Here is a 446,709-nt window from a genome sequence, read left to right as displayed (position 1 = left end):
TGAGATAGTCGACACAGGACTACACAGGGCCGGATTTAGCAATCGGCCCGTAGTCAGCTTGCGAAGAATCTCGACAGCCTTGCAGCCGTGTCTTCGGGGTGCTCTTCCGGGAAGAAATGCCCACCCTTGACCGAGCCGCCTCCGACGTTATCAGCCCATTGCCGCCAGATCGCCAACGGGCCGCCCTCCTCCGCATACCAGTTCTCCAACCCGCCCTCGCCGCTCCAGAGCGCAAGCAGCGGGCATCTGATGCGACAGCCATCAGCCTGGTCCTGCGCGTCGTGCTCGCGGTCGATGCCTGCGGCGGCGCGATATTCCTCGCAGATGGCGTGGGCATGGGCGGGATCACGCAGCGCCTCGATATAGGCGGCCCTGACCTCAGCGGGAAAAGCATCTGGAGCCGAGCCCCAGCCGGCGATCGCATTGTCGACAACTGCGTCGGGTGCTGCGGACAACAGGCGCTCAGGCAGCGGTTCCGGCTGGGCGAGCAGGCTCCACGGCCAGAAGGCCAGCGCCAACCTGGCATCGGCCCGATCCCAGGCGGAGGCCGTGGGGACGATGTCGAGAACGGCGACTTTCGACACGGTTTCGGGATGGTCGAGCGCCAGCCGGTAGGCGACGCGACCGCCACGGTCGTGGCCGGCAACCATGAAACGGTCGAAACCGAGAACGTCCATAACCTGCACCATGTCGCGCGCCATCGCTCGTTTGGAATAGGCGGCATGATTGGCTCCGGAAGCCGGACAGCCGCTTTGTCCGTAGCCTCTCAGATCGGCGGCGACCACGCTGAAATGCGGCGCCAGGGCCACGGCGATGTCCCGCCACATCACATGCGTTTCGGGAAAGCCATGCAGGAGCAGCAACGGCGGCCCTGAGCCACCGGCCCTGACGAAGATCGATGTCTCCTCCATTTGAACGGTCCTGGCGTCAAAGCCCGCAAACATCAGCTGCCGCCAACCAGTCCGTGGCTGGAACGGATTCGCAGCACCTGGACACCCTTCGGCAATTCGATCAGGAACTCCTTGTCGCGGTCGAGATGGTGGATGCTTTGCGGATCGCCGCCGGTAAAGGCGGCCATCGCCTCGACGCTCTCCCAATAGGAGATGGTGATGAATTCCGAATGCGTCGGCGTGTCCTCGCGAAAAGTCTGCACGCCAAGCGCTTTCTCGATCAGCGGCTTGATACCAGCCTCGTAATTGTAGCGCTCATAGGCGTCGGCCCTGCCGGGCGAGGTCCTGCCGCGCCAGATGCGCGCAATGGTCGGGGTTTTCGGTGCCATCTCCTATAACACCCGAAGGCGCGCCGCGTTCCGACTATCCTGACTGGCCGCACAACTGGCTGATAGTCGACGTATGGCAAAGGTTCCGTACAGTAACTTGCACTGGACACGCGGCTATCCTGTCAAGTCCAAACGTGCTCTCTTGTGCTCAACTTGGGAGGGCACAATGAAACTACGTCTAGCTTTCGCTGTATTCACCGCAGGAATTTTCTTCGCATTGTCGGCTGCCTCGGCCGGACAAGGGGAACAGCAAAACATCAACTTCCTGGCTCGGATGTCCGATGCAAGGTTAAATTCGGCCGCCAGAATGGCCGGTGACCTCGTTGGCGTAAGGCAAAGATGTCCGGCGTTGAGGCCAACGGAAGACGGAAAAGCAATTTTCGCCGTCCCGGTCCTTTTGTATGATGGGCGGGACAAACACCTGACCCCAGACCCCCGAAAGTTCAACATGGCCATCCATACCTATGAGAGGGCTTTCGCAATGGCGGCCCAGAGATCGGCAAGTTGCCAAAGCGAGAGGGCCAAATACCCGAAACTTTACCGGTAGATGGCTAACAAGGACGACCTTCAGTCTCCGGCGCCGCGACGCCTCACCTAAGGTATTGAAATTATTGGCAGGATTCGAAGCTGTGACCATCGGCTTAGAAGGCCGGTGCTCTATCCGGCGGAGCTACGGGACCGCTGCCGTCAGCGAACGCGCTCTACCTTCAGGCAGCATGCAGGGTCGGGATGGCGCTAACGTCAACTTCGCGCTCCGCATGCCAGGCATCATACGCGGCCTGCATCCTGAGCCAGATCGCGGCACCATCGCCGAACATCTTGCCAAGAAGGGCGGCCACGGCAGGCGATACCGGCTTCTTCTCACGGATGATATCGTAGAGCTGCTGGGCGCGAGATTCCGAGCAGATTGGCGATTTCCACCTTGGTCTTGCCGGCGGCGGGAACGATGTCGTCGAGCAACGCGCCAGGATGGGAAGGGCAGCGCTCGGTCGTTCTGTTTCGTTCGTACACCTTCAGAGTGCTACCCATATGCCAGGTACAAACCGTAACCTATGTGTCCGGAATGGACCCGGCAAAATTGGCGATCCCGACAGGATTCGAACCTGTGACCATCGGCTTAGAAGGCCGGTGCTCTATCCAGCTGAGCTACGGGACCGCTGGCCGGCATTTGATATCTTGGCCGGCTGGTGTCTATGTGCCAGGCGCTGACCGCCGGTTAATGCGTCCAGGGTATCCTGCGGTCATAGCGGAAATTTTCCGCATAGGAAATCTGCCGGCGCTTGGTCTCTTTCGGCTCCTCGACACGGAAGGCCAGGCCCTGCTTTTCGGCATAGGCCACCGCCTCTTCCCTGGTGTCGAAGGTCAGCCTGATCTGGCTCAGCATGTCGCCCGATGTGGTGTAGCCCATCAGCGGGTCGATCTTCTTGCGTTGGGCGGGATCGAATTCCAGCACCCAATGGCCGGTCTTGGCCTTGCCGGACTGCATCGCGGTTTTGGCTGGGCTGAAAATTCGCGCGGACATGGGCACCTCGTAGCTGCGTTGGCGGTAGCGCCGCCTTATTTCAGTCAATACTGTGCAACACTGCCGACGGCAAGGCCGAAGCGGCCTGCAACCAGGCCGCTTCGGCAGCGGCATCGGCCCGATACACTGGCGTAGCATCAAAAGTCATGGTCATGATGGTGACACAAAGAGGCATGGACGCAGGGATTTTGCACGCCGAGGCCGACAGCCAAGCGATTTTCGACGGCGCGATCGTGATCGGCGCCGGGGCAGCCGGCTTGACCGCAGCCCATGCGCTGCTCAAGACCGGCGTGCCTGTGATGGTGTTGGAAAAGGAAGCCCGGCTGGCCGAGCCATGGCACGGGCGGCACGAGCGACTGCATCTCAACACGCATCGCGACCTTTCGGCGCTGCCGGGCGTTTCCTTTCCTGCCGGCACCCCTGCCTTTCCGCACCGAAACACCATCATCGGCCATTTGAACGAATTCCACGCCATGCACCGGCTGCCGGTCGAGTTCGGCATTGCGGTCGAGGAGATAGGCTTCGAGGGCGACCACTGGCTTGTGCGGACCAGTGCCGGGCCGCGGCTGGCGCGCCATGTCGTCATCGCCACCGGGCGCGACCGGCAGCCCTTCATCCCGGCCTGGAAAGGCATGAAGGCCTTTGCCGGACGCATCATCCATTCGGCCGCATTCGGCGACGCCAAGGCCTATGCGGGCAAGAAAGTGCTGGTCGTCGGCGCCGGCAATTCCGGCTTCGACGTGCTCAATCACCTGTCGGCAGCCGGCACGGGACAGATCTGGCTGTCGGCGCGCAACGGTCCGGCACTGCTGCCCAAGCGCCTCGGCCAGATCGCCGTCCACCGGTTTTCGCCGATCCTGGCGCGGCTGCCGTTCAAGCTCGCCGATGCGGTGATGGCGGCGACGCAGCGATGGGCCTTCGGCGACCTCACGGCCTACGGCCTGCCGCCGACGCCTTCGGGCGGCGCAAGCCGGCTGGCGTCGGATTATACCGCCATCGCCACCGATGACGGCGCCGTCGATGCCATCAAGGACCGCAGGATCATCGTGCTGCCAACCGTGCGGGAATTTACCGGCGACACGGTCGTTTTCGACGATGGCGCGACGATCCAGCCCGATATCGTCATCGCCGCGACCGGCTACCGCACCGGGCTCGAGGCCATGCTGGGCAAGCTCGGCGTGCTCGACGAAAAAGGCGTGCCGCTGTTCAACGGCGCCAACAGCGACCCGAAACTGCCGGGCCTGTGGTTCACCGGCATGCGGCCGAGCATCCGCGGCTGTTTCGCCAATGCCCGCATCCAGGCCAAGGCGATCGCAGCCAGGATTGCACGGGAGCGCAGACCGCCAAGCCCCGTTTGACGATTTAGGGGTTGCGTGACAGGGTCCGGAACCGTATACGCCGCAGGGCCTCGGAGTGTAGCGCAGCCTGGTAGCGCATCTGGTTTGGGACCAGAGGGTCGGGAGTTCGAATCTCTCCACTCCGACCATTTTTTCCCACAAAGCCAGTCCTTGCCCAAGGTATCACTTCCAAGGTCGCCAATGGCTGCCTCGCCGGTAGCGCATGGCGGCACGCATTGCCCAAGCAGCAGCCGCTCGCCGATCGGACCCTACATTGGAACACCAGTTCGCTCCGAGAGTTGTGTATGTTCAACCCAAGGAGCAAACAATGAAAACCCTTCTCATCGCCTCGATGATCGCGTTCGCCGGAACGGCGGCTTTGATCGCACCGGCGCAAGCCGCCAGTCTGACTATCCAGTCCGATGACGACGATCAATATTCGTCCGACGATGGCGATATACAGGTTCTTCGCCATCACCAGCGCCACAAAGACTATAGCGACGACTATGGCGACGACTACAGCGACAACCAGGATGGCCAATGGAGGCGCCACCACCGCCATCACCGCTGCCATATCGAACTGGTCAGGCACTGGCGCCATCACCACAGGGTCGTCGAAGAGGTCAGGGTCTGCGGCTGATCCGATCGCTTTAGACCTGCTACGGCCGAGTTTGGCGACCGGAGCACCAATCTGACCTAAAGCGCGTCTCATTTGAACGGACTCACGCGACGCGCTTGAGGTCTTGTTTGATGCATGTTTGATGCATGCGGTTCTCTCAAAACCGGGGCCACTTGAGCGACATGCATCAGGCGCCCGTGTCATCGAACAGCATCCCTTCGGCGGGTTTGGCTGAAAATCGACGCAGGGATAATCCCCTCGCTTCCACCTCTATCGCCGGTCTAAAAGCGCGTCGCGCTGAAACGTATCCAGGCGACGCGCTTTGATTTTTGTTTTGATGCATGTCGTTCTCTCAAAACCGGGACCACTTTTGAGCGACATGCATTAGACTCCGGGCAAGGGGAGATTCTGGATGCTTGGTCTCGAGGCATGGCTTTCGCTGATTGGCCCTGCCTACTTCGCTTACATCCGCATCACGGTTCCGTTCGTCGTCGTCTGGGCCATTATCTGTGCAGCCCTGTGGATCTGGAACAACCGGCCGAGCAAGAGGCAAGGCCGTCCCCGGTCGTGGCCCGCCAGCGTGCTGTTCTTTGTCGTCGTCGTCGCGTGCTACGTGGCAGCGCATACGGTGGTCTATCTGCTGGTCCGGTATCTGGCGGCGTTGTGGCTATAGGGCACCCTCCCGGACACTCCGGTGACTGCTCTACGAAGGTAAGCTCGCCGGGCGAGAACCCCAATCATCACTCCCGGCGAGCCTACAACCCGATCAGGAACGCGACCAGGACCGGGGTCAGCCGGCAAGTTCCCAGGTGCAAGACGGATGCCAGATAATGTTTCCCGAAATGGGACAGCGGCCCTCATGCGGCGGTGGGCACGGAGAGATCGAGTGTATTCATTCGAACACGCTGTCGTCGCTGTAGAGGAAATCCTGCGGAAACGCATGTTCGCAGCTCGCGCTCTGGTCGGGCTGCCGTACCTGATTACGGCTGCCAAGGATCGATGACAGGCACGCCGGCCGCATGGAATGGCGCCGTGTCACGCGAGGCGAGATGAAAGCCGTTTGCGGAGGCGATTGCCGCGATGTAGCCGTCGGGCACAGGAAACCCCTTGCCGGCTGCCCTCGCCTTCACTGCAAGTCGGGCATAGTGCCGGGCCGCCTCGGTATCGAAAGGCAGGATGCGGCGCTCAAACACGGCGCACACACCGGCGAAGGTTTCAGCGAGCGCAGCCTTGCGACGACCCGCCGGCATGGCCTCGATGCCGAACAGCACTTCGGCGAGCGTCACACTGGAGAGGTAAAGCGTTTCCTCGGCCTGGTCATCAAGCCAGGCCAACACAGCTTGATGCGGTTCGGGCTTCATGGCCTCCGAAACGACATTGGTATCGAGGAGGATCATTCGAACCCCAGCGGTTCGGCCGGCGCCTTGTCGCGAGCCTGCTCCAGGACCTCCACGTCTTCATTGGTCAGCCCGGCGCGTCGGGCAATGTCTGCCAGAACGGAGCCGAGTTTCACACGGCCGTCCGGCCGCACCGCGTTTTCCAGAATGTCGCGTATCTCGGCCTCGGTGCTGCGACCGTGCAAGGCCGCCCGTACACGCAGAGCTCGGTGGGTCGCTTCCGGAAGATTTCGGACGGTCACTGCAGGCATTGATATCGCTCCGATGTCATTGATTGAAAGTATCATATTGTTTCAGGTGATGTCACCATGCATGTTTTGAAAACGTCGCACGGGCGGGATCGACAATCGCCGTCCAGGGAATTGCAGCAGGATCTAAACCTCGAACTCGCCCTGCCCTTCGTCCATTGCGCTGACGGTTTCGGCGGCGAGCGCCCTGGTGATCGGCGTCTTGCGCTCGAGCGCGGTGCGGTCGAGGCGCTCGACCACGCGCATGGCGGTGGCCAGCGAGCGCTCGATGCGGCGCACCAGATATTGCACGACGTGCGGCTCGACCTCGACTTGGCGGTCGGCGAAGAGTTTGGTGATGACGCCGGCCAGAAGCAAATCGTCGGGTTCGTGGATCTCGACTGTTGCCGCCGCCTTCAGCCGCGAGGCGAGATCGGGCAACGTCACCCTCCAGGCGGCGGGGAAGCGCCGCGCCGTCAACAGCAAGGTGGCCCCGGCGCCGCGCACTTCATTGATGAGATGGAACAGGCCCGCCTCGTCGATGGCTGTCTTGTCGACATCGTCGATCAGCGCGGGCCTGCCGCCAAGCCCGGTGATGGCATTGCCGATGCGCTGGGCATCGACCGCCACAGCGTTGGCCCGCGCCTGCCAGATCGAACCCAGATGGGTCTTGCCGGAGCCAGCCGGGCCAGCGAGCACGATCACCGGCGATGGCCAGTCCGGCCAGCGGTCGACAAGGGCTGCCGCCTCACGGTTGGTGGCCGACACCACCAGTTCGTCGCGCGAATAGCCGGTGCCATGCCCAAGGTCTAGCGGCAGCTGGCGCGGCGGTTCGGTCTTTTGATCCGCCACGTTCAGCCGCGCGGCGAGCGGTGGCCGCCGCCGCGATCGGCAGGCAGCGGCGGGACTGGCTCGGTGGAGTGTCCCTTGTAGAGCGGCGATTCGAGATAGCGGGCAATGGCAAAGCGCACCAGCACGGCAACCGCCGCCGAAGCAGGAACGGCGATCAAAAGGCCGACGAAGCCGAACAGGGCGCCGAAAGCGAACAGCGCAAACATCAGCCAGACCGGGTGCAGGCCGACGCTTTTTCCGACCAATCTGGGCTGCAGGATGTTGCCTTCGATGAACTGGCCGATGAAGAACACCACGGCGACAGCAACGATCATGGTCCAGTCCGGCCAGAACTGGACGAAGGCGACGCCGACGGCCAGGACCAGTCCGGTCAGCGAGCCGACATAAGGGATGAACGAGATCAGCCCGGCGAAGAGGCCGATGAGGATGGCGAAATTCAGCCCGGTCAGCGTCAGGCCGGTGGCATACATGCCGCCGAGCACCAGGCACAGCGTGCCCTGGCCGCGCACGAAGCCGGCGGTCGCGGTGTTGATGTCCCTGGAGATCGCCCTGACCGTCCCGACATAATCGCGCGGCACCCAGCTGTCGACGACCGCCACCATGCGATCCCAGTCGAGCAGCATGTAGAAAGCGACAACCGGAGTGACCACGAACAGGCTGACCACCGACACCAGAGCAACGCCGGAACTCCAGATCGAGGTGAAGACGGTGCTCAGCAGGCCGAAACCGGAAGTGAGCAGCGAATTCAGCCCGTCGCGCAGGCCATTGGCATTGACGCCGAATTTCTGCTCCAGCCATTTCGGATCGAAGCTGGTGATCAGCGACTGCAGCCGGGTCAGATATTCCGGCAGCTTGCTGGCGAAATCGGCCATCTGCGTGGCCAGTACCGGAACCAGGATGACGAAGGCCAGCACCAAAAGGACGATGAAGGCAATCAGGATGACCACCGTCGCCATCAGCCGGGAGAGGCCGAGGCGTTGCAGCCGGTCGGCGACCGGGTCGAGAAAATAGGCCAGCACCATGCCGGCAACGAACGGCAACAGGATGCTGGAAAAAATGTAGAGGAACAGCGCCAGGAAGATTGCCGTGCCCAGCCAGAAGAAAATCTGGCGGCGAAACGCCAGGGACGCAGCCGCCTCTGCCAGCGCGGCAGTCGCGGCATTCTTGTCAACTACCCGGGGTGGAGCCTTCGCCATAGCCGCTCATATGCCTCAGCCAAGCCACGAGATAGGCCGCGGCCGAAGCCACGGTCAAGACCCCGGACAGCAATATGAGCGCAGGCCTGAGCGGGTCGAGGTGGAGGCCAAGGGCAAGTTCGCCCAGCACCACGGCGCCAGCACGATCTGGGCGGCGGTGTTGGCCTTCGACACATAGAGCGGCTTCATCTCGACCGGATGCGCCATGACCGTGGACAAGAGCACGGCGCAGATGATCAGCGCATCGCGTGACACCATGGTCACCACCAGCCACAGCGGCAATTTCCCGATGAAGCCCATGACCACGAACACCGAGACCAGAAGCACCTTGTCGGCCATCGGATCGAGATAGGCGCCTAGTCTCGATTGCTGGTTGAAGCGGCGGGCGATGAAGCCGTCGACGCCATCGGAAATGCCTGCAACGAGAAAGCCGGCAAAGGCCCAGTCCCAGCGCATGTTCAGCATCGCCAGTACGACGGCCGGAACCAGCACGAAGCGCAGGATGGTGATGAGGTTGGGAATGGTCAAAGGCATGTCCCGCCATGCTTATTCTGCAGATAGATGATGGAGTTGGATTGTGGCTGCAAGGACCAGCGGTGAAGGGGCGACTGTCCACGTATTTATCTTGGGCAAAAGCCCGGTATCCTGTCGTCATCCTTGCCCCCCGAAACCATTCATGCGAAGAGCCGCCGAGGGAAACAGGGATGCGCCGACGATGAGCAAGGGCGACCGGGCCAAGCGCAAGAACGGGCTCACCTATGCCGAGGCGGGCGTCGACATCGATGCCGGCAACCTCATGGTCGAGAAGATCAAGCCGCTGGTGCGCGCGACGCGCCGGCCGGGCGCCGATGGCGAGATCGGCGGTTTTGGCGGCCTGTTCGACCTCAAGGCGGCGGGTTTCACGGATCCGGTGCTGGTTGCCGCCAATGACGGCGTCGGCACCAAGCTGAAGATCGCCATCGATGCCGGCAAGCACGACACGATCGGCATCGACCTCGTCGCCATGTGCGTCAACGACATCGTCGTGCAGGGCGCCGAGCCACTGTTCTTCCTCGACTATTTCGCCACCGGCAAGCTCGACCCCGACCAGGGGGCGGCAATCGTCGGCGGCATAGCAATCGGCTGCCGACAGGCCGGCTGCGCGCTGATCGGCGGCGAGACGGCCGAAATGCCCGGCATGTATCACGACAAGGATTACGACCTGGCCGGTTTCGCCGTCGGTGCTGCCGAACGCGGCCAGTTGCTGCCGACCGACGATATCGTCGAAGGCGACGTGCTGCTTGGCCTGGCTTCCTCGGGCCTGCATTCGAATGGCTTTTCGCTGGTGCGCCGCATCGTTGGCGTCAGCGGTCTTGCCTGGGGCGATCCGGCGCCGTTCAACGATGAGGCGACGCTGGCAGAGGCGCTGCTCGAGCCGACCCGCATCTATGTGAAGTCGGTCCTCAAAGCGATCCGTGGCACGCACGGCATCAAGGCGCTGGCCCACATCACCGGCGGCGGCTTTCCCGAAAACATTCCGCGCGTCCTGCCGAAGGACTTTTCCGCAGAACTCGATCTCAATGCCATCGATGTGCCGCCGGTGTTTTCCTGGCTGGCGAAGACTGGCGGCGTGGCGCCGGAGGAGATGATGCGCACCTTCAACTGCGGCATCGGCATGATCCTCGTCGTCGCCTCCGGCCAGGCGGCACAGGTCGCAGCCGTGCTGCAGGAGGCCGGCGAGACTGTGACGCCGATCGGCCGCATCGTTCCGCGCCGCGACGCCGGCGTCATCTATCGGGGCTCGATCGGCCTATGAGCAGGAAACGCACGGTTGTTCTGATCTCGGGACGCGGCTCGAACATGACGGCGCTGATCGCGGCGGCGAGCGACCCGGCCTATCCCGCCGAGATCGTTGGCGTCATTTCCGACCGGGCCAACGCCGCCGGCCTCGGCATCGCGGCCGCGCGCGGTATCCCGACCAAGGTCATCGTGCGCGCCGACCATGCCAGCAAGGAAGCCCATGATGCGGCGATCGACGCCGCGCTGATTGCGTTCAATGCCGAGATCGTGGCGCTGGCCGGCTATCTGCGCATTCTCTCCCGCGGCCTGGTCGAGAAGTGGCAAGGGCGCATGCTCAACATCCACCCTGCCCTGCTGCCGGCCTTCAAAGGGCTCGATACGCATGCGCGCGCCCTGCGCGCCGGCATTCGCATTCATGGCTGCACGGTGCATTTCGTCACATCAGAGATGGATGACGGCCCGATCATCGCGCAGGCAGCGGTGCCGGTGATGGTCGGCGACAACGAAGACACGCTGGCCGCCCGCGTTCTGAAAGCCGAGCACCGGCTCTACGCGCTGGCGCTCGGCCTCGTCGCCGACGGCAAGGCGCGCATGGAAGGCGGCCGCACTGTGCTGGCGCATTTCGCTGACGATGCCGAAAACGGAACTTCCGTGGTGATGGCGCCCGACCCGCTGCGCGAAGAACGCGATCTCGAACATCTGGCGCGGATCACGCCGTAGGCGCTTCAGGACCTGAAAGCCCTTGGATATTTTTGACAGCGCGATCCGGAGAAAAGGCGATCTCGCCGGCGTCTTTGAATATGACGACACTGAAGGGCCAGCAAACGCCACGGCTTATTTTTACCTATACGAAGCGCATGACGAGGTAGTTGGGCGGATCATCGGCGCAATTCATATTCGATCGGGTGCCTGGGCGATCACCGAAGCGGATATTGCCGTCCAATGGGACAATGATGAGAGGCGCGTCGGCCTTTTCGTCTTCGGCACTTTGTCGGCAGCCTTTGATGCCGCTACGGGCGCTAAATACGGTGGCGGATACGGCATGGACTTCCAGCGCGAAATTCCCTGGTCCTGAGATCTAACAGATGAAACAGCTGCTTCTTCTTCGCCACGCCAAGTCGAGCTGGGACGACCCGGCGCTTGCTGATTTCGACCGGCCGCTCGGGCCGCGCGGGCTGAAGACGGCGCCGCTGATGGGGCGCGAACTGGCCCGGCGCAGTTGGCAGCCTGACCTGGCGCTGGTGTCGCCGGCGCTGCGTACGCGCGAGACATGGCGGCTGGTCTCGGCGGAACTGTCGGCGAGCGTAACGGTGGAGTTCGCCGAGGCGCTCTTCGAAGCCACGGCTGGCGACATTCTGGCCGAAGTGCGACGGGCAATCTCCTCTGCCGGCTGTCTCCTGGTGCTCGGCCATAATCCCGGCCTGGAGGATTTTGCCCGCCGGCTTGCCGGTCCGCGATCGGGTGTGGCTGCTCTCAGGAAACTTGAAGAGAAACTCCCGACCGGCGCCCTTGCCCGCTTTGTCATCGACGGCGACTGGGCGGATCTCGGCTTCAGCGCGGCCCGGTTGACGCATTGCATCAAACCGAAGGATCTAAGCTAGACCAAGCTGCCTAACGGGCTAGCCGCAGGTGACAGCCGCAAACCGTGTTTTGAAAAGACCACGGTCAAACAAGGAGATAGGACCCGCTGCTGGCGGATTGATTCAAGATCTTTGCGGCCCGAGTCGATTGCATAAAACCAAGAGCGGTGGGCCAGGCCCACCGCTCTTTGTGGTCGTCGATTTCTCAGAAAATCAACGACCCCATATGCCCTGGCCGGATTCCGGCTGGTTCGAGTCGCCCTTGATCGTGAAATCGCCGAGGCTGGCCGGCTTGCGGATCGAGGCGGTATAACTGTGATCGATGTTGCCGGCGGGCGCTGTCACAGCAGGCTGGTTGACGCCGTCGGAGCCGTAGTGGTCGCTGCCTGCGAAAGCGGTGCCGGTGGCAAGGAGGATGGCAGCAGCGGTAAGTGCGATCTTGGTCATTTCAGGTAATCCAGATTTTTCAGTTCTGTCCGTCAAGTGGCGTGCCTTGGGAGGAATTCGCGTCGCTCGGACCACCCCGAAATGGGTGTGCGTTGCTGCCATTGCCAATCACAAAAATGTGCGAACCGAACCGTTCGGTTCGGTCTTGGAAGGCGCCGAATGGCGTAGTTGTTGCTATATTCTATTCTCCAGGCGGCTCCGACCTCGCAACGCCCCTCGTTGCGTTACCCTTTGCATCTCAAAGGTCGTGAAACCTAGTACGTCGCGCATGTCGTATTCGCCGGGCGGCCGGACGGCGACCCAACGTGCTGCCGCAATGGCGCCGCGCGCGAACATCGAGCGGTCGCCGGCCGAATGGGAAAGCGTGAGCGTCTCGCCCTCGGCCAGCAAGCTCACACTGTGCTCGCCGACGATGCTGCCGCCGCGCAGCACGGCAAAGCCGATCTCGCCGGCAGGGCGTGGACCTGTAACGCCGTCGCGGATTCGTTTCGCCACATCGTCCAGCCTGACGCCACGTCCGCGAGCGGCCGCCTCGCCCAGCATCAGCGCCGTGCCCGACGGTGCGTCGACCTTCATGCGGTGATGCGCTTCCAGGATCTCGATGTCGGCGGCGGGACCAAGTGCTCGCGCCGCCTGTTCGACCAGCCCAGCCAGCATGTTGAGCCCCAGCGAGTAGCTGCCTGAGCGAACGATGGCGACGGACTTCGAAGCAGCAGCGATGGCGGCGAGATCGGCCGGCTCGAAGCCGGTCGAGCCGATGACCAGCGCCGGGCCGCCGCGGGCCGCGCAAGTCTTCGCCAATTCGATGGAGGCCGCAGGCGTGGTGAAATCGATGACGACGTCCGCAAGCGCCAGTGCTTCGTCGCGCTCGACCAGCCCCTCGCCGGCGCTGCCCGGCCTGTGAAAGCGGGCGACGAGCGCCAGCCTGGGATCGGTCTCGACGGCCAGCGCCATCTCCCTGCCCATGCGGCCGAGCGCACCGGCTATGGCTATTTTCAATGGATGCTGCATGGCGGCTTTCACTGGAAGCGAGTCGCAACAATGATCTACCATGCCGCCCTGCCAGATTGATTCAGCCGGCGCCATGCGTCTTGAGCATCATGCCGGCGATCTCCTTGACCAGCTTGGCGGCAACCAGCGCGGTGAGATTGGAGACGTCCTGGCTTGCATTGTATTCGACGACATCGGCGCCGACGATGGGCTGGTCGATCCGCTGGATCAGGTTGATCACTTGCCGGGTTGTAAGACCACCGGGCTCGCGGTGCGACACGCCGGGCGCACAAGCCGGGTCGAGGCCGTCGAGATCGACCGAGAGATAGACCGGCGTCTTGAGATCGAGCTGCAGATCCTCGCTGAAATGCCGCGCCTCGATCATTTCGACGCCGAAGCGCTTGAGCTGGTCACGAAGCTCATCATTGAGGGTGCGCAGGCCGATCTGGATCAGCCGGCCAGCCAGCCCCTCCTCCAGGATGCGCGCGAAGGACGAGGTGTGGGACCGCCTGTTGCCCTGATAGGCATCGTAGATGTCGGGATGGGCGTCGATCTGGACGATCGTTAGCCTGGCATGGCGGCGGCGCACGGCACGCAGCACCGGCCAGGCGATGGCATGATCGCCACCGAGGCTGATCAACGGGTGGCCGGCATCCAGCGCGCGGCCGACCTCGGCCTCGATCCGCTCCCATGGACCGCCGGCGCCTGAAAAGTCGATGTCGCCGTGGTCGACGAAACTGTCCGCCACATCGAAGCCGGTTTCGCTCCACGAGCTGTGCGCGTCGCTTTTGAGTTCCCGCCGGATCAGGGCCGGCGCTGCGGCCGCGCCCTTGAGATAGGACGAGTTCTCGTCATGCGGTATTCCCAGAAGCGAAACCCTGGTCATCGGCGTGCGATCTCCGGCAACAGGCAATCTCCCTAAACCCGGCAGCTGGCTGGCGATAGCAGTGCCGCTTGGGCCAGTTGCGAAGGCGATCAGGCGTCATTTCCCGATCGCGCCGCACAGTCTTTGCCTGACGATCGCGATATGGAAATCCGTGCCGTGCAACAGCCCGTCATCGTTGAAGTCGTAGCTGGAATTGTGCAGCGGCGGCGAGGTCTCGCCATTGCCGAGAAAGACGAAGCAGCCCGGTACGTGATCGAGGAAGCGGGCGAAATCCTCCGAGGCGGTCATCGGCTCCGCCGCGATGCTGGCGGCGCCATAGGCCAGCACGCGCCTTGCGGCGACAAAGGCCGCGTCCACCAGGTCGGCATCGTTCTGCAGCGGCACGAATTCCCTGCTATAGGTCACGTCGGCGGCGACATTGTAGGCAGCGGCGGTGCCTGCCGCGATGACCCGCATCTGGCGCTCGATCTCGGCGCTGACCTCGGGACGAAAACTGCGGGCGTCACCGAGGATGCGGGCGAGGCCGGGCAATGCGTTGCGGGTGCCGTCGGTGATCAGCTCGGTCACCGAAACCACCGAAATGTCGGCGGGACTCAGCCGGCGCGAGACGATGGTCTGCAGATTGGTGACCAGCGCGCAGGCGGCGACCAAGGTCTCGTTCCCGGAATGTGGCCGCGCCGCATGGCCGCCGATGCCCTTGAGCACGATCTCGAAATTGTCCTCCGCCGACATGAACGGGCCGGCACGGGTCTCGAAATGCCCGACGGGCAGGCCCGGCATGTTGTGCAGGCCAAAGATCTCGTCGAAGGGGAAGCGCTGCAGCAGCCCGTCATCGAGCATTGCCAGCGCGCCCTTGCCCCACTCCTCGGCCGGCTGGAAAACGAAACGCACGGTGCCGTCGAAACCACCCTCGGCGGCCAGCAGCTTTGCCGCGCCGAGCAGCATGGTGGTGTGGCCGTCATGACCGCACGCATGCATGATGCCGGGGTTCTGCGAGCGATAGGCTGTCGCGGACTGCTCGGTGATGCGCAGCGCATCCATGTCGGCCCTGAGCGCAATCGCCCGGTTGCCGCTGCCGCGCTTCAATGTGCCGACGACGCCGGTGCCGCCGACCCCCTCTGCAACATCGTCCAGCCCGAATTCGCGCAGCTTCGCGGCGACAAAGGCAGCGGTGCGCTTTTCCTCGAAGCCGAACTCGGGGTGCGCGTGCAAATCGCGCCGCCAGCCGGTCATTTCCTGCTTCAGCACATCACGATCGAGCTCAGCCATTTTCTCCCCGACCTATTTTGCAAGCTCACTGGCGACATCAAGCAGGATGTTGGCGCCGGCGACAAGCTCGGCATCTTCAGTGTGTTCGCGCGGATTGTGGCTGATGCCACCGGCGCTCGGCACGAAGATCATTGCCGCCGGCGCGAGGCGGGCCATCATCTGCGCGTCATGGCCGGCGCCCGATGTCATGCGCCTGACGCCGAGACCGCGGTTCTTCGCGGCCGCCTCGATCAGTTCGACGATGCCGATGTCGAATAGCACCGGTTCGAAGCGGGCGAGCCGCTCGACCGAGATCGATACGTTCTCCGAAACCTCAAGCTCCTCGAGATAGGCAGCAAGGGCCGCCTCATGCGCCTGCAGGCGCTGTTCGTCGGGATCGCGCAGGTCGATGGTGAAGACGGCGCGCGCGGGAATGACGTTGATGGCGTTGGGTTCGAAGCGCATCGTGCCGACCGTGGCCACGGTTGGCCCATTTGAAGCCCTGGCCCGATCGTGCAGGAAGGTGATGATGCGGGCGGCGGCGTGGCCGGCGTCGCTGCGCATCGACATCGGCGTGGTGCCGGCATGGTTGGCGGCGCCGTCGATGGTGATGCGCTGCCAGGAAATGCCTTGCAAATTCTCGACCGCGCCGATCGGCACGCCTTCACGCTCCAGCACCGGCCCTTGCTCGATATGAAGTTCGAGATAGGCATGCGGCTTGAGGAAGCCGGGTTCGCGGTCGCCGGCATAGCCGATGCGGGCGAGCTCCTGGCCGAGCACGCTGCCATCCGTGCCGATGGCGGCCAGCACGGCCTCGGCGCTGACGCCACCGGCATGGCATAGCGAGCCCATCATGTCAGGCGTGTAGCGCACGCCTTCCTCATTGGTGAAAGCGGCGACCGCGACCGGGCGCGACGGCGAAAAGCCCGAAGCCTGCAGCCTCTCGATCACCTCCAGCCCGGCCAGCACGCCGTAGCAGCCATCATAGATGCCGGCATCGATAACGGTGTCGATATGCGAACCGATGAGCAGCGGCGCCTGCCCGGCATTGTCGGGGCTTTGCCAGATGCCGAAGATATTACCGACCCGGTCGATGGCGACTTCCAGCCCGGCCTGCCTGAGCCAGCCGACAAAGAGGTCACGGCCCTGTCTGTCTGTGTCGGAGGCGGCGAGCCGGATCAGCCTATCCTCACTGTCGCGGCCAACGGCGCCGAGTTCCCGGATGCGGCCAAGCAGACGCTGTGCATCGATCCCGATCATGGCTATGCCTCGGCCTTCAGCTTGCCGGCCAGCACATCGGCGGGGCTCTGCCCGACCAGCTCGGTATAGCGATGCGGGTCTGTGGCGCCTTCGGTGTTGATCAGCAGCACGCGGGATTTGTCGTCGAGCCCGAGCGCGGCCTTGTGGTCGGCCACCGCCCGGATCAGCCCGGCCAGACCGACGCCGCCGCTTTCGCCGGCGACGATCACTGGATCATTGCCAGCCGGCCGTGCCAGCCGCCGCATCACCGCGACCGCCTCCTCCTCATCCACTGTCATGAAGGCATCGGCAACCCGCGCCAGAACGCGCCAGGCAACTTGCGAGGCCTCGTAGCATTCGAGCATCGCCATCACCGTCGGCTGATCGTGTGCGACCTTGACCACGTGGCCCGCCCGGGCGGCTGCGACAACGCAGGCGGCGCGGGCTGGCTCGACGACGATGAAGGTCGGCCTGGCGTCACCGAGCACGATGGCGAGATGGCCGGCCAGGGCGGCGGCAATGCCGCCGACACCGGCCTGCACGAAGACATGGGTCGGCGGCTGCGGCAACTGGCGCAAGGCTTCGCGCACGATCGCCGTATAGCCCTGCATGACCAGACCGGGGATGCGCTCGTAGCCCGGCCAGGAGGTGTCGGACACCACGGTCCAACCTTGCTCAGCTGAAACCTCGGCGGCCTGCCTGACCGAGTCGTCATAATTGCCGTCGACGCGGATCATCTCGGCGCCATAGCGGGCTATTGCTGCAATGCGCGCCTCGCTGACGCCGGCGTGAACGAAGATTGCCGCTTTCGCGCCAACCAACTGTGCACCTTGCGCGACCGAGCGGCCATGATTGCCGTCGGTGGCGCAGGCAACCGTCATGCCGGCAGCGACCGCCCGGACGTCGAACCGGTTGAGATCGGCCACGTCAACGGGCCGACCAAGCGATCGGCTCGCCTCCTCCAGCACCAGTCGAAAAACGGCATAGGCGCCGCCGAGCGCCTTGAAACTGCCGAGACCGAGGCGAAAGCCTTCATCCTTGATGTGGACGGCGCCGAGGCCGAGTTCGCCGGCCAGCGTCGGCAATGCATGCAACGGAGTTGCGAGGTGATTGTCGCGATGGGCAAGAAAGCGCTCGACCGTATCGGCACCGGCATTCCCCAGCGTTTCGGCATCGACCGGATCGAGCGGCCGGCGGTGCAAGGCATTGCTGTTGAGCAGGAACACGGGTGGCCTCCTTTGGGTGTGACGAAATCATATTGCAGCCGAGGCGCAAATAGCGCTGTTATTGGCGCTTCGAAATGCAAGTTTGTTTCGCCAGGATAGCGCTTTGCCTCGATCGCCTTCGCTCGACAGTTTCGACCTCGCCATCCTTGCCATCCTGCAGCGGAACAACACGACGCCGCAGCGGCTGATCGGCGAAGCCGTCAACCTGTCGGCGCCGGCGGTGCAGCGGCGCATCAAGCGCATGGAACAGTCCGGCGTCATTGCCGGCAACGTCGCTGTCATCAACCCCGTTGTGGTCGGCCAGCCCATCACCATTTTCGTCGAGGTCGAACTGGAGAGCGAACGCTCGGACCTGATCGACGCGGCCAAGCGGCAATTCTCGGCAGAGCCCGAAGTGCAGCAATGCTACTACGTCACCGGCGAGGCCGACTTCATCCTAGTCATCACCGCGGCCGACATGGGGGCCTATGAGGCCCTGACGCGCAGACTGTTCTTCGACAGCAAGAATGTCCGAAAATTCCGCACCTTCGTTGCCATGGACCGTGTCAAGGTGGGGCTGACGGTGCCTCTGCCGGGATAGCCAGTCTCTTTTACGCAATTCCGGACGGAAAACCGCTCACACTTTTCCTGGAATTGCTTTAGCCCGCCGGCCGCAGCCAGACCTTGTTGTCGTGAAAGGCAGCGCCGCCATAAGGTGCCGGCGCATCGGCGCCGGTGAGCACATTGATGCCTTCGCCACGCTCATGGGCGCTGTTTGGCCAGATGCCCTCGCCGATCACCACGCCGCGCTTGAGGCCTTCGAACAGCTTTGCGTGCAGCACCACCTCGCCACGCCGGTTGCCGACCTCGATACGGTCGCCGTCGCCCAATCCAAGCGCGGCGGCATCGTCCGGGTGCACCAGGAGTTCCGGCCGGCCTTCCTTGGCTCTCGACACAGGTGTCTCGGCGAATGTCGAATTGAGAAAGTTGCGCGCCGGCGATGTGGCGAGCCGGAACGGATGCTCCGCATCCGCGACCTCGATCAGGTCGACATGGTCGGGGAATTCCGGGAGCTCCGCCACCGGCCCGAACAGGCCCATGATTTTCGGCGGCCGGTTGGGCGCCGCCTGCCCGCTCCAATTGGCGCGGAAGTGAAATTTCTTGTCGGCATGGCCGAAACCATCGATGAAATGCGCCGCCTCGAAATCCGGCTGCAGGTCGACCCATTTGTCTTCCTTGAGGCTGGCGAAGGAGCCCAGCCCGCGCTTGCCGAGGATGATGTCGATATGCTGCTGCTCGGTCAGGCCAAAGCCCGGCCGGTCTGCGACGCCGAGACGCTGCGCCAATTGCTCGATGACGAAATGGTTGGTGCGCGGCCCTTCCGGCGGTTCGATCAGCTTGGGGCCGAGCGTGATGTGCTGGTTGCCACCGCCCTTGTAGACGTCGTCATGCTCGAGAAACATCGTTGCCGGCAAAACGACATCGGCGAGCTTTGCCGTGTCGGTCATGAACTGCTCGTGCACGCAGGTGAACAGGTCGTCACGCAGGAAACCCTGCTTCACCAGCCGCTGCTCGGGCGCGACATTCACCGGGTTGGTGTTCTGGATCAGCATCGCCGTCACCGACGGGCCACCGTAAAGCGCGTCCGCTGCACCGGTCAGCACCGGGCCGATACGCGACTGGTCGAGATGGCGAATATTGGGATCGCGCATCGCGGCGCCTTCCAGCACATCCTGGTTGAGCTTGAAGATGCCGGAATTGGAATGGAAGGCACCGCCACCCTCATATTGCCAGGCGCCGGTGACGGCGGCGATGCAGGATGCCGCGTGCATGTTGACCGAGCCATTGCGCTGGCGGGCAAAGCCATAGCCGAGGCGGAAATAGGTTTTCCTCGTCGTGCCGACGAGGCGTGCGAAAGCCTCGATCTCGGTGACGGCAAGACCGGTGATGGCGGAAGCCCATTCCGGCGTGCGCGTCTCCAGATGCGCTTCCAGCCCCTTCGGATCGTCGGTGTATCTTTCGAGATAGGCGCGGTCGGCCATGCCTTCCCTGAACAGCACATGCATGACCGCGCAGGCCAGCGCGCCATCGGTGCCGGGCTTCAGCACAAGGCCTATATCGGCCTGCTTCATCGTCGCGTTCTCGTAGACATCGATGACGACGATCCTGGCGCCACGCTCCTTCCGCGCCTTGATGGCGTGGGTCATGACATTGACCTGCGTGACCACGGCATTGGTGCCCCAGATCACCACGCAGTCGGACTTCGCCATCTCGCGCGGATCGGGACCACGCAAGGCGCCCGCTCCCATCATCCAGCCGGTCCAGGCCAGATTGGTGCAGATCGAGCCGAAGAAGCCGGAGTATTTTTTCGCATGGCGCAGCCGGTCGATGCCGTCGCGCTGCACCAGCCCCATCGTGCCGGCATAGAAATAAGGCCAGACGGTCTCGGAGCCGTATTTTTCCTCGGCCGCGATGAATTTCTCGGCGACGAGGTCGAGTGCCGCTTCCCAGCTGGATTCTTTCCAGATGCCGGCGCCCTTGGCGTCGGCGCGAACAAGCGGCTTCAGCAGCCGGTCGGGATGGTGGACACGGTCGGCATAGCGCGCGACCTTGGCGCAGACCACACCAGCCGTATACGTATTGGACTTGGCGCCATGGACACGGCCGATGCGGTTGCCATCGAGCAGTTCGACCTCGAGCGCGCAGGTCGAAGGGCAATCATGCGGACAGGCGGAGTGGCCGATTCTGACCTTGGCGTGCTGGTTCATGCGGCGTTTTTAGCGGGTTTCGCGGGCGGCGTGTAGGGCCAGATCTTACCCTCCCCTTGATGGGGAGGGTCGGCGCGCAGCGACGGGGTGGGGTGCGGCGCGGACCCCCACCCCGCTCCGCTTCGCGGATCGACCCTCCCCACAAGGGGGAGGGTAAATCACTCCGCCGTGCCTTCCTCGTACTCGGCCGACATGGTCAGCCACTTTTCCTCGTGGCCAGCCAACTGCTGTGCCAGCTGCGAGCGCTCCTTGGCGAGCCGGGTCGCGGTCGACGGATCCTTTTCGTACACCGCCGGATTGGCGAGTTCATCCTCGATCAGGTCGATGCGTTTGCGGATGCGGTCCATCAGCGCTTCGGTGGCGCGGATTTCCTTGGCCAGCGGCTCGAAGGCGGCGCGGCGCGCCGCGGCATCGCGGCGGCGATCGGCCTTTGATGCCTTCTCGGCCTCGCGCTTGCCGCGTCGATCGCCGGACACGCCGGTGACGAGCGTCTTGTAGTCCTCTAGGTCGCCGTCATACGGGTTGACCGCACCATCCTTGACCAGCCACAGGCGGTCGGCGGTCGCTTCCAGCAGATGCCGGTCATGCGAGATCAGGATGACGGCGCCGGGAAACTCGTTCAGCGCATGGATCAAGGACTCGCGGCTGTCGATGTCCAAATGGTTGGTCGGTTCGTCGAGGATGAACAGGTTTGGACCCTCGAAGGCCGACAGGCCCATGAGCAGGCGCGCCTTCTCGCCGCCGGACAGGTCCTTGGCGGCGGTGTTCATCTTTTCGGTGGTCAGACCGAACTGGGCGACGCGGCCGCGCACCTTGGATTCCGGCGCTTCCGGCATCAGCCGGCGGACATGCTCATAGGCGTTTTCATCCGGGCGTAGGTCGTCGAGTTGGTGCTGGGCGAAGATCGCCACTTTCAGGCCCGGCGCCACCGTCATGGTGCCGCTCTCCTGCTTCAACCGGCCCGACAGAAGCTTGGCGAAGGTCGACTTGCCGTTGCCGTTGGCGCCGAGCAGGGCGATGCGGTCGTCGGCATCGATGCGCAACGTCATCTTCTTGAGGATCGGCTGGCCCTCGGTGTAGCCGACATTGACGTTGTTCAAGGCAATGATCGGCGACGCCACCGTTTTCACCGGTTCGGGGAAAGAGAACGGCCGCACCGTGTCGTTCACGATCGCGGCAATCGGCTTCATCTTCTCCAGCGCCTTGATGCGCGACTGCGCCTGTCTCGCCTTCGAAGCCTTGGCGCGGAAGCGTTCGACGAAGGACTCCATGTGTTTGCGCGCGGCTTCCTGCTTGACGCGGCCCTTCTCCTGCAATTCCTTCTGCTCGGTGTACTGGCGCTCGAACTGGTCGTATCCGCCGCGCCAGAAGGTCAGCTTCTTCTGGTCGAGATGAACGATGGAATTGACGGCGCGGTTGAGCAGGTCGCGATCGTGCGAGATCAGAAGCACGGTGTGCGGATATTTCGACACGTAGTTTTCCAACCAAAGCGTGCCTTCGAGATCGAGATAGTTGGTCGGCTCGTCGAGCAGCAGAAGGTCGGGCTCGGCAAACAGCACCGCGGCGAGCGCCACACGCATGCGCCAGCCGCCGGAGAAGGACGAGGCCGGGCGGCGCTGCGCGGCGTCGTCGAAGCCAAGGCCGGCGAGGATGGTGGCCGCGCGGGATTCCGCCGAATGCGCATCGATATCCGCCAGCCGCATATGGATGTCGGCAATGCGGTGCGCGTCGGTGGCGGTCTTTTCCTCCTCGAGCAATGCGGTGCGCTCGAGATCGGCCTTGAGCACGATCTCGATCAGCGGCTCCTCGGTGCCGGGCGCTTCCTGCGCCACCTGGCCGATGCGGGTGTTCTTGGGCAGGCTTATCGAGCCGGTCTCGGAGGGAAAGTCGCCGGTGATGGCCTTGAACAGCGTCGTCTTGCCGGTGCCGTTGCGGCCGACGAGGCCGGCCTTTGTGCCGGCCGGCAAGGTCAGCGAGGCATGATCGAGAAGCAAGCGTCCGGCCATGCGGAGCGAAAGATCGTTGATGATAAGCATGCCGGGGCTTTTGCACGGGAGGGCGGCGCTTCGCAAGGGCCTGGGCGCCGGCGGGGGCATAAGGCATGAAAACGGCGCGCCTTAAGCGCGCCGTCCATTGCAAACAGCAGACCGACTTTTCAGAGGCTGCCTGGTTCAGGCTTTGGGTTTGCGCTTCGTCACCTTGGCCGCGGCGGCCGGAACGGCCGGCTTGCGGCCGAGGCCCGAGGACTTGGCCAGTGCCGAACGGGTCGCGGAGTAGTTCGGCGCCACCATCGGATAGTCCGACGGCAAGCCCCATTTGCCACGATATTCCTCCGGGCTGAGACCATGGTCGGTCATCAAGTGGCGCTTCAGCGACTTGAATTTCTTGCCATCTTCCAGACAGACGATGTGGTCGGGAAACACCGACCGCTTCGGATTGACAGCCGGGTTCAGCGCGGGGCTTTCCACGGCGGCAATGCTGCCCAGCTTGCGCACCGATGCGCTGACGCTGGCAATCAGATCCGGCAGGCCAGACGCAGGGAGAGGATTGTTGCCGACATAGGCCGAGACGATGTCAGCAGTCAGTTCAATAGCGGTCTTGCTGTCGATGGTGTGCAATTCTGTTTCTCCCGCCGGTCATGAAGTTGCCGGCTTTTTTTAAGACTTCTCTTGATGTATCGACCTAGCTGCACCCCCCAACGGGTCGCTAAAGTCTCAATAAACGATCAAGAATCGGAACAGGAGGATGTTTCCACAACAGGTTGCAACGTTGCAAATTAGAAAATCTAATACTTGGAAACGGCCGACTTCGCGCCAGCAGATTTCAACTGCACGAACGCCGCAGGTTTAGAGTCGGCCAGTATGTCCAGAATGCGCTTCCAGCGGGCGCACCGGCCGAAATCTTTTTGCTCTATCGCCTTTTCGGCCTTCATGGCGGCGTAGAGCGGCGCCTCGGCGCCGAACTCCTTGAGCAGCCAGAATGCTTCCTGTCTGGCGAGGCGTTCATCGTCGTCAAGCATGTTCAGCCTCCGAGCGTTCTATGCCCACCGCAATACAGCTGCCGATGACGAGGACCGCACCGGCTATCGCGGTCAGCGTCAGCCTTTCGCCCGAAAGTGTCAGCAGCAGCGTCGATGCGATCGGGGTCAGATAGGCGATGACCGCAACCTTGCCGCCGCCTTCAAGCTTCAAGGCGCGCGACCAGAAATAATATCCCAGCCCCATCGGACCGGCACCGAGATAGAGGCCAAGCAGGAGGTGCTCACTGGATGGCCAGGCTGCGCCGTCGTGAATACACCACAGTAAGGTCAGGCCGACGCCGACCAACGCCGAAGGCAAAAGCAAACGCTCCGACGGTGTGGCCAGGCGGGCGACCGCAATCGAATAGAAGGCCATGCACAGCGCCGAGCCGAAGGCAGCGAGATAGCCTACGATGCTGCCCTGGAGAAAAGGCTGGCCGCGACCACCCGAGATCACCAGCGCCACGCCGACAAAGCCAAGCACGGCAGTCAAACCCAGCAGCGCGGGGCGTTGCCGCTTGCCCAGCACGATGACCGCCGCCGCGACCATCAGCGGCCAGGTGTAGGCGACGAGATTGGCCTCGATCACCGGCATGGACGCAAAGGCGATGTATTGCAGCACCATAGTGCCGACCAGGCCAATAAAGCCGACCGCGACCGGCGCCAGGGTGCCGTCAGCACCCTTGGAAAAGGCTGCGTCTTGCAGGCCCCTCTTCCGGCTCGCCAGATGGATGACGGCGAACACCAGAGCCGCTCCACAAAATTGCAGCAACTGCACCAGCGACACCGGATGGCTGGCCAGCAGCGATTTGCCGACCAGCGCGTTGGTCGACCACAGGGCGACCGCGCCGGCGGCGAAGACCAGGGCCGATGGCGAGCCCGATCCATCCCGGAATCGCCGAGACGGTGCCTTGTCATTATCGCCGACCATGATGTTACCGACGGCCAAACCGGCGTCCACTTCTATGCTCTGGCTACCAGGATTCCCTTGACCCGCCCGGGACCGGCGCATCGGCCGCCGCCGTAACCGGACGGTCTTCCTCGAAGCGGCGATAGGCCGGCAGCTGGTTCGTCCAGACGTCTTCGGCGAGCTCGTTGACCCATTCGCGATCTTGATCATTGTCGGCTGCGAGATAGAACATGCGATTGTCGTCGACATAAGGCTTGGCCACCGAGCGCTGGTTGAGGACCAGCGTGACGCGCGAGCCGAGCTGGATCGGCGCGGTGCGGTGCAGGACGCCGAGAAACTGGCCGAGCGTGGCGTAGTTCATCTTGTGGTCGATGCGCATGACCTGGTTGCGCGGAATCTCGCGGCCGGATTCAAGGATGGCGCGGCCGGTCTCGGAATCGTCGCAGTAGATTTCGAGATGGCCGCCGACCAGCGGATTGCTGATCGACAGCGGAATGAGTTCGGTGACCGGGACACCGTCGCAATGCCAATCGACGGCGCCGTCCTTGGGATTCATGAAAGTGACGGTCGAGCCGACGATCGACAGCGGATAGGGCTCGAGCTTGGTGCCCATCATGTCGGACAGACGTTCCAGGCGCAGCTTGTCATGCAGCAACTCCTTGATCTCCGGGATAAAACGGTCGGCGCCGGTGATGAAGGTAAGGTCGAGGTGCTTGTGCACGGCGTGGCTGGCCTTGAGCTTCAACGCCGCCTCTTCGATCGCCGCCAGCAGCGCCGGGTCGTAGCCATGCAGATACTGCGCAACGCCGAAACCCGACACTTTCCAGGCCGTCTCATGGCCGATAATGGCTTCTCGGCTCATCGCGTAGCGCAGTTCAGGTATGGTATGGGCGTTCATTCTACTTCTCCAGGATGGGGGCATCACTTGGTAAACTGTCGATTAATTTCCCCACCCCTGTAAAATTAGGAATGCTGGTGCTAGTGTAAGCCCAGCTTAAGGTCGAAACGCGTGCGTCTGCTCAGTCAGGTCAACCTCAATTCGCTGAAGATTGTCGAAAGTGCCGCCCGGCACCGTAACTTCACGCGCGCGGGCGAAGAGCAGTTTATTACTGCTTCCGCCGTCAGCCAGCGCGTCAAAAGCCTCGAGGAACAGCTGCGCTTCAAGATCTTCCAGCGCGGCGGCAATGCGGTGTCGCTGACACCCGAAGGCGAGACCTATGTGTCGCGCGTTCGCGAGGCGCTGGAGCGCATCGTGGCGGCCAGCATGGAGGCGACCGGACAGTCGCAGGCGCATGTGCTGAAGATTTCGGTGCTGCCGACGTTCGCGGCGCGCTGGCTGTTTGCCCGCCTGCCGCTGTTCCAGCGGCAATATCCCGAAATCGAAATGCGGGTCTCGACCTCCTACGCCACCAATGAGTTCGCCACCTCCGAGTTCGACCTCGAGATCCGCTATGGCGACGGCAGCTTTCCCGACCTCAAGGCGGACCTACTGTTCAAGGAGGATTTGACGCCGGTGTGCAGCAGGAAGCTGTTCCACGAGGTTCTCGGCGACAGGCCGCCGTCAAAGGTGACGCCCGACGACCTCAGGCATTTCACGCTGCTGCATTCCGACACCTGCACGCAGAACTGGCAGTCGTGGCTGGGTTTTGCCGGCGCGAGTTCCGTGCTCGGCGAGACCAAGAGCATCTATTTCGATTCCTGCATGATGTCCTATGAGGCGGCCAATGCCGGCATGGGCTTTGCAGTCGCCAACCGCGCCTATATGGCGAGCGAGATCCGCGCAGAGCGGCTGGTGGCGCCGTTTGCCGTGCATCACCCCAACACCGCCGGCTGGTATTTCGTCTGCCCGGTCACCGCGCCCTACACGCGCAAGGTGGAATTGTTCAAGCAGTGGATCATGGCCGAGGCGGCGCTGACGCAGTGCCAGCTGGACGCCGGGATTGCCGGCGGCCCGGTGCTGCGCAAGGCCATTGCCTGAGGTCGGATTCTTTCCGCGGCCTTGCGGGATTTGCGGCCGTTTCAGCTGGTTTTGCGCAGACGGCACGAGCAGAACCGGCACGAAAACTGCCACCTCATGACGCAGGCGAGAGACTCAGCTATCTTCGGTTGTTGCGGCGGACCTGATATCCGCCTGGCCGGCGCTATCAGCTCACCTCCCAAGCGGCGCCGGCCTTCTTCTCCCGAAGGCTACCTTCAGCCTTGTCGTCCCGCTAAAACGATCATTGCGCCGGCTGATCGCCGCTGGCCGCCGGCTTTGGCGCCGAATCCGTCTGCGGGGTTTGATCGAGCACCGGGGCTTTGGTTGGCTGGATGTCGCCGTCGCAGGCGGCGAGCGCCAAGCTGGCGGCCAACAGAATCAGAAGCCTCTTCATGGCGACCTCCTAGGTCTGCCCTCTCCTTCGTAAGGCAACGAGGTGGTTCTTCGTAAGGCAACGAGGTGGTTCGGCTTTGGTTGCACGCTCGCAAACGACGCCGCGTCGGCTGGAACCAAACGGCGGCTCTGAGGTTGGTTGCCCAAAGGAGATCGCGCCATGATCCGTCTGCTCATTACCGGCCTTTTCGCTTACGCGACCTATCGCATCGCCAAGGAGATCATCAAGGACGTGCCTGACAATTTCGATCCGTTGCCGGTGCCTGGCGACGAACGCGCCGCCTTGCGGCGCCAGTCGGCGGCAACGGGTGTCGCGCCACGGCGGTAAGGGCGACTTCCGCCCGTTGCGAACAAAGCGGAAACGATGCTTGATAGGCGATGACCATCGCCATCAATGATTCGTCCTTGCAGCCCGCCTATCTGACGAAGCTCAACGCCGAGCAGCGGCTCGCCGTCGAACATGGCGACGGCCAGATCGCCGGGCCGCTGCTGGTGATCGCCGGCGCCGGCTCCGGCAAGACCAACACGCTCGCCCACCGGGTTGCGCATCTGATCGTCAAGGGGGCTGATCCCAGACGCATTCTGCTTATGACATTCTCGCGCCGCGCCGCCACCGAAATGGCCAGGCGGGTCGAACGCATCGCCGGCGAGGTGCTGGGCCGAGACGCGTCCGTCATCGCCGATGCGCTGGCCTGGGCCGGCACGTTTCACGGCATCGGCGCCAGGCTGCTGCGTGACTATGCGCTGACGATCGGCCTCGACCCCGCCTTTACCATCCATGACCGCGAGGATTCCGCCGACCTGATGAATCTTGCCCGGCATGAGCTTGGATTCTCGAAGACCGAAAGCCGGTTTCCGACCAAGGGCACCTGCCTGGCGATCTATTCGCGCGCCGTCAACGCGCAGGCGCCGCTTGGCGAGGTGCTGGGTTCGGCCTTTCCCTGGTGCTCGGGGTGGGCAGAACAGCTGAAAGAGCTGTTCGCCGGATATGTCGAGGCCAAGCAGGCGCAGAACGTGCTCGATTACGACGACCTCCTGCTCTACTGGGCGCAGATGGCCGCCGAGCCGGAGATCGCGGCGCATCTGGGCTCGCGCTTCGACCATGTGCTGGTCGACGAATACCAGGACACCAACCGGCTGCAGGCCTCGATCCTTTCGGCGCTGAAGCCGGACGGCGCCGGACTGACAGTGGTGGGCGACGACGCGCAGTCGATCTATTCGTTTCGCGCCGCCGAAGTGCGCAACATCCTCGATTTCCCGCAACAATTCGCGCGAGCCGCCGATGTCATCATGCTGGAGCGCAACTACCGCTCGACCGAGACCATTTTGGCGGCAGCCAATGCGGTCATCTCGGAGGCATCGGAGCGCTTCACCAAGAACCTCTGGTCGCAGCGCAAATCCTCGCAAAGGCCGAAACTGGTCAGCGTGCGCGACGAGGCGGAGCAGGCGAACTATGTCTGCCAGGCCATCCTGGCCGAGCGCGAGGCCGGCACGGTGCTGAAATCGCAGGCGGTGTTGTTTCGCGCCTCGCACCACAGCGGCCCGCTGGAGATCGAATTGACGCGCCGCAACATCCCCTTCGTCAAGTTCGGCGGGCTGAAATTCCTCGACGCCGCCCATGTAAAGGATGTGCTTTCGGTGCTGCGTTTTGCCGAGAACCCGCGCGACCGCGTCGCCGGCTTCCGCGTGCTGCAGCTGCTGCCCGGCATCGGCCCTTCGGCGGCGAGCACCATCGTCGAGACCATGGCGACATCGCTCGACGAGGAAATGGGGCTGGCCCGCTACCGGCCGCCGCAACGCGCGGCTGAGGACTGGCCAGCCTTCGTTGCGCTTTATTCCGGCCTGCGCGCGCGGTCGGGGAAATGGCCGGCCGATCTCGAACAGGTCAGGCTGTGGTACGAGCCGCATCTCGAGCGCATGCACGATGATGCGACGACGCGGCGGGCCGACCTCATGCAGCTCGAGCAGATCGGTTCCGGCTATGCTTCGCGCGAGCGCTTCCTGACCGAGCTTACGCTGGATCCACCGGATGCGACCAGCGACCAGGCCGGACCGCCGCACCGCGACGAGGACTATCTGATCCTGTCGACCATCCATTCGGCCAAGGGCCAGGAATGGAAGAACGTCTTCGTGCTCAACACCGTCGATGGCTGCATCCCGGCCGATCTCGGCGTCGGCACCAAGGAAGACATCGAGGAGGAGCGCCGGCTGCTTTACGTCGCGATGACGCGGGCCAAGGACGGCCTGCATCTGGTGACGCCGCAGCGCTTCTTCACTCACGGCCAGGCAGCGCGCGGCGACCGCCACGTCTATGCCTCGCGAACCCGTTTCATCCCGGCCTCGATCCTCGGCGCCTTCGAGCAGACCTCTTGGGCGAGCGTCCACGCCAAGGACGATCCGCGCCACAGACCTGAGGTCCGCGTCGACCTCGGCGCCCGCATGCGCGGCATGTGGAAATAGCCGCAACCGCGAATGCCGGCAGGGAGCGACCTCAAGAGCAAATCGTCCTGTCATGGCATCTCTCAGGGAACCTCGGGCCGTCAGCCGCGTTTTCTGGCGTCCAACCCGCGATCGGAGAGCGGCGACCGCCGCCCTTCCGCCCATCCAGAGAGGCCAGAATGCACGACGCGATGTTCTTCACCCCGGTTGCCGTTAGCGTTGGCGCCGGCCACAAACGCATGCTCGCCTCGCTGTTCGACATGCATGATTTCCTGACCGAATTTCCGCCGTCACGCCGGCGCCTGAGCTATGGCGCGGCCGTGAGGGCTTGCGAGGCGGCGCGCGCCGGAGAAATCTCGACCGAGGCCGCACGCGATGCCCTGATCACCTTTGCGGTCACGGCAGGCATCCTCTGGCCCGCGGTCCAGCCGGCCGTCTCGGTCAAGCCGGTCGCACACGGTTATGGCGGCTACGCCGTCTGAGACGGCCGGGACCAGGCCTGCCCAGCAAAAAAGATCACTCGGACTTGCCGGCAGACGTCGGCGAGGCCTCTGCCAGCGTTGCCGGCGGGGCGGTCTGTTCGGTGTTGCCGACAAAGAGTTGATTGCCGACAAAGGGATAGGCAAGCTGCCGATGATAGAGCGGGGGAACCGGGTCATCGGTGCCGTATTTCTGCGGCATCCTCGGGCATGAACAATGTGCCTCCCAGCATGTCGAGCAAAGGCAGCTGCCCGGCGAAATTCTTGTCCCAGGCTTCGCGCTCATTGGCATGATGCCAGTGATGAAATCGCGGTGACGCGGTCGGACCGTTGAAATGGCTGCTGGCGATCTTGATGATGATGCCGTTGAACAAGAGGTAGACGACGTCGTTCAGCCAATGGCCGCGCGCCGACGATCGCTCCGCATGCAGCGGCAACAGCCGCTCCAGCGGAATGAAATAAGCGCGATGACCAGCACCGCCTTGAGGTCTACGAGATTGGACACCCTGCCCTCGTTGTGGCCGAAGATCAGCTCGCCAGAGATTAACGCCAATTGCTGACGGCGGCTGGCCACGGATTGCTGCCATTTGCCGGCACGGGCCGAATGTCTGGCCAAATCAGGTCTCAGGTTTGGCGAACCGCCAGTCCATCCGACAGCGCAGGGGCAGGCAGCGGCACGACGGCGACTGGAGTGCTTGCCGCCATCGGCCCGGATCGCGTCGGCCCTTTGAACAGGTTTCGAGAAGGACATGCCATCGCGCCTCGTCCCCCACTCCGCATGCCTACCTCTAGGAAAAACGATATTTTCCGCCAAACAAATTGAATTTCGCGGTTGTTCGTGTTCTTTCGCCTAGGATCTACATTGCCAGACATAAACGACAAAATGTAACTTTTCACAGTGGAAGCCAATTTATGTGCAAATTTCTGCGATTTGAAAGCTGAGATCGGCATTCTGTTAAAAGTATAAGATAAAACATGAAGACAAGCTTCGAATTCATGTTGTGAAATTGAGCTCTCATGGCTACCCTGCCATCACAGCACGAGGAACGTCACGATATTTTTTCTAGATCCTCATGTCATAGACCGGTATAGAAAAACAATATCGGCGCGCAGATGGGTGGACACTTGGCGAATACACGCGATGTATTATCACGCACGACAAGTAACCGATGGAATAGCGCCAATATCGGCGCCCTGTTCGCTGCGGTAAGACAACTCGGCATCCAGCAGTTTTTTGACTTCCGCAAGGAACCTGTCGCCGACAAAGACAGTTCACCACCTGCCAGAATTCCGGTCGCCGGAATCCCTATAGCCGGGCAGCCAGATTTAAGAGAAAATACGCCTCAGCATCCCAAGCTTATGTGCGGACTCGACGTTCCGTCGAGCCGCTCGTTTCACGTCGGCAAGGGGCTTGCTTTGTATCTGCAGGGTTGGGCTTTCTGTCCCGGCAATCCGATCAGGCGGCTCTATGTCCTGGACGGAACCAGGCAGCATGAAATCAAAAACCATTCCTGGGCTCGGCCCGATGTCGTGCACTACTTCCATCCCGCACAGGATCCGACCGGCGGCAGCCTGTTTTCCGAATTTATCACGATATTGCCGATCGAGGAGATTGCCGAGCCGGAGAGCCGCGAACTGCGACTGCTCGCCGAGCTTAAATCGGGAGAGATCATCGAGCAGTCGCTTGCTGTCTTCGAGTTCCAGCCTGGGGCCAACCGTCGTCCGCTGAAGGTGAAGTGGCCTGCCAAAGGGGCCAAGGTTGCCATCTGCATGGCGGCTTACAATCCGCCGCTTGAGCTTCTGAAACGGCAAATCGGATCGATTCGGGAGCAAAACCATAGGAACTGGATCTGCATCATCACCGACGACAGTTCCAGCGCAGCCTCCCGCAACGACATTCTGGACCTGATCGAAAACGACAGCCGGTTCGTCTATGTCAAAAACAAGGAGCGCAAAGGCTTCTACAACAATTTCGAGGAATGCCTTTCGCTGGTGCCCCTCAACGCCGAGTTCGTCGCACTGGCGGATCAGGACGACTATTGGCACGCCGACAAACTGACGAAGCTCACACATGCTTTGCCGGCAAGCAAGAAACTTGCATTCAGCGATTGCCGTATCGTGACCGGCCGCGAGGTTATCTCCGACACATATTGGACCGACCGCAAAAACGAATATGCGGATTTTCTTTCGCTGTTCCTTGCCAATAGCGTGACCGGCGCCGCGAGCCTTTTTCGTAGCGACATCCTAGACCGTATCCTGCCGTTTCCGCAGCGGCTGATGGACGCCTACCACGACCAATGGATCGCGCTTGCCGCCGAGGTTGCCGGCGGCATTTCCTATATTGAGGAGCCTCTGTACGATTACCATCAGCACGGCGCTAACGTTATCGGGCAGGTGATCAAGCGCTACCGCGGGGTCTCCTATTCAATAGGAGCTATCCTGAAAGGCGCAAAAAACAAGCGCGCCCTGCTCGACGCAGGCAGGACCTTGCTGCAGCAAGCACGCGTGGATTTTTCGGGGGCGCTGGAAAAGGCAGTATTCGCCGAAACACTTCGGCTGCGAAATCCTGGAATGTCGAGGACCCTGAAGAAGACGGCCGACCGAATCCCGCGTTTGACGACCGGTATCTTCGAACCGATACGTCTGAAAATTTCAAGGATATTGCGGCGTCATTCGACATTGAACGTCGAGGGCCTGCTGATGAACGCCGCCTTGGGGGCCAGAGCAAGAAATCTCGCCTATCGATTAAAGAAAACCAAATACTTGCGATATGTCCGCAAGATCAAGACAGGGTCCGAAGCTCTGCCGATGGCCGTCGCCGCCGGCGGGATAGTGAGCATCGAAGATATGGAGAACAACTGGATTTTTCGTAATATCCAGCCATTGACGTTGCACGTATCGCGTCGCGAGCCAAAGCGCGTCAACATCCTTCTGGCCACGATCGACTTCAAATACATTTTCGGCGGCTATATCGGCATGTTCAGCCTGGCGCTTCGCTTGCGTCGGGAAGGTTTTCTCGTCCGGATCGTGACTATGGAACGTACGGAGTTGGACATGACGCTCGCCCGCGAGCGCATCAAGGGCTATCCAGGCATCGAGCGACTGTTCGACGACATCGAAATCGAGCATCGGCATGACCGCAAAGAGGAATTGTTCGTCAGTCCCGACGATCGCTTCATCGCTACCAATGGTTGGGGGGCTCATGTCGCGCACCGCGCCAGCCGAGAATTGGGACAGGACCGTTTCATGTTCATGGTCCAGGAATATGAACCCTATTTCCTGCCCATGAACACAATCGCCGCGCTATTCCAACAGTCTTATCGTTTCCCGCAGTTTCAGCTTTTTTCGACGCCCTTGCTGCGCGACTTTTTCAAGCTGAACAAGATCGGCATCTTCTCGCATCCCGGTGCGGATAAGAACCATGCCGTTTTCCGCAACGCCATTCAGAAATTCAAGCCATCACTAGACGATATGCGCCGCCACGAACGGCGTATTCTTTTCTATGCTCGCCCGGAGGCGCATGCCGCGCGCAACATGTTCGAACTCGGTATGATGGCGCTTGCGGAACTCGCTCGCTCCCCTGATTTCGACGCCAGCAAGTGGAAATTCTGCGGAATGGGCTCGATCGGCGGCGCCAGCAAGATCAGGCTGACGCCCGATGTGGTCATGGAAATGATGCCAAAGACCGACCTGCAGACATATACTCAACGTCTGCCGCATCACGACGTTGGCCTGTCGCTGATGCTGACGCCCCATCCCAGCCTGGTGCCGCTGGAAATGGCCTCGGCCGGGATGTGGACCGTGACCAACACGTTCGAAAACAAGACGGCGGAGAGCCTGCGGGATATCTCGACCAATCTGATCCCGGTGGAACCGACGCTCGAGGCCGTGGTCGCCGGGCTCAAGGACGCCATCTCGCGCGCCGATCAATACGGCAAGCGGCTGCAGGGCTCGCGCTTCAATTGGCCGACCGATTGGGACGATGCGTTCTCGCCGGGGGCGATGAAGAAGATCGTGGACTTCCTTTCTGATCGGCCAGCCCTTTCCGTCGCCACCCACTCGCCTCTGAACGCACTGCAGACTGCTCGCGCCAAGAGCAGGATTGTGTCGACCGGCCGCCACCCCACTGCTGTCTTGCACCACTCGAGGAAACAGCTCAGGGAACCCTGATCACCCATTCATCCTGCAAGCCCCACCATCCGGCGGGTTTGAACGATACGATGCGCGCATTTGTGGCATCGTAGATGGCCTTGATGACATAGGGTGGCAACACGACAGTGGAGCCATAGATCGATGGGTCGAGATCTTTCTGATCCGACCCATCCAGATAGCCATATTGCTGACCATTGTTGATGGCTTCGGCAAGCTGCGGAACGACGCTCGCCGCATGCGCACCGTGGGTGGAAAACATCAGATAACCGCTGGGCTTGAGCGCTGCGCAAACCGAGGACAGCCAGCGCTGGAACAGGCCGTCCGGAAGGTGCGACCATAGCGAAATTGCGAAGATGAAATCGTATCTTTCGTCAGGCTTCCAATGCTCGGGAACGCTGGCCGATGGAATCGCCGAGACACCCAATACATCGGTACAAAAGGACACCGCTTCAGGATGTATGTCGCAGGCGACGAAATTCAGGTCTTTCAAATGGCGCGTCACGCGACCATAGCCGCTTGCGAACTCCAGCACCCTGGCATCCCGAGGCAAGCCCAACGATGCCATGAGTTCGCGCACCTGTTGCGCGTTGGCGGCTCCGTTCTCGAAATAGTGCTTCAGCGCCTCGAATAATTTCATCTCCTCGCCCGTGGACAACCGCGCGACGAGATGGCCGAAAATGTGATCGTACTCATGAATTTCGGGACTGACCGAATATCTGTCAGCCCATACCTTGGCCAGGGCTCGCAGAAAGTCGCTTGTTTCAAAAGCTTGAGACGAGTGGACCGGTGTATGGTCGGATTTCTTCACTAGCCCCATCGTAGAACCCTTCCATCTGCTTTTGATCCAACGCAACACGAGAGAAACTCACTAGGCAGGTTTTTGCACGACGTACTGATCTTGATATTTCCACCAAACGCCGGCCTCATAGGATACCAAGCGTGCGCCCGGCATTCTGCCGACCTGGACGCCGACATAGTGTGGATGAACGGTCGAACTGCCGTAGTCCTGTATGTCCAGGTCTATCTGTTCCGATCCGGCCTCGAAAGCGATGCCATCGGGGCCAGGCGTCGGTATTTGCGGGTTGATAAGGCGAGCGGATTCGCCGATTGTCGTGAAGATCAGATAACCGGCTGGCGCCACCAGCGCGTAGAGTGCGGACAGCCATCTACCAAAAGTGCGATCCGGGAGATGGGAAAAAAGCGAAATCACCGCGACGACGTTAAATTGTCCCGGGATTTTTAGCTGATCGGGATCCTTTGACGACACATAGGCCGGGCATCCACAATGTCTGCTGACGAACTCCACCGCTTCGGGGTGGATATCACTTACCGTCAACTCGCATAATTTTTGGAGGTGGCGGGTGAGCCGTCCATAGCCGGCAGCAAACTCAAGAACCCTCAGATTGTCCATATCGATGCCGAGGTTCTCGATTGTCTGCATCAGTTGTTTTGCATCAGCCATTCCGCCTTGGAAATAAAACTGCAAGCCTGTTTCGGCGCTCGACTTCAGGAAGTGCCCCAACATGTGATCTTCGGGGTGAAGTGCTGGGCTTACACCATAGATTGCCGCGAATTTTTTCGCCGCAGGTTCAAATTCTTCGACAGCTATGGTTCCCACGACGCTCTCCTTTGCATCTCTTTCACAGGCATTTGCTGGACCAGTGCCTGCTTGTCTTGACGGCCGCCGGCGTCCTCGGCAAGCGGCTCTCACGGTCCCCGGCAGACCTTGGTTGAGCCAGTTACACGCCAGCGTTTAGTCTCCGAAAGCCATCCCACCCTCGAACTGAATCATTGGGCCGCTGCGCCAGCCGAGGACCAGCCGAACTGTACACCAGTCATCATTGTTTGCTGCCCGTAATCCCCGGGATCGACACGAATAGTGCGGCCGGCCACGTACTTGGGAAGAACCAGCGCGATCTCATGGTCACCAGGCTGAAGATAGAGTTGAACCGAGCGGCCGGCCGCGAAAGGTTCATCTTCATTTCCGTGTGGTGGAAAAAAAATCTCGAATACATCCGGTTTCGTCAGCGTCAATTTCAGGCGAACGCAAGGCGCTCCCTGGCCGCTGCCCAGGACGGGCACGGTAGTAGCCATTTGAGGATCAGGCCCTGTGGCGAGATAACCACCGCCATTTACAACTATAGTTTGAAGTTTTGGCTCGGTGGGAGCAGGACCAAAATCCTTGCATTCCTTGGCAGCCAGTTCCTCGCGTGCGACCAACGCCAAGCCAAGCGGGCTGTACCATGTAAAGGGGCCGGTCAACGCGGAATCAACGACCGCTCGCTCAACGCGGCTGACGATCAGCCGATCGCTGGCAATCACGTCGTTCATGATCTCTTTTTGATCGGCGTCATAAACGTATTGGACAGCGTTTCGGAATGGGTAGGTCAACCCCAAGACCTTGTTGTAAAAGGAATCGTGCAGGATGACAGTCGATTGCGCCTGATCGAACTGCCTGACTGAGGATACCGCTACTACTTCTGCCGGGATGTCGATTTCGCTTTCAGGATAGCCATTGCCGACCAGCAGCATGGTCGTCTCTAGATCCGCCGGAGCCTGAACCATCTTTCCCGTTAATGCGGGCGGCGGAATGGTCTTTGCGTCCGGAAAAATAGCACGGAGCAATTGGCGAAAAGCAATTGCGCCGCCAAAGTTTGTCCAGTGAGTATCAGCCTTGCCATACAGAATGTGTGGAGTTGAATTCCTTTTTGCCTTCAGCAGCGGATCAAGATGGTCGATGATACGAGGCGCCTTGGCCCTGATCGTAGATCGCAAAAGGTCGGCGCTCTGCTGCTTGCAGCCCCAGAACTTTTCAAAATGAGAATCGAGGAATTCTGGGTAGAGCGTGGATTTGTCGGGCGCGATCGTAAAATACATATCGATTCCGGAAGCTCCAGCGACATCGAGCATGGCGCCTATCCGGGACACTGCCATTTCCACGTCATATTTCTTTTGACATTGCCCTTCGAACCAGTCGCCCTTCCAGTAGAGCCAGCCGTCTTTTCCGCTAGCTATGTAGTCGCGGTCGTATTGGTGAACGATCTTCAGCAAAACGGTATTTCGAATGGAAATGGCTGATTCCTTCAGCTGGGAGCGCTCAAGAAGAGCGGTGGCCAGTTGATCGAGTACGCCGCCTGAGCTTGCAGTAAGCGTTTGTACAGGAGGGAAAGCGGTAAAATCTTTGTGGCCATAAGGTTCAACGGCGCCGCGAACAGCCAGCACCAACAGCGGCGACGCGATGATGACCACGAAGGCTGCGGTGACTATTGCGCTGCATATTTTTCTGGCTGTTTTCATCAGAATTGGAAATACAGGAACGGAGTGTAGCCACCGCTCAGCGCCAACACCTGACATACCATCAGGGCAACAACCGTGTAGCAGGCGCCGGCGACATACAGCTTATCGCCTCTGGTCTCGCTTGTCAGCAACTGGCCGAACGAAAGCCGGCCGGGCAAAACGTAAATTGCCGCACCGGCCACAAGGGCGATCAGGCTGGTCGTGGCTATCGGCGCAGCCGCATCGAGGCTGAATGCACCAGCGGCGACGGGCGAAGCCATCGCCTTCCACAAAGACATTGCCTGTTCAAGCGACGTCGCGCGGAACAGCGGCCAGCTCAGCGTCACGACCGGCAGGAAATAGGCATATCGCAGCCACCCCTTCTCCAGCACTTTCGGCCAGGTGCCGGTGGCCACGCGCTCGACCAGGATGAAAAGCCCGTGGAACATACCCCAGCAGAAAAACGTCCAGGAGGCGCCATGCCAGAGGCCGGTTACCGCGAAGACGATCAACAGGTTTCGATAGGTCGCGATCCTGCCATGCCGGCTTCCCCCCAGCGGGATGTAGAGATAGTCGCGAAACCAGCTTGAAAGCGAGATGTGCCAGCGTCGCCAGAATTCGGTGATCGAACGGCTGGCGTAGGGTCTCTCAAAATTTTCCGCAAAGCGGATGCCGAACATGCGGGCAAGCCCGATGGCCATGTCGGAATAGCCGGAGAAGTCGAAATACAACTGGATGCCGTAGGTCGCGGCCGCCAGCCATGCCGTGGCAAAACCTATGGTGTCGTGGGGTGCGGCGAAAATGGCATCGGGGATCGGCGCAATACCATCGGCTATGATCACCTTTTTCATGAGGCCGTGAGCGAAGCGGGTGGCCCCGGTGGAGAAGTTCTCGAGAGATATTCTCGGCGCTCGAAAATCATCCACGACGTCCCGGAACCGCACAATCGGGCCGGCAATCAGGTGCGGAAAAAATGTGAAGTACGTACTGAAGAGCACGACATTGCGCTCTGCAGGAATGTCACGACGGTAGACGTCGATCAGGTAAGACAATGCCTGAAAGGTAAAAAAGGATATGCCGATCGGGAGGATTATGCCGGCGAATGTCGCCGACAGATTGCTGCCTGAAGTGAGGTCAACGTTCACCGCTATGAAATCGAGATATTTGAAGAACACGAGAATGCCGACCAGCAGCACGATTGCCGCCCCGACAACTGCATTTCTCAATCTCGCGCTTTTGCAAAGGTCGACAGCCAGCGCGCCGAAATAGGCGATGACTACATCCGCGATGAGTATGATTACATACGACCCTGACGACCAATAGTAGAATGCCAAGCTCAGAACGAGCAGGCTTGGCCGAAAGGCAGAGGGCTTGGCAAAAAGAGCTATGGCAAGTGCGATAGGCAGGAAGAAGAAAAGAAAATTACTTGCCGAAAATACCATCCTGCCTCCAACCACGCCCACGCTCGGTGACCACCTCAGCTCTAAGAGCCAAGTTTGCCACCCAAGACCTCACCATCTATATCGAATATAGCGCGCAAGGATCGGCCAAAATACAAAAACATGTCCCAACGGCGAAAATATCGACAAAATGTATGAGCATTCGGCAATTCTCTCTGAATCATCACTGCTCAGATAGTAGACGCCTCGCCTGATCTGTAAATGCTTATCTCTATGCACAGGTTGTTGATAACGCGCCCAAGCCGCTAGAGCGTTTCATCGTTTAGGGAAACGGCGAAACACTCTATTTCTTGTTCTGACGCAATTCCGAAGGAAAGCGCTAAGCGCTTTCCTGGGAACACACACTTTTCTTGGAATTGCTCTAAGGCGCTACGCCGAGCTGTCGGCGCACCGGTCCCAGCCCTCAATGCAACGTCGGATCACCGGCCAGCAGGCTGCGCGGCCCGGTCGTTTCGAAACTGACCTGGTCGCGGCCGTTGGACTTGGCCTTGTAGAGGTGCCGGTCGGCCGTCAGGAACATGTCGGCATAGGTGGTGGGTCCGCTGAAGGCGACGCCACCGATGCTCACCGAGAGCGGACAGGGCCGTCCATCCGGGGCAAACTCGACCTCGCGGATGCGCCGCCGGATCCCCTCGGCAACCAGCCAGGACTGCGACGGGTCGGCGCCAGGCAGGAAGATGGCGAACTCCTCGCCGCCGATGCGCCCGACAATGTCGGCGCCGCGCAGCTGGGCCTTGATCGTCTGCGCAATCAGCTTGAGCGCCTGATCGCCGCAATCGTGGCCCAACCGATCGTTGATGGTCTTGAAATGGTCGGCGTCGACGATCAGCAGGGCGCCGGCATCGACGACAGACTGGCTGCGCGCCTGTTCGAGATAGGCCTCGACCAGCATCGAAAACGCGCCGCGGTTGAACACCGCGGTCAGGCTGTCGGTCGCCGCGACAATGCTCAGATTCTTCTGGGCGATCGCCAGCTGGCGCATCTTGTACATCAGGAAAGAGAAGAACGATCCACCCAGCACAAGCGGCAGTAGCAGGTCGGTGAGCTGCGCCCAGCGCAATGCTTCGGGCGACAGCGACGGAAAATTGTAGGAATCGACAAGGAAGGCCGCCGCGATACAGATCGCCGTGCCGACAACCGTGACTGCTATGACCCTGCCCAAGCTCGTGGGCGAAAGATCGACCCGCATGCCATTTCTCCCACTGTGTTCGCCATTTTGCAGCGGGAACACAAATGAAACCCTAAAATCTTACCTGCAATTCGAATGTGGTTAACCAGAACAATTCCAGGAAAGTGTGAGCAGCTTTCCCGGGAGAAGCGCGTGGGCGCTTTCCCTGAGAATTACCAAGACAAAGGGATAGCGCGTTTCATCGTTTCCGTTAAACGATAAAACGCTCCGGCAATCGAAAGGCGCGATCGGTTGCCTTGTGAGTGGCGACAAAAAGCCCGCCACTTGCGCGGCGGGCTTTCCGACTGGCCGGAGGCTTCTCGTCAGCGCATGTCCCTCGGGAAGTCTGGGCCATGCGGTAGGAGAGTGCCGTAAAGCCTCACGGCTGGCTCGACACTCCCGGCGAAACCTGTCTCAGCGACGCGAGATCATAAGGCATAGCTGCCGCAGATCGCTGTCGTAGGTGCCCTCGCTGGCGAGCACATCGACGCAGCGCTTCTTCATACGTGTCAGCTGGCTGTTCGACATGCTGGCGACGACACCGGGTGTCCCAGGGGTGCCTGGTGTTCCAGGAGTTCCTGGAGTGCCGGGGGTACCGGGCGTACCGGGCGTGCCCGGCGTTCCGCCAATGCCGACGCCGACGCCGACGTTGATGCCGCTGCCGACGTTGACGCCGACACCGGCATTGATACCTCCGCTGCCGCCGACCGTGGCCCCAACACCGGCCTTGATGCCACCGGCTCCGCCGACCGTCGCGCCAGCGCCGGCCTTGATGCCGCTGCTACCGCCGACTGAGGCGCCGAGGCCCGCAGTAACGCCGCTATTGCCGCCGACCGTTGCGCCAGCACCCGCCTTGATACCGCCGCTGCCGCCAACCGAGGCGCCGGCACCGGCCTTGACCCCGCCGCTGCCGCCGATCGAAGCGCCAACACCGGCATTGATGCCGCCAGCACCGCCGATAGATGCGCCGGCACCGACGCCAATTCCGCCGCCTGCATTCGCGGGAGCGGCAAAAATGACGATAATTGCACCCGCCGCCAGTGTTCTAGCGATTTTTTGAGTGATATTAACCATGACACTCTCCTTGTTGCCGTTCTGCTTTGTGCATTGCAACATGCCAGCAAACCAAAGCAGACATATGCTTATGCACTCACAGCTACGCACGAGTCTTCCTTATAGTTTCTTTATTTTTTCCAAGAATAAGGATTGTAGTTCTCAAGGCGTGCACTGGTCTGCTAAAAAAAAATATGTTTTTGCTTCAACATTTAAAATTTGTTTAATTCTCTAAACAGAAATTCCACCGGAGTTGGAGCGGGTTGTGGCTGCGGCGGCTTGGAGCCGAAGGCCCACAAAAGGCGGGCCACCGACAGCCCAGCCACCTGGCCCCGTCACCGGGCAGCGTTGTGCCGACAGGGTCCTCACAACCCGGCTGGAATTCAGAGCTGGCGTCGGGGATGGATGGTCGGCGCAAATGTACCGGTAACGCTCCCGTGCGTTTAAACGGGAAGCGCGGTCAGGAGATCAGGCGTAGGCGCGGCCTTCGTCGGTGCGTTGGAAAAAGGCTAGGTCGAGTTGCACCGAAGGCCGGCCGAGAATGGTCAGGATGGCGTGCGCCTGGCCGCGGTGATGGGTCTGGTGGTTGAAGACGTGTCCCAGCGCCGGCGCCAGCCGCTGCGAGACGGTGCGCATGTCGGAAACGGTCATGTAGGAGAAGCGGCCGGACAAAGCCTTTTCGGTCAAACCGCCGACCCAGTCGACGATCCGCCTGTCCTCGGCCTCACGCGCCAGCTTCAAGCCAGGCAACGCGCGGTGCAGGATGGCGTCGAGTTTTGCCGGCGCGTCGCCCTCGCCGGTGAAGCGTTTCATCCAGATGCGGTCGGTGGCCAGCAGATGGTTGAGCGTGCCCATCATCGAGCCGAAAAATGCGCCGACATCGCGGTTGAACTCTTCTTCCTCAAGTGCGGCGACGGCATCGTAGATGCGGCCATTGGCCCATTGATTGTAGGCCGCGAACATCATGAAATGCTGTTTCATCTTTTTCCCGCCGACGAGTTCCGCTTCAGCCGCAGGCGACTAATTAGACCGCGAGGGCGCAGCCGCCAATGACCATTCTGTTCAATGAACTCGTCGGACACGACGCGACCCGTCCGTTCAGCCCGCATTGCTGGAAGGAGGCGGCGGCAGCAGCTTAGGGAGTAGGCAGTAGGCAATAGGGTCCGAGCGCTGTACTGCCTACTGCCTACTGCCTACTGCCTACTGCCTACTGCCTACTGCCTATTCCCCACACAAGTCTCCTGATCGCCATGCCACCACCCCCCGATTTCACCGATGATTTTCGCGCCGGGCTGGTCACGCTGCTGCGCTGGCGCCGGGATGTGCGGCGCTTCGAGCGGACGGCTTTGCCCGAGGGTACGCTGGAGCGGCTGCTGGAGCTTGCCAGCATCGCGCCGTCCGTCGGTCTCAGCCAGCCGTGGCGCTTCGTGGTGGTCGACAGCGCCGAGCGGCGGGGCGCGGTGAGAGACTGTTTCGAGCGCTGCAATGCCGAGGCGCTGGCATGCTTTTCGGGCGAGCGCGCCGCGCTCTATGCCCGGCTGAAGCTCGCCGGTCTCAATGAAGCGCCCTGCCAGTTCGCGGTTTTCGCCGACCGCACGACGCAACAGGGCCATGGGCTCGGCCGCATGACGATGCCGGCAACCATCGACTATTCGGCCGTCATGGCGGTGCACACGCTGTGGCTGGCGGCGCGGGCGGAAGGCATCGGCATGGGCTGGGTGTCGATCCTCGACGCCGCCGAGATGGCCGCAATCCTGGACACCCCGCCTGAGTGGACGCTGATCGGCTATTTCTGCCTCGGCTATGCCAGCGAGGAGCATGATCTGCCGACACTGGAACGCGAAGGCTGGGAGCGGCGGCGGCAGCCGGTGGTGATCAGGCGGTAAAGCTGCCCATCACTTCGTCTCTTCCTTGGCGATGAGCTTGACGCAGATCGGGTCGCCCTTCGGCATCGGAGTGCACTGCCATCCAGGCCCGAAACCGAAATTCGTATCTGTGCGGCGACCCGAAAAGAGCAGCAGAACAAGGCCCACGGCAGCCAAGATGCCGATAATCCAAAGGCTCCCTTTTATGTCGCCCGGTCTGAGGTGGAGGTGGGGCCAGCGCGTCCCGTCAAACATGGTCCGATGTCTTTCCGTTCCGCTGATTTCCGTTCGAAACCGTGCGTGCCTGCGCAATCACCATTTTCCCGCAAGCCTTGCCTTTGACCAGAGCGTTGCGAACAGCCATGCGGGCGGTCGCGGCCGAATAACGCTGCCGGGGCGCGTCCCCTTGGCAATGGGCCGGGCGGCTTGTATAGAGCCCGCCACTCCACATTCCGATCTCAAGACTTTCCATCTCAAGACAAGGACGACCCCATGGCGCTCGAACGCACCTTTTCCATGATCAAGCCGGACGCGACCCGGCGCAATCTTACCGGCGCCATCACCAGGATGCTGGAAGAGGCCGGCCTGCGCGTCATTGCCTCGCGTCGCGTGTGGATGAGCCGCCGCGAGGCCGAAGGCTTCTATGCCGTGCACAAGGATCGTCCGTTCTTCGGCGAACTGGTGGAATTCATGTCGTCGGCGCCGACCATCGTGCAGGTGCTGGAAGGCGAAAACGCCATTGCCCGCAACCGCGAAGTGATGGGCGCGACCAACCCCGCCAACGCCGCCGAAGGCACCATCCGCAAGGTGCACGCGCTGTCGATCGGCGAGAATTCCGTGCACGGCTCCGACGCGCCGGAAACCGCTGCTGAAGAGATCAAGTACTGGTTCTCGGACACCGAGATCGTCGGCTGAGCCGATAGACAGGTTTGACTATGAAAGCCGGGGCAAAACCCCGGCTTTTTGTTTTTGGCCCGCTCCCTTAGCGGATCAGCGGCGTGTCCCAGAGGTCGCCGAGCAGCGTTTTCAGCTCGGTGAAGCGCTTCTGCCCAAGCTCCTGCGCCCATTCCCGCTCGACGTCGAGCAGGATGTCGGCCATCTTCTGGTATGCGGCGCGCCCGCGGTCGGTGAAGTGGACGACGGTCCCGCCGCTCTCATCGGGTGCCGCCGAGCGAGTGATATAACCCATCGCTTCCAGCGTCTTCAGCAGTTGATTCATGGCCTGCTTGCTCATCGCGGCGCGCTCGGCGAGCGCGCTCGGCCGAAGGCCATCCGGGCCGGGATATTGGATCACCGCCATATGCGGCGGGCTGAGGTCCTCGAAACCCGACGCCCTGAGATCCCTGATCAGCTTGCGGTGAATGGCCATGGCCGGAACGCGCAGCAGTGCACCGATCAGCGGTGGCTTCTTTGGCGGTTCTTCCGCGGATAATGGCATTGACACTCTGGTAAATCGAGTTTACTCATCTCGGTAAATTCAATTTACCACGTGGGAGGATGAAATGCTAGACAGAGCTAGCCAGATCAGCGTCAATCCGGCCGACGAGACAATCAGCCATGGCGGCCTTGCCGTGCGCTTCCTGCTTACCGGCGACCAGTCGAACGGCAGCATCGCCGCCTTCGAACTGACGGTCGCCGGCTCGCAGCGCCTGCCCGCCCCGGCGCACAGCCACGATCACTATGAAGAGACGATGTACGGGATCGAAGGCGTGCTGACGCTGACCGTCGACGGACACCGGCACGATATCGGGCCTAGGCAGGCGCTGTGCATTCCGCGCGGCGCGGTCCATCGCTTCGACAACGACACCGCCGCGACCGCCAAGGTGCTGTGCGTGGTGACACCGGCGGCGATCGGCCCGGAGTATTTTCGCGAGGCCTTCGCCATCTTCAGCACTGGCGGCCCGCCAGACCGCACCAGGCTGATGGACCTGATGCGCCGGTTCGGCCTGACGCCGGCGCCCCCGCCGCCGCAGTCTTGATTCTTAGCTCGCTGCGTTGAAGCGCAAGATATCGTGGCCGTCCTTGTCGGCGATGATCAGCTTGCCGCCATCGACACGGTATGACGCCGCCTTGGCGAGCGCCTCGAACAGCGCCTTTTCCTCGGCCATGATCTCCGGCGCGCAGGCCTTGTAGGTCGAGCCGATGTCGCTGATGACGATGGTTTCGCCATCGACCTTGGCGGTGGCGAAATAGGCGTTGCACGGGCCGCTGCCGCCCGCCTTGCCGGCTTCGCTGACCCGGAACGTCGCCTGCGGCTCCGAAATCACGCCGATACCGTCGATATATTCGACTAGCCAGCTCTGGCCGAACAGCGAGGCCGAGGTCGGCTTGTCGCTCGGCGCCACCATTTTCAGCACAATGGCCTGCGGCGCCTCGCTGAGCGGATCGACCTGATAGCGCGAGTCCGTGACGAACAGCAGCTTGTCGTCGGCGGTGATGCGCGCCTGCAGCGCATAGGTCATGTTGGGCCGGATCACCGTTGGATCGAAGCTGATCTCGAACTTGATCGGCACCTGGCCGGCCGGCGCTACCTTGCGCTCGCCGACAATGGCGGCCGGCGCATCGGCCAGCGATACATCGGCAAGTTGAACCGACAGCACGGCGTTGGGCGGAAGCGCGATGCGCTCGCGATACATCACCTCGCCCTTCAGGGTTTTCTCGGCGGCGACGGAAGGCTCGGGAACGGCCAGAACGCCGATAACCAGCGGCACAAAACCGAAGACGAAGAATTCGGCGATCCTGTCCAGCATGCCCTTGCTCCCTTTTTGCCGATGCGATTTGGCCAAGGGAATGCGGTCAATACATGGCTGCGCCGAGATTTATTCGGGCCGCGCCTTCCAGCGCGCCGCAGCCTGGTCGTCGGCGTCCTTGGCCTCGACCCAGCCGCCATCGGTGCCGTCCACGCGGTGCTCCTTCTTCCAGAAGGGTGCACGCGATTTCAGGAAATCCATCAGGAAATTGGCCGCTTCGAACGCCGCCTGCCGGTGCGAGGACGCCGCCACCACCAGCACGATGTTTTCGCCCGGTGCGATCTTGCCGTGGCGATGGATGACGGTCAGGCCTTGCAACGGCCAGCGCTGAAGCGCCTCGCCGGCGATCCGGCTGATTTCGGCCTCGGCCATGCCTGGATAGTGCTCGAGTTCCAGCGCCGACAGCTGGCCCTGCTCGTCGCGGCAAAGTCCTGAGAAGGACACCACGGCGCCGATGTCGGCGCGACCCCCGGTCAGTTTCGCGATCTCGGCGGCAACGTCGAAATCGTCGCGCTGGATGCGCACCGTCGGCGCGCCGGACATGGTGTCAGCCCCCGGTCATCGGCGGAAACAGCGCGATCTCGCGCGCGCCGGCTATCTTCTCGCGATGCTCGACATGTTCCTGGTTGATGGCGACGCGGATCACATCAGGATATTGCAGCGCGTGCTCATATTCCTCGCCACGCGATTTCAGCCAGCGCAGGAGGTCGGCCACCGTCTCGATACCGGCGGGCAGTTCGACATCCTCTTCCGGCTTGCCGATCCGTTCGCGCACCCAGGCGAAATAAATGAGCCTGGTCGACATCTCACTCGTCCATGATGTGCTTGAGGCCGGCGCGGAAATAGTCGTAGCCGGTGTAGAGCGTGACGAGGGCTGCGATCCACAGCAGCACCAGTCCGGTCTGCGTGGTCAGCGGGAAGATCTTGTCGCCGGCAGGCCCGGCCAGCAGGAAGGCGATGGCGACCATCTGGATGGCGGTCTTCCATTTGGCCAGCTGCGTCACCGGCACCGAGACTTTCAATGCCGCCAAATATTCGCGCAGCCCCGAAACCAGGATTTCGCGGCACAGGATGATGATTGCCGCCCACAGCGACCAGCCTGCGATGCCGGCATGGCGGTCGGTGTCGGCGGCGAGCAGCAGCAGGCAGGTGGCGACCAGCAGTTTATCGGCGATCGGATCCAGCATCTTGCCGATGTTGGACGTCTGCTGCCAGGCGCGCGCCAGATAGCCGTCGAGATAGTCGGTGATCGAAGCCAGCAGGAAGATGATCAACGCCGACCAGCGGGCGAAGTCGCTCGATTTCAGATGCCCCTCGAGAAAAAAGCACAGCACCACCAGCGGCACCGCGACGATGCGGGCATAGGTAAGCATGTTAGGCAGGTTGAACGCGCGCTTGGCCATATCTCAGGGACTCTTTCTGCCTGCGTACTCAAATCAGAACCGGATGTAGGGGGTCAACAGGCGAGATTCGATTGGCCAGACGAAAATAGCGCGCGATTGCCGGGATTCGAGTGGCCTGCGAGAAAAGAACGGCTGCTGCCATTCATCGGGACAGCGGCGTCACCGGCGCTCAGCTCTCATGGAAATGATTGTAGACGAGCTTGGCGACCTGCTCTGAAATACCGTCGACCTTGACCAGATCCTCGACTGCCGCGCGGCTGACCGCCTTGGCAGTGCCGAAGGCCAGCAGCAGCGCGCGCTTGCGACCGGGACCGATGCCGGCGATCTCGTCGAGCGGGCTCTTGACCAATTCCTTCTTGCGCCGCGCGCGGTGCGAACCGATAGCGAAGCGATGGACCTCGTCGCGCAGCCGCTGGACGAAATAGAGCACGGGATCCCGCACAGGGAGCGAAAACGAGTCCCTGCCTCTGACGAAAAAACGCTCGCGGCCGGCATCGCGGTCCTGGCCCTTGGCGATGCCGATGGCCGCCACGCGATCCTCGATGCCGAGGTCGGCGAGGATCTTGCGCACCGCGCTCATCTGGCCCTGGCCGCCATCGATCAGGATGACGTCCGGCCAGGCCGGGAAGCTGCCGGAGATGTCTTCCTCGATGTCGTCGCCTGCTCCACCGGCTGCCGCGTCGTCGGGAACGACATCGCCATGTTCCTTCAGCAGCCGCGAAAAGCGCCGTTCCATCACCTCGCGCATCATGCCGAAATCGTCACCGGGCGTGATCTCGGTCGAGCGGATGTTGAATTTGCGGTACTGGTTCTTCACAAACCCTTCCGGCCCGGCGACGACCATGGCGCCAACGGCGTTGGTGCCCATAATATGCGAATTGTCATAGACCTCGATGCGCACCGGCGGCTTCGGCAGGCCGAAGGTCTCGGCAAAGCCGGCGAGCAGCCGGCCTTGCGTGGAGGTTTCGGCCAGCCGGCGGCCGAGCGCCTCGCGGGCATTCTGCAGCGCGTTGTCGGTCAAATCCTTCTTCTCGCCGCGCTGCGGCACCGAGATCGACACTCTACGGCCGGCGCGGGTGGACAGCGCTTCGGCCAGCAGTTCCTGATCCTGGACGCCTCGCGACAGCAGAATGTTCCGTGGCGTCGGCTTGTCGTCATAGAACTGCGCCAGGAACGAGCCCAGCACTTCCGCCCCCTCCAGTGCCGGATCGGCGTTGGGGAAATAGGCGCGGTTGCCCCAGTTCTGGCCGGTGCGGAAGAAAAACACCTGGATACAGACCTGGCCGCCCTCCTGATGGATGGCAAAGACATCGGCCTCGTCGACGGTGGCCGGGTTGATGCCCTGATGGCTCTGCACATGCGACAGCGCTGCCAGCCGATCACGATAAATGGCGGCGCGCTCGAAATCGAGCTCCTGCGAGGCCTGCTGCATGGCGGCAGAGATTTCGGTCTTCACCTTCTGGCTGCGGCCCGACAGAAAATCCTTCGCCTCGCTGACCAGCTCGGCATAGTCGCCATGCGAGATTTCGCCGGTGCAGGGACCGGCACAGCGCTTGATCTGGTAGAGCAGGCACGGCCGGGTGCGGTTTTCGTAGAAGGAGTTGGTGCAGCTCCTGAGCAGGAAGGCGCGCTGCAGCGAATTGATGGTGCGCCCGACCGCGCCGGCCGACGCAAAAGGTCCGAAATAGTCCCCCTTGCGCGAGCGCGCACCGCGATGCTTGTAGATGCCGGGCGAGACGTGATCGCCAGTCAACAGGATGTAAGGGAACGACTTGTCGTCCCGCATCAGCACATTGAAACGCGGCCGCAAGCGCTTGATGAGATTTGCCTCGAGCAGCAGCGCTTCGATTTCGGTGCGGGTGACGACGAACTCCATCGTCGATGTCTCGCGCACCATGCGGCCGATGCGGGCGGTGTGGAACCGGCCTTGCGCGTAGTTGGTCACCCGCTTCTTCAGGCTGCGCGCCTTGCCGACATAAAGCACGTCGCCGGCAGCGTTCATCATGCGGTAGACGCCGGGCGCATTGGGCAGCCGCTTGACCAGTGTCTGGATGACCTCCGCGCCGACCATGCCGTCGGCGTCGCCGGCATGCGGCTGCCAGTCTATCGCTGTGAAGGCGACATCGGGCCCGGTGGCCTCGGGCTCGACGATCTCCTCGACCGCTTCATCCTCAAGCTCGATGTCGGGCGGCATATCGTCGGCGGCGCCGGCGCGCGTCTTGTGTTTCTGGTCTGCGGGACTCATTCCACCATGCCTGTCACATCCGGCGTCTGCCATGCAAGATGCTGGCCGCCGTCGAGCGCGATCATCTGGCCGGTCACCGAGCGCGCCTCCCAGAGATAGCGGATGGTGGCGCCGAATTCGGCCAATTGCGGGCCGCGCTTCAGAATCAGGCCATCGACCTGCTTTTGGAAATCATCATCGTCCTGGCGGGCATTCTTCAGCGCCGGACCGGGACCGATGGCGTTGACGCGGATGCGCGGACCGAGCGCCTGTGCCAGCATTTCGGTCTGCGTCCACAAGGCCGACTTCGACAGCGCATAAGAGAAATAGCGCGGCGTCGGCCGCCAGACGCGCTGGTCGATGATGTTGACGATCAGCCCCTCCTGCCCTGGCGGCAAGGCGCGGGCGAAGTTTTGCGCCAACAGCGCCGGCGTCTTCACATGGATGGCGAAGTGAAGGTCCCATGCCGCCCAGTCGAAGTCCTCGACGCTATCGTCGACGAACAGCGACGCATTGTTGACAAGAAGCGTGACCGGGCCGAGCGCTGCCGCGGCGCGGCCGACGAGATCGCCAACCGCATCCATGTCGGTCAGATCGGCGGCTACCACGCCGGCGCGGCCGCCTCCGTCCCTGATGTTCGCAGCCAGCGCGTCGGCCTCGGCGGTCGAGCGGTTGGCGTGGATGGCGACGGCAAAACCGTGCGCGGCCAGATCCTCGACGATCGCCTTGCCGATCCGCTTCGCCCCGCCCGTCACCAGCGCCGTTCCGGCGGCTTCGATCATCTGTCAATCCTCAATCTGCGCCTCAATTCGGCTAGCGGCACATTGTGACGCGTCCAGGGGTTAAATGCCGTTTCCACCTGGGGCAGGAATGTGGCGAAACGGCTTTTTCGCCGCCGGCACCGCCCCGGATTCGGGTCGGCAGGACCGCAATATAGGACGCTGAACCCGTTGCACCAAGCCGAGTGCAGTGCAGCATCGCCTGCGTACTGACATTTCGCTGTTGCGAAGATGCAACGTCAAGCTTCGGCCTCATTCGTGCCGGGGAATGACCCATTTTCAGGTTCGCTGCCGCCGCATTTTGACACGACATTCGGAACCGTTGAGTGCCAGATCCGTTTCACCCCCCGGACGGGTTGATGGCGCTCAGGACAAACAAGCCTACGTGTCTTGTGGCTTAAGGAGTAAACAACAATGCAAACCAATCTCAAATTCGCGCCGCTCGCGGTTGCGCTCGGGCTCTTCGCCCTCAGCGGTACCGCTTTTGCTGCCGATGTCGTCTCGGAAGAGCCCCCGGCGCCGGCCCCGATCGCCGAGCTCCCCGTCGCTTCCTGGGCCGGCCCGTATGCCGGTCTCAGCGCCGGCTACGGCTTCAGCGGTCATGCCAAAGTCCAGGACGGCGGCCCCGACATCAAGACCAAGGGCTTTGTCGGCGGCGTTTTCGGCGGCTACCAGTGGCAGCAGGAAAACTTCGTGTACGGTGCTGAAGCCGATCTCGGCTACAATGGCGTCAAGGGTGACAGCGGCGGCGTCAATTCCAAGGGCGGCTTCGAAGGCTCGCTGCGCGCCCGTCTGGGTTACGCCGTGACCCCGGAAATCCTGCTCTACGGCACCGGCGGCGGCGCCCTGAAGAACCAGAAGGTCTCGGTCCCCGGCGACAGCGACAGCAACACCATGCTCGGCTGGACGGCCGGCGTCGGCACCGACATCAAGATCACCGACAATGTGTTCGGCCGTGTCGAGTACCGCTACACCGACTTCGGTTCCAAGAGCTTCGACAGTGTCGGCACCAAGGTCAAAGAGAGCGACAACCGCGTCACCTTCGGCGTCGGTATGAAGTTCTAACTGTCGTTCAAGCCACGACACAAGAAAGCCGGGCCTCGCGCCCGGCTTTTTTTGTTTCGCCCGTCAGGCCGGCACAGCCACCTTCAGCCCCGGAAACTTCTCATCGAAACGCGCTGCCCAGCGGGTCAGGCGGCCGCGGCCCTTTTCCCATTTGCCGGCGAAGCGCAGAGAGAGGTAGCCGAGGCAGGCACGCAACGCCAGCTGGCCAAGCGTGATCTTCTTCGGCAGCTTCGGCGGATTGGCGTTGAGGAAATCGAGTGCGGCGGTGATCTTGGTCCACTGGCGATCGAGCCAGGGTTGATAGACCATCTCCTCCGGACGCGTGCGCCGCTCATAGACCATCGACAGCGCGCAGTCGCATATGCCGTCGGCCAGCGCCTCCAGCACTTCGGCCTTGAGGCGCTTGTCGGCATTGCGCGGCAACAACAGGCTCTTGGAAGCGCGGTTGAGATGCTGAGTGATCGCGCGGCTGTCGTGGATCGAGCGGCCGTCGTCGAGCACCAGCACCGGAATCTTGCCGAGGGGATTGGCTGACATCAGTTCAGCAGGCTTGTCCTCGGTCTTGACCAGCACCAGCTCGACGGCAATGCCGGCATGGAGTGCTGCCATGCGCACCTTGGAACTGTAGGGGGATGAGGACGCGTAGAGCAGCTTCGGCATGATCGGTTCCCTGTTTTCGGACGGCCAGTGCATGTCGCTCAACAATGCGGCTCCGGTCTTGAGAACGACGCGCGTAAAACAAAGGTCTAGAGCGCGTCGCCTGAACCCCATCGGATGCGACCGCCTTAGTGTTGGCCGATCTTCCCTGAGGGAGCAACTGCCAGAAGGGCAAAACCAGGCGGCCAATCCGCCGACAATGAAATCGCCAATGCATGTCTCACAGAAGTGGCGTCAATTTCGAGAGAACGACATGCATCAAAACAAGACCTAAATCACCGCAAAAAAGCTCCCGGGAATCTGCCAGTCGGCAAAGTTCCCGGGAGCTTTGAGATGGTCCGCTGTTACTTCTTCTTGGCGGCTGGCTTTTTGGCCGGTGCAGCCTTCTTCACAGCTGCCGTCGACTTGGCGGCGGCGGCCTTCATCGGAGCCTTGGCGGCGGGTTTTGCCGCTGCCTTGGCTGCCGGCTTCTTGGCGGCGGGCTTGGCTGCTGCCTTCGCAGCAGGCTTCGCCACAGCCTTGGCGGCCGGCTTCTTGGCGGCGGGTTTCGCTGCTGCCTTGGCGGCGGGTTTTGCTACTGCCTTAGCTGCCGGCTTTGCCGCTGCCTTGGCGGCCGGCTTTGCCGCTGCCTTCGGTGCTGCCTTCTTTACTGCTGCAGGTTTCGCGGCAGCTTTCGGTGCCGCTTTCTTTGCCGGCGCTTTCGCCGCCGGCGCCTTCGTCGTGGTCTTTGCCATGCGATGCCCCTTGCGTTTGTGCCGATGGCCGTGAGTGACCCGGCGAGCTAATGCATATCTGACTCGTGCGTATCTAGCCAGCGAAGCATTACATAGAATTTCGCAAATTAAGTTTCGGTTACGCTGAGAGCATTATCGCAATGATCGGCACAGAAATCGCCAAAGAATCTTCCCGCTTCGCAGCGAACTGTTGCGAGAGAAATCTCTGATATCGAGACTCACACGATCTTCTCGTCAAGCTCACATTCTCTTGCAACGCCGTCGATCTCACGCGGTCATCGGCGACCTATCGGATGGCAACAATCATCGCACCGCAGAGGCTGATCTTGCTTCATCCCAGCGGTCGCAGGAACAGCACTAAAGTGAACGCGAGCTTTTTACTCGTATATTGCGAGTGGGTGGACGGAAGCCAGGAAAGACAGCACTTGAAGGGACAGCCTGTTGTGTCGGACGTCTCCCCGACGAGAAGGGAGATCGCCAGCTTCGGCGCAAGAGATGCCAAACGGAAATGGGAAACGAAAGATCGGGGAATCCTCCTCCCGGGAAGCCGCGATCCCTTGGAAGCCAAGGGGGGCAGGCCCCTAAGCGCCAACCCGCTCGCGCACCTGCAGCCGGCGCAAGGCTCGGCGTGGTGGAGGTGGACGGCAAACGCATCCCACGGCGGCGCAATGCCGGATCTGCATCAGGATCCGCCCGATCTCGCCGCGGTGATAGCCGCCATGCGTGACGACATGGGTCAGCATTTCCTGGCGTGACATCATTGCCCTGTCGCCGTCGGTGAAGGTGAAAGGCACAGGCTCTGACATGAGCTTTGGCGAGACGGCTTCGATATAGTCGAGATACCAACGATCCATCGCAGCGACATCAGCGCTCAATTCATCGAGTGCTGTCGTGTCCACGGTGTTGTCGGACGCATAGCCATGACGCGTGCCGGAAAGATGCGCGGCGAATATCTTCGATACGACGAGGTTGTGGTTGATGAGACGGGTCGCCGTGTGGCGCTGATCGACATGCTCCTGCTGGTCGAGGCCCGCAAGCTTCTGCAGCAATTCACCATTCGCCCAGGCTTGATAAACGAAGAGGCTGCGGTCTGTATCCTTTGCAAAAAATGTGAGTATATTATCTATATTCTTGGCTGCTGGAGCAGACATGTCTACTCGCATTGCAAAGCCGCGCTCACGCATGCGCAAGCAGCCGCGCCAGGCGCGTTCGAGAGCGACGGTCGAGGCGATCATCGAAGCCGGTGCTCATGTTCTAAGCGCGCTCGGCTGGGCCGGCTTCACCACCAACAAGGTGGCCGATGCGGCCGGCGTCAGCATCGGCTCGCTCTATCAATATTTTCCCGACAAGCTGTCGCTGGTCGAAGCAATTCGCCGGCGACATTTCGATCAGGTGCTGTCGGTGATCGCCGAATCAGCAGAAGGCGACAAGCCGCTCAAGCGATTCGCGCAGGAGCTGGTGCGCGGCATGATCGATGCGCACAGCATCCATCCGACGCTGCATCAGGTGCTGCTCGACGAGGCGCCGGGCGATCGCGGCTCACGCGCCGCCCATGCCTCGTTCCAATCGCGCTATCTCGATCACTACACGACGGCGGTGGCGCAATATCGCAGGCGCAGAAAGGACAATGAGGCCGTGGCCCGTGTGCTGTCCTCGGCGGTCGAGGGCGTCATCCACAATGCCGCGCGGCGAGACATGCTCGACGCGCCGGAGCTGCAGAAGCAGTTGGTCGAGCTGATCTGCGCTTACGTGTCTGGTGGGAAGGCGGTGTGAGGCAGCGGCAGCAGTTCGGAGATTGGCGAAACCGGAGCGACATCAGATCTCCCCCTTGCGGGAGATGGCAGGTTCAACGGCGGTTCTTATCCGACCTTAGCGCAGGACGCGGCAGCGGCCGTTGTAGACCATCCAGCGGTCGAAGCCCGAGACGCAGAATTCGACATTGTCGCCGATCGAGGCAAAACCCTGGCCTTCCTCGATCAAGTACCAGATGGTGCGGGCGCGGCCATCGGAAAGGCTGACGGTGGCGCCGCAATAGCGGCGGCCGATCGGCCATTCTTCGCTGGCCGGGAGATAGCGATGCTGGTGGATGCGCTGGAAATCTGTGATCGAAACATCCGGCAGATGCGGCACGTGATGCACCTGGTAGGAGAAGCGGCTGGAGATCTTGCTTAGCACCCAGGCCTCGCCGCAAACGCCGCTGTCCTCGTCGGAATAGACGGAAAGGTCGGCGGCCTGTGCTGGCTGGCCGAGGGGTGCGGCCAGCGGCGTGCAAAGCGAAATCAGGGCAGCAAGAGCGGATTTGGCAAAGCGAGTCATGGCAGCCTCTCAAAGGTCGACTGCGCCCACTTTGCGGATTCGGCGGCGCGCGGTCAAGCGGTCGCCCTGACGATGGTTTCCCGCTCCGCAACCGTTTTGCCGGTGCGAAGCTGTGAAACCACGTTCTGAGCCTTTGAAAAAGCTCGCCTTGCCCATTTAGGAAGCGGCCTGCCATGGCCGGCGGGGCGCCGAAACCCGGTTCAGCCTTGCTTGGCGTCGCCCTGCGGTACGGCGGCCGGGTCCATCCACATCGCTTCCCAGACGTGGCCGTCAGGATCGGCCAGGCTGCGATTGTACATGAAGCCATAGTCCTGCTGGGCGTTGATGTCGGCGGCGCCGCCATTTTTAGCCGCCGCCTCATTCATCGCATCGACCGCCGCGCGGCTGTCGCAGGACACGGCAAGCATGACCTCGCTCGAGGTGGCCGGTGGGATGGGGCGATCGGTGAACTGACGCCATTTGGCATGGGTGAGCAGCATGACGTTGATCATTTCGCTCAGCACCATGCAGGCTGCGGTGTCGTCGGTGAAGTGCGGGTTGTTGTCGAAACCGAGAGCTTTGTAGAAGGCCATCGACGCAGCGAGGTCGGCGACGGGCAGGTTGACGAAGATCATACGGGGCATAGGGTCTCTCCTTGACAGTACACAGTTGAAACCGGACCGGCGTTTCGCCGGACCATCCTCCGATGCCTTCTCTCAACGCACCGGTTTTGCTTTGCCGCGCACCCTCTCGGTCTGCGCCTTCTGCATCGCTTCGACCTCTTGATAAGCCGAGCAAAAACTGCATCTCGGCCGCCGAATATTCTCCAGCAATGCGGCGCCCGCCTCGAGGATCGGATGGTAGCAGCGCCGGACGAGTTCCTCGGTCTTCTTGCCCGCCGCGACCATGACCTTGCGCCTGTCATCGGGATCCGGCTGACGGCTGACGAAGCCGCGCTTTTCCAGCCGGTCGATCGACGTCGTGACCGCCGCCGGCGTGAGATTTGTCTCCCTCGCTACGAGGTTTGCCGGCCCCGCCGGCCGTGATTGATCGCACCGAGACAGCGGCGCTCGGCAGCGCTCAGCACATAGATTTCGGCGACGGTCCCATCGAACGTTTCGACGGCATCCTGCCAGCGCGACATCGCGAAGCCTATCGCGCGTTGACCAGTTCCTCTTCTGTCGATCTGGCATTCGATTCGAAATCTAATAATTAGATATCTATCTATCTGATTCTGGGATTAGCGTCAACGCCGAGCCGATTAGATGTGCATCTCCATGGTTTCGGTTCGTTGAACACAGCTGAGCATTCGCGGATGGCGCCACCGTCAAAACCTCTAGCGACTTTGTGTCTTTGCCGCGGGCGTCGCCCGCTGCGAAGCGTCGCTACTCCCCGGCCAGCCATTCCAGCGACCAGTGCGCCGGCTTTTCGACCGCCAGCAATCTGTGCAGGACCGGCAGCACGATGCGCAGTTCGCGCTCCAGCGTGAAGGGCGGGTTGACCACCACCATGCCGCTGCCGTCGAGGCTTGGTTCACGCGATGCCGGCCGGATCTCGAACTCGATGTCGAGCAGTTTTGGGACGCCGGATTGCTTGAGCGCCTTGCGGAAGGCGATGATCGCTTTGCGATCCTTGATCGGATACCACAGCGCGTAGATGCCACCCGGCCAGCGCCTGTGCGCTTTCTGCATGCCGTCGACCAGGCGGTCGAATTCGCCGGCTTCCTCGAACGGCGGATCGATCAGCACCAGGCCGCGCTTTTCCTTTGGCGGCAGATGCGCGCCAAGCGCCAGCCAGCCGTCGAGTTCGATCACCCTTGTCTGGAAATCGCCGGCAAACAGCGTCTTCAGCCTGGCGGCATCTGCGCCGTGCAGTTCGATCGCCGACAACCGGTCCTGCTTTCGCATGAGGTGCCTGGCGATCAATGGCGAGCCCGGATATTTCTTCACCCCGCCATCGGGATTGAGCGAACGCACCGCTTCAAGATAGGGGGCAAGCAGCGCAGCCGCCGATTTTTCGATCGGGGCGTGGATGAGGCGGCCGATGCCGCCTTGCCATTCGCCGGTCTTTTGCGCTTCCGCCGACGAAAGATCGTAGCGGCCAATGCCGGCATGAGTGTCGACGACACGGAACGCTTTGTCCTTCTGCTTCAGATAGTCGAGCAGAAGGCTGAGCACGACATGCTTGACGACGTCGGCGAAATTGCCGGCGTGATAGGCGTGACGGTAGTTCATGCCGCGCTCATGTCGAGGAGCCTCTGCCCCAACGCGGCGGTGGCGGCTTCGAGTTCGGGTTCTCCGGCCGGCGACCGCCGAAAGCCAGAGTAAGCAGGAAGCCGATCAGGCCGACGGCCATCAGCCCATAGCCAACCGGCCGTGCGCGTTGATCGATCTCACCGGCGCCGGAGCGCAGTATCAGATCCACTGCGCGTATCGGGATATCGTCGGCGTCGCCCGGGCCGGCGGTGAAGACATAGGCGCCGGGACTGACGGTTTCGATCACGCCGGCCTCGTCGCGAAAGATCTTGTCGGGCAGTTGCGGGCTGACCTGGCGCGGATTGTCGGCGTGGTTGAATTGCAGCGTCGAGGCAAGCACCGTGCGCCCGGCTGTGGCGGCAGTCAGCGTCAGCACGGTGCGCTGCTGCGAGACAATGCGCTCGGCCTTTGCCGTCAGGTCGACCAGCACTCTGACCGGCGCGTCGCCAGCTTTCAGCGTCACCGTCACAGGCCTAAACCGTCCCTGGTCGTAGACGCGCCAGGCGCCGATCTCGTGGCCGGAGAAATTGCTCATGGCCCAGGGATAGACGAAGCCAATGGCGGCGCCGGCAAGCAGTATCAGGACAAACAGAAAGCGCATTGAGGAGATCCGGGTGTTCGACAGATTGCCAATAACGCCCTGAAGGCCAAAAAGCGATGGCTGACGCAGCGGAGCCACCTTTGTGGAGTCCGTTGGCGGCACGCAAGCCATGTGGCACTTATGGCGAATGAAGCCTTCCGCAGAAGCATCGACTCGTCTTTTCCAACCGATGCCGGTGGCTCATGCCCAATAGCACCGTGCTGATCACCGGTGCCCGCGCGCCGGTGGCGCTGCACCTGGCGCGGCTGCTGCATGGCGCCGGTCGCCGGGTGATCCTGGCCGACAGCCCGGCCCGGCCGATCGCCGCAGCGAGCACGGCCTGCGCCGCCTACCATCGCCTGCCGCCGCCGCGCTTTGCCGCCGACGCCTATGCCAAGGCGGTGGAAGCGCTTGTCCGCGCGGAAGGCATCGAACTCGTTATCCCGACCTGCGAGGAAGTCTTTTATCTCGGTCGTCTCTGGCAGCACCGCGCCATGCCGGCCCGCCTCTTCGCACCCGAGATGGCGATGCTCGCCCGCGTTCACGACAAGCATGCCTTCATCCGGCTGGCGCAGAGCCTTGGGCTCGACGTGCCGGAAACGATACTGCTGCAAAGCGAGGCCGATCTCGACGGCGTTCGTGGCCAATCGCGCGAATTGGTGTTCAAACCGGTGTGGTCACGTTTTGCCCGTGACGTACTGCTGCGGCCATCGCCGGACGAACTCGACGCCGTCCGCCCCTCGCCCGCCGCTCCTTGGGTGGCGCAGCGCTACATCGCCGGTGAAGAGATCAGCGCCTATGCGGTGGCGATCGAGGGTGAACTCAAAGCGCTGGCGCTCTACCGTTCGCTCTATCGCGCCGGCAAGGGCGCCGGCATCTGTTTCGAGCCGGTCGAGGATATCGCGGCGCGGCGCTTCGTCGAAACCTTCGTCGCCGGCGCCGGCTGGACCGGCCAGATATCCTTCGACCTGATGCGCGAGAACAACGGCAGGGTGCTGCCACTGGAGTGCAATCCGCGCGCCGTGAGCGGCCTGCACTTCTTTCGCGATCCGCGGCGCTTCGCCGACGCGGTCCTGGAGGATGGCGCCGAGGTGAAGCCCGACGTGACGGCGCCGCAGACGGTGAGGCTGGCGATGTGGATCTACGGGATGCCGGCGGCACTGCGCTCCGGTGGTCTCGGCAGCTTTCGCCAGGCGATGCACGATGCCGATGAGCTGCTCGACTGGCCGGGCGACCCCGCGCCGAAGCGGGCGCAGTGGCGCACGCTGGCCGAGATCGCCGGGACGGCGATCAGCCAGCGCATCAGCCTTCAGGCCGCGTCGACGCGCGATATCGAGTGGAACGGGCCGGAGCAGGACTAGTCGAGTTGAAGCGGAACTTCCCGTTTTCAGCTGAGTGCGTAAGTCCTGCTAAGGTTGCCTAAACGGGATTAACTGGCTTTGCGGACAATTGCAGGCCAAGCGCCTTGGTTACGCCCAGCAATGTACTGAGGCGCGGATCGCCCTTTTCGCTCAGCGCCTTGTAGAGTGCCTCTCGGGTCACGCCGGCGTCCTTCGCTATGCTTGTCATGCCGCGGGCGCGCGCGACAATGCCGAGGGCGTGCGCAATATAAGTCGCGTCCCCGGTCTCGAACGCATCAGCGAGCAGTTCGGCTTGAGACTCAGCATCATCAAGATATTCGGCGGCGTCGAATGGTGTGGTTCTGAGGGTCATATCAAACTTCCTTTGCCATTTTTCCTGGCTTTTCCGATGTCCCTGTCCTGCGAGCCTTTGTCACCGCCGCAGAGCAGGATAATGACCGTGTTGCCGCGCCGGACGAAGTACACGCGGTATCCCGGACCGTAATCTACGCGCAATTCTCCTATGCCATCGAAGAACTTGGCGTCTCCCAACAGCCCAGCCTGAACGCGGACAATCCGTTGGGTGATATTCTTTACGGCGCGAATGTCCGTGAGCCCTCTGAGCCATTTTCGGAATTCGTCAGTGGGTCGAAATTCGATCATCCGTGAACTATAATTTACAGCAGAACTGGAATCAAGTGCCGTGAACTTTAGATTACAACTCGATTTGGTGCACCCGCGGCTCTGCCGCCGCCGGTGGCATCTTGCCGTCGATGATCGCCGCTATGTCGCGGCGCAGGAAATCCAGCGGGCCGATCGCCGGCTGAACCTGCGGCGATATACGGGCGTTGTCGCTGGCCGATTTCAGCACACGGCGATCCTGCTGCAGGGCAAAGGCAAAGAGCGGCCGGAAAGCAAGCGCCTTGAGTTCGCCGAACAGGCCCTGTCGCGGGCCGATCAGCCAGCCGACGCCTTCGACGGTCCGTTCGTCCGCCTGACGCAAATGGAAAGTGGTCGCCAGCGCCAAGCCGCCCTTGCCCCAATATTCGAGTTCGACGATGCCGGGATGGCGGTAGCGGCCGATGGTCCTGGCGCGCTCGCCTTCCAGCAGCCGGCTGACCAGCCCCTGTTGGCGGTCCTCGCCGGTGTAGCAGCTTTCGACCCAGCCCTTGCCGCCGGTCACCTCGACGCGCACGAGATGGCGCTTTGCGGTCAGGCCGCGCAGCACACCCTTGTGGGTGAAGTGGGTGTGAGTGGCGTCGAGAATGTTCTCGGCGGCGTCGAGCACCGTCGATCGCGCCGAGCTTCGCACCCGCTTCACGACGACATCCTTGCCTTGCATGCAATGGAGATAGGGCTCGCCCTCAGGCGTGCCTGCCGAGACGAAGACGACGCCGTCGCGCTCGATCGCGCTGTAGCGGCGGATACGGTAATGCGGGACGTCGCCGACATGGCCGGGAATGGCGGTGCAGCGCCCTTCCCCATTGTAGCGCCAGCCATGATAGGGACATTCGATCTCGCCACCGACGACCTTGCCGGTCGAGAGTTCGACCAGGCGGTGAGCGCAGCGGTCGAAGAGGGCGGCAATGCCTTTCGCCGAGCGGAACAGCACCAGTGGCGCGCCGTCGAACAGGATGCGCTTCGGCTTGGCTTTGATGTCGGCAGACCGCATCACCGCCTGCCAATAGTCTTTGTCTTTCTGCTGCCGGGTGTCGCTCAAAGTTCAAATCTCCTGAGCAGGGGAATGCCGATCTTCGCGAGCACAAATTCCATGATCCGCACCGCCATGCGTTGGCGGCGCGGCAGATGGGCAGCATAGACGGCGTTGTATTCCACCGTCGCCACGGCGCCGCGCAAGCGTTTGAAGGCGGCGGCACCGGCGCTCATGTTGAAGAACAGGCTGTGCGCCATCGCATGATCCTGCGCCAGCGCCATCATCATGCGGTAAAGGCCTTCGCTCACCGGGAGGCCGGTGTCGTAGCCGACGATGGGCTGCGTCAGTGTCCTGCCGTTCTGAGACAAAGCGGCGACGGCGACCAGTTCACCGCCGGGACGACGCAGGCCTGCCAGTTGCAGGATGCCGCGACGGTGCGTCTCGCCGATATAGCGGGCCGTGTAGTGCGGGTTGAGCGGCGTGTATTTGTCGAGATAGAGCATCCGGTAGAGCGCTTCGGCGCGCGCATAGTCGGCCTCGGTGAAGTCGCCATTGCCGACCTGCTCGAAAGGCGTCGTGGGCAGCCGCTTGCGGTCGCGCTTCATGTCGTTGGTCATGGCCGAACCGTCGCCTGCGAAGATGTAGATCTGCCGCGCCGCCAGCATTCGAAAACCCTCCGCCTTCAGCACTGCGATTGTCGAGGGATCGGCGATCTCGTTCAGGGAGCGGATGAGAACAGCGCGATCGGGAAAACGCGCGGTGAGATCGTCGCGCATCGCCGCGACCGCGTTGCGATCGAGCAGCGGCACCGGATTGGTCGAATAGAGCCAGTTGTTGACCTGAACCTGATGGTCAAGGCCGCTCATCCTGACCAGCGGCGCGCACAGGCCGATCAGCATCCGCATCGTTTTTTGCAGCAAGGGCGAGGAGACGAAATTGCGGGTCTCGTCGATGGCATAGTCGATGTAGGCGCTGGACGGGCAGCAGATGTAGCAGTTCGGCGCTTCGCTTCTGTCGTTCAGCGTCAGCGGAAAGGAGCGGCCGGCGATCTCGAAGGTTTCGACAGCCACTGTCAGATTGCGCACGAGGTCGCGCACCGGCACCTCGTTGAAAAGCTGAACGAAGGCTTCGACCTCACGCGGGTTGTTTTCTACCCGGTTCGTCTGATCGAGTGGCAACATAGCGAGCCGGTTCATGATGCCGCTCCCAGGTGGCATTCGACCCGACGCAGTTTGCGGCCAGTCTCCAACGGCAGGTCCCTGCGAACAAGGCTGACCGAAGCTGTCGCCTGGCGCGCCGCCAGCAAATTGCGCACGGACTGATGGGCGGCGGTGGCGGCTTCGTCGGCAAGCCCGGGGGCCAGGCTGAGTTCGATTGCATCTTCAGCGGTCTGGACCAGGCGGAAATCGTCGATGCGCCGGTCGGCCTTGAGCACCGCATTGCGTAGTATGTCGGGCGTGACGAGGAGCTGCCCGTGCGGCGAGGCGAGCCGGAAAGCGTCGTCCATGCGGCCGACGATCTCGTCCAGCGTGCGCAGCGGCGAGCCGCAGCGGCATGGCTTTTCGGACAGCCGCAGCAGATCGTTCATCCGGTAGCGCGCCATGATCTGGGTCCGGCGGCGAAAGGCGGTGATCAGCGGCATGACCAGGCCGTCGCCGGCCGGTTCGAACTCGAAGAACACCGAATCCTCGGCCAGATGCAGCCCGCCCTGGCGGCAGGTGACGGCGAACAGCCCTTCCGTCGCCATGTAGATCTGGTCGAGCTGACGACCAAAGAATGCCTCGATGACCGGCCGGTCAACCGGGTCGAGCGTTTCGGCGGCGCTGAAGACACGCTGCGGCTTGAGCCGAAAGCCCTCGGCCGCGAAGTGCCGCAGTATCTTCGGTGGCGCGATGATCACCGTCGGCGCGAAATCTTCGAGAGCGCCGCGCCAGCTCTCCGGACCGCGCGTCAGATCGAAGAAGCGCAGGTCGATACGCCGCGATTTGCGCGCGCTGTCGTAGAGCCCGGTGTTCTGCGGCAGGATCACCGCAACGCGCTGCCGGCGCCAGAGCAGATCGGGCACGGCTTTGGCCAGGATGGTGCCCAGCCAGCGGTATTTTTCCGCTTCGGAAATGATGAACAGGCCACGATTGCCCGACGTGCCGGTGCTGGCGCCGACTGTCAGTTCGCCAATGCGGCCATCGCCGGCCTGCGCCTTCCAGGCCTCGGCGGCCGAGCCGCCATGAATGTTGAAGCGCTCGAAATTGCCCATCACCGTCGCCTTGTCGATCACCTGGAGGTCGCCGAGGTGACGTGGCGCCTTGCCGTAGAACGGCGCGCGCGGCAGGTCGCGGTCGAGAAAGCGGCGCAAGGCTTGCGCCTGCCAGCGCTCGAAACTCTCGCGGCTTTTGCGCGAAACCCATTGCGTCAGCGCAAACGAGCGGATCGCTTCGGCCGGCCCGTTCATGCGCCCCGTCCGGCAAGATCATACGCCGTCAACGCCGGATCATGGCAAAGCACTACCTCGCCGCCGGACGCCATAAACCGGCGCAGCGTTGCGCTGGTCGGCTCAAGCGCCGTGGCGTCCTCGGCCAGCAGAGTAGCCGGCAGACCGGGCGTCCGGTTTTCCACCAATGCTCTGATCAGCCATTGCGCATCGACGGCGTAGAGCAGTGGCCGCTCCAGATTGGGGAACAAAAGGCCGAACTGGCCATCGGCATGGCCGGGCAGATCGACTGCGACGACGCTGCCGTCGCCGAACAGATCGGCGCCGCCTGGCACGCCGCCGCGAGGTTCGATCCGCCGCTTCGACGACAGCACGTCGAGCCGGCTCTCGAAATCGGGCGGGAACAGTTCCTTGAAAAGGCCGTGGCGCAGATTCTGCAGGGAAGTCTTGGCCTTCGCCCGCGCCCAGGCGGTGTCATTGGCGATAAGCCGAGCGTTGGGAAACAGCGACAGGCCCGACATGTGGTCGGCATGGAAATGCGTGACGATGACGGTGCGCACATCCTGCAAAGACAGGCCGAAGCGCGCCAGTACCGCGAGCGGCTGCTCGGCTTCGTTGAGCTGAGGCCGGAGGATCGCACTGTAAAGACGCAGCGCCGTGCTGCGCCCACTGCCTTGTGTCACATGCGGCGTGTAGCCGGTGTCGATCAGGACGGGGCCGGCTCGCGGATGCATGATCAGGCCGTAGCGGACACGTAGCCTGACCTTCGCCCAGCTGCCGCCGCGCAGGATCAGGCGCTCAGCTGCGCTGACAGAGGCGCTGTTGGCGAAGACGATCTTCACGCTGCCCTCCTGCTTTCCATCGCCTTGCCGAATGTGCGATCGAGCCCTTCCTCGAACGACACTTTCGGCGCCCAGCCGAGGATGCGGCCTGCCTTGGAAAGATCGAGGCTCTGCGCATAGGCGAACAGGCCAAGACCGTAGCGCGTCACCGGCGGTTCCGGGCGGCCGGGCAATATGTTCGCTACCGCCTCCGCTATCCCGGCCGTCAGCATGGCGGGCCAGAGCGGCATTCTGCGCCAGCGCGGCTGCACGAGGGCGCGGGCGCAGGCCGCCTCGGCAATGCGGCGGACCGGCACCACTTCGCCGCCGGAGATGTTGAATATCTGTCCCTCGGCAGCGCTGCCGGCGGACAGCGCGGCAAAGACCGCATCGACGACATCCTCTATATAAGTGAGATCGATGCGCGCCCTGCCGTCGCGAAACAGCGGCAGCGGGCGCTGCCGTGCCACCTGCAGCAGACGCGGCAGCAGCGTGCGATCGCCGGGACCGTAGAGGCCGCGCGGCCGCAGCACCACCGGGCCGGTTTCGGGCACCGCCAGAACGATCTCCTCGCCCTGCCGCTTGGTGCGGGCATAGTGGTTGACTGGAGGCGGCAAGGCCGCATCTTCGCTGACATCGAGCTGATCGCGGTAGGCGAAACAGACCGTCGGGCTGGAGATATGGACGAAGCGGCGCACGCCTTGCCGGCGCGCGAAATCGCTGAGGTTGCGGGTAGCTGTGACATTTGCCGTCTGGAAACCCGCCAACCTGCCGAAGGGCGCGGAAAGTGCCGCGCAGTGGATGATCGCATCGACGCCGTCGAGAGCGCGCGCGGCAGCTGCATCGAATGGTTGAGACAAATCCAGCCGAACGACCCGATGACCAGCGGCTTCGAGCGCGGCGCAGCGTTTGGCGTCCCTGCCAAGACCCAGCGCCGGTGTGCCCACTGCCGCCAGCCGCGCCATAATATGCGCGCCGAGGAAGCCGCTGGCGCCGGTGACGAGGACGCGTCCCACGGTCATGCTTCCAGCGCCATGCCGCCGAACGACACGCCGGCCGAGGTGCCGAGGAACAGCACCTTGGCGCCCGGCCCAATGCGTTGTTCGCGGCGTGCGACATCGAGCGCAAACGGGATGGAAGCGGCGATCTGATTGCCGTAGCGCGCCGCGATGTCGACGAGCTTTTCCCTGGCGAAGCCGGTCTGGCGCGCCATGTGGGCGAGCGCCAAAGGGCTCGCCTGATGCGGCACGACGAGGTCGACATCGTCGTGCCGCCAGCCGGCGCGATCGAGCAACTCCGCTACAAAGCCGTTGAAATGGCGTGACGTGACGCGAAACAGTTCCTTACCCTCCATGTGGAACAGGCTGTGGCGGGCGAATTCCTCAGGCTCACGATGAAAGTCGAACCGGGTGCCGCCGGAGCCGATGCTGCAGGCCTCATAGGCGGAAGGGTAGGTGCGCATCAGGTTGGCCGCGACTCGACCCTCGGCAGGGGCTGCCTGTTGCAGCACGGCGGCCGCCGCGCCATCGCCGAAGAGGGCCGCAATTTCCGGCTGGTCCTGCCACGGCAGCGCGCGCGAGGCGATTTCAGACGAGAACACCAGCGCCGTCCGGCATTGCCCGGCCTCGATCAGGCGCGACGCGGTCTCGAAGGCTGTGAGGAAGCCCAGGCAGGTGCTGTTGACGTCGAAAGCGGCCGCCGACCCATCGGCAAGGCCGAGGCGCTGCATGACCAGCGGCGCCGTCGACGGCAACGGCTGGTAAGGCACGCCGCAACCGCCGATGACCAGATCGACACTGCCTGCCTCAAGTTCGGCATCGGCAAGCGCCAGACGGGCTGCGGCACAAGCAAGGTCGACCTGCGATTCGGCGTCGCAGACATAGCGTTCGATGACGCCGGTCGCGGCCTCGAAATGTCCATCGCCAAACCCCAGCCGCGCATCGAGGGCGCGCGACGTCACGCATCGAGCCGGCACGGCCCGCCCGGTTCCGATGATCCTGATCCGCATTCTCAGCCCGCCCAATGAGCCTGCATCCAGTCAATCCATAAAACGGATCCAATGTGATGGCCATCATCAAGACGAATGCGTGGGAACTATGGAGCCTTCAGTGGATTGCGGCTAGAATCTCTCGCAAGTATAAAGACCCGTACGGGGGCGATTATGGCCAGATCTTTTTTCCGCTTTATTTCTTCAATTTTTGGCGCGTCCGACGCCAGACAGGAAGGAAAAGCCGAGGCCAACAGAGCCAATACAGGGGGCTTGATCAGAGCCGAATGGCCCCATGACTATCAGTTCCTCTTTATCGAACCACCTGCGAACGAAGTCGCGGAAGCGTTGGACGGCTGGAAGTGGATCGGACTGGATGGCCTTGAACCAGCTGCGGTGTCAGCTTTCGGCGACATATTTTTCCGTGCCGGCGACGGGTCGGTTCGTCATCTCGATATGCTCGACGGGAAATTGACCAGAATTGCGGGTCATTGGGCGGAATTTCAGGCCGACTTGCAGAATGAAGCGCGCCGCGACGAGTTGCTGCTGGCGGGCCTTGTCGTTGCCGCCCGAAAGAACGGACTGATTCCGGCAGCCGGCCAATGCTATGATTTCAAGAAGCCGCCGGTGCTTGGCGGCGAAATGAGTCTGCGAGAGATGGAAACGACGTTTTTCGTTGTGAAGGTGCATATCGCCGGCCAAATCCATCGGCAGGTGAAAGATCTCCCGCAGGGCGCGAAGATAAACAAGGTTACGATCAGCGACCGATAACGCGACTTACGCCTTGCGCTCCCAGCGACGGTCGGGCGTCTGCTGCCAGTAGGTGACAGCGTGGCCCGCTTCTTTCAACACCTTCCAATGCGTCCGCGCCCCTTCGACCTGGGCCGCGTCATGGCCGTCGAACAGGAACACGGCGCGTTCGTAGCCGGCGAGATCGGCGGGTGCGGCGCCATCGACGAGGAAGCGTATCTGCGCCTGGTTGGGGTTGGCGTCGCTCGTGGTGAGCAGGATTGGCTGTTCGGCCGGATGGGCTTCACGGTCGGTCGCGTGCGCGAGGAACGAATCGTCCCTGAATGTCCACAGATGCAGGTCGAGCGCATCGCGCCGCTCCTCGGTCCCTGTCTGCACCACGGCGCGCCAGCCGCGATCGACGCTGCGCTCGAGCAGGCCGGGAAGCGCATCCTCCAGCGTCGATTCGGTCAGGTGGTAGAACAGGACATCGGCCATTCCCTGCCTTATCCCTCGTAATTGTCGCGCACCAGCCGGTCGAGCAGCCTGACGCCAAAGCCCGAACCCCAGGATTGGTTGATCTCGCTCGGCGGAGAGCCCATCGCGGTGCCGGCGATGTCGAGATGCGCCCACGGCGTTTCCTTGACGAAGCGCTGCAGGAACTGCGCGGCGATGATGGCGCCGCCATAGCGGCCGCCGATGTTCTTCATGTCCGCGTTCTTGGAATCGATCAGCTTGTCGTATTCGGGCCCAAGCGGCATGCGCCACAGCCGCTCCTGCGTCGCCTGGCCGGCCGCCGTCAACCTGTCCGACAGTTCGTCATTGTTGGAGAACAGGCCGGCATAGTGCTGGCCGAGCGCGACCATGATGGCGCCGGTCAGCGTCGCCAGATTGACCATGAATTTCGGCTGGAAGCGGTCGTTGCAATACCACAGCGCGTCGGCCAGAACGAGGCGTCCTTCGGCGTCGGTGTTGAGCACCTCGATGGTCTGACCCGACATCGAGGTGACGATGTCGCCGGGGCGCTGGGCATGGCCGTCGACGGCATTTTCCACCAGCCCGACGATGCCGACGACATTGGCCTTGGCCTTGCGCGCGGCCAGCGCCTGAATGAGCCCGATGACGGCCGCGGCGCCGCCCATGTCGCCCTTCATGTCCTCCATGCCGGAAGCCGGTTTCATCGAATTACCGCCGGTGTCGAAGGTGACGCCCTTGCCGACGAAGGCGACCGGTGCGTCCTTGGCCTTGCCGCCCTTCCATTGCATGACAGCCATCCGGGCGCCGCGCGGCGAGCCTTGCGCGACACCGAGGAGCGAGCCCATGCCGAGCTTCTTCATTTCCTTCTCGGTGAGGATCTCGACCTCGACGCCGAGCGCTTCCAGTTCCTTGGCGCGGGCGGCGAATTCGATAGGCCCGAGCGTATTGGCCGGTTCGTTGACAAGATCGCGTGCCAGAAGCACGCCATTTATGACCGCAACCTCGTCGGCGAAGGCCTTTTTCGCCGCGGCAGGATCGGCGGTGTGGATGGTCACCTTGACCGGTTTCTTCGGCTCGGCATCGTCCTTGTCTTTCCTGGTCTTGTATTTGTCGAAGGAGTAGCTGCGCAGAATGATGCCGGCGGCAAGGTTCGCCGCTTGCCTGCCGCCAATCTTTGCGCCCGGCACATCGAGGATGACGGCCACCTCCGCTGCCTTGCGCAGGGACGCGGCGATGGTGCCGCCAAGCTTCAGCCAGGCAAAGTCATCGAGGCCGGCGACCTTGCCGGCGCCGACCGCCACCAGTCGGTCGAGCGATGTTCCCTGCGGCGCCAGCACTTCGACGACACCGGCGAATTTTCCGGAAAACTCCGCCACCGGAAACGCCCGCGCCAGCGTTCCTGAGGGGTCGCAGGCCTTTGCCGGTTCGCCAAGGCCACCATCGTCGGCCGCCAGCACGAAGATGCTGCCCTTTTTGGGTGCGGCAAATTTGGCGAAGGCGATCAATGGTCTCAAAGTCATCAGGTCCTGCTTTCGGGAAACGGCTCAGATTTTCAGGAAAAATGCATTCTCAGGGAAGATGCGCGACATTTGGTCGTTTTCCTTGATTTGGCAAGACTTTGCCGGAATCAGGGCTCATATGCGCAGCGGAATCGATAACGATTCGTCGCGGCACGGCCCCGCTTTCCTGCCGCAACCTGTTGTTAACCATCGATGTTCTCCCTTTCTTATCCATTGCCGCCGACACTCCGGCCTGCGGGACGGGCGATGTGGGACGGAGAATCGGATCGAACCGCCTGAAAGAAATGGCCAAACGCACCCAGTTGTACAGCCGCAGCCGGACGACTACCTTGTCGGCGGGCATGATGCCGTTCGGCAAATCGAGAAAAGCCTTACATGAAGGTCGTTGAACGCTACATCATGCGTCGCGCGTTGGCGGTGTTTCTCGCTGCGCTGATCTGGACGCTGGCCATTGTCTGGACGACGCAGGTGCTTGCCCGCATCGACCTGGTCACCGATAGTGGCCAATCGGCGCTGACTTTTTTCGAGGTCGCGGGCCTCATCATCCCCACCATCATCCCGATCGTGGTGCCATTCGCCCTGGTGGTGGCGGTGGCCCAGACGCTCAGCGTCATGAACTCCGATTCGGAATTGGCCGTCATCAACGCCGCCGGCGCCTCGCGCTGGACGATTGTGCGGCCGGTCCTGCTGATCGCGCTGGCGGCCAGCGTCTTTTCCTTCGCGGTCGACAATGGCGTCGAACCCTATGCCAGGCAGAAGAACCGCCAGCTGATCGCATCCTCGCGCGCCGATCTCTTGTCGCTGATCATCCAGGAAGGCACGTTCCGCAAGATCGACGACGGGCTGTTCCTGCAGATCGGCGAGCGGCTGCCGGACAACCGGCTCGGCGGCATCTTCGTGGCCGATTCGCGCGAGGAAGGCGCCAATCTGATCTATTATGCCAAGAGCGGCAGCGTCGTCGAAAAGGGTGACGAGAAGGTGCTGATGATGAATGACGGCGTCATTCATCGCAAGACGCTGACCGGCGACCTGTCGGTCATCCGCTTCACGTCCTACGCCTTCGACCTTTCCGCCTTCATGTCGGCGGCGAACGATATCATGCTCCTGCCCAAGGACCGAACGACGCAATACCTGCTCAACCCGGATCCGAACGACAAGATCTTCCAGCGCAGGCCCGGCGCCTACAAGGCCGAGCTCGACCAGCGCTTTTCCGAATGGTCCTATTCGCTGGTGTTCGCGCTGATCGCGCTGGCCGTGGCAGGCGATGCGCGCTCACACCGCGAGGCGCGCATCCACCCGCTGATCACAGCCATCGCCATTGCGCTGTTCGTGCGCTGGCTGGGCTTCTTTGCCGCCGGCAAGGCCGACAAGATCCCGCAATACGCCTATATGGTCTATGGCGTGCCGGTCATCGCCTCGGCGGTCGCCATCTGGTTCATCGTCACCTCGCGAAGCATGGAACTGCCCGGCAGCTGGGCCGACTGGATGACGAATTTCGCCGGCCGCGTCAGCGATGGCTGGACGGCGCTCAAGCTGCGCCTCAATCGGCGCTACACATCCGGCCAGGGAGCCTGACGATGGGCTGGACCCTGGGCCGCTACTTCTTCTTTCGCTACGTGTCGATCACGATCTGGTTCTTCATCGGCCTTCTGGCGCTGGTGTTCCTGATCGACTTCACCGAGCTGTCCGGCCGCATCACCGGCCTGCCGGGCTTCACCTACGGCACGGCGGTCGCGATCTCGGCGCTGAGGATGCCGATGATCATGCTGCAGACGGTGCCGTTCGTCGGCCTGTTCTCGGCGATGGCGACGCTGGTGTCGCTCAACCGAAAATACGAGCTGGTGATTGCGCGCTCGGCCGGAGTGTCGGCCTGGCAGTTTCTGTTGCCCTGCTGCATCGGTGCGCTGTTATTCGGCATATTGTCGGTCGGCGTGCTCAATCCGATCGCCGCGCATGGCTTCTCATGGTCGGAGCAGATGGAAAACCAGCTGCGATCCGGCAATTCGAACGCGGTGGCGGCCGATGCCACGCCGTGGATCCGCCAGAAAACCAACTCCGGCGATACCATCATCGGCGCCCGCGCCATCCTGAACCAGGGCCTGGAAATGGCCGACACCGTGTTCTTCGTCCTCGATCCGCAGGGCAATATCGTCGAGCGCAAGGACGCGGCGCGGGCCTTTCTGCGCGACGGCTACTGGGAATTGCAGGACGTCAAGGTGTTCAAGGACGGCAACATCCGTTCCGAAACGACCGACCAGTTGCCGACCAACCTCAAGCCGGAATTCGTGCAGGAACGGCTGGCGCGCCCCGAAACCATCCCGTTTTACGACCTTCCCGGTAAGATTGAGGTTGCCCGCTCCTTCGGCCTCAAGGCAAATGCCTTCGCCATGCAGTTCGATTCGCTGGTGGCGTTACCGTTCCTGCTTGTGGCCATGACGCTGATTGCGGCAACAGTTTCAATGCGATTTGCGAGGATGGGGCAGTCGGCAACGATGATTCTGGGTGGCGTCCTCGCCGGCTTTCTGCTTTATGTCGTTTCGGTATTGGTCAAGGCATTCGGCGTTGCGGGATTCGTGCCCACAGCCGTGGCTGCATGGGTTCCGGTTGTCGTGGCTATGTTCTTTGGGGTGACATTCCTGCTATACAAGGAAGACGGCTAGTGAGGGAGGCGGCTTTGCGCAGCCATAGGCAGGCCGGTTTGGCGCGCCTCTATTCGGCGAGCGCCTTGGCATGCCTGCTCGCCTGCGGCGTGCTGACGGCCCCTGCGCTGGCGCAGGACGTTACCGACGTGGCAACGAAGGTTCCCTCCGGCTCCCAGATGCTGCTGGCGGCCGACACGCTCGTCTATAACAATGACAACCAGACGGTCACCGCCATCGGCGGCGTCCAGATCGACTATGGCGGCAACAAGCTCGTCGCCCAGCGCGTCGTCTATGATCGAAACACCAAGCGGCTGGTTGCCAGCGGCAATGTCGAGATCGTCAACAGCGACGGCACCAAGATCAACTCGCAGCATATCGATATTACCGACGATTTCGCTGACGGTTTCGTTAATGCGCTGCGCGTCGAAACGCCCGAAAAAGCCTATTTCGCCGCCGAAAGCGCCGAGCGCATGGGCGGCGTGCTGACAACGTTCCACAACGGCGTCTATACGGCCTGCGAGCCTTGCGAAGACAAGCCGGACAAGGCGCCGACCTGGCGGATCAAAGCCAGGAAGATCATCTGGAACGGCGAAAAGAAAACGGTTCGCTTCGAGAATGCGAATTTCGAATTCTTCGGTTTCCCGCTGGCTTACCTGCCGGCGTTCGAGATCGCCGACCCTACGGTCAAGCGCAAAAGCGGCTTCCTGATCCCCAGCATCGGCTACAACAACCGTCTCGGCGTCGGCGTCAAAGTCCCCTACTATTTTGCCCTGTCGCCGACCTATGACCTCACCGTTACGGGCAGCGGCTACACCAAGCAGGGTTTCCTCGGCGAGGCCGAGTGGCGCCAGCGCTTCAACAATGGCCAATACACGCTGAAGCTTGCCGGAATCAACCAGCAGGACCCTGGCGCTTTCCGTGATTTCGCGGCTTTCCCCGGCGGCTACAATGTCAATTCGGGGCCAGCAGGCGATCCGAACAAATTCCGCGGGATGATGGGCACCAAAGGCCAGTTCGCCATCAATCCGCGCTGGGACTTCGGCTGGGATATCCTGCTTCAGACCGACAAGAATTTTTCGCGTACCTACACGATCGAAGGCTACAACGACGCCGTGCATCAATCGTCGGTCTACCTGACCGGCCTAAACGACCGCAATTATTTCGATGTGCGCGCCATGCGCTTCCAGGTTCAGGAGAACACACCGGACGGCAACGTCGCATCGCGCAGCGACAAGCAGCCCTGGGTGTTGCCGTCGCTCGACTATGCCTACATCCCCGACATGTCGGTGGCCGGCGGCCAGCTGTCGTTCAACGTCAATGCGCGCATCATCCGCCGCGACGATCTCGATCAGGCCTATTTTACCCCCTATGTGCCGGGCTCCGGCGTCCAGCGCGTGCGCGGCATCGAGGGCGAATCCGGTCGCCTCACCGCCGAGGCCGAATGGAAGCGTACCTTCACCACGGACGGCGGATTGCAGTTGACGCCCCTTCTGGCTCTGCAGGGCGACGTCGACTATCTCAACGCTTCTTCGGCTTCGCTGACTGCGGTAAACCAGATGGCAACGAATGTCGGTGCCGCCGACGACATGCGGTCTTCCTTCGCCCGGTACATGGCGACCGCCGGACTTGAAATGCGCTGGCCGGTGCTGTTCTCGATGACCGGCTCCAGCCATATCGTCGAGCCGATGGCGCAGGTCTTCATGCGCCCGAATGAGCAGTATGTCGGCGGGCTCGCCGTTCCCAACGAGGATGCACAGAGCTTCGTCTTCGATGCCACGACGCTGTTCGAGCGCGACAAGTTCTCCGGCTACGACCGCGTCGAAGGCGGCAGCCGCGCCAATGTCGGATTCCGCTATTCCGGCGCCTATGACAATGGCTGGGGCACCAATGCCATCTTCGGCCAATCCTACCAGCTGGGCGGCCGCAACTCCTTCAATTCGCCGGATCTGGTCAATGTCGGCGCCAATGTCGATGGCGCCGCCAATTCGGGCCTGGAGACTTCGACCTCCGACTATGTCGGCCTTGTCGGCTTCAGCAGCCCGAGCGGCTTCTCCGGTTCGCTCAGCGGCCGCTTCGACGAGCAGACCTTCGAAGTTCGCCGTGCCGAGGTGAAGGCCGCCTATTCCGGGCTGCCGGTTTCGCTGAGCGCCAAATACGCCTTCATCCAGGCGCAGCCGCTCTATGGTTTCACCACCGACCGCCACGAAGTCACGCTCGGCGCCTCGACGCACCTTGCCGAAAACTGGCGCGTCTTCGGCACCGGCACCTATGACCTGCAACAAAGCGTGCTGGTCAAGGACGGCGTCGGCTTTGCCTACAATGATTCCTGCTTCACCTACCTGATGACGTACTCGGAATCACGCGACATCAACACCAAGGAAGTGTCGCAGAATGTCGGCTTCAACCTGTCGTTCCGCACGCTCGGCGATTTCGGCTCGTCCCAAAGCTCGATCGACTCCATCCAGTAGAGCCGGCTGACGACATCGTTTTGCCGCATAAAGTGGGCACGGATTTCGCCAATATCGGGCTGGAATCGGCCAAAACCGGGCTAGAATTGGGATGCTTTCGATGAGGAAATACCTGTTTTCGGCAGGATTCGCGCTCCTGTTGGCGGCGACCTCGGTCTCTGTCACCATGATGGTACCGCCGGCCTTCGCCAGTGAAATCAAGTATGTCGTCAACAACATGCCGATCACCACCGGCGACATCGCGCACCGGGCTGCCTTCCTGAAACTGCAGCGCAAGAAGGGTGACGCGGGTCAGGAAATGATCGACCAGACGCTGCGCATGGCGGAGGCCAGGCGTCTCGGCATCCGCATCTCCGACGCCCAGGTAGAGGCTGCCTATCAGCGCTTTGCCTCGAGCAACAAGATGCAGCTCAAGCAGCTCGACGGTGTCATGGCGCAGTCCGGCGTGACCAAGGAGCATTTCAAGGAATTCATCCGCTCCCAGATGGCGTGGAACCAGGCGCTGAGCGCACGCTACAGCGGCGGCGGCGGGGAGGTGAGCGAACAGGATCTGGTCAAGCGCATGCTCGAAAAAGGCGGCGCCAAGCCAAGCGCCACCGAGTACATGCTGCAGCAGGTGATCTTCGTGGTGCCGAAGGCCGAGCGCAGTGCCACACTCGCCAAACGCAAGCGCGAGGCCGAAGCCATGCGCGCCCGCTTCAATGGCTGCAACACCACGCGTGAATTCGCCAAGGGCCTGATCGACGTCACCGTTCGCGACCTCCCCCGATTGCTGGCGCCGCAACTGCCGCCGGACTGGGCCGAGCAGATCAAGGCCACCAAGCTGGGCGGCGCCACGGCCGTGCGCGAGACCGATCGCGGCATCGAATTCATCGGCATCTGCTCGTCGCGCGAGGTTTCCGACGACAAGGCGGCCCAGATGGTGTTCCAGAGCGAAGGCAGCGGCGACAAGAACGCCGACGAGCTCTCGGCCAAATATGTCGAAGAGCTGAAGGCGAAAGCCAAGATCGTTACGCGCTGAACCGGCCCAGCCGTGCGTGAGACCGAGCTTCCGCTGGCGCTGAGCGTCGGCGATCCATCCGGCGTCGGTCCGGAAATCGCCATTGCCGCTTGGCAGAGCGCCCGCGGTTCCGGTGCCGCGCCCTTCTATCTTCTCGCCGATCCGGCGCTGATTGCCGCGCGGGCGCGCCGGCTCGGCGCGGCGGTGGCAATCGCCGAGACGGTGCCGGCCCAAGCGGCTGGTGTCTTTCAACACGCCTTGCCCGTGGTGCCGCTGGCGGCCCACTTCACCGATGATCCCGGCCGGCCCGACCCGGCCAATGCCGCCGGCATCATCGAGGCCATCGATCGCGCCGTCGCCGACTGCCTTGCCGGTCACGCGGCCGCGGTCGTCACCTGTCCGATCGCCAAGAAGCCGCTTTACGATGCCGGCTTCGGCTTTCCCGGTCACACCGAATATCTGGCGCATCTGGCCTCGCTCCACACCGGCGGCACGGTGACGCCGGTGATGCTGCTCGCCGGCCCCGAATTGCGCACCGTTCCTGTCACCATCCACATCGCGCTGGCCGAGGTGCCGAAGACGCTGACGACGGAGCTGATCGTTGCCATCGCGCGCATCACCGCCGGCGATCTTGCACGCCGTTTCGGCATCGCCAGGCCGAGGCTCGCGCTTGCCGGCCTCAATCCGCATGCCGGCGAAAGCGGCGCCATGGGGACAGAGGACGAGCGCATCATTCGTCCTGCGGTCGACATGTTGCGGGCGCAAGGCATCGATGCCTTCGGACCGCTGCCGGCCGATACGATGTTTCATGCGCGCGCCCGCGCCGGCTACGACGTGGCGGTCTGCATGTATCATGACCAGGCGTTGATCCCGGCCAAGGCGCTGGCCTTCGACCAGGCCGTCAACGTCACGCTTGGCCTGCCGTTCATCCGCACCTCGCCCGATCACGGCACCGCCTTCGACATCGCCGGCAAGGGCCTCGCACGTCCCGACAGCCTGATCGCGGCGCTGAAGCTGGCCCGCCGGCTGGCCGATACCGGCGCAAAGCCGGCAGTTGCATGAGCCAAAAATCATGAGCCAAATTCATGAGCATTGACGGGCTGCCGCCGCTGCGCGAGGTGATCGAGCGCCATGGACTGCAGGCAAAGAAGGCGCTTGGCCAGAATTTCCTGCTCGACCTCAATTTGACCGGCAAGATCGCGCGGGTCGCCGGCGACCTCACCGACAGCACGGTGATCGAGGTCGGCCCCGGCCCCGGCGGGCTGACCAGGGCGCTGCTCTCTGCCGGTGCCCGTCGCGTCGTCGCCATCGAGCGCGACGAACGCTGCCTTGCGGCCTTGGCCGAGGTCTCCAACCACTATCCGGGCCGGCTCGAGGTGATCAGCGGCGATGCGCTGAAGACGGATTTTGCCGCTCTTGCCAAGACCGCGTCACAAGACGGCCCGGTGAGGATTGCCGCCAACCTGCCCTACAATATCGGCACCGAGCTGTTGATCCGTTGGCTGACCATGGCGGACTGGCCACCCTTCTATCAATCGATGACGCTGATGTTCCAGCGCGAGGTGGCCGAGCGCATTGTCGCCGGTGCCGGCAGCGATGCTTATGGCCGGCTCGGCGTGCTGGCGGGCTGGCGGACCGAGGCGAGGATCGCCTTCGACGTGCCGCCGCAAGCGTTCACGCCGCCACCCAAGGTAACGTCCTCGGTGGTGCATCTGGTGCCGCGCGCCAGCCCTTTGTCAACCGACGTGAAAAAACTCGGTCGCGTCACCGAAGCCGCTTTCGGCCAGCGCCGGAAAATGCTGCGGCAGAGCGTGAAGAGCCTGGGTGGCGAGGCACTGCTGACGCGCGCCGGCATCGATCCGACCCGGCGTGCGGAGACGCTCAGCGTCGAGGAATTCGTGCGGCTGACAAACGCGGTTTGACCGGCGGCGCTAGCGCCGCCTAGCAATCGTCATTCAAACGCATTACATTGACGTCGAAGGAGATTGCCATGCCAGCAAATGCACTGGTCCAGACGCGTATCGACGCCGACATCCGGGATCGAGCTTCGGCGGTGCTCGAAAGCATGGGGCTGACGGTCTCGGATGCGGTGCGGATATTGCTCACCCGAACCGCCAACGAGGGTGCGCTGCCCATCGATCTCGTCACAAACAACGAGGCGTATGATTTATGGTTTCGCGCCAAGGTTCGCGAAGCGCTCGACGACACCCGACAAGACATTCCTGATGATCAAGTCGAGGCGCATTTTGCCGAGAGACGCGCCGCGGCGCGGCGTTCGGGTGAACCTAAATCTTGAAGATCGTCTGGTCGCCATTCGCGCTTTCAGATCGCGCCGGCATCTTCGCGCATATCGAGGCCGACAATCCTGCGGCCGCGATCGCCACCGATGAGCGGATCGTCGCCGCAATCAACCGTCTTCGGGACCTTCCCCAAAGCGGCCGGATCGGCAGGCTTGCAGGGACACGAGAGATCGTCATCGTCGGCACGCCATATGTCGCGGCCTATCAGCTGACCAACAGCACGATTCGAATCCTGCGCGTGCTTCACGGAGCGCAGCGTTGGCCGGACGATCTGCCAGGCAGCTGATGCGGCTAATTTAGATTGCCAGCGGTGGACGAGCTATTCCGTCTTCTCGTCCAGCAACCCCGAGACGAAATCGAACAGCCCGGGCCGGCGGTCGCGCCGCAGCCTTTCCGCCGTCACGATGCCACGCACTTCGGCGAAGGCGCGGTCGAGATCGTCGTTGACGATGACAAAGTCATATTCCTTCCAGTGCTCGATCTCGTTGCGGGCGTTCTTCAGCCTGGTCTCGATCACGTGCTCCTGGTCCTCGGCGCGGCGCTTGAGGCGCGACTTCAATTCCTTCATCGACGGCGGCAGGATGAAGATCGAGACGATGTCGGCGCGCATCTTCTCCTTGAGCTGCTGGGCGCCTTGCCAGTCGATGTCGAAGAGCATGTCACGGCCCTGCGCCAGCGCCAGTTCGGCCGGCTCGCGCGGCGTCGCGTAGCAATTGCCGTGGACCTCGGCCCATTCGAGCAACGCGTCGGAATCGCGCAGCCGCTCGAACTCGCGCGTGGTGCGGAAATGATAGTGGACGCCCTCGATCTCCGAGCCGCGGCGTGGCCTGGTGGTGACCGAGACCGATAATTCCAGGCTGCCGTCGCTTTCCAGCAGGTTGCGCGCGATCGTCGACTTGCCGGCGCCCGACGGCGACGACAGAACCAGCATCAGCCCGCGGCGGCGAATGCGGGATCCGAGATCCCTGGCAACCATCGGCTCCTTGCCACCCATTCGGGTTTACTCCAGATTCTGGACCTGTTCGCGAAACTGGTCGACCACCGCCTTCAGTTCCAGCCCGATGGCGGTGACAGTGGCGGCGTTCGACTTGGAACACAGCGTATTCGATTCGCGGTTGAATTCCTGCGCCAGAAAATCGAGCTTGCGGCCGATGGCGCCGCCATTTGCCAGCAGCGCTCTGCCCGACGTCACATGCGTCTTCAGCCGGTCGATCTCTTCACGGATATCGGCCTTGGTGGCCAGGAACGCCGCTTCCATGTGCAGCCGGCCGGCATCGAGGTTGGCCGACGCATCCATCAGCAGCCGCACCTGTTCGGCGATTCGCTCGCGGATCGCCGCCGGTTCGCGCGACGGGTCGGCCTCGGCTTGAAGCGTCAACGCCTCGATGGCGTCGATATGGCCGGAAAGCAGCGAACGCAGCGCTTCGCCCTCGCTCTGGCGTGCCTGCTCGAGGCCTGTAAGCGCCGTTTCCAGCGCGGACAGGATTGACGCGTCGAGTGCTGCCCGCACCTCCTCGGTTTCGCTGGTTTCAGGGATATCGAGCACGCCGCGCAGGGAAAGCAGACCGTCGGCAGTTGCCGGACCAACACCGAACTGGTCCTGCAGCCGCTTGGCCAAGCCCGCCAGATCCCTGAGGAAGGCTTCGTTGACCACTGGCTGCGCCTGCTGGCCGGCGGCGCGGCCGACGGTCAGCGTCGCCTGGAAATTGCCACGCGAAAAGCGCTTCTGCAGCGTCTGCCGCACAGTCGGTTCGAGCCGCTCGAAACCTTGCGGCAGCCGCAACCTGACCTCGACGCTCTTGCCGTTGACCGACTTGACCTCCCAGGCGATCGAGGCGCCGTCATGTTCGGCAACAGTGCGTGCAAATCCGGTCATGCTCTGCAAATTCATGATGCGGCTCGTGTCTCCCTGATGGTCCGATTCTACAAATTGCGCATGCGTTCGATATCACGGGCGGCGCGAATGTCAGAATCGCAATACCGGCAAGATGTTGATTTCCGCTGTCGTTTCGATCTCGCAGGGCTGAAATCGAGAAGCAGAGGCACCCGAGCAAGACCAAAAACGCTTCGAACCGCGCTGTTCGTTCAAAGCAGCAGCGCGTCCGCCTCTGTCCGCGTTGCTTAAGGTCGATCCGTCTGAAAGCGCCGACCTGCTACTGGGCGGCACCCGTATCGCCGCCGGCATCACCGCTGTCACCGGCGGCATCGCCACTTGCGTCACCGTCGTCGCCATCCGCCGGCGCATCGGTCTGGCCCGGAGTCTTGGCGCCCTTGGCGGCGTCTTCAGCCTGCTTCTTCTGCAGTGCCCGGTAGCGGGCAACGTTCTCATTGTGCTCGGCAAGCGTGGTGGCAAAGACGTGGCCGCCGGTGCCGTCGGCGACGAAATAGAGATCATCGGTCTTCGACGGGTTGGCGACGGCTTCGAGCGCGGCGCGGCCGGGATTGGCGATCGGCGTCGGCGGCAGGCCGTTGATCAGATAGGTGTTGTAAGGCGTCTGTTTCTGGATGTCAGATTGATAAATCGGCCGGTCGGCGGGTTTGCCCTTGCCGCCGAACAGGCCGTAAATGATGGTCGGATCGGATTGCAGCCGCATGCCCTTGGCCAGACGGTTGAGGAAGACGGCGGCAACGCGCGAGCGCTCGTCGCCCCGGCCGGTTTCCTTTTCGACGATCGAGGCCAAGGTGACGAAGTCGTCGACATTGGCCAGAGGCAGGTCGGGCGCGCGCCGCTGCCAGACCTCGTCGACCAGCTTCTTCTGGTCGGCGAGCAGCTTGTCGACCATCTGTTGGCGCGTGGCGCCGCGGGTAAAGCGCAGCGTGTCGGTGGCGAGGCTGCCCTCAGCCGGCTTGGCGGCCGGCATGTCGCCGGTCAGCGCATCCTGCTCGGCGATGCGCTGCAGCGCCTGCTCGACCGTCAGGCCCTCGGGAATGGTCAGCGAATACATCACCGATTTGCCGCTCTTCAGAAGCTCCATGATGTCGCGCATGGAGGCGCGCGGCTTTATCTCGTATTCGCCTGCCTTCAGCGCTGAATCATTGCCATAGACCCGCACGGCGATGCGGAAGATGCGGGCATCGCTGATCAGCCCACGCCGTTCGAGCTGGTCGGCAATATCCTGGACGCCGGTGCTCGGCTTGACCAGGAAGGTGTCGCCGGCCACCGACGGGCCCGGTTCGTTGAATGCCTGCTTGCCGAAATAGAGCGAAACGCCGGCGGCGAGGATCATCAACATCACCGCGGAGATGACGAAGTTCATGAACACCACGACTTGGCTGCGCGAGGCGCGCGAGCGCTTTGGTGGTGGTGTGCCGGCTTCCGGGCGCAAAGCTTCGGCCGCGGTCTTCGGCACGATCGGGCCGGTCTGCTGGTTTTGTCCGAATTGTCCGCTGCCGCCCGGATTGGTGTTCATTAGCGCCCTACCATCTGATCTCTTAGAGCGACCATGCGCCCGATTGGACGCACAGCGTGCCCTAACATTTCAAGCCTACGCATCGTGCTTTTAAAAAAAGCGCCTTCGGTTTCAGGCCGATGCGACGAATCCCCAGCGGCAGAGTAGGCTTGAATATGGCAAAATTGACGACAGACCGCTGGCGCGCCGGTCGATACCGCAATCAGCCTGTATAACGCTGGAATACCAGCGAAGCGTTGGTGCCGCCGAAGCCGAAGGAGTTGGACAGCGCCACGTCGACCTGGCGATGCCGTGGCGTGTTCGGAACAAGATCGATCGCGGTTTCGCGTTCCGGGTTGTCAAGATTGATGGTAGCTGGCGCGATGTTGTCTCTGATAGCGAGGATCGAAAAGATCGCCTCGGCGGCACCCGCGGCACCCAAGAGATGGCCGATCGACGACTTGGTCGACGACATCGAGATTTTCGAGGCGGCGTTGCCGACCAGCCGCTCGACGGCGCCGAGTTCGATCGTGTCGGCCATGGTCGAGGTGCCGTGCGCGTTGATGTAGTCGACGTCGGCGGGCGTCAGCTTGGCCCGGTTCAGCGCCGCCGTCATGCAGCGGAAGGCGCCGTCGCCGTCTTCGGCCGGTGCGGTGATGTGATAGGCATCGCCGGTCAGGCCGTAGCCGGTGACCTCGGCATAGATCTTGGCGCCGCGCGCCTTGGCGTGTTCGAGTTCTTCCAGCACCACGACGCCGGCGCCCTCGCCCATGACGAAGCCGTCACGGTCGCGGTCATAGGGACGCGAGGCCTTCTCAGGCGTGTCGTTGCGGTCGGTGGACAGTGCCCGGCAAGCAGCGAAGCCGGCAAGCGATAGTCTGGTCACCGGCGATTCCGCGCCGCCGGCCAGCATCACGTCGGCATCGCCGAAGATGATCAGCCGGGCGGCATCGCCAATGGCGTGCGCGCCGGTCGAGCAGGCGGTGACGACGGCGTGGTTGGGGCCTTTCAGCCCATGCCGGATCGATACCTGGCCAGATACCAGGTTGATAATGTTGCCGGGAATGAAGAATGGACTGATACGGCGCGGTCCGCGCTCTTTCAGGATGATAGCGTTCTCGGCGATGCCCTCGAGGCCGCCAATGCCGGAGCCGATCATGACGCCGGTGGCGCAGCGCTCGGCTTCGGTGCTGGGCTCCCAGCCGGAATCCTTCAGCGCTTCGTCGGCGGCCGCAATCCCGTAAAGGATGAAGTCGCCGATCTTGCGCAGTTCCTTGGGCTCGAGCACGGCTTCGGGATTGAGCGTGCCGTTGGTGCCGTCACCGCGAGGAATGACGTGGGCGATCTTGCAGGCAAGATCTTCCACTTCGAACTCGGTGACGCGCTTGGCGGCGCTGCGGCCGGTCAGAAGTTCCTTCCAGCTGTGCTCGAAGCCCATGCCGAACGGCGAAACCAGGCCAAGGCCCGTGACGACGACACGCCTCATCGCAGGTCCTCCCCGGTGATGACTGCGGATAGTGTCAGGCCGAAGCCTTGTCGATGTACTTCACGGCATCGCCGACGGTCAGGATGGTCTCGGCCGCATCGTCCGGAATCTCGACGCCGAACTCTTCTTCGAACGCCATGACGAGTTCGACCGTGTCGAGGCTGTCCGCGCCCAGATCATCGATGAAGCTCGCCTGCTCGGTCACCTTGTCGGCATCGACGCCAAGATGTTCGATGACGATCTTCTTGACGCGCTCTGCGGTGTCACTCATTTGGGGCATCCTCGTCTTTTGTTTGTCTGTCTTCGTTAGCGGGCAGAATGCCGCTAATCAAGCTGAAAGATGGTCCTGCCGGAAACGCAACGATGCCGGACCGGTTTTTGCCCGAACCGCCGGGTTGCGGGCCGCATTACACGAAAAATGGCCGAGGTCCAAGGCGAAATGGTCTCTTTTCACAAGCCGGCCATGTCTTCTTATCACCCGACAATATCCCGTCAGATCATGGCCATGCCGCCGTTGACATGGATGGTCTGGCCGGTGACGTAGGCTGCCTCGTTGGAGGCGAGATAGGCGACGGCCGACGCCACTTCAACACTCGTGCCCATGCGGCGCGTCGGGATCGCGGCCATTACCGCGTCTTTCTGCTTGTCGTTGAGCTTGTCGGTCATGGCCGATTCGATAAAGCCCGGGGCGACGCAGTTGACAGTGATGTTGCGGGTGGCGATCTCCTGCGCCAGCGACTTGGAAAAGCCGATCATGCCGGCCTTGGAGGCGCAATAATTGGTCTGGCCAGGATTGCCGGTGACGCCCACCACCGAGGTGATGTTGATGATGCGGCCATGGCGGCGGCGCATCATCGGATGGGTCAGCTCGCGGGTCAGCCGGAACACGGCGGTGAGGTTCACCTCCAGCACGCTGTCCCAATCCGCGTCCGCCATGCGCACGAACAGGCCGTCCTTGGTGATGCCGGCATTGTTGACCAGTATGTCGACGCCTTCGAGTTCGGCTTCGGCCTTCTGGCCAAGCGCCTTGACCTCGTCACGGTCGGCAAGATTGGCCGGGAACAGCTTTACCCGGTCGCCGAGTTCGCCGGCCAGGGTCTCCAGTTTCTCGATGCGGGTGCCGTGCAGGCCGACAATGGCGCCTTGCGCATGCAGCACCCGGACAATCGCCTCGCCAATGCCGCCCGATGCGCCGGTGACGAGCGCCTTGCGGCCGGTCAGTTCGAACATTTTCGTCTCCTGATCTTAAGAGAACACCCTTCCCACGGGAGAGGTTGAATCGCCAGTGGATTATGCAAGCGCGGCCAGCGCCGCCTCGACTTCGGCCGGCGTGCCGACGGCCGATGTGGTGATGTCGCGGCTGATCCGCCGCGCCAGGCCGGAAAGCACCTTGCCGGCGCCGATCTCAAAGAGCGTGGCGACGCCATTGGCGCCGAACCACTCCACCGTTTCGCGCCAGCGCACGCGGCCGGTGATCTGCTCGACCAGGCGGCGCGCGATCTCGTCGGGGTCGCGGGTCGGGGCTACAGTGACGTTGGAGACGACGGGCACGACCGGTGCATTCTTGGTCACGCCCGCCAGCGCCTCGCGCATGACATCGGCCGCCGGCGCCATCAGCGCCGAATGGAAGGGTGCGGAGACCTGCAGCATCAGCGCCCGCTTGGCGCCCTTTTCGGTGCACAGTTTCGCGGCGAGTTCCACCGCCGCCCTGGCGCCGGAGATCACCAGCTGGCCGCCGCCATTGTCGTTGGCGATCTGGCAGACCTGGCCGGATCCCGTTGCGGCCTCGGTGCAAGCGGCTTCGACGTCGGGCTGTTCCAGTCCGATGATCGCCGCCATGGCGCCCTCGCCGGCCGGCACCGCCGCCTGCATGGCGTTGCCGCGGATGCGCAGCAGCCGGGCAGCATCGGCGACCGAAACGAAACCGGCCGCGGCAAGGGCGGAATATTCGCCGAGCGAATGACCGGCAACGTAGGCAACCTTGTCCTTCAGCGAAAAGCCGCGCGCTTCCAGCGAGCGGATTCCCGCCAGCGAGACCGCCATCAGCGCCGGCTGGGCATTGGCAGTCAGGGTCAGCGCCTCTTCCGGGCCTTCCCAGATCAGTTTCGACAGCTTTTCGCCCAACGCATCATCGACTTCCTCGAACACCCTGCGTGCCTCGGGGAAGGCGTCGGCGAGGTCCTTGCCCATGCCGACAGCCTGACTGCCCTGTCCCGGAAAGGTGAATGCGACGGCCATTTGGGCGCTCTCCAGCGGCTGATTTTTCCTGCCTGTGACGCAAGGCGGACCGTCAAGTCAAGCCCGGAGGCGGCATTTCCGCTCTCGCTTGAACCGGAGCTGACCTCGAGTCTCTGTTCCCAAAGGCTTTTTGCCGATCACACCTGATGAAAACCGCTCACGAATCGTTTGCTGGCTCTTCTTATTTTCGCCACAGGCGCTAGCTTTTGCATGACAGTTCTATGACAGAACGGTGGCGCGAGTGGAAATACGCGTTGCTTGGGCCGGGGGAAGAGACGTGGCTAGGATCAGGAAGGGCGCGGCCGTACCCGCGCCACAGTTCTTGGAAGACGATCCGTCCACCGGCTACCTGCCGGGGCGCAGATGGCCGGTCATCCGCTACGGTCTGGTCACGCTGCTTGCCTCCGCCATCCTGGTGTTCGCCATCGAATGGATCGTGCGCGGCGACTTCTTCGGCACAGTCGACTTCTTCCTGCAGCCATTCAAGCCGGGCTGGACCACCATCATTGTCTTTGCATTGGTGCTGATGGGACTGGACGCCGTGTTTGGCCGCAGTCACCAGAGCCTGATGATCGTGGCGCCGCTGACGCTGGCGCTGGCCTTTGTGGGGCATCAGAAGTCGCATTATCTCGGCGATCCGCTCTACCCAACCGATTTTCTTTATTCGCGCCAGATCATGGCACTGATGCCGCTCCTGGTGCGCGAACGGCCTTGGACGGCGCTCGCCATGGCGGTCGGCATCGTCGCCGGCCTGTCGCTGCTGATCTATGGCTGGCGGTTGTGGCGCCGCAAGGTTCCGATCCTCAGCCGCAAAGGGCGGCTGGCGCGGCTGACGCTGGCAGTGCCGCTGCTCGCCTTCTTCGTCTCGATCATGGACTACGCCACCTTCTCATGGACCCGCGACCGGCTGCAGATCATCCCGATCATGTGGGACCAGAAGGAGAACTACGCCTCCAACGGGTTTGCGCTAGCCTTCGCGCTCAACGTGCCGATGGCGCATGTCTCGGCGCCGGCGGGCTATTCCGACAAGGCGATCGACGCGATCGACAGGCCTGATGTGACGGCCTCGGTACCGGATGAGAAACCCGACATCATCGTGGTGATGAGCGAATCTTTCTGGGATCCGACCAAGCTGCCCGGCGTCACAATCACGCCTGACCCGATCCCCAATGTGCGGGCGCTGCGTTCCGGCTATATGTTCTCGCCGGAATTCGGCGGCATGACCGCCAACATCGAATTCGAGGCGCTGACCGGCTTTTCCAATGCCTTCCTGCCGGCGGGCTCGATCCCCTATCAGCAATATGTGCGCACGCCGACGCCGTCGCTGGCAACCTTCCTGAAAAGCGAGGGATACCGGGCGCGCGCCATCCACCCGGGCACCAACTGGTTCTGGAACAGGGGCGCCGTCTATGCCGATTTCGGCTTCAACGATTTCCGCTCGGAAGAGACGCTGCCGCCACTGGAAAAGCGCGGGCCGCTGGCTTCCGATGCGTCGATGACCGACGAGATCATCGCAGAGGCCGACGCCAGCGAGCGGCCGGTGTTCTTCTTCGCCGTCAGCCTGCAGAACCACGGTCCCTACGAGCCGTACCGCTATTACAATCCGACCCACAAGGTCGTGGCACCGATCAGCACGTGGGCGCGGGAATCGCTGCTCAGCTACGCCGAGGGATCGGCCGATGCCGACCGTGGCCTCGAGCGATTGATCGAATGGGCGAAGAAGCGCGAGCGGCCGACGGTCATCGCCTTCTTCGGCGACCATCTGCCGCCGCTCGGCCCCGTCTATGTCGAAACCGGTTACCTGAAGGACAATGTCGCGCCGCGCAAGGAACCGACGCCCGAGGCGGCACTGGAGCATCATCAGACGCCGCTGGTCATCTGGTCTAACCGCACCGGTCCGGCGCAGGATATGGGCGCCGTGAGCCCAGCCTTCCTGCCCTACCATATCCTTACGACGGCCGGGATCACGCACCCCTACTACACCGGCTTCCTGGGCGCGCTGCGCGAACGCTATCGCGTCGTCGACCGCAATCTGCTTCTGACACCGTCAGGTGAGGCCACGCCGGACTGGGCGCGGCAGAAGGATGTTGATCCGGCGATCAACGATTTCCGCCTGCTGCAATACGATATGATGTTCGGCAAGCGTAAGGCGGCTCCGGACTTCTTCCCCGAAACGATCAACGGTCGTACCCCGCATACGAGTTGATGCCTGGTCTTTTCCAACCCTGCGACGCCAGGACGCTGTCCGGAGCATGCGTTACCCTTGCCTTCCAGCCAAATTGCTATATAGACGCCCGCAATCTGCCGGTCCTTGCTGGGGGCTGAACGGAGGGCCGGAGGTTTTACCCAAAACCTTCGTGTGAAGCCAGAAGCGCTTCCGCCTCCCGTGTCTCCGCTCTCGACCGTCTCGAAATGCTCCTTTCTTCCTCGCCCCCTCGGGACCAGCGGGTCAGAGAAGTTGCAGAGGCTTTTGCCGCGAGGATCCGGGAGAGAAACGAAGAAAGGCACTGAACCACTATGGCTCTATACGAACATGTGTTCCTTGCCCGGCAGGACCTCTCGCAGCAGCAGGTCGATGCGCTTGTCGAACAGTACAAGGGCGTCATCTCCGCAAATGGCGGGTCCGTCGGCCGGGTCGAGAACTGGGGACTGAAGTCCCTCACCTACCGGGTCAACAAGAACCGGAAGGCTTACTACACGCTTATGGACCTCAACTGCCCGCCGGCAGCGCTCAACGAGATGGAGCGCCAGATGGGCCTGTCCGAGGACGTGCTGCGTTTCCTGACCGTCAAGGTCGAGGCGCATGAGGAAGGCCCGTCGGCCATGATGCAGAAGCGCGAAGAGCGCTCGGAACGCGGCGGCTTCGGCGACCGCGACCGTGGTGATCGTGGTCCGCGCTCGTTCGGCGACCGTGATCGCGGCGACCGTGGCGATCGTCCGCCGCGCTCATTTGGCGACGCCGGTGGCGATCGTGGTCCGCGCCGTCCGCGCGAAGGCGTTGAAGGAGGTGCAGAATAATGGTCGACATCAATCAGATCCCGACCCGGCGCCCGTTCCATCGCCGCCGCAAGACCTGCCCTTTCTCCGGCGCCAACGCGCCCAAGATCGACTACAAGGACGTGCGTCTTCTGCAGCGCTACATTTCCGAGCGCGGCAAGATCGTGCCGTCGCGCATCACCGCCGTCAGCCAGAAGAAGCAGCGCGAACTCGCCAAGGCGATCAAGCGCGCCCGCTTCCTCGGCCTGCTGCCCTACGTGGTTCGCTAAGACTTTCGAGCGGGCGGTTCGCCGCCTGCTTCCTTCTCCCACGGCGACGGGCGCCGCAGGGGTAATTTGATGATGCATGTCGTTGTCCCAAAACCGGGACCACTCTTGGCGACGTGCATTGAAATCCCGAGTTGAGGTGAAAAGCCTCTAACTGCCGCGACAGGCAGGACAGCGACACCGGCGCCAAGGCGCTCAGAGCTTCCTGACCTGTTCCATTCAATTCGGCGCCGATCCCGCGGTCGGTGCCCAGACGAAGGAACAAAACCATGCAAGTGATTCTTCTCGAACGCGTTTCCCGCCTCGGCCAGATGGGCGATACCGTCAAGGTCAAGGACGGCTTTGCCCGCAACTTCCTCTTGCCGCAGGGCAAGGCGCTGCGCGCCAACGAAGCCAACAAGAAGAAGTTCGAAGGACAGCGCGCGCAGCTCGAAGCCCGCAACCTCGAGCGCAAGTCGGAAGCCAGCCAGGTTGCCGAAAAGCTCGACGGCAAGAGCTTCATCGCCGTACGTTCGGCCGGCGAGACAGGCCAGCTCTACGGTTCGGTGTCGACCCGCGACATCGCCGACCTGCTGACCGCCGAAGGGTTCTCGGTCAACCGCAACCAGATCCAGCTCAATCAGCCGATCAAGACTATCGGCGTCACCAATGTGGCGATTGCGCTGCATCCGGAAGTCGAGGTCACCATCAGCCTCAACATCGCCCGCACGGCCGACGAAGCCGAGCGCCAGGCCAAGGGCGAGACGCTGACCACCGCCGAAGCCATCTATGGCGATGACATCAACGACAACGCACGGCCGGAGAACTTCTTCGACCCGAACACCGAGTTCGAAGGCGGCGAAGAAGACAACGCCTGATCCCGCACGGGGCCTGATCGGGAAGCGAGGGGAGCAGCGCTCCAATCACTTCCTCGTCATCCAGCCTTTCTGGACCAATGCCCGGGCCTCTCGCCCGGGCATTTTTGTGCCAAATGGAACTTTTCGAACCCCTATATATTGTTGCAGAATTGGTCCGCCAGTCTGACCGTGAGGGGACATTTGGTGATGAATATTCTGTTGAAGCGCGTTCTCGACCGCCTGGTGCGTACGGGCAATCTGAAAGTCACCGGGCCGAAGGGCTCCACAGTGGTTTTCGGCGACGGCAGCGGCGAGCCGGTGCATATGCACATCAAGACCAGGCACGCCGAGCGGGCCATCTCCTTCGACCCGATGCTGGCGGTGCCGGAAGCCTATATGGACGGCGAACTCGACATCATCGAGGGCGGCGTCCTGGGTATGATGCGCATCGCCTTCCAGAACATGGGCAGCGGCGGTATCGACGCCACCTGGTCGAAGGCCATCGAGGGTCTGCGCCACGCCTTTCGCCGCCTGCAGCAGATCAACACCGCATCACGGGCGCGCCGCAACGTGCAGCGCCACTATGATTTGTCGGGTGACCTCTACCGGCTCTTCCTCGACGACGACATGCAGTATTCCTGCGCCTACTTCGAACAGCCGGACATGACGCTCGACGAGGCGCAGATGGCCAAGAAACGCCATATCGCCGCCAAGCTCAGGCTGAAGGCCGGCCAGACCGTGCTCGATATCGGCTCCGGCTGGGGTGGGCTCGGCCTCTATCTCGCCAAGGCTTTCGATGTCGACGTGCAAGGCGTGACGCTGTCGACCGAGCAGCACGGCGTCGCCACCGACCGGGCGCATGCGCAAGGCTTGCAGGACCGCGTGCATTTCGACCTCAAGGACTACCGCGAACTCAACGAACGCTTCGACCGCATCGTCTCGGTCGGCATGTTCGAGCATGTCGGCGTCAACCACTTCCGCACTTTCTTCGACAAGTCGGCGACGTTGTTGAAGCCCGACGGCGTCATGCTCTTGCACACGATCGGCCGCTCCGGCGTGCCGTGGGCGACCAGCGCCTTCATCCGCAAGTACATTTTTCCGGGCGGCTACATTCCTTCGCTGTCGGAGGTGATGCCGGCGATCGAGAAGTCGGGCCTTGTAGTCACCGACATCGAGATTCTGCGGCTGCACTATGCCGATACGCTGAAGCATTGGGGCCAGCGCTTTGCCGCCAACCGGGACAAGGCCAAGGCCATCTACGACGAGCGCTTCTGCAGGATGTGGGAGTTCTATCTGGCGGCTTCGGAAGCCGCCTTCCGCTGGCAGGATCTGGTGATCTTCCAGGTCCAGATCGCCAAGAAGAACGACACGCTGCCGATGACGCGCGACTACATGGCCAAATGTGAAAAGGCGCTCGAAATGCGCGAAATGGGGCATCGTCAGGAGGCGGCGGCCGCCGAGCCTGCTGTCGCCAGGTCTGTGCCTGCCAGGTCCGTTGCTGTCAGGTCCGTTGCGGCCAAGCCAGCGCGCCGTCGCAAGGTGGCGGATCGCGAATAACGCCTCGATTGCGATTGCCGCTTGCCATTGACGGCTCTGACACTGAAAAAGGTCTCGTTCTCGCGAGACCTTTTTTAATGACCTGCCTGCCCACCATCGCCACCACCCTTGTCGAGTTCGCCGGCGCCTCGGTGCTCGCGCCACGCGGAGCCTGAGCGTGGAACTCCCCGCCTCGCTGCGACAAGGCGTCGAGCGCCTGCTCGAAACGATACCGCTGGCGGTGCTGCGCCAGGCGGCGAAGACGCTGTCTGACCGCTACCGCGCCGAATTGCGCGACGGCCGCCTGCACATGGCCGAAGAGATGGCGGTAAAAGCCTATCTGGCGACGCGGCTGCCGGCGACCTACGCGGCGGTACGGGCCGGTCTCGACGAACTCGCCTATGCGCGGCCCGATTTCCAGCCAACGAGCTTGCTCGATGTCGGCGCCGGTCCTGGCACGGTGCTTTGGGCCGCTACAGACCTGTGGCCCGACCTCGAAGAGGCGGTTCTGGTTGAAGCAAGCGCCGCGGTGCGCAAGGTTGGCCAGTCGCTCGCCCTTGATACCATCGCCACCAGGATGGACTGGCGCGCCGGCGACGTGACCATCGACCTTGCCGATCTCAAGCCTGCCGACCTCGTCACCTGCGCCTATGTGCTGGACGAGATCGCGCCGGCATCGCTGCCGAAGCTTGTCGGCCGGCTCTGGCATTTGACCGGCGACACACTGCTGATCGTCGAGCCCGGCACACCGGCAGGCTGGCAGCGCATCCTGGCAGTGCGCAGGCAATTGCTGGAGGCCGGGGCGCATGTGCTGGCGCCTTGTCCGCATGAGGCGCCCTGCCCGCTTGAGCCGCCCGACTGGTGCCATTTTTCGCACCGCGTCGCCCGCTCGCGCCTTCATCGCCTGGCCAAAGACGCGGACGTGCCGTGGGAGGACGAGAAATTCATCTACGTCGCGGCGTCGCGGCAACCCGCGCCTGTACATCCGCCCCGCGTGATTGCGCCGCCGAAATCGGGCTCCGGCAAGGTGCTGCTCAAACTGTGCCAGCCGGATGGCGGCGCCGGCGAGACACTTTTCACCAAGCGCGAGGGCGAGCTGTTCAAGGCAGCGCGGCGGCTGGACTGGGGCGATACACTGGACGGAAGAAGCGGATAATCACCGAGATTGTTCTTGCTCTGTTCCAACGACTCGGATAAAAGTCAGCGCCTTTCTGAGTCAACCGGAATCGGGGCGCGGAAACACTCTTCTGTGGACGGTTTGCCGCCCCTGTGAACAACGGGCATCGAGGTTGATTGGTCGTGCGGTGATGCAGAAAGGTCAGCACCGATTTATCTCGTTCTGATATCGAGAAGCCGGGATCAAAATCGGGGACATCATGGCAGAGGCAGCGCGAAAATTCGGCGTGGCGGAGCAGCAACCGCTTTATCGTGAAGCGCCGAACAACATCGAGGCCGAGCAGGCGCTGCTCGGCGCCATCCTCGTCAACAACGATGCCTTCTACCGCGTCTCCGACTTCCTCAAGGCCGGCCATTTCTACGAGCCGCTGCACCGGAAAATCTTCGAGGTCGCGGCCGAGCTCATCCGCATGGGCAAGGTGGCGACGCCGATCACGCTGAAAACCTTCCTGCCGGCCGACGAGAAGGTCGGCGACATGACGGTGGCGCAATATGTGGTTCGTCTGGCGGTCGAAGCCGTCACCGTCGTCAACGCCACCGATTATGGCCGCGCCATCTACGATCTGGCCACGCGCCGCGCGCTGATCACCGTCGGCGAGGACATGGTCAACATCGCCTATGACGCGCCGGTCGACATGGCGCCGTCCGAACAGATCGAGGATGCCGAGCGGCGGCTGTTCGAACTGGCCGAAACCGGCCGTTACGATGGCGGCTTCGAAAGCTTCACCGATGCGGTTAAGACCGCCGTCGACATGGCCAACGCCGCCTATATGCGCGACGGCCATTTGTCGGGCCTCGCCACCGGCATGCGCGATCTCGACCGCCGCATGGGTGGCCTGCAGGCGTCGGATCTGATCATCATTGCCGGCCGTCCGGGCATGGGCAAGACATCGCTCGCCACCAACATCGCCTTCAACATCGCCGAGATGTATGAGCCGGCGCAACAGGCCGACGGCTCGTTCAAGGCAGCCAATGGCGGCGTCGTCGGCTTCTTCTCACTGGAAATGTCGTCCGAGCAGCTCGCCACCCGCATCATTTCCGAACAGACGGAAATTTCGTCGTCAAAAATCCGCCGCGGCGAGATTTCAGAGATGGATTTCGAAAAGCTGGTCGCCTGCTCGCAGACCATGCAGAAGATCCCGCTGTTCATCGACCAGACCGGCGGTATCTCGATCGCGCAGCTGTCGGCGCGGGCGCGGCGGCTGAAGCGTCAGCGCGGCCTCGACCTCATCGTCATCGACTATATCCAGCTGATGCAGGGGTCGAGCGCGAAATCGTCGCAGAACCGGGTGCAGGAAATCACCGAGATCACCACCGGCCTCAAGGCGCTCGCCAAGGAACTCTCCGTTCCGATCATCGCGCTGTCGCAGCTGTCGCGTCAGGTCGAAAGCCGCGAAGACAAGCGCCCGCAGCTGTCCGATCTTCGCGAATCCGGCTCGATCGAGCAGGACGCCGACGTGGTGATGTTCGTCTACCGCGAGGAATATTATCTGAAGAACCGCGAACCGAAGCCCGGCACCGACGAATACATCAAGTGGGAACACGAGATGAACGAGATGCGCGGCAAGGCCGAAGTCATCGTCGCCAAGCAGCGCCACGGCCCGACAGGTTCGGTGAGCCTCGCCTTCCATGGCGAGTTCACACGGTTTTCCGACCTCGCCGAAGAGCATCATATTGCGGAAAGGTTCGAGTAGCTTTTTGGCCTACCGCAGCGCTCCGTCACACCCCCCTCTGGCCTGCGGGGAGATGTCCGGCAGGACAGAGGGGGGTGTGCAGGATCACCCTCCTTCGGTCATTTGCAGGCAGCATCACTCCATGGCTAAATCGCGCGTCCAGTTCATCTGCCAGAATTGCGGGTCGGTGCATCAGCGCTGGGCCGGCAAATGCGATGCCTGCGGCGAGTGGAACACACTCGTCGAGGAAGGCACGTCCGGCGGCATCGGGTCGGGACCGGCCAACACGCGCAATGCGCGCAAGGGCCGCGCCGTGGTGCTGACCAGCCTGTCCGGTGACATCGAGGATGCGCCGCGGATCATCTCCGGCATTGGCGAACTCGACCGCGCCACCGGCGGCGGTTTCGTGCGCGGCTCGGCGCTGCTGGTCGGCGGCGATCCCGGCATCGGCAAGTCGACGCTGCTTACCCAGGCCGCAGCCGCACTCGCGTCAAAGGGCCACCGCATCGTCTATGTCTCGGGCGAAGAGGCTGTCGCGCAGATCCGGCTGCGGGCGCAGCGGCTTGGCGTCGCCGACACGCCGGTCGAACTTGCCGCCGAGACCAATGTCGAGGATATCCTGGCAACAATAGCCGATGGCAGAAGGCCGGACCTCGTCATCCTCGATTCCATCCAGACGCTGTGGACCGACATGGCCGACTCGGCGCCCGGCACCGTCACCCAGGTGCGCGCCTCGGCGCAAGCGATGATCCGCTACGCCAAATCCACCGGTGCTGCCATCGTGCTGGTCGGCCATGTCACCAAGGAAGGCCAGATCGCCGGTCCGCGCGTCGTCGAGCACATGGTCGACGCCGTTCTCTATTTCGAAGGCGAAGGCGGCCATCACTACCGCATCCTGCGCACGGTGAAGAACCGTTTTGGGCCGACCGACGAGATCGGCGTCTTCGAGATGTCGGACAAGGGCTTGCGCGAGGTCGCCAATCCGTCGGAGCTGTTCCTCGGCGAACGCCACGCAAAATCGCCGGGTGCCGCGGTATTTGCCGGCATGGAAGGCACACGTCCGGTGCTGGTCGAGATCCAGGCGCTGGTGGCGCCGTCCACATTGGGCACGCCGCGCCGTGCCGTCGTCGGCTGGGACGGCGCACGGCTGTCGATGATCCTTGCCGTGCTCGAAGCCCATTGCGGCGTGCGCTTCGGCACCCACGATGTCTACCTCAACGTCGCCGGCGGCTACCGGATTTCCGAGCCGGCGGCCGATCTGGCGGTTGCCGCTGCACTGGTTTCGTCGCTCACCGGTCTTGCCCTTCCCGCCGATTGCGTCTATTTCGGCGAAATCAGCCTGTCGGGCGCAGTGAGGCCGGTTGCGCATGCGCAGCAGCGCCTTAAAGAGGCCGAAAAGCTGGGTTTTGGAAGTGCGGTTCTGCCCTTGGGCAGCGAGGAGGTTGTCGGGGGGATCGGGGCCGGCGCTTTCCAGCCGACCGAACTTGCCGATCTCGTCGCACGCATAGCCGGCTCACGGCGCAGCCGTGTCGACGTGGAAGATTGACGCGGCTCGCCCGAGCCGTGAAAAGACAATCTGAGTGGGGCGAAAGACATGCCGATTACGCTGCTGGACGGAATTCTCGTCGGCTTCACCCTGGTCTCGGCGATGCTCGCCATGGTTCGCGGCCTGTCACGCGAAATCCTGTCCGTCGTGTCCTGGGCGGCTGCCGCCGCGGCGGCATTCTTCTTCTACAAGCCGGTGCTGCCTTACGTTCAGCCCTATGTCGAAAGCGACAAGATCGCCATGGCGGCATCCGCCGGCATCGTCTTCCTCATCGCGCTGATCGTCGTTTCCGTCATCACCATGAAGCTTGCCGACTGGATCATCGATTCCAGGATCGGCGCGCTCGACCGTACGCTGGGCTTCCTCTATGGCGCCGCGCGCGGCGTCCTCGTAGTCGCCGTGGCGCTGCTGTTCTTCAACTGGCTGGCCGGCGCCAAGGCCCCTGCCTGGATCGCCAACGCCAAGTCGAAGCCGCTGCTCGAGACCATCGGCGCCAAGCTGGAAAGCCTGCTGCCCGAAGATCCGGAAAACGCCATCCTGAAGAAGCTCAATCCGAATCAGCCGGCAGCCGAGACGCCTCCGGCGGCCGATGCACCGGCGGCGGATGCTCCGGCAACCGGTGACGATACGCCGGCGCCCGACGACGAGACCGACGCTCCGGCCGATAACGCACCCGCGCCCGCTGCTCCGGCTCCAGCCGCGCCGGCAAACTGATACGGACGGATGGTGCCGGACAGGCGCCATCCCGGCAGTTCCGGCCTGACTACGTTGCTTTCGCGGCGCTATCGCACTATATGGCCATTTTAGCGGAGCTTGAGCCCCATGGCAGTTTCGAAGGCAGACGCGGACGACGTGCTTTCCGCCGAAGCAGACGATCATTTCCACGACGAATGCGGGGTGTTCGGCATTTTCGGCCGGCAGGACGCTGCGGCCATCGTAACGCTAGGCCTGCATGCGCTGCAGCATCGCGGCCAGGAAGCGGCCGGCATCGTCTCCTATGACGGCACGCAGTTCCATGTCGAACGCCATGTCGGCCTGATCGGCGACACCTTCACCAAGCAGCACGTCATCGACAGCCTGCAAGGCAACCGTGCCATCGGCCACACGCGCTATGCCACGACCGGCGGCGCCGGCATGCGCAACATCCAGCCCTTCTTCGCCGAACTCGCCGATGGCGGCTTTGCCGTCGCCCATAACGGCAATCTCACCAACGCCATGACCGTGCAGCGCGCGCTGCAGAAGCAGGGCGCGATCTTCTCGTCGACCTCCGACACCGAGACGCTGCTGCATCTCGTTGCCACCAGTAAGGAACGCGATTTGAATTCGCGCTTCATCGACGCCGTGCGTCAGGTCGAAGGCGCTTTCTCGCTGGTCGCGATGACCTCCAAGAAGATGATCGGCTGCCGCGATCCGCTCGGCATCCGCCCGCTGGTGCTCGGCGACCTCGACGGCGCCTGGATCCTGGCCTCCGAAACCTGCGCGCTCGACATTATCGGCGCCCGCTTCGTGCGCGACCTGAAGCCCGGCGAAATGGTCGTGGTGACCTCGAAGGGCATCGAGAGCCTGTTCCCCTTCGAGCCGCAGAAGACCCGCTTCTGCATCTTCGAATATGTCTATTTCGCCCGCCCGGACTCCTCGGTCGAAGGCCGCAATGTCTACGAAGTGCGCAAGCGTATCGGCGCCGAATTGGCGCAGGAAAGCCCGGTCGAGGCCGATATCGTCGTGCCGGTGCCGGATTCCGGCACGCCGGCGGCAATCGGCTTCTCCCAGGCGGCAGGCATCCCCTTCGAACTCGGTATCATCCGCAACCACTATGTCGGCCGAACCTTCATCCAGCCCGGCGATTCGATCCGCCATATGGGCGTCAAGCTCAAGCACAACGCCAACCGCCGGATGATCGAGGGCAAGCGCGTGGTGTTGGTCGACGATTCGATCGTGCGCGGCACCACCAGCCAGAAAATCGTGCAGATGGTGCGCGACGCCGGCGCCAAGGAAGTGCATATGCGCATCGCCTCGCCGCCGACCAGCGCGTCGTGCTTCTACGGCGTCGACACGCCGGAGAAGTCGAAGCTTTTGGCATCGCGCATGTCGATCGAGGAAATGGCCGAGTTCATCCGTGTCGATTCGCTCGGCTTCCTCACCATTGACGGGCTCTACCGCGCCGTCGGCGAAGCCAGCCGCGACAATGAGCAGCCGCAATTCTGCGACGCCTGTTTCACCGGCCAGTACCCGACCCGCCTGCTCGACTTCGAAGGCCACGACAATGTGCGCACGCTGTCGCTGCTGGCGAACAACGGGGCGTAAAGCCCAACTGCTATCCTTGAAAGCGCTCGCATGACCCTCGACCTCTCCGGCCGCGTCGCGGTCGTTACCGGCGCCTCGCGCGGCATCGGCTACTTCATCGCCAAGGAACTTGCCGCCGCTGGGGCCCATGTCATTGCGGTAGCCCGGACCGTCGGCGGGCTGGAAGAACTCGACGACCAGATCAAGGCCGAGCGCGCGAAAACCGGCAAGGGCGAAGCGACGTTGGTGCCTCTCGACCTCTCAGACATGGCCGGCATCGACCGGCTGGGCGGCGCCATTCACGAGCGCTGGGGCAAGCTCGACATTCTGGTGGCCAATGCCGGTGTGCTCGGCGTCATCTCGCCGATCGGCCATGTCGAGGCCAAAACCTTCGAGAAGGTTATGACCATCAATGTCACCTCGACCTGGCGGCTGATCCGCTCGGTCGACCCGCTGCTCAGGCTGTCCGACGCCGGCCGCGCCATTCTCATGTCGTCCGGGGCCGCGCATTCGGCGCGCGCCTTCTGGGCGCCCTATGCGGCGTCGAAGGCGGCTGTGGAAGCCATGACGCGTTCCTGGGCGCATGAGACGCAGAGCCTGCCGCTCCGCATCAATGCGGTCGACCCCGGCGCCACCCGCACCGCCATGCGTGCGCAGGCCGCGCCCGGCGAGGATCCGGAAACGCTGCCGCACCCGTCAGAGGTGGCAAAACGCATCGTGCCGCTGGCGAGCCCCGAGATGAAAGAGACGGGGCTGATCTTCCAGGTCAAGAACAACCGCTTCGTCGCCTACCGGCAGCCGGAATAAACCGGGTTGTAGCGGGATTAAACAGGCCTCCAGTTACGTTTCTTCGAATGTAGGACATTCGAAACCGGAGGACCGACATGCGTAGACTTCTTCTCGTTGCCGCCGCCGCGATTGCCGCCACAGCCGGGGTGGCGCTGGCGCAAGACGCCAAGATGAGTTTCTTCGTCACCAGCGTCGGTTCCGGCAAGGGCGCCGATCTCGGCGGTCTCAAGGGTGCCGACGCGCATTGCGCCTCGCTGGCGGAAGCGGCTGGGGTTACCGGCAAGGAATGGCACGCCTATCTCTCGAGCGCCAATGTCGATGCGCGCGACCGTATCGGCAAGGGTCCCTGGGTCAACGCCAAGGGCGAGAAGATTGCCGATGACGTCGCCTCGCTGCACAGCAACGCCAACGCCATCAACAAGCAGACGGCGCTGACCGAGAAGGGCCAAGTGGTCAATGGCCGCGGCGACAAGCCGAACCGGCACGACATATTGACCGGCTCGAAGCCTGACGGCACCAAGCTCGCCGACCAGACCTGCGGCGACTGGACCTTGAGCGGCGCGGAGGGCGCGGCGATGATGGGCCATCACGACCGCACCGGCCTTGATGAGTCGGCGGCGGCGAAATCCTGGAACTCCTCGCATGCCTCGCGCGGCGGCTGCAGCCAGGAGGCGCTGAAAGGCACCGGCGGCGACGGCCTGTTCTACTGCTTTGCGACGAACTGAGAGACGTCTGGGAGCGGTTCGTTCACGGGTCTGTGATGATCCGGCAGGTCCCTCCCCGCTCGCCCTGCTTTCGCCATCAGCCGGGAGTTGCTAGGGTCGACCCGACTCCGACACTCAGCAAAGCGAGGAATTCCCATGGCTGCTCCCAGCGTAGCATTGGTCTGGTACCTGGTGATCGCCGGCCCGCAAGGCGGCATGGTGGTGCTGCCCAGCACCTTCGACACCCGCGAACAGTGCACAAACGCGATTACCGAATATCAGAAGCAGCCGACGCCGGCCGGCTGGGCGGTCAACTGCGTGCCGAGCGCCTCGCCGTTTACCGATGAGGGCGACGCGGAAGAGCCTGCTGCGCAGTAGCGCAATCTCCCCCCTCGAGGGGGAGATGGCCGGCAGGCCAGAGGGGGTCGCCTCGCGTAGAGTGCCAACCTCCTTCCGCACAAAGGGCGTCGCGTCCAGTCGGCCCGACCCCCTCTGTCGCCTTCGGCGACATCTCCCCCTCAAGGGGGGAGATCAGGCGCGCGCACTCACCGTCAGCTCCGGCTTGCTGTTGATGGTCTGGAACACCACGCAATAGCGTTCGGTCAGCTTGATGAGCGAATCGATGCGCGCCTGCGGCTCATCCGTGTCGAGGTTGAAATTCAGCCGGATGGCGCGAAAGCCCACGGGGGCGTCCTTGGCCACGCCCAGCGTGCCGCGAAAGTCGAGATCGCCTTCGGCCTCGACGGTGGCTGCGCCAAGCCTGAATTCCAGCGCCGTCGCCACTGCCTTCAGCGTCACGCCGGCGCACGCCACCAGCGCCTCCAAAAGCATATCGCCCGAACACAATTCGAGCCCGGAACCGCCGGTCGCCGGATGCAGGCCGGCGACCGCCAGCGCCCTGCCCGTCTCGACCTTGCAGGCAATCGACTGGTCGTCGATGGAGCCTTTGGCGCGAAGCGTGATCAGCGCTCGCGAGGAATCGTCGCGATAAGCCTCCTTGATCGGTGCCTGCATGGCCTTGAGTGCGGTGGCGTCCATGTTGCATTCCTTTTCGAGTCCGTCGCGCTTTGATAGCACTGATATGCCGGCGAGACAGCGCCCCCCTCTGCCTGCCGGCCACCTCCCCACAGGGGGGAGATCTGCAGCTTCGCCGATGGCGCTTTCTACGCCGGCGATTAGCGAAGGCGGTCGCGACATCCAATCTCCATCCCTGTGGGGGATGTCCGGCAGGACAGAGGGGGCGTGAAGGAACGCTAGCTCGCGAAGAGTTACTTTGACTTCGACCGCCCGAGCCATACCTAAGCAGAGTCATTCCCGCGGAGGCATCATGCCGTTCAAGCTGAAACTGATCTCGCTTACCCTGTTGGTGCTTGCAGCCTTCGCGCAGCCAGTCGTCGCCGAAACGCCCGAGCGCCCCGCACCGGCAGGCGGCGTGCTGTCGCTGCTGCCGGCACCGCAGACGACCAGCCATTCAATCACCATTGCCGGGCGCAAGCTGGACTATCAGGCTAAGGCCGGCACGCTGTCACTGCTATCCGGCAAGGGCGAGGTCACCGCGGAAATCTTCTATGTCGCCTATACGCTGCCGCCACTGGCGGGCGCGGAGAAGGCTCGCCCCATCACCTTCGTCTTCAATGGCGGCCCGGGCGCGGCATCCGCCTATCTGCATCTCGGCGCACTCGGCCCGCGTGTCGTCGCGACCGGCGCCGATGGCCAATTCCTGCCGCCGCCGCAAAAGCTGATCGACAATCCCGACAGCTGGCTCGACATGACCGACCTCGTCTTCGTCGATCCGGTCGGCACCGGCTACAGCCGCGAGGCCCCCGGCCAGGACACAAAAGATTTTTGGGGCGTCAGCCAGGACGCCAGTTCGATCGGCGCTTTCATCCGGCTCTATCTCGCCCAGAACGGCCGCACCGGATCGCCGCTCTTCCTTGCCGGCGAAAGCTATGGCGGGTTCCGCGCGGCACTTCTCGCCAGGACCCTGCAGGAAGATGTCGGCCTGAGCCCCAACGGCATCGTGCTGATCTCGCCTGCACTGGAGTTCACGCTGGTGCTGCCCGACGAATTCCAGCCACTGCATTGGGCGCTGGAACTGCCCTCGCTGGCGGCGGTGCGCCTGCGCAGCGAAGGCCTCAGCGGCGAGGCGCTGCGCGAAAAGCTCGCCGAGGTCGAACACTATGCTATGGGTGACTACCTCACCGCTCTGGCCGGCGGGCTGGAACAGGGTGGGCGGCTGGCCAGCCAGCGCGTGGCCGAGATCACCGGCCTGCCGCTCGACCTCGTGCAACGCAATTTCGCCCGCATCCCGACCGCCCTGTTCGCGCGCGAATTCCAGCGCCCCAGTGGCAAAGTGCTCAGCCCGTATGACGGCACCATCGCCACCAGCGACATCGCCCCGGAGAGCGCCCGCAGCGCCGGCCCAGATCCGGTGCTCGACCGCAGCGTGCCGGCGCTGACCTCGGCCTTTGTCGGTTATGCGCGCGACGAGCTGAATTTTCGCACCGATGTCAGCTACAGGTTGCTCAATGGCGATGTGACCCACGCCTGGGACTATGGCGGCTCGCGGCAAGGCTATGCCGGGGTGATGGACGATCTGCAGCGGGCGCGCTCGCTCAACCCGGGGCTCGGCGTGGTGATCGTCAACGGCGACACCGATCTGGTCACTCCCTATCTGGCCTCACGCTATCTGGTGAGCCAAATCCCGACGCTCGGCGGGGCAAAACCCATCCGTCTCGACGTCATCGAGGGCGGCCACATGATGTATCTCAGGCCGGGCGGCCGGCGCGCCCTGAAGGAGGCCGCTTCGGAGCTCTACCAGGCAACACAGTGAACGGCGTGCCCACGCTGTCGGCCAGGCTGCGCCAACGCAAGCTTGCCACTGGCGTAGCGCCCCGCAGGCTTTCGCCCGTATAGCCTGCAATGGGAGCCTGATTGGGGCAGGCTTCTTCTTCGTCCTCTTGACAGCGCCGGACACGCCGCATGGCCGATATTGCCATTCTGGAAACCCGCGAAAGGGTGCTTGCCGGCATCCTGTTCACCGGCTGCGCCTATTTCCTGTTTTCGACGCAGGACGCCGCGATCAAGCTTCTGGTCGTCGGCATCAGCGTCTGGCAGATCATGTTCTTCCGCTCAATCGCTGTGCTTATCGGCTGTGCTGCAATCGGCGGACCGCCCATCTTTGCCGACACAATGCGCTCGCCCATCGTGCGGCCGATGCTGGTGCGCAGCGCCTTCACGCTCGGCGCCTGGCTCTGCTACTACAACGCGGCCCGCTCCCTGCAGCTGGCCGAACTCACCACCATCTATTACGCCGCCCCGATCATCGTCACCGTGCTGTCGGTGGTGATGCTTGGCGAAAAGGTGCCGCTGTTGCGCTGGCTGGCGGTGTTCATCGGCTTCGTCGGCGTCTTCATCGCCTGTGATCCCACTCGTCTCGGCTTGTCCGTGCCGATGCTCTTGGTACTGGCTGCGGCAGTGCTGTGGGGCATTGCCGTGGTGCTGTTGCGCAAGACGGCGCTGGCCGAGCGCACGCTGATCCAGCTTGTGCTCAACAATTTCTACTTCCTGGTGTTTTCCACGGTGCCGGCGCTGTTGGTCTGGCAGATGCCGGACTGGCGCCAGTTGCTGCTTTTGATCAGCGTCGGCGCGCTCGGCGGCGTGGCGCAATTTATGCTGTTCGAAGGCATGAAGCGGGCGCCGGTGTCGATCGTGGCGCCGTTCGAATACACCTCATTGGTCTGGGCCTTCGGGCTCGGCTTTGCGATCTGGGGCGACGTGCCGCGTCGCGAGGTGTTTCTGGGGGCGGCGTTGATCGTCGGCGCCGGCCTGCTGATCATCGGCAACGAGCATTTCCGCAAGCGGCTATGAGTACCCCGTGCTGACAGCATGGTGGCAGGAGAAGACGGATAGGCTGCTGAGATGACGGAAGCGCTCGACGGCCCAGGCACCACAGATACCGCTGCCGATCGTACGCTCGGCATCATGCTGGTGGCGGCCTCGGCGGCTTTCTTCGCCCTGACCGGCGTGCTGACCAAATCGATCCACGCCGACCCGCTGACCATCACTTGCTGGCGCGGCTTTGTCGGCGCGATCCTGATCACCTTCTATGTGCTGTGGCGCCGGCGCCGCTCCGGCGGGCGGGAAAGCTTGCGGCTTGGCTGGCGCGGCTGGTTGCTGGCCCTCGAGGGCGCCGCGGCCAGCATCGCCTTCATCTCGGCGTTCAAATTCACCTATGTCGCCAATGTCGCGGTCATCTACGCCACCGCGCCCTTCATCACCGCGCTGCTCGCCTTCGTGCTGGTGCGCGAGCCGTTCCGGGCGCAGACGCTTGCCGCCGCCGCCGTTTCGCTGTGCGGCGTGGCGATGATGGTCGGCTCCGGCTTCGGCAGCGGTCATCTGTTTGGCGATGGGCTCGCGCTGCTGATGACCGCCGGCAGCGCGCTCTACATGATCATGGTGCGCGCCTTCCGCGACACGCCGGTGGTGTGGGCGGGCGCAGTCTCGGCGCTTCTGCTGTTCGTGCTCGGCTGGTTCGTCACCGACCCCCTGGCGATTTCTGCTCGCGACGCCGTGCTGCTCGTCGCCTTCGGAGGATCGTTTGCGGCGGCGTCGATCCTGTGGACGGAAGGCTCGCGGCTGATCCCTGCGCCCGAGTCCGGCCTTCTCGGTGCCGCCGAAGTGCCGTTTGCGATCCTGTTCGCCTTCCTGTTCCTCGGCGAGATCGCGCCGGCCGCCAGCCTGATCGGCGGCGCCATAGTACTGTGCGCGGTTTTCGCCCATGCGGGGCGCGACTGGCTGGCCGCGAGAAAAAGCGCGGCAACCCAATAATTATTTTCCAAGTCATGGAACCATCATGCGGATCAGGCAGTTTTATGTGCGACGGGTCACCCCCCAAGTCCCCCCAAACCCCTCGACCCGTCCTCCTCAAAGCCGACCGTAAAGGTCGGCTTTTTCTTTGGACATCAGACGGCAAAGCCGGGCAAGGCGAGGTTGTCGCTGAGCAGGATGGCAAGATCGCGCGCCGGCCGCTCGGCGCCCTGGCCGAGTTTTATCGCGAATTGCGCTGTCGGCACCGGCGGCAGGGCGAATTCGCGCGGTGCTTCGGCAATGCCTGAATGGGCAAAGCGGGCGGTGCGCAAGGTCAGCGCGATGCCGGCATTGACCGCCGTGCGCAAGCCGGCAAGGCTGGCGCTGCCGGCGGCAATGCGGTAGCGGCGGCCGGCAGCATCGAGGGCCGCGAGTGCTGCTTCGCGAAAGCCGCAATAGGGGTCGAGCAGCGCCAGCGGCAATTCCTCTTCCCGCACGGCAAGCCCTTTTTGCGAGCACAGCCACAGCATCGGCTCACTGAACAGCCCGACTTCGTCATTGGCCGGCGTCTTGCGCATGACAACGGCCAGATCGAGCTGCCCGGCCTGCAGCGCCTCGCCAAGCTCGGCCGAACGGCCAACGCGGAGTTCGACCCTGACGCGCGGATGGCTGGTCGCGAAGGCGCGCAGCAGCTCCGGCAGGCCGCTATCGGCGAAATCCTGTGTCGTGCCGATGGCGACGCGACCAGCGGCACGCGCGCCCTTGAGCGCCAGCCAGGCCTCGCTGTGCACGGCAAGAATGCGGCGGGCATGACCGACAAGATCCTCGCCGGCCGGCGTCAGCCCGCGCCCGCGCCCCTGCGCCACCAGCAGCGGTTCGCCGACGATTTCCTCCAGACGCTGCATCTGCGCGGTCACCGCCGAGGGCGAGCGGCCGACAGCAGACGCAGCCTGAGCCAGCGAGCCGCCATCGACAAAGGCAAGGAAGGTTTTGAGCAGATCGGGATCGAGAGCTTGCATACTTCGATAATACAGAACCTTTTGTTCGAAACAATTCGATTTTTTTGATTCAAAGATGATGGCATTGTCTCTCCAACGGCAAACAGACGCCGCTCAAACGAAGGAGAGAAAAATGCCCATCATCAACATCAGCGTCACCGGCAAGCCCGACGCCAAGCTGTCCGCCACAATCGCCAAGGAAATCACCGAGCTGACGGCAACCCATCTGCGCAAGGACCCGACGATTACCGCCGTCGCCGTCACCTATGTCGACCCGCAGCATTGGTTCGCCGGCGGCAAATCGCTGGCGGAGCATGGCGCCAACACCTTCTGGCTCGACATCAAGGTGGTCGACGGCACCAACACCAAGCTGGAACTGGAGGCTTATCTGAAGGCGATCTTTGAGGCCTTTGGTAAGTTGCTGGGTGGTGTGCACGAGGAAAGCTATGCCTTCGTGCATGAAGTCCCGGCCGCTGCTTACGGTTATGGCGGCAAGTCGCAGGAGTTCCGGTTCATCAGTGGGCGGCTGAAGGCCACGGCCTGATTGCTACCCAGCGGGAGGATGAAGCCTTGTATCAAGCGCGAAATCCTCCCGGAGATGCAAGCTATAAAGGCCTGCCGCCCGGTTGGGATCGAACACCAGGTTCCAGCTGTGCTGGGATACCGCGCTGGGGATCAGAAAGAACGGATGCTTTGCCAGCAGACCATCGCCGAACTGCTGCTGTCCCGCGCCCGGGATGCCGGGACGCAGCCAGTTCGCGTTCGGAATATCGTCGGTTTGGACCACATAAATCTCTGATGGATCGACGATGTCGAATGCCGTCAGCACGTGAGGGACAGTATCCAGCGTGCGAAACCCCTTGTGGACCGCCACCTCCAAGATGGCGGTCGATGGGTCGATGGACGCATATACGGCTCTGATCCCTTTGCTGTTCCACCTTCCCCCAAGCTTGAAGGCTCCTTCGCCACTGTCCCAGCTCGCCTTGAAGCGTCTGTGATCAAGCCTCCAGCCCAACAACTGCCCTGTTCCGAGGGAGCCCGGCAAAGGCGTCACGCGTAGACACCATAGTCGAGCCGCTCAAGAAACTCCTGCACAAGCGCAGTGCCCGCCGCCGTGGCCAGCAGATCGATCGGCCGGCGATTGTCCAAACCCATGGCAGGCTCGATCATCCATTTTTCCGCGTCTTCCTGAGTCCCGAGCACGGACGTGGCCTTTGTCAGGAGCTTGGCGAAGTTCCAGGTTCTGGAACCTTGCTCCCGACTGAGGGTCTTGGAGTGATCCGATTTGTGCCGCTGAAATGTCCGCTCGCTCATGCCGAATGCGGTCTCAAACGCATCGGCGGGATCAATGACCATCAGATGCCTGACGAGGCTTTCGAGCGCCTGGCCCGGAATTCCATGCAGGATCATTTCATGTGCCTCAAGAGGACTGGCTACCGAGAATCCAAGAACCTTCCGTCCACCAAACAGGTCGACCATTCGTTCGAACTCCGGCTCCATATGTGGTGCCTCGGCAAAACCCAGCGGGGAACTGGCCATATTACCTCTCCGTCACGTGTCGCTTTTATTTACGACACGTGTCGCAACATTTCAAGGCCTGCGTTTGGGTCATTGCCTGGTGAGGTCAGGTGGAACACCGCTCCCTCGCACCCGCGCATTGACCTTGCTCCCCATTGCGCTACCCTCTGCTCTCGAAGCGGACGAAGAGCCGCATACCGGACCGTTGGGAGAGACGCGGCATGATCCTGACACTGGCGCTGCTTGCAGGCCTCGTGCTGGCCTGGCTGCTGATTGGCGCTATCGAGACGTTTCGTCTCGACCTGCGCTTTACCCAGGCGCTACTCTATGTGCCGTTCAAGCTCGCCTACCGGATCGATGACCGGCGCATCCGCATTGCCCGCAACGCGCCGACGCCGGTGATCTATGTGGTCTCGCACCAGTCACGCTTCGAGCCGGCGCTGATGCTGTCGCTGCTGCCCGACGACACGCTGCACATTCTCGACGAGGCCTCGGCGCGCTCGCCCTGGATGGAGCCTTGGCGCGAGCTTGGCCGCACCATCGCCTTCAACGCCGAGCATCTCTTCGTCAGCCGGCGGCTGGTCAGGGTGCTGAAGGGTAAAGGCCGGCTTGCCGTCTACCTGCCCGATGACGTCGAGCCCGATGTGAAGACGTTTCGCCTGTTCCGCGCCGTCACCCGCATCGCCATGCAGGCCGACGCCCGCATCGTGCCGATCTTCGTCACCGGCTCGCGCGACCTGCCGGTTTCCTTGACGCCAAAGAACCGGGCGCCGCGCCACTGGTTCCCAAAACTCTCGATCAGCGTGCTGGAGCCAATGACGATTGCCGAACTGGTGGCGCGCAACCCCGACCAGGCTTCCAACACCAATGCGTTGTTCGACCGCATCGCCGAGGCGCGGCTTTATGGCAGCAACCTCGATCGCGGCCTGTTCCTGGCCATGCGCGATGCCGCGGATCGCACCGGCGCCTCGCATCCGATCATCGAGGATGTGATCAGCGGCTCGCTCAGCTATCGAAAAATGTTCATCGGCGCGCGCGTGCTCGGCCGCCGTTTCGAGGCGGTGGCGGCGCCCGGCGAAGCGGTCGGGGTTTTGCTGCCCAACGCCAATGGCGTGGTGCTGTCCTTCGTCGGCCTGCTCTCGGCCGGCCGGGTAGCGGCGATGATCAACTACACGGCAGGGCCGGCCAGCGTAACCGCCGCGGTGCGCGCGGCAGTCATCCGAACGGTGGTTTCCTCGCGCGCGTTCGTCGAGAAGGCGGCGCTTGCCGACATCATCGCCGCCATCGAGGCCGGCGGCGCCAAAATGCTGTGGCTGGAGGATGTGCGCGCAAGCGTCACGACGCTGGAAAAGCTCGCAGCAGCGGTGCTGTGGCGGTTCCCGCTGCAGCGGCAGGATGCGGCCAAGCCCGCCGCAATCCTGTTCACCTCAGGCTCGGAAGGCACGCCCAAGGCCGTGATGCTGTCGCACCGCAATCTCCACGCCAACGCCATGCAGGCCGAGGCGCGCATTACCATTTCGCCGTCCGACATCCTGCTCAACGTGCTGCCGGTTTTTCACTCTTTCGGCCTGACCGGCGGTACCATCCTGCCGCTGGTGACCGGGGTGAAACTGTTCCTCTACCCGTCACCGCTGCACTACAAGATCATCCCGGAGATCGCCCGCAAGGTGAAGCCGACCATCATGTTCGGCACCGACACTTTCCTCGCCAACTATGCCCGCACCGCCAAGGATGGCGATTTCTCCAGCCTGCGCTTCGTCGTCGCCGGCGCGGAAGCGGTGAAGCCGGAGACGCGGCGCGTTTATCGCGAGCGCTTCGATGCCTCGATCATCGAGGGGTTCGGGCTGACGGAGGCCGCTCCCGTCGTCGCCGTCAACACCGCCATCCATGGTCGCGACGGCACGGTCGGACGGCTGTTGCCGGCGATGCGCATGAAGCTCGAACCGGTCGAGGGTATCGAGGGTGCCGGCCGCCTGTGGCTCGACGGGCCGAATTTGATGATGGGCTACATGACCGCTGACCGGCCCGGCGAATTGCAGCCGCTGGACGGCTGGCACGACACCGGCGACATCGTCTCGGTCGACCGCGAAGGCTTCATCACCATTCGCGGCCGGGCAAAACGCTTCGCCAAGATCGCTGGCGAGATGGTGTCGTTGGGCGCCGTCGAGATGCTGGTGCAGTCGCTGTGGCCGGAAGAGCGCCACGCCGCGGTGGCGGTGCCGGACAAGAGGCGCGGCGAGCGCATCGTGCTGGTCACCACCGCCGACGACGCCGATCCGGAAGAACTGCGCGCCTTCGGCAAGAAGGCAGGTGCGGCCGAACTGATGGTGCCCAACGACATCGTCAAGGTCGGGGAGATCCCGGTGCTGGGTTCCGGCAAGACGGATTATGTCTCGACGCGGAACCTGGCGATCGAGAAGCTGGGGCTGGGCCTGGCGGCTTAGCGTATCTCCCTCCTTGAGGGGGAGATGGCCGGCAGGCCAGAGGGGGTCGCCTCGCGTGAAGCGCCGACGTCCTCTTCGCTCAAACGAGGTCGCGTCCGGGGCGTACCGACCCCCTCTGTCGCCTTCGGCGACATCTCCCCCTCAAGGGGGGAGATGACAACTACCCAATATCCGACGGCGGCACTTTTTCGCCCTCGCGCTTGGCGCGCTTCGAATACGCCCGCACGCTGAAAGGCAGGAAGATGAGATAGCCTGCGACAGAGGCGGTCAGCGTGTACCAGGGATAGGTCATCAACAGCAGGACGTAGAGAACGACCGCCAGGATGATCGGCAGCACCTTGTCGCCCGGCACTTTCAGGCTTTTGCCGGAATAGACCGGCAGCCGGCTGACCAGCAGGAAAGCGACCAGCACAGTGAAGCCGGTGGCGACGAATGCCGTCAGGCGGTCCGGCTCGAGACCGAGCCGGAGGAAGGACAGATAGAGCGGCAGCATAACCAGCACGGCGCCGGCCGGCGCCGGCACGCCGACGAAGTATTCGCTCTGCCAGATCGGCCGGTCATGGTCTTCGTCGAGCACGTTGAAGCGCGCCAGCCGCAGGCCACAGGCGATGGTGAACAGAAGAGCTGCGATCCAGCCGAAGGAGCCGGCGCGGTCGAGCAGGAAGGCGTAGAGCACCAGTGCCGGCGCGACGCCGAAATTGACGATGTCGGCCAGCGAATCCATCTGCGCGCCGAATTTGGATGTCGCCTTCAACATGCGCGCCAGGCGCCCGTCTATGCCGTCCAGGAAGGCGGCGAGCAGCACCATCACCACGGCCGGCTCGAAACGGCCCTCGAAGCCGAAGCGGATGCCGGACAGGCCGGCGCAGATGGCAAGTACGGTGACCAGATTGGGCAGCACCATGCGCATCGGAATCTCGCGGATGCGCGGGCCGCCGCTGCCATGGGCCTCGAACTTTTTGAACGGCGCGCCCACCGCTTACGAAATCCTGACGAGCGGGGTTGCGGAGACGCCGCCGAATTCGGCGAGCACGGTTTCACCTCCGACCGCCGTCTGGCCGACGGCGACGCGCGGCACCGCGGTCGAAGGCAGGAAGACATCGACGCGCGAGCCGAAGCGGATCAAGCCGAAGCGTTCGCCGATGGCGATCGAACCGCCGGTCTCGGCCCAGCAGACGATGCGGCGTGCCACCAGGCCGGCGATCTGCACGGCGACAACGATGCCGTTGGGACTGTCGATGACCAGCCCGTTGCGCTCGTTCTCCGAGCTTGCCTTGTCGAGTTCGGCATTCAGGAACTTGCCCGGCCGGTGCTCGATTTTGGTGATGCGGCCGCGCACCGGAGCGCGGTTCACATGGCAGGAAAAGACGTTCATGAACACCGAGATGCGGGTCATCTCGGTGTTGCCGAGGCCAAGCTCGCGCGGCGGCACGGCCGGGCCGACCGCCGAGATGACGCCGTCGGCGGGACTGACCACCAGCCTGTCATCGACCGGGGTGACACGCTCGGGGTCACGGAAGAAATAGACGCACCAGGCGGTCAGGATCAGGCCGATCCAGAACAGCACCGAGGAGAAATAGCCGAGGAACAGCGTGCCCGCACCAAAGGCGGCAATGAACGGATAGCCCTCGCGATGGATCGGAACGAAGGCATTCTTGATCGAGTCGACGAGGCTCATTGGCTGGAGCTCATGGGATGGGGGCGGTCCCTGTTTCAGGTCCGGCCTCAATACCGGAAAGGCTCCGCTGCCGCAACGCAACATTGGGCAAGGCCGCATCGTCCGCAGCCGGCAGGAACGGTGACGTGCTTGCCTGTCGGCTGCTTTGCCGCCAGAATTCGGGCCAACGCCGGCTGAACGCGCGGCGAAAAGGCCGACTGCCATGGCGCCAAATTCAGGCAAAACGTATCTTGTTGCCATACGATCGTCAGCCGTGGGTGCCGTTTTGACCGTACTTGTGGCAGCGAGCGACCACGCAGTTGCGCAAGGCAAGCCATCCTTCGACTGCGCCAAGGCCGCCAGCTTGGCGGAAAAGGCCATTTGCGCCGATCCGGTCCTGGCGCAAGCCGATGCCGACGTCGCGAAGAATTATACCGCGCTGCTGAAGAGGCTCGATGCTCATGCCGGGAAGGCGCTGCGGGACGACCAAAGCGATTTCATCGCCTATCGCGATCAGATCGCCGGTTTCAACGAAAGTTCGCCCAAGAACCAACAGACTTTCGATCTCGGCGAATTCCTGCGCGACCGCGCAACCTTCCTGTCCGGCATACGCAAGCCCCCCGATGCAGGTTTGATCGGCGCATGGAGCAGCGTGCGCGGCAGCGTCGACATCAAGGCTGTTGGCGGAGGCAAGGTCGAAATCTCGGAAGATGTCGTTTCCAATCCAGTCTCGGGAAGTGGGTCATGCGAGATCGACGGCACGGTCGAGGAGCGCAATACGCTTCGACTTGAGGACACCGACGACAACGACAACCCAACCGGTTTTGTCTTTACCTTCCGACGCGACGGCGATGCGCTTGTCGTCGAGCAGAGCGGCGCCGGCAAGGATGGCAGATCGGAGCCCCTGTCATGCGGTGCCAACGGCCATGCCGATGGCACGTTCTTCCTGAGCGAAAAACAGTAAACCTGCTGTCGGCAAAACCACCCCTCACCCGTCCTTGGTGAGACGGCGATCATGGTTCCTTGCCATGATTGCGCACCCAACAAGGAGTTACCCCAAAATGCTGAACCAAACGCGTCTCGTTGCCGCCGGCCTCGCGTTCGGGGAGTCGCCGCGCTGGCATGACGGACGGCTGTGGCTCTGCAATTGGGGCACCGGCGAGATCGTCGCCGTCGATGCAGACGGCGACAGCGAGATCCTGCTCAAGATACCAGCCACCCTGCCCTATTCCATCGACTGGCTGCCGGACGGGCGGCTGCTGGTCATCTCGGGGCGTGAAGGGCTGCTGCTGCGGCAGGAGGCGGACGGAACGCTCGCCACCCATGCCGATTTGAGAGAACTGTCAAAGAGCCCGTGGAACGAGATCGTCGTCGACGGGCGCGGCAACATCTATGTCAATGGCGGCGGGTCGGCGCCTGCACCGGGCGAGCATTTCGGGCCCGGCACCATCGTGCTGATCACGCCGGACGGCTCGGTTCGACAAGTGGCCGAGAACATCGCTTTCGCCAACGGCATGGCGGTGACGCCGGACAACATTACACTGATCGTGGCGGAGTCGCATGCCAACCGGCTGACCGCCTTCGATATCGCGGAGGATGGCGGGCTTTCCAACCGCCGGGTCTGGGCCGATCTCGATGGCTTTCCCGACGGCGTCTGCCTCGATGCCGAAGGAACTGCCTGGTATGCGGATGTTCCCAACAAACGCTGTGTGCGGGTGCGCGAAGGTGGCGAGGTGTTGCAGACAGTCGATGCCGATCGCGGCTGCTTTGCCTGCATGCTGGGCGGGCCGGATGGCACGACACTGTTCATCGTCGCCGCCGAATGGCGTGGTTTCGAGAACATGATCAGCGATGCCCGCACCGGCCAGGTGCTGAGCGTCGAGGCGCCAGCACCTGGCACGGGCTGGCCCTCCTACATCTCAGGCAGACGCTGATAGTTGGCGATATCGGCCTTCACACCCAGCCGGGCAATGGTCTCCTGCGGGTTGAAGCCCGCCCGCTCGTGGGCCGCCTTGACGATCGGCACGACATTGTCGACGGCCGCCTGGTTTTCCCATTCGACAATGGTGACCAGGTTGAACTCACCCGGACCCGAAAATTGCTCGAGCACGAAATCCTGGACGAAGCCTTGCTGCAGGCGCAGCAGTTCATGCGTCGCCCTGACCTTGCGAAGGATTTCTTCACGGGCCTCGGCAGGAACGACGAATTTGTCGACCCTGAACACGGCTGCCTCGGCAAGTTTATCCATTTGAATCTGTCTCCGTTCTTGAACGACTTGGGTTCGGTGGCTCAGGAACGGGTTTGCGATCTCAACTTAGGTTGAGGTCAAGGGGAAATTTTCGGTGGTGATGATGGCGACGACGCTGCATATCTCCCCCCTTGAGGGGGAGATGGCCGGCAGGCCAGAGGGGGTCGGTTCGACTGGATGCGCCCCCCTTGCGACCGATGAAGGTTAGCGCTCCACGCGCGGCGACCCCCTCTGTCGCCTTCGGCGACATCTCCCCCTCAAGGGGGGAGATCGGCGCTCCGCCGCCTAGCTCACCTCCGAAGTCCTTCTGCGCACAACCACACCCAGCTCATCGCTCTCCCTAGCAATGCGCAGCCTCTCCTCGGCTTCCGTCGCTTCGCGCTGGCGGTCCCACATCGAGGCGTAGAGGCCGTGTTGGCGCATCAGCTCGGCATGGGTGCCGCGTTCGGCGATCTCGCCGTCCTTGAGTACGATGATCTCGTCGGCCGTGATCACCGTCGATAGGCGATGGGCAATGACGATGGTGGTGCGGCCCTTGCTGACCAGGTCGAGGGCGGCCTGGATCTCCTGTTCGGTGTGGCTGTCCAGCGCCGAGGTCGCCTCGTCGAGCATCAGGATCGGCGGCGCCTTCAAAATCGTGCGGGCAATCGCCACGCGCTGCTTTTCGCCGCCCGACAGTTTTAGCCCGCGCTCGCCGACCATCGAGCGGTAGCCTTCGGGCAGTCGTTCGATGAACGGGCCGATCTGGGCAAGCTCGGCGGCTTTCTGCATGTCTTCCTCGCTGGCGCCGATGCGGCCGTAACGGATGTTGTAGGCGATGGTGTCGTTGAACAGCACGGTGTCCTGCGGCACCATGCCGATGGCGCCGCGCAGGCTCGCCTGCGTCACATCACGGACATCCTGGCCGTCGATCAGCACCTGACCGCCCTGGACGTCGTAGAAGCGGAACAAGAGCCGCGAAATCGTCGACTTGCCGGCGCCGGACGGGCCCACGATGGCCACCGTCTTGCCGGCCGGAACTTCGAAGGAGACGCCCTTCAGAATCTTGCGGCTGGGGTCGTAGGCGAAGTGCACGTCGCGGAACTCGACCTTGCCGGCTGTAACAGTGAGCGGCTTGGCATCCGGCTTGTCGGTGATTTCCTGCGGCACATCGAGCAGGTCGAACATCTGCTCGATGTCGGTCAGCCCCTGGCGGATTTCGCGGTAGATGAAGCCGATGAAATTGAGCGGCACCGAAAGCTGCATCAGCATGGCGTTGATGAAGACGAAATCGCCGACCGTCTGCGTGCCGGCCTGCACCTCCAGCGCCGACATGCACATGACGATGACGGTGCCGAGACCGAAGATGATGCCCTGGCCGAAATTCAGCCAGCCGAGCGAGGTCCATATCCTGGTCGCCGCCATTTCATAGCGCGCCATCGAACGGTCGAAGCGCTCAGCCTCCATACCCTCGTTGTTGAAGTATTTGACGGTCTCGTAGTTGAGCAGCGAGTCGATCGCCTTGGTGTTGGCGTCGGTGTCGCTGTCGTTCATGTCGCGGCGGATCGAGATGCGCCAGTCGCTGGCGCGCACCGTGAACCAGACGTAGAGCCACACCGTGGCCGCCACCACGACCACATATTTCCAGCCATAAGTGTAGGCGAAGATGCCGGTGGTCAGCGCGAATTCGAGGATGGTCGGCGCCGTGTTCAGCATGATGAAGCGCACGATCGTCTCGATGCCCTTGGTGCCGCGCTCGATGATGCGCGACAGGCCGCCGGTGCGGCGCTCGAGGTGAAAGCGCAGCGACAGCTGGTGCATGTGAACGAAGGTGCGGAACGCGAGCTGGCGCACCGCATATTGGCCAACGCGGGCAAACAGCGCGTCGCGCAGCTGGTTGAAGCCAAGCTGCACCAGCCGCACGACATTGTAGGCGACGACCAGCATCACCGGCGCCAGCAGGAAGGACGGCAGCGGCGGCGGCGATTTGGCGTCACCGGCCAGAGAATCGGTCGCCCATTTGAAGAAGTACGGCCCGGCAACCAGTGTCAGCTTGGCAACGACCAGAAGCAGCGTTGCCCAGGTGACGCGTGCCCTGAGATCGGCGCGGTCGGCCGGCCACATATAGGGCCACAGATTGCGCAAGGTGCTGAAGGTCGAGCTATCGGAAACGGTTTTTTCTGCCACTTGTCTTGCCTTTTGGGTGAGAAATCAGCGGCCGGAGCAGCAGGAATTGACGAGTGCGGTCAGCGATGCGGAAACGTCGGCGAGCGCGGCGCGGTCGAGTTGATAGCGCGAGCGCTGGCGGTCGGGCTCGAAGCGGACCAGCCCGGCTTCGACCAGGATCTTCAGATGCTGGGACACGGTGGACTGCGCCAGATCGAGATGATCGACCACCTCGCGGCAGCAGCAGGAATTGCTGGCCGAGAGATGTCTAAGGATCTCGATGCGCGCCGGGTGCGAGAGTGCGGCGAAGCTCGCGGCAACGGCGCGGCTTTGGGGCGGTGCGCAGTTTGCGTGGTCTGGTTCAGTGAGCGAGTCTGCCATCGTTCATCGGCGATAGACGATGAACGGGTGCGTGGCAAGCTAACCCGATGGGTAGAGCGACCTAATCTCCCCCCTCGAGGGGGAGATGTCGCCGAAGGCGACAGAGGGGGTCGGTACGTCCTGATGCAACGTCGTTTGCAGCAAAGAGAAGGTCGGCGTTCTATGCGCGGCGACCCCCTCTGGCCTGCCGGCCATCTCCCCCTCAAGGGAGGAGATCAAGCGCTCGGCCGCTACTGCGTCTTCACCGGCGCCGTTGTCACCTGCTCGCCCATCGCCTTGAGGTCGGCGGCTTCGCCTTCCTTGGACTTTTCCGGAACCTTGAACACCTGCCCCGGCCAGATGCGGTCGGGATCGCTGATCTGGTCCTGGTTGGCGAGATAAATGGTCGAGAAGCGCACGCCGTGACCGTAGACGCGCCGTGAGATCCGCCACAGCGTGTCGTGCCTGCGGATGATGACCGCGCCGTCTGCATGTTCGAGCTTTGGCGCCACCGTCTCGGGCAGGTCGGGCGTTGCCGCCGCGACGACGGCTGGAGCCTCAGCGGCGGGCGCTGCCGGTGCGGCTGGTGCGGATGCGGCAGCAGCCGGTGCGGCCGGCTCAGCAGGCTTTGCTTCGGCGGGCTTGGTCTCGGCGGGCTTGGCCTCCGCGGGCGCCACGGCGGCGATCGCCTCGCCGGGTTCGCGCTCGAACGGCACGGCGGCACGCGCTACCACCTTCACGCCGTCCGCATCGAGACCGTCGACATGGATGGTGTAGTTGCCGACCGGGATATCGCGCGTCGCCTCGACCAGGAAATGACCGTCGGGCGAGGTCACCGCATCACCAAGCAGGATATCGTTGGCATAGGCGCGCACCTTGCGGCCGGCGTCAGCCAGACCGGCAACGAAGATCTTGTTGCCGTCGATCTCGACCGCTTCGACGACGATCTTGGGTTCAGCCACGGCGGCAGCCGGCGGCGTTGCCGGTGCCGCCGGTGCCGGCACCGGTGTTGCCGGAGCGGCGGCGGCTTCCACAGCCGGAGCTGCAGGCGCGGTTTCAGCGGGAGCGGCGGGTGGGGTCGCGGCAGGTGCCTCAGCGGCCGGGGCAGCGGCCTGATCGCCGGCGGCCGGTGCCGCGGGCTTGGTCTCAGGCGCCGGGACGCTAAGCAGCTCGGCCGGCTTGCCGGGTTCCTCGACCATCGCCAGCACCTGGCCGGCGGCGTCCTTGGGAACCGAAACGACGGCGGTCTGCACGGAAGGGGTAACCACATCGCCGGCCGTCGCGCGCAACGCAATCGTATAGTCGCCGGGCTTCAGCGGATCGTCGAGAACGATGACGAAGGCGCCGTCCGGACCGGCGACAGTCGAGCCAAGCACCGAGGAGCCGTTGAGGATCTCGATCTTCGAATTGGGCGCAGCATTGCCGGCAACGACGATCGAGCCGTTGCTTTCGACGCGCACGACGTCGAAGCTCGGCGCAACCGGGCCGGCCGCGGCCGGTGCTGGGGTTGCTGGGGCAGCAACGGGCGCGGCAGGTGCCGCCGGAGCCGCAGCTTCGGTCGCGGGAGCCGTTGCGTCGGCAGGCGCGGGTGCTGCGGGAGCCTTGGCATCGGTGGGCGCGGCGGGCGCCGGCGGCAGCCTTCCCTCGGTCCCCGGATCGGCCGGCTTTTCAGCCGGCGGCGTCAGCGATGCAATCGCCGCAGGCGGCGTGGGATTCAGATACGGGTCGAGTGCGCCCGATACATAGGCGGTTCCGACGACCGCGACGGTCCCACCCGCCGCGAACAGAAACGCCTTCAATGGATTAACAGCCATATTTCCCCTACCCCTTAGCCACCTGAAGCCGGTCTAGCGTGTTTTGCCGGCACCGACAAGAAAAAGCCCGGGCTTGTCAGCCCTTAGGGCTTGACCCCGCATTCAGACCCAATCACCAATCACGAATGAACACGATTCGATCCGTCTGCGTCTATTGCGGCTCGTCTCCGGGCCGCGATGAAATCTATGCCAAGGCCGGGCACCTGCTTGGCCGCTCGCTCGCCAAAGCCGGCCTGCGGCTGGTCTATGGCGGCGGCACCAAAGGCATTATGGGCGCAGTCGCCGAAGGCGCGCTCAAGGCCGGCGGCAAGGTAACGGGCATCATTCCGCGCTTCCTCATCAACAAGGAGGCGACCGAAACCGCGCTTGACCGGCTCGACGAGTTGCTGATCACCGACAACATGCACGAGCGCAAGCACAAGATGTTCGAGAAATCCGACGCCTTTGTGGCGCTGCCCGGCGGCATCGGCACGGTCGAGGAAATCGTCGAGATCATGACCTGGGGCCAGCTCGGCCATCACCGCAAGCCGATCGTCTTCGCCAACGTTCAAGGATTCTGGGATCCGATGCTGGCGCTGCTCGACCATATGGCCAGCGAAGGCTTCATCCACACCGCGCAACGGGTCAAGCCGCTGGTGGTCGAAGACCCCGAGGCCATCGTCGCCGCCATCATGGTGGCGGGGTCGTCGGTCGATGCGCCGACGGAAGGCGTGCAGTCTGTAATTGACAAGATGTGAGGACGAAGCCGGCCTTGGCGCAGGCGGCCAGGAATTGAGCCCGGTTGGTGTCGTCGGCCTGGCGCACCAACTGCGCCGCGTCGTGCTGGCGCTCAAGGCTGCCGGCTACGAAACACTGGGCAACACCTGGATCGGCGACAGCAACAAGGCCAGCCTGGCCCAGAAGCAGAAGTCCAATGCGAAGCCACTGATCGACTGCATCTGCTTGGCAAGGATCTGTAGCGTTGGGGCAGCTGACTTCGATCTGTCCAGCTTTTCTTGAGCTCCGTCTTGTGCGCAATGTAAGCACGTTGGCGACGATTTCCATTTGCAGCCCGCTTCGCAGTTGGTTATCGGAGAACATTGGGCGGGAACGGAAATTTGGAGAGCGAGACAAAGGAAAGATGAATCCGCGCGAGCGATTGACGGCCGCGAAGGGCGAGATCGCGTCGCAACCAAGGACGGCGATCCTGGTCCTCGGAATGCACCGCAGCGGCACCTCGGCGCTCGGCGCCCTCGTCGCCGCGCATGGAGTCACGCCGCCGCGCCGAAACATCTGCTGCCCGGGAGCCTCCACAATCCCAAGGGACATTGGGAAAGTACCCCACTCACCATCGCCGACGACCACCTGCTCACGGCGGCCGCCTCCTCCTGGCAAGATTGGCTGCCGCTAGATCGGCAGTGGCTGCAGTCGCCGGCAACCGAGCGATTTCGGCCCATGATGACGGCGATCATTGCCAGCGAGTTCGGCGATGCCCCCCTGTTTTTCGTCAAGGATCCGCGGATCTGCCGGTTCCTTCCCTTCATAGCCTCGATCCTGGCCGATCTCAGGATTGACCCGATCGCATTCTGCCTGTTCGCAACCCGCTCGAAGTCGCCTGTTCGCTGCAGGAACGGGATCAAATGGCACTGCCGACAGCGTTCATGCTGTGGCTCAGGCACGTGCTCGAAGCGGAGCATCATTCGCGACACATGCCGCGCTGTATCCTGCGCCACGAAGACCTGTTGAGCGACTGGCGACATCAGATGGACCGCGCGGCCAGGGAGACCGGAATCTCTGGCCTGTCACGTCCGATCACGCCGACGCCGCAATCGCCGAGTTCCTGGACAAGGATCTGCATCATCAGCGGGCCTCGGTCGCTGATCTGCAAAACCATCCGGATGCCACGCCGTTAGTCCGCAGTGCCTATGCCATTTTGCGCAGTATGGCGTCTGAAGGCGACAGCCAGGACTTGCGCGACCAGCTCGACAGGGTGCGGGCGACGTTCGATGAGAGCTGCGATGTGGTTGGCAAGGCCGTTGCCGCAGGGAACCTGGCCGCTAAACGGCTACACGGCGAACTGGGAAAGGGCATCGTCGAGCGTGACGCCCTCGCTGACGCCCAACAGGCCCTCATCCGAGACCGAGACAGCTTCATGGCGGAGCGTGACGCGCTCGCTCACGCCCAGCAGGACCTCATCCAAGCCCGAGACAGCTTCATGGCGGAGCGTGATGCGCTTGCTCACGCCCAGCAGGACCTCATCCAAGCCCGAGACAGCTTCATGGCGGAGCGTGACGCGCTCGCCCTGGGCCAAGACGGCCTCGTAGCCGAGCGTAGCGCGCTGGCCAGGATCCGAGACGACCTGGTGGCGGAGCGCGATGCGGCGCTTGCGTCACGCAGATGGCGATTGACCGGACCGTTGCGATGGGTGAGCTCCATTCGTCGGCGATAGCAGCAAACACTCTAAACGCTGCTCGACAAACTGTGATCGCCTGTCAAGAAACCGTCACACGGAACCCGCCTCCCTCGTGTTACGAAGGACGGGTCGGCATCCGCGCGTCGGCATAGTCGAAATCTGAACCTGGTCGAAATTTCTTGGCGAGGCGAGCCGTGAACATTGCTCTCAACGCGGAAGGCCTGTCGCCTTACCTGCCCGACGAGCACGGGCTGTTCTTCATCTACCATTTCACCGCCGAGGGCCTGCGCACCAAGGACGCGGCCGAGGTTGCATGGACATGGCGCAGCTACCAGCTGTCCGACCTGCGCGCCCGTCATGAGATCGCCGCCGAGCAGGCTCTGCCCGGGCCGGTGCGCGAAGCTTTCCTCGGCGCCAGCCAGGGTTGCCACATCGATCTCGAGGATGCCTGGCTTTATGGCGACCTGCCGGATCTGCGCCACGACTATTCGGCGGAAGCGCGCGGGCTCGGCCATTTCCGTTTTGCGCTCAACGACAAGACGCTGATCGGCGCGCGCAAGCAGCCACTGGAATCGGTCGATCTCATCCGCAAGGCGGTGGAGAGCGGCTCGCGCAAATTCCGCTCCCCCGCCGACCTGGTCGAAGCGGTCATGGGCCAGTCGCTCGACGGCATGGCGGCCGAGCTCCTCGGTCTTGGCGATACGCTGGACGGCATCGAGGACCGTATCGTGCGCGATGCCTGGCACGGCGAGCGGCAGGCGCTGGTCGAGGCGCGCCGTCAACTGGTGGTCATCCACCGGCAGATGGCGACGCTCACAAACCTTTTTCGCCATCTCGACCATTCGCATCGCAATGAGCTGCCCGATCGGATCAATGACATGGCGACAAGGCTCTCGCACCGGGCACACACGCTCTATCACGACGGCGAGCAGTTGCAGGCACGCGCAAGGTTGCTGCAGGACGAGTTGATGGCCAAGCTGACAATGCAGTCCAACCAGCTGCTCTATGTGCTGTCGGTGATGACGGCGGTGCTGTTGCCGATGACCATCATATCAGGCCTGTTCGGCATGAATGTCGGTGGCCTGCCCATGGTCAATACGCCGATGGGCTTCTGGGTGGTCTCGGCGGTTTCGATCGTGATCGCCGCGGCGACCTACATGTTCGTAAGGCGGCTCGGGCGGACGTAACGCCTCGATCCCTTTGTTTTCACTCAATTCCCAAGGGAACGCGACGCGCTTTTCCTGGAATGCCCATCACGCCGTAGCGCGAAGATCCTCGACGATGGTGCCGGCGGCAGCGACCTCCGCCTCATGGTCCGGCTCCCGCCAGGTCTCGGCGAGACCCGCCGCATACCATTCCTGCATGGCCGGCAGGCCAAGCAATTGCGGGGGATAGGCTGCAGCTGCCCCTTCGAAAGACAGCCCATAGGATAGCACACGGAACGCCACCGGAGCAAAGAAGGCGTCGACGGCGGTAAAATGGCCGCCGGCAAGGAACGGCCCGCCGAACAGGGCAAGGCCATCGTTCCAGAGATCGCCCAAACGGAACAGATCCTGCTTCAGCGCGTCCGACATCGGCAACGGTTTCACCCGCAAGCCGCAATTCATCGGGCATGCGCCGCGCAAGGCCGTGAAACCAGAATGCATTTCGGCGGCGGCCGAGCGCGCCCAGGCTCGCGCCTTGGCCTCGGCAGGCCACACACCATGGTGGCGCTCGGCGAGATACTCGGCAATAGCCAGCGAATCCCAGACAGCCCAGCCGTCATCCACCAGGCAAGGCACGCGCCCGCTGGGCGAGAACGCCCGGTAGAGATCGAAACTGGGCCCGGTCGGAAACGGCGTCAATTGCTCCTCGAACGGAATGTCGAGGGTGCGCATCAGCACCCATGGCCGCAGCGACCATGACGAATAGTTCTTGTTGGCGATATGCAGCACGTACATCGAAAGGCTCCCTACTTCGGGGCCAACGCCACCGGGCGGATTTCACGGCCACGAAACATCGACCAGGAATACATCGCCAATGCCGCCCAGATCAGCGCGAAGGCAATTGCTTGCGTGGTGCCGAACGGCTCGTCGAAAATCAGCACGGCTATCAGGAACACCATGGTCGGTGCGATGTACTGCATGATGCCGATGGTGGAGAGGCGCAGAAGCTTGGCGCCGAAGGCGAACAGAAGCAGCGGCACCGAGGTGACTGGGCCGCAGCCGATGAGCAAAGCCATATCGGTGCCGTTGCTGGAGATGAAATGGTCCTGGCCGTTGACGACCAGGAAGACGATGTAGGCAAGCGCCGGCACCGACAGCAAAAGCACTTCGAGCAGAAAGCCCTGGCTCGGGCCGATCGGCAGCGTCTTGCGGAAGAACCCATAGGCAGCGAAGGAAAACGCCAGCGCCAACGACACCCAAGGCAATTTGCCGGCATCGACGGTCAGAACGGCAACTGCGACCGCCGCCAGCAACACGGCCACGATCTGCAGCCGGTCGAGCTTCTCGCCGAGCAACAACGCGCCGACGACGATGCTAACTAATGGGTTGATGTAGTATCCGAGCGCGGTCTCGACGGTGCGGTCGACCGAGATCGCCCAGACATAGATGGCCCAGTTGACGGAGATCAGGGTCGCCGTCAGCGCCGCCATGGCGATGCTGCGCGGCGAGCGGATCGCCGCCTTGAAATCGGCTGTGCGGCCGGCCCAGACCAGCACTGCAGCAGCAATCGGCACCGACCAGACGATGCGGTGGGCGATCACCTCGATCAGCGGCAGATGCGCAACCGCCTTCATGTAGAAGGGCAACAGGCCCCATAGCAGATAAGCGCCGAGCGCGAGGAGAAAGCCGCTGCGGGCTTTGGAGTCGGCGTCGGGCTGGATCGTGTCGCTGGCCATGGCAAACGCTATGGCCCAGTGGGCCATCCAAAACCATCGCAAAATTATGATGGATCAATGGACTTCCGCTGATGGTTCAAGGGGCGCCGCCAGTTCCTCGCCCCACTTCGAGGGGCGAGGAACCCAAGTCCTGCAAGCTTACTCCGCCGCCACCAATCCCGCCATGTCGCGGTTCTTCATCAGCTTGTAGACGATCGAATCCATCAGCGCCTGGAAGGACGCATCGATGATGTTTTCCGACACGCCGACCGTCCACCAGCGTGCGCCGGTGCCGTCATGCGATTCGATCAGGACGCGGGTGATCGCCTCGGTGCCGCCATTGAGGATACGCACCTTGAAATCGGCGAGCTCCATGTCGGCGATCTCGCTCTGGAATTTGCCGAGGTCCTTGCGCAACGCGATGTCGAGCGCGTTGACCGGGCCGTGGCCTTCGGCCACCGACATCTTCTCCTCGCCCTCGACCATCACCTTGACGATGGCTTCGGAGACCGTCTTCAACTGGCCGTTGGCATCGAAGCGGCGCTCGACCATGCAGCGGAACGAAGTGACGTTGAAGAACTCCGGCAGGCCGTGCAGCATTTTGCGCGCCAACAGCTCGAAGGAGGCATCGGCGCCCTCATAGGCGTAGCCCTCGGCCTCGCGCTCCTTGACCACCGAGATCAGCGCATCGAGACGATGGTCGTCTCTGGGCACATCGATGCCGCGCCGCTTCAGCTCGGCGAGGAAATTGGCCTTGCCGCCCTGGTCCGAAACCATAACGCGGCGGCGGTTGCCTACTGCCTCGGGCGGCACATGTTCATAGGTCGCCGGCTCCTTGGCCAGTGCGGAGGCATGGATGCCGGCCTTGGTGGCGAAGGCCGAGGCGCCGACATAGGGCGCCTGCGCTTCCGGAGCACGGTTCAGCAATTCGTCGAAGGCGCGGGAAAGCCGGGATATCCCGGTCAGCGCCTCGGCCGAGATGCCGGTTTCAAACCGATCGGCGAAGGCCGGCTTCAGCGCCAGCGTCGGTACGATCGAGACCAGATTGGCGTTGCCGCAGCGCTCGCCGATGCCGTTCAGCGTGCCTTGGATCTGGCGCACGCCGGCCTCGACGGCGGCGAGCGAATTGGCCACCGCTTGGCCGGTGTCGTCATGGGCATGGATGCCGAGATGGCCGCCCGGAATACCTGAAACAATGACCTTGTCGACGATGGCGCGCACTTCCGAGGGCTGCGTGCCACCATTGGTGTCGCACAACACCACCCAGCGCGCGCCGGCATCATAGGCGGTCCTGGCGCAGGCCAGTGCGTAGTCCGGATTGGCCTTGAAGCCGTCGAAGAAATGCTCGCAATCGACCATCGCTTCCTTGCCGGCGGCAACAGCTGCTTCGACCGACGCGTTGATCGAGTCGAGGTTTTCCTCATTGGTGCAGCCGAGCGCGACGCGGACATGATAGTCCCAGCTCTTGGCGACGAAGCAGATGGCGTCGGACTTGGACTGCACGAGCGCTGCCAGGCCCGGGTCGTTGGATGCCGACACGCCTGCCCGCTTGGTCATGCCGAAGGCGACGAACTTTGCCTTCGCCGTGCGCTTCTGCTGGAAGAAGGCGGTGTCGGTCGGATTGGCGCCGGGATAGCCGCCTTCGACATAGTCCATGCCGAACTCATCGAGCAGCTTGGCAATCGCGATCTTGTCCTCGACGGAAAAGTCGATGCCCGGGGTCTGCTGGCCATCGCGGAGGGTTGTGTCGAAGAGATAGAGGCGTTGTTTGGTCATTGTTCTGTTGGCGCGCGAGCACCCCCCTCTGGCCTGCCGGCCATCTCCCCCTCAAGGGGGAAGATCGGCAGCTTTAGCGTCGGATCGTTTCCTGCAGCGACGGAGATTTGCGAAAGCGCCGATGACAGCCAATCTCCCCCCTTGAGGGGGAGATGTCCGGCAGGACAGAGGGGGGTGCCACGCGCTGTCATTTCCCCGCAAACCCATCCGTCGCGCGTATCAGCCGATCCAGAATCCCCGGCTCCGAATAGGAATGGCCGGCGCCTTCGATGAGGTGGAAATCCGCCTTCGGCCAGGCCTTGTGCAGGGCCCAGGCATAGCGCGCCGGGCACGGCATGTCGTAGCGGCCGTGGACGATTGTGCCGGGAATATCCGCGAGCTTATGGGCATCGCGCAGAAGCTGCCCCTCCTCCAGCCAGCCGGCGTGGACGAAATAGTGGTTCTCGATGCGGGCAAAGGCGATGGCGAAGTGGTCCTCGCCGAACTTGTCGCTGGTCTCCGGCTCCGGTAGCAGCGTGATCGTCTCACCTTCCCACAGGCTCCAGGCAAGGGCGGCTTCCAGCTGCGCCTTGCCATCGGCGCCGACCAACCGCCTGCGGTAAGCGGCCATCATGTCGCCGCGCTCGGCTTCAGGAATTGGCGCCAGGAAACGCTCCCATTTGTCGGGGAACATCTCGGAGACGCCGAACTGATAGTACCATTCGAGTTCGGCGCGGGTCAGCGTGTAGATGCCGCGCACGACAAGCTCGCTGACGCGATTAGGATGCGTCTCGGCATAGGCCAGCGCCAGCGTCGAGCCCCACGAGCCGCCGAACACCAGCCATTTTTCGAAGCCGCACATCTCACGCAGCCGCTCGATGTCGGCAACCAGGTGCCAGGTGGTGTTGGCCTCGAGCGAGGCGTTGGGTGTCGATTTCCCGCAGCCGCGCTGGTCGAACAGGATGACGTCGTAAAGCTTCGGGTCGAACAATTGCCGATGTTTTGGCGAGAAGCCGCCGCCGGGACCGCCATGCAGGAAAACGGCCGGCTTGGCGCCCCTGGTTCCGGAGCGCTCCCAGTAGATATGATGGCCGTCGCCGACATCGAGCATGCCGGACTCGAACGCCTCGATCTCTGGATAAAGAGTACGAAGTTCACTGTTCATTTCATTGCTCATATCTTCAGGCCGTGCGCGGGCCAGTCCGTGGTTTCGTGGTCGGGATGCTGGAAGGAGATGATCTGCTCCTGGCGGGAGTAGAAATCCGGATCCTGATGCACGGGCTGGTCAAAGATCGTTTCCACCCAAGGCAATCGGACCGCGTAGTTGACCTGGATCTGCGGCGCCAGATCGGAGCGGTCGTCGAAGGCGCCGATGGCGATCTCCAGTGCGCCAGGTTGGCGATAGGTCAGCGGTGTACCGCAGCGGGCACAGAAGCCGCGATCGATGTTGACCGACGACTGGAAATAGGTGGGCTCTTCGCGCATCCATTCGACGCCATCCTTGGGCACTGTCACCAGCGCGCCGAAAAACGAACCGAACTGTTTCTGGCACATGCGGCAATGGCAGATGGACGCCCGGCCGAGCTTGCCCTTGATGCGGAAACGCACGGCACCGCACTGGCAGCCGCCGGTTCGAACTTCATCGGTCATAACTTTTCCTCTGGCGGCCATTGTTCGGTGTCATGGTCGGGATGCTGGTAGGAGACGAGCTCGGCGAGATAAGGCGCCGACGACATGTCGGCCATAGTGTCCTCGCCCGGCAATTGCGGGATGGTATCGACATAGGGAAGTTTTGCCTCCGTGCCCCACTGGATCAGCGGCACGATATCAGCCGGATTGTCGAAGGCGCCGATGGCGAGGCCGATGCCGTCGGGCGCGGTAAAGGTCAGCGGCGTGCCGCAATTGGCGCAAAAGCCACGATCGACATGGCTGGACGAGGCGAAATATTTCGGTTCGCCGCGCGTCCAGTCGAGTTTGGCGCCACGCACCGAGACCAGGGGCGCGTAAAATGAGCCGAACGCCTTCTGGCACATGCGGCAATGGCAGATCGAGGCGTCACCCAGCGCACCCTCGACGCGAAAGCGCACCGCGCCGCACTGGCAGCCACCGGTGTAGATCGGCCGGTTGTCGAGGCTCATGGCGTCTCACTCCGTTTCATAGTCATTCGGGCGCATGGCAGACGGCCTCGACATTGTTGCCGTCGGGATCCAAGACGAAGGCGCCGTAATAGTCCGGGTGATAATGCGGGCGCAGCCCCGGCCCGCCATTGTCCTTGCCGCCGGCGGCGAGCGCCGCGGCATGGAAGGCGTCGACCTCGGCGCGGCTGCGCGCGGTGAAGGCGACGTGCTGATGGGTCCTCGGCTTGTCATCGCTGGCCTGCAGCCAGAACACCGGCCGGTCGCGGCCATAGCCACCGACCTTCGCGCCGCCGGTATATTCCAGTGGCACCATGTAGATCAGCGAGGCGCCAAGCGGCGCTATCGCCTGGTCATAAAAGGCTTTCGACGCGTCGAAGTCGGCGACATTGATGCCGAGATGGTCGATCATGAAACAAGCTCCTCCCTTGCTGGCGCCGGCACGTCGGCGCCGGCCAAGCCGGCCCCGATGACGATGTGCTGGCAGGCATTGTCGATATCGCGGATGACGTCGTCGTTCCAGAAGCGCAGGATGGTCCAGCCACTGGCACTCAATTGAGCGCTGCGTGCCTTGTCGCGTTCTGCATCTTCTACGTCGGCATGCTGACTGCCATCAACCTCGACTACGAGGTGGTGGGCCGAACAGGCGAAGTCGACAATGTAGGGTCCAATCGGTACCTGTCGGCGAAAGCTCATCCCGATCAGCCGGTGAGCCCGCAACTCATTCCACAGTTTCAGCTCGGCATCGGTCATGACGCGACGCATGGACTTTGCATTCTTGCGCTGACGCGATGGAACGAGGTCGTGACCCATGCTCAGGCCACTCCGCGCTGGCGATTAGCGAAAACCGAGGCGAGGGCTGATCTCCCCCCTTGCGGGGGAGATGTCCGGCAGGACAGAGGGGGGTGCTGTCCCGCCAGCGTCTCAACCGGCAGCCATTGCGTTCTCAGAAAGTGGCCGAAATGAAAGTGGGCAAGAAGGAACGCTGGCGTTCCTTCGAACCCCCCTCTGTCCTGCCGGACATCTCCCCCGCAAGGGGGGAGATTGGCTGTCGCTGCCGCCTTCGCCAATCTTACAACGGTGTCTCGCGCCACCCTCACCGCTTCACCTCCCACGTCGTCACGCGTTCGTTGGTGACAGGATCCTTGCCGTCTTTCAGCTGCACGCCCTGCGCCAGAAGCTCATCGCGGATGCGATCGGCTTCGGCCCAGTTTTTCGCTGCGATCAGTTCCAAGCGCTTGGCGATCGCCTTGGCGACCGCAACCTCGTCGACCTTGGCCGCGCCGATATCGAAGCCGAGGAACAACAGCGATGCCTTCAGCGATGCGGCCGCTTCGTTGCCCTCCGCGGCCTCACCGGCAAGCTGCGTGAGTTGCTGGAAGGCGGCGTAGGTTGCGAGGTCGTCCGACAGTGCCGCCACAATCTCCGCCGGGACTTGCCCTGCCGACGGCGCCAGGTCAGCCGCGCGTTTCCATTTGCGCAGCGTGTTCTCGGCTTCCTCCAGCTTGCGCACGGAGAAATCGATCGGCTCGCGGTAATGCGTCATCAGCATCGCCAGACGCAGCACCTCGCCCGGCCATTTGCGGCCGCCGAAGGTCTCGGTCTCCAGCAGTTCGGCGATCGCGTAGAAATTGCCGACGCTCTTCGACATTTTCTGGCCCTCGACCTGCAGGAAGCCGTTGTGCATCCAGACATTGGCCATGACGTCGGTGCCGTGGGCGCAACGCGACTGGGCGATCTCGTTCTCATGGTGCGGGAAGATCAAATCGAGGCCGCCGCCATGGATGTCGAAGACATCGCCGAGATAGGCGGCCGACATGGCCGAGCATTCGATGTGCCAGCCCGGCCGGCCCCTGCCCCATGGGCTGGCCCAGCCCGGCTCTTCCGGTGACGACAATTTCCACAGCACGAAATCGCCCGGGTTCTTCTTGTGAGCGTCGACGGCAATTCGCGCACCGGCCTGCTGTTCGTCGAGATTGCGCTTCGACAGCTCGCCATAATCCGGCATCGAGGCGGTGTCGAACAGCACTTCGCCGGCGGCGACATAGGCGTGGCCGCGTTCGATCAAACGTTCGATGAGGGTGATCATGTCAACCTTGCCGTCGGCGCGGCGCGCGACGAACTCGGTGGCGCGCGGCTCGACCGTCGGCGGCAAGCAGCCGAGTGCGGCGACATCCTTGTGGTACTGGTCGGCGGTTTTTTCGGTAACGCGGCGGATCGCCTCGTTGAGCGTCAGGCTTCCCGACGCGATCTCGGCGCCGAAATCGCGCAGCGCACGGGCGTTTATCTTGTCGTCGACATCTGTGATGTTGCGCACATACGTGACACCAGCCTCGCCGTAGAGGTGACGCAGCAAACGGAACAGCACGTCGAAGACGATCGCCGGACGCGCATTGCCGATATGGGCAAAGTCGTAGACGGTTGGGCCGCAGACATACATGCGCACATTCGACGGGTCGATCGGGACGAACACGTCCTTCGTCCGCGTTAGCGTGTTGTAGAGGCTGAGACCCTTCGATGCGTCAGACATGCGTGCCCTTCCGGCCCGTTAAGTTCTGGATGGAGTCTAACCTGTGCCAAGGCACAAATCGGCTCCAGCCTGCTGGCCGGGGCGTTTGTCCACTCTGGGGAAAGATGAGGCGAAAACGTCCGGACCAGCGCGAAGCTAGCCAATAATGCAAATGCCACAAATGGCGGAAAACGTTTTCATCGGCGGCTTTATCGCCTTGGCCGGTGTTGCCGTCAAGTCGCAACTTCCGGCAAAAGCGTCGCTGGATCATAGGTCAGGAGCCGCTGAAACATTTTATTAAACATGTCGGCACAGTCATGAAACATTCGCCGGCTAGTCCACCATAGGTCACGATTCGGTCAGATTCGGCCGGCAAACGCAGACACGGAAATGTTACCAGGGAAGAGATCGATGTCACGAACCAAGCAGGAATCGAGCCGCGCCAAGCAACCGGCGCTCGCCAACCACTACCGTGCGATCGGCCCGGCCGCGATCGTCGCCGCCCTTCTCCATACCGCGAAGAATAAAAAGCCGGCGCCGAAAATCACTTCGCCCCGCGCTGCCTGAACAGGCATCGTGCCGGCCGCCGACAAGGCGTGCGCCGGAACGGAAGGCTGAGGCGCCCATAGCGCGCCTGAAAACAACAGCTCTTCCTATTGAGCAGGTTCTTCCCGAAGACCGGACCTGGCTTCTTGGGAGCGCGCTCTAAAACAGCGTCATCTGACTGTCGTCCGCGCCGGGCTTCTGGCGCCTGACCTTGTCGGGCTCGACGATGCCCATGTCCTGTATCTCCGGCCCGGTGTTGGCGACCTTGTTGACGAGGTCGGAGACCGGAATTGCCTCGAAGAAATCGGGCAGCGCGGGTTTGAGCAGGTCGGCCACATCGCGCGGTTCGAGCGTGCGGCAGTCCAGCCAGCGGGCAAAATCTTCAGGCGCGATCACCACCGGCATCCGGTCATGGATATGGGCGATGCCGGCATTGGCGTTGATGGTAAGAATGGCGCCGGTGTCCATTTCCGAACCGCCCGGCTCGGCATAGGTTTCAATCAGCCCGGCAAAGGCGATCAACCCGCCATGCCTCGGCCGTATCCAGTAGGGCTGGCCCTTCTTGCCGCTGCCGGATTGCTGCCACTCATAGAAGCCGGAGGCCGGCACCAAGGCACGGCGATGGCGCATGGCGGCTTTGAACGAGGCTTTTTCAATAGCGCCTTCCGAACGCGCGTTGATGAGCAGCGGAAATTCCCTGGTGTCCTTGACCCAGGTGGGGATCAGCCCCCAGCGCACCAGCATCGCCTGGCGATCCGGGAAATTCGAGCCCGGCATGCGCGGCGGTCCCGACAGCGCCATCAGCACCGGCTGCGTCGGCGCGATGTTGTAGCGGGCCGGAAAATCCTCCAGCTCCGCCAGGCCGAGCAAGGCGGCGGTCTGGTCCGGCTTGGCCGTCAGGGCAAAGCGTCCGCACATTGGCAAGCTCGATGAAATGATCCGATCGCGAAAGTGGCGATGGAACCGGCGTTGCGCAACCGCTAAAGCTCAATGCCGCCGGCCGGTCCACAAGGGTCTGGCCTCAAATAGGCGAAAACGAGATCGATGAACGAGCAGCGCAAGACACTTCCCGCAGTCTCGGTCGCCGTCGTGCGCGGCAGGACGGTGCTGCTGGTCAAACGGGCGCGGCCGCCGTCGCAGGGGCTTTATGCCTTTCCCGGCGGCAAGGTCGAGCCCGGCGAGACGCTGCAAGAAGCAGCGTCGCGCGAATTGCTGGAGGAAACCGGGCTGCGGGCGCAGGACTATCGTCCGCTTCGCGACATCCACATCGACGGCAGCGGCGAGAACCACCCGGTCGACTATCTGCTGACCGTGTTCGGCGCCGTTTATGCCGGCGGCGAAGCGACGGCCAGCGACGATGCCGAGACCGCCGCCTTCTATAGTCTTGATGAAATGGCGACGCTGCCGCTCGCGGGTGACGTCATGGAGGTGGCTGAAGAGCTTTTGGCCTGAAGCAGGCCGATATCTGCCGCTCCGAGAATCGCCTTGCAGGCGACAAAATGTTTCGTCAGATAGACTTATGACCCGCACCTCGCTGTTCCTTGCCGCATGCATCGCCGCCGCCACGGCTTTTGCCGTGCAGCCGGCGCTGGCCGCCGAGTCGCCGTTCGAGCCCGGGCTGATGCGACTGGCCGAGGTGCTGGGGTCGCTGCATTTCCTGCGCAATCTGTGCGGCGAAAAGGGCGACCAGTGGCGCACCGAGATGGAAAAGCTGATCGATTCGGAAAATCCCGATCCGGAGCGGCGTGCCCGCTTCATCGCCAGCTTCAACCGCGGTTACCGTTCCTTCGGCGGCACCTATACCCAATGCACGCCGTCAGCGACCGAAGCCATCAGCCGCTACATGAAGGAAGGCGAGACGCTGTCGCGCGACATCGCCTCGCGTTACGGCAACTGACGAGCGCCAGACGGCGTTTAGCCAACGCCTTTTCGAGCACCCGCCTTGTATCCACGGCACGTTGATGCAATCTTGGTGTTGCACTTGCGCAACAGTATTAACGAAACGTTAGCGCGCGAATGCGGAATTAACTCAAACTGAAGGTTTTCATCCCGCTCACCGGTCTAATCGGCTAAGTTTGAATCGGACCGAACGCAGGCGACGAAGTTTGTAAAGACGATCAAAAAAATGTCGTATCTACAGATACTTACTTAGCCTGAGTGAGATAGGGGCAGCCCAAGCCGGATCCGACCCGTCGGACCGCCGCTTGAAAAGGTGGACATCGCAAATGGAACATGGCGTCAACGACATCGACGCGCTTGTCAGGGAAGAAAAGCGCCTGACCGCGGTGGAAAGCCATAGCGAGGCCTGGGCGGAAGGTCTGTCGGCCGGCATAGAACCTGAAATCATCGCCGAGGCAGCGCTTGAAACCGCGTTCGGCGAGATGCTGCGAGCCAATGGCGAGACCTCGGCCCTTGCCCTGCTCGACCGCATGCGTGAAAAGGTGATCGCCGGCGCCTTCGAGCCGGAGCGGTTTCGGCACTAGGCGGCGCGCGTCTCAGAGGGTGCATCGCCAGCTTACCGGTTCTTTGACGACGGCGCGCCGTTTGGGCATCATGCCTGAAGAGCCTAGGCCCGAGGAGAGGCAAGCGGTGAATTTTTCGATGTCAGGCCGGCCTCGCGGCGTGGCCCTCAGCATCTGGCTTGCCGCTTCCTGCGCCGCGGGTCCGCTGGCGTTTGTCCTGACCAGCAACCCTGCCTACGCGTTGAGCGAGATCAAGCGCGAGGAGCTTCCAGTTCCTGCCGGGCCACCAGCCAATGGTGAGACGGCGCCGTCTGAAAATTCAGTGCCAATGCCCGATCTGCCCGGCACGGCGCCACCGGCGGCCAGCCAGCCGAAATCGCCCACGGAGCCCGGACAAAGCCAACCGGAGGCCCCCGCCAACGATGGCGGCGTGGCCAACCCGCGTGCCGATCCAGAAGCGCCGGTGCCCGAAGTCGTCTACGACCTTTCCAAATTGCCGGAGCCCGTCAGGCGCATGCGCGATCTGATGGTCGAGGCCTGCGTCAGCGGCGACATCGAGAAGCTGCGGCCGCTGATCGGCAAGGGCGACACCATGACCCAATTGTCGCTGGGCGAAATCGAGGGCGACCCGATCGCGTTCCTGAAAGGGCTATCGGGCGACAAGGAAGGTCAGGAAATCCTCGCTATCCTGGAAGAGGTGCTCAATGCCGGCTATGTCCATGTAGACGTCGGCACACCGCAGGAACTCTATGTCTGGCCGTATTTCTTCGCCCTGCCGCTTGACAAGCTCAACGCCAGGCAGCGGGTCGAACTGTTCAAGATCGTCACCGCCGGCGACTATGACGACATGAAGCAGTTCGGAGCCTACATCTTCTACCGCGTCGGCATTACGCCCACCGGGCAGTGGACGTTTTTCGTCGCTGGGGATTGAACGGCCGGCGAATAGCTGTCTCTCCTGCGCGGTTGAGGCGCTTATTTACAACTGTATTCCCAAGTGAAAATTTGAGGATGCTCAGCGTCGGGATCCTCGTCTTGTTCAGGATCCCTGCTTACGGCTATACTCCCCAGGGCGCTGACGCCATTTTGGCAACTACCCTTGATCAATCTCGCCACCATTCCAAAAACTTGCAGATGCCGATCTCGGAACGACATCTCCGCCAGCGGCCCATCATACTTTTCTCTGTTATGAATGACCTCTATGCGTCTCTTGTTCGAACCCAGGTCGATTATAGAGTAGTTGAATTCCGATCCGCTCAATTCAGACACACCCTGCTTCGGGGTATCCAGGGCATTTGCCGAAACTTCAGTCATACCCAGAATGATCAAGATAGCGGACATATATCTGAGCATAATTCCCCCCAATAAACGAGAATTAGAGTCTGTCTTGCCGGATGCTTTCCAGAGTAATTCCAGGAAAAGTGTGAAACGGCTTTCCGTCCGAATTGCGTCCAAACAAAGAGAGTGACGGATTCGGCAGAACAATGCACCGCTTTGGTTAGTAAATACGCCGCGGTATTGGCCTGTCCCGCCTGGCGGTCGAACGGGGATCCGTAGCCGAGGACACGTATGGTGGTTCGTTATCCGGCCGCCTAAGCCGGCAGCGCCTCGGAAAACTCCACCGGCCTGCCCTGTCCTGGCGTGACGATCTCGCCTTCCCACATCACGCGACGACCGCGCACGATCGTGCCGACCGGCCAGCCGGTGACTTCCTTGCCGTCATAGGGCGTCCAGCCGGCCTTGGAGCCGGCCTGCGCATTGGTGATGGTCTCGCGGCACTTCATGTCGACAACGGTGAAATCGGCGTCATAGCCTGCGGCGATACGGCCTTTCCGGGCCATGCCGAAGATGCGCTGTGGGCCATGGCTGGAGAGGTCGACGAAGCGCTGCAGGGTCAGCCGGCCTGAATTGACGTGGTCGAGCATGATCGGCACCAGCGTCTGCACCCCGGTCATGCCAGACGGTGAGGCCGGATAGGGCTTTGCCTTTTCGGCCAGCGTGTGGGGGGCGTGGTCGGAGCCGAGCACATCGACAATGCCTTGCGCAATGCCGTGCCAGACGCCGTCGCGATGGCGGGCCGCGCGAACCGGCGGATTCATCTGGATCAGCGTGCCCAGCCGCGCATAGTCGTCGGCGGTGAGCGTCAAATGGTGCGGCGTCGCCTCGCAGGTGGCGACATCCTTGTGCTGTTCGAGGAACACGATCTCTTCGGCAGCGGAGATGTGCAGGACATGGATGCGGGCGCGGGTGCTGCGCGCTATGCGCACCAGCCGCTCGGTGCAGCGCAAGGCCGCGATCTCGTCGCGCCAGACGGGGTGTGAGGACGGGTCGCCCTCGACGCGCAAGCCGAGGCGCTCGCGCAGCCGGAACTCGTCCTCCGAGTGAAAGGCGGCGCGGCGGCGGGTGTTGCGCAGGATCGATGCGACACCCTCGTCGTCCTCGACCAGCAGGTCGCCGGTGGACGAGCCCATGAACACCTTTATCCCGGCAGCACCCGGCAGCCGCTCGAGCTCACCGACATCATTGGCATTCTCGCGTGTGCCGCCAACCCAGAAGGCGAAGTCGCAATGCATCCGGCTGGTGGCGCGGCGCACCTTGTCGGCAAGCGCCGCCTCGCTGGTGGTCAGCGGATTGGTGTTGGGCATTTCGAAGACGGCGGTGACCCCGCCCAGAACAGCGGCGCGAGATCCACTCTCGAGATCTTCCTTGTGCTCCAGCCCCGGCTCGCGAAAATGCACCTGGCTGTCGACGACGCCGGGCAGGACGTGCAGCCCGCGACAGTCGATCGCTTCGCCGGCCGAAGCTTGGCGAAGATCGCCCATTGCGACGATGCGACCACCCTTGACGCCAACATCGCGCGCGCCCTCGCCATCATGGTTGACCACCGTGCCGCCTGTCAGGATGAGGTCGTAGGTGGTGGCCATGGGCGTTCGGTCTCTTGCGGGGGGAGTATCGTCGGCTTACGTAAAGGCCGACCGTTTTGCAAGATCAGGTTCTTTGCCGCCCATGCCTTTTGCCCTGCTCAAAGACCGCGCTCTCATTTCTGTGTCAGGCCCGGATGCCGAGCATTTTTTGCAGAACATCCTCACCACCGACCTCGACACGCTGGGCGCCGGTGCGGCAAAACCCGGTGCGCTGCTTTCGCCGCGAGGCAAGATCCTGTTTGATTTCCTGATCTCGCGTAGCGGCGAGGACGGATTCCGGCTGGATTGCCGTGCCGACGTCGCAGACGACTTCCTGCGCCGGCTGATGCTTTACAAGCTGCGCGCCAAGGCCGAGATCGCGAAGCAGGATCAAGTGCTTGTGACGGTTGCGTGGGGCGATGATTCAAGCGCCTCACCTTCTGATTCAACGACACTTGCCGATGCCCGCTTCCGCGATGTGGTTGTGAGCCGTTCCTATGGCGGCGCATCCGTAGGTGGCGACCCGGCTGCGTGGCAGGCGCTCCGCATCGCCAACGGCATTGCCGAAAGCGGTTCCGATTATCAGCTCGGCGATGCCTTCCCTCACGACGTGCTGCTCGACGAGACCGGCGGCGTCGGCTTCAAGAAAGGCTGCTATGTCGGCCAGGAAGTGGTCTCGCGCATGCAGCATCGCGGCACCGCCAGGCGCCGCGTGCTGATCGTTTCGGCCGACCATGCCTTGCCCGCGCCGGGCTCGGAGCTGTCGGTTGCGGGGCGGCCGGTCGGCACGCTCGGCTCGACCGCGGGCACGGCCGGCCTCGCCATTGCCCGCATCGACCGGGTCAAGGCGGCGCTCGACGCTGGCCAGCCGGTACTGGCCGGTGATGTCACCGTCTCGCTAGCCATCCCGGCCTGGGCGCAGTTCAGCTTTCCCAGGGAAGCCATCGGCGCGGAGGACGCCTGATGGCTGCCGATCGCGTCGGAGCGCCACCCCGCGCGTGGCAGCGCATGCTGTCGGGGCGGCGGCTCGACCTGCTCGATCCCTCGCCGCTCGACATCGAAATCTCAGACATCGCCCACGGGCTTGCCCGCGTTGCCCGCTGGAACGGGCAGACCCGCGGCGATCACGCCTTTTCGGTCGCCCAGCATTCCCTGCTGGTCGAGGCGCTGTTCAGCGAGTTGCAGCCGGACGCCTCGGCCACCGCTCAGTTGGCAGCACTGCTGCATGACGCGCCGGAATATGTCATCGGCGACATGATCTCGCCGTTCAAATCGGTAATGGGCGGCTCCTACAAGGAGTGTGAGCTGCGTCTCCAGCGCGCCATCCATCAGCGCTTTTCGCTGCCGCCCGAACTCGGCGTCGGCTTGCGCAAGGAGATCAAGCGCGCCGACCAGATCGCCGCCTATTACGAGGCGACGCTGCTTGCCGGTTTCTCGACCGCAGAAGCAACCGAGTTCTTCGGCCGGCCGCGCGGGTTCAATGCCGACCGCTTCGACTTTAAGCCGCACTCGGTGACCTCGGCGCAAGCTGCCTTCCTCAAACGCTACGCAACGCTTGAAAAGCAACGCCAGGCAACGGTTGCCGTGCATTCGGCGCAGTGAACATACGCTAAATTAACCAGCGGTAACCACAGTACCGGGTTTCGATCACGGTCAGCAGGCACGCCTCATGTCCGTTGCGCACGTCAAGGGTGGTTCGCCCGTCCGCAGACGGGGAGCCGGAGGCGTCGCCGCGCCACGGCAGATCGCCGACGAACTGCGCCACCAGAACGAGCGCTTTTCGGCGGCCGTCGAGAATATGTCGCATGGGCTGTGCATGTTCGACGCCGACGAGCGGATGATCATCTGCAACGGCAACTATATCAGCATCTTCTCCCTCGACGCGAAGATCGTGCGGCCCGGCATCGCGTTCCTGGACATTCTAAAGCACAGCGTCGACATCGGTGTCGCCTCACAGAGCGCCGAAGACCTGTATGCCATCCGCAAGCCCTATATCGAGCGCGCGCAAGCCTCGACCTACGAGGAAATACTGTCGGACGGACGTATCGTTTCCATCACGCACCGGCCGCTGGCCTCAGGCGGCTGGGTGTCGATCTATGAGGACATTACGGAGCAAAGGCGGGCCGAGCAGGAACTGAAGGAGCAGCACCGCCGCTTCGATGCGGCGCTCGCCAACATGTCGCAAGGCCTGTTGATGTACGACGCCGAAGGCACGCTGATCGTGCGCAACCAGCGCTTCCTCGACCTCTACAAGGTCACGCCTGACGACTTCCCGCTCGGCATGAGCCAGCGCGCCCTGCTCGAACAGATGGTGCGACTGCGCATTTATCCGTCGATGGACATCGACGGCGAGATCGCCAACACCAGAGCCAGCCTGCAGGCCGGTGAGGAGCGTTCGACAGACCGCAGCCTTGCCGATGGCCGAACGCTGCTGGTTGCGCGCCGGCCGCTTACCGGTGGCGGCTGGGTGGCGACCTTCGAAGACATCACCGAGCGCCGGCGCGCCGAAGAGCGCATGAGCCACCTTGCCCATTACGACACGCTGACCGACCTGCCCAACCGCTCGATGTTTCGCGAACGGCTCGACCAGGCGATGGCCGGCGATACACCGTTGGCGATCTTCTCGCTCGACCTCGATCGCTTCAAGGCCGTTAACGACACCTGGGGACACCCGGCCGGTGACTGGCTGCTGAAATGCGTGGCGGAGCGGTTGCGGCACAGCCTGCGCAGCGACACCGATGTGGTCGCCCGCCTCGGTGGCGACGAGTTCGCCATCCTGCAGTTCAATCCCAAAGGCGCCACCGATGCGGAACAACTGGCAAAACGCATCGTCGCTGTCGTCAGCCAGCCGTTTCGCGACAAGGGCCGCGACATGCATGTCGGCATCAGCCTTGGCATCGCGCTGTATCCCGGTGACGGCAAGGACGCCGACACGCTTTTGAAGAACGCCGACATGGCGCTTTACAGCGGCAAGAGCGAAGGCCGCAACGTCTACCGCTTTTTCGAGCCCGGCATGGATGCCTTGGTGCGGGCGCGCCTGGCGCTCGAAACCGATCTCGAGACGGCACTGAAGCGGCGGGAGTTCGTGCTGGAGTTCCAGCCGATCACCAACATCGCGTCGGGCAAGATCGTCGGCGCCGAAGCGTTGATGCGGTGGAATTCACCGACGCGCGGCCTGGTGGCGCCCGACGATTTCATCGCAGCCGCCGAAGACAGCGGGCTGATCGTTCCGCTGGGCGAATGGGCGCTGAAACAGGCCTGCAGCGTGGCCGCCGGCTGGCCGCCTGGAATGCGCATCGCCGTCAATGTCTCGGCAGTGCAGATCAGAAGCGCCGACTTTGCCCGCAGCGTGATTTCGGCGCTGGCCGTTTCCGGCGTGCCGGCCAGCCGGCTCGAACTGGAAATCACCGAGACCGTGCTGATGGATGAGAGCGAGACGGTGCTGAAGACGCTGAGACAGCTGCGCGAACTCGGTATCCGCATCGCGCTCGACGATTTCGGCACCGGCTATTCGTCGCTCGGCTATCTCAGGCGTTTTCCCGTCGACAAGATCAAGATCGACCGCTCCTTTATCCACGATATCGACAACAAGGACACGGCGGCGATCGTGCGCACGATCATCGGGCTTGGTGCCGAACTTGGCATCACTGTCACCGCCGAAGGCGTCGAGACCGAAGCGCAGCTCGACATATTGCGCAAGGCTGGCTGCGTCGAGGCGCAGGGCTTTCTGATCGGCATGCCGTCAAAGGCCGCCGACATGGCTCGACTTCTCAAGACGAGGGCAGCGTCCCGGCGCGCCTGAACATCCCCGGCGTCATTCCATGCGCGGCGCGGAAGGTGCGCGAGAGATGGCTTTGGTCGGAGAAGCCGGCCGCAAAGGCGGCACCGGCGAGATCTGAACCTTGCCGGATCAGCAGATCGGCACGGCGCAGCCTGCGGTCACGGATGAAGGCAGCAGGGGTGAGACCCAGCACTTTCCTGAAATCGCGGATAACTTGAAAGCGCGTCACGCCTGCGGCTTCAGCGAGCCGCTGCAAATCGAGGTCCGAGTTCAGATGGTCTTCGATGACCTGTTCATAGACCCGGAGCCGGCTTTTCGATCCGAAGCTTTCGACCGCCTCGCGCCGCCGGCCGCCCCAATCGCCATGGCGCAGGATGAGCTTGCGCAAGGCGATCAGCATGGATGTTTCGGCGCTCGTGGCATCACCCGATGTCGAAGCCAAGTGCGCGACGCCTACTGCCTGGACGAGATCGGCATCATCGACGATCGCTTGCGAAAACAACGGCGGGCGATCCTGCCCGAGTTCGTCCGCGATCGCACCCATGAGCGAGGCCGACGGATAAAAGGTGCGGTAAGCCCAACCCTGGTCGGCACCCGCCTCGCCGTCATGCCATATCTCCGGATTGACGAGCAGAACCGTGCCCGACGGCGCGAGGACAGTCTCGTTGCCGATGCGGACCCGCTCGCACCCTTGCGTGATCAGGGCGACGACATAGGTCGAGTGCGTGTGCAGCTGGTAGCGATGCCGCGTGAAGCGCGCCTTGAGCATGCCAAGATCGCGAAAGCGCGGATGACGCCAGAACTGCGTCGTCTCCTGAGGCTGTTGAATTCCAGACACGGTCAATCCTGTTCAAGACGCTGCCGGCGCAAATCCTTTACGTGCTGGCATCGAAGGCCGAATTTACGATAGCCGGCAAGGAGAGCGCAATGCTGCACAACGACCCCATCGCCGCCCTCACCCCGCAGGTGGTGGAATGGCGGCATCACATCCACGCCAACCCCGAACTCGGTTTCCAAGAGTATGAGACCGCGCGCTTCGTCGCCGACAAGCTGCGCACCTTCGGGCTCGACGAGGTTCATGAAGGCAAAGGCGGCACCGGCGTGGTTGGCGTCCTCAGAGGACGACCAGGCGTGCGCGCCATCGGGCTTCGGGCCGAACTCGATGCCTTGCCCGTGCTGGAGAAGACAGGATTGCCATATGCGTCGAAGAAAGACGGCGTGATGCATGCCTGCGGCCACGACGGGCACATCGCGATGCTGCTCGGCGCCGCCAAGCTGCTCGCCGACAACAGAGCCTTCGACGGCACCGTCTGTTTCATCTTCCAGCCGGCGGAAGAAAATGAAGGCGGCGCCATGCGGATGATCGAGGACGGACTGTTCGAGCGCTTCCCCATGGAAGCCGTCTACGCCGTCCACAACTGGCCGGGGCTGCCGCTCGGAAAGATCGCGGCCCGTGCCGGGTCGATGATGGCGGCCGTCGACACTTTCGAACTGAACTTTGAGGGGACCGGCGCGCATGCCGCCATGCCGCAGCTAGGCGACGATCCCGTGCTCGCGGCCGGCGCCTTCGTTCAAGCCGTGCAGCGCATCGTCAGCCGTTCGGTCGACCCGCAAATGGCGCTGGTCGTTTCGATCACCCAGATCCATGGCGGCAATGTCGGCAACATCGTGCCGGGCAAGGTCTGGCTGCAGGGAACCTGCCGCTTCTTCGAGCCCACTTTGTCGGACCATTGCGAAAGGCTGATCGGCGACATCGCGCAAGGCATTGCCTCGGCGCATGCACTCACCGCCAAGCTCGCCTACAAGAAAGGCTACCCGCCGCTGGTTAACACGTCGGCTGCCACTGACCGGGCCGTCCAGGCGGCAACCGCGGTTGTCGGCCGCGAGCAGGTCGAGACCGCATTCAACCCGAGCCTCGGCTGCGAGGATTTTGCCTACATGGTCCGCGAAGCCGGCGGCTGCTATGCCTGGGTCGGCGCAGGAGCGGTCAGACTGGGCGAAGGGCTGCACGGCGATCGCTATGTCTTCAACGACGCCATCGTCCCCACCGTGCTCCGCTATTTCGTCACGCTCGTTGAGCAGACGCTACGCTGACGGCCGAGCGCCTCAGCGCAAGGTCTCGACGTATTTCTCGTGGAAGCTGACATAGCCGGGTTCGACGACTTTGAGATGGCGCTCGATCAGCTGGTGGAAGGCCGGCAGCTGATGGAAGGGCACGCCGGGATAGGCGTGGTGCTCGGCGTGATACGGCATGTTCCAGGCGACTTTGCGCACCAGCCAGTTGGTCAGCGTGGTGCGGGTGTTTTCCAGCATGTTGGCGACAAGCGGGCAGCGGCCATGCTCGGCCAGCAGATAGAGCCTGAGGAAGGGCTGGCCGAGCAGCGCCGGCACGATCCAGACATAGAGCAGTACACTTGCCTCGAACCACAGGGCTAGCGCGGCGACCACGACATAGAAAGCGATCATGGCGCGGGCTTCAGTGCGCACCTTGGGCAGGCCTTTCGGCGGCACGTAGCTGTCGTGGCAGCCGCCAATCGCGTTGGTGTAGAGTGTCTGCAAATGCCCCCACCACACCGGCAGGCCCGAGACGTGGACGATGTATTGCCGCATCGTCTCCGGTTTCGGGAAGGCGAGTTCCGGATCGTTCTCGGGATCCTGGGTGAAACGGTGATGGGCGAAGTGGAAATAGCGAAACCAGTCGGCGGGCAGCGCGATCGCCAGGCTGCAGACCCTTGCGGCGGCATCGTTGAGCCACTGCGTCTCGAACGCCGTCCTGTGCACCGTCTCATGCAGCAGCGTGAACAGGAAGACGATGAGAATGCCTTGCGGCAACATCAACAGCGGCCAGTACGGCACCTTGGCCGCAATCAGCCCGCCGATAGCCACAATCGCGCCGAGATGGAAGGCGAGTTGGACCAGACCCGGCCCGTCCGACTTGCCGGTCAGGCGGCTGCGCTGCTCATTGGTCAGAGACGCGACGACGTCGCGATGGTCTCTGGGTTCAAACTGGGCCGATACGGTCATGGCGCGAAGATACTCGATAAGAAAGCTTTCGAAAAACGAGGATTTCTGCGACATAGATAAGCTTACCTTACCTATCGGATAGCCCATGACCGCGCTTCCTTCCCTGAGAGGACTTCAAGCCTTCGAGGCGGCGGCGCGCTCGGGGAGTTTCGCCGCAGCGGCGGATGAGCTCTCGATCTCGGCGGCCGCGGTCAGCCAGCTCATTCACACCGTCGAGGAGCAGATGGGTCGAAAACTGTTCCATCGCGTCAACCGCCGCGTGGTGCTGACGGAAGCCGGCGTCGAGATGCTGCCCCGGCTGACCCTGGCTTTTCGAGAGATCGGCAGCATCGCGCAGGGCAGCGATGCCTTCCGCCCGCGGCTTGTCGTATCGGTGCCGCCGTCCATGGCGATGGGCTGGCTTTCCGAACGCCTCGCCGGCTTTGTCGCCAGCCACGGCGCCGTCGACATATCCCTGCGCGGCGATGACGATCCGGTGCCGTTCGACCGCGAACTGATCGACATCCGGCTGTCCTTCGGCCCGCACTATCGTGAACACCCGACCGAGGAGATCGTCAGGGACGCCGTCTACCCCGTCTGCGCGCCAGAACTCACCGCCAAAACCGACAGCCTCGCCGGCCTGCCACTGATTTACACCGACTGGGGACCGACCGGCGCGTCGTTTCCGTCTTGGCGCACCTGGTTCGAGGCGGCGCGCATAGAGCCCGGCCGCGCAGTGCAGCGCGGCCTGTCGGCGAACTCGTCGCGGGCAGCGCTCGACCTTGCCATTTCAGGGCTGGGCGTGGCGCTGGCGCAAGGCATTTATTGCGCCGGGGCGCTGGAAGACGGCCGTTTGGTCCGGGCGAATGCCCTATCGATCGCGCTGCGTCAGCCATATTGCCTGACGATCCCGGAACGCAGTGCAAGGCGCAACCTGGTGGCGGCGTTTCGCAATTGGCTGATTGAGGAATGCCGGCGGTCGGTGGGTTCGCCGGTGCTCGCTGATGGACCGAACTGCTCAGAGATGGCCGGCCAGTGCGGCGACCATGTCCTTGTTCGTCGCCACGGGAATGATCTCGAACTCCACCAGGTCAGACCATTCGATGACCCAGCGCTGCAGCAGCGTGACGTCATCGGCCTCGACCAGCAGGAAGCAGCGGCTCATATCAGCCGCGATCCAGGAGTGGTGCACGACAAGCGCGTCCGGCTTCAATCTGCCGCGCTCGCCGAAACGGCGGTAGATCTCCTTGCGGTCGCAGCCGGTGAAATCCTCGATGACGATGAACTGCATTTTTCCCCCTCGGTTGAATTACCGCCCGGGACCGCAAACTAACGCCCGGGACGGTCCAGCCGCTCCAGGAACCATTGCGTAAGCCGCACCCAGACTTCGTCCTTTTCGCCGGAATCCTCCCAGCCATGGTCGAGGTTCGGGTTGTCGTTGACCTCGATGACGAAGACGCCATCCTTGGTTTCCTTGAGATCGACGCCGTAAAGCCCGTCGCCGATGCAGCGCGCCGCCTTCACCGCGGTGTCGACGACATGCGGCGGCGTCTCTTTCAGCGTGAAGGTCTTGATGCCGCCCTGGTCGGGCTTGCCGCTGGCCTTGTGGTTGACGATCTGCCAGTGTTTTTTCGCCATCAGATAATGCACGGCAAACAGCGGCTGCCCGCCGAGCACGCCGACGCGCCAGTCATATTCGGTCGGGATGAATTTCTGCGCGATCAGGAGATCGGAATCCTCCAGCCACTCGGTGGCGAGCGTCTTCAGTTCTTCGAAGTTGCCGCATTTCTTGACGCCGCGCGAGAACGATGAATCCGGGATCTTCAGCACCAGCGGAAAGCCCAGCGTCTGCGCCGCCAGTTCGAGGTCCGAGGTGCCGGCTATCATCACCGTCGGCGGCACCGGCACCTTGTTGTAGGCCATCAGTTCGTTGAGATAGACCTTGTTGGTGCAGCGGATCATCGACAGCGGGTCGTCTATCACCGGCATGCCTTCCTGCTGGGCGCGGCGCGCGAAGCGGTAGGTGTGGTTTGAGATCGAGGTGGTCTCGCGGATGAACAGCGCGTCGTAATTGGCGAGCTTGGCCAGGTCCTTCCTGGTGATCGGCTCGATTTCGACGCCCATCTTTTCGGCGATCTTGGCCCAGTAACGCAGCGAGGAAATCTCCGACGGCGGCAGTTCCTCATGCGGATCGACCAGCGTGGCGAAGGTGTAGCGTGCCGGCGTGCGGCCCTTGGTGTCGCGCCACTCGCGGTTGGTGTACGTCTCGAGCGCCTGCACGAAGAGGGCTTCTTCCTCCTCGGCCATCCTGGCCAGCGGCAGGAAGCCGATCTTGCGGATCGAAGCCCATTCGGCGCTGTCCTTGATGTGAACCTCAAGCGCCGGAGCGCGGAACCAGTCGAACAACAGCTTGGCGAAGCGGTCCCAGACCTTCGACGGTCCGATGCCGAAGAAGATGCAGATTTTTTGCGGGAATACGCCACCGAGATCCTTGCGACATTTGTTGAGCGCCAGCTCCAGTTCCGGCAGCGCGTGCTCGTAGAGCTTGCGCTCGGACAGGTCGATCATCGTCTCGACCGTCGGGATGACCTTGTGGCCGCGCGAACCGGCGAGCAGAGAGGCATAATAGCCGCGGCTCTGGTAGGCGTAATTGTTCGACAGGTTGATGACCTTCGGCTGCTGGCCGCGAAACAGCGCCGGATGCGCAAGATAGTCACGGTTGGTGATGATCTTGTGCGGCGTCGCCGCCGGGTCGAGATCGTTCTGACGGCCGGTGAGGATGACCCAGGTCATTGTTATCAGCGTTTCCCAAGAGTGATGGCAGCACGCAGTCCGTCGCGGCCGAATTGCGCCATGTTCATGAAGATGCCGTGCGGCACGGGAATGTTGGCGGCATCGAGGATGGTCTCCTGTCTTTCGTCCTCGACCCAGGGATCGTGGATCAGGATGTGGTCGCCATCGTCGCCGATAGCCAGCACCCAATGCGGCACCTTCTTGCCGAACATCAGGAAGCCGCTGATCAGCACCAGCACCAGTTTTCCCTGAGCCAGGGCGCCGCGGATATCATCGATGGTGAACGGACGGTAATTCACCGGGATGCCGTAAAGTTCCGCGCGGCGGCGAAAGTCCACCTGGGCAAGTTCCATCACCCGGCGCTTGTCGTCGCTGCGCACCGATTGCAAGAACAGCGCGCCATAGAAGGACACGAAGATTTCCGCCGCAAGCCCGCTTTCGTAGCCGGAAACCGCAAGGCCGAAGGGCTCGCAGCCGCCCGGGCCGGACATCATGAACACGGTCGTTGCCTCGCGCCATAGGCGGATTTCCATGACCGGATCGGGCACGAAGCCGGAATCGAAATTGGCCATCGCCATCATCAGGCAGCATGGACCGCAGGTGAACTCGCAGGTCTGCTGGTAGAACGGGACTTTGGTGGCGACCGGAATATCGCCGCGCAAGGTCTTTTCGTAGCGCAGCGCGGTGGCGCCATCCTCGTAATAGTGAGGCTCGCGACCGATCTTGCGGTAGCCGCTCTGCTCATAGATGCCAATGGCGCGAAGATTGTCCTCGCGCACTTCGAGACGCAACATCATGCGGTCGTGCTCGAAGGCAGCTTCTTCGGCCGCTGCAAGCAGCATGCGGCCAATGCCGCGGCCGCTGAAAAACGGGCTGGTGGCAAGCGAATAGAGCCGGGCGACGCCGCTGCCCTTGCGAAACAGCACGATGGCGTAGCCGGCGACACGACCATCGCTTTCGGCGACCAGCATCTCGGCTGTCTCGCGTTCGATCAACAAGCGGAAGGAGCGCCGGGAAATGCGGTCACTGGAAAAGACCGCCTTCTCGATGGCGGCGAGGTCATCGACGTCGGACGCGCGGGCCTTGCGAATCTCGGCAGGCATGCGGGTTTGGAAAACCTCGATTGGGTGGAGGAAAAGACCGCAGTCAAAAACGTCGCAAACATCAGCCGAAACGCCGATATCCATCAAGCGCTATCGCACTTCGAATAGGGCCGAATTGTGACACTTTCTACCCCGGCGCATTCCCGAAACGGAATGCGCTTAACTGGCGATACCAGCCAGAAGCTGACCGTAGGCCCGCTTGGCGACCGCAGCCAGTTGCTCGCGCGGCAGCGAGCCGACGACGGCGCAGGCATAGCCCTTGTCCAGCCAGTAGACCGCCTCGGGGCCGTCGGCCTCGGCCATGTAGGTGCCCTTGGACTTGGCTGAGGAATCAGCGGTAACGAACAAGGAGATGCGCTGACCCTTGGCGTCCTCGTAAAGCAGCATCGCTGCCTTGCCCTGGCCGGCGGGCAGCAGCCGGCCGCCAACCAGCTGGAAGCCTTCCGCCACCAGATCCGGCGCCACCAGTTTCAGGCCGACGCGGTTGGACAGCCAGGTCTGCAGGTGATCCTTGTCGCTTGCCGGCACTTCCACCGCATGGCGCTGTTCGGCGGCATAGATGACATGGGCGGCGATCGCCTCTTCGGCCAGTTGGTCATCGGCGCCATCTTCCCTGCCGATGCCGTCGATGCCGGCGAAATAGCCGCCAAGACCGCCGATGACGAGCACTGCGGCCGCCGCGGGCGCAAGCCACCAGCGCGACTGCCGCGCCGCCGCTTTGGTCGCGCCTTCACCGCTAACGATCTGCTTGAACAGCACCGGCACGGGCTCGTCGAGCACACCGGCAAAGGCGGCGCGCAACGCGGTGCGGTCGGCGGTGTAGCGGGCGCTTTTGGCCTTCATTTCGGGATTGGCGTCGATCCAGGCGTCGTAGGCGGCGCGCTCGTCGCCCGGCAGCTCGCCGTCGAGAGCCATGTGGATATCGCGTTCGGAAAAATCGCGGCGGGTCATTTCTCGACGATCCTTATCGAGCGGCGGCGCGCCGTGTCATCGAGCAGGCTGCGCAGCTCCTCGCGTCCGCGCGCTATGCGCGACATCAGCGTGCCGGCGGGCACGCCGAGAATGTTGGCGGCTTCGGCATAGGAGAATCCTTCGATGGCGACCATGACGAGAGCGGCGCGACGGTCGGGGCTGATCGCCTGCAATGCGTCGATGATCTCGCGCGAGGCGGCGTTCTCCGCCTGCTCGGCGGGGACTGCCTGCGCCTCGTTTGCGTCAAGCGGTAGGATCGTCGCCTCACCGCGCCGGTTCACCTTGCGCATCTGATCGATGAACAAATGATGCATGATCGTAAACAGCCACCTCCGGGGGCTTTCTCCCGTCTGCCAGCTTTCAAGCCGCAAGAGCGCTCGTTCGAGGCAATCCTGGACGAGATCGTCAGCGGATTCGCGGTCGCGCAGAAGCGACCGTGCGTAGCGGCGCAGGCGCGGTATTTCGCCAAGGATTGCTGCCTTCTTTTCGTCCATGACCGCTGGTTCTGAGGTCGCCCTTGTTTAACCCGATTGAACGCGCCTTCCCGGCGCGGCGCAAGCGGCCAGCGCGAAGCGGTCTGCCGCCCCGGTCACCCAAGCAGTGAGATAACGAGTTGATCGGCTAAATTATTCCCCGCAATCAACAAAAGGGCCGAATTATCCTAAATCGGTCAGTGCGAAATCATGGCCTTTGTACAGCAGTGGAAGATCGCGGCTTTTCGCGCAGGCGTAAGCAAAACAGTCCCCGAGATTCAGATCCGCCTTGTGGCCAACGGCTTTGCCGTAACGGGCGCTCGCGTCAATGGCCCGAGAGCTGATGTTGTCGTCAATGGCCAGACTCTCTCCCATGATCTCCACAATGAACTCATCGATCAGATCGCGGGCATGGAGAAGGGCTTCAGCGCTGGGTCTGCGCGGGCCGGCGCCGGCCCTTGCCAATGCCTGTGTTGCTTCGAAGTGAACCAACGGAGAAACCCAGACCTGCCCGGAAAAACCGGATAGCTGCTTCAGCAATTCCTCCCACCCAGGTTCCTGGTTGAGAATGGCGACGATCACCGACGCGTCGACAAACATCAGTCTTCCCACATCTCGTCGGTGAACTTCTTCATATCGAAATCGGGATTGGGCAGGCCAAGCTTCCTGGCCCTGTCCTGAAGACTGGCGATCCGATCGCGCAGCGGCACCTTCGCCCGATTGCGCTCAAGTTCGTGCACGAGCGCGACCCGCACCGCCTCCGTTTTGCTCGGAGCGTTCGTCTCGCGTTGCAATCTGCTGGCCAGCGCATCCACTTCGTCGTCGCGGATATAGAGCGGCATCGAATATCCTCCGTTGGATATTCATATATTCCATCTCGTATATCACTTCAAGTTGCAGCGTTGGCCTCCCTCGCTGCCCGCGTCAGCAGCCGCTGGTAGAACAGGCCGATGCCGATCAGCACGGCGCCAAGACCGATGAAGGACAGCGCCCTGAGCACGCCTTCCAGTTCCGACATGTCGAACAGGAAGACTTTTACCACGGCAATCGCGATCAGCGCCGCTGAGGCAATGCGCAGCACCTGCGACTTCAGCCAGACGCCGGCGGTCAGCAGCACGACGCCGATGATCAGCCAGAGCGCCGAATAGGTGTAGGTCTCAAGCTGCCCGAGGCCGCTCCACAGGCCGATGAACTCGCCCTTGAACACGCGCCTGACCGACAGTGTGGCGTAGGCGAAGACAAGCAATGCCGCCACTACCGCCAGCATCTGCGCATACCATGGCGGCCGCTTGTCCCTGGCATAGAGCGCCAGCCCGCCGGCGGCTATGGCCGGCAACAGGTAAGCCAGGAACAAGAGGTTGAACACCGGGATCTGGCCGGTCGATTCGTCGGTGAACAGCGGATTGAGCACCAGGAAATGCTGGAGGACGATGAAGGCGACCGAGAGCACGCCGGCGGCCATCGAGCCGTAGCGCAGCACAGAGCTTGGCGAGCGCATGTCGATGGCCACCAGTATCGCGCCGGCGCCGATGGCGATCAGCGTATAGATCGCCTGTTCGGCGAGCGTCACCGGGCCGGTGTCGATGACGCCGCCATGCATGGCGTGGCGCACCAGCATGGCGACGGTGAGCAGCGCAAACAGGGCTGCACCCGCCTCCATCGCTAGGCGCGGCCGGCCATTGCCAGTTGTTGGTAGTGCGGGGGTGGTACGCGCGAGTTGCCAGGCGGCAAAGCCGAAGGCCAGCGCCGGCACGCCGTATCCCGGCAGCAGCCAGTTGAACACCGGCGTCGTCGTCAGGAACTCGGCGCCGACGATGGTCGGATCGAAGGCGACGCGGCCGAGCACGGCGACGACCGCGCCGACCGAAATCCAGCCCAGCACGGGATAAGAACGCCAACGCGTCGCCAGCGCCGGCACGATGGCGGCAACGCCGGCAAGCAACGTGGTCCAGCCGGAACCGAAGGCCATGTGCAGCATCAGGAGCCCGGCCAGAGCCGAGCCGCAAAGCGCGAAGGAGACGGCGACGTCGCCCTTGAGCGGCGGCTGTTCGGCGCGCGCAATCCATTCGCCGCCGGCGGCGAAGACGACGACCAGAAGGGCAGCTATCGCTGCGTAGACAAGGTCGCGGTCGAGATTGCCGTAGGCGAGCCACAGCGTCAGCAGAATAAGCAGCGGCGAAGCGACGCCCCATGCCGCCCAGCATGCCGCGCGGACCCGTGCTGAGGCGGCGAAGCGGCGTGCGGCCCAGAAGCCGGCGCCGATGAAAACCAGGCCGAGGGCAATGCCGATGCGCAGCGTCAACGGATTTCCGGCCGCCACCGGCATGCCGTCAAAGCCGATATTCCCCTGGGTTATGTCGGAGCCGATGGTGGTGGGCGGAATGATGCCGAGATGGATCATCACGCTCACCACGCCGGCGGCATGCAGCAGCGGCAGCGCGCGCGGCCGGTAGAGTGCGGTGGCGACAAGGGCGACGAGGACGAAGGCGCCCGGCAAGGCACCGCCGGCGGCGACCAGCGCCGTGTCGACGGACAGGCCTAGCGCTGAAAACGCAACGAAAACGCCTGGCACGATCGAGGGCCAGTCGAAGCCGGTCTTCGCCGTCTCCGCTTCGCTGTCACGTGTGCCCAGCCACACAAAGGCAAGCACCGCCAGCGTCACCGCGTCGATGAACAGGATGACGGCAAGGTCGGCGACGAGCGTGCTCATCATGTAGACGATGGTCCAGGCGCCGGTGCCGAAGAAGGCGGCCGCGATCAGAAATTTCCAGTCGCGTATGCGGGCGATCACGGCTGTGGCGGCAAGCACGATCGCGAGATGAACGAACAGCGCCCAGGGGTTGGGCGCCTGCGAGGACACAAGCGCCGGGGTCGCCATCGAGCCGACGAGACCGATGCCGGCCAGGGCCTGGCCGTGGACGAGGGCGGCGACAATGGTCGCCACGCCGATGGCGCCGAGCACGGTGAAGGCGAAGGCCGGCCCGACGAAACCGTAAATGGCATGCGCGGCATAGACCGTACCGAACAGGATGAAGGCGCCGGCAGCCGTCAGGATCGCCGGAATATAGGCGCCTGCAGCCCCTTGCACCGGCACCTTGAAGCCGGTGCGGCGGATGAACTCGCCGCCGCCGATCAGCACCAGGCCGAGCAGCGCCGCCAGGGACAGCCGCACTTCAGGGCCGAAAATGCCGGCCTCGATGGTGTAGCGGATCAGGAACAGGCCGCCCAGGGCCAGCGCGACGCCGCCGACCCAGACCGCCCATCGTGTGCCGAGCGCGGTTTCGACCTCGGACTGGCGGGCTGCCTTCGCCGTGGCGGCAGGCGCGGATCCGGTGAATGCGGCCTTGGCCGCAGCCGACAGCTCTGGCACGGCCTCGCTGGTGGCCGCATCGGCCTCGGCGGCCGGCGCCTGGGCATGTGCCGCGTCGGCTGTTGTTGGCGAAGCTATGTCGGCAACTGGTGCGCTAGCGTGAGCGGCATCCGCCGGTGCGCTTGCAGCCTGCTCGGCCGGTTTGGCAACGGGCGGTGTCGCATGCACGCCGGACAGAACCAGGCTGCGCAGCGCTCCGAGCTCGCGCTCGATCAGACTGACGCGGCCCTGCTGGCGCAAGACGAGGACAAAAAGCACGATAACGACGACGGCGCCAATCAGGCTTTCAAACATGGCGGTTCCCCCAAACCAGGCCAGTTTTCACTGACAATTGCGGCGGCCACACGGCCACCCCAGACGGCTATTCAAGTCACGCCACCGCAATGGTGGCCGAAAAGAAGTTATCGAGCATGTTTCGTCGGCAAATTCCAGCGGCCTACGGTCTTTATCCTCACCCATCATCTGAGATAGCCAGGAATGGCATGCCGCCGCCACTTGCCCAGGAGCCATGCTATCCTCGGATGAACTACGAGGAAATCGAATGCCGAAACGAAGTGCAGGGCTGCTGATCCACCGGACAAGGGCCGGCATTCTCGAATTTCTGCTCGTCCATCCCGGCGGCCCGTTCTGGGCAAGGAAGGATGAAGGCGCTTGGTCGATCCCCAAGGGCCTCGTCGAGGACAATGAAGATGAGTTGGCCGCCGCCCGGCGCGAGGCTGGGGAAGAACTCGGAGTCAGCATCGATGGCGATTTCGAACCTGTCGGCAGCTATCGGCAAGCCGGCGGCAAGATCGTCATCGCCTGGAGCGTCGAAGCCGATTTCGATCCCGATGCCGTTAAAAGCAACATGTTCACGATCGAATGGCCGCCCAGGTCAGGCGTGACGAAGGAATTTCCCGAAATCGACAGGGCCGGCTGGTTTTCCTTCGCCGAGGCCAGCCTCAAGATCCTCGGCGGTCAGCGCGCCATCCTCGATGATTTCATGGAGCATCGCAAAGCCGGCTGAGGCTCTTGCCCTACGAGTACCCCCACCCTAACCCTCCCCACAAGGGGGAGGGAATGCTGCCGCATGCAGCTTTTGGTGTGAACCTGGACGGTTTGCGGAGGTCAGCACCCACCGAGTCTCCCTCCCCCTTCTGGCGCAGCGTCTGCCGTAAGGGCGGCCTTGCCGCCCGAATGATGCTTGCGCAAGGCGGCGAGGAAGCCGGCACGGGCATCGGGCTGTTCGATGCCGCGCGGCTCGTAGACATGGCGGGTGAAAAAGAAACCGGTCAGATGGAAGGCGTCCTCGAGTGCCGCGTGGTCCGCCCGCAAGCCGGAGCCGCGCCGCAGGAAGGCCGGCAGCGCCAGCATCTTGTCGCGCCATGGCGCGCCGGCCTGGCGCGAAACCGCGCGGCCGGATTTCGGCGAGACATAGGCCAGATCCTGCCTGGCGCCGGTCGCCGCGCACTGGCTGAGATCGAGGCCGAAGCCGAGTTCGTCGAGGATGAGCAGTTCGAAGCGCGCCACCAGTTCGCCGGCGGCATCCGAATCGTCCAGATGGGCGATCATCACGGCAAGCGTCTCATACAGGCCGCCATGGGCGTCGCGCTCCGGCAGGAGCCTGAGATGCGCGGCCATGGTCTGCAGGCCGTAGACGGCGACTGCGCTGTCCATCAACCGGGCGGCATTCATCTCGATCGCCTCGGCCTGGAAGGTGCCGAGATGCTCGTCGAGGCGTGCCCGCCACAAAAGGTCGACGCGGTTGCCGGGCTGCAGCACCGGCTGCTGCTTGCGCGAGCGCCCGCCGCGCACCAGGCCGAGATGGCGGCCATGCGCACGCGTCATTACCTCGAGAATGGCGCTGGTTTCGCCATGCTTGCGGGTGCCGAGTATGATTCCCTCGTCGCGCCATTCCATGGCAGGAGCTTGTCACCGGTTGCGTGGCGAAATCAAGATTTTGGCGCGCCGCGTGCGATCTGTGCTGACATTGGATCTCCGCACATCGTCGAAAGGCTCTGATCACGCGAATTCCCGGTGATCGGCCAGGACGTCGTCGATGACGCGGCGCGATCGCTCGGCTTCGGCTTGGTTGGCGTCGTGTCCGGCAACCGTGATCAGCGCCTTCCACAGCGTCCAGCCGCGGCCGCGCGCCCAGGTCGCTTCATCGACGTCGATGGCGGCGCGGAACGCCTCCCGGCTCTCGCCCTGGAAGAACGTCCAGGCGATCGCCAGGTCGCAAGAGGGATCGCCGATGCCTGAGGTGCCGAAGTCGATGATGGCGCTCAAACGGCCGTTTTGGACCAGAAGGTTGCCCCAGGCGACGTCGCCGTGAAACCAGACGGGCGACCCTTGCCAGGTGGCGGCAAGGGCAGCATCCCAGACAGCGGTGGCCGCCTGGGTGTCGATCTGCCCCTCCAGCGCCTGGAGTGCTTCCCTTGTTTGGTTGTCATACACGCTCGGCGATCCGCCGCGGAAGAAATTGTGCTGGCCCGCGGGCGGCCCGCCCGCCGGATCGATCCGCCGGAGCGCAATGAGGAACTTGGCCAGATCGACCGCGAACTGTGGGCGATCGGCGATTTCGGCGGTCTTGGCTGTTTCGCCGTCGATCCAGCGGTAGACGGACCATTGCCAGGGGTAGTCCTCCCCAGGCTCGCCCATCGCCAGTGGAACCGGGATCGGCAGCGGCAGAAGCGGCGCCAGCCTGGGCAGCCAGCGGTGCTCTTTTTCGACCTGCAAGGCATATGGTGCGGCACTCGGCAGCCGCACAGTCATATCATTGCCGAGGTGGAAGGTTCGGTTGTCCCAGCCGCCAAACGCCACCGGCCTCACCGGCAGATGCCCCCATTGCGGAAACTGCGCGTTGACCAGCCGGCGCACGAGATCGGTATCGATGGTCGGTTTTGGATCAGGCATGTCATCGTCTCAAACTGCCGGGCGGCATTTCTAGACGATGAAGCTCAATGGGGAAACTCAAGCCCCATCTCGCGGTAGCGCTCGGGGTCGTCGCCCCAGTTTTCACGCACCTTGACGAACAAGAACAGGTGCACTTTCTGCTCGAGAATGCCGGCTATTTCCATGCGCGCCGACTGGCCGATGGCGCGGATGGTCTCGCCCTTGTGGCCGAGCACGATCTTCTTCTGGCTGTCGCGCTCGACATAGATGGTCTGGTCGATGCGCACCGAGCCGTCCGGTTTCTCTTCCCATTTCTCGGTCTCGATATGGGAGGAATAGGGCAACTCCTGATGCAGCCGCAGATACAGTTTCTCGCGGGTGATCTCGGCGGCCAGTTGGCGCATCGGCAGGTCCGAGATCTGGTCTTCCGGATAATACCAGGGGCCGACCGGCAGCGCTTGCGCGAGATAGTCGAGCAAATCCTTGCAGCCGGAGCCGGTCAGCGCCGAGACCATGAAGGTGCGCTTGAACGGCACCTTTTCGTTTGCTGCCGCGGCCAGGGCCAGCAGCGCCTCGTGCTTGACCCGGTCGACCTTGTTGAGGATCAGCACCATCGGCTGGCGGACGTCCTTCAGCCGCTCGAGGATGGCGTCGGCGTCGCCCCTGATGCCGCGCTCGGCATCGATCAGCAGCAGCACGATATCGGCGTCCTTGGCGCCACCCCAGGCGGTGGTCACCATCGCGGTGTCGAGCCGGCGCTTCGGCTTGAAGATGCCGGGCGTGTCGACAAAGACGATCTGCGCGTTGTCATGCGTGGCGATGCCGCGCACGATGGCGCGGGTGGTCTGCACCTTGTGAGTGACGATCGACACCTTGGCGCCGACCAATTGGTTGACCAGCGTCGACTTGCCGGCATTGGGCGCCCCGATCAGGGCAACGAAACCGGAATGCGTGGCCTCCGCGGCCGGAGGGAGATCTTCGCTGGCGGTCATGCCGCACTCCCGTGGTTGGCCCAGATGCCCTCGCGCACAAGAAACGCCGATGCCGCCGCTTCTTCGGCTGCGCGACGAGAGCCGCCCGTGCCGCTCGCCGGCGCAAAACCGCCGACCTTCACGGACACCGTGAAAACCGGTTGATGTTCAGGTCCTTCTCGTTTCTCGATCGCGTATTCGGGCCTGACATCGCTGGTCTTGGCGATCCATTCCTGCAGGTCGGATTTCGGATTGGGCGGCTTGGCCACCACCTTTTGCGAGCGCGGCTCCCAGTAACGCAGGACGAATTGCCTTGCCGCATCGAGGCCGCCATCGATATAGACCGCCGCGATCAGCGCTTCGACTGCATCCGCCAGATAGTTTCCGCCCGAGCCACGCGAGCGCGCCTTCAAGGCAGCGTCGGCCCGAACCAGATCTTCGAGCTGCATTTCAATGCCGATCTCGGAGCATGTCCGCGCATCGACCAGGGCATTGAAGCGCGGGGCGATTTCACCTTCCGGCGCCTCAGGAAACTTTTCAAAAAGCAGGTCGGCAACGATCAGGCCGAGCACGCGGTCGCCAAGGAATTCAAGGCGCTGGTTGTTGCTGCTTGCCTTGACCGCGCTGGAATGGGTCAGCGCGGTCTCGAGCAAACGGACATCCCGGAAGGAATGGCCGGTTTTGGCTGTCACCAAATCGGCCAGAGTTTCACCCGTCGGGCGCTTCAAAGCCATCAATTCACGAAATGGAACAGGCGCGACAGGCGCACCAGCGACGGCCATTTCCAGATCTCGAGCGGGCTCGCCTTCCCGGCGATCGAGAAGAAGACGATGTTGGCGCGGCCGACAAGGTTCTCCGCCGGCACGTAGCCGACGCTGAGGCGGCTGTCGGAGGAGTTGTCGCGGTTGTCGCCCATCATGAAATAGTTGCCGGGGGGCACGACGAACTCGCGGGTGTTGTCGGTGATCGAATTCGGTGTCAGGTCGAGCGTGTCGTAGCTGACGCCGTTGGGCAGGGTCTCGCGATAGACGTCGACCGGCTCAGGCACTTCCGTGATATCAGGATTTTGGATCTGGCCGGTTTTCACACGAGGCACGCCCTGGCCGTTGATGAACAATTGGCCGTCCTTCATCTGGATCTTGTCGCCGGGCAGGCCGACGACGCGCTTAATGTAGTCGAGCGACGGATCCGGCGGGAACTTGAAGACCACCACGTCGCCGCGCTTCGGATCGGAACCCCAGATGCGGCCGGAAAAGATGTCGGGGCCGAATGGCAGCGAATAGCGCGAGAAGCCGTAAGACCATTTGGTGACGAACAGATAGTCGCCTTCGAGCAAGGTCGGCCGCATAGAGCCGGACGGAATCGAGAAGGGCTGGAACAGCAAGGTGCGGATGACCATGGCCAGCAGCAAAGCCTGGATGATGACGCTGACGATTTCGCCAAGCCCGCCGGATTTCTTCTCGGATTTTTCAGCCACGCTCATGTCGTCCTCGATTGTGCGTTGGATGGTATAGAGTCTCGGCGCGCGCTGGGCAACGTCAAGTCGGCGTTAGATAGCGGTCGTCTGATGCAATCAATGTGGCGCTTGTTCGGCGGGCAACGCCTCGATGATCACAAAGGCTTGAGCAAGCGGGAAATCATCGGTGATTGTGAGGTGGATCGCCGCCCTGTGCCCCTGTGGCAGGATTTTGGCCAGCCGTGCCGCCGCTCCCCCGGTCAGCGCCATGGTCGGCGCGCCGCTGGGCAGGTTGGCGACCCCCATGTCGCGCCAGAACACGCCCTGCGCCAGGCCGGTGCCAAGCGCCTTGGCGCAGGCCTCCTTGGCGGCGAAGCGCTTGGCATAGGAGGCGGCGCGGCCCTTGCGGCCTTCCGAGCGGACCTGTTCGACCTCGGTGTAGATGCGCTGGATGAAGCGCTGACCATGCCGTTCCAGCGACTTTTCGATGCGTCTGATGTCGATCAGGTCGCTGCCGATGCCGATGATCATTCCGCCGGAACTTCCCGTCCGCGGTGCCCGGCCTTATGCGCCCGCTCTGCCATGCGCTTCCTGCGCTGCTCGCGAAAGGCTGTCATCCCCCAGCGGGTGATGCCGTAGAAGATCAGCCCGAAGATCAGGCCGAGCGGCACAGCGCCGATCAGCATCGGCTCCAGCACCGGATGCCACAGTTTTGCAAACGACAGCGTGTGCATCATCTCACCAAGATGCGCAGGCGGTCCGTTCTTGGGCAGGCGCTCATGCAGGATCAGCTTGCCGACTTCCCAGGACGCTCCCCACAGCAGCGGGAAAGTCAGCGGATTGCCGAAGAATACCGCGCCGAGGGCGGCGGCCACCAGATTGCCGGCGACCACCCAGCAGAGCACGGCGGCGACGGCGAAATGGAAGCCGAGCGGAAAGAAGGAGGCGAAAACGCCGGCCGCGACGCCGGCCGCGACTGCATGCGGTGTCGCCTTCAGCCGCAGGATGCGCTTGGAGAAATATTGCAACGAGCGCGAAAACGAGCGGCGCGGCCACAGATAGGTACGCACCCGCTCCAGAATGCCATCAGGCTTTCGGCGTCGAAAAAGCACTCTGTTCCAGTTCCCGGTTCATCACGCCCAAATTGCAACCACCCTGGCCGGGCGCGGTCGCTCCATCTTGCGCTTCGAGGGCGCAGAAAGGCAACAACGACTTTGATATAGCGACTGCCTTGCGGCGGAACAATGAAACGCCGCCGCGATGGTCTGCCGCAGGCGGGTAACAAGAGCGCCATTGGGGCGAAACTGAGGACAATATCGATGAAAGCTCCCCGACGACGGCAAGGCCCGCGCGAGACGGCGCCGAGGCGGATAGACTATTCCCGATATTCGCTGACTTCGACCAAATTGCTGTCCGGATCGCGGAAATAGACCGAGATCATCTTACCGCGGGCGCCGGTGCGCTCGACCGGACCGACTTCGATGGCAACGCCATTGGCTTCCAGACGGGCGCAAATCTCGGCAAGCGGGCTTGCGGCGACCAGGCAGAAATCGCCGGACCCAGGCATCGGCACCTTGGCCTTGGGCTCAAAGGTGCGGCCCACCTGATGCAGATTGATCTTCTGCGATCCGAACAGCAACGCCGTCGGCCGGTTCGGCTCGTCGAGGCGCTTGAGGCCAAGCACCCGCTGGTAGAAGGCGCAGCTGTCCTCCACAGAGCGGACCGTCAGCACCAAATGATCGATGCCGGCGATCATGGTGATGTCCCCTAGATGTTGCGGCTTCCTGGCTTAACGGCGGGAATGGCGGCAAGTTCCGGCGGCAGGCGGTCGGCGGGATAGGCCGGGACCTCGTATTCGGCAAGCGCGATCAGCGGCACGCCGACATTGGTCTTGCCGGCCGAGCGGTCGATGATGCAGGCCGCCGCCACCACCTCGGCGCCAATCGCGCGCAGGCAGTCGATGGTTTCGCGGATCGAGAGACCAGTGGTGACGATGTCCTCCACGATGACGACGCGCGATCCCGGCGCGATCTCGAAGCGGCGCAGCCTGAACTCGCCGCCTTCGCGCTCCACCCAGATTGCTGGCACACCGAGATGGCGCGACGTCTCATAGGCCGGGATCAGGCCGCCGATCGCCGGGCCGACGACGTAGTCGATCTTGCCCGGCACCGCCTTGCGGATCTTTTCGGCCAGCGCCTTGCAAAGCCGCTCGGTCTTGTCGGCATGCATGAAGACGCGCGCCTTCTGCAGGAAGACCGGGCTGCGCAGACCCGACGTCAGGATGAAATGTCCCTCCAGAACAGCGCCCGCCTCGCGGAAAATGCCCAGAACTTCGTCGGTATTCATAACTCGCCCCATGTCCATGGTGAATGGTGAATGGTGAATGGTGAATGGTGAATGGTAGTGAGAGCGCCTTCTTTCACTATTCACTATTCACTATTCACTATTCACTATTCACTATTCACTATTCACTATTCACTATTCACCCATTCACACGCCGCGCATCGCTGACGCTCGAATTATCCTTGAGCTGCGACAGCAGCCGGTTGAGGTGCTTCAGATCCCAGACTTCGAGATCGATCAGCATTTCGGTGAAGTCGGGCGCGGTGCGCACCATCGACAGCGTATGAATGTTGGCGTCGTTGGAGGCAACGACCTGGGCGATGTCGGCGAGCGAGCCCGGCGCGTTGATGGCGGTAACCGAGACGCGCGCCGGAAAGCGCTCCTTGGTCTGCTCGTCAATGTCCCAGCGCACGTCGATCCAGCGCTCCGGCTGGTCGTCGAAGGCCTGCAGCGCCGGCGACTGGATGGGATAGATGGTGATGCCGGTGCCCGGCTGGACGATGCCGACGATGCGGTCGCCAGGCACGGCCCCTTCCGGCGCGAAACGCACCGGCAGGTCGCCGCGCACGCCGCGGATCGGCACCGCGCCATCGCGCGGCTGGTCCTTGTCCTTGCGCGCGGCTCGGGTGCCGGGCATCTGGAACAGCATGCCGGCGGCGTTGCGGATCTTCGACCAGCCCTCCTCGCGCTGCTTAGGGGCGCTGACGGTGACGCGCTCGTCCTTGTAGTCTGGGAAGACCGCCTTCATGACGTCGGTCGAGGCAAGTTCGCCGCGCCCGACCGAGGCCAGCACATCTTCGATGTCCTTGCGCGCCAGCCGGTGCAGCACCGGCTTCAGGCTTTCCTTGGTGAAGGTCTTGCCGGCGCGTTCGAAGGCGCGCTCGAGAATGCGGGCACCAAGACCTGAATATTGCTTGCGAATGGCGTTCTTGGTGGCGCGGCGGATGGCTGAACGCGCCTTGCCGGTGACCACCACCGACTCCCAAGCCGCTGGCGGCACTTGCGCCTTGGAGCGGATGATCTCGACCTCGTCGCCGTTTTTCAGTTCGGTCATTAGCGGCATGATGCGGCCGTTGACCTTGGCGCCGACGCAGGTATCGCCGACGTCGGTGTGCACGGCATAGGCGAAGTCGATGGGGGTGGCGCCGCGCGGCAGAGCGATCAGCATGCCTTTCGGCGTGAAGCAGAACACCTGGTCCTGGAACAGCTCCAGCTTGGTATTTTCGAGGAAGTCTTCCGGGTTGTCGCCTTCTGCCAGTTGCTCGATGGTGCGCCGCAGCCAGGCATAGGCGTTGGTCTCCTTCGAGATCGCATGGGCGGCACCGTTCGTCTTGCCGCCGGTGTCCTTGTAGATCGAATGGGCGGCGACGCCATATTCGGCGATCTTGTTCATCTCGCGGGTGCGGATCTGCAGTTCGACGCGCTGACGCGAGGGGCCGACAATGGTGGTGTGGATCGAACGGTAGTCGTTCTGCTTGGGCGTCGAGATGTAATCCTTGAAGCGGCCAGGCACCATCGACCATGTGGTGTGGATGGCGCCGAGCGCGCGGTAACAGTCTTCGACGCTGTCGACGACGACGCGGAAGCCGAAGATGTCCGAGAGCTGCTCGAAGGACAGCGCCTTGGCCTCCATTTTGCGGAACACCGACCAAGGCTTCTTCTGCCGGCTCTTCACGCCGGCGTTGATGGCATGCTTTTCGAACAGCGCCGACAGCGCCTTTTCGATGTCGGTCAGCACGCCCTTGTTGCGCTCGAATATCTCGGCAAGCCGCGCGGTGACGGCGCGATAGGCTTCCGGATTGATGAAGCGGAAGGCGATCTCTTCCAGTTCCTCGCGCATGCCTTGCATGCCCATGCGCCCGGCGAGCGGCGCATAGATGTCCATCGTCTCCTCGGCGATGCGCAGGCGCTTGGCCTCGGGCATGTGGTCGAGGGTGCGCATGTTGTGCAGACGGTCGGCGAGCTTGACCAGCAGAACGCGGACATCCTCCGAGATGGCCAGCAACAGCTTGCGCAGGTTTTCCGCCTGCTCGGCCTTCTTGGAGACGAGATCGAGCTTCTTCAGCTTGGTCAGGCCTTCGACCAGCTTGCCCATTTCGGGGCCGAACAGATCGTCGATCTCGGCCCGCGTCGCGGTGGTGTCCTCGATCGTGTCATGCAGCAAGGCGACGGCGATCGTCGCCTCGTCCATGTGCATTTCGGTGAGGATGGCGGCGACTTCGAGCGGATGCGAGAAATAGGGATCGCCGGAAGCGCGCTTCTGGTGGCCATGCTTCTGCATGGCGTAGACATAGGCCTTGTTGAGCAACGCCTCGTTGACGTCAGGCTTGTAGCGCGCAACGCGCTCGACAAGCTCATACTGACGCATCATGGGCGGGTTCTCACGGTGCTGAAATGATTGATGCGCCGCACTGATGTACGGCGCATCTCATAGATAGCCACGAAACTCACGGGACGGAAGTGCCGGAACCATATTCCCGGCAGGTCCAGGGCAGCGATTAGTAGTCGTCGCTCTTTTCCGGGGGAACCAGGCCCTCGATGCCGGCCAAAAGGTCTTCCTCGGTCATGCGATCGAAGGTGACGTTTTCTTCGGCGTCGTCGGCATCGGTAGCTGCAACTGCGTTGCCGGTCTGGTCGGCGATCGCCTCGCCGTCGGCCTCGGGCTCGTCGACCTCGACATGCTTCTGCAGCGAGTGGATCAGATCTTCCTTGAGGTCGTCGGGCGACAGCGTCTCGTCGGCGATCTCGCGCAGCGCTACGACCGGGTTCTTGTCGTTGTCGCGGGGCACGGTGATCGGCGCGCCCTGGCTGATCTGGCGGGCACGGTGGCCGGCGAGCAGCACGAGCTCGAAGCGGTTGTCGACCTTGTCGATGCAGTCTTCAACGGTTACGCGGGCCATTGATTGCCCCTTTCATGCCTGGATTTGATGGAAAACAGGCGCGGTCCATAACCCGAACGCCGCCAAAATACAAGCATTATGGCGCCGTGGCCCCATGGGCTGGCGAATGCCAGTCTCTGGCGCCGGTGAATGCCTTGCCGGCAAAGCCCGCCTACCGGCGACGACACGGCTCCGATCACAATTGCTTGCAGTGCGCCCCGGCACCCTTGGATTGCCGTAAAACTGGCGCTATCTCGGTTGACGAAAGGTCAGCCGGTTTATTTACGAGCCGACCGATATAACGACCCATTTCGATTAGTCCGCCACCTATTTCGAAAAAGGAATATTGCCATGTTCGACCCCCGTGAAAAAATCGCTCTTTTCATAGACGGCGCCAATCTCTACGCCACCTCGCGCGCACTCGGCTTCGACATAGACTACCGCAAACTGCTGTCCAGCTTCCAGAAGCGCGGCTATTTGCTGCGCGCCTATTACTACACCGCTCTGGTCGAGGATCAGGAATACTCTTCGATCCGCCCTTTGATCGACTGGCTCGACTACAATGGCTTCAAGGTGGTGACCAAGCCGGCCAAGGAATTCACCGACTCGACCGGCCGCCGCAAGATCAAGGGCAATATGGACATCGAACTGACCGTCGATGCGCTCGAACTTGCCGATGTTGTCGACCACTATGTCATCTTCTCCGGCGACGGCGACTTCCGCACACTGGTCGAAGCGCTGCAGCGGCGCGGCCGCAAGGTCTCGATCGTCTCCACCATGGCCTCGCAACCACCGATGATCTCGGACGATCTGCGCCGCCAGGCCGACCATTTCATCGATTTGACCTCGCTGAAGAACGAGGTCGGCCGCGATCCCTCCGAACGGCCGGTGCGTAGGCCCGAGCCGGCCGAAGTCGAAGAGGAAGACTATTGACGGCGGCGGCCTTGGACGCCGCTCCCGAACCCGACCGCGACTGCCCGCTCTGCCCGCGCCTGCATGATTTCATCGCAGACTGGCGGCAGCGCGAGCCGTCGTGGTTCAATGCGCCGGTGCCGACTTTCCTGCCGCCTGATGGCGAGGACGCCGTCGAGCTGCTGATCGTCGGGCTGGCGCCCGGCCTGCGCGGCGCCAACCGCACCGGGCGACCGTTCACCGGCGACTATGCCGGCGACCTGCTCTACTCAACGATGATCGCTCACGGTCTTGCCCGCGGCGAGTTCAAGGCGCGGCCGGATGACGGGCTCGAACTGATCGGCACCGCGATCACCAATGCGGTGCGCTGCGTGCCGCCGGAGAACAAGCCGGTCGGCGCCGAGATATCCACTTGCCGCAGCTTTCTGGTGCCGACGATCGCGCGCTTTCCAAAATTGCGCGCCGTGCTGGCGCTGGGCTCGATCGCCCACCAGTCGACCGTCAGGGCGCTCGGTCAGCGCGTCGCTGCCTATCCGTTCAAGCACGGCGGTCGGTTGCCGGCCGGCGGCGTCACGCTGTTTTCCAGCTATCACTGCTCGCGCTACAACACCAACACTGGGGTGCTGACCGAAGCGATGTTCGTCAAGGTATTCAGCGAGATCGCGTCGTTCCTGCGGAACTAGACGCTGCCTCTCAAAATCCCTCGAGCACGATCTTGCCCTTGGCCTTGCCGGTCTCGATCAGCGCATGGGCGCGCTTCAGATTGGCGGCATTGATTGGGCCGAACGTCTCGCCCAGCGTGGTGCGGATGGTGCCGGCGTCGACAAGGCGCGCCAGTTCGTTGAGATGTTCGCCCTGCGCGGCCATATCGGGCGTTTCATACAGCGAGCGGGTGAACATCGGCTCCCAGTGGACCGAAACGCTCTTGCGACCCAGTCGCGGGTTTCGGGCCGCGATGCGGTGGCGATCACCGTCAGATCGGTCAGCTGGCGCGCGAGCTGGACCGCGATCGACCCGACGCCGCCGGCGCCGCCGACGATCAGGATGGTGTTCGCGGCGCCGATGACTAGCTTCTTCACATCGAGGCGGTCGAACAGCGCCTCAAAGGCGGTGATCGCCGTCGTCGGCAGTGCTGCCGCCTGCGCATAGCCGAGCGAGCCAGACTGGGCTCATCGCCCGCAAGGTCTATGCGCAGATGCCGCCGAAGGTCGAGTACAGCCCGACGCCTCGTGGCCGAAGCCTGGAGCCCGTGATCACCGTGCTGAAGGTCTGGGGCGATGCGAATGTGACGCTGGCGCCGGAGGTTTCCCAGGCCGCTTGAAGCGGAGGCGTGGCAACCGCTTGCGTTGGTCCGGCCCTCACACCGGCAGCAGCGCGTCCGGCTTCACGTCCGATATCGACGCATAGGTGTGCGTTTCCCTGACACCCGGCAGCGGCAGGATCACGCGCTTCAAAAAATCCTGATAGGCGGCCATTTCCGAAATGCGCGCTTTCACCAGATAGTCGAAGCCGCCCACGACCATATGGCACTCCAGCACTTCGGGGGCCTTTGCTACCGCTTCGGCGAAACGGTCGAACACATGCGGCGCCGCCTGGTCGAGCCTGACTTCGATGAAGACGAGCGTGCCGCGGCCGATCTTTTGCGGATTGAGCACGGCCCGGACCGCGGTGATGAAACCCTCACGGAAAAGGCGCTTCACGCGCTGGCTGGTGCCGGTCGGCGACAGGCCGACACGGGCTGCTAGGTCAAGCGTCGTGCGACGCCCGTCCTCCTGCAGCAACCGAAGCAGGCTGCGATCGATGGCGTCGAGCTGATCGGATTCATGATTCACGTTTGCAGCGCCCATATCGCGTGACTTTCACTTCCATATTGCGAAAACAGCATATTTTGACGCACCATTTTCGACAATAGGCTGCGTTTTCAACGAAAGCCGTCTGGAGGAAGTACCCTTCCGCTGGCAGGATCGAGCGGGACAAGAATGCGCGTGACAGAGGACCGAAACACGAAGCCGGCAATCCTTGCTGGCCTGGCCATGATCGGCATCTACGCCGTGCAGTTCGTCGCCGCCCGCTTCAGCCTGCGGGAACATCTGACCGCGACCGATTTGGCAACGTTGCGCTTTGCCGGCGCCGGCATGGTCATGCTGCTGGTCGTCTGGAGAAACGGCCGGGCGACTGGCAAGGCATTGGGCTGGAGGCGTGCCTTGACGCTGGCGGCACTGGCCGGACTGCCCTACCCTATCATCATCAATTGGGGACTGACCTATGCGCCGGCAGCGCATGGTGCCGCACTTTGCCCTGCCTCGATCGTGTTCTTCTCATTCGTGCTGTCGCGCATCGCCACGAGGGAGAAAACCTCGCGCCAGCGAACCATCGGCGTCGCAGCCATCATCGCCGGGCTGATCCTGTTCATTGCACCCGTGCGCACTGGCGGCGGCATGAAGGATGTCCTCTTCGGCGATCTTCTGTTCGTCGGATCCGGCGCGATGTTTGCCGCCTATGCCGTTCTCGTGCGGCGCTGGCGCGTCGATCCGGTTGCGGCGACCGCAACGGTGGTGCTGCTGTCATGCGTGCCGCTGCCGTTGCTCTATTTCTTTGCCCCAAGCGGCCTCCGCGCGGCATCAGTGGCCGAGATTGCCAGCCAGATCGTCATTCAAGGGTTTTTGGCAGGTGCGGCCGCCATGTTCCTGTACACCTATATCGTCCGGCAGCTGGGGTCGCAGGCGGCATCGCTGTTCATGCCATGCGTGCCGATCGCAACCGTGCTGATCGCGATGACGGTGCTCGGCGAGACGCCGACCGGCGCCCAGTTCGCCGCCGTACTGATCATGGCCGCGGGGATGGCTTTTTCGGCTCTTTCCAGGCCTGTTCCCAAGCCTGCGTAAGACTGCGGATGCCAAACTCAAGGCCAGCTGATTCGTTCAAGGCGATGGAGGCTTTTGCGAAGAGAGCGATGCGGGCGCAGCAAATAGCTCGGCCAGCGTTTGCTGCCCACCCTGCAGGACGTTGAGATCGACATCGCCCTCGATCCCGTCGACACGGCCCATATTGTGGTACTGCCAGTAAATCCAGCCGTCCTCGCTCGGCTTGAACGCCAGCGAGCGCAGCCAGCGCTGCCGCACAGCCATCTGTCCGGCATAGGCGTCCTCAGCCTCGTCGGTCAGGTAGATGATCGCCGGCTTGCCGAACGCAGCTTCAACCGGTCCGAGGAAGGCCTGGAGTTCCGCGCTCAGCTGTTCCGGCGACGGGCGTTGCGGGCAGTTGCCGCCGAATTCGATGTCGACGACCGGTGGCAGCAGCGGCTGGTCGTGCGGCACCACCGCGATGAAATTTTTCGCCTGGTCGGCGCCCGGCCGGCAGAAGGTGAAGAAGTGATAGGCGCCGACGGCGAGGCCGGCCGCGCGCGCCTCGCGCAGGTTTTTGGCGAAGGCATCGTCGACATGGTTGCCGCCCTCGGTCGCCTTGATGACGGCGAAGGCGACGTCATCGGCGGCAACGCGCCGCCAGTCGATCTCACCCTGATGATGGGAAACGTCGATACCCCTGACCGGATAGCTGTCACGATCCGGCGAGAACGTCCGGAAATAGAAGATGCTACCTGCGGCGACGATGCCGGCGAAGACCAGACTGGCCGCACCCCAGAGAATGATCCGGTTCTTCAAGCCTTTCCCCATCGTATGTCGCTGGAAACTTGAAAGCCGATGTGGCTTTTCTGGGGCTGTGGCTCGAGGTTCTTAGCCCCGTTCCTTCATGAGCCGGCCCTTTTCGCGCGACCAGTCGCGCTGCTTTTCGCTCTCGCGCTTGTCGTGCAGTTTCTTGCCGCGGCCGACGGCGAGCAGCAGCTTGGCACGGCCCTGGTCGTTGAAGTAGATTTTCAGCGGCACCAGCGTCATGCCTTCGCGGTCGATGCTCTGCGCCAGTTTTGCCATCTCGCGCTTGTTGAGCAGCAGCTTGCGGCGCCGCCTGGGCTCGTGGTTGAAGCGGTTGGCCTGCAGATATTCCGGCAGATAGGAGTTGATCAGCCAGATCTCGCCGCCCTCGACCGAGGCGTAGCTGTCCTGGATGTTGGCCTGACCCTGGCGCAACGACTTGACCTCGGTGCCGGTCAGCACAAGGCCGGCCTCGACGGTGTCGAGCACCTCATAGGAAAACCGCGCCTTGCGGTTTTCCGCAACGGTCTTGTTGTTGGGATCGGCTTTTCTGACCTGGTTCATGATGCGGAGAGGTGGCGCCTCATCCTTAATTTATCAAGCCGGCGTGTTTCATCGCCGCATCGATCTTCTCGGCGGTCGACGCCTCGATGGTCACCAGCGGCGAGCGCACCACGTTCTCGACCTTGCCAATTTTCGACAGCGCGTATTTGACGCCGCACAGGCCGGGCTCAAGGAAGATGGCCTTGTGCAGCGGCAGCAGACGGTCCTGCAATTCCAGCGCCTTGGCGCTGTCACCGGACAGTGTGGCTTCCTGGAATTCGGCGCACAGCCGCGGCGCGACATTCGACGTCACCGAGATGCAGCCGACGCCGCCATGGGCGTTGAAGCCGAGCGCCGAGGCATCCTCCCCTGAAAGCTGGATGAAATCCTTGCCGCAGGTGGCGCGCTGTTCGGACACGCGCTCGACCTTGCCGGTGGCATCCTTGACGCCGACGATGTTCTTGAAGTCGTGCGCCAGCCTGCCCATCGTCTCCGGCATCATGTCGATCACCGAGCGCGGCGGGATGTTGTAAATGATGATCGGCAGCTTGGTCGCCCTGGCGACGGCAGCGAAATGCTCGTACAAGCCGCGCTGTGTTGGCTTGTTGTAATAAGGCGTGACGACCAGAGCGGCGTCGGCGCCCGCCTGCTCGGCGTACTGCACCAGACCGACCGCTTCAGCGGTGTTGTTGGAGCCGGCGCCGGCGACGACCGGAGCGCGGCCCTTGGCCACATCGATGCAGACCTTGACGACATGGCGATGCTCGTCATGCGACAGCGTCGGCGACTCTCCGGTGGTGCCGACCGGGACGAGGCCCGTCGTGCCCTCGCCAAGTTGCCATTCGACGAAGGCGCGAAAGGCTTTCTCGTCGAAACGTCCGCTCTGTTCGAACGGCGTCACGAGCGCAGTAAGCGAGCCTCTCAGCATGTCGTCCAACTCCTTGGAACTTGTTTGTTTATGCGTGTCATCGTCCCAAAACCGGTTCCCGCTTTTGGGCGACATGCATCGGGCGCCTTCTAGCCGAAAGCGAAGCCGCGCACCATAGTCTCGACACTGTTGCGCGGCAAGCATGCCGATGGTGCCAGCAAGCGCAATTCGAACGGCCTCGATAACCCTTTGTTTACGAGCTCTTCACGACCTAAGTCTAGGCTCTCGGGCACCTGGGCTTGCCATCTAAAGTGCCGCAACAGGGAAAGATCAGGATCATGCCGGCCAGTCGGCCACTCCGCTTCATATTGCTTGGCGCCGTTGCCCTGCTGATAGTGGGAACGGCGGCAAACGAGAGCGTCGACGAGCAGACGACCTCATCGATCCCGATGCCTGACATGCAAGATGGAGCGCAGACCGATGCGCCCTCCGCCAATATCGCCGTGTTGAAAGGCAGTCTCGACGCGTTGGCGACCGGCGATATCGCCGCGGCACGAGCGGTGCGCGAAACATTGCCGGCCAGTTCGCTGGACCGCCATATCCTGGCCTGGGCGATCGCGCTCTATGGCGGCGACCGTGTGCCGAGCAGCGAGATTGCCGATACCGCAAAGATGTTGCCGAATTGGCCCGGCACCATCGCTCTGCGCAAGAACAGCGAGCGCGCGCTTTATCGCGAAAACCCCTCGTCGCAGACCGTGGTGAAAGCCTTTGACGGCAGCCAGCCGCTGACCTTTCAAGGCGTGGTCATCCTTGCCCGTTCTTATGTAGCTCTTGGCAACACCAAGGCTGCGCTTTCCGTGCTGTCGCCATTCTGGCGCACCGAGAAGCTGGAAGCCAGGGACGAGGCGGCCGTCAGCAAGGAGTTTGGCGCCATCATTCCGGCTGCCGACCATCGTTTCCGCATGGAACGGATGTTTTATGCCGACCGGGAGAATTCGGCACTGCGGGTCGCAGCACTTGCCGGCGCGCAACCGCTGGCCGATGCCTGGGCCGCCGCCTCGCGTGGCGACAAGAACGCGGCCAAGCTGTTGAAAGCGGTGCCTGCCGCGCAGCAATCGGCCGGCTATTTCTTCGCGCAAGCCGAATATCTGCGCAAGCAGCGGAAGTTTGCGGACGCCGCCGCGGTGATGATGAAAGCGCCAACGAGCCGCGACGCGCTGGTCGATCCCGATGCCTGGTGGGTCGAGCGCCGCGTGCTGTCGCGCGCACTGGTCGACCAGGGCGACTGGAAGACCGCCTACAAGATCGTTGCCGCGCATGCCGCCGAAAGCCCCGCCAGCGCCGCCGAGGCCGAATTCCACGCCGGCTGGTATGCGTTGCGCGGCCTTAACGATCCTGCGACGGCCTCGACCCATTTTGCCCGCATCGCCGATCTCGCGCAGGGACCGATGTCGCTGTCACGCGCCTATTACTGGCTTGGCCGCGCGGCGGAAGTCGGCGGTCCCGGCAATGCGAAGGATTATTTCACCAAGGCGGCAGCCTATGGCACCACTTTCTACGGGCAGTTGGCGGCGGAACGGGTTGGCTTGCGCACGCTGAACATCGTCTATCCCGAGCCAAGCACTGCCGACCGCCAAAGCTTTGACGGCCGCGAAGCCGTCAGCGCCATCAAGCGGCTGCAGGAGGCGGGCTACGACCGCTATGCCGAGACGCTTTACCGCGACCTCGCCGGGCAGTTGACCAGCCCCGGCGAGCTGGCGCTGCTTGCGGTGCTGGCGGAAAAGCAGGGCAATCATTTCATGGCGCTGAAGATCGGCAAGATCGCCGGCGCGCGCGGCATCGATGTCGGCGCGCTGTCGCATCCGCTGGGCGTCATTCCCGACACCGCCGACATATCCGGCTCGGGCAAGGCGCTGGCCTATGCGATCGCCCGCCAGGAAAGCGAATTCAATGTCGGCGCCGTCTCCAGCGCCGGCGCGCGCGGCCTGCTGCAGCTGATGCCGGGCACCGCCAAGCAATTGGCGAAGAAGGCAGGACTGAGCTTTTCCCAGGATCGGCTGACCAGCGATGCCGGTTACAATGCGACGCTGGGGGCTGCCTTCCTTGGCGAGCAGCTCGACCGCTTCGGCGGCTCCTATGTGCTGACCTTCGCCGGCTACAATGCCGGCCCTAACCGCGCCAGCCAATGGGTAGCCAAGTACGGCGACCCGCGCGGCAAGGGCATCGACGCCGTCGTCGACTGGATCGAGCGAATTCCCTACACCGAAACAAGAAGTTACGTGCAGCGCGTGATGGAGAATTACGAGGTCTACAAGATGCGCATTTCGGGGAAGTACGATATCGTTGGGGATTTGGTGAACGGAAGAGGCTGAGGCCGCAGAGCTGTCGCCACGGGCAGACGTTGGCGATCCTTCGCGCCCCCCTTGCCGGCCATCTCCCCCACGAGTGGGGAGATCAACTGTCATTGCCGATTCCGCCGATCTCCAACGTCGAAGGAAGGGCGTAGCGCCTGAACCGCCAATCTCCCCCCTCGTGGGGGAGATGTCTGGCATTTCCAAGAGTGTCAGCTTGCCGACAACCCTCGATTTGACCGCTCCCACCCTCGCCTGTAGCAGACGGAGACAATCCGGACAGGGAGTCCTTTTAATATGTCGAGCACCGACGGCTTCTCCGACTTTTTCTACACCGCGCCGGACGGGCTCAAGCTTCACGCCCGCGTCTATGGCGAGACCAATTCGGCAGACTGGCAGGTCGTTTGCCTGCCCGGCCTGACCCGCAACGCGCGCGATTTCCATGAGCTGGCGCTTTATCTGTCGCAGCGAACCGACAATCCGCGCAAGGTCATCGCCTTCGACTACCGTGGCCGCGGCCAGTCCGCTTACGATCCTGATATCTGCCACTACAATGTCGGCATCGAAGCCGGCGATGTCCTCGCCGGACTGGCCGCTCTGAACGTCGAGGAAGCGGCCTTTATCGGCACCTCGCGCGGCGGGCTGATCATCCACGTGCTCGGCGCGCTGAGGCCGGCCGCGCTGAAAGCCATCGTGCTGAACGACATCGGACCGGTGATCGAGGCCGCGGGGCTCGCCTATATCCAACCTATCTCGACCCGGCACCGAAACCGAAGAGCCGCGCTGAGGCGATCGATGCCCAACGCGTCGCTCACGGCGCGGATTTTCCCGCTCTGACCGCAGCGGATTGGGAGCGGATGGTGTCGGCCCTCTACCGCGAGACGGACGAAGGCCTCCTGCTGCCGGATTTCGACACGCAGCTGGTCGAGACGGTGGCGGGCCTCGACCTCAGCAAGCCGTTGCCGGATCTGTGGCCGCAGTTCGAGGCGCTGGCGGCCATACCTTTGCTTGCCATTCGCGGCGCCAACTCGAAACTCCTGTCGGCCGACACACTCGACGAGATGCAAAAGCGTCATTCCGGCATGGAAGCGATCACCGTCGAGGGCCAGGGCCATGGGCCCTTCCTGGAGACAGGCAATCTGCCGGGCGCTATCGCGGCTTTCCTGGATGGAGTACCAAATGCGGCCCAGAAAAAGTAAACCCCAAGATCAAAGATGATCCTGGGGTTGCCGAGGCAGTATATGAAAGCCTTGGGTAACTATTTGGCTTTCGAGCTTTTCCGGGGCGCCTTGGGTGCCTTCGCCGCTGCCGCTTTACTTTTTTGAGCAGGCGCTGGCACTGAGGCCGTGGTCAGCGGCGATGCGAAGGCCGAGCTTTTTCCATCGCCGGATAACCCCTCGCCGCGGGGCGTTTCCAGCACGACAACGCAGCCGTCGAGATCGTTGGTGGCCAGATGCGCATAGCGCATGGTCATCGAAAGCGTCTGGTGGCCGAGCCACATCTGCACGCGGCGGATGTCGATGCCGCCCTGGACCAGACGCGAGGCACAGGTGTGACGCAAGATGTGCGGAACCACCTGGTCGTCGGCGCCGAGACCGACTTCGACCTTGGCATCGTTCCAGATGGCGCGAAACTGTGCCTGGCTGAGTTTGGTGAACGGACCCTTGGGCCGGCGGCCCTCTGACGGGGGCAGTTTGATCACCTCCTTGACCCGCTCGGTCATCGGGATGGTGCGGCTGCGGCCGGATTTGGTGATCCAGAACGAGACGCGATGTTCCTGGATGTCGTTCCAGATCAGTCCGAGCGCTTCGCCAAGGCGGCAACCGCTGTCGACGAGAAAGACCGAGAGACGGTAGGCATCCTCGCTGCGGGTCCTGATGGCGGCGAACAGCCTTGCTTCTTCGTCCCTTTCGAGGAAACGAATCCGTCCCGCCCGCTCCTTCTGGCGGCGGAACTCGGGCAGGCTGTGGATATCCCCCATCTTGTAAGCCTTGCGCAGCAGTTTGCTGAGGGCAGCCATCTTTCGATTGATGGTTGCGTTGCTGTTGCCGCGCTGGCGCAAGGTGCCGATAAGATTGTCCAGGGTGCTCTGGTCAAAGGCGCTGAACCGTTCTCCGAGGAGAATCTCGTCTATTTCGCCGATGAAGGAGCTGACATTGTATTTATGCCGCCCATCATCCCAGAGTATGTCTCGGTATGCTGAAAAAAGCTCTCCGACCCGGTGCGACCTTACTTCTCTGATCTTGTTGTAGCTGTATTTTATCTTCGCATTTTGAGAAGAGAACATTGAGAAATGTTCGGAGGGGTCACCCTCTTGTATCGCGTCGATGGTCATAAATTGCCACACCCCCGAGTGGATAGAGTCAGACCTACCCGCTTGGAAGCGTCCTTTCAAGAGATTTAATCACGCAGTTGTGAATTCATCCGCCCATCAGCGGATCCCACGAACTCACCCTTACGGACTGTTCAGCTGCCGATACCCCCTGTTCCTTCTGCTTGCCTTGTTCCAGTCACGAAACAAAAACAGCCCGGGCGTAGATGCGCCCGGGCTGAATTTCACCTGTATAAACCCAGCCCTTAGAACGAGCGCTGGAAGCGGAGGATACCGCCGACGCTGTCTTTTTGCCGGGCGTTGGTCCAGTCCACGTTGGTGTAGCTCGCAGGATCGTTGAACCCGCCGTAGTGGTCGTAATCAACTTCAGCCGTGATCGTCAGGCCAGGCACGACATCGTATTCAATGTTCGCTGCCAGGGCATAGTTCTTCGCGTCGTCAGCCGAAGCCTGAGCATTGAACCTGGTCTTCTCGTTGATGGTGTACGTGCCACCACCCCAGACAGCCCAGTTGCCACCCCACTGCTTGAAGTAGCCGCGACCGAAGACATCCTTGACATTCGCCGGATCGTTGAGGTTGTCGTCGGTGCCGTAGCCGGCCATGACCCACAGCGACAGGGCCTGCGACACGGTGACGTCCAAGCGAACCTTGCCGGCCACTTCTTCGTAGTTGCTGTCGTAAGCGATGACGCCGGTAATGGCGCCCCAGCCCTGCGTGTACTTCACGCCGCCGACGACGTTCGGGACATAGCTGTCGATCGTCCGGAAGCCCGAGCCTTCTTCGAGAGAGACCACGGCCGAGAAGCCGTTGCCCGCATCGAAGTAGTACTGGACGACGTTGGTGTCGAAATCGCCGTAGGGAACCAGCGTATCCTGGATCACGTTGCCGGCGTAGCCGATGAACGTGTTGAAGGCCGATTCGTCCTTACCGACGCGGAGACCACCGAGCTGGATCCAGGCGAAGTTCAGCGAGGCCCCGGTGTTTCCAGCTTCGTTGTCGAAGAAGTAGTTGTTGCTGTTCTGGAAGTTGAAGCGGGTCTCGGTGTAGGTCTTCAAGGTGCCGAGTTCGGTTTCCTGGCCGGTCCAGGTCTTCAGCGCGAAACGGGCCTTCTTGCGGTAGGTGTCATTGGCGCTGCCATCCTGAGCATCGCCGGTAACCGCACCGTCGAACGAGCCGACGTCGCCGACGCCGATGTCGTAACGGACATAGCCGCCGATGCGCAGGCAGGTTTCGGTGCCGGGGATGTAGAAGTAGCCCGAGCCGTAAACGTCGCAAATCTTGACGTATTCAGCCGGTTCCGGCTCGGCGACGACGACGGCGTCGGCGGCGCGCGCACCGGAAACTGCGATCAAGGCCGCAGCGGAGCCGAGGAGAAGGCTCTTAATGTTCATTTTCTGACCTCCAGTCAAAAGTTAAAAAACGGGTCTGGGTATTCTTTGCTGAAGGACAGCGTTCCCTGCCCCATCCCCACTACCGAAAAAGATGCGCACCGCGCCGCTCCTTCGAAATCGACATTACCCATGAGGCGGCGGCGTTCAACCACGATCGTACCGGCAAAAGGGCTGTGCGGGTGCTATCCCCCGGCGTTGTTGCACAAATGACACGATTTGGCCTCAGTCAGAAAGCTCTCATTAACTATCGAGGGGCCCGGAAGCCTTGTCCAGCGCGCCGCATTGCGGCAGAATCCGGCGATCGCCGGCCGGAATTGCGGCGCTGCTGCCGACTCGCCGGCCAGGGAGCCGCCGCAGATTCGCCGCATGCAAAAGGCGACGCCGCAGCCGAATCCGGAATTTTCATAGATAATGGCGCCGGCTTGTTGATTGTGCCCGCGCTTTTCTTTATCCAGCGGCGCAACGGAGAGGTGGCCGAGTGGTCGAAGGCGCTCCCCTGCTAAGGGAGTAGAGGTCAAAAGCTTCTCGTGGGTTCGAATCCCATCCTCTCCGCCATCCTGCTTCGCTCTTCGAGCTTCGCAGGACAAGCCCAACCCTCAGCGCGAAGCAATGGCGGAGAGGATGCCCTCCGAAGCCTTGGCGTAGGAGGGCCGGACCGTGTGGTGTGCTACGTGCCGCACAGCGTAAGCCCAGAAAATCCCTTGCAAATTCGATTGGCAGTCCTGCTTCGCTCTTCGAGCTTCGCGGGACAAGCCCACCTCAGCGCGAAGCAGGATGGCGGAGAGGATGCCCTCCGAAGCCCCGGCAAAGGAGAGCAGCTCATGTGGTATGTGTATCTTCTGGAGAGTACGGCTGCGGAAGGCGAACGCTATATCGGCATAACGACGGACCTGAAACGGCGGCTTGTCGAGCACAATGCGGGGAAATCCAGCCATACATCCAAGTTTCTGCCGTGGCGGATCGTCACCTATATGGCCTTTTCGAACCAGGCCAAGGCAGCTTCATTCGAGCGCTATCTCAAATCCGGTTCAGGGCATGCTTTCGCCAACAAGCGCCTGTGGTGATGGCCGCATCACCTGCCGCAGAGGTCCATCTTTTCAATAAACTTCAACAATAACAATTGATTACAGCGAAAACGCTTGTCGCCGGTTTCACTATCTTGTTCGATTCTGACTGGAGGTCAGAAAATGAACATTAAGAGCCTTCTTCTCGGCTCCGCTGCGGCCTTGATCGCAGTTTCCGGTGCGCGCGCCGCCGACGCCGTCGTCGTCGCCGAGCCGGAACCGGCTGAATACGTCAAGATCTGCGACGTCTATGGCGCCGGCTACTTCTACATCCCCGGCACCGAGACCTGCCTGCGCATCGGTGGCTATGTCCGCTACGACATCGGCGTGGGTGATGTCGGCTCGTTCGACGGTGCGAGGTCGTTCGACCATAAGGATGGCGACGAGCAGGATACCTTCTACAAGAATGCCCGTTTCACGCTGAAGACCTGGACCGGCCAGGAAACCGAGCTCGGCACCTTGAAGACCTACACCGAGACCCGCTTCAACTTCGGCAACCGCAACGGCTACCCGTCGGCAGACGATCCGACTACCGAAGCAGACGAGTTCAACTCCAACCCTGCCGGCAACAAGAACGTTTCGCTGAACTTCGCCTGGATCCAGCTCGGTGGCCTGCGCGTCGGTAAGGACGAATCGGCCTTCGACACGTTCATCGGCTACGCCGGCAACGTCCTCCAGGATACGCTCGTTCCCTACGGCGATTTCGATACCAACGTCGTCCAGTACTACTTCGATGCGGGCAATGGCTTCTCGGCCGTCGTCTCTCTCGAAGAAGGCTCCGGCACCGTTGGCACCATCGACAGCTACGTTCCGCATGTCGTCGGCGGTCTGAAGTATACGCAGGGCTGGGGCGCCATCACCGGCGTCGTCGCGTACGACAGCAACTATGAAGAAGTCGCCGGCAAGGTGCGTTTGGACATCACCCCGATGCAGAACCTATCGCTGTTCATCATGGGCGGCTACGGCACCGACGACAACCTGAATGACGACACGACCTTGATTCACAACGGCAACGCGATCAACGCCGGTGGCCGCGGTTTCTACAAGCAGTGGGGCGGCAACTGGGCATTCTGGGGTGGCGGCACCTACACCATAAACGAGAAGACCTCGTTTAATGCCCAGGTCTCGTATGACGAGTGGAAGAACCTCGGCGTCGCCGCGAACATCGCCTACGACGTTGTTCCCGGCTTCACGGTCACGGCCGAAGTCGACTACCTCAACGCAGGCAAGTTCGACGACGCCAACTTCTCCAACTTTACCGATGCCGACAAGAAGAGCAGCATCGGCGGTCTCCTCCGCTTCCAGCGCTCGTTCTAAGACGCTCAGCCTGGCTGAAAAGCAAACCCGGCGGGCAACCGCCGGGTTTTTTTGAAGCATCCGTCGCCATGTCATTGGCTGCAGTGGCCTTCAAAAGGCTGCCGCCTACCGGCAGTCAGGTCGTAGAGCGTGGCCACCCGCGCCGATTTCATCCCGGGCGTCATGGCCACTATTTCCAGCCGCGCCAGAACTTGCGCCGTCCTATCGGGCACGCTAGCAAGAAGGCTCATCTTCTCGTGAGCTTTTGCCATGCGCCAGCGCCCTGCCCTCACGCCGCTTGTCGGCGCGCTTCCCTCCACGGTGCCGTTTGTCGGACCGGAAGCGCAGGAGCGCGAGCGCGGACGTGCTTTTCGCGCCCGCATCGGCGCCAATGAGAGCAGTTTCGGGCCTTCGCCGCGCGTTATCGCCCGTATGGAGCGCGTCGCGCGTGACCAGTGGATGTATTGCGATCCCGACAATTACGATCTGAAGCAGGCTGCGGCCCGCCATCTCGGCGTCGGCGCCGAAAACGTCGTGGTCGGCGAAGGCATAGACGGGCTGCTTAGCCTGGTGGCGCGCATGTATGTCGCGCCTGGCGACGCGGTGGTCACCTCGCTCGGCGCCTATCCGACGTTCAATTTCCACATTGCCGGCGTCGGCGGCCGGCTGGTCACGGTGCCTTACGAGAACGACAAGGAAAGTCTGGATGGACTGCTCAAGGCAATTATCAAGGAGAAGGCGCCGCTGGTCTATCTCTCCAATCCGGACAATCCGATGGGCAGCTGGTGGGAAGCAGGAGATATCACCCGCTTCGTCGAAGCGTTGCCGGAAACCACCATGCTGGTGCTCGACGAGGCCTATGGCGAATTGGGGCCGGCCTCGGCGCTGCCGCCGATCGATGTCGCGCGGCCCAACGTCATCCGCATGCGCACCTTCTCCAAGGCATACGGGCTGGCCGGCATTCGCTGCGGCTATGCGGTGGCCGAAGCTGAGGTGATCCGCGATTTCGAGAAGATCCGCAACCATTACGGCGTCAGCCGCATGGCGCAGATCGCCGGCGTCGAGGCGCTGGCCGACCAGGACTGGCTGCACAGCGTGGTGGCGCGAGTCGCTGCCGGACGCGCACGTATAGCCGGGATTGCCGAGACGAACGGGCTGAAGCCGCTGCCATCGGCGACCAATTTCGTCACCATCGATTGCGGCAAGGACGGCGCCTTCGCGCTGAAAGTGCTGCAAAATCTTTTGTCGCGCGACGTGTTCATTCGCAAACCGATGGCGCCAGGGCTCGACCGTTGCATAAGGGTCAGCGTCGGCCTCGATCATGAGCTCGACATCTTTGCCGAGGAACTGCCCGGCGCGCTCGCCGCTGCGCGGGGAAATTAGCCCGGCCGATTGCCGTCGCGACACGGCCTGCCAATGCCGCCAAAGGCCAAGACAGAATCAGCCGGGTCCCCGGCTTCCGTCGATCCAACAACAATCCAACCGTTCAAGGCTGTTGCTTTCGTCCGATCCCGCGCCAGTTCTTGAGCATGGGAGATAACGACCGGCAAAAGGCGGTGCAGGCGCGCGTGCATGGTAAGGTGCAAGGCGTCGGCTATCGGATGTGGGCGCGACGCGAAGCGATAGGGCTTGGCCTCGTAGGTTGGGTACGCAATGAACGAGACGGCACGGTGACGGCCTCGATTGCCGGTGCCGATGCTGCGGTTTCCACAATGATCGAACGGCTCCGGCAAGGGCCACGGGGTGCTTCGGTTTCGAAGGTCGAGATCGAAGAATTCGAACTCCTCGACGCGCCCATCGACTTTCGGATCATTGTCTAGACGGAACCACTTTATTGCCGCTTGAATTAATCGAACGTTCGTTTTATTACTAAAAGGGGGAGGCGATCATGGCACGCACAACGGGATCCGATGGCGAAAAAACTGAAGCGGCCGTCCGCGAGGCGGCGGTCAGCCTGATCGCCCGCTTCGGCTACGAGGCGACGTCGATGCGACAGCTTGCCGCCGAGGTCGGCGTCCAGGCGGCCGCGCTCTACCGCTATTTTCCGACGAAGGAAGACCTGCTGTTCACGCTGATGCGCGAACATATGGAAGGGCTGATCGAAGCGTGGGACGCCGCACGCCCCGACGCAGCCGATCCGGCAATGCGGCTTGCCGCCTATGTCGAAAACCACATCGCTTTCCACATCGAGCGCCGCCACTCCACCCATGTCTCGAACATGGAATTGCGCAGCCTGTCGCATGACCGGCTGACGCAGATCCTTCGCATGCGCACCGCCTATGAGAAGGAGTTGCGGGCCATCCTGCGCGACGGCGCGGAGGCCGGCGCCTTCAGTGTCGATGACACCGGGCTCACTGCCATGGCCCTGATCCAGATGATGACCGGCGTCATCGTCTGGTTCCGGCCGGGCGAGCGGCTGTCGATGGCTGAAGTCACGGCGACATATCTTTCAATGACAATGCGCCTGGTTGGCGCGAAGATCGAAATCGGGGAGGAACGGCATGTACACGAACACACTCAGCTTCGGGCATGACGAAGACATCGAGGCGCTGCGCGATCTGGTGCGCCGCTTTGCCCAGGAGAAAATAGCGCCGATTGCTGCCGAGATCGACCGCAGCAATCAATTCCCCACGCATCTGTGGAAAGAGCTCGGCGCGCTCGGCCTTCTCGGCATCACCGCCGATCCCGATTTCGGCGGCAGCGGCATGGGCTATCTCGCCCATGTCATTGCGGTGGAAGAGATTTCGCGCGCCTCGGGCTCGGTCGGCCTTTCCTACGGCGCCCATTCGAACCTCTGCGTCAACCAAATCAACCGCTGGGCGACGCCGGCGCAGAAGGAGAAATTCCTGCCGGCATTGTGCTCGGGCGAAAGGGCAGGTGCGCTGGCCATGTCGGAATCGGGCGCCGGCTCCGACGTCGTCTCGCTCAAGCTGCGCGCCGAAAAGCGCAACGATCGCTATGTGCTCAAAGGCTCGAAAATGTGGATCACCAACGGCCCCGACGCCGAAACGCTGGTGGTCTACGCCAAGACCGATCCGGAGCGGAAATCGCGCGGCATCACCGCCTTCATCGTCGAAAAGACCATGGCCGGCTTCTCGGCATCGCCAAAGCTCGACAAGCTCGGCATGCGCGGCTCCAACACCGGCGAACTGGTGTTCGACAATGTCGAGGTGCCCTATGACAATGTGCTGCATGAGGAGGGCCGCGGCGTCGAGGTGCTGATGTCGGGCCTCGACTACGAGCGCACCGTGCTCGCCGGCGGCCCGCTCGGGCTCATGGCGGCCTGTCTCGACGTGGCGATCCCCTATGTGCATGAGCGCAAGCAGTTCGGCCAGCCGATCGGCGAGTTCCAACTCGTGCAGGGCAAACTTGCCGACATGTATTCGACGATGAACGCCGCGCGCGCTTACGTTTATGCTGTCGCGGCTGCCTGCGATCGCGGCCAGACGACACGCAAGGATGCCGCCGGCTGCGTGCTGTTTGCCGCCGAAAAAGCGACGCTGATGGCGCTCGACGCCATCCAGCTGCTTGGCGGCAACGGCTATACCAACGAGTATCCGACCGGCCGGCTGTTGCGCGACGCCAAGCTCTACGAAATCGGCGCCGGCACCAGCGAGATTCGACGCTGGCTGATCGGGCGCGAGATCATGGCGGAAGGGGTGTGAGCGATTTCAATGCCTGGTTTGCCAAAATACCTTGGAGTATTAGCACGGACTATCGTCGCATTGATCCCATTGTCGGGATTTGCGAATGCCGCCTCTTCAGATATGCCGCAATTTCGAGACGTTGCAGCACTGCGGGTTGAAGTCATTTCCCGCCTGAAGGCTGACAGCCGAGTCAAGCAAGCAATTCCCAACCCCGCCGATCCGGCGCGTCTTGACGTAACCAGGGTCGGTTCTACCGGCAAGGATATTCATCTTCAGGTGGACGTTACGAACCTGCTAGGCCGCATTCGCGACCTGCCGGCGGGAGAGGCGGAAACCGAAATCGAACGTTTTCTAACCACGCTCGTGCTCAGCGATAGCGAAAGCGGCTTCCAGGCCGATCTACTGATTGCCAACATTCGACCGCGCGAACATCTCGACGCTTTCAAAGGCGATGGCACAGAGCCCGACAAAGGACCGGCGTTTGAAACCTTGGCGGGTGACGTCGTGATCCTTTACCAGATCGACAATGAGGACTCGCTCGCCAGCGTCCGGCTTGACGATGTTGGAGACCGCTCACTCGCACAGCTTCGCCAGCTTGCTCTGGAAAACATCAACAAGCAGATTACGAAGGTCAAGCAGGAGCGTATCCTCGACGGGATATCGATCTTCACCGTCGAAGGGGATGAGGCCATCTCACCCGCTCTCCTCCTGACCGAAAAATTCTGGGCCACGCTTGGACCGCAATTCCCCAACGGCGTTTTCATAGCCATTCCAAAACGCGATGCCATCGTCGTTGTAGACAAGCGGCTTCCCAATGCGGTTCAGTTTGCTCGCTCATTTATTGACAAGGTTTTCAAGACCGAACCTGATCTTCTCTCCGAGTACATTTTCGAGCGCCGTGACGGCAAGCTGCAAGTCGTGGCAGAGCAATAGGAACCGATGTGGCCGTACTCCAAACCCAGATCTCGCCCTCCTCCGAAACCTACCTCGCCAATGCCGAGCGCATGCGGGCGCTGGTTGCCGACATTGCGGACAAGGCGGCAACCGTCGAGCGCGGTGGCTCGGAGGAGGCGCGCGAGCGTCATGTTTCGCGCGGCAAGCTGTTGCCGCGCGAGCGGCTGGCGCAATTGCTCGACACCGGCTCGCCTTTCCTCGAGATCGGCCAGTTCGCGGCATGGTCCATGTATGGCGAGGAGATTTCCTCGGCCGGCATCATCGCCGGCGTCGGCCGTGTCGAAGGGACCGAGGTGATGGTCGTGGTCAACGACGCCACGGTGAAGGGCGGCACCTATTATCCGCTCACGGTGAAGAAGCATTTGCGCGCGCAGGAGATCGCGCTGCAAAACAATCTGCCTTGCGTCTATCTGGTCGACAGCGGCGGCGCCAACCTGCCCAACCAGGACGAGGTGTTTCCCGACCGCGAGCATTTCGGCCGCATCTTCTACAACCAGGCCAACATGTCGGCGGCCGGCATTCCGCAGATCGCCTGCGTCATGGGCTCATGTACTGCGGGCGGCGCCTATGTGCCGGCAATGTCGGACGAGACGATCATGGTGCGCAACCAGGCGACCATTTTTCTCGGCGGCCCGCCTCTGGTGAAGGCGGCTACGGGCGAAGATGTCAGCGCCGAGGAGCTTGGCGGCGCCGACGTGCACACCAGGCTGTCCGGTGTCGCCGACCACTATGCGCTGGACGACGAACATGCGCTGGCCATCTGCCGGCGCATCGTCAAAAACCTCAACCGGCGCAAGACTGTAAGCTTGACCTTACAGAAACCCATGCCGCCGCTTCATGACGCGCAGGAACTCTACGGCATCGTGCCGACGGATCTGCGCCAGCCCTATGATGTGCGCGAGGTGATCGCGCGCGTCGTCGACGGCTCCGATTTCGACGAGTTCAAGCAGAATTACGGCACCACGCTGGTCACCGGCTTTGCCCATCTTCAGGGCATGCCGGTCGGCATCATCGCCAATAATGGCGTGCTGTTTTCCGAAAGTGCTGTCAAGGGCGCGCATTTCATCGAACTGTGCTGCCAGCGCAAGATCTCGCTGATCTTCCTGCAGAACATCACCGGCTTCATGGTCGGGCGGAAATACGAGGCCGGCGGCATCGCCAAGGACGGCGCCAAGCTGGTGATGGCGGTCGCCACCGCTCGCGTGCCGAAGGTGACGATGATCATCGGCGGCTCGTTCGGCGCCGGCAATTACGGCATGTGCGGACGCGCCTACTCGCCGCGGTTCCTGTGGATGTGGCCGAATGCGCGCATTTCGGTGATGGGCGGCGAACAGGCGGCGACCGTGCTGGCGGTGGTCAAGCGCGAGGGCATCGAGCGCAAGGGCGGTGAGTGGAGCGCGGACGAGGAAGCGAAATTCAAGAAGCCGATCCTGATGAAATACGAGCATGAGGGCCACCCGCTCTACTCCTCGGCGCGGCTGTGGGACGACGGCATCATCGATCCGGTGAAAACGCGCGAAGTGCTCGCGCTCAGCCTTTCGGCCGCGCTCAACGCCGACATCGAAGAAACGAAGTTCGGCGTGTTCAGGATGTAGATGAGCAAGTTCGGCGAACGGATACATGTCCACACCGGCGACATCACCAGGCTTGCGGTCGATGCCATCGTCAACGCCGCCAATTCCTCGCTGCTGGGCGGCGGCGGCGTCGACGGCGCCATTCACCGAGCCGCAGGCCCGGAGCTCGAATTCGAATGCCGGATGCTGAACGGCTTCAAGGTCGGCGAAGCAAAGCTTACCAAGGGCTATCACCTGCCGGCACGTTACATCATCCACACGGTCGGACCTGTCTGGCAAGGCGGCGGAAAAGGCGAAGCCGGGCTGCTCGCCTCCTGCTATATCAGGTCGCTCGAAAACGCCGCCGCCAGGGATTGCCGGACCGTGGCATTTCCGGCGATCTCCACCGGCATCTACCGTTATCCGAAAAATGAGGCGACGCAGATTGCCGTTGGCATCGCAGGTACCTTCGTCGGACAGAACTCAACGCCCGAAACAGTTATTTTCTGCTGCTTCGACGAGCCAACAGCTCAACTATACCGACAAGCCGTTGCTGCCATTGAAGGATGCTAGTCTGCATGGATAAGATGGTTCATCCACCTACGCAAAAGAAATTTTCGGTGAGCAGGCTGGCGGCACTGGAGAATAGACGCTATTGTTCATCCCGCATTGGGCAACGGGGATGGGGTAAAGATGAGGCCGAAATATTCGGGAAAAACGACTGCGTCGGTACTTGCAGTCTTGCTTATATTTGCGGTACCCGGCGTTGGCGCCGCGGCATCGCTGGCGGGAAGCAAAGGCGACATCCATTTCTATCCGTATTTGCCGAAAAGCCCGAAAGACCAGTGCACCATGGCTTACAACGCCTATGTGGCCGCCGGCGGCCATTCGGCCTATGCGACCACGCCCTATGCCCGGATCCGTTCGTTGTACATCATCTGCGGCTCGGGCTTGAATGCACCGTCACAGAAGGCTGCCGAAGAACGGGCGATGAAATCCTGCGAGTCCGCCCGCAGCCATTACAAGGTCATTACAGGGGCTGGCTGCGAAGTTGCGGCATCGAAGTAGGCCGACAAGCATCGGCTTGGGCATTTTTCAAATGGGCGGCGCAAGATGAAATCGACACGCATCAAACGAATTACTGTATCGATGCTTGCCGGCCTGCTCGTATTTACGGCACCCGGTATCGGAGCGGCTGGATCGCTGGCGGGCAGCAAGGGAGACACCCGATTCTGGCCTCCGTTGTCACTGAATCCAAAGGAGCCCTGCACGAAGTCGTACAACGCCTATGTCGCGGCGAGTGGCCACTCGGCCTACGCGACCACATTCTACTCGCGCGTCGACGATCTTTACATCATCTGCGGTGCGCGGCTGAACGCGCCATCTCAGAAGGCCGCGGAAGAGTTGGCGTTGCGAAGCTGTCAGGTTGGCCTGAAAAAGTGGAAGGTTCAGACCGCGAGCGGCGGCTGCAAAATCGCGGCTTCGAAATAGGCTCATTCCTGCCAGACCGGCGCCGCCCGAGACAAACCCGGGAGGCTCCATGTTCGCCAAGATCCTGATCGCCAATCGCGGCGAGATCGCCTGCCGGGTGATCCGCACCGCACGTAGGCTCGGTGTGCGCACGGTTGCCGTCTATTCCGACGCGGATTCCGAGGCTCTGCATGTCGAGATGGCCGACGAGGCGGTGCATATCGGTCCCTCGCCCGTCGGCGAAAGCTATCTGCGCGGCGACAGGATTGTTGCGGCGGCGCTGGCGACCGGCGCCGAAGCAATCCACCCCGGCTACGGCTTCCTCTCGGAAAACCCCGATTTCGTCGACCAGATGGTGGCGGCGGGGCTCACATTCATCGGCCCGTCGGCCGCCTCGATCCGCGCCATGGGGCTGAAGGATGCGGCCAAGCGGCTGATGGAAAAGGCCGGCGTGCCGGTGGTGCCGGGCTATCATGGCGAGGCGCAGGAGATCGTGCTGCTGGCGTCCAAGGCGCGTGAGATCGGCTATCCCGTTCTGATCAAGGCGCGCGCCGGCGGTGGCGGCAAGGGCATGCGCCGGGTCGAACATCCCGACGATTTCTCCGAGGCGCTGTCGGGCGCACGGCGCGAGGCCAAGGCCGCGTTCGGCGACGACCGCGTGCTGGTCGAAAAATATGTCGACAAGCCGCGCCACATCGAGGTCCAGGTATTCGGCGACAATTTTGGCAATGCCGTGCATCTCTACGAGCGCGACTGCTCGGCGCAGCGCCGCCACCAGAAGGTGATCGAGGAAGCGCCGGCGCCCGGCATGACGCCGGCGCTGCGCGAGGCGATGACGGAAGCGGCGGTCAAGGCCGCCAAGGCGATCAGCTATTCGGGCGCCGGCACCATCGAATTCATCGTCGACGCCTCGCAGGGGCTGAAGGCCGACCGTTTCTGGTTCATGGAAATGAACACCCGCCTGCAGGTCGAGCATCCCGTCACCGAAATGGTCACCGGCACCGACCTGGTCGAGTGGCAGTTGCGGGTAGCCGCCGGCGAAAAGCTGCCGAAGACGCAGAGCGAAATCACGCTTTCCGGCCACGCCTTCGAGGCGCGCATCTATGCCGAGGACGCGGCGAAAGGGTTTCTGCCGGCGACCGGCACGCTGCATCACCTGGCGTTTCCCGACAACGCGCCCGAAGGCGCCAGCATGCGCATCGAGACCGGCGTGCGGCCCGGCGATGCGATCTCGCCCTTCTACGATCCGATGATCGCCAAGCTGGTCGTCCATGCCAAGGACAGGCAGGCGGCACTCGATGCGCTCGGCACTGCGTTGTCGCAGACCGAGATTGCCGGCTCGACCGTCAACACCGCGTTTCTCGCGGCACTTGCCGCGGACGCAGATTTTTCGGCCGGTGATGTCGATACCGGCCTGATCGGCAGGCACCAGGAAGCGCTGACCGCGGTCGCCCCGCCGCGCAGCGAGATCGTTGCCGCGGCGGCCCTTGCCGCGGCGGGCGCCGGTGCCTTGCCGCCGTCGAACGATCCGTGGTCGTCACTTGCCGGCTATGCGCATTTCCACAGCGTTGCGCGCCGCACGCGCCTGCGCCATGGCGAGGACGATATACTGGCGCGTGTTTCAGTGCGGCCGGACGGGCGCTTCGAGGTGGCGCTCGACGCGCCCTATGACAGCGTCAATTCGCATGATCTTCGCGCCGCCCCTCGCCTTGCCCGCTGGCCAGGCCACGTCACCGTGTTCGAAGGCGCCGTCGGCTACAGTTTCCTCGTCCCGGATCCGCTGGCGCGAACCGACGAGGCGGCCGCCGCTTCCGGCAGCCTGCGCGCGCCGATGCCGGGCCTGGTCAAGCTGGTGCGCGCGGCAAAGGGCGAAAGGGTGATCAAGGGCCAGCCGCTGTTGATCCTGGAAGCGATGAAGATGGAGCACACGATCGCGGCCAGCCATGACGGCGTGATCGCCGAGATCGCCACAGAGGGCGCGCAGGTCACCGACGGAACGGTGCTGGTGCGCTTCGTTGAAGAGGCTTCATAGCCGGCTGGAGGCTTGAACAAAAATGGCCGGGACAAGCCCGGCCATTTCCATGAGTACGCGGCCGCTTACTGCGCGATCGGTGCGTATTTGCCGTCGTGCCACTGGTTGATGTCGTAGCTGGCGTTCTTCAGATCGCCCTTCTCGTCAAAGGTCACGTCGCCGACCACGGTGCTGAACGGCGTGCCGTTCTTCAGCGCTTCGGCGACCTTGACCGGATCGTCCGTTCCGGCGCGCTTGACGCCCTCTGCAAACGCCTGAACGACGGCGTAGGAGAACAGCGTGAAGCCTTCCGGCACGAAGCCGCCCGCCTTGATCTTGGCGATGGCTTCCTTGGCTTCCGGCTTGGCCTGCGGGTCCGACGGGAAGACGAACAGGGTGCCTTCACCGGCGGGGCCGGCGACCTGCCAGAATTCCGGCGAGGCGATCGAGTCCGGCATGATCAGCTGGAACTTGACGCTCTGCTCGGCCGACTGACGCAGGATAAGCCCGGCTTCCGGGTGATAGCCGCCGAAATAGACAACGTCGGCCTTGAGGTCCTTCAGCTTGGTGACGAGAGCCGAATAATCCTTCTCGCCGGCATTGATGCCTTCATAGTCGATCTCCTTGAGGCCACCGGCATTCATCGTCGCCTTCACGGCATCGGCAACGCCCTGACCGTAGGCGCTCTTGTCATGCAGGATAACGACATTCTTGCCGGCATATTTCTTGGCGATCCACGGGCCAATGAAGGCGCCCTGCGCGTCGTCACGCGTATAGAGACGCATGATCGTCGGCCAGCCGGCCTTGGCGGCGGCATCGGTCAGCTCGGGATTTGAAGAGGCCGGGCTCATCATCAGCGCGCCGGCCTCGGCGTAGACGGCGGAAGCCGGGATGCTCGAACCTGAACAGGCATGGCCGTCAATAAACTTGACGCTGTTGGCAACGATCCGGTTGGCCACCGAAACCGCCTGCTTGGGATCGCACTGGTCGTCCTCGATGTCGAGCTTGATCATCGAGCCGTTGACACCGCCGGCGGCGTTGATCGCGTCGGCGGCTGCCGTTGCGCCCTGCTTGAACTGGTCGCCGATCGTGGCGAGCTGTCCGGTCATCGGGCCGACCACCGAAATGGTGATGTCATCGGCAAAGGCAACCGGCGCGCTCATCATCAGGCCAAATACGGCCGCGCTCAAAATACCCATTTTTTTCATGGTGATAGAACTCCTCCCACACTCGCGCAGCCGCTCTGGCCGCGCTTCTTTCCGAAGGCGGGACAATTTCATCCTTCATTGGGCCTGTCTAGGCGCATCGGCGCCGCTCGATTGGGCCTCATCAACGCAAAAAGCCACGCCAGCCTGTTCCGGCCGGTCGTGGCTTTTTGCTCGTAGCAGTCCCCATGCGCCCCCGCGCCACGAAAACCTGCCCGCCGTCCCCATTGTGCACGACTGGACCGTGCCGGCCTGCCGCGTTCTTGTTCTTTCATGGTCGGCCGTCTTGTCGCGGCCTTGTCGTTTCACCGGTTCCGACCGTCTTTGCGGTCTTGATCCCGGGGCTTCCCTGTTTTCGATAATCTGCCTGCGATAATCTGCTCGCGATCTCAGTGCATCGTCATCCATTCGCGGGCTTCGCGCAGCGCCTTGGCGATCTCGACCTTGGACATTGCGGCCGACAGTTCCGAGCGCAGTTCCGCGGCGCGGACCGAGCCCTTGATGGCGGCGATGTTGAACCATTTGTGGGCGGCAACGACATCGGTCTCGCAATCGCGGCCGGTCGCATACATCATGCCCAGTTCGAAAAGAATGTCGGCCTGGGCAGTTGCCCCCATGGCGCCGAAGCCGGCTTCAAGCATTTCAAAACGTGCCATTTTAGTCCCCTGTCTGGCTCCCGAGAGCGGGCCTCTTCTGTCCCCCGGTGTTCCCTGGGGAGCCGCTCTTTCGATGCTTCCGAGAATGAGGCCGAGCCTTGAATCCGTCGTTAAATGGCGTGCTTAATTTGGAGAAAACAAAGCTAAAACAAGAGGTAAACGCGGAAATTCGTTAAGGATACAAAGTCAGCAATCCCGCCGTTTCTCGACCGATTTGACGAAAATTTGCAAGGCGCCGATCAACACTCTGCTAACCACGCGAACCAAAGCCAACGCCTCGATCGTTTCATTTCCACGGGCTGCACTCTCCCGACCCCGCATGAAAATTGCGAAACCTTCCGTCGCGGCACGCTTTTGTTTTGCCGGGAGCTGGATTAGCTTACGTTTGCGTAAGGGGCAGAGAGGCGGCTGCCCCATCTAAACCAGGGAGGACAGATATGTTTCGCAAAGTGAGCTTGGCCCTGGCGGCCGCCGTGATGATGGCTGGTGCGGCTTGGGCCGATCCGATCGAAGGCAATTGGAAGACACAAGCCGGCGACACAGCAGTTATCGGCGGCAGCGGTTCATTCTCCATCACCCTGAAGACCGGCAAATATGCCGGGAAGACCATCGGTTCGCTCAAGGCGGCCGGGGCCAACAAATATGCCGGCAACATCACCGATCCGGCAAACGACAAGACCTATTCGGGCAAGGCAACACTGTCGGGCACCTCGCTCAAAATGAGCGGCTGCGTGCTCGGCGGGCTGATCTGCAAGAGCCAGACCTGGCACAAGCTTTGATCTTGCTGCTTTGAGTTGACCAACGGGGCCTTCACAGGCCCCGTTTTCTTTTTGCAGGACGGTCCGCGCCATAGCGACGACCGTGCCGTTTGCGGCGGCGCAAACCCGAACCGACGCTCTCTCTAAGACCTCGTCAATCACTTTGAACCGCAGATGAACGTCGGCATCAGCGCCGGTTCAGTCGCATCAGGGCATTTTGATGGCGTGTTCAAGGAGACACTACGCAAATGCTCGCTCGCCGCTTCACCATCGTCTGCCTGTTGATGAGCCTGTTCGGGATGCTCTTCGCCATCCTCGTGGCCGAAGCCGGCCGCCCGGCCCGTTCCTGGGATGCAGCCAGTTCCTGCCAATTCGATTGCATGAACCATTTTCGCCCCTAAGACGACAAAGACATAGATCCAAACAGAAAAGCAAAAGCCATGAACCGCATCGCCATCAACGCCCTCCAGACCCTTCGGCTCCTGCCGCGGGCGGCGCTCGTCCTGGTCGTGCTGTCGGCGCCGGTCCTGGTCATGCCGATGATGCGGGCCAATGCCGACACGACGATCGACGCGCCGGCGACGAAGAAGCATGGCGTCGGCTTTGTCTTGCTGGTCAGTCTGCAGCGCGGGTAAGGTGTGCGGGTATTAAGGTGATGCCGGCCTGCAAGTGGCGGCCTTTGGTGCTCACATACTTCGAGTACGCTCCGCTCCGGTTCTCGAAGCCAACCAGTTTGGTCGCTTCGCGCCCGTCTTCGACTCCGGCTCAGCCTTACCTGAATCTCAGCACACCTTGGGCGTGGACGAATAAATCGACCACTTGGCGGCCATCCTCCCCTCCCAAGTGCGGCCTCAAGTCTCTATATTGAGCCATGGAAAAGCGAATCTACCCACAAGCTATCGAATCGGTCGTCATGCCGGAGCCTTTCGGCAAGCAGAGCTTCGACGACGCCAAAAAGGCCGTGGCCGCCTTGCAGGTGCTCTACGACCGCAACACCAAGTTTCTGCGCGACTCCTTTGCCACGCTTGCCGCCGGCGGCGACGAAAGCAAGCGCTACCGCGCCTTCTACCCAGAGATCGGCGTCACCACCAATTCGTTCACCCAGATCGACTCGCGCCAGGCTTACGGCCACATGCCGACCCCCGGGCATTTCTCGACCACCATCACCCAGCCGGTGCTGTTCGAACGCTATCTCGTAGAGCAGCTTCGCCTGATCATGCGCAATCACGGTGTGCCGGTAACGGTTTCGGAATCGACCACGCCGATCCCGCTGCATTTCGCGTTCCTTGAAGGAACCCATGTCGATGGCGCCGCCGCCGACCGCATCAAACGGCCGATCCGCGACCTGTTCGACGTGCCGGATCTTGACGGCACCGACGACCAGATCGCCAACGGCACCTTCGAGGTCGCGTTCGGCGAACCAAGGCCGCTGGCGCCGTTCACGGCGCAGCGCATCGACTATTCGCTGCACCGCATGACGCACTACACGGCGACGAGCCCGCAGCATTTCCAGAACTTCGTGCTGTTCACCAACTACCAGTTCTACATCGACGAGTTCGTCGCCCGCGCGCGGGCCCAGATGGCTGAAGGCGGCCACGGCTATACCGAATTCGTCGAACCGGGCAATGTCATCACCAAGGCAGGGCAAAACGCACCCAGCGAAGGCGTGGCGGCGCCGCGCCTGCCTCAGATGCCAGCCTATCATCTGAAGAAGCCGAACCATGGCGGCATCACCATGGTCAACATCGGCGTCGGCCCGTCCAACGCCAAGACGATCACCGACCATGTCGCGGTGCTGCGGCCACATGCATGGCTGATGCTCGGCCATTGCGCCGGCCTGCGCAACACTCAGGCGCTGGGCGACTATGTGCTGGCGCATGCCTATGTCCGGGAAGACCATGTGCTGGACGATGACCTGCCGGTGTGGGTGCCGATACCGCCGCTGGCCGAGATCCAGGTGGCGCTGCAGGAGGCGGTCGCCGAAGTCACCGGACTTTCCGGCTACGATCTCAAGCGCATCATGCGCACCGGCACCGTCGCCACCATCGACAACCGCAACTGGGAACTGCGCGACCAGCGCGGACCGGTGCAGCGGCTGTCGCAGTCGCGCGCCATCGCGCTCGATATGGAATCGGCCACGATCGCCGCCAATGGCTTCCGCTTCCGCGTGCCCTACGGCACGCTGCTTTGCGTCTCCGACAAGCCGCTGCATGGCGAGTTGAAGCTGCCCGGCATGGCGACCGAATTCTACAAGCGGCAAGTGGCGCAGCATCTGACCATCGGCATCAAGGCGATGGAGAAGCTGGCGGAAATGCCGATGGAACGGTTGCATTCGCGCAAGCTGAGAAGCTTTTCGGAGACGGCCTTTCAGTAGACCGGCTTGCCGTAAATGTTTGCCGCGAGGCGTTTCGTCATCTTGATTGGGCCGCATTTCAGCCGATAAAGGCCTGATACCTCGGCAATGTATTACCCGGTCTATGGGCAAAACCCGGTCTGATGGCACGCGTGCGAAAGATGATGGCTTCAATGGCGTTCCTGGCAATGCTCGGCCTCTCGGCCGCGCTTGTAGCCGGGTTCTTTGGCGCACTGCATCCGGCCTTCGATTCCTTCGCCCATTTCCGCATCCATTTTGCCGTGCTGATGGGGCTGATTGCGCTGCCGCTGCTCGCCACCTCGTTTCGCCTGCAGGCGGGCGTGGGCCTGCTGCTGGCCGTGGCCGCCTTCGCCAGCACGTTGAGCACCTTGCCGCGCCTGTGGCCGGTGCAGGCCGCCAATGACGCCGCGCCCGGCAACGAACCGGTCTACCGGCTGCTGCAGATGAACCTGCGTTTCAACAATCCGACACCCAAGAAGGTTCTTTCGCTGATCGCCAGGACCAACCCGGACGTGATCACGCTCGACGAAGTATCGGCCATGTGGGCGACCGAACTCGGCTATATCGAGAACGCCTATCCCTATCGCATCCTGTGCGCCCATCCCGACGGCGTGTGGGGCGTGGCGCTTTTGTCCCGGCGACCTTTTGCGGCCGGCACCGAGCCGCATTGCGAACCGCGCGGCGCGATGGCGGCCGCCACCGTCGATTTCGGCGGCACTCCGGTCGATGTCGCGGCGATCCATTTGAGCTGGCCGTGGCCGAAGGAACAATACTGGCAGATCGGCGAGTTGACCGAGACGCTCACCTCGCTCGGCGAGACGGCGATCATGGCCGGCGACTGCAATGCCGTGCCGTGGAGCGCCGCGGTACGGCGCGTTGCCTCGCTCGGCGGACTGACCGTGATGCCGTCGGCCGGACCGACCTGGATCCACCGGACCCTGCCCGATTTCCTGCGGCGCTATGTGGGCCTGCCGATCGACCAGGTGTTTTCGAAGGGCGGGGTGACCATCCTGTCGTCGACGCAGATGGAAGAGACCGGCTCCGACCATCTGCCGGTGATGGTGGAATTTTCATTGATGCGCGACGAGACCAAGCCGGTCGACGAGGATTCTACCGCGACTGTGTCGCTGATCCAGCCCAGCATGGGCGGCTAGATCGTACGCCACGGGGCTTACGGTTTCACAAGCCTACCAAGGCCTCGATGATGCGCTCGACATGGCCGCCTTCACTGTGCTCGCGCGCGTCGAACGCGATCTGTTTTGCCTCATAGAGCTTGGAAGTGGCTTGCAAGCGCCGCGTGGCTTCGACGCGCGTTTTGTTGCATTGCGGATCGTTGGCAAATTTCAGGCCGCGAACCGACCGCTCGGCAGCCTGCATCATCTGCCCGGCGATACGGCCATGGGTTCCTTCATGAGCGAGAACGCCTGTGAAAAACCGGTTCCAGCGTTTGCGCAGCGCCGGCGTGACGGCCGAGGCGACGCGCGGGTAGGTGTAGGCGATGTTGAGCGTTCCATTGGCCTGGCGCAGGCGGCAGACGCCGTTGACCTGACCCACGTCCAGGCTCCAGTCGGCGGTGTAGCTTGTCTGCGCGATGGCGTGGGTCATGAAACCGTGCTTGGGGCCCCTGCGGTTCATGGCGATAACCAGACCGGCACCTGTCGTGCCGGTGATGTCATAGGTTCGCGTCTTGACGACGGTTTTCACCCCCGCCGACGCCGTCCCGACGACGCCGCAGGCCGCGCTTACGACGGCGACGCAAAACAAGACCACCACGCGCATGCCATTTTCCCCATGGACGCGGCAATGAGACCACAAGCAGACGACGGTTTCAACAATCTTTGGCGCCGAGCGCCTTACATGCCTTGGTAAACCCGGCCATCGCCGCCATTTTTGCTGGTTGAGACGGCCCCGGTCGGTGAGGCTCACATGCCCTGATAGACCGGGCCTTCGCCGCCTTGTGGCGGCACCCAGTTGATGTTCTGGTTGGGATCCTTGATGTCGCAGGTCTTGCAGTGCACGCAGTTCTGCGCGTTGATGACGAAACGCACATCCTTGTCAGACGGATCGGCGGCGGCGTTGCCGTCCTTGTCGACCCATTCGTAAACACCGGCCGGGCAATAGCGGGTCGAAGGCCCGGCAAAGACATCATGCTCGGAACGCTTCTGCAACTCCATGTCGCCGACGATGAGATGCACCGGCTCGTTTTCCTCGTGATTGGTGTTGGACAGGAACACCGAGGACAGGCGGTCGAAGGTCAGCACGCCGTCCGCTTTGGGATAGGCGATCTTCTTGTGCTTGGCCGCGGGCTCAAGCGTGGCATAATCGGCCTTGCCATGTTTCAGCGTGCCGAAGGGCGAGAAGCCGAACAGCGTGTTCAGCCACATGTCGAGACCACCGAGGCCGACGCCGATAATGGTGCCGAAGCGCGACCAGAGCGGCTTGACGTTGCGGACCTTCTTCAAATCCTTGCCGATATCGGTCGCGCGCCAGGCGTCCTCATAAGACGACAGTTCGTCATTGGCGCGGCCGGAGCCGATCGCTTGCGCGACATGCTCGGCCGCCAGCATGCCGGACAGCACCGCATTGTGCGAACCCTTGATGCGCGGCACGTTGACGAAGCCCGCCGCACACCCCATCAGCACGCCGCCGGGGAAGGAGAGTTTCGGCACCGACTGCCAGCCGCCTTCGGTAATGGCGCGCGCGCCGTAGCCGATGCGCTTGGCGCCCTCGAAGGTGCGCGATATCGCCGGATGCGTCTTGAAGCGTTGGAATTCCTCGAAGGGCGACAGCCAGGGGTTCTTGTAGTTGAGATGCAGGACGAAGCCGACCGCGACCTGGTTATCCTCGAGGTGGTAGAGGAAGGAGCCGCCGCCTGTCTTCAGGTCGAGCGGCCAGCCGAAGGAGTGCTGCACCAGGCCCGGCCGGTGGTTCTCGGGCTTGACCTGCCACAGCTCCTTGAGGCCGATGCCGTATTTGCCGGGCTCACGGCCGTCGGACAGTTTGTATTTTGCGATCAGCTGCTTGGACAGCGAACCGCGCGCGCCCTCGCCGATCAGCACGTATTTGCCCATCAGCGCCATGCCCGGCGCAAAGCCCGGGCCATGTGTGCCGTCTTTTTCGACGCCCATGTCGCCGGTGATGACGCCCGTGACGGCGCCGGCATCGTTGTAGACGAGGCTGACGGCAGCAAAGCCCGGATAGATTTCGACGCCTAGCGCTTCAGCCTTGGTTGCCAGCCAGCGGCAGACATTGCCGAGCGAGACGATGTAGTTGCCGTGATTGCTCATCAGCGGCGGCATCAGGATATTGGGCAGACGGAACGAGCCGGCGGGGCCGAGCACCAGGAAATCGTCGGCCGTAACCGGCGTCTTGAAGGGGTGGCCATCTTCCTCGCGCCAGCCCGGCAACAGGCGGTCGATGCCTATGGGATCGACGACGGCGCCTGACAGAATGTGGGCACCAACCTCGCCGCCCTTTTCCAACACCACGACGGAAAGCTCGGGATTGACCTGCTTGAGACGGATCGCTGCGGCAAGGCCCGCCGGGCCGGCCCCGACGATGACCACGTCGAATTCCATGCTCTCGCGTTCGATCTCGCTCATCAACCCCTCCGCACTGGCCGACCGTTTCCGGGCATTTTGCTGGCTCCTGCGCTGCATAGCGCATCAATCCGCGACAGGAAACCGGCGCTGACGTGACAATGCCGATTTCGACAAAAAGTCGCGGATGACAACTCTGCCGCAAGCGTTTTGCGCGCGGCCGCGCTCAGCGTCCCATATTTTAATTGTTCGACGGCTCTCTTATCGGCCATACTTATTTCCATGCGCACGCCGTCCGGCTATTCATTGACGCGCTTCCCCCTTCCGCCCGGCCGGACCTGCCGAGCGATCCTTCTCGCCCTTTCAATGCTTACGCCGGTTCGCGCTCAGGCCGAGCCGGTGAAGGTGTGGGCGACCGGCGCCTATTCCTTTTCCGACGAGCTTGGCGGTTTCCACATCACCGGCGCCTCGGGCACCGGCACCAAGGAAGATCCGTTGGTCATCTCCGAGGAGCTGAATTCGTCGACGCCGGTGACGCTCACCATCCGCACCACCAAACCGATCCAGCCGTTCAGCACCAACGGCGAATTCGCCAACGGCATCCTGTACATGCGTATCGAGGTGCTCAACAACAGCGGCCAGGCCTGGGTTGAATTCCAGTTCGAGCTGCAGGAGATACTCAACCAGCCGAGCGTGTTCGGCGACGGCCTGTCCTTCGACCAGCGCAACAAGACGCCCGACAACATCCTGTCGAGCGCGTACGCCGATTTCGACCGCGATTTCGAACCCTATGACCGGCTCTTGTTCAAGAGTGGACAGATCGACCCGCTGAAGAGGGGACGCTTCGAGTTTCTGATCACCGACTACACGCCGCGCTGGACGTTCTATCTGGTGCAGGATCCGCGGATACCGACGGGGTAAGCGGCAGACGCCGTGAAAATCGCCACGAAATGCCCTTCGTGATTGGCGAAAGCCGACGAGCGCGTAATCTCCCTCCTTGAGGGGGAGATTACTAACCGCCCAACCTTGCAAATCGTCTCTCGGCGGACGAATGTGCCCGGTATGACTGCCGCCTCCCCCAACAACCGATCCGACCTGGCCGAGTTGCTCGCCTTCTACGCCTCTGCCGGTGTCGACGAAGCGTTGGAGGACGCGCCGGTGAACCGGTTTGCCGGGGCAGCACCGAAGCGCCCCGAGCGCACAACGGCGCCTGCCGCGCCGCCTCGCGAAAACAAGTTTCCGGAACAAGCCGCCGCCAGCCCCGGGCTGGACGCAAGCCGGGTGCCGGACGCGCCGGCGCGTTCCGTTCCGGCCATGGCGACGGTGCCCGACGAGGCACAGGCGGCCCTGGCCCGGCAAATGGCGGCAAGTGCCTCGACGCTCGACGAACTGCGCCAGCACATGGCGTCGTTCGATGGCTGCAACCTCAAATTCACCGCCAAGAACCTGGTCTTTGCCGACGGCAATCCGGAAGGTTCGGTGATGTTGGTCGGCGAGGCGCCCGGCCGCGACGAGGATATTGAGGGCCTGCCCTTCGTCGGCCGCTCGGGCCGGCTGCTCGACCGCATGCTGGCGGCGATCGGGCTTGACCGGACTTCGGTCTATATCGCCAACGTCATTCCCTGGCGGCCACCCGGCAACCGCACGCCGACGCCGCACGAGACCGAAATCTGCCGTCCCTTCATCGAGCGGCAGATAGAGCTGGTCAATCCGAAGGTGCTGGTCAATCTCGGCGGCCCTTCGGCCAAAACCCTGCTCAACACTACCGAGGGCATCCTGCGCCTGCGCGGCAATTGGCAGGTGCACACGACGGTGTCGGGCACTGCCATTCCGGCCATGCCGACGTTGCACCCGGCCTATCTCTTGCGGACGCCGGCGCACAAGAAACTGGCGTGGCGGGATTTTCTCGAGGTGAAAGCGAAGTTGCGAGAGGTGGGCTAGCTAGCTGATCTCCCCCTTGAGGGCCCTTGGAGGGGGAGATGTCGCCGAAGGCGACTGTGGGGTCGTTGCGCGTGGAGCGCCAACGTCCATTTCCGTAAGAAGGTCGCATCCCGTCGAACCCCTTCTGGCCTGCCGGCCATCTCCCCCTCAAAGGGGGAGAAGATTTCGCCTCGGCCTCCGCTATAACCTCCGACGTAATTGAAATCCCTCTCCCGCCGCCTTAATCCTGCCCGATGACAACAGCCCAAACCTCCGCCGGCAGCCTGATCCGCGAATGGCGCACGCGCCGGCGCATGAGCCAGCTTGATCTCGCAATGGAGGCTGAGATTTCCCAGCGTCATCTCTCCTTCGTCGAAAGCGGCCGCGCCGCGCCCTCGCGCGAGATGGTGCTGCATCTGGCCGAGCAGCTTGAGATTCCGCTGCGGCAGCGTAATCAGCTGTTGCTGGCTGCCGGCTTTGCCCCGAGCTTCAGCGAGCGGCCACTCACAGATGCGACGCTGGCGCCGGCGCTTGCCGCGGTCGAGAGCGTGCTCAAAGGGCATGAGCCGTTCCCCGCCCTGGCCGTCGACCGGCACTGGAACCTGATTTCCGCCAATGCCGCCATCGGCCCGTTTCTGGCCGATGTTGCCGAGCCGTCGCTGCTCCAGCCGCCGGTCAATGTGCTGCGCCTCAGCCTGCACCCGAACGGCATCGCACCGCGCATCGTCAATCTCGCGGAATGGCGGGCGCATCTGCTGGAGCGGCTGAAACACCAGAACGATGCCGCCGGCGATCCCGTCCTGGTCGAGCTGGAGCGCGAATTGCGAACCTATCCGTCCGGGCTCAAGGGTGCGCGGCCGGTGCCGGTCGAGCCCAACGGCATCGTCCATCCGCTGCGGCTGGCGCATGGCGACCAGGTGCTGTCCTTCATCAGCACCATCACCGTCTTCGGCACGCCGCTTGACGTGACGCTGTCGGAACTGGCGATCGAGTCTTTCTTCCCGGCCGACGAGCAGACGCGAGCGGTGCTGGTGCGGCTGGCGAAGGAACGTGCGGAAGCTAACTGAGCCAACCCCGCGGACCTCCTCACCCCTGTGGTGGCGCTGCCTTGCGCGTTCGGGTGCGTTCCAGGCCGAGTTGGCGCTCGCGCCAGATGATGAACATGCCGGCGGCAACGACGATCACACCGCCGACGAGCGTGTTGATGGTGGCGATATCGCCAAAGGCGAAATAGCCGACGACCACGCCGAGGATCATCGAGGTGTATTCGAACGGCGCCACCACCGAAGCTTCGGCATGGCGGTACGCCGCCGTCATCAAAATCTGCGCCAGCCCGCCACAGAACCCTGCTGCGACCAGCAGACCGGCCTGCAGCGGCGTCAGCGCCTGCCAGCCGAAGGGCAGCGTAAGCAGCGCCATGACACTCGCCGTCGCCGAGAACCACAACACGATGGTCGCTGTTCGTTCAGTCTGGACAAGATTGCGCACGAGCAGGATGGCATTGGCGGAGATTGCTGCAGAAACAAGAGCAGCGATGACGCCCAGCACCTCCTGGTCGCCGAGCGCGACGCCCGACGTGAGCAGCGTCAGCTCCGGCCAGGAGATGATCAGCACGCCGACCAGACCGACCGCAACCGCGCTCCAGCGATAGACGCGAATGGCTTCGCCGAGGAATAGCGAGGAGAACACCACCACCAGCAAAGGCTGGGCATAGTTCAGCGTGATCGCCTCAGGCAGCGGCAGCCGGATCAGCGCAAAGAAGCCGAGCCCCATGGCGCAAACGCCGACGACACCGCGCGCAATGTGGTTCAGCGGGCGTTTGGTGGCGAACGCCGTGCCCAGTTTTCTCTTGAAGGCCAGGAAGGCGATGATCGGGAAGATGGCGAAGAAGGAGCGGAAGAAGACGATCTGGCCGGCCGGCAAAGTGCCGGCGGCCTTGATGCAGGTTTGCATGCCGACAAAGACCGCCACCGACATGACCTTGAGCATGATCCCGGTGAGAACATTAGAGCGCCGCGCGTCGTCTTCGACGCGTAAAGGACGCTCTGACACTTTAAATCTGCGCATCGTGCTTTCCAAAAATCGACATCGATTATTGGGCCGATGCGCGCCGGGATGATCGGACAGTTTCCCGCCCGCTTCGTCTCCAGGGCCGGCTTTCACTGTTTTGTTGCTTCCCGGATCTCCGCTGAGATGCGCGTCGAACGACGCGGTAAACAGGCGCCCATGCCGAACTTCGATGTGACGACGGTCATCAAGGCCTCACGATAATGGCGGAAGGGGAACGCCCCGAAATAGGCATTGGCGCAGTTTTGTCGAGTGACCGTTTCGTGTAAAGAGCGCGCAACTTTAGATTTAATGGGCCAGGACACGTCAGCGGCTCCGATAGCGACAGGGAAACCCAAGGGAATGCGAACCGATACCGGCCAGGTCTTCAAGCTCGAAGACTACCGCCCCAACGACTTTTCCATCCCGCAAACCGGCCTCACCTTCCGCCTTTCGCCAGACGCAACGCGTGTCACCGCAGTGCTGACGATCGAACGCCGCGATGGCGCCGCCGTCTCGACGTCGCTGGTGCTGGACGGCGACGGGCTGGTGCTCAAGCGCATTGCCATCGACGGTCGCGAGCTTGCCCCGGCCGAGTATCTCGCCACGCCGGACCAGCTGACCATTTTGAGGCCGCCGGCCCGTTTCCAGCTGCTGCTCGAGACCGAGATCGCGCCGGCCAGCAATGAGGCGCTGATGGGCCTCTACCGCTCCAGCAATGTCTACTGCACGCAATGCGAGGCCGAGGGCTTTCGCCGCATCACCTATTTCCTCGACCGCCCCGACATCCTGTCGGTCTATACCGTGCGTATCGAGGCAAGGTTGGACGAAGCGCCGCTGTTGCTTTCCAACGGCAATCCGGTCGAAAGCGGCGCGCTTGCCGACGGCTGGCACTTTGCAGTCTGGGACGACCCCTTCCCCAAGCCGTCCTATCTGTTTGCGCTCGTGGCCGGCAATCTCGGCAAGGTTGCGGACAGTTTCGTCACCATGTCCGGGCGCGAGGTCGAACTCGGCATCTATGTCGAGCCAGGCAAGGAGGGGCTTGCCGGCTACGCCATGGACGCGCTGAAGCGCTCGATGCAATGGGACGAGCAGGCCTTCGGCCGCGAATACGACCTCGACGTCTTCAACATCGTCGCCGTTTCCGACTTCAACATGGGGGCCATGGAGAACAAGGGCCTCAATATCTTCAACGACAAGTATGTGCTGGCCGACCGGGAAACCGCCACCGATGCCGATTTCGCCAATATCGAGGCGATCATCGCGCATGAGTATTTCCACAACTGGACCGGCAACAGGATCACCTGCCGCGACTGGTTCCAGCTCTGCCTTAAGGAAGGGCTGACGGTCTTTCGCGACCATGAATTCTCCGCCGACCAGCGCTCGCGTGCGGTCAAGCGCATCGCCGAAGTGCGCACGCTCAGGGCGCACCAGTTCCCCGAGGACCAGGGACCGCTGGCGCATCCGGTACGGCCGCGCCGCTACCGCGAGATCAACAATTTCTACACGGCGACGGTCTACGAAAAAGGCTCGGAAGTCGTGCGCATGATCCGCACGATTCTCGGGGCCGAGGCTTTCCGCGCCGGCATGGACCTCTATTTCGAGCGCCATGATGGCGAGGCCGCGACGATCGAGGACTTCCTGAAGGTGTTCGAGGACGCCTCCGGGCGCGACCTGTCTCAGTTCGCGCTCTGGTATCACCAGGCGGGCACCCCGAACCTGACCGTCAGTTCGACGCACAATCCGGCGACGCGCGAGTTTACCCTCGAGATCGAGCAGTCGGTGCCGCCGACACCGTCGGAGAGCCGCAAGCGCCTGATGCACATTCCGCTCACCTTCGGCTTGGTCGGCGCCGGCGGCGAACCGGTCGCCTATGGCGGCGTCGAAGGCGCCACCGTCGAAGACGGTGTCATCCATATCCGCAAGCGCCGACATATGGTGCGCTTCTCAGGCGTCGCCGAGCGGCCGGCGGTGTCGCTCAATCGCGGCTTTTCGGCGCCGATCACACTTTCGGTCGAGCAGAAGGCCGACGACCAGTTCTTCCTCGCCGGCCATGACAGCGATGCCTTCGCGCGCTGGCAGGCGTTCAACACGCTGCTCACCGATGCGCTGATAGCGGCCTTCCGCCAGATCCTCGGCGGCGCGAAGCCGGCTTTCACCGCCAGGCTGACCGGACTTGCCGGCAAGATCGCCGGCGACGAGACCCTGGAACCTGCCTACCGGGCGCTGGCGCTGTCACTTCCGGGCGAGGCCGACATTGCCCGCGACATCGGCACGAACATCGATCCCGACGCCATCTTTGCCGCTCGCGAGGCGTTGGCGCTGGCAATCGCGCGCGCCAATCAGCAAACGTTCACCGACCTATACGGCCGCCTCGCCGGCGACGGGCCGTTCAGCCCCGACGCGGCAAGTGCGGGACGCCGCGCGCTGCGCAACATCCTGCTCGACTACCTCTCGCTGCTGCCGAAAGGTGCTGCGCTCGCCGCCCGGCATTTCGAAACCGCGACCAACATGACCGACCGCGCCGCAGCGCTGACCGTCCTTGCGCACCGCCATGACGGTTCGCCGGAGGCGATCAAGGCGCTGGCCGATTTCGAGGCGCGTTATGGCGCCGATCCGCTGGTCATGGACAAATGGTTCCAGATCCAGGCCAGCGTGCCGGGACGCCGGACAGTCGACACGGTACGCGAGCTGACTGGTCACGCAGCTTTCTCGATGGCCAATCCGAACCGGGTGCGCTCGCTGGTCGGCACATTCGCCAGCGCCAACCAGACCGGCTTCCACCGCGCCGATGGCGAAGGCTACCGGTTTTTTACCCAGACCGTACTCGAGGTTGAAAAACGCAATCCGCAAGTGGCGGCCAGGCTGGCGACAGCGCTGCGCTCGTGGCGCTCGCTGGAGCCGGGCAGGCAAGCCAAGGCCAGGGAAGCGCTGCTGGCCATCGCCGGTGCCGAGAACCTGTCGGCGGATTTGCGGGACATTGTGGAGCGAACGCTGGCCTGATCCCTCTCCCTTGAGGGGACGGTGGACAGCCGCCGAAGGCGGATGGACGGGTGGGGTCGTTGCGGCAGTGCGCGACCTCGACCAACTTCGACCGTGATTGAGAGAGTCGAGCGCTTCGCCGAGGACCCCACCCGGCCCTTCGGGCCACCCTCCCCTCAAGGGGAGGGATTTCAGCGTTATTTCAATCAATTTTTAATGTTTTTCGGCCGCGCCTCTGGACAAGGCGAATCACCTTTGATTCTTTACAGACGATTCGGATGTGCGGTGTTGCCGGATCGTCAAGCGTACGGAAATTCGGGGAGTGCCATTTATGGCCAAGGCGGACGCGTGGGGCGCGCCCGAAGGGACGGCTTTTGAGCGGCGCAAGGCGCGAGGCGACGGCCTCGCCGGCAATACGCGGCTCATCGCTGAACCAGCCTACCGGCGGCTCCTGGCTGCCGAACCCCTTCTGCGCCGTTCGATACCGGCTCTCATCATCATCTTCCTGATCGTCATCGCCGCACTGCGCGTGCTGTCGCTGATGAACGAGCGCGACGAGGCCGAGCGCGACGGCAAGGCGGTGCTAGGTCTCGCCGCCGGCCAGATGGCGAACGCAATCTCGGCCGACCCGACCGCGGCATCCAGCGGTGCAATTGATCTTCTGGAAAGCACGAGCCGCCAGGGCGCCATGGGCAGAAGCCATGTGCTTGTGATCACCGACAGCGCCTTCAAGATCATTGCCGTGTCGCCGCTGTCGACCGGCTGGCAAGGGCGATCGCTGGACAGCCTGGTGCTGGACGGCCAGCCGCTGTTCATGTTCGGCGACCGCGCCGGGGTCATGGATGTCAGCATCGGCGGCCAGGACTGGTACGCGGCGGTGAGCCTGACCCGGGACCGCAAGAACGCCGCCGCCGTGCTGGTGCCGCAGGAAGCGGCGTTCGACAACTGGCGCAAGACCGTCTCGCTCAACGTCACGCTGTTTGTGCTGACAGCCGGCGTGCTGATCATCATCCTCTACGCCTATTTCGGCCAGGCATCGCGCGCCCAGACAGCCGACCGCATCTATCTCGAAGCCCATCAGCGCATCGACATGGCGCTGGTGCGCGGTCGCTGCGGCCTGTGGGACTGGGACATGGTGCGCGGCAAGATGTACTGGTCGCGCTCGATGTACGACATGCTGGGCTACGAGCCCTGCAACTCGATGCTGTCGTTCGGCGAAGTCGACGACATCATCCACCCCGAAGACGGCGACCTGTTCGAGCTCGCCAACAAAATCGTCGAGCGCGAGATCGACCATATCGACCAGGTGTTCCGGATGCGTCACGCCGACGGCCAGTGGGTGTGGATGCGCGCCAGGGCCCAGGTGATCGACCCGGAAGCGCCGGAGATCCAGCTGATCGGCATCGCCGTCGACGTCACCGAACAGCGGCATCTGGCGCTGCGCTCGGAGGCGGCCGACCTGCGCCTGCGGACCGCGATCGAAAACATCAACGAATCCTTCGTGTTGTGGGATGCCGCTCAGCGGCTGATCATGTGCAATTCCAAATACCAGAAGGACAACGGCTTGTCGGACCGCGACGTCATGCCAGGTGCAGCGCGCGCCGTGCTGGAAGAGCGCATGCTGGCCTTCGCCTCGGAACGGCGGCTGGCCAACACCAACGGGCCACAAGGCGGCGCGACGTTCGAGCGGCAGCTTTCCGATGGCCGCTGGCTGCAGGTCAATGAACTGAGGACCCGGGACGGCGGCACCGTCTCCGTCGGCTCCGACATCACCCAGATCAAGCTGCACCAAGAAAAGCTGGTCGACAGCGAGCGCCGGCTGATGGCGACCATCCACGACCTCAGCCTCGCCCGCCGCGCGGAAGAAGAACGCGCCAAGGAGCTGGTGGAGCTCAACCGCGAATACATGAAGGAAACCGAGCGCGCCGAGGCCGCCAACCGGGCCAAGTCCGAGTTCCTGGCCAACATGTCGCATGAACTGCGCACGCCGCTCAACGCCATCATCGGGTTCTCCGAACTGATGGAACAGGGCCTGTTCGGGCCGTTGGGTTCGCCGCGTTACGAGGAATATGCCAACGACATCAACGGCAGCGGCAAATATCTGCTGGGCGTCATCAACGACATACTCGACATGTCGAAGATCGAGGCCGGCCAGTTCTCGGTGGACCGCGAGGAAATCGATCTCTGCCCGCTGATCCGCGAGACGGTGCGGGTGATCTCGCTGCAGGCGGCGGAGAAGTCGATCACCGTCGAAACCCGCATCGCCGATACGATGACGCTGTTCGCCGACCGCCGGGCGATCAAGCAGATCGCCATCAATCTGCTGTCGAATGCGGTGAAGTTCACCGGCCAGGGCGGCCATATCTCGGTGCGCGCCCGCAACACGTCAGGCGCTCTGGTGCTGACCATCGAGGACAATGGCTGCGGCATTCCGAAGGAGGCACTGAGCAAGCTCGGCCGCCCCTTCGAACAGGTGCAGAACCAGTTTTCGAAGAACCACGCCGGCTCCGGCCTCGGCCTTGCCATCTCGCGCTCGCTGGCCGAGCTGCAGGGCGGCGCGCTGAAAATCCGCTCGACCGAAGGCGTCGGCACGATCGTGTCGGTGCGCATTCCGGTGAAGAAGGCGCAGCCGGCGGTAAAGGCGGCGGCCTGACGGCCCGCCAATGCGAGCGGTGCTCTCCGCCGCGTTCAAGGACTGAGTAGCCCCGGTCATGTAAGGGCTCCGGCGGCTTTCGCCGCCGGAGACATATCGCCATTTCACTCCATGCTGTCGTCGCCGCCGTCCCATTGGTGGTGGCGGCCCATGCGGCCTTTCTTTGGGAGTTCGTTGCGCTCGATCTTGCCGTCATTGTTGCGGTCGAGCATGGCGAACACCTTTTTCTCGCGCCCGGTGATGTCGTCCGTGGTCAGCGTGCCGTCGCCCTTGCTGTCGTAGCGGGCAACGATGCGCTTGGCCATTTCCTCGAACCGCGCCTTCTCCAGCGCGTCAGCGAGCTGGGCGACTGTCAGCTTGCCGCCATTATCGGCGACCAGCTTCTTCAGCCGCGCGTTCATGGCGTCGGAAAACTGGTCGAAGCTGATGGTGCCGTTGGAATCCTTCATCGCCTTGTCGAGGCGCATCATGGTGCCCTCGCGCATTCTGGCGCTGGCATTGTTCTCGGCATAGGCGGTGGTGCCAACGGCGCCGGCAAGCGCGACGAAGGCAAGGGCAAGTCCGGTTGTCTTTCTCATGGGTATTCTCCTGTTGCATCGTCACCCCCGATGCGATCCGAAACAGCCGCCAGCGCTTCACGCCCTCACAACCGTTTCGTACGAAGCAAAAGGTCGAAATCCTTTCTGACCTTTTGCGACGTCTCCTTGAGGTGTGCTTCCAGCACACCGAAATCCGGCAGGTCAGTCACCGCCAGAAGCAGATCCGACAGTCCCGGCGGAACGTCATCGCGTTCGAATGCGCCGGTGAGGCAAAGCCGCGTCATCTGGGTCAGCGCCAGATAGAGCTGGTAGGCTTCGCAAAGCTGCTGCCTGACGTCAGCCTCGGCGAAATCCGGCGACAGATGCGCCAGAATTTCGCCGGTCGCGGTCACCCTGCGGCCGGCTTCGACCTGCCCGGTTATAACCGCCACCTGCGCGATGAATTCGAGGTCGATGAGGCCGCCGGAGATGAGCTTGATGTCCCAGAGATCGCGCGGCGATTTTTCCTTCTCGATCAGCGCGCGCATCTCGGATGCCTCCCCCCTCACCTTGGCGGCGTCGCGCGGCAAGGCCAGAAGTGCCGCCACCTCGGCCTCGACCTCGGCGCAAAGGGCCGCGTCGCCGCCGATGGCGCGCCCCCGGGCCAGCGCCATGTGCTCCCAGGTCCAGGCCTCCTGGCGCTGGTATTTCTTGAAGGCATCGATGTGGGTGGCCACCGGCCCCTTGTTGCCGGATGGCCGCAAGCGCAGGTCGAGCTCGTAGAGAACGCCTTCGGCGGTCGGCGCCGAGACAGCCGCGATCAGCCGCTGCGTCATCCTGGTATAGTAGTGCGATGGTGCGAGCGGCTTGTCGCCGTCGGACTCGTCGGCATCCGCGTCGTGGTCGTAGAGCAGAATGAGGTCGACATCGGAGCCGGCGGTGAGCTCGCGGCTGCCGAGTTTGCCCATGCCGAGCAGCGACACGGTGCCGCCGGCGATGCGGCCATGACGCAGCGCGAATTCGGTGGTCACCGCCTGCAATGCGGCGTCGATGGTGAGGTCGGCGAGATCGGAAAAGGCGCGGCCGGCGCGCGCCGGGTCGATCGAGCCGGCGAGCAGCCTGACACCGATCAGGAATTTCTGCTCGGAGGCAAAGATGCGCAAACGGTCGAGCACGTCCTCATAAGCCCGGTCGCCTTCGATGAAAGCGGCCAACCGCGCTGAGAGATAGGCTCGGTTGGGCAGTTCGGCGAGCAGCGCCGGGTCGAGCAGACCGTCGAAGACATGCGGGCGCCTTGTGATGATTGCCGCCAGCCGAGGCGCGGCGCCCATGATCGTCGCCATAAGCTTCAGCAGGGCGGGATTCGACTGCAGCAGCGAAAACAGCTGGATGCCGGCGGGCAGGCCGGCGAGGAATTCGTCGAAGCGAACCAGCGCCTCGTCGGCCCGGCGCGTCTGGCCGAAGGCTTTGAGCAGCGCCGGCGTCAGTTCGGTCAGCCGCTCGCGCGCTTCCGCCGACTGGGTGGCGCGATAGCGACCGAAATGCCAGCCTCGAATGACGCGGCAGATGTCGCTTGGCCGCTGGAAGCCAAGGCCGTGCAAGGTCTGCAGCGTGTCGGGATCGTCGACATCGCCTGTGAAGACCAGATTGCCGACGCCGGCCGACAATTCAGGCGCGGTCTCGAACAACGCGGCGTAGTGGCGCTCGACCTCATGCAAAGCCGCGCGAAAGGTTTCGGCAAATCTGGCGGCATCGGCAAAGCCCAGCATATGGGCGATGCGTTCCAGCCCTTCATCATCGTCGGGCAGAATATGCGTCTGCTCGTCGGCGACCATCTGGATGGCGTGTTCGACGCGGCGCAGAAACCAATATTGCTGCGTTAGCGCGTCGCGTGCATCGGCGGTGATCCAGTTGCGCGCGGCCAGCGCACCCAGCATCGGCACCGTCTCGCGGCCGCGCAGCTCCGGAAAACGGCCGCCGGCGATCAGTTGCTGGGTCTGGACGAAGAACTCGATTTCGCGAATGCCGCCGCGGCCGAGCTTGACGTTGTGTCCTTTGACCGCGATCTCGCCATGACCCTTGTGGGCATGGATCTGGCGCTTGATCGAATGAACGTCGGCGATCGCCGCATAGTCCATGTATTTGCGCCAGACATAGGGCTGCAATTCCCGCAGGAACGCATCCCCGGCATCGAGATCGCCGGCCACGGGACGCGCTTTGATCATGGCGGCGCGCTCCCAGTTCTGGCCTCGCGCCTCATAGTAGCGAAGTGCTGCCTCGACCGGGATCGCCAGCGGCGTCGAGCCTGGATCGGGACGAAGCCTCAAATCGGTGCGGAAGACATAGCCGTGCCCGGTGCGGTCCTGCAGGATGCGGACCAGCCTGCGGGTCAGGCGCGCAAACAGCTCGGTGGCGTCCAGCGGATCGACGATCGCCGGCGCATCCGGATCGAAAAAGACGACGAGGTCGATGTCGGAGGAGAAATTCAGTTCATGCGCGCCAAGCTTGCCCATGCCGAGCAGGATCCAGCCGGATTGCCGTGACGGATTTTCGGGATCGGGCAATTTGAGCTTGCCCTGGCTGTGCGCGTCGCGCAGCAGGAAGTCGACCGCCGCGCAGGTACAGGCATCGGCGAGATTGCTGAGGCGCCTTACCGTCAGCGCGGTATCGGCCTCGCCGGAGAGGTCTGCAAGTGCGATCAGGAAGTGACCTTCACCCTTCCACTGCCTGAGTTCCATCATCAGGCTGGATTCGGAAACGGCCTCGGCAAAGGCGGCCTTGCCGATCGCTTCGGCAATGCTGGTCAGCCTGGCCTCGACACCGTCATCGAACAGCGCGTCGAGGATTTGCGGCCGGCGGCGCGCGACATCGCGGAGGAAGGGCGAGAGATCGAAGACGGCAGCGAGAAACTCCTGTGCGGCGCCCTTGCCCCCTAGAAATTTCGCCAGACGCGGCAGGTTCTCGTCCTTGGCATCGCCAGCGATCTCCGACAGTTCACGCCGGGCGCGAGTCTCATCCAGCGGCGCGAGCTGCGCCGCCAGTTGCAGGCGCCATTCGGTCTCGATCCGTTTCGCAGCCATCCTCACCGCCATCAATGGTCCTCCCGCGCCGGGAAGCTCATGATAACGGACAATCCGGGATTGGCAGGCAGAAGTTCAAGCCGGCCATTGTGAAAAGTCATGATCGCCTTGGCGAGGCTGAGACCAAGGCCTGATCCCGGCTGGGAGCGGCTCTTTTCCAGCCGCACAAAGCGCTCGGTCGCCCTGGCGCGGTCGGCGTCATCGGGGATGCCATGGCCATTGTCGGAAACGGAAAGGCGGATTTCGTGACCGACGCGCTGCAGGGCTACGCGCACGGCAGGCTTTTCCGCCGCATCGGTCGAGTATTTGATGGCGTTGTCGACGATGTTCGACAGTGCCTGGCCGATCAGCTCGCGGTTGCCATCGACGGAAAAATCCCCGTCCGCGGCAGTTTCGAGCACCACGCCAGCCTCCTCCGCGACCGGCTCATAAAGCTCGACAACGTCATGCACTGCGGCGGCGAGATCGACCTTGCTGGTGCTCTCCGAGGAATAGCCGGCCTCCAGCCTGGAGATCATCAGGATGGCGTTGAAGGTTTTTATAAGCTGGTCGGATTCGGCGATGGCGCCTTCGAGCGCCTGCCGGTAATCGATGGTTTTGTGCTTGCCCGAAAGGGTGGCCTCGGCGCGGTTGCGCAGCCTGGTCAGCGGCGTCTTCAAATCATGCGCGATGTTGTCGGAGACCTGCTTCAGCCCTTCGTTCAGCGTCGCGATCCTGGCCAGCATGGTGTTGAGGTTTTCCGACAGGCGGTCGAACTCGTCGCCGGCGCCGGTCACCGGCAGCCGTCCCGTGAGATCGCCGCCCATGATGCGGCGGCTTGCCTCCGAGACGCTGTCGATGCGCTTCAGCGCGGCGCGGCCGACAAGGAACCAGATCAGCAGCCCGCCCAGGCCCATCATGCCCAGCGCCAGCATCAGCGCGCGGCGGACGACGGCGCGGAAGCGCTCGGGCTCGCCGAGATCGCGGCCGACAAGCATGATCATCTGGTTGGGCAGCCGCAGCACCAGCGCGATGGCGTTGTGGCCCTTCTCGCCCTCGGACTGAATTTCGGTCTCGCCGGGCTGCGCGCCGTTCGGGTCGGCAGCCTGGTTGCGCTGCCGTTCGAGCTCACCTTCGCCGAAACGGCGATAGGAGAAGGGTTCGGTCGTCCAGCCATCGGTCTCGAGCACCCCCGGTGCCAGGCTCTGCACGTTGCCGGTGAGGATCTGGCCGTTGACATCGGCAATGAGATAGAGGTTGGCGCCGGGCTGGCGCGAGCGCTGCTCAACGACGCGCACCAGCCGCGGCAGGCCGCCGCTCTGATAGGCACGGGCGAGGCCGAGCACCTCGTCATTGATGGTCTGCTGGGTCTGGCCGGTCAGCATGCGGGCCGACAACGACGTCATGTAGAAGACCAGCAACACGGCACATAGCGCGAAAAGCAGGAAATAAAGCGCTGAAAGCCGCGCCGCCGTCGTCCTCATGATGGCCGGCAGGGAAAGGGCCATCGAGTTCTAGCTCATGATGAGATTTGGCTGAAATCTCATCATGACCTACCCCTTTGTTGGAGCATGATCTTCTCCAAAAACCGGTACCTACTTTTTGGGATCATGCTCTAGCCGCTCTTCAGCATATAGCCGGCGCCGCGAACCGTATGCAGGATCGGCTTGTCGAAACCCTTCTCGATCTTGCCACGCAGGCGCGAGACGTGAACGTCGATCACGTTGGTCTGCGGATCGAAATGATAGTCCCAGACATTTTCGAGCAGCATGGTGCGCGTCACCACCTGGCCGGCATGGCGCATCAGATATTCGAGCAGGCGGAATTCGCGCGGCTGCAGCGTGATCTCGCGCGCCGCGCGCTTGACCGAATGGGACAGCCGGTCAAGCTCGAGATCGCCGACCCGGTAGACGGTTTCGGCCTCCCTGGCGCTGGCGCGGCGGTTCAGCACCTCGACGCGGGCGAGCAATTCGGAAAAGGCATAGGGCTTGGTCAGATAGTCGTCCCCGCCGGCGCGCAGACCGGTGACGCGGTCATCGACTTCGCCCAGCGCCGACAGGATCAGCACCGGCGTGGTGTTGCCGCGCGAGCGCAGGCCGGCAATGACGGAGAGCCCGTCGCGGCGTGGCATCATGCGGTCGACGACCATCACGTCATAGTCGCCGGCATCGGCCAGCGCAAAGCCGGTTTCGCCGTCGCCGGCGACATGGGCGGTGTGCCCAGCCTCGGCAAAGGCCTTCTGCATATAGTCGGCCGCCTCGCGATCGTCTTCTATGACGAGAATCTTCATAGAGCCGTTATACGCGATTTCGCCGGAAGATTGAGGGGCGGCCATGAACGCAAAAGCTTTCGTTCAAGCATGTCGTTTTGCCAAAACCGCCGTGCACTTTTGGGCGACATGCTTCGATGTTAGAGCGGCAGCGGGCGATGGGCCCGCTGCCGCCGGGGGCAGAACACGATGACTGACTAACGCGTTCGGCCCCTTGCTTCCCGTGCGGCGGCTCGGGGGTGTTGAAACCGCCGCACTGGAAACTGTGTGATGTCAGCCTTTGGCGACTGGCAGCGCGACGAAGCGGTTTGAATCGTCGCGGGTGATCTGCATCAGCACCGCCTTGCGGCCGGACTTGACCGCATCGGCCATCGCCTTGGCGACGTCTTCGGTGCCGTTCACCTCCGTCGAATTGACCGAGGTGATGACATCGCCGGGCTGGATGCCGCGGTCGGCGGCATCGCTGTCGGGATCGACATCGGTCACCACCAGGCCCTTGCCGTTTTCCGACTTGGTGACGGTGAGGCCGAGATCGGCCAGCGCGGCGGGCTTTGCCGGTGCCGCGGGCTGCTGCGGGTCGGCCGAGGCCTGCTTGTCAGTGGATGGCAACGTGCCGAGATCGACCTTGATGGTCTGGCTCTTGCCGTCGCGCCACACCGTGACGTCGACCGACTTGCCGGGTGGGTAGGCGCCGATCAGACGAGCCAGTTCCTTCGGCGATGCGACGTCCTTGCCTTCGACCTGGGTGATCACGTCACCGGCGGTGATGCCGGCCTTCTTGCCGGGGCCACCGTCCTGGGCGCCCGAAACCAGAGCCCCGTTCTGCGACTTCAGGCCCAGCGATTCGGCGATGTCCGATGTAACCGGCTGGATTTCGACGCCGAGCCAGCCACGCTGCACCGAGCCGCTCTTCATCAGATCCTGCACCACCTGCTTGGCGGTCGAGGCCGGAATGTCGAAGGCAATGCCGACGCTTCCGCCCGACGGCGAGAAGATCGCGGTGTTGATGCCGACGACCTGGCCGTTGAGGTTGAAGGTCGGGCCGCCCGAATTGCCGCGGTTGACCGAGGCGTCGATCTGGATGAAGTCGTCGTAGGGACCGGCGCCGATATCACGGCCACGGGCCGAGACGATGCCGGCGGTGACGGTGCCGCCGAGGCCGAACGGATTGCCGACGGCCACCACCCAGTCGCCGACGCGAACCTTGGAATCGTCGGCGAAATCGACATAGGTGAACTTGCCGACGCCATCGACCTTGAGCACCGCCAGATCGGTGCGCGGATCGGTGCCGATCAGCTTGGCGTCAAGCTCCTTGCCGTCATTCATTACCACTGTGAAGGCGGAGCCTTCCTCGACGACATGGTTGTTGGTGACGAGATAACCGTCATCGGAGATGAAGAAGCCCGAACCCTGCGCCACCGGACGCGGCTGGTCGTTGTTATGGTCGCGGTGGCTGAAGCGACGATTGCCGCCGTCATGGCCGTTCTGATCACCAAAGCCGCGGAATTGCTTGAAGAACTGGCGCAGCTGCGGATTGTCGGGCAGGTTGTTCATGCCGTCCGGATCGTCGGACTGGTCGGAGCCGTCATCGGCGGCAGGCTCGATCTTGGCCTTGACCTTGACGCTGACCACGGCCGGCGAAACGCGCTCGACGACATCGGCAAAGCCCGGTACCTGCGGCGCTTCGACCCGCACGGCGTCGGCCAGAACGGGAGCTGTACCAGTGGCAACGGCGCCGAAACCGATGCCGCCGGCAATGGCCAGCGAAGCGGCGGCGGCCAACAGGCGCTTGCGGGTGCGGGAATATGGGTTGGGGGCGATAGTCATGGGTCTCGTATCCTCTTTTCACTGGATGCGGCTCAGGCAGAGCATCCTCGGACAAGAGAAATAGAGAGGCGCACATTACGGCGCCATTTCCGGTGCATGAAAGTTTTGTAATGTTGGGCGGTCGCACAAATCTCTTGGTTGCGCTCGCCTGCTGCCCTATGGTGTACACAACTCAGCACAAGGCTTTCACAATGACAGCAAGCACCACCATGACCATTCGAGTCTCGTCCGAGACCAAGCTGAAGCTGGAGCAGATCGCTACCGATACCAGGCGTAGTAAATCGTTCCTCGCCGCCGAGGCGGTCTCAGCCTATGTCGATCGCGAGCTGGATATCATCGAAGGCATAAAACGTGGCATGGCCGACGCAGAGGCTGGCCGCGTCGTGCCCCACGACGACGCCATGGCGGAGCTCGACGCGGTGATCGAAGCAGCGAAAGCCAGGCGCGCAGGCAAGGCGTGAAGCTGTTCGTCACCTGGTCGCGAGAAGCGCTGGACGATCTCACGCAGCAAGTTGCCTTTATCGCTCAGGACAATCCTGCCGCCGCCCGACGCCTCGCGGACCGTATCCGTGAAATGGGCCGGGGCCTTGGTGATATGGCGACGGGCCGACCTGGCCGGGTAACAGGCACTTATGAGAAGCCCATCGGCCGCCTGCCCTACATCATTGCCTATGAATTGCGCCTGATCGCCGGCCGTCAGAGCATCGTTATCCTGCGCGCCATCCACACGTCGCGGGACTGGCCTTTGGAGGAATGGCCGAGCTAGTCGCTCAGCATCTTGTCCAGCGCCGCCTGTTCCTCGGCGCTCAGCGCCTTGGTTGCCAACGAGCGGCGGGAGCGTGTGGTCAGCACAACGAAAATGCCGCCGACTAGAAGCAGAAGCACCGGCGTGCCCCAAAGCAAGGCGTTGCGCGGGCTGAAGCGCGGCTTCAACAGCACGAACTCGCCGTAGCGCGACACGATATAGTCCATCACCTGCTGGTCGGTATCGCCGGCAACCAGGCGCTGGCGCACCAGGATGCGCAGGTCGCGGGCGAGGTCTGCATCGGATTCGTCGATGGACTGGTTCTGGCAGACCATGCAGCGCAGGCCTTCCGACAGTAGCCGCGCCCTCGCCTCGAGCGCCGGATCGGTGAGAACCTCGTCCGGTTTCACCGCTTGCGCCGCGCCGGCAAACAGCAGCGCCAGAAGCAGGGTGAGCGAGGCCAACGAGAACCTGGTGCTCACGGCGCGCCTGCCGACGGCATGGAGGCTGCCTGCTTGCGGCGGCGCGAGGGTGCGCCAACCCGCAGGCGACGGTCGAGCAGCGACATTGCGGCTCCCGCCATCATCACCAGAGCTCCGCCCCAGATCAGCGTCACCAGCGGCTTCCACCACAGGCGCACCACGACGGATCCATCGGTGCCTTCATCGCCCAGCGACAGATAGAGCTGGCTGAAGCCGATCGTCTCGATGCCGGATTCGGTCGTCGTCGTCTGCCGCACCGGAAAGAAGCGCTTTGCCGAGGTGATTTCGGCTGAAACGCCGCCATCGGCGCCGATCAGGGAAAAGCGGCCGCGCTGCTCGCTGTAGTTCGGACCCTGCGCCGGGAAGAGGCCGTCGAAACGCAGCGTGTGGCCGGAGAGTTCGACGCTCTCGCCGGCATGCATCGACAGTATCCTTTCGGTGCCGAAGCACAGCGTGCCGACAATGCCGAGCGTCGTCAGCCCGAGGCCGAGATGGGCAAGTGCAGTGCCGAACACCGAACGCGGCAGGCCGGCGAAACGGCGCAGCATGATGGCGGGCGACACATTGCCAAAGCCGGACTTGACGGCGAGGTCGGTGAGCGCGCCGCAGACCAGCCAGCAGGCGAGGCCGACACCAAGGGCGGCGAACACCGACGCGCCGTCGATGAACAGCCCGGTGACCAGCATCGCCAGGAGAGCGGCGCCGAAAGCCGCCATCAGGCGCTGGGCGACGGCATAGAGGTCACCGCGCTTCCAGGCGAGCAATGGTCCGAAAGGAACCACGACCAGCAGCGGCACCATCAGCGGGCCGAATGTCAGGTTGAAGAAGGGGGCGCCGACCGAGATCTTGCCGGCCGAAAGCGCTTCGACCGCCAGCGGATAGAGCGTGCCGACCAGCACGGTGGCCGTGGCCGTAGTCAGGAACAGATTGTTGAGAACGAGTGCGCCTTCGCGCGAGATCGGGTGGAACAGGCCGCCGGCCGTCAGCCGCGAGGCGCGCAGCGCAAACAGGGCCAGCGAGCCGCCGATGAACAGCGTCAAAATGCACAGGATGAAGATGCCGCGGGTCGGATCGGTGGCAAAAGCATGCACCGAGGTCAGCACGCCGGAGCGCACCAGGAAGGTGCCGAGCAGCGACAGCGAGAAGGTGAGGATGGCAAGCAGCAGCGTCCAGATCTTGAGCGCCGAACGCTTCTCCATGACGATCGCCGAATGCAGAAGAGCCGTGCCGGCCAGCCACGGCATAAAGGAGGCGTTTTCGACCGGATCCCAGAACCAGAAGCCGCCCCAGCCGAGCTCGTAATAGGCCCAGTAGGAGCCCATCGCGATGCCGCCGGTGAGGAACATCCAGGCGACCAGCGTCCACGGCCGCACCCAGCGCGCCCAGGAGGCATCGATGCGGCCTTCGATGAGGGCGGCGGCCGAGAAGGAAAAGCAGATAGAGAACCCGACATAGCCGAGATAGAGCAGCGGCGGATGGATGGCGAGGCCAAGATCCTGCAGGACCGGGTTGAGATCGCGGCCCTCGATCGGCGCCGGATTGAGCCGGGTGAACGGATTGGATGTCGTCAGGATGAACAGGAAGAAGGTGGCGCCGATAGCCCCCTGCACGGCCAGCACATTGGCGCGCAGCGTCGCCGGAAGGTTGGAGCCGAAGACAGCGACCAGCGCACCGAAGAAGGTCAGGATCAGCACCCAGAGCAGCATCGAGCCTTCGTGATTGCCCCAGGTTCCGGTGATCTTGTAGATCAGCGGCTGCAGCGAATGCGAGTTTTCCCACACGCTCGCCACCGAGAAATCGGAACTTGCATAGGCGCCGGCGAGTGCTGCGAACGATAGCGCCGTGAGCGCGAAGCCTGTGACCGTGACGGGACCGCCGACAGCCATCAGCCTCTGGTTGCCGGTACGGGCGCCGATCAGCGGCACCAGCGTCTGCACCAGCGACAGCACAAAGGCGAGGACGAGCGCGAAGTGTCCGGTCTCAACCATTACTGGCTCTTGCTCTCTTGCCACACGCCCTTGGCCTTCAGCCCGTCAGCGACTTCCTTGGGCATGTAGCGCTCGTCATGCTTGGCCAGCACGCTGTCGGCGACGAAAACGCCGTCGGCGCCAAAGCTGCCTTCGGTGATGACGCCCTGCTCCTCGCGGAACAGATCGGGCAGGATGCCGGTATAGCTGACCTTGACCGATTTGTGCGTGTCGGTGACCGAGAACGCAACCGTCGCGCCCTGCCCGCGCACGACCGTGCCCTTTTCGACGAGGCCGCCGAGCCTGATGCGCTGTCCCGGCTGCAAGCTGGCGGTGGTCAGATCGGCGGGCATATAGAAATAGGAGGCCTTCTGGCCCAACGCATAGAAGGTCAGCCCGGTGGCGGCGCCGAGGAAGGCAAGACCTCCGACAATCACCGACAATCGCTTCTGCTTGCGCGTCATGTCCTACTCCGTCGCCGTCAGGCCGAGCGAGGCGGCAAAGGCGGTGAATTTCTTCGCTTCCTCACTGTCGGCGCCAAACACGGCAATACCGCGATGCAGCGCGTCCCGCGCCTGGTCGGCCTTGCCCAGCACAACATAGGAACGAATGAGCCGCATCCATCCTTCCGTGTCGCGCGGATTTTGCCGCAATTTTTCGTCGAGGCCGGCGACCATGGTTTCGATCATGGCCTGCCTGTCCTGCGGCGCCATCGACGAGGCGGCGTCGACGGCCGCGGCATCGGGGCCTTTCGCCGGCTCTCCTGAGGCGACGCTGCGGTTGGCAGCCTCGGCTAACGCCTGTTGGACAGCTCCGCGCCATGGTGAATCCTGCGGCAGGGAATCGAGCATTTTCTGCCACGCCGCGGTTGCCTCGGGTATGCGGCCTTCCTGGGCCAGCGCCATCGCCAAATAGAACGAGGCTTTCGCGTTTGCCGGGTCGAGTTTTAGCGCCTGTTCGAAAGCGGATTGCGCATCGGCCGAAACGATGCCGCCGGCCGCATTGGCAATCGCTTCGCCGAGGCCGGCCTCGCGGGCGGCCGTGTCGCCATCGAGGCGGATGGCATTGCGATAGGCGGTCACGGCATCGGGAAAGCGCTGCAGGCGCAGATAGATCGGGGCGAGCACGTCCCAGCCGCGTCCATCGCCAGGGTTGGCGGCAAGATGGGCCTCGGCGCGCGCCACCAACTCGTCGACCGAACTATCGGCCGGATTCTTGGCCAGCCGTTCGGCAAGCGGCTGCGACGGCAGATCCGGCGAGCCGAGCTGGCTGTACAGGCCCCAGCTGAGCAGCGGGACCACCAGCACCGCTGATGTTGCCATCAACCTGGCCGCCCTCGACGGCTGCCGCGCGCCAGGTGCATCGGCTTGACCGACATTGGCTTGACCAACATCTCCCAGGCGAAGGATGCGGCGGGCGATTTCGGCGCGCGCCTCCTCGGCTTCCGCCGGCTGGATCAGCCCGCGCGCGGCGTCACGCTCAAGCTCGGCCAGTTGGTCGCGATAGACTTCGAGGTCGTGGTCGCTGCTGGTCGGAGCGTCCTTGCCGCCACTGGTCAGCGGCAGCAGCACCGTCAGGCTTGCGCCTAGCGTGAGGATTGCGGCTATGACCCAGAACAGCATGGTTCTTCCAATAGAGCGAGAGCCCTGCTCTCACAACATGAGGGTGCTGCGACGCTTTGACGGGATTCCGACCCCGGCCCAATGTTCAGGTCAGCGGCGTCCAGCTGCCGTCGGCGTTGCGGCATGCGGTGCCCCGCGCGGTCTGGCCGGCCGTGCCGGTAAACACCGTATGGGTGTACTGGCGGCAATCCTGCGAGCCGACGCGGTAGGGCTGGGCCGCGACGACTTCGCCGGAATGGGCCGAACTGTCGCCCTTCCAGGTCACCTTCTGGCCGCTCGCCGTATATTCGAGCGCCTTGTATTCCGCCTCGAGCGCCTTGCGCTTCTCGGTGCTGTTCAGGCCGCTGCCGATCGATCCGCCGACGAGCCCGCCGGCCATGGCCGAGATGATCGTCGTCGCGACTTTGGCCCCTGAAGGAGGCGACGCGGGCGGGTTGGTGATGGAGATATCCGGGCCACTGCCCTTGCCCAGCGTTCCGCAGCCGGAAAGAGCGAGCAGTGCGGAAACGAGCGCAACGCGAATCTTCATGCCAACAACCGGTTTTCTTGAACGGGATGCGCTGGGGGCCGCGTCATCGGGGGCGTCAGGACGTCATACTATTGATATTTGTCGGAAATTTGGCCGTTCTTAACGGCTTTTGCGCAATCGAGGGGCCGCCATAACACAGGCATTCGGCCGTGTCGATTGGCCCTGGGCAGTACATTATTGCAAGCTCCGCAAGCGCACAACCGCCTTCAGCCCGCCCATCGTGGAGCGTTCCAGCGCCAGCGCCCCGCCATACTCGTTGACGAGGTCGGCAACGATGGCAAGTCCGAGCCCGGTTCCCGGCTTTGTCTCGTCGAGGCGCCGGCCGCGTTTCAAGACATCGCGGGCCTTGTCCTCGGGGATGCCGGGACCGTCATCCTCGATCGATAGCTCGAACAGGCCGGCTGCGGCCGGCGTGACGGATACGGCAACAGTGCTCCTTGCCCATTTCATCGCATTGTCGAGGAGGTTGCCGAGCAGTTCCTCCAAATCCTCGCGCTCGCCAGCAAAGACGATGTCGGCCGCCGGCAGCGTAAGCGACAGGCTGACATCAGGCTTGAGTTTTTGCAGCACGCGCACCATGCGCTGCACCAGCGGGGTCACCGGCGTGCGGTAGACGACGCTGTCGCGCTGCGCGGCGACCCGAGCCCGCTGCAGATAATGGTCGACCTGCTTCTGCATCGAGGCGGCCTGGTCGGCGATGAGCTGGCCCTTGGCGCCGCCGAGCGCCCGGCCCTCGTTGATCAAAACTGCGAGCGGCGTCTTCAGCGAATGGGCGAGGTTGCCGACCTGCGTGCGTGAACGCTCGACGATGCGCTTGTTGTTTTCGATCAGCGCATTGGTCTCGTTGGCGAGCGGCTCGATCTCGGCGGGAAACTGGCCGTCGAGCCGTTGCGCCGTGCCTTCGCGCACCTGGGCAAGCGCGTTGCGAACCCGGCGCAAGGGCTGCAGGCCGAGCAGGATGGCGATCGCATTGATGGCGATCATGCCGACGCCGAACAGGCTGAGATAGGTCAACAGGCGGCCCTGGAAGGTGGCGATCTCGTGCTCGAGCTCGGTCTTGTTGCCCATTACGCGGAAGCGCGCGGCGCGGTTCTTGGCATCGAGGACGAATTCGCTTTCGAACACTTGCAGTTCCTCGTCACCGATGCCGTCGGTGGAATAGCTGCGCTGGAAACTGGAATTGAAAGGCACCTCGGCAACGGTCGGCGACGGGATCGTCGTGGTCATCGAGGACGAATGAAGGTTGCCGTGCACGCCTTCGGAAGCCGGCTCCACCGACCAGTACCAGCCCGAATTCGGCTCCGAGAAGCGCAGGTCGCCAAGGTCGGGAGCACCGGTGAGCTGGCCGGATTCGGAAACGCCGACCGAGCCGATCAGATTGAACAGATGCGCCGACAGCAGGCTGTCGAAGCCGCGCTCGCTGGCCTGGCGGTAGAGCGTGGTGATCAGAGTGAAGATGACGATCAGGGTGAGGATCGCCCAGATCGTGGAAAATCCGATGACGCGGAAGGCCAGCGAGCGCGGCCAGAGCCGCGCCGAAAAAGGCTTCCTTGCTGGTATGGGGAGCGGTTCCGCCTTACGCCTCCGGCTCACGCATGCGATAGCCCATGCCGCGCACGGTTTCGATCATGTCGATGCCCATCTTCTTGCGCAGCCGGCCGACAAAGACCTCGATGGTGTTGGAATCGCGGTCGAAATCCTGGTCGTAGAGATGCTCGACCAGCTCGGTGCGCGACACCACCTCGCCCATATGGTGCATCAGATACGCCAGCAGGCGGAACTCATGCGAGGTCAGCTTCAGCGGCACGCCGTTGACATCGGCCTTGGAGGCCTTGGTGTCGAGGCGCAGCGGCCCGCAAGTGAGCTCGGACGAGGCATGGCCGGCGGCGCGGCGGATCAGCGCCCTCACCCTGGCCAGCACCTCCTCGATGTGGAACGGCTTGGTGACATAGTCGTCGGCGCCGGCATCGATGCCCGACACCTTGTCGCTCCAGCGGTCGCGCGCTGTCAGGATCAGCACCGGCATCTTGCGGCCGTTGCGGCGCCAGCGCTCGACGACGCTGATGCCGTCCATCTGCGGCAGGCCTATGTCGAGCACGACGGCATCGTAGGGCTCGGTGTCGCCGAGGAAATGCCCCTCCTCGCCGTCATAGGAGCGGTCGACGACATAGCCGGCATCGACCAGCGCGTCGGCCAGTTGCCGGTTGAGATCCTTGTCATCTTCGACGACGAGTACGCGCATGATCGGTCAGGCCTGTTGATGGGTCAGCTATAGGCCGATTCCGGTGGTCTGGGAAACGACCCTGCAAGGGGGAAGATTGGATCAGTTCGCCGGGACGACGATCTCGGAGCGGCGCGGACGCTGGCCGTCCTTGCCCGGCACAAGCACGACGATGACGCAGACCTCCTGGCCGCCACGCGTCGTCTGCGAAGCCTTGGCCAGCGTGCCGCCATTCTGCTCGGCAACCTGCTGGCCGATCGCGTAGCAATCCGCCGCGGCTGCCGGCGTCGCTTGCGACGCCAACAGGCCGGCCGCTGTGAGCGCCAGTATCGCGGTTCTGACATGAGAGCGAAGCGTTTTCATGGTCGGCGTTGTAACGCAACTGTGCTGAACGTGAAATGAACGGTGAACGGGTGAAAATCCATCCCCGCAATACCCCCTGCGCGCGCAACGGAATGCGATCCTACCGCCCAGTCCCTCAGACCGGGCAATGGATTCATAACCGGAAAACCGGCTGCGCGGCTATGGTGTTTGCGCGCAGGTTCTCAATTCGCAGCCAGATTGGGAACAGGTCAAGGCGAGACCATTCTGGGGCCGCCCTAAATAGCGCGGGAAAACGTCAAATCATCGGAGTGCGCCATGACGGATAAACACCTTGCCGACCTTTACCGGGGCTATATCGCTTGCCTGAATGCCCAGGACTGGGCGAAACTTGGAGACTTTGTCGGCGACGAGGTGCAGCACAATGGCGAAATGCTGGGCCTGTCGGGTTATCGCCGTATGCTCGAAGGCGATTTCGAGGCGATTCCCGACCTCCGCTTCAACATCGAACTGCTGGTCTGCCAGCCGCCGCGCGTGGCGGCGCGCCTGCATTTCGACTGTCATCCCAAGGGCGTGCTGTTCGGCCTGCCGGTGAACGGCAAGCGCGTGTCGTTCGCTGAGAATGTTTTCTACGAATTCGGAGAGGGTCGCATCCGCGAGGTGTGGTCAGTCATCGACAAGGCCGAGATCCAGGCGCAGATCTAGGTTGCTTCAATCACTTTGTTCGGTGAGAGCGCGTATCCGCAGCACCCCGTGGTAGAGCGCCAGGTCCTCGTCGTAGCGGGCCTCGGCGAACTCCAGCGACAGGCGGGTCTGGTCGCGCGAGCCGGTGGCGAAAGCGGCGCCGTCAAGGCGCGCCCGGATGCTGTCCATAATCAGACGCGTCTCGGCCTCGCCTTGCGCCTTCGACCAGACATGCAGCGTGATGAGCTGGTCGTCATCATTGTCGGCGCCGGTGTCCAGATCGAATGCGCTGGTCCTGCCATAGGTCACATAAGGGAAGGCGGCACTGTCGGCCGCCTGCTCGCGCAACCCGGCGCCGCCGAGCAGCGCCGTCAGCGAGGCATCGCTCTTCAATCTCATGAACAAGGCTTGCAGCAAATCGCCGGGCGCCGTCATTGTCGTCTCCGTTCGCCTGTCACGCTTTGAACAACCTCAGTTTCGCGCGCAACCTAACCGCGTTGCACGGATTTCGCCAGATGACGATCCGCCTGATGGAAGGCGGCGAATCGGGCGGCATGGCCCTTTCACGGACCGGGTTCTATTTGGCATGCGGGGAGTTTCAAGAAGGGTGTTATGAGGAGCCCTGTTTTCTCCGGCAATTCGAGGTCATTTCATGCGAACGCCACCGCTGCTGCCGGCTTTTGGAAAGCTTGGCGTCAAGCCCCCGGTCGCGATTGCGGCAGCACCCGCCCTGTCGAAGAGGACCGTGGCCCTGCGCATGCGCGAGATACTTTCAATGCATGGCGGCCTGGCCTTGAAGCTGTCGGTGGTGGCCTGGACAATCCTGATCCTGGCGGCGGCATTTTTCATGTCAAGGGCCTGATGCCGATATGGCAAACCGCTACGCGTTGCGCATGGACGAGCCCGAGAGCTGGACTATCTTCGACATCTTCACCGGCCAGCCTGTCGAGCTTAAGCAACAGGTAATGGTGGCCATGAATTTGCGCGATGCGGAAGCGATGGCCGACCGCCTGAACAGCCGGGACGTCAAGCGGCGGGCAAAAGCCGACCGCAAGTCCTGACGCACGCTGATCTCAGCCGCTCTGATGCAAGACGAACGCGCGCTAGCCGAAATCTGCGGCTGTGAGCACATAAATGCTCTTGCGGGTGCGGGCGTAGGCCTTGCTGGCAATGTCATGGATGGAGCTGGACGCGGTGTCGAAAGCCGCCAGATAGGTGGCTTCCGCGGTCGCCGTCCCTGATGGCGCCTTCGAGAGGGCATCGGCGGCGACAGAGAAGGAAATCTGGAACATGCCGTCATGGCCGACAAAGCGGATGCGCTTGCCGGCCTCGTCATAGAAGCGGCTTGGATTGGGGAATGTCAGGCTCATGACGTGCCCCCCTTCGGCGCGGCGGCGGCTTTCTTGACGGTAGCCCGCTTCTTCTTCGGTGTCGGGTTCAAGGCTTCCGCGACGCGGTCGGCCTCTTCCTTGGCCAGGCGCAATTCCCTGAGCCTTGCCGTCTTGATCTCCCTGGCCCTCGCTTCGGACATGTAGTCGGAGGTTGCCTTGTTGCGCTCGGCCGTCTTCTTCTGCTTGTCCATGAAGCGGGCTTCAGCTTTTTCCATGATGCTCTGATTGCCTTCGGCCATCGCCTAAATCTCCTCGTGCCTGAAATGGTGAAATCGAACTTACGATATAAATAGTCGCTTTGGCCTCGAAATTCAATTTTTCGAAAATATCTAGGCGCCTCGCGACGGTTCGAACCCGGCAGACATCATAATACTTTTTAATATTTAATTTTGGCCACGAATAATTTTTGGCACTCCTATCTATCGAGTGCCAACGCGTCTATAAGAACGGCGCGGTCGCCTATGCCGGCCCCAGAAAGAAGTTCTCATGAAGTTTCGGCCACTCCACGACCGCGTCGTCATCCGGCGCGCCGAAGGCGATGTCAAATCCAAGGGCGGCATCATCATTCCCGACAATGCCAAGGAAAAGCCGCAGGAAGGCGAAGTCATCGCCGTTGGGCCGGGCGCACGCGACGAAAACGGCGCGCTTGTTCCGCTCGACGTCAAGGCCGGCGACTTCATCCTGTTCGGCAAATGGTCGGGCACCGAGGTCAAGATCGACGGCGAGGACCTGCTGATCATGAAGGAAGCCGACATTATGGGCGTCATCGACAAGAGCGAGACGGCCGCTATCGGCAAGAGCGGGACGGTCGTCACCGAGAAGAGCGTCAAAGCCAAGAAGGCTGCCTGACCGGCCTGGCTTTGCCAGGCTCCGGCGAGCCGCTTGCTTCACCACACCAACGGGATTGAAAAAATGTCTGCCAAGGAAATCAAATTCGCCACCGACGCGCGCGACCGCATGCTGCGCGGCGTCGAGATCCTCACCAATGCGGTGAAGGTCACGCTCGGCCCCAAGGGCCGCAACGTCATCATCGACAAGGCCTATGGCGCGCCGCGCATCACCAAGGACGGTGTGACGGTGGCCAAGGAAATCGAGCTTGCTGACAAGTTCGAGAACATGGGCGCGCAGATGGTGCGCGAAGTGGCTTCGAAGACCAACGACCTCGCCGGTGACGGCACCACCACCGCCACGGTGCTGGCCGCATCGATCCTGCGCGAAGGCGCCAAGCTGGTTGCCGCGGGCATGAACCCGATGGACCTCAAGCGTGGCATCGACCAGGCTGTCGCCGCCGTGGTCAAGGACATCAAGGCGAAGGCCAAGAAGGTCAAGTCGTCGGCCGAGATCGCGCAGGTCGGCACCATCGCCGCCAATGGCGATGCCAGCGTCGGCGCCATGATCGCCAAGGCGATGGACAAGGTCGGCAATGACGGCGTCATCACCGTCGAGGAGGCCAAGACCGCCGACACCGAACTCGACGTCGTCGAAGGCATGCAGTTCGACCGCGGCTATCTCTCACCCTATTTCGTCACCAATGCCGACAAGATGCGCGTCGAACTGGAAGAGCCTTACGTGCTCATCCACGAGAAGAAGCTCGGCAATCTGCAGGCGATGCTGCCGATCCTCGAAGCAGTGGTGCAGAGCGGCAGGCCGTTGCTGATCATCTCGGAAGACGTCGAAGGCGAAGCACTGGCGACGCTGGTCGTCAACAAGCTGCGCGGCGGCCTCAAGGTCGCGGCCGTCAAGGCGCCGGGCTTCGGCGATCGCCGCAAGGCGATGCTGGAAGACATCGCCGTGCTGACATCGGGCCAGATGATTTCCGAGGATCTCGGCATCAAGCTCGAAAACGTCACCATCGAGATGCTTGGCCGCGCCAAGCGCGTACTGATCGAGAAGGACACCACCACGATCATCGACGGCGCCGGCACCAAGGCGACCATCCAGGCGCGCATCGCGCAGATCAAGGGCCAGATCGAGGAGACCACGTCCGATTACGATAAGGAGAAGCTGCAGGAGCGGCTGGCCAAGCTCGCCGGCGGCGTCGCCGTGATCCGCGTCGGCGGCGTCACCGAGTCTGAAGTGAAGGAAAAGAAGGACCGCATCGACGACGCGCTGAATGCGACGCGCGCGGCGGTGGAAGAAGGCATCGTGCCCGGCGGTGGCGTGGCGCTTCTGCGCGCCAGATCGGCGCTGGCCGGGCTGACTGGCGCCAATGACGATGTGACGGCAGGCATTTCGATCGTGCTCAGGGCACTCGAAGCGCCGATCCGCCAGATCGCCGAGAATTCCGGTGTCGAAGGCTCGATCGTCGTCGGCAGGCTGTCCGACAGCAAGGACCACAACCAGGGCTTTGATGCCCAGAACGAGGTCTATGTCGACATGATCAAGGCGGGCATCGTCGATCCGGCGAAAGTGGTGCGCACCGCACTGCAGGATGCCGGCTCGATTGCAGCGCTTCTGATCACCGCCGAAGCGATGATCACCGACGTTCCGGCCAAGGATGCGGCGCCTGCGGGCGGCGGTGGCGGCATGGGCGGCTACTGACCATCGCCCGAAAATTGCCCGCCTGGGAATCTGGGCGGGCATAAATCAGAACAGGCTGCCGGGGACATTTCCCCGGCGAGCCAGGAATTTCCGTCAGTCAGTCAAGACCAGTCAGCAACGACAGGGAGATCGACAGATGATCACATTTGCCCCGAAGCCAAACGCTGTATCCGCGACCAAGCCGGCGGAGGAGAGCCGCTTCGATCGCATCCGCCGGATTGCCGCCGACAAGCACAGGCAGGCCGATGCCGGGCCGATTCGCCGCGAGCCGTCGAAGACCGGCGACAAGCGGCCGATGTGACGGCTGCCAACCTCACGACATCGGCAACGCTCCGCCCTCTTCGGTGCGGCGGGCAATGAACTCGTCGAGCACATCGGATGTGGCAACGGCCGACGCCGGCGGCTGGAAGTCGGCCAGCGTCCGCTTCCAGATGCCGGTGGCGCGCTCGGTGGCCGACTTCGAACCGGACTGCGTCCAGCTGCCGAAATTCGACCAGTCGGCGACCAGCGGCTCGTAGAAGGCGGTGCGGTAGCGCGTCATGGTGTGGCCGGCGGAGAAGAAATGCCCGCCCGGCTGGACTTCGGCGATCGCCTCGAAGCCGATCGAATCCTTGTCGCCGGGGGTCGTAGCACAGAGTTCGGCAACCGTCTGCAATGCCTCGATATCGGTGATCAGCTTCTCGTAGGAGACGCTGAGGCCACCCTCCAGCCAGCCCGCGGCATGGATGCAGACGGTGGCGCCGGCAAGCACCGAGCCCCACAGCGCGAACTGCGTCTCGTGCGCCGCCTGCACATCGGAAATGTTGGCCGCACTGCCGCCGCCGGACCGCCAAGGCAGGCCGGTGAAGCGGGCCAGCTGACCGGCGCCCAGCGTCGCCTTGACGTGCTCGGGCGTGCCGAAGGCCGGTGCGCCGGACTTCATGTCCACATTGGAGGAGAAGGATCCGTAAACCACCGGTGCGCCCGGCCGCACCATCTGCGCCAGCGCGAGGCCAGCCAGCGCCTCGGCATGCTGCAGCGTCAATGCGCCGGCGACGGTGATCGGCGCCATGGCGCCGGCCAGGCAGAAGGGCGTGATGATGGACACCTGGCCGGCCTTGGCGAAGTCGATGATGCCCTGCGCCATCGGGATATCGAGCTGGCGCGGCGAATTGGTGTTGATGACGGTATAGCAATGGACGCCGGCAAGGAACTCATCCTGCGAGAGGCCGCGCGCCAACCGGATCATCTCGAACCCGTCCTCGACCTGCGGCGTGCCACGGGCGAAGACGAAGGGAAACTTGTCCGACAGGGTCAGTTGCGCACGGTTGACGGCATAGTGGCGCAAACGGTTGTCGACATCCTGAGGCTCGATCCAGGGGCCGAGCATATGCAGCACGTCGAAATTCTGAACAAGCTTGGTCAGTTCTTCGAAAGCGGCGAGCGTGCCCGGACGCCGTCCGCGTTCGAGATCGGTGACGTTGGGCGCCCCGGCCCCGGCGAGGAACGTCATCGAGCCGAGTTCGAGCGTGAGGTCGCGGCTGCGATTGCCGGCCAGCGCCCGGATGGATTTTGGCGCCGAGGCCAGTGCGGCGGTGACGATATCGCGGCCGATGCGCACCATCTGGCTGTCCTCGTCGACCATCGCGCCGGAGCGGGCGAAGATGGTGCGCGCCTCCGGCAGCAGCACCTTGATGCCGAGCTCTTCCAGCACGCGCAACGCCGTGTCGTGGATGGCCGCGACCCGGTCGTCCGAAAACACCGGCTGCGGCAGGAACGGGTTCTTGAGCGAGCGATAGTTCGGGTGGCGGCTTGACCCGCTGCCGGCCTCACCGGTGTGCCCGCGCCGGCGCTCGCGCCTGGTCTCCCTTATAATGTCATCGACCATGGCCAAAACTCCTCATTGCCGCATCGCCTGCCCTCGGGGTCGTATGGCGAGGCCGGAATAATTCGCGCCGGCCGCTCGACGCCGACAATGTGCACCCAAAGCGCGGTCCCCTCCCCGGCGAATTCGTCGCCCAGCAACGTCAGCGCGACGCTTTTGCCTATTGTGTAGCCATAGCCGGCTGAGGCGACGAAGCCGACGCGCCGGCCCTTGTGCCAGACTGGCTCGAAGCCACTGGCGTCGGCATCGACGGCGTCGACCTCCAGCGTCACGATCCGGGCGGCGCTCAACAAACCGTGCGGTGTGGCCTGGCTGCCCTTGTGAGCCGGGCTGAAATGGAAGAATAGTCTTCGCCGGGTATGCCCGCCCTGAAATTGCCCGCTTGCGGTTCTCAGGTGGGTTGGGTGAGTTTCGGGAATGGCCAGTCCTTTAGAACGACGTCCAAGACGAAGAGGTCCGATCGCCGCCGCACTGCTGGCGGTGGACGCGTGGATCAATTCCTCGCTCTACGAAATCGGCTTCAAGGCCGGCCAGTTCTGGGAATCGGCGACCATTTTTTCGCGGCGCTTCCGAGTCACCGGCTGGCGACGCGGCATCATCGAGGTGCTGAGCGAAGGTTTTACGATGGGCGCCGGCGGCGTCGTCGTGCTGCTCGCACTCGCGATGCCGGCCTTCCAGATCACCACTGGCGACTGGCGCAGTCAGGGCGATTTCGCCGTCACCTTCCTCGACCGCTACGGCAACGAGATTGGCCAGCGCGGCATCATCCAGCGCGATTCCGTGCCTGTCGACGAGATGCCGGACCATGTCATCAAAGCAGTGCTGGCGACCGAGGACCGGCGCTTCTTCGAGCACTACGGCATCGACGTGCTCGGCCTGTCGCGCGCCATCTTCGAGAATGTGCGGGCTAATTCCGTCGTCCAGGGCGGCTCCAGCATCACCCAGCAGCTGGCCAAGAACCTGTTCCTGTCGAATGAGCGTACCTTCCAGCGCAAGATCAAGGAAGCCTTCCTGTCGCTGTGGCTGGAGGCCAATCTGTCGAAGAAGGAGATCCTGCAGCTTTATCTCGACCGCGCCTATATGGGCGGCGGCACGTTCGGCATCGAGGCGGCGGCGGATTTCTATTTCGGCAAGAGCGTCAAGGATCTGAACCTCGCCGAGGCGGCGATGCTGGCCGGCCTGTTCAAGGCGCCGACCAAATACGCCCCGCACATCAACCTGCCCGCTGCCCGCGCTCGCGCCAATGTGGTGCTGTCGAACCTCGTCGATTCCGGTTTCATGACCGAAGGCCAGGTGCTGCAGGCAAGGCTGCATCCAGCCGAGATCGTCGACCGCGGCGAGCAGAAGAGCCCGGATTATTACCTCGACTGGGCCTTCGATGAGGTCAAGAAAATCGCCAAGCCCGGCCAGCATTCGCTGGTCGCCCACACCACTTTCGACGCCAACATCCAGAAAGCGGCGGAAGAATCCGTCGAATTTCACCTGCGCCAGTTCGGCAAGGAGTACAACGTCACCGAGGGCGCCGTTGTTGTGATCGAGACCAATGGCGCGGTGCGCGCCATTGTCGGCGGCCGCGACTATGGCGCAAGCCAGTTCAACCGCGCCACCAAGGCGCTGCGCCAGACCGGCTCCTCGTTCAAACCTTACGTCTACGCCACCGCCATGGAGCACGGGTTCACCCCGGACTCCGTCGTCTCAGGCGGGCCGATCAGCTGGGGCGGCTGGTCACCGCACAATTACAATGGCGGCTCGGCCGGCAATGTGACGCTGATCACGGCGATCGCCAAATCGATCAACACCGTGCCGGTACGGCTGGCCAAGGACTATCTCGGCATCGGCCCGATCAAGGCGATGGCCGAATCATTCGGCGTGGAATCGCCGCTGGAGTCGCACAAGACCATGGTGCTCGGCACATCGGGCATGACAGTCATGGACCAGGCGACGGGCTACAGCGTGTTCGCGCAGAACGGCTTCGCCGGCTCGCGGCACGGCATCACCCAGCTCGTCACCCGCACCGGCGATGTCGTCTACGACTTTGCCAAGGATGCGCCGGCGCCGCATCGGGTTCTGTCGGAACAGGCTCTGAAATACATGAACACCATGCTGGCTGCGGTGCCGGCGATCGGCACCGCGCGGCGCGCGCAGCTGCCCAACATCGTCGTCGCCGGCAAGACGGGGACGACGCAATCCTACCGCGACGCCTGGTTCGTCGGCTTCACCGGCAATTACACCGCTGCCGTCTGGCTCGGCAATGACGACTTCACCCCGACCCGCAACATGACCGGAGGCACGCTGCCGGCGATGGTGTGGCAGCGGCTGATGGTCTACGCGCACCAGAATATCGACCTGAAGCCGATCCCCGGCCTCGACAAGCCCTTCGTCGACGAAGAGATCGCGGCCAAAGCCGAGGAAGCGGAGAAGAAAAACGCCGATCAGGCAGCCGCCGATGCCGCGGCCGAGCGCCCGGCGGTGCTGTCCAGCCGCACGACACAGACGCTGCGCGAGATGACCAAGGTGTTCCAGGCCGCGCCCGTGCTCGGCTCGCCGCAGACACCGGAGACCCTGTCGGCGCTTTGATTCCACAGCGCTGCTTGCTCTGTGGCCTGCCCCGCTATATCCCCGAACGATAATTCTCTCGTCCCGGTTCTTCATGCTCAAGACCGCCTTTTTCACGCTGCTTTCGCTTGCCATAGCCATCGGCCTCGGCGGCGGCAGCGTCTGGTATGCGCTGCAGGCGCAGAGCGGCGTCGGCGCGATCAGCATCGGCCAATGGACCGCCTTCCCCGAGATCGGCACGCAAGATGCCGACCCCTATTCGAAGGCGCGCGTGGCGCGCGAGGGCGTGCTGGCGCTCGGCAAGGCGGAAGGCTTGTCCTTCATCGCCGAACGCGATGCGGCCGGCGATGAGCTTCAGCGGCAATGCGACTACAGGATCGAAGGCAGTTTCCCGACCGCCCGGTTCTGGACGCTCTATGCCGCGGATCAATCGCTCGGCGTGGTCGACACCGGCAAGCCGAGGCTGGCGGCGCTGCAATCCTACCAGGTGCTGCGTCAGCCCGACAATTCGGTGATCATCGCCGTCGGCAACCGTCCGGCCCCCGGCAACTGGCTTCTGACCGAAGGTTTTGGCCGGATGTACTTCGTGCTCACCTTCTACGACACGCCGATTGCCTCAAGCACCGGCCTTTCCGACGTGTCGCTGCCCCGGATCGTCAAGGCTGGCTGCAATGCGTAGGTTGCTGCACGCCATCCTGCTCGGCCTGCTCGGCGCCGGCATCGTCCACATCGTGGTGCTTTTGCTGGTGCCGGAATTTACCGAGCGCGATGCCTGGTCACGGCTGGCGATGGCGTCCGACCTCTACAAGATGACCAGGCTGGATGCCGAGGCGGGCGGCGCGCCGGTGGTGAAGTCAGTGGATCCGCTGTTTTACGCCGCCGCCTGCCGCTTCGACCTTGCCGAAGGCGTGGTGCGGATCAAGGCGCCGGGCAGCGTGCCGTTCTGGTCGGTGTCGGTCTATGACCGCAACGGCCACAATTTCTATTCATTCAACGACCGCACGGCGACCGGCAGCAAGCTGGACACCGTGGTGCTGACGCCGGCACAGATGATCGACGTGCGCAGGGAGCTTCCCGAAGACCTGCAAGGGGCGATCTTCGTCGAGGCGCCGATCGAGGAAGGCATCTTCGTCATCCGCGCCTTCGTGCCTGACGACAGCTGGAAGCCAGTTGTGTCGCAGTTCCTGGACCAGAGCTCCTGCGAACTGCAGGACTACTGACCTCACCCCGACGACCAGCAAATTCAGTGGTGCGGAACAGGCGTCCGTGGTGTGCCCGGCTGGTCCGCCGGTCGCGCCTGGCCCGCCAATGGCGGATGCTCGTAGCGGACGCCGGGAAAAATGATCACCGCCGCCGGCGTACCGGTGTCCTGAACTGCTCGATTGACTGGTGCCGATCGCGGCACGAAAGACAGTACCATGCCCATGGTTCGCGTATTCCTCTCGGTTGCCCCGGAGCACAACGCAACGCCTCCAAATGTGATTAAGGCCGGCAGAGGGTTAACGGAGCGCTAACGGATCGCGGCTAATTTGATGTTTGTTCCAGGCCTAGCGCGAAACCGACACAGTTGCGGTTGAGCATGGTCCGGGTTGTGTCGAGTGTCAGGCGTATCTTCCGTGTCAGCTTCGGATTTCAGGCAAATCGCCATACGGACGGAATCGGGAAAAGCCGAAAGGCTGTTTCGCGCCGCCGTGTCGGCGTTCTGCTCGCTGACCCGCCCGTCGCGCCGCGAGATCGCCCAGCTCGAGGATCTGACGCTGCCGCTGTTCGACAGCGTGCCGGTCGAATCGCGCCGCTATGTCGCCGCTGCCCTGTCCGAATGCGAATATGCGCCGGCCGCCCTGGTGCGGCGGCTTTGCGAGGAGCCGGTCGATGTCTGCGCGCCCTTGCTCGTCCGTTCGCGGGCGCTGGGCGACATCGACCTGATCGCGTTGATCGGCCGCCACGGCCTGCCGCATGCGCGCGCCATTGCCCGCCGCAAGGATTTGAACCCGACCATCGCGCAGTTGATCAAGGCGCTGGAAAAGCCGACCCTGGTGCGCGTGCGGCAGCCCGAGCCGATCGCCGACGTGGCGGGTGCCGACGCCGAAGCCGCTGCCACCGCTCCCAGCGCACCAAAACTGCCCGGCAGCGCCGCCGAAACCGCCAGGCGCCGCCTGCGCTCGATGATGCTCGCCGAGGGCGAGGCGACATCGGTCAATCCCTTCGTCGGCTTAGCAACTTACAGCAAGCTGCGCGAGACGGCGCTGACCGGCAACGCCGCCTTCTTCCAGACCGCGCTTGCCGACGCGCTCGACATCGACTTCTCCACGGCGCGGTCGCTGACCGAGCATTCGAGCTATGTCTCGTTGCTCGCCGCGCTGCGGGCGCTCGACCTCAGCGAGGACAGGGCATTTCTGATCGTGGTCGCGGTTTACCCCCGGGAGTTTCCGCACCCGCAGGCGATCCGCATCTTCCTCGACCGCTACCGGCTGCTGCACCACGAGGCGGCGCTCGACAAGGTACGCGGCTGGAAGGCCGAAACATTGTCGCGAGCGGTGCGCGGCAACACTCCTGTCGCCGCGAATGGCGACCAAGCGCCGGACGTCGACAAAGCCAGCCTAGGGGCCAGCCTCAAGGCGTCTTGACGGAGAGAAGCTCCTCGACGGAAACCGTTCCGGCCTCGATCTCGACCACCCAGATGTCGGGATCGAATTTTTTCTCCTGCTCAAGCCTGGCGTCAAGCACGGCGGCATCGTCGCCGGCGCCGAGCAGCGTGAAAAAGCGATCATCCGGTTTGTCCGAATCGTAGCTCGTCTGCGGCGCCGGGCCGAACAGGGAGACCTCGCCCAGCCTGCCGCGCGAGAGCACGAAGACAGCGCCGGCCTCGGTCGCGCCACGCTTGACGACGGCCGCAAAGCCGCCTGCGCCGAAGACACGGCGCAGCAGGGCCGACACCCAAAACTCGGTGGTTACGCGCATGACGAGGCTCCGGAGGACATGCGGCGTCTTAGCCGGATTTTCGGCTATCCGCGAGCGGTCGTCTTGACCACTCAATTGGTCAGGCCGATCTCGCGCATCTTGACGTAGACGACCTCGTCGGGCTCGCCCGTTTCCGGCAGGCCGAACAGCGACTGGAATTCCTTGATCGCCGCCTTGGTGCGGGCGCCGACGACGCCGTCGAGCTGCATGTCGTCATTGCCGAATGCCTTCAGGCCGGCCTGGATCTTGACGATGCGGGCATCGGGCGCCTGGGCGGATACCGACGCGGAAACCGGGATGGGCGCAGGCGCGGCCTCGGGCGCGGCGACGGGAGCAGCGGCCATATCCACGGGCCTCGGCACAGGATGCGGGATGCCAGCCGTGGTCTGCTTGGCGCCGAGCTGGTCGAGCAGCACAGCATCGATCTCGCCGGAGGCCGGCAGGCCAACCTTCTGCTGGTAGGCCTGGATCGCCTTTTGGGTATTCGGCCCGGAAATGCCGTCGACCGTTCCCGTGTAGAAATCGAGATCCTTCAGGATGCCCTGGACCTGCTCGACGGTCGGGTCGCTTTTGACCGGTGCCGGGCCGGGCCGCAGGATGTTGATGGTGGTTTCGGGTTCGTCCGCGCCGGGGTGCGGAAAACCCTCGATGCTGCGGGTGGCGAAGAAGGCGCCGGCATGCGGAAACGGCTGGTACCACAGCGCGTTGGCGGAAACGTAGAACAGCGTCACCAGGAAGGCGGTCGACCCGCCGACCAGGACCGGATTGCGCGAGATCGCGCCGCCGAGCGCAATCGCGCCGGCCTCGAACGCGCCGCTGCGGCGCTTGACCGCCTTAGGCTGTTTTGCGGAGCGAGCCATTCCTGTCCCCTTTCGCGTCGCCTTTCGTCCTGGTCGCGGGCATCGGCAGCACGCCGTTCCTGTCGGTCGCGCTCCTCTTCGGCCCGTTCACCGGCAGGCTGATCGTGACCGTCGTCCCCTCGCCCGGCATGCTTTCGATCGACATCGTGCCGTCGTGCAGCGCCACCAGGCCCTTGACCAGCGACAGGCCGAGCCCGGTGCCCTCGAAGCGGCGCGTATAGTCGTTCTGGATCTGCATGAACGGCTTGCCGAGATTGACAAAATCTTCCTCGGCGATGCCGATGCCGGTGTCCCTGACCCAGAAATGCAGCCGCGAGCCGATCCGCTTGGCGCCGACGACGACATCGCCGCCATCGGGCGTGAACTTGACAGCATTGGAGACCAGGTTGATCAGGATCTGCTGCACGGCACGACGGTCCGCATTGATCTCGCCGGCATCCGGCGCAATCTGCGCCTGGAGACCGATGTTCTTGGCATTGGCCTGTAGCTGCATCATCGACTGGCACATCTCGACCGCTTCGATAAAGCGGAACGGTTCGGGCTCGGTCGCGTAGGCGCCGGCCTCGATCCTCGAGACATCAAGGATGGAGGTGACGACGGCAAGCAGATGCTGGCCCGACTCCTTCACCAGGCCGACATACTCCTTCTGGCGCGGGTCCTTGAAGCCGCCGAACATCTCATGCAGCAGCATGTCGGAAAAACCGATGATGGCGTTGAGCGGCGTCCGAAGCTCATGGCTGACGACCGCCAGGAAGCGGCCCTTCGCCACCTCTGCCGACGCTGCGGCCTCATTGGCGGCAGCAAGCTCGTCGCGCAATTCGGCAGTCTCGTCGTTCTCGCGCAGCAGCAGAGTGAAGGTCTCCTGCTGCTCTTCGGCGCGCATCAGTTCGAGCTGAAATGGCCGGTAATTGTCGGCCGTTGAGGCGCTGCCGTCCTGCGGCAGCCTTACCCGAAGATCGAGCCGGCGCGCCAGGGCGCCATCGCGCATGTCGGCAAGCGCGCTGAGATAAGCGACGCGATCGGACAGGTGGATGCGGTCGAACAGGCCGGCGCCGAAAAGCAGTTCCGGCGGCAGCTTCAGGATGGTGCGCGCCTTGGCCGAGGCATCCAGGACCTCGCCATGCCGGGCGACATGCAGGACAACGGCGTCGATCATGTCTTCAAGGCGGTCGTTTGGAAGGAGCGCGGGCTGCGCGCGTGCGGCATCGCCGAGGGCTGCGAGCCGGGGAACCAGCGTCAGGCCCCAGGCGAGCGGCAGCAGCCAGTGCCACGCCGCGACTTGCGCCCCGCCGAGCGGGACGACAGAGCCGACAAAGGGCTGCAGCAGCATTGCGGCCAAGGCTGAGAGGCCGCCCCAAAGTGCCGCGCGCTTTGAACCGCCGATCCACCAGGCCTCGAATGGCAGTGCCAGAGACAGCAGCGCAACCGGCGACGCCAGGCCGCCTGCTGCCGCGACGGCGCCGGCAAGGGCAAGACCGCCGGCGGCAAGGGCAACCTGGGCTGCCAGCGTCATCTTGCCTGACGCCGCCACCAGCAAGGCGGCGAACCAGCAAAGACCGAAGGCGGCGAAAATGGTTGCGACGGTGACGGCGGCGCCCATGCCCGAGGTGACCAGTGTCACCGCCGCACCGGCGGCGAAGAACGGAGCGGCAAGCATGATGCCGATGAACCGGCGCTGGCGCAGGCGATCGCCCTGGCCGATGATGGCCGGATGGACCATGCGTTCGCAACCAGCCGCCAGCGCGCCAGGCAGTTCAATATATCTGGCAGTTGTCAAACTCAACGCACTCGCACCCGGTCGTGACTGCCCCTGCTTTGCAGGTCGCTTTTGCTTGTTTGAAACTCGCATCCAGCGTTTAAGGAATGAATAAGGCTGACCCGAACAACGAGCGCGCTGCGGCAAAAATTGGAGCGCCGGCACCGGAATGCACCGCCATTTGTGGCCATAGTAAACGGAGCGTTATGTGCAAAGGGCGTGCCCGTGGCTGCGAAACCCTGAGCCGGCATGCCTGCTCTTCTGAAGATATCCATGCGCAACAATCGCTTAGATGGTTACTGCAAGGTTAAGAAAATCGCCGGCATTTGAGGCTAATGCACTGCAAAACGCCTCGCTTCGAATTTGCCTAAAATTTGAGGAAAATTTTCGCTGAGCAGGAAAGCCGTCCTTTGCGCCTCATGTGCCATTGTGGCTGATATAAAGAGGTCATTGCGCATGGACGCATGATCCGGTCATTGGACGAGAGGGCAGATCGATGGGCTTTTTGATAAGAATGGCGTTCTGGTTTTCGCTGGTGTTGCTAGCGCTGCCGCTGACCGTCGGCCCCGACGAGGATGGCCGCGAGAGCGTCGGGCCGTTCCAGGCGCTTTTTGCGGCGCGCGAAGCGGTCGGCGACATCGCCGGCATTTGCGAGCGCAAGCCGGACGTCTGCGAAACCGGCAAGTCGGCGATGCATACGATCAGCGCCCGGGCCAAGGAAACCGCCAAGATCGCCGCCGCCATGCTGGACGACAAGAGCGCCGAGACCTCGCCCGATACATCGCTGGCCACCGGCAGCGTCGCCGAGGACATCGTGCTGCCGGCGACAGTCAACATACCTGCCAAGCTGGTGGCGAAGAACTAAACACCGTTTCAGCTGGTATCTACAGCGACACCGCAGGCCGGTCGGACCTCTCGATGCCTGCGGTGCTTTTCTTCTTTTTCCGTGACGCCGCAGCCGCGGATGACTATATCCCGAGCAATGGCCACGACGATCCAGACGATCCGCGACGACTTCTCCCTGCTCGACGAGTGGGAAGACCGCTATCGCTATGTGATCGAGCTCGGCGAAGCGCTGCCGCCATTTCCCGACGCCGAACGCAACGCCGCCAACAAGGTGCCGGGCTGCGTCAGCCAGGTCTGGCTGACCACGAGCCGAGCGCCGGGCGCCGATCCGGTCATCACCTTCACAGGCGATTCAGACGCTCATATCGTACGCGGTCTGGTCGCCATCATGCTGGCGCTGTTTTCGGGACGGACTGCCAGCCAGATCCTTGAAACGGACGCCGAGGCGACGCTGAGGTCGCTTGGCCTCGACGAACATCTGTCGCCGCAGCGGGCCAATGGCCTGCGCTCAATGGTCAAGCGCATCAAGCGCGACGCCGAGATGGCTCTCAAGCAGACTGCTTGATTGCTCTATCTTCTCTTCTTTCGACGCAATTCCCAAGAGAAAGCGCTCGGCAGTTTTCCTGGAATTGTTCTAGAAACAAAACGGCGCCGTAAGGGGCGCCGTTGATCTTGTCCATTGGAGCCGGTGTTACCGCCCCTTGCGCTTGCGGCCGAGGCCCATCTTCTTGGCCAGCTGCGAACGGGCAGCGGCATAGTTAGGGGCAACCATCGGATAGCTGGCGTCGAGATTCCACTTCTCGCGGTATTCATCGGGCGTCAGACCGTAATGGGTCATCAGGTGGCGCTTCAGCGACTTGAACTTCTTGCCATCTTCAAGGCAGACGATGTAATCGTCATGAACAGAGCGCTTCGGGTTTACCGCAGGCTTCTGCTTGTCGGCCGGAGGCTGTTCGCTTGCTCCGCCCACGCGCCCGAGAGCGGCATGGACATCAGCGATAAGGTTCGGCAGTTCGCCGACGGGCACGGGATTGTTGCTGACATAGGCTGCCACCACATCGGCGGTCAGCTCGATCAGCGCATCGCTATTTCTGGAAGGTGTTTCGACGATATCCATGGTTTAGGCCCCAACGAAGGATGTTTCTGTTTGCGCCCTTTTTGGAAGATCGGGCATGGCGCGAATTTCACGCGGGAAGAGCTTCATGGATTCGCGTCCGGGCATCTTAATGAGCCCACAGACAAAGTAAGTCAATTCGCATCTTGCGCTATATTCAACGATATTCATCGAATAGTCGCTCTTCAGCTTCAATCTTTCGTGCACTCTGTAACTTCGCGATATTTTCTGGTCGGACCAGGACTAGCATGACGTAAGGTCACACCACCGCTAAATCAGCAAGGACTCATAAAGTGGGCAGCGATGCTTGGTCTATGCTTCGAGGTTTGGGCGGCTGATTGTCGGATTCGTACCAAACCGCAAGTTGCAAAGCGTTGGCGAAACACGCCGAAGAATATCTTCGGTCTGACCGGATTCAATACGGCGTGAGGTATTTTCCATAGACCCAGCCACTAACAAAACCACCGTTTTGCGCCGGGTCGTGCCAAACTTGACACCATTGATAGCGAATTGCCTGTTTCTGCTTCCAGTGCGGCTGGCCGGCGATCTCCAGAAGATTCAAGCCGCCGGTGCACTTGCCGGTCATCTGCAGGATCGTCCCGTTGGGATAGGCGGCCTGCTTCTGCGAGGTGCCGGACGGATATTTGCGAACGTTGAGCGTGTCGCCGAACGGCACGCCAGCCACTTGCCAAGCGGCGAACGCGGTTGCATGAGACTGGCCGGTGAAAGCCAGAACGGTCGAAGCGACGACGGCGAGAGCCGCAGCGGTGTTGATATGGAAATTCATCATCCTCTCCTTTTGGCTCATCTCCCGAGCCCGCCGCAACCAATACATCCCGGCCCTTGAACCCGCGCTGATCGGCGTGTTCATTTGCCATTCAAGTAATTTCTTCAGTGAGACGCAATGACCAAGACCTCAGCTTTTCCGACCGCCAGCCCGCCGAGCCCCGAGAAACACCCCGTCTTCGACACGCATCACGGCATTACCCGCACAGATGACTATGCCTGGCTGAGGGCCGAGAACTGGCAGGCGATGTTCAGGGACCCTTCCCTGCTTGAGGGCCGCATCCGCGCCCATCTCGAAGCCGAAAACGCCTATCAAGCAGTGCTTATGGCCGATACGCTAGAGCTTCGGAAGCAGTTGTTCGGCGAGATGAAGGGGCGCATCAAGGAAGACGATTCCACGGTGCCGATGAAGGATGGCCCCTATGCTTACGGCTCATCCTTCAAGCTTGGCGGCGAACAGCCCCGCTATTTCCGCATGCCGCGCGATGGCGGCGATGAGCAGATCCTGCTCGATGGCGACGCGGAAGCCGAGGGCAAGCCCTATTTCCGCCTCGGCGGCGTCGACCATTCGGCCGATCACCGCAAGCTGTTGTGGGCGTTCGACGACAAGGGCTCTGAATTCTTCACACTTCGCGTGCGCGATCTCACCAGCGGCAAGGAACTGAGCGACCAGATCGAGGCCACCAGTGGTGGCGGCGTCTGGAATGCCGCCGATGACGGCTTCTTCTACACAAGGCTCGACGACAATCATCGCCCGTCCAAGGTGCTGTTCCACGCGCTCGGCGGCAGCCCCCTTAATGACCGGCTGATTTATGAGGAAACCGATCCCGGCTTCTTCATGGATGTCGGCGGCACGCGCTCCAACGAATGGATCATGATCGGGATCAACGACCACGAAACCTCGGAATATCACCTGATGCGCGCCGATGAGCCTTTCGCCGAGCCAAAGCTGGTGGCAAAGCGCGAGACCGGCCTGCAATATGATCTGGAAGAAGGCGGCGACATCTTCTTCATCCTCACCAATGCCGACGGCGCCAAGGACTTCAAGATCATGACGGCGCCGGCTGATGACCCGGTTCGCGCCAACTGGGAAGAGCTGGTGGCGCACGAGCCAGGCCGGCTGATCCTGTCGGTGGTCGGCTTCAGGGATCATATGGTCAGGCTCGAACGCAAGGAAGGGCTGCCGCGCATCGTCGTGCGCGATCGCCGCAGCGGCGAGGAGCATCTGATCTCGTTCGACGAAGAGGCGTTCTCGCTCGGCCTGTCGGGGTCCTATGAATACGACACGGAGATCATGCGCTTCACCTATTCGTCGATGACGACCCCGGCGCAGGTCTTCGACTACAATATGCGCAGCCGCGAGCGTGTGCTGCTGAAGACCCAGGAAGTGCCGTCCGGTCACAATCCGGATCATTATGTCACGCGCCGGCTGATGGCGCCGGCCGCCGATGGCGAACTGGTGCCGGTCTCGCTCCTGCATCACCGCGACACGCCGCTCGATGGCTCCGCACCGTGCCTGCTTTACGGCTACGGCTCTTACGGCATTGCCATCCCGGCGGCGTTCAACACCAACTGGTTCTCGCTGGTCGACCGTGGCTTTGTCTTTGCCATCGCCCATGTCCGCGGCGGCAAGGACAAGGGCTATGGCTGGTATGACGACGGCAAGCGGGCGCACAAGATGAAGACGTTCACCGATTTCATCGCCGTCGCGCAGCATCTCGTCGCCGAGCGTTACACCCAACACGACCGCATCGTCGCGCAAGGCGGCTCGGCCGGCGGCATGCTGATGGGTGCGATCGCCAACATGGCGCCGCAAAATTTCGGCGCCATCGTTGCCGAGGTCCCCTTTGTCGACGTGCTGACCACGATGCTCGACGCAAGCTTGCCGCTGACGCCGCCGGAGTGGCCGGAATGGGGCAACCCGATCGCGTCGGCGGAAGATTACCAAACGATCGCCGCCTACTCACCCTATGACAATGTCGCCGATCACGACTACCCGCCGATCCTGGCGCTGGCCGGCCTCACCGATCCGCGCGTCACCTATTGGGAGCCGGCCAAATGGGTGGCGCGGCTGCGCGAGCGCAAGAGCGGCGACAATCCGGTGCTGTTCAAGATCAACATGGATTCCGGCCATGCCGGCGCCTCCGGCCGCTTTTCAAGGCTGGAGGAGATCGCCTATACCTACTCCTTCGCGCTCAAGGTTACGGCCAAGCCCGAACCCGGGGTTACGGGCAAGGCTGAGAATGCAACGGAGGCGTCGCAATGATCGATCTATCCACCTTGACGGCTTACATAGCGGTTGTGCTTGGCTTTGTGTTTATTCCAGGCCCAGCCACGCTTTTGACGGTCGCGCGAGCGACGAGTTCCGGAACCAGGGTTGGCGTCGCGACGGGCGCGGGCGTCGCGGCTGGCGATGTGTTCCATACCATCATGGCGATGGTCGGCATTTCGGCGATCATCGCCACTTCGGCAACGCTGTTCAGCGTCGTAAAATACATCGGCGCGGCGTATCTCGTTTACCTCGGCATCCGCGCAATCATCGAGAGAATACCGGCCGACCCTACTGCCGGCGCACTCGCGATCTCCGCCAGCAAGGCGTTTCGTCAAGCTGTCCTGACCGAAGTGCTTAATCCAAAGACGGCGCTTTTCTTCCTCGCCTTCCTGCCCCAGTTCGTGCGGCCTGAAAACGGATCGGTGATGCTCCAGCTGATGACGCTGGGCATAATCTTTGTTCTGCTCGGCCTTTTCAGCACAGTCGTCTTTGCCGTGAGTGCGGGCCGGCTCGGCACGTTCCTGCGCCGCAATCCGTCGGTGGTGAAATGGCAAGGCAAGGTGGTTGGCGGCATCTACTGCGCGTTAGGCGTCCGTCTGGCCTTGCAGCAGCGCTGATGTCGATGCGAAAGGCGCGCCCGTCGAGGCGCGCCTTTCGTCACTTTTTGAATTCCAGGCTGCTCATTTTCACTCGCATTTGCAATGGCTGCGCGCTACCCAATGCGCGCCACCTTCCAGACCATGACATACGCAAAGGGGCCACTATGTTGCTCGTCGACACCTATCTCGAGAAATCACCGATCCAGGGCATCGGGGTTTTCGCCAGGAACCACATTGCCAAGGGCACGCTGGTCTGGAAGCTCGACCCCAGATTCGACCGGATCATCGACGTCGAGACCTATGAAGGCGAGAGCGGCCCGGTGAAGAACTATCTCGACCGTTATTCCTATCCAGACCGCCGGGATCCGAACTACATCGTCTTCGAAGCCGACGACGCCCGCTACATGAACCATGACGACGAACCGAATTGCGACGTCTCCTCGCCCGAGGAAACCTATGCCTTGCGCGACATCGCACCCGGCGAGGAACTGACCTGCAATTACAGCCATTTCTTCGAGACGGGCTTCGACTTCCTCGGCGATCGCCACCTGTAGATGGCCACCTGTGGCCGGGATCACTTGGCCGGCTTGCTGCGCACCGGGTAGCCGTTGGGATGCGGCGGCACCGCCTTGAGATAGGCGGCTATTGCCGCGCGATCTTCCGGCGGCAGTTCGGCCATGTTGCGCTGCACGTCGACCATGGCGCCGCCGACCGAATCGAAATCAGGGGTAAAACCGGTTTCGAGATAGTTGGCGATGTCGGCTTCCGACCAGTCACCGAGCCCGCCTTCGCCCGATGTGATGTTCGGCACGATGCCGCTGCCTTCGGCGGCCGCCGCGCCAGCCAGCCACTGGCTCTTCCTGGTGCCGCCGGTGACATCGCGCGGCGTGTGGCATTCGCCGCAATGGCCGGGCCCCTCGACCAGATAGCGGCCGGCGAGTACCGGATCAGGCGTGCCATCGGCAAAGGCAATCACCGGCTCTTTGCTGAGATAGAGCCGCTTCCACAGGCCTAGGCCGCGGCGGATGTTGAAGGGGAAAGTCAGGGAATTGTCGGGCGCCTTGCCGGCGACCGCCGGCAGCGTCATCAGGAACGCATAGAGATCGGCAATATCAGCCGGCTTCATGCGGGCGTAGGACGCGTAGGGAAAGGCCGGATAGAAATGCTCGCCCGACGGCGACACGCCCTTCAGCATGGCGTTGGCAAGGTCCTCGACCGTCCATGCGCCGATGCCGTCCTTGGGATCCTGCGAGATGTTGGGCGGCACGAAGGTGCCGAACGGCGTCTTGAGCTCGAGGCCGCCGACCAGTTGCAAACGGGCGTCGCCTTGCGAGCCCGGCTTGGCGTGACAGGAGGTGCAGCCGCCGGCATTGAAAATGCGCTTGCCCCTGGCGGCGTCGCCGGGGCCGAGCTGCGCCAGGGTGCCAGTGTCGAGCTTGACCGGCGCCGACAACAGCCAGCCGGCGCCCGCACCGACGACGCCCAGGACAAGGGCGACGCCGACAAATTTTTTCCACAAGGGCATTGCCCGGGATCAGCTCTTCTTCACCCGATAGGTCTTGTGGCAGGTGCCGCAATCACTGCCGAGCGTATCGATCTGCGCCTTCAGCGCATCGACATCGGCGGGTGCGGCGGCGACTGCGGCCTTGACGTCGGCGAGGTACTTGTCTTCGGTCGATTTGAAGCCCGCCATGTCTTTCCAGATTTTGGGCGAGGCGGTGGTATCACCGCTGTCGCTGCCGGCCGGGAACAGCGTGTCGACATCGAACTTCTCGGCATTGACTTGCAGCGCCTGCAGCGCCGTCAGCACGGCGGCGGCATCGAAGTCTGCCTCGCCCTTGGCGATTTTTGACAGGCCGCCGACGATCTTGCCTCGTTCCTTCATCAGTCCCTGTCGGTCGAGGATCGGGTCGGCAAAAGCCGCCGAGGCGGCGAGGCTGAGCATAGAGATGGCGATAACAAGCTTTCTCATTCAATTGGCTCCAGGATGATGAGGGGTCGCGACCTAACGTTAACGGAGGGCGGGCCGGGATTATTCCCTGTCCGCCGGCCGGATTCTGCCGAATTTTGTGTGCCTGCTGCTTCAGCTGAGAAAGAAAAGCCCCGGAGTACCGGGGCTTCTCTGGGTCGATCAGGCTTTCGCCTCTTCGTACATTTCAAGGACATGGTCCCAGTTGATGAGGCTGTCGACGAAGGCCTCGAGATATTTCGGCCGCGCGTTGCGGTAGTCGATGTAATAGGAATGTTCCCAGACATCGACGCCGAGGATCGGCGATGCGCCATGGACGAGCGGGTTCTCGCCGTTCGGCGTCTTGGATATTGCCAGCTTGCCGTCCTTCACCGAGACCCAGGCCCAGCCCGAGCCGAACTGCGTGGTGCCAGCGGCGATGAAGTCGGCCTTGAACTTGTCGTACCCGCCGAGATCCGCGGCGAAAGCCTTCTGCAGGGCGCCCGGAAGCTTGTTGCCGCCGCCGCCCTTCTTCATCCACTTCCAGAAATGGATGTGGTTGTAGTGCTGGGCTGCGTTGTTGAAGAGGCCGGCATTCTTGCCGAACGACTGTTTGACCACCTCTTCGACCGACAGATCGCCAAGGCCCGCTTCGGCGGCCAGCTTGTTGCCGTTGTCGACATAAGCCTTGTGGTGCTTGTCGTGGTGATACTCCAGCGTCTCCTTCGACATGTAAGGCTGCAAGGCCTCGTAGTCGTAGGGCAAGGCGGGCAATTCAAAAGCCATCGGTCATACTCCTCATGGAAAAATCCGGTGCGGATACCGGATTAAGATAGGGCTGCATTGATCTGGAACAACTCCGGAATGAAGCGCCAATTGCCTTTTAGCGGCTCAACCGGCGGAAGTCGAATGCGCCCATTCCCAATAAAGGTCGCGCGCTTTCTTGGCCACCGGCCCGGGCTGCAGATCGCGGTCCTCGATGCGGGTGATCGGCACGACCTTGGAATGATTTCCGGTCGAAAATATCTCGTCGGCTTCGAGAAAGTCGCGCACCGACAGCATCTTCTCCGTGGTCTTGAAGCCGTAATCGCCAAGCAGCGTCATGGTGCGCGAGCGGGTGATGCCGGACAGGAAGGTGCCGTTGGGCGCCGGCGTCAACACGTGGCTGTCCTTGACCAGGAAGATGTTCGAGGTTCCGGTCTCGGCGACATTGCCCAGCATGTCCAGCACCAGCGCATTGTCGAAGCCGCGTCCCTTGGCTTCGAGAATGGCGCGGCCATTGTTGGGATAGAGGCAGCCGGCCTTGGCATTGGTCGGCATGGTCTCGATGGTCGGCCGCCGGAACGGCGACACGGTGATCGAAAAGCCGGTCGGCGAGATCATCGGCGATTCGTAAAGGCAGAGGCAGAAACGGGTCGAGGCCGGATCGGCCGGCACGCCCATATAGCCGCCATGCTCGGCCCAGTACATCGGCCTGATGTAGACCGCTGTCTTGCCGTCGAACTTCTTCAGCCCGTCCCAGGTCAGGCCGACGATCTGGTCGACGGTCATCGACGGCGCGAGGCCGAGCGCGGTCGCCGATGCGTTCACCCTAGCGGCATGCAGCTCGAGATCGGGGGCGACGCCTTCGAACCAGCGGGCGCCGTCGAAGACGCTGGTGCCGAGCCACATGGCGTGGCTGCGCGGACCAAGGATGGCGACGTTGCCTTCGTACCAGTCGCCGTCGACGAAGGTCCATGTCGCCGATAGCGCCGCAGTCGCCAGTGTCATTGTTCGGTTCCGCTTCAAAGCTGTTTGTTGCCAGGCATTGGAAGATGCTTTGACCGGCGCCGTCAACCGGCATGGAGCGGATTTGTTGAGGCCAGAGCGCCCCAAGAAAGCGATCAAGACTACAATCGATGCTTGCACCTTGCGCCGCCTGCCCTCAAAACTGTCGCCATGCATTACGCGGCTTACGTTTTCGACGCCTATGGCACGTTGTTCGACGTGCACGCCGCCGTGCGCCGTCACGACGGCGAGATCGGCCCCGACGGCCCGCTGCTTTCGGAAATCTGGCGCGCCAAGCAGCTGGAATATTCCTGGGTGCGCACGCTGATGGGCGGCTATGCCGATTTCTGGCAGCTCACCGAACAGGCGCTCGATTTCGCCCTGCTCAAGGTTCCCTCCGCCGACAAGGGACTGAAGGCCAAGCTGCTCGAAGCCTATTGGCGGCTCGACTGCTATCCGGAAGTGCCGGCCGTGCTCAAGGCGCTGAAAGCATCCGGCGCCAAGCTCGCAATCCTGTCCAACGGCTCGCCCGAGATGCTGGAAGCGGCGGTCAAGTCGGCCGCCCTCGACCAGGTGCTGGACGATATCTTTTCGGTCGACGCCGTCAGGCGCTTCAAGACCGACCCGTCGACCTACGACATGGTGGCGACGGGCTGGCGACTCTATCCGGGCGCCGTCTCATTCCAGTCGTCCAACCGCTGGGACGTCGCCGGCGCCACCAAATTCGGCTTTCGCACCGTATGGATCAACCGCGCCAACCAGCCCGAGGAATACCGGGATTTCCCGCCGGCGCTGATCCTGCCGTCGCTTGAAGGCCTGCTGACCGGCGGCTGATCACTCTGTTGCCTTCGAGCAACAGTGGCAGGGCGGTCACAGCTTCGCCTTTGTTTGTCCACCCTCAGGCCAGAATCGGAACCGCCTATCGCGTCAGGCATTGGGGGAGGCCGACCAATGCGCCGCTTGAAGGCATTCACGCTTTCTTGCGATTCGAGACTTAAAAAAGGCAACCATGTTGAAGACCGGAATCGACCCGTATCGCCTGAGCCGTCGCGGCTTTCTGAATGCTGCAGCCCTTGGCGCCGCTTCGATTGCGGTCTCCGCCTGCACCACCACCGGACCGACGCCGGCGCCGGTCGAACCGCCACCGCCGACCTATGACGAGCCGCCGCTCGGCGACTATGCGACGATGTACGGCCCGATTTCCGACAGCGGGTTCGAGCTCCCGGCCATCCCGATCAAGAAGATGGACCCGCAGTTCCTGCGCCAGATCGTTCCCGATCCGACCGGCCAGCGGCCAGGCACCATCATCGTCGATACGACCAACCATTTCCTGTATCTGGTGCGCGAAGGCGGCCAGGCGATCCGTTACGGCGTCGGCCTCGGCCGCGCCGGCTTCGAATGGTCGGGAGACGCCGTCGTCCAGTGGAAGCAGAAATGGCCGAAATGGACGCCGCCCGATGAGATGGTTGCCCGCCAGCCTGAACTGGAAGCATACAGCGCCAAGAACGGCGGCATGCCCGGCGGCCTCAAGAACCCGCTCGGCGCCCGCGCGCTCTACCTGTTCCACGACAACGTCGACACGCTCTACCGCCTGCATGGCTCGCCGGAATGGAACTCGATCGGCAAATCCGTCTCGTCAGGCTGCGTGCGCCTGATAAATCAGGACATCATCGACCTCTACGACCGCGTGCCGTCGAAGAGCCCGGTCATCGTGACGTCCGACATCGGCCAGCCGATGGCGGCGGGCGCAAACCGCAGAGCCATCCCGATCGATGGCGGGGTGCCGGATGGCTCGGTCCTGCTCGGCCCGGTGACCTGATCGACTTCATCGATGTCATGAAGCGGCAGGTTCGCCGCTCCATGCGGCAAACCCCCGCCAGGATTCCGATAGCTTTACGCGAATGCCTGGGGTTCGCATCCAAGATATGCAATGCCGGCAACAGGAGGCCAAAAAAGACGTCCAGACGAACCATGGAGCCGCTGCAATCGGGGCGGCCATGCCCTGTCAATCTCGACGCTGCTGTGTTTCGTTACCGATTGATGTATATTAGACGGGAGTATGATTGCAGAGACATACATTTCATTAGATCATTGATGGCGGGGGAACGCCGATGGTGGGGTTTGATTTCGATAGTCCGCCTGCCGACGGCGCCGAGGCCAACCTGTCGGCCGAATGCGAGCGGCAATTGCTGCCGCTCGTCCGCGGAATTGTCGAGGCGGCGGTTGCCGCCGGGTGGAGCCAGGAAGACGTTCTTCTGGCCATGGTCGAGCTGTCCTGGGATCTGTACGAGAAACGCCGAGGCGATCTTTAGCAGGCCTGCGTGAGCCGGATAATTCCGTAGCGCCGGCCAAGCCAGGCCATGTTTTTCTCGCGCGAACTTTTTTCTTCACCTACAATGTTTTTTCTATCCGCGGGATGCGCTACGCTGCCTTTGGGCAGGACTATGGGGGATACAAATTACCGTCCGGATTTCCGGGTTGGCTGTTTGCACGGCACGGAATTTCGATGGGCTGGCAAAGCGGCTGAGGCAAGGCTGAATGAAAAATGCGGGCGAGGTTCAGGAACGCAGCGCAGGCGCCGATCGGGTCGATCGGCACGCCCTCGACACAATCCCCGAAAATGCCAATCCCAGAAGAGCAACCATGCGGGGGAGCGGGATATGCTCTGTCCGCAGCCCTGGATCGCTCCCGGAGGGTCGCCATCGCCGAAGTCGCCTACCTCGCGGGATTTTCGGATCAAGGCCATTTGGCCACCGCCATGAAGAAGCACAAGGGAAAGAAGCCATGGTTCGGGCGATAACTGCTGCTGGATCGTCCGTGGCGATGACAGATAGTCGACCAGCTCTGTCAATGGCCGCGCGATCTATATTCAGAATACAACGCTGGATTGTGACGGCGCACTATGCACAATAACTAGGCTAAAAATGGTAAGATAAGATCGGAAAATAGTCAGGTAGCCTTGGCTAAAAATTCAAACCTGTAAATTTATAGTCAAAATCCTGGTAAAATTTCGCTTGAGCTCAAATTCTTCTTTGCAATATAAAGCAGCATCTGTAAGATTCGAAGGAACGCCCAGGAGCAAACGTGAATTCTGGGCGCCTCGATACAGCACAGGATTGGATTGATCGGCGCAGCAGTGGCAGAGACGAAGATGCAACATAGAGGCAACGTCCAGGAAAGCGCCGGGACAGAGCGGCGGCGCGCGGATCGTCGCATCTTCGACGGAATTCCGGAAAGCGCGGGGCGCTACCTGGTCACGTTTCGAGGCGGCGCGGCTCATGTCGTTCATGGGCCGGGATCACACACATTCAAAGCGGCGGAACATTTCGCTTCGGTTCTGCTTACACCCTCACCAGGGATTGCGGCATCGCTGGGCAGCGACAAAGTCCACGAATACGACGGCGACGTCGGCATGATCATGATCGTCCCAGCCGACCTCGGCGGCAAGGTGACCCGGTCATCCACCACGGAAAGCGCAATCGTGGCGCTCACCCCCGAGAGTCTCTTCGAGCTGGCAACGCGTGAATTCGACACCGGCCATGCCGAGCTTCAGCCGCCGCCGTTCGGGACCGTCGACTTCCAAGCGCTGCAACTCGCGCAGTTGCTGAAGGCGGAACTGACGGATCGGGAAACTCCAAACGAGTTCTATGTCGATTCGTTGGTCACCATGTTCGGCGTCCATTTGCTTCGGAACTACGCAGGAGCGCGAAAGTTGCCACAAGCCCCAAAGGGCGGTCTGTCGAACCGCAGCGCCCGGCGGGTGCGCGAATTCCTGGAGGTAAGTTTTTCCAGCAAGATCGCGGTGGCCGAGTTGGCCGCACTCTGTGGCCTTTCGCCGAGCCATTTCATCCTGGCATTCACCAAGACCTTTGGCGAGCCGCCGCACAAATACCTGCTGCGGCTGCGTCTCGATTTCGCCGAAAAACTTCTCATCGAGAGCGACCTGTCGATTGCGGAAGTCGCTCATCTCAGTGGATTCTCGGACCAGAGCCACTTGACAGTCACCATGTCCAGATACCGGAACAGAACCCCCAAGCAGGTGAAGCTGCAACGTTAACGACTGTTGCGGCGCGCATGATTGTCCGCGGCGATACCTCGATTGATCTTCAGTATAGTCGAAGGTTGTGTGGCAGAGCAGTCACAGTTGTCGCGCAGGGACCAAATACCGGATTTTCCTACAAAGATTCCGGATTATTCCAAAATACCTGCACCGCGAATGTGCTCATGGTCGCGATGGAAGTCATTTGGGGCGGGGGGAGCAACCAGATGATACAGCATGTCGGATTGTCCCATGGACATTCAATTCGCGGAAATCGAGGTCTTCGCGCCTAAGGCCGAAGCGGCCTGGGCTGCACTGCAACGCCAATACGCCAGCCGGATCAGCGCTGCGGAACTCGACCATCTCCTGGCCTGTTTCGTGCTTGGACTGACCTCTCCGGCTTGTGGTGAAGGCGATCCGGGATTTCATTTCGATCTCTGCCGCGCGCTGGTGGCGGTAAGCCTGCCGCCGGAACGGACGGAGGCTGCACTGCATACGGTTCCAGAACCGACGCAGCCATGGGTCGCGAGCGCCTATCAGCTGATTGAAAAACAAGGCGCGAAGGTCGGTCTCTCGTTGCGGGAGAAGACGCGCAATTTCGAAGATTTTTTGGCCACCGAGGCGAATGGTGCGGCACATCAGAGCGCCTCGGCAATTGCGAGGAAAAACTAGCATGACCAAACGCGTCGAGGGGCGGAGAAGGATCGAACTTTCTTCAAGCTTTGTCGGAAACTGGATCGCGGGTGCGGCCGACAGCCGCTCGGTGCGGCGCCGCCTGATGGCGGTGCTGCGCATGGCTCACCGGGTTCTTGGATTCGGTCGCAAGAATATGGGTCTGGGAACATTGGGAAGCGGCACCAGCGTGCGTTCGGCTCTGGCCTGTGGTGTGAGCCCGGCCAGCATGCTCGGCGGCCTGGCCGCGCTCGCCGCGCTCGGCCTCGCCACACCGGCCCAGGCACAATATCAGGCTGGCGGCGGTTCGGCGACCGGCGGCAACGCCGTCGCCATCGGTAACGGCGCCGCGACGAATGGCAATAACAGCGTGGCGTTGGGCAGTTCCAACAGTGCAACGGGCGACGGCACGATCGCCATCGGCTATGCGATGGGTGTCAATGGCCTCAATTCCATAGGCATAGGTGTCTTCGCAGGCGCAACCGGCGTCAATGCCCTCGCCGTGGGCGGGAACGCCAAGGCCAACGGGGACGCAGCAAGCGCTATTGGCGTCAATTCGGTTGCAACCACAAGCGCGGCCGCTTTTGGCAATAATGCGCGTGCCGACGGAGTCAACTCGACCGCGATCGGCCCTGTTACCCGGGCGACCGGATTGCGCGCCACCGCGCTCGGGTTCGGGGCAACGGCATCCGGCGTGGATTCGATTGCCCAAGGTAACAGCGCTGTCGCAAGCAACCAGAATGCCGTCGCCATAGGATTCCAGGCGACCGCGACCAGCATCAACTCCGTCAACATTGGCGGGCGCACCCTCGCGGGATCAGGCGCGCTCTCGCAGGGCGCCATCGCCCTTGGTACGGATGTCACGGCAAATCAGCAAAACACCGTTGCCATAGGCGTCCTGACCAAAGCGACCGGAACGAGCGCAACGGCGATGGGCAACACCGCCAGTGCCTGGGGCAACCAGTCCATCGCATTCGGCGTCGGCGCACTGGCGGGTGTTCAGGCCAACACCGCACTGCCCAACAGCATCGCGATCGGCACGAATTCGGTCTCTTCCGGCGCTTCTGCCGTCGCGCTCGGCACCGCCGCGAAAGCATCTTCCGCCGATGCCGTTGCGATGGGAAGCAACGCCAGTGCGTCGACCCAATACGGCGTCGCAATCGGCCTGAATGCGGCAGCCTCCGGTACAGGCGGAGCGATGGCACTTGGCCAAGGTACGATCTCGAGCGGTGTCAATTCCGTTGCCCTCGGCGTCCAGGCCAGTGCCACCGGGGCAGGCGCCAATGCCTTGGGCACCTTGTCCGTTGCTTCGGGAGGCAATTCCACAGCCCTCGGCACCAGTTCCACGGCCAGCAACAACTATGCGACAGCCGCAGGCTGGGGATCTGTCGCCAGCGGCGCTGATTCCGCTGCCGTAGGACGTGAGGCCGTCGCGTCGGCGCTTGACGCAACGGCGATGGGGTACATATCCAAGGCCTCGGGCCAATACAGCACCGCCGTCGGCGCCAACGCAAACGCCACCGCCACGTCCAGCACGGCGATCGGCCAGAACGCGTTTGCAACCGGCGTTCAAGCATCCGCTTTCGGCGTAGGAGCGAATGCCGGCGCCCAGAATGCGGTTGCGCTGGGCGCCCTCTCCACCGCCAGCGCCACGAGCGCCATCGCCGTGGGCAACAACGCCAAGGCGGATTCGGCCGAAGCGGTCGCCATGGGCACCAATGCGGTGGCAACCGGCGGCAAGGCCGTCTCCATCGGTTCGGGCAACACGGCTTACGGCAACGGCGCGGTCTCCATCGGCGATCCGAGCTATGCCAGCGGCACCGGCGCCTTCACCGGCGGCGCCAACAACATCGCCAACAGCGACGGCACGGCAACCGCCACAGCCGCAAACCAGGCCGCAGGCGCGGTTGCCATCGGCAACAACAACAAGGCCGTCGGGCAAGGCTCCGTGGCGCTGGGCAATGGCTCGACGGCGGGTGCAGCCGGCCTTGCCGGCAATGTCGCGCTGGGCAACGGCGCGACGGCGACGGCAAGCTCCGGCGACGTAGCGCTCGGTTCGGGCTCGGTGACCGCGACGGCGGTCGGCACCAGCGGCGCGACGATCGGCGGCACGGCCTACAGCTTCGCCGGCACGACGCCGACGAGCACTGTCAGCGTCGGCGCGCTCGGCGCGGAGCGGACCATCACCAATGTCGCGGCGGGCCGGCTCAGCAATTCGTCGACCGACGCCATCAATGGCTCGCAGCTCTTCGCCACCAACCAGCAGGTGACGCAGAACACGACGGCCATCGCCGCCAACACCGCCGACATCACCAATCTCGGCAACACGATCAACAGCATCAGCACCGGTGGCGGCATCAAGTATTTCCACGCCAATTCGACGGCGGCGGACTCGTCCGCAACGGGCACGGACTCCGTTGCTATCGGACCAGTCGCGACCGCGACGGGGACAAACGCCATCGCGGCCGGCACCAATTCGAGCGCCTCCGACGCCAACGCCTCGGCCTTCGGCAGCGGCGCCGTCGCATCGGCGCTTGACGCAACGGCGATGGGATACATCTCCAAGGCCTCGGGCCAATACAGCACCGCCGTCGGTGCCAACGCCAATGCCACAGCCACGTCCAGCACCGCGATCGGCCAGAACGCGTTTGCAACCGCCTTTCAAGCGACCGCTCTCGGCGTAGGAGCGAATGCCGGCGCCCAGAATGCAATCGCGCTGGGCGCCCTCGCCAACGCCAGCAACGCCGGCGACGTGGCGCTCGGCTCGGGCTCGGTAACCGCCGCGGCGGTCGGCACCGCCGGCACGACGATCGGCGGCGTCGCCTACAACTTCGCCGGCACGACGCCGGCAAGCACCGTCAGCGTCGGCGCGGTCGGCGCGGAACGCACCATCACCAATGTCGCGGCGGGCCGGCTCAGCAATTCGTCGACCGACGCGATCAACGGCTCGCAGCTCTTCGCCACCAACCAGCAGGTGACGCAGAATACGACCGACATCGCCGCCAACACCGCCGACATCACCAATCTCGGCAACACAATCAACAGCATCAGCACCGGCGGCGGCATCAAGTATTTCCATGCCAATTCGACGCTGGCGGATTCCCAGGCCCTGGGGACGGATTCCGTTGCGGTCGGCCCGAATGCCGTGGCCAACAATGCCGGCGACGTTGCGATCGGCGCGAATGCGGTGTCGACCGTGACCACGGCGGTCGGCGGCACCACGATCGGCGGCGTTGCCTACACCTTCGCCGGCGCGACGCCCGCGGGTGCATTCTCGGTCGGCTCGGTGGGCGCCGAACGCCAGATCCAGAACGTCGCGGCCGGGCAGTTGAGCAACTCCTCGACCGATGCGGTCAACGGCTCGCAGCTGTTTGCGACCAACCAGCAGGTGACGCAGAACACCACCGATATCGCCGCCAATACTGCTGACATCACCAATCTCGGCAATTCGATCAGCAATATTGCCGGCGACACCTCGCTGGCCTACACCGACGCCAATGGCGACGGCATCCGCTATGTGCGCACCAACGACAGGACGCTTGCCGTCGCGGACTCCTTCGCGCAAGGGATCGGCTCTTCCGCCCTGGGCTACCAGGCGACCGCGAGCGCCGACAATGCGCTGGCGCTCGGCCGCGACACCCAGGCCAGCGTCATCGGCGGCGTGGCGCTTGGCGCCGGCTCGGTTTCGGATCGGGCGGTCGCGCCCGTATCGGGGTCGATCCTCTCCGGCACCGGCCTCATTCCCTACAACACCGCGGACATGAGCCTGCTCGGCGCCGTCTCGGTCGGCACCTCCACCTCCTATCGCCAGATCATCAACGTGGCCGACGGCACGCAGGACCAGGACGCGGTCACGCTTCGCCAGTTGAAGGGCGCGCTGAGCTCGTTCGCGGTGACGGGGAGCCTGTACTTCCATGCCAATTCGACGGCAGCGGATTCGCTCGCGGTCGGCGTCGATTCGGTTGCGGTCGGTCCGCGCACCACCGTCAATGGCGACAATGGCATCGGCATCGGCAACGGCGCCATCGTGCAGCAGACGGCGCCGGGAGGCATCGCGATCGGCCAGAATTCGACGGTCAACCAGGCCGACAGCATCGCCCTCGGCACCAACGCGACCACCAACGGAGCGCAGGCGGTGGCGCTCGGCGCCGGCGCAAAGGCCAACGAGCCGGGCAGCGTCGCGCTCGGCGCGGGCTCGACGACGGCGGCGGCGGTCGCCACCACCGGCACCACGATCAACGGCGTTGCCTATACCTTCGCCGGAACAGCTCCGACCAGCACGGTCAGCGTCGGCACCGTCGGCAACGAGCGCACCGTCACCAATGTCGCGGCGGGCCGGATCAGCGGCACCTCCACCGACGCCATCAACGGCAGCCAGCTCTTCGCCACCAACCAGGCGGTCGAAGCCATGCAGGGTAGCGTCGGCGACCTGAATCAGTTCGCCGTCCAGTACGACAAGGACGGGAACGGCAACAAGTCCAACTCGATTACCCTTGCCGGCGGCGACCCGAACACGCCGGTGGTCATCCACAATGTCGGGCCGGGCGTTGCCAACACCGATGCGGTCAATGTTCAGCAGTTCAACAGCGGGTTAGCACTCAACCTAGACAATTCGAAGAACTACACCAACCAGGTGGCGGCCACCACGCTGCAGCAAGCCAATGCGTATGCGGACTCCAAACTCAGCCAGCTCAACATGGACATGGGAGAGGTCAGGGGCGAGGCGCGCCAGGCTGCGGCAATCGGCTTGGCGGCCGGCTCGCTGCGCTACGACGATCGTCCCGGCAAGCTGAGCGTGGCCGCCGGCGGAGGCTATTGGCGCGGTGAAGGCGCCCTGGCCTTCGGCGCCGGCTACACCAGCGAGGAAGGACGTGTTCGAGCGAACCTGTCCGGTACGACGGCAGGCGGACACTGGGGTGTCGGCGCGGGCGTCAGCCTTACGCTGAACTAGAGCCCGGCCATGATCAGGCAGGCAGTCCTTGCTGTCGCGATATCCATGACGTCAATGCTCCTGTCCGGCCCGTTAGCGGCCGGGCAGGAAGCAATCCCTTCCGGCTACAGGGTAAAACCTTCCGACGTAGCGATCCCTGCGGATGCGAAGCTTGGCGAATATCAACGGACCACCCGTCCGTTCGAGAACTGGACGCTGATCTGCGACGAGAACCTGAAGGCGCGCCAAAAGGTCTGCAATGTCACCCAGATCATCGAGGACCAGGCAGGACAGGTTGCGTTCAGCTGGTCGCTTGCCGCCACCAAGGAAGGCAACCCCTACATGATCTTGCGCGCCCCGCCGATCGCCAAGAGCGACGCTCCTGTCTCGCTGACATTCGAGGGGCGCAAGGAGCCGATAAAAATTCAACTCGACGGATGCAATCAGGCCGTCTGCGTCGGCATGCTGCCGGTTGGTCCGATCATGCGCGAACAGATTTCGAAGGCCGCGGCATCCGTCATCTCCTTCCCGACCACGGATGGCAGGACGATCAACGTAACCGCGACCCTCAAGGGCTTGGCCGCGGCCGTTGCGGCGATCAATTGACGAGGCAATCGCGATGAACCAGCAATCGATCCATGACCGGATAATGTCCCGCAACCAGGGAAAGGATGCTGTCCGGGTCGGCATCGAAGACCGGAGCAGACCGCAACGAAACCGCGCGAGGACCGCTGTCTTCTCGTTGCTCGCCATTGCCGTCGTCGCCACGGCCGGCTTCGCGGCCATGCGCTACGACCTGCTCCACAATTTACTGCCGCAGCCGGCGGTCGCGGAGACCAACCAGCCCAATCCGGCCCTGGCCGAGACGCCATTTCTGCAACACGCCAAAGAGGCAGGCTTGCAGTCTTGTTCCAACATTTTCCCAGCCCTTGGGCAGATGCTGACGACCGGCACGACGTACAGCGTCCAGTCGATCTGGAACAACGAGGCCCCCGACAAACACCTCGTGGAAGCCTTGGTCGGCATGAACTACGCTACACAGGGCTACAGCGGCCCGGCGGCAGGTCTGGTGTTCGCGGCACCCACCGCATCCGTTTGCGAAGGTACGATGGTCAGGGTGGCGCCATTCGCGGCCAATTGCGCCGATGTTCCGGCCCTGCTTCCGAAAGACAGCAAGCTCGCCAACAATCTTGGACAAATCAGCGTCTATGAACTGGCCAATGGAGGGGGCAACGCGATGCTGCTGCCAACCGGCAACAGCTGCGTCGTCATTTCCGTGGCCTCGGCAGCAGGTAAACAAGGAGGCGTACAATGAGGGTGAATTCCGCCATTGCGGCGATCGGCATGCTGTTGCTTTGCGCCGGGCGGCTGGGCGCGGCGGACCTAGCCCCGGCGGCGGACGTGCCCGAGCCGCCGGCCCAGGAGGAGAGAGGCATCTGGGCGGCGATCGCCTATTCGAGCCCCGACGAGAAGCACGGCTTCTTTTGGGGCGCCGACAAGCGGCAGGAGGCGATGGACATCGCGCTGAAGCATTGCCAGAACGCCGGCGGCGGCAGCTGCGCCGTGGTCAGCGTATTCCGCAATCATCGCCATTGGGACGATGACGACAATACCGGCTTTCCCTACAAGCATTGCGGCGCCCTCGCCGTAGGCGAGAAGCCGGAAGGGCGGCTGACCAGTTGGGGCGCCGAGACGGCGCAAACACGCCGGGATGCCGAAGACCTGACACTGCAGGCTTGCGAGCGGAACGGACAAAAATGCAAGATCCGCGAGTGGGTGTGCACATGACGCATCAGAGCGAAGCAGCGGAACGCCAATCGAGGCGCATGTTTGCACTCAGCGTAGCGCCGTGCTCAAGCGGGGTCAGCCCTTTGCCGTGATGCGCATCGACGGTATGCGACACCGGCTCGAAGCAGAAGAAATCGGCATCCTGCGACGGCGAATAGAGGATGAAGACGTCGAGCAATGGCGAGGCGGTGAGCGAGATGGCGATCCTGTCCTCGGGCCGGGTGATCCTGGCGCGGCGGTCCCAGCCGTCGAAGGCGTTGTTGACCCAGCTCCGCGGCAACAGGGAGGCGTTCGAGAAATTCCACGCGGGGTAATCGGCCACTGGCGCCACGCCGACCGGCAGATGATGCTTGTCCTCCAGCCAGACCCGCGCCGCCTTCGCCTCGAGCGTCGTTCCGGCGCTGCGCGGGAACCACGGATGAAAGCCGAGCCCGTAAGGCAGGCGAATGCCGGTGCGATTCTCCACCGTGAGCGTGGCATCCAAGGCTCCGTCATGCAGCGCATAGGCGACCCGCGCCGTATATCGGTAGGGGCCGATTTCACCGGCGTCGAGGACCAGTTCCGCCTCGGTGGCGCTGTGGCTGGCAATCCGCCACTCCCTCTGGAAGCCGTCGCCATGGATTGGAAAGGCCTCCCCCGGCACGTTCGGCCCGATCGCATGGAAGCGGCCGTCGAAGGCGAAACCGCCGCCTGAGATGCGGTTCGACCAGGGAACCAGAAGCTGGCAGCCGGAGGCGCCGGTGCCATCGTCGGGGCGGAGCAGCGGCACCGTTGCGCCGCCGACCAGTGCATCGAAGCGGGCGATCGCCGCGCCCTTTTGCGGCGCCAGGACCAGACGGGCGCGGTCGTCGCGCAGTTCCAGGAGGCCGGCCACCCCTACCAACCGCCGTCAATAGCGATATTTTGGCCGCTGATCATGTCCGAGGCGGGCGATGCGAGGAACAGTACGAGATCGGCAACGTGATGCGGCTCGATGCGCATCTTGAGACCCTGGTTCTCCAGGATCCACTCGTTGTATTGCGCCAGCCGGTCGCCGAACACCCGCGCCTCGGCCTCCGAAACAACCGCGCCCGGGGACACGGCGTTGACCCGGACGCCGTGCGGCCCAAGCTCCCGCGCCAGCGATTTGGTCAGACCCAGCATCGCGCCCTTGGACGCGACATAGGGCACGTAGCCGTCCCAGCGGCCGTTGAGCGTGATGGAGCAGAAATTGACGATCTTGCCATAGGCCTTCGCCTTCATCGCCGGCGCGCAGGCCCGCGCCAAGGCGAAGGCGGCCGAAGAGTTGACACGGATCTGATCCTCATACTCGGTCAGCGAGAATTCTTCGAACGGCCGGTTGATGATCAGGGCAGCGTTGTTGATCAAGACGTCGATGCCCCCTTCCCTCGCCGCCAGCGCCGCCACCGTAGCCTCCGCCTCCGCAAGCCGGTTGAGGTCGCAGCCGACAAAGGCGACGTTGCCGCCTGTCTGCGCGGCCATTTCCGAGGCAATCCCTGGCCCGTCTTCGCTATTGGGGCGATCGAGCACCAGCACGCGCGCGCCGGCCCGCGCCAGCGTCACCGCCTGGGCACGGCCGAGCGAGCCAAGGCCGCCGGTCAGAAGCACGACGCGATCGGCAAGGGCTTTCATTGCCGCCACCTCTTACAGAACGCCGTGGACTTCATCGATCGAGGTCTCCGCGACCCGCTTGTCCAGCACGATTTCGCCGCGCGCCATCGCCACGACGCGGTCGCAGCATTCGAAGACATGATGCATGTTGTGGCTGATGAAGACGCCGGTGATGCCTTGCTCTTTCAGGCCACGCACGAAGCCGATCACCTTCCTCGTCTCCTTGACGGAGAGATGGTTGGTCGGCTCGTCGAGGATCATCACCTTCGACTTGAAATGCATTGCCCGGGCGATGGCGACGCCCTGCCGCTGGCCGCCGGAAAGCTCGCCGACAAGGGCATCCGGCGAGCGCAGGTGCAGATCGACATTGGCAATCGCGCGGATGCTTTCGCTGGCCATCTTCTTCTGATCGAGCAAGCCGACGCCGAAGACCGAAAACCGGGTCGGCTCGCGGCCGATGAACAGGTTCCTGGCGATCGACATGGTCGGTACCATGGAATTGTACTGGTAGATCGTCTCGATGCCGAGATCCATCGCATCGCGCGGCTTGGCGATGCGGACAGTCCTGCCCTCGACCTTGATCTCGCCCTGATCCGCCGTGTGGACGCCGGAGAGGATGTTGATGAGGGTCGATTTGCCGGCGCCATTGTCGCCGACCAGGCCAAGCGCCTCGCCCCGGGTGAAGTCGAGCGTCACCCCTTTCAGCGCATGGACGCCGGAATACCATTTGTGAAGGTTGTGCACGGAGATGATCGCGTCGGCCATCGCTCAATCCTCCATCTTGATGGCCTTGGCGCGCTTGCGCATCCAAGCATTGGCGACGACGGCGAATATGGTCAGGAAGCCGATGGCAAACTTGAACCAATTGGCGTCGACATGGCTGAGCACGAGGCCGTTATCGATGACGCGGATAAGCGTCGTGCCGATGATGCCGCCCATCACGGTGCCGATACCGCCGGCGAGCGAAGCGCCGCCAATGACGGCGGACGCCACCGCCTGCAGTTCCATGCCCTCGCCGATCGAAGGCAAGGGCGAGCCCAACCGCAGCACTTGCAGCATGCCGGCGAAGCCGGAGAGCATCGAACAGAGCATGAAACAGATGATCTTGACCCTGGTGGTCGGGATCCCCATCGCGGCGGCGGCCGGCGGGAAGCCGCCGGTGGCCTTGATCCAGTTGCCGAAATTGGTGCGCGAAAGCATCAGCGAGGTCAGCACCGCAATGCCGGCAAACCAGAGGAAGGACATGCGGAACATGTTGCCGGGGCCCACGAAGGATGTGAACAGCCAGTTCGGCAGGTCGGCAGGCAGCAGCGGCGGGAAGCCGCCCGAAACGACGACGGTGAGCGAGCGCGCCATGAACAGCATGCCGAGCGTGGTGATGAAGCTCGGTATGGCGAAGCGGATGGTGATGTAGCCGTTGATGAAGCCGATGGCGGCTGCGACAAGCAGTCCGGCGAGCAGCGCCAGCGGGAACGGGGCGTCGTGCACCATCAGCACCGCCATCGTCATCGGCATCAGCGCGAACACCGAGCCGACGGAGAGGTCGAACTCGCCACTGATCATCAGGATGGTGACGCCGATGGCAACAAGGCCGGCCTCCGGCAGGATGCCGAGAATGCCGCGAAGATTGTCCTGGTTGAGGAACACGCCATGCGAGCGGATCTGGAACACGATGATCAGCAGCAAGAGCAGGATCAGACCGGCCAGCTCCGGCTTTTCGAGATAGGTCTTGAACAGACGCTTCACGTCAGGCTCCAGGAATTCGAACTTCTGTTGAGGCATCGGCGGCGCGCGGGCGCCGCCGATGCAAAACCGCTCATCGGCGCTGCGCTGTCAGCGCATTCCCTGGGCGGAAAGCGCCATGATCGCATCGGCTTCGTTCGGCCGCACGATGCCCTGGCCGGTGTCGATGTCGGAAGGCGCCAGGCCGATCTTCTTGTTGAGATAGGCCTCCATCACCGGCATGAAGCCCTGCATGTAGGGCTGCTGGTCGACCAGCGCCTGCACGTAGCCCTTCTGCATCTGCTGCAGCACTTCGGGCACCAGGTCGAAACCGCCGAGCAGGACCTTGCCCGGCGCTACGCCGCGATCCTGCAGCACGCGGGCGACACCGGCGCACCAGAATCCGGTGTCGAAATAGGCGGTGGTGTCCGCATGGGCGTTGAGATAGGCGCCGACGCGGTCGGAGGTGACGGCAAGGTCGGTGCCGCTGTCGATGCGCTCCCACGACACATCGCGGTCGGCATGCGCCGCCTTGTATTCCTCAAGGAACTGCATCACGCCGGCGCCACGGCTCTCGGACCAGTTCTGGCCGGGCGCCGAGATGCCAACCAGCACCTTGATCGGGCCATCCTCCGGGAAGCTTTCGGATATAGCCTTGGCGAGCGAATAGCCCGCCGGCTTGAAGCCCTGCCCGACGAAGGCCTGGCGCGCATTGCCCTTGGCGCCTTCGGTGTCGTCGACATTGACGGCGATCACGAGCACGCCGGCATCGCGCGCCTCCTTGATGACGTCATCGAAAGCATGGTCGTCGACGATCGAGGTCAGCAGCGCGTCGGGCTTGGCGGCAAGGGCCGCGCGCATGTTGGCGACCTGCTGTTCGATCGAACCCTCGGTCTGGGTGAAGACCATGTTGCAGCTGGCCTCGACCTTGGCGCAGCCGTCGTCAAAACCCTTCTTCACCGCCTGCCAGAAGGTGTTCGATGCCGACGAATGGTGGGTGAAGACGATGTTCAACCCGTTGGCACGCGCGGCGGTCTGGGCGCCGAAGATAGCGACGCCAAGCAGAAGTGTTGCAGTCAGTTTTCTCATTTCAATTCCTCCCTTTGGATTTCCTAGATGTCGGTCTTGTCGGAGACGCGGCGCTGGACGGTGTAGGCCTTGCCGAGGTCGGGGTTGAGCGCCAGCCCCAGGCCCGGTCCAGGCGGCACGGTGATCATGCCGTTCTTCACTTCCGGCAGCGCCGTCACCAGGTCCCGGTACCAGGTGCGGTAGAAGGCGCGCACGCTCTCCTGCACCAGCGCATTGGGCGCATTGAGCGACAGATGCGTCGAGGCGGCGAGCACGACCGGACCGGTGCAGTCATGTGGCGCGACCGGCAGTCGCCAGGCCTCCGCCATCGCGGCGATCTTGCGCGCCTCCGACAGGCCGCCGCACCAGGAGATGTCGAGCATGACGATGCCGGCAGCCCCGGTTTCGAGCAGGTCGCGGAAGGCCCAGCGGCTGCCCAGTGTCTCGGAGGCCGAGATCGGCGCCGGGCTCACCGCCTCGTAGCGTTTCAGGTCGCCGAGGCTGTCCATGCGGATCGGGTCCTCGTGCCAATAAGTGGCATAAGGTTTCAGCGCGCCGGCGATCTTCATGGCCGGCAAAAGCTGCCACATCGAATGGAACTCGACCATGATGTCGATCTTGTCGCCGACGGCGCGGCGGATCTTCTCGAACGGCTGCAGCGCCGATTTCAGGTCGGTCGCCGAGATGTCATTGCCACGCGTCTTTTCGGCGGCGTGATCGAACGGCCAGATCTTCATGGCAGTGATGCCGTCCTCGAGCAGTTCCTCGGCCAACTCGCCGGCGCGGTTGAGGAAGCCGTTGAGATCGTCGTAGTCGCGCCCGGCGCCGATGCCGTAATTGGCCGTCGTCTGGCCCTTGGCGTCCTTGATGTATTCGGTGCCGGCGCAGGTGTTGTAGGTGCGGATGGAGCGACGGCTGAAGCCACCCAGAAGCTGAGCGATCGGCTGGCCTGTGACCTTGCCGAAAATGTCCCACAGCGCGATGTCGAAGGCCGAATTTCCGCGCACCTCCGCGCCGCTGGAGCGGAAGCCGAGATAGCCGACAAGGTCGGCGGATAAAAGGTCGATCTCGAGCGGATCGCGGCCGATCACGCGTGGCGCGACATATTCGTGCAGATACGCTTCGACGGTGCGCGACAGGAAGAAGGTCTCGCCGAGCCCGGTGATGCCCTCGTCGGTATGGACCTCGACCCAGAGAAGGTTGGGCCGCTCCTCGATGCGAATGGTCTCGATCGCGGTGATCTTCATGTCAGGCGATTCCCGCGTCGAGGAGCGCCTTGACGCTCTTGTCGAAATGTTGCGCCATGTGCTCGACGGCGAGCCGCGGATCGCCCTTGAGGATCGCCTCGGCTATGTCCTCGTGCCCCTTGATCATCTTGAGCTGGTCTTCGCTGGAGGAGCGTGTCCGCCAGCCGATCACCCAGGTGCGGCGCGTGACCCCGCTGAAGGCGGTGACGATCAGCGAGAAGACCGGGTTGTGCGAGGCCGCCGCGATCGCCTCGTGAAAGGCGATGTCGTGCTCCATGACGATCTCAGGGTGCTGGAAATTCTCACGCATCAGCCTGGCGGATTGCGCGATTGCCGCGGCTTCCGCCTCGGTGCGGCGGAGCGCCGCCAGCGCCACGGTGCGCATCTCGATCGTGCGCCTGACATCATAGACCTGATGCACGCTGATCTGCTGCGTGGTGATGCCGTGCTCGATCACCATCGACATGGCGCCGGTGTCGAGCTTGGCGACGGTGGCGCGGCGCCCGGCGCTCATGTCGATCAGGCGCATTGCAGAAAGCGACCGGAACGCTTCGCGCACGACGGTTCGCGAGACATTGAGCTGGCGCGTCATGGCCGCTTCGCTGGGCAGCGGATCGCCGGCCGCAAGGCCCTCCGAGCGGATGTGCTGGGTGATTGCCTGGATCGCCGTGCTCACAAGGCCGGGATTCGGCTCAGCCGCTGCCTCCGTCGGATCCTGCATGTCTCTCCCTTAAACCTGTATGACAGGTTGTTATTCAGTTGCTGATAATTCATCCGAAAGATATATGTCAAGCGTGTTCTGGATGCGCTGGTCTGGAGGAACCGCATGGACGATATGAACGCTGGCCTGCTCTTCGATGCGCGTGATGTCGTCGGCGAGAGCCTGATCTGGGACGACCGCTGCGACCGGCTGGTCTGGATCGACATTATCGGCCGCAGGATCCACAGACTGGATCCGCTGACCTCAGTTCACGAGTCCTGGGAGACACCCGATCTGGTCACCTCGATCGGGCTGCGCACCGATGGCGGCGCCATTGTCGGCCTCAGGAACGAGATTGCCTTGTGGGACTTCGGCGGGAAGTTCCGAACGATTGCGACGATCGAGCCGGACAGACCCGACATCCGGCTGAATGAAGGCGTCATCGCGCCCGATGGGTCATTCTGGGTCGGCACGATGGCCAACAACATCGGACCGGATGATACGCCCGTCGCCATCGCGCAGGAGGCCGGGCAGCTGTTTCGGGTTGCTCCCGACGGCCGCGTGACGCGCCTGTCCGACGACCGCTTTGGCATCACCAACACCATGGCATGGACACCGGACGGTCGCTTCATCACCGCCGACACAATGAAGAACGAACTCTACAGCTATGCTTGGGACAGGACCGCATGGCGGCTTGAACACCGGCGCCGGTTTTTCGGGGCCTTCGAGCGGGGCCTGCCCGACGGCTCCTGCATGGACGCCGAAGGCTACATCTGGAACTGCCGGGTCGTCGGCGGCAGCTGCCTTGCTCGCATCGCGCAGGACGGCCTACTGGATCGGATCGTCGAACTACCCTGCTCCTGGCCGACAAGCTGCGCCTTTGGCGGCGCCAAACTCGATACGCTGTTCGTCACCTCGGCGCGCTTCACGATGACGGCGGAGCACCTTGACGCGCATCCGAACGAGGGCGGCGTTTTTGCGCTCCGGCCGGGAGAACGAGGCCGACCGAGCAACCGTTTCGGTTAGGTGCCCGCCATGCGGCATTCTTGCGGGCTGATGCCTTTTACCGCCCCCTGGACAGGCTGCCCAGAATCCCGCGCACGATCGCGCGGCCGACCGACGAGCCGACCGAGCGCACCACCGCTTTGATCGCGGCTTCGGCAACCGTCTGGCGGTTGGACGGCCTTGGCGCAGGGGGCCGGCGACCGCCTGATTGCTGCGGCGGCGGATCGTCATTGCCGAAGCCCGGAATGGTCCAGCGCGAGCGCCCGCTGTCGGCCTGCTGCGCCTGCTCGTCCTGCGCATCCCTGGCTTTCTTCTGCAGCATCTCGAAGGCCGATTCGCGGTCGATGGTCTGGTCGTACTGGCCGGCGACCGGGCTCTGGTCGATCAGCTTGCGGCGCTCGTCCGCCGTGATCGGGCCAAGCCTGGACGACGGCGGCCGGATCAATGTCCGCTGCACCATGGACGGCACGCCCTTGACCTCCAGCGTCGAGACCAGCGCCTCGCCGGTGCCGAGCTGGGTGATGGCGGTGGCGCAGTCGAAATTGGGATTGGGCCGGAAGGTGTCGGCGGCGGTCTTGACCGCCTGCTGCTCACGCGGCGTATAGGCGCGCAGCGCGTGCTGCACACGGTTGCCGAGCTGGGCGAGAACCTTTTCAGGGATATCCAAGGGGTTCTGCGTAACGAAATAGACGCCGACGCCCTTGGAGCGGATCAAGCGAACCACCTGCTCGACGCGGTCGATCAGCACCTTCGGCGCCTCGTCGAAAAGCAGATGCGCCTCGTCGAAGAAGAACACCAGCTTCGGCCTGTCGGGATCGCCGACCTCGGGCAATTCCTCGAACAGCTCCGACATCAGCCAGAGCAGGAAGGTGGCGTAGAGCCTGGGGTTCATCATTAGCCTGTCGGCAGCGAGCACGCTGATGGCGCCGCGGCCGTCGCGGGTAGTGCGCATGATGTCGGCGATGCGCAAAGCCGGTTCGCCGAAGAAATGCGCCGCACCCTGCTGTTCCAGCACGAGAAGCGTGCGCTGGATTGCGCCGACCGACGGCTTGGTGACATTGCCGTAGCGCGAACTGATCTCGTCGGCGCGCGCTGCGATGTTGGCCAGCAGCGCCTGCAGATCCTTCATGTCGAGCAGCAGCAGGCCATCCTCATCGGCGATGCGGAAGGCGATGTTCATGATGCCTTCCTGCGCTTCGGAGAGGTTCATCAGCCGCGACAGAAGCAGCGGCCCCATTTCCGAGACGGTGGCGCGGATCGGGTGACCCTGCTCGCCGAACAGATCCCAGAAGATGACCGGGAATTCCTGGAAGTCGTAAGGGTCGAGCTTGACCTGCTCGGCCCGCTTGACCAGGAAATCCTGCGCCTTGCCCATCATGGCGATGCCGGACAGGTCGCCCTTGATATCGGCGCAGAACACAGGCACACCGGCATTGGAAAACCCCTCGGCCAGGATCTGCAGGCTAACCGTCTTGCCGGTGCCGGTGGCGCCGGTGATCAGGCCATGGCGGTTGCCATATTGCAGCAAGAGCTGTTCGGCGCGCTGATAGCTGTCGTCGGGCTTGCGGCTGGCGCCGAGGAAAATGCTGGTGTCGTCAGCCATATGGCCATGTCTCCGCAAACCGATGTGTTAAAAGCCTGTGGCCTTGCCGCAGGGTATAGTCGGGCCATTGCGCAGCGACAATGCTATTCTCCAATTGGGCTATCCATCCAGTTGGCTATTCATCCAGATTGGGCCAATCGTCTAAATTGAACCGATCCTCCAAATCGGTTTTTGGAACTTGCGGATTTTGCCGCTGTTTGGCAATCGTTCATGGTTCGTCCACGCAGGCTGCCCTATATCCAAGACATCGAATCCAGCCGTCGCAGGCGCATTGCATTGCGATATCGGGCAGGGAACCGTAGACTGGACCGCTGAGGTTGGTGCGGCCGCATAAAAACGAGGAGCATGGATGGGCGCCGGAGCCTTGACCAGGAGCATCGAACCCGCTGACGTCGAGCGCCAGCGTTGGCTGGCCTTGGCCGAAAAGGCGCTCGCCGGCGCCTCCTTCGAGGAAAAACTGGTCTCGCATACCGACGATCAGATTCGCATCGAACCGCTCTACGATCGCGCCGGCGGCGCCGAGCCGCTTGTGCGCGCCAACCCCAAATTGCCCTGGATTGTCAGCCAGCGCATTGACGATCCCGATATCGGCCGCGCCAAGACGCAGGCCCTGGACGATGTGGCACAAGGCGCGACGGGATTGTCGCTTGTCTTCGAGGGTGCTCCGAATGCGTTCGGCTATGGCCTGCCGAGGACGGCGCAGGCGCTGGAAACGGTGCTGGATGGCGTACCGCTCAACCGCACGCAGATCCGCATCGACGCCCATCCCTGGAGCCGTGCCGTCGCCGACTGGCTGGTGGCGTTCCTGAGCAAGCGCCGCTCCGACCCGGCAAAGCTGAACCTCTCCTTCGGCATCGACCCGGCGGCAATCTTTGCCGGAACCGGCCGGCTGCGCATGTCGATCGAGGCGTTGCAGGCATCGATGCCGCAATCGCTGGCGCATTTCTTCTCGCTGGGCGTGCCGGGTGTGCTGCTGGAGGCCGACGGGCGGGTGTTCCACAATGCCGGCGCCACGGAGGCGCAGGAACTCGGCACCATGCTCGCTTCCGCCGTGTCCTACCTCAGGATGTTCGAGGATGCGCGCCAGCCGCTTGTCTATGCCGCTCCCCATATCGGCTTTGCGCTGAGCGTCGACCAGGACCAGTTCCTGTCGATGGCCAAGGTCCGGGCCTTGCGCAGGCTGTGGGCGCGCATCCAGGAAACCTGTTCCATCCCGGCATCGACAGCCAACATCCATGCCGAGACGTCGTTCCGCATGATGACGGCGGCGGATCCCGAAACCAACATCCTGCGCACCACCATCGCCAGCTTTGCAGCGGCAGCAGGCGGCGCGGACTCGATCTCCATCCTGCCACACACCATCGCCCTCGGGCTGCCGGCCGGCTTTGCCCGCCGCATCGCCCGCAATGCGCAGTTGATCATGGCCAATGAAAGCCATATCGACCATGTCGCCGACCCAGCATTTGGGTCGGGCGCAGTCGAGGCGCTGACCCTGGGCCTGTGCGAAGCGGCGTGGGAAGAGTTCCAGCGGATCGAAGCGGAAGGCGGCGTTCTGGCAAGCCTGCAGCAAGGGCATATCCAGAAGCGCGTCAAGGCAGCATCCGAGCGCCGCGCCGAGGCCTACCGGTCGGGTGAACGGGCAATCATCGGCACCACGCTTTACCCGCTGAAAAACGATGCCCCGGTCGAGACGCTGGCGGCTGAGCGGCGGCCGCCTTTCACAGAGGGCGTGGCGGTGTGCGAGGCGCTGTTTCCGGTCCGCATCGACCAGGCAATCGGAGCCGCACAGTGATCCCGGATTTCAGCCACATTGGCTGGTCGGCGCCACGGCGCGCGCCGGTCGAGGTCAAGGGCCAGCGGCTGACGCCGGAAGGTATTGCCGTCAAGCATCTCTACAGCCAGGGCGATCTCAAGGGGCTGCCGCATCTCGACACCTATCCGGGAATGCCGCCCTTCGTGCGCGGTCCCTACCCGACCATGTATGTCCAGCAGCCGTGGACGATCCGGCAATATGCCGGCTTCTCGACGGCCGAGGAATCCAACGCCTTCTACCGGCGCAATCTCGCCGCCGGCCAAAAGGGCCTTTCGGTCGCTTTCGATCTGCCCACACATCGCGGCTATGACAGCGACCATCCGCGTGTATCAGGCGATGTCGGCATGGCGGGCGTGGCCATCGATTCCATCCTCGACATGCGGCAATTGTTCGACGGCATCCCGCTCGACGAAATGACGGTGTCGATGACCATGAATGGCGCGGTGCTGCCGATCATGGCGCTCTATATCGTTGCGGCCGAAGAACAGGGCGTCGCGCAGAAGGATCTCGCCGGCACCATTCAGAACGACATTCTGAAAGAGTTCATGGTCCGCAACACCTACATCTATCCGCCGAAGCCCTCGATGCGGATCGTGTCTGACATCTTCTCCTATACCTCCCAGCACATGCCGAAGTTCAATTCGATCTCGATCTCCGGCTATCACATGCAGGAGGCCGGCGCGACCGCGGACCTGGAGCTCGCCTACACCATCGCCGACGGCATCGAATATGCCCGCGCCGGCGTCGCCGCCGGGCTCGACATCGACCGTTTCGCCCCGCGGCTTTCCTTCTTCTGGGCGATCGGCATGAACTTCTTCATGGAGATCGCCAAGCTCCGCGCGGCGCGCATGTTGTGGGCGACCCTGATGCAGAAGAATTTTGCACCGAAGGATGAACGCTCGCTGTCGCTGCGCACCCATTGCCAGACCTCCGGCTGGTCGCTGACGGCGCAGGACCCCTACAACAACATCACCCGCACCATGATCGAGGCGATGGCGGCGACGCAGGGACATACCCAGTCGCTGCACACCAACTCGTTCGACGAGGCGATGGCGCTGCCGACCGACCACTCGGCGCGCATCGCCCGCAACACGCAGTTGATCCTGCAGAAGGAATCCGGCACCACCCGCATCATCGATCCATGGGGCGGCTCGGCGTATGTCGAACGGCTGACGCATGATCTGGCGGCGCGTGCGCTCGCCCATATCGAAGAGGTCGAGGCGCTTGGCGGCATGGCGGCGGCAACCGAACAGGGCATTCCAAAACTGCGCATCGAGGAAGCGGCGGCGCGCACGCAGGCGCGTATCGATTCCGGCGAGCAGATACTGGTTGGCGTAAACGCGCATCGCCCCGAGAACGACATCGAGGTCGACGTGCTGAAGATCGACAATGCCGAGGTCAGGGCCCGACAGTTGTCGAAGCTGCAGAACCTCAAAGGCACGCGCAATGTCGGCGCGGTCGAGAGCGCGCTCGATGCGCTGACCCGCGCTGCGCAGGGTAACGGAAACCTGCTGGAATTTGCCATCCGCGCCGCGCGCGCCTATGCCACGGTCGGCGAGATCTCGCTGGCGCTGGAAAAGGTCTTTGGCCGTCACGTCGCCTCGGTGCAAACGATCTCCGGCGTTTATCGCAATGCGCTTGGCGACAATCTGACGGTCGGCCGATTGCTGGAGAAGCTCGAAGCTTTCGAGAAGAAGTCCGGCGGCAAGCCGCGCATCCTGGTCGCAAAGATGGGACAGGACGGCCACGACCGTGGCCAGAAGGTGATCGCCACGGCCTTCGCCGATCTCGGCTTCGACGTGACGGTCGGCGCGATGTTCCAGACACCCGACGAGATCGCCAGGCTGGCGGTGGCGCAGGACGTCCATATCATCGGCGCCTCGTCGCTGGCGGCCGGGCACCTGACACTGATCCCCGAATTGCGCGATGCGCTGAAGAAACTCGGCCACCCCGACATGCTGATCGTCGTCGGCGGCGTCATCCCGCCGCAGGATTACGGCGCAGTGCTGGAAGCGGGTGCCGCGGAAATCTTCCCGCCAGGGACGGTTATCCCGGAGGCTGCGGATCGGTTGCTGGACCGGCTGCTGGCGAGCTGATTGAAACAGTTGCACTGCTTATCAAAGTTGCGTTACAATATCGGGCGCAACCTATGGTATAGCTATGAACACCATCATTCACGGACTTGAGGACGGATCGGGCGTTGTAATCCTGCCGCGGGAAACGCTCGACAGCTTGAGCCTGCAAGTGGGCGATGAACTCCAGATCATCGATACCACGACGGCATCATCCTAAGGCCGGTGCCGTGTGACGACGTCGAACGGCAAATACGTGCTGCTCGCGATGTCATGGACAAGTATGAGCCCGCGTTGCGAAAGCTGGCTGTGCAAATAGGGTGAGCTGGCGTCAGGCGTCCGACAGCTTGACAATTTCCCATTCCTTGCCGTTGACGCTTGCGACGTCGCCGACCTTCTTGCCGAACAGCGCCACGGCCATTGGCGAGACGTGTGAGATGCTGCCCTTTGAGGGGTCGGCCTCGTCCTCGCCGACGATCTTCCAGTGCACTTTCTTGCCGTCATCGCTTTCCAGCGTGACACCCATGCCGAAGCGCACCTGGTCGCTGCCCGGTTCCGGCACGGAAAGCTCGGCGCTTTCGCGGCGCGCTGTCCAGTAGCGCAGGTCGCGCGAGACGACGGCAATGCGCTCGCGATCGGCTTTTCGCTCGGCTTTCGCCAAAATGTCGCGCAGATCGGCCAGATTGTCCTCGATCATCGCCAGGCCGCGCTCCGTCACCAGATTGCGGTGTTGGCTGATCGGCCGCTCGCCGATGCCGGCAATGGCGTTTTCGCTGTCTTCCTCGCGGGTGAAAGCCCTGCTCATCGGATAAACTTAGGCCCGCTTCGGCGACTGTACAAGCCACTTGGCGGACCCGGTCATTGGTCGGACTATCGCCGAGCGGAGACCTATGCGGCTGGCCCAATTCCTGCGAAGAACCATTTCATCGCAGGGATCTGTGCCGATGTTGAACAGACGAACGCTTCTCAAGGGGACTGTCGGCTTTGCGGTGCTCGGCGTTTCGCTGGACAACGCCTTGGCGAAGACGGCAGCGCTTGGCTCGATCAATGCCGCCGAGCTTGGCGTGGAGCCGGACGCACCGGACGACCAGAGCAAGGCCTTCGCCAGGATGCTAGCCGAGGCAAGCCAGCGCAATGCGCCGGTGTTCCTGCCGCCGGGCACCTATGTCGTGTCCAACCTGACCCTGCCCGCCCGCGTCAGGCTTTCGGGCGTGCCGGGCGCCTCGCGCATCCTCTATGGCGGCAATGGCCATTTGCTGACGGCCGAACAGGCCGAGCATATAGAGTTCACCGCATTGGTCTTCGACGGCGCCAACGGCGGGTTGGCCGACGATGCGCAAGGCCTGCTCGACCTGCGCCGCGTCGCCCATCTCGTCATCGACAATTGCACGATCACCGGCAGCGGCAAGCATGGGCTGGCGCTGGAGCATGCGTCGGGCCGCGTCGAGCGCTCCGAGATTTCGGGGGCTGCGGACGCCGGCATCTACTCCGTCGAGGCCGCTGGCCTGGCGATATCCGATAATGCCGTATCCGACTGCGGCAATGGCGGCATTCTTGTCCATCGCTGGCAGCAGGCCGAGGACGGCACGATCGTCAGCGGCAACCGCGTGCAGCGGATCGGCGCGCGCAGCGGCGGCACCGGGCAGAACGGCAATGGCATCAACGCATTCCGTGCCGGCAATGTCTCGGTCACCGGCAACATCGTCTCGGACTGCGCCTTCTCGGCGATCCGCGCCAACAGTTCCAGCAATCTGCAGATGACCGGCAACACCTGCTCGCGGTCGGGCGAAACCGCGCTCTATTCCGAATTCTCCTTCGAAGGCGCCATCATCGGCAACAACATCGTCGATGGTGCCGCTAACGGCATCTCGATCGTCAATTTCAACGACGGCGGCCGTATGGGTGTCTGCTCAAACAACATCGTGCGCAACCTCTCGACCACCGGCCCCTACCCCGCCGACGCGCCGGGCTTCGGCGTCGGTATCAGCGTCGAGGCCGACACCACCGTCTCGGGCAATGTCATCGAGAACGCGCCGCTCTACGGCATGCAGATCGGCTGGGGCGCTTATATGCGCAATGTTGTGGCTACGGGAAACATCATCCGTCAGGCCGGAACCGGCATCGCCGTCACTGTGGTAGAAGGCGCTGGAAACGCCATCATTTCCGACAACGTCATCGACGGCGCCAAGAACGGCGCCATCATCGGCCAGCGCTGGGCCGAACCGGCGACCGGCGACCTCGCGCGGTCAAGCGTAAGCGGCTATGCGCATCTGACGGTCGAGCGAAACAGGGTCAGCTGAGCGCCGTCGTCGGCCGCAGCGAGCCGACCTTGGCACCGATGCGGCTTTCGATCGGCGGATTGGCCCGCTCCAGAAGGTTCGCCGCCAGTGCGCCGTCGGCGCTGAGAAGTTTTGCCAGCACAGTGGCAATCATCACCTCGGCGGCGCGGCCGGCGCCGTCATCACATTTTAGCGCGATGCCGAGGCCAAGCTCCGGAACGGCAGCGCAATAGACACCCTCGGCGCCCGTCTTGACGAATATGCGGCCGGGCGCGGCCTGCATCAGCGCCACATCCACTTTGCCGGTGCCGGCGACCAGGTAAGGCTCGGCCATACAGGCAGACAGCAGGCGTTTGGCCGCCTTGGCGCGCTCAGGGCCAAAGCTCCTGCCCGTCGCCATGCGGGCAAAGCCAAGGGCAAAACTTTTCAGCGGCACGGCATAGGTGGGGATCGAGCAGCCATCGGTTGCCCGGTGATCCGCATCGTGGGCAGCGCCGGTCACCGCCTGCATGGCGTCGCGCACCATCTCCTGCAAACCATGGCCTGCCTTGACGTAGCCTTGGTGGGCAATCCCTGAGTGCACGCAGGTGCAGAGAAATCCGGAATGCTTGCCCGAGCAATTGTTGTGCAGTGCGTTCGGCGAGACGCCTGTGCGGGCCAGTGCGATCGTCGCGTCGTGGCTCGACGGCCAATGCGCGCCGCATTCCAGCGCCGACTTGTCGAGCCCGGCCTTGGCCAGCATCGCCTGCGCCAGTTCGACATGCGCGGGTTCGCCCGAATGCGAAGCGCAGGCCAGCGCCAGTTCGCGGTCGCCCAAGCCGTACGCATCGGCAGCACCCGTTTCAACCAGCGGCAGCGCCTGGATCGCCTTGACCGCCGAGCGCGGAAACACCGGCCGCGCCGTATCGCCGATCTCCAGGACAGGCTTGCCGTCACCGTCGAAGATTGCGACAGCGCCGCGATGGGCGCTCTCGACGATCGCGCCGCGCAAGACCTCGACCAGAACCGGATTTGTCATCACCACCCCGAAATATACGGGCCGCTTCTACCTGATCCGGTCGAGGATGGAAACGTAGTTGGCGACGGCAGCGCCACCCATGTTGAAGATGCCGCCAAGCTTTGCGTCCGGCACCTGGATGCCGTCTGCTTCGCCGGTCAACTGCATGGCGGTCAGCACATGCATCGACACACCGGTGGCGCCGATCGGATGGCCCTTGGCCTTCAGCCCGCCCGAAGGATTGACCGGGAGCCTGCCGTCTTTTGCCGTCGTGCCGTCCAGCGCCAGCCTGGCGCCCTCGCCCGGCTTGGCCAGGCCCATCGCCTCATATTCGATGAGTTCGGCAATGGTGAAGCAGTCATGCGTCTCGACGAAGGAGAGGTCGTCGAGCGTCACGCCGGCCTTCTTCAAAGCCTGGTTCCAGGCCTGCGCGCAGCCTTCGAAAGACAGGATGTCGCGCTTCGACATCGGCAGGAAATCCTGGACATGCTCGTTGGCGCGGAAGGCGACGGCGCGGCGCATCTTCAGCGCCGTCGAGGTGTCGGTGAGCACAAGAGCGGCGGCGCCATCGGAAACCAGGGAGCAATCGGTGCGCTTCAGCGGACCGGCGACGAAGGGGTTCTTCTCGCTTTCCTGGCGGCAGAATTCGTAACCGAAATCCTTGCGCATCTGCGCGTACGGATTGTCGACGCCGTTCTTGTGGTTCTTGGCGGCGATCATCGCCAGCGCGTCCGACTGGTCGCCATAACGCTGGAAATAGGCCTGCGCGATCTTGCCGAAGACGCCAGCGAAACCGGCCGGCGTGTCGCCCTCCTCCGGCAGATAGGAAGCCTTGAGCAGGTTCTTGCCGATCTCGGGGCCGGGGGTCGTCGTCATCTGCTCGGCACCGACCACCAGCACGATGCGGGCGGCATTGGCGTCGATGGCGCGGATGCCTTGGCGGACCGCTGCCGAACCCGTGGCGCAGGCGTTCTCGACCCGCGTCGCCGGCTTGAAGCGCAGCCGGTCATCGGCCTGCAGCACCAGGCTGGCGGTAAAATCCTGAGGGGAGAAGCCGGCGTTGAAATGGCCGAGCACGATCTCGTCGACCTCATCCGGGCCAATGCCGGCATGGTCGAGCGCGTCGACCGCGACCTTTGTGATCAGGCCCTCGAGCGTCTCGCCTTCAAGCTTGCCGAAGCGCGAATGCGCCCAGCCGACGATGCATGCGGTCATGGCAACCTCCGTTCGCCGCAAGCCTAACATGTCATAGCGCGGCATCAGCCTCTAATATTGTTCAACAGTGAACCGTTTTCCAGTCCAAAGGATGGGCCAGGGCAACATGATCGGTTGATCCGAGCGCGAGTTTTTTATTGATTGATCCGTCAATAAAAAATAATCTCTGTTTTGATCTGGATCTCCCCAATGCCGAAGGTCGGAATGGAACCGTTGCGCCGCAAGGCGCTCATCGACGCGACGATCTCGGCGATCGGCGAGCGCGGCTCGCTTGATGTGACCATGTCGGAGATCGCCGGACGGGCGGGCGTGTCGTCGGCCCTGGCCCACCACTATTTCGGCGCCAAGGACGAACTGCTGCTGGCAACGATGCGGCACATACTGGCCGAGCTGACCATCGACATGCGGCGCGCCCTGCAATCCGCCGGCTCGCCGCGCGAACGCGTCTCGGCGGTGGTCGCCGTCAACTTCTCCGACATCCAGTTCCGGCCGGAAACCATCGCGGCCTGGCTCGCCTTTTATGTCGAGGCCCAGAAATCATCGGCCTTGCGCCGGCTGCTCAGGGTCTATGCGCGGCGGCTGCATTCCAACCTGATGAGCGGACTGATCGGCATACTGCCGCGCAACGAAGCCGACCGCGCGGCGGAAGCGGTCGCGGCGATGATTGACGGGCTGTACATCAGGCGCGCGCTGAAGGACGGCGTGCCGGATGCTCAAACCGCGATCGCGCTGGTCGAAGATTATCTCGAAATCAAACTCGGCGGGCGACAGACACAGTGACAGCCTCAGTGATATCAAGGCGACCCAACATCCTGATCGTCATGGTCGATCAGCTCAACGGCACGCTGTTTGCGGACGGGCCGGCGGACTTCCTGCATGTGCCGCATCTCAAGGCGCTGGCCGCACGCTCGGCGCGCTTCGGCAACAACTACACGGCCTCGCCGCTTTGCGCGCCGGGCCGCGCCGCTTTCATGAGCGGGCAATTGCCGTCGCGCACCCAGGTCTATGACAACGCCGCCGAATTCGCTTCCTCGATCCCGACCTATGCGCATCATCTGCGCAGCGCCGGCTACTACACCTGCCTGTCGGGCAAGATGCATTTCGTCGGGCCGGACCAGTTGCACGGTTTCGAGGAGCGGCTGACCACCGACATCTATCCCGCCGATTTCGGCTGGACGCCGGATTACCGCAAGCCTGGCGAGCGCATCGACTGGTGGTATCACAATCTGGGTTCGGTGACAGGCGCCGGCATCGCCGAGATCACCAACCAGATGGAGTATGACGACGAGGTCGCCTTCCACGCGGTGCAAAAACTCTACGATCTTGCCCGCACCTCCGAGGACGAGGCCAGCCGGCCCTGGTGCCTGACGGTTTCCTTCACCCACCCGCACGACCCCTATGTCGCACGGCGGCAATATTGGGGATTCTATGAAGACTGTCCGGCGCTTGAGCCGGAGGTGGGATTCATCCCCTATGCCCATCAGGACCCGCATTCGCAACGGCTTTACCGGGCCAGCGACTACGACAGTTTCAACATCACGCCGGAGCAGATCCGCCGCTCGCGGCGCGGCTACTACGCCAACATCTCCTATCTCGACGACAAGGTCGGCGAGCTGATGTCGGTGCTGGAACGTACGCGCATGCTGGACGACACGGTCATCCTGTTCTGCTCCGACCATGGCGATATGCTTGGCGAGCGCGGCCTGTGGTTCAAGATGAACTTTTTCGAGGGCTCGGCACGGGTGCCGCTGATGATCGCCGGCAAGGGCGTTGCCGCGGGGCTGATCGACGCGCCGGTTTCCAATCTCGACGTGACGCCGACATTGTGCGATCTCGCCGGCATCGACATCTCGGCGATCGCGCCGTGGACCGACGGCCAGTCGCTGCTGCCGCTGCTCGAGGGCACGAAACGCGATGCTCCAGTTCTGATGGAGTATGCCGCCGAAGGCTCCAACGCGCCGTTGGTGGCGATCCGCGACGGCCGCTATAAATTCATCCATTGCGAGATCGATCCGCCGCTTCTGTTCGATCTCGAAGCCGATCCGCAAGAACGCACCAATCGTGCCACCGATCCGGCGCATGCCGATCTGGTGGCGGCCTTCACGGGAGCCGTGCGAGCGCGCTGGGACATGGCGGCATTCGATGCCGCGGTGCGCGTCAGCCAGGCGCGGCGCTGGGTGGTTTATCCCGCGCTGCGCAACGGCACGCATTACCCCTGGGAGTTCCAGCCGCTGCAGAAGGCGTCGGAACGCTACATGCGCAACCACATGAACCTCGACAATCTCGAGGAACAGAAACGCTTTCCGCGAGGCGAATGATGACAATTGTCCCCTCCCTCGAGCACCTCAGACAGGCCTATGCCGTGACGTCGAAGGCGACGCAGATCACGCCTTTGCTGGAATCGACAGCCTTGGCCAAGGAGACGGGTGCGGCCCGCGTCTTCATCAAACCGGAATCGCTGCAATGGGCGGGATCGTTCAAGGTGCGCGGGGCCTATTGGCGGTTGAAGCGGCTGTCGCCGGATGAGGCCATAAAAGGCGTCGTCGCCTACTCCTCCGGCAATTTCGCGCAAGGGTTGGCGGCTGCCGGCCAGGCGCTCGGCATTCCCGTCACCATCGTCATGCCGATCGACGCGCCGGCCGCCAAGCGCGATGCGACCGCAGGCTATGGCGCGCGCGTCGTGCTGACAGATCATGGCGAGCGCGCCCGTGAAGAGGTCGCAGCCGCCAAGGCCCGCGAGATTGCCGAGACCGAAGGGCTGGCGTTGCTGCATCCATTCGACGATCCGGAGATCGTTGCCGGCCAGGCCGGCGCCGGGCTCGAAGCGCTCGAACAACTCGAGGCAAAGGACGCCAGTGCCGACCTTCTGTTCTGCTCGGTCGGCGGTGGTGGGCTGATCGGCGGCGTCTCGCTCGCCTTCCACTATCTGTCGCCGGCAACCGAGATCATCGGCGTCGAACCGGAAGGCTTCAACGGCATGGGTTCATCGCTAGCGCATGGCGCCATCGAGACCATGCCGATCGCGCCGAAGTCGATCTGCGACGGGCTGATGTCGCGGCGGCCGGGCGACGCGCCGTTTGCGGCGGTCAAGACCGCCGGCGTGCGCGGCATCACCGTCGATGATGCCTCCGTGCGGCGGGCAATGAAGATCGCCTTCGAACGGATGAAGCTGGTGCTCGAGCCATCGGGCGCCGCCTCTCTGGCGGCGCTGCTCGGCGGCAAGGTGGATGTGACGGGTAAAGCGGTCCTGGTTGTGGCTACCGGCGGCAATGTCTCGCTCGCCGATTTTATTTCGCATATGAACGATGGGCGCATGTGAACCATGCTTGAAGCAGACTTCGTCATCATCGGCTCCGGCTCGGCCGGCTCGGCCATGGCCTACCGGCTGTCGGAAGACGGCAAGCATTCGGTGATCGTCATCGAGTTCGGCGGCACCGATATCGGGCCGCTGATCCAGATGCCGTCGGCGCTGTCGATCCCGCTCAACATGAGCCTTTACGACTGGGGCTTTGCCAGCGAACCGGAGCCGCATCTCGGCGGCCGCGTGCTGGCGACGCCACGCGGCAAGGTGATCGGCGGCTCGTCCTCGATCAACGGCATGGTCTATGTCAGGGGCCACGCACGCGACTTCGACCACTGGGCCGAACAGGGGGCCGCCGGCTGGGGCTTCGCCGACGTGCTGCCCTATTTCAAGCGCATGGAGGACAGTGACGGCGGCGAGGACGGCTGGCGCGGCCACGGCGGCCCGCTGCACGTCCAGCGCGGCCTGCGAAAGAATCCGCTCTACGGCGCCTTTGTCGAAGCCGGCCGTCAGGCGGGTTTTGAATTGACCGACGACTATAACGGTTCGAAGCAGGAAGGCTTCGGACCGATGGAGCAAACCATTCGCGGCGGCCGCCGCTGGTCGGCGGCGTCAGCCTATCTGAAGCCGGCGCTCAAGCGGCAAAATGTCAGCGCGATCAAAGGCTTCGCCCGTCGTGTGATCATCGAGAATCAGCGCGCTGTCGGCGTCGAGATCGAAGCTCACAAACAGATTCAGGTCGTTAAGGCGCGACGTGAGGTGATCGTTGCCGCATCATCGATCAATTCGCCCAAGATCCTGATGCTGTCCGGTATCGGCCCGGCCGCGCATCTCAAGGAGAACGGCATCCAGGTCGTGGCCGACCGGCCCGGTGTCGGCCGCAATCTGCAGGATCATATGGAGCTCTACATCCAGCAGGAATCGACCCAGCCGATCACGCTGAATTCGGTTCTCAACCCATTCTCCAAGGCGCTGATCGGGGCGCAGTGGCTGTTCTTCAAGACCGGCCTCGGCGCCACCAACCATTTCGAGGCCGCGGCCTTCGTGCGCTCGCAGGCCGGCGTCGACTACCCCGACATCCAGTATCACTTCATCCCGGCTGCGGTGCGCTATGACGGCAAGGCGGCGGCGAAGGCGCATGGCTTCCAGGCCCATGTGGGGCCGATGCGGTCGAAGTCGCGCGGCTCGGTAACGCTGCGCTCTCCCGACCCGAAAGCGGCACCGGTGATCCGCTTCAATTACATGTCGCATCCAGACGACTGGGCCGAGTTCCGCCACTGCATCAGGCTAACTCGCGAGATCTTCGGCCAGAAGGCTTTTGACGGCTTCCGCGGCAAGGAAATCTCGCCGGGTTCGCATGTCCAGTCGGACGAGGATCTCGACGCCTTCATCCGGGATCATGCCGAGAGCGCCTATCACCCGTGCGGCACCTGCAAGATGGGTCGGGCCGATGACATCACGAGCGTCGTCGATCCGGAGTGCCGCGTCATCGGCATCGACGGGTTGCGGGTTGCCGACTCCTCGATCTTTCCGCGCGTCACCAATGGCAATCTCAACGCGCCCTCGATCATGACCGGCGAAAAGGCCTCCGACCACATTCTCGGCCGCACGCCGCTGGCGCCCTCCAACCAGGAACCCTGGATCAATCCGCGCTGGCAGGTGGCGGATCGATAGGGCATTGTCCGGCGAAGACCATTGGAGAATTCATATGCGCGCCCAGCCAACGGCATCGCACTATGTCAACGGCCGCTATATCGAGGACGAAGGCGGCGCGCCGCTGCCGGTGATCTATCCGGCAACGGGTGAGATCATCGCGACGCTGCATTCGGCGACGCCGAACGTGCTGGAACTCGCCATCGAAGCCGCCCGCGCCGCGCAGCCTGCCTGGGCACGGTTGAAGCCGGTCGAGCGCGGCCGCATCCTGCGCCGCGCCGCCGACATTTTGCGCGCGCGTAATGCCGATCTGGCGCGGATCGAGACCCTCGACACCGGCAAGGCGATCCAGGAGACGCTGGTGGCGGACGCGCTCTCGGCTGCCGACTGCCTCGAATATTTCGGCGGCGCGGTCGCTGCCTTCAACGGCGAGGCCATCGATCTCGGTGGACCCTTTGCCTATACACGCCGTGAGGCGCTGGGTGTCTGCGTCGGCATCGGCGCCTGGAACTATCCGATCCAGATCGCCGGCTGGAAATCCGCCCCCGCGCTCGCCATGGGCAACGCCATGGTATTCAAGCCTTCGGAAAACACGCCGCTGTCGGCGCTGGCGCTGGCCGAGATCTACTCAGAGGCGGGCCTGCCCGACGGGCTGTTCAACGTGGTGCAAGGCTATGGCGAAGTCGGCGCCGGCCTCGTCGGCCACGATGTCGTTGCCAAGGTTTCGGTGACCGGCTCGGTGCCGACCGGGCGCAAGGTGCTGTCGCTCGCCGGCTCGAAGATGAAGCACGCTACCATGGAGCTCGGCGGCAAGTCGCCGCTGATCGTGTTCGACGACGCCGATCTCGAAAACGCTATCGGCGGCGCCATGCTCGGCAACTTCTATTCGACGGGACAGATCTGCTCCAATGGCACGCGTGTTTTCGTACAAAGCGGCATCCATGACCGCTTCGTCGAGCGGCTGGTCGAGCGGACGAAAAAGATCCGCATCGGCGATCCGCTCGACCCGGAGACTCAGATGGGGCCGCTGGTCAACAAGGCGCAGCAGGAAAAGGTCGTTTCCTACATCGCGGCCGGCAGGCAGGATGGAGCAACGCTCGCCTGCGGTGGCAACGTGCCGTCGCTGCAAGGGTTCGATGGCGGCTTCTTTGTAGAGCCAACCGTGTTCACCGGTGTCACCGATAAGATGCGCATTGCGCGCGAGGAGATTTTCGGGCCGGTGATGAGCGTGCTGAAGTTCGACGGCGAGGACGAGGTGATCGACCGCGCCAACGACACCGAATTCGGCCTCGCCGCCGGCGTCTTCACCCGCGACCTGCAGCGCGCTCATAAGGTGATCGCCGAACTGCAGGCCGGCACCTGCTGGATCAACGCCTACAATCTGACGCCAGTGGAAATTCCGTTTGGCGGGGTGAAGCAATCCGGCATCGGGCGAGAGAACTCGCTGGCGGCTTTAGCGCTCTATTCGCAGCTGAAGGCGGTGTATGTCGAGACCGGGGACGTGGCGAGCCCGTATTGAGGGTTGAAAGCGAAGTGACAGCTGATCTCCCCCCTTGCGGGGGAGATGGCCGGCAGGCCAGAGGGGGGTGTGACGGATCGCCAACCTTTGGTCTGATCTTCGAGTAGCTGAGACGTCGGCGGGACAGCACCCCCCTCTGCCTTGCCAGGCATCTCCCCCGCAAGGGGGGAGATTGGCAGCTCCAACGCTTCACCCCTTCTGCGCTGTCCCATCAAGATACTGCGTCAGCGCGCAGACCAGATGATAGAAGATGCTGGCCGGCACGTCCGATGCCAAGGAGCGGCCGCGTTCGTCGATGCGGTCGATCCACAGGCCGAGCGGCGCCGGGTCGATGTGCCAGCGGAATAGCCGGCCGACGCGCGCCTCGATTTCGGGCTTGAGGTCGGGACCGCCCGAGCCATCCAGCGCAATCGCCGCCTTGATCGCTTCCGCCTGCGGCCAGCTGCGCGATACGAGGTCGAGCGGCAGGCCCTGCCGGGAGACCGCACCGTAGGCAAGGCCGGTGGCGCGGTTGAGGCCGTTGGCGATGGCCGAGGCGTAGAGCTTGCGGGCAAAATTGCTCAACTCGCCCTGGCCGCTGCGGGCGACGAAATCGGTGAGCAGCGAGGCCCATTCGAAATGATGGCCGGGCTCGGTCCATGTGCCCTTCTCGCCGGCGGCCGGCTTCCACCCGGCGTCGAAATATTCGCCCAGCGTCCAGCTCTCGGCATCGAAGAAATGACTGCGGAAAAGGTCGATGATGCGCGCGGCGCGGCGCAGATAGGTGCGGTCGCCGGTCGCCTCATACCAGGCGAGGAAGGCCTCGAGCAGATGCATATGCGGGTTGGAGCGCCGCTCGCCCTCCCCGTCCGACGTCTCGAGGAAACCGGTCATGCGGCTGTCCTCGAGATGCGCGTCGAGGAACACGAAGGTCTCCTGGCCCAGCCGCAGCGCATCCGGATTGCCGCACATATGCGCATGCGCCAGCGCCAGCAGCACGCAGGAATGGTCGTAGGCATCCTCGGTTGGGTCGGCGACGGAGCCGTCGACATTGAGCGTGCGCACCCAGCCGCCCCGGTCCGTGCGGCCCTTGCCGGCCATGAAGGCGATGCCATGGGAGATCAGGCGATCGGCTGGACCGTCCCAGCCGCGGGCCTTGGCAACGGCGAAGGCGTAGACTTGCCTCGCCGTCGTGCGCATGCGCTTGGGCTTCAACAGCGCCTCGCCGTGGAAGCCGAGCGCCTCGTGGAAGCCGCCATGACGCTCATCGACGCCTGAAGTCGACCAAAGCGGCAAGGTCTCCTCGAACAGCCAGTGATGCACGCGCCGACGCCAGGCGCCGCTCTCGATGACGCGGTCGTGTGCCGGCGTAAACCTGGTTTCCAGCCGTCCCGATTTCTCCAGCTGCTCGACGATCTTCTTGACGTGCTGGCTGTGACTGACCGGGGCAACGAAGGTGGCGTCTGCGGTCGAGACGATGGCGACATCCTTCATGCCGATCGCCGACAAAAGCCGGCCGTCGCTGCGGATGTAGGAGTTCTCGCAATCGATGGCGACGACATCGCCGACGACGACATTGCCCTTGGCGTCGGCAGGGCCGACATCAAGCAGCGACTGCCAGGAGCCGAGGTCGTTCCAGCGGAAGCCGGCCGGCACCATCGCGATGTCCTTGGCCCGTTCCATGATGGCGTAGTCGATCGAGTTCGACGGGATGGCGGCGTAGAGGTCGAGCGGCATATAGAGGCCGGACAGGTCGCTCGTTGCCGCCTTGTAGGCGGTTTCGGTGGCCTGCCAGATGTCGGGTTGGAAGGTGGCGAAGGCGTCGCGCATGGCGCCGGCGCGAAACAGGAAAATGCCGGTGTTCCAGTAGAAGGTGCCCGCACTGAGATAGCTCTGCGCAGTGGCGAGGTCGGGCTTTTCGACGAAGCGCGACACGTCGAAGACGCCGCCGCTTTCGGCTGCGACTTCGATATACCCATAGCCGGTCTCGGGCTGCGCCGGCTTGATGCCGAACACCACCAGACGGCCGGCAAGCGCTGCCTGGCTGCCCGCCTCGACGCTCTGCCAGAACTGCTTGGGCGTGGCGATTTCGTGGTCTGACGGCACCACCAGCACCAGGCTGTCGCCGAACTCCGACAATGTGCGCAGCGCGGCCAGCGCCACGGCGGCAGCCGTGTTGCGCCCGGTCGGCTCGAACAGCGGGCCACCGCCGGCGAGGTCGAGTCCGGCAAGGTCGGCATGGACACGCTCGGCATGGCGCTCGGCGGCGATCAGGAAGATCGGCGTCTCACCTTCCGGCCGCGCCGTCAGCCGGCGCAAGGTCTTGGCCAGCATCGAGCCGTCGCCGGAGAGATCGTGGAACTGTTTCGGGTTGTCCTCGCGTGACAGCGGCCACAGCCGCGAGCCGACACCGCCGCTCATGACAAAACTGACGATGCGCTCGCTCATGAAAGGTCCAATCAGAACGTCTGGTTGTAAGCGCCGACTTCGGGGCTGCGGCGCAGCACGGCGTCGACCGCCTCGAACATCTGCCGGCGGCGCTCGGACGATACCGGGCTTTCGACAACCACGACAAGCTCCGGCTTGTTCGACGACGCCCGCACCAGCCCCCAGGTGCCATCCTCGGCCACGACGCGCACGCCGTTGACGGTGATCAGCTCGGCGATCTTCTGGCCGGCAAAAGTCTTGCCGGCGCGCTGCATCGCCTGGAAGTCCGCCACCACCCGATCGACCACGCCGTATTTCACATCGTCGGCGCAATGCGGCGACATGGTCGGCGTGCCGAAGGTCAGCGGCAGCGCGCGATAGAGATCGGCCATCGAACTTGTGGGGTTGCGGACGAGCATCTCACATATGGCTATTGCCGTGATGAGACCGTCATCATAGCCGCGGCCGATCGGCGGGTTGAAGAAGAAATGGCCCGACTTCTCGAAGCCGGCGACGGCGCCAAGCTCGGCGACGCGGCGCTTGATGTAGGAATGGCCGGTCTTCCAGTAATCTGTCTTCGCGCCGTTGCCACGCAAAACGCTGTCGGTGTTGAACAGGCCGGTCGATTTGACATCGACGACGAAGGTCGAGCCGGGATGCTGGCTGGAGATATCGCGCGCGAGCATGACGCCGACCTTGTCGGCGAAGATCTCGTTGCCCTCATTGTCGACCACGCCGCAACGGTCGCCGTCGCCGTCGAAGCCCAGCCCGACATCGGCGCCGGTCTCCAGAACCTTGTCGCGGATGGCATGCAGCATCTGCATGTCTTCCGGGTTCGGGTTATAGCGCGGAAAACTGTGGTCGAGCTCGACATCGAGCGGGATCACCTCGCAGCCGATGCGCTCCAGCGCCTGCGGCGCGAAGGCGCCGGCGGTGCCGTTGCCGCAAGCCGCCACAACCCTGATCTTGCGCGCGATGCGCTTGTCCTGGGTCAGGTCGTCGAGATAGGTCTCGCGAAAACCGGAGACGAATTCGTAAGAGCCGCCGCCGGCGAGATCGAAATCGCCCGACAGCACGATCTGTTTCAGGGCGCTCATCTCCTCCGGTCCGAAGGTGAGCGGCCTCGCCGCACCCATCTTGACTCCGGTCCAGCCATTCTCGTTGTGCGATGCCGTGACCATGGCGACGGAAGGCGCGTCGAGCGCGAACTGGGCGAAATAGGCCATGGGCGACAGCGCCAGGCCAATGTCTTTCACCTTTGCGCCCGCAGCCATCAGGCCGGAAACCAGCGCCAGCTTGATGGCAAGCGAATAGGAACGGAAATCATGCCCGGTGACGATGTCGGGCCCGGCGCCAAGACGGCGGATCAAAGTGCCCAGGCCCATGCCCAGCGCCTGGACGCCGATCAGGTTCAGGTCCGGCGGTTGCGTCGAACCGGCATGGCCAAACCACCAGCGCGCGTCGTATTCGCGAAAGCCGGACGCCTTGATCAGCGCTTCGGTTTCGAATTCGAAGCTGTTGGGCCGGGCGTCGCCTACGATTTTCAGGGGCAAGGCAGCAAAGCTCCAGATGGCGAAAACGCGATTTATCGAGGCTGCGACTTAGCACACAAGGCTTTAAGCCGGGTTTATCCCGGGAGGGAAAGCCAAGCTTTGCGGCAATGCCCAACGAAAGCCAACGAAATGCGACAGAAGCGCTGCCATTGCCGCTTGCAGGAACGGTATGTGGCAGCTATAAGCCCGCGGTCTGGTCACGGAGTGTAGCGCAGCCTGGTAGCGCACCTCGTTCGGGACGAGGGGGTCGCAGGTTCAAATCCTGCCACTCCGACCAGAAAAAACAGACACTTAGGTGTTTGTTCTCCCGACCCACAAGATAGCTTGATGCAAACCGGCTGCGTCGGCGTCGCTGTCAGCATGGTGTTTTGACGCGACAACCTTCCGCGCTACCTCGATAATAGGAATGCCGCCGAGACAGCGGCCGGAACGAGGTTTGCGGAAGATGAATTTGTTGATTTCAAGCCGGCTGTCAGCGCTGCTCGCTTTGTCCCTGGCGGCAGGCTGCTCATCGCTGGGCAGCGCGGTGAACCCGGCGAAATACGACAGCATGACATGCGCCGAGCTCAACACCGCCGTAGGCGATACCGCGCGCGACATCTCGCAAACCGCCATCACCCGCGGCAAGGTCGCCAACACCAGCGTGCCGAACTGGCTGCTCGGCGGCACGCGCGTGAAGAGCGCAGTGGCCAAGCGTGAGACGGCCAGAATCGAACTGCTGAAGCAGCGGCAAGAGGCCATTGTCGCGACAAGGGCCAACAGATGCCCCAGGTCAGCGGGCTAAGCGAACTGGCCCTACCCTGACTATCTGCTGAACGTCACGCCTTAAGCACTCAGCCTGAAGCGCGTGACATCGATCGCCGCAGCCATCAGCGTCTGGGTGTAGGCGGCCTGCGGGTTGCTGAAGATCTCTTCCGTCGGGCCTTCCTCGACGATCTTGCCCTGCCTCATGACGATGATGTAGTCGGCCATGGCGCGCACCACGGAGAGATCGTGGCTGATGAAGAGGTAGGACAGTTCGTGGTCGGCCTGCAGCTTGCGCAGCAATTCGACGATCTGCTTCTGCACCGAGCGGTCGAGCGCCGAAGTCGGCTCGTCCAGCACCACCAGTTTGGGCTTCAGGATCACGGCACGCGCGATGGCGATGCGCTGGCGCTGGCCGCCGGAGAATTCGTGCGGGTAGCGGTTGCGTGCGTTGGGATCGAGGCCGACCTCGAGCAAGGCCTCGACGGCGCGCTGATCGCGTTGCTTGCCTGACAGGTTCGGCTCATGCACCAGAAGGCCTTCGGTGATGATCTGGCCGACGGTCATGCGCGGCGACAGCGAGCCGAACGGATCCTGGAAGACGAGTTGCATCTCCCGCCGCAGCGGCCGCATCGCCTGGCGGTCGGCGGTGGAGATGTCGCGGTCGCCGAAGCGGATGACACCGTCGCTGGGCAACAGGCGCAGAAGTGCGCGGCCGAGCGTCGATTTTCCCGAACCGGATTCGCCGACTATACCGATGGTCTGGTTGCGCTTCAGCCGGATCGAAATGTGATCGACGGCGCGTAGCAGCAGCGGTTCGCCGGCAAGGAAGCCGCCGCCGATCTTGAAGGTCACTTCGACATTGCGGCCCTCCAGCAGCACAGGAGCGCTGGACGGCGGCGCCGCCTTGGTGCCGGTCGGTTCGGCGGCCAGCAGCATTTTGGTATAGGCATGCTGCGGGTTGGCGAAAAGTGCTTCCGCCTCGCCTTCCTCGACCACCTCGCCATAGCGCATGACATAGACGCGGTCGGCAAAGCGCCGGACGATGCCGAGATCGTGGGTGATAAAGACGATGGCCATGCCGAGCTTGCGCTGCAGTTCGGCGAGCAGCACCAGGATCTGCGCCTGGATGGTGACGTCGAGCGCCGTCGTCGGCTCGTCGGCGATCAGGATGTCGGGGTCGTTGGCCAATGCCATGGCGATCATGACGCGCTGGCGCTGGCCACCCGACATTTCGTGCGGATAGGATTTCATCCGCCGCTCGGGATCGGGAATATGCACAAGCCGCAGCAGCTTGAGCGCCTCGTTCCGTGCCTCGGCTGCGTTCAGCCCGCGGTGCTTGCGAATCGGTTCGATAAGCTGGTTGCCGATCGAATAGAGTGGATCGAGCGAGGTCATCGGCTCCTGGAAGATCATGCTGATCTTGGCGCCGCGCACCTTGTTGAGGTCGGGCTTGCTCATGGTCAAAAGGTTGCGGCCGCGATAATCGACGTGACCCGTCGCCTCGCCATTGGACGCCAGCAGGCTCATCGCCGCCATCATGGTCTGGCTCTTGCCGGATCCGGATTCGCCGACCACGGCAACGGTTTCCCCTGCCTTGACGTGGATGTTGATGCCCTTGACCGCTTCGACCGCGCCGTCGAGCGTGCGGAAACGGACGCGAAGGTCCTTGACGCTGAGGATCGTTTCGGGCGTTTCCATCGCAACGGTCCCCATTTTATTTGGTCCCCATATTATCGGTCCAATCTTCATCGGTCTCTTGGATCGAGCGCGTCGCGCAGGCCGTCGCCGACGAAGTTGAGCGCAAACAGCGTCGACACGAGGAAGAAGGCGGGGAACAAAAGCAGCCAGTTGGCGGTGCCGATGTTCTTGGCGCCGACGGAGATGAGCACGCCCCAGCTGGTCATCGGTTCCTGCACGCCAAGGCCGAGGAAGGACAGAAAGCTTTCCAGGATGATGACCTGCGGCACCAGCAGCGTCATGTAGATCACCACTGGTCCGAGCAGATTGGGGATGACATGGCGCAGCAGGATGCCGCGCTGGCCGACGCCCATGGCTTCGGCCGCCTGGACATACTCCTGCCGCCGGATCGACAGCGCCTGGCCGCGCACGATGCGCGCCATGTCGAGCCACAGCACCGCTCCCACCGCCAGGAACATCAGCACGAAGTTGCGGCCGAAGAACACCACCAGCATGATGACAAAGAAAATGAAGGGCAAAGAATAGAGCACGTCGACGATGCGCATCATCACCTCGTCGATCTTGCCGCCGGAAAAGCCGGCCGCCGCCCCGTAGAGGACGCCGATGACCACCGCGACAATGCCGGCAAGCAGGCCGATGGCCAGCGAGATGCGCCCTGCCATCAGCGTTCGCGAGAGAAGATCGCGACCGGTGTTGTCGGTGCCGAACAGGAAGTACTGCTGTTTGACCGACGCAGTCATAGTCAATTCGAGCCCGTCGGCCGATTTGCTCTCTATCTTGGTATCGTCGAAGGCATCGGAGCGGTCAAGATAGCGGATGTTGCGGTCGTCGATCGGTTTGGTCGAGGTGACGGTGACGGTGACGCGACTGCCGTCCAGTTTCCACTCCTTGATGTCGACGCGCATGCGCTTGATGGCATCCTTGAGCGCCGTCTCGATCATGTCGGGCTTCGGATAGGCTGAAAAGCTTGGCGGCGTGCGCACATAGTCGGCATAGATGGTGGTGTACTGATGCGGCACGAACCAGGGGCCGAAGATGCTGATGACGCCAATGAAGGCCAGGTAATAGAGGCTGAACATGGCGGCGCGGTTGGCTTTGAGGCGCGCCCATGCGTCGCCCCAGAGCGAGCGGCCGACGACGGCCGGCGGAGCGGCGGCGGCTGTGATGTCAGTCATAGCGCACCCTCAGTCATAGCGTACCCTCGGGTCGACGACCGCGTACATGACGTCGACGATCAGGTTGAAGACGATGGTGAAGAGCGCGATCACCACCACGGTCCCCATCACCAGCGTGTAGTCGCGGTTGAGCGCGGCATCGACGAAATAGCGGCCGACACCGGGAATGGAGAAGATGGTCTCGACGATGACCGAACCGGTGAGCAGCGCCGCGGCTGCGGGGCCGGTGAAGGAAACGATCGGCAGGATGGCGCCGCGCAGCGCGTGCTTGACCACCACCGACCAGTCGGAGAGGCCGAGCGCACGCGCCGTTCGGATATGATGCGAACGCAAGCTCTCGATCATCGACCCGCGCATCAGGCGGGCAACGATGGCGATCTGCGGCAAGGCCAGCGTCAGCACCGGGCCGATCTTGTTGATTAATGCGCCATCACCCCAGCCGCCGATCGGCAACAGCTTCCAGGTCAATCCGAACACCAGCTGAATCACAGGAGCGATGACGAAGGTGGGGATAGTGCTGCCGGCGGTCGCCAGCGCAATCACCGTATAGTCGCCAAGCTTGTTCTGGTTGAGCGCGGCGATGGTGCCGAGCACCGAACCAAGCAGCAGCGCCAGGATCAGCGCCGAGGTGCCGAGCTGGACCGATATCGGCAGCCCCTTGGCAAACAGTTCGGTGACGGTGAAGTCAGGCAAATTGTAGCTCGGCCCGAAATTGCCGCGCAGAAGATTGCCGAGATAGTGGGCATATTGCAGCCAGAGCGGATCGTCGAGGCCGAACTGTGCTTCCAGATTGGCCCTGATCTCGGGACTGAGGCCCCGCTCCTGATTGAAAGGGCCGCCCGGTGCGACGCGTATCAGGAAGAACGCCATGGTCACGATGACGAACAGCGTCGGAATGGCGGTCAGAAGCCGCCGTAAGATGTATCGCAGCATCGGCGCCCCGCTTCGGCCAGAGCGACATACGTCCATGCAGACGCATTGCCACGCTCCGGCGCCAAATCTTCGCACCGGGCTTGCCGAAAATCGACCACGACTTTCGGACCGGTGCGATGACCGACCAGTCCGCCCCGCCCGGAGGGGGCGGGGCGGTCCAGTCAAGGATGATTATCAGTCCTTGGAGACGAAGCGGGACGGATGGATGTCCATCACATTGTCATCGAAGCCATGCAGCTTCGAGGAAACGATATCGTGGAAGCTGTAGTAGAGAAGCGGAATGTTGCCGACGTCATCGACAAGGATGCGCTCGGCCTCGGTGAGGTCCTTCATGCGCTCTTCCGGCTTGCCGCCGGCAGCCGCGGCCTTGTCCATGGCCGCCTCATATGCCGGGCTGACGTAGCTCGAATAGTTGTTGCCGCTGGCCTTGCGGGTGATGCCGAGGAAGGTCTCGGGATCCTTGTAGTCGGCGATCCAGGCGGCACGCGCCACGTCGTAGTTGCCCTTCTGCTCGAGGAAGGAATAGTGGGTCTTGGTATCGGTGTTGAGCAGCGTGATCTCGACGCCAAGCGGCTTCAACTGTTCCTGGATGGCAACCGCGGTGTTCTTGTGGTTTTCCGAGGTGTTGTAGCGGATCTCCATCTTCAGCGGATGCTCGGGCGTATAGCCGAGTTTCTCAAGGATCTTCTTGGCGGCGTCCTCGCGGTCGATCTGCGGCATGTCGGCGTATTTGGCCATTGCCGGCGTGTAGCCGGCGATGCCCGGAGGCACCATCGAATAGCCAGGCAGCATGGAATTCTGCCAGACCTTTTCGGCCAGGAAGTCGCGGTCGATCGCCATCGAGATGGCGTTGCGCAGCTCGACATTGTCCCACGGTGCCTTGTCGGTCTTGATCGCGTAATAGTAGGTGCCGAGATACGGTCCGACACGGACCTGATCGCCGAACTTGGTCTTGAGGTCAGCGAGCTGTTCGGTCGGCAGGTCGCCGTAGCTGTCGAGTTCGCCGGCCTCGAAGCGCTTCATCGCCGATGAGCGGTCTTCGGTCGGGATGTAGTTGACGACGTCCATCTTGACGGTCGCGGCATCCCAGAATTTCGGATTTTTGACCAGCTTCATGTGGTCGTTGGGAATCCACTCGGCCAGCGTATAGGCGCCGTTCGAAACGAGATTGCCCGCCTTGATCCAGTCGGCGCCGAGCTTGTCGATCGAGGCCTTGTTGACCGGATAGGTAGCCTGGTGGGTCAGCATCTCGAGGAAGTATGGCGTCGGCGCCTTCAGCGTCACCTCCAGGGTGTTGGCGTCGATCGCCTTGACGCCCATGTCCTCGGGCTTGCCTTTCTTGGTGTTGACTTCCTCGGCGTTCTTCACGGGATAGAGCATGGAAGCGTATTCGGCGGCGGTCGCCGGATCCTCAAGCCGACGGAAGGAATAGACGAAGTCCTCGGCCGTCACCGGGCTGCCATCCGACCACAAGCCGTCCTTGCGCAGCTTGAAGGTGTAGACGGTGCCGTCATCCGATACCGTCCAGCTTTCGGCGGCGCCCGGGATGAGGTTCGTCTTCTGATCGTGCATGACCAGTCCCTGGAACAGGTCGCGTATGATATCGGCTTCGTAGACGGTCGAGGTCTTGTGCGGATCGACCGTCTCCGCTTCGGCGGCGCTGCCTCTGTTATAGACGGTCTCGGCAAGGGCCGGCGTCAGGAACGTGCCTGCGGCAAAGGTCATGGTCGCGGCGACAAGCGTCGCCTTCAGCATATTTTTCAGCATGAAGTCTCTCCCTGTGGCGCTGCCCATCGGCTGCGCCTTACGAGTGTTGACGCCCCGGAACCGATTTCTGGCCCCTTCGAGCGCGCCGCCGGTTCCCGTCCCGGCAGCTGGTGGCAGGAGACTAGACAGACGGAAATATTATTTCAACCGAGTCTTGCTTGACGCTAAGTGAGCATCCTCATCCTAAACCAGCCATAGCTAATCTATATTACCAGGTTCAATTGGGTGCAGCTTGCGGTTGTCCTGTAATTTTGCGTTTTGCCCTCAGCAGTTGTAATTGGCGCAACCATCTGGAAACATTCCAGGAATGCCGTTCGTGGCCAAGCTCGACGAAAGTACCGAAGAAGCCCGAAAATGAAAAACATGGCGCCGGTGGCGTTGCGCGGATCACTCGGCACGGTTGCATGCGGACACGATCTTTGTTGACGCCGGACGGCGTCCCTGAAGATCAGCCTACCTTGCCGACAAACCAGCCCAGGGCTGGCAGCAACAGCCCCTCCTCCTGCAGGACGGCACCGCCACCCAGAGCGATCGCCTCGACAGGCTGGAGATCCGGCGGCAGCCGCCAGTCGGCCGGCTTGTCGGCGAAATTGAAGACGCAGAGCAATATCTCGTCCTCGCCCTGCCGGATGAAGGCAAGGACATCGCCGTCGGTATCGAGAAAGCGGATCGGGCCCTTGACCAGCGCCAGATGCGCCTTGCGCAAGGCGAGCATCGTCCGGTAGCCGGCGAGCACGGACTTGTCGTCGGCGTTCTGGATATCGACCGCCCGAGCGCGGTGGCTTTCCGGCACCGGCAGCCAGGGTTTTCCCGAGGAAAAACCGGCATTGTCGGCGCCCGCTTCCCAGACCATCGGTGTGCGGCAGCCGTCCCTGCCCTTTACCCCCGGCCAGAAACGGATGCCGACGGGATCGCGCAGATCCTCGAAGGTCAGTTCCGCCTCCTCCAGCCCAAGCTCTTCGCCTTGGTAGAGACAGATCGAGCCCCGCAGGCAGGAGAGCAAAGCGATAGCGAATGTCGCCACCGCATCTGGATCGCCGCCCGGCCGCGTCCAGCGGCTGACATGGCGCACGACATCGTGGTTGGAGAATGCCCAGCAGACCCAGCCGTCGGCGACAGCTGCCTCGAAGGCCTCGACGCAGCCGCGCACATGGGCGGCTGAGAATTGCTGACCGAGCAGGTCGAAGGTGTAGCACATGTTGAGCTTGTCGCCGCCGGATGTGTAGGCGGCCAGCGTCTGCAGCGAACGGCCTTCGTCGCCGACCTCGCCGACACTGGCGCGGCCGTCATATTCGTCGAGCAAAGCGCGGAAGCGCCTGAGGAAACCGAGGTTTTCCGGTTGCGTCTTGTCGAACAGATGCTCCTGGAAGAGATAGGTGTTGGTTTCGCCATTGGTGCCGGCGACGCTCGACGCCAGCGGCGGATTGCTGCGCAGCCAGCGGTCGTGGACATAGTAGTTGACCGTATCCAGGCGGAAGCCGTCGACGCCGCGCTCGAGCCAGAACCGCACCGTCTGCAACAACGCGTCTTGAACCTCAGGATTGTGGAAGTTGAGGTCCGGCTGCGAGGCGAGGAAATTGTGCATGTAGTATTGCCGGCGGGTCGCGTCCCACTCCCAGGCCGGGCCGCCGAAGACCGACAGCCAGTTGTTGGGCGCGTTGCCGTCCGGCCTGGTGTCGGCCCAGACATACCAGTCAGCCTTGGGATTATCCTTGCTGGCACGGCTCTCTACAAACCATTCGTGCTTGTCGGAGGAGTGCGACAACACCTGATCGATGATCACCTTCAGGCCGAGCCTGTGCGCCTCGGCAACCAGCGCGTCAAAGTCGTCGAGCGTGCCGAACATCGGATCGACCGCCTGATAGTCGGAGACGTCGTAGCCCATATCGGCCATTGGCGATTTGAAGAAGGGCGACAGCCAGACGGCGTCGACGCCGAGCGAGGCGACGTGCGCCAGCCGTGAGGTGATGCCTGAGAGGTCGCCGCTGCCGTCGCCGGTGGTGTCCTGGAAGGAGCGAGGATAGATCTGGTAGATGACGCAGCCGCGCCACCAGTCGGCGCTCTGTTCAGGTCCCGGCTGGGCATTGTCGTCGGCCATTACGGACCCTTCCTGGCGCGGGCCTTTGCGGTCCGGCGCTCGATCATGAAACTGACACTGCGGCCGGGCAGCGGCCGCGCGAGGTCGACCGCTTGCGCTTCAACAGCCGGCTGCCATTCAAACCCTTGCCGCGCGGGCAGCGTGAAGACGCATTGGCGGCGATCGCCATTGACGATCACAGCCAGGCGGCCTTCCCCGCCATCGCCGAGCAGCATGACGAGGCGATGGCGCGAGCCATCGTTCCAGTCGGCTTCGCTGAGCGGCGCGCCGGTCTCGGTCAGCCAGGCGACGTCGGGCGTTTCAGAACCGGCCGGCGGCTCTCCGGTCAGGAAGCGCGTATCGGAAAGCGCCGGCACCGCGCCGCGCAGAGCTGCGAGCGCGGACACATGGGCTTCCAGCCCGACGTCGCGCCCGGCCCAGTCGAGCCAGGTGATGGCGTTGTCCTGCGCATAGGCGTTGTTGTTGCCCCCTTGCGTGCGGCCGAATTCATCGCCCGCCGTCAGCATGATGGTGCCGCGCGAGGCAAACAGCGTGGCGAGCAGCGCGAAGCGATCATGGGAACGGGCCTCGGCAATCGCCTTGTCCGAGGTTTCGCCCTCGACGCCGTTGTTCCAGGACAGGTTCTCATTGTGGCCGTCGCGGTTCTTCTCGCCATTGGCTTGGTTGTGCTTGGCTTCATAAGCGACGATATCGGCCAGCGTCATGCCATCGTGTGCGGCGATGAAGTTGACCGTGCGGCTGGCGGATTGGCCCTCCCTGCCGAACACATCGGAGGAGCCGGCGAGCCTTGTCGCCAGCGCACCGACCGCGCCGGCATCGCCGCGCCAGAAGCGCCTGATGTCGTCGCGGTAGCGGTCGTTCCATTCGAGGTAAGGCGGCCGGAAATTGCCGAGCTGATAGCCATTCGGGCCGATGTCCCACGGCTCGGCGATCAGCACCCTGTCGGCAAGCAGACGATCGCCAGCGATGGTCTCGAGCAACGGGGCCGCCGGATCGAATACGCCATCGACGCGGCCGAGGACCGGCGTCAGGTCGAAGCGGAAACCGTCGACGCCGGCATGGCGGACGAAATGGCGCAGCGTGTCGAGTACCATGTCGCGAACGACCGGATGGTCGCAGGCAATGGTATTGCCGGTGCCGGTATCGTTGGCCAACCTGCCGTCCTGCTCGCTGCGGTAGTAGGCTTGATTGTCGAGGCCGCGCAGCGACAGCGTCGGCCCGAGCCGGTCACTTTCGCCGGTATGATTGAAGACGAGATCGAGGATGGTGCCAATGCCAGCCCTGCGCAGCACCCCCACAGTATCGCGCAACTCGGCGATGCCGCCGGGCGCCAGGCGCGGGTCGAGCGCCATGAAGGTGACTGGGTTGTAGCCCCATGCGTTGCTGAGGCCGAGCGGCGGTAGATGGCGCTCATCGATCCATGCCGTCACGGGCATTAGCTCAACGGCGGAGACGCCGATCTTTCTGAGGTGTTCGAGGATGGCCGGATGCGCAAGTGCGGCAATGGTGCCGCGCTGCGCTTCCGGTACGTCCAGATGCAGCCTGGTGAAGGAGCGGACGTTGAGTTCGTAGATCAGGCCGCCTGGCTGGAACAAAGGCGGCTTGGCCGGCAGCGGCTTCGGTTGAGCCCGCGCGATGGTCTTCGGCATCAGTGGCGCGGTGTCGGCGCCTTCGTTGCGCCGGGCGGCAAGCCGCCAATGATGCTGGTAGGGCCGGTCGATTTCGACGGCGTAGGGATCGGTGAGCAGCTTGTCGGGATCGAACCACAGCCCGCGCTCCGGCGCATATTCGCCGTCGGCGCGAAAGCCGTAGCGCGTACCCGCGGCAAGGCCGGCGACGAACAGCGCATGGACGCCCTCGCTTTCCGGCTGAAGTTCGAGCCGGTCGATTTCACGGGCGCCGGTGTCGTCGAAGATCGACACCCACAGGCGCCGCGCGGACGACGACCAGGCGGCGAAGCGGATGCCTTCGGGAGTGACGGTTGCGCCGAGCTGGGTCATCGGCGCATCCTCCACTCTCCCCCTTGTGGGGAGGGTCGCGAACGAAGTGAGCGGGGTGGGGGTCGGCGCGGGGAAAGCGCTTTACGAGCACCCCCAACCCGATCCGCTGCGCGGATCGACCCTCCCCACAAGGGGGAGGGTAAAGACCTCACCACCCTCAAGTAATCACGCTCGGCTTGTTGCGCCCGGTGTGGCTCTTGATCCCGGCGATATCATCGGCAGCCGCGATCAGGTCAGCGAGCGCCTCTTGCGTGTCGAGATCATGCCGCGCTCTGTCCGGCTCGTAGCGCTCGATGTAGACGCGCAGCGTAGCACCCGACGTGCCGGTGCCGGACAAACGAAACACGACACGCGAGCCGCCTTCGAACAGGATGCGGATGCCCTGGTTCTTGCTCACCGAACCGTCGACGGGATCGTGATAGGCGAAGTCGTCAGCATTGGCGATCTTCAGGCCGCGCACGCTGGTGCCGGGCAGCGAAGCGAGCTTGGCGCGCAACTCGTCGACCAGGGCGTTGGCGCGCTCGGTTTCGACCTCCTCATAGTCATGACGTGAATAGTAATTGCGGCCGTAGGTCGCCCAATGTTCGGTGACGACGTCCTTGCAGCTTTCGCCGCGCACGGCCAGGATGTTCAGCCACAACAGCACCGCCCACAGCCCGTCCTTTTCACGGACATGGTTCGAGCCGGTGCCGGCGCTTTCCTCGCCGCAGATCGTTGCCATGCCGGCATCGAGCAGATTGCCGAAGAACTTCCAACCGGTCGGCGTTTCGTAGATGCCGATGCCGAGCTGTTCGGCGACGCGGTCGGCAGCGCCGCTGGTCGGCATCGAGCGGGCGATGCCTTTGAGGCCGTCCTTGTAGCCCGGCGCCAATTGCGCATTGGCGGCAAGCATGGCCACCGAATCCGACGGGGTGACGAAAATGCCCTTGCCGATGATGAGATTGCGGTCACCGTCGCCGTCGGAAGCGGCGCCGAAATCGGGCGCATCCGGTCCCATCATCTCGTCGTAGAGATGCTTGGCGTGGACCAGGTTCGGATCCGGGTGATGGCCGCCAAAATCCGGCAGCGGCTTGTAGTTGCGGCAGGTGCCATTCTCCGCGCCGAGCCGGCGCTCGAGAATTTCCTTGGCATACGGGCCGGTGACCGCATGCATGGCGTCGAAGCGCATGCGGAAGCCGTATTTGAAATTGGCGCGGATGGCGTCGAAGTCGAACAGGCTCTCCATCAATTCGGCATAGTCGGTGACCGGGTCGATAATCTCGACCGCCATGCCGCCGGCGGTCACCGTGCCGATCTTGTCGATGTCGATCTGGTCGATGTCGGCGGTCTTGAAGCTCGAAATCGTCTTGGTCTTTTCGAAGATCGCGTCGGTCAGCTTTTCCGGCGCCGGGCCGCCATTGCCGGCATTGTACTTGATGCCGAAATCCTCGTGCGGGCCGCCCGGATTGTGACTGGCCGACAGGATGATGCCGCCGAAGGTCTTGTATTTGCGGATGACATGCGACGCCGCCGGCGTCGACAATATGCCGCCCTGCCCGACCATCACCTTGCCGAAGCCGTTGGCCGCCGCCATGGCGATGGCCTTCTGGATGACCTCGCGGTTGTAGAAGCGGCCGTCGCCGCCGATCACCAGCGTCTTGCCCTCAAAGCCCTCCAGCGCGTCGAAGATCGACTGGATGAAGTTCTCGGCATAGTGCTCCTGCTGAAAGACAGGCACCTTCTTGCGCAGGCCGGACGTGCCGGGTTTCTGGTCGAGATAGGGTTTGGTGGCGACGGTCCGGATCATGCTTCAGGCAACCCTTTTCGAAAGCAGCAGGCGGTAGAGTTCAACGTATTTGTCGGCGCTCTTGTCCCAGGAGACATCGGCCTTCATGCCCTGGCGCTGGATCTGTTCCCAGACGGCCGGGCTCGAATGCGCATCGACCAGCCGGCGGATGGCGTGCAGCATGGCGCCGCCACTATTGGGCGCGAACTGGAAGCCGGTGGCGACACCGGCCGAGATCGCTGCTTCATTGGCGTCGATGATGGTGTCGGCAAGGCCGCCGGTGCGGGCGACGACCGGCACGCAGCCATAGCGCAGGCCGTAAAGCTGGGTCAGCCCGCAAGGCTCGAAGCGCGACGGGATGACGATGGCGTCGCAGCCGCCCTGCATGGTGTGGGAAAGCCCCTCGTCATAGCCGACGACGACGCCGACACGGCCGCGATGGCGGGCGGTGGCAGCCAGCAGCGCGCCTTCCAGGCCGGCGTCGCCTGAGCCGAGGATCGCCAGCCGCGCGCCGGTGGCGACGACGCCGTCGACCACAGCCGCCAGTATGTCCATGCCCTTCTGCCAGGTCAGCCGGCTGACGACGCAGACGATCGGACTGTCGTCGCGCTCGAGGCTGAAGCGGTCCTCGACAACCGCCCGGTTGGGAAGCCGAGCCTTAAGCGTCGCGGCGGAGTAGGCCGACACCAGATGCTTGTCGGTCTCCGGGTTCCAGATGTCGGTGTCGATGCCGTTGACGATGCCGTAGAGGTCGGAAGAGCGCATGTTGATCAGGCCGTCGAGGCCCATGCCGAATTCCGGCGAGCGGATTTCCTGGGCATAGGTGGGGCTCACCGTGGTGATCGCCCAGGCCGCCTGCAGGCCGGCCTTGAGGAAGCCGACGCCGCCATAGTATTCGACGCCGTCGAGCGCCATCGCCGCGGCCGGCAAGCCGAGCTCGCCAAAAATGCCGGCGCCGAACTGACCCTGGAAGGCAAGGTTGTGAACCGTGATCAGCGACGGCACGCCGACCGCCTTGCCGTAGCGCATATAGGCCAGCGTCATCGCCGACTGCCAGTCATGGGCGTGGACGAGATCCGGCTGGTAGCCGGAAATGGCGCCGCCGGCGATATCGCCACCGACCTGGCTCAGCGCGGCAAAACGCCGCCAATTGTCGGGCCAATCGGCGCCGGCCGCATTGCCGTAAGGGCCGCCGGGACGGTCGTAGAGATGCGGCGCGTCGAGCACGAACAGGTCAAGCCCGGCGATCTTGACGGCATGGACCGAAGCCTTGCCGCCCTGCAGCAGCGGGTATTGGTAGACAGCCTTCTTTTTCTTGAAGGCGTCCATCACCTGGGGAAAGCCGGGGATGAGCGTGCGCATGGTCACGCCCTTGGCGGCCAGCGCGATCGGCAATGCGCCGGTCACGTCGGCAAGTCCGCCGGTCTTGATCAGCGGGAATATCTCGGGCGTGACCGACAGAACCTGCATGCGTTTATGGTACCCCGTCTTACAGCTTCAGCTTGTCGATCATGTCCTGCGTGACCAGGCAGATGCCCTTTTCCGAAACCCGGAAACGCTTGGCGTCGAGAACAGGGTCTTCGCCAACCACCAGCCCTTCCGGTATCCTTACACCGTGGTCGATGACGACGCGCTTCAACTTTGCGTTCCGGCCGACATGAACGTCGGGCAGCATGACGACCTCTTCCAGCGTCGAATAGGAGTTGATGCGCGCGCCGGTGAAGATCAGGCTGCGCTTCAGCGAAGCACCCGAGACGATGCAGTCGCCTGAGACCAGCGAGGAGACGGCCGAACCGCGCCGGCCATCCTCGTCATGCACGAACTTTGCCGGCGGCTTCAATTCGGCATAGGTCCAGATCGGCCAGTCGCGGTCGTAGAGGTCGAGTTCGGGAGTGATGTCGGTCAGGTCGATATTGGCTTCCCAGTAGGCGTCGACCGTGCCGACATCGCGCCAATAGGCTTCGTTCTCGGCCGTCGAGCGCACGCAGGACTTGGCGAAACGGTGCGCGATCGCCTTACCGTGCTGGACGATGTAGGGGATGATGTCCTTGCCGAAGTCGCGGCTCGAACCCGGCTCGGCCGCATCGCGGCGCAGTTGTTCCATCAGGAACTTGGTCTTGAAGACATAAATGCCCATGGAGGCCAGCGCGAATTCCGGCTTGTCGGGAATGCCGGGCGGGTCGGCGGGCTTTTCGACGAACGCGATGATGTTGTCCTTGCCGTCGACATGCATGACACCGAAGCCGGTCGCTTCCAAGCGCGGCACTTCCAGGCAACCGACAGTGACGTCGGCATTGGCATCGACGTGCTGGCGCAGCATCAGCTCGTAGTCCATCTTGTAGATATGGTCGCCGGCCAGGATCACCATGTATTCGGGGCCATAGGCCTCGATGATGTCGATGTTCTGGTAGACGGCGTCGGCGGTGCCTTCATACCACTGCGTTTCCGAGACACGCTGGCTGGCCGGCAGGATGTCGAAGCTTTCGTTTCGCTCCGGCCGCAGGAAGTTCCAGCCGCGCTGCAGGTGGCGGATCAGCGAATGCGCCTTGTACTGGGTGGCGACACCGAGGCGGCGGATGCCGGAATTCAGCGCATTGGACAGCGCGAAATCGATGATGCGCGTCTTGCCGCCGAAATAGACAGCCGGCTTGGCCCTGCGGTCGGTCAATTCCTTGAGCCGGCTGCCGCGGCCGCCGGCCAGCACATAGGCCATGGCATCGCGCGCCAGCGGCTGGGTTCTCTTCAAGTCTGCCATCTTTACCCTCCCAAATTACCAGTCTGGAGCATCGCCCGGTCCGCAACGAGTCGACGGACCTAGTCCGCAACGAGTTCAAGCATGATCGTCGACAGCGGCGGCAAAAGCATCGTTGCCGAAATGCCTCCTCCTTCCGCCCTGGCTTCGACCACACCGCCATTGCCCTTGCCCGAACCACCGTAGTCCGAAGCGTCGGTGTTGATGATTTCGCGCCATTTGCCGACCTTGGGCAATGGCACGCGATAATTGTCGCGCGGCACTGGCGTGAAGTTGGAAATGACGGCGATCGGGTTGCCGCCGGGCGCGCTGCGCAGCCAGGCGAAGACCGAGTTTTCCTTGTCGTCGACGATCAGCCAGGAGAAGCCGTCCGGCTCGCAGTCGCGTGCATGCAGCGCCGGGCGCGAGCGATAGAGATAGTTGAGGTCGCGCACCGTCTGCCAGACGCCGCGATGCGGGTGGAAGTCGAGCAGGTTCCAGTCGAGCGCGCGCGCCTCGCTCCACTCGCGGCGCTGGGCGAATTCCTGGCCCATGAACAACAGTTTCTTGCCGGGATACCCCCACATGAAGGCGTAAAAGGCGCGCAATGTCGCGAACTTCTGCCAGTCGTCGCCGGCCATCTTGCCGAGCAGCGTGCCCTTGCCGTGCACGACCTCGTCATGGGACAGCGGCAGCACGAAATTCTCGGAAAAGGCGTAGGTCAGGCCGAACGTCAGGTCGTTGTGGTGGTGCTTGCGGAAGATCGGCTCCCTGGCGAAATACTCCAGCGTGTCGTGCATGAAGCCCATGTTCCATTTGAAGCCGAAGCCCAGCCCGCCTTCATGCACCGGCGCCGAGACCTTCGGCCATGAGGTCGATTCCTCGGCGATGGTCATCACGCCGGGATGGTGGCCGTAGACCTCCTTGTTCATCTTCTGCAGGAAGGACACCGCTTCGAGGTTTTCGCGGCCGCCCTTCTCGTTGGGGATCCACTCGCCGGCCTTGCGCGAATAGTCGAGGTAGAGCATCGAGGCCACTGCATCCACGCGCAAACCGTCGACATGGTATTTCTCGGCCCAGAACAGCGCATTATTGACCAGGAACGACACCACCTCGCGGCGGCCGAAATTGTAGATCGCGGTGTTCCAGTCGGGATGAAAACCCTTGCGCGGGTCGGCATGCTCATAAAGTGCTGTGCCGTCGAAATTGGCCAGGCCATGCGCGTCGACCGGGAAATGCGCCGGCACCCAGTCGAGGATGACGCCGACGCCGGCGCGGTGCGCACCGTCGACGAAACGGGCGAAGCCGTCGGGGTCGCCGAAGCGCGCCGAGGGGGCATAAAGTCCGGTTGTCTGATAACCCCATGACGGGTCATAGGGATGTTCGGAGATCGGCAGGAACTCGATGTGGGTGAAGCCGGTCTCGACAGCATAGGGGATAAGCTGGTTGGCGAGTTCGTCCCATGACAGGAAGCTGCCATCATCGTGCTGCTGCCACGAACCGGCATGGACCTCGTAGATCGATATGGCTTCGCGCCGGGGATCGGCCTTTCGCCAGTAATTGCGATGCGCCTCGTCGCCCCATTCATGCGCCGGCGGCACCGCCGTCACTGAGGCTGTGGCCGGGCGCAATTCCGACTTGAAGGCGAACGGATCGGCCTTGAGCGGCAGGCGCACGCCGTCCGGGGCAATGATCTCGTATTTATAGGGGTGGCCGGCGCCGATATCGGGAATGAACAGCTCCCAGATGCCGGTGTCGCGGCGGTCGCGCATCGTATGGCGGCGGCCGTCCCATTCGTTGAAGTCGCCGACCACGGAGACGCGCCTTGCATTGGGCGCCCAGACGGCGAAATGGACGCCCGACGCGCCTTCATGGTCGAGGAGATGGGCGCCGAGCTTGTCGAACAGCCTGAGGTGCGACCCTTGCGCGATATAGTAGTCGTCCATCGGGCCGAGCACCGGGCCGAAGGAATAGGGATCGGTCAGCCACCAGTCGCCGCCGGCATTTTTGGCGTGATAGCGCAGCGGCTGACGCTTCTTGATCGACAGTCTGCCTTCGAAGAAACCGGCGTCGTCGCGCCGCGTGAGTTCGCCGGCGTTCTTGCCGGCCAGCGTGTATGCGGTGACGAACTCGGCATTGGGGACGAAGCAGCGGGCAACCAGGCTCTTGCCGGCATCATGCACGCCCAGGATTGCAAAAGGATCGCCATGCGTGCCTGCAACAATTGCGGCGACATCGCCGGCTGACGCCAGCCCGTCCGACCCGCTCGTCGTCGCGGTCGCGCGCGGTTTCTTCATCAGGCGGTGTCCCTCCCTGGGAACCAGTTCTTGTGCACAAGACCCATTGTCGTGGCCTCATGCAATCATATCAGGCGGGCACGTTCCAGATTTCTTTCGCATATTGGCGGATCGTGCGATCGGAAGAGAACCAGCCGACGCGGGCAACGTTGCGGATAGCGCGCGCGTACCAATCGGGGCTGTTGCGCCAGACGGCGTCGACATCGCGCTGGGCGGCGGCATAGGCGTCGAAATCCGCCGCCACCATGAACCAGTCGCTGTTGTAGAGACCGTCGACCAGCTCGCGGTAGCGATCCGGCTGGTCGGGCGAGAACACGCCCGACGATACTGCGGCAACAGCCTGCGCCAATTCAGGGGAGCCCTCGATCACGGCGCGCGGGTTGTAGCCATTGCTGCGCCGCTCGGCGACTTCCGCCGTGCTCAGGCCGAAGATGAAGATGTTGTCGTCGCCGACGCATTCCTTGATCTCGACATTGGCGCCGTCGAGCGTGCCTATGGTCAAGGCGCCGTTCAGCGCGAACTTCATGTTGCCGGTGCCCGACGCCTCCATGCCGGCAGTCGAAATCTGCTCGGACAGGTCGGCGGCCGGCATCATCACCTCGGCCAGGCTGACATTGTAGTTCGGCACGAACACCACTTTCAGCAGACCGCGCACCGACGGGTCGCTGTTGATGACCTTGGCGACGTCGTTGGCCAGTTTGATGATCAGCTTGGCATTGTGGTAGCTGGGCGCCGCCTTGCCGCCGAAGAATTTGACGCGCGGCATCCAGTCCTGCTCGGGATGCGAGCGGATCTGGTCGTAGAGCGCGATCGCTTCCAGGATGTTGAGCAGTTGGCGCTTGTATTCGTGGATGCGCTTGACCTGGATGTCGAACAGCGCCGACGGGTCGAGCTTGATGCCGAGCCGGTCGGCGACCAGATTGGCGAGCTTGACCTTGTTGGAGCGCTTGACGGCGGCGAACTTGTCGCGGAAGGCGGCGTCGCCGGCAAAGGCTTCGAGCCCCTTGATGGCGTCGATGTCGTCGAGGAAACGGTCCCCGATCGCCGCGCGGGCGAGCGCGGTGAGGCCTGGATTGCACTGGATCAGCCAGCGCCGTGGCGTGATGCCGTTGGTCTTGTTGTTGATGCGATCGGGATAGAGCTTGTGGAGATCGGCAAACACCGTCTCCTTCATCAGTTCGGTGTGCAACGCCGACACGCCATTGATCGAGTGCGAGCCGACAAAGGCCAGGTTACCCATGCGCACGCGGCGGTCGCCATTTTCCTGGATCAGCGAGATGCGGCTGATCTGCTCATTGGAAAACTGGTTGGTGGCGCGGGCCTCAAGCAAAACCTGCGCATTGATGGCGTAGACGATCTGCATGTGGCGCGGCAAAAGCCGTTCGAACAGCGGCACCGGCCAGCTTTCCAGCGCTTCTGGCAGCAGCGTGTGGTTGGTGTAGCCGAAGGTGCGCTTGGTGATGTCCCAGGCCTGGTCGAAATCCATGCCATGGACGTCCATCAGCAGGCGCATCAGCTCTGGCACGGCGATCGCCGGATGGGTGTCATTGAGATGGATCGCCGCCTTGTCGGGCAGCGAGGCGAGATCGCCATACTGGCTGAGATGGCGCTGGACGATGTCCTGCAGCGATGCGGTGGAGAAGAAATATTCCTGCCGCAGCCGCAGTTCCTGGCCGGCCTTGTGGGAATCGGCGGGGTAAAGCACGCGCGACAAGGCATCGGCCTTGTTGCTTTCGGCCAGCGCGCCGATGTGGTCGCCGGCGTTGAACTTGTCGAGCAGGATCGGATCGACCGGCATGCCGGACCAAAGCCGCAGCGTGTTGACGCGGTTGGCCCGCCAGCCAACCACCGGGGTGTCGTAGGCGACGGCCTGGACATGCTCGGTCGGCTTCCAGACGTGACGTTCGAGCCGGCAATCCTTGGAGGTGATCGATTCCACCGAGCCGCCGAAGCCGACTTCGAAGGCGCGTTCGCGGCGCTCGAACTCCCAGGGGTTGCCGTGGTCGAGCCAGGTTTCGGGCAGTTCGACCTGCCAGCCGTCATGGATCTCCTGGCGGAACATGCCGTTGGCGTAGCGAATGCCGTAGCCATGCGCGGGAATGTCGACGGTCGCCATGCTTTCCATGAAGCAGGCGGCGAGCCGGCCGAGACCGCCATTGCCGAGCGCTGCATCCGGTTCGAGCCCGGCGATGAGGTCGAGGTCGACGCCCAGCGACTTGAGCGCTTCTCGCATATTGTCCATCAGGCCGAGATTGGAGAAGGCATCGCGCATCAGCCGGCCGATGAGGAATTCGAGCGACAGGTAATAGACGCGCTTTTCCTGCTGGGCGTAGGCCTCCTGCGTCGCCTGCATCCAGTGATCGACGATGCGGTCGCGCACGACCTTGATCGAGGCTGTCAGCCAATCATATTGCGTGGCAACGGAGGTGCCTTTGCCGACCCGGTATTTGAGAGCCAGCAAGACTTCGTCGGCCAGCGTCTTGGGATCGGGTATTTCGAGATCGGGGGCTTTGGCTGTCATTGTTTGCGTCATACTGCCTCTCGTGATCGTGCTGCGATCATACCGGCTTTCGCTCTCAGTCCCAGCCTATCCTAGTGCATCGCAACATACGTTCAATCGATTTAGACCAGCATGCCGCCAGTTCCCCTGCGGCAATTTATCCGTCGAGCGGATCAGGCAGCGAGTGCAGCCTCCGGCGGAACCTTCGCTCCCGTCATGAAGGCGACGGCGTCGGACATGGTATATTGCTTGGGATCGATGACGCAGAGGCGGCGACCCAGCCGATGGATATGGATGCGGTCGGCAACCTCGAAGACATGCGGCATATTGTGCGAGATCAGCACGATCGGCAGGCCTCGTTTCTTGACGTCGAGGATCAGTTCCAGCACGCGGCGGCTCTCCTTGACGCCGAGTGCGGCGGTCGGCTCGTCCATGATCACCACGCGGCTGCCGAAAGCAGCGGCGCGCGCCACCGCCACGCCCTGGCGCTGGCCGCCCGACAGCGTTTCCACCGCCTGGCTGATGTTCTGGATGGTCATCAGCCCAAGCTCGGTGAGCTTGTCGCGGGCGCGCTTTTCCATTGCGGGCCGGTCGAGCATACGAAGCCAGTCGCCGAGGAAGCCGGGTTTGCGGATCTCGCGGCCCAGGAACATGTTGTCGGCGATCGACAGGGCCGGCGACAAAGCCAGGTTTTGGTAGACCGTCTCGATGCCCGCCTCGCGCGCCTCCATGGGCGATTTGAAAGCGACAGCCTTGCCTTCAAGACGGATCTCGCCTTCGTCGGGCACGGCGGCGCCGGAAATCGCCTTGATCAGCGATGATTTGCCGGCGCCATTGTCTCCGATGACGGCCAGGATTTCGCCGGGGTAGAGGTCGAAGTCGGCATTGTCGAGGGCGGTGACACGGCCATAGCGCTTGATCAGGCCGCGCGCGGTGAGGATGGGTTCCACGGTCATGCCGAAACCTTTCTGATCCATTGGTCGATCGCCACGGCGCCGATGATCAGCACACCGGTGAGCAGCACCTTCCATTGCGGATCGGCGCCCAGCATGTTGAGGCCCATCGAGACGACGCCGACGATCATCGCGCCGAAAAGCGTGCCCAGAATTGAGCCGCGCCCGCCGAACAGTGAAATGCCGCCGATCACCGTCGCGGTTATCGCCTGCAGGTTGTAGTCGGTGACGGCGGCTGACGGCGAGATCGAGCCGTTGCGGCCGATGGACACCCAGGCAGCGAAAGCGGCGATCAACCCGGCAAGGGTGTAGACCGTCATCAACACCTTCTTGGTCTGGATGCCAGACAGCTTCGCCGCCTCCTGATCATCGCCAACGGCGTAGACATGGCGGCCCCAGGCGGTGTGATTGAGCACGTACCAGAGGATCAAAACGAGCACGACCGTGGCGATGACGCCCAGTGTCAGCACCGCCGTGCCGATCTTGAAACTCAGGGCAAAGAGATGCAGCAGCGGCGCCTGGGCGTCGACGTCGGTATCGCGGATCGTCTCATTGGCCGAATAGATGAAGTTCGTCGCCATGACAATGTTCCAGGTGCCGAGCGTGACGATGAACGGCGGCAGCTTCATGTAGGCGACCAGCAAGCCGTTGAGCAGGCCGCAGGCTGCGCCGGCGGCAAGCCCGATGGGCACTGCGAGCACGGCCGGCATGCCGTAGCTGACCGCGCAATTGCCCATGATCACGGCCGAAATCACCATGATCACGCCGATCGACAGGTCGATGCCGGCGGTCAGGATGACCAGTGTCTGCGCGGCACCGAGGATGCCGACGATGGCGATCTGCTGCAGGATCAGCGTCAGCGTATAGGATGAGAAGAAACGCCCGCCAATGGCGATGCCGAAAATGACGATCGACAAGACCAGCACAATCAGCGGCACCGCCGCCGGCGTGGAGTGCAGGAAATGCTGGATCCGCTTGACGGCCGATTTGTGCTCGTCAAAGGCGGCAACGCTTGTGTCGCTGCTCGAGAGAACCTTCTCGAATTCCTGTGCTTGAGCCATGTTTCCTCCCCTGGGCTTCAGCTCCATGCCGATACCCGCTCGCGCCTGTCCGGTCTGCTGCCGGGATTATTCGCGTGACGCATCGTCCACCCGAAGCGGCCGGGGATCAAGCCCCCGGCCGTCAGCTTGCCGCTGGCTGTCAGGCAGCCATCAGCCCCAGCACTTGGCGAGGCCTTCCTTGGTGTCGATCGACTTCACGCCATTGGCCGGCTTGTCGGTGACGAGGTTGACGCCGGTGTCGAAGAAGTTCTTGCCTTCGGTCGGCTTCGGCTTGGCGCCGTCCTTGGCGAAGGCGGCGATCGCCTCGATGCCGAGTGCCGCCATCTGCAGCGGGTATTGCTGCGAGGTGGCGCCAATGACGCCTTCGGTCACCGACTTCACGCCGGGGCAGCCGCCATCGACCGAGACGATCAGCACCTGGCTTTCGAGACCGACCGCCTTGAGCGCCTGGTAGGCGCCGACAGCGGCGGGCTCGTTGATGGTGTGGATGACGGTGATGGAGTTGTCCTTCTGCAGAAGGTTTTCCATCGCCTTGCGGCCGCCTTCTTCATTGCCGTTGGTGACGTCGTGGCCGACGATGCGGGCATCGTCCTCATCGCCGATCTTGTTGGGATCCTTCACGTCGATGCCGAAGCCCATCATGAAGCCCTGGTCGCGCAGCACATCCACGGTCGGCTGTGAGGGGGTCAGGTCGAGGAAACCGATCTTGGCGTCCTTGGCCTTGTCGCCGAGGGTCGCGGCTGCCCAGGCGCCGATCAGCTTGCCGGCTTCCAGATTGTCCGTCGCGAAGGTCGCGTCGGCGGCATCGATCGGGTCCAGCGGGGTATCGAGCGCGATCACCAGCAGGCCGGCGTCACGCGCCTTCTTCACCGTCGGCACGATGCCCTTGGTGTCGGACGCGGTGATCAGGATGCCCTTGGCGCCGTCGGCGATGCAGCTTTCGATCGCCGCCACCTGGCTCTCGCTGTCGCCGTCGATCTTGCCGGCATAGGTCTTGAGGTCGACGCCAAGTTCCTTGGCCTTGGCGGTCGCGCCCTCCTTCATCTTGACGAAGAAGGGGTTGGTGTCGGTCTTGGTGATCAGGCAGGCGCCGACGCCGGCGGCCGATGCTGTCGAAGCAAACGCCATCAGGCCGAGGCCCGCCGCGGCGAACACGGTGGACTTCAATAAAGCTTTGGTCACGATCTTCCTCCCATGGAACCATGCGGATGCCGCCAACCGGCATCTTGAGCGCATCCACTGAAGTTCTCCCAGTGTGGACGCGCCCTCAAATGACACCAGCGGGAGCCGCCTGTCAATAATTAAATCACTCTTATTTATTATTGACAGCTTTGCGCGGTTCACTCATTCTGCCGCAAAAGCAGTAAGAATAAACCAAGGGAAGGAACAAGGGTGGAGACCGGCATTGCGAGGCACGGTTCGCCCGAGGCGGCCGCCAGCCGTCTCCACCGTGGCACCAACCAGAGCGGCATGCGCGACCACAATGAGCGGCTGGTGCTGTCGTTGGTTCGCCAGCACGGCAGCTTGGCCAAATCAGACATTGCGCGCATGACCGGGCTTTCAGCGCAGACCGTCTCGGTCATCATGCGCGAACTGGAGGAAGACAGCCTGCTGCTGCGCCAGGCGCCGTTGCGCGGCAAGATCGGCCAGCCCTCCATCCCGATGGCGCTGAACCCCGAAGGCGCCTTCTTCATCGGCCTCAAGATCGGCCGCCGCAGCGCCGAACTGGTGCTGATCGATTTCCTCGGAACTGTGCGTTCCATGCTGCAGCACTCCTACCGCTATCCGGCGCCGCGCGAGACGGTTGAGTTCGTCACCGAAGGCATGAAGACGATGCGCGCCGAACTGACACCTGCGCAGGACAAGCGCATTGCCGGGCTCGGCATCGCCATGCCGTTCGAACTGTGGAACTGGGCCGACACCGCCGGCGCGCCGCGCGACATCATGGACGAATGGCGCCATCGCGACATCCGTGCCGACATCCAGGCGCAGTGCGAATTCCCGGTCTATCTGCAGAATGACGCCACCTCCGCCTGCGGCGCCGAACTGGTGTTCGGCCAGACCGGCGGGGCGCGCGACTTCGTCTATTTCTATATCGGCGCCTTTGCCGGCGGCGGCATCGTGCTCAACGGCCGGCTGTTCGGCGGGCCAACCGGAAATGCCGGGGCGCTGGGTTCGATGCCGGTGCCGGGGCCGGACGGCAAGCCGACGCAGCTCATCGACGTCGCCTCGATCGCCATGCTGGAAAAGGCGCTTAACGCACGCGGCGTCGAGGCTTCGCACCTGTGGACGTCGCCTGAGGATTGGGGCGAGATCGGTCACGAGCTCGACGACTGGATCGCCAATGCCGCTCAGGCGCTGGCCTATGCCATCGTATCGGCGTCCTCGGTGATCGATTTCGAGGCCGCGGTGATCGACGGCTGGATGCCGCTCGCTGTCCGGCGCCGGCTCGTCGATGCGATCAGGCAGGCGATCGGTACGATCGATGGCGAAGGGCTGAAGCTTCCGGTGGTGCGCGAAGGCACCGTCGGCATCCATGCCCGCGCGCTGGGCGGCGCCAGCCTGCCGCTGTCCGAACGCTTCCTCATCGGTTCGACCACGATTTCCAGGAGCATCTGAATGCTGATCGGTATTCCGTCGCTGCTCGGTCCGGAGCTTCTGGCGACATTGCGCGCCATGGGCCATGGCGACGAGATCGCGCTCGTCGACGGCAACTATCCGGCGGAAGAACAGGCAAACCGGCTGATCCGCGCCGACGGTCTTCACCTCATACCGGTGCTTGACGCCATTTTGAGCGTGCTGCCGGTGGACGACTTCGTGCCGGAAGCGCTGTTTCGTGCCTCGGTAAAAGGCGATCCCTCGGTCGCCGATCCGGTCCACCATGAAATCGAAACGATCTGCACCAGGCGCGCGCCGGGCCGCAAGGTGGTTGCGCTGGCGGGCGCCGACTTCTATGCACGCGTCCGGTCGGCATATGCGATCGTCGGGACCAGCGAACCCCGGCTCTACGCCAACATCATCATCCGCAAGGGCGTGATCTATCCGCCGGAGAACAAGAAATCATGATCCTCTGCTGCGGCGAAGCCCTGATCGACATGCTGCCGCGCACCACGACACAGGGCGAGCCGGCCTTTGCGCCCTATGTCGGCGGCGCGGTGTTCAACACGGCGATCGCGCTTGGCCGCCTCGGCGCGCCCGCCGGCTTCTTTTCCGGCCTGTCGTCGGATCTGTTCGGCGGCCAGTTCCGCGAGGCGCTCGGCGCAAGCAAGGTCAGCTCCACCTATGCGCACACCTCCCCTCGCCCGACCACGCTCGCCTTCGTGCGGCTCACCAACGGCCAGGCGACCTACACTTTCTACGACGAAAACACCGCCGGGCGCATGCTGACGACAGAGGATCTGCCGAAACTGGGCGCCGAGATCGAAGCCATGCTGTTTGGCGCCATCAGCCTGATTTCGGACCCGGCGGGTGCTGCCTACGAAGAATTCATGAAACGCGAGCACGAACGCCGCGTCATGATGCTCGACCCCAACATCCGGCCGAACTTCATCCCCGACAAAGCCAAGCACCTCCGGCGCATCCGCTCGATGATGGCGATGGCCGACATCGTGAAGCTATCGGATGAGGATCTGCACTGGTTCGGCGAGGCCGGCTCGCATGAGGACGTCATCCGCAACTGGCTGGATCGCGGCCCGAAGCTGATCGTCGTTACCCACGGCAGCGAAGGTGCCGTCGGCTACAGCAGGGAACACAAGGTCACGGTGATGCCGCATAAGGTGGAGGTGGTCGACACGGTCGGCGCCGGCGACACTTTCAATGCCGGCATTCTGGCCTCGCTGCACGAGCAAGGCCTGCTCACCAAGGCCGGGATCGGCGGCCTTTCGGAGGACGCCATCCGTCAGGCGCTGGCGCTCGGCGCCAAAGCGGCGGCGGTGACCGTGTCGCGGGCCGGCGCCAACCCGCCCTGGCGGCACGAAATCGCCTGATCCACGCTTAGTCCGCCGCCAGCCGCTGCAAGCAGCCGATCACTTTATGTTTCCGCGAGCCGGAAAGACGGACTGATCAGCCGGATTAATAGGCGGCGAAGCCCGGATTTCCGGCATCTTGCGGCAATGCAGGGAAAGCCTGAAGTAACAGGCTGCGACACCTAGACAACCCGTCCCGCGGCCGGTCCGGCTTTCTAGACCGGCCCAACTCTGGTACCAGCGGCCCGGTTAAGTTGTTGTTTCTGTGCGTGTCATTGTCCCCGGGGCAGCCCGCACCACACCGTTTTGAGGCCGACATGCAGTTCATCGATCTTGGCGCGCAGCGCGAACGTATCCGCGACCGGCTGAAGGCCGCGATCGACAATGTCGTCGAGGAAGGCCGCTATATCCTCGGACCGCAAGTCACCGAATTCGAAAACAAGCTCGCAGCCTATATCGGCACCAAGCATGTCGTGGCCTGCGCCAACGGCACCGACGCGCTGCTGTTGCCGCTGTTTGCCGCCGGTATCGGCCCCGGCGACGCGGTGTTCGTGCCGAGCTTCACCTTTGCCGCGACGGCGGAAGTGGTGGCGCTTGCCAAGGCCGAACCAGTGTTCGTCGATGTCGAGGCCGAGACCTACAACATCGACATCGCCAGCCTCGAGGCGGCGATCGCCATGATCAAGAAGGAAGGCCGGCTGAAGCCGAAGGCGATCATTCCCGTCGACTTGTTTGGGCTTGCCGCCAACTACGAGGCGATCATGGCGATTGCCAGGCGCGAAGGGCTGCTGGTGATCGAGGATGCGGCGCAGTCGATCGGCGGTTCGGCCGACGGCACAATGTGCGGCGCCTTCGGCCATGTCGGCTCGACCAGCTTTTATCCGGCCAAGCCGCTGGGCTGCTACGGCGATGGCGGCGCGATGTTCACCAATGACGACGCGCTGGCCGACCAGCTGCGCTCGTTTGCGTTCCACGGTAAGGGCGGGACGCAGTATGACAATGTCCGCGTCGGCATCAATTCACGCCTCGACACCATCCAGGCGGCGATCCTGATCGAGAAACTCGCCATCCTCGAAGACGAGATGGTCGCCCGCCAGGTCGTGGCCAAGCGCTACGCCGAAGGTCTCGGCGACATCGTCAAGGCGTCACGCAATCTGGGCGGTGGCCGCTCGGCCTGGGCGCAATACGCCATCGAGACGCCGAAGCGCGACGGGTTGAGGGCGCATCTCGGCGAAAAGGGCATCCCTTCGGTGATCTATTATGTGAAGCCGCTGCACGAGCAGGTCGCCTATCGCGACTATCCGCGCACGCCGACCGGGCTTGCGGTTTCGGAGGAACTGCCGAAGCGCATCCTGTGCCTGCCGATGCATCCCTATCTCAGCGAAGCCGACCAGGACCGCATCATCGAGACGATCCGCAACTACATTGGCTCGAACTCGGCGCATGTAGCGGCGGCGTAAGTTACGCGGCGTCCGCCGCCTTCCCGCTCGCAATAAAATGCGGGTTGGCGAAATCCTCGTCGTCGCTCTGTTTGCGCTTGCCATAGGTGAGCGGCTCGCCGTCCAGCGTGCGCGTCATGCCGCCGGCGGCGCGCAGTACGGCGTCGCCGGCCGCCGTGTCCCATTCCATGGTGCGGCCGAAGCGCGGATAGATGTCGGCTTCGGCTGCGGCGAGCAGGCAGAATTTCAGCGATGAGCCGACCGAGACGATCTCGGCGGCGCCGAGATCCTTGATGAAGGCTTCGGTCTCCGGGGTGTTGTGCGAGCGGCTGGCAACGACCGCCAGCGGCGTGACCGCCCTCCTAACCGAAATCCGCCGGCGGCCGACGATACGGAAGTCGCCATCGACCTCGATTGCTTCGGCCCAGCCCGGCCGTCCAGAGAAGAACCGCCCGCTGCACGGTGCGAAGACGACGCCGATCTCCGGCACGCCGTGCCGGACAAGCGCGATGTTGACGGTGAAATCGGTCCGGCGGTTGACGAATTCCTTCGTTCCATCGAGCGGATCGATCAGGAAGAAGGCGCCATCCAGATCGGGCGGCACAATGCCTTCGGCGACCTCTTCCTCGGCCACGCAGGGAATATCGGGATAGGCCGCACGCAGGCTGGCGAGGATGATCGTCTCGCTCTCGCGGTCGGCTTCCGTGACCGGCGAGGAGTCCGACTTGCTGTCGACCGCGCAGCCGGCCTTGAAGACCCGCATCACCTCGCGTCCGGCTTCGAGCGCCAGGCGCTCGAACACGTCGAGCATCACTTCGTCGTCAGATGCCGCCGCCGCTGTCATATTGGTCTTCGGCAATGTCGCGCTCATTCAGCCAGTGTTCCAGAGCCTCTACCATCTCCTCGGCCGTCTTGCCGAGTGTCTTGAGATGGATTTCGGGATTTTCGGGAGCTTCATACGGGGAATCGACGCCGGTGAAGTTCTTGATCTCGCCATTCAGCGCCCGTGCGTAAAGGCCTTTCGGGTCGCGGCGGGCGCATTCCTCGAACGGCGTATCGACGAACACTTCGACGAACTCGCCGTCGGCCATCAACTCCCTGGCCATGCGCCGCTCGGCGCTGAAGGGCGAGATGAAGGAGACGATGACGATCAGCCCGGCATCGGCCATCAGCTTGGCCACCTCGGCGACCCGGCGGATGTTTTCGACCCGGTCGGCGTCGGTGAAGCCGAGATCGCGGTTGAGGCCGTGGCGGACATTGTCGCCGTCGAGAATGTAGGTGTGGCGCCCCGAAGCGAACAGCTTCTTCTCAAGCAGATTGGCGATGGTCGACTTGCCCGAACCGGAAAGGCCGGTGAACCAGAACACGGCGGGACGCTGGCTCTTCAAGTCGGAACGACCGCGCTTGCCGACATCGAGCGACTGCCAGTGGATGTTTTCGGCGCGGCGCAAGGAATGCAGGATCATGCCGGCGCCGACCGTGGCATTGGTGATGCGGTCGATCAGGATGAAGGCGCCGGTATCGCGGTTGTCGGCGAAGGTGTCGAAGGCGATCGGCGCCCGGGTCGAGATATTGCAGATGCCGACTTCGTTCATCTCGAGCGACTTCGCCGCCTCGCGAGCGAAGTCGTTGACGTTGACGCGGTATTTCAGGTCGGTGACGGTGGCGCTGGTCTGGTCGGTCTCGGTGCGCAGTATATAGGAGCGTCCCGGCAGCAGCGCTGCCTCGTCGAACCAGACGATGTTGGCGGCGAACTGGTCGGCGACCTGCGGCCGTGCCGCCGGCGACACCAGCATGTTGCCTCTGGAGACCTCGACCTCGTCATCGAGCACAAGGGTGATGGCCTGGCCGGCCACCGCCTGGGCAAGATCGCCGCCTTGCGCGACGATGCGCTTGACCCGCGAGGCCTTGCCGGATTTGGCGACCACCACCTCGTCGCCCTGCGCGACGGAGCCGGACGCGATGGTGCCGGCAAAGCCGCGGAAGTCGAGATTGGGCCGGTTGACGTACTGCACCGGAAACCGGAACGGCAGTTCGACCGCGGCCTCGTCGACCGATATGGTTTCGAGATGCTCGATCAGCGACGGGCCGGAATACCACGCCGTCTTGCCGGAGCGGCTGGTGACATTGTCGCCATAGCGGGCCGACATCGGGATCGGCACGATCGTCTGGAAGCCGAGCTCGTGCGAGAACTGCCGGTAATCCTCGACGATACGGTCGAACACCGCCTGGTCGAAATCGACGAGGTCGATCTTGTTGACGGCAAGCACGATATGGCGGATGCCGAGCAGCGAAGCGATGATCGAGTGGCGCCGGGTCTGGCGCAGCACACCCTGGCGCGCATCGATCAGCACGATGGCGAGATCGGCAGTCGATGCGCCGGTCGCCATGTTGCGGGTGTACTGTTCATGGCCGGGGGTGTCGGCGACGATGAACTTGCGCTTGGGCGTGGCGAAGAAGCGGTAGGCGACGTCGATGGTGATGCCTTGCTCGCGCTCGGCCTCGAGGCCGTCGACCAGAAGCGCGAAGTCGATGTCGTCGCCAGTGGTGCCGTGCTTGCGGGAATCGCGCTCGAGTGCGGCGAGCTGGTCCTCGAAGATCTGCTTTGTGTCGGACAGAAGACGGCCGATCAGCGTCGACTTGCCGTCGTCGACCGAGCCGCAGGTGAGGAAGCGCAGCAGCGACTTCTTCTCCTGCGCCGCCATGTATTCGCGCACGCCGTCGGTGGGAGCGAGGCTCTTGGCCAGGATATGGCGCATGCTCAGAAATATCCCTCGCGCTTCTTCTTTTCCATCGAGCCGGCTTCATCGCGGTCGATGAGGCGGCCCTGGCGCTCGGAGGTGCGCGCCGTCAGCATCTCGCCGACGATGGCTTCGAGCGTGTCCGCGTCGGATTCGATGGCGCCGGTCAGCGGATAACAGCCGAGCGTGCGGAAACGCACCAGACGGTTCTCCATCGTCTCACCGGGGCGCAATTGCATGCGATCGTCATCCTTCATGATCAGCATGCCGTCGCGTTCGACCACCGGCCGCTCCTTGGCGAAATAGAGCGGCACGATCGGGATGTTTTCCTGCAGAATGTACTGCCAGATATCGAGCTCGGTCCAGTTCGACAGCGGAAACACGCGGATCGATTCGCCCGGCGCGATGCGGGTGTTGAAGATCTTCCACATCTCCGGCCGCTGGTTCTTCGGGTCCCAGACATGCTGGGCGTTGCGGAAGGAAAAGATGCGCTCCTTGGCGCGCGACTTCTCCTCGTCGCGCCGAGCCCCGCCGAAGGCAGCGTCAAAGCCGTATTTGTCGAGCGCCTGGCGCAACGCCACCGTCTTCATGACATGGGTGTGGGTGTTCGAGCCATGGTCAAAGGGGTTGATACCGTCGCGCACGCCGTCTTCATTGACGTGGACCAGCAGGTCGAAGCCGAGCTTCTGCGCCATCTGGTCGCGAAAGGCGATCATCTCGCGGAACTTCCAGGTGGTGTCGACATGCAGGAAGGGGAAAGGCGGCTTGGCCGGATAGAAGGCCTTCATCGCCAGATGCATCAGCACGGAGGAATCCTTGCCGACGGAATAGAGCATCACCGGCTTGGAGAAGGAGGCGGCAACCTCACGGAAGATGTGGATGGACTCGGCCTCGAGCCGCTGCAGGTGCGTAAGCGCGATGTTCATGGACTGTGAGCGTTCTCTCGTGCAATCCAGACCTTGCATCAGATGGATCGGGCGTCCTTTTCAGCCGCCCGGTTCAAGCTTCACTGCTGGACACTATCGGTTCGTGCCGGCGTTCTAGCAGATCGCCACCTGATATAACAACGCTGGAAAGGCCGGCGGCCACACCGATCGGCAACGAATTTTCCATGAAAAGCCTAGAATCCGAAAATTCCTGCCCGACGGAGCGATAGCATTCAAAGGCCGGGAAAAATCTTGCCTGGACCGAAAGAAACGCCGGCCGGACCTCGTCGCACTTTCGAAAACCGCACCCAGCCGCTATACCGGCTCCTGAACCTGCGCCGGGCGGCATGCCGCAAATGCCGCCGCCAAACATTGTCCGTCGCCACGCGACCCAGCGCATTGTGAACCAGAGCATTGACCCCGATCTCCGCCATCAAGCAGCACGTTTCGCCGTCACGGATCAACGTCACCTTCTCCATTTTGTGCTTCTTTTTCCCGCCGGTACTGGGATCGGCGGTCAGCTTTTTGTTCAATGGCGGCGGCCTGTGGTCGGTGCTTCTGCTTGCGCTGAAAAGACGGCGTTTCAACATCGACCGGCCGATGACCGCGATGACGGTGGCCATCTATGCCTATTGCGCAGCCAGCGTGCTCGCCTCCATCGTCAACAATTCGATCGCGAGGGATGCGCCGCATCTGGCAGGGCTGATCACCTTCCTGTTTTTCCCTGTCTCATACGCGACCTGGAGCATTACCGAGAAAACCACGCTGACGCGCATCGTCGTGCTGGCGAGCGCCGCCGCCTGTTTTGGCGCCCTGCTGCTGGCGGTCGTGCAATATCACGGGCTGGGCATACGGGCCGAAGGCGGCGCCGGCAATCCGATCGTGTTCGCGACCGTCGCCTGCCTCAGCATGATGATGTGCCTGGCAGGCGCCTTATCGGGTGTCGAAAAGAACAGGGCGTTGCTGGCCTGCGCGACACTGGCCGGCGCGGTCGACATTGTCTATTCGGGGTCGCGGATCATCTGGCTGGCGATGCTGGTGGCCGGCATCGCGGTCCTGCTGATCAACCGTCGCAAGCTCAACAACAGAAACGCCATTCGGCTTTTGCTGATTGCGGGCGCGATCGGCATCGTCATCGCGGTCATTGGTCTCCCCATCATTTCCGAGCGCGCGGCCTTCCTGTTCAGCGACTGGGATGCGCTCGCCACGAAGGGCGACCACACGACCGCGCTCGGCTTGCGCGCAGCACTTTGGCAGATTGGGCTGAGCGCCTTCCACGACATGCCGATTTTCGGTCACGGCATTGCTGCAAGCCGTGAGCTGATAAAGGATGGATTCCACAATCAGTTCCACATGCCGTCCACGGGCTTCAGCCATTTTCACAATGGCTTCCTGACTGCATTGGTGGAGGCCGGGCTGCTTGGAGCCGTAACGCTCGCGGCTGTGTTCTTCGTTGCCGCGAGAAACGCGGCCATCGTGCTGCGCACCAGCACGGACGCGATCGAGCGGTTCGGCGCCACGATGATTGTCGTCACTGCGATCACCTACCTCATCGGCGGCCTGACCGGCATTCTGGTCGGCCACGACATCCTCGATGCCACACTGATGGTGTTCCTGGTGTCCGGGACATATCTTGCATCGGGCCGGCAACAAATGCTGCCGGAACAACAGGCACCGGCCCCGGCGCCCCAGGCAAGCCGGCCGTGAAAGTGCTGGTCACAGGCGCGACGGGTTTCATCGGCAGGCAGGTCGTCAACCAGCTGCGCGAAGCCGGGTTCGGGGTGCGCATGGCATCGCGCCACCCGGAACGGCTCGATCCCGTGAGCGATGCGGTTTTGTTGCCGGACTTCGACGCACCGGCTCAGGCATACCAGGCGCTGATGCGAGATATCACCCATGTCGTCCACTGTGCGGCGCTCAACAATGACCGCAAGGCGAGCGAAGCCGACTTCATGGCAGCCAACGCGACACTGACCGCGCAGCTGGCGCGCGCGGCCGCCTCGCGGACAAGCGGGCGCTTCATCTATCTGTCGTCGATCCGGGCAGTAGCCGGTCCCGGTTTCAGCGGAACGATCAGCGAGGCGACGCTCCCTGCCCCGCAATGCGCCTACGGGCGCTCGAAACGCGAAGGCGAGATCAAGACACTGGAAGCCTATGCGTCCAGGCCCTCCGATGCCACGGCGCTGCGCCTGCCGCCGGTCTATGGCGAAGGCATGAAGGGAAACCTGCGTGGAATGATGCGGGCTGCCGCCATTGCCTTACCATTGCCCTTAGGCGCTTTCACCGCAGTTCGTTCGCTGATATCGCGCGACGCGGTGGCTGGCGCCGTGGCGCATCTTTTGACTCGTCCCACGCCACCGCGCCCGACCTATGTCCTGGGCGATGCTTCCCCCGTTGCGATGTTCGAAATCTTGACTGCATTCAGGCACGGATACGACGTTCCGACCCGGCTCGTTCCTGTGCCGGCCTGGCCATTCAGGCTGTTCGCCACACTGCTTGGCAGAAAAGCAGCGTACGACGCTTCCATGGCGACACAGATTTGCGACCCGTCACTGCTGATCTCGGAAGGCTGGATGCCGGAAACCGACACGCTCGGCCGGATTGAGGAACTTGCACGACAGGCCCGTCAGGTCCGGTAGATTGTGCCAAGCAGGATTTTGACGTCGAGTCCGATCGAGGCTCCCCTGAGATATTCGGCATCGGTTTCGGCGCAGAGTTTCGGATCCGACATGTCGATGCCTCTCATCTGCGCAAGCCCGGTAATGCCTGGAAGTGCGGCAAGCACACCCAATTGCCTGCGGCGGTCGACCAACTCGGTTTGCGTGGGCAGGCATGGACGCGGCCCGACCAGGCTCATCTCGCCCTTCAGCACGTTCCAGAGCTGCGGCAGCTCGTCGATCTTGAATTTTCGCAGCACCTTACCGGCGGCGGTGACGGAGTTTGCCGGCGCCTGATGCGAGGGCAGAGATGGCGTTCCCACAACCATCGTCCTCAACTTGTGGCAGCGAAACAGCACCCCGTGCTGGCCGACGCGAGTTTGGGAGAGGAGTGCCGGTCCGGGCGACGACAGCCTGATTGCCAGTATGGCAAGCAGGGTGACGGGCGAGGTCAGCGGCAACAGAACCGCCGCCGCGACGAGATCGAAAGCTCGCTTGGGTCCCCTCATGGCCATCTCAGCATGCTCTAGATCCGCCGCCAGATGAAGGCCACATAGAGCCCAAGCGTCCCAGCCAGCGTCTGCCGGTAGACGCCGCTTTTCCTGAGAAGGCGCAGGCGTCGCAAGATACCGCCCTTTCGCGCCCTGATGAACAGGCCGAGACAGGCGGCGGCATCCCTCGTGAGGATGTCGCGATTGACGGCCAGGCCGCTCAGATTGTGATCGGTCCAGACGGCGAACTCGCCCCTGAAGAGGCGCCCCAGCCGCGACAGCCTCGCCTTCCACGACACGTTGGCGCCGACCAGGTTTGCCTCATGCTGGCGGTAGCGCACCAGCGGTCGCGGGTCATAGCGGACAATGCCGCCGGCAGCCGTGACGATCAGATAGGTCCACCAGTCATGGCTGACGAACTCGGTCCTTGCCGATGCCTTTGCCAGCAACTTTCGCGCGGCGCGGTTGATCATCATCGTGTTGCCGCCGGCAATGCTTTGCACAAGCGCATTGCGAAATGCGGGTGGATGCTGGAACAGCGGCGAATACCCTTGCGCTGCTCCGGTTTCGGACATGGTCGCGGTTCTGGAGCAAAACAGCAGCGGCGTTCCGGCGTCGTGCCCTTGCATCCAGGCAATGGCGCTCTCCAGCCTGTCCGGCTCCCAGATGTCGTCCTGGTCGCAGAAGGCGTAGTAGTCGGCCTCGATGCGCGGATCGATGATCATCGCGCGGAAATTGGCGGCAAAGCCTTGGCGAGGACCATTCGACAGGGTCAACCGGCCCTTGGACCAGCGGCTCTGCCAGGCGCCGATAATGGCCGAAGTGCCGTCTGTCGAACCGTCGTCGGAAACCCAGAGGTCGACAACAGGATGCGATTGCGCAGCCAGCGACGCGAGCTGCTCGTCAAGGAAAGCCGCGCCATCTTTCGTGCCCAGCAGCACGGCCACGCGCTGATCTTGTCTGCTCACTGGTTCAAAATCATCTGCAAACGCCTGGGAACGGCCATCGGATCGGTTTCAATAGCCAATCCCGGTCGATCAGGACAGGCTCTTTGTTTTGACGCAATCCCGGACGGAAAACCGCTCCACACTTTTCTTGGAATTGCTCTAACCAGCTTGCCCGACTGTTTTCGCAACGGTTTCCCGGCGTGCCTCACTTGGAGGCTCTTCCGCCTGATAGAGGCCGGCCATGACGGCGAGCGCCGAGGCCTTGTCCTGATCGCGCATGGCCGCCTGCAGCAATGTCAGCGCCGCCTGGACCTTGGGCCATCCCACGACATCGGTCCTGAGGCCGAAGATCTTGGGGATATCCAGCGCGACGATCTCCTCATTGCCGCCATGCAGCACTTCGTGAAGCTTCTCGCCCGGCCTGATCCCGGTGAAACGGATCGGAATGTCGGTGTAGGGGCTTTTGCCGGCCATGCGGATCATGGTTTCAGCGACTTCGAGGATCGGCACCGGCTTGCCCATGTCGAGCATGTAGATGGCGTAGTCGTCCTTGCCCTGGCGCCGCTCGGCGTCGGCCGCCGACATGATGACGAGGTCGACGGCTTCGGCCACCGTCATGAAGTAGCGGGTCATGCGGCGATCGGTGATGGTGACCGGACCGCCGGCCTCGATCTGCGCCTGGAAGATGGTGGCGACCGAGCCATTGGAGCCGAAGACATTGCCGAACCGCACGGCGATGAACTTGGTGCCGGAGCGACGGCCGCTGGCCCCGGTGGCGTGCGTTTCGTGCAGCGAAGAGACGATCTGCTCGGCGGCGCGTTTCGTCATACCGAGCACCGAGGTCGGATCGACCGCCTTATCGCTGGAAATCAGCAGGAACTGCGGCACCCCGCATTTGGCGGCAACCTCGGCGCAGACGAGGGTGCCCAAAATGTTGGTCTGGATCGCCGATTCCCAATTTTCCTCGAGCAGCGGCACATGTTTGAGCGCGGCGGCATGGAAGATGATGTCGGGCTTGAAATCGCTGACGACGCGGGTGATCTGGCGCCGGTCTGTGACATCGACGATGCGGCTCTTGAGCCGGACATGGTCCTTTTCGTCAACCTGCTGGTCGAGCTGGAAAATACCGAACTCCGAGATATCGGCGACCAGAACCGCCTCGGCGCCAAGTTCCAGCGACCGCTTGACCAGGATGCGACCGATTGAGCCGGCGCCGCCGGTGACCAGGACGCGCTTGCCACCGATAAAGCCGCCGATCCGCTCAATATCGGAAGCAACTGTGGGGCGGCGCAGGATGGTTTCCATCTCGACAGCGTCGAGTACCAGCTTTCCGCCTTGGCCGAGCTCCGAAACGCCGGAGAATTGGACGACGGCGATACCGCTGTGACGGGCGACACGGACCAGTTCCGAATATTCCTCGATCTCGCGTTCGGTGCCATTGCCGAAAATCAGCATGTCGAGGCTTTTGGTGCCTCTTGCATATTCTTCGAGGACCTCGACCAGGCGGGGCCGCACGGCTACCACCGGAACGCCCTGGATCTGCGTGCCCAACGGCGCGCCGTTCTCGATGGCCATGATGCCGGCGATGGAATATTCGGCCGGCTCGGCCGTGCGTGTGAAGCGGATGATGACGTCTGCTTCGCCAAGCCTGCCGACGAACAGCGCTTGTTTGATCGCCGCATTGTTTGCGTTGCGGCTCAGGATTCGCCAGCTCGCCCCGTCGCGCAGGAACCGGTAATAGAGCCGAGGCGCCGATATGATGGTGAAGGAGACGAGGAAAAAGACGATGAACTGGCGCTCGTTGAGGCCGGTCACCGGCTGAAACGATCGAACCGCCAGCGAGACGACATAGAGCGTGACGGTCAGGATGGCGCAGCTCTTCAGGATGTTGAAGAAGTCCGGCGTGGAGGCGAAACGCCACACGGTGTTGTAGAGGCCGCAATAGCGAAACAGCATATGGCTGAGAAAAACAATACTTGCCCAGCACGCCAGGCCGGCCGTGGAGAGCGCGTCGAATGAAAGTCTCGACTGAGAAAGCCCCAGACTCAGCGCCACCGCGACCAGGACCATGACCAGATCCTGGATCATTATAATGGCGCGCCGCATCTTCGGCCGAAGTCCGGACACGACCTCTACATAGGATGTCATTGGGTAGTACTGAACTCCAGGCGCAAGGACATGGACACTAACGTGGTGCAAGAGCGACGGAAACCCGTCACCGATCACCTGTTTAGAGTGCCAATCCCCAGCCCCGCCGCTTTGTATCGCATAGCGTGGAGTTGTAGTGATCGCCAGATATTTTTTGTTCGGCCTCTTGGTTAAGGGACTGAGAGCAATCGAACGACGTTTTCGCCAGGTATCGCAAATGTCGAAAGGCTGGGATGAAGGGCACCCCCCACCCTGATTCGGCGCGAAAGCGGGACAACCGACTGGAACGGTCGGGTGTCACAGCGACCGCATCATCAATCGAATAGACCGCGGCACAGGAAAGCTGACGGTGCTCCAGCCATCCGAAGCCGGCATCGCTGAAAACATTGAGCTCGCCGACTGGCTCGCGTCGATCAGAAGCATCCTTGAGCGGGCCACCGCTTCGAGGACAAATTCACGCTCGATCGAGAACAGCTCCTCGGGAATGTAGCCTGAAAGAATCAAGAGATCGTAATTCTCGATCAATTCATGAGACGCACACCTGACGTGACCGGAAAGAGAATGCTCCAAAATGCGGGACTGCAAACGCTCCAGCATCAAGGCCTCGGTCTCATAACACACGGCCTGCCCAAATCCATTGTCCTGCAACGCGCGGCCCGCGGCTACAGCAACGCTGCCCGGCCCGGCTCGCACGACTCCAACGTTGTGAGGCTTGATCAGCCTGCAGAGTGCGTAGACGAAATCCAGCGTCTCCAGATCGAGTGACCCGTCGCCAAAAGTCGACCAACACCTTGCTTTGCTCTCTTCGGCTCCCCCGTAGCTCTCAGGCTGCCCCACCCATCCAAATATCCGACTCTGGCGATTTGGCTTCGGTGTACGCTTATGCTCATCGATGCGCTTTTTGAGGCCTTCAAGTTTCAGCCAGTATTTCTGTTCGTAATTGGCGTGATAATATTCCCAATCTCTCTCAAATTCCTGTAAGGTATGTCCAACGTTGATGGAATAATATCTACTGCTCCAAGCTGAAAAATATCCACTGGACTTAATTTGCTCAGAAAGCTTACTGTCGTTCGGAAGTTTAACTGTGGAATTTCCTGGGATATTTTCAAAATATATATTTTCCATCTTTAAAATATCCCTCCTTATTATACTCGACATTCCGGTGTTGCCATGCGCAAGATAAAGGCCTTCGCCATTCTGATAGGCATAGGTAGCCGGTTTTGTAACCCATACCTCGTCATCCAGCGGCGCCGGCGCGTGCAGGGCAAGCTGGCCCAACTCGGGAAAGGCGGAGAAGACCGCGTCGACATACTCCCGCCAGCCCGGCATCAGTTCCTTGTCGTTGGCTAGTATGAAAACCAAATCCGACTCTACCATTCGAAGCGCGTCGTTTATCCAGTCCGCCCCTCTGTTTTCGGGCGCAAGAAAGGGCTCTATCCTGTCATCGACAGATGCCCACTTCCTGATGATATCGACAGAGCCATCGCTACTGTTGTTGTCGATCACTATGCACTTTTCGAACTCGCCAGTCGTGCTCAACAGCGATTGCAGGCATCGATCCAACAGGTCCTGCCGGTTCCAATTGAGAACCACCACGCTTATCGAATGGCGCATCATTTACTCCGCAGCTTCAAAATTGATAGAAATCTGCGGGGAGACGTCGATGATTCCCGTGGCCAGCAGATCAGGCTCCGCGGCCACGCGAAAAGCCGTCACATCTACCAACCTATGCATGACGATTTGCTCATCGCCAGGCGATCCGAAAAGCCCACAGCTGATGAAATAGACGCCAGGCAGGAATATGTTCGTGAACTCGTATGAAATCCTGGCCGTGGTATTTGTCTTTATAGACCTGGTAAGTAGACTTCTGGAAAAAATTGTCTGCGCGCCCCCTAGACCAATACCGCTTACAGTTCTAAACCATATGCCGAACCCGACATTCCTGGCATTTGTGGAAAAGTCGACGGTGTACTCATATTTGTACCGTCTACCCATCTGCAACACATTTATTTCGTCGCCACCTATAGTCGTTATTTTAAAATCTCGGATGCGCGCACCACGTTCTTCCAACGCGACGGTCGACTGTGAACGAAGTCCCGGATCGAAGTAGTCACCGTGCAGGGCAGCCATTGCCGATTGATCGATTTGAGGATTGGCCTCGGAAGCGGCGCCTAGCGCGCCGGCCGTTGCCGCAGCCGTTGTCGACGCAGTCGCATTGGAAGGCCGGTGTTCAAATAAATCAGAGTGGGTCATGGCGGGAGGCGCCGGCACAGACGGGGCGCGAACCTCCGCACTATTCTGCTGCACAATATCCGCGCGGATTCGGGACACAGCCTCCGGGCTTGCATTCACCAGCCGCTGATACTGCCCGACCACCGCCTTAGGCCGACCCTCCAGGATTTTTTCGCCGCCGTCGATCAACATTGCTCGCGTACACAGCTGAACGATTGTCGGCGCTCCGTGGCTGACAAACAGAATGGTGCCACCCTTGTCCTTGATGTCCTCGATGCGGGCGAAGCATTTGCGCTGAAACGCCTCGTCGCCTACTGACAACGCTTCGTCCACCACCAGGATATCGGGGTCGACATTGATCGCGGTGGCAAAGGCCAGCCGCACATACATGCCTGACGAGTAGGTTTTTACTGGCTGATCTATGAAAGGCCCAATATCGGCGAAACGCGCAATGTCGTCGAAACGCCACTCCATCTCCTTGCGTGGCACACCGAGAATCGACGCGTTGAGAAAGACGTTTTCGCGGCCGGTGAACTCTGGATTGAAGCCGGCGCCAAGCTCAAGCAACGCGGCGATCCGGCCATTGACCTCGACCGAACCCGCAGTCGGCTGCAACGTGCCGCAGATGATCTGCAACAGCGTCGACTTGCCGGAGCCGTTGCGGCCGATGATCCCAACAGTTTCGCCCCGGCCAACGTCAAAGGAAATGCCGGACAGAGCAGCAAAGTCGCGAAAGTACCGGCGCGGCGGCCGACCGACCAGACGCTCTAGCCGAGGCACGATCATCTGCTTGAAGCGATCTTCCGGCCGCTCGAACATGACATAGTGTTTCGACACATCACGCACTCGGATAGCAACATCAGAGATACGGCCAGCCTTCTTGGCGCCGAGCTTGTCAAAGGACATCGGCAAAGCCCCTGCGGGTCTTCTGGAAAAACTGATAGCCAAAAAACGCGACCACAATCGCGATGATCGAGTAGGAGCCCAGCGCGGTCCAATTTGGCTGCACACCGAAGAGAACTACGTTGCGGAAATCCTCGACGGGGATCGCGAGCGGGTTGAGTGAGAGCCAAGGCTGCAGCCAGGTCGGCAGCGACGACCTCTGGAAGAATACCGGCGACAGGAACATGGTCGCGGTTACGAGCGGGGCCACAATCTGGCTCATATCGCGAAAATAGACGCCGATCGATGCCAGCATCCAGGCAATGCCGAGCACCATGACAATCAGCGGCACCAAAACCACAGGCGCCAGAATCACCGTGAGCGGGATATAGCCAAAAACGACATAGGCGAAGACCAGCAGCACCAGAAGGCTGACGGCCGTATGAAACAATGCGGCGCCGGCTGAAACCACCGGCAGGATCTGGATCGGGAAAACGATCTTCTTGACGTAGTTGGCGTTGCCCACGATCAGCCCAGGCGCCAGCGAAACCACCTCCGAGAAGAACTGAAAGACGATCAATCCACAAAACAGGATGACGGCAAACTCGCCAGTGGAATGGGTAGCGCTCGGCTGGTCAGGAACCGTCCAGCGCGATTTCAGAACCACACCGAACACGAACGTGTAAACGGCAAGCATGAGCAAAGGATTGAGCAGCGACCACAACAAGCCGAAAGCGGAACCCCGATAGCGGCCCGACACTTCACGACGGATCAGAGAAACGATAAGTTGGGTAATGTTCATGATGCCGTTTGAACCGTCTTCCCAGCCACAACGGCCAGATAGATCTGCCTGTTACAACAGGGCAGGTGCGCCCCTCCTGCCAAGCGCCGATCAGCCATCACGATTTGCCTGCCAGTTCTAGGATGATTGCATCTTGACCGGCGCCGGGGTTAGAGCGCCGGCCGCTCCAAGCCCCCCAAATCGGGGACCCGGCCATTCGCAGATTTGCGTCCGCGACCATGGCCGCCACAGTCGCTTCCTCGTAAGCAACGGCATGCGTTGGCTTCTCCAGTTCGTGGACGTGGCAGCCATCGCCGACCGAGTGATAGAATGTGATGTAAGACTTCGGCCCCTGGTTCTTGAGGATGTCACCGTTGATGATGAAGAATGTGGCTAAAACCCTTCCGCTTGGCTTCAATATCCTAGCAAATTCATCGAGGTAGTGGGCAATATCCCGTCGCATCATGTGGGTAAAAACAGAGTGCAGTATGATTACATCAACCGACGAGTCCGGGACTGGAATTTGGCACTGCTGAAGCAGCTCGGTGCCATTCGGATTGTACCATTTCTCGGCCACATCAAAGTGGACGAATTTGAAATTCGGGTGCTTGGAAGTGATCGCCTGCTGGCACCAGTCGATCATCGGCTTGACCACATCGATACCTAAATATCGACCGTTTGCCGCAAGTCGCTCGGTGAGCGGTATCGCGTCGCGGCCGATGCCGCATCCGATCTCGACTATGGAATTATCTGGCGCAATGCCGACATACTCGTCAGCCTGTCGCATGTGTTCCTTAGAGATATGGTCGAAAGTGTCTTCGGCACCTCCGGTCATATGAGCCAGTTCTATTGGTATAGAGAACCCCTTGTAATTGAATATCTCAGCCATTCTCGCTCCTCAATTCATCATTCCGCTTTTGTAATGCCGCCTTCCCTCATAATACAGGGACACGATTCTCAGCTGTCGAATATTTGTGAATATCCTCTCCACGAAGAAGGACGCTGGATGCCGTGAACCCTTGACCGCGTGCGACCCAGCAAAACACCCTTTCGATCGCGTGCGCGAGTGTGCCATCCTGCTGCCCGTTTTCAGCTTCGAACGCGATACTCGCCTCGGTTATGTTCTTCAGAGGCGCAAGCGCCCGCGGCGCGAACCAGAACATCGAACCGGCAAAAAAGCCGAGTTCCAGATTCGCTTCCGGCTGGAGCGCCGTCATCTCTTCAAGCAGTCGGCGGACCGTAGCGCGATTTGCGCCCCAGAACTGGTCATCGGTCAGGTAATAGCGGTGCGGGCCGACGATGCCAACTTCGCCCGACTTAATCAACTCGATGGACCTCAACACAGTCAATGAATCGCCAGCGACCGAGCCGTAGAGCCTATCCCTCCAAAGAGTTCCGTTGGCGCTATAGGCACTTTTCTTTGAATGAATCTTCAGAACAGCCTCATACCGGTCGAGAGCGCCACTGCGATAGACCGAGATAAACGGCCCTATATCCCGACCTCTGTTCTCCGAGTAATATACGGAAATGCTCTGCGCCAAATCAGAGAATTTCGAAAAAATCTCATTGTAAAATCCCTCAAAAGAGGTCGTTACATAAACATCGAAGGGGAGAACGATATTTTTTAGTATCTTATGAATATCGGAAATCATATCGACATAGTGCAAATGGACGACAACCGCTACATTGACTTCCCCGGCCTTCGTTCGGCGCCATCGTGCGAGCTTGGTCACTGGGATGGGGCTAGCTTGGGATTTAAGTGTAGAAAGGTTGTCGCTCCCGCGCGCATAGCTGGCACGACTGCGGCTAAGCATTTCTTCTATTTCGTCCAGGCGCTCCCTTTCATAAATGTCATCGACAAAGGCCAGATCGATCTGATGAGGGTTCTCCCTTAAAACCTCAAGCTTCACATACCCAAGTTCGCGGGCGACCAAGTCGGCAAGATGGTGAACGGGGTTGAATTGGAGCGCCATCGAGGTTGCGTCAGAAAGAGACATGGGAGGATCGGCAGATTCCTTTCCCTCGCTGGTATTCCAACGCCGGTTGGCATGCTGAAGCTGCTCAGGCGACGGTTGCAGAAGTGTTGTAACTTTTGCACCATTGTTTCGAAGCGCAGCGGACAGGCCGAGCTCGAACTTGAATATTGTCTCTAATTTTGAGCTTGTGGGCGCGACGCTCGCAAGAAATCCTTCGAACCAGGGTGCCCGCAGCACCTTGGCTCCCAACAAAAGTAAATACGATTGTACATGCCACGAGAATTGGTACGACTCAGTCGAACCAACCACATCGTACTCCGGTGTTAATTCAAGCATCCTCGACAGGGTCCTGTCAAAGATCGCAGACGAAAGAACGCCAAAGCTTGAGTTTATCAGAAGCGCGTTTTCGATCTGCCAATTCCTCAGCGCATAATCCAAACCAACCTTGTAGCTGGAGAAATCGTACCCAAAATTTGGTCGTCTTATCAAGACGGCGTCTTTTGGGATTATGGTTACGACATCTTCCTCGATTTTACTTGTCGTCACCAAAACGATCCGGTCGAATCTCTTCGCAAGACAGGATAGTAGTTCGATGAAATTAGCTTCGACGCCGTCATTGACGTCGAAATGAGCCACAATTGCTACATCATCCATTGTCTATCTGCCTGGTGAGCAGTACGTGCTTATAAAGGAAGCTGGCGACAGAATGCAGTGGCGGCCATCTTCGCAGGAGCTTTGATGCATTCACGGCCATCCGGCTCGGGGGGGCAATCGCTGCCAGGGTTTCTTTGGAGATTGGCGCGCCCAAAATTGGCTGGTGCTTCGCCGAAACGAGCTGATCGAACAATCGCGACCGGGCGGCCTGCATTCCTTCGGGTTCTCTTGCTACGTCGAAGAATTTCCCGCGAAGTGTTTCCTCCAGGTAGGAGAGTCCCCACCGCCGGTCCGGCTCGAGGTAACAGCCCTCGCCCCACTCGTTCCATGCATTGATAAATACGATTCGGCTTTCCGGATCAGGATGATTTTGTCGGGCCTGAAAGCGCAGGAAACGGAGCCATTCGCCATAGAGTTCCGGCGTCGAATTGAGCACGATTGTCGGGTTGTTTTGCCGCCGGGCAGTATTGTCCCACCCCGGTATGATGCCCCTGAATATGTTGAAGGACGGCTTCGGACGATTGGCGCTTTGGGCAATTATTTTCCGATAGTCGACCACACCACCCGAGAAATTCGGATTCGTGAAGAGCGGGAACTCCGAAGGATGGTTCTGAGGCCCGTTGAATTTGTGCGGAGGAAATTCGACCAGGGAGTCAGCCCCCACTTCTTGGGGAGTCGATATGTCGTAGAAGTCGACGACACTGATGTGGATGCCCGGAAATCCATTGGCGACCGCATGATCTCGCCAAATGGAAAACCAGCGCCGTGGGTCAGGAATGTCCTTGGCTCGATATACCACCAACAGCGGCATACCGCCGATTTTTATGTATCGCTCGTCTTTGAAGTAACCGATCATCGTCTCGATAAAGGCTTTGGCGTCCTCCTCTGCGTACTTCTGCTCCAGCAGAATGTTCCTCGTGTCCCCATCCCAAGCACGGGTCCAATTTTCGTTGGCCCAGCAGAGGCAAAACTTGAAATCAATGTCAAATTCCAGGAACAAATCGACCGGCTTTTCCAGCACTCTTCGGCCGCTAAACCAATAGTGATAGAAACAGAAAGCGTGTAGTCCATAAAGTTTGGCGAATTCGACTTGCTCTCGCATCGTGTCCAGATGCGAGAGATCGTAATATCCTAGCTCACGAGGTATCCTCGGCTGGTCATGACCATAGAAATTCGGAGTCGCACGGGCGACATTCGTCCATTCCGTGAAGCCAGGTCCCCACCATTCTGAGTTTTCGTCAATTCTGTGGAATTGAGGGAGGTAGAAAGCAATCAACTTTGTGTCGTCGGTACAGATGCTTACTTCTTCCTGCTCATCCGGCATCCTTGAGAGGGCCAGAAACGAGGCGGAATCGGCACCGGCGTCGGCACTTACCTCTGTCGGATGGTGCTCCAATACTTCTTCCGATGCCGCTGAAGAGCGCTCCTTTTCTTCCGTCAGCTCTAGCTGCGTTTTCTCCAGAATTTCTTTCAGCCTGACATTGTCGTCCAAAGCCACCAACAACTCGGAACCGAGTTTTTGATTCTCTTCCCTGTTCCTCTCGATAAGCTTCGCTGCCGCAGCGCGCTCTTCCGCAACGCTTTGATGATATCCTGCTATATCTGCGTCCTTCTGCTGGAGTTGGCCTGCAAGCTGTGACGCGTTGGTCGCGTGCTCTTCCACAGCGCGCTGCAAGATCCCAATTGTCTCGGATAGAATCTGTTGTCTAGCTTGTAGCTCAGGGAAAAACGCTTCGCCAAAGATTGGAGCGACGCTGTCGAATTCAGCTTTGACGCGATCAAGTATCGCCATGGCCTCGGCGCCATTGGCGTCCGTTTCCAGATGCCTGAGTGCCGAATAAGTGTCCTTTACCCATCCGGCGATTCGCTCGTCAGCGAAGAGTGCGCCATCGCTCGCCGTATGATGCTGATGGTCACTTGAAATATAGGCGTCAACCTCAGATGCCGCCTTCTCGATCGCGCGAGGCCATGCAACCGAAAGCGCTGCCGTGATCTTGTCCAGCGTCGGCCGCCAACTCCGCATCATCGCCTCATAGGAGACGAACACACGTGGTGCGCCGCGTGTCGAGCGCTCGGCCTCCAATTCATGGCGAAGCCAAAGCAGGGCACCGAAGCCCGGCGTCGAGCGATCCCGTTTGCCTAGCGATGCAACGACCGCGAGCGGATTGCGACTTGCGAGAACGTATTGCAGGTCGATGTTCATGGACTTGAAAATGCTGGCGTAGAGCGGCACAAAACGCGAGATGCGTGGCTCCTTGAGCACCAGCAGAGGAGCATCGCCATATTCCTCGTCAATGAGGCGAGCGATTTCGCCTCTGTAGAATTGAGCGCGCGCCTTCGACAAATCGCCGAGATCGAAACTACGCCAATCGTCCCACCTGCTGCCCGCCTCGGCGAGCATCTGGTCGTGCAGCGCGATCAGCTTCAAGGGTTCCCAGTGGCCCGTCGGATTGGTCGAATTGGCGCCGAGCAAATCATTTGGCAACTTCGCGCCGAGCAAGCTGATTGCCCTGGTCAGCGCGCTCGTGCCCGAGCGGTGCATGCCGAGCACCATGATGCAGGTACGTTTCGCGGGCTTGGTCGTCTTGGCGCGCTTCTTCGGCGCCGGTTGATAGATCCCCTGAGGGTCGGGCGTCGACTCATGCAATTGCTCGGGTGACGGATGCTTGTTCATGCACTCAATGCCTGTTTCGTCTTGCTCCCCGCCAGCCTGCGCACCACCTTTTCCGCCGACTCCTGCCACACCGGGGCCGTCCATTCAAACGCCGATGCGAACTTTTCGCTCGACAGGCGCGAATTGGCCGGACGTCGTGCCTTGGTCGGATAGTCCACTGTCGCGATGTCACGCACCCGCGCTGTGGGCCCGCCGTATTGCGCGCTTGTGTCGAGTATATGACGGGAAAAGCCGCTCCAGCTGGTCTCGCCGGTGCCGGCAAGATGATAAATGCCGTAGCCGTCAAAGTCGCCGCGCAACACCGCCGCCGCATGCAGGATCGCGTCGGCAATATCAAGTGCGGATGTCGGATTTCCCCATTGGTCGGCGACCACGGCGATCTCGTCGCGGTCGCCGGCCAGCCGCAGCATGGTTTTCACGAAATTCTTGCCGAACGGGCTGTAGACCCAGGCGGTGCGCAGGATCAGATGGCGCGGATTGACGGCGGCCACGGCCAGCTCGCCGGCAAGCTTGGAGGCGCCGTAGACGCCGAGCGGTGCGGTGGCGTCGGTCTCGACATAGGCGCCGTCCTTGGTGCCATCGAAGACGTAGTCGGTCGACAGATGGATTACGGGCACGCCGAGCTTCGCGGCCGCCTCGGCGACCTTGCCGGCGCCGACGGCGTTCACAGCGAAGGCAAGATCGGGCTCGTCCTCGGCCTGGTCGACCGCGGTGTAGGCGGCAGCCGACACCACGATATCCGGCCGCGCTGCCGCGAGTGCGTCGAATACCGTATCGGGCCGCGCCAGATCGAGCACTGGGCGGCCGAGGGTGACGACCTCGATGCCATCGCGCCTCTGCCCGGCCTCCAGCAGGCTGGCAGCGACCTGACCGTCGCGTCCGGTGACAACCAGCCTCACGCCGCGCCCTTCCTGCCTTCAACCTGGCCGCGCGACCGGACTTGCCCCAGCCGCTCGCCGGCGTAGCGCTGCTCGCGGATCGGTCCCCACCACCATTTGTTGTCGAGGAACCAGTCGACGGTCCTCGCAAGGCCGCTGTCGAAACTCTCCGCCGGCGCCCAACCGAGATCCCGGCCGATCTTGGAGGCATCGATTGCATAGCGGCGGTCGTGGCCGGGCCGATCGGTGACGAAGCTGATCAAATCGCGGTAGCTCCTGCCGCCGCTGCGCGGACGCCTGATGTCGAGCAGGCCGCAGATCGTCTCGACGACGCCAAGGTTGGTACGCTCGGAATTGCCGCCGACATTGTAACTTTCGCCGGGCTGGCCCTTTGTGGCGACCAGTTCCAGAGCACGGGCGTGATCCTCGACGAACAGCCAGTCGCGCACATTGGCGCCAGCGCCGTAGACCGGCAGCGGCTTTTCGTCGAGCGCGTTGAGGATGACCAGCGGGATCAGCTTTTCGGGGAAGTGATAAGGCCCGTAATTGTTCGAACAGTTGGAGAGCACGACCGGCAGGCCGTACGTCTCGTGCCAGGCCCGCACCAGATGGTCGGATGCGGCCTTGGAGGCGGAATAGGGCGAGGATGGCGCGTAAGGCGTCTCCTCCACGAACATGCCGCCATCGAAGGGCAGATCGCCGAACACCTCGTCGGTCGAGACATGGTGGAAGCGGAAGCGCGCCTTCCTGTCCTCGTCAAGGCCGCGCCAATATTCGAGCGCCGAATTCAGCACCCGGTAGGTGCCGACGATGTTGGTCTCGATGAAGGCGCCGGGTCCGTCGATCGAGCGGTCGACATGGCTTTCGGCGGCGAGGTTCATGACGACGTCGATCTCGTCGCGGTGGAGGATGTCGAGAACCGCCCGCTCGTCACAGATGTCGGCCTGCGCAAATTTGTAGTTGTGTGCATTCTCGATGGTGCGCAGCGAGGCCAGATTGCCGGCATAGGTGAGCTTGTCGAGATTGGTCACATGGTAGGCGGGATTGGCGCACAAATGCCGGCACACGGCCGAGCCGATGAAGCCGGCACCGCCTGTCACCAGAAAATTCATGGCGCTCTCCTCACATCGTCGCGCGTCATGCGAACACCTCGGCCTCAGCAAGCGCCGACGCCTTGAGGTCCTTGGCCGAGAGCTCGAAGGCGCCGGCCGGCGACGGCCAATCGATGCCGATATCAGGATCGTCGAAACGGATCGATCGATCATGCGCCGGCGAATAGGTGTCGGTGACCTTATACAGAACCTCGGTGTCCGGCACGAGCGTGACGAAACCGTGCGCGAAACCCTTCGGCACGAGGATCTGGTTGCCTCTCTCGGCCGATATTTCGAGCGCGACCCATTTGCCGAAGGTTTTCGAGCTGCGGCGGATGTCGACCGCCACGTCGAGAATCTTGCCTCGGATCACACGCAGCAACTTGTCCTGCGCGCGTGGAGGCAGTTGATAGTGAAGCCCCCGCACGACACCTGCGGCAGCCGAATAGGAATGATTGTCCTGGACGAAACGCAGATCGATGCCGGCCTCGGCAAAGGCCTCGGCATTCCAGGTTTCGATGAAATAACCGCGCGCATCGCCGTGCCGCTTCGGCACGATTTCCAGCACGCCATCCAAACCGAGCTGCCTGACTTCCAGCACCCTATGTCTCCGTCAGCTCGGTGACACGCCGGCGCAGATAGGCGGCGTATTCGTTCTTGCCCAGGCGCGTGGCGCGCTCAAGCACCTTGTCGGCGGTCAGCCAGCCCTGCTCGAAAGCGATTTCTTCAGGACAGGCGACTTTGATCCCCTGGCGGTGCTCGATCGTGCGCACGAAGGAAGAGGCTTCATGCAGGCTGTCATGCGTGCCGGTGTCGAGCCAGGCATAGCCGCGGCCGAGCTGATGCACGTGCAATTTCCCGCGCTCGAGATAGACGTTGTTGACCGCCGTGATCTCGAGTTCGCCACGCGCCGAGGGCTTGATCGTCGACGCGATGTCGACGACCTCATTGTCGTAGAAATAGAGGCCGGTGACCGCCCAGTTGGACTTCGGCTCCCGCGGCTTCTCCTCGATCGTCAAAGCCGTGCCGCTGAGCTTGTCGAACGACACCACGCCGTAGCGCTGCGGGTCCTCGACATGGTAGGCGAACACCGACGCGCCGCTTTGGCGCTGCGCAGCAGTGCGGCAGAGCTGCGACAGGCCCTCGCCGAAATAGATGTTGTCGCCGAGAATCATCGACACATTATCCTTGCCGATGAAGTCGCGGCCGATGATGAAGGCCTCGGCAAGCCCGTTGGGCTGCGCCTGCTCGGCATAGGAGAATTCGACCCCGAATTCCGAACCGTCGCCCAGCAACTCCCGAAACACCGGCAAGTCGCGAGGTGTCGAAATGATCAAAATCTGGCGGATACCGGCGAGCATCAAGACGCTCAGCGGATAAAAAATCATCGGCTTGTCGTATATCGGCAGAATCTGCTTAGAGATCGCTAATGTAAGGGGATACAGACGCGTCCCGCTGCCTCCTGCAAGGATTATTCCCTTCAACAAGCTCTCCTTGAATTGCCGGCCCCCGCCTCGAAATCAAGTTGCCCGTGCTTAGGTTTCGCGCAATGGCTTGTCAATTCAATCTCGGCCGTGGATCGGCGCCAGAATTGCTCTGCATCTGCCGCCTCGCGGCAATTTGACCGACCAGGCACAAGCTGACGCTGCAATAGATGCGGCGATTTGGCAAACCGGCGTCCCGCCATCCTTTTGGATGCACAACAATAAAAAAGCCGGCGGGCCTTTGGCCCGCCGGCTCATTGTGTCGTCCGGTTTTCAGGGCTGCTTGGGCAGCAGCGACCATATCGCCGGCACCAGGCTGGCGGCGAGCGCAACCTTGATCAAATCCCCGAGAACGAACGGCAAAACGCCGAACTGCCACGCCTTTTCCACGCCGATGAGGGTGGCCAGCCAGGCAAAGCCCATGGCCATCATGACGATTTCGGCGACCAGCATGGCGTTGAACAGCTTGATCGGGTGGCGGTCCCAGCCGCGGTCGGCGGCCCAGCCGACAATGGCTGCCATGACGATGAAGCCGGCGAGATAACCGCCGGTGCCGCCGATCATGTAGGCGATGCCGATGCCCTTTTCAGGCGTGCTCTGGAAGACCGGGAAGCCCATGGCGCCTTCGGCCATGTAGAGAAGCAGGGTAGCGACGCCAAGCCGCAGGCCAAACGCGGTGGCGATCAGCAGGACGGCCAGCGTCTGCATCGAGATGTCGACCGGCCCGAGCACGACTTTCGTCTTGGCCGACAGGGTCAAAAGCAGCGTTCCGGCGATCGCGAGCAAAAGCTGGGTTGCCAGGCGCTGCGCGCCCTCCTGGGGCAAAGCGAGAGAAACAAGCGGACGCATCGTCGTTGCAAGTGCCATGGTCTTCCCCAATCCGGATTGCCGCAGATCGCGGCCTTGCGTTTTTCTATATTGGCTTCCGTGTTATGCGGCAATCAGTTTTGCCGTCCTCCTGAACAGAGGTTCAACGACACCGCCATGGCGCTCAAATTCGACACCAGCTTCGATCCCGCCTATGGCCGGGGCGTCACCGTCGCGCTCGAGGTCTTGCGCGTCACCGCCAAAAACCCCAGCCCATTCACCTTTCACGGCACAAACAGCTACATTATCGGCCGCGACACACTGGCGGTGATCGACCCGGGTCCGGATGATGAAGCGCATTTCCAGACGTTGCTGAAGGTGATCGCAAACCGGCCGGTGAGCCATATTTTAGTCAGTCACACGCATCGCGACCATTCTCCGCTGGCCGCCCGGCTGAAAGCGCGCACCGGTGCCGCCGTGCTGGCCGAAGGCCCGCACCGCCCGGCAAGGCCGCTGCGGATCGGCGAGATCAATCCGCTCGACGCCAGCGCCGACACCGGTTTCGCGCCGGATGTCACTTTGCCCGACGATACGCTGGTCGAGGGCGATGGCTGGACGATCCGGACGGTGCTGACGCCGGGCCACACCGCCAATCACGCGGCATTTGCGCTCGAAGGCACCGGCATCCTGTTTTCGGCCGACCATGTGATGGCGTGGGCGACGTCGATCGTGGCGCCGCCGGACGGCGCGATGGCCGACTACATGGCCTCGCTGGATAAATTGATCGCGCGCGGCGACCGCCTGCTGCTGCCCGGCCATGGCGGCCCGGTGAATGCGCCGCGCAGCTTCATGCGCGGGCTGAAGACTCACCGCAAGATGCGCGAACGGGCGATCCTCGAACGCATCCGGGGCGGCGACCGGACAATCCCGGACATGGTCAAGGCGATCTACAGGGACACCGACCCGCGCCTGCATGGCGCCGCCGGCCTGTCGGTGCTTGCCCATCTCGAGGACCTGGTGGCGCGCGGCCTGGTTGCTACCCAGGGTGACCCGGCCATCGACGGCGTTTTTGTGCCGGTGGGGTAGAACTACTCAGCCGGCGCCGCACCCACCTGGCCCGCAACTTCCTGATCAAGTTCGGCGAGGAACCCGACGATACGGGCGGCATTGTCGCCGAGGTCGTAGCGGCCGTAGCGGGAGGCCGAGCGCATGTCGACGACGATGGTGTCGCCATCATTGCTGACCCGGATGGCGACGTCGGCGGGCAGGCCCACGACGAAGCTCCGGGCCACGGCCGATATCGTCACCTCGTCTTGACCGTCGGTCACTGGGTATGGCGCGGTAAGTTGCCAATCGCGGCGGTCGAGCACGGTTTCAACGGCGTCGACGACGGTTTCGAAAGGCAGATTGTAGCTATGCCCGGTGACCAGCGGATAGGCGTCGGCCTGCAGGCGCGCTTCGCCCGGCGTTGGCAGCGCGAGCACGTTCATGTCCTTGGTGCGGTCGCTGGTGTCGAGCACTGGCGGATTGTCGAGGTCCGTCGTGATGTCCCTCAGGGGCGGCGTGGTCGCCGCCAAATAGGTGGCAAAGCCGTAGGGCGTCAGCACCAGCAGCGCCAGCAGGGCGCCGACCGAGAGGTCGCGGCCGCCACGGTCACCGAAATGCCACAGCCTGGACAGAGCGAGACCGGCAAACAGCAAAGCGAATGCGGCAAGCAGGGCGACGATCGCCAGCACCCACAGGAAGGCCGGCGTTTCCACCAGTTCGAAATGATGGCCGGCCAGCACGGTGAGCAGCAGGACCAGGGCAAAAGCGCCCGTGCGCCGCGACCAGCCGGCCGCCTTCGATGTCTGCCGCTCGTCAATTTCCATTGTCTTCAGCACCGCCCCAACCCGCACAGACGCTTAGAGCAAAGGATGCTCAAATTGAACATCCCCTGCCCTAACGTTTTTGCCGCCGGTAGCTTGAAGGTCAAGGAAACGCACGGTCCCGGTCAATCCGTCGGCAGGCGGTAGTCGCTGAACTGCTTGCGCAAGGTGATCTTCTGGATCTTGCCGGTGGCGGTGTGCGGGATTTCGCTGATGAAAGCGACGTCGTCGGGCATCCACCATTTCGCCACCTTGCCGTCCATGAACGCCAGTATGTCCGCCTTGCTCGGCTCCTTGCCGGGTTTGGCGACCACGACCAGCAAGGGCCGTTCGCCCCATTTCGAATGATGGACGCCGATCGCCGCGGCCTCGGCGACATCGGGATGGCCGACGGCGAGGTTCTCCAGGTCGATGGTCGATATCCACTCGCCGCCCGACTTGATGACGTCCTTGGCGCGATCGGTGATCTGCATGTAGCCGCCGGAATCGATATGGGCGACATCGCCAGTGTCGAACCAGCCGTCCTTGTCGAACTGCTCGGCTCCGACGCCGCCATAATAGGCGCTGGCGACGGCTGGACCGCGCACCTTCAGCCGGCCGAAGGTCTTGCCGTCCCAAGGCAGTTCCTTGTCGTCGTCATCCGTCACCTTCATCTCGACCCCGAAGGGCGGGTAGCCCTGCTTGCCCTGGATATCGAGCCGGTCCTCGCCCTCGAGCGCTTGATACTGCGGCTTCATGGTGCACAGCGTGCCGAGCGGCGACATTTCGGTCATGCCCCAGGCATGGATGACTTCGACACCGTAATTGTCCTGGAATTTCCTGATGATGGCGCGCGGGCAGGACGAGCCGCCGATGACGACTTTGCTGAGATAGGGAAGCTTCTTGCCGGTCTCTTCCAGATGCTGCAGCAGCATCATCCAGACGGTCGGCACGGCGGCGCTGAAGGTCACCTTCTCGGTGTCGAGCAGCTCGTAGATCGAGGCGCCGTCCATCTTGCAACCGGGCATGACCAGCTTGGCGCCGATCATCGGCGCGCTCTGGCCAAGGCCCCAGGCATTGGCATGAAACATCGGCACGACGGGGAGGATCGTGTCCCGCGCGGAGAGGCCCATGGCGTCGGGCATGGCGGCGATCATGGCATGCAGCACATTCGAGCGGTGGCTGTAGAGCACGCCTTTGGGATCGCCCGTCGTGCCGGAGGTGTAGCACATGCCGGCTGCGGTGTTTTCGCCGAAAACCTTCCAGGCGAAGTCGCCATCGGCCTCGTTCAACCAGTCCTCATAGGCAACCACATTCGGCAGCGTCGTTTCAGGCAGATGCGCCTTGTCGGTCAGGACGATCACCTTTTTCAGCGATTTGACCGCGCCGGCGATCTTTTCCAGCAGCGGCATGAAGGTCAGGTCGACGAAGATCCCTCTATCCTGCGCATTGTTCATGATCCAGACGATCTGCTCGGGGAACAAACGCGGGTTAAGCGTATGGTAGATGGCGCCGATGCCCATGATGCCGTACCAGGCCTCTATGTGGCGCGCCGTGTTCCAGGCCAGGGTCGCGATGCGGTCGCCGAGCACAAAGCCATCGCGCTCCAACCGTTGAGCGACCTTGAGCGCGCGGCGATGAACTTCAGCATAGGTGATGCGAACGACAGGACCTTCGATCGAGCGCGAGACGATCTCGCGCGTCCCGTGCTGCCGCTCGGCATTGTCGATCAGCTTGTGGCAGAGCAGCGGCCATTCCTGCATCAGTCCGAGCATCTGGTTCCTCCCATTGCTTCCTCGTTTTTCCCGTCTTTTGTTCCATTGTGGGACGAACGGACGGATTGTCCAGCCATGACGTCTCCAACCGTTAACGGCTGAAGCAAGCAGTGATCGAAAGGCGGGGAAAACCGCCACAATCCGGCCATCGTCGACGTTAAGGTTCGTTAACGGGGTAGGGGGTGCGGATTGGCGACTGAAAGAGGTTCGCATGGACACGCAGCTCGACGACAAGCAGATCGACGACAGGCAGATCGACGACAGGCAGATCGACGACAGGCAGCTGGCTGACAGCGGGGCCGAAGACGTGCAGTTGGACGATATTCAACTCGACGACAAAGAGCTTGAAGACACGCTTGCCGCAAGTCTGGCCGATCTCGTGCCGGAGGCCAAAAAGGTTTCCGAAGACGAATTTGTCGAGGTGGTCGGCGGCGCCCTTGAGGCGGTCGGCGGCACGCTGCTGTTCAAAATGTGCGTCCAAAACGAAGGCGAAGGCCAGCATGTCGCCGCCGCATCGATCGGCGACGGCGGCAATCGCCAGTTCCTGCTGCTCACCTTGCCGACCGGCGGCGGCCCGCTGAAGGTCGAGACGACGTCAAGAAGCACCAACCCGGTAGCCGGTATTGCCGCGGCCTATGCCGGCCTAATGGACGTGTTCAAGACCGCAGCCTAGCATTCCACGCGGGATCGTTTTTAGTGATCGGAAGGCCAGCTCTGGCCTACTGGCGAAGGCTTGCGCAACGAGTTCTCCAGACACATTTTAGGGACATGGGAAGCAACCCCGCACGCTCTCAATCGGACTGTGCTCCCAATCGAACAAGGAGAACCCCGCATGGACCAGATCGCCAACCCCGCCCCCGGCTTTCAGAGCAATCCCGGCAAGGTCATCACCGTCGAACCCTATCGGGGTACCGTGGTCGTGCGTGCCGGCGATACGGTGATCGCCTCATCGACGCGGGCGAAGCTTCTGTCCGAACCGCCCTACCGCCAGGCATTCTACATCCCCTTCGAAGACATCGACTTCACCCAGCTCGGCAAAACCACCCTGTCGACCCACTGCCCCTACAAGGGCGACGCCAGCTACTGGAGCGTGCTGCCGGCCGGCGAGACCGGCAAGGACGCAATGTGGGGCTATGAGCAGCCGTTCGACGAAATGGCTGAGATTCGCGACCACGGCGCCTTCTATCCCGACAGGGTGACGATCGAAGCAGCACCGGCCTGAGCAAGCGACTCAAGCCGCCGTTGCTCGCTTCGTCATCCCAGGGTCTTCGCGACGGAGCTTCGCTCCTGTTTCATCCTGGGATGACGAAGCTCAGAGGCCTCGGCTAATCTCAAACGTCGGCGACGTCAGTCCAAAGGCGGTGAAACTGCCTGCCGCCGCCTGATCCTAATCAGTCGTCCCGTCGTTGCCGACACCGTCGGCGTCATCCAGCCGCACGAACATCAGCCCCTTGGCCTTCAGCGCGAGCAGACCTTGCACGACGCCCTCGCCGGCGGCGTGGGTCGGCTGGTTGATGTGGGCGATGATGACATCGCCATCCTTGGCGGCGGCGATGCGCCGGGCGGTTTCTTTTGCGCCGAGCAACGAGCCGCCATCGCCGTTGATCGAAAAGCCGGCGACCTTGAAGCCAAGCTTGCGGATCATGGCGATAGCCGACGGGCTGTATTCGGCGGTCGCGCCGCGAAACCATTTCGGCGCCGGCTCGCCGGTGCCAGCGAGAGCGGCAGCGCCCGATTCGACTTCGGCCTGCACCGCTTCCGGGCTGCCGGCGCTGCGGATGCCATAGATCTTGCGCGGCGTGTCGACGGCCGGGATGTGATGGCCGCCATGGTTTTCCAGTTCGAACAGGTCCGGATGCGCGCGCATGATCTCGACGGCGGCGGCGTTGCGCTTCAGCCAGATACCGGTGACGAAGATCGTCGCCGGAATCCGGTTCTCCACCAGCGCCGACAGGATCCTCGTATCGGTCTGGCCGCCGCAGGCGTCGAGCGTAAGCGCGACGCGGCCGACACTGCTACCGTCCTCAGCCTTCAGATGCAGCGCCGGCTCGACAAGCGGCGCGGCCTGGGCCGAGGACACGGCCACGATAGATAGCGCCAAGGCGCAAAACAGCTTTTGCAAGGGATGCCTGTCTTGTCTGAGAATCGGCGCTGTCATAGCCGCATCCCAGGACCCGCAACAAGGCGGAAATCGGGATAGTGGCCGTGAGAAAGCTGATATCCCGACAATGTGACCGCCGCGCACCGTCAGACGGCGTGTTCCAGTTCCACATGCGTGCGTGACAGGACTTCGCGCACGGCCGCGACGACCGGTTCGACCTCGAGGCGCCAGACGCAGCAGGCCTTGCTGGGATCGAGCGGATTGCACAGGCTGCCCGCCACGCAATTGCACGGCATGGATGGCTGCAAGGCGAGGCTGGGCACGCCGACCGGTCCCCAGACGGCCGGGCTGGTCAGGCCGAAAAGGCCGACAACCGGCGTTCCGGCCGCTGCTGCCATGTGCATGGGGCCGCTCTCATTGCCGACAAACAGCCGCGCCTGCTGCAACACCGCCAGCAGCGTTTCCAGCGACAGCGCGCCGACGAGGTTGACGATCGACGCGGCACTGGCGAGGATCTGCTCGGCCGGCTTGCGCTCGTCAGGGCCGCCGACGAGTACGAAATCCAGTCCGGTTTCGCGCGAAATCGTGTCGATCACGGCGGCAAAGCGTTCATGCTGCCAGCGCCGGCCGTGAAAACTTGCGCCGGCATGCACCGCGATAAAGCCGTTTGGCCGCAAATGGTGTTTGTCCAGCAATGCCTGGGCCCTCGCCGTCTCCATCGGCAATGGCCGAATCGACGGCACCCGCACGCGCAGGCCGACGCCGAGCGGCTCGAGCGGCGAAAGGTAGCGGTAGAGATAGTGACGTTCGCCAAAACCGAACGGCTCGGCAAAGACATTGGCGGGCTGGCGCTCATGCCAGCGCAGCGGCCTTTCCGGAGGATTGTAGCCGATGCGGGTGCTGGCGTTGAGGAACCTGACGATGAGCCGCGATGTCTTTGAATCGGTGAGGTCGATGGTCAGGTCGAAACGGAATTGGCGCAGCTTGCTGATCATAGAATAGAGCTCGCGCCCACGCTCCAGCGGGGTGCCGCGCATGGCGGCGCGGCGGAAGCTGACGACCTCGGCGGCGATGCCGTGCGCGGTGACGAAACTGGCGAGGCGCGCCTCGCAGAGAAAGACGATCCTGACACCGGGATATTCGAGCTGCAGGTTCTTGGCGAGCGTGGAGGACAGAACAATATCGCCGATGAACTTGGTCTGGATAATCAGGATCGAGCGGAAGGGTCTGGGCGAAATCTGTAACATCTTTTTCTCGGCACCGGGCGGGTTGGGGGGCCGTGAAATTGGGAAGAAACGATGTCGGGATTGCGTGTTGGGGCGCGCACATCAGCGTGAATTTGCTTACAAAATCGTAAGCTTAGCGCCAAACGGCCACCCACGGGTGGCCGTTTCATCGATACCGAAAGGACTGTGTCGAAATCAGGATGCCGCGGCGCTCTTTTTGGGGCGCGGTACTGCTGTTTTGGCAATCTGCACCGCGGCTTGGGCTGCGGCCAATCTCGCGATCGGCACGCGGTAGGGAGAGCACGAGACATAGTCGAGGCCGACCTCTTCGCAGAAGCGGATCGAGGCCGGATCGCCGCCATGTTCACCGCATATGCCGAGCTTGATGTCGGGCCGTGTCGCCCTGCCCTTTTGCGCAGCCATGCGCACCAGTTCGCCGACGCCCTCGATGTCGAGCGAGACGAACGGGTCCTGCTCGATGATGCCTTTCTGCCGATAGGTCTCGAGGAAGGACGCCGCATCGTCGCGCGAGATGCCGAAAGTGGTCTGGGTGAGGTCGTTGGTGCCGAAGGAGAAGAACTCGGCCGTAGCAGCGATGACGTGGGCGCGGATCGCCGCGCGCGGAAGCTCGATCATCGTGCCGGTGAGATAGTCGATCTTGACGCCGGTCTCGTCCATGACAGCCTTGGCGACCGCATCGATGCGCGCCTTGACGTAGTCGAGCTCCTTCACCAGGCCGACCAGCGGCACCATGATCTCGGGAACGACCAGCGCGCCGGCTTTCTTGCCGGCCTCGACGGCTGCCTCGAAAATGGCGCGCGCCTGCATCTCGGCAATCTCGGGATAGGAGACGGCGAGGCGGCAGCCGCGATGGCCGAGCATCGGGTTGAACTCGTGCAGGGCTTCGGTGCGCTGCCTGAGCTTGTCGAGCGAGACGTTCATGGCGGCGGCGACCTCCGCCACCTCCGCTTCCGTCTTGGGCAGGAATTCGTGCAGCGGCGGATCGAGCAGCCGGATCGTCACCGGCAGGCCGGCCATGATCTCGAACAGTTCGAGGAAATCCGAGCGCTGCATCGGCAACAGCTTGGCAAGCGCGGTGCGGCGGTCCTTCTCGGTATCGGCCAGGATCATCTCGCGCATGGCGACGATACGCTCGCCGTCGAAGAACATGTGCTCGGTGCGGCAGAGGCCGATGCCTTCGGCGCCGAAGGAGCGCGCCATGCGCGCATCGAGCGGCGTCTCGGCATTGGTGCGCACCTTCATGCGGCGCACCGCATCGGCCCATTCCATGATGGCGGCGAAATCGCCCGACAGTTCCGGCTGCAGCATCGACACGGCGCCCTTCAGCACCTGGCCGTTGCTACCATCGATGGTGATGATGTCGCCCTTGCGGAAGGTCTGGCCCATCGACATCAGCGTGCCGGCCTTGTAGTCGACACGCAGCGAGCCGGCGCCCGAAACGCAAGGCTTGCCCATGCCGCGCGCGACCACGGCGGCGTGGCTGGTCATGCCGCCGCGCGTGGTCAGGATGCCTTCTGAAGCATGCATGCCGTGAATGTCTTCGGGGCTGGTTTCGATGCGCACCAGGATTGCCTTGCGACCTTGCGTCTTCAGATCCTCGGCATCGGCGGACGAGAAGACGATCTCGCCGGTCGCGGCGCCCGGAGAAGCCGGCAGGCCGACGCCGATGACATCGCGCGCGGCCTTGGGGTCGATGGTAGGATGCAACAGCTGATCGAGCGAGGCGGGATCGATGCGGGCGACCGCCTCCTCCGTCGTGATCAGCTTGTCGCGCGCCATTTCGACGGCAATCTTCAGCGCCGCCTTGGCGGTGCGCTTGCCGGAACGCGTCTGCAGCATCCACAATTTGCCGCGCTCGATGGTGAATTCGAGATCCTGCATGTCGCGGTAGTGCTGTTCCAGGCGGTCGGAGATGTCGACGAAGGACCGGAACGCGTCCGGCATCAGTTTCTGCAGCGACGGCTTGTCGGAGCCGGCGGCGATGCGCGCCGCCTCGGTGATGTTTTGCGGCGTGCGGATGCCGGCTACGACATCCTCGCCCTGCGCGTTCACCAGGAATTCGCCATAGAGCATCTTTTCGCCGGTCGAGGGGTTGCGCGTGAAGGCGACGCCGGTGGCCGACGTCTCGCCCATGTTGCCGAATACCATGGCCTGGACATTGACCGCCGTGCCCCAGCTTTCCGGGATGTCGTGTAGGCGCCGGTAGGTGATGGCGCGGTTGTTCATCCAGCTGGAAAACACCGCGCCGATCGCCCCCCACAGCTGCTCGTGCGGGTCCTGCGGAAACGGCTTGTCGAGTTCCTCCTCGACCTTGGCCTTGTAAAGGGCGATGACGCTCTGCCATTCCTGCGCTGTCAGTTCGGTGTCGAGCTCGTGGCCGAGGCTCGCCTTCTGGTCCTCCAGGATTTCCTCGAACACTTCGTGGTCGAGACCCATGACGACATCGGAATACATCTGAATGAAGCGGCGGTAGCTGTCATAGGCAAAGCGGGCATCGCCGGAATCGGCTGCCAACGCCTCGACCGTCTCGTCATTGAGGCCGAGATTGAGCACGGTGTCCATCATGCCCGGCATCGAGGCCCTGGCCCCGGAGCGGACCGAGACCAGAAGCAGCTTCGACGGATCGCCGAAACGGCGCCCCGTCAACTGCCCGATATGGTCCAGCGCCTTGACGACATCGGCCTGCAACGCGGCCGGATAGCTGTTGCCGTTGGCGTAATAGGCGTTGCAGACTTCGGTGGTGAGGGTGAAGCCCGGCGGCACGGGCAGGCCAAGACTGCACATCTCGGCCAGATTGGCGCCTTTGCCGCCGAGAAGGTTGCGGTCGCCCGCACGTCCCTCCGCGGCGCCATCGCCGAAGGTGTAGACCCATTTGGTCATGCTCGCCCTCCAAGTCCTCGGAAGATAGAACACCGGGGCCAAGACCCGGTTCCCCCGCGTTCCGACCCGAGCGTTATTATGCTGCAGTGCGAAAGGCAAGGTGTGGCAGCGAAGCCCGGCGACTACAATCGATTAAGCAAAAGCTGCGTCGAAAAGACTTGCCGGATCGCTGCCCAGGATATAGAACATATAGGGAACAAGTTGGGAGCAGCGTGATGAAACTCAACGGAAAACTCGACTATCTCGAACTGCCCGCGACCGGCGCGACGCTGGACAGCGTCAAGGCTTTCTACAGCGCCGCCTTCTCGTGGTCGTTCACCGATTACGGGCCGACCTATTCGGCCTTCGGCGAAGGGCTCGATGGCGGCTTCCAGGCCGATGCAGCGGAGGCGCCGGCGAAACCATTGCCGGTGCTCTATTCGCAGGATCTGGAAGCAACGCTCGACGTTGTCGAAAGCGCCGGCGGCACGATCGTCAAGCCGATATTCTCGTTCCCGGGCGGCAGGCGGTTCCATTTCACCGATCCCGCTGGCAACGAGTTGGCGGTCTGGGGCGAATAGCGCGTCCCCGCGCCAAGCGGTGGATCAGTTTTGCACAGTGGCCAACTCGGCATTGAGCTTTCGTGCCGCTCGTCCTATAAGGCCGCGCGCAACGGGCAAAGCTCGCTTGCTGGGGCGTCGCCAAGTGGTAAGGCATCGGTTTTTGGTACCGACATTCCCAGGTTCGAATCCTGGCGCCCCAGCCAAATCACATGCCTTTGGAATCAATGATTTACCGACCTTATCGATGGCTGCCGTCAGGAGCTATCTGACTCCCACGCGACCCCGACTCCGTTGACAGAGCCGGGGCCGTGCGGAGAGGATCAGTAATCGTTGTCGTCCTGGATGACGACGGGATGATGCCGATGATGTCGATAATAGCGATGATGGCTGCGCTCGATCGAGCCGGTCACGATGACCGTATCCCGGCGATGATGTCTGCGGCCGTGGTCGTAGAAGGCAACCGTGCCGTGTCTGCGGTGATGAAGGCGTTGACCCTGGTCATTGATGACCTTTACGCTCCTGTGATGATGTCGATGGTGGGTCGTGATGACCACGTCAGCTTCGGCTGCCGGAGCTATCGTCGGCATGGCAATGAACAGCGCCAAGGCGCTCACGATCATTGTTTTCATTGTAATATCTCCACCTGCTAATTATCCCTTCGCGGGGATAACCGCGTCCCATCCCTTTGGTTCCGAGTAGCGTCGTCGGTCCACGGGCGCGATCAGTGACGGCTGCTCCCGTGCAACACGGCGTATCGAAAGAAGAAGTTGCGACAGCAGCTCCTGTTGGCAACTTCTGGTAAAGGCGCTCTTTCAAGCCGACCACCAGGGTTACGCCACTCGACAAAGGAGCGCTGCACAGGACCCTTCTATGTCGTCGCGTTCGATCTCCTGATCTGTGACGGGAAACACCCGTCTTGCGAGGAAGACCGTCGGCACAATTTGTGAGATTTACGAGACCAATCAGGCCATCTTAGATCGCCTAAGTCGGGCCGTCTCAGATCCCGTAAGAAAGTGCAAGGTAAACCACCGGCGCCAAGATCAGCAGAACCGCGATTCCGATAACCACTGCGATTGCCAGGCGCTCTGTTCGCCTGACAAGCTCAGCGACCTTGTCGTCGTCAGCCGATGGTATGAGGTCAAGAACGGAAGAAACCTCCGCAGGACTGTCGTTGTCGTTTGCGGGTCGGGTTGCGCCGTCACGCACAGATCTCTGGACAAAGGTCACTGTTAGCCTCGCTATTGAAACGCACGCCGTTGGCGGTGTCACGACAATCGGGTGCCCGCTAACCTCTCAGGAATGGCGGGCACCCGATTGACCACCGATGAAGGGACTCATGCTCGGCAGCCCGGTTCCAATGTATCGGGAGGGCATAGGTTGCCCGCCTTCAGGCCTATGGCTCCGACGTCAGGACTTCAGTCATACCCTGTTCGGACCTTGGTCTGGCAATCGACGAAGCGATGGCCGCCATTTTGTTTCGACGCAGAAAATGCGGGAACATTAGTAGGCTCTTACGAGTTCACTCCCAGCAACTAGTTCGGGAGAGATACGGTGAACAACATAATCTGGCTCATCGGAGCAGTCGTTATCGTGATTGCGATACTGAGCTTCCTGGGCTTCCGATAAACGTGGCAGCTGAATTGCGGTCGGAGCCTATTGCCATCTGCGCCTTGTAGGCCTCGCTTTCGCGTTGGCCGGGCGCTTTGCATGTGGGCTTTGGCGTTCGCTCTCAGGTGGCGCTTAAATTCCTTCTCTTCGAACCTTACAGAATGCGCGTCGCAAGCAGGTCGCAAGGGCGACGGTCCTATTGCAACAGTCGGATCGACGCCATCGCCGACGAAATCAACAAAGCATGCTGCGTCAGCTCGCCTCGCGCATCGCCTCGGCGGCCTGCAGATCGACCGAGACCAGTTGGCTGACGCCCTGCTCGGCCATGGTCACGCCGAACAGGCGGTTCATGCGCGCCATCGTGATCGGGTTGTGGGTGATGATGACGAAGCGCGTCTCGGTGGTCGCGGCCATTTCGTCCATCAAATTGCAGAAGCGCTCGACATTGTGATCGTCGAGCGGCGCGTCGACTTCGTCGAGCACGCAGATCGGCGCCGGATTGGTCAGGAACACCGCAAAGATAAGCGACATCGCCGTCAGCGCCTGCTCGCCGCCGGACAGCAGCGTCATGGTCTGCGGCTTCTTGCCGGGCGGACGGGCCAGGATTTCGAGCCCGGCTTCGAGCGGGTCGTCGGATTCGATCAGCTGCAATTCGGCCGTGCCGCCACCGAACAGATGCGAGAACAGCCGCTGGAAATGGCCGTTGACCACCTCGAAAGCGGCAAGCAGCCGTTCGCGGCCTTCGCGGTTCAGGCTCTGGATCGCTTGCCTGAGCTTGCGGATCGCCTCGATGATGTCCTCGCGCTCGGAAACGATGGCCTCCAGCCGGTCCGACAGTTCCTTCTGCTCTTCCTCGGCGCGTAGATTGACGGCGCCGAGCCGCTCGCGCTCAACCTTCAGCCGGTCGAGCTGGCGCTCGATGTCGGCCATTTCCGGCATCGGGCTGTCGGCTTCCAGGCCGGTATGGCGGATGACCAAATGCGGCGGCGTGTTCAGCGTTTCCTGGATGCGCGCCTCGACCTCGAGCCGGCGCTCGTCGGCGGCGGTCAATCGCTCTTCGGCGCGGACGCGGGTTTCGCGGGAATCGGCCAGCGACTGGATCGCCGCGGTGGCGGCCTTGTCCAGCTCGGCCTGCTTGGTCTCGGCCTCCTGCAAGCGGTCGGCGGCCGCCTTGCGCAAGGTCTCTGCCTCGGTCAGCTGCGACAGCAGCGCGCGGCGCCTGGCGTCGATCTCGTCGGGGGCGTCGGCCAGCGTTTCGCGCTCGGCCTCGGCCTCGGCCCTGCGCTCGCCGAGCGAGGCGATCTGCGTCGAGGCGTTTTCGGCCCGCTGCAGCCAGTTGCTGCGCTCGGCGCCGATGGCATCGAGCCGGCGCGTGCGCGCCTCGGCTTCGCGGCGCAGGCCTTCATGGACGGCACGCGCGTCGGCCAAGGTTGCGCGATCGCGGCTGACATTGGCGGCGGTCTGTTCGAGCTGAAGTTGCAGGTCGCCGAGATCGGGGGCGTCCTGCAGCAGCATTTCGGCCTCGGCGAAGGCGGCGGCCGTTTCTTCATGGCTGTCGACGATTCGCGCGCGCGCCTCGTCCAGGGCGGCGCGGCGGCTTGCCAGCTCGCCACCGGCCTTTTCGGCCTCGGCCAGCGCGCTGCGGGCGGCGTCCAGGCCGTGCTGGGCATCGCGCCCGGCCTGGCGGGCGTTGCGTTCGGCCTCGCTCGCCTCACGCAGCGCCTGTTCGGCCTGGGCAAGGGCAGCCTCTGCCTCACGCATCATCTGCGTCGCCTGCACCGCCTCGGCATCGAGCTCGGCCAGCCGGTTCTTCTGCGCCAGCCTCTGCGCGGCCGCGGTCGGTGCATCGGCGCTGGCGGTCAAGCCATCCCAACGCCACAGCGCGCCGTCACGGCTGACCAGCCGCTGGCCGGGGGCAAGCAGCGTCTGCAGGCGTTTGCCGTCCGCCGCATCGACGATGCCGATCTGCGCCAACCGGCGGGCAAGCTGCGAAGGCGCGCGCACCACGCTGGCGAGGCTCTTGAGGCCTTCCGGCAAAGCCGCATCGCCTGGTTCAACCTGGCTTTCGCCCCAATGCACCGGCGCGCTGCGGTCGAGCGGCACGTCGAGATCCTCGCCAAGCGCAGCACCGAGGGCCGTCTCATAGCCGCGTTCGACGCTGAGTTGCTCCAGTACCGACGGGAAAAGATCGCCGCTGGCGGCATTGAGGATCTTGGCCAGCGTGCGGGCTTCGGTCTCGATGCCGGCGAGTTCGGCCCTGGCATCCTGCAGCGGCGGACGGGCGGCACTCTCGGTGGCGCGCGCCTCGGCGACCGCCTGTTCGGCAGCAATGGCGCCGGCCTCGGCCTCCTCCAACCGGGCGAGCGCGTCCTCGACCAGAGCGCGCTTCTCGGCGGGATCGGGCAAGCCCGCAACCTTCGACACAATCTCGGACAATTCGCGGTCGACATCGGCCAGCTGGCGGGCAAAGCGATCGCGGCGTTCGGCGTTTTCGCGCAGCGTTCGTTCGATCTGATTGCGCGCGGCGGCGGCCTCGGCGCGTTCGGCGGTCAGCGCAGCGAGCTTGGCTTCGCTCTGCGACAGCGTTGCGCCGGCCTGCTCGAAAGCGGCCCGCGTCGTGGCCTCGCGTTGGGCGGCGCCGGCATTTTCGGAATTGAGCGTGGCTTCTTCCTCGCGCAGGCGCTCAAGAATATCCGCATTGTCGCGGACCATGCGCTCCTCGCGCGCGATGTCGCCGTCGAGCTGCTGCAGCCGGCGCTCGAGTTCGGCCTGGCGGGCGCGGATGCGGCCTGCCTCCTCCTCGATCTGCGCCTTGGCGATGGACAGGCGCTGGAAGGCGGCGGCAGCCGCGGCCTCGGCGTCACGCAGGTCCGGCAGCCGGTGGGCGCCGATGCCTTGCTCCCGGGCGGCAGCCATCTGGGCGGCGGCGCGGTCGCCGACCAGAGCTGTGGCAACCGCCAGCGCCGAACGCGCATCGCCCTCCTGGGTCTTGGCCAAGGTCCAGCGCAGATGCAAGAGCGTGGCTTCCGCCTTGCGGATATCGGCCGACAGGTTCTTGAAGCGCGATGCCTGGCGCGCCTGGCGCTTAAGGCTTTCGATCTGGCTCTCCAGTTCGCCGACGACATCGTCCAGCCGTTCCAGATTTTGTTCGGCCGCCTTCAGCCGAAGCTCGGCCTCGTGACGGCGCGTGTGCAGGCCGGAAATGCCGGCGGCCTCTTCGAGCAGCGCGCGGCGCGCCTGCGGCTTGGCCTGGATCAGTTCGCCGATGCGGCCCTGTCCGACCATGGAAGGCGAGCGCGCGCCGGTCGACTGGTCGGCGAACAGAAGCTGCACGTCCTTGGCGCGGGCTTCCTTGCCGTTGATGCGGTAGAGCGAGCCGGCTTCGCGCTCGATGCGGCGCGACACCTGCAATTCATCGGCGTCGTTGAAGGCGGCGGGCGCGGTGCGGTCCGAGTTGTCGAGGAACAGCGTGACTTCGGCGGTGTTGCGGGCCGGGCGCGTTCCCGAGCCGGAAAAGATCACGTCGTCCATGCCGGACGCGCGCATGTTCTTGTATGAGCTTTCGCCCATCACCCAGCGCATCGCCTCGACAAGGTTCGACTTGCCGCAGCCATTCGGCCCGACAATGCCGGTCAGGCCGCGTTCGATGACGAACTCGCCGGGTTCGACGAAGGACTTGAAGCCGAGGAGGCGAAGGCGCGAAAACTTCATTCGCGCCTGCCTGGAAGGCACAAAGGTGCGCTGACGCCAAAGCGCAGTCGCTCCGGCGCCGCCTGGACGTCAGAGCAGAGGGTCGATGATGGCCGATATTTCCTCAATCGACATCGCACCTTTGTAGGTTTTCCCGTTGATGAAGAAGGTCGGTGTCGAGTCGACCTTGAATTCATCGGCGCCGCGCTTCTGGACCGATCTCACATCGTCCAGAAGTTTCTGGTCCGTCAAGCAGGCCTCGAAGGACTCCTGTGTAAAACCGGCGAGCTTGGAGATCTGCAGCAGCGCATCCTTGGTATTGTTGACGCCGACCCAGTTGGCCTGCTGCTTGAACAGCACGTCGACCATCGGGAAATAATTGTCCTTCGAACAGCGCGCCAGCATGAAACCGGCCTCGGCGCTCGGATCGAACGGGAATTCGCGCAGGATGTAACGCGCCTTGCCGGTGTCGATGTATTTGGTCTTCAACTCAGGGAAGGTGGTCGCCGCGAAATGCGCACAATGCGGGCAGGTCATCGAAGCATATTCGACGATGGTGACCTTGGCGTCATCCTTGCCGAGCTGCTTGTCGGGCAAAGCGCCGGGCTTCAGCAGTTCGGCCATGTCGACATTGCCGGAAGACTCCGGGACCTTGACGGCGGCCGGAGTGGCAGGCGTCGAAGCAGGCACCGCGGGAGCCGCAGGCTTCACATCCGCTGCTTTGGCATCCTCGCCTGAATCGCTGCATGCGGCGAGCATAGCCACTGCCGGAATGACGGCCAGCGAAGACAGGAGGTTTCTGCGGGACAAGCTACGGTTCATGCGAATCACCTGACTGTGGTTTGATTTTGCAACGCAAAGGCTAGAAAAGGCGAGAGTTGGCGGGAATTAAGGCATCGCCGTCCCCATTCCAATCGCCAAACTCTACATGCAGGATCACGAATGCGCGAGATAGATGACGCGTTCATGACCGACTGATTACCGGTTGATTACCTTGGCCGCTTCCTTTGGCCAAGAATTGTGGCGCCAAGACGCTCCAGCGAGGCGCGCAAGCCTTCATCCTCGATCTTGCCGACGGTATCGGACAATTTGGCCTTTTCGACAGAAGTCAGTGCTCTCGGCGTCGGTTTCGGCCGGGCTTTGTCCCTCAGCACCGGCTTTTGCACGATCCGGATCCTGCCGATCGCGTTGAAGCCGAGAAAGGCATTGACGCGGTTGATGATCTCGCCGGTCTCGTGCTGTAGGTGCAGCGCGGCCATGCCCTCGCAGGCGATGACCAGCACCGCCGGCTCGAACGGATCGTCCTCATGCATGCGGCGCGGCCACTGGATTTTTTCGGGGCGCGAATGGCCGGCGAGCCTGGGGCCGGCGATCTCTTCCCATGACTGCACCAGCCCGATCGAAATGCCGGCCCGCTTGCGCAGCACGGGGTCGAGGATCGCGGTCGCGAGATCGCTCACCGGAACGGGATTGCCGTAAGGCGTTCTCCCTGCCATGTACGTTCTCCAGCCACGCTCCTCACCAGCCTAGAGCCAGCCCGCGATCAATGGCACTGCACGAACAGACCCGCAAGGCCGCATCCGGACCAACTCTATCGGGAGAGATCGCCGCGCGTCTGCTTGCCTGGTACGACGCGCACCATCGCGAACTGCCGTGGCGGATCACGCCGCACGCCGCGGCCGGCGGTGCACGGCCGGACCCCTATCGCATCTGGCTTTCGGAAGTGATGCTGCAGCAGACCACGGTCGAAGCGGTAAAATCCTATTTTCGCGCCTTTGTCGAGAAATGGCCTGATGTGAAGGCGCTGGCGGCTGCGCCGGCCGAGGATGTGATGAAGGCCTGGGCCGGGCTCGGCTATTATTCACGGGCGCGCAACCTCAAGGCCTGCGCCGATCTGGTTGCGAGCCAGGGCGGCCGTTTTCCCGACAACGAAACGGGATTGAGGGAATTGCCGGGGATCGGCGCCTATACGGCGGCGGCGATCGCGGCGATCGCCTTCGACCGTCCGGCGGCGGTCGTCGACGGCAATGTCGAACGTGTCATCTCGCGGCTCTATTCGATCGCAACGCCGCTCAGCGAGGCAAAGCCTGAAATCCGCGCGCTCGTCGCAAGACTGGTTCCGCAGACAAGGCCGGGCGATTTCGCCCAGGCGATGATGGACCTCGGCGCTACGATCTGCGCGCCAAGACGGCCGCGCTGCATGCTGTGCCCGGTGCGCGAGGATTGCAGCGCCATCCTGTCCGGCGACCCCGAGCGCTTCCCGGTCCGCCTGCCCAAGGTCGACAAACCACTCAGGCGGGGTGCCGCCTTCGTCGCCGAGCGCGGCGACGGCGCCATCCTGTTGCGCAAGCGGCCTGACAAGGGCCTGCTCGGCGGCATGACCGAGGTGCCGACCACAGGTTGGACAGCGCGGATCGACGGTGCAACCACTTCGGAGGCAGCGCCCTTCCCTGCCGACTGGCGGCGCGCTGGAGAGATCGCGCATGTCTTCACCCATTTCGCGCTCGAGCTCGAAGTCTTTCACGCTCAAGTGAAAAGTGATGCGCCGGAAGGGCATTTCTGGTCGCTGGCCCATGACATTTCCGGAGAAGCGCTGCCGACGGTCATGAAAAAGGTCATCGAAGCAGCGATACCGGGCGCAACCAAAAAGCACCGCCCCATTGACTAGCATTCGCTTTGAAAGGCCAGAAATGACTGAAATCCGCCATATCGTGTTCGACATCGGCCGCGTCTTGCTCCACTACGATCCGAACATTCCGTTCAGCCGCCTCATTCCCGATGCCGAAGAGCGCAAGTGGTTCTTCGACAATGTCTGCACGCATGACTGGAACATCGAGCAGGACCGTGGCCGGACGTGGGAAGAGGCGGAAGCGCTGCTGATCGCGGATTACCCGGATCATGCTGAAAACATTCGCAATTTCCGACGCTATTGGAACGACATGGTGCCGCATGCCTATGAGGACAGCGTCGCCATCATGCTCGGCCTGATCGAGAGCGGCCACGACGTGACCATGCTGACGAACTTCGCCGCCGACACACTTGCCGAGGCAAGACTGCGCTTCGATTTCCTCAGCCGCCCGCGCGGCGTGACCGTGTCGGCCGATATCCGTGAGATCAAGCCCGACCGCGCCATCTACGACCATCACGTCGCCGCGTTCGGTCTCGAACCGTCAGCCACGCTGTTCATCGACGACAGCCCCAGAAATGTCGATGGCGCCAGGGCCGCCGGCTGGCAGTCGGTGCTGTTCACGGATGCAAAAACGCTGCGGGCAGATCTTGCGGGGTATGGGATCGCGGTGTGAATGCGCGGAGGGCCGAAGTAACGCTCTACGGCGCCCCCCTCTGGCCTGCCGGCCATCTCCCCCTCAAGGGGGGAGATCAGCAGCCGCTGCGGCCGTTCTCACCTTGCAAGATCAAAAATTGGCGAAAGCGTTGATGACAGCAATCTCCCCCCTTGAGGGGGAGATGCCCGGCAGGGCAGAGGGGGGCCGTCGTAGAGCGCCGAATTTAAACCTTGAATCTCAAGCCCCTGCGCGCTCCATACCGAGCCTGGCGATGCGGCGCAGTTCGTCGATCGGGGTCAGGCCGCCCGAGCGCTCATAGTGCCAGAAGGTCCAGCCGTTGCAGGCGTCCAGGCCCTGCACTTCGGCGCCGATCTTGTGGATCGAGCCGGCGCTGTCACCGATGGCAACCGTGCCGTCGGCGCGTACCTTGGCCGACCAGCGCTTCTTGGCATCGTAAAGCGTGGCGCCGGGCTGCATAAGCCCGGTATCGATGAGGCTGACAAAGGCGACGCGCGGCTCGGCGCGCTTGCCGGTGAGCACGGCGAGATCGGCGCTTTCCAGCGGCCGCACCGCATCGATGCGCTCATTGGCGGCGTCGATATAGGCCTGTTCGCGCTCGATGCCGACGAAATGGCGGCCAAGCCGCTTGGCCACGGCGCCGGTGGTGCCGGAGCCGAAAAACGGGTCGAGCACGATGTCGCCCGGCTTGGTCGAGGCCATCATGATGCGGGCGAGCAGCGCTTCCGGCTTCTGCGTCGGATGCAGCTTGTCGCCATTGTCGTTCTTCAGCCGCTCGCCGCCAGTGCAGATCGGGAACAGCCAGTCGGAGCGCATCTGGATGTCGTCGTTCGATGCCTTCATCGCTTCGTAATTGAAGGTGTAGCCCTTGCCCTTCTGGTCGCGCGAGGCCCAGATCATGGTCTCATGCGCGTTCTGGAAGCGGCGACCGCGGAAATTCGGCATTGGGTTGGTCTTGCGCCAGACGACATCGTTGAGGATCCAGAAGCCGAGATCCTGCATCTTGGCGCCGACGCGGAAGATGTTGTGGTAGGAGCCGATGACCCAGATGGTGCCATTCGGCTTCAGCACGCGGCGTGCCGCCAGGAGCCAGGCGCGGGTGAAGGCGTCATAGGCCTCGAAACTCTCGAACTGGTCCCAGTCATCGTCGACGGCGTCGACCTTGGACTGGTCGGGCCGGTGCAAATCGCCGTCGAGCTGCAGATTGTAAGGCGGATCGGCGAAGATGACGTCGATGGATTTTTCCGGCAGCCGGTCGAGCGCGGCGACACAATCGCCCTTGAGGATCGTGTCCAGCCACTCGGATTGCTGGGGGGCGTGGGAGAGGTCGGCGAGAAGACGCACGGCAGACATTTTTACACCCAAGGCACGCGTTACTGTTTACTCCCCGTTATGGTTACCGATCAGCGTAAATATTCGGTGAAGGACGCAACGGTCCAGGCAGCCCTGACGTCGTCAATTTGCGCAGCCCGGCCCGTTGGTGTATGTCGCGCCGCTTGAGCCTTGCCGGGCCTCCATCACCCTCCTCGTTCGGATTGCCATGCCCCAGCCAGATCTTGTCATCTTCGATTGCGACGGCGTGCTCGTCGATTCCGAAATCATCGCAGCCCGCGTCGAGGCCGAATTGCTGACCTTGGCCGGATATGAAATTTCGGCTGAGGAATACGCCGAAACCTATGCCGGACTGACCTTCAAGGACATCATGATGCGGGTCGAGCAAAAATCCGCCATCCCGTTCCAGGCCTCGATGATCGACCGGGCCGAAGAGCTGGTCGACCGCAAACTGCGCAGCGACGTGCGCGCCATCGACGGCGTGCGCGAGGCGGTCGCCGCGGTCACCGCGCCGCGCTGCGTCTGCTCGAACTCACGCTTGGAGCGGATCGAGTTCATGCTCGAGAAAGTGGGCCTGCTGCCGTTCTTCGCCGGCCGGATTTTTTCAGCGCTGGAAGTACCAAGCAAGAAAACCAAGCCCGCGCCGGATGTGTTCCTGATCGCGGCGGAGCAACTCAACGCCAATCCGGCAAACACCTTCGTCATCGAGGATTCGGTGCACGGCGTCACCGGCGCCAGGGCCGCCGGCATGCGCGTGATCGGCTTCACCGGCGCCGCGCACAGCTATCCCGGCCATGCCGATGTGCTGACCGAAGCCGGAGCCGAAACCGTCATCCGCCGCTGGGCCGAACTGAAAAGTGTGATTGCCGCTCTGTCGGAGTGGTCGGACGCCTGAACCGATCAGTCCTTGGCTTTGGCCGACCTGGCCGGTTTCTTCTTAGCCCTGTTGTAGGCAATCGCGGCGCGGACGAGCGCTTTCAGCGCATCCGCATCGATCACGTCGCCCTCCGACACATCGATGGCGCGCCACACCTTGCCGTTGAACCCGTTGTTGAACAGCCTGTCGGGATCCGGCAGGCTGGCACCGTGAGAAAAGGTCAGCTTCACCTTGTCCTTGTGAGCGTTGCCGACGGCGATCATGCCGTCGCGTGACCATACCGGGCTGCCCATCCACTTCCACTCCTCGATGATTTCCGGGTCGGCGTCGAGGATGGTCTTGCGCAGGCTGGCCAACGTCTTGCCCCGCCAATCGTCCAGCTCCCGGATTCGGGCATCTATCCGCTCGGAGGCAGAGGCGCCTCCCTCGTCCTTGCTCGACATGCTGATCTTCATGGTCTGCCTCCGTTCACATCTTCTCGCCGGGCAATCGGCTGGCCTGCTTCACCCAGGAGGCGAAGCGGGCTTCGTCGATCTCTTCGCCTTCATGGATGTCGAGATAGCGCACTTCCTTTTGCCTGGAACCGCCGGGAGGCACAGGATCGAGCGACGTGCCGCGAAAGAAGGCGACTTTGACGTATCTGGTGAAGCAATGCAGGCTGAGGAACCAACCGTCGCCCTCGATGCCATAGAACGGTGAGTTCCACTTCACCGCCTTGCAGACGCCGGGGAAGGCGCTGACGATAAGTGCGTCGATCCGGCGCCCGACATCGCTTTTCCAGCCCGGCATGGCGGCAATATATGCCTGCACCGGAGCGTCCCCATAGACCTTAGGGATCTGCGGGTTGCCGCCCGAAAGCAGGACCGGCTTTTCCGGCTTGTCTGGGGCCGGTTTTGCGACCTTCGATTTTCCCGGCGCCTTGGCCATGTCCTACCCTTGCGCGCCCTGCTCGCCACGCGATCTCGCGACGTAAGGCAGCACGAACATGTAGAGGCCGCTGAACAGCAGCAGGAATAGCGGCAGCAGCGGCGAATAGACCACCCAGGCCGGAGGTTGCCCGAACGCCATGGTGATGAAATTGGCTGCCACGGTCAGCGTGAAGATGATCGACAGCCAACGATGGGTTTGACGTATCCATTTGCTCAAGTTCATTGCAACTTCCTCTTGAACCAGCGCCTACCAACGCGCCAGTTGGGTGATCTGGATGAGATTGCCGCAGCTGTCGTTGAGCTGGGCGATGGTCGAGCCGGTCACTTCTGTCGGCGCCATGGCGAACGCACCGCCGCGTCCCTTGATGCGCTCGTAATCACCCTTGACGTCGTCGGTGAACAGCATGAGCGCGGGCTGCCCCTGCTTGAAGATGGCCTGCTGGTAGGCCTTGGCGGCCGGGTTGTCGTTGAGCGCCAGCTGTAGCTCGGCTCCCTCGGGCTCATCGGGTGAGATGACGGTCAGCCAACGAAAAGCCCCATTGCTGAAGTCGGCCTTCACAGCAAAGCCCAGCACGTCGGTGTAGAAGCGCAGTGCGTTGTCCTGGTTGTCCACATAGACGCTGGTCAGCTTGATCTTCATCGATTTCCTCCTTTTTGCATTCGGTGCCCCGCGATCAGGGCATGGTACCGGCAGGCTTCAATCCGGCTTCGCCAGGACCTGCTCCAGCTTGGTGAGGAATTGCTGCCACCCGGCCCTGGCGCCGCCATAGGCCTGCTTCTGGCTCGGATGGAAGCCCGACTGCTCGACGCGCAGATGGGTTCCCGAGCTCGTGGGTGTGAGCGTGAACGTCACCACGCTCTTCAGATTGTAGGCGGCATCCTCATGCGCAAAATCCCAGCTGTAGGACAGCGTCCTGTTTTGCTCGATGGCCAGCACCTCGCAGTCGAGCACGCCGCCCCAGTCGCCGCGAAGATTGAAGCTGTGGCCGACGACAGGCTTGAAATCGTTCTTCATGAGCCAATCCTCCATCAGATGCGGCTGCGTCAACGCGCGCCAGATCTTCTCCGCCGGCCAGGATATTTCACGTTCGACGACGACGGTGCGCAGTTCGGGATTGCTCACTGGTCCATCCTTTTCAGCAGGTTCTCGAGATCATCGAAGCGGCTCTCCCAGAATCCTGTCATTTGAACTGTCCAGTCGGTCAGCGGACCAAGTGCCTCGGGCTGCGCGCTGTAGTGGGTCTGGCGTCCGGCGTGGCGGTCACGCACCAGGCCGGCCAGCTTCAGGACGCCGAGATGCTTCGACACCGCCGGTTGCGAGACCCCGGACTGCGCCGTCAGCGCCCCCACGGTCTGCTCACCTTGGCGGCACAAGCGCTCGAAGATGGCCCGCCGGGTCGGGTCGGCAAGCGTTCTGAACAAAGTATCGTGGGCGTCCGGCATCGGGATCAATAACCTGCGAGCTATTGATTGACGTATAACCGCCGGGATATGGATGAGTCAAGTGCGCTGGCGGAATGGATCGAGATTAAAGCGCAGACGCGACCTGCCGCAGGCGCACGCCTGCAGGATTACGATCGGATCGTTTGGATCTTTCAAAGAGTTGACCGGCACCGTCGCAGCAGCGACGGCGCCCAGGCGCTTAGTTCGTCGCCGGAGCGCGCTTCTTTTTCTTGCCGGACTTCTTGTCCACCGCCGCCGGCGCGGTGTCGTCATAGCCGGCATAGACAGTGTAATCCCGGGCGGAGGGTTCGGGCACGACGACGTTGGGATCGGTGAACACGAACTGGGTGGCGGTCGAGGGATCGCTGACCTGGATCTGATAGGGGTGGATCTGCGAATAAAGCACGTCGGGGCCGTGCATGACGGCAATGCGGATCGGCATGGTGATGGTGCCGGGGGCGAACAGCGGTCCCGGCACGATCTTGCCGGCAACGCCAACCTTCATCGTCAACTGGCCGTTGGCACGGCTGCAATCGCGGCTCACATCGCTGATCGAGGCCTGGTAGATGATCTTGGCCGGATCCTTGTTCGGATCGACGATGGAGCCGTCAGGCGCCGTCTGCGCGGCGGCAGCGGCCTCGGCATCCTGTGCCGCATCAGCCTTTTTCTTTCTCGGCTGCGGCGCGCCCTTGGCGTAGGTATTGAAGTAGGCGGTGCCATCGCGCACCGTCACTTTCGGGCAGTAGGCCTGCAACTGGCTGGCGAGAACCTTGGGATCCTGCGGCGGTATTGGCGCATTCGGGTCGGTCTTCTTGCCGAAACCGAGATTGAGGATGCCATTGTCGCTCGATTGGCAACCGGCGGCGGCAAGCATAAAGCCGGTGAGCGCCAGACCCGCGACAAAGCGACGGTTGAACTTGTGAAACGCCATGAAACTGCACTTCCCTCTCGCAAAGTTGGTGACGTATAGCAACGCCACGGCAAAAATGCGACTGAGCCGGCTCGGAAAATTAACCAATTGCCGTGGATGAACCGGCGGCAGCAATGGACCTTGACGATGCGCTATGTGAGTACCCGCGGGGATGCACCCGTGCTTGGATTTGCCGACGCGGTGCTGGCGGGGCTGGCCCGCGACGGCGGGCTTTATGTGCCGCAGACATGGCCGCAGTTTTCGGCAGCCGAGATCCGCGCCATGCGCGGCCTGCCCTATGCGGACCTCGCCATCCGCGTGCTGACGCCGTTCCTCGGCGGCGAGATCGCCGCACCCGTCTTCGAGCGCCTGGTGCGAGAAGCCTATGCCACCTTCCGCCACCAGGCCGTCTGCCCGCTGGTGCAGACCGGCGCCAACACGTTCATCCTTGAACTCTTCCACGGTCCGACGCTGGCCTTCAAGGACGTTGCCATGCAGCTGCTTGCCCGGCTGATGGACCATGTACTGACTGAGCGCGGCCAGCGCGCAACCATCGTCGGCGCGACCTCGGGTGACACCGGCGGCGCCGCCATCGATGCCTTCGCCGGCCGCGACCGAACTGACATTTTCGTGATGTTTCCGCATGGCCGCGTCTCGCCGGTGCAGCAGCGGCAGATGACGACATCGACGGCCACCAACGTCCAGGCGCTGGCCATCGAAGGCAATTTCGACGATTGCCAGGGCCTGCTGAAGGATATGTTCAACGATCATGGTTTTCGTGATCGCGTGTCGCTGTCGGGCGTCAATTCGATCAACTGGGCCCGCATCATGGCCCAGATCGTCTATTATTTTTCCTCGGCGCTTTCGCTCGGCGCGCCGGACAGGCCGGTCTCCTTTACCGTGCCGACCGGCAATTTCGGCGATATTTTCGCCGGTTACGCCGCCAAGAAGATGGGCCTGCCGATCGAGCGGCTGATCGTCGCCACCAACGACAACGACATATTGGCGCGCACTTTCGCGACCGGTGAATACCGCACCAAGGGTGTGTTTGCGACGACGTCGCCATCGATGGACATCCAGGTATCGTCGAACTTCGAGCGACTGCTGTTCGAGGCCTGCGACCGTAACGCAGAGACGGTGCGGCGTTACATGGCCGGCCTCAAGCAATCCGGCGCCTTCACCATCGAAACCGCAGAAATCGACCGGATGCGGTCCGAATTCGACGCCGGACGCGCTGATATGGACGAGGTTGCCGCCACCATCCGTTCAACGCTCAGATCCAGCAATTATCTGCTCGATCCGCACACGGCCGCGGCCGTGCATGTCGCCGCCGGCAAGGCTGACGGTGCAGTGCCGATGGTGGTGCTGGGCACGGCGCACCCGGCCAAGTTCCCGGCCGCGGTCGAAGCCGCCTGCGGCGTGTCGCCGGCCCTGCCCGCATGGCTGGGGTCCTTGATGTCAGCCGACGAAAAGTACACGGTACTTCCATCCGACCTGAAAATGGTGGAAGATTACGTGAGCCGCCACTCAAGGGCAGCGCGTTAGGGAGTACTTGCCATATGGGTGTTGAGGTAAGCCGTCTGTCGAACGGCCTGACAGTCGCCACCGAAACCCTTCCAAGCCTCGAATCCGTTGCCCTTGGCGCCTGGGTCAAGTCCGGCGCCCGCAATGAGCGTGACGACGAGCACGGAATGGCCCATCTGCTCGAGCATATGGCCTTCAAGGGTACGAAAAGGCGGACGGCCTTCGAGATCGCCTCGGAAATCGAGGATGTCGGCGGCGAGATCAATGCCGCCACATCAGTCGAGACGACGTCCTATTACGCCAGGGTGCTGTCCGACGATGTGCCGCTGGCGGTGGATATCCTTGCCGATATCCTGCAGGAGTCCGAATTCGACCCAGAGGAACTGGAGCGCGAGCAGCATGTGATCCTGCAGGAGATCGGCGCCGCGCACGACACGCCCGACGACATCGTCTTCGACCGTTTCACCGAGACCGCCTTCCGCCACCAGACGATCGGCCGCTCGATCCTCGGCACGCCGGAAACCGTCAAATCCTTCACCTCCAAACAGCTGCATGATTTCATAGAGCGCCAGTATGGCGCCGAGAAGATGGTGATCGTGGCCGCAGGCGACATTAAGCACGACAATTTCGTGCGCGAGGTCGAAAAGCAGCTCGGCGGTTTCCGCAGCAAGTCCGAGAGCACGATGCCGCAATATGCGCAGTATGTCGGCGGCGATTTCCGCGAGGATCGCGACCTGATGGACGCGCAGATCGTGCTCGGCTTCGAAGGCCGAGCCTATCATGTGCGCGATTTCTACGCTTCGCAGGTGCTGTCGATGATCCTCGGCGGCGGCATGTCGTCCCGGCTGTTCCAGGAGGTCCGCGAAAAGCGTGGCCTGTGCTATTCGGTCTATGCCTTCCACTGGGGTTTTTCCGATACCGGCATCTTCGGCGTTCATGCCGCGACCGGGCAGAGCGACATTGCCGAACTGGTGCCGGTCATTATCGACGAGCTGCAGAAGGCCGGCGAGAATATCCTTCAGGAAGAGCTCGACCGCGCCCGCGCGCAATATCGCGCCGGCCTGATCATGTCGGCTGAAAGCCCGGCCAGCCGCGCCTCGCAGATCGCCAGGCAGCTGCTTCTGTTCGGTCGGCCGATCGCCAAGGAGGAGTTGATGGAACGGCTGTCGGCGCTGACCGTCGAGCGGCTGACCGACCTTTCGTCCCGGCTGTTTTCGACCAAGCCGACGCTGACCGCGGTTGGACCGGTGGGTACGCTCGCGCCCTATGAGGCGATTCTCGATTCGCTTGCGGGCACGCACACCACGGCCCGCAAGCTCGCCGTCTAAGCCTTCAAGCGCCGGTGTTCGCGCTCCCTTTCTTTCGCCGTGACCTGCCGGCACTGAAAGGCGACCGGGTCATGCTGCGCGTGCCCTACACCAACGACTATCGCGAATGGTCAGCGGTGCGCGGCGAAAGCCGTGCCTTCCTCGAACCGTGGGAGCCGCGCTGGACGCCCGATGAACTCGACCGCACCGCCTGGCGGCTGCGCATCGGCCGCTACCGCGAAGACTATGCGCAGGGGACAGCCATCGCCTTCTTCATCTTCGAGAAGGCGAGCGGCAAGCTTGCAGGCGGCATTACGCTCGGCAATATCCGCCACGGCGTCTCGCAAAGCGGCCATGTCGGGTACTGGATCGGGGAGCGGTTTGGCGGCCGCGGCCTGATGACCGACGCGGTCAAGGTGGTCTGCCGCTTCGCCTTCGATACGCTGAGGTTGCACCGGATCGAAGCTGCCTGTATTCCCGACAATGTCCGGTCGATCCGCGTGCTTGAAAAAGCCGGATTCCGGCGCGAAGGACTTCTGCGATCCTACCTCAGGATCAACGGCATCTGGCAGGACCACTACCTCTACGCCCGGATCGCGGACGATCCGCCGGGCGCTGGAACGAAGGACTGATTTTTGACGAATTTCCTGCGAAACGGGTCGCTGTTGGCCTTTGTTCTGGCGGTTGTCGTCACGCTTTGCGCGGCGCTCCCGGCCTTCGCCGTCGAACCGATCAAGATTGCCCGCGACGATGTCGCGCTCGACCTGTCGCGCGCCGTCCAGATCTACGTCAATCAGGGCGAAAACTTCCAGGTGTCGACCGCGCCCGGTCCCGACGGCATCGTCCGGCGCATCGAGGTCGAGGCCAATGACGCGCGCTCGAGCGGCGACTGGGCGGTGTTCGCGCTCGCCAACACCACCGACCAGCAGCTCGACCGGCTGATCGTGGCGCCGCATTTCCGGCTGGTGAATTCCGGCATCTTCTGGCCCGATCTCGGCGCCACCCGCATCGCCGCGATCACCCCCAGCGAGGGCTTCGCGCTCGACCGCCAGTCAAGCTCCGACGCCGACGTGTTCCGGGTGACGCTGAACCCGGGAACGGTGATCACCTTCATCGCCGAACTCGCCTCGCCGAAGCTGCCGCAGGTCTATCTATGGGAGCCGGAAGCCTACAAGGACTCGGTCAATTCCTATACGCTGTTCCGCGGCATCGTCATCGGCATCGCCGGGCTGCTGGCGCTCTTCCTGACCATCCTTTTCGTCGTCAAGGGAACCTCGATGTTTCCGGCGACAGCCGCACTTGCGTGGGCGGTACTTGCCTATATCTGCGTCGATTTCGGCTTTCTAAACAAGATCATAGAGATATCGCCCGGGAACGAGCAGATGTGGCGGGCGGGAACGGAGGTGGCGCTTGCGGCGACCTTCGTGGTGTTCCTGTTCGCCTATCTCAACCTCAACCGGTGGCACGGCCATTTCAGCTATGGCGCGCTGGTCTGGATCCTCGGCCTGGTGCTGATTGCCGGTGTGGCCATCATCGATCCGGCAGTCGCCGCGGGTATTGCCCGGCTGTCCTTTGCCGCCACCGCGCTGACCGGGCTCGGCCTCATCATCCTGCTCGGTCTTCGTGGTTACGACCGTGCGATCATGCTGGTGCCCAGTTGGGTGATGGTGCTGCTATGGCTGTGCGGGTCGTGGATGGCGATCACCGGCATGCTCGACAACGACATCGCCCAGCCGGCATTGGGCGGCGGGCTGATCCTGATCATCCTTTTGATCGGCTTCACCGTCATGCAGCATGCCTTTGCCGGCGGCGCGCTGCATCAGGGCCTGTTCTCCGATCTCGAGCGCCAGGCGCTGGCCGTCGCCGGCTCCGGCGACACGGTGTGGGACTGGGACGTGCTGCGCGACCGCGTCGTCACCAAGCCCGACGTCAGCATCCAGCTTGGCCTTGCTCCCAACAGCCTGGGGGGTGCGGCCCGCAACTGGCTGCCGGTGCTGCATGCCGACGACCGCGACACGTTCCGCACCACGCTCGACGTGGTGCTCGAACATCGGCGCGGCCGGGTCTCGCAGAATTTCCGCCTGCGCGGCGCCGACGGCCACTACCACTGGTTCTTGCTTCGGGCGCGGCCGGTGATCGGCTCGGATGGCGAAGTGATTCGCTGCGTCGGCACCATGGTCGACGTTACCGACCAGAAAAAGTCCGAGGAAAGGCTGCTGCACGATGCCGTTCACGACAATCTGACCGGCCTGCCCAACCGCGAACTTCTGATGAACCGGCTGGAAGCCATCATCTCGATCGCGCGCACCGAAGAGAAGGTGCGCCCCACCGTCTTCGTCATCGACATCGACCGTTTCAAGCAGGTCAATGACGGGCTTGGCATCTCGGCCGGCGACACCATCCTGCTCACCATTGCGCGCCGCTTGCACCGGCTGTTGAAACCGAAGGATTCGCTGTCGCGCTTTGCCGGTGACCAGTTCGCCCTGATGCTGCTCTCCGAACAGGAACCCTCCCGCATCGCGGCGGTGGCAGACGCCATCAAGCACGCCATCAACAACCCGATCACCTTCGCCAAGCGCGAGATCGTGCTGACTGCCTCGATCGGCCTGATCACCTGGACCTCGGCGCAGACTTCGGCAGAAGACATGGTCAAGGACGCCGAGCTTGCCATGCACCAGGCCAAGCGCTTCGGCGGTGACAGGATCGAGCCGTTCCGGCCGGCCTTCCGCACCGTCGGCACCGACCGGCTGCAATTCGAATCCGATCTGCGCCGCGCCATCGAGCGGCGTGAGTTCACCCTTGCCTACCAGCCGATCGTACGGCTGGAGGACGGCAGCATTGCCGGCTTCGAGGCGCTGCTGAGGTGGGACCATCCGCGCCGCGGCATGATCCCGCCGGGCGATTTCATCCCGGTCGCCGAAAGCTGTGGCCTGATCGTGCAGCTTGGGCTGTTTGCCATGCAGCAGGCGGCCGAAGACCTCGCCGGTTGGCAAAAGCAGATCGGCGACACGCCGCTGTCGGTGTCGGTCAATCTGTCCAGTCGCCAGCTGATCCGCCGCGACCTGGTCAGCGATGTCCGCTCGGTCATCGCCCGCGCCAATCTGAAGCCGCGCTGCTTCCGGCTCGAACTTACCGAATCGCTGGTCATGGACAATCCAGAGCAAACCTCGCATGTGCTGACCAAGCTCAAGCAGCTCGGCATCGGCCTGTCGCTGGACGATTTCGGCACCGGCTATTCCTCGCTCGCCTACCTGACCCGCTTCCCCTTCGACACCATCAAGATCGACAAGAGCTTCGTCGACGACGCGACGCCGAAGCGGGCGGTTCTGCTCAAATCCATGGTCAACATGGCGCATGAACTCGGCCTGTCGGTGGTGGCCGAGGGCATTTCCGACGAAAGCGATGCGCTGGAATTGCGCCAGATGGGCTGCGAATATGTGCAAAGCTTCATGTTCGGCGCGCCGATGCCAGGCGACCAGGTGCTGAAGGCGTTGAAAGAGCAGTACCCGATGACGCAGGCGTGATGGGTGAGGCATGCGTCGTGCAGGCGCGTGGTTACATTGGAATGAACCCCGAAAATTAGCTGAAGCGACCGCGCCTTCGTCATCCTAGGGCGAAGCAAGGAGCGCAGCGACGCGGCGCAGACCCTAGGATGACGAAAGTGGCGGGCGGCTTCGGCTAGTCGCGAAGGTTCGGCGGAACGTCGGCGAAGGCGAGGCTTCAGGCGTGCCCCGCGGCCAGGCTCAAATGCGCCAGATCAATCCCGATCGATGCCAGGATGCGGTCGTACTTCCGCTCGATGTCGGCGTCGAACAGCAGCTCCGGCGTGGCCGGACAGGTCAGCCAGCCATTCTCGACGATCTCGGTTTCCAGCTGGCCGGCGCCCCAGCCGGAATAGCCGAGCGCCATCAACGCGCGCCGCGGGCCGCGGCCGGACGAGATGGCGCGCAATATGTCGACCGTCGCGGTCAGGCAGATATCGTCGGAGACGGTGAGCGAGGATTCCACCCGGTAGTCGCCCGAGTGCAGGACGAAGCCGCGGCTACGGTCGACGGGGCCGCCATTGCGCACGACGAAGTCGCGAGCCTGCGCCGGCAGCCTGATCGCCTCCTGCTCGTTCATGATGCCGAGCTGCACCAGAAGATCGGGAAACAGCATCTGCTGCGTCTGGTTGATGATCAGGCCCATGGCGCCTTCATCGCTGTGCGCACAGATGTAGATGACCGAGCGCGTGAAGCGATCGTCCTTCATGCCGGGCATGGCAATCAGAAACTGGTCGTCAAGAAAGCCGCGTCCACCGGCCGTCTTTTTGTGGCGCAACAAGTCCATGGACGGGAGCGTAACGCGTTTCCGGGACGCCGAAAAGATGCGCCGCGAGCGATTCGGCCAAAGCCCAACGGTTGGAACAACGGAATCTTGACTGCGAACTTTGCTCGGCCGATTGCTTGAATCCAACTGTTCCTTGCCCGAAGGTCACGCAAATATGATACGCAGAGCGCCATGAAAACATTGCGCGGCCATGAACTGACGATCAAATCAACGCCATGCAAAGCTTGAAAATCCTGCTGCTCGGCGCCGCCATCGGATGCGGAGCAGCTATTCCCGCCGCCGCCTCGTCTTCCGACTGGTACAACAGCGAAGGGGGCAAGGTGCGGCTGGTGACATCAGGCAAGGCCGACGAGGCAGGCCGCATCCATGGCGTGCTCGACATCGCGCTCAAGCCCGGCTGGAAGACCTATTGGCGTGATCCGGGCGACGCCGGCGTGCCGCCGCAGATCGACGTTTCGGCCAGCACCAACATCACCGATGCGGCGTTTTCCTTCCCGCCGCCGCAGCGCCATGACGACGGCTACGGCAAATGGGCCGGCTACAACCATCCGGTCTCGCTGCCGGTGACATTCACTTTGTCGTCGCCTGGGGATGCGGCCGTCATCGATGCCGACATCTTTCTTGGCATCTGCGAGACGATCTGTATTCCGGTGCAGACGCGGCTGAGCGTCGATCCCGCCGCCGATCCCGACAATGCCGAGGACGCGGCGCTGGTGAAGGCTGCACTCGCCACCTTGCCCGCGCCTGCCAAGCCCGATTTCGGGATCAAGGTGCTGCCGGGCGACCATGAGACGCTGATGGTCGAGGCGACTTTTCCCGGAGATCCGGAGGCGGCGGATTTATTCGTCGCCGGGGGACGCGATTATATGTTCGGGGCGCCTGCACGCAGCGAAAAGGACGGCCGGCTGGTATTTACCATTCCGATCCTCGACCGGCCGTCGACGACACCGACCGATGGCGGGTTGTATTACACCCTGACAAGTGCCGAAGGCGCGGTCGAGGGCGTTCTGCCGTTCCCCTGATACCGAACCCGATCCGGGCTTTCCCTTGATCCAGGCCTTGTCGGCGGTTGCGGGAGATGCCCGATTTCGCTATCGCAAGAAACCTTCCCTGCTTTTCACACGAGGACCATCATGACGATTGCCGTTGGCGACAAACTGCCCGATGCGACCTTCAAGGAAATGACCACCGACGGAGCCAAGGTGATCACCTCGGCCGAGATTTTCGCGGGCAAGAAGGTCGTGCTGTTCGGTGTTCCCGGCGCCTTCACGCCGACCTGCAGCAACAATCATCTGCCGGGCTATCTCGAGAACCACGATGCCATCCTGGCCCGCGGCGTCGACACCATCGCCGTCGTGTCGGTCAACGATGTCCATGTCATGGGCGCCTGGGCGAATTTCACCGGCGGTCAAGGCAAGATCCTCTATCTCGCCGACGGCAATGGCGACTTCGCCAAGTCGATCGGCCTCGACTCCGACTATTCCAGCGGCGGCATGGGATTGCGCTCGAAGCGCTTCTCGATGATCGTCGACAACGGCAAGGTCACGGCGCTCAATGTCGAGACCAAGCCAGGAGTCGACACATCGGGTGCCGCTCACATTCTGAGCCAGCTCTAAACCGCAGCGGCCGCGTCGGCTTATGAACGCCATGGCCTGACGACCACGCGCTTCCAGCCGGATTGCCTGCTTTGGGGGACATCGACGATGTTTGACATCATCTGGCGCAGCATTGCGATCGGCATCGGCGCCACGGTGCTGATGGATCTTTGGGCGCTGTTCCTGCATCTGGCGCTCAGCCAGCCGCGGCCGAACTGGGGGCCGCCCGGCCGCTGGGTCTGGCACCTTAGGGAAGGCAAGGTTTTCCACGACGATATCGCCCAAGCCGCACCTTATGCGCATGAGCAGGCGCTGGGCTGGGCTTTCCACTATGTCACCGGCATCGTCTACGGCTTCATCCTGGTGGCGCTGGTGGGCACGGCATGGCTGGACGCGCCGACCTTCCTGCCGGCCTTCATCCTCGGCATGGTCACCATCGGCGCCGGCTGGTTCCTGCTGGCGCCCGGCATGGGCGCCGGCTGGGCTGCCTCAAAGCGCCCCAACGCGATGCAGATCCGCGCCTTCAATGTGATCTCGCACACGGTGTTCGCGCTCGGCCTCTACGGCACGGCCCTGCTGATCCGCTGAGGACAGGTTCTATCCGCTGGTCGCCAGCGGCTTCATCGCGGCTACGGTATCGATGATCTCCTGACATCCGCTTTAGCGCGGCGCCAGACTGTCTATCGGCCGCCATCCGTGGACGACGCGGCGCGTGCCGACATCATAGGCGAAGTAATTGCCGCCGCCGGCCGGCTGATCCGCCGCGCGGCTGATTGCGCGGCCGCTGAGCGAGAGCAGCAAGAGCGTTCCGACGCCGCCATGGCCGACGAAGGCAATGTCGCCGCCGTCGGCAGCACCCAGCACCGTTTCGACCTCGCTGACAATGCGTTGCTGGGCGTCGATGGCCCGTTCCCAGCCGCGAATGCTTTTGTGCGGATTGGCGAAGAACTGGTCGGCGGCCGCCTCGAACTCCGGCGGCGGCAGGAAGCCGGTTGCCGACCGATCGTTCTCATGCATGCGCTCCTTCACCTCGACCGCGAGGCCGAGGTGTTTGCCAAGGATCTCGGCGGTTTCGATCGCCTTGCGCTCGGCCGACGAGACGACACGGCGGATCGATCCGACCCATGGCTGATCGAGCATAGCTGATGCTCGCGCTCGTCCGATCTCGGACAGCCCCCAGTGCGGCACGGGAACGTTGGCATCGATCTGAACCTGGGGATGGGTGATGTAGTATACGATCGGCATGAGTGAGATCCCCTGCCGATAGCTTGAGCTCAATAGCTTTGGGTCGAGCGCCGTGCCCGCGGCGCCGGCTGCTTCTCGGATGCCGCCGGCTTCAGCGCCGCCGCAGGGTTCGGCGCCACAGGTTTTAACGGACTCTTCTTGAACGGCGCCATGCCTTCCCTTGCGAGTTCGTCGGCGCGTTCGTTCTCGGTGTGGCCGGCATGGCCCTTGACCCAGTTCCAGGTCACCTTGTGGCGCCGATTGGCCTCATCCAGCGCCTGCCACAGTTCACCGTTCTTGACCGGCTTCTTGTCAGCGGTCTTCCAGCCGTTTTTCTTCCAGCCGTGGATCCATTTGGAGATACCGTCCATGACATATTTGCTGTCGGTGTGAAGCTCGACGGCGCACGGCTCCTTCAGCGCATTCAGCGCCGAGATGGCGGCCAGCAGCTCCATACGGTTATTGGTCGTCTCGGCCTCGCCGCCCGACAATTCCTTGGTCTTGCCGTTGAAGCGCAGGATGGCGCCCCAGCCGCCGGGACCGGGATTGCCCGAGCAGGCACCGTCGGTGAAGATTTCGACCTGCTTGGTCATGTCAGTCCGTATTCCGAAGGCGACTTGATCGCGCGGTGGAAGCGCATGCGGCGGATATATTCGGTCGGATCGCGCTTCATGACCAGCCCGCCCTCTGGAACCGTCAGCCAGTCATAGAGCCGGGTCAGCATGAAGCGCAGCGCCGAACCGCGCGAAAGCATCGGCAGCGCTGCTTTCTCGCCATCGCTCAAAGGCCGCACGCTCCGATAGCCGGCCAGCAGCGCCGTGCCTTTGGTCAGGTTGAAGGAGAAATCCTTCTCGAAACACCAGGCGTTGAGACAGGTGGCGACGTCATAGGCGTAGAGGTCGTGGCAGGCGAAATAGAAGTCGATGAGGCCGGACAGTTTCTCGCCGAGGAAGAAGACATTGTCGGGAAACAGATCGGCATGGATGATGCCGGCAGGAAGGCCCTGCGGCCAATGGCGTTCGAAATCCGCGAAATCGGCGTCGACCTCGGCCGCCAGTCCCGGCTCGACCTCGTCGGCTCGGTCGCGCGAGGCGTTCCACAATTTGCGCCAGCCCTCGATGGCCAGTGCGTTGTCACGCGTCATCGCAAAATCCTGCCCGGCCAAATGCAGGGCGGCGAGCGCCTTGCCGACCTCGGCGCAATGCGCCGCTGTCGGCCGCCGCAGCGACAGGCCTTCGAGGAAGGTGATGATGACCGCGGGACGGCCGGCCAGCGTGCCGATGACGGTGCCGTCATGCGCGGTCACCGGCAGCGGGCAGGAAATGCCTTTGCGGGCGAGATGGCCCATCAGGCCGAGGAAGAACGGCAGGTCGGCCTTGTCGACGCGCTTCTCGTAGAGCGTCAGTATGTAAGAGCCGCTTGAGGTGTGCAGCAGGAAATTCGAATTCTCCGTGCCTTCGGCGATACCCTTGTAGGACAAGAGTTCGCCGACAGGATATGCCCTCAGGAACGCGCCGAGTTCGCCCTCATTGACGTCGGTGTAGACCGCCATGGGCTCTTCACGCGGCTCCGTTGACGAAGGCCATGTCGGCCCGCGTCAGTTCGACATCGCGCAGAACCCGCATGACTGGAAAATCCTCCGTTTCGGTGGCCGTGATCGCCAGGTCGATGGTCACCTCGAAGCGCTGGCGGAAGGCGTCGATGATCTCGTCGACGATGATCTCCGGCGCCGACGCGCCGGCAGACAGGCCGAGCGTCGAGATGTTTGTGAAGTCATTCCACGGAATTTCGGCGGCGCGCTGTACGAGAAGCGACATGGTGGCGCCGGCGCGCTCCGCCACTTCGACAAGACGGCGCGAATTGGAGGAATTGGGCGCACCGACGATCAGATAGAGATCGGCGCCGGCGGCGGTTTCCTTGACCGCTTCCTGGCGGTTGGTGGTGGCGTAGCAGATCGATTCGGCGGCCGGTGCATGCAGTTGCGGGAAGCGCTCCTGCAGCACCCGCAATATGCCGGCAGTGTCTTCGACCGACAACGTTGTCTGGCTTACGAAGCCGAGCGCTTCCGGGTCGGCGGGGGCAAAGGTCCCAGCGTCGGCTTCGGTCTCGATCAGCGTGACGGCGCCTTCAGCCAGTTGGCCCATGGTGCCGATCACTTCGGGATGGCCGGCATGGCCGATCAGAAGCACATGGCGGCCGAGCCGCTGATGGCGCATCGCCTGCTTGTGCACCTTGGACACCAGCGGGCAGGTGGCGTCGAGATAGAAGAGCTCGCGTGCCTTGGCGTCGGCCGGCACCGATTTCGGCACGCCGTGGGCTGAGAAGACAACCGGCGACTTGCGGTGCTCGGCCGGGATTTCCGAGAGTTCCTCGATGAAAACCGCGCCAAGGCTTTGCAGGCCCTCGACGACATAGCGGTTGTGCACGATCTCGTGGCGGACATAGACCGGCGCGCCGTATTTCTTCAACGCCAGCACGACGATCTGGATCGCGCGGTCGACACCGGCGCAAAAGCCGCGCGGCTGGCAGAGCCGGATCGTCAGCGGCGGTTTTGTGGCGGTCTGCAGCATGATTCCAGATCGGTTGATCGTATCGTTTGGCGAAATGAGGTGTGCACCCCTGCCCTGTCAAGGGCAGTTGGATCAGGTTGAATGGTCAACCTGATCTAACTCTTTGTTGGAGCATGATCTTGTCCGAAACCGGTTCCCACTTTTCGGGATCATGCTCTGGATCATTCAGTCTTTGCCGGACGGCGCAGCCTGATGATCAGAACCGCGGCAAGAGCCGCCGCCAGGCCATACCAGGTGAAGGCATATTGCAGATGAGAATTCGGCAGGTCGATGATGGTGACGCCGCCGACCGGCAGCCCGCCCGGGTTCGGCGTCTTGTCGGCGTCGATGAAGATCGGCACCAGCACGGCACCGGCCGGCAGGCCGGCACTCGCCGCCATGACGTCACGATCCTTCCAATAGAAGATGTTCTTGGCCACGTCATTGTCGGGCAGCATCATCGACGGCTTGGCCGGCAGCGGGTTGCGCGCCAGGCCGGTGACCGTGACCTTGCCGGTCACCTGCCCTTGCGGGCGCTTGGCGGCATCCTTGACATCATAGGGAACGAAGCCGCGGTTGATCAGGACATAGCGGCCATCGTCGAGGGCCAGCGGGGTATAGACGTTGAAGCCGGCGTCGCCGTCCCATGTGGCGTAGAAATGCCGCTCGCCGGAGTGCAGGAACGTCCCGCTGACGGTGACCGGCGTGTAGTCGACATCACCGGTGGCGGCGAATTCCTTCTCGACGTCCGCCAGCGGCTGCGGCGCTGAATGGGTGCGCTGGTCGATGGTCTGCAGAAGGGCTTCCTTCCAGTACAGGCGCTGCACCTGCCATGTGCCAAGCCCGAGCAGGATGACGAACACCACCAGGCCGAGGCCGAGCAGCAATGCCGTCTTCGGCCGCGAGCGGCCGGCGGGCTTGGTCAGCGCCTCGCTCATTGCCCCTGGTCCAGGCGGCCTTCGGCCGCCTTGTTGGCGTATTGAAGCGTCAGCAGCACCCCCTTGATCAACCTCAGCGCCGTCAGGCACAGTCCCACGGCCAGCGGTATCCAGATGATGAAATGCAGCCAGAGCGGCGGGCTCAGCGTGACCTCCACCCACAGCGCCAGCCCCACGACGATGAAGCCGATGATCAGGATGACGAACACCGCCGGGCCGTCGCCGGCATCGGCGTAGAATAGTCGAGGCCGCAATTGTTGCAGCGCTTGCCGACGGTGAGGAAGCCGGAAAACAGCCGTCCTTCGCCGCAGCGCGGGCAGCGTCCGTGCAGGCCGGCCGAGATCGGCTCGATGGGTGGCCAGATCGCCCTATCTTCACTCATGGATAGTCATGCTTTACGGCTCGATTTCGATCAGCGTTCCATCCGGCACCATAGTCCAGATTTGGTCCATGTCGCAGTCGGTAACCCCAATGCAGCCATCGGTCCAGTCGACCAATTGAAGCAGCCAGCCCGACCAGCCGAATCCGTTGGCCATTGATGGGCGCCGAAAAGACGAAAGGCGACCGCGTTGCCGCGACCGCCCTTCTGATTTGTCGGTTCGGTGAAAGCCGTCAGTGGCCTTCGATCACCGCGCCGACCGATCCCCAGACGTAGATCGATGCGAACAGGAACAGCCAGACCACGTCGACGAAGTGCCAGTACCAAGCAGCCGCCTCGAAGCCGAAATGCTGCTTGGGCGTGAAGTCGCCTTTCCAGGCGCGGATCAGGCAGACCAGCAGGAAGATGGTGCCGATGATGACGTGGAAGCCATGGAAGCCGGTCGCCATGAAGAAGGTCGCGCCGTAGATGGAATCCTTGAAGCCGAACGGAGCGTGCATGTACTCGTAGGCCTGCACCATGGTGAACAGCATGCCGAGGCCGACGGTCAGCACCAGGCCGTTGATCAGGCCCTTGCGGTCGCCATGGATGAGCGAATGGTGCGCCCATGTCACCGTGGTGCCCGACAGAAGCAGGATGATGGTGTTGTAGAGCGGCAGATGGAAGGGATCGAGGACTTCGAGACCCTTCGGCGGCCAGACGCCACCAGTGAAAGCGGTGCGGGCGTAATTCTGCACTTCGCTCGGAAACAGGCTGGCATCGAAATAGGCCCAGAACCAGGCAACGAAGAACATCACTTCCGAAGCGATGAACATGATCATGCCGTAGCGCAGATGCAGCGACACGACGCGCGTGTGGTGGCCCTCATGCGCTTCCTTGATGGTGTCCGACCACCAGGCAAACATCGTGTAGAGGACGATGACCAGGCCGATGAAGAACAGCCATGGATTGGCGATGTTGTGGCCGAAAATTGGAAAATCGCCGTTCTTGAGATACTGCATCAGGGCGACGCCGCCGACTGCAGTCACCAGTGCGCCGATCGACCCCAGGAAGGGCCACGGGCTCGGGTTGACGAGATGGTAGTCGTGTTGTGGTTTTGCGTGCGCGTCTGCCATATCAACCCCCGAGATTTGCTTCGGTATCTGAAACTTTGCTGCTGCTGTTCGGCGTCGATGACGCCACCGGCTTGTTCTTTTGGACCGGGAACATCGTGTAGGACAGGGTGATCGTCTTCAAGTCCTTCAGTTCCGGCACGTTGACGATATCGGGATCCACATAGAACACGACTGGCATGTCCAGCGTCTCGCCGGGCTTCAGCGTCGTGTCGGTGAAGCAGAAACACTCGACCTTGTTGAAGTAGGGGCCCGCCAGTTCCGGCTGCACGTTGAAGGTGGCGCGGCCGGTAACGGCGCGGTCGAGCTTGTTGGTGGCGCTGTAATGCGCCTGCGTGGTCTCGCCGATCTTGATGGTGACCGAACGGGCGACCGGCTGGAACTGCCACGGAATGCCGTTGGTGTTGGCGTCGAAGCGCACGGTGATGTCACGGTCGAGGATGCGGCCGGCATATTGCTTTTCGGCGCGCTGCGTGGTGCCGCCATAGCCGGTGGCCTGGCAGAACATCTTGTAGAGCGGCACCGCGGCGTAGGCCATGCCGATCATGCCGCCGAAGAAGGCGACGCAGACGGCGGCGACGACGCGGTTGGTGTTCTTCTTCCTGGGATCGGTCACGGTCTGGCGGGTCATCATCGGCCTCATCCGGTATGGCCGAATTTCACGATGGTCGCGACGTAGAAGATGACGACCAGAATCGCCAGCGCGACGCCGATCGCCGCCGAACGGTTGCGCCGCGCCTTCTTCTGGCTTTCGGTCAGCGTGACCAGTTCAAGCTTCTTGTCGATCATAGTCATGCTCCACCGATGGCCAAAGCGCGACCGACGACACAGTCGGCAAGATAGATGGCGAAGATGGCGAAGAGGTAGAGCAGCGAATAGGCGAACAGAGCCTTGGCCGGCTTCATGACGCGGTCGCTATCGGTCATGCACAGCACTTTCCAGGCATACCAGACGAAGCCGGCGCCGAGAGCCACTGATGCGACGCCATAGAAGGCGGTAGTGAAACCGAGCACCCAGGGCAGCACGCCGATCGGCGCCAGGATCAGGGCGTAGGCAAAGATCTGGCGGCGGGTCGAGGCCTGGCCGGCAACGTTCGGCATCATCGGGATGCCGGCCTTGGCGTAGTCGTCGGACTTGAACAGCGCCAGCGCCCAGAAGTGCGGCGGCGTCCACAGGAAGATGATCAGGAACAGGACGAGGCTTTCCAGGCTCACCGTTCCGGTCACCGCGGCCCAGCCGATGACCGGCGGGATGGCGCCGGCGGCGCCGCCGATGACGATGTTCTGCGGCGTCGAGCGCTTCAGCCACATCGTGTAGACGACGGCGTAGAAGAAGATGGTGAAGGCAAGCAGCGCCGCCGACAGCCAGTTGACCAGCACGCCCAGGGTCATCACCGACAGCACCGAAAGCACAAGGCCGAAGCTCAGGGCTTCGCCGGGCAGGATGCGGCCGGACGGTACCGGGCGGCCGGCGGTCCGGCTCATCACCGCATCGATGTCGGCGTCGTACCACATGTTGAGCGCACCCGAGGCGCCGGCGCCGATGGCAATGGCCAGGATGGCGATCACCGCCAGCAGCGGGTTGATGGTCACGGGCGCAGCGACCATGCCGACAAAGGCCGTGAACACCACCAGCGACATGACGCGCGGCTTCAGCAGGGCGAAGAAATCGCCCGACGTGGCTTCCGACATGCGAAAGCCCGCTTCGTCAATCATTGGGTCGTCGACAAGGGCCATGCGTACATAAGTCCAATCATTCCGTTGGCCGAAAACCGCCGGCGGGCCGGCGGTTTCGTATTCGGGCTGCCTTACTTGATCTTCGGCAGCTGTTCCCACTGGTGGAAAGGCGGCGGCGAAGGCAGCTGCCATTCGAGCGTCGTTGCACCCTCGCCCCACGGGTTGGCGCCGGCGACGCGCTTCTTCTGGAAGGCCTCGAACACGCCATAGAGGAAGATCACCACGCCGACGGCCGATATATAGGAGCCGTAGGACGACACCATGTTCCAGCCGGCGAACGCGTCGGGATAGTCGATGGTGCGGCGCGGCATGCCGGCCAGGCCGAGGAAATGCTGCGGGAAGAAGATCAAATTGACGCCGACGAAGGTGACCCAGAAGTGGGTGTTGGCGATCACCGGCGAGTACATGTAGCCGGTCATCTTGGGGAACCAGTAGTACCAGCCGGCGAAGATGGCGAAGACCGCACCCAGCGACAGCACATAGTGGAAGTGGGCAATGACGAAATAGGTGTCATGCAGCGAGCGGTCGAGGCCGGCGTTGGCGAGCTGGACGCCGGTGACGCCGCCGACCGTGAACAGGAAGATGAAGCCCAGCGCCCACAGCATCGGCGTCTTGAACGAGATCGAGCCGCCCCACATCGTCGCGATCCAGGAGAAGATCTTCACGCCTGTCGGCACGGCGATGACCATGGTGGCGAAGACGAAGTAGCGCTGCGTGTCGAGCGACAGGCCGGTCGTGTACATGTGGTGCGCCCAGACGATGAAGCCGACGGCGCCGATCGCGACCATGGCGTAGGCCATGCCGAGATAGCCGAACACCGGCTTCTTCGAGAAGGTCGAGACGATGTGGCTGATGATGCCGAAGCCCGGCAGGATCAGGATGTACACTTCGGGGTGACCGAAGAACCAGAACAGATGCTGGAACAGGATCGGATCGCCGCCGCCATCCGGGGCGAAGAAGGTGGTGCCGAAATTGCGGTCGGTAAGCAGCATGGTGATGCCACCGGCCAGAACCGGAAGCGACAAGAGCAGCAGGAAGGCGGTGATCAGAACCGACCAGGCAAACAGCGGCATCTTGTGCAGCGTCATGCCCGGCGCGCGCATGTTGAAAATGGTGGTGATGAAGTTGATGGCGCCGAGGATCGAGGACGCGCCGGCAATGTGGATCGACAGGATCGCCAGATCCATGGCCGGCCCGGGCTGGCCGGAGGTCGACAGCGGCGGATAGAGCGTCCAGCCGCCGCCAACGCCATAGGCGCCGGGCGCGCTCGGCATGAAAGCCGAAGCGATGAGCAGCAGGAAGGCCGGCGGCAGCAGCCAGAACGAGATGTTGTTCATGCGCGGGAAGGCCATGTCAGGCGCGCCGATCATGATCGGCACCATCCAGTTGGCGAAGCCGCCGATCAGCGCCGGCATGACCATGAAGAAGATCATGATCAGCGCGTGCGCGGTGCCGAAGGCGTTGTACATGCTCTTGCCGCCGTCGATGGCGGCATCGCCGTTCATGCCATAGACCATCTGCGCCAGACCGGTGAAGATCTGGATGCCCGGCTCCTGCAACTCCATGCGGATGACGACCGAAAGCGCGCCGCCGACGATGCCCGCGAAGATCGCGAAGATCAGGTAGAGCGTGCCGATGTCCTTGTGGTTGGTGGAGTACACCCACCGGACCCAGCCATGATAGGGCTTGTGGTCGTGGTCGTCGTGAGCTGCAGCTTCTGCCATGGTCGGCTCCGTTCCCTAATTCTTGCTAACCCGCGGCATCAATTGCCGGCGGCCGCTACCTTGTTGGTACCGTCGACCTCGGCCATCAGCGCCTTGTTGGCGCCGGGGAGGTCGGTCTTGGCTGCTGCCAGCCAGGTCTTGTACTGCGCATCGGATACGACGCGGACGGCGATCGGCATGAAGGCATGGTCCTTGCCGCAGAGCTGCGAGCACTGGCCGTAATAGATGCCTTCCTTTTCCGCCTTGAACCACGTCTCGTTGGTGCGGCCGGGAACCGCGTCCATCTTGATGCCGAAGGCCGGAACGGCAAAGGAATGGATCACGTCGGCTGCGGTAACCAGGACGCGCGTCATGGTGTTGACCGGCACGACCAGCTCGTTGTCGACCGCCAGCAGGCGCGGATAGACCTTGCGGTCTTCCTTGCCGATCGCGGCGCGGTCGGCGTCCTGCAGGATGGCCGAGTTGAAGGAGAGCGTGTTCTCGGTCTGGTACTCATAGTCCCAGTTCCACTGATTGCCCGTTACCTTGACGGTCAGCTTGGCCTCTTCCGGCGGCGTGTACTGCGCCGTCAGCAGCTGGAACGAGGGAATGGCGATGAACAGCAGGACGACGACCGGCCCGACTGTCCAGATGATCTCGATCAGCGTGTTGTGGCTGGTCTTGGACGGAACCGGGTTTTTGCTGGCGCGGAACCTGAAGATGCACCAGGCGAGAAGCGCCAGAACCAAAGCAGTGATCGGGACGACGAACCACATCGTGTAGTTCCCGAACCACTCGATCTGCCGCATCATGTCTGTCGCCGGCGGCTGAAAAGTCATCTCCCACGGCTGCGGCTGGGCCGCATGGGCGGAGGCACCGGCGAAAAATGCGGCGGCGGCGCCTGCCGTTGCCATCAATTTGGCGCTTGCTGGGAATTTTCTCATCGCCCTCTTCATCTCCCGGTTCCTCGCGATCGCGACGCAAGAATATCGAACAATGCCGGGATGGGAATCCCGGACAGTCCCAAGGGTGGTTCAAACCATACTCTATTTCCCTCCGCAAGAAAGGAGCGGGCGAAACCGTGCGGCATTTTTGCGCGCAAGTGCTGCCGCGCTGTTTCGACGGCCTCGTGGCCCGCGCGGGTCGTCGACAGACAGGCTATGCGGGCTTGTGTCCGGAATGCGCCCGACGGTCGCAATTCGGGCGAATTTGCTAGGGAAAAGCGCATTATTGCGCCTGCCGGGGCTGACCGGCGGTCGCCCTATCCTTTACTTGGCCTTGGCGCGGCTTAAAGTGCCGTGATTCGCAATGGAGCCGTCATGACCTCTTGGCTTTCGAGAAACGCCTGGCATTCGAAGAGCGCCTGGCATTCGAAAAGCGCTTGGCTTTCGAGAAGCGGGGCGAAGGTCGTTTTTCTCGCCGCCCTGATCGGTATCGGCTCGTCCGCAACCGGCGTCGCCAATGCAGCGCAGCCCAGCGGCACGGTCAAGTCAACGCATGGCGCGTGGTCGATCATCTGCGACACGCCGGCCGGCGCCACCTCGGAACAATGCGTGATGATGCAGAACGTCGTTGCCGAGGATCGCCCGGAAATGGGACTGTCCGTCGTCGTCCTGCGCACCGCCGACAACAAGGCCGAGATCCTGCGCGTGCTGGCCCCGCTCGGCGTTCTGCTGCCCAATGGCCTGGGCCTCAATGTCGACGGCAAGGATATTGGCCGCGCCTATTTCGTGCGCTGCTTCCAAGACGGCTGCTATGCCGAGGTCATTCTCGAAAAGCAGCTGCTCGATACGCTGAAGACCGGGACGTCGGCCACCTTCATCGTCTTCCAGACGCCGGAAGAAGGCATCGGCATCCCCGTCGACCTCAAGGGCTTCGCCGACGGTTTTGCCGCCCTGCCCTGAGCTTGATGCTTGCGAAACCGTCTTTCCTCACAATTCCCACGGGTTTGATCTTTGGCTGTGGGGGTCATCATGCGTGCTTGTTCTTTGCTTTTGTCGACCGGTCTAATCCTGACCGGCGCCGTTTCCGTCGCCTTTGCCGAGGATTCCGAAATCATCACGGCGCCCGATCCGGCCGTCATTTTCGAGCTTGCGAAAGGCTATGGCTCGGCCAAGATGGACAAGGACGACGGGGCGATCCGATGGTCTCGGGCCGGCTTCAGGGCATGAAATATGTCATCTACTTCTATGGCTGCGAAAACCATGAGAAGTGCAAGTCGATCCAGTTCTCCTCGGGCTATACCAACCCCTTCACGGCCGACCAGGCCAATGAATGGAACAAGAAATATCGCTGGGTGAAGGCCTTTTCGGGTGACGGGTCGAACTTCAAGATGGATGTCATGTTCAGGGGCGGGGTTACCCGCTCCACCTGCTGCGGATCGTCATTGCGGATTGTGCAGGCGCGTCTTCGCGCCTACATCGTGGCAACACCATTCCTCCTGTGAGCGGACCTGCCATGAACAGCCTGACCGGCCAATTCGACATTTCAGATGATCGCATCAAGCGGATCGTCGCCGACACACTGAACGGCGCCGATGACGGCGAACTGTTCCTCGAATACAGCGAGAGCGAAGCGCTGATGTTCGACAATGGCAGGCTGAAGACCGCCAATTTCAACACCGACCAGGGTTTTGGCCTGCGCGCCGTGGCCGGCGAGGCCAGCGGCTACGCTCATTCCAGCGATCTTTCGGAGGCGTCGCTGCTGCGCGCCGCCGACGCCGTCTCGACAGTCAGGGGCGGCTATTCCGGCACGCTTGCCGCGGCACCCGCGCGCACCAACCGCTATCTCTATGGCGAGGAGAACCCGATCCCCTCGCCCTCCTTCGAGGTCAAGGCCAAGCTGTTGCAGGAAATCGACGCATGGCTGCGCGCCGAGGACCCGCGCGTGCGCCAGGTGACGGCCTCGCTCGCGGCGTCCTGGCAGCATGTCGAGATCGTGCGCGCCGACGGCCAGATCGTGCGCGACATCCGCCCGCTGGTCCGCATCAACGTTTCCGTCGTCGTCGGCGACGGCGACCGCCAGGAAAGCGGCTCCTATGGCATGGGCGGGCGCAAGGCGTTCGGCGAGTTCCTGGTCGAGGACGCCTGGAAGCATGCGGCCAGGGAGGCGCTCAGGCAGGCGCTGGTCAATCTCGAAGCCATTCCCGCGCCGGCCGGAACGTTCGACATCGTTTTGTCCAGCGGCTGGCCAGGCGTGATGCTGCACGAAGCCGTCGGCCATGGGCTGGAGGGCGACTTCAACCGCAAGAAGACCTCCGCCTTTGCCGGCCTGCTCGGCCAGCAGGTCGCCGCCAAGGGCGTTACCGTGGTCGATGACGGCACCATGCCGGAGCGGCGGGGTTCGCTGACCGTCGACGATGAAGGCACGCCTTCGGCCCGCAATGTGCTGATCGAGGACGGCAAGCTTGTCGGCTACATGCAGGACCGCCAGAACGCCCGGCTGATGGGCATGAAAGCCACGGGAAACGGCCGGCGCGAAGGCTATGCGCACCAGCCGATGCCGCGCATGACCAACACCTATATGACGGCGGGCGACATGGAGCCGGATGAGATCATCGCCTCGGTCAAGAACGGCATCTATGCCGTATCCTTCGGCGGCGGCCAGGTCGACATCACCTCAGGCAAGTTCGTGTTCGGCTGCACCGAGGCCTACATGATCGAAAACGGCAAGGTGACGCAGCCGATCAAGGGCGCCATGCTGATCGGCAACGGACCGGACGCCATGCACCGTGTGTCGATGATCGGCAACGACATGAAACTCGACACCGGCATCGGCATGTGCGGCAAGGCCGGACAAGGCGTGCCGGTCGGCGTCGGCCAGCCGCATCTCAGGATGAACCAGATGACGGTCGGCGGCACCAGGGTTTGAGCGAGGAGACGTCGGCGGGCTTGAATAGTTCCCCTCACAGGGATATCTTACCTTTGTCTTACACAAGGGTAATACCGCAATGGGTGCAATAGAAAAGCTTATAACGACCGTCTCGACCAAGGGACAAGTCATCCTGCCCAGCGCTATCCGCAAACGGAGGGACTGGGGCGCGGGCACGCGCCTGCAGGTCGAAGACACACCGGACGGTGTACTTTTGAGACCGGCGCCTGCCTTTGCCCCGACACGACCAGAAGATGTCTTTGGTGTCCTGCCGCACAGTGGCAGACCGAAGACCTTGGAGGAGATGGACGCGGCCGTCCTTGCTGAAGCACGGCGGCGCCATGCTCGCGATTGATACCAACGTTGTCGTCAGGTATCTGACGAACGACGATCCCGAGCAGTCCCCGCGAGCCCGGCGGCTGATCGACGGTCAGCCCGTTTTCGTCGCCGTCACGGTGATCCTGGAGGCTGAGTGGGTGCTGCGCAGCGGCTATGGTTATGATCAGGCCTCGATCGTCAATGCACTGCGGGTGTTCGGCGGGCTTCCCACTATCGAGATAGAGGATGCTGCGATGGTCTCTTCCGCGGTCGATCTAGCCGAGACGGGAATGGATTTCGCCGATGCGCTCCATCTGGGCAAGTCCTCGCACTGCTCAGCATTTGTGTCCTTCGACCGTAAGTTCATCAAGGCCGCACAAGCGGCCGGGTACGAAAGCGTTCGCGAAGGCTAGTTTGCCAGCCGGCTACGTCTTGCGGTGGGCGGCAAACTCAAGCACGGCCTTGTGAAAATCGGCGGATTAACGTCGCCGTTTCGGCTTCTCCAGCAGCGCCACGGCCTCGACATGCGGCGACCACAGGAACTGGTCGATGGGCGTGACGCTCTTCAAGATGTAGCCGCCGTCAATCAGGATGCGCAGGTCGCGTGCCAGCGTCACCGGATTGCAGGAGACGGCGGCGACGAACGGCACATCCGAGCGGGCGATCTGCTTCGACTGGTCCTCGGCGCCGGCGCGCGGCGGGTCGAAGACGACGCCATCGAAAGCATTCAGCTCCTTGAACGTCAGCGGCCGCCGGAACAGGTCGCGGCGTTCGCCGGTTACCCGCTTCAGGCCGGTGGCGAAGCGCGATCCGCGGTCGAGCGCCGAAAGGGCTGCCGCGTCGCCTTCGACCGCGTGGACTTCGGATTTGGCCGCCAGCCGAAGCGCAAAGCTGCCGCAGCCGGCGAAAAGATCCGCGACTTTCCTGGCCCGCTTCAGATGTCCGCCAACGAGATCGGCCATCGTCTGCTCGGCGGCTTGCGTTGCCTGCAGGAAGGCGCCAGGCGGTATGGCGACAGCGACGGTGCCGAACATGACCACCGGCTTTTTCGGCTCGATGACAATCTCGTCGTCGATCGAAAGCCGGGCAAAGCCATTGGCCATGATGAAGTTGGAGGCGACCCGGCGCTGGTTCTCGCCCAGCTTGCCCGACTCATAGACAGCGACGTCAAGCCCCGAGCCCGTCACAGTGACCGCCATCCGGAACGATTTGGTGGTGGCGCAAACCAGGTCGGCGACCGACCTAAAACGATCGAGCGCGGCAACGATCTCCGGCAGTGAGATCGGACATTCCTCGATGGGGATGATTTCCGGCGACAGATGGCGATGGAAGCCAAGCAGCATGCCTGTGTTGGCGCGCCTGGCGGCAAGCACGACGCGGCGGCGTGTGTGTGGCGCACACGGCACCAGGGCGCCGATGTCGCCGGCAATGCCTTTCAAGGCGTGCACGACCTTGTCGCGTTTCCATTGCTGGTAAGCGTCGGCTTGCAGATGCTGGACGGCGCAGCCGCCGCATTCGGTGAAATGCCGGCAGGCCGGATCGATACGCAGCGGCGACGTCTCCAATACCGCCATCAGCATGGCGCGATCCCTCTCGCGCGCGGCGGTGACGGTCTCGCCGGGCAGGGTGAAGGGAATGAACAGCTCGCCGGTTTCCGTCTCGGCGACGCCGTCGCCCTGCGAACCCAGTCTCTTGATGGTGAAGCCCGTGCTCATCAGTCCTTGGCCCCGGCATCCTTGATCCCGGCAAGCAGGAATTCGCGGTTGCCGTCCCCGCCTTCGATCGGCGACATGTGCAAGCCCAATGTACGCCAGCCAGGGACGCCTTCGAGCCATTCCTGCAGCAAGCCGGCCACACGGGCGGCGTCATAAGGGTCTTTCAAAAGACCGCCCTTGCCGATCGCCTCGCGGCCGGCCTCGAATTGCGGCTTGACCAGAAACACCGCACGAGCGCCGTCCCGTGCCAATGCCAACGCCGGTGGCATCGCCAGTTTCAACGAGATGAAGCTGACATCGGAGACGATGAAATCGGGGATACGGCCGCCGAGATCGGCAGCCGCGAGCTCGCGAGCGTTGAGGCCCTCGATCACGGTGACGCGCGGGTCGGACGAGACACCGGGATGCATCTGGCCGTGGCCGACATCGATGGCCGTGACATGGGCCGCGCCGCGTTCGAGCAGCACCTGGGTGAAGCCGCCTGTCGAGGCGCCGATATCGAGAGCTTCACTGCCCGCGGGATCGAGACTGAAATGGTCGAGCCCGGCGATCAGCTTCAGCGCCGCGCGTGAGACATAACCCTGCGCCGGGTCGTCGATGACGATGAGACAGCGCGGCAGAACCGTCTGGCCGGGCTTGCGGGCGACCACGCCGTCGACCATCACGGTGCCGCGCTCGACCGCGTCGCGGGCGCGCGAGCGGCTCGCAAACAGGCCGCGCTGGACGAGCAATTCGTCGAGCCGCTGGCGTGTGCTGGCTGGCAGAGGGGAGTTCATCGGCCTTCATGGCGAAAGCCGGCCGCGAAGGCAAGGACATTGGCATGGGAGGACGTCGAGACCCGGGCCGCAAGCCAGTCCGCCCGGTTGAATAGCGCAGCCAGTCCGGCAAGATGTAGAGGCTCAGGCAATGCGGAGGAAGACGAATGCTGACGGGAACCTGCCATTGCGGCGCCGCCCACTGGACGCTGGAAGGCGATCCCGGCCCGATCACGGCCTGCAATTGCACGCTTTGCCGCCGCTATGGCACGCTCTGGGCCTATGACTTTGTCGACGAGCGTATCCGGCTTGCGGGGCCTGTGCAGTCCTACACCCGCGCCGGCAAGGAGACGCCGTCGCTGGAAATCCTGTTTTGCCCGACATGTGCCTGTGTGCTTGCCTGGCGCGGTTTGCGCCGCAGCGACAGCAGCCGCACGCGTATCGCCGTCAATGTCAGGCTGGCACCGCCTGAGGCGGTCGCCGACCTGCCGATCGACCATTTCGACGGGCTGGACACTTATGACGACCTGCCGCGCGATGGGCGCTGCGTGCGCGATATGTGGTTTTAGAAGATCGTCCGTGAGACCTGCCGTTCAACGGCCGGCATCAGGCCGTCGCTTCCGTCATCTGAAGCCTGCTTGCGCGGGCGCTCGACAGCAACGACTGGTGCGTCCGGCACGACGACAAGCTGCGGCACCTGCTTGTAGGAAAAAGCGCCCCTGATATCGCCCATCTTGCGGGCGACGATGCCTGCCACCGCCTGTTCGAGCTTGCGGTCATAGCGCGTCTCGGCCATGGCCGGCGCGGCGATGACGGCCAAAAGGGCCGCGCCGCACAGAAGCGTTCGCATTGTTTTTAACTCCCTGCCTAGAGGCAGTTCTAGCAGGGCGGCGTTGAAAAACGGCCAAAAGAGACGGTAAGCGAAACGCCAAAGAGAAGCGTTAACAAAGTGTTAAGCTTGCACAGGCAACTGCTTCAGCTGCGTGAGGTTTGATTCAGGCGCGCTGCGCGCGCGCGGAATGGCCGAGCGCGACGAACACGGTGCGCACGATGCCGGCCGCGTCGAGCCCGGCATCGGCATACATTTTTTCCGGCTTGGCGTGGTCGGTGAACTCGTCTGGCAGCACCAGCGGCCGAACTTTCAGACCGCTTTCCAGCAAGCCTTCATGGGCGAGGAACTGCAGCACGTGGCTGGCGAAACCGCCGACAGCGCCCTCTTCCACCGTCACCAGCACTTCGTGCGAGCGGGCAAGACGGCGGATCAAATCCTCGTCGAGCGGCTTGGCGAAACGGGCGTCCGCAACCGTTGTCGACAATCCGGCCGCGCCGAGTTCCTCGGCCGCCAGCAGGCAATCCTGCAGCCGGGTGCCAAAGGACAGAAGCGCCACCTTGGTGCCTTCCCTGACGATGCGGCCCTTGCCAATTTCGAGCACCGAGCCGCGCTCCGGCATGTCGACGCCGACGCCATTGCCGCGCGGATAGCGGAAGGCGATCGGGCCTTCGTCATAATAGCCGGCGGTGCGCACCATGTGGCGAAGCTCCGCCTCGTCGGCGGCCGCCATCACCACGAAGCCCGGCAGCGTCGCCAGGAAGGTGGTGTCGAAGGCGCCGCAATGAGTGGCGCCGTCGGCGCCGACGAAACCGGCGCGGTCGATCGGGAAACGCACCGGCAGTTTCTGGATCGCCACATCATGGACGACCTGATCGTAGGCGCGCTGCAGGAAGGTCGAATAGATGGCGGCGAAGGGCTTGTAGCCCTCGCTGGCGAGGCCGGCGGCGAAGGTCACGGCATGTTGCTCGGCAATGCCGACATCGAAGGTCCGGGTCGGAAACGCTTCGCCGAACAAATCGAGGCCGGTGCCGTTCGGCATGGCGGCGGTGACGGCGACGATGCGGTCGTCCAGGCGGGCCTCCTGGACCAGGCTCTCGGCGAACACCTTGGTGTAGGCCGGCGCATTGGCCGGGGCCTTGGTCTGCGCGCCGGTGATGACGTCGAACTTGTTGACGCCGTGATATTTGTCGGCCGCAGCCTCGGCCGGCGCGTAGCCCTTGCCCTTCTGGGTCACGACATGGATCAGCACCGGACCGTCGGCATGGTCGCGGACGTTCTTCAGCACCGGGATCAGATGCTCGAGATTGTGGCCGTCGATCGGGCCGATATGGTAGAAGCCAAGCTCCTCGAACAGCGTGCCGCCGGTGACGTAGCCGCGCGCATGCTCGACCGCCCGCTTGATGGCGCGGTCGGCGCGCTTGCCGAGATAGGAGGTCAGCTTCTTGCCGAAATCGCGCAGGCCAAGATAGGTCTTGCCCGACGCGAGCCGCGCCAGATAGGCGCTCATGGCGCCGGTCGGCGGCGCGATAGACATGTCGTTGTCGTTGAGGATGACGATCAGCCGGGCATCAAGCGCGCCGGCATTGTTCATGGCTTCATAGGCCATGCCGGCGGACATGGCGCCGTCGCCGATGACGGCAATGACATTGTTGTGGCCGCCCGAGAGGTCGCGCGCCATGGCCATGCCGAGGCCGGCGGAAATGGAGGTCGAAGAGTGCGCGGCGCCGAACGGGTCGTATTCGCTCTCGGCGCGACGGGTGAAGCCGGACAGGCCGCCCTCCTGGCGCAGCGTGCGGATGCGGTCGCGGCGGCCGGTCAGGATCTTGTGCGGATAGGCCTGGTGGCCGACATCCCAGATCACGCGGTCTTCCGGCGTGTTGAAGACATAGTGCAGCGCCACCGTCAGTTCGACGACACCGAGGCCGGCGCCGAGATGCCCGCCCGTATGCGAGACGGCATCGATCAGCTCGGCGCGCAGCTCCGAGGCCAGCTGCGGCAGCTCGCTTTCGTCAAGCTTCTTCAGGTCGGCTGGAATGCGGACCTTGTCGAGAAGCGGCGTATGCAGCGTTGCGTTCACTGGTAAAGGGCCTGCTCAGCTATGATGCGCGTCGATCATGGCGAAATATGCCTGCGTCGCCGGAATGTAAATGCGTGTCAGTGACGCGGGTGATGCTGACGTTAATTGTCCGGTAACGGAATGAACTCTTCCTCGTCTCCGGGAACGATATCGAAGCGGCCCGTCTTCCATTCCTGCTTGGCCTGTTCGATGCGTTCCTTCGACGACGAGACGAAGTTCCACCAGATGTGGCGCGGGGAGCCGAGCGAAGCGCCGCCGAAGAGCATGAAATGGGCGCCGCGCTCGGACGACACGACGATCTCGTCGCCAGGCCGGAACACCAGCAGCCGTTCGGCCGGAAAACGGTCGCCCGAGATTGAGACATCGCCGTCCAGCGTGTAGATGGCGCGTTCCTCGGCGTCGGCGGGAATTTTGACGCTGGCGCCGGGCGCCAGCCTCAGATCGGCGTAGAGCGTCTCGGTGTCGGCTCTTACCGGCGAGCGCAGTCCCTGGAAATCGCCGATCACCACGCGGCCGGAAACACCTTCGGCGTCGATCTCGGGCAGAAGGAGCGCGGCCGTGTTCTCGAACACCGGCGCCACTTCCTCCTTGCCGTCGGGCAAAGCCAGCCATGTCTGCAGGCCGGAGACCGACATCGGCGCGCCGCGCAGTTCTTCGGGCGTGCGCTCGGAATGGACAATGCCGCGGCCGGCGGTCATCAAATTCACGTCGCCGGGCTGGATGACCATCTCGGTGCCGAGCGAATTGCGGTGCCTGATATTGCCGTCGAACAGATAGGTGACGGTGGAAAGCCCGATATGCGGGTGCGGGCGCACATCCATCGCCTGCCCGGCGCGCAAGATGGCCGGCCCCATGCGGTCGAAGAAGATGAAGGGACCAACCAGCCGCCGCTTTGCCGTCGGCAGAGCGCGGCGAACCTGGAAGCCGCCAATGTCCTTGGCGTTTGGAATGACCATGAGCTCGATCTGGTCGCTGGCGAAGGCATCGCCAGGCTCAGGGTCCTTGCCGGGGAAGAAACTCATCTGGATGTCTTCAGGCGAAGCGGAGCGCCGATTTGGCTTTTGCCTTGGCCGCCACCTCTTCGCGATTGCGCGGATGATGCGTGGTTTCCAGCGAATGCAGCAATTCATGCGCCGATTCGGCGATCGCCTCGACGGCGCGGTCGAAGGCTGCCTGGTTGCGCTGCGAGGGGCGCGTCGTTCCGCTCAGTTTGCGCACGAATTGAAGGGCGGCGTCGCGGATCTCGTCATGGGTCGCCGGCGGCTCGAAATTGAACAGGGTCTTGATGTTTCTGCACATGCTTGAACTCCTATCTGCTTTATGCCCGCCCCATTCCACTACTCCGCGTCGAGCGGCTCCGTTCCCACCGGTTTGCCATCACGCGACAGCCTGATCTTCTCGACCTTGTCTTCGGCCGCCTTCAGCAGCCGGTCGCAATGGGCCTTCAGCGCCTCGCCGCGCTCATAGATCTTGATCGACTGGTCGAGCGGCACGTCGCCGCGTTCGAGATCATCGACGATCTTCTCCAGCGCGTCGAGTGCCTGCTCGAAGCTCATCGCCTTGACGTCTTCATTTGCTTCGCCAGCCATACTTTACCCCTTCATCAGCCGCCCGACATGGGCGGCCACCGAAAATGCCAGTCCTTGCAGATCGTAGCCGCCCTCGAGCAGGCTGACGAGCCGGTTGCCGCTGTGGCGCCCGGCGCGCTCCAGCAACTGGCCGGTCGCCCAGTCGAAATCGCCCTCGTTGAGGTTGATCTCGGCCAGCGGATCGCGATGGTGGGCGTCGAAACCGGCGGAAATGATGATCAGATCGGGCGCGAAATTGTCGAGCGCCGGCAGGACGCGCGACAGCAAGGCATCGCGAAAGACCTCTGAGCCGGTCTGTGGCGCCAGCGGCGCGTTGACGATGTTACCGGCGCCGGTTTCGGTCTTGGCCCCCGTGCCGGGATAGAGCGGCATCTGGTGCGTCGAACAATAGAGCACCGACGGATCGTCCCAGAAGATGTCCTGCGTGCCGTTGCCGTGATGGACGTCCCAGTCGACGATGGCGACACGCTCGGCGCCGTGTTTCTTCTGCGCATAACGCGCGGCGATGGCCGCGGTGTTGAACAGGCAAAAGCCCATCGCCGTGGTCTTTTCGGCATGGTGGCCGGGCGGACGCGCGGCGACGAAGGCGTTGGCGACACGGCCCTCGAAGACATCGTCTACGGCGGCATTGGCCGCGCCGATGGCGGTCACCACCGCCTGCCAGCTTTTCGGGCTGGCGCTGGTGTCGGCGTCGATCGGGGCAATGCCGCTTTCAGGGATCGCGGCGCGGACCCGAGCCACGAAATCCTCAGGGTGGGCATAGAGGATCGTCGCCTCGTCGCCTTGCGGCGCCGTGACCCGATCGAGCGCCGCAAAGGCCTCGTCATCGAGCACGCGCTCGATGGCGCGCAAGCGGTCGGGTCGCTCCGGATGACCGGGCGGCGTCAGATGTTCGAGGAAGATCGGATGGGTGTAGAGCCTTGTGACCATGACCCGATATAGGCGCGCCCGGCCGCTTTGACCATGGTTTGACGCCGCGCCGCCCCGACGTTCAACAGGGTTTAGGTGCTCGGCTGCGTCCAGCGCGAGCCGCCGAATGAGGCCAGCGCCTTGTCCCTGAGCTCCCGGAACTTGGACGACGCCTCGGCCAGCCGCTGGTCCCATTCGGCGTTCGGCACCTGGCCTTCAATCGTCCTAAAATAGACCTGCATCAGGCAGGCGATGGCGAAGGGTTCGATGAATGCCGCCTTGAAGGCCCAGGCCAGCAGGATCGCCAGCACGAAGGCCCAGCCGCCGAGCTGCCCCGGGATGAACCACATGATGGCGGCGGCCGGCGCCAGCATCAGCAGGAAGATGACGAAGGACACGCCCCACATGATCACCGCCAGCCAGACGGCGTTCTTGACCATGGTCTTGCCGTTCTGGGCATAGAGCACGACGCCTTGCCGCGCCGTCTCGAAGGGCGTGGACGAGTTGATGCGGATGTTGTAGCCGAGGATGATCTCGTCGACATAGGTCAGCGACAGGCGGATGACTGTGTTGATGAAAGCGACCAGGCCGCCGAGGCCCGGAATGGGCAGGAAGGCGGCGATGCCGCCGATCAGGCCGGTGATGGCGCGGATGGCGCCCTTGACCAGCTGGTCGAGCACGAAAAGGATGTTGGCCTCGGCGAAACGCTCCTTCACCACATCCTTGGCGTAGGCGATCTGGTCCTGGCCATTGGGAACGTCCCTACCGTCGATCAGATGGACCATGACGGCGATATGGCCGGCTTTGACGACGTAGAGGATGTATTCGCGGATCCAGTAAAGCGCGATCGAAACGACGCCAATGCCGACGATGCCGCCCCAGAGTGCAAAGGACAGCGGCCCGTCGGGATCGGTGGAGATGTGGCCGACGCCATAGCCGACCGAGGCGCCGCTGCCGGTCGCCACGATATAAGCCAGCGTGATGCCGAAATAGACGATCATGCGAAAGACGATGAACGGCCATGTCCTGATCATGATGGACACCGACCTGCCGATTTCGAAATCCCACATGCGCCCGAATCTCCCCTCAGAGAATGGACGGCGAGGATGATCCCGGGCCTGGAATTGTCAACATCGGCAAATCCCGAGTCGTGGGTCAGTTTGAAATCTGAAGGTGATAGTCGAACTCCCAGCGTCCCAGCCTCGTTAGTTGCGCAGCTATCGCGTCCCATGTATCGCCCTCGGTAGCTGCGCAACGATCTATGAGAAACTTTTCCAGTTCAGCGTAGTCGAATCTGAGCATGAAAATTACGCTGTCTCCAGAAAACACGTTGCCGCTTTGCGAGCGAAGAAAATAGTTCGGAGAGCAGACTGTCGCCGTAAATGCGTCGGCGCTCGCATCTCCTTCTGGGCCCGCGTAGAAATCTATAGTAATGGAAAAGTCGGTGGGATCGCGCGGCTTCCACGTGTCAAGGGCGAATGTGCCAGCTTTGGTCTCTACAACTCGGTGACCCTTGTATTGTGCTCTCATAGGGGCAATTCTCCACGCTTTCTATAGGTGCCCGCACCATCGGCTTCTCAGCTTCCTTCGCCTCGATCAGCGCAACGATGTCCGCAATCTCAAACTGATCCACTGCCAAAATGCCGGGTCTCGGCGGTGAGATTTCAGACCGGCTGAGGACCCTGCTTCTTCAGCAACCCTTCGAGCAACTGTTTGAAGGCCGCCACCACGGTCTTCGACGTCGCTTCGGGGTCGCTCGAATTGGCGATGCGCTGCGCCGCCTGGCTGCTGGCGCCGTTGATCAGCCGCGCGGCGGTTTCGGGGTCGACACCGGGGACGACCACCCCCTCCTGCTGCAGAGCGGTCAGATGATCGGTCATTGAACCGACGCAGGCATTGGCATTCGGCCATTGCGCCGGATCGCCGAGCACAGCCGGACCGTCGCGAAACATGATGCGCTGGATTTCCGGCTCCAGCGCCATCTCGATATAGGTCGTGCATTCGTCGACGAAACGCTGCCAGCGGCTTGGCGCCCGCGACGCAATCTCATGGATGCGGACGGCCATCTCGCCATCGATTTCGGCGATGACGGCCTGCAGCAGGCCCTTCTTGTCGCCGAAATGATGATAGAGCGCACCGCGCGTCAGCCCGGCCGAGGCGGTGAAGTCGTCCATCGACGCGTCGGCATAGCCGATCGTGCCGAAAGCGTGGCGGGCCGCCGTGATCAGCTTGGCGCGCGTTTCGGCAATCATCTCCTTGCGGGGTCTGTGCATGGTTCTGGCCCTATTCACATACGCCGCGTATGCCAATTGACATACGCGGCGTATCGACTACCTATATTCATACGCATCGTATGTAATTGTCGAATTGGCCTTTGTCGAGGAACCAGCCATGCAAAACCCATACTCGGAAATCTTTCGTGCCCCTGGAGCCAAGGGGTTTGCCGCCGCGGGCTTCCTCGCGCGGCTGCCGATCGCCATGGCGCCGATCGGCATCGTGGCCATGCTCTCGCAGACGCGTGGCGAATACTGGCTGGCGGGAGCTGTCTCGGCGACGTTCGCGCTGAGCAACGCTTTCGTGGCGCCGCAGATATCACGGCTGGTCGATCGCCTCGGCCAGACGCGGATCGTGATTCCGACCACCATCCTCACCGTGCTCGCCTTCGCGGTGCTGATTGCCGCAGCCAATCAAGACTGGCCGGTGTGGACGCTGTTTGTGTCGGCGCTGGCGGCCGCCGCCATGCCCAGCATGCCGGCGATGGTGCGCGCGCGCTGGACCGAGATTTTTCGCGGCCGGCCGCAGATGAACACCGCATTCGCCTTCGAATCGGCGGCGGACGAACTCGTCTACATTGCAGGCGCATCGCTGTCGGTGGGCTTGAGTGCCGCTCTGTTCCCGGAAGCCGGTGTCCTGGTCAGCACGCTATTCCTCGCCCTTGGCTCGGCAGCCTTCATCCTGCAGCGTTCGACCGAACCACAAGTGCGGCCGGTGGACCATGTCTCGAGCGGCTCGGCAATCCGGCTCAGGCCGGTGCAGATCATCACCTTCGCCCTGATCTTCGTCGGCGCCACCTTCGCGACGACGGAAGTGAGCACGGTGGCGATCACCAAGGAACTCGGCCAGCCGGGCGCCGCCAGCCTCGTCATCGGCGTCTATGCGCTGGGATCGTTCGTGCTCGGCCTCGTCGTCGGTGCGCTCAACCTGAAAGCGCCGCTGCAGCGCCAGTTGGCCCTCGCGGTCGCCCTCGTTGCGCTCGGCACATTGCTGCCGCTCACCGCCGACACGGTGCCGCTGCTGGCGCTGACCGTTTTCATCAGCGGCGTGGCGATCTCGCCAACCTTCATCACCGCCTTCGGCCTGATCGAACGCCACGTGCCGGAAGCGATGCTGACCGAAGGCATCACCTGGGTGATGACAGGCATCGGCATCGGCATGGCGCTCGGTTCGTTTGCCGCCGGTGCGGTGGTGGATGAATTCGGCGCCCGCAACGGGTTCTGGGTCTCGGTGGCGGCCGGCGTCATCGCATTGGTCACGGTGTTGCTGGGCCAGCGCAGCCTGGCCACCCACACATGCGAGCTGGACGGATGCGACGCGGCCGCCGTTCCCGCGGAATAAACGCACAAGCGTCCGGTCGGGAACGCGGATCGGACGCAGCTTCTCCAAAGGAGCGCGGCTCCCTACGACTGTTCAAGCCTCTTGCGGATCTCGTTTCCATCGAGAACGACAACAGGACTTCCCAGTGTCTCAACCATATCCGGGTTCAGATGGGGTATGGTTTCAGCGCGCCCGACCATCGGCGGACATTCTCCGGCGCAATACACGACCGAGCTGGTGACACGCAGGATTTTCCACAGCGCTTCGTAGAGGCGCGGATCGTCGGGCGGCCGCGCGACGGTGAAGCCTGAACATCGCGAGGCATCGCCGGGGTCGAAATTGAGATAGAGGTCGGCCGACGACGCATCGTCATAGGCGACGACCCAGCAGGTGAATTCAGGTTCACGCCTGGTGACGAACGGCGCGAAGGCATCCTCGACGATCGATGTGGGGAAGTAGCTCTCTTCGCCATCTTCAAAGCAATTGAGATAGGCCTCGAAGCTCATCCGACCGCCCCCTGTCCCCTAGAAAATCTCGGTCTTGGCGATATGAATGCCAAAGCCCTCAAGCCCGACATAGTGGCGTTCGCGCGAGGCGATCAAATTGATCGAGGAGATGCCGAGATCCTTGAGAATCTGCGCGCCGAGGCCGATTTCTCGCCACTCGTTCTCACGGCGGCGGGCCTCTTCGTGGTCCTCACGGTCGGCACTCATCGGCCGGTTGCGCTCCTGATGGGCGACGCCGACCGAACCCTCTCGGAGGTAAACGATGACGCCGCGCTTGCGTTCGCCCATCGCCTTCATAATGGCGTCGAGCCGGTGGCTGGTGCCGAACACGTCGGTCACCACATCCTCCGAATGCAGCCGCACCGGCACGTCCTCGCCGTCACGGATGTCGCCGAAAACGACCGCGACATGGTGCATGGAATCCCAGGGCAGCGTGTAGGTGAAGACCTGTGCCTTGCCGCCGAGTGTGTCGATTTCGGAGCAGGCGACGCGTTCGACCAGCGTTTCCTTGCGCTGCCGGTAGGCGATGAGGTCGGCGACCGAAACCTGCTTGAGGCCATGTTCCTCGGCAAAGCTCGCCACCTGCGGGCCGCGCTTGACGGTGCCGTCGTCATTGACCAACTCCGAGATCACGCCAACCGGCGGCAGGCCGGCAAGCTTGCAGAGATCGACCGCGGCTTCGGTATGGCCCGAACGCATCAGCACGCCGCCTTCCCTAGCGATCAGCGGGAAGATGTGGCCGGGGCGAACGAAATCCGAACCGCCGACATTGCCGTTGGCCAGGTTGCGCACGGTCAGCGTGCGGTCCTCGGCCGAAATGCCGGTGGTGGTGCCATGCTTGAAATCGACGCTGACGGTAAAGGCCGTGGTGTGGGCGGAATCATTGTCGGCGACCATTGGCTGCAGATTGAGCCGCTTGGCCTCCTCGCGCGGCATCGGCGTGCAGACGATGCCGGAGGTGTGACGGATGATGAAGGCCATTTTCTCCGGGCTGCAATGCACGGCGGCAACGATCAGGTCGCCCTCGTTCTCACGCCCGTCATCGTCCATGACGACGACGATCTCGCCGCGCTCGAAGGCGCGGATGGCTTCGACGATTTTCTTCTGATCGTATGGCATTGGCTCGCTTCGCTCGCAGGGAATAGGGGTTGGGCAGTAGGAGTTAGGGAAGGAAGTACGGGCTGGCTTATTGCCTAATCCCTACTGCCTAATCCCCGGCCTGTCTGTCCCCGGTGCCGCAGATAATGGTCGGCGATGGCGCAGGCAACCATGGCTTCGCCGATCGGCACGGCGCGGATGCCGACGCAGGGGTCGTGGCGGCCCTTGGTCATGACGTCGACGTCGTTGCCGTCCTTGTCGATGGATTTTCGCGGCGTCAGGATCGACGAGGTCGGCTTGACGGCGAAGCGGGCGACGATCGCCTGGCCGGTCGAGATGCCGCCCAGAATGCCGCCGGCATTGTTGGACAGGAAGACCGGCTTGCCGTCATTGCCGATGCGCATCTCGTCGGCATTCTGTTCGCCGGTGATGCGCGCGGCTTCGAAACCGTTGCCGATCTCGACGCCCTTGACGGCGTTGATCGACATCAGGCCGGACGCGATGTCCTGGTCGAGCTTGGCATAGATCGGCGCGCCAAGGCCGGCTGGCACGCCGTCGGCGATGATTTCAATAACCGCGCCCACCGAGGAGCCGGATTTGCGGATGCCGTCGAGATAGCTGGTGAAGACCGGAACCGAGGCCGGATCGGGGGTGAAGAACGGGTTTTCGGCGTCACCGATGAAATTCCAGTTCCAGTTGGCGCGGTCGATCGATTTTTCGCCCATCGAGACCAGCGCGCCGCGCACCACCATTCCGGGCACCACCTTGCGCGCCAAGGCGCCGGCCGCCACGCGAGCGGCCGTCTCGCGCGCCGAGGAACGACCGCCGCCGCGATGGTCGCGCAGGCCGTATTTGACGTCATAGGTGTAGTCGGCGTGGCCGGGCCGGTACTGGCGGGCAATGTCGCCATAGTCCTTGGAGCGCTGGTCAACATTCTCGATCTGCATCGAGACGGGCGTGCCGGTGGTGATCATCGTCTCGCCGTCCTCGTCGAGGATGAAGCCGGATAGCACGTTCACCTCGTCCGGTTCGCGGCGCTGGGTCACAAAACGCGACTGGCCGGGACGGCGCTTGTCGAGTTCGGCCTGTATCTCTTGCCGCGTGAAGCGGATGCCGGGCGGGCAGCCATCGACCACGCAGCCGAGCGACGGGCCATGGCTTTCGCCCCAGGTGGTGACGCGGAAGAGATGGCCGAACGTGTTGTGAGACATGAATTTTAGCCCTGCCCGGCAGCGGACCGGATCAAAGGTGCGTTCTATTGGCGTTTTCCACAGCGGTCAAACTGTGATCCGGCGGTTTTAGTTTTGACACATTCGGTTGGTTTCTGCTCTCTTCCATCCGCCCGTTGAAAGCTCGCCGCCATCCGTGCAGGCGCAATGACAAAGAGGACGACGATGCGTACCCTGATTGGCGCTGCTGCCGCCATGTTGCTGATTTCCACCGCCGCCTATGCCGGCCAGACCGAAGGCCTGATCAAGAAGGTCGACAAGGACGCGCTGACGCTGACGCTGGAGGACGGCAAGTCCTTCAAGCTCAACGCCGAGACCGATCTCGATTCGCTGAAGCCGGGCATGGATATCGTCATTGCCTATGACGTGACGAATGGCGAGAACGTCGTCACCGATATGGAACTGCCCGACACCGAATAAGACCGACGCCGAACAGGGTCTTGCCGCTCGGCGGAGCCCTGCCCGGATAAACAGGACAGTCGTCCTGTTTATCTGCTCCAACCTAAAGCCAATCCAGACGCCCGTCCTGCAGCCTGAGCACCCGGTCCTGCCGCACTTCCAGGTTTGCCGCTTCGTGTTCGGAAACACCTTCGACCATCCTGAACAGGGTCCGCACGACGCCACCATGCGTGACGCAGACCGTCTGGCGGTCGAGCGCGTCGAACCACGGCTTCACCCGTTCGAGCAGCATCTGGTAGCTTTCGGCGCCCTCCCCCGGCGGCTGGAAATTCCATTTGTTGCGCCGTCGCGCCTTCGCCGAGCCCGGCATTCGCGTATCGAGTTCGGCATAGGTAAAGCCCTGCCAGTCGCCAAAGTGCACCTCGACCAGACGCGGGTCGGTGCGGTAGGCATCGGGATCGAGTTGCATCGCCAAGCGTAGCCGCTGCATCGTCTCGCGCGTCCGCTTCATCGGACTGGCGACAAAGTCGAAATCCTCAGGGTTCTGGATCAGCTCGGCCAGCCGCCGCCCATTGCGGGTCGCCTGCTCGCGGCCGAGTGCGTTGAGATCGGTGTCGGCCTGGCCCTGCAGCCGCGACTCGGCATTCCACTGCGTCTGGCCATGGCGCACGATGTAGACGAGCGGAACCATCAGGTCTTCCGGAAATCAGGACAGGCAGGCGGAAACCGCGGCAGAACTATTCCTTGACGGTCGAAATATCCGGCGCGTCGACCGACTTCATGCCGACGACGTGATAGCCGGAATCGACATGGTGCACCTCGCCGGTGACGCCACGCGACAGGTCCGACAGGAAATAGACGGCGGAATCGCCGACTTCTTCCTGGGTGACGGTCTGCTTGAGCGGCGAATTGTATTCGTTCCACTTCAAAATGTAGCGGAAGTCGCCGATGCCCGAAGCAGCCAAGGTCTTGATCGGCCCGGCCGAGATAGCGTTGACGCGGATCTTCTTGCCGCCGAGGTCGACGGCGAGATAGCGCACGCTGGCTTCGAGCGCTGCCTTGGCGACACCCATGACGTTGTAATGCGGCATAACCTTTTCGGCGCCATAATAGGTCAGCGTCAGCAGCGAGCCGCCATCGGTCATCAGCGCTTCGGCGCGCTTGGCGATGGTGGTGAAGGAATAGACCGAAATGTCCATGGTGCGCAGGAAATTGTCGCGCGTCGTCTCGACATAGCGTCCGGTCAACTCGTCCTTGTCGGAAAAGGCGATGGCATGGACGAGGAAGTCGAGCTTGCCGCCCCAATGCCTAGCGACATTGGCAAACACCTCGTCGAGGCTCGCCGGATCAGTGACATCGCAATGACCGGCGACAAAGGCGCCCAATTCCGCAGCCAGCGGCTCGACGCGCTTCTTGAACGCCTCGCCCTGATAGGTCAGCGCGATCTCGGCGCCATGGTCGACGCAGGCCTTGGCGATGCCGTAGGCAATCGATCTGTTGTTGGCGACGCCCAGTATAAGCCCGCGCTTGCCGGCCATTAGGCCCTGTCCACCCGCCATGTCAGCGCTCTCCGAAAGGTTTTCTGCTTTGGAGTGCCTATCGCACAGGCAGAAAGGCGCATCAAGCACAGACGGGGCGCGCGTTCAATTCAGACACTCGGCGAGACAACGAATGGGGGATAATAAGGTTGTTGTGAGATTTGAACGCCTCACTGCGGCCAGCGCGCCTTGATGGCCCAGGCCCGGCCGACCAGCCGAATCGGCTGGCCGGCAACGCATCGGCCCTATCCAGCCATTTTGCGCCAGGGAATGAGCATTCCCACCTGCTTGCGGTAGCTTCGGTACTGATCGCCGAACATCGCGACGAGATCGCGTTCCTCGAGGAAGATGCCGAGCAGGATGTAGCCGGTGCTGCCCACCGCGAACAGGAGATGGCCCCATGTCATGGACGGCGTCGCCCAGAAGGCCAGGAGAAAGCCGACATAGAGCGGGTGCCGGACCCATTTGTAGAACAGCGGCGTCCTGAACACGGGCGGCGCCGGTTCGCTCTTGCGCAAAGCGGCGAGAACCTGGCGCAGGCCGAACAGTTCGAAATGGTTGATCAGAAAGGTGCTGGTCAACAATACCGCCCAGCCGAACCAGAACACGCCATGGATGACGGCGACCCAGACCGGGTTCTCGACCGTCCAGACGAGACCGGGAATCGGCCGCCATTGCCAGTAGAGCAGCAGCAGGATGAGGCTGGCCAAAAGCACATAGGTGCTGCGTTCGGCCGCGTGCGGGACAATCCGTGTCCACCAGCGCTTGAAAACCGGCCGCGCCATGATGCTGTGCTGGGCGGCGAAAAGGCCGAGCAGCAGCGCATTGACGATGACGGCTTCGACCGGACTTCCAGCGACTCCGGAATCGATGGATTTCGGCACGACCAGGTTGCCGACGAAACCGACCGCATAGAGGAACGAACCGAGAAAAATCAGGTATGCGGCAACGCCGTAGATAAGGGTGATTACGCCCGCCATGACTGCCCCTCCATGCAAGCATCAGTATTCGGTCGGTCGACCGAATTCAGCGTCAAAAACCATAAATTTTCTGACGAGTCAACTTGATCGGTCGCTCGACCGAGATAGAGTGGAGGGACGTCCAGCCCCGGACAGGAGAAGCTATGATCCGCCCAGATTGCACCGCTAACAGCGGCAGCCACGCCGCATGACGGACGCTGCCGAAGCCGTTGCCCCGCCGCAGAACAAGCAAAAGCGCGACACGCGCGCCGAACTGATTTCGGCTGCCGAGTTATGCCTCCATCGAGGCGGTTATGCCGATCTGTCGACGCGCCGCGTTGCCGAGATCGCCGGCGTTCCGCTCAGCCAGATCCATTACCATTTCGGCTCCAAGGAACGGCTGTTCCTGGCCCTGCTCGACCATCTGAACGAGGGCCTGCTGAAGCGCCAGGCGGAGACTTTTGCGGCACCTATGCCGCTGTGGCAACGCTGGGAGCGCGCTTGCGATTTCCTCGACGATGATCTGGCGTCCGGCTATGTCCGGATCCTGCACGAGATGATCGCGGCAAGCCTGTCGAGCCCCGAGATCGCCAAGGCGGTGCGCCGCGACCTGCGCGGCTGGTTCGAACTGCTGGACGGACTGGCGCAAGAGGCGGAGCGGCGGTTCGGCGGCCTCGGGCCATTCTCCGCCGCCGAAGTAACCAGCCTGGTCAGCGCCGCATTCCTCGGCAGCGAGACGATGATCCTGCTTGAGATCGAGAGCCCGCATGTCCCGGTGCGGCAGGCGTTGCGCCGCTTCGGCGAAACCATCCGGCGGATGGAGGAAGCAGCGCCCGGCAGCTAGCCAGACAAGTCGAGCCGCGTCAGCCTTTGCGGCTGCGCATCAGCGCTTCGAGTTCGCTGTCGCCGCCTTCCGGCAGCATGATGCGGACATGGGCGTAGAGATCGCCATGGCCACCCGCCTTTTCCGGCAAGCCCCTGCCCTTCAGGCGCAGCACCTTATCGGAGCTCGACCAAGCCGGAATGTTGACCGCCAGCCTGCCGGTCGGCGTGTCGACCGGCACCTTGGCGCCCAGCACCGCGTCGGCCAACGCTACCTCCAGATCGGCATGCAGGTCACGGCCCTCGATGCGGTAGCGCGGGTGCCTGCGGATACGGATCTTGACCAGCGCATCGCCCGGCTGTCCCGGCCCCTGCTCGCCCTGGCCCTTCAGCCGGATGGTCTGTCCGTCCTCGACATAGACCGGCAGCTTGACCGCAATCTTGCGGCCGTCGGGAAACATCGCCGTCACCTTTTCGGCGGTCGCTATCTCCTCGATGGTGACGTCGAGCGTGACGTTCAGATCGGCGGCGGTCGCCTGCTGGCGGCGGTCGCCTGTTCCGGCGCCGCGCGCGCCGGAAAAGGCGTCGCCGAAGATCTGGCTGAAAATGTCGCTGTTGCCGTCGAACGGATCGCCGCCCGGACGCCCCGATCGGAATTCGAAGCGCGAGCCGCCGGCGCCCTGCTGGCGGCGGAAGCCACCGAACGGATCGCCGCCGCCGGCTGCGCCCTCGAAGCCCTGGAATTTCGGCTTGCCGTCGGCGTCGATCTCGCCGCGGTCGAAGGCCGCACGGTTCTTCTCGTCGCCGACGACCTCATAGGCCTGATTGGCGGCGGCAAAACGGTCCTTGGCCTTGGGATCATTCGGATTCTGGTCCGGATGATACTTCTTGGCGAGCTTGCGGTAAGCCGATTTTATGTCCTTGGCCGATGCGTTCTTGGCAACGCCCAGCACCTCATAGGGGTCGCGCATGCGTCCTGCCCTGGAAAATGAGTTAAATCCACGTTGGCCCTTATATGCGCTCCCATAGGAAGAAATTCCAGTGGCGCGCAGGCTTATCGAGGGTTGAAATTGCGATGCCCGCAAACCTCGAAAATCAGAGCGGTTTGAAGTCCTGCATGTGCCAGCCGCCGGCCGCGGCGATGCACAATTGCCCCTTGAACAAAGCGACGCCGTCGAAGCTTTCGCGCGAGGCGGTAAAGCTGCGGCAGGCCTGGCCGTTGTCCTGCACTTCGGCGAGTTCGGTGATGGAGCCCCGCGAGCCGGTGTCGGCATTCGCCCACGGCACGGCCTGGCCGCGAAGCTCCTCGATGTCGGCCGAAGACACCGCATTGCCGATCGTGGTCTGGTCGGAAGCGCTGTCGGCGTCCGTCGATGTCACCCTCGCCGGCGCGCTTGAGGTGACGATGGAACGGTCGACCTCGGCCTTTTCCAGGCTGAAGCCGCCGGCGCCGCAGGCGGCAAGTGGCAGGGCGATAATCACGATCACGGCTTTCGAACTGGCCGAAGCGATAACGCTCCATTGCCCGCTGTCAAAAGCTTGCGCGATACGCGACAATCGGCAACCTCCTGAAGCTCGAGACAATTTGAGAAAAACTATGAGTGACACTGAGTTAACAAGTAGTGACTTTACCGAAGCCGCCGAGCCGTTCCGGCTCTTTGCCGAGTGGCTGGAGGACGCCAAGAAAAGCGAAATCAACGACGCCAACGGCGTAGCACTTGCAACCGTCGATGCCGACGGCATGCCGGATGTGCGGATGGTGCTGCTCAAGGGTTTCGATGAAAGCGGCTTTGTCTTCTACACGAATTTCGAGAGCGCCAAGGGCCGCGAGATTCTTGGCAGCATGAAGGCGGCGATGTGCTTCCACTGGAAATCGCTGCGCCGCCAGGTGCGCATACGCGGTCCGGTGGAGATCGTCAGCGACGCTGAAGCCGACGCCTATTACGCGACGCGGCCGCGCGGCAGCCGGATCGGCGCATGGGCTTCGAAACAGTCGCGGCCGCTGGAAAGCCGCTTTGCCCTGGAGAAGGCGGTGGCCGAATACACGGCGCGCTACCCTATCGGCGAAATCCCGCGGCCAAAGCACTGGTCGGGCTTCCGCATCGTGCCGCAGGCGATCGAGTTCTGGCACGACCGGCCATTCCGGCTGCACGATCGGCTGGTCTTTTCGCGCAACGCCGAAGGCGGCTGGGACAAGACACGGCTTTATCCCTGAGGATAAGTTCAGGCCTTCTTGCGCGTCATGAAGGCCGTCAACGCGGCGCGCGCTTCGTCGGACTTCAGCCGCTCGGAGAAACGCTCGCTCTCCACCTTGATGCGGGCGACAAGCTCGTCGCGCGGGGCGCGCATCAGGTCACGAGCGATCTTCAGCGCCTGCGGCGGCTTGGCGGCGATCGCGCCGGCCGCGGCGAGTGCCGCGGCTTCTAGCCCGTCCTCCTCGACCACCTCATAGATCAGGCCGGCGGCCTTGGCGCGTTCGGCGGAAAAACCTTCGCCGAGTCCAAGCAGCGCAAAGGCGCCCTGCCTGCCGAGGATGAGCGGCGCCAGCAGGCTGGAGCCCGCCTCCGGCACCAGGCCGAGGTCGACGAAGGGTGTGCGGAACACCGTGCGCGGCGTGGCGAAAGTCAGGTCGCAATGCAAATTGAGCGTGGTGCCGATGCCGACCGCAATGCCGTCGACGCCGGAGACCATCGGCTTCTCCGTTTTGGCCAGCGCCATCAGGAAGTCCCAGACCTCGTTGCCGCCCTCACCGCCGGTGGCGATGACCAGGAAATCGGCGAGATCGTTGCCGGAAGAGAAGGCGCCAGGCACACCGAGGAAGACATGGACGCGAACCGCCGGGTCGGCATCGCCATCGGCCAGCGCCTTGGACATTGTCGCGTACATGGCGCGCGTCAGTGCGTTCTTCTTGTCGGGACGGTTCATGCGGATGATCTGGATGGCGCCCTGGCGCTCGACGAGAATATGGTCTGTCACGGTCATTCTTCCCTGGTGAGCGCTCTGGTATTCAGGCCGTTATCAGCGCCTTGCCGGCGGTAGCGAGGCTCTCGGCGCCATCGATGACGCGTTCCTTCAAGGCGCTGACTTCGCCGAGCAGGTTTTCGGCGAAAAAGCGGCAAAGGGCGATGCGGCTCTGCTGGGCAAGTCCGCCACGCGCCAGATAAGCGCCGCCGGCAGCAAGCGAGATCAGCCTGAGATAGGGGGTCGCACCGGCTTGCGCTTCGTCCAGACGGCCGTCGGCCAGCAGCTTCTGCAGGAAGCGCGTCGCCTCGGTGAGATCGTCGAACGCCTGGTCAAGCGCTTCGGCGGTGCGGCCGAAGCCCTGCAGGTTCGAGGTCCGCACCTCGTCGGCGATGGCCTTCAGTTCGGCGATATAGCCATGCACATGCTCGCCGCCGCCAAGCGGCAATTTGCGGGCTACAAGGTCGATCGCCTGGATGCCGTTGGTGCCTTCATAGATCGGCGCAATGCGGGAGTCGCGATAGAGCGCGGCCGCGCCCGTCTCCTCGATGAAGCCCATACCGCCGTGGACCTGGACGCCGAGCGATGCGACATCGACGCCGATATCGGTGGAAAAGGCCTTGGCCAGCGGCGTCAGCAGATTGGCGCGATCGCGCCAATGCGCGGCCTCCTCGCCTGTCGACACACGCGCAAAGTCGATGGCATAGGCGCAGGAATACGAGATGGCGCGGGCGATCTGGGTCAAAGCCTTCATGGTCAAGAGATTGCGCTGCACGTCGGGGTGATGGACGATCGGCGCCATCCCGGCGCCTGAAAAGTCCGATGCCTTGCCCTGGCGGCGCTCATTGGCATAGGCGATCGCCTTCTGCGTCGCGGCTTCGGCCACTGCCACGCCCTGCATGCCGACGCAAAGCCTCGCGTTGTTCATCATGGTGAACATGCAGGCGAGCCCCTTGTTCTCCTCGCCGATCAGCCAACCGACGGCGCCGGGCGCAGCACCCTGGAACCCGTCGCCATAGATCATGGTGCAAGTCGGCGAGGCATGGATGCCGAGCTTGTGCTCGAGGCCGGAACAGAAGACGTCGTTGCGGGCACCGAGCGAGCCGTCATCATTGACCAGGAATTTCGGCACCAAAAACAGCGAGATGCCGCGCGTGCCGGCCGGTGCGTCGGGCAGCCGCGCCAGCACCAGATGGATGATGTTGTCGGTGAAATCATGCTCGCCATAGGTGATGAAGATCTTCTGGCCGAAGATGCGGTAGGTGCCGTCGCCGGCAGGCTCGGCGCGACTGCGCAAGGCGGCGAGATCGGAACCGGCCTGCGGCTCGGTCAGGTTCATCGTCCCCATCCACTCGCCGGAGACGAGCTTTGCCAGATACTTTGCCTTCAGCGCTTCGGAGGCATGCTTGTCCAGCGCCTCGACGGCGCCCATGGTCAGCGTCGGGCCGATGCCGAAGGCCATGGCGGCGGAGTTCCACATTTCGAGCGCGGCAACGCCGAGCATGGTCGGCAGGCCCTGGCCACCGAATTCTTCCGGTCCGGACAGCGCGTTCCAGCCACCGCCGATCCAGCTGCGGTAAAGCGCCCTCCAGCCAGGCGGCATGGTCACGGCTGCATCCTTCAGCACCGCGCCGTGCTCGTCGCCGATCTTGTAGAGCGGCGCCACTTCCTCGCTGGCGAAGCGGCCGGCCTCGGCCAGGATGGCGTCGACAAGGTCTTCGCCGAGGTCGCCGAACGCGCCGCTGTCGAGCGCCGGTTTGAGCCCGGCGACATGCTTGAGCGTGAACGAAATGTCGTCGACCGGGGCCTTGTACATGCCGCTTTCTCCTCCGCTGCTCCGACTGCTCGATCCTAGGACCCGGGCCGATGCAAAACCATCCGCCTCTGGGCGGCCTCCGACCTTCTTTTTACGTAAACGTCAAACTTTGTCACGCGGATTTTCATCGAACTTCGTCGTCCACAGGTGGAGCGGGAGCGTAGCGGATGCCGAGTACCATGTCGCGACCTCGCGCTAAGGGCGCAACGGTGCAGAATTCCGCGCCGTGGCAACGCTTCGAAGTCGCGGAATGCATACTATGGTCCGCGCCGCGTCGCTTCGCTCCTTGCTTCGCCATAGACTGACGAAATCGCGAGAGCGACAGGACTCCTGCCCGAAAGCACTTCCTTAACCATACCGGTCCACCATCGGTGTTTGGTCAGCGGGGATCCCCTGTTTGAAAACGCCGGCGCATCTTCTTCGCCGCTCAGCGATCGCTCTCGCGGCGATGATGGCGCTGACGTCAGCGGCTACAGCCTCGAACTTTTCCGAGCCTTGGCGGGATGGCGACCGCGCGCTGGTGGTCGACGCCTATGAATACAATTCCATCGAGTGGGCGCAGCTTGCCACCGACAAGCGCATTGTCGGCTTCATCAACAAGGCCTCCGACGGGCTGCCGCCGCCCTATTTCTGCTATGGCGACGAGATCGCCGTCAAACTCTGCAAGACGCTGTGGAAACGCTTTGCGGTGACGCGCGAGCTGTTCCAGACGCGCAAGGTGGTGGCCAAGGCGCTCGGGCTGAAATGGGGCGCCTATCATCTTGCCCGGCCCGGCAACCCGCTCGAGCAGGCCAACAGCTTCATCGACTTCGCCGAACCGGCGGCGGACGATCTGCTCGCCCTCGATCTCGAAGGCAACGACCCCTCGCAATGGATGTCGCTCGAGGATGCCGAGGAATTCGTGCGCCAGGTGCACCGGCGGCTCGGCCGTTTCCCGATCCTCTACACCAACGGCAAGACCGCCCAGTACATCGCCGACAACCGCTACCAATACCGTCTGCTGTCGCGGCTGCCGCTCTGGTATGCGCGCTACAAGCCCGACATCGACGTGCACTTTCCGATGGGCAACTGGCAGGGCTATGCGCTGTGGCAATTTTCGGCGCAGGCCAATTGCGGCCGCCTGCGCTGCCCCTACCGGGTCCCCGGCACGCCCAACGACATCGACGTCAACGTCGCGCCGATGGACGCGGCGGCACTGCGCCAGCAATGGCCCTTCGGCGGCCTGATCGACGTGCCGCCCGACTACCTCGCCTCGATCCCGGTGCCGGTGTCGCGCGCGGCCGGGCTCGCCGGCAAAGTCACCATCACATACGCCGATGTGGCGACGCCACCGACGGTCGAGGAAATGGTGGCGGTGCTCGGCGCGCGCTGGCAGACATTCCGCGCCGCCTTCCGCATGCCGGTGGTCAAGACGGTGCCGCGCCGCGCGCGCTTCGGCATTGCCGAGTATGTCGCCTGGAAGCGGACCACGTATCGTTCGGAGGCTCTGCTCGAGGCCGCCTTCTCGCAGGCCGCCGACCCGGTCAGCACCGCTTCGACGGAACTGGTTCGCGAGCGCTGAGGCTTATGTGGCGGCGCTGGCATTTTCCCGCGCCACCGCCTGCCAGCCTATGTCGCGGCGGCAGAAGCCTTGCGGCCAGTCGATACGGTCGAGCGCGGCGTAAGCGCGGCTTTGCGCTTCACCCACCGTCTTGCCTGATGCCGTGACGTTGAGCACGCGGCCGCCATTGGCGACCAGCGCGCCGCCATTGATGGCAGTGCCGGCATGGAAAATCTCAACGCCTTCGCCAGCGGCTTCGTCGAGACCCCGAATGACCGAGCCTTTTTCCGGCGTCCCGGGATAGCCCTGTGCCGCCATCACCACGGTCAGCGCGGCATCGTCGCGCCAGCGGATCGAACTGTGCGCCAACTGGCCGTCGACGGCGGCGTTGAGCAGCACCAGCAGATCATCCTTCAGCCGCATCATCAGCACCTGACACTCGGGATCGCCGAAGCGGGTGTTGTATTCGATCAGCTTCGGCCCCTTGTCGGTGATCATCAGCCCGGCAAACAGAATACCGGCGAACGGCGCGCCAAGCTCGGCCATGCCGCGCATGGTCGGCTCGACGATCTCGCGCATGGTGCGCTCGACCATTTCGGGGCTCATCACCGGCGCCGGCGAATAGGCGCCCATGCCGCCGGTGTTGGGGCCGGTATCGCCATCGCCGACGCGCTTGTGGTCCTGCGCGGTGCCAAAGGGAAGTGCGGTCGTGCCGTCGCACAGGCAGAAGAAACTCGCCTCCTCGCCGGTCATGAATTCCTCGACTACTACCTCAGCGCCGGCGTCACCGAATGCGCCGTCGAAACAAGCATCGAGGGCGGCGCGCGCCTCGTCCAGCGTCATGGCGATGGTGACGCCCTTGCCGGCGGCAAGCCCGTCGGCCTTGATGACGATCGGCGCGCCGACCTTTTCGACATAGGCTTTCGCCGAGGCAAGATCGGTGAAGCGGCCATAGGCGGCGGTCGGGATGCCGTATTTGGCGCAAAGGTCCTTGGTAAAACCTTTCGAGCCTTCGAGCCGCGCTGCCCGCTTCGACGGGCCGAAGACGCGGATGCCTTCGCCGCGCAGGTCGTCGGCAATGCCGGCGACCAGCGGCCCTTCCGGCCCGACGACGACGAGGTCGATCGCGTTGTCCTTGCAGAAGCTGGCAACAGCGGCATGGTCGGCGATGTCGAGCTTGACCAGTTCGGCCTCGTGGGCGATGCCCGGATTGCCGGGCGCGGCATAGAGCCTGGTCAAAAGCGGCGAGGCCGCGATCTTCCAGGCCAGGGCATGTTCGCGGCCGCCGGAGCCGATCAACAAAACGCGCATGCCGATGTCCCTTGTCATTTCACGACAGGGACTGCGCTATTGCCCCGGGCGGCGCGGGTCAAGAGTTTTACCTTGCGCCATACCGGTTGCGCACGGGAACGTCGCGCCGAGAGCACGGCGTCCCCGGCCGGTATCAGCTCTGGAAGACGACCGGGAACCAGTCCTCGCGCAGTTTCTGGCCGGGCTTCATGTCATGCCCGGGATAGGGCGGCGAGGTACGGCCGGGGCGCTCGACATAGCGCGCATCGTCGCCGACCCAGCGCAGCGACAGCGCCCGGCGACGCGCCGCGGTCGGATTGCCGCGCGCACCATGCGCGGTGCGGAAGTCGAACAGGATGGCGTCGCCCGGCTCCATCTCCCATTCGAGCACCTTCAGCGACGGGTCCTTGTCTGGATCCGGCACGGGCAGATAATCGCCCTCGCCGGCATAGAAATTGCTGTCATCGAGCCAGCGCACCGGCAGGATCATCTTGTCCCATTTGTGCGAGCCGGCGATCAGCCGCAGCGTCGCTTCCTTGACCGGATCGATCGGAATCCAGAAGCTGACGGTCTGGGTGCCATCGACGAAGTAATACGGGATGTCCTGGTGCCAAGGCGTCGGCTTTTGCGTGCCCGGTTCCTTGACCAGCACATGGTCGTGGAAGAACTGGGCGCTGCGCGACTGCATCGCCGCTGCCGCGAGTTCCGCGGCCGGGGAATTGCGCACCACGTCGACGAATTCGGGAATGCGCTCCCAATTGCAGTAATCGTCGAAGAAGCTGCCCTTGCCGTTGGCGATGTCCGAGGCCGTGGCGCTGCGGTTTTGCATGTTGCGCTCGATGCCGGCGGCGATGGTGCCGACCCAGTCCTTGAAGGCGCCGCGTATGCAGACCGCGCCGTCGCGCTGGTAGTCGGCAATCGCTGCGGCATCAATATGTCTGGCGGCCATCTCATGTCTTCCCTGTTTCGATGACCGACTATCGCAGCCGCCGCACATCGCGTAAAATAATAACGTCTCATCTCTCTTATAGTTTTAGACTATGAATCTGACCCTCACCCAGCTGCGTTACCTCGTCGCCGTCGCACGGCATGGCAGCGTCACCGCGGCCGCGCGGATGCTGAACGTCTCACAGCCGTCGATCTCGGTGGCGATCGACAATGTCGAAGCGACGCTCGGCCAGAAACTGTTCGTGCGCCAGCGCGGCAGCGGCATCGCGCTGACCTCGTTCGGCCGCAGCGCGGTGGCGAAGGCAAAGCAGGTGCTGGCCGAAGCGGACGAACTGGTTGGGCTCGGGACGCGCGACGCCGATGTCGGGGGCGAACTTGTGCTCGGCTGTTTCGAGGATTTGGCGCCTTATTTCGCGCCGGCGCTGATCCGCGCTTTTTCGCAACGCTGCCCGGCGGTCACCGTGGTGGTCCGCGACGAGACCTTCGAGACGCTCGGCCGGCGGCTCGGCGATGCGGCAATCGATCTCGGCCTGACCTACGATCTCGGCCTGCCCTCGCACTTCGCCCGCATCCTGCTGCATGAGCTGCGGCCACACGCGCTTCTGCCGCAAGGCCACGCGCTGGCCAGCCAGGCCAGCGTCAGCCTGGCGGAGCTGGCGACCCATCCCTTGATCACCACCGACCAGCCGCACAGCTGGCAGCATATGCTGGACCTGTTCCTCAGCCGCGGCCTGTCGCCGGTCTCGCAATCGACGGCGAGTTCGTTCGAACTGCAGCGCAGCATGGTCGCCAACGGCTTCGGCGTCGCGGTGAGCTACACCAGGCCTTATGGCGACAGGAGTTATGACGGGCTGCCGCTGGTCTGCAAGCCGCTGTCCGATCCGCTGCCTATGCAGCGCATCATCCTCACCCATGACACAAGGCAAAGGCTGTCGAAGGCGGCGCTGGCCTTCACGGAGGTGGCGAAGGAATGGTTTGCCAGCCACGATATTTTCACCGCCTGAGCGACAATGCGGCCGCTTGACGGGGCACGCCGCTGCTGCCACTCCAGCACGATGGAAACCATCCAGTCGAAAGCCGCACAGGGCCGCGTCGCCGACGCGCCGAGCGGCCATTGGGTCTACAAGATATTGCCGCGCTGGCTGTGGCCTTACGCGCAGCTTGCGCGCTGGGACCGGCCGATCGGCTGGCAATTGCTGCTGTGGCCCTGCTGGTGGTCGGCAGCGCTTGCGGCCAGCGCCTATCCCCGCCCGGCAGACCCGTTGCTGACATTACTGCCGTCGCCGTGGTTCCTGTTCCTGTTCTTTGTCGGCGCCGTCGCCATGCGTGGCGCCGGCTGCACCTATAACGACATTGTCGACCAGGACATCGACAACAAGGTCGAGCGCACGCGCTCGCGGCCGCTGCCGGCCGGCAAGGTGACGCGCCGCCAAGCCTGGATATTCCTGGTCATCCAGGCGTTGCTGGGGCTGGTCGTGCTGTTGCAGTTCAACGACTTCGCCATTCCGCTCGGCATCGTCTCGCTGGTCATCGTTGCCGTCTATCCCTTCATGAAGCGCTTCACCAACTGGCCGCAATTGGTGCTCGGGCTCGCCTTCTCCTGGGGTGCGCTGATGGGCTGGGCGGTCGAGTTCGGCGATCTCGATGGCCCGGCCGTCATGCTCTATATCGGCTCGATCCTGTGGGTGATCGGCTACGACACCATCTATGCACATCAGGACAAGGAAGACGACGCCATCGTCGGCGTGCGCTCGACGGCGCGGCTGTTCGGCGACAACACCAAGACCTGGCTGGTCGGGCTTTATGGCGGCACGCTGGTCTGCTTCGCAATCGCCTTCGCCTCGGCGCAGGCGCCGGTGGTGGCGCTGGCCGGGCTGATCGCCGCCGGCGCCCATATGGCGCGGCAGATAGCGGTTCTGGATATCGACGATCCCGATCAATGCCTGCGGCTGTTCAAATCCAACAACCAGGTCGGCTGGTTGATCTTCATCGGCCTGATCGGCGGTGCGCTGTGGGTGGCGCTAAAGCCGCTGGTTTAATCTCCTTCTCCCCGTCACTACACGGGGAAAAGGTGGCGGCAGCCGGATGAGGGGCAGCGCCAATCTTTGCAGTTGAGGTGAGATGCACAGCGGCGATATTGCGAGAAATGCCTCGGTCAGCGCCGCCCCTCATCGCCCTGCCGGGCGTTGGTCACTCGAAAAGCCAAGCAATTGGCTTTTCGTCCGCTACGCGGACCGCTCCTCAACCCCCGTATAGTGACGGGGAGAAGAAGGCTGTCGTCGGCGGTTTCGCCAATCGCCGGTCAAGCTACTCTCTCGAAATAATCTCCTGGCCGTCGATCACCAGTCTCAGCCCGAGATTGCCGGCCCTGCGGCGGGCGAGGAAGCGCGGGCGGCGCGTGGTCGAGACCCGGCCCTTGCGGCGATCCTTGGCCGGCAGCGCCTTGATGGCGGCGCCGAGCGATTCCTCAAGCGTGCGGGCAATGCCGTCGGATTCGATCAGCAGCATCTGCAGCCGGTAAGCATCGGCCCAGGCGCGCCAGTCGGCGGCGACGTCGTCGAGATCGTCGGCCACCAGCAGCGGCACCGACAGCATCGGGTCGTTGTGCAGGAGTTCGAGGGTTACCGTGACATTGCCTTGCGCATCCTCCATCGCGCGGGCGGCGACGCCGCGAAACGCGTTGGCGGGCAGCGCGATGATCGCCGGCACGCCGCTCATCTCGAGCGTGCGGCGGATGACGGCGCCGCGCTGGTCGATGGTGAAGGTAACGTCGCCATAGTCGTCGCGCGTGGCATAGCTCACCACTTGCGGCAGGCGGAATGGGTCGAGGCGCATGTTGCGCCCGGCCCAGACGGGCTTCAATACACTGTTCATCTGCTGCCTTCCTGTGTTTCTCCTGAGAGCCGTTTTGCGGGTCTCTCCGGGCCGGTTTTCCCGGCCTCGTTGTGTGAAACATTAGCGCGAGCTTCTGCCGCCCGGCTTAAGAAAGTCAGTTAAATTTTGCTGATCTCAGGCGATGGTTATCGGAATGAGACCAGCCACAAAATGTTGAAAGGATCAGATAACCTTACCGGGATTCATGATGCCGGCCGGATCGAAGACGGCCTTCACCCGGCGCATCAGCTCGATCGCCATGGGCGGCGCGGTGGCGATCAGCTCGTCGCGCTTCAACTGGCCGATGCCATGCTCGGCCGAGATCGAACCCTGGAAGGAGCGCACAACATCGTGCACGGCATGGTTCATGGCGTGGTAGAGGCCGAGAAACGCTTCATCGTCACCGCCCTCCGGCCGGGAGATGTTGTAGTGGAGATTGCCGTCGCCCATATGGCCGAAGCAGACCACGCGCGCCTGCGGACTGACCGAAGCCACTGCACCGGCCGCCTTTTCGATAAACGCCGGGATGGATGCCACCGGCACCGAAATATCATGCTTGATCGACGCGCCTTCGGGCTTTTGCGAATCCGGCAGCACCTCGCGGAAATTCCAGAAGGCGTCGCCCTGCGCCAGGCTTGCCGCGATCACCGCGTCGCCGACGATGCCTTTCTGGAGGCCTTCCGACAGCACCTCCTCGATCAGCCCCCTGGCGTCCTCGGCCGAACGGCCGGATGATATCTGCATCAGCACATACCAGGGCCAGTCCTCGGCGAGCGGCCGGATGACGCCCTGCGCGTGGCGCAGCGTGAAATCATAAGGACGCTGGCCGATCAGCTCGAAGGCGGTGAGTGCCGCCCCGGCCCGGTCCATCGCCAGGCTGAACAGCGAAAGCGCTGCTTCCGGCGACGACAGGCCGGCAAAGGCGACTTCGCGCCCCTTGGGCTTGGGAAACAGTTTCAGCACCGCGGCGGTGATGATGCCGAGCGTGCCTTCGGCGCCGACGAACAGGTTCTTCAGATCGTAGCCGGTGTTGTCCTTCTTCAGTTTGCGCAGATCGTCGAACACCTCGCCGGTCGGCAGCACGACTTCGACACCAAGGCAGAGTTCGCGCGCATTGCCATAGGCAAGCACGCCGGTGCCGCCGGCATTGGACGAGAGATTGCCGCCGATCTGGCAGGACCCTTGCGCGGCAAGCGACAACGGAAACAGCCGGTCGGCGGCGTCGGCGGCTTCCTGCAGCGTCTGCAGGATGACGCCGGCTTCGACGGTCACCGTGTTCGAGAAGACGTCGATCTCGCGAATGCGGTTCAGCCGCGACAAAGAAAGCACGATCTCGCGGCCGGAGGCATCCGGCACCTGGGCGCCGACCAGCCCGGTGTTGCCGCTTTGCGGCACGACCGGCGTTCCCGTCTCGCTCGCCAGCCGCATGATCCGGCTCACCTCGTCGACGCTGCCGGGACGCAGCACCAAGGCCGTCCTACCGTGCCACAGCCCGCGCCGCTCGGTAAGATACGGCGCAATATCGGCTTGGTCGCGCAGTGCATATTTTTCGCCGACAATGGCAGTGAAGCGGTCGATGAGAGCGGGATCGAGGTCGAAGGGGGAGTCGTTCATCGGCGCAAACTATGGCGCTCAATCGAGCTTGTCACGGGGGGCAGCGGCACGAAGCAGCCGGTCGTTGATCGCCTCGCCGAGGCCTTCGACCGGGATCGGCTCGACGGCGATCGTGGCCGCACCGCTGCGGTCGAGTTCCTGCAGATACGCGAACAGATTGCTTGCGGCTTCGCGCAAATCGCCTGATGCCGACAGGTTGCGCAAGGCGGCCGCCGCTTGCCAGCCTTCGGCGCGGCGGACGCCAAAGGCCAGCAAGGCCTCGCCTTCAACCACGTTTTGCGCGTCGAGCCGCACCGCGGCGCCCGGCGCATAATGCGACGCCAGCATGCCGGGCGCCTCGATGCCGGCCGTCGCGCCGCGCTGCAGCTTGAGGCCGGTGACGGCCTCGATATCGGCGGCAGCGATGCCGCCTGGCCTCAGCAGCCGCACGCTGTTGCCTTCGACCTTGACGATGGTCGATTCCAGCCCGACCGGGGTGGCGCCGCCATCGACCACCAGCCGGATTTTGGCGCCGAGATCGGCCGCCACGGCTTGCGCCGTCGTGGCGCTTATCTTGCCCGAAGAGTTCGCGCTGGGCGCGGCCAGCGGCCGGCCGAGCCTGGCGATCAGCTCGCCGCCGAAGCCCCTCGGCATGCGGAGCGCGATCGTATCGAGCCCGGCGGTGACCAGCGGATGGATGCCGTTGCCGGGTCGGAGCGGCAGCACCAGCGTCAGCGGCCCCGGCCAGAACGCCTCGGCCAGCCGCTTCGACAGCGGGTCGAAGATCGCAATGCGCTCGGCCATCGCGAGGTCGGCGACATGGGCGATCAGCGGGTTGAAGCGCGGCCGGCCCTTGGCTTCGAAGATGCGGGCGACGCCGACGCCATTGGTCGCGTCGCTGGCCAGTCCATAGACGGTCTCCGTCGGGATAGCGACGACGTCGCCGCCCTCGAGCAGCGCCAACGCCTGCTCCATCGCTTCGCCGACGGATAGTATCTCAGCCACTCGCTTCACCTCACAGGCACCGGACCTAAAGCGCGTCGCGCTGAACCGGATTCATGCGACGCGCTTTAGGTCTTTGTTTTGATGCATGTCGTTCTCTCAAAACCGGGGCCACTTTTGAGCGACATGCATTAGAGCGGTTCAGCGGTTCGCTGAAACGCTCTAAGTATTTGTTTTTGCGCAATTCCGGACGGAAAACCGCTACTCACTTTTCCTGGAATTGCTCTAATACGGCAGTGGTTTTCGGGCAAGCCGGCGTTGGCGAATTATCAATGCCTAAAATGCTATGTTTCCCTGCAAGCCGGCATCAATCCACCGGGGTTAAGGCTATTTGCGGTTAGGGCTGGCGGCTTGTCGGGCAAGGGGACGGTTTCGATGTCGATGCGTGTGCTTGGAGCGCTTGGTTTCACCCTGGCGGCGATGACCGGTGGGGCGCACGCCTCGTCGATCGTCTTTCTCGGCGTCTCGACCTCGACGCCATCGGTCATCAAGGTTGGCGGATCCGAACCGGTCAGGATCGCCTCGTCGCCATCGATCGTCGCACTCGGCGATGCCCAGCCCGATGTGACTTATGAAAAGGTCGCGGCGATCCCCGAAAAGCCTAGGCAGGACCCGATGATCATTCGCGGCGGCATCGTCGGCGGCGCCTTCGCCGCGCCGGCTCCGGCCAGGGCGAGCGCCGCGGCGCCGGCAACTGAGCCGACGGCAGAGACCGCACCAGCCGGAACTGCAACGGCATCGAACGGCAAGCCCGAGTCGCAACCGGCAGCGCCGCAGCCGGCAGCAACACCGCAGCGGCCGATCGAGGGCGTCGGCAAAGCCGAGTAGGCCATACAGCCAAAACAGTCGGCCAAGACAGTCGGCCGATCCATGCCGCTTGACGCCGATCGACGCCCCGGCGCACGATCGGCTTGGCGGCGGCCCCAATTTCGCCAATCGGGTTTGGCATGAGCGCGCCGGGTTCTAGGAGAGCGAGGGGTTATCATGAACATGACGAAATCTTTGACTATTGCCGGCCTGTTGCTGGCGTCACCTATAGGTGTCGGCGGCGCGCAGGCCGGTGACGAGCTAGGGTCCTACGTCGCGCGCATTTCCGATCGCGACCACCATGCCAGCGACGGCTATGAGCTGAGCAGCGCAGCACAGATGGTGCGGCAGGACCGCGCCAACTGGCACAAGTTCCACCGACGCGATGCCGACGACCAGGGCGATGACTGGTTCCGCAGCAACGATGAGCGCGCGTATCTGGAACGCATGCTGAAGCGCAGTGGCGCGATGAGCTCCTCGACACGGAACGCCATCGTCAATGGCGAGCCGCTGATCCAGGTCGACGTCTATTCAGACAGCGTGCATGTCAGCATTTTGGAGGACTGACGGAGTCAGCCTCGGGAGGACTGAAAACAAGACGGGCGGCGTGTGAACGCCGCCCGTGTTCGGGCTTGTCCGTCCCTTAGCCAGCTATTCTGGAAAAATCCGCGACCTGATCGGTGGCCGTGCGGATGCGAGCCAGCAGCGCCAGGCGGTTGGCGCGCACGGCCTGGTCCTCATCATTCACGAGAACGCGTTCAAAGAATGAATCAACCGGTTCACGCAACACGCTAAGCGCCAGCATGGCGGCGGAAAAGTCTTCGTTTTGAATCGCTTCGCCGGCTTCTCTCTCCGCCTGATTCACCGCCGCAAACAGCGATTTCTCGGCCTCCTCGCGAAACAGCGCCGGCTCAACAGTCGCGGCGACACGCGTTTTCTTCTTCTCCTCAGCAGCCAGAATGTTGGCCGCGCGCTTGGTGCCGGCGAGCAGGTTCTTGCCGTCCTCGGTGTCGAGGAAGTAGCCGAGCGCTTCGACGCGGCGCACGATCTGCAGGAGGTCATCCGAGTGCGATTGGCCGATTTCCCCCCTTGTGGGGGAGATGCCCGGCAGGGCAGAGGGGGGCGCGCCAGAATGAGAGGTCGGCGGGACAGCGCCCCCCTCTGTCGGCTTCGCCGCCCCCACAAGGGGGGAGATTGGCGCGCTTCCACCGCCTGCCAGCACGGCGTCAATGAGATCATGCCTAGCACCCTGGTCGCGGAGATAGACTTTCAGGCGGTCGTGGAAGAAGGCGAGGAGGTCGGGGCCAAAGGCCCGTCCAGCCTTAGACGCGAGATAACTCGCCGTTTGATAGGCACTATCGAAGAGCGATGTCAGCGGCAGTGAGATCCCATTCTCGATCAGGATCCTCACCACGCCCAGTGCGGCCCTTCTCAGCGCGTAAGGGTCCTTCGACCCCGTCGGCTTTTCATCAATGGCCCAGAAGCCGACCAGCGTGTCGAGCTTGTCGGCCAGTGCGACGGCAATCGACACCGGATTGGTCGGCAGGCTATCCGACGGACCTTGCGGTTTGTAGTGCTCCTCGATCGCCGCAGCCACGGACGGATGCTCGCCCTGCAGCAGCGCGTATTTGCGCCCCATGGCGCCTTGCAGTTCCGGAAACTCGCCCACTGCTTCGGTCGTAAGATCGGCCTTGGCGAGCACCGACGCACGCCCGGCGAGCGCGGTAATCTCCCCCCTTGAGGGGGAGATGTCGCCGAAGGCGACAGAGGGGGTCGTCTCGCGTGGAGCGCCAACTCCCTCTTTCTTCGAGAGACCGGGCGGCGTCGCGGCAGCCGAACCGACCCCCTCTGGCCTGCCGGCCATCTCCCCCTCAAGGGGGGAGATTGACTGCGCCACTGTTGGCGCCAGCTCCTGCGCCAGCCGCTTGATCCGCTCCACCCGATCGCCTTGCGTACCGAGCTTGGTTTGAAAGGTGACATTGAGATGGTCGAGGCGGGCCATGCGCTGGTCGAGCGGCTTTTTCAGATCGAGCCCGAATTTCTTCGCCGACGCCTCGAGCTGCTCCAGATCGGGCAGATCGCCCTGGTCGGTCTTCCAGAAATACAGCGCGTCCGACAGGCGGGCACGCACCACCTTGCCGTTGCCGTGCGCGATCTCCTTGCCGCCGTCCTTGGCCTCGATGTTGGCGGTGAGGATGAAGCGGTTGGAGAGGTTTTCGCCGTCGCCTTGCGGCCGGGTGACAAAGCATTTCTGATTGGCGCGGATGGTCAGCCGGACCACCTCGGGCGGAATGGCGAGAAAGGCCTCCTCGTATTCGCCCATCAGCACCACCGGCCATTCGACCAGGCCCGACACTTCTTCCAACAACCCTTCGTCCTCGACCAGATCGAGCCCGTTGGCGAAGGCGAGGTTGCGGGCGTCGGCAAGGATGATCTCCTTGCGGCGGTCGCCATCGAGCACGACCTTGGCCGCTTCCAGCTTGGTCACGTAATCGTCGAAGCGGCGCACGGTGATTTCACCCGGCGCCATGAAACGATGGCCATAGGTGATATTGCCCGAGCGGATGCCATCGATCTCGAAATCGACCACCACCGGCTCCTCGGTCTCCGGGCCGAAGGTGCACAGGATCGTCTGCAGCGGCCGCACCCAGCGCAGCGAACCGGGCTTGGCCGAAGCCGGCCCCCAGCGCATCGATGTCGGCCACGGGAAGCTGCGGATGATGGCCGGCACCAGTTCGGCGACGATTTCTTCCGCCGCCCTGCCCGGCTTCGAAATATGGGCGACGTAGAAATCGCCCTTCTTCGGATCGGAATGGACATGCGCCTCGGCAACCGAGGCAAGGCCTGCCTTGCGCAGAAAACCCTGCACCGCCTGTTCCGGCGCCGCCGTCGACGGCCCCTTGATCTCCTCGTGGATGTCCTTCGAGCGCGCGGTCAGGCCCCTGACATCGAGCGCCAGGCGCCGCGGCGTCCAGTATTCGCGCGCGGCGTCATAGGTCAGACCCGCCTCGACCAGACCGTCGGTCAGCATCTTCTTGAGATCGCCCGCCGCCTTGCGCTGCATGCGGGCGGGGATTTCCTCGGAGCGAAGTTCCAGCAACAAATCCGGCATCAGAGTTTCTCCACCCGCATGCCTTCTCCCTGATTGCGCGTCCTCGCGCCTCCGGCGCTGCGGTTGCGCGGCCGGGCGGGGATTTCCTCGGAGCCAAGTTCTAGCAAAAGATCAGGCATCAGAGTTTCTCCACCCGCATGCCTTCTTCCTGATTGCGCGTCCTCGCGCCTCCGGCGCTGCGGTTGCGCGGCTGGGCGGGAATCTCTTCCGAGCGGAGTTCTAGAAGCAGATCAGGCATAGTTAGGCTCCCACCCTCCCCTCGATGGGGAGGGTCGGCGCGTAGCGCCGGGGTGGGGTGGCGACCTCTCAGCCGCCGATACCTTCGGCACCATCGCGCAAACGCAGGTGTGATTTTCGTTCTTCCACCGCCGCATAGATCGTATCGAGCACGGAATCCAGTTCGTTTTTGATTTCATGGTTCCAGAAGCGAATGACGCGGTAGCCTTGGCTCTCGAACCATTTCGTTCGACGCTCGTCATGGCGCAGCTGGTCATCGAAGCTGTGATGGGCACCGTCCACCTCAATGATCAGCTTCAGCCGGTGGGAGATGAAATCAGGGAAGTAAACGCCTACCGACGCCTGCCTGCGAAAATGAGTGCCTTCTACTGGAATGCGCCACAGATGCCGCCACAGGATGCGTTCCTCGTCGGTCATCGCCGCGCGAAGCCTTTGCGCAGACTGCAGCTTGAATCGATCGAGTTTTGGCATGGAACGTCGCGCTGTCACCCCCACCCGCCGCTTCGCGGCGACCTCCCCCATCTAGGGGGAGGTAAGAGGGCATAGCAACTCGGCTGACCGCTGTTTCCAGGAATTTTGACCGCCCCTGTCGGGCCGCAACCAGCCCGCCCGTCCTTGGATCAAAGATTTCCATGAACCAAACGCAGCGCTGAAGCGACCAACGCTCAGGCAGGGACCTATTGGCTGAACGACCATGAAAACGGCATCGAGACTTCTCCAGATCATCGCGCTCAGCGCCTGTTTCGCCGCGCAGGTGCATGGCGCCTTCTCGATGCCGGGTGTGCGGCAGGCTATGCGGACCATGGCAGGATCGTCTGGCCAGTTCTCGGCGCCAATCAACATTTCCCCCGAAATGATGAAGTGAGCCTCAGGCGGCGAGCCCGCCGGCCTGGGTCTGCAAAAATGCCTCGCCGCAGGCTTTCGCCAGATTGCGCACCCGCAGGATGTAGCTCTGCCGCTCGGTCACCGAAATCACTCCGCGCGCATCGAGCAGGTTGAAGACGTGGCTGGCCTTGATGCACTGGTCATAGGCCGGGAAGACCATGCGGTGCATCGGCAGATTGTCGTTCGAAGCCGGGGCGCCGGCCGCGAGCAGCGCCTTGCATTCGGCTTCGGCGTCCTCGAAATGCCTGAGCAGCATGGCAGTGTTGGCATATTCGAAATTGTGCCTGGAATATTCCTGCTCGGCCTGCAGGAAGACATCGCCATAGGTGACTTTTTCGGCGCCTTCTCGGCCATTGAAGTTGAGGTCGTAGACATTGTCGACGCCCTGCACATACATGGCCAGCCGCTCCAGGCCGTAGGTCAGTTCTCCCGCCACCGGCGCGCATTCGATGCCGCAGACCTGCTGGAAATAGGTGAACTGCGACACTTCCATGCCGTCGCACCAGCACTCCCAGCCGAGCCCCCAGGCGCCAAGCGTCGGGCTTGCCCAGTCGTCCTCGACGAAGCGAATGTCGTGCAGCAGCGGATCGACGCCGATCGACTTGAGCGAGCCGAGATAGAGCTCCTGCAGGTTCGGCGGGTTGGGCTTCAGGATCACCTGGTACTGGTAATAATGCTGCAGCCGGTTGGGGTTTTCGCCGTAGCGGCCGTCTTTCGGCCTTCGCGAGGGCTGGACATAGGCAGCGTTCCAGCCCTTGGGCCCGAGCGCGCGCAGCGTGGTGGCCGGATGAAAGGTGCCGGCGCCGACTTCCATGTCGTAAGGCTGCAGGATGACACAGCCATAGGCGGCCCAGTAATTGTGCAGGGTCAGGATCAGCCCCTGGAACGAGCGGCTGGGGTGCATATGGGCTGGACTGTCTGACGTCACGGCGGCCTCGGAAAGCGCGAAAAAGAAGACATTCCCTAGTTGCCGGGCCGGTAGGCGTCAAGGCAGCGCCTATGGCCGCCCTGATGAGAGGTTGAACGCTTTGCTTCGGACTGGCCCATTGCCGGACGGTGCCGGTGGCCGTTTGCTCGCCCAGCTTCAACGACAAAGGTTCAGCCATGCAAGGCCAGTTCACCGTACGCCCCGTCACCCGAGAGGATTACGAGCAATGGCTGCCGCTGTGGGACGGCTACAATGCGTTTTACGGCCGCTCGGGCGAGACCGCCCTGCCCGGTGACATCACTGCAATGACATGGTCGCGCTTCTTCGATGCCTATGAGCCGATGCATGCGCTGGTCGCCGAGAGCGAAGGCAAGCTTCTCGGCCTTGTCCACTATCTCTACCACCGCACCACGACGGCGATTTCGCCGAACTGCTATCTGCAGGATCTCTTCACCAATGAGGCGTCGCGCGGCAAGGGCGTCGGCCGGGCACTGATCGAAGACGTCTATACCAGGGCGCAAACCGAGGCTCCAGCCGCGTCTACTGGCTGACACACGAAACCAACCACACGGCGATAAAGCTCTACGACAAGATCGGCGATCTCTCGGGGTTCGTCGTCTACCGAAAGCTGTTCTAGAATGAGCGCCAACGCTGGGTCTGCGCCGCGTCGCTTCGCTCCTTGCTCCGCCATAGAATGACGATCCCGATAGGGCGTCTCTATCTCTTTGTTTCTGTCGCAATTCCGAACGGAAAACCGCGCACACTTTCCTGGAATTGCTCTAAGACACCAAACCGAAAAAACGGGGCTCAGCGAGCCCCGTTTCATCAGAAGTATGGCCCGATCACCCCTTCGGCGCTGGCGGGGTGGCCGGCTTGACCTTCGGGGTTTCCTGCGCCGTGTTGGATTCGATCGGCGGCAAGCCCTTCATCAGCTTCTGCTGCAAAATGGCAAGCACATCGGGATCCGGCTTCAGGTCGCGCGCCTGATTCCACTGGAAAGTGGCTTCGAGCTTGCGGCCGACGCGCCAATAGGCATCGCCGAGATGGTCGTTGAGCACCGGATCTTCCGGCTTGAGCGACACGGCGCGCTCCATTTCGCGCACGGCGTCGTCGAACCGGCCCATGCGGAAATAGGCCCAGCCCAGCGAATCGACAATGTAGCCGTCGCTCGGCCTGAGGTCGACGGCCTTCTGGATCATCGCCAGGCCTTCCTTGAGGTTCATGTTCATGTCGACCCAGGAATAGCCGAGATAGTTCAGCACCTGCGGCTGGTCGGGGAACAGTTCCAGCGCCTTGAGGAAGTTCGGTTCGGCCTTGGGCCATTCCTTCAGCCGCTCATAGGCGATGCCGCGCTGATAGTAGATGTTCCAGTTGGCATTGGTCGGCGTCTTCAGCACCGCGACCGCCTTGTCGTAGAGAGTGGCGGCGGAGCGGAAATCCTCCTTCGACGCATAGACCCCGCCCAGCGCCAGATAGGCGCGCATGTCATCGGGGTGAGCTTCGACGAATGCCTTGAGATGGGCGATCGCCTCATCGTGACGGTTGAGATCGGCAAGGTTGAGGCCGAGCTGCAGGTCGGAAAGCTCCTTCAGCGGCGAGGAGGCTGGAATGCGGCTATAGAGCGCAATGGCGCCTTCGCCGTCCTTCAGCTGCTCCGCAACGGCGGCAAGCTGCACCAAAGCGGCGTCGCTGTCGGGCTTGAGCGCGAGCGCATATTGCAGATAGAGGCGCACGAACGGCTCGCCGCCGCCGCGATTGAGCGCGATGGCGAGGTCGAGCAGGATTTCAGCGGCGCCTTCGGAGGGACTGGCGACGAAAGGCTCGATCTTGTCGCCCTTGCTGATCCTGTCGCGAAGCGCCTGGATGTCGAGCTTGCCGGGCGCGAACGCCTCGGCCTTGTCGAGCACGTAGAGCGCCTTGTTCTTGTTGCCCTTGCGCGCCAGGAAAGACGCGTAGGCCTGGGCGTTGCGCATCCATGTCTCGGGCGCGGCACCGCCGGCCGTGACGTCGGTCAGGGTCGCGTCATAAAGCGCGTCGGCCTTATCCGACAGGCCTGCGGCATCGGCGATCAGCGCGCGGTGGAAGGACTTGAACAGGCCGAACCAGTCAGGCCCCTGCAGTTTGTCGATCGAGGCCATCGCCCCGGTGGGGTCGCCGGCGCCCGCTTGTGCCCAGCCGGACATGACGCCGGAAATCAGCCGGTCGAGATCGGATTCGAGCGACAGCTTGAGCCAGTACTGCGCCTTGGTGAAATCCTTCTTGTGGAAGGAATCGACCGCCAGAGCCAGACGCGAGAAGCGCTCGACGTCGGGAACTGCCTTGAGCTTGTCGGCATAGACCAGCGATTCCTCGAAGCGGCCTTGCGCGATCAGCGACAGCATCAGGCTTTGCTGCAGCGAGGTGTCGCCGGGATTGAAGGCGAGCGCCTGCTTGTAATAAGCGATGGCATTGTCGAGGTCGTTGTCGCCTTCGGCGATGCGGGCGGCGAGATAGGCGCCCGAGAAGGAGGTGATCTTGACCGGGTCGGTCAATTCCTTGGCGTAGGCAGGCAGCGGAGAAATCGCCATCCCTGCCATAATTGCCAGCCCCGCGAGCCAGCGCGCACGTCCTTGCCGCATCGTATCCCTTTCAGCCAAGCGCCATCCCGCGTCGGCGCGGAGAAGCCATAGACTCGATGTTTCCTGCCAAAGCATGGCCTTTTTGGGGTCAGGCTTCAATCCGGGCCGAATTCACAATCGGGTCACCCGATTAACAAACCATGGCGACGCACACACTGTCGGTTCGGGATAATAGCAGATCGGGGTTGGGAGCTACAGCCTGACATCGCGATATCCGCCTGCCGCGACAGTGGTGCACAGGCCGGCCCATTCGCAACCCTGGCAGGCCTCACGCGTCACGCCGGCTGCAAAGGCCGCGCGCAGACCGGCAAGCGTTGCCGCGTCGAGGCTGAGGCGGGCGCCGGCCCGGATCGGCCGGGCCAGCAGTTTGCCGACATCGCGTGCCGCCAGTTCGTCCCGGGCGGCGGCGCTTTCGCGCAAACAATGCGGCTCGGCCTCGCCGAGCAGCGGTTGGCAGATATCGTCGGGGCCGGAGACGATCAGGATATCCTCACCCCGGCCCAGACGTTTCGCGATCACGTCATAATTGGCGACGAAGGCTGCGCTGTACCCTTTGCCGACATAGGTCAGCAGGCAAAGCAGGTGATGGGAGCGCAGCCTGATGGTCATTGGTCAGGACGCGGTTCCGACCCGGCTCGCCTTGTTGCCGGAAAACAGCTTCAGCGTGGCGGCGCCAAGCGCCGACTTGAGCAAGCCGCCGACGATGAACGGCAGGAAGCCGGAGACGATCGCCGCCTTGGCACCAATGATGGCGGCGAGCCACACAGTGCCGATCACCAGGCAAAGCAGGTTGCCGAGCAGCATGGCGAGGAAGGCAAAGCCAACCCGGTTGCCATTCCAGCCGCGTTCGGCAAGCCAGCCGACCAGAGCACCGACAATGGGGAACGACAGGAGATAGCCGCCGGTGTAGAACCAGGAGGCGCCGCTGGCCAGAACCGGGAGGCCCACTGCGCCCTCGACCAGCCAGGCGATGATGGTGATGGCGCCAAGCCGCCAGCCATAGAGCGCGCCGATCAGCGTCACTGCGAAGGTCTGCATGGTGACCGGCACCGGCACCATCGGCACCTCGATGTAGGACGACAGCGCCAGGAACAGCGTGCCGATGACGACGGCCCCGACCTGCCAGCCAAGCGATCGGGTTTGCAGGCGCAACGGGCTGAAGGATGGCTTGGAGGGCGAAAAGGCGATGTCGGTCATGGCGGCTTCCCTGTTGGTTTGTAATTATAGATAATTTTGTTGTTCGATCTATTATCGAATCCATACTTGCGAGGAGATGGCAACCCCTCGGGTGAAAAAGGATGGATCTTGAGTGCCTAAATGAACGGAATTGGAAAGGGCCGGCGGGACAGCACCCCCCTCTGGCCTGCCGGCCATCTCCCCCGCAAGGAGGGAGATCGGATGTCGCCTATGCTTTCGCAAATCGCCGACGTTGCAGGACTAACGCAGCCGGCAAAGCTGCTGATCTCCCCCCTTGCGGGGGAGATGTCCGGCAGGACAGAGGGGGGTGTGAAGGATCGCTACCCAACAATGGCAAACGCTTCGCGCATCTTGCCTGACGCGGTCTTGACCGGTTTCTGCCCGATCCACTGCACGTGCCGGCCAAGCGTGGCGGCGGCCGATTCGGTATTGCCCTGCCGCAGCGCGCTCAGGATCGCGCGATGATCCTGGTCGGTGCGGATTTCCCATTCCGAGCGCCATGCGGCGAACAGGAAGCGGGCGCTTGCGGCGTGCAAATCGTCGATGGTGGCGATGAGCCGCGGCATGCCGCAGGGCGCCAGGATCAGCCGGTGGAAGGTGCGGTTGGCCTCCTCCCAAGAGCGGACATCGCGGGATTTGTCGCCGGCCTTTGTGGCTTCTTCGGCAAGATTGAGAATGGAAGCCGTCAGATGCGGCGCGGCATGGCGCAGCGCCAGCACTTCGAGGGCTGCCCGCATTTCGGCGACTTCCCTTACCTCGCCGAGATCGAAAGCGGCGACGCGCACGCCCCGCCTGGGCTCACTGACCGCCAGCCCTTGCGCCTCGAGGCGCCGGAAGGCTTCGCGCACCGGGACATGGCTGGTCTGGAATTCCTCGGCGATGTGATCCTGCCGCAACCGGGCTCCCGGCTCGATCGCGCCCGATATGATGCGATCCGCCAGCACCTTGCTGATGCGCACGGCGATGGTGTCGTCTGCGGTCTTTGCCATGTTTTATAGATAATTTGCGCCGCAACCGATTGTCGAGCGGTGATTGCCCGATTTTGCATGCAAACTTGCTTTGGCGCCAGGCGCGGGTCAGTTCACCCGGCTGATGCAGAAGTCGATGACGTCGATCAGCGCCGATTTCTGCGGCGCCGCCTCCAGCGGCGCCAGCGCGTCGCGGGCGATCTCGCCGAAATGGCGGGCCCGTCCGATGGTGTCGGCAATGGCGCCATGGCGGGTCATCAGGCCGATCGCCTTTTCCAGGCCGGCATCGTCGGTGACATTGTCCTCGATGGCGCGCTTCCAGAAGGTGCGCTCGGCCTTGGTGCCGCGCCGGTAGGCGAGGATGACCGGCAGCGTAACCTTGCCTTCGCGGAAATCGTCGCCGACATTCTTGCCCAGCTCCTGGCTGGAGCCGCCATAATCCAGCGCATCGTCGATGAGCTGGAAGGCAAGGCCGAGATTCATGCCGTAGGAGCGCAATGCGGCGCGATCGTTGCGCGTCGCCGATGCGATGACCGGACCGACCTCGGCGGCAGCCGAGAACAGCGCCGCGGTCTTGGCCTTGATGACGGCGAAATGCTCGTCCTCGGTGGTATCCAGGTTCTTGGCTGCCGCCAGCTGCATCACCTCGCCCTCGGCGATGATCGAGGCGGCGCTGGACAGGATGTCGAGCGCTTCCAGCGAACCGACATCGACCATCATGCGAAAAGCCTGGCCGAGCAGGAAATCGCCGACCAGCACGCTCGCCTGGTTGCCCCAGATCATGCGGGCAGTCTTTTTGCCGCGCCGCATGCCGCTCTCGTCGACGACGTCGTCGTGGAGCAGCGTGGCGGTGTGCATGAACTCGACCGCGGTGGCGAGCTTGACGTGGCCCTCGCCGGAATAGCCGAACATCTGGGCCGCCGCGAGCGTCAGCATGGGACGCAGCCTTTTGCCGCCCGACGAGATCAGATGATTGGCGACCTCCGGGATCATCTCGACGTCGGAGCCGGCCTTGGACAGGATCAGTTTGTTGACGCGCCCCATATCGGCTGCTGTCAGGTCGATGAGATCCTTGATGGAGGCGGGTTCCCGCTTCCCGTTTTCGATGTTGAGAACGACACCCACCAACAAACACTCCCGTCTTTGATCACGCGTGCGACGGCACCCTGGTCCCGCCTGGGACTCTAGGGCGGCACATACGGGCACGGCAAGAGGCGAATTGGCGCGGCTGCGGTGACGGCGTGTCAACCTTAGCGACCGCATGCCGTTGCCCGAAAACCGCTCCACACTTTTCGGCGCCATGCTCCAGCGTTTACATCAACGCTGCAACCTGCGAACTTCGTCCGATGATAGAACTCGTGCGCACCAACGATGCCGTGATCATCTCCTTCGTCGAATTGCTGATGCGCGATGCCGGGATTGCCTGCTTCGTCGCCGACCAGAACATGAGCATTCTCGAAGGGTCGATCGGTCTTTTGCAGAAGCGCGTCATGGTCGATGCCGACCAGGCCGATCAGGCGCGGCGCATCTTGAAAGACGCCGGCATCGAGAACGAAATCCGCCAGACATAATGGCTGAAGCGAGCGCGCTTACCAGCGATACGCCGGCCCATACGGTCGATGCCTTCCATCGCGGCCGCTTCTGGCTGGTCCAGCCCAGGACAGGGCATCGCGCCGGGATGGATGCCATGATGCTGGCGGCAGCAGTTCCATCCGGCTTTGCTGGACGCCTCGCCGATTTCGGCGCCGGCGCCGGTGCGGCGGGTCTTGCCGTGCTGTCGCGCTGCCCAGAGGCGCAGGTCGTGCTCGTCGAACGGTCGACCGAGATGGCAGGCTTCGCCACAACCACGCTCGCCCATCCCGGCAATGCGCATCTCGGCAATCGCGCCTCGGTGCTGACCGCCGACGTCACGCTGTCGGGCCGGGCGCGGACGCAAGCCGGCCTTGCCGACAATTCCTTCGATTTCGTCATCATGAACCCGCCCTTCAACGCGGCGCAGGACCGCGCCACGCCAGATCCGCTGCGGCGGCAAGCGCATGTCATGGACGACGGGCTGTTCGAGAGCTGGATCCGAAGTGCGGCTGCCGTCGCCAAGCCGCGCGGCGGCCTGGCCGTCATTGCGCGGCCGGAACAGCTTGGCGACCTCCTCCATGCGCTGTCGGGCCGCTTCGGCGACGCCGAGATGCTGGCCGTGCATCCGCGCCCGGAAGCAGCCGCAATCCGCATTGTCGTTAGGGCAGCGCTCGGCGCGCGCGGCAAGCTGTCGATCCGCCCGCCTTTGATGCTGCATGGGCAAACGGGCGACGGCCCGTCGGAACGAACCGAGATGATCAACAACGGACTGGCGTCGCTGTTTGGCGATTGATTTTGGGCCCGTCAGTGTCGTTGCCGCAAAACCGGCACACAGTTGGCTGAGATGGATTGCAGCATTGCCGTTGACCCGCAAATCCCTACATGCGTTGAAGCCATTTGGAGACAGCCACCTCGTGAAACGCCTTTTCAACCGCCTGCTGCCGAAATCCTGGCGATCCAGCGTCGTCACCATTCCCGTCATCAGGCTGCATGGCACCATCATGGCCGGCGGCGGCCCGTTCCGGCCGAGCCTGTCCTTGGCGTCCACCGCCGCCCTCATCGAAAAGGCGTTCCTGTTCGATGCGCCCGCCGTCGCCATTTCGATCAATTCGCCTGGCGGCTCGCCGGTGCAGTCGCGGCTGATCTTCAAGCGCATCCGTGACCTCGCGGTCGAGAAGAACAAGAAGGTGCTGGTCTTCGTCGAGGATGTGGCGGCCTCGGGCGGCTACATGATCGCGGTCGCCGGCGACGAGATCTTTGCCGATCCGTCCTCCATCGTCGGTTCGATTGGTGTCGTCTCGGCCTCGTTCGGCTTTCCCGAACTGATGAAGAAGATCGGTGTCGAGCGCCGTGTCCACACCGCCGGCCAGAACAAGGCGGTGCTCGACCCGTTCAAGCCGGAGAAGAGGGAAGACGTCGAGCGCCTGAAGGCGCTGCAGCTGGAAGTGCACGAGACCTTCATCGACCTGGTCAGGGAACGCCGTGGCACCAAGCTGAAGGACGATCCGGACCTGTTCACCGGCCTGTTCTGGACCGGCAAGAAAGGGCTGGAGCTTGGCCTCGTCGATGCGTTGAGCGACATGCGCACGGTACTGAAAACCCGCTTCGGCGCGAAAACCCAGCTCAGGCTGGTCACCGCGCCGCGTGGCCTGTTTGGCCGCATCGGCCTGTTCGGCTCGAACGTTTCGGCGCCCGATATTGCCGCCGCCGCCGCAAGCGGCGTGATCGATGCGGCGGAAGAGCGCGCATTGTGGGCGCGCTTCGGGCTTTGAAAAAGCCGGGAAAGCGTCTAGCATGAGCGCTTGACAGTCTGCCTTGCCGTCTTGCGAGGGAGGAGCTTTGAAATGCCACAGATCATTTTCTTCGCAGTTGTCGGCGCCGCCGCTTATTTCGGCTACCGCACTTTCGTCCGCGAGGCCGAACGTGTGACCGCCAAGGTGCGGCGCACCGAAAAGCAGGCAGCCAACGGCACCAACGGCACGCTGGTCCAGGATCCCAAGACCGGCGAATACCGCCTGGCCAAGGACTGAGCATCATCCCGTCAGCAGCCGACAGTTTGGATGCCGCAGCCCGGACGTGGCTTGCGCCCGCCAAGATAAATCTGGCGCTGCACGTCACCGGCAGGCGCGCCGACGGGTATCATCTGCTCGAGAGCCTGGTCGTTTTCACCCGCTTCGGCGACAGGGTCGAGATCGAGCCTGCCGACGCCGACCGGTTCTCCGTATCGGGCCGTTACGCGACTTCCGTGCCGATCGACGACAGCAATCTGGTGGTGAAGGCGCGCGAGGCGCTGCGCAGGCAGGCCGGCCAGCAGCGCACGCCGCCGGTTGCCATCCGGCTGGAAAAGAACCTGCCGGTCGCATCCGGGGTCGGCGGCGGCTCGAGCGACGCGGCGGCGGTATTGCAGGGTCTTGTCCGGACCTGGGGGCTCGACATCGGCGAGGCCGAACTGAGCCGGATCGGTCTCACGCTCGGCGCCGACGTGCCGATGTGTCTTGCGGCAAAACCGCTGGTTGCGCGTGGCGTCGGCGATGAGCTGTCGCCAATTGCGGATTTTCCTGCGCTGGCCTTGGTGCTGGTCAATCCCGGCGTCGCCGTCTCCACGCCCGATGTGTTCAATGCACTTGAAAAACGCGACAATGAAGGACTGCCGCCGCTGCCGCGCGGTTTCGATTTCCACGGCGTCCGCAATTGGCTGGAGATCACCCGCAACGATCTTGAGGAACCGGCGCAAGCAATACAGCCGCCCATCGGCAGAGCGCTTTCCCTGCTGAACAGGGCCGGATCTGGATTCTCGCGCATGTCGGGATCCGGCGCGACATGCTTCGGGCTGTTCGAGACCGGCAATGTCGCCAAGCGCGCCGCCGCCGAGATTCGCAGTCGCGAACCGGAGTGGTTTGTCGCCGCGACACGAAGCATCGCTTCGGAGGGGGCCGATGGCCAAAATTGACGAGAGCCGGCCGTTCATCCCGGTGCGCATCGCGGTGCTGACGGTGTCCGATACGCGCAGCCTTGCCGACGACAAATCCGGCCAGACGCTGGCTGATCGCATCGCCGAGGCCGGCCATGTCCTGGCCGCGCGCGACATCGTCACCGACGACCGGGAGAAAATCCGCGACAAGGTGCTGGGCTGGTCGCGCGACGAAGACATCGATGTCGTCATCACCACCGGCGGCACCGGTTTTACCGGCCGCGACGTGACGCCGGAGGCGCTGGAGCCGATCTTCGAGAAGCGCATGGATGGCTTTTCCGAAGTGTTCCACCGCATTTCCTACGACAAGATCGGCACCTCGACAGTGCAGAGCCGGGCGACGGGCGGCGTCGTCAACGCCACCTTCGTCTTTGTGCTGCCGGGCTCGCCCGGCGCCTGCAAGGACGCCTGGGACGGCATCCTGAAACCGCAGCTCGACTACCGCCACATGCCCTGCAACTTCGTCGAGATCATGCCGCGCCTGGACGAGCAGTTGCGGCGCGGCAAGGCCGCCTCGTAAACCAAGGCAAAGCCGGCCAAGTGCTGCCTTTGTCAGGCAGAATGGCGGCTGCGCCTTCGAGAGGTCATTTCCTCCGGGTCGTCGGGCGGATAGTCTGTCGCCAAGTCAAGACGGAAGAGATCCAATGAGCGCGCACCGCGGCGGCTGCCATTGCGGCAACATCCACCTGACCTTCGAAACCGGAATTGAGCCGTCCGAGATGGAGATCCGCGCCTGCCAGTGCGCGTTCTGTGTCCGGCATGGTTCGCGCGCCGCCGCCGATCCGCAGGGGCGATTGATCGTCGCGGTCGAGGACGAGGCCCGGCTGCACCGATACCGGTTCGGATTGCGCACCGCCGATTATCTCATCTGCCGGGACTGCGGCGTCTATGTCGCTGCTGTGACCACCGACGGCGAACCGAGAGCGATCGTCATCGTCAATGCGCTGGATGACCGGCCGCGGTTCAACCGCGAGCCGGTCCCAATGGACTATGATGCCGAGAACAAAGAGGGTCGCATTGCCCGGCGGCAAGCGCGCTGGATGCCGGTCGAGATCCGCTCCGGCGTCAGCGGATGACCGGCTCGCCGTGGAAGCGGCGGCGCGAGGGCGGCGAGACGCCGAAGCCGACCTCCATCATCAGCCGTGGCGTGGTGGACGGCACGGTGCCCATGTGGAAGCCGAACGGGTCCTCGACGAAGCCGAGGCCGGCCTCGCCGGTCAGCGTGACCGGGCTGTCGTCGCCATAGACCTTGAGCACGTCTTGCGCCGGATGGCCGACCAGCAGCGTCAGCTGGTGCTTGAGACTGCGCCTGTTGTGGCTGCCTTTGACATAGACATGCGGACCGGTGCCGGCATCGCAGGGTTTCAGATAGAAGAAGAATTTCAGCATCCGCCAGTCGTCGAGATCGAAATGATATTTGCCGAGCGAGGCAAGGTTCTTGTCGGCGTCGGAAGCCTCGCCGGTCGGAAAGCTCCACCAGACACGCGTGGTGATCAGCTTTGCCTGCCCGCCCAGATAGTGCTGGGCGATGTCGAGCAGCAGCGGGTCGTTCTGGATGGCGAGTGCCGCCTTGCAGCCGAGGATGCGCTCGAAATAGTGTCCGCTGAGCAAAGAGCGGCCGAACCGCTTCTCGGCTTCTGCGTGTTCTCCGGGCATGAATTCGAGCCGGCGGTCGAAATTGCCGAAGCACGGCGTGCTCTGAGCAAAGCTGGCGATCTCTTCGTGGATTGCCTGCGGAAGGACCAGTCCGGAGAACAGGCCATCGGTGCGCAGCGCCGCGACGATCGACTTGAGGTCGACGCCCCTGAACATCGTCGCTCCGGCACTCTGCGCGGGGCGCGCGGCTTTGGCGCCAAGCCAGTGCAGCTTGCGCGCCGGCATGGTGCGGGCAAGCACGAACATCGGCAGCCATGCGGGATTTTCGCGCAGGTCGGACAGATAGGTCGGGATACGCACCGCAATGCGGCGGAGCAGGCTGCCGTTGCGGGCAATGGCTTCCAGACTGGGGGCGCCGGATTTGTCAGGGGACGAAAGGTTCATCGGGGTCCTCAGATATGAACGGCAGCAACGACGACGCGGCGCTTGCTTACCGCTCCGGCACTACCCAAACCCCGATATCCCGCATCAACGGAATGCTAATCCCGCGTCAGCTTTTGTGCAATGCACAATAGCTTTTTGCGGCGAAAAAGAGGGATGGTGCTGCGACCGTGCCAATGCGGATGAGACGATGGCGCTGCCCCTCATCCGCCCTTCGGGCACCTTCTCCCCGTGAACGGGGAGAAGGAAGAAACATCACTTCTTCGGCGCCAGCCAGATTTCGGCGTCGAGCCGCCTGGTGGCGAGACCGCGCGCAAGGGCTTCGGCGCTGTGCGCGTTCTTCGACAGGGCAGCGGCCTGGCGCTTGCTGATGACCAGCCCTTCGGCCAGCGCCCGGTTGCCCGAAAACACCCGTGACAAGAACGGCGTGCGGCTGCCGCGCGCACGGGAAAAGCGCGCCGGCATGGTTTGCCGCGCCGTGTGAGCGACAACGTCGTCGATCCAGCCCTCCGCCAGCCTTGCGCCGGGTTCCAGAAACAGCAGCCAGTCACCCTTCGCCTGCCTGATTCCCGCGGCAATGCCGCCGGCCACGAAGTGGCAGCCGGCATGATCGGCAACCCGATGCGTCTGGTCGGTCGAGCCGGTGTCGCAGACGATGACATCGCGCACCACGCCCTCGACCGCGCCGCCGATCAACGAGGCGAGCGTGCGGGCAAGGCCTTCTTCGTCATCCCGGGTTTCGATGAGAACGCTGAGCATTTTTAGCCGAATAGCGGAAAGCCCGGCGCAGCGCCAGTTTTGCATGGCCCAACGAAAAAGTTCTTGCTTTGTTCTCATCAGCGAAATAGGATTATTTTCATGAACAGAGCGATTCGACAGCCAGCCGACAGTCCTTGGGAAAGGGCCAAAATGGAACATATCGTGCGTGCGGACATTGCTGCTTTCGGAGCAGGGCGAGCCGAGATGGCCAATGCGATGATCGAACAGAGCGGCATGCGCGTCCGTCCGGATCGCAACCGCGGCCGTTCCGCGGGCATCAACCCGTCCGGCCGGTTCGAGCCGGTCAGCCGGCATGTGTTCGACGACGGCTGGAATTCGCTGGAGGAATTGCCGCCGTTCAAGACCGAAGTGCAGGTCGAGAAGCCGCGCACCATCATCACCCGCAACGAATCGCCCGACATTTCCTTCGACCGCTCGATCAACCCCTATCGCGGCTGCGAGCATGGCTGCGTCTATTGTTTCGCCCGGCCGACGCATTCCTTCATGGGCCTGTCGCCGGGGCTGGATTTCGAAGCGAAGCTGTTTGCCAAGCCGGATGCGGCGCGGCTGCTCGACAAGGAACTGTCGAAGGATGGCTATCAGCCGCGCACCATCGCGATCGGCACCAACACCGATCCCTACCAGCCGATCGAGAAACAATACCGGATTATGCGCGAGATCCTCGAAGTGCTGGAGGCGCGCGGCCATCCGGTCGGCATCGTCACCAAATCCCATCTGGTGACGCGCGACATCGACATCTTGTCGCGCATGGCCGAACGGGGCTTGGCCAAGGTGGCGCTGTCGGTGACAACGATGGACCGCATGCTGGCGCGCACCATGGAGCCACGCGCGTCGACGCCGACCAAGCGGCTTGAGGCGATCCGGCAGCTTTCCGATGCCGGCATTCCGGCCTCTGTCATGGTGGCGCCGATCATTCCCGGCCTGACCGACCAGGAGATGGAGCGCATCCTCAATTCGGCACGCGCCGCAGGCGCCCGCGAGGCCGGCTATGTCATCCTGCGCCTGCCGCTCGAGGTGGCGCCGATCTTCAAGGACTGGCTGCTGCGCCATTATCCCGACCGCTATCGGCACGTGATGTCGCTGATCCGTTCGATGCGCGACGGCAAGGACTATGATTCGGAATGGGGCAAGCGGATGAAAGGCGCCGGCCCCTATGCCTGGCAGATCGGCCGGCGCTTCGAGATCACGGCCAAGCGGCTCGGCCTCAACGCCGAGCGGCGCACGCTCCGAACCGACCAGTTTGTCGCCGCCGCCAAGGCGACCGAGCAGCTGATGCTGCTCTGAGAGTAGCGCCTGCCCTGCCCTCGTGGCTGTCAGGCGACCCAAGAATCCCGTCCGGCCTGTCCCCCGGCCTGCAGACGGTGCCCTCCCGGTCTTGCCCCACTCGACCTTGGAGGGACTTGCGGAGAATCGGAGCCGATGCGAACCTCGCCGCAACATGGCTCGCGCACGTTCCGATTCTCCGCTTCTTTTCGAAATCGTCGAAAAGCCCGACTTCTCCTTCGAGACGAAGGCGATGGCGGAAGGCCTGTGGCCGGTGGCAGGCATGGACGAGGCCGGCCGCGGTCCGCTGGCCGGGCCGGTGGTGGCGGCGGCCGTGATCCTCGATCCCGCCAACATTCCCGACAGGCTCGACGATTCCAAACGGCTCAACCATTTGCAGCGCGAGGCGCTGTTCCTGAAAATCCTGGGGTCAGCGCTCGGCGTGTCGATGGCCTCGGTCAGCGCCGAAGGCATTGACGGCAGCAACATCCTCAAGGCCAGCCTGGAAGCCATGCGCCGCGCCCTTGCCGGCCTGCCGATCCAGGCGAAGCTGGCGCTGGCCGATGGCCGCGATGTGCCGCCGGGCCTCCTCTGCGAAGGCCGCGCGCTGATCAAGGGCGACCAGCGCTCGCAATCGATCGCCGCCGCCTCGATCGTCGCCAAGGTGATGCGCGACCGCATGATGTGCGGCTGCGGCAGCCATCACGAGCGCTACGGGTTCGAGGTCCATATGGGCTACGCCACCGTGCGGCACCGCACCGCGATCGAAGCGCATGGGCCGGTGGCAAGGCTGCACCGGGCATCATTCGCGCCGTTCAGGCTGGGTGGGGTTGAGGTGGTGGAAGAAGAAGGGTTTGTCGGGTTGGACAGCTAATCTCCCCCCTTGAGGGGGAGATGGCCGGCAGGCCAGAGGGGGTCGCGCGCGTGAAGTGCTAGCCCTTCTTGGTCGCAGAAAGAGCGTCGCGCCTGGTCGAACGGACCCCCTCTGTCGCCTTTGGCGACATCCCCCCCTCGAGGGCCCTCGAGGGGGAGATCAGGCGCACCACCGCCTTCGCCAATCTCCGTCGCCGCTCAACAAAAAAGCCGCCAGGTTGCCCGGGCGGCTTGATGTCAGCGAGTAACCCCGCTCAGTTCAGCCTGGCCTTCACGTCCTGCAGCGCGGACTTGAACAGGTCGGCGCCGGCCTTGGCGTCGATCTTGCCGGCAAGCAGCGTGCGGGCCGCCTCGACGGCGATGTCGACGGCGCTGGCGCGCACTTCGGCGACGGCTTCGCGCTCGGCCTGGCCGATCTTCTGCTCGGCAAGCGCAGTGCGACGGGTGACATAGTCTTCGGTCTTCTTGTGCGCCTCGGCGGCAAGCATGTCGGCCTCGCGCTTGGCGGCAGCGACGATGGCTGCGGCCTCCTGCTCGGCTTCCTTGCGCTTCTTCTGGTATTGGCCGAGCAGTTGCTGGGCCTCTTCGCGCAGCCGGCGGGCTTCATCGAGCTCCTTGCGGATCCGGCTGGCACGGCCATCCAAGGAGGCGCCGAGCTTTTTCGGGACGCCGGCCCAGATCAGCACACCGAGAAACACCAGCAGTGCAATGAAAACCCACAGTGTAGCTAGACTGGTAGCATTCATTGTCGACTCACTTTGCAAGTGCGGCCTTCACGGCCTGCTCGATCTCGGATTTTGTAGCAGCACCGGTGGCGAAGTATTTCAGGATCGCATCGGTCGTATCGATGGCAATCGCGCTCACTCCGGACATCGCCTTCGTCTTCGCCGCAACGATGGCCGTTTCCGCTTCCGCCAGTTTGGCGGCAACGGAAGCCTCGGCCTCGGCGCGCTTGGCATCTGCTTCGGCCTTCGCAGCGTTGCTTGCCTTCTGGGCAATCGCCGATGCGTTGTTGCGTGCCTCAGCCAAAGCCTGTTCATAAGCGGCCGCCATCGCATCGCTCTCGTTCTTGAGGCGATTGGCTTCGTCTATGTCCGACGTCAGCCGGTCGCTGCGCGCGTCGAGAACAGACGCCACGCGGGGCAATGCGATGCGCGACATCAGCAGGTAAAGCAGCCCGAAAGCGATCGCGAGCCACAGGATCTGCGATGGAAAGGTCGAACTGTCGAACGGCGGAAATGCGCCATGGCCTTCGCCATGCGCAACTTCAGTGGTCGCAGTCGCCTCGCCAGCGGCGGGTTGAGTTGCTTCAGTCGTGCTCGCCATTGCGTTCTTTCCCCCTGATAGAGATCATCAAGGGCCAGTCGCCGCCTAACAAGGAGCGGCGAACAGGCTTGGTTGTGACGCCGTCAGACGACGAACAGCAGGAGCAGGGCGACGACGAGCGAGAAGATGCCCAGACCTTCGGCAAGTGCGGCGCCGATCAGGGCGTTTGTGAACTGGCCCTGTGCGGCGGACGGGTTGCGCAGCGCGCCGGCGAGGAAGTTTCCGAAAATCGCGCCAACGCCGATACCAGCGCCACCCATGCCAATGCAGGCAATGCCCGCGCCAATCATCTTTGCAGCTTCAGCGTCCATCTTGTTTCTCCTTGCGATGGGTAATGTTGTCCAAGTCCACTGGGGCGTCCTGCCGCCAGCTTAAGTCTCTAGTGGTGTGGGTGCAGTGCGTCCTTGAGATAGACACAGGCCAGAACCGCGAACACGAAGGCCTGCAGGGCAGCAACAAGGAATTCGAGAGCGGTGATCGCCACCGTCATGAAAAGCGGGCCGATGGCGCCGATCCAGCCACCCACTCCAAGGCTTGCCAGGCTGACGATGAAACCGGCGAAAACCTTGAGCACAATGTGACCGGCAAGCATGTTGCCGAACAGTCGAAGCGACAGGCTGACCGGACGGGCCAGGAACGAGATGATTTCGATGAGCGAAATGAACGGCAGCAGCAGCAGCGGCACGCCATGGGGCACAAAGAGGCCGAAGAATTTCAACCCATGTTTGTACAGGCCGACCGCCAGCACCATCAGGATGATGAACAGAGCCAGCGTGGCGGTGATGACCAGTTGGCTGGTGACGGTGAAGAAATAAGGGATCAGGCCGAGGAAGTTGGTGAACAGCACAAAGGCGAACAGGCAGAAGATGAACGGGAAGAAGGCTTTTCCTTCCTCGCCCAGAACCTGGCGCACGAGATTGTGCACGAACGAGTAGAATTCCTCGGCTACTGACTGCAGCCGGCCGGGAACAAGGGCGCGAGGCGCCGAACCGGCATAGATCAACAGGAAGGTCAGCGCCACGGCGATGAACATGAACAGCGCCGAATTGGTGAAGGCAAATTTCATCTCGCCGATATGGCCGATCTGAAACAGATCCACGATATGAAACTGGTGGATTGGATCAACCCGATCTGCGGTGCCAGCCACGTTTCTCTACCCCAAAATTGGCTCCGCCTGGACGGAGCGGGATTGAACCCTGCTCGAGGACGATTCAATTGTCCTCATCATCGCTATGGCCGGCAGGCAAGTCTTTGCCCATCGGCACATTGGCTTGTGCTGCCTTGGCGACACGAACCATGTTTGTCAAGGCCGCGGCGAAACCACCGAGCAGGAAGATGATCAAAAAGATCGGCAACGATCCAAATAACCAATCTAAACCCCAGCCGATCAGCCCACCCACCAGAACACCAGCGACAAACTCGCTGGCAAACCGGAAGGCCAGGGCAACATTGCCCGCACTGGCCGACTCTTCCCTCTGCTCGTCCGGCTTCTTCCTTGTCGCAAGCGATGCTTCAAGGTTGCGCCGGCGGCGCTCAAGCTCTTCGTCGCGGATGTCGGCTTCATGCTTGCTGCCGCGGCCGGTTTCTCCGGTTCCGTGTGGCCCATTCTTTTCGGCCATCGAACCCCCCTGCCTGGTCAGACCGTATCCGTCCGTCCACTTGTAAAGTCGCCGGCAACATAGTTAGAGGGTCCGCGCCCGTCAAGCCACGGGCAGGTCTTCAAATGGCTGTATTTTCTGCATTGAAATCAAAGACTTGCAAAGGTGCGACATCGTGCCCGGTACAGCAGTGAGGATGCGTGGCTCGAATCCTTCCGGCAAGCGCCGCCAGATGCCCCGGCCAGCGCAACGCAAGCCGCCGCCAGCCGAAGGGCTCAGCTCCAGCCGCCGCCATACGTGCGGTAGAAGATATGCAGGCCGATCTTGGTCATCTTCTGCATCGTGCGCGCCCAGCCTGGATGGACATAGTTGGCGTAGTAATGGGTCGATGAGCCGACTTCGGGAATGAAGATCTTGCCGGCGGTGACCGCCATCGCGACGTCCTGCGCGGTCTTGTAGTGGGCGGGGCTCTCGATGCGCTTCTTGCGGCCGTCGCAGGCGAAGGAGAACTGGCAGCGGTTCAGCCAGTTGTCGTTCTGGTAGACGACGCCGCAAATCGAGTTTGGATAGGCCGGATTGCGGACGCGGTTCAGAATGACCTGGGCGACGGCGGCCTGGCCGCGCACGGATTCGCCGCGCGCCTCGAAATAGATGCCGTTGGCAAGGCAGGCCTGCTCCTTCGTGGAGAAGACGCTGGCCGGCAGCGGGTTCTGGATCCACGAGTGGTCACCCTTGGCCATCGGCGGAATGAAGCGCCCGCTGCTCGGCTCCTCGTCCTGCAGCAGCGCCTCGAAGGGTGAGGCCTTGGCGTAATCGGGTTCGGCCTGGGCATAGGCGGTGGCCAGCACGTCCGGTCTGTCATTGTTGACCAACGCGGCAAGCATGGCCGGCACGCCGGGATCGGGCTTCTTGTCCACATTGGTATGGAAGGCCTGGGCGATCTGGATTTCCTTGCCCTTGATGCCGGGCTTGGCGAAGGCGAGCTTCAGGCCGCTGTCCATGCTCGGCCGCAGCAGCGAGGACGTGCGCTGAAAGATCGAGCCGGCATTGAAGTTCTTCGGCGGCGCCACCGGCGAGACCTGGATGATGCGGCCCTTCTTGTCGGCGCGCATGATGCGGTCCTCGTCGGGCGTGATGCCGGCGACATTGCCCTTGCCGCGAAACGAGACCTTGCCGACGCCGGGCAGGCGCACGCCCGAGCCCGAGAGCGAACCGGTGGTGACGGAATCGATGAAAGGCATTTCGGCGGCATGAACCGAGCCGGCGACGGAGCGCTCGACATAAGAGTTCCAGCGGGTGCCCGAAGCTTCGAGGCCGGAAATCAGGCTGCCCATGTCCTGGTAGGCGACGACGGTTGGAAAGCCGATCCAGATGCCGAGCCCGATGACCAATGGCGATACGAAGGAACGTTTTTTCTCACCGGCGGCGGCGGCCAGCCGCTTCAGGACACGTCGATGCACGGGGAACTCTCCAGAAACGCAACTGAGCCACTGGAGAGCCAAAGTGAAGCATTAACCTTGATGCAGGGTTAACGCGGTCGATCGTGTTGTTCCGAAGCGGCCCGAAATGGGACGCCGTTTGCCGGCCGGCAACCCGTCAGTTCGGCCGCAGGAAAATTGGCCATGCAATCATGGCGCAGAGCGCGCCCACCAGCCAGACGCCAGGCCACGACCAGATGAGCAGCAAAGCCGGAATGGCGGTCGGCACCACGGAGAAGGCGATGAAGACGAAGCTGTTGGCAAGACCGAGCGCGGTTCCGGCGCGGCTGGCACCGGCAAGCGTGGCGAGTTCGGTGTAGGCCACGCCATGCCAGGCGGAGACCGAAATGCCGGCGACGACCAGCAGCACGGCAATTGCCGGGATCAACGCGGCATGGGCGTCTGGCGTGGCTCCTGCCGCCAGGACCAGCAGGCCGACGGCCGCGAAGCCAAACGCGCTCGTCACGCTGCAGAGCCGCAGGAACCAGCGGCGGTTGCCGTGGCGGTCGGTGTAGCGGCCGCTCCAGACGCGCATCACCATCGCGCCGGTCTGCACCGCGGCAAGGCTGGCGCTGATCGTGAGCGTGGCCATGCCGGCGAAATCGTGCAGGAAGACGGAGGCGAAGGTGAGCACCGCCACTTGCGGAAAGCAGAGCAGGCCGATGGCGGTGGCGATGCGCCAGACCTCGACATTGCGCAGCGGCGCCGGACCGCCCGACTTTGCCATGGCCATGCTGCCGGCATCGTCCAGTTCCGGCGGCTGGTGCAGCCACCGCCAGGCAAACAGCGCAGAGACGGCGTTAATGGCGGCCAGCAGCCCGAAGACCGCCGCGAAACCGTGCACCGAAGCCAGCGACGGCAGGACCAGCGCGCCGAGCCCGCCGCCGAGCGGCACCGCGGTCTGCCTGATGCTCATGGCAAAGCCACGTTCGCCTTCGTGGAACCAGGCCATGATGGCGCGGCCGCTGGAACCGTTTACGCTGCCGCCGAGCAGGCCGGCGACCAGAAGGCACGCGGCCAGCATTGCGACGCCAGGCACATAGGTCACTGAGGGCACGATGAACAACGCCATCAGGGCGAGCCACGCCGCGGTCGCACCAAGGCCGGTCAACAGCACGCCGCGATCTCCCCACCGGTCGGTGAGCAGGCCCCAGGGCAGTTCGCTCAAGGCAACGCCCAGTCCGAGAAGGCCGAGGACCAGGCCGAGATTGCCATTGCTCAAGTGATAGCCCGACCGCAGAAACACCGCCGCCGCCGGTATGCCGGCGAAGGTGGCGGAGAAACCGGCATTGGCGGCAACGCCGATGCCAAGCACCTTCCAGCGATGATTGGCGGGAAATCGTTCAGCCTTCGACGTGACGGCGGCGGCTCGGCCAACTCGGCATGGCTCACGATTTGCGTCGGCAATCGACATGGCGGGACTCCTGTTGATGCCCCTTCGGGACCTTGACGCCTCGTCTTTACCGCCATAACTTCATCCCGAATATCGGGAATTTTTTGACAATTGTTCCCGAAAAACAGGACCGTTTTGATGCGCCGCGTAACCTTCGACCTTGATGTCCTCCGAAGCTTCGTCACCGGCATGGAACTCGGCAGCTTCGCCAAGGCCGCCGACCGGCTTGGCCGCTCGACCTCGGCGGTGAGCGCGCAACTGAAGAAGTTGGAGGACCAGGCGGCGACGCCGATCTTCCGCAAGTCGGGCCGCGGACTGGCGTTGACCGAAGCCGGCGAAACCATGCTCGGCTATGCCAGGCGGCTGCTCGAGTTGAACGACGAGGCGGCCTCGGCCATCCACGACGTGGAACTGGAAGGCTGGGTCAGGCTCGGCTTGCAGGAGGATTTCGGCGAGGCGGTGCTGCCGGAGGTGCTCGGACGCTTCGCCCGCGCGCACCCCAAGGTCAAGATCGAGGCGCGGATCGGGCGCAGCTATGAACTCGCCGAGCGGATCACATCAGGCAATCTCGACATTGCGCTGGCCTGGGACAGCGGCCAGGCGCTGCCTTACAGCCGGCATGTCGGCGACGCGCAATTGCGCTGGATCGGGCCGGCAAAGCTGATCGAGACCAGGCTACGCGAGGGCGAGGCACTGCCGCTGGTGGCGCTGGAAGCGCCATGCCTGCTGCGCACAGTGACGACGGAAACGCTCGACCGCGCCGGCCTGCCATGGCGGATGGCCTTCTCCAGCCCCAGCCTTGGCGGCATCTGGGCGGCGGTCGCCGCCGGCCTCGGCCTGACCATCCGCACGGATATCGGCCTGCCGGCCAATGTCAGGACGATGGCACCGCAAACGTTGGGCTTACCCGCGCTGCCAACCATGGCGCTGGTGATGCACCAGAAAGACGCCGAACTGGACCCGGTGGCGACGCGGCTGGCGGATATTTTGTGGCAGGCGGCGGTGGCGGCGCTGCCGCAGGACGAGCGGTTGAGAGAGGTCGCTTAGACGCGGTGATCACCCGGTGTCGCGTTCCGTCACACCCCCCTCTGTCCTGCCGGACATCTCCCCCTCAAGGGCCCTCAAGGGGGGAGATTGCTGTCATCAACGCTTTCGCCAATTTTTGATCTTGCAAGGTGAGAACGGCCGCAGCGGCTGCTGATCTCCCCCCTTGAGGGGGATGCCCGGCAGGGCAGAGGGGGGTGCTGCCCCGCCAATCTTGCGGAGAATTTCGCAACCGTCACCGCTCACTTGCGCTTGTTCGCTCTCCCCGCGAACGGGTTGTCCGAAGTCCGCAGCGCTATCCTGATCGGCACGCCGGGCATGTCGAAGGCTTCGCGCAGGCTGTTGGAGAGGTAGCGGACATAGGATTGCGGCATCGCGTCGGGCCGCGAGCACTGGACGACGAAACCCGGCGGCCGGGTCTTGGCCTGGGTGACGTATTTGACCTTGAGCCGGCGTCCGGCGACGGCGGGCGGCGGATGATGCGCAAGAATGCTTTCCAGCCAGCGGTTGAGCTTGCCGGTGGAAACGCGGCTGTTCCACACCTTGTGCGTCTTGATGACGGCATCCATCAGCTTGTCGAGGCTGCGCCCGGTCTCGGCCGAAACCGTCACCGCCTGGATGCCGCGCACTTGCGGCAAAAGCCGTGTGGTCTTTTCGCGCAATTCGGCCAGCAGTTCCTGCGGATTGTCGATCAGGTCCCATTTGTTGAAGGCGATGACCGGCGCCCTGCCCTCGCGGATGATCAGGTCGGCGATCTGGAGGTCCTGCTTCTCGAATGGGATGGTGGCGTCGAGCACGATGATGACGATCTCGGCAAAGCGGATGGCGCGCAGACCGTCCTGCACCGACATCACTTCCAGCTTTTCGTGGATCCTGGCCTTGCGGCGCATGCCGGCAGTGTCGAACAGTTTTAGGCGACGGCCATGCCAGTCCCAGTCGACCGAGATGGAATCGCGGGTGATGCCGGCTTCCGGGCCGGTCAAAAGCCGCTCCTCGCCGATCAGCGCGTTGATCAGCGTCGACTTGCCGGCATTGGGACGGCCGACGACGGCGATGCGCATCGGCTTGGTGTCGTCATAGGCAGGTTCGGCGTCGGGATCGGTGATGTCCTCGCCGATCAGCACCTCGCTGGCGGCGACGTCCTCGGCCTCGTCTTCTTCCTCGCCGAAGGCGCGGTCTTTGCCCAGCGCCTCGATCACCGCGTCGCGCAGATCGGGCATGCCCTGGCCGTGCTCGGCCGAGACCGGGATCGGCTCGCCGAGGCCGAGTTCCCAGGCCTCCAGCATGCCGCCCTGGGCGCCCTTGGCCTCGGCCTTGTTGGCGACCAGCACGACCGGCTTGCCGGATTTGCGCACGATCTCGGCAAAGGTGCGGTCGTCGGGCAAAAGGCCTGATTTGGCGTCGATGGTGAAGAAGATCAGGTCGGCTTCGCGGATCGCGATCTCGGTCTGCGCGCGCATGCGGCCGGGCAACGTCGAGGCGGCGGCGTCTTCGAAACCGGCGGTGTCGATGACATCGAAATGCAGATCGTAGAGTTTGGCCGCGTGGACGCGACGGTCGCGGGTGACGCCCGGCGTGTCGTCGACAAGCGCCAGCTTCCGTCCCACCAATCGGTTGAAAAGCGTCGATTTGCCGACATTGGGCCGGCCGATAATGGCGACTTTGAAGCTCATCCGGCTATCCATATCATCGCCCAAACCGCAGCGCGCCCTTGGGTCAGGCCCGAGGGCAGGCTTTGGGCGATGCGTATCATGACGCGCCCGAGCCGCGGATCAATTCCGACATCAGCGTCGCCCGCTGGCGCGCGTTGCGCGGGGCGCCGTCATCGGCGGCGATCTGGTCGAACAGTTTCAGCGCATCCTGGGTCTTGCCTTCCTTCCAGGCGGCAAGGCCGAGCGCTTCGCGCGCTGTGTGGCGCAGCGTGTTGTTGTCGGCGGTCAGCGCCTCGACGCGGCTGGAGACGTCGGCGAAGGAGCCGTGATCGACGAGCAGCAGGGCGGCCCGCAGGCGCGCCATGTCGCGAATGCCCTGGGGAATGGCGTTGTCGGCGGCGACGCCATCGAAATCGGCGACGGCGGCGGCAAAGTCGCCCTTGTCGGCCTTGACGGTCGCCGCGCGCATGCGGGCGAGCAGCGGATAGGCGCCGTAGCCGTCCTTTTCCAGCTGTTCGAGGGCGGTCAGCGCCTCGTCGCTCTTGCCGTCATTGGCAAGCTTCAGCGCCTGCGAGAAGGCATCGCCGGAGCGGTTGGCGCGCGTCTCGTCCCAATAGCGGTAGCCGACGAAGGCGGCGGTGCCAAGCACCACCAGGATGGCGAGGCCAAGGATCGCCGGACCAAAGCGGTCCCATAGCGCCTGCGCCTGCTCGCGACGGATCTCGTCGTTGACTTCGCGGATAAAACTGTCGTCGGACATCAATCAAAACCATTGCTGCCCTAACAGGGGCGCTTCTTGAGCCCGCGTTTTAGCGAAATTTCGCGGGCATGGAAGGGGCTCGGCAGGAAAATCGGCTAATCGCCGGGCGCATAGCTGCCGACGTTGATCGCACCCACGCCACATTTTGCCGATAGCCGGCTTGGACTGCCTCCAGATCAAGCCCAGATTGCCGATGCCACGTTTGTCCCGCGTTGTTGCGTTTTCCTCAGCCGTGCTTGCCATGGCTGGTGCGGCTTTCGCCGACCCGCCGGCGCCGCCTGCCCCGGCAAAGCCGAAGCAAATCGTCATCATCTCGTTCGATAGCGCCCGGGAGATCTCGCAATGGCAGCGCAGCCGGGCGCTGGCCAAGCGCACCGGCGCGCATTTCACCTACTTTTTGTCCTGCGTCTTCCTGCTGTCGCCGCAGACGCGGGCCGACTACACAGCTCCGGCCAAGTCCGCGGGCAAATCCAACATCGGCTTTGCCGCTTCGAAGCAGGACGTCGCCGATCGGCTCGATCAGATCGGGCTCGCCGCTTCGGAAGGCCACGACATCGCCAGCCATGGCTGCGGCCATTTCGACGGCAAGGACTGGAGCAAGGCCGACTGGCTGAAGGAATTCGCCTCGTTCGAGCGCATTCTGGAAAACGCCTATGCGATCAACGGTATTGAACCCGAGCCCAAGGGATGGCGCGATATTGCCCATGCCGTTGTCGGCTTTCGCGCGCCGTACCTCTCGACCAGCAAAGGGCTCTATGAGGCCCTGCCTGAAGCCGGCTACCACTATGATGCCAGCGGCGTTTCGAAAGGCCCGGTCGAGCCGCCGACCGGCGGCGGCTTGACCCGCTTTTCGCTGCCGCAGATCCCGGAAGGCCCTGATGGTAGGCTGGTGATCGCCATGGACTACAATCTCTATGTCAGGCATTCCGGCGGCTTCGAGCGGCCAAGCCAGGCGGCAGACTTCACCGAGCGGACGTACCAGGCGTTCCGCGCCGCCTTCGACAGGCAATATCAGGGCAAGCGCATCCCGCTGGTGCTCAGCTTCCACTTCACGCCGATGAACAACGGCGCCTACTGGGACGCGCTGGAGCGCTTTGCCGGCGAAAACTGCGTCAAATCAGATGTCGAGTGCATCAGTTTTCGCGATTATGTGCAGCGGCAACGTGGTAGCGAGAGGCAGGCGGCGGTGGGCGGCTGAGCCGCCAACCGTCTATGCAGATAGGATCAAGCCGGGTCGGGTTCCTTTGCCTGGCGCGCGAGGAAACGACGATCGATATCGGGAAGCGGCTCGCCGTGGATAATTGCCTCGAAGGCACGCAGGCGCTTGTAAATGGACAGAAGCTCGACAATCGTTGTCCACGCATTGACGAGATATTGGAACGAGGAGCGCACTTGCCCGAAGGCATCGAGAATTCGGTTCAATAGACCCAAACTGATTTTGGCGGCCACCATCGTTGGGACCAATACTATATAAGGGAATATATTATCTATCTGAAGATAGAATATGCGAGCCACATTGAAATACATGTAGTGGAAGTAAAGCCTAAAGTAATTTCGCCGCACGTTGTTAAATAGTTCGGCGACAGTGGGCGGCCGAGCACGATTCGGATCATCTTCACCATAAACAAGTTCTTTTCGATAGGCAGCCTCGACGCGCTGGTTACGGAATTCGAGGCCTGGCAACTTGATGCCGACGAGCGCCAAGAAAGTAGTCCCAAAAATCGACCAAACAATCGCTACCACCACTAGGGAGTAAGGGACCTCTCCGACGATTGGCAATTCAGTTACATTTTTCGACAGAACGAGGAGAACGGGCAAGAATGCGATCAGCGTCATTACCGAGCGGACCAAATTCACACCGAGTGCTTCCATCGTCGTGGAAAAGCGCATGGTGTCGTCCTGGACACGCTGCGACGCTCCTTCGATAGTGCGAAGCCTGTCCCAATAGAACATGTAGTATTCATTCATCGCCGTGCGCCAGCGGAAGATCCAATGGCTCACAAAAAATAGGTTAAGGACACCCACGGCAACGGCCAATCCAGCGACCCAGGAGATGGTCAGCAGTTGGCTGTAGAAATCCCACGGCGTTGTCGAATACGCCTTGCCGAGCGCCCGCTGTATGAGATCGTAGAACGGTCCGTACCAAGCGTTAAAGGCTACATCCACTTGAACCTGGAAATAGATCACGAAGAGAATGAGCGCGGACCCAAGGATCGACCAGTTCTGCCAAGGATGGGGTGAATACCACCTCCAAAAGCCAGCGAAAAGCGCTACGCCCGTGCCGTAGTATAGGTAGAACCAGACGAACGGGTCAGACCAAAAGACTTCAACGCCAACGGGCGTGTCGGCTGCCACCGGAGCAAGCCCAATCAGGGTACCCAGCTCTTGGCCGCCGAAAAACCAAATTATGATGAGCAAAAGGCTCCAGACGGCGGCCGAGGTGAAAAACAGCTTCGGCTGCGGGAAGAAGGATACGAACACTGTGGTGAAATCCTCGGTCGGTGCGCAAATCAGCGGGGTTCAGCGGGCATAAAGTCACACATTAGGTGGAAAGCAAATGCCCGTACCCGATGCCCGGCATCGAGCAAGACCACAATCATGGCGATTTTGGCGCGGCCGACCAGGTGATCCCAGCAGATACCAGCAATACGCCAGCAGCGACGATCGAGGCCAGGAAGAAGTTGCCCGAGGCTTGCGCCAGCAGTCCGGCGACGATCGGGCCGACGATCTGGCCGATGCCGAAGGAAGCGGTCATCAGCGCAAAAATCCGGCGCGGCGCCTCCGGCACGAGCTGCCTTGCCGTCTGCAGGCCGAGCGCGGTGATGGCGATGAAGGTGCCGCCGAGCAGGACGCCCGCCAGCAGCGGCCCGGCGGTGCCGCCGATGGCGACGCTGGCGGTGACGCCGACCACCTCGACCAGGCAGCCCACGGCATAGGCGGTATAAAGCCCGATCCGTGCCGCTACCTTCTGCCACAGCCAGACCGAGGGAAAGCCGGCAAGGCCGGTGACCATCCAGACGCTTGCCTCGAAGACGCGGCCGCCGCCGCCCTGGCGCACGATGGCGACCAGGAAGGTCGCCGTCACCACATAGCCGAAGCCGAACAGGCCGTAGGCAACGATGACTTTTGCCAACGACCGGTCCCTCGGCAGTGCCGGTTCGCGGTCGGCCACGCCGCGGCCAGGTGCGGTGCTGCCGGCGAGCAAGGCGACCATCGCAAGGCCGCCGGCGGAAATCGCTGCCGACCACAGCCAGCCCGAAGCCCAGCCGGCATGTTCGGTGACCAGAACCGCCATCAGCGCTGAGGATGCCGCGATGCCGAGGCCGACGCCGCCGAAATGCAGCGCCTGCAGGTCGCTTCTGTTGGCGGCTGCCAGGTGACCAAAGACGATCGAGGCCATGAACACCATGACGAAGGCGCTGGCGAGACCGGCAAGGAAGCGGAGGACGACAAAGGCGGTCATCGTCTCGCTCAGCCCCATCAGGGCGGCGAGCGCAGCACTGGCGGCAAGGCCGCCAAACATCAGCAGGCGCTCGCGCCCATGCGCCCAGCCGCCTGCCGCCGCAAGCGCGCCGACGAGGTAGCCGAGATAATTGGCCGACGCGATCCAGCCGGCATCGGCCGGCGACAGATGCAGTTCTTCCATCATTCCGGGCAGGATCGGCGTGTAGACGAAACGGCCAATGCCCATGGCAACGGCCATGGCGATCATGCCAGCGAGAGCTTGGCGCAAGGGTGATGGAGCGGCGTTCATTGCAGCGCACCATAGAATTGGCGACCGATGAAACAATCCGCTTTGTGTTGGGCCAGCGGGCGCGACTAACGCCCCCGCATCTCAGCCGCAGCCGACCGCCCCGGTCTCGTAGGCGGTGCGGCGCGCCGTCAGCCGGAACGGGATATCTCCGAGTTCGCGTTCCGACATGGTGTCCAGCACCGGATGCGACAATGGGTCGGTAACCCAGTCGATGACATCGCCGCCGTGCATCCCATCATAGCGGTCCGGCCGGAGGCCGGCAGCGGCTAAGATCTTGAACAATGATACGATCGTCATCCTCGCCTCCTCGGTCTGACTGTCCCACTAAAATCTGCCTTGTCGGGCTGTCTTTCAATTGAGATTTCAGCCGCGCCGGTTTAGAAAAACTGAAATGGCTATGCTGAACCGCGTCCATCTCAACGGCCTGCGCGCCGTCGAAACCGTCGCCCGCCTCGGCTCGCTGGCGGCCGCTGCCGGCGAGCTCAACGTCTCCGTCAGCGCCGTCAGCCAGCAGATCAACCGCACCGAAAAGCAGCTTGGACAGGCGCTGTTCGAACGAACGGCGAGCGGGCTGGTGCTGACCGAGTTCGGCACGGTTTTTTCCGCCCGGCTGGGCGCCGGTTTTCGCGAGCTGGCGCAGGCGGTGGCGCTGGCCGACGAGGCAAGCCAGTGCACGCTGGTGGTTTCGGTGGCGCCGGCCTTCGCCTCGAAATGGCTGCTGCCGCGATTGTCGCGGCATTTCGACCGCCATCCCAACGTGCTGCTGCGCATCGACGCCTCGGTGCGGCTCGCCGATCTCGAGCGTTCCGACATCGACATCGCCATCCGGCTCGGCGACGGCAAATGGCCGGGCGGCCGGGCGGAACTTTTGTTGGCGCAGGAGGTCTTTCCGGTCTGTGCGCCGGTGATCGCCAAAAAGCTGACGTCGATCGAAGACCTCGCACAGACCTGCGCCATCACCGACGAGCGGGCGATGATCAATTGGGAGAGCTGGTTCAAAGCCGCTGACGTCGAACCAGTCACCTTCCGCAAGGGTGCGCGTTTCACCGACCCGATGCTGTGCCTGGAATCGGCGATCGCCGGCCATGGCGTCATGCTCGGCTGGCAATTGCTGGCCGCCGATGCGCTGGCCGACGGCCGCCTCGTCGCGCCTTTCGGCGTGCGGGCGCAGAGCGGCCTCGGCTACTGGCTGGTGACCTCGGCGACCAAGACCGAAAGCCGCAAGGTGCGCGATTTCAAGATCTGGATCCGCGAGGAAATCGCGGCGACCGTGGCGCAGTTCAGCGCGCTGGAAAGCGCTGCCTAGGGCTGTCCGTCGCGACAGTGCTGGAAAGCACAGCTGCGCCGACCTATGTTGGAACTCTCACTCCCGGACCAAGGCAGGCAGGATCATGACCACACATTCGCGCGGCGTTTCCGCAACGATCGACCCGGTGAAGCTCGACAGGCTGGCGGAAGTCGCCATCAAGGTCGGGCTGCAATTGCAGCCGGGGCAGGATCTGGTGCTGACCTCGTCGATCGCAGCCCTGCCGCTGACCAGGCGCATCGTCGAGCACGCCTACAAGGCCGGCGCCGGGCTGGTAACGCCGATCTTCAACGATGACGAGATCACGCTGGCGCGCTTCCGCTACGGGGCGGATGCCGGCTTCGACCGCGCCGCCGGCTGGATGTATGAAGGCATGGCGAAGGCCTTTTCCAACAATGCGGCGCGGCTTGCCGTGCGCGGCGAGGACCCGTCGCTGTTGTCGGCGCAGGACCCGGCGAAAGTGGCGCGCGCCAACAAGGCGAACTCGATGGCCTACCAGCCGGCGCTGGAAAAGATCACCGGCTTCGACATCAACTGGAACATCGTCGCCTACCCGGATCTCGCCTGGGCAAAACAGGTCTTCCCCGGCGATGCCGACGATGTCGCCGTGGTGAAGCTCGCCGATGCGATCTTTTCGGCATCACGGGTCGATGTGGAAGACCCGATCGCAAACTGGACGGCGCACAATGCAGCGCTGCGCGGCCGCACAAAGTGGCTGAACGAGCACAATTTCCATGATCTGCATTTCAGCGGCCCGGGCACCGACCTGACCGTCGGGCTGGCCGATGGCCATGAATGGATGGGCGGCGCCTCGACTGCCAAGAACGGCGTCACCTGCAATCCGAACATCCCGACCGAGGAGGTCTTCACCACGCCGCATGCACGGCGCGTCTCCGGCCATGTATCCTCGACCAAGCCGCTGTCCTACCAAGGCACGCTGATCGACGATATCTCGGTGCGTTTCGAAGAGGGCAGGATCGTCGAAGCCAAGGCTTCGAAGGGCGAGGACGTGCTGAAGAGAGTGCTCGACACCGACGAGGGTTCGCGCCGGCTCGGCGAGGTGGCGCTGGTGCCGCATTCCTCGCCGATCTCGGCCAGCGGCCTGCTGTTCTTCAACACGCTGTTCGACGAGAACGCCGCCTGCCACATCGCGCTCGGGCAGTGCTATTCAAAATGCTTCGTCGACGGCGCCTCGCTCAGCCAGGACGAAATCGCCCAGCGCGGCGGCAACAAGAGTTTTATCCACATCGACTGGATGATCGGCTCGGACAAGATCGACATAGACGGCGTGCATAAGGATGGCCGCCGCGTGCCGGTGATGCGCAAGGGCGAGTGGGCGTAAAGGGGGCGGATGGCCTTCGACCTGACGGTCAAGCGAATTTACGAAGCACCCGCGCCCGATGACGGGCAGCGGGTGCTGGTCGATCGCATCTGGCCGCGCGGCGTCAGCAAGGAGGATGCCGCGCTGACGCTGTGGCTGAAGGAGATCGCGCCGAGCGATGAATTGCGGAGGTGGTTCGGACATGAGCCGGCGCGATGGGCGGAGTTTCAGGTGCGGTATTCGGTCGAACTGGATGGGAATAGAGAAGCGGTGGCGAAACTGCGTGGCTTGCTCGGCAAGGCCAAGGTGACGCTGCTTTATGGCGCGCATGACGAGGCGCATAACAATGCGGTGGCGTTGGCGGGATATTTGCGCGGGACGGGTTGAGAGACAGCGAACCGCTGCATACGCCGCAAGCGAAAGCCTTCACAATTAGCGATCGCCCTCCACGCGTTCGTCATCCTCGGGTCTGCGCTGCGTCGCTTCGCTCCTTGCTACGCCATAGGCTGACGAGGCAAGGCTACGCTACTTCACCACCCCTTCATAAGCCTCCGGCTTGAACCCCACCAAAATCTCATCCCCGACCTCGAGCACCGGGCGCTTGATCATCGTCGGGTTGGCCAGCATCAGCTTCCTGGCCTTCTTCTCGTCGAGCCCTTGCTTGTCCTTGTCCGGCAGTTCGCGAAATGTGGTGCTGCCCTTGTTGAGCAGCTTTTCCCAGCCAACCTTGCCGACCCACCCGTCCAGTCTGCCCGCCTCTATCCCCTCGGCCCGGTAGTCGTGAAAGCGGTAGGGCACAGCATGGCCCTCCAGCCAGGTGCGCGCCTTGCGGATCGTGTCGCAGGTGGTGATGCCGTACATGGTGATCGTCAAAACGCGCTTCCCTTGACTGACAGTCGAATCCTCAGACAGCCTAAAACCGCCCTCCCCGCTTTGCCAGCTTCCCAATCGCTAGCGGCGCTTTTTTAGAGGTTGCCAATACTAA

444 protein-coding genes, 5 tRNA genes and 11 pseudogenes (1 of these 460 only partly in view) are annotated in these 446,709 nt (G+C 63.0%); 187 read left to right on the top strand and 273 right to left on the bottom strand.

Annotation, left to right across the window (positions count from 1 at the left end):
• Positions 1-8 carry the 3' portion of a LysE family translocator gene (locus ACYG9V_RS13470; RefSeq protein WP_352764306.1) on the top strand. The gene continues 625 nt to the left of window position 1, outside the view, so only the last 8 of its 633 coding nucleotides appear in the window; its start codon lies beyond the left edge, outside the window; it ends in the stop codon at positions 6-8.
• Between the two features lie 45 nt (positions 9-53).
• Here ACYG9V_RS13470 and ACYG9V_RS13465 read toward each other — a convergent pair whose 3' ends face one another.
• Positions 54-944, bottom strand: coding sequence for an alpha/beta fold hydrolase (locus ACYG9V_RS13465; RefSeq protein ID WP_023684769.1), 891 nt, complete (start codon positions 942-944; stop codon positions 54-56).
• The gene (locus tag ACYG9V_RS13460; RefSeq protein WP_023738659.1) at positions 944-1,279 is read right to left on the bottom strand and encodes an antibiotic biosynthesis monooxygenase family protein; all 336 of its coding nucleotides are present in this window, start codon (positions 1,277-1,279) and stop codon (positions 944-946) included. The genes ACYG9V_RS13465 and ACYG9V_RS13460 overlap by 1 nt, the downstream gene beginning before the upstream one ends.
• A 166-nt stretch (positions 1,280-1,445) precedes the next feature.
• On the opposite strand from ACYG9V_RS13460, the gene ACYG9V_RS13455 reads away from it, so the two are divergent.
• Positions 1,446-1,826, top strand: a complete 381-nt coding sequence (locus tag ACYG9V_RS13455; protein ID WP_023684767.1) for a hypothetical protein — start codon at positions 1,446-1,448, stop codon at positions 1,824-1,826.
• A 160-nt stretch (positions 1,827-1,986) separates the two neighbouring features.
• Here ACYG9V_RS13455 and ACYG9V_RS13450 read toward each other — a convergent pair.
• The 3 genes and pseudogenes from ACYG9V_RS13450 to ACYG9V_RS13440 form a co-directional block, all read right to left on the bottom strand.
• Positions 1,987-2,308 (bottom strand): annotated as a pseudogene (locus ACYG9V_RS13450) (HigA family addiction module antitoxin).
• Between the two features lie 50 nt (positions 2,309-2,358).
• A tRNA-Arg gene (locus ACYG9V_RS13445) sits at positions 2,359-2,435 on the bottom strand.
• A 60-nt stretch (positions 2,436-2,495) separates the two neighbouring features.
• Positions 2,496-2,801 (bottom strand): ETC complex I subunit, encoded by a 306-nt coding sequence (locus ACYG9V_RS13440; RefSeq protein WP_023670294.1) that lies wholly within the window; start codon positions 2,799-2,801, stop codon positions 2,496-2,498.
• Between the two features lie 173 nt (positions 2,802-2,974).
• Between ACYG9V_RS13440 and ACYG9V_RS13435 the strand changes: the two genes are divergently transcribed.
• From ACYG9V_RS13435 to ACYG9V_RS13420, 4 genes are all read left to right on the top strand, one after another.
• Entirely contained in the window at positions 2,975-4,159 is a 1,185-nt protein-coding gene (locus ACYG9V_RS13435; protein WP_023715100.1) for a flavin-containing monooxygenase, read from the top strand.
• A gap of 51 nt (positions 4,160-4,210) precedes the next feature.
• Positions 4,211-4,287: transfer RNA gene (locus ACYG9V_RS13430), tRNA-Pro, on the top strand.
• A 179-nt stretch (positions 4,288-4,466) separates the two neighbouring features.
• Positions 4,467-4,778: a hypothetical protein gene (locus tag ACYG9V_RS13425; RefSeq protein ID WP_023684765.1), complete on the top strand. Its 312-nt coding sequence runs from the start codon at positions 4,467-4,469 to the stop codon at positions 4,776-4,778.
• Positions 4,779-5,169: 391 nt separating this feature from the next.
• Positions 5,170-5,430 (top strand): hypothetical protein, encoded by a 261-nt coding sequence (locus ACYG9V_RS13420; protein WP_023689056.1) that lies wholly within the window; start codon positions 5,170-5,172, stop codon positions 5,428-5,430.
• 307 nt (positions 5,431-5,737) lie between these two features.
• Here the strand turns inward: ACYG9V_RS13420 and ACYG9V_RS13415 are convergent, their stop codons facing one another.
• From ACYG9V_RS13415 to ACYG9V_RS13395, 5 genes and pseudogenes are all read right to left on the bottom strand, one after another.
• Positions 5,738-6,154 (bottom strand): type II toxin-antitoxin system VapC family toxin, encoded by a 417-nt coding sequence (locus ACYG9V_RS13415; RefSeq protein ID WP_023689057.1) that lies wholly within the window; start codon positions 6,152-6,154, stop codon positions 5,738-5,740.
• Positions 6,151-6,405: a FitA-like ribbon-helix-helix domain-containing protein gene (locus ACYG9V_RS13410; protein WP_023670289.1), complete on the bottom strand. Its 255-nt coding sequence runs from the start codon at positions 6,403-6,405 to the stop codon at positions 6,151-6,153. Before ACYG9V_RS13410 ends, ACYG9V_RS13415 begins: the two co-directional genes overlap by 4 nt.
• Positions 6,406-6,528: 123 nt before the next feature.
• Complete coding sequence (gene hdaA, locus ACYG9V_RS13405; RefSeq protein ID WP_023689058.1) at positions 6,529-7,233, bottom strand: DnaA regulatory inactivator HdaA; 705 nt, start codon at positions 7,231-7,233, stop codon at positions 6,529-6,531.
• Positions 7,234-7,235: 2 nt separating this feature from the next.
• Positions 7,236-8,429, bottom strand: coding sequence for an AI-2E family transporter (locus tag ACYG9V_RS13400; RefSeq protein WP_023684761.1), 1,194 nt, complete (start codon positions 8,427-8,429; stop codon positions 7,236-7,238).
• Positions 8,401-8,957 (bottom strand): annotated as a pseudogene (locus tag ACYG9V_RS13395) (CDP-alcohol phosphatidyltransferase family protein). Before ACYG9V_RS13395 ends, ACYG9V_RS13400 begins: the two are co-directional and overlap by 29 nt.
• A 187-nt stretch (positions 8,958-9,144) precedes the next feature.
• Here ACYG9V_RS13395 and purM point away from each other — a divergent pair.
• From purM to ACYG9V_RS13375, 4 genes are read left to right on the top strand one after another with little or no spacing between them, the layout of a single operon-like run.
• Positions 9,145-10,224 carry a phosphoribosylformylglycinamidine cyclo-ligase gene (gene purM / locus ACYG9V_RS13390; RefSeq protein WP_352764513.1) on the top strand — a complete coding sequence of 360 codons (1,080 nt, stop codon included), beginning with the start codon at positions 9,145-9,147 and terminating at the stop codon, positions 10,222-10,224.
• Positions 10,221-10,928: a phosphoribosylglycinamide formyltransferase gene (purN, locus tag ACYG9V_RS13385; RefSeq protein WP_352764305.1), complete on the top strand. Its 708-nt coding sequence runs from the start codon at positions 10,221-10,223 to the stop codon at positions 10,926-10,928. Before purM ends, purN begins: the two co-directional genes overlap by 4 nt.
• Positions 10,929-10,950: 22 nt before the next feature.
• Positions 10,951-11,283, top strand: coding sequence for a hypothetical protein (locus ACYG9V_RS13380; protein WP_352764304.1), 333 nt, complete (start codon positions 10,951-10,953; stop codon positions 11,281-11,283).
• Positions 11,284-11,293: 10 nt separating this feature from the next.
• On the top strand, positions 11,294-11,809 hold the full coding sequence (locus tag ACYG9V_RS13375) for a SixA phosphatase family protein (protein ID WP_352764302.1): 516 nt from the start codon (positions 11,294-11,296) through the stop codon (positions 11,807-11,809).
• Between the two features lie 192 nt (positions 11,810-12,001).
• On the opposite strand, the gene ACYG9V_RS13370 is transcribed toward ACYG9V_RS13375, so the two are convergent.
• From ACYG9V_RS13370 to ACYG9V_RS13345, 6 genes are all read right to left on the bottom strand, one after another.
• The gene (locus tag ACYG9V_RS13370; protein WP_023684758.1) at positions 12,002-12,235 is read right to left on the bottom strand and encodes a DUF680 domain-containing protein; all 234 of its coding nucleotides are present in this window, start codon (positions 12,233-12,235) and stop codon (positions 12,002-12,004) included.
• A gap of 174 nt (positions 12,236-12,409) precedes the next feature.
• On the bottom strand, positions 12,410-13,246 hold the full coding sequence (gene dapB / locus ACYG9V_RS13365; protein WP_352764300.1) for a 4-hydroxy-tetrahydrodipicolinate reductase: 837 nt from the start codon (positions 13,244-13,246) through the stop codon (positions 12,410-12,412).
• 61 nt (positions 13,247-13,307) lie between these two features.
• Positions 13,308-14,111 carry an agmatinase gene (gene speB / locus ACYG9V_RS13360; RefSeq protein WP_023727319.1) on the bottom strand — a complete coding sequence of 268 codons (804 nt, stop codon included), beginning with the start codon at positions 14,109-14,111 and terminating at the stop codon, positions 13,308-13,310.
• Positions 14,112-14,207: 96 nt separating this feature from the next.
• Positions 14,208-15,380, bottom strand: coding sequence for an amidohydrolase (locus ACYG9V_RS13355; RefSeq protein WP_023831116.1), 1,173 nt, complete (start codon positions 15,378-15,380; stop codon positions 14,208-14,210).
• A gap of 12 nt (positions 15,381-15,392) precedes the next feature.
• Positions 15,393-16,619: a Zn-dependent hydrolase gene (locus ACYG9V_RS13350; RefSeq protein ID WP_031195177.1), complete on the bottom strand. Its 1,227-nt coding sequence runs from the start codon at positions 16,617-16,619 to the stop codon at positions 15,393-15,395.
• Between the two features lie 2 nt (positions 16,620-16,621).
• Positions 16,622-17,824, bottom strand: a complete 1,203-nt coding sequence (locus ACYG9V_RS13345) for a diaminopropionate ammonia-lyase (RefSeq protein WP_352764299.1) — start codon at positions 17,822-17,824, stop codon at positions 16,622-16,624.
• Between the two features lie 103 nt (positions 17,825-17,927).
• Between ACYG9V_RS13345 and ACYG9V_RS13340 the strand changes: the two genes are divergently transcribed.
• Positions 17,928-18,404, top strand: a complete 477-nt coding sequence (locus ACYG9V_RS13340; RefSeq protein WP_352764298.1) for an Lrp/AsnC family transcriptional regulator — start codon at positions 17,928-17,930, stop codon at positions 18,402-18,404.
• Between the two features lie 58 nt (positions 18,405-18,462).
• Here the strand turns inward: ACYG9V_RS13340 and ACYG9V_RS13335 are convergent, their stop codons facing one another.
• The 6 genes from ACYG9V_RS13335 to ACYG9V_RS13310 form a co-directional block, all read right to left on the bottom strand.
• Positions 18,463-20,571, bottom strand: a complete 2,109-nt coding sequence (locus ACYG9V_RS13335) for a molybdopterin-containing oxidoreductase family protein (RefSeq protein ID WP_352764297.1) — start codon at positions 20,569-20,571, stop codon at positions 18,463-18,465.
• 158 nt (positions 20,572-20,729) lie between these two features.
• The gene (locus tag ACYG9V_RS13330; RefSeq protein ID WP_023705325.1) at positions 20,730-22,607 is read right to left on the bottom strand and encodes an ABC-F family ATP-binding cassette domain-containing protein; all 1,878 of its coding nucleotides are present in this window, start codon (positions 22,605-22,607) and stop codon (positions 20,730-20,732) included.
• Positions 22,608-22,742: 135 nt separating this feature from the next.
• Complete coding sequence (locus tag ACYG9V_RS13325) at positions 22,743-23,189, bottom strand: Ros/MucR family transcriptional regulator (RefSeq protein WP_023670270.1); 447 nt, start codon at positions 23,187-23,189, stop codon at positions 22,743-22,745.
• Positions 23,190-23,356: 167 nt separating this feature from the next.
• Complete coding sequence (locus ACYG9V_RS13320) at positions 23,357-23,590, bottom strand: hypothetical protein (RefSeq protein WP_352765482.1); 234 nt, start codon at positions 23,588-23,590, stop codon at positions 23,357-23,359.
• A complete protein-coding gene (locus tag ACYG9V_RS13315; RefSeq protein ID WP_460221955.1) occupies positions 23,583-24,521 on the bottom strand; it encodes a DMT family transporter in 939 nt (312 codons plus the stop codon). The genes ACYG9V_RS13320 and ACYG9V_RS13315 overlap by 8 nt, the downstream gene beginning before the upstream one ends.
• A gap of 43 nt (positions 24,522-24,564) precedes the next feature.
• Positions 24,565-25,398, bottom strand: a complete 834-nt coding sequence (locus ACYG9V_RS13310; protein ID WP_352765484.1) for a hypothetical protein — start codon at positions 25,396-25,398, stop codon at positions 24,565-24,567.
• Positions 25,399-25,509: 111 nt separating this feature from the next.
• Here ACYG9V_RS13310 and ACYG9V_RS13305 point away from each other — a divergent pair, with 111 nt between their 5' ends.
• Entirely contained in the window at positions 25,510-26,478 is a 969-nt protein-coding gene (locus ACYG9V_RS13305; RefSeq protein ID WP_023670266.1) for a LysR substrate-binding domain-containing protein, read from the top strand.
• 241 nt (positions 26,479-26,719) lie between these two features.
• On the opposite strand, the gene ACYG9V_RS13300 is transcribed toward ACYG9V_RS13305, so the two are convergent.
• On the bottom strand, positions 26,720-26,872 hold the full coding sequence (locus ACYG9V_RS13300; RefSeq protein WP_023693936.1) for a hypothetical protein: 153 nt from the start codon (positions 26,870-26,872) through the stop codon (positions 26,720-26,722).
• Positions 26,873-27,031: 159 nt separating this feature from the next.
• Here ACYG9V_RS13300 and ACYG9V_RS13295 point away from each other — a divergent pair, with 159 nt between their 5' ends.
• From ACYG9V_RS13295 to ACYG9V_RS13285, 3 genes are all read left to right on the top strand, one after another.
• Positions 27,032-27,199 (top strand): hypothetical protein, encoded by a 168-nt coding sequence (locus tag ACYG9V_RS13295; protein ID WP_023684745.1) that lies wholly within the window; start codon positions 27,032-27,034, stop codon positions 27,197-27,199.
• Positions 27,200-27,249: 50 nt separating this feature from the next.
• The gene (locus ACYG9V_RS13290; protein WP_352668507.1) at positions 27,250-29,331 is read left to right on the top strand and encodes an ATP-dependent helicase; all 2,082 of its coding nucleotides are present in this window, start codon (positions 27,250-27,252) and stop codon (positions 29,329-29,331) included.
• A gap of 158 nt (positions 29,332-29,489) precedes the next feature.
• Positions 29,490-29,792: a DUF982 domain-containing protein gene (locus ACYG9V_RS13285; RefSeq protein ID WP_023684743.1), complete on the top strand. Its 303-nt coding sequence runs from the start codon at positions 29,490-29,492 to the stop codon at positions 29,790-29,792.
• A 34-nt stretch (positions 29,793-29,826) separates the two neighbouring features.
• Here ACYG9V_RS13285 and ACYG9V_RS13280 read toward each other — a convergent pair whose 3' ends face one another.
• Positions 29,827-29,991, bottom strand: coding sequence for a hypothetical protein (locus ACYG9V_RS13280; protein WP_352765486.1), 165 nt, complete (start codon positions 29,989-29,991; stop codon positions 29,827-29,829).
• Complete coding sequence (locus tag ACYG9V_RS13275; RefSeq protein ID WP_352765488.1) at positions 29,966-30,376, bottom strand: sterol desaturase family protein; 411 nt, start codon at positions 30,374-30,376, stop codon at positions 29,966-29,968. Before ACYG9V_RS13275 ends, ACYG9V_RS13280 begins: the two co-directional genes overlap by 26 nt.
• A gap of 538 nt (positions 30,377-30,914) precedes the next feature.
• Between ACYG9V_RS13275 and ACYG9V_RS13270 the strand changes: the two genes are divergently transcribed.
• The gene (locus ACYG9V_RS13270; RefSeq protein WP_352765489.1) at positions 30,915-33,959 is read left to right on the top strand and encodes a rhamnosyltransferase WsaF family glycosyltransferase; all 3,045 of its coding nucleotides are present in this window, start codon (positions 30,915-30,917) and stop codon (positions 33,957-33,959) included.
• Here ACYG9V_RS13270 and ACYG9V_RS13265 read toward each other — a convergent pair.
• From ACYG9V_RS13265 to ACYG9V_RS13235, 7 genes are all read right to left on the bottom strand, one after another.
• Positions 33,946-34,749 (bottom strand): class I SAM-dependent methyltransferase, encoded by an 804-nt coding sequence (locus ACYG9V_RS13265; RefSeq protein ID WP_352765491.1) that lies wholly within the window; start codon positions 34,747-34,749, stop codon positions 33,946-33,948. The genes ACYG9V_RS13270 and ACYG9V_RS13265 overlap by 14 nt on opposite strands.
• A gap of 60 nt (positions 34,750-34,809) precedes the next feature.
• Entirely contained in the window at positions 34,810-35,559 is a 750-nt protein-coding gene (locus ACYG9V_RS13260; protein ID WP_352765493.1) for a class I SAM-dependent methyltransferase, read from the bottom strand.
• Positions 35,560-35,729: 170 nt separating this feature from the next.
• On the bottom strand, positions 35,730-37,238 hold the full coding sequence (locus ACYG9V_RS13255) for an alginate O-acetyltransferase AlgX-related protein (RefSeq protein ID WP_352765494.1): 1,509 nt from the start codon (positions 37,236-37,238) through the stop codon (positions 35,730-35,732).
• Positions 37,238-38,659 (bottom strand): MBOAT family O-acyltransferase, encoded by a 1,422-nt coding sequence (locus tag ACYG9V_RS13250; RefSeq protein WP_352765495.1) that lies wholly within the window; start codon positions 38,657-38,659, stop codon positions 37,238-37,240. The genes ACYG9V_RS13255 and ACYG9V_RS13250 overlap by 1 nt, the downstream gene beginning before the upstream one ends.
• A gap of 421 nt (positions 38,660-39,080) precedes the next feature.
• On the bottom strand, positions 39,081-39,866 hold the full coding sequence (locus ACYG9V_RS13245; protein WP_352497176.1) for a GGDEF domain-containing protein: 786 nt from the start codon (positions 39,864-39,866) through the stop codon (positions 39,081-39,083).
• A gap of 393 nt (positions 39,867-40,259) precedes the next feature.
• On the bottom strand, positions 40,260-40,919 hold the full coding sequence (locus ACYG9V_RS13240; protein WP_027048829.1) for a hypothetical protein: 660 nt from the start codon (positions 40,917-40,919) through the stop codon (positions 40,260-40,262).
• Between the two features lie 447 nt (positions 40,920-41,366).
• Positions 41,367-41,879, bottom strand: coding sequence for a DinB family protein (locus ACYG9V_RS13235; protein ID WP_023684734.1), 513 nt, complete (start codon positions 41,877-41,879; stop codon positions 41,367-41,369).
• Between the two features lie 68 nt (positions 41,880-41,947).
• On the opposite strand from ACYG9V_RS13235, the pseudogene ACYG9V_RS13230 reads away from it, so the two are divergent.
• The 3 genes and pseudogenes from ACYG9V_RS13230 to ndk all read left to right on the top strand — a co-directional run.
• Positions 41,948-42,034 (top strand): annotated as a pseudogene (locus tag ACYG9V_RS13230) (glutathione S-transferase family protein); the annotation flags it as partial.
• Between the two features lie 114 nt (positions 42,035-42,148).
• Positions 42,149-42,784, top strand: a complete 636-nt coding sequence (gene bluB, locus ACYG9V_RS13225) for a 5,6-dimethylbenzimidazole synthase (RefSeq protein WP_352765498.1) — start codon at positions 42,149-42,151, stop codon at positions 42,782-42,784.
• Between the two features lie 471 nt (positions 42,785-43,255).
• Complete coding sequence (gene ndk, locus ACYG9V_RS13220) at positions 43,256-43,678, top strand: nucleoside-diphosphate kinase (RefSeq protein WP_027048827.1); 423 nt, start codon at positions 43,256-43,258, stop codon at positions 43,676-43,678.
• A gap of 67 nt (positions 43,679-43,745) precedes the next feature.
• On the opposite strand, the gene ACYG9V_RS13215 is transcribed toward ndk, so the two are convergent.
• Positions 43,746-44,201: a MarR family winged helix-turn-helix transcriptional regulator gene (locus tag ACYG9V_RS13215; RefSeq protein WP_023727329.1), complete on the bottom strand. Its 456-nt coding sequence runs from the start codon at positions 44,199-44,201 to the stop codon at positions 43,746-43,748.
• 64 nt (positions 44,202-44,265) lie between these two features.
• Between ACYG9V_RS13215 and ACYG9V_RS13210 the strand changes: the two genes are divergently transcribed.
• Positions 44,266-44,742 carry a cupin domain-containing protein gene (locus ACYG9V_RS13210; RefSeq protein WP_023701902.1) on the top strand — a complete coding sequence of 159 codons (477 nt, stop codon included), beginning with the start codon at positions 44,266-44,268 and terminating at the stop codon, positions 44,740-44,742.
• A gap of 3 nt (positions 44,743-44,745) precedes the next feature.
• Here ACYG9V_RS13210 and ACYG9V_RS13205 read toward each other — a convergent pair whose 3' ends face one another.
• The 6 genes from ACYG9V_RS13205 to ACYG9V_RS13180 form a co-directional block, all read right to left on the bottom strand.
• A complete protein-coding gene (locus tag ACYG9V_RS13205; protein WP_023814922.1) occupies positions 44,746-45,513 on the bottom strand; it encodes a YbaY family lipoprotein in 768 nt (255 codons plus the stop codon).
• A 69-nt stretch (positions 45,514-45,582) separates the two neighbouring features.
• Positions 45,583-46,056, bottom strand: a complete 474-nt coding sequence (locus tag ACYG9V_RS13200; protein WP_023673447.1) for a molybdenum cofactor biosynthesis protein MoaE — start codon at positions 46,054-46,056, stop codon at positions 45,583-45,585.
• Between the two features lie 4 nt (positions 46,057-46,060).
• A complete protein-coding gene (moaD, locus tag ACYG9V_RS13195) occupies positions 46,061-46,318 on the bottom strand; it encodes a molybdopterin converting factor subunit 1 (RefSeq protein WP_023689089.1) in 258 nt (85 codons plus the stop codon).
• A gap of 1 nt (position 46,319) precedes the next feature.
• Complete coding sequence (gene pgsA / locus ACYG9V_RS13190) at positions 46,320-46,916, bottom strand: CDP-diacylglycerol--glycerol-3-phosphate 3-phosphatidyltransferase (RefSeq protein ID WP_023673449.1); 597 nt, start codon at positions 46,914-46,916, stop codon at positions 46,320-46,322.
• A gap of 169 nt (positions 46,917-47,085) precedes the next feature.
• Positions 47,086-49,161 (bottom strand): excinuclease ABC subunit UvrC, encoded by a 2,076-nt coding sequence (gene uvrC, locus ACYG9V_RS13185; RefSeq protein WP_352765501.1) that lies wholly within the window; start codon positions 49,159-49,161, stop codon positions 47,086-47,088.
• The gene (locus ACYG9V_RS13180; protein ID WP_352765503.1) at positions 49,158-49,922 is read right to left on the bottom strand and encodes an SDR family oxidoreductase; all 765 of its coding nucleotides are present in this window, start codon (positions 49,920-49,922) and stop codon (positions 49,158-49,160) included. The genes uvrC and ACYG9V_RS13180 overlap by 4 nt, the downstream gene beginning before the upstream one ends.
• Before the next feature lie 411 nt (positions 49,923-50,333).
• Between ACYG9V_RS13180 and ACYG9V_RS13175 the strand changes: the two genes are divergently transcribed.
• Entirely contained in the window at positions 50,334-50,984 is a 651-nt protein-coding gene (locus ACYG9V_RS13175; protein WP_023673452.1) for an outer membrane protein, read from the top strand.
• 63 nt (positions 50,985-51,047) lie between these two features.
• Here ACYG9V_RS13175 and ACYG9V_RS13170 read toward each other — a convergent pair whose 3' ends face one another.
• The 3 genes from ACYG9V_RS13170 to ACYG9V_RS13160 all read right to left on the bottom strand — a co-directional run bounded on the left by ACYG9V_RS13170 (position 51,048) and on the right by ACYG9V_RS13160 (position 53,559).
• Positions 51,048-51,644, bottom strand: a complete 597-nt coding sequence (locus ACYG9V_RS13170; RefSeq protein WP_023814925.1) for a glutathione S-transferase family protein — start codon at positions 51,642-51,644, stop codon at positions 51,048-51,050.
• Positions 51,645-51,985: 341 nt separating this feature from the next.
• The gene (locus tag ACYG9V_RS13165; protein ID WP_023673454.1) at positions 51,986-52,375 is read right to left on the bottom strand and encodes a hypothetical protein; all 390 of its coding nucleotides are present in this window, start codon (positions 52,373-52,375) and stop codon (positions 51,986-51,988) included.
• Positions 52,376-52,956: 581 nt separating this feature from the next.
• Complete coding sequence (locus ACYG9V_RS13160; RefSeq protein WP_352497172.1) at positions 52,957-53,559, bottom strand: DinB family protein; 603 nt, start codon at positions 53,557-53,559, stop codon at positions 52,957-52,959.
• On the opposite strand from ACYG9V_RS13160, the gene ACYG9V_RS13155 reads away from it, so the two are divergent.
• Positions 53,525-54,148: a TetR family transcriptional regulator gene (locus tag ACYG9V_RS13155; protein WP_031202871.1), complete on the top strand. Its 624-nt coding sequence runs from the start codon at positions 53,525-53,527 to the stop codon at positions 54,146-54,148. The genes ACYG9V_RS13160 and ACYG9V_RS13155 overlap by 35 nt on opposite strands.
• A 96-nt stretch (positions 54,149-54,244) precedes the next feature.
• Here the strand turns inward: ACYG9V_RS13155 and ACYG9V_RS13150 are convergent, their stop codons facing one another.
• The 4 genes and pseudogenes from ACYG9V_RS13150 to ACYG9V_RS13135 form a co-directional block, all read right to left on the bottom strand.
• On the bottom strand, positions 54,245-54,691 hold the full coding sequence (locus tag ACYG9V_RS13150) for a hypothetical protein (protein ID WP_023673457.1): 447 nt from the start codon (positions 54,689-54,691) through the stop codon (positions 54,245-54,247).
• A 200-nt stretch (positions 54,692-54,891) separates the two neighbouring features.
• Positions 54,892-55,314, bottom strand: coding sequence for a VOC family protein (locus tag ACYG9V_RS13145; RefSeq protein ID WP_352765506.1), 423 nt, complete (start codon positions 55,312-55,314; stop codon positions 54,892-54,894).
• A 72-nt stretch (positions 55,315-55,386) separates the two neighbouring features.
• The gene (locus tag ACYG9V_RS13140; protein WP_352765540.1) at positions 55,387-55,578 is read right to left on the bottom strand and encodes a hypothetical protein; all 192 of its coding nucleotides are present in this window, start codon (positions 55,576-55,578) and stop codon (positions 55,387-55,389) included.
• A 12-nt stretch (positions 55,579-55,590) separates the two neighbouring features.
• Positions 55,591-55,734, bottom strand: a pseudogene (locus ACYG9V_RS13135) (MarR family transcriptional regulator); the annotation flags it as partial.
• Between ACYG9V_RS13135 and ACYG9V_RS13130 the strand changes: the two are divergent.
• On the top strand, positions 55,713-55,886 hold the full coding sequence (locus ACYG9V_RS13130; RefSeq protein ID WP_352765542.1) for a hypothetical protein: 174 nt from the start codon (positions 55,713-55,715) through the stop codon (positions 55,884-55,886). The pseudogene ACYG9V_RS13135 and the gene ACYG9V_RS13130 overlap by 22 nt on opposite strands.
• 169 nt (positions 55,887-56,055) lie before the next feature.
• Here ACYG9V_RS13130 and ACYG9V_RS13125 read toward each other — a convergent pair whose 3' ends face one another.
• Both ACYG9V_RS13125 and ACYG9V_RS13120 read right to left on the bottom strand, forming a co-directional pair.
• Positions 56,056-56,904: a 23S rRNA (adenine(2030)-N(6))-methyltransferase RlmJ gene (locus tag ACYG9V_RS13125; RefSeq protein ID WP_023684716.1), complete on the bottom strand. Its 849-nt coding sequence runs from the start codon at positions 56,902-56,904 to the stop codon at positions 56,056-56,058.
• A 7-nt stretch (positions 56,905-56,911) separates the two neighbouring features.
• Complete coding sequence (locus ACYG9V_RS13120; RefSeq protein ID WP_352765508.1) at positions 56,912-57,526, bottom strand: hypothetical protein; 615 nt, start codon at positions 57,524-57,526, stop codon at positions 56,912-56,914.
• Between the two features lie 182 nt (positions 57,527-57,708).
• On the opposite strand from ACYG9V_RS13120, the gene ACYG9V_RS13115 reads away from it, so the two are divergent.
• Complete coding sequence (locus ACYG9V_RS13115; protein ID WP_352521071.1) at positions 57,709-58,866, top strand: ATP-grasp domain-containing protein; 1,158 nt, start codon at positions 57,709-57,711, stop codon at positions 58,864-58,866.
• Between the two features lie 58 nt (positions 58,867-58,924).
• Here the strand turns inward: ACYG9V_RS13115 and ACYG9V_RS13110 are convergent, their stop codons facing one another.
• Genes ACYG9V_RS13110 through ACYG9V_RS13075 form a run of 8 tightly spaced genes read right to left on the bottom strand, consistent with a single transcriptional unit; the run spans position 58,925 to position 65,708 of the window.
• Positions 58,925-59,218 carry an addiction module antidote protein gene (locus tag ACYG9V_RS13110; RefSeq protein ID WP_023672747.1) on the bottom strand — a complete coding sequence of 98 codons (294 nt, stop codon included), beginning with the start codon at positions 59,216-59,218 and terminating at the stop codon, positions 58,925-58,927.
• Complete coding sequence (locus ACYG9V_RS13105; protein WP_352765509.1) at positions 59,215-59,508, bottom strand: type II toxin-antitoxin system RelE/ParE family toxin; 294 nt, start codon at positions 59,506-59,508, stop codon at positions 59,215-59,217. The genes ACYG9V_RS13110 and ACYG9V_RS13105 overlap by 4 nt, the downstream gene beginning before the upstream one ends.
• 52 nt (positions 59,509-59,560) lie before the next feature.
• Positions 59,561-60,565, bottom strand: a complete 1,005-nt coding sequence (locus ACYG9V_RS13100) for a Rieske (2Fe-2S) protein (RefSeq protein WP_023731126.1) — start codon at positions 60,563-60,565, stop codon at positions 59,561-59,563.
• Entirely contained in the window at positions 60,562-61,695 is a 1,134-nt protein-coding gene (locus tag ACYG9V_RS13095; protein WP_023689099.1) for a GNAT family N-acetyltransferase, read from the bottom strand. Before ACYG9V_RS13095 ends, ACYG9V_RS13100 begins: the two co-directional genes overlap by 4 nt.
• The gene (locus ACYG9V_RS13090) at positions 61,692-62,948 is read right to left on the bottom strand and encodes a F390 synthetase-related protein (RefSeq protein WP_352765510.1); all 1,257 of its coding nucleotides are present in this window, start codon (positions 62,946-62,948) and stop codon (positions 61,692-61,694) included. Before ACYG9V_RS13090 ends, ACYG9V_RS13095 begins: the two co-directional genes overlap by 4 nt.
• A complete protein-coding gene (locus tag ACYG9V_RS13085; protein WP_023705349.1) occupies positions 62,945-63,769 on the bottom strand; it encodes an MBL fold metallo-hydrolase in 825 nt (274 codons plus the stop codon). Before ACYG9V_RS13085 ends, ACYG9V_RS13090 begins: the two co-directional genes overlap by 4 nt.
• Complete coding sequence (locus tag ACYG9V_RS13080; RefSeq protein WP_352765512.1) at positions 63,766-64,770, bottom strand: NAD-dependent epimerase/dehydratase family protein; 1,005 nt, start codon at positions 64,768-64,770, stop codon at positions 63,766-63,768. Before ACYG9V_RS13080 ends, ACYG9V_RS13085 begins: the two co-directional genes overlap by 4 nt.
• Entirely contained in the window at positions 64,767-65,708 is a 942-nt protein-coding gene (locus ACYG9V_RS13075; protein WP_245261185.1) for a 3-oxoacyl-[acyl-carrier-protein] synthase III C-terminal domain-containing protein, read from the bottom strand. Before ACYG9V_RS13075 ends, ACYG9V_RS13080 begins: the two co-directional genes overlap by 4 nt.
• A 201-nt stretch (positions 65,709-65,909) precedes the next feature.
• On the opposite strand from ACYG9V_RS13075, the gene ACYG9V_RS13070 reads away from it, so the two are divergent.
• A complete protein-coding gene (locus ACYG9V_RS13070) occupies positions 65,910-66,506 on the top strand; it encodes a T6SS immunity protein Tdi1 domain-containing protein (RefSeq protein ID WP_023685696.1) in 597 nt (198 codons plus the stop codon).
• A 6-nt stretch (positions 66,507-66,512) separates the two neighbouring features.
• Here the strand turns inward: ACYG9V_RS13070 and ACYG9V_RS13065 are convergent, their stop codons facing one another.
• Genes ACYG9V_RS13065 through ACYG9V_RS13055 form a run of 3 tightly spaced genes read right to left on the bottom strand, consistent with a single transcriptional unit; the run spans position 66,513 to position 68,804 of the window.
• Positions 66,513-66,962, bottom strand: coding sequence for a DNA polymerase III subunit chi (locus tag ACYG9V_RS13065; protein ID WP_023672739.1), 450 nt, complete (start codon positions 66,960-66,962; stop codon positions 66,513-66,515).
• An 8-nt stretch (positions 66,963-66,970) separates the two neighbouring features.
• Positions 66,971-68,461, bottom strand: a complete 1,491-nt coding sequence (locus ACYG9V_RS13060; RefSeq protein ID WP_352597508.1) for a leucyl aminopeptidase — start codon at positions 68,459-68,461, stop codon at positions 66,971-66,973.
• A 49-nt stretch (positions 68,462-68,510) separates the two neighbouring features.
• Complete coding sequence (locus tag ACYG9V_RS13055) at positions 68,511-68,804, bottom strand: hypothetical protein (RefSeq protein WP_155923279.1); 294 nt, start codon at positions 68,802-68,804, stop codon at positions 68,511-68,513.
• Positions 68,805-68,836: 32 nt separating this feature from the next.
• Between ACYG9V_RS13055 and lptF the strand changes: the two genes are divergently transcribed.
• The 8 genes from lptF to ACYG9V_RS13015 all read left to right on the top strand — a co-directional run bounded on the left by lptF (position 68,837) and on the right by ACYG9V_RS13015 (position 77,157).
• The gene (gene lptF, locus ACYG9V_RS13050) at positions 68,837-70,036 is read left to right on the top strand and encodes an LPS export ABC transporter permease LptF (RefSeq protein WP_023672737.1); all 1,200 of its coding nucleotides are present in this window, start codon (positions 68,837-68,839) and stop codon (positions 70,034-70,036) included.
• 2 nt (positions 70,037-70,038) lie between these two features.
• Entirely contained in the window at positions 70,039-71,121 is a 1,083-nt protein-coding gene (lptG, locus tag ACYG9V_RS13045; protein ID WP_023695591.1) for an LPS export ABC transporter permease LptG, read from the top strand.
• On the top strand, positions 71,121-73,571 hold the full coding sequence (locus ACYG9V_RS13040; protein ID WP_023733863.1) for an LPS-assembly protein LptD: 2,451 nt from the start codon (positions 71,121-71,123) through the stop codon (positions 73,569-73,571). Before lptG ends, ACYG9V_RS13040 begins: the two co-directional genes overlap by 1 nt.
• Positions 73,572-73,662: 91 nt before the next feature.
• Complete coding sequence (locus tag ACYG9V_RS13035) at positions 73,663-74,592, top strand: peptidylprolyl isomerase (RefSeq protein ID WP_023695593.1); 930 nt, start codon at positions 73,663-73,665, stop codon at positions 74,590-74,592.
• 12 nt (positions 74,593-74,604) lie between these two features.
• Entirely contained in the window at positions 74,605-75,633 is a 1,029-nt protein-coding gene (gene pdxA / locus ACYG9V_RS13030; protein ID WP_352765514.1) for a 4-hydroxythreonine-4-phosphate dehydrogenase PdxA, read from the top strand.
• 23 nt (positions 75,634-75,656) lie between these two features.
• Entirely contained in the window at positions 75,657-76,493 is an 837-nt protein-coding gene (gene rsmA, locus ACYG9V_RS13025; protein WP_352765516.1) for a 16S rRNA (adenine(1518)-N(6)/adenine(1519)-N(6))-dimethyltransferase RsmA, read from the top strand.
• Positions 76,494-76,561: 68 nt separating this feature from the next.
• Positions 76,562-76,867 carry a type II toxin-antitoxin system RelB/DinJ family antitoxin gene (locus ACYG9V_RS13020; RefSeq protein WP_023672731.1) on the top strand — a complete coding sequence of 102 codons (306 nt, stop codon included), beginning with the start codon at positions 76,562-76,564 and terminating at the stop codon, positions 76,865-76,867.
• Positions 76,864-77,157: a type II toxin-antitoxin system RelE/ParE family toxin gene (locus ACYG9V_RS13015; protein ID WP_352765518.1), complete on the top strand. Its 294-nt coding sequence runs from the start codon at positions 76,864-76,866 to the stop codon at positions 77,155-77,157. The genes ACYG9V_RS13020 and ACYG9V_RS13015 overlap by 4 nt, the downstream gene beginning before the upstream one ends.
• A gap of 33 nt (positions 77,158-77,190) precedes the next feature.
• Here the strand turns inward: ACYG9V_RS13015 and gmk are convergent, their stop codons facing one another.
• From gmk to fabD, 7 genes are all read right to left on the bottom strand, one after another.
• Entirely contained in the window at positions 77,191-77,865 is a 675-nt protein-coding gene (gene gmk / locus ACYG9V_RS13010) for a guanylate kinase (protein ID WP_023672729.1), read from the bottom strand.
• A 6-nt stretch (positions 77,866-77,871) separates the two neighbouring features.
• Entirely contained in the window at positions 77,872-78,762 is an 891-nt protein-coding gene (locus ACYG9V_RS13005) for a YicC/YloC family endoribonuclease (protein ID WP_023743798.1), read from the bottom strand.
• A 262-nt stretch (positions 78,763-79,024) separates the two neighbouring features.
• Positions 79,025-80,281 carry an endolytic transglycosylase MltG gene (gene mltG / locus ACYG9V_RS13000; protein WP_352765520.1) on the bottom strand — a complete coding sequence of 419 codons (1,257 nt, stop codon included), beginning with the start codon at positions 80,279-80,281 and terminating at the stop codon, positions 79,025-79,027.
• Positions 80,282-80,483: 202 nt separating this feature from the next.
• A complete protein-coding gene (gene fabF / locus ACYG9V_RS12995; protein ID WP_023685687.1) occupies positions 80,484-81,746 on the bottom strand; it encodes a beta-ketoacyl-ACP synthase II in 1,263 nt (420 codons plus the stop codon).
• A gap of 34 nt (positions 81,747-81,780) precedes the next feature.
• The gene (locus ACYG9V_RS12990) at positions 81,781-82,017 is read right to left on the bottom strand and encodes an acyl carrier protein (RefSeq protein WP_006203723.1); all 237 of its coding nucleotides are present in this window, start codon (positions 82,015-82,017) and stop codon (positions 81,781-81,783) included.
• A gap of 221 nt (positions 82,018-82,238) precedes the next feature.
• Positions 82,239-82,976, bottom strand: coding sequence for a 3-oxoacyl-[acyl-carrier-protein] reductase (gene fabG, locus ACYG9V_RS12985; RefSeq protein WP_352497165.1), 738 nt, complete (start codon positions 82,974-82,976; stop codon positions 82,239-82,241).
• 60 nt (positions 82,977-83,036) lie between these two features.
• Positions 83,037-83,984, bottom strand: a complete 948-nt coding sequence (fabD, locus tag ACYG9V_RS12980) for an ACP S-malonyltransferase (RefSeq protein WP_023805665.1) — start codon at positions 83,982-83,984, stop codon at positions 83,037-83,039.
• Between the two features lie 277 nt (positions 83,985-84,261).
• On the opposite strand from fabD, the gene ACYG9V_RS12975 reads away from it, so the two are divergent.
• The 13 genes from ACYG9V_RS12975 to ACYG9V_RS12915 all read left to right on the top strand — a co-directional run bounded on the left by ACYG9V_RS12975 (position 84,262) and on the right by ACYG9V_RS12915 (position 98,168).
• Positions 84,262-86,190 carry an LTA synthase family protein gene (locus ACYG9V_RS12975; RefSeq protein WP_352765522.1) on the top strand — a complete coding sequence of 643 codons (1,929 nt, stop codon included), beginning with the start codon at positions 84,262-84,264 and terminating at the stop codon, positions 86,188-86,190.
• A gap of 311 nt (positions 86,191-86,501) precedes the next feature.
• Complete coding sequence (gene rpsF / locus ACYG9V_RS12970) at positions 86,502-87,002, top strand: 30S ribosomal protein S6 (protein ID WP_023672722.1); 501 nt, start codon at positions 86,502-86,504, stop codon at positions 87,000-87,002.
• Positions 87,002-87,250, top strand: coding sequence for a 30S ribosomal protein S18 (rpsR, locus tag ACYG9V_RS12965; protein ID WP_006203718.1), 249 nt, complete (start codon positions 87,002-87,004; stop codon positions 87,248-87,250). Before rpsF ends, rpsR begins: the two co-directional genes overlap by 1 nt.
• 266 nt (positions 87,251-87,516) lie before the next feature.
• Positions 87,517-88,104: a 50S ribosomal protein L9 gene (gene rplI / locus ACYG9V_RS12960; RefSeq protein ID WP_023672721.1), complete on the top strand. Its 588-nt coding sequence runs from the start codon at positions 87,517-87,519 to the stop codon at positions 88,102-88,104.
• Between the two features lie 186 nt (positions 88,105-88,290).
• Entirely contained in the window at positions 88,291-89,640 is a 1,350-nt protein-coding gene (locus ACYG9V_RS12955) for a cyclopropane-fatty-acyl-phospholipid synthase family protein (protein WP_352765524.1), read from the top strand.
• A gap of 157 nt (positions 89,641-89,797) precedes the next feature.
• Positions 89,798-90,775, top strand: a complete 978-nt coding sequence (locus tag ACYG9V_RS12950) for a small ribosomal subunit Rsm22 family protein (protein WP_352765526.1) — start codon at positions 89,798-89,800, stop codon at positions 90,773-90,775.
• Positions 90,776-90,995: 220 nt separating this feature from the next.
• Entirely contained in the window at positions 90,996-92,489 is a 1,494-nt protein-coding gene (locus ACYG9V_RS12945; RefSeq protein WP_023672717.1) for a replicative DNA helicase, read from the top strand.
• A gap of 121 nt (positions 92,490-92,610) precedes the next feature.
• On the top strand, positions 92,611-94,014 hold the full coding sequence (gene radA / locus ACYG9V_RS12940) for a DNA repair protein RadA (protein ID WP_023672716.1): 1,404 nt from the start codon (positions 92,611-92,613) through the stop codon (positions 94,012-94,014).
• Positions 94,015-94,062: 48 nt separating this feature from the next.
• Positions 94,063-94,728 (top strand): CvpA family protein, encoded by a 666-nt coding sequence (locus tag ACYG9V_RS12935; protein ID WP_023672715.1) that lies wholly within the window; start codon positions 94,063-94,065, stop codon positions 94,726-94,728.
• 108 nt (positions 94,729-94,836) lie between these two features.
• Positions 94,837-96,318, top strand: coding sequence for an amidophosphoribosyltransferase (gene purF / locus ACYG9V_RS12930; protein ID WP_023672714.1), 1,482 nt, complete (start codon positions 94,837-94,839; stop codon positions 96,316-96,318).
• 30 nt (positions 96,319-96,348) lie between these two features.
• Positions 96,349-97,104, top strand: coding sequence for an SDR family NAD(P)-dependent oxidoreductase (locus ACYG9V_RS12925; RefSeq protein WP_023672713.1), 756 nt, complete (start codon positions 96,349-96,351; stop codon positions 97,102-97,104).
• A 77-nt stretch (positions 97,105-97,181) separates the two neighbouring features.
• Positions 97,182-97,811, top strand: a complete 630-nt coding sequence (locus tag ACYG9V_RS12920) for a hypothetical protein (protein ID WP_023752520.1) — start codon at positions 97,182-97,184, stop codon at positions 97,809-97,811.
• A gap of 135 nt (positions 97,812-97,946) precedes the next feature.
• Positions 97,947-98,168 (top strand): hypothetical protein, encoded by a 222-nt coding sequence (locus tag ACYG9V_RS12915; protein WP_023689120.1) that lies wholly within the window; start codon positions 97,947-97,949, stop codon positions 98,166-98,168.
• A 153-nt stretch (positions 98,169-98,321) separates the two neighbouring features.
• Here the strand turns inward: ACYG9V_RS12915 and ACYG9V_RS12910 are convergent, their stop codons facing one another.
• Positions 98,322-98,828, bottom strand: a complete 507-nt coding sequence (locus ACYG9V_RS12910) for an OsmC family protein (RefSeq protein WP_023672710.1) — start codon at positions 98,826-98,828, stop codon at positions 98,322-98,324.
• A gap of 289 nt (positions 98,829-99,117) precedes the next feature.
• Here ACYG9V_RS12910 and ACYG9V_RS12905 point away from each other — a divergent pair, with 289 nt between their 5' ends.
• The 3 genes from ACYG9V_RS12905 (at position 99,118) to ACYG9V_RS12895 (ending at position 102,620) form a co-directional block, all read left to right on the top strand.
• Positions 99,118-100,623 carry a S10 family peptidase gene (locus tag ACYG9V_RS12905; protein WP_023752519.1) on the top strand — a complete coding sequence of 502 codons (1,506 nt, stop codon included), beginning with the start codon at positions 99,118-99,120 and terminating at the stop codon, positions 100,621-100,623.
• A 149-nt stretch (positions 100,624-100,772) separates the two neighbouring features.
• Complete coding sequence (locus tag ACYG9V_RS12900) at positions 100,773-101,660, top strand: DMT family transporter (RefSeq protein ID WP_023689123.1); 888 nt, start codon at positions 100,773-100,775, stop codon at positions 101,658-101,660.
• A gap of 51 nt (positions 101,661-101,711) precedes the next feature.
• Positions 101,712-102,620 carry a DMT family transporter gene (locus ACYG9V_RS12895; RefSeq protein ID WP_023727358.1) on the top strand — a complete coding sequence of 303 codons (909 nt, stop codon included), beginning with the start codon at positions 101,712-101,714 and terminating at the stop codon, positions 102,618-102,620.
• Positions 102,621-102,754: 134 nt separating this feature from the next.
• On the opposite strand, the gene ACYG9V_RS12890 is transcribed toward ACYG9V_RS12895, so the two are convergent.
• The gene (locus ACYG9V_RS12890; RefSeq protein WP_352765529.1) at positions 102,755-103,618 is read right to left on the bottom strand and encodes a LysR substrate-binding domain-containing protein; all 864 of its coding nucleotides are present in this window, start codon (positions 103,616-103,618) and stop codon (positions 102,755-102,757) included.
• Positions 103,619-103,730: 112 nt separating this feature from the next.
• Here ACYG9V_RS12890 and ACYG9V_RS12885 point away from each other — a divergent pair, with 112 nt between their 5' ends.
• Complete coding sequence (locus ACYG9V_RS12885; RefSeq protein WP_023672705.1) at positions 103,731-104,141, top strand: tautomerase family protein; 411 nt, start codon at positions 103,731-103,733, stop codon at positions 104,139-104,141.
• A 3-nt stretch (positions 104,142-104,144) separates the two neighbouring features.
• On the opposite strand, the gene ACYG9V_RS12880 is transcribed toward ACYG9V_RS12885, so the two are convergent.
• Entirely contained in the window at positions 104,145-104,651 is a 507-nt protein-coding gene (locus ACYG9V_RS12880) for an RES family NAD+ phosphorylase (protein ID WP_023689127.1), read from the bottom strand.
• Complete coding sequence (gene parS, locus ACYG9V_RS12875) at positions 104,648-105,136, bottom strand: type II RES/Xre toxin-antitoxin system antitoxin (RefSeq protein ID WP_352497162.1); 489 nt, start codon at positions 105,134-105,136, stop codon at positions 104,648-104,650. The genes ACYG9V_RS12880 and parS overlap by 4 nt, the downstream gene beginning before the upstream one ends.
• Before the next feature lie 200 nt (positions 105,137-105,336).
• Between parS and ACYG9V_RS12870 the strand changes: the two genes are divergently transcribed.
• Positions 105,337-107,559 (top strand): AMP-binding protein, encoded by a 2,223-nt coding sequence (locus tag ACYG9V_RS12870; protein WP_352765531.1) that lies wholly within the window; start codon positions 105,337-105,339, stop codon positions 107,557-107,559.
• 160 nt (positions 107,560-107,719) lie between these two features.
• Here ACYG9V_RS12870 and pssA read toward each other — a convergent pair whose 3' ends face one another.
• Both pssA and ACYG9V_RS12860 read right to left on the bottom strand, forming a co-directional pair.
• Positions 107,720-108,535: a CDP-diacylglycerol--serine O-phosphatidyltransferase gene (gene pssA, locus ACYG9V_RS12865; RefSeq protein ID WP_023672701.1), complete on the bottom strand. Its 816-nt coding sequence runs from the start codon at positions 108,533-108,535 to the stop codon at positions 107,720-107,722.
• A 3-nt stretch (positions 108,536-108,538) separates the two neighbouring features.
• Positions 108,539-109,321, bottom strand: a complete 783-nt coding sequence (locus ACYG9V_RS12860; RefSeq protein WP_460221954.1) for a phosphatidylserine decarboxylase — start codon at positions 109,319-109,321, stop codon at positions 108,539-108,541.
• Between the two features lie 181 nt (positions 109,322-109,502).
• Here ACYG9V_RS12860 and ACYG9V_RS12855 point away from each other — a divergent pair, with 181 nt between their 5' ends.
• A complete protein-coding gene (locus tag ACYG9V_RS12855; RefSeq protein ID WP_352765534.1) occupies positions 109,503-110,180 on the top strand; it encodes a lysozyme inhibitor LprI family protein in 678 nt (225 codons plus the stop codon).
• Positions 110,181-110,277: 97 nt separating this feature from the next.
• Positions 110,278-111,150 (top strand): SMP-30/gluconolactonase/LRE family protein, encoded by an 873-nt coding sequence (locus tag ACYG9V_RS12850; protein WP_352765535.1) that lies wholly within the window; start codon positions 110,278-110,280, stop codon positions 111,148-111,150.
• Here the strand turns inward: ACYG9V_RS12850 and ACYG9V_RS12845 are convergent.
• The 4 genes from ACYG9V_RS12845 to ACYG9V_RS12830 form a co-directional block, all read right to left on the bottom strand.
• Positions 111,129-111,464 carry an antibiotic biosynthesis monooxygenase gene (locus ACYG9V_RS12845; RefSeq protein WP_023685667.1) on the bottom strand — a complete coding sequence of 112 codons (336 nt, stop codon included), beginning with the start codon at positions 111,462-111,464 and terminating at the stop codon, positions 111,129-111,131. The genes ACYG9V_RS12850 and ACYG9V_RS12845 overlap by 22 nt on opposite strands.
• A gap of 285 nt (positions 111,465-111,749) precedes the next feature.
• Positions 111,750-113,630 carry an ABCB family ABC transporter ATP-binding protein/permease gene (locus ACYG9V_RS12840; protein WP_352499551.1) on the bottom strand — a complete coding sequence of 627 codons (1,881 nt, stop codon included), beginning with the start codon at positions 113,628-113,630 and terminating at the stop codon, positions 111,750-111,752.
• Positions 113,631-113,654: 24 nt separating this feature from the next.
• A complete protein-coding gene (locus ACYG9V_RS12835) occupies positions 113,655-113,990 on the bottom strand; it encodes an ArsR/SmtB family transcription factor (protein ID WP_023693986.1) in 336 nt (111 codons plus the stop codon).
• A gap of 230 nt (positions 113,991-114,220) precedes the next feature.
• Positions 114,221-115,783 (bottom strand): LysM peptidoglycan-binding domain-containing protein, encoded by a 1,563-nt coding sequence (locus tag ACYG9V_RS12830; RefSeq protein WP_352765537.1) that lies wholly within the window; start codon positions 115,781-115,783, stop codon positions 114,221-114,223.
• A 125-nt stretch (positions 115,784-115,908) separates the two neighbouring features.
• On the opposite strand from ACYG9V_RS12830, the gene ACYG9V_RS12825 reads away from it, so the two are divergent.
• The 3 genes from ACYG9V_RS12825 (at position 115,909) to ACYG9V_RS12815 (ending at position 117,675) form a co-directional block, all read left to right on the top strand.
• The gene (locus ACYG9V_RS12825; protein WP_023673582.1) at positions 115,909-116,520 is read left to right on the top strand and encodes an LOG family protein; all 612 of its coding nucleotides are present in this window, start codon (positions 115,909-115,911) and stop codon (positions 116,518-116,520) included.
• Positions 116,507-116,782, top strand: coding sequence for a hypothetical protein (locus ACYG9V_RS12820; protein ID WP_023727585.1), 276 nt, complete (start codon positions 116,507-116,509; stop codon positions 116,780-116,782). The genes ACYG9V_RS12825 and ACYG9V_RS12820 overlap by 14 nt, the downstream gene beginning before the upstream one ends.
• A gap of 620 nt (positions 116,783-117,402) precedes the next feature.
• Positions 117,403-117,675, top strand: coding sequence for a hypothetical protein (locus ACYG9V_RS12815; protein WP_352499553.1), 273 nt, complete (start codon positions 117,403-117,405; stop codon positions 117,673-117,675).
• A gap of 152 nt (positions 117,676-117,827) precedes the next feature.
• Here ACYG9V_RS12815 and ACYG9V_RS12810 read toward each other — a convergent pair whose 3' ends face one another.
• Positions 117,828-118,073: a hypothetical protein gene (locus tag ACYG9V_RS12810; RefSeq protein ID WP_352499554.1), complete on the bottom strand. Its 246-nt coding sequence runs from the start codon at positions 118,071-118,073 to the stop codon at positions 117,828-117,830.
• 296 nt (positions 118,074-118,369) lie between these two features.
• Here ACYG9V_RS12810 and ACYG9V_RS12805 point away from each other — a divergent pair, with 296 nt between their 5' ends.
• Positions 118,370-119,362 carry a transporter gene (locus ACYG9V_RS12805; protein ID WP_352499555.1) on the top strand — a complete coding sequence of 331 codons (993 nt, stop codon included), beginning with the start codon at positions 118,370-118,372 and terminating at the stop codon, positions 119,360-119,362.
• A gap of 66 nt (positions 119,363-119,428) precedes the next feature.
• Here ACYG9V_RS12805 and ACYG9V_RS12800 read toward each other — a convergent pair whose 3' ends face one another.
• The 9 genes from ACYG9V_RS12800 to cysS form a co-directional block, all read right to left on the bottom strand.
• Positions 119,429-120,115, bottom strand: coding sequence for a glutathione S-transferase family protein (locus ACYG9V_RS12800; RefSeq protein ID WP_023673578.1), 687 nt, complete (start codon positions 120,113-120,115; stop codon positions 119,429-119,431).
• Between the two features lie 11 nt (positions 120,116-120,126).
• Complete coding sequence (gene rarD / locus ACYG9V_RS12795; protein WP_460221953.1) at positions 120,127-121,083, bottom strand: EamA family transporter RarD; 957 nt, start codon at positions 121,081-121,083, stop codon at positions 120,127-120,129.
• A 111-nt stretch (positions 121,084-121,194) separates the two neighbouring features.
• A complete protein-coding gene (gene cimA / locus ACYG9V_RS12790) occupies positions 121,195-122,811 on the bottom strand; it encodes a citramalate synthase (RefSeq protein ID WP_023684468.1) in 1,617 nt (538 codons plus the stop codon).
• A 187-nt stretch (positions 122,812-122,998) separates the two neighbouring features.
• A complete protein-coding gene (gene pip / locus ACYG9V_RS12785; RefSeq protein WP_023684469.1) occupies positions 122,999-123,955 on the bottom strand; it encodes a prolyl aminopeptidase in 957 nt (318 codons plus the stop codon).
• 8 nt (positions 123,956-123,963) lie between these two features.
• Complete coding sequence (locus tag ACYG9V_RS12780; RefSeq protein WP_023743782.1) at positions 123,964-124,440, bottom strand: GFA family protein; 477 nt, start codon at positions 124,438-124,440, stop codon at positions 123,964-123,966.
• A complete protein-coding gene (locus ACYG9V_RS12775) occupies positions 124,437-124,928 on the bottom strand; it encodes a GFA family protein (protein ID WP_023673573.1) in 492 nt (163 codons plus the stop codon). The genes ACYG9V_RS12780 and ACYG9V_RS12775 overlap by 4 nt, the downstream gene beginning before the upstream one ends.
• Positions 124,929-124,950: 22 nt before the next feature.
• Positions 124,951-125,337, bottom strand: coding sequence for a VOC family protein (locus ACYG9V_RS12770; protein ID WP_023673572.1), 387 nt, complete (start codon positions 125,335-125,337; stop codon positions 124,951-124,953).
• On the bottom strand, positions 125,334-125,738 hold the full coding sequence (locus ACYG9V_RS12765) for an endonuclease domain-containing protein (RefSeq protein ID WP_023738584.1): 405 nt from the start codon (positions 125,736-125,738) through the stop codon (positions 125,334-125,336). The genes ACYG9V_RS12770 and ACYG9V_RS12765 overlap by 4 nt, the downstream gene beginning before the upstream one ends.
• Positions 125,739-126,021: 283 nt before the next feature.
• Positions 126,022-127,455, bottom strand: coding sequence for a cysteine--tRNA ligase (gene cysS / locus ACYG9V_RS12760; RefSeq protein ID WP_023749692.1), 1,434 nt, complete (start codon positions 127,453-127,455; stop codon positions 126,022-126,024).
• Positions 127,456-127,845: 390 nt separating this feature from the next.
• Between cysS and ACYG9V_RS12755 the strand changes: the two genes are divergently transcribed.
• The gene (locus ACYG9V_RS12755) at positions 127,846-128,001 is read left to right on the top strand and encodes a hypothetical protein (protein WP_023673568.1); all 156 of its coding nucleotides are present in this window, start codon (positions 127,846-127,848) and stop codon (positions 127,999-128,001) included.
• Between the two features lie 138 nt (positions 128,002-128,139).
• Here ACYG9V_RS12755 and ACYG9V_RS12750 read toward each other — a convergent pair whose 3' ends face one another.
• Positions 128,140-128,898 carry an SOS response-associated peptidase gene (locus ACYG9V_RS12750; protein WP_352762947.1) on the bottom strand — a complete coding sequence of 253 codons (759 nt, stop codon included), beginning with the start codon at positions 128,896-128,898 and terminating at the stop codon, positions 128,140-128,142.
• A gap of 126 nt (positions 128,899-129,024) precedes the next feature.
• On the opposite strand from ACYG9V_RS12750, the gene ACYG9V_RS12745 reads away from it, so the two are divergent.
• The 4 genes from ACYG9V_RS12745 to ACYG9V_RS12730 all read left to right on the top strand — a co-directional run bounded on the left by ACYG9V_RS12745 (position 129,025) and on the right by ACYG9V_RS12730 (position 131,373).
• Positions 129,025-129,432: an NUDIX hydrolase gene (locus ACYG9V_RS12745; protein WP_023753097.1), complete on the top strand. Its 408-nt coding sequence runs from the start codon at positions 129,025-129,027 to the stop codon at positions 129,430-129,432.
• A 67-nt stretch (positions 129,433-129,499) separates the two neighbouring features.
• Positions 129,500-129,877 carry a TIGR02301 family protein gene (locus tag ACYG9V_RS12740; RefSeq protein WP_023705383.1) on the top strand — a complete coding sequence of 126 codons (378 nt, stop codon included), beginning with the start codon at positions 129,500-129,502 and terminating at the stop codon, positions 129,875-129,877.
• Between the two features lie 328 nt (positions 129,878-130,205).
• Positions 130,206-130,463, top strand: coding sequence for a hypothetical protein (locus ACYG9V_RS12735; protein ID WP_023673564.1), 258 nt, complete (start codon positions 130,206-130,208; stop codon positions 130,461-130,463).
• Positions 130,464-130,569: 106 nt separating this feature from the next.
• Positions 130,570-131,373 carry a hypothetical protein gene (locus tag ACYG9V_RS12730; RefSeq protein WP_023824157.1) on the top strand — a complete coding sequence of 268 codons (804 nt, stop codon included), beginning with the start codon at positions 130,570-130,572 and terminating at the stop codon, positions 131,371-131,373.
• A gap of 658 nt (positions 131,374-132,031) precedes the next feature.
• Here the strand turns inward: ACYG9V_RS12730 and ACYG9V_RS12725 are convergent.
• Complete coding sequence (locus tag ACYG9V_RS12725) at positions 132,032-133,363, bottom strand: dihydroorotase (RefSeq protein ID WP_352762949.1); 1,332 nt, start codon at positions 133,361-133,363, stop codon at positions 132,032-132,034.
• Between the two features lie 82 nt (positions 133,364-133,445).
• On the opposite strand from ACYG9V_RS12725, the gene ygfZ reads away from it, so the two are divergent.
• The 3 genes from ygfZ to ACYG9V_RS12710 all read left to right on the top strand — a co-directional run bounded on the left by ygfZ (position 133,446) and on the right by ACYG9V_RS12710 (position 137,144).
• Positions 133,446-134,306 (top strand): CAF17-like 4Fe-4S cluster assembly/insertion protein YgfZ, encoded by an 861-nt coding sequence (gene ygfZ, locus ACYG9V_RS12720; RefSeq protein ID WP_352762952.1) that lies wholly within the window; start codon positions 133,446-133,448, stop codon positions 134,304-134,306.
• Positions 134,306-134,944: an HD family hydrolase gene (locus ACYG9V_RS12715; RefSeq protein ID WP_352762953.1), complete on the top strand. Its 639-nt coding sequence runs from the start codon at positions 134,306-134,308 to the stop codon at positions 134,942-134,944. The genes ygfZ and ACYG9V_RS12715 overlap by 1 nt, the downstream gene beginning before the upstream one ends.
• Positions 134,945-135,011: 67 nt before the next feature.
• Positions 135,012-137,144 (top strand): putative bifunctional diguanylate cyclase/phosphodiesterase, encoded by a 2,133-nt coding sequence (locus ACYG9V_RS12710; protein ID WP_352538519.1) that lies wholly within the window; start codon positions 135,012-135,014, stop codon positions 137,142-137,144.
• Here the strand turns inward: ACYG9V_RS12710 and ACYG9V_RS12705 are convergent.
• A complete protein-coding gene (locus tag ACYG9V_RS12705) occupies positions 137,113-137,961 on the bottom strand; it encodes an AraC family transcriptional regulator (protein WP_352762955.1) in 849 nt (282 codons plus the stop codon). The genes ACYG9V_RS12710 and ACYG9V_RS12705 overlap by 32 nt on opposite strands.
• A gap of 89 nt (positions 137,962-138,050) precedes the next feature.
• Here ACYG9V_RS12705 and ACYG9V_RS12700 point away from each other — a divergent pair, with 89 nt between their 5' ends.
• Positions 138,051-139,217 carry an amidohydrolase gene (locus ACYG9V_RS12700; protein ID WP_352762956.1) on the top strand — a complete coding sequence of 389 codons (1,167 nt, stop codon included), beginning with the start codon at positions 138,051-138,053 and terminating at the stop codon, positions 139,215-139,217.
• A 12-nt stretch (positions 139,218-139,229) separates the two neighbouring features.
• Here ACYG9V_RS12700 and ACYG9V_RS12695 read toward each other — a convergent pair whose 3' ends face one another.
• Positions 139,230-140,147, bottom strand: coding sequence for a fatty acid desaturase family protein (locus ACYG9V_RS12695; protein ID WP_352763084.1), 918 nt, complete (start codon positions 140,145-140,147; stop codon positions 139,230-139,232).
• Positions 140,148-140,232: 85 nt separating this feature from the next.
• On the opposite strand from ACYG9V_RS12695, the pseudogene ACYG9V_RS12690 reads away from it, so the two are divergent.
• Positions 140,233-141,126: pseudogene (locus ACYG9V_RS12690) on the top strand (LysR substrate-binding domain-containing protein); the annotation flags it as partial.
• Positions 141,127-141,455: 329 nt separating this feature from the next.
• Here ACYG9V_RS12690 and ACYG9V_RS12685 read toward each other — a convergent pair.
• The 7 genes from ACYG9V_RS12685 to ACYG9V_RS12655 form a co-directional block, all read right to left on the bottom strand.
• The gene (locus ACYG9V_RS12685; protein WP_023692866.1) at positions 141,456-142,919 is read right to left on the bottom strand and encodes a RimK family protein; all 1,464 of its coding nucleotides are present in this window, start codon (positions 142,917-142,919) and stop codon (positions 141,456-141,458) included.
• Positions 142,920-142,924: 5 nt separating this feature from the next.
• Positions 142,925-144,022, bottom strand: coding sequence for a peptidase C39 family protein (locus tag ACYG9V_RS12680; protein ID WP_023692865.1), 1,098 nt, complete (start codon positions 144,020-144,022; stop codon positions 142,925-142,927).
• A 159-nt stretch (positions 144,023-144,181) separates the two neighbouring features.
• Positions 144,182-144,973, bottom strand: coding sequence for an anti-sigma factor family protein (locus tag ACYG9V_RS12675; protein ID WP_023709777.1), 792 nt, complete (start codon positions 144,971-144,973; stop codon positions 144,182-144,184).
• A complete protein-coding gene (locus ACYG9V_RS12670; RefSeq protein WP_023702686.1) occupies positions 144,970-145,488 on the bottom strand; it encodes an RNA polymerase sigma factor in 519 nt (172 codons plus the stop codon). The genes ACYG9V_RS12675 and ACYG9V_RS12670 overlap by 4 nt, the downstream gene beginning before the upstream one ends.
• 162 nt (positions 145,489-145,650) lie before the next feature.
• Positions 145,651-146,067 (bottom strand): type II toxin-antitoxin system VapC family toxin, encoded by a 417-nt coding sequence (locus tag ACYG9V_RS12665; protein ID WP_352443838.1) that lies wholly within the window; start codon positions 146,065-146,067, stop codon positions 145,651-145,653.
• A complete protein-coding gene (locus ACYG9V_RS12660; RefSeq protein ID WP_023670248.1) occupies positions 146,067-146,309 on the bottom strand; it encodes a type II toxin-antitoxin system VapB family antitoxin in 243 nt (80 codons plus the stop codon). Before ACYG9V_RS12660 ends, ACYG9V_RS12665 begins: the two co-directional genes overlap by 1 nt.
• A 47-nt stretch (positions 146,310-146,356) precedes the next feature.
• Positions 146,357-149,131, bottom strand: coding sequence for a DUF2339 domain-containing protein (locus ACYG9V_RS12655; protein ID WP_352762958.1), 2,775 nt, complete (start codon positions 149,129-149,131; stop codon positions 146,357-146,359).
• Positions 149,132-149,378: 247 nt separating this feature from the next.
• Here ACYG9V_RS12655 and ACYG9V_RS12650 point away from each other — a divergent pair, with 247 nt between their 5' ends.
• Positions 149,379-149,843: an NUDIX domain-containing protein gene (locus ACYG9V_RS12650; protein WP_352762960.1), complete on the top strand. Its 465-nt coding sequence runs from the start codon at positions 149,379-149,381 to the stop codon at positions 149,841-149,843.
• 101 nt (positions 149,844-149,944) lie between these two features.
• Here ACYG9V_RS12650 and recO read toward each other — a convergent pair whose 3' ends face one another.
• The 11 genes from recO to rpoZ all read right to left on the bottom strand — a co-directional run bounded on the left by recO (position 149,945) and on the right by rpoZ (position 159,381).
• Positions 149,945-150,736 (bottom strand): DNA repair protein RecO, encoded by a 792-nt coding sequence (gene recO / locus ACYG9V_RS12645; RefSeq protein WP_023670245.1) that lies wholly within the window; start codon positions 150,734-150,736, stop codon positions 149,945-149,947.
• A 102-nt stretch (positions 150,737-150,838) separates the two neighbouring features.
• The gene (locus tag ACYG9V_RS12640; RefSeq protein WP_352762962.1) at positions 150,839-151,732 is read right to left on the bottom strand and encodes an aminoglycoside phosphotransferase family protein; all 894 of its coding nucleotides are present in this window, start codon (positions 151,730-151,732) and stop codon (positions 150,839-150,841) included.
• A gap of 44 nt (positions 151,733-151,776) precedes the next feature.
• Complete coding sequence (gene era, locus ACYG9V_RS12635; protein ID WP_352497145.1) at positions 151,777-152,703, bottom strand: GTPase Era; 927 nt, start codon at positions 152,701-152,703, stop codon at positions 151,777-151,779.
• Complete coding sequence (gene rnc / locus ACYG9V_RS12630; protein ID WP_352762964.1) at positions 152,700-153,416, bottom strand: ribonuclease III; 717 nt, start codon at positions 153,414-153,416, stop codon at positions 152,700-152,702. Before rnc ends, era begins: the two co-directional genes overlap by 4 nt.
• On the bottom strand, positions 153,416-154,165 hold the full coding sequence (gene lepB, locus ACYG9V_RS12625) for a signal peptidase I (RefSeq protein WP_023670241.1): 750 nt from the start codon (positions 154,163-154,165) through the stop codon (positions 153,416-153,418). The genes rnc and lepB overlap by 1 nt, the downstream gene beginning before the upstream one ends.
• Positions 154,166-154,255: 90 nt before the next feature.
• Positions 154,256-154,669 carry a holo-ACP synthase gene (gene acpS / locus ACYG9V_RS12620; RefSeq protein WP_023670240.1) on the bottom strand — a complete coding sequence of 138 codons (414 nt, stop codon included), beginning with the start codon at positions 154,667-154,669 and terminating at the stop codon, positions 154,256-154,258.
• Positions 154,666-155,250, bottom strand: coding sequence for a DUF2062 domain-containing protein (locus ACYG9V_RS12615; protein ID WP_023670239.1), 585 nt, complete (start codon positions 155,248-155,250; stop codon positions 154,666-154,668). Before ACYG9V_RS12615 ends, acpS begins: the two co-directional genes overlap by 4 nt.
• A 263-nt stretch (positions 155,251-155,513) precedes the next feature.
• On the bottom strand, positions 155,514-155,894 hold the full coding sequence (locus tag ACYG9V_RS12610; RefSeq protein WP_352762965.1) for a VOC family protein: 381 nt from the start codon (positions 155,892-155,894) through the stop codon (positions 155,514-155,516).
• Between the two features lie 11 nt (positions 155,895-155,905).
• On the bottom strand, positions 155,906-156,484 hold the full coding sequence (gene pyrE, locus ACYG9V_RS12605) for an orotate phosphoribosyltransferase (RefSeq protein ID WP_023687283.1): 579 nt from the start codon (positions 156,482-156,484) through the stop codon (positions 155,906-155,908).
• Between the two features lie 136 nt (positions 156,485-156,620).
• A complete protein-coding gene (locus ACYG9V_RS12600) occupies positions 156,621-158,852 on the bottom strand; it encodes a RelA/SpoT family protein (protein ID WP_023670236.1) in 2,232 nt (743 codons plus the stop codon).
• Positions 158,853-158,979: 127 nt separating this feature from the next.
• Positions 158,980-159,381 carry a DNA-directed RNA polymerase subunit omega gene (gene rpoZ, locus ACYG9V_RS12595; protein WP_023670235.1) on the bottom strand — a complete coding sequence of 134 codons (402 nt, stop codon included), beginning with the start codon at positions 159,379-159,381 and terminating at the stop codon, positions 158,980-158,982.
• A 330-nt stretch (positions 159,382-159,711) separates the two neighbouring features.
• Between rpoZ and ACYG9V_RS12590 the strand changes: the two genes are divergently transcribed.
• Positions 159,712-160,293 carry a LabA-like NYN domain-containing protein gene (locus tag ACYG9V_RS12590; RefSeq protein WP_023670234.1) on the top strand — a complete coding sequence of 194 codons (582 nt, stop codon included), beginning with the start codon at positions 159,712-159,714 and terminating at the stop codon, positions 160,291-160,293.
• On the top strand, positions 160,290-160,955 hold the full coding sequence (locus tag ACYG9V_RS12585) for a uracil-DNA glycosylase (RefSeq protein ID WP_352762967.1): 666 nt from the start codon (positions 160,290-160,292) through the stop codon (positions 160,953-160,955). Before ACYG9V_RS12590 ends, ACYG9V_RS12585 begins: the two co-directional genes overlap by 4 nt.
• Positions 160,956-160,965: 10 nt before the next feature.
• Here ACYG9V_RS12585 and ACYG9V_RS12580 read toward each other — a convergent pair.
• A pseudogene (locus ACYG9V_RS12580) lies at positions 160,966-161,429 on the bottom strand (zinc-binding dehydrogenase); the annotation flags it as partial.
• 8 nt (positions 161,430-161,437) lie between these two features.
• On the opposite strand from ACYG9V_RS12580, the pseudogene ACYG9V_RS12575 reads away from it, so the two are divergent.
• Positions 161,438-161,593 (top strand): annotated as a pseudogene (locus ACYG9V_RS12575) (winged helix-turn-helix transcriptional regulator); the annotation flags it as partial.
• A 37-nt stretch (positions 161,594-161,630) separates the two neighbouring features.
• On the opposite strand, the gene ACYG9V_RS12570 reads toward ACYG9V_RS12575, so the two are convergent.
• The gene (locus ACYG9V_RS12570) at positions 161,631-162,119 is read right to left on the bottom strand and encodes an Lrp/AsnC family transcriptional regulator (protein WP_050587694.1); all 489 of its coding nucleotides are present in this window, start codon (positions 162,117-162,119) and stop codon (positions 161,631-161,633) included.
• Positions 162,120-162,257: 138 nt separating this feature from the next.
• Between ACYG9V_RS12570 and ACYG9V_RS12565 the strand changes: the two genes are divergently transcribed.
• Positions 162,258-163,157 carry a DMT family transporter gene (locus ACYG9V_RS12565; protein ID WP_352762969.1) on the top strand — a complete coding sequence of 300 codons (900 nt, stop codon included), beginning with the start codon at positions 162,258-162,260 and terminating at the stop codon, positions 163,155-163,157.
• 36 nt (positions 163,158-163,193) lie between these two features.
• Here ACYG9V_RS12565 and ACYG9V_RS12560 read toward each other — a convergent pair whose 3' ends face one another.
• From ACYG9V_RS12560 to dapA, 3 genes are all read right to left on the bottom strand, one after another.
• Positions 163,194-163,934, bottom strand: coding sequence for a glycoside hydrolase family 25 protein (locus ACYG9V_RS12560; protein WP_352762971.1), 741 nt, complete (start codon positions 163,932-163,934; stop codon positions 163,194-163,196).
• A 72-nt stretch (positions 163,935-164,006) separates the two neighbouring features.
• Positions 164,007-164,486 carry an SsrA-binding protein SmpB gene (gene smpB / locus ACYG9V_RS12555; RefSeq protein WP_023687280.1) on the bottom strand — a complete coding sequence of 160 codons (480 nt, stop codon included), beginning with the start codon at positions 164,484-164,486 and terminating at the stop codon, positions 164,007-164,009.
• A gap of 25 nt (positions 164,487-164,511) precedes the next feature.
• A complete protein-coding gene (gene dapA / locus ACYG9V_RS12550) occupies positions 164,512-165,393 on the bottom strand; it encodes a 4-hydroxy-tetrahydrodipicolinate synthase (RefSeq protein WP_352762974.1) in 882 nt (293 codons plus the stop codon).
• A 278-nt stretch (positions 165,394-165,671) separates the two neighbouring features.
• On the opposite strand from dapA, the gene ACYG9V_RS12545 reads away from it, so the two are divergent.
• Together ACYG9V_RS12545 and ACYG9V_RS12540 are read left to right on the top strand one after the other, a co-directional pair.
• On the top strand, positions 165,672-167,705 hold the full coding sequence (locus tag ACYG9V_RS12545; protein ID WP_352762976.1) for a lytic transglycosylase domain-containing protein: 2,034 nt from the start codon (positions 165,672-165,674) through the stop codon (positions 167,703-167,705).
• 276 nt (positions 167,706-167,981) lie between these two features.
• Positions 167,982-168,883 (top strand): annotated as a pseudogene (locus ACYG9V_RS12540) (alpha/beta fold hydrolase).
• Between the two features lie 59 nt (positions 168,884-168,942).
• Here ACYG9V_RS12540 and ACYG9V_RS12535 read toward each other — a convergent pair.
• Positions 168,943-170,019, bottom strand: a complete 1,077-nt coding sequence (locus ACYG9V_RS12535) for a tyrosine-type recombinase/integrase (RefSeq protein ID WP_023747469.1) — start codon at positions 170,017-170,019, stop codon at positions 168,943-168,945.
• Positions 170,020-170,261: 242 nt separating this feature from the next.
• Positions 170,262-171,407 carry a porin gene (locus tag ACYG9V_RS12530; RefSeq protein WP_352668434.1) on the bottom strand — a complete coding sequence of 382 codons (1,146 nt, stop codon included), beginning with the start codon at positions 171,405-171,407 and terminating at the stop codon, positions 170,262-170,264.
• A gap of 464 nt (positions 171,408-171,871) precedes the next feature.
• Here ACYG9V_RS12530 and ACYG9V_RS12525 point away from each other — a divergent pair.
• The 13 genes from ACYG9V_RS12525 (at position 171,872) to ACYG9V_RS12465 (ending at position 183,423) form a co-directional block, all read left to right on the top strand.
• Positions 171,872-171,962 (top strand) — tRNA-Ser (locus tag ACYG9V_RS12525).
• A gap of 266 nt (positions 171,963-172,228) precedes the next feature.
• A complete protein-coding gene (locus ACYG9V_RS12520; protein ID WP_023670218.1) occupies positions 172,229-172,471 on the top strand; it encodes a GIY-YIG nuclease family protein in 243 nt (80 codons plus the stop codon).
• A gap of 123 nt (positions 172,472-172,594) precedes the next feature.
• Complete coding sequence (locus ACYG9V_RS12515; protein ID WP_023756386.1) at positions 172,595-173,788, top strand: porin; 1,194 nt, start codon at positions 172,595-172,597, stop codon at positions 173,786-173,788.
• Between the two features lie 249 nt (positions 173,789-174,037).
• Positions 174,038-175,150 (top strand): pyridoxal phosphate-dependent aminotransferase, encoded by a 1,113-nt coding sequence (locus ACYG9V_RS12510; RefSeq protein WP_352762978.1) that lies wholly within the window; start codon positions 174,038-174,040, stop codon positions 175,148-175,150.
• Between the two features lie 146 nt (positions 175,151-175,296).
• Entirely contained in the window at positions 175,297-175,587 is a 291-nt protein-coding gene (locus ACYG9V_RS12505) for an acylphosphatase (RefSeq protein WP_023709796.1), read from the top strand.
• A 68-nt stretch (positions 175,588-175,655) separates the two neighbouring features.
• Positions 175,656-176,300 (top strand): TetR/AcrR family transcriptional regulator, encoded by a 645-nt coding sequence (locus ACYG9V_RS12500; RefSeq protein ID WP_023834422.1) that lies wholly within the window; start codon positions 175,656-175,658, stop codon positions 176,298-176,300.
• Entirely contained in the window at positions 176,269-177,432 is a 1,164-nt protein-coding gene (locus ACYG9V_RS12495; RefSeq protein WP_023805711.1) for an isovaleryl-CoA dehydrogenase, read from the top strand. Before ACYG9V_RS12500 ends, ACYG9V_RS12495 begins: the two co-directional genes overlap by 32 nt.
• A gap of 9 nt (positions 177,433-177,441) precedes the next feature.
• A complete protein-coding gene (locus ACYG9V_RS12490; RefSeq protein ID WP_155922473.1) occupies positions 177,442-178,347 on the top strand; it encodes a hypothetical protein in 906 nt (301 codons plus the stop codon).
• Positions 178,348-178,355: 8 nt separating this feature from the next.
• A complete protein-coding gene (locus tag ACYG9V_RS12485; protein WP_352762981.1) occupies positions 178,356-179,963 on the top strand; it encodes a carboxyl transferase domain-containing protein in 1,608 nt (535 codons plus the stop codon).
• On the top strand, positions 179,964-180,494 hold the full coding sequence (locus tag ACYG9V_RS12480; RefSeq protein ID WP_352762984.1) for an O-acetyl-ADP-ribose deacetylase: 531 nt from the start codon (positions 179,964-179,966) through the stop codon (positions 180,492-180,494). It abuts the gene before it with no gap.
• A gap of 120 nt (positions 180,495-180,614) precedes the next feature.
• Positions 180,615-180,989, top strand: coding sequence for a hypothetical protein (locus ACYG9V_RS12475; RefSeq protein ID WP_023670207.1), 375 nt, complete (start codon positions 180,615-180,617; stop codon positions 180,987-180,989).
• A 45-nt stretch (positions 180,990-181,034) separates the two neighbouring features.
• A complete protein-coding gene (locus ACYG9V_RS12470; RefSeq protein ID WP_023684512.1) occupies positions 181,035-181,412 on the top strand; it encodes a hypothetical protein in 378 nt (125 codons plus the stop codon).
• 49 nt (positions 181,413-181,461) lie between these two features.
• Positions 181,462-183,423 (top strand): acetyl/propionyl/methylcrotonyl-CoA carboxylase subunit alpha, encoded by a 1,962-nt coding sequence (locus ACYG9V_RS12465; RefSeq protein ID WP_352762986.1) that lies wholly within the window; start codon positions 181,462-181,464, stop codon positions 183,421-183,423.
• Between the two features lie 65 nt (positions 183,424-183,488).
• Here ACYG9V_RS12465 and ACYG9V_RS12460 read toward each other — a convergent pair whose 3' ends face one another.
• A complete protein-coding gene (locus tag ACYG9V_RS12460; RefSeq protein ID WP_023670204.1) occupies positions 183,489-184,610 on the bottom strand; it encodes an ABC transporter substrate-binding protein in 1,122 nt (373 codons plus the stop codon).
• A gap of 386 nt (positions 184,611-184,996) precedes the next feature.
• Complete coding sequence (locus tag ACYG9V_RS12455) at positions 184,997-185,263, bottom strand: SEL1-like repeat protein (RefSeq protein ID WP_006199745.1); 267 nt, start codon at positions 185,261-185,263, stop codon at positions 184,997-184,999.
• Positions 185,264-185,700: 437 nt separating this feature from the next.
• Between ACYG9V_RS12455 and ACYG9V_RS12450 the strand changes: the two genes are divergently transcribed.
• Positions 185,701-186,042, top strand: a complete 342-nt coding sequence (locus ACYG9V_RS12450) for a DUF2147 domain-containing protein (RefSeq protein ID WP_023687258.1) — start codon at positions 185,701-185,703, stop codon at positions 186,040-186,042.
• A 137-nt stretch (positions 186,043-186,179) separates the two neighbouring features.
• On the opposite strand, the gene ACYG9V_RS12445 is transcribed toward ACYG9V_RS12450, so the two are convergent.
• Positions 186,180-186,410, bottom strand: a complete 231-nt coding sequence (locus ACYG9V_RS12445; RefSeq protein ID WP_156935551.1) for a hypothetical protein — start codon at positions 186,408-186,410, stop codon at positions 186,180-186,182.
• Between the two features lie 51 nt (positions 186,411-186,461).
• Between ACYG9V_RS12445 and ACYG9V_RS12440 the strand changes: the two genes are divergently transcribed.
• From ACYG9V_RS12440 to ACYG9V_RS12430, 3 genes are all read left to right on the top strand, one after another.
• Complete coding sequence (locus ACYG9V_RS12440) at positions 186,462-186,656, top strand: hypothetical protein (RefSeq protein ID WP_023702175.1); 195 nt, start codon at positions 186,462-186,464, stop codon at positions 186,654-186,656.
• 278 nt (positions 186,657-186,934) lie between these two features.
• Positions 186,935-188,395 carry an AMP nucleosidase gene (locus ACYG9V_RS12435; RefSeq protein ID WP_023731828.1) on the top strand — a complete coding sequence of 487 codons (1,461 nt, stop codon included), beginning with the start codon at positions 186,935-186,937 and terminating at the stop codon, positions 188,393-188,395.
• Positions 188,396-188,535: 140 nt separating this feature from the next.
• On the top strand, positions 188,536-189,549 hold the full coding sequence (locus tag ACYG9V_RS12430; RefSeq protein ID WP_156933752.1) for an endonuclease/exonuclease/phosphatase family protein: 1,014 nt from the start codon (positions 188,536-188,538) through the stop codon (positions 189,547-189,549).
• 25 nt (positions 189,550-189,574) lie between these two features.
• Here ACYG9V_RS12430 and ACYG9V_RS12425 read toward each other — a convergent pair whose 3' ends face one another.
• The gene (locus ACYG9V_RS12425) at positions 189,575-190,321 is read right to left on the bottom strand and encodes a DUF922 domain-containing protein (protein ID WP_348625725.1); all 747 of its coding nucleotides are present in this window, start codon (positions 190,319-190,321) and stop codon (positions 189,575-189,577) included.
• Entirely contained in the window at positions 190,318-191,997 is a 1,680-nt protein-coding gene (locus ACYG9V_RS12420) for an electron transfer flavoprotein-ubiquinone oxidoreductase (protein ID WP_023732013.1), read from the bottom strand. Before ACYG9V_RS12420 ends, ACYG9V_RS12425 begins: the two co-directional genes overlap by 4 nt.
• Before the next feature lie 303 nt (positions 191,998-192,300).
• Here ACYG9V_RS12420 and ACYG9V_RS12415 point away from each other — a divergent pair, with 303 nt between their 5' ends.
• From ACYG9V_RS12415 to ACYG9V_RS12405, 3 genes are all read left to right on the top strand, one after another.
• Positions 192,301-192,855 carry a hypothetical protein gene (locus ACYG9V_RS12415; RefSeq protein ID WP_023698594.1) on the top strand — a complete coding sequence of 185 codons (555 nt, stop codon included), beginning with the start codon at positions 192,301-192,303 and terminating at the stop codon, positions 192,853-192,855.
• A gap of 141 nt (positions 192,856-192,996) precedes the next feature.
• Positions 192,997-193,875, top strand: a complete 879-nt coding sequence (locus tag ACYG9V_RS12410; protein WP_023670194.1) for a uracil-DNA glycosylase — start codon at positions 192,997-192,999, stop codon at positions 193,873-193,875.
• Between the two features lie 233 nt (positions 193,876-194,108).
• On the top strand, positions 194,109-194,921 hold the full coding sequence (locus ACYG9V_RS12405) for a helix-turn-helix domain-containing protein (protein ID WP_023670193.1): 813 nt from the start codon (positions 194,109-194,111) through the stop codon (positions 194,919-194,921).
• Between the two features lie 19 nt (positions 194,922-194,940).
• On the opposite strand, the gene ACYG9V_RS12400 is transcribed toward ACYG9V_RS12405, so the two are convergent.
• Together ACYG9V_RS12400 and ACYG9V_RS12395 are read right to left on the bottom strand one after the other, a co-directional pair.
• A complete protein-coding gene (locus ACYG9V_RS12400) occupies positions 194,941-195,843 on the bottom strand; it encodes a DMT family transporter (RefSeq protein ID WP_352763086.1) in 903 nt (300 codons plus the stop codon).
• Positions 195,844-196,013: 170 nt separating this feature from the next.
• A complete protein-coding gene (locus tag ACYG9V_RS12395) occupies positions 196,014-196,226 on the bottom strand; it encodes a hypothetical protein (RefSeq protein ID WP_155921555.1) in 213 nt (70 codons plus the stop codon).
• 37 nt (positions 196,227-196,263) lie between these two features.
• Here ACYG9V_RS12395 and pepN point away from each other — a divergent pair, with 37 nt between their 5' ends.
• Positions 196,264-198,903 carry an aminopeptidase N gene (gene pepN / locus ACYG9V_RS12390; protein ID WP_352762989.1) on the top strand — a complete coding sequence of 880 codons (2,640 nt, stop codon included), beginning with the start codon at positions 196,264-196,266 and terminating at the stop codon, positions 198,901-198,903.
• A 310-nt stretch (positions 198,904-199,213) separates the two neighbouring features.
• Positions 199,214-201,535, top strand: a complete 2,322-nt coding sequence (locus ACYG9V_RS12385; protein WP_023684522.1) for a PAS domain-containing sensor histidine kinase — start codon at positions 199,214-199,216, stop codon at positions 201,533-201,535.
• Between the two features lie 104 nt (positions 201,536-201,639).
• On the opposite strand, the gene ACYG9V_RS12380 is transcribed toward ACYG9V_RS12385, so the two are convergent.
• The 5 genes from ACYG9V_RS12380 to ACYG9V_RS12360 form a co-directional block, all read right to left on the bottom strand.
• Positions 201,640-202,113 carry an EF-hand domain-containing protein gene (locus tag ACYG9V_RS12380; RefSeq protein WP_023670188.1) on the bottom strand — a complete coding sequence of 158 codons (474 nt, stop codon included), beginning with the start codon at positions 202,111-202,113 and terminating at the stop codon, positions 201,640-201,642.
• A 65-nt stretch (positions 202,114-202,178) separates the two neighbouring features.
• Entirely contained in the window at positions 202,179-205,133 is a 2,955-nt protein-coding gene (locus ACYG9V_RS12375; protein ID WP_460221952.1) for a bifunctional [glutamine synthetase] adenylyltransferase/[glutamine synthetase]-adenylyl-L-tyrosine phosphorylase, read from the bottom strand.
• An 11-nt stretch (positions 205,134-205,144) separates the two neighbouring features.
• Complete coding sequence (locus ACYG9V_RS12370) at positions 205,145-206,620, bottom strand: sensor histidine kinase (RefSeq protein ID WP_352762994.1); 1,476 nt, start codon at positions 206,618-206,620, stop codon at positions 205,145-205,147.
• Between the two features lie 107 nt (positions 206,621-206,727).
• Positions 206,728-207,402, bottom strand: coding sequence for a response regulator transcription factor (locus tag ACYG9V_RS12365; protein WP_023670185.1), 675 nt, complete (start codon positions 207,400-207,402; stop codon positions 206,728-206,730).
• A gap of 252 nt (positions 207,403-207,654) precedes the next feature.
• Positions 207,655-209,208 (bottom strand): Do family serine endopeptidase, encoded by a 1,554-nt coding sequence (locus ACYG9V_RS12360; RefSeq protein WP_023752740.1) that lies wholly within the window; start codon positions 209,206-209,208, stop codon positions 207,655-207,657.
• Between the two features lie 191 nt (positions 209,209-209,399).
• Between ACYG9V_RS12360 and ACYG9V_RS12355 the strand changes: the two genes are divergently transcribed.
• Together ACYG9V_RS12355 and ACYG9V_RS12350 are read left to right on the top strand one after the other, a co-directional pair.
• Entirely contained in the window at positions 209,400-209,669 is a 270-nt protein-coding gene (locus ACYG9V_RS12355; RefSeq protein WP_023684527.1) for a CopG family ribbon-helix-helix protein, read from the top strand.
• Positions 209,666-209,974 carry a type II toxin-antitoxin system RelE/ParE family toxin gene (locus tag ACYG9V_RS12350; RefSeq protein WP_023742647.1) on the top strand — a complete coding sequence of 103 codons (309 nt, stop codon included), beginning with the start codon at positions 209,666-209,668 and terminating at the stop codon, positions 209,972-209,974. Before ACYG9V_RS12355 ends, ACYG9V_RS12350 begins: the two co-directional genes overlap by 4 nt.
• On the opposite strand, the gene ACYG9V_RS12345 is transcribed toward ACYG9V_RS12350, so the two are convergent.
• The 8 genes from ACYG9V_RS12345 to ACYG9V_RS12310 all read right to left on the bottom strand — a co-directional run bounded on the left by ACYG9V_RS12345 (position 209,971) and on the right by ACYG9V_RS12310 (position 217,137).
• Complete coding sequence (locus ACYG9V_RS12345) at positions 209,971-210,435, bottom strand: cytochrome c-type biogenesis protein (RefSeq protein WP_352668411.1); 465 nt, start codon at positions 210,433-210,435, stop codon at positions 209,971-209,973. The two genes, ACYG9V_RS12350 and ACYG9V_RS12345, sit on opposite strands and share 4 nt — an antisense overlap.
• Positions 210,432-212,423 carry a heme lyase CcmF/NrfE family subunit gene (locus tag ACYG9V_RS12340; protein ID WP_352546110.1) on the bottom strand — a complete coding sequence of 664 codons (1,992 nt, stop codon included), beginning with the start codon at positions 212,421-212,423 and terminating at the stop codon, positions 210,432-210,434. Before ACYG9V_RS12340 ends, ACYG9V_RS12345 begins: the two co-directional genes overlap by 4 nt.
• Positions 212,423-212,866, bottom strand: coding sequence for a cytochrome c maturation protein CcmE (gene ccmE / locus ACYG9V_RS12335; protein ID WP_023670179.1), 444 nt, complete (start codon positions 212,864-212,866; stop codon positions 212,423-212,425). The genes ACYG9V_RS12340 and ccmE overlap by 1 nt, the downstream gene beginning before the upstream one ends.
• A 3-nt stretch (positions 212,867-212,869) precedes the next feature.
• The gene (gene ccmI, locus ACYG9V_RS12330) at positions 212,870-214,024 is read right to left on the bottom strand and encodes a c-type cytochrome biogenesis protein CcmI (RefSeq protein WP_352762995.1); all 1,155 of its coding nucleotides are present in this window, start codon (positions 214,022-214,024) and stop codon (positions 212,870-212,872) included.
• An 85-nt stretch (positions 214,025-214,109) separates the two neighbouring features.
• A complete protein-coding gene (locus ACYG9V_RS12325) occupies positions 214,110-214,553 on the bottom strand; it encodes a hypothetical protein (protein WP_352744973.1) in 444 nt (147 codons plus the stop codon).
• A gap of 174 nt (positions 214,554-214,727) precedes the next feature.
• Entirely contained in the window at positions 214,728-216,146 is a 1,419-nt protein-coding gene (locus ACYG9V_RS12320) for an ATP-binding protein (RefSeq protein WP_352758646.1), read from the bottom strand.
• Complete coding sequence (locus tag ACYG9V_RS12315; RefSeq protein ID WP_023670175.1) at positions 216,130-216,795, bottom strand: response regulator transcription factor; 666 nt, start codon at positions 216,793-216,795, stop codon at positions 216,130-216,132. Before ACYG9V_RS12315 ends, ACYG9V_RS12320 begins: the two co-directional genes overlap by 17 nt.
• A gap of 81 nt (positions 216,796-216,876) precedes the next feature.
• On the bottom strand, positions 216,877-217,137 hold the full coding sequence (locus ACYG9V_RS12310; RefSeq protein ID WP_023670174.1) for a hypothetical protein: 261 nt from the start codon (positions 217,135-217,137) through the stop codon (positions 216,877-216,879).
• A gap of 276 nt (positions 217,138-217,413) precedes the next feature.
• Here ACYG9V_RS12310 and ACYG9V_RS12305 point away from each other — a divergent pair, with 276 nt between their 5' ends.
• A complete protein-coding gene (locus ACYG9V_RS12305) occupies positions 217,414-217,800 on the top strand; it encodes an ester cyclase (protein WP_023732030.1) in 387 nt (128 codons plus the stop codon).
• Between the two features lie 6 nt (positions 217,801-217,806).
• Here ACYG9V_RS12305 and ACYG9V_RS12300 read toward each other — a convergent pair whose 3' ends face one another.
• Positions 217,807-218,214, bottom strand: a complete 408-nt coding sequence (locus ACYG9V_RS12300) for a DUF3168 domain-containing protein (RefSeq protein ID WP_023670173.1) — start codon at positions 218,212-218,214, stop codon at positions 217,807-217,809.
• A gap of 217 nt (positions 218,215-218,431) precedes the next feature.
• Between ACYG9V_RS12300 and ACYG9V_RS12295 the strand changes: the two genes are divergently transcribed.
• Both ACYG9V_RS12295 and ACYG9V_RS12290 read left to right on the top strand, forming a co-directional pair.
• Entirely contained in the window at positions 218,432-218,641 is a 210-nt protein-coding gene (locus ACYG9V_RS12295) for a hypothetical protein (protein WP_023670172.1), read from the top strand.
• Positions 218,642-218,648: 7 nt separating this feature from the next.
• Positions 218,649-218,840, top strand: a complete 192-nt coding sequence (locus ACYG9V_RS12290; RefSeq protein WP_023670171.1) for a hypothetical protein — start codon at positions 218,649-218,651, stop codon at positions 218,838-218,840.
• A gap of 42 nt (positions 218,841-218,882) precedes the next feature.
• On the opposite strand, the gene ACYG9V_RS12285 is transcribed toward ACYG9V_RS12290, so the two are convergent.
• Together ACYG9V_RS12285 and ACYG9V_RS12280 are read right to left on the bottom strand one after the other, a co-directional pair.
• Positions 218,883-219,149, bottom strand: a complete 267-nt coding sequence (locus tag ACYG9V_RS12285) for a DUF1488 family protein (RefSeq protein ID WP_023670170.1) — start codon at positions 219,147-219,149, stop codon at positions 218,883-218,885.
• Positions 219,146-219,409 (bottom strand): hypothetical protein, encoded by a 264-nt coding sequence (locus ACYG9V_RS12280; protein WP_023670169.1) that lies wholly within the window; start codon positions 219,407-219,409, stop codon positions 219,146-219,148. The genes ACYG9V_RS12285 and ACYG9V_RS12280 overlap by 4 nt, the downstream gene beginning before the upstream one ends.
• 247 nt (positions 219,410-219,656) lie before the next feature.
• Here ACYG9V_RS12280 and ACYG9V_RS12275 point away from each other — a divergent pair, with 247 nt between their 5' ends.
• The 3 genes from ACYG9V_RS12275 to ACYG9V_RS12265 all read left to right on the top strand — a co-directional run bounded on the left by ACYG9V_RS12275 (position 219,657) and on the right by ACYG9V_RS12265 (position 222,012).
• Complete coding sequence (locus tag ACYG9V_RS12275; RefSeq protein ID WP_023698577.1) at positions 219,657-220,019, top strand: co-chaperone GroES; 363 nt, start codon at positions 219,657-219,659, stop codon at positions 220,017-220,019.
• A gap of 63 nt (positions 220,020-220,082) precedes the next feature.
• On the top strand, positions 220,083-221,711 hold the full coding sequence (gene groL, locus ACYG9V_RS12270) for a chaperonin GroEL (protein WP_023684537.1): 1,629 nt from the start codon (positions 220,083-220,085) through the stop codon (positions 221,709-221,711).
• Positions 221,712-221,847: 136 nt separating this feature from the next.
• Positions 221,848-222,012 carry a hypothetical protein gene (locus ACYG9V_RS12265; RefSeq protein WP_023705441.1) on the top strand — a complete coding sequence of 55 codons (165 nt, stop codon included), beginning with the start codon at positions 221,848-221,850 and terminating at the stop codon, positions 222,010-222,012.
• A 12-nt stretch (positions 222,013-222,024) separates the two neighbouring features.
• Here the strand turns inward: ACYG9V_RS12265 and ACYG9V_RS12260 are convergent, their stop codons facing one another.
• Both ACYG9V_RS12260 and ACYG9V_RS12255 read right to left on the bottom strand, forming a co-directional pair.
• Positions 222,025-223,578, bottom strand: a complete 1,554-nt coding sequence (locus ACYG9V_RS12260; protein WP_352762997.1) for a trimethylamine methyltransferase family protein — start codon at positions 223,576-223,578, stop codon at positions 222,025-222,027.
• Positions 223,560-223,865, bottom strand: coding sequence for a glycine cleavage T C-terminal barrel domain-containing protein (locus tag ACYG9V_RS12255; protein WP_023727644.1), 306 nt, complete (start codon positions 223,863-223,865; stop codon positions 223,560-223,562). Before ACYG9V_RS12255 ends, ACYG9V_RS12260 begins: the two co-directional genes overlap by 19 nt.
• A gap of 127 nt (positions 223,866-223,992) precedes the next feature.
• Between ACYG9V_RS12255 and ACYG9V_RS12250 the strand changes: the two genes are divergently transcribed.
• From ACYG9V_RS12250 to ACYG9V_RS12235, 4 genes are all read left to right on the top strand, one after another.
• On the top strand, positions 223,993-226,152 hold the full coding sequence (locus tag ACYG9V_RS12250; protein WP_460221951.1) for a transglycosylase domain-containing protein: 2,160 nt from the start codon (positions 223,993-223,995) through the stop codon (positions 226,150-226,152).
• Positions 226,153-226,225: 73 nt separating this feature from the next.
• Entirely contained in the window at positions 226,226-226,810 is a 585-nt protein-coding gene (locus ACYG9V_RS12245; RefSeq protein ID WP_023670163.1) for a DUF1214 domain-containing protein, read from the top strand.
• Positions 226,803-227,351 (top strand): DUF1254 domain-containing protein, encoded by a 549-nt coding sequence (locus tag ACYG9V_RS12240; protein WP_023687234.1) that lies wholly within the window; start codon positions 226,803-226,805, stop codon positions 227,349-227,351. The genes ACYG9V_RS12245 and ACYG9V_RS12240 overlap by 8 nt, the downstream gene beginning before the upstream one ends.
• 396 nt (positions 227,352-227,747) lie before the next feature.
• Positions 227,748-228,758, top strand: coding sequence for a hypothetical protein (locus ACYG9V_RS12235; protein ID WP_352762999.1), 1,011 nt, complete (start codon positions 227,748-227,750; stop codon positions 228,756-228,758).
• Here ACYG9V_RS12235 and ACYG9V_RS12230 read toward each other — a convergent pair.
• From ACYG9V_RS12230 to ACYG9V_RS12220, 3 genes are all read right to left on the bottom strand, one after another.
• Positions 228,745-229,092: a DUF1491 family protein gene (locus ACYG9V_RS12230; RefSeq protein WP_352497118.1), complete on the bottom strand. Its 348-nt coding sequence runs from the start codon at positions 229,090-229,092 to the stop codon at positions 228,745-228,747. The two genes, ACYG9V_RS12235 and ACYG9V_RS12230, sit on opposite strands and share 14 nt — an antisense overlap.
• A gap of 71 nt (positions 229,093-229,163) precedes the next feature.
• A complete protein-coding gene (locus tag ACYG9V_RS12225) occupies positions 229,164-229,952 on the bottom strand; it encodes a peptidoglycan-binding domain-containing protein (RefSeq protein WP_023705444.1) in 789 nt (262 codons plus the stop codon).
• On the bottom strand, positions 229,927-231,672 hold the full coding sequence (locus tag ACYG9V_RS12220; RefSeq protein ID WP_352763001.1) for a sensor histidine kinase: 1,746 nt from the start codon (positions 231,670-231,672) through the stop codon (positions 229,927-229,929). The genes ACYG9V_RS12225 and ACYG9V_RS12220 overlap by 26 nt, the downstream gene beginning before the upstream one ends.
• A gap of 532 nt (positions 231,673-232,204) precedes the next feature.
• Between ACYG9V_RS12220 and ACYG9V_RS12215 the strand changes: the two genes are divergently transcribed.
• Positions 232,205-232,573 carry a DUF5330 domain-containing protein gene (locus tag ACYG9V_RS12215; protein WP_023732038.1) on the top strand — a complete coding sequence of 123 codons (369 nt, stop codon included), beginning with the start codon at positions 232,205-232,207 and terminating at the stop codon, positions 232,571-232,573.
• A gap of 117 nt (positions 232,574-232,690) precedes the next feature.
• Complete coding sequence (locus ACYG9V_RS12210; protein ID WP_023684547.1) at positions 232,691-233,119, top strand: SufE family protein; 429 nt, start codon at positions 232,691-232,693, stop codon at positions 233,117-233,119.
• Between the two features lie 126 nt (positions 233,120-233,245).
• Here the strand turns inward: ACYG9V_RS12210 and ACYG9V_RS12205 are convergent, their stop codons facing one another.
• The gene (locus ACYG9V_RS12205) at positions 233,246-233,671 is read right to left on the bottom strand and encodes a Ros/MucR family transcriptional regulator (RefSeq protein WP_023673680.1); all 426 of its coding nucleotides are present in this window, start codon (positions 233,669-233,671) and stop codon (positions 233,246-233,248) included.
• Between the two features lie 412 nt (positions 233,672-234,083).
• Positions 234,084-234,458: an SH3 domain-containing protein gene (locus ACYG9V_RS12200; RefSeq protein ID WP_023702200.1), complete on the bottom strand. Its 375-nt coding sequence runs from the start codon at positions 234,456-234,458 to the stop codon at positions 234,084-234,086.
• Positions 234,459-234,572: 114 nt separating this feature from the next.
• Between ACYG9V_RS12200 and ACYG9V_RS12195 the strand changes: the two genes are divergently transcribed.
• The 3 genes from ACYG9V_RS12195 (at position 234,573) to ACYG9V_RS12185 (ending at position 237,879) form a co-directional block, all read left to right on the top strand.
• On the top strand, positions 234,573-236,720 hold the full coding sequence (locus ACYG9V_RS12195) for a S9 family peptidase (protein ID WP_352763004.1): 2,148 nt from the start codon (positions 234,573-234,575) through the stop codon (positions 236,718-236,720).
• Entirely contained in the window at positions 236,717-237,343 is a 627-nt protein-coding gene (locus tag ACYG9V_RS12190) for a LysE family translocator (RefSeq protein WP_023692796.1), read from the top strand. Before ACYG9V_RS12195 ends, ACYG9V_RS12190 begins: the two co-directional genes overlap by 4 nt.
• A gap of 146 nt (positions 237,344-237,489) precedes the next feature.
• Positions 237,490-237,879, top strand: a complete 390-nt coding sequence (locus ACYG9V_RS12185; RefSeq protein WP_023673684.1) for an SET domain-containing protein — start codon at positions 237,490-237,492, stop codon at positions 237,877-237,879.
• Between the two features lie 20 nt (positions 237,880-237,899).
• Here the strand turns inward: ACYG9V_RS12185 and ACYG9V_RS12180 are convergent, their stop codons facing one another.
• From ACYG9V_RS12180 to ACYG9V_RS12165, 4 genes are all read right to left on the bottom strand, one after another.
• Positions 237,900-238,850, bottom strand: a complete 951-nt coding sequence (locus tag ACYG9V_RS12180) for a cytochrome c (RefSeq protein WP_352763006.1) — start codon at positions 238,848-238,850, stop codon at positions 237,900-237,902.
• A 9-nt stretch (positions 238,851-238,859) separates the two neighbouring features.
• A complete protein-coding gene (locus tag ACYG9V_RS12175) occupies positions 238,860-239,297 on the bottom strand; it encodes a c-type cytochrome (protein WP_023684552.1) in 438 nt (145 codons plus the stop codon).
• A gap of 159 nt (positions 239,298-239,456) precedes the next feature.
• On the bottom strand, positions 239,457-240,059 hold the full coding sequence (locus tag ACYG9V_RS12170; RefSeq protein ID WP_352763008.1) for a superoxide dismutase: 603 nt from the start codon (positions 240,057-240,059) through the stop codon (positions 239,457-239,459).
• Positions 240,060-240,164: 105 nt separating this feature from the next.
• Entirely contained in the window at positions 240,165-241,043 is an 879-nt protein-coding gene (locus ACYG9V_RS12165; protein ID WP_352763009.1) for a branched-chain amino acid aminotransferase, read from the bottom strand.
• A gap of 168 nt (positions 241,044-241,211) precedes the next feature.
• Between ACYG9V_RS12165 and ACYG9V_RS12160 the strand changes: the two genes are divergently transcribed.
• From ACYG9V_RS12160 to ACYG9V_RS12120, 9 genes are all read left to right on the top strand, one after another.
• Complete coding sequence (locus ACYG9V_RS12160; RefSeq protein WP_023673689.1) at positions 241,212-241,874, top strand: haloacid dehalogenase type II; 663 nt, start codon at positions 241,212-241,214, stop codon at positions 241,872-241,874.
• 175 nt (positions 241,875-242,049) lie between these two features.
• Positions 242,050-242,859, top strand: coding sequence for a L,D-transpeptidase (locus ACYG9V_RS12155; protein WP_352763010.1), 810 nt, complete (start codon positions 242,050-242,052; stop codon positions 242,857-242,859).
• 292 nt (positions 242,860-243,151) lie between these two features.
• A complete protein-coding gene (locus ACYG9V_RS12150) occupies positions 243,152-243,352 on the top strand; it encodes a hypothetical protein (RefSeq protein ID WP_023684556.1) in 201 nt (66 codons plus the stop codon).
• 809 nt (positions 243,353-244,161) lie between these two features.
• Positions 244,162-245,097, top strand: coding sequence for a helix-turn-helix transcriptional regulator (locus ACYG9V_RS12145; protein WP_348524528.1), 936 nt, complete (start codon positions 244,162-244,164; stop codon positions 245,095-245,097).
• 234 nt (positions 245,098-245,331) lie between these two features.
• A complete protein-coding gene (locus ACYG9V_RS12140) occupies positions 245,332-245,751 on the top strand; it encodes a hypothetical protein (protein WP_023687221.1) in 420 nt (139 codons plus the stop codon).
• A gap of 1 nt (position 245,752) precedes the next feature.
• Entirely contained in the window at positions 245,753-250,702 is a 4,950-nt protein-coding gene (locus tag ACYG9V_RS12135; RefSeq protein WP_352763013.1) for a YadA-like family protein, read from the top strand.
• Between the two features lie 9 nt (positions 250,703-250,711).
• Positions 250,712-251,287: an invasion associated locus B family protein gene (locus tag ACYG9V_RS12130; protein WP_023670757.1), complete on the top strand. Its 576-nt coding sequence runs from the start codon at positions 250,712-250,714 to the stop codon at positions 251,285-251,287.
• 13 nt (positions 251,288-251,300) lie between these two features.
• A complete protein-coding gene (locus tag ACYG9V_RS12125) occupies positions 251,301-251,996 on the top strand; it encodes a hypothetical protein (protein WP_023727661.1) in 696 nt (231 codons plus the stop codon).
• The gene (locus ACYG9V_RS12120) at positions 251,993-252,469 is read left to right on the top strand and encodes a DUF4189 domain-containing protein (protein ID WP_023687219.1); all 477 of its coding nucleotides are present in this window, start codon (positions 251,993-251,995) and stop codon (positions 252,467-252,469) included. The genes ACYG9V_RS12125 and ACYG9V_RS12120 overlap by 4 nt, the downstream gene beginning before the upstream one ends.
• 4 nt (positions 252,470-252,473) lie before the next feature.
• Here the strand turns inward: ACYG9V_RS12120 and ACYG9V_RS12115 are convergent, their stop codons facing one another.
• The 7 genes from ACYG9V_RS12115 to ACYG9V_RS12085 all read right to left on the bottom strand — a co-directional run bounded on the left by ACYG9V_RS12115 (position 252,474) and on the right by ACYG9V_RS12085 (position 258,838).
• A complete protein-coding gene (locus tag ACYG9V_RS12115; RefSeq protein WP_352763015.1) occupies positions 252,474-253,343 on the bottom strand; it encodes an aldose 1-epimerase in 870 nt (289 codons plus the stop codon).
• Positions 253,344-253,345: 2 nt separating this feature from the next.
• A complete protein-coding gene (locus tag ACYG9V_RS12110) occupies positions 253,346-254,101 on the bottom strand; it encodes an SDR family oxidoreductase (protein ID WP_023692781.1) in 756 nt (251 codons plus the stop codon).
• Positions 254,102-254,113: 12 nt separating this feature from the next.
• Positions 254,114-254,845 carry an ATP-binding cassette domain-containing protein gene (locus ACYG9V_RS12105; protein WP_023692780.1) on the bottom strand — a complete coding sequence of 244 codons (732 nt, stop codon included), beginning with the start codon at positions 254,843-254,845 and terminating at the stop codon, positions 254,114-254,116.
• Between the two features lie 3 nt (positions 254,846-254,848).
• Positions 254,849-255,826 carry an ABC transporter permease gene (locus tag ACYG9V_RS12100; protein WP_023702213.1) on the bottom strand — a complete coding sequence of 326 codons (978 nt, stop codon included), beginning with the start codon at positions 255,824-255,826 and terminating at the stop codon, positions 254,849-254,851.
• A gap of 87 nt (positions 255,827-255,913) precedes the next feature.
• The gene (locus tag ACYG9V_RS12095; RefSeq protein ID WP_352763017.1) at positions 255,914-256,891 is read right to left on the bottom strand and encodes a sugar ABC transporter substrate-binding protein; all 978 of its coding nucleotides are present in this window, start codon (positions 256,889-256,891) and stop codon (positions 255,914-255,916) included.
• Positions 256,892-256,914: 23 nt separating this feature from the next.
• Positions 256,915-258,117 (bottom strand): mandelate racemase/muconate lactonizing enzyme family protein, encoded by a 1,203-nt coding sequence (locus tag ACYG9V_RS12090; protein ID WP_023732046.1) that lies wholly within the window; start codon positions 258,115-258,117, stop codon positions 256,915-256,917.
• A gap of 1 nt (position 258,118) precedes the next feature.
• Positions 258,119-258,838: a FadR/GntR family transcriptional regulator gene (locus ACYG9V_RS12085; RefSeq protein ID WP_023732047.1), complete on the bottom strand. Its 720-nt coding sequence runs from the start codon at positions 258,836-258,838 to the stop codon at positions 258,119-258,121.
• Positions 258,839-258,943: 105 nt separating this feature from the next.
• Between ACYG9V_RS12085 and ACYG9V_RS12080 the strand changes: the two genes are divergently transcribed.
• Entirely contained in the window at positions 258,944-259,843 is a 900-nt protein-coding gene (locus ACYG9V_RS12080; protein WP_023732048.1) for an SMP-30/gluconolactonase/LRE family protein, read from the top strand.
• Between the two features lie 37 nt (positions 259,844-259,880).
• On the opposite strand, the gene ACYG9V_RS12075 is transcribed toward ACYG9V_RS12080, so the two are convergent.
• Entirely contained in the window at positions 259,881-261,425 is a 1,545-nt protein-coding gene (locus ACYG9V_RS12075) for a helicase HerA-like C-terminal domain-containing protein (RefSeq protein ID WP_023732049.1), read from the bottom strand.
• A 349-nt stretch (positions 261,426-261,774) separates the two neighbouring features.
• Between ACYG9V_RS12075 and ACYG9V_RS12070 the strand changes: the two genes are divergently transcribed.
• The 3 genes from ACYG9V_RS12070 to ACYG9V_RS12060 all read left to right on the top strand — a co-directional run bounded on the left by ACYG9V_RS12070 (position 261,775) and on the right by ACYG9V_RS12060 (position 265,530).
• Positions 261,775-263,217 (top strand): methylmalonyl-CoA mutase subunit beta, encoded by a 1,443-nt coding sequence (locus ACYG9V_RS12070; RefSeq protein ID WP_352763020.1) that lies wholly within the window; start codon positions 261,775-261,777, stop codon positions 263,215-263,217.
• A complete protein-coding gene (gene scpA / locus ACYG9V_RS12065) occupies positions 263,214-265,334 on the top strand; it encodes a methylmalonyl-CoA mutase (RefSeq protein WP_352763022.1) in 2,121 nt (706 codons plus the stop codon). Before ACYG9V_RS12070 ends, scpA begins: the two co-directional genes overlap by 4 nt.
• A gap of 64 nt (positions 265,335-265,398) precedes the next feature.
• Complete coding sequence (locus tag ACYG9V_RS12060) at positions 265,399-265,530, top strand: AbrB/MazE/SpoVT family DNA-binding domain-containing protein (RefSeq protein ID WP_352763024.1); 132 nt, start codon at positions 265,399-265,401, stop codon at positions 265,528-265,530.
• 111 nt (positions 265,531-265,641) lie between these two features.
• On the opposite strand, the gene greA is transcribed toward ACYG9V_RS12060, so the two are convergent.
• The gene (greA, locus tag ACYG9V_RS12055) at positions 265,642-266,115 is read right to left on the bottom strand and encodes a transcription elongation factor GreA (protein ID WP_023670749.1); all 474 of its coding nucleotides are present in this window, start codon (positions 266,113-266,115) and stop codon (positions 265,642-265,644) included.
• A gap of 139 nt (positions 266,116-266,254) precedes the next feature.
• Between greA and ACYG9V_RS12050 the strand changes: the two genes are divergently transcribed.
• Positions 266,255-267,610 carry a TIGR03808 family TAT-translocated repetitive protein gene (locus ACYG9V_RS12050; protein ID WP_023805731.1) on the top strand — a complete coding sequence of 452 codons (1,356 nt, stop codon included), beginning with the start codon at positions 266,255-266,257 and terminating at the stop codon, positions 267,608-267,610.
• On the opposite strand, the gene ACYG9V_RS12045 is transcribed toward ACYG9V_RS12050, so the two are convergent.
• Positions 267,603-268,607 (bottom strand): asparaginase, encoded by a 1,005-nt coding sequence (locus ACYG9V_RS12045; RefSeq protein WP_023731008.1) that lies wholly within the window; start codon positions 268,605-268,607, stop codon positions 267,603-267,605. The genes ACYG9V_RS12050 and ACYG9V_RS12045 overlap by 8 nt on opposite strands.
• A 27-nt stretch (positions 268,608-268,634) precedes the next feature.
• Positions 268,635-269,801: an acetyl-CoA acetyltransferase gene (locus ACYG9V_RS12040; RefSeq protein ID WP_023670746.1), complete on the bottom strand. Its 1,167-nt coding sequence runs from the start codon at positions 269,799-269,801 to the stop codon at positions 268,635-268,637.
• A gap of 189 nt (positions 269,802-269,990) precedes the next feature.
• Between ACYG9V_RS12040 and betI the strand changes: the two genes are divergently transcribed.
• The 5 genes from betI to betB are packed head-to-tail and all read left to right on the top strand — an operon-like array spanning position 269,991 to position 276,274.
• Positions 269,991-270,581, top strand: coding sequence for a choline-binding transcriptional repressor BetI (gene betI / locus ACYG9V_RS12035; protein WP_023670745.1), 591 nt, complete (start codon positions 269,991-269,993; stop codon positions 270,579-270,581).
• An 8-nt stretch (positions 270,582-270,589) separates the two neighbouring features.
• Positions 270,590-272,119, top strand: a complete 1,530-nt coding sequence (gene betC, locus ACYG9V_RS12030; protein ID WP_352763087.1) for a choline-sulfatase — start codon at positions 270,590-270,592, stop codon at positions 272,117-272,119.
• Complete coding sequence (locus ACYG9V_RS12025; protein ID WP_352763026.1) at positions 272,116-273,120, top strand: threonine/serine dehydratase; 1,005 nt, start codon at positions 272,116-272,118, stop codon at positions 273,118-273,120. Before betC ends, ACYG9V_RS12025 begins: the two co-directional genes overlap by 4 nt.
• 3 nt (positions 273,121-273,123) lie before the next feature.
• Complete coding sequence (gene betA / locus ACYG9V_RS12020; RefSeq protein ID WP_352763028.1) at positions 273,124-274,776, top strand: choline dehydrogenase; 1,653 nt, start codon at positions 273,124-273,126, stop codon at positions 274,774-274,776.
• A gap of 34 nt (positions 274,777-274,810) precedes the next feature.
• Positions 274,811-276,274, top strand: a complete 1,464-nt coding sequence (gene betB / locus ACYG9V_RS12015; protein WP_352763030.1) for a betaine-aldehyde dehydrogenase — start codon at positions 274,811-274,813, stop codon at positions 276,272-276,274.
• A 189-nt stretch (positions 276,275-276,463) separates the two neighbouring features.
• On the opposite strand, the gene ACYG9V_RS12010 is transcribed toward betB, so the two are convergent.
• Both ACYG9V_RS12010 and ACYG9V_RS12005 read right to left on the bottom strand, forming a co-directional pair.
• Positions 276,464-278,701, bottom strand: a complete 2,238-nt coding sequence (locus ACYG9V_RS12010) for a mannose-1-phosphate guanylyltransferase/mannose-6-phosphate isomerase (protein ID WP_023824216.1) — start codon at positions 278,699-278,701, stop codon at positions 276,464-276,466.
• 11 nt (positions 278,702-278,712) lie between these two features.
• Positions 278,713-280,233 (bottom strand): phosphomannomutase/phosphoglucomutase, encoded by a 1,521-nt coding sequence (locus tag ACYG9V_RS12005; protein ID WP_023824217.1) that lies wholly within the window; start codon positions 280,231-280,233, stop codon positions 278,713-278,715.
• Positions 280,234-280,433: 200 nt separating this feature from the next.
• Here ACYG9V_RS12005 and ACYG9V_RS12000 point away from each other — a divergent pair.
• Both ACYG9V_RS12000 and ACYG9V_RS11995 read left to right on the top strand, forming a co-directional pair.
• Positions 280,434-280,510 (top strand) — tRNA-Pro (locus ACYG9V_RS12000).
• Positions 280,511-280,678: 168 nt separating this feature from the next.
• Entirely contained in the window at positions 280,679-281,017 is a 339-nt protein-coding gene (locus ACYG9V_RS11995) for a hypothetical protein (protein WP_023684572.1), read from the top strand.
• Positions 281,018-281,058: 41 nt separating this feature from the next.
• Here ACYG9V_RS11995 and ACYG9V_RS11990 read toward each other — a convergent pair whose 3' ends face one another.
• From ACYG9V_RS11990 to ACYG9V_RS11925, 14 genes and pseudogenes are all read right to left on the bottom strand, one after another.
• A complete protein-coding gene (locus tag ACYG9V_RS11990; RefSeq protein ID WP_023705464.1) occupies positions 281,059-282,678 on the bottom strand; it encodes an ABC transporter ATP-binding protein in 1,620 nt (539 codons plus the stop codon).
• 47 nt (positions 282,679-282,725) lie between these two features.
• Positions 282,726-283,853, bottom strand: coding sequence for an ABC transporter permease (locus ACYG9V_RS11985; protein WP_023670736.1), 1,128 nt, complete (start codon positions 283,851-283,853; stop codon positions 282,726-282,728).
• Between the two features lie 9 nt (positions 283,854-283,862).
• The gene (locus ACYG9V_RS11980) at positions 283,863-284,786 is read right to left on the bottom strand and encodes an ABC transporter permease subunit (RefSeq protein WP_023684574.1); all 924 of its coding nucleotides are present in this window, start codon (positions 284,784-284,786) and stop codon (positions 283,863-283,865) included.
• 426 nt (positions 284,787-285,212) lie between these two features.
• Positions 285,213-286,358, bottom strand: a pseudogene (locus ACYG9V_RS11975) (peptide ABC transporter substrate-binding protein); the annotation flags it as partial.
• A 643-nt stretch (positions 286,359-287,001) separates the two neighbouring features.
• Positions 287,002-288,651: a beta-galactosidase BglA gene (gene bglA, locus ACYG9V_RS11970; RefSeq protein ID WP_023684575.1), complete on the bottom strand. Its 1,650-nt coding sequence runs from the start codon at positions 288,649-288,651 to the stop codon at positions 287,002-287,004.
• The gene (glgX, locus tag ACYG9V_RS11965) at positions 288,651-290,651 is read right to left on the bottom strand and encodes a glycogen debranching protein GlgX (protein ID WP_352763034.1); all 2,001 of its coding nucleotides are present in this window, start codon (positions 290,649-290,651) and stop codon (positions 288,651-288,653) included. The genes bglA and glgX overlap by 1 nt, the downstream gene beginning before the upstream one ends.
• Before the next feature lie 157 nt (positions 290,652-290,808).
• Positions 290,809-292,437: an alpha-D-glucose phosphate-specific phosphoglucomutase gene (locus ACYG9V_RS11960; RefSeq protein WP_023684576.1), complete on the bottom strand. Its 1,629-nt coding sequence runs from the start codon at positions 292,435-292,437 to the stop codon at positions 290,809-290,811.
• A 3-nt stretch (positions 292,438-292,440) separates the two neighbouring features.
• On the bottom strand, positions 292,441-293,886 hold the full coding sequence (gene glgA / locus ACYG9V_RS11955) for a glycogen synthase GlgA (RefSeq protein WP_023692759.1): 1,446 nt from the start codon (positions 293,884-293,886) through the stop codon (positions 292,441-292,443).
• A 19-nt stretch (positions 293,887-293,905) separates the two neighbouring features.
• Entirely contained in the window at positions 293,906-295,171 is a 1,266-nt protein-coding gene (glgC, locus tag ACYG9V_RS11950) for a glucose-1-phosphate adenylyltransferase (RefSeq protein WP_023715696.1), read from the bottom strand.
• Between the two features lie 59 nt (positions 295,172-295,230).
• The gene (gene glgB, locus ACYG9V_RS11945) at positions 295,231-297,444 is read right to left on the bottom strand and encodes a 1,4-alpha-glucan branching protein GlgB (RefSeq protein WP_023715697.1); all 2,214 of its coding nucleotides are present in this window, start codon (positions 297,442-297,444) and stop codon (positions 295,231-295,233) included.
• A 70-nt stretch (positions 297,445-297,514) separates the two neighbouring features.
• Positions 297,515-299,977: a glycogen/starch/alpha-glucan phosphorylase gene (locus ACYG9V_RS11940; protein ID WP_352763037.1), complete on the bottom strand. Its 2,463-nt coding sequence runs from the start codon at positions 299,975-299,977 to the stop codon at positions 297,515-297,517.
• A gap of 140 nt (positions 299,978-300,117) precedes the next feature.
• Positions 300,118-300,900 (bottom strand): ATP-binding cassette domain-containing protein, encoded by a 783-nt coding sequence (locus ACYG9V_RS11935; RefSeq protein WP_023670726.1) that lies wholly within the window; start codon positions 300,898-300,900, stop codon positions 300,118-300,120.
• Entirely contained in the window at positions 300,897-301,958 is a 1,062-nt protein-coding gene (locus tag ACYG9V_RS11930) for an ABC transporter permease (protein ID WP_023670725.1), read from the bottom strand. Before ACYG9V_RS11930 ends, ACYG9V_RS11935 begins: the two co-directional genes overlap by 4 nt.
• A gap of 150 nt (positions 301,959-302,108) precedes the next feature.
• The gene (locus tag ACYG9V_RS11925) at positions 302,109-303,086 is read right to left on the bottom strand and encodes a sugar ABC transporter substrate-binding protein (RefSeq protein ID WP_081725578.1); all 978 of its coding nucleotides are present in this window, start codon (positions 303,084-303,086) and stop codon (positions 302,109-302,111) included.
• A 264-nt stretch (positions 303,087-303,350) separates the two neighbouring features.
• Here ACYG9V_RS11925 and ACYG9V_RS11920 point away from each other — a divergent pair, with 264 nt between their 5' ends.
• The 4 genes from ACYG9V_RS11920 to ACYG9V_RS11905 all read left to right on the top strand — a co-directional run bounded on the left by ACYG9V_RS11920 (position 303,351) and on the right by ACYG9V_RS11905 (position 307,383).
• Positions 303,351-304,577 (top strand): ROK family transcriptional regulator, encoded by a 1,227-nt coding sequence (locus tag ACYG9V_RS11920; protein WP_023702241.1) that lies wholly within the window; start codon positions 303,351-303,353, stop codon positions 304,575-304,577.
• The gene (locus ACYG9V_RS11915) at positions 304,578-305,024 is read left to right on the top strand and encodes an RbsD/FucU family protein (RefSeq protein WP_023684581.1); all 447 of its coding nucleotides are present in this window, start codon (positions 304,578-304,580) and stop codon (positions 305,022-305,024) included. It begins immediately after the preceding gene.
• Entirely contained in the window at positions 305,021-305,944 is a 924-nt protein-coding gene (locus ACYG9V_RS11910; protein WP_023684582.1) for a carbohydrate kinase family protein, read from the top strand. The genes ACYG9V_RS11915 and ACYG9V_RS11910 overlap by 4 nt, the downstream gene beginning before the upstream one ends.
• A gap of 296 nt (positions 305,945-306,240) precedes the next feature.
• Positions 306,241-307,383, top strand: a complete 1,143-nt coding sequence (locus ACYG9V_RS11905) for a DegT/DnrJ/EryC1/StrS family aminotransferase (protein ID WP_023684583.1) — start codon at positions 306,241-306,243, stop codon at positions 307,381-307,383.
• Between the two features lies 1 nt (position 307,384).
• Here the strand turns inward: ACYG9V_RS11905 and cysQ are convergent, their stop codons facing one another.
• The 3 genes from cysQ to cysD are packed head-to-tail and all read right to left on the bottom strand — an operon-like array spanning position 307,385 to position 311,029.
• The gene (gene cysQ, locus ACYG9V_RS11900; RefSeq protein ID WP_352763089.1) at positions 307,385-308,173 is read right to left on the bottom strand and encodes a 3'(2'),5'-bisphosphate nucleotidase CysQ; all 789 of its coding nucleotides are present in this window, start codon (positions 308,171-308,173) and stop codon (positions 307,385-307,387) included.
• A 10-nt stretch (positions 308,174-308,183) separates the two neighbouring features.
• Positions 308,184-310,121: a sulfate adenylyltransferase subunit CysN gene (cysN, locus tag ACYG9V_RS11895; protein ID WP_023670718.1), complete on the bottom strand. Its 1,938-nt coding sequence runs from the start codon at positions 310,119-310,121 to the stop codon at positions 308,184-308,186.
• Positions 310,122-310,123: 2 nt separating this feature from the next.
• On the bottom strand, positions 310,124-311,029 hold the full coding sequence (gene cysD, locus ACYG9V_RS11890; RefSeq protein ID WP_023670717.1) for a sulfate adenylyltransferase subunit CysD: 906 nt from the start codon (positions 311,027-311,029) through the stop codon (positions 310,124-310,126).
• 414 nt (positions 311,030-311,443) lie between these two features.
• Between cysD and ACYG9V_RS11885 the strand changes: the two genes are divergently transcribed.
• Both ACYG9V_RS11885 and ACYG9V_RS11880 read left to right on the top strand, forming a co-directional pair.
• On the top strand, positions 311,444-312,736 hold the full coding sequence (locus ACYG9V_RS11885) for an O-antigen ligase family protein (RefSeq protein ID WP_031198404.1): 1,293 nt from the start codon (positions 311,444-311,446) through the stop codon (positions 312,734-312,736).
• On the top strand, positions 312,733-313,668 hold the full coding sequence (locus ACYG9V_RS11880) for an NAD-dependent epimerase/dehydratase family protein (RefSeq protein WP_023670715.1): 936 nt from the start codon (positions 312,733-312,735) through the stop codon (positions 313,666-313,668). Before ACYG9V_RS11885 ends, ACYG9V_RS11880 begins: the two co-directional genes overlap by 4 nt.
• Here ACYG9V_RS11880 and ACYG9V_RS11875 read toward each other — a convergent pair.
• The 14 genes from ACYG9V_RS11875 to ACYG9V_RS11810 form a co-directional block, all read right to left on the bottom strand.
• Positions 313,656-314,195: a sugar transferase gene (locus tag ACYG9V_RS11875; protein ID WP_023684586.1), complete on the bottom strand. Its 540-nt coding sequence runs from the start codon at positions 314,193-314,195 to the stop codon at positions 313,656-313,658. The two genes, ACYG9V_RS11880 and ACYG9V_RS11875, sit on opposite strands and share 13 nt — an antisense overlap.
• Before the next feature lie 17 nt (positions 314,196-314,212).
• A complete protein-coding gene (locus tag ACYG9V_RS11870) occupies positions 314,213-315,145 on the bottom strand; it encodes a glycosyltransferase family 2 protein (RefSeq protein WP_023732070.1) in 933 nt (310 codons plus the stop codon).
• A 138-nt stretch (positions 315,146-315,283) separates the two neighbouring features.
• Positions 315,284-317,272, bottom strand: coding sequence for a nucleoside-diphosphate sugar epimerase/dehydratase (locus tag ACYG9V_RS11865; RefSeq protein WP_031197112.1), 1,989 nt, complete (start codon positions 317,270-317,272; stop codon positions 315,284-315,286).
• Between the two features lie 297 nt (positions 317,273-317,569).
• Positions 317,570-318,889 carry a glycosyltransferase family 2 protein gene (locus ACYG9V_RS11860; RefSeq protein WP_352763039.1) on the bottom strand — a complete coding sequence of 440 codons (1,320 nt, stop codon included), beginning with the start codon at positions 318,887-318,889 and terminating at the stop codon, positions 317,570-317,572.
• The gene (locus tag ACYG9V_RS11855; RefSeq protein ID WP_352763040.1) at positions 318,890-320,410 is read right to left on the bottom strand and encodes an ABC transporter ATP-binding protein; all 1,521 of its coding nucleotides are present in this window, start codon (positions 320,408-320,410) and stop codon (positions 318,890-318,892) included.
• Positions 320,400-321,188, bottom strand: a complete 789-nt coding sequence (locus ACYG9V_RS11850; RefSeq protein ID WP_352521902.1) for an ABC transporter permease — start codon at positions 321,186-321,188, stop codon at positions 320,400-320,402. Before ACYG9V_RS11850 ends, ACYG9V_RS11855 begins: the two co-directional genes overlap by 11 nt.
• Positions 321,189-321,285: 97 nt before the next feature.
• Positions 321,286-322,056, bottom strand: coding sequence for a class I SAM-dependent methyltransferase (locus ACYG9V_RS11845; protein WP_352521903.1), 771 nt, complete (start codon positions 322,054-322,056; stop codon positions 321,286-321,288).
• Between the two features lie 46 nt (positions 322,057-322,102).
• A complete protein-coding gene (locus tag ACYG9V_RS11840) occupies positions 322,103-323,797 on the bottom strand; it encodes a rhamnan synthesis F family protein (RefSeq protein ID WP_352763042.1) in 1,695 nt (564 codons plus the stop codon).
• A complete protein-coding gene (locus tag ACYG9V_RS11835) occupies positions 323,790-326,471 on the bottom strand; it encodes a glycoside hydrolase family 99-like domain-containing protein (RefSeq protein ID WP_460221950.1) in 2,682 nt (893 codons plus the stop codon). Before ACYG9V_RS11835 ends, ACYG9V_RS11840 begins: the two co-directional genes overlap by 8 nt.
• Complete coding sequence (rfbD, locus tag ACYG9V_RS11830) at positions 326,468-327,370, bottom strand: dTDP-4-dehydrorhamnose reductase (RefSeq protein WP_352521906.1); 903 nt, start codon at positions 327,368-327,370, stop codon at positions 326,468-326,470. Before rfbD ends, ACYG9V_RS11835 begins: the two co-directional genes overlap by 4 nt.
• A complete protein-coding gene (gene rfbB / locus ACYG9V_RS11825; protein WP_023670704.1) occupies positions 327,367-328,461 on the bottom strand; it encodes a dTDP-glucose 4,6-dehydratase in 1,095 nt (364 codons plus the stop codon). The genes rfbD and rfbB overlap by 4 nt, the downstream gene beginning before the upstream one ends.
• Positions 328,462-328,486: 25 nt before the next feature.
• On the bottom strand, positions 328,487-329,041 hold the full coding sequence (gene rfbC / locus ACYG9V_RS11820; RefSeq protein ID WP_023687179.1) for a dTDP-4-dehydrorhamnose 3,5-epimerase: 555 nt from the start codon (positions 329,039-329,041) through the stop codon (positions 328,487-328,489).
• 1 nt (position 329,042) lies between these two features.
• Complete coding sequence (rfbA, locus tag ACYG9V_RS11815) at positions 329,043-329,924, bottom strand: glucose-1-phosphate thymidylyltransferase RfbA (RefSeq protein WP_023698135.1); 882 nt, start codon at positions 329,922-329,924, stop codon at positions 329,043-329,045.
• Positions 329,925-330,197: 273 nt separating this feature from the next.
• A complete protein-coding gene (locus ACYG9V_RS11810) occupies positions 330,198-330,791 on the bottom strand; it encodes a biotin transporter BioY (RefSeq protein ID WP_023738505.1) in 594 nt (197 codons plus the stop codon).
• Positions 330,792-330,908: 117 nt separating this feature from the next.
• On the opposite strand from ACYG9V_RS11810, the gene ACYG9V_RS11805 reads away from it, so the two are divergent.
• A complete protein-coding gene (locus ACYG9V_RS11805; protein WP_023684602.1) occupies positions 330,909-331,817 on the top strand; it encodes an MBL fold metallo-hydrolase in 909 nt (302 codons plus the stop codon).
• A gap of 2 nt (positions 331,818-331,819) precedes the next feature.
• On the opposite strand, the gene ACYG9V_RS11800 is transcribed toward ACYG9V_RS11805, so the two are convergent.
• Both ACYG9V_RS11800 and ACYG9V_RS11795 read right to left on the bottom strand, forming a co-directional pair.
• Entirely contained in the window at positions 331,820-332,602 is a 783-nt protein-coding gene (locus tag ACYG9V_RS11800) for a DUF1499 domain-containing protein (protein ID WP_023684603.1), read from the bottom strand.
• A gap of 122 nt (positions 332,603-332,724) precedes the next feature.
• The gene (locus ACYG9V_RS11795) at positions 332,725-334,353 is read right to left on the bottom strand and encodes a fatty-acid--CoA ligase (protein WP_352763045.1); all 1,629 of its coding nucleotides are present in this window, start codon (positions 334,351-334,353) and stop codon (positions 332,725-332,727) included.
• 313 nt (positions 334,354-334,666) lie between these two features.
• Between ACYG9V_RS11795 and ACYG9V_RS11790 the strand changes: the two genes are divergently transcribed.
• A complete protein-coding gene (locus tag ACYG9V_RS11790) occupies positions 334,667-335,026 on the top strand; it encodes a hypothetical protein (RefSeq protein WP_023670697.1) in 360 nt (119 codons plus the stop codon).
• Between the two features lie 159 nt (positions 335,027-335,185).
• Complete coding sequence (locus ACYG9V_RS11785) at positions 335,186-335,575, top strand: DUF427 domain-containing protein (RefSeq protein ID WP_023731365.1); 390 nt, start codon at positions 335,186-335,188, stop codon at positions 335,573-335,575.
• Between the two features lie 165 nt (positions 335,576-335,740).
• Here the strand turns inward: ACYG9V_RS11785 and ACYG9V_RS11780 are convergent, their stop codons facing one another.
• From ACYG9V_RS11780 to ppdK, 3 genes are all read right to left on the bottom strand, one after another.
• The gene (locus ACYG9V_RS11780; RefSeq protein WP_050485822.1) at positions 335,741-336,511 is read right to left on the bottom strand and encodes a polysaccharide deacetylase family protein; all 771 of its coding nucleotides are present in this window, start codon (positions 336,509-336,511) and stop codon (positions 335,741-335,743) included.
• A gap of 89 nt (positions 336,512-336,600) precedes the next feature.
• Positions 336,601-337,701: a glycosyltransferase family 9 protein gene (locus tag ACYG9V_RS11775; RefSeq protein ID WP_023670694.1), complete on the bottom strand. Its 1,101-nt coding sequence runs from the start codon at positions 337,699-337,701 to the stop codon at positions 336,601-336,603.
• 174 nt (positions 337,702-337,875) lie between these two features.
• The gene (gene ppdK / locus ACYG9V_RS11770) at positions 337,876-340,581 is read right to left on the bottom strand and encodes a pyruvate, phosphate dikinase (RefSeq protein WP_023670693.1); all 2,706 of its coding nucleotides are present in this window, start codon (positions 340,579-340,581) and stop codon (positions 337,876-337,878) included.
• A 215-nt stretch (positions 340,582-340,796) separates the two neighbouring features.
• Between ppdK and ACYG9V_RS11765 the strand changes: the two genes are divergently transcribed.
• Together ACYG9V_RS11765 and ACYG9V_RS11760 are read left to right on the top strand one after the other, a co-directional pair.
• On the top strand, positions 340,797-341,141 hold the full coding sequence (locus ACYG9V_RS11765) for a VOC family protein (RefSeq protein WP_023670692.1): 345 nt from the start codon (positions 340,797-340,799) through the stop codon (positions 341,139-341,141).
• Positions 341,142-341,251: 110 nt separating this feature from the next.
• Positions 341,252-341,326 (top strand) — tRNA-Gln (locus ACYG9V_RS11760).
• 117 nt (positions 341,327-341,443) lie between these two features.
• Here ACYG9V_RS11760 and ACYG9V_RS11755 read toward each other — a convergent pair.
• The 4 genes from ACYG9V_RS11755 to ACYG9V_RS11740 all read right to left on the bottom strand — a co-directional run bounded on the left by ACYG9V_RS11755 (position 341,444) and on the right by ACYG9V_RS11740 (position 347,917).
• The gene (locus ACYG9V_RS11755; RefSeq protein ID WP_023670691.1) at positions 341,444-341,752 is read right to left on the bottom strand and encodes a hypothetical protein; all 309 of its coding nucleotides are present in this window, start codon (positions 341,750-341,752) and stop codon (positions 341,444-341,446) included.
• Positions 341,753-342,983: 1,231 nt separating this feature from the next.
• Entirely contained in the window at positions 342,984-346,442 is a 3,459-nt protein-coding gene (smc, locus tag ACYG9V_RS11750; protein ID WP_286439414.1) for a chromosome segregation protein SMC, read from the bottom strand.
• Between the two features lie 69 nt (positions 346,443-346,511).
• The gene (locus ACYG9V_RS11745) at positions 346,512-347,243 is read right to left on the bottom strand and encodes a DsbA family protein (RefSeq protein ID WP_023687169.1); all 732 of its coding nucleotides are present in this window, start codon (positions 347,241-347,243) and stop codon (positions 346,512-346,514) included.
• Between the two features lie 167 nt (positions 347,244-347,410).
• Positions 347,411-347,917, bottom strand: a complete 507-nt coding sequence (locus ACYG9V_RS11740; protein WP_023687168.1) for a DUF721 domain-containing protein — start codon at positions 347,915-347,917, stop codon at positions 347,411-347,413.
• A gap of 50 nt (positions 347,918-347,967) precedes the next feature.
• On the opposite strand from ACYG9V_RS11740, the gene mutY reads away from it, so the two are divergent.
• Complete coding sequence (gene mutY, locus ACYG9V_RS11735; RefSeq protein ID WP_023687167.1) at positions 347,968-349,089, top strand: A/G-specific adenine glycosylase; 1,122 nt, start codon at positions 347,968-347,970, stop codon at positions 349,087-349,089.
• A gap of 22 nt (positions 349,090-349,111) precedes the next feature.
• Positions 349,112-349,723: an HAD family hydrolase gene (locus ACYG9V_RS11730; protein WP_023687166.1), complete on the top strand. Its 612-nt coding sequence runs from the start codon at positions 349,112-349,114 to the stop codon at positions 349,721-349,723.
• Positions 349,724-349,942: 219 nt separating this feature from the next.
• On the opposite strand, the gene ACYG9V_RS11725 is transcribed toward ACYG9V_RS11730, so the two are convergent.
• The gene (locus ACYG9V_RS11725; protein ID WP_023687165.1) at positions 349,943-351,076 is read right to left on the bottom strand and encodes a site-specific DNA-methyltransferase; all 1,134 of its coding nucleotides are present in this window, start codon (positions 351,074-351,076) and stop codon (positions 349,943-349,945) included.
• A gap of 187 nt (positions 351,077-351,263) precedes the next feature.
• Between ACYG9V_RS11725 and ACYG9V_RS11720 the strand changes: the two genes are divergently transcribed.
• On the top strand, positions 351,264-351,950 hold the full coding sequence (locus ACYG9V_RS11720) for an HAD family hydrolase (RefSeq protein WP_023687164.1): 687 nt from the start codon (positions 351,264-351,266) through the stop codon (positions 351,948-351,950).
• Positions 351,951-351,955: 5 nt separating this feature from the next.
• Here the strand turns inward: ACYG9V_RS11720 and ACYG9V_RS11715 are convergent, their stop codons facing one another.
• From ACYG9V_RS11715 to ACYG9V_RS11685, 7 genes are all read right to left on the bottom strand, one after another.
• Positions 351,956-352,387 (bottom strand): DUF1801 domain-containing protein, encoded by a 432-nt coding sequence (locus ACYG9V_RS11715; protein WP_352763047.1) that lies wholly within the window; start codon positions 352,385-352,387, stop codon positions 351,956-351,958.
• Between the two features lie 13 nt (positions 352,388-352,400).
• The gene (locus ACYG9V_RS11710) at positions 352,401-352,859 is read right to left on the bottom strand and encodes a DUF1801 domain-containing protein (RefSeq protein WP_023687163.1); all 459 of its coding nucleotides are present in this window, start codon (positions 352,857-352,859) and stop codon (positions 352,401-352,403) included.
• A 3-nt stretch (positions 352,860-352,862) separates the two neighbouring features.
• The gene (locus ACYG9V_RS11705; protein WP_023668396.1) at positions 352,863-353,084 is read right to left on the bottom strand and encodes a hypothetical protein; all 222 of its coding nucleotides are present in this window, start codon (positions 353,082-353,084) and stop codon (positions 352,863-352,865) included.
• A 24-nt stretch (positions 353,085-353,108) separates the two neighbouring features.
• The gene (locus ACYG9V_RS11700) at positions 353,109-353,501 is read right to left on the bottom strand and encodes a VOC family protein (protein WP_023687162.1); all 393 of its coding nucleotides are present in this window, start codon (positions 353,499-353,501) and stop codon (positions 353,109-353,111) included.
• A gap of 57 nt (positions 353,502-353,558) precedes the next feature.
• On the bottom strand, positions 353,559-353,984 hold the full coding sequence (locus ACYG9V_RS11695) for an SRPBCC family protein (RefSeq protein WP_023687161.1): 426 nt from the start codon (positions 353,982-353,984) through the stop codon (positions 353,559-353,561).
• Positions 353,981-354,304: an ArsR/SmtB family transcription factor gene (locus ACYG9V_RS11690; RefSeq protein ID WP_023687160.1), complete on the bottom strand. Its 324-nt coding sequence runs from the start codon at positions 354,302-354,304 to the stop codon at positions 353,981-353,983. The genes ACYG9V_RS11695 and ACYG9V_RS11690 overlap by 4 nt, the downstream gene beginning before the upstream one ends.
• A 199-nt stretch (positions 354,305-354,503) precedes the next feature.
• Entirely contained in the window at positions 354,504-355,235 is a 732-nt protein-coding gene (locus ACYG9V_RS11685; RefSeq protein ID WP_352500427.1) for a hypothetical protein, read from the bottom strand.
• Positions 355,236-355,361: 126 nt separating this feature from the next.
• Here ACYG9V_RS11685 and thrC point away from each other — a divergent pair, with 126 nt between their 5' ends.
• The 4 genes from thrC to ACYG9V_RS11665 are packed head-to-tail and all read left to right on the top strand — an operon-like array spanning position 355,362 to position 361,569.
• On the top strand, positions 355,362-356,759 hold the full coding sequence (thrC, locus tag ACYG9V_RS11680) for a threonine synthase (RefSeq protein ID WP_352763048.1): 1,398 nt from the start codon (positions 355,362-355,364) through the stop codon (positions 356,757-356,759).
• A 14-nt stretch (positions 356,760-356,773) separates the two neighbouring features.
• Entirely contained in the window at positions 356,774-358,066 is a 1,293-nt protein-coding gene (locus ACYG9V_RS11675) for a M16 family metallopeptidase (protein WP_352763050.1), read from the top strand.
• Positions 358,067-358,080: 14 nt separating this feature from the next.
• Entirely contained in the window at positions 358,081-358,677 is a 597-nt protein-coding gene (locus ACYG9V_RS11670) for a GNAT family N-acetyltransferase (RefSeq protein ID WP_023668403.1), read from the top strand.
• Between the two features lie 3 nt (positions 358,678-358,680).
• Positions 358,681-361,569, top strand: a complete 2,889-nt coding sequence (locus ACYG9V_RS11665) for an EAL domain-containing protein (RefSeq protein ID WP_352763052.1) — start codon at positions 358,681-358,683, stop codon at positions 361,567-361,569.
• Positions 361,570-361,765: 196 nt separating this feature from the next.
• Here ACYG9V_RS11665 and ACYG9V_RS11660 read toward each other — a convergent pair whose 3' ends face one another.
• Positions 361,766-362,374 carry a YqgE/AlgH family protein gene (locus tag ACYG9V_RS11660; protein WP_352763054.1) on the bottom strand — a complete coding sequence of 203 codons (609 nt, stop codon included), beginning with the start codon at positions 362,372-362,374 and terminating at the stop codon, positions 361,766-361,768.
• A 215-nt stretch (positions 362,375-362,589) separates the two neighbouring features.
• On the opposite strand from ACYG9V_RS11660, the gene ACYG9V_RS11655 reads away from it, so the two are divergent.
• From ACYG9V_RS11655 to ACYG9V_RS11645, 3 genes are all read left to right on the top strand, one after another.
• Complete coding sequence (locus ACYG9V_RS11655) at positions 362,590-363,396, top strand: protein-disulfide reductase DsbD domain-containing protein (RefSeq protein ID WP_352763055.1); 807 nt, start codon at positions 362,590-362,592, stop codon at positions 363,394-363,396.
• A 111-nt stretch (positions 363,397-363,507) separates the two neighbouring features.
• Positions 363,508-363,990: a peroxiredoxin gene (locus tag ACYG9V_RS11650; protein ID WP_352463266.1), complete on the top strand. Its 483-nt coding sequence runs from the start codon at positions 363,508-363,510 to the stop codon at positions 363,988-363,990.
• 87 nt (positions 363,991-364,077) lie between these two features.
• Positions 364,078-364,557 carry a DUF2938 domain-containing protein gene (locus tag ACYG9V_RS11645; RefSeq protein ID WP_023687155.1) on the top strand — a complete coding sequence of 160 codons (480 nt, stop codon included), beginning with the start codon at positions 364,078-364,080 and terminating at the stop codon, positions 364,555-364,557.
• 72 nt (positions 364,558-364,629) lie between these two features.
• Here ACYG9V_RS11645 and ACYG9V_RS11640 read toward each other — a convergent pair whose 3' ends face one another.
• The 13 genes and pseudogenes from ACYG9V_RS11640 to coxB form a co-directional block, all read right to left on the bottom strand.
• The gene (locus tag ACYG9V_RS11640) at positions 364,630-365,214 is read right to left on the bottom strand and encodes a histidine phosphatase family protein (protein ID WP_352667506.1); all 585 of its coding nucleotides are present in this window, start codon (positions 365,212-365,214) and stop codon (positions 364,630-364,632) included.
• Positions 365,215-365,243: 29 nt separating this feature from the next.
• Positions 365,244-365,786 carry a ribonuclease HI gene (gene rnhA, locus ACYG9V_RS11635; protein WP_352667509.1) on the bottom strand — a complete coding sequence of 181 codons (543 nt, stop codon included), beginning with the start codon at positions 365,784-365,786 and terminating at the stop codon, positions 365,244-365,246.
• A complete protein-coding gene (locus ACYG9V_RS11630) occupies positions 365,783-366,745 on the bottom strand; it encodes a homoserine kinase (protein WP_352763056.1) in 963 nt (320 codons plus the stop codon). The genes rnhA and ACYG9V_RS11630 overlap by 4 nt, the downstream gene beginning before the upstream one ends.
• Positions 366,746-366,752: 7 nt before the next feature.
• Positions 366,753-367,763 carry a 4-hydroxy-3-methylbut-2-enyl diphosphate reductase gene (ispH, locus tag ACYG9V_RS11625; protein WP_352763058.1) on the bottom strand — a complete coding sequence of 337 codons (1,011 nt, stop codon included), beginning with the start codon at positions 367,761-367,763 and terminating at the stop codon, positions 366,753-366,755.
• A gap of 161 nt (positions 367,764-367,924) precedes the next feature.
• The gene (locus ACYG9V_RS11620) at positions 367,925-368,680 is read right to left on the bottom strand and encodes an SURF1 family protein (RefSeq protein ID WP_023692072.1); all 756 of its coding nucleotides are present in this window, start codon (positions 368,678-368,680) and stop codon (positions 367,925-367,927) included.
• Positions 368,677-369,062, bottom strand: a pseudogene (locus tag ACYG9V_RS11615) (DUF983 domain-containing protein). The gene ACYG9V_RS11620 and the pseudogene ACYG9V_RS11615 overlap by 4 nt, the downstream one beginning before the upstream one ends.
• Positions 369,063-369,075: 13 nt before the next feature.
• A complete protein-coding gene (locus ACYG9V_RS11610; RefSeq protein WP_023732093.1) occupies positions 369,076-369,216 on the bottom strand; it encodes a L,D-transpeptidase family protein in 141 nt (46 codons plus the stop codon).
• A gap of 76 nt (positions 369,217-369,292) precedes the next feature.
• Positions 369,293-370,174, bottom strand: coding sequence for a cytochrome c oxidase subunit 3 (locus ACYG9V_RS11605; RefSeq protein ID WP_023668416.1), 882 nt, complete (start codon positions 370,172-370,174; stop codon positions 369,293-369,295).
• Position 370,175: 1 nt separating this feature from the next.
• On the bottom strand, positions 370,176-370,802 hold the full coding sequence (locus ACYG9V_RS11600; RefSeq protein ID WP_023687150.1) for a cytochrome c oxidase assembly protein: 627 nt from the start codon (positions 370,800-370,802) through the stop codon (positions 370,176-370,178).
• A gap of 8 nt (positions 370,803-370,810) precedes the next feature.
• Entirely contained in the window at positions 370,811-370,960 is a 150-nt protein-coding gene (locus ACYG9V_RS11595; RefSeq protein ID WP_023698516.1) for a hypothetical protein, read from the bottom strand.
• A 2-nt stretch (positions 370,961-370,962) separates the two neighbouring features.
• The gene (locus ACYG9V_RS11590) at positions 370,963-371,907 is read right to left on the bottom strand and encodes a heme o synthase (RefSeq protein ID WP_023668419.1); all 945 of its coding nucleotides are present in this window, start codon (positions 371,905-371,907) and stop codon (positions 370,963-370,965) included.
• Between the two features lie 71 nt (positions 371,908-371,978).
• Complete coding sequence (gene ctaD / locus ACYG9V_RS11585) at positions 371,979-373,631, bottom strand: cytochrome c oxidase subunit I (protein ID WP_023668420.1); 1,653 nt, start codon at positions 373,629-373,631, stop codon at positions 371,979-371,981.
• A 38-nt stretch (positions 373,632-373,669) separates the two neighbouring features.
• Entirely contained in the window at positions 373,670-374,566 is an 897-nt protein-coding gene (gene coxB / locus ACYG9V_RS11580; RefSeq protein ID WP_050485823.1) for a cytochrome c oxidase subunit II, read from the bottom strand.
• Between the two features lie 363 nt (positions 374,567-374,929).
• Here coxB and ACYG9V_RS11575 point away from each other — a divergent pair, with 363 nt between their 5' ends.
• The 6 genes from ACYG9V_RS11575 (at position 374,930) to ACYG9V_RS11550 (ending at position 378,211) form a co-directional block, all read left to right on the top strand.
• Entirely contained in the window at positions 374,930-375,514 is a 585-nt protein-coding gene (locus ACYG9V_RS11575) for an invasion associated locus B family protein (protein WP_023754099.1), read from the top strand.
• Positions 375,515-375,583: 69 nt separating this feature from the next.
• Positions 375,584-375,781 carry a hypothetical protein gene (locus ACYG9V_RS11570; RefSeq protein ID WP_155923284.1) on the top strand — a complete coding sequence of 66 codons (198 nt, stop codon included), beginning with the start codon at positions 375,584-375,586 and terminating at the stop codon, positions 375,779-375,781.
• The gene (locus tag ACYG9V_RS11565) at positions 375,778-376,056 is read left to right on the top strand and encodes a YbjN domain-containing protein (protein WP_198037284.1); all 279 of its coding nucleotides are present in this window, start codon (positions 375,778-375,780) and stop codon (positions 376,054-376,056) included. The genes ACYG9V_RS11570 and ACYG9V_RS11565 overlap by 4 nt, the downstream gene beginning before the upstream one ends.
• 11 nt (positions 376,057-376,067) lie before the next feature.
• Positions 376,068-377,480 (top strand): metalloprotease TldD, encoded by a 1,413-nt coding sequence (tldD, locus tag ACYG9V_RS11560; RefSeq protein ID WP_352500432.1) that lies wholly within the window; start codon positions 376,068-376,070, stop codon positions 377,478-377,480.
• A gap of 79 nt (positions 377,481-377,559) precedes the next feature.
• Entirely contained in the window at positions 377,560-377,835 is a 276-nt protein-coding gene (locus ACYG9V_RS11555) for an AbrB/MazE/SpoVT family DNA-binding domain-containing protein (RefSeq protein WP_081725433.1), read from the top strand.
• Entirely contained in the window at positions 377,822-378,211 is a 390-nt protein-coding gene (locus ACYG9V_RS11550; RefSeq protein ID WP_023709873.1) for a type II toxin-antitoxin system VapC family toxin, read from the top strand. The genes ACYG9V_RS11555 and ACYG9V_RS11550 overlap by 14 nt, the downstream gene beginning before the upstream one ends.
• Before the next feature lie 66 nt (positions 378,212-378,277).
• Here ACYG9V_RS11550 and ACYG9V_RS11545 read toward each other — a convergent pair whose 3' ends face one another.
• Both ACYG9V_RS11545 and ACYG9V_RS11540 read right to left on the bottom strand, forming a co-directional pair.
• Positions 378,278-379,513, bottom strand: a complete 1,236-nt coding sequence (locus tag ACYG9V_RS11545; RefSeq protein ID WP_352763061.1) for a class I SAM-dependent RNA methyltransferase — start codon at positions 379,511-379,513, stop codon at positions 378,278-378,280.
• Positions 379,513-380,289: a TlyA family RNA methyltransferase gene (locus ACYG9V_RS11540; RefSeq protein ID WP_352763063.1), complete on the bottom strand. Its 777-nt coding sequence runs from the start codon at positions 380,287-380,289 to the stop codon at positions 379,513-379,515. The genes ACYG9V_RS11545 and ACYG9V_RS11540 overlap by 1 nt, the downstream gene beginning before the upstream one ends.
• A 146-nt stretch (positions 380,290-380,435) precedes the next feature.
• Between ACYG9V_RS11540 and ACYG9V_RS11535 the strand changes: the two genes are divergently transcribed.
• Positions 380,436-380,837 carry a GFA family protein gene (locus ACYG9V_RS11535; RefSeq protein WP_023668428.1) on the top strand — a complete coding sequence of 134 codons (402 nt, stop codon included), beginning with the start codon at positions 380,436-380,438 and terminating at the stop codon, positions 380,835-380,837.
• Here the strand turns inward: ACYG9V_RS11535 and ACYG9V_RS11530 are convergent.
• The 9 genes from ACYG9V_RS11530 to ACYG9V_RS11490 all read right to left on the bottom strand — a co-directional run bounded on the left by ACYG9V_RS11530 (position 380,834) and on the right by ACYG9V_RS11490 (position 387,948).
• A complete protein-coding gene (locus ACYG9V_RS11530) occupies positions 380,834-381,118 on the bottom strand; it encodes a hypothetical protein (protein WP_023668429.1) in 285 nt (94 codons plus the stop codon). The genes ACYG9V_RS11535 and ACYG9V_RS11530 overlap by 4 nt on opposite strands.
• A gap of 145 nt (positions 381,119-381,263) precedes the next feature.
• Positions 381,264-383,177: a 1-deoxy-D-xylulose-5-phosphate synthase gene (gene dxs, locus ACYG9V_RS11525; RefSeq protein ID WP_023702019.1), complete on the bottom strand. Its 1,914-nt coding sequence runs from the start codon at positions 383,175-383,177 to the stop codon at positions 381,264-381,266.
• 101 nt (positions 383,178-383,278) lie between these two features.
• Complete coding sequence (locus tag ACYG9V_RS11520; RefSeq protein WP_460221949.1) at positions 383,279-384,199, bottom strand: pirin family protein; 921 nt, start codon at positions 384,197-384,199, stop codon at positions 383,279-383,281.
• Between the two features lie 10 nt (positions 384,200-384,209).
• A complete protein-coding gene (locus tag ACYG9V_RS11515) occupies positions 384,210-384,476 on the bottom strand; it encodes a DUF2277 domain-containing protein (protein WP_023668432.1) in 267 nt (88 codons plus the stop codon).
• Between the two features lie 38 nt (positions 384,477-384,514).
• A complete protein-coding gene (locus ACYG9V_RS11510; protein ID WP_023668433.1) occupies positions 384,515-384,766 on the bottom strand; it encodes an exodeoxyribonuclease VII small subunit in 252 nt (83 codons plus the stop codon).
• Positions 384,767-384,769: 3 nt separating this feature from the next.
• Positions 384,770-385,696, bottom strand: coding sequence for a histone deacetylase family protein (locus ACYG9V_RS11505; RefSeq protein ID WP_023692080.1), 927 nt, complete (start codon positions 385,694-385,696; stop codon positions 384,770-384,772).
• A gap of 71 nt (positions 385,697-385,767) precedes the next feature.
• Positions 385,768-386,745 (bottom strand): hypothetical protein, encoded by a 978-nt coding sequence (locus tag ACYG9V_RS11500; protein WP_352763064.1) that lies wholly within the window; start codon positions 386,743-386,745, stop codon positions 385,768-385,770.
• A gap of 85 nt (positions 386,746-386,830) precedes the next feature.
• On the bottom strand, positions 386,831-387,205 hold the full coding sequence (locus ACYG9V_RS11495) for an Imm8 family immunity protein (RefSeq protein ID WP_023692082.1): 375 nt from the start codon (positions 387,203-387,205) through the stop codon (positions 386,831-386,833).
• 134 nt (positions 387,206-387,339) lie between these two features.
• Complete coding sequence (locus ACYG9V_RS11490) at positions 387,340-387,948, bottom strand: TetR/AcrR family transcriptional regulator (RefSeq protein ID WP_352763065.1); 609 nt, start codon at positions 387,946-387,948, stop codon at positions 387,340-387,342.
• Positions 387,949-388,066: 118 nt separating this feature from the next.
• Here ACYG9V_RS11490 and ACYG9V_RS11485 point away from each other — a divergent pair, with 118 nt between their 5' ends.
• Positions 388,067-389,290, top strand: coding sequence for an MFS transporter (locus ACYG9V_RS11485; protein WP_352763068.1), 1,224 nt, complete (start codon positions 388,067-388,069; stop codon positions 389,288-389,290).
• Positions 389,291-389,352: 62 nt separating this feature from the next.
• Here ACYG9V_RS11485 and ACYG9V_RS11480 read toward each other — a convergent pair whose 3' ends face one another.
• The 3 genes from ACYG9V_RS11480 to aroC form a co-directional block, all read right to left on the bottom strand.
• Positions 389,353-389,775: a hypothetical protein gene (locus ACYG9V_RS11480; RefSeq protein ID WP_023685408.1), complete on the bottom strand. Its 423-nt coding sequence runs from the start codon at positions 389,773-389,775 to the stop codon at positions 389,353-389,355.
• 18 nt (positions 389,776-389,793) lie between these two features.
• Entirely contained in the window at positions 389,794-390,894 is a 1,101-nt protein-coding gene (gene ribB / locus ACYG9V_RS11475; RefSeq protein WP_023685407.1) for a 3,4-dihydroxy-2-butanone-4-phosphate synthase, read from the bottom strand.
• Positions 390,895-390,968: 74 nt separating this feature from the next.
• Complete coding sequence (aroC, locus tag ACYG9V_RS11470; RefSeq protein WP_352763070.1) at positions 390,969-392,084, bottom strand: chorismate synthase; 1,116 nt, start codon at positions 392,082-392,084, stop codon at positions 390,969-390,971.
• A gap of 183 nt (positions 392,085-392,267) precedes the next feature.
• Between aroC and ACYG9V_RS11465 the strand changes: the two genes are divergently transcribed.
• Positions 392,268-392,522, top strand: a complete 255-nt coding sequence (locus tag ACYG9V_RS11465) for a DUF1344 domain-containing protein (RefSeq protein WP_023685405.1) — start codon at positions 392,268-392,270, stop codon at positions 392,520-392,522.
• 82 nt (positions 392,523-392,604) lie between these two features.
• On the opposite strand, the gene ACYG9V_RS11460 is transcribed toward ACYG9V_RS11465, so the two are convergent.
• The 3 genes from ACYG9V_RS11460 to mddA all read right to left on the bottom strand — a co-directional run bounded on the left by ACYG9V_RS11460 (position 392,605) and on the right by mddA (position 395,019).
• Positions 392,605-393,192, bottom strand: coding sequence for a histidine phosphatase family protein (locus ACYG9V_RS11460; RefSeq protein ID WP_023747553.1), 588 nt, complete (start codon positions 393,190-393,192; stop codon positions 392,605-392,607).
• 46 nt (positions 393,193-393,238) lie between these two features.
• A complete protein-coding gene (fabI, locus tag ACYG9V_RS11455; RefSeq protein WP_352760765.1) occupies positions 393,239-394,060 on the bottom strand; it encodes an enoyl-ACP reductase FabI in 822 nt (273 codons plus the stop codon).
• Between the two features lie 224 nt (positions 394,061-394,284).
• Positions 394,285-395,019 carry a methanethiol S-methyltransferase gene (mddA, locus tag ACYG9V_RS11450; protein WP_352763073.1) on the bottom strand — a complete coding sequence of 245 codons (735 nt, stop codon included), beginning with the start codon at positions 395,017-395,019 and terminating at the stop codon, positions 394,285-394,287.
• A 187-nt stretch (positions 395,020-395,206) separates the two neighbouring features.
• On the opposite strand from mddA, the gene ACYG9V_RS11445 reads away from it, so the two are divergent.
• The gene (locus ACYG9V_RS11445; protein WP_352562632.1) at positions 395,207-395,842 is read left to right on the top strand and encodes a TetR/AcrR family transcriptional regulator; all 636 of its coding nucleotides are present in this window, start codon (positions 395,207-395,209) and stop codon (positions 395,840-395,842) included.
• Between the two features lie 19 nt (positions 395,843-395,861).
• On the opposite strand, the gene ACYG9V_RS11440 is transcribed toward ACYG9V_RS11445, so the two are convergent.
• Together ACYG9V_RS11440 and ACYG9V_RS11435 are read right to left on the bottom strand one after the other, a co-directional pair.
• Positions 395,862-396,791: a DnaJ C-terminal domain-containing protein gene (locus ACYG9V_RS11440; RefSeq protein ID WP_023692090.1), complete on the bottom strand. Its 930-nt coding sequence runs from the start codon at positions 396,789-396,791 to the stop codon at positions 395,862-395,864.
• A gap of 124 nt (positions 396,792-396,915) precedes the next feature.
• Positions 396,916-397,377, bottom strand: coding sequence for an RT0821/Lpp0805 family surface protein (locus ACYG9V_RS11435; protein ID WP_023687129.1), 462 nt, complete (start codon positions 397,375-397,377; stop codon positions 396,916-396,918).
• Positions 397,378-397,405: 28 nt separating this feature from the next.
• Between ACYG9V_RS11435 and pdxH the strand changes: the two genes are divergently transcribed.
• The gene (pdxH, locus tag ACYG9V_RS11430) at positions 397,406-398,035 is read left to right on the top strand and encodes a pyridoxamine 5'-phosphate oxidase (protein WP_081725434.1); all 630 of its coding nucleotides are present in this window, start codon (positions 397,406-397,408) and stop codon (positions 398,033-398,035) included.
• A gap of 8 nt (positions 398,036-398,043) precedes the next feature.
• Here the strand turns inward: pdxH and ACYG9V_RS11425 are convergent, their stop codons facing one another.
• Positions 398,044-398,796: a crotonase/enoyl-CoA hydratase family protein gene (locus tag ACYG9V_RS11425; RefSeq protein WP_023738480.1), complete on the bottom strand. Its 753-nt coding sequence runs from the start codon at positions 398,794-398,796 to the stop codon at positions 398,044-398,046.
• 31 nt (positions 398,797-398,827) lie between these two features.
• Positions 398,828-400,597 carry an acyl-CoA dehydrogenase family protein gene (locus ACYG9V_RS11420; RefSeq protein ID WP_023752611.1) on the bottom strand — a complete coding sequence of 590 codons (1,770 nt, stop codon included), beginning with the start codon at positions 400,595-400,597 and terminating at the stop codon, positions 398,828-398,830.
• Between the two features lie 448 nt (positions 400,598-401,045).
• Here ACYG9V_RS11420 and ACYG9V_RS11415 point away from each other — a divergent pair, with 448 nt between their 5' ends.
• Positions 401,046-402,158 (top strand): glycoside hydrolase family 25 protein, encoded by a 1,113-nt coding sequence (locus tag ACYG9V_RS11415; protein ID WP_352763091.1) that lies wholly within the window; start codon positions 401,046-401,048, stop codon positions 402,156-402,158.
• A gap of 3 nt (positions 402,159-402,161) precedes the next feature.
• On the opposite strand, the gene purD is transcribed toward ACYG9V_RS11415, so the two are convergent.
• Entirely contained in the window at positions 402,162-403,448 is a 1,287-nt protein-coding gene (gene purD, locus ACYG9V_RS11410) for a phosphoribosylamine--glycine ligase (RefSeq protein ID WP_352763075.1), read from the bottom strand.
• A gap of 133 nt (positions 403,449-403,581) precedes the next feature.
• Positions 403,582-404,376: a phytanoyl-CoA dioxygenase family protein gene (locus ACYG9V_RS11405; protein WP_023706642.1), complete on the bottom strand. Its 795-nt coding sequence runs from the start codon at positions 404,374-404,376 to the stop codon at positions 403,582-403,584.
• Between the two features lie 91 nt (positions 404,377-404,467).
• On the opposite strand from ACYG9V_RS11405, the gene ACYG9V_RS11400 reads away from it, so the two are divergent.
• Complete coding sequence (locus tag ACYG9V_RS11400) at positions 404,468-405,379, top strand: LysR family transcriptional regulator (RefSeq protein ID WP_023668455.1); 912 nt, start codon at positions 404,468-404,470, stop codon at positions 405,377-405,379.
• A 51-nt stretch (positions 405,380-405,430) separates the two neighbouring features.
• Positions 405,431-406,414: a 4-hydroxybenzoate octaprenyltransferase gene (gene ubiA, locus ACYG9V_RS11395; RefSeq protein ID WP_023692096.1), complete on the top strand. Its 984-nt coding sequence runs from the start codon at positions 405,431-405,433 to the stop codon at positions 406,412-406,414.
• Positions 406,415-406,682: 268 nt separating this feature from the next.
• Here ubiA and ACYG9V_RS11390 read toward each other — a convergent pair whose 3' ends face one another.
• The 3 genes from ACYG9V_RS11390 to ACYG9V_RS11380 form a co-directional block, all read right to left on the bottom strand.
• Positions 406,683-407,249, bottom strand: coding sequence for a DUF6101 family protein (locus tag ACYG9V_RS11390; RefSeq protein ID WP_023668457.1), 567 nt, complete (start codon positions 407,247-407,249; stop codon positions 406,683-406,685).
• 183 nt (positions 407,250-407,432) lie between these two features.
• Complete coding sequence (locus tag ACYG9V_RS11385; RefSeq protein ID WP_352763076.1) at positions 407,433-408,863, bottom strand: FAD-binding oxidoreductase; 1,431 nt, start codon at positions 408,861-408,863, stop codon at positions 407,433-407,435.
• Between the two features lie 18 nt (positions 408,864-408,881).
• Positions 408,882-409,847, bottom strand: coding sequence for an L-threonylcarbamoyladenylate synthase (locus ACYG9V_RS11380; RefSeq protein ID WP_352763078.1), 966 nt, complete (start codon positions 409,845-409,847; stop codon positions 408,882-408,884).
• 372 nt (positions 409,848-410,219) lie between these two features.
• On the opposite strand from ACYG9V_RS11380, the gene ACYG9V_RS11375 reads away from it, so the two are divergent.
• Both ACYG9V_RS11375 and ACYG9V_RS11370 read left to right on the top strand, forming a co-directional pair.
• Positions 410,220-410,672 carry a hypothetical protein gene (locus tag ACYG9V_RS11375; RefSeq protein WP_352763079.1) on the top strand — a complete coding sequence of 151 codons (453 nt, stop codon included), beginning with the start codon at positions 410,220-410,222 and terminating at the stop codon, positions 410,670-410,672.
• Positions 410,673-410,834: 162 nt separating this feature from the next.
• The gene (locus ACYG9V_RS11370; RefSeq protein WP_352763081.1) at positions 410,835-411,218 is read left to right on the top strand and encodes a hypothetical protein; all 384 of its coding nucleotides are present in this window, start codon (positions 410,835-410,837) and stop codon (positions 411,216-411,218) included.
• Between the two features lie 76 nt (positions 411,219-411,294).
• Here the strand turns inward: ACYG9V_RS11370 and glyS are convergent, their stop codons facing one another.
• Complete coding sequence (gene glyS / locus ACYG9V_RS11365) at positions 411,295-413,763, bottom strand: glycine--tRNA ligase subunit beta (RefSeq protein WP_352763083.1); 2,469 nt, start codon at positions 413,761-413,763, stop codon at positions 411,295-411,297.
• A gap of 306 nt (positions 413,764-414,069) precedes the next feature.
• Positions 414,070-414,471 carry an endonuclease domain-containing protein gene (locus ACYG9V_RS11360; protein ID WP_023692101.1) on the bottom strand — a complete coding sequence of 134 codons (402 nt, stop codon included), beginning with the start codon at positions 414,469-414,471 and terminating at the stop codon, positions 414,070-414,072.
• A 223-nt stretch (positions 414,472-414,694) separates the two neighbouring features.
• Between ACYG9V_RS11360 and ACYG9V_RS11355 the strand changes: the two genes are divergently transcribed.
• On the top strand, positions 414,695-414,865 hold the full coding sequence (locus ACYG9V_RS11355; protein ID WP_023702047.1) for a hypothetical protein: 171 nt from the start codon (positions 414,695-414,697) through the stop codon (positions 414,863-414,865).
• Between the two features lie 3 nt (positions 414,866-414,868).
• On the opposite strand, the gene ACYG9V_RS11350 is transcribed toward ACYG9V_RS11355, so the two are convergent.
• On the bottom strand, positions 414,869-415,813 hold the full coding sequence (locus ACYG9V_RS11350) for a glycine--tRNA ligase subunit alpha (RefSeq protein ID WP_027050062.1): 945 nt from the start codon (positions 415,811-415,813) through the stop codon (positions 414,869-414,871).
• Between the two features lie 176 nt (positions 415,814-415,989).
• Here ACYG9V_RS11350 and ACYG9V_RS11345 point away from each other — a divergent pair.
• Positions 415,990-416,450: pseudogene (locus ACYG9V_RS11345) on the top strand (GNAT family N-acetyltransferase).
• A gap of 205 nt (positions 416,451-416,655) precedes the next feature.
• Here the strand turns inward: ACYG9V_RS11345 and ACYG9V_RS11340 are convergent.
• The 5 genes from ACYG9V_RS11340 to ACYG9V_RS11320 form a co-directional block, all read right to left on the bottom strand.
• Positions 416,656-418,431 carry a tetratricopeptide repeat protein gene (locus tag ACYG9V_RS11340; protein ID WP_460222066.1) on the bottom strand — a complete coding sequence of 592 codons (1,776 nt, stop codon included), beginning with the start codon at positions 418,429-418,431 and terminating at the stop codon, positions 416,656-416,658.
• Positions 418,432-418,623: 192 nt separating this feature from the next.
• Complete coding sequence (locus ACYG9V_RS11335) at positions 418,624-419,040, bottom strand: DUF1284 domain-containing protein (RefSeq protein WP_352597343.1); 417 nt, start codon at positions 419,038-419,040, stop codon at positions 418,624-418,626.
• Between the two features lie 3 nt (positions 419,041-419,043).
• On the bottom strand, positions 419,044-419,628 hold the full coding sequence (locus tag ACYG9V_RS11330; RefSeq protein ID WP_352597342.1) for a biotin transporter BioY: 585 nt from the start codon (positions 419,626-419,628) through the stop codon (positions 419,044-419,046).
• Positions 419,629-419,948: 320 nt separating this feature from the next.
• Positions 419,949-420,617, bottom strand: coding sequence for a GntR family transcriptional regulator (locus tag ACYG9V_RS11325; protein ID WP_023687112.1), 669 nt, complete (start codon positions 420,615-420,617; stop codon positions 419,949-419,951).
• 87 nt (positions 420,618-420,704) lie between these two features.
• Complete coding sequence (locus ACYG9V_RS11320; protein ID WP_352758212.1) at positions 420,705-421,721, bottom strand: polyprenyl synthetase family protein; 1,017 nt, start codon at positions 421,719-421,721, stop codon at positions 420,705-420,707.
• A gap of 221 nt (positions 421,722-421,942) precedes the next feature.
• On the opposite strand from ACYG9V_RS11320, the gene ACYG9V_RS11315 reads away from it, so the two are divergent.
• From ACYG9V_RS11315 to ACYG9V_RS11285, 7 genes are all read left to right on the top strand, one after another.
• Positions 421,943-422,167 carry a putative signal transducing protein gene (locus tag ACYG9V_RS11315; RefSeq protein ID WP_460221948.1) on the top strand — a complete coding sequence of 75 codons (225 nt, stop codon included), beginning with the start codon at positions 421,943-421,945 and terminating at the stop codon, positions 422,165-422,167.
• Positions 422,167-422,961 carry a tRNA1(Val) (adenine(37)-N6)-methyltransferase gene (locus ACYG9V_RS11310; RefSeq protein WP_023702056.1) on the top strand — a complete coding sequence of 265 codons (795 nt, stop codon included), beginning with the start codon at positions 422,167-422,169 and terminating at the stop codon, positions 422,959-422,961. Before ACYG9V_RS11315 ends, ACYG9V_RS11310 begins: the two co-directional genes overlap by 1 nt.
• Positions 422,962-423,082: 121 nt before the next feature.
• The gene (locus ACYG9V_RS11305; protein WP_023834487.1) at positions 423,083-423,940 is read left to right on the top strand and encodes a S49 family peptidase; all 858 of its coding nucleotides are present in this window, start codon (positions 423,083-423,085) and stop codon (positions 423,938-423,940) included.
• Positions 423,941-424,012: 72 nt separating this feature from the next.
• Positions 424,013-424,198, top strand: coding sequence for a membrane protein (locus tag ACYG9V_RS11300; protein WP_023668475.1), 186 nt, complete (start codon positions 424,013-424,015; stop codon positions 424,196-424,198).
• A gap of 26 nt (positions 424,199-424,224) precedes the next feature.
• Complete coding sequence (locus ACYG9V_RS11295; RefSeq protein WP_352762757.1) at positions 424,225-425,118, top strand: 4-(cytidine 5'-diphospho)-2-C-methyl-D-erythritol kinase; 894 nt, start codon at positions 424,225-424,227, stop codon at positions 425,116-425,118.
• Positions 425,105-425,659, top strand: a complete 555-nt coding sequence (gene moaB, locus ACYG9V_RS11290) for a molybdenum cofactor biosynthesis protein B (protein WP_352762760.1) — start codon at positions 425,105-425,107, stop codon at positions 425,657-425,659. The genes ACYG9V_RS11295 and moaB overlap by 14 nt, the downstream gene beginning before the upstream one ends.
• Before the next feature lie 124 nt (positions 425,660-425,783).
• Positions 425,784-426,215, top strand: a complete 432-nt coding sequence (locus ACYG9V_RS11285) for a GFA family protein (protein WP_352658811.1) — start codon at positions 425,784-425,786, stop codon at positions 426,213-426,215.
• Here the strand turns inward: ACYG9V_RS11285 and ACYG9V_RS11280 are convergent.
• Positions 426,205-427,179, bottom strand: a complete 975-nt coding sequence (locus ACYG9V_RS11280) for a hypothetical protein (RefSeq protein WP_023687106.1) — start codon at positions 427,177-427,179, stop codon at positions 426,205-426,207. The genes ACYG9V_RS11285 and ACYG9V_RS11280 overlap by 11 nt on opposite strands.
• A 252-nt stretch (positions 427,180-427,431) precedes the next feature.
• Positions 427,432-427,935 (bottom strand): glycosyltransferase, encoded by a 504-nt coding sequence (locus ACYG9V_RS11275; RefSeq protein ID WP_023684377.1) that lies wholly within the window; start codon positions 427,933-427,935, stop codon positions 427,432-427,434.
• A 150-nt stretch (positions 427,936-428,085) separates the two neighbouring features.
• Here ACYG9V_RS11275 and ACYG9V_RS11270 point away from each other — a divergent pair, with 150 nt between their 5' ends.
• Together ACYG9V_RS11270 and ACYG9V_RS11265 are read left to right on the top strand one after the other, a co-directional pair.
• Entirely contained in the window at positions 428,086-429,240 is a 1,155-nt protein-coding gene (locus ACYG9V_RS11270) for a PA0069 family radical SAM protein (RefSeq protein WP_460221947.1), read from the top strand.
• A gap of 154 nt (positions 429,241-429,394) precedes the next feature.
• Complete coding sequence (locus tag ACYG9V_RS11265; RefSeq protein WP_352762762.1) at positions 429,395-430,093, top strand: ribonuclease HII; 699 nt, start codon at positions 429,395-429,397, stop codon at positions 430,091-430,093.
• A 253-nt stretch (positions 430,094-430,346) separates the two neighbouring features.
• Here ACYG9V_RS11265 and ACYG9V_RS11260 read toward each other — a convergent pair whose 3' ends face one another.
• From ACYG9V_RS11260 to ACYG9V_RS11230, 7 genes are all read right to left on the bottom strand, one after another.
• Positions 430,347-430,838 (bottom strand): F0F1 ATP synthase subunit B, encoded by a 492-nt coding sequence (locus ACYG9V_RS11260; RefSeq protein ID WP_027050065.1) that lies wholly within the window; start codon positions 430,836-430,838, stop codon positions 430,347-430,349.
• Positions 430,839-430,845: 7 nt separating this feature from the next.
• Positions 430,846-431,418 (bottom strand): F0F1 ATP synthase subunit B, encoded by a 573-nt coding sequence (locus ACYG9V_RS11255; RefSeq protein WP_027050066.1) that lies wholly within the window; start codon positions 431,416-431,418, stop codon positions 430,846-430,848.
• Positions 431,419-431,501: 83 nt separating this feature from the next.
• Positions 431,502-431,729: a F0F1 ATP synthase subunit C gene (locus ACYG9V_RS11250; RefSeq protein WP_027050067.1), complete on the bottom strand. Its 228-nt coding sequence runs from the start codon at positions 431,727-431,729 to the stop codon at positions 431,502-431,504.
• A 68-nt stretch (positions 431,730-431,797) separates the two neighbouring features.
• On the bottom strand, positions 431,798-432,565 hold the full coding sequence (locus ACYG9V_RS11245) for a F0F1 ATP synthase subunit A (RefSeq protein WP_027050068.1): 768 nt from the start codon (positions 432,563-432,565) through the stop codon (positions 431,798-431,800).
• A gap of 64 nt (positions 432,566-432,629) precedes the next feature.
• The gene (locus ACYG9V_RS11240; RefSeq protein ID WP_033001056.1) at positions 432,630-433,037 is read right to left on the bottom strand and encodes an AtpZ/AtpI family protein; all 408 of its coding nucleotides are present in this window, start codon (positions 433,035-433,037) and stop codon (positions 432,630-432,632) included.
• 254 nt (positions 433,038-433,291) lie between these two features.
• Positions 433,292-434,476 (bottom strand): cell wall hydrolase, encoded by a 1,185-nt coding sequence (locus ACYG9V_RS11235; RefSeq protein WP_023668487.1) that lies wholly within the window; start codon positions 434,474-434,476, stop codon positions 433,292-433,294.
• A gap of 136 nt (positions 434,477-434,612) precedes the next feature.
• Entirely contained in the window at positions 434,613-435,908 is a 1,296-nt protein-coding gene (locus ACYG9V_RS11230; protein WP_352762764.1) for an MFS transporter, read from the bottom strand.
• Between the two features lie 117 nt (positions 435,909-436,025).
• On the opposite strand from ACYG9V_RS11230, the gene ACYG9V_RS11225 reads away from it, so the two are divergent.
• On the top strand, positions 436,026-436,934 hold the full coding sequence (locus ACYG9V_RS11225) for a LysR substrate-binding domain-containing protein (protein WP_023738457.1): 909 nt from the start codon (positions 436,026-436,028) through the stop codon (positions 436,932-436,934).
• 239 nt (positions 436,935-437,173) lie between these two features.
• On the opposite strand, the gene der is transcribed toward ACYG9V_RS11225, so the two are convergent.
• Positions 437,174-438,604: a ribosome biogenesis GTPase Der gene (gene der, locus ACYG9V_RS11220; protein ID WP_023692116.1), complete on the bottom strand. Its 1,431-nt coding sequence runs from the start codon at positions 438,602-438,604 to the stop codon at positions 437,174-437,176.
• 76 nt (positions 438,605-438,680) lie between these two features.
• Positions 438,681-439,343, bottom strand: a complete 663-nt coding sequence (locus ACYG9V_RS11215; protein ID WP_023729304.1) for a tetratricopeptide repeat protein — start codon at positions 439,341-439,343, stop codon at positions 438,681-438,683.
• A gap of 193 nt (positions 439,344-439,536) precedes the next feature.
• Between ACYG9V_RS11215 and ACYG9V_RS11210 the strand changes: the two genes are divergently transcribed.
• Complete coding sequence (locus ACYG9V_RS11210) at positions 439,537-440,541, top strand: polysaccharide deacetylase family protein (protein WP_023834492.1); 1,005 nt, start codon at positions 439,537-439,539, stop codon at positions 440,539-440,541.
• Between the two features lie 26 nt (positions 440,542-440,567).
• On the opposite strand, the gene sbmA is transcribed toward ACYG9V_RS11210, so the two are convergent.
• From sbmA to ACYG9V_RS11195, 3 genes are all read right to left on the bottom strand, one after another.
• Entirely contained in the window at positions 440,568-441,824 is a 1,257-nt protein-coding gene (gene sbmA, locus ACYG9V_RS11205; protein ID WP_023668493.1) for a peptide antibiotic transporter SbmA, read from the bottom strand.
• A gap of 115 nt (positions 441,825-441,939) precedes the next feature.
• On the bottom strand, positions 441,940-443,097 hold the full coding sequence (locus tag ACYG9V_RS11200) for a YbfB/YjiJ family MFS transporter (RefSeq protein WP_023738455.1): 1,158 nt from the start codon (positions 443,095-443,097) through the stop codon (positions 441,940-441,942).
• Between the two features lie 81 nt (positions 443,098-443,178).
• Positions 443,179-443,394: a hypothetical protein gene (locus ACYG9V_RS11195; protein ID WP_023668495.1), complete on the bottom strand. Its 216-nt coding sequence runs from the start codon at positions 443,392-443,394 to the stop codon at positions 443,179-443,181.
• Positions 443,395-443,488: 94 nt separating this feature from the next.
• On the opposite strand from ACYG9V_RS11195, the gene ACYG9V_RS11190 reads away from it, so the two are divergent.
• From ACYG9V_RS11190 to ACYG9V_RS11180, 3 genes are all read left to right on the top strand, one after another.
• Positions 443,489-444,403: a LysR substrate-binding domain-containing protein gene (locus ACYG9V_RS11190; RefSeq protein WP_023828028.1), complete on the top strand. Its 915-nt coding sequence runs from the start codon at positions 443,489-443,491 to the stop codon at positions 444,401-444,403.
• 85 nt (positions 444,404-444,488) lie between these two features.
• Complete coding sequence (locus ACYG9V_RS11185) at positions 444,489-445,745, top strand: aminopeptidase (RefSeq protein ID WP_023804337.1); 1,257 nt, start codon at positions 444,489-444,491, stop codon at positions 445,743-445,745.
• A gap of 9 nt (positions 445,746-445,754) precedes the next feature.
• Positions 445,755-446,111: a DUF488 domain-containing protein gene (locus ACYG9V_RS11180; protein WP_023668498.1), complete on the top strand. Its 357-nt coding sequence runs from the start codon at positions 445,755-445,757 to the stop codon at positions 446,109-446,111.
• Positions 446,112-446,249: 138 nt separating this feature from the next.
• Here the strand turns inward: ACYG9V_RS11180 and ACYG9V_RS11175 are convergent, their stop codons facing one another.
• On the bottom strand, positions 446,250-446,597 hold the full coding sequence (locus ACYG9V_RS11175) for an ArsC family reductase (RefSeq protein WP_023709906.1): 348 nt from the start codon (positions 446,595-446,597) through the stop codon (positions 446,250-446,252).
• Positions 446,598-446,709 lie beyond the last annotated feature (112 nt).

Source organism: Mesorhizobium sp. W016, from assembly GCF_054719485.1.
The sequence above is the reverse complement of the archived record's forward strand: the minus strand, read 5'-3'. Positions and strand labels throughout refer to the sequence as shown.

What these genes read in the sequence shown, in the direction of transcription:
- ACYG9V_RS12150 (WP_023684556.1), top strand. Translation starts at nt 243,152, where the DNA reads ATGGTGGGGTTTGATTTCGATAGTCCGCCTGCCGACGGCGCCGAGGCC.
- ACYG9V_RS12415 (WP_023698594.1), top strand. Translation starts at nt 192,301, where the DNA reads ATGCTTACGCCGGTTCGCGCTCAGGCCGAGCCGGTGAAGGTGTGGGCG.
- ACYG9V_RS13055 (WP_155923279.1), bottom strand. Translation starts at nt 68,804, where the DNA reads ATGCCCGCCGACAAGGTAGTCGTCCGGCTGCGGCTGTACAACTGGGTG.
- ACYG9V_RS11730 (WP_023687166.1), top strand. Translation starts at nt 349,112, where the DNA reads ATGACTGAAATCCGCCATATCGTGTTCGACATCGGCCGCGTCTTGCTC.
- ACYG9V_RS13035 (WP_023695593.1), top strand. Translation starts at nt 73,663, where the DNA reads ATGCTTTCGATGAGGAAATACCTGTTTTCGGCAGGATTCGCGCTCCTG.
- ACYG9V_RS12740 (WP_023705383.1), top strand. Translation starts at nt 129,500, where the DNA reads ATGACCCGCACCTCGCTGTTCCTTGCCGCATGCATCGCCGCCGCCACG.
- ACYG9V_RS13180 (WP_352765503.1), bottom strand. Translation starts at nt 49,922, where the DNA reads ATGATCGAAGCCGCCGGAACGGCGCTGGTGACGGGCGGGGCGAAGCGG.
- ACYG9V_RS13155 (WP_031202871.1), top strand. Translation starts at nt 53,525, where the DNA reads ATGTCTACTCGCATTGCAAAGCCGCGCTCACGCATGCGCAAGCAGCCG.
- ACYG9V_RS11605 (WP_023668416.1), bottom strand. Translation starts at nt 370,174, where the DNA reads ATGGCAGACGCGCACGCAAAACCACAACACGACTACCATCTCGTCAAC.
- ACYG9V_RS11925 (WP_081725578.1), bottom strand. Translation starts at nt 303,086, where the DNA reads ATGGCGTTTGCTTCGACAGCATCGGCCGCCGGCGTCGGCGCCTGCCTG.
- ACYG9V_RS11180 (WP_023668498.1), top strand. Translation starts at nt 445,755, where the DNA reads ATGGCCTTCGACCTGACGGTCAAGCGAATTTACGAAGCACCCGCGCCC.
- ACYG9V_RS12750 (WP_352762947.1), bottom strand. Translation starts at nt 128,898, where the DNA reads ATGTGCGGACGCTTTGCCCTGACGGCCAAGCCGGACCAGACCGCCGCC.
- ACYG9V_RS12305 (WP_023732030.1), top strand. Translation starts at nt 217,414, where the DNA reads ATGACGGATAAACACCTTGCCGACCTTTACCGGGGCTATATCGCTTGC.
- ACYG9V_RS11275 (WP_023684377.1), bottom strand. Translation starts at nt 427,935, where the DNA reads ATGCTCAGCGTTCTCATCGAAACCCGGGATGACGAAGAAGGCCTTGCC.
- ACYG9V_RS11400 (WP_023668455.1), top strand. Translation starts at nt 404,468, where the DNA reads ATGAATCTGACCCTCACCCAGCTGCGTTACCTCGTCGCCGTCGCACGG.
- recO (WP_023670245.1), bottom strand. Translation starts at nt 150,736, where the DNA reads ATGGAATGGCGCGACGAGGGAATCATACTCGGCACCCGCAAGCATGGC.
- ACYG9V_RS11285 (WP_352658811.1), top strand. Translation starts at nt 425,784, where the DNA reads ATGAGCGCGCACCGCGGCGGCTGCCATTGCGGCAACATCCACCTGACC.
- ACYG9V_RS12610 (WP_352762965.1), bottom strand. Translation starts at nt 155,894, where the DNA reads ATGATCGCCGGCATCGATCATTTGGTGCTGACGGTCCGCTCTGTGGAG.
- glgA (WP_023692759.1), bottom strand. Translation starts at nt 293,886, where the DNA reads ATGCAGGTTCTGTCGGTCACGCCCGAGATATTCCCGCTGATCAAGACC.
- ACYG9V_RS11535 (WP_023668428.1), top strand. Translation starts at nt 380,436, where the DNA reads ATGCTGACGGGAACCTGCCATTGCGGCGCCGCCCACTGGACGCTGGAA.
- uvrC (WP_352765501.1), bottom strand. Translation starts at nt 49,161, where the DNA reads ATGAGTCCCGCAGACCAGAAACACAAGACGCGCGCCGGCGCCGCCGAC.
- ACYG9V_RS11315 (WP_460221948.1), top strand. Translation starts at nt 421,943, where the DNA reads ATGATAGAACTCGTGCGCACCAACGATGCCGTGATCATCTCCTTCGTC.
- ACYG9V_RS12365 (WP_023670185.1), bottom strand. Translation starts at nt 207,402, where the DNA reads ATGAAGATTCTCGTCATAGAAGACGATCGCGAGGCGGCCGACTATATG.
- ACYG9V_RS11810 (WP_023738505.1), bottom strand. Translation starts at nt 330,791, where the DNA reads ATGGCACTTGCAACGACGATGCGTCCGCTTGTTTCTCTCGCTTTGCCC.
- ACYG9V_RS12315 (WP_023670175.1), bottom strand. Translation starts at nt 216,795, where the DNA reads ATGCGCGTACTCGTCGTCGAAGATGACAAGGATCTCAACCGGCAACTG.
- pepN (WP_352762989.1), top strand. Translation starts at nt 196,264, where the DNA reads ATGCGAACCGATACCGGCCAGGTCTTCAAGCTCGAAGACTACCGCCCC.
- ACYG9V_RS13440 (WP_023670294.1), bottom strand. Translation starts at nt 2,801, where the DNA reads ATGTCCGCGCGAATTTTCAGCCCAGCCAAAACCGCGATGCAGTCCGGC.
- ACYG9V_RS12915 (WP_023689120.1), top strand. Translation starts at nt 97,947, where the DNA reads ATGGCTGCTCCCAGCGTAGCATTGGTCTGGTACCTGGTGATCGCCGGC.
- ACYG9V_RS11940 (WP_352763037.1), bottom strand. Translation starts at nt 299,977, where the DNA reads ATGACGCAAACAATGACAGCCAAAGCCCCCGATCTCGAAATACCCGAT.
- glyS (WP_352763083.1), bottom strand. Translation starts at nt 413,763, where the DNA reads ATGCCGGATTTGTTGCTGGAACTTCGCTCCGAGGAAATCCCCGCCCGC.
- ACYG9V_RS13115 (WP_352521071.1), top strand. Translation starts at nt 57,709, where the DNA reads ATGCCCAATAGCACCGTGCTGATCACCGGTGCCCGCGCGCCGGTGGCG.
- ACYG9V_RS11265 (WP_352762762.1), top strand. Translation starts at nt 429,395, where the DNA reads ATGGCTCGCGCACGTTCCGATTCTCCGCTTCTTTTCGAAATCGTCGAA.
- ACYG9V_RS11490 (WP_352763065.1), bottom strand. Translation starts at nt 387,948, where the DNA reads ATGCACAGACCCCGCAAGGAGATGATTGCCGAAACGCGCGCCAAGCTG.
- ACYG9V_RS11555 (WP_081725433.1), top strand. Translation starts at nt 377,560, where the DNA reads ATGGGTGCAATAGAAAAGCTTATAACGACCGTCTCGACCAAGGGACAA.
- ACYG9V_RS12265 (WP_023705441.1), top strand. Translation starts at nt 221,848, where the DNA reads ATGATCACATTTGCCCCGAAGCCAAACGCTGTATCCGCGACCAAGCCG.
- glgC (WP_023715696.1), bottom strand. Translation starts at nt 295,171, where the DNA reads ATGGCAGACTTGAAGAGAACCCAGCCGCTGGCGCGCGATGCCATGGCC.
- ACYG9V_RS13310 (WP_352765484.1), bottom strand. Translation starts at nt 25,398, where the DNA reads ATGAACGCCCATACCATACCTGAACTGCGCTACGCGATGAGCCGAGAA.
- ACYG9V_RS12310 (WP_023670174.1), bottom strand. Translation starts at nt 217,137, where the DNA reads ATGAAAACGCTTCGCTCTCATGTCAGAACCGCGATACTGGCGCTCACA.
- ACYG9V_RS12910 (WP_023672710.1), bottom strand. Translation starts at nt 98,828, where the DNA reads ATGGACGCCACCGCACTCAAGGCCATGCAGGCACCGATCAAGGAGGCT.
- ACYG9V_RS12110 (WP_023692781.1), bottom strand. Translation starts at nt 254,101, where the DNA reads ATGAAAGCCCTTGCCGATCGCGTCGTGCTTCTGACCGGCGGCCTTGGC.
- ACYG9V_RS12440 (WP_023702175.1), top strand. Translation starts at nt 186,462, where the DNA reads ATGAACCGCATCGCCATCAACGCCCTCCAGACCCTTCGGCTCCTGCCG.
- der (WP_023692116.1), bottom strand. Translation starts at nt 438,604, where the DNA reads ATGAGCTTCAAAGTCGCCATTATCGGCCGGCCCAATGTCGGCAAATCG.
- ACYG9V_RS12675 (WP_023709777.1), bottom strand. Translation starts at nt 144,973, where the DNA reads ATGACCCGCCGCGATTTTTCCGAACGCGATATCCACATGGCTCTCGAC.
- ACYG9V_RS12945 (WP_023672717.1), top strand. Translation starts at nt 90,996, where the DNA reads ATGGCAGAGGCAGCGCGAAAATTCGGCGTGGCGGAGCAGCAACCGCTT.
- ACYG9V_RS12125 (WP_023727661.1), top strand. Translation starts at nt 251,301, where the DNA reads ATGAACCAGCAATCGATCCATGACCGGATAATGTCCCGCAACCAGGGA.
- ACYG9V_RS11720 (WP_023687164.1), top strand. Translation starts at nt 351,264, where the DNA reads ATGCCCCAGCCAGATCTTGTCATCTTCGATTGCGACGGCGTGCTCGTC.
- ACYG9V_RS13160 (WP_352497172.1), bottom strand. Translation starts at nt 53,559, where the DNA reads ATGCGTGAGCGCGGCTTTGCAATGCGAGTAGACATGTCTGCTCCAGCA.
- ACYG9V_RS12285 (WP_023670170.1), bottom strand. Translation starts at nt 219,149, where the DNA reads ATGAGCCTGACATTCCCCAATCCAAGCCGCTTCTATGACGAGGCCGGC.
- ACYG9V_RS13090 (WP_352765510.1), bottom strand. Translation starts at nt 62,948, where the DNA reads ATGAACGGGCCGGCCGAAGCGATCCGCTCGTTTGCGCTGACGCAATGG.
- ACYG9V_RS11630 (WP_352763056.1), bottom strand. Translation starts at nt 366,745, where the DNA reads ATGGCGGTCTACACCGACGTCAATGAGGGCGAACTCGGCGCGTTCCTG.
- ACYG9V_RS12830 (WP_352765537.1), bottom strand. Translation starts at nt 115,783, where the DNA reads ATGGCTGTTAATCCATTGAAGGCGTTTCTGTTCGCGGCGGGTGGGACC.
- ACYG9V_RS11445 (WP_352562632.1), top strand. Translation starts at nt 395,207, where the DNA reads ATGACGGACGCTGCCGAAGCCGTTGCCCCGCCGCAGAACAAGCAAAAG.
- era (WP_352497145.1), bottom strand. Translation starts at nt 152,703, where the DNA reads ATGACCGCCAGCGAAGATCTCCCTCCGGCCGCGGAGGCCACGCATTCC.
- ACYG9V_RS12465 (WP_352762986.1), top strand. Translation starts at nt 181,462, where the DNA reads ATGTTCGCCAAGATCCTGATCGCCAATCGCGGCGAGATCGCCTGCCGG.
- bglA (WP_023684575.1), bottom strand. Translation starts at nt 288,651, where the DNA reads ATGGCCGACGACAATGCCCAGCCGGGACCTGAACAGAGCGCCGACTGG.
- ACYG9V_RS11875 (WP_023684586.1), bottom strand. Translation starts at nt 314,195, where the DNA reads ATGAGGGGACCCAAGCGAGCTTTCGATCTCGTCGCGGCGGCGGTTCTG.
- ACYG9V_RS12710 (WP_352538519.1), top strand. Translation starts at nt 135,012, where the DNA reads ATGTCCGTTGCGCACGTCAAGGGTGGTTCGCCCGTCCGCAGACGGGGA.
- ACYG9V_RS12250 (WP_460221951.1), top strand. Translation starts at nt 223,993, where the DNA reads ATGGCCAGTCCTTTAGAACGACGTCCAAGACGAAGAGGTCCGATCGCC.
- ACYG9V_RS11355 (WP_023702047.1), top strand. Translation starts at nt 414,695, where the DNA reads ATGAAAACGGCATCGAGACTTCTCCAGATCATCGCGCTCAGCGCCTGT.
- ACYG9V_RS12295 (WP_023670172.1), top strand. Translation starts at nt 218,432, where the DNA reads ATGCGAACGCCACCGCTGCTGCCGGCTTTTGGAAAGCTTGGCGTCAAG.
- ACYG9V_RS13145 (WP_352765506.1), bottom strand. Translation starts at nt 55,314, where the DNA reads ATGCCCCGTATGATCTTCGTCAACCTGCCCGTCGCCGACCTCGCTGCG.
- ccmE (WP_023670179.1), bottom strand. Translation starts at nt 212,866, where the DNA reads ATGACGCGCAAGCAGAAGCGATTGTCGGTGATTGTCGGAGGTCTTGCC.
- ACYG9V_RS12165 (WP_352763009.1), bottom strand. Translation starts at nt 241,043, where the DNA reads ATGACACTGGCGACTGCGGCGCTATCGGCGACATGGACCTTCGTCGAC.
- cysD (WP_023670717.1), bottom strand. Translation starts at nt 311,029, where the DNA reads ATGAACATCGCGCTTACGCACCTGCAGCGGCTCGAGGCCGAGTCCATC.
- ACYG9V_RS11800 (WP_023684603.1), bottom strand. Translation starts at nt 332,602, where the DNA reads ATGGAAATTGACGAGCGGCAGACATCGAAGGCGGCCGGCTGGTCGCGG.
- lptG (WP_023695591.1), top strand. Translation starts at nt 70,039, where the DNA reads ATGGGCTGGACCCTGGGCCGCTACTTCTTCTTTCGCTACGTGTCGATC.
- ACYG9V_RS12460 (WP_023670204.1), bottom strand. Translation starts at nt 184,610, where the DNA reads ATGAAAAAAATGGGTATTTTGAGCGCGGCCGTATTTGGCCTGATGATG.
- ACYG9V_RS12105 (WP_023692780.1), bottom strand. Translation starts at nt 254,845, where the DNA reads ATGGCCGACGCGATCATCTCCGTGCACAACCTTCACAAATGGTATTCC.
- ACYG9V_RS11270 (WP_460221947.1), top strand. Translation starts at nt 428,086, where the DNA reads ATGGAACATATCGTGCGTGCGGACATTGCTGCTTTCGGAGCAGGGCGA.
- bluB (WP_352765498.1), top strand. Translation starts at nt 42,149, where the DNA reads ATGCCACCACCCCCCGATTTCACCGATGATTTTCGCGCCGGGCTGGTC.
- ACYG9V_RS12665 (WP_352443838.1), bottom strand. Translation starts at nt 146,067, where the DNA reads ATGTTTGTCGACGCGTCGGTGATCGTCGCCATTCTCAACCAGGAACCT.
- ACYG9V_RS11375 (WP_352763079.1), top strand. Translation starts at nt 410,220, where the DNA reads ATGTCGATGCGTGTGCTTGGAGCGCTTGGTTTCACCCTGGCGGCGATG.
- ACYG9V_RS12905 (WP_023752519.1), top strand. Translation starts at nt 99,118, where the DNA reads ATGCCGTTCAAGCTGAAACTGATCTCGCTTACCCTGTTGGTGCTTGCA.
- ACYG9V_RS13460 (WP_023738659.1), bottom strand. Translation starts at nt 1,279, where the DNA reads ATGGCACCGAAAACCCCGACCATTGCGCGCATCTGGCGCGGCAGGACC.
- rpoZ (WP_023670235.1), bottom strand. Translation starts at nt 159,381, where the DNA reads ATGGCCCGCGTAACCGTTGAAGACTGCATCGACAAGGTCGACAACCGC.
- ACYG9V_RS12695 (WP_352763084.1), bottom strand. Translation starts at nt 140,147, where the DNA reads ATGACCGTATCGGCCCAGTTTGAACCCAGAGACCATCGCGACGTCGTC.
- smpB (WP_023687280.1), bottom strand. Translation starts at nt 164,486, where the DNA reads ATGAACCAGGTCAGAAAAGCCGATCCCAACAACAAGACCGTTGCGGAA.
- ACYG9V_RS11905 (WP_023684583.1), top strand. Translation starts at nt 306,241, where the DNA reads ATGCAGTTCATCGATCTTGGCGCGCAGCGCGAACGTATCCGCGACCGG.
- ACYG9V_RS13020 (WP_023672731.1), top strand. Translation starts at nt 76,562, where the DNA reads ATGCCAGCAAATGCACTGGTCCAGACGCGTATCGACGCCGACATCCGG.
- ACYG9V_RS11725 (WP_023687165.1), bottom strand. Translation starts at nt 351,076, where the DNA reads ATGTCTGCCGTGCGTCTTCTCGCCGACCTCTCCCACGCCCCCCAGCAA.
- ACYG9V_RS11495 (WP_023692082.1), bottom strand. Translation starts at nt 387,205, where the DNA reads ATGAGAGCACAATACAAGGGTCACCGAGTTGTAGAGACCAAAGCTGGC.
- ACYG9V_RS13215 (WP_023727329.1), bottom strand. Translation starts at nt 44,201, where the DNA reads ATGCCATTATCCGCGGAAGAACCGCCAAAGAAGCCACCGCTGATCGGT.
- ACYG9V_RS13065 (WP_023672739.1), bottom strand. Translation starts at nt 66,962, where the DNA reads ATGGCCGATGTCCTGTTCTACCACCTGACCGAATCGACGCTGGAGGAT.
- ACYG9V_RS13370 (WP_023684758.1), bottom strand. Translation starts at nt 12,235, where the DNA reads ATGACCAAGATCGCACTTACCGCTGCTGCCATCCTCCTTGCCACCGGC.
- ACYG9V_RS12870 (WP_352765531.1), top strand. Translation starts at nt 105,337, where the DNA reads ATGATCCTGACACTGGCGCTGCTTGCAGGCCTCGTGCTGGCCTGGCTG.
- ACYG9V_RS13330 (WP_023705325.1), bottom strand. Translation starts at nt 22,607, where the DNA reads ATGCTTATCATCAACGATCTTTCGCTCCGCATGGCCGGACGCTTGCTT.
- ACYG9V_RS13095 (WP_023689099.1), bottom strand. Translation starts at nt 61,695, where the DNA reads ATGAACCGGCTCGCTATGTTGCCACTCGATCAGACGAACCGGGTAGAA.
- ACYG9V_RS11610 (WP_023732093.1), bottom strand. Translation starts at nt 369,216, where the DNA reads ATGGCCAACGGATTCGGCTGGTCGGGCTGGCTGCTTCAATTGGTCGAC.
- ACYG9V_RS12095 (WP_352763017.1), bottom strand. Translation starts at nt 256,891, where the DNA reads ATGAGAAAACTGACTGCAACACTTCTGCTTGGCGTCGCTATCTTCGGC.
- ACYG9V_RS13295 (WP_023684745.1), top strand. Translation starts at nt 27,032, where the DNA reads ATGATCCGTCTGCTCATTACCGGCCTTTTCGCTTACGCGACCTATCGC.
- ACYG9V_RS13300 (WP_023693936.1), bottom strand. Translation starts at nt 26,872, where the DNA reads ATGAAGAGGCTTCTGATTCTGTTGGCCGCCAGCTTGGCGCTCGCCGCC.
- ygfZ (WP_352762952.1), top strand. Translation starts at nt 133,446, where the DNA reads ATGCCTTTTGCCCTGCTCAAAGACCGCGCTCTCATTTCTGTGTCAGGC.
- ACYG9V_RS11190 (WP_023828028.1), top strand. Translation starts at nt 443,489, where the DNA reads ATGGCTATGCTGAACCGCGTCCATCTCAACGGCCTGCGCGCCGTCGAA.
- ACYG9V_RS12600 (WP_023670236.1), bottom strand. Translation starts at nt 158,852, where the DNA reads ATGATGCGTCAGTATGAGCTTGTCGAGCGCGTTGCGCGCTACAAGCCT.
- ACYG9V_RS12280 (WP_023670169.1), bottom strand. Translation starts at nt 219,409, where the DNA reads ATGGCCGAAGGCAATCAGAGCATCATGGAAAAAGCTGAAGCCCGCTTC.
- ACYG9V_RS11340 (WP_460222066.1), bottom strand. Translation starts at nt 418,431, where the DNA reads ATGCGGCAAGGACGTGCGCGCTGGCTCGCGGGGCTGGCAATTATGGCA.
- ACYG9V_RS12010 (WP_023824216.1), bottom strand. Translation starts at nt 278,701, where the DNA reads ATGAGCGAGCGCATCGTCAGTTTTGTCATGAGCGGCGGTGTCGGCTCG.
- ACYG9V_RS11310 (WP_023702056.1), top strand. Translation starts at nt 422,167, where the DNA reads ATGGCTGAAGCGAGCGCGCTTACCAGCGATACGCCGGCCCATACGGTC.
- ACYG9V_RS12375 (WP_460221952.1), bottom strand. Translation starts at nt 205,133, where the DNA reads ATGGCTGCGAAACGGATCGAGACCGAATGGCGCCTGCAACTGGCGGCG.
- ACYG9V_RS13335 (WP_352764297.1), bottom strand. Translation starts at nt 20,571, where the DNA reads ATGAACCAGCACGCCAAGGTCAGAATCGGCCACTCCGCCTGTCCGCAT.
- ACYG9V_RS12200 (WP_023702200.1), bottom strand. Translation starts at nt 234,458, where the DNA reads ATGATGAATTTCCATATCAACACCGCTGCGGCTCTCGCCGTCGTCGCT.
- ACYG9V_RS11215 (WP_023729304.1), bottom strand. Translation starts at nt 439,343, where the DNA reads ATGTCCGACGACAGTTTTATCCGCGAAGTCAACGACGAGATCCGTCGC.
- speB (WP_023727319.1), bottom strand. Translation starts at nt 14,111, where the DNA reads ATGACCAGGGTTTCGCTTCTGGGAATACCGCATGACGAGAACTCGTCC.
- ACYG9V_RS12510 (WP_352762978.1), top strand. Translation starts at nt 174,038, where the DNA reads ATGCGCCAGCGCCCTGCCCTCACGCCGCTTGTCGGCGCGCTTCCCTCC.
- ACYG9V_RS13125 (WP_023684716.1), bottom strand. Translation starts at nt 56,904, where the DNA reads ATGAACTACCGTCACGCCTATCACGCCGGCAATTTCGCCGACGTCGTC.
- ACYG9V_RS12190 (WP_023692796.1), top strand. Translation starts at nt 236,717, where the DNA reads ATGATCGATCTATCCACCTTGACGGCTTACATAGCGGTTGTGCTTGGC.
- coxB (WP_050485823.1), bottom strand. Translation starts at nt 374,566, where the DNA reads ATGAAGAGGGCGATGAGAAAATTCCCAGCAAGCGCCAAATTGATGGCA.
- ACYG9V_RS11705 (WP_023668396.1), bottom strand. Translation starts at nt 353,084, where the DNA reads ATGAACTTGAGCAAATGGATACGTCAAACCCATCGTTGGCTGTCGATC.
- ACYG9V_RS11195 (WP_023668495.1), bottom strand. Translation starts at nt 443,394, where the DNA reads ATGACGATCGTATCATTGTTCAAGATCTTAGCCGCTGCCGGCCTCCGG.
- ACYG9V_RS12545 (WP_352762976.1), top strand. Translation starts at nt 165,672, where the DNA reads ATGCCGGCCAGTCGGCCACTCCGCTTCATATTGCTTGGCGCCGTTGCC.
- ACYG9V_RS11255 (WP_027050066.1), bottom strand. Translation starts at nt 431,418, where the DNA reads ATGGCGAGCACGACTGAAGCAACTCAACCCGCCGCTGGCGAGGCGACT.
- ACYG9V_RS12475 (WP_023670207.1), top strand. Translation starts at nt 180,615, where the DNA reads ATGAGGCCGAAATATTCGGGAAAAACGACTGCGTCGGTACTTGCAGTC.
- aroC (WP_352763070.1), bottom strand. Translation starts at nt 392,084, where the DNA reads ATGTCTCACAACACGTTCGGCCATCTCTTCCGCGTCACCACCTGGGGC.
- ACYG9V_RS12650 (WP_352762960.1), top strand. Translation starts at nt 149,379, where the DNA reads ATGCCGAAACGAAGTGCAGGGCTGCTGATCCACCGGACAAGGGCCGGC.
- ACYG9V_RS12380 (WP_023670188.1), bottom strand. Translation starts at nt 202,113, where the DNA reads ATGAGAAAGACAACCGGACTTGCCCTTGCCTTCGTCGCGCTTGCCGGC.
- ACYG9V_RS12835 (WP_023693986.1), bottom strand. Translation starts at nt 113,990, where the DNA reads ATGGCAGACTCGCTCACTGAACCAGACCACGCAAACTGCGCACCGCCC.
- ACYG9V_RS12075 (WP_023732049.1), bottom strand. Translation starts at nt 261,425, where the DNA reads ATGGCTGACGACACCAGCATTTTCCTCGGCGCCAGCCGCAAGCCCGAC.
- ACYG9V_RS11640 (WP_352667506.1), bottom strand. Translation starts at nt 365,214, where the DNA reads ATGCCGATCGTATACTACATCACCCATCCCCAGGTTCAGATCGATGCC.
- ACYG9V_RS12195 (WP_352763004.1), top strand. Translation starts at nt 234,573, where the DNA reads ATGACCAAGACCTCAGCTTTTCCGACCGCCAGCCCGCCGAGCCCCGAG.
- ACYG9V_RS12070 (WP_352763020.1), top strand. Translation starts at nt 261,775, where the DNA reads ATGGGCGCCGGAGCCTTGACCAGGAGCATCGAACCCGCTGACGTCGAG.
- ACYG9V_RS12045 (WP_023731008.1), bottom strand. Translation starts at nt 268,607, where the DNA reads ATGACAAATCCGGTTCTGGTCGAGGTCTTGCGCGGCGCGATCGTCGAG.
- betB (WP_352763030.1), top strand. Translation starts at nt 274,811, where the DNA reads ATGCGCGCCCAGCCAACGGCATCGCACTATGTCAACGGCCGCTATATC.
- ACYG9V_RS11795 (WP_352763045.1), bottom strand. Translation starts at nt 334,353, where the DNA reads ATGCTCGGACTGATGCAGGAATGGCCGCTGCTCTGCCACAAGCTGATC.
- ACYG9V_RS12175 (WP_023684552.1), bottom strand. Translation starts at nt 239,297, where the DNA reads ATGAGAAAGCTTGTTATCGCCATCTCTATGCTCAGCCTCGCCGCCTCG.
- ACYG9V_RS13060 (WP_352597508.1), bottom strand. Translation starts at nt 68,461, where the DNA reads ATGACTTTGAGACCATTGATCGCCTTCGCCAAATTTGCCGCACCCAAA.
- ACYG9V_RS12260 (WP_352762997.1), bottom strand. Translation starts at nt 223,578, where the DNA reads ATGGTCGATGACATTATAAGGGAGACCAGGCGCGAGCGCCGGCGCGGG.
- ACYG9V_RS12570 (WP_050587694.1), bottom strand. Translation starts at nt 162,119, where the DNA reads ATGGGCGCTGCAAACGTGAATCATGAATCCGATCAGCTCGACGCCATC.
- ACYG9V_RS12215 (WP_023732038.1), top strand. Translation starts at nt 232,205, where the DNA reads ATGGGCTTTTTGATAAGAATGGCGTTCTGGTTTTCGCTGGTGTTGCTA.
- ACYG9V_RS12655 (WP_352762958.1), bottom strand. Translation starts at nt 149,131, where the DNA reads ATGTTTGAAAGCCTGATTGGCGCCGTCGTCGTTATCGTGCTTTTTGTC.
- ACYG9V_RS13415 (WP_023689057.1), bottom strand. Translation starts at nt 6,154, where the DNA reads ATGATCCTCCTCGATACCAATGTCGTTTCGGAGGCCATGAAGCCCGAA.
- ACYG9V_RS11460 (WP_023747553.1), bottom strand. Translation starts at nt 393,192, where the DNA reads ATGGTTCCGCTCGTCTACATCGTGCGCCATGGCCAGACGCAGTGGAAT.
- ACYG9V_RS11300 (WP_023668475.1), top strand. Translation starts at nt 424,013, where the DNA reads ATGCCACAGATCATTTTCTTCGCAGTTGTCGGCGCCGCCGCTTATTTC.
- ACYG9V_RS11590 (WP_023668419.1), bottom strand. Translation starts at nt 371,907, where the DNA reads ATGGCCCTTGTCGACGACCCAATGATTGACGAAGCGGGCTTTCGCATG.
- dapB (WP_352764300.1), bottom strand. Translation starts at nt 13,246, where the DNA reads ATGCAGCATCCATTGAAAATAGCCATAGCCGGTGCGCTCGGCCGCATG.
- ACYG9V_RS13465 (WP_023684769.1), bottom strand. Translation starts at nt 944, where the DNA reads ATGTTTGCGGGCTTTGACGCCAGGACCGTTCAAATGGAGGAGACATCG.
- ACYG9V_RS11805 (WP_023684602.1), top strand. Translation starts at nt 330,909, where the DNA reads ATGGCGCTCAAATTCGACACCAGCTTCGATCCCGCCTATGGCCGGGGC.
- ACYG9V_RS12185 (WP_023673684.1), top strand. Translation starts at nt 237,490, where the DNA reads ATGTTGCTCGTCGACACCTATCTCGAGAAATCACCGATCCAGGGCATC.
- betA (WP_352763028.1), top strand. Translation starts at nt 273,124, where the DNA reads ATGCTTGAAGCAGACTTCGTCATCATCGGCTCCGGCTCGGCCGGCTCG.
- glgX (WP_352763034.1), bottom strand. Translation starts at nt 290,651, where the DNA reads ATGACCCAGCTCGGCGCAACCGTCACTCCCGAAGGCATCCGCTTCGCC.
- ACYG9V_RS13280 (WP_352765486.1), bottom strand. Translation starts at nt 29,991, where the DNA reads ATGCCGCAGAAATACGGCACCGATGACCCGGTTCCCCCGCTCTATCAT.
- cimA (WP_023684468.1), bottom strand. Translation starts at nt 122,811, where the DNA reads ATGACCAAACAACGCCTCTATCTCTTCGACACAACCCTCCGCGATGGC.
- ACYG9V_RS13105 (WP_352765509.1), bottom strand. Translation starts at nt 59,508, where the DNA reads ATGATCGAATTTCGACCCACTGACGAATTCCGAAAATGGCTCAGAGGG.
- ACYG9V_RS12500 (WP_023834422.1), top strand. Translation starts at nt 175,656, where the DNA reads ATGGCACGCACAACGGGATCCGATGGCGAAAAAACTGAAGCGGCCGTC.
- ACYG9V_RS13250 (WP_352765495.1), bottom strand. Translation starts at nt 38,659, where the DNA reads ATGGTATTTTCGGCAAGTAATTTTCTTTTCTTCTTCCTGCCTATCGCA.
- ACYG9V_RS11690 (WP_023687160.1), bottom strand. Translation starts at nt 354,304, where the DNA reads ATGCCGGACGCCCACGATACTTTGTTCAGAACGCTTGCCGACCCGACC.
- ACYG9V_RS11570 (WP_155923284.1), top strand. Translation starts at nt 375,584, where the DNA reads ATGCGTGCTTGTTCTTTGCTTTTGTCGACCGGTCTAATCCTGACCGGC.
- ACYG9V_RS12765 (WP_023738584.1), bottom strand. Translation starts at nt 125,738, where the DNA reads ATGGGTCACGACCTCGTTCCATCGCGTCAGCGCAAGAATGCAAAGTCC.
- ACYG9V_RS12815 (WP_352499553.1), top strand. Translation starts at nt 117,403, where the DNA reads ATGGCACTGCCGACAGCGTTCATGCTGTGGCTCAGGCACGTGCTCGAA.
- rarD (WP_460221953.1), bottom strand. Translation starts at nt 121,083, where the DNA reads ATGGCCCACTGGGCCATAGCGTTTGCCATGGCCAGCGACACGATCCAG.
- ACYG9V_RS11515 (WP_023668432.1), bottom strand. Translation starts at nt 384,476, where the DNA reads ATGTGCAGAAACATCAAGACCCTGTTCAATTTCGAGCCGCCGGCGACC.
- pip (WP_023684469.1), bottom strand. Translation starts at nt 123,955, where the DNA reads ATGAACAGTGAACTTCGTACTCTTTATCCAGAGATCGAGGCGTTCGAG.
- ACYG9V_RS13110 (WP_023672747.1), bottom strand. Translation starts at nt 59,218, where the DNA reads ATGACCCTCAGAACCACACCATTCGACGCCGCCGAATATCTTGATGAT.
- ACYG9V_RS12515 (WP_023756386.1), top strand. Translation starts at nt 172,595, where the DNA reads ATGAACATTAAGAGCCTTCTTCTCGGCTCCGCTGCGGCCTTGATCGCA.
- ACYG9V_RS12120 (WP_023687219.1), top strand. Translation starts at nt 251,993, where the DNA reads ATGAGGGTGAATTCCGCCATTGCGGCGATCGGCATGCTGTTGCTTTGC.
- ACYG9V_RS12355 (WP_023684527.1), top strand. Translation starts at nt 209,400, where the DNA reads ATGACAGCAAGCACCACCATGACCATTCGAGTCTCGTCCGAGACCAAG.
- ACYG9V_RS12245 (WP_023670163.1), top strand. Translation starts at nt 226,226, where the DNA reads ATGCTCAAGACCGCCTTTTTCACGCTGCTTTCGCTTGCCATAGCCATC.
- ACYG9V_RS13235 (WP_023684734.1), bottom strand. Translation starts at nt 41,879, where the DNA reads ATGAAACAGCATTTCATGATGTTCGCGGCCTACAATCAATGGGCCAAT.
- glgB (WP_023715697.1), bottom strand. Translation starts at nt 297,444, where the DNA reads ATGAAGAAACCGCGCGCGACCGCGACGACGAGCGGGTCGGACGGGCTG.
- ACYG9V_RS13455 (WP_023684767.1), top strand. Translation starts at nt 1,446, where the DNA reads ATGAAACTACGTCTAGCTTTCGCTGTATTCACCGCAGGAATTTTCTTC.
- rplI (WP_023672721.1), top strand. Translation starts at nt 87,517, where the DNA reads ATGCAAGTGATTCTTCTCGAACGCGTTTCCCGCCTCGGCCAGATGGGC.
- ACYG9V_RS12300 (WP_023670173.1), bottom strand. Translation starts at nt 218,214, where the DNA reads ATGACGGCGCCCGGCGATTTGCTGCAAGCCTTGTTCATGAGATTGAAG.
- purF (WP_023672714.1), top strand. Translation starts at nt 94,837, where the DNA reads ATGGCAGTTTCGAAGGCAGACGCGGACGACGTGCTTTCCGCCGAAGCA.
- moaB (WP_352762760.1), top strand. Translation starts at nt 425,105, where the DNA reads ATGGCCAAAATTGACGAGAGCCGGCCGTTCATCCCGGTGCGCATCGCG.
- fabF (WP_023685687.1), bottom strand. Translation starts at nt 81,746, where the DNA reads ATGAGGCGTGTCGTCGTCACGGGCCTTGGCCTGGTTTCGCCGTTCGGC.
- ACYG9V_RS12715 (WP_352762953.1), top strand. Translation starts at nt 134,306, where the DNA reads ATGGCTGCCGATCGCGTCGGAGCGCCACCCCGCGCGTGGCAGCGCATG.
- ACYG9V_RS13410 (WP_023670289.1), bottom strand. Translation starts at nt 6,405, where the DNA reads ATGCCTGCAGTGACCGTCCGAAATCTTCCGGAAGCGACCCACCGAGCT.
- greA (WP_023670749.1), bottom strand. Translation starts at nt 266,115, where the DNA reads ATGAGCAGGGCTTTCACCCGCGAGGAAGACAGCGAAAACGCCATTGCC.
- ACYG9V_RS11325 (WP_023687112.1), bottom strand. Translation starts at nt 420,617, where the DNA reads ATGGCAAAGACCGCAGACGACACCATCGCCGTGCGCATCAGCAAGGTG.
- ACYG9V_RS11210 (WP_023834492.1), top strand. Translation starts at nt 439,537, where the DNA reads ATGCCACGTTTGTCCCGCGTTGTTGCGTTTTCCTCAGCCGTGCTTGCC.
- betI (WP_023670745.1), top strand. Translation starts at nt 269,991, where the DNA reads ATGCCGAAGGTCGGAATGGAACCGTTGCGCCGCAAGGCGCTCATCGAC.
- smc (WP_286439414.1), bottom strand. Translation starts at nt 346,442, where the DNA reads ATGAAGTTTTCGCGCCTTCGCCTCCTCGGCTTCAAGTCCTTCGTCGAA.
- pyrE (WP_023687283.1), bottom strand. Translation starts at nt 156,484, where the DNA reads ATGAATACCGACGAAGTTCTGGGCATTTTCCGCGAGGCGGGCGCTGTT.
- ACYG9V_RS12850 (WP_352765535.1), top strand. Translation starts at nt 110,278, where the DNA reads ATGCTGAACCAAACGCGTCTCGTTGCCGCCGGCCTCGCGTTCGGGGAG.
- ACYG9V_RS13255 (WP_352765494.1), bottom strand. Translation starts at nt 37,238, where the DNA reads ATGAAAACAGCCAGAAAAATATGCAGCGCAATAGTCACCGCAGCCTTC.
- purD (WP_352763075.1), bottom strand. Translation starts at nt 403,448, where the DNA reads ATGCGCGTTTTGTTGATCGGCTCCGGCGGCCGCGAACATGCCCTGGCC.
- ACYG9V_RS12780 (WP_023743782.1), bottom strand. Translation starts at nt 124,440, where the DNA reads ATGACCGATGAAGTTCGAACCGGCGGCTGCCAGTGCGGTGCCGTGCGT.
- acpS (WP_023670240.1), bottom strand. Translation starts at nt 154,669, where the DNA reads ATGATCATCGGCATCGGCAGCGACCTGATCGACATCAGACGCATCGAA.
- ACYG9V_RS13245 (WP_352497176.1), bottom strand. Translation starts at nt 39,866, where the DNA reads ATGCGGGTCGATCTTTCGCCCACGAGCTTGGGCAGGGTCATAGCAGTC.
- lepB (WP_023670241.1), bottom strand. Translation starts at nt 154,165, where the DNA reads ATGAGCGTGGCTGAAAAATCCGAGAAGAAATCCGGCGGGCTTGGCGAA.
- ACYG9V_RS11405 (WP_023706642.1), bottom strand. Translation starts at nt 404,376, where the DNA reads ATGGCCGCCAGACATATTGATGCCGCAGCGATTGCCGACTACCAGCGC.
- ACYG9V_RS12220 (WP_352763001.1), bottom strand. Translation starts at nt 231,672, where the DNA reads ATGGTCCATCCGGCCATCATCGGCCAGGGCGATCGCCTGCGCCAGCGC.
- moaD (WP_023689089.1), bottom strand. Translation starts at nt 46,318, where the DNA reads ATGTCGACCAGGCTCATTTATTTCGCCTGGGTGCGCGAACGGATCGGC.
- ACYG9V_RS12060 (WP_352763024.1), top strand. Translation starts at nt 265,399, where the DNA reads ATGAACACCATCATTCACGGACTTGAGGACGGATCGGGCGTTGTAATC.
- ACYG9V_RS12825 (WP_023673582.1), top strand. Translation starts at nt 115,909, where the DNA reads ATGAACACGATTCGATCCGTCTGCGTCTATTGCGGCTCGTCTCCGGGC.
- ACYG9V_RS12040 (WP_023670746.1), bottom strand. Translation starts at nt 269,801, where the DNA reads ATGACCGCATGCATCGTCGGCTGGGCGCATTCGCGCTTCGGCAAGCTT.
- pgsA (WP_023673449.1), bottom strand. Translation starts at nt 46,916, where the DNA reads ATGGCCAAGCGCGCGTTCAACCTGCCTAACATGCTTACCTATGCCCGC.
- ACYG9V_RS12480 (WP_352762984.1), top strand. Translation starts at nt 179,964, where the DNA reads ATGAGCAAGTTCGGCGAACGGATACATGTCCACACCGGCGACATCACC.
- ACYG9V_RS11485 (WP_352763068.1), top strand. Translation starts at nt 388,067, where the DNA reads ATGCAAAACCCATACTCGGAAATCTTTCGTGCCCCTGGAGCCAAGGGG.
- ispH (WP_352763058.1), bottom strand. Translation starts at nt 367,763, where the DNA reads ATGCTGCAGACCGCCACAAAACCGCCGCTGACGATCCGGCTCTGCCAG.
- ACYG9V_RS12890 (WP_352765529.1), bottom strand. Translation starts at nt 103,618, where the DNA reads ATGCAAGCTCTCGATCCCGATCTGCTCAAAACCTTCCTTGCCTTTGTC.
- ACYG9V_RS11935 (WP_023670726.1), bottom strand. Translation starts at nt 300,900, where the DNA reads ATGACCGTGGAACCCATCCTCACCGCGCGCGGCCTGATCAAGCGCTAT.
- ACYG9V_RS12170 (WP_352763008.1), bottom strand. Translation starts at nt 240,059, where the DNA reads ATGGCTTTTGAATTGCCCGCCTTGCCCTACGACTACGAGGCCTTGCAG.
- ACYG9V_RS11530 (WP_023668429.1), bottom strand. Translation starts at nt 381,118, where the DNA reads ATGCGAACGCTTCTGTGCGGCGCGGCCCTTTTGGCCGTCATCGCCGCG.
- ACYG9V_RS12685 (WP_023692866.1), bottom strand. Translation starts at nt 142,919, where the DNA reads ATGACCTGGGTCATCCTCACCGGCCGTCAGAACGATCTCGACCCGGCG.
- ACYG9V_RS11645 (WP_023687155.1), top strand. Translation starts at nt 364,078, where the DNA reads ATGTTTGACATCATCTGGCGCAGCATTGCGATCGGCATCGGCGCCACG.
- ACYG9V_RS11990 (WP_023705464.1), bottom strand. Translation starts at nt 282,678, where the DNA reads ATGGAAACGCCCGAAACGATCCTCAGCGTCAAGGACCTTCGCGTCCGT.
- ACYG9V_RS12470 (WP_023684512.1), top strand. Translation starts at nt 181,035, where the DNA reads ATGAAATCGACACGCATCAAACGAATTACTGTATCGATGCTTGCCGGC.
- ACYG9V_RS12955 (WP_352765524.1), top strand. Translation starts at nt 88,291, where the DNA reads ATGAATATTCTGTTGAAGCGCGTTCTCGACCGCCTGGTGCGTACGGGC.
- lptF (WP_023672737.1), top strand. Translation starts at nt 68,837, where the DNA reads ATGAAGGTCGTTGAACGCTACATCATGCGTCGCGCGTTGGCGGTGTTT.
- ACYG9V_RS11915 (WP_023684581.1), top strand. Translation starts at nt 304,578, where the DNA reads ATGCTGATCGGTATTCCGTCGCTGCTCGGTCCGGAGCTTCTGGCGACA.
- ACYG9V_RS12290 (WP_023670171.1), top strand. Translation starts at nt 218,649, where the DNA reads ATGGCAAACCGCTACGCGTTGCGCATGGACGAGCCCGAGAGCTGGACT.
- ACYG9V_RS13285 (WP_023684743.1), top strand. Translation starts at nt 29,490, where the DNA reads ATGCACGACGCGATGTTCTTCACCCCGGTTGCCGTTAGCGTTGGCGCC.
- ACYG9V_RS11510 (WP_023668433.1), bottom strand. Translation starts at nt 384,766, where the DNA reads ATGGCTGGCGAAGCAAATGAAGACGTCAAGGCGATGAGCTTCGAGCAG.
- ACYG9V_RS12205 (WP_023673680.1), bottom strand. Translation starts at nt 233,671, where the DNA reads ATGGATATCGTCGAAACACCTTCCAGAAATAGCGATGCGCTGATCGAG.
- ACYG9V_RS11930 (WP_023670725.1), bottom strand. Translation starts at nt 301,958, where the DNA reads ATGGCTCAAGCACAGGAATTCGAGAAGGTTCTCTCGAGCAGCGACACA.
- ACYG9V_RS11995 (WP_023684572.1), top strand. Translation starts at nt 280,679, where the DNA reads ATGAATTTGTTGATTTCAAGCCGGCTGTCAGCGCTGCTCGCTTTGTCC.
- ACYG9V_RS12430 (WP_156933752.1), top strand. Translation starts at nt 188,536, where the DNA reads ATGATGGCTTCAATGGCGTTCCTGGCAATGCTCGGCCTCTCGGCCGCG.
- ACYG9V_RS11230 (WP_352762764.1), bottom strand. Translation starts at nt 435,908, where the DNA reads ATGTCGATTGCCGACGCAAATCGTGAGCCATGCCGAGTTGGCCGAGCC.
- ACYG9V_RS12640 (WP_352762962.1), bottom strand. Translation starts at nt 151,732, where the DNA reads ATGCCTGATCCAAAACCGACCATCGATACCGATCTCGTGCGCCGGCTG.
- ACYG9V_RS11960 (WP_023684576.1), bottom strand. Translation starts at nt 292,437, where the DNA reads ATGATCCGGACCGTCGCCACCAAACCCTATCTCGACCAGAAACCCGGC.
- ACYG9V_RS11675 (WP_352763050.1), top strand. Translation starts at nt 356,774, where the DNA reads ATGGGTGTTGAGGTAAGCCGTCTGTCGAACGGCCTGACAGTCGCCACC.
- ACYG9V_RS12155 (WP_352763010.1), top strand. Translation starts at nt 242,050, where the DNA reads ATGTTGAAGACCGGAATCGACCCGTATCGCCTGAGCCGTCGCGGCTTT.
- groL (WP_023684537.1), top strand. Translation starts at nt 220,083, where the DNA reads ATGTCTGCCAAGGAAATCAAATTCGCCACCGACGCGCGCGACCGCATG.
- ACYG9V_RS11280 (WP_023687106.1), bottom strand. Translation starts at nt 427,179, where the DNA reads ATGAACCTTTCGTCCCCTGACAAATCCGGCGCCCCCAGTCTGGAAGCC.
- ACYG9V_RS13240 (WP_027048829.1), bottom strand. Translation starts at nt 40,919, where the DNA reads ATGGTTAATATCACTCAAAAAATCGCTAGAACACTGGCGGCGGGTGCA.
- ACYG9V_RS12935 (WP_023672715.1), top strand. Translation starts at nt 94,063, where the DNA reads ATGCCGATTACGCTGCTGGACGGAATTCTCGTCGGCTTCACCCTGGTC.
- cysQ (WP_352763089.1), bottom strand. Translation starts at nt 308,173, where the DNA reads ATGCTCGACGTGTTCGAGCGCCTGGCGCTCGAAGCCGGACGCGAGGTG.
- ACYG9V_RS11385 (WP_352763076.1), bottom strand. Translation starts at nt 408,863, where the DNA reads ATGAACGACTCCCCCTTCGACCTCGATCCCGCTCTCATCGACCGCTTC.
- ribB (WP_023685407.1), bottom strand. Translation starts at nt 390,894, where the DNA reads ATGCCATACGATCAGAAGAAAATCGTCGAAGCCATCCGCGCCTTCGAG.
- ACYG9V_RS11845 (WP_352521903.1), bottom strand. Translation starts at nt 322,056, where the DNA reads ATGGCTGAGATATTCAATTACAAGGGGTTCTCTATACCAATAGAACTG.
- ACYG9V_RS11565 (WP_198037284.1), top strand. Translation starts at nt 375,778, where the DNA reads ATGAAATATGTCATCTACTTCTATGGCTGCGAAAACCATGAGAAGTGC.
- ACYG9V_RS12240 (WP_023687234.1), top strand. Translation starts at nt 226,803, where the DNA reads ATGCGTAGGTTGCTGCACGCCATCCTGCTCGGCCTGCTCGGCGCCGGC.
- rnhA (WP_352667509.1), bottom strand. Translation starts at nt 365,786, where the DNA reads ATGACCAAGCAGGTCGAAATCTTCACCGACGGTGCCTGCTCGGGCAAT.
- ACYG9V_RS12845 (WP_023685667.1), bottom strand. Translation starts at nt 111,464, where the DNA reads ATGGATAAACTTGCCGAGGCAGCCGTGTTCAGGGTCGACAAATTCGTC.
- ACYG9V_RS11840 (WP_352763042.1), bottom strand. Translation starts at nt 323,797, where the DNA reads ATGGATGATGTAGCAATTGTGGCTCATTTCGACGTCAATGACGGCGTC.
- ACYG9V_RS12420 (WP_023732013.1), bottom strand. Translation starts at nt 191,997, where the DNA reads ATGAGCGAGATCGAACGCGAGAGCATGGAATTCGACGTGGTCATCGTC.
- ACYG9V_RS11465 (WP_023685405.1), top strand. Translation starts at nt 392,268, where the DNA reads ATGCGTACCCTGATTGGCGCTGCTGCCGCCATGTTGCTGATTTCCACC.
- ACYG9V_RS11740 (WP_023687168.1), bottom strand. Translation starts at nt 347,917, where the DNA reads ATGGCAGGGAGAACGCCTTACGGCAATCCCGTTCCGGTGAGCGATCTC.
- ACYG9V_RS13320 (WP_352765482.1), bottom strand. Translation starts at nt 23,590, where the DNA reads ATGCTTGACGACGATGAACGCCTCGCCAGACAGGAAGCATTCTGGCTG.
- ACYG9V_RS12025 (WP_352763026.1), top strand. Translation starts at nt 272,116, where the DNA reads ATGATGACAATTGTCCCCTCCCTCGAGCACCTCAGACAGGCCTATGCC.
- ACYG9V_RS13120 (WP_352765508.1), bottom strand. Translation starts at nt 57,526, where the DNA reads ATGCGCTTTCTGTTTGTCCTGATACTGCTTGCCGGCGCCGCCATTGGC.
- ACYG9V_RS12325 (WP_352744973.1), bottom strand. Translation starts at nt 214,553, where the DNA reads ATGAAGATTCGCGTTGCGCTCGTTTCCGCACTGCTCGCTCTTTCCGGC.
- ACYG9V_RS11655 (WP_352763055.1), top strand. Translation starts at nt 362,590, where the DNA reads ATGCAAAGCTTGAAAATCCTGCTGCTCGGCGCCGCCATCGGATGCGGA.
- ACYG9V_RS11500 (WP_352763064.1), bottom strand. Translation starts at nt 386,745, where the DNA reads ATGTGGGATTTCGAAATCGGCAGGTCGGTGTCCATCATGATCAGGACA.
- ACYG9V_RS11660 (WP_352763054.1), bottom strand. Translation starts at nt 362,374, where the DNA reads ATGGACTTGTTGCGCCACAAAAAGACGGCCGGTGGACGCGGCTTTCTT.
- ACYG9V_RS11620 (WP_023692072.1), bottom strand. Translation starts at nt 368,680, where the DNA reads ATGAGCGAGGCGCTGACCAAGCCCGCCGGCCGCTCGCGGCCGAAGACG.
- ACYG9V_RS13375 (WP_352764302.1), top strand. Translation starts at nt 11,294, where the DNA reads ATGAAACAGCTGCTTCTTCTTCGCCACGCCAAGTCGAGCTGGGACGAC.
- gmk (WP_023672729.1), bottom strand. Translation starts at nt 77,865, where the DNA reads ATGGGTGGCAAGGAGCCGATGGTTGCCAGGGATCTCGGATCCCGCATT.
- ACYG9V_RS13210 (WP_023701902.1), top strand. Translation starts at nt 44,266, where the DNA reads ATGCTAGACAGAGCTAGCCAGATCAGCGTCAATCCGGCCGACGAGACA.
- ACYG9V_RS12535 (WP_023747469.1), bottom strand. Translation starts at nt 170,019, where the DNA reads ATGACCATCGACGCGATACAAGAGGGTGACCCCTCCGAACATTTCTCA.
- ACYG9V_RS11855 (WP_352763040.1), bottom strand. Translation starts at nt 320,410, where the DNA reads ATGTCCTTTGACAAGCTCGGCGCCAAGAAGGCTGGCCGTATCTCTGAT.
- ACYG9V_RS11540 (WP_352763063.1), bottom strand. Translation starts at nt 380,289, where the DNA reads ATGAACTCCCCTCTGCCAGCCAGCACACGCCAGCGGCTCGACGAATTG.
- fabI (WP_352760765.1), bottom strand. Translation starts at nt 394,060, where the DNA reads ATGGCGGGTGGACAGGGCCTAATGGCCGGCAAGCGCGGGCTTATACTG.
- ACYG9V_RS12455 (WP_006199745.1), bottom strand. Translation starts at nt 185,263, where the DNA reads ATGGCACGTTTTGAAATGCTTGAAGCCGGCTTCGGCGCCATGGGGGCA.
- ACYG9V_RS12210 (WP_023684547.1), top strand. Translation starts at nt 232,691, where the DNA reads ATGGCCACGACGATCCAGACGATCCGCGACGACTTCTCCCTGCTCGAC.
- ACYG9V_RS11335 (WP_352597343.1), bottom strand. Translation starts at nt 419,040, where the DNA reads ATGACCATCAGGCTGCGCTCCCATCACCTGCTTTGCCTGCTGACCTAT.
- ACYG9V_RS12080 (WP_023732048.1), top strand. Translation starts at nt 258,944, where the DNA reads ATGGACGATATGAACGCTGGCCTGCTCTTCGATGCGCGTGATGTCGTC.
- ACYG9V_RS13080 (WP_352765512.1), bottom strand. Translation starts at nt 64,770, where the DNA reads ATGACCGTGGGACGCGTCCTCGTCACCGGCGCCAGCGGCTTCCTCGGC.
- ACYG9V_RS12445 (WP_156935551.1), bottom strand. Translation starts at nt 186,410, where the DNA reads ATGGTTCATGCAATCGAATTGGCAGGAACTGGCTGCATCCCAGGAACG.
- ACYG9V_RS11440 (WP_023692090.1), bottom strand. Translation starts at nt 396,791, where the DNA reads ATGCGCGACCCCTATGAGGTGCTGGGCGTTGCCAAGAACGCATCGGCC.
- ACYG9V_RS12050 (WP_023805731.1), top strand. Translation starts at nt 266,255, where the DNA reads ATGTTGAACAGACGAACGCTTCTCAAGGGGACTGTCGGCTTTGCGGTG.
- ACYG9V_RS11330 (WP_352597342.1), bottom strand. Translation starts at nt 419,628, where the DNA reads ATGACCGACATCGCCTTTTCGCCCTCCAAGCCATCCTTCAGCCCGTTG.
- ACYG9V_RS11550 (WP_023709873.1), top strand. Translation starts at nt 377,822, where the DNA reads ATGCTCGCGATTGATACCAACGTTGTCGTCAGGTATCTGACGAACGAC.
- ACYG9V_RS12410 (WP_023670194.1), top strand. Translation starts at nt 192,997, where the DNA reads ATGACTGCCGCCTCCCCCAACAACCGATCCGACCTGGCCGAGTTGCTC.
- ACYG9V_RS13205 (WP_023814922.1), bottom strand. Translation starts at nt 45,513, where the DNA reads ATGCTGGACAGGATCGCCGAATTCTTCGTCTTCGGTTTTGTGCCGCTG.
- ACYG9V_RS11575 (WP_023754099.1), top strand. Translation starts at nt 374,930, where the DNA reads ATGACCTCTTGGCTTTCGAGAAACGCCTGGCATTCGAAGAGCGCCTGG.
- ACYG9V_RS11505 (WP_023692080.1), bottom strand. Translation starts at nt 385,696, where the DNA reads ATGGTCACAAGGCTCTACACCCATCCGATCTTCCTCGAACATCTGACG.
- ACYG9V_RS12090 (WP_023732046.1), bottom strand. Translation starts at nt 258,117, where the DNA reads ATGAAGATCACCGCGATCGAGACCATTCGCATCGAGGAGCGGCCCAAC.
- ACYG9V_RS13165 (WP_023673454.1), bottom strand. Translation starts at nt 52,375, where the DNA reads ATGGCAAAGACCACGACGAAGGCGCCGGCGGCGAAAGCGCCGGCAAAG.
- ACYG9V_RS13140 (WP_352765540.1), bottom strand. Translation starts at nt 55,578, where the DNA reads ATGGTCGCGGCGGGCAAGAAGACCGAGGAACTCGTCCGGCGCTGCTAC.
- ACYG9V_RS11745 (WP_023687169.1), bottom strand. Translation starts at nt 347,243, where the DNA reads ATGAACCGTAGCTTGTCCCGCAGAAACCTCCTGTCTTCGCTGGCCGTC.
- ACYG9V_RS13170 (WP_023814925.1), bottom strand. Translation starts at nt 51,644, where the DNA reads ATGCCGAAGCTGCTCTACGCGTCCTCATCCCCCTACAGTTCCAAGGTG.
- ACYG9V_RS13005 (WP_023743798.1), bottom strand. Translation starts at nt 78,762, where the DNA reads ATGAATTTGCAGAGCATGACCGGATTTGCACGCACTGTTGCCGAACAT.
- ACYG9V_RS11865 (WP_031197112.1), bottom strand. Translation starts at nt 317,272, where the DNA reads ATGACATCCTATGTAGAGGTCGTGTCCGGACTTCGGCCGAAGATGCGG.
- ACYG9V_RS11370 (WP_352763081.1), top strand. Translation starts at nt 410,835, where the DNA reads ATGACGAAATCTTTGACTATTGCCGGCCTGTTGCTGGCGTCACCTATA.
- ACYG9V_RS11480 (WP_023685408.1), bottom strand. Translation starts at nt 389,775, where the DNA reads ATGAGCTTCGAGGCCTATCTCAATTGCTTTGAAGATGGCGAAGAGAGC.
- ACYG9V_RS12450 (WP_023687258.1), top strand. Translation starts at nt 185,701, where the DNA reads ATGTTTCGCAAAGTGAGCTTGGCCCTGGCGGCCGCCGTGATGATGGCT.
- ACYG9V_RS11260 (WP_027050065.1), bottom strand. Translation starts at nt 430,838, where the DNA reads ATGAATGCTACCAGTCTAGCTACACTGTGGGTTTTCATTGCACTGCTG.
- ACYG9V_RS13290 (WP_352668507.1), top strand. Translation starts at nt 27,250, where the DNA reads ATGACCATCGCCATCAATGATTCGTCCTTGCAGCCCGCCTATCTGACG.
- ACYG9V_RS12405 (WP_023670193.1), top strand. Translation starts at nt 194,109, where the DNA reads ATGACAACAGCCCAAACCTCCGCCGGCAGCCTGATCCGCGAATGGCGC.
- ACYG9V_RS12680 (WP_023692865.1), bottom strand. Translation starts at nt 144,022, where the DNA reads ATGCCTGCCGAGATTCGCAAGGCCCGCGCGTCCGACGTCGATGACCTC.
- ACYG9V_RS12160 (WP_023673689.1), top strand. Translation starts at nt 241,212, where the DNA reads ATGCATTACGCGGCTTACGTTTTCGACGCCTATGGCACGTTGTTCGAC.
- ACYG9V_RS11415 (WP_352763091.1), top strand. Translation starts at nt 401,046, where the DNA reads ATGATGGCGCTGACGTCAGCGGCTACAGCCTCGAACTTTTCCGAGCCT.
- ACYG9V_RS12725 (WP_352762949.1), bottom strand. Translation starts at nt 133,363, where the DNA reads ATGGCCACCACCTACGACCTCATCCTGACAGGCGGCACGGTGGTCAAC.
- ACYG9V_RS11860 (WP_352763039.1), bottom strand. Translation starts at nt 318,889, where the DNA reads ATGATGCGCCATTCGATAAGCGTGGTGGTTCTCAATTGGAACCGGCAG.
- ACYG9V_RS13400 (WP_023684761.1), bottom strand. Translation starts at nt 8,429, where the DNA reads ATGGCGAAGGCTCCACCCCGGGTAGTTGACAAGAATGCCGCGACTGCC.
- ppdK (WP_023670693.1), bottom strand. Translation starts at nt 340,581, where the DNA reads ATGACCAAATGGGTCTACACCTTCGGCGATGGCGCCGCGGAGGGACGT.
- ndk (WP_027048827.1), top strand. Translation starts at nt 43,256, where the DNA reads ATGGCGCTCGAACGCACCTTTTCCATGATCAAGCCGGACGCGACCCGG.
- ctaD (WP_023668420.1), bottom strand. Translation starts at nt 373,631, where the DNA reads ATGGCAGAAGCTGCAGCTCACGACGACCACGACCACAAGCCCTATCAT.
- ACYG9V_RS12670 (WP_023702686.1), bottom strand. Translation starts at nt 145,488, where the DNA reads ATGGACGAAAAGAAGGCAGCAATCCTTGGCGAAATACCGCGCCTGCGC.
- ACYG9V_RS11700 (WP_023687162.1), bottom strand. Translation starts at nt 353,501, where the DNA reads ATGAAGATCAAGCTGACCAGCGTCTATGTGGACAACCAGGACAACGCA.
- ACYG9V_RS11250 (WP_027050067.1), bottom strand. Translation starts at nt 431,729, where the DNA reads ATGGACGCTGAAGCTGCAAAGATGATTGGCGCGGGCATTGCCTGCATT.
- rnc (WP_352762964.1), bottom strand. Translation starts at nt 153,416, where the DNA reads ATGGCTTTGAAGCGCCCGACGGGTGAAACTCTGGCCGATTTGGTGACA.
- ACYG9V_RS11420 (WP_023752611.1), bottom strand. Translation starts at nt 400,597, where the DNA reads ATGTACAAGGCCCCGGTCGACGACATTTCGTTCACGCTCAAGCATGTC.
- ccmI (WP_352762995.1), bottom strand. Translation starts at nt 214,024, where the DNA reads ATGCTGTTCTGGGTCATAGCCGCAATCCTCACGCTAGGCGCAAGCCTG.
- ACYG9V_RS13315 (WP_460221955.1), bottom strand. Translation starts at nt 24,521, where the DNA reads ATGGTCGGCGATAATGACAAGGCACCGTCTCGGCGATTCCGGGATGGA.
- ACYG9V_RS12925 (WP_023672713.1), top strand. Translation starts at nt 96,349, where the DNA reads ATGACCCTCGACCTCTCCGGCCGCGTCGCGGTCGTTACCGGCGCCTCG.
- ACYG9V_RS12385 (WP_023684522.1), top strand. Translation starts at nt 199,214, where the DNA reads ATGGCCAAGGCGGACGCGTGGGGCGCGCCCGAAGGGACGGCTTTTGAG.
- ACYG9V_RS12275 (WP_023698577.1), top strand. Translation starts at nt 219,657, where the DNA reads ATGAAGTTTCGGCCACTCCACGACCGCGTCGTCATCCGGCGCGCCGAA.
- ACYG9V_RS11685 (WP_352500427.1), bottom strand. Translation starts at nt 355,235, where the DNA reads ATGGCGTTTCACAAGTTCAACCGTCGCTTTGTCGCGGGTCTGGCGCTC.
- fabD (WP_023805665.1), bottom strand. Translation starts at nt 83,984, where the DNA reads ATGGCCGTCGCATTCACCTTTCCGGGACAGGGCAGTCAGGCTGTCGGC.
- ACYG9V_RS13150 (WP_023673457.1), bottom strand. Translation starts at nt 54,691, where the DNA reads ATGACTCGCTTTGCCAAATCCGCTCTTGCTGCCCTGATTTCGCTTTGC.
- ACYG9V_RS12900 (WP_023689123.1), top strand. Translation starts at nt 100,773, where the DNA reads ATGGCCGATATTGCCATTCTGGAAACCCGCGAAAGGGTGCTTGCCGGC.
- dapA (WP_352762974.1), bottom strand. Translation starts at nt 165,393, where the DNA reads ATGCTGAGAGGCTCGCTTACTGCGCTCGTGACGCCGTTCGAACAGAGC.
- ACYG9V_RS12135 (WP_352763013.1), top strand. Translation starts at nt 245,753, where the DNA reads ATGACCAAACGCGTCGAGGGGCGGAGAAGGATCGAACTTTCTTCAAGC.
- ACYG9V_RS11200 (WP_023738455.1), bottom strand. Translation starts at nt 443,097, where the DNA reads ATGAACGCCGCTCCATCACCCTTGCGCCAAGCTCTCGCTGGCATGATC.
- purM (WP_352764513.1), top strand. Translation starts at nt 9,145, where the DNA reads ATGAGCAAGGGCGACCGGGCCAAGCGCAAGAACGGGCTCACCTATGCC.
- ACYG9V_RS11755 (WP_023670691.1), bottom strand. Translation starts at nt 341,752, where the DNA reads ATGAAAACAATGATCGTGAGCGCCTTGGCGCTGTTCATTGCCATGCCG.
- ACYG9V_RS12230 (WP_352497118.1), bottom strand. Translation starts at nt 229,092, where the DNA reads ATGCGCGTAACCACCGAGTTTTGGGTGTCGGCCCTGCTGCGCCGTGTC.
- ACYG9V_RS11240 (WP_033001056.1), bottom strand. Translation starts at nt 433,037, where the DNA reads ATGGCCGAAAAGAATGGGCCACACGGAACCGGAGAAACCGGCCGCGGC.
- ACYG9V_RS12735 (WP_023673564.1), top strand. Translation starts at nt 130,206, where the DNA reads ATGGAACATGGCGTCAACGACATCGACGCGCTTGTCAGGGAAGAAAAG.
- purN (WP_352764305.1), top strand. Translation starts at nt 10,221, where the DNA reads ATGAGCAGGAAACGCACGGTTGTTCTGATCTCGGGACGCGGCTCGAAC.
- fabG (WP_352497165.1), bottom strand. Translation starts at nt 82,976, where the DNA reads ATGTTCGAACTGACCGGCCGCAAGGCGCTCGTCACCGGCGCATCGGGC.
- ACYG9V_RS12895 (WP_023727358.1), top strand. Translation starts at nt 101,712, where the DNA reads ATGACGGAAGCGCTCGACGGCCCAGGCACCACAGATACCGCTGCCGAT.
- rsmA (WP_352765516.1), top strand. Translation starts at nt 75,657, where the DNA reads ATGAGCATTGACGGGCTGCCGCCGCTGCGCGAGGTGATCGAGCGCCAT.
- ACYG9V_RS11390 (WP_023668457.1), bottom strand. Translation starts at nt 407,249, where the DNA reads ATGAACAGTGTATTGAAGCCCGTCTGGGCCGGGCGCAACATGCGCCTC.
- ACYG9V_RS12130 (WP_023670757.1), top strand. Translation starts at nt 250,712, where the DNA reads ATGATCAGGCAGGCAGTCCTTGCTGTCGCGATATCCATGACGTCAATG.
- mltG (WP_352765520.1), bottom strand. Translation starts at nt 80,281, where the DNA reads ATGAACACCAATCCGGGCGGCAGCGGACAATTCGGACAAAACCAGCAG.
- cysS (WP_023749692.1), bottom strand. Translation starts at nt 127,455, where the DNA reads ATGTCTGACGCATCGAAGGGTCTCAGCCTCTACAACACGCTAACGCGG.
- ACYG9V_RS11765 (WP_023670692.1), top strand. Translation starts at nt 340,797, where the DNA reads ATGAAACTCAACGGAAAACTCGACTATCTCGAACTGCCCGCGACCGGC.
- ACYG9V_RS11785 (WP_023731365.1), top strand. Translation starts at nt 335,186, where the DNA reads ATGGACCAGATCGCCAACCCCGCCCCCGGCTTTCAGAGCAATCCCGGC.
- ACYG9V_RS12400 (WP_352763086.1), bottom strand. Translation starts at nt 195,843, where the DNA reads ATGCTCAAGGTCATGTCGGTGGCGGTCTTTGTCGGCATGCAAACCTGC.
- ACYG9V_RS11520 (WP_460221949.1), bottom strand. Translation starts at nt 384,199, where the DNA reads ATGAGTTTCTTCCCCGGCAAGGACCCTGAGCCTGGCGATGCCTTCGCC.
- ACYG9V_RS12520 (WP_023670218.1), top strand. Translation starts at nt 172,229, where the DNA reads ATGTGGTATGTGTATCTTCTGGAGAGTACGGCTGCGGAAGGCGAACGC.
- ACYG9V_RS12700 (WP_352762956.1), top strand. Translation starts at nt 138,051, where the DNA reads ATGCTGCACAACGACCCCATCGCCGCCCTCACCCCGCAGGTGGTGGAA.
- ACYG9V_RS11910 (WP_023684582.1), top strand. Translation starts at nt 305,021, where the DNA reads ATGATCCTCTGCTGCGGCGAAGCCCTGATCGACATGCTGCCGCGCACC.
- mutY (WP_023687167.1), top strand. Translation starts at nt 347,968, where the DNA reads ATGGCACTGCACGAACAGACCCGCAAGGCCGCATCCGGACCAACTCTA.
- rpsR (WP_006203718.1), top strand. Translation starts at nt 87,002, where the DNA reads ATGGTCGACATCAATCAGATCCCGACCCGGCGCCCGTTCCATCGCCGC.
- ACYG9V_RS13355 (WP_023831116.1), bottom strand. Translation starts at nt 15,380, where the DNA reads ATGGCTGAGCTCGATCGTGATGTGCTGAAGCAGGAAATGACCGGCTGG.
- parS (WP_352497162.1), bottom strand. Translation starts at nt 105,136, where the DNA reads ATGGCCAGTTCCCCGCTGGGTTTTGCCGAGGCACCACATATGGAGCCG.
- ACYG9V_RS11835 (WP_460221950.1), bottom strand. Translation starts at nt 326,471, where the DNA reads ATGAACAAGCATCCGTCACCCGAGCAATTGCATGAGTCGACGCCCGAC.
- ACYG9V_RS11980 (WP_023684574.1), bottom strand. Translation starts at nt 284,786, where the DNA reads ATGCTGCGATACATCTTACGGCGGCTTCTGACCGCCATTCCGACGCTG.
- ACYG9V_RS11715 (WP_352763047.1), bottom strand. Translation starts at nt 352,387, where the DNA reads ATGAAGATCAGCATGTCGAGCAAGGACGAGGGAGGCGCCTCTGCCTCC.
- ACYG9V_RS13420 (WP_023689056.1), top strand. Translation starts at nt 5,170, where the DNA reads ATGCTTGGTCTCGAGGCATGGCTTTCGCTGATTGGCCCTGCCTACTTC.
- ACYG9V_RS12990 (WP_006203723.1), bottom strand. Translation starts at nt 82,017, where the DNA reads ATGAGTGACACCGCAGAGCGCGTCAAGAAGATCGTCATCGAACATCTT.
- mddA (WP_352763073.1), bottom strand. Translation starts at nt 395,019, where the DNA reads ATGGCGGGCGTAATCACCCTTATCTACGGCGTTGCCGCATACCTGATT.
- ACYG9V_RS11600 (WP_023687150.1), bottom strand. Translation starts at nt 370,802, where the DNA reads ATGACCCGCCAGACCGTGACCGATCCCAGGAAGAAGAACACCAACCGC.
- ACYG9V_RS12660 (WP_023670248.1), bottom strand. Translation starts at nt 146,309, where the DNA reads ATGCCGCTCTATATCCGCGACGACGAAGTGGATGCGCTGGCCAGCAGA.
- ACYG9V_RS12495 (WP_023805711.1), top strand. Translation starts at nt 176,269, where the DNA reads ATGTACACGAACACACTCAGCTTCGGGCATGACGAAGACATCGAGGCG.
- ACYG9V_RS12435 (WP_023731828.1), top strand. Translation starts at nt 186,935, where the DNA reads ATGCCGGAGCCTTTCGGCAAGCAGAGCTTCGACGACGCCAAAAAGGCC.
- ACYG9V_RS11775 (WP_023670694.1), bottom strand. Translation starts at nt 337,701, where the DNA reads ATGTTACAGATTTCGCCCAGACCCTTCCGCTCGATCCTGATTATCCAG.
- ACYG9V_RS12770 (WP_023673572.1), bottom strand. Translation starts at nt 125,337, where the DNA reads ATGATCGACCATCTCGGCATCAATGTCGCCGACTTCGACGCGTCGAAA.
- rfbB (WP_023670704.1), bottom strand. Translation starts at nt 328,461, where the DNA reads ATGAATTTTCTGGTGACAGGCGGTGCCGGCTTCATCGGCTCGGCCGTG.
- ACYG9V_RS13070 (WP_023685696.1), top strand. Translation starts at nt 65,910, where the DNA reads ATGGCCAGATCTTTTTTCCGCTTTATTTCTTCAATTTTTGGCGCGTCC.
- ACYG9V_RS11850 (WP_352521902.1), bottom strand. Translation starts at nt 321,188, where the DNA reads ATGAACATTACCCAACTTATCGTTTCTCTGATCCGTCGTGAAGTGTCG.
- ACYG9V_RS13200 (WP_023673447.1), bottom strand. Translation starts at nt 46,056, where the DNA reads ATGTCCGGCGCGCCGACGGTGCGCATCCAGCGCGACGATTTCGACGTT.
- ACYG9V_RS12505 (WP_023709796.1), top strand. Translation starts at nt 175,297, where the DNA reads ATGGGAGATAACGACCGGCAAAAGGCGGTGCAGGCGCGCGTGCATGGT.
- tldD (WP_352500432.1), top strand. Translation starts at nt 376,068, where the DNA reads ATGAACAGCCTGACCGGCCAATTCGACATTTCAGATGATCGCATCAAG.
- radA (WP_023672716.1), top strand. Translation starts at nt 92,611, where the DNA reads ATGGCTAAATCGCGCGTCCAGTTCATCTGCCAGAATTGCGGGTCGGTG.
- ACYG9V_RS12745 (WP_023753097.1), top strand. Translation starts at nt 129,025, where the DNA reads ATGAACGAGCAGCGCAAGACACTTCCCGCAGTCTCGGTCGCCGTCGTG.
- cysN (WP_023670718.1), bottom strand. Translation starts at nt 310,121, where the DNA reads ATGCGCCATATCCTGGCCAAGAGCCTCGCTCCCACCGACGGCGTGCGC.
- ACYG9V_RS12490 (WP_155922473.1), top strand. Translation starts at nt 177,442, where the DNA reads ATGCCTGGTTTGCCAAAATACCTTGGAGTATTAGCACGGACTATCGTC.
- ACYG9V_RS11185 (WP_023804337.1), top strand. Translation starts at nt 444,489, where the DNA reads ATGACCACACATTCGCGCGGCGTTTCCGCAACGATCGACCCGGTGAAG.
- ACYG9V_RS13350 (WP_031195177.1), bottom strand. Translation starts at nt 16,619, where the DNA reads ATGATCGGGATCGATGCACAGCGTCTGCTTGGCCGCATCCGGGAACTC.
- ACYG9V_RS12755 (WP_023673568.1), top strand. Translation starts at nt 127,846, where the DNA reads ATGTCACGAACCAAGCAGGAATCGAGCCGCGCCAAGCAACCGGCGCTC.
- ACYG9V_RS12180 (WP_352763006.1), bottom strand. Translation starts at nt 238,850, where the DNA reads ATGCCCTTGTGGAAAAAATTTGTCGGCGTCGCCCTTGTCCTGGGCGTC.
- ACYG9V_RS12360 (WP_023752740.1), bottom strand. Translation starts at nt 209,208, where the DNA reads ATGACTATCGCCCCCAACCCATATTCCCGCACCCGCAAGCGCCTGTTG.
- ACYG9V_RS11360 (WP_023692101.1), bottom strand. Translation starts at nt 414,471, where the DNA reads ATGCCAAAACTCGATCGATTCAAGCTGCAGTCTGCGCAAAGGCTTCGC.
- ACYG9V_RS11985 (WP_023670736.1), bottom strand. Translation starts at nt 283,853, where the DNA reads ATGACTGACATCACAGCCGCCGCCGCTCCGCCGGCCGTCGTCGGCCGC.
- ACYG9V_RS12530 (WP_352668434.1), bottom strand. Translation starts at nt 171,407, where the DNA reads ATGAACATTAAGAGCCTTCTCCTCGGCTCCGCTGCGGCCTTGATCGCA.
- ACYG9V_RS12370 (WP_352762994.1), bottom strand. Translation starts at nt 206,620, where the DNA reads ATGGCCCTTTCCCTGCCGGCCATCATGAGGACGACGGCGGCGCGGCTT.
- ACYG9V_RS13425 (WP_023684765.1), top strand. Translation starts at nt 4,467, where the DNA reads ATGAAAACCCTTCTCATCGCCTCGATGATCGCGTTCGCCGGAACGGCG.
- thrC (WP_352763048.1), top strand. Translation starts at nt 355,362, where the DNA reads ATGCGCTATGTGAGTACCCGCGGGGATGCACCCGTGCTTGGATTTGCC.
- ACYG9V_RS12590 (WP_023670234.1), top strand. Translation starts at nt 159,712, where the DNA reads ATGTTCGACCCCCGTGAAAAAATCGCTCTTTTCATAGACGGCGCCAAT.
- rpsF (WP_023672722.1), top strand. Translation starts at nt 86,502, where the DNA reads ATGGCTCTATACGAACATGTGTTCCTTGCCCGGCAGGACCTCTCGCAG.
- ACYG9V_RS12340 (WP_352546110.1), bottom strand. Translation starts at nt 212,423, where the DNA reads ATGGTTGAGACCGGACACTTCGCGCTCGTCCTCGCCTTTGTGCTGTCG.
- ACYG9V_RS11595 (WP_023698516.1), bottom strand. Translation starts at nt 370,960, where the DNA reads ATGATCGACAAGAAGCTTGAACTGGTCACGCTGACCGAAAGCCAGAAG.
- ACYG9V_RS12885 (WP_023672705.1), top strand. Translation starts at nt 103,731, where the DNA reads ATGCCCATCATCAACATCAGCGTCACCGGCAAGCCCGACGCCAAGCTG.
- ACYG9V_RS11710 (WP_023687163.1), bottom strand. Translation starts at nt 352,859, where the DNA reads ATGGCCAAGGCGCCGGGAAAATCGAAGGTCGCAAAACCGGCCCCAGAC.
- ACYG9V_RS13175 (WP_023673452.1), top strand. Translation starts at nt 50,334, where the DNA reads ATGCAAACCAATCTCAAATTCGCGCCGCTCGCGGTTGCGCTCGGGCTC.
- ACYG9V_RS11545 (WP_352763061.1), bottom strand. Translation starts at nt 379,513, where the DNA reads ATGAGCACGGGCTTCACCATCAAGAGACTGGGTTCGCAGGGCGACGGC.
- ACYG9V_RS12860 (WP_460221954.1), bottom strand. Translation starts at nt 109,321, where the DNA reads ATGTTGCGTTGCGGCAGCGGAGCCTTTCCGGTATTGAGGCCGGACCTG.
- ubiA (WP_023692096.1), top strand. Translation starts at nt 405,431, where the DNA reads ATGGAAACCATCCAGTCGAAAGCCGCACAGGGCCGCGTCGCCGACGCG.
- ACYG9V_RS13275 (WP_352765488.1), bottom strand. Translation starts at nt 30,376, where the DNA reads ATGGCAGCAATCCGTGGCCAGCCGCCGTCAGCAATTGGCGTTAATCTC.
- ACYG9V_RS12775 (WP_023673573.1), bottom strand. Translation starts at nt 124,928, where the DNA reads ATGAGCCTCGACAACCGGCCGATCTACACCGGTGGCTGCCAGTGCGGC.
- ACYG9V_RS12225 (WP_023705444.1), bottom strand. Translation starts at nt 229,952, where the DNA reads ATGGCTCGCTCCGCAAAACAGCCTAAGGCGGTCAAGCGCCGCAGCGGC.
- ACYG9V_RS13435 (WP_023715100.1), top strand. Translation starts at nt 2,975, where the DNA reads ATGGACGCAGGGATTTTGCACGCCGAGGCCGACAGCCAAGCGATTTTC.
- ACYG9V_RS12140 (WP_023687221.1), top strand. Translation starts at nt 245,332, where the DNA reads ATGGACATTCAATTCGCGGAAATCGAGGTCTTCGCGCCTAAGGCCGAA.
- ACYG9V_RS12085 (WP_023732047.1), bottom strand. Translation starts at nt 258,838, where the DNA reads ATGCAGGATCCGACGGAGGCAGCGGCTGAGCCGAATCCCGGCCTTGTG.
- ACYG9V_RS12800 (WP_023673578.1), bottom strand. Translation starts at nt 120,115, where the DNA reads ATGTACGTGCTGCATATCGCCAACAAGAACTATTCGTCATGGTCGCTG.
- ACYG9V_RS12920 (WP_023752520.1), top strand. Translation starts at nt 97,182, where the DNA reads ATGCGTAGACTTCTTCTCGTTGCCGCCGCCGCGATTGCCGCCACAGCC.
- ACYG9V_RS11225 (WP_023738457.1), top strand. Translation starts at nt 436,026, where the DNA reads ATGCGCCGCGTAACCTTCGACCTTGATGTCCTCCGAAGCTTCGTCACC.
- ACYG9V_RS11780 (WP_050485822.1), bottom strand. Translation starts at nt 336,511, where the DNA reads ATGACAGCGCCGATTCTCAGACAAGACAGGCATCCCTTGCAAAAGCTG.
- ACYG9V_RS11650 (WP_352463266.1), top strand. Translation starts at nt 363,508, where the DNA reads ATGACGATTGCCGTTGGCGACAAACTGCCCGATGCGACCTTCAAGGAA.